Source organism: Ignavibacteriota bacterium, assembly GCA_016716225.1.
GTDB lineage: Bacteria > Bacteroidota > Ignavibacteria > Ignavibacteriales > Melioribacteraceae.
Map to the genome: position 1 here is coordinate 1,211,100 of JADJWT010000001.1, position 461,373 is coordinate 1,672,472.

General features: G+C 29.0%; 389 protein-coding genes, 2 tRNA genes, 1 other RNA gene and 3 pseudogenes (2 of these 395 running past the window's edge). 217 read left to right on the forward strand and 178 right to left on the reverse strand.

What is annotated here, in order from left to right; genetic code table 11:
* Together IPM32_05165 and IPM32_05170 are read left to right on the forward strand one after the other, a co-directional pair.
* Positions 1-660, forward strand: partial view of a carbon-nitrogen hydrolase gene (locus tag IPM32_05165; protein ID MBK8944647.1) — the 3' portion only. 243 nt of this gene lie to the left of the window's left edge; the window shows 660 of its 903 coding nt (coding positions 244-903); the start codon falls outside the window, past its left edge; the stop codon is at positions 658-660.
* Positions 660-1,697: an agmatine deiminase family protein gene (locus tag IPM32_05170; GenBank protein ID MBK8944648.1), complete on the forward strand. Its 1,038-nt coding sequence runs from the start codon at positions 660-662 to the stop codon at positions 1,695-1,697. The genes IPM32_05165 and IPM32_05170 overlap by 1 nt, the downstream gene beginning before the upstream one ends.
* A gap of 4 nt (positions 1,698-1,701) precedes the next feature.
* Here the strand turns inward: IPM32_05170 and IPM32_05175 are convergent, their stop codons facing one another.
* The 7 genes from IPM32_05175 to IPM32_05205 form a co-directional block, all read right to left on the reverse strand.
* Positions 1,702-2,259: a TetR/AcrR family transcriptional regulator gene (locus IPM32_05175; GenBank protein MBK8944649.1), complete on the reverse strand. Its 558-nt coding sequence runs from the start codon at positions 2,257-2,259 to the stop codon at positions 1,702-1,704.
* Positions 2,260-2,411: 152 nt separating this feature from the next.
* Positions 2,412-3,053 (reverse strand): hypothetical protein, encoded by a 642-nt coding sequence (locus tag IPM32_05180; GenBank protein ID MBK8944650.1) that lies wholly within the window; start codon positions 3,051-3,053, stop codon positions 2,412-2,414.
* Between the two features lie 137 nt (positions 3,054-3,190).
* Positions 3,191-3,994, reverse strand: a complete 804-nt coding sequence (locus IPM32_05185) for a DUF4249 domain-containing protein (GenBank protein ID MBK8944651.1) — start codon at positions 3,992-3,994, stop codon at positions 3,191-3,193.
* A 103-nt stretch (positions 3,995-4,097) separates the two neighbouring features.
* Entirely contained in the window at positions 4,098-6,401 is a 2,304-nt protein-coding gene (locus tag IPM32_05190; protein MBK8944652.1) for a TonB-dependent receptor, read from the reverse strand.
* Between the two features lie 132 nt (positions 6,402-6,533).
* The gene (locus tag IPM32_05195) at positions 6,534-6,986 is read right to left on the reverse strand and encodes a hypothetical protein (protein MBK8944653.1); all 453 of its coding nucleotides are present in this window, start codon (positions 6,984-6,986) and stop codon (positions 6,534-6,536) included.
* A 32-nt stretch (positions 6,987-7,018) separates the two neighbouring features.
* Positions 7,019-8,005, reverse strand: a complete 987-nt coding sequence (locus tag IPM32_05200) for a Gfo/Idh/MocA family oxidoreductase (GenBank protein MBK8944654.1) — start codon at positions 8,003-8,005, stop codon at positions 7,019-7,021.
* The gene (locus IPM32_05205; protein MBK8944655.1) at positions 8,002-8,340 is read right to left on the reverse strand and encodes an SdpI family protein; all 339 of its coding nucleotides are present in this window, start codon (positions 8,338-8,340) and stop codon (positions 8,002-8,004) included. The genes IPM32_05200 and IPM32_05205 overlap by 4 nt, the downstream gene beginning before the upstream one ends.
* 251 nt (positions 8,341-8,591) lie before the next feature.
* On the opposite strand from IPM32_05205, the gene rsgA reads away from it, so the two are divergent.
* Positions 8,592-9,656 carry a ribosome small subunit-dependent GTPase A gene (rsgA, locus tag IPM32_05210; GenBank protein ID MBK8944656.1) on the forward strand — a complete coding sequence of 355 codons (1,065 nt, stop codon included), beginning with the start codon at positions 8,592-8,594 and terminating at the stop codon, positions 9,654-9,656.
* Complete coding sequence (locus tag IPM32_05215) at positions 9,653-10,921, forward strand: metallophosphoesterase (protein ID MBK8944657.1); 1,269 nt, start codon at positions 9,653-9,655, stop codon at positions 10,919-10,921. The genes rsgA and IPM32_05215 overlap by 4 nt, the downstream gene beginning before the upstream one ends.
* 2 nt (positions 10,922-10,923) lie before the next feature.
* Here the strand turns inward: IPM32_05215 and IPM32_05220 are convergent, their stop codons facing one another.
* From IPM32_05220 to IPM32_05235, 4 genes are read right to left on the reverse strand one after another with little or no spacing between them, the layout of a single operon-like run.
* Positions 10,924-12,171, reverse strand: coding sequence for an FAD-dependent oxidoreductase (locus IPM32_05220; protein ID MBK8944658.1), 1,248 nt, complete (start codon positions 12,169-12,171; stop codon positions 10,924-10,926).
* 11 nt (positions 12,172-12,182) lie between these two features.
* Entirely contained in the window at positions 12,183-13,184 is a 1,002-nt protein-coding gene (locus tag IPM32_05225; GenBank protein ID MBK8944659.1) for a 4-hydroxyproline epimerase, read from the reverse strand.
* Between the two features lie 2 nt (positions 13,185-13,186).
* Complete coding sequence (locus IPM32_05230; protein MBK8944660.1) at positions 13,187-14,764, reverse strand: aldehyde dehydrogenase (NADP(+)); 1,578 nt, start codon at positions 14,762-14,764, stop codon at positions 13,187-13,189.
* Complete coding sequence (locus tag IPM32_05235) at positions 14,764-15,693, reverse strand: dihydrodipicolinate synthase family protein (protein MBK8944661.1); 930 nt, start codon at positions 15,691-15,693, stop codon at positions 14,764-14,766. The genes IPM32_05230 and IPM32_05235 overlap by 1 nt, the downstream gene beginning before the upstream one ends.
* Positions 15,694-15,829: 136 nt before the next feature.
* Between IPM32_05235 and IPM32_05240 the strand changes: the two genes are divergently transcribed.
* Entirely contained in the window at positions 15,830-16,708 is an 879-nt protein-coding gene (locus IPM32_05240; protein ID MBK8944662.1) for a helix-turn-helix domain-containing protein, read from the forward strand.
* A 2-nt stretch (positions 16,709-16,710) separates the two neighbouring features.
* On the opposite strand, the gene IPM32_05245 is transcribed toward IPM32_05240, so the two are convergent.
* The 3 genes from IPM32_05245 to IPM32_05255 form a co-directional block, all read right to left on the reverse strand.
* Entirely contained in the window at positions 16,711-17,124 is a 414-nt protein-coding gene (locus IPM32_05245; protein ID MBK8944663.1) for a hypothetical protein, read from the reverse strand.
* Positions 17,125-17,403: 279 nt separating this feature from the next.
* On the reverse strand, positions 17,404-18,966 hold the full coding sequence (locus IPM32_05250) for a PAS domain-containing sensor histidine kinase (GenBank protein MBK8944664.1): 1,563 nt from the start codon (positions 18,964-18,966) through the stop codon (positions 17,404-17,406).
* Positions 18,967-19,130: 164 nt separating this feature from the next.
* Positions 19,131-19,628 carry a bacterioferritin gene (locus IPM32_05255; GenBank protein ID MBK8944665.1) on the reverse strand — a complete coding sequence of 166 codons (498 nt, stop codon included), beginning with the start codon at positions 19,626-19,628 and terminating at the stop codon, positions 19,131-19,133.
* A gap of 138 nt (positions 19,629-19,766) precedes the next feature.
* On the opposite strand from IPM32_05255, the gene IPM32_05260 reads away from it, so the two are divergent.
* The 3 genes from IPM32_05260 (at position 19,767) to IPM32_05270 (ending at position 23,049) form a co-directional block, all read left to right on the forward strand.
* A complete protein-coding gene (locus tag IPM32_05260) occupies positions 19,767-20,972 on the forward strand; it encodes a PAS domain-containing protein (protein ID MBK8944666.1) in 1,206 nt (401 codons plus the stop codon).
* Positions 20,969-22,411, forward strand: coding sequence for a sigma-54-dependent Fis family transcriptional regulator (locus tag IPM32_05265; GenBank protein ID MBK8944667.1), 1,443 nt, complete (start codon positions 20,969-20,971; stop codon positions 22,409-22,411). Before IPM32_05260 ends, IPM32_05265 begins: the two co-directional genes overlap by 4 nt.
* 233 nt (positions 22,412-22,644) lie before the next feature.
* On the forward strand, positions 22,645-23,049 hold the full coding sequence (locus IPM32_05270) for a hypothetical protein (GenBank protein MBK8944668.1): 405 nt from the start codon (positions 22,645-22,647) through the stop codon (positions 23,047-23,049).
* A gap of 24 nt (positions 23,050-23,073) precedes the next feature.
* Here the strand turns inward: IPM32_05270 and IPM32_05275 are convergent, their stop codons facing one another.
* The 5 genes from IPM32_05275 to acs form a co-directional block, all read right to left on the reverse strand.
* Complete coding sequence (locus IPM32_05275) at positions 23,074-23,766, reverse strand: hypothetical protein (protein MBK8944669.1); 693 nt, start codon at positions 23,764-23,766, stop codon at positions 23,074-23,076.
* Between the two features lie 3 nt (positions 23,767-23,769).
* On the reverse strand, positions 23,770-24,264 hold the full coding sequence (locus tag IPM32_05280; GenBank protein ID MBK8944670.1) for a VOC family protein: 495 nt from the start codon (positions 24,262-24,264) through the stop codon (positions 23,770-23,772).
* Positions 24,257-25,582 carry an alpha-glucosidase C-terminal domain-containing protein gene (locus IPM32_05285; protein MBK8944671.1) on the reverse strand — a complete coding sequence of 442 codons (1,326 nt, stop codon included), beginning with the start codon at positions 25,580-25,582 and terminating at the stop codon, positions 24,257-24,259. Before IPM32_05285 ends, IPM32_05280 begins: the two co-directional genes overlap by 8 nt.
* Before the next feature lie 17 nt (positions 25,583-25,599).
* Positions 25,600-26,169: a pentapeptide repeat-containing protein gene (locus IPM32_05290; protein MBK8944672.1), complete on the reverse strand. Its 570-nt coding sequence runs from the start codon at positions 26,167-26,169 to the stop codon at positions 25,600-25,602.
* A gap of 355 nt (positions 26,170-26,524) precedes the next feature.
* Positions 26,525-28,435 carry an acetate--CoA ligase gene (gene acs, locus IPM32_05295; protein ID MBK8944673.1) on the reverse strand — a complete coding sequence of 637 codons (1,911 nt, stop codon included), beginning with the start codon at positions 28,433-28,435 and terminating at the stop codon, positions 26,525-26,527.
* Between the two features lie 183 nt (positions 28,436-28,618).
* Between acs and IPM32_05300 the strand changes: the two genes are divergently transcribed.
* Both IPM32_05300 and IPM32_05305 read left to right on the forward strand, forming a co-directional pair.
* Entirely contained in the window at positions 28,619-30,556 is a 1,938-nt protein-coding gene (locus IPM32_05300) for a CBS domain-containing protein (GenBank protein MBK8944674.1), read from the forward strand.
* The gene (locus IPM32_05305) at positions 30,553-31,236 is read left to right on the forward strand and encodes a 3'-5' exonuclease (protein MBK8944675.1); all 684 of its coding nucleotides are present in this window, start codon (positions 30,553-30,555) and stop codon (positions 31,234-31,236) included. Before IPM32_05300 ends, IPM32_05305 begins: the two co-directional genes overlap by 4 nt.
* A gap of 53 nt (positions 31,237-31,289) precedes the next feature.
* Here the strand turns inward: IPM32_05305 and IPM32_05310 are convergent, their stop codons facing one another.
* From IPM32_05310 to IPM32_05320, 3 genes are all read right to left on the reverse strand, one after another.
* Positions 31,290-32,987 (reverse strand): cation acetate symporter, encoded by a 1,698-nt coding sequence (locus tag IPM32_05310; protein ID MBK8944676.1) that lies wholly within the window; start codon positions 32,985-32,987, stop codon positions 31,290-31,292.
* Positions 32,988-33,030: 43 nt separating this feature from the next.
* Positions 33,031-33,285, reverse strand: a complete 255-nt coding sequence (locus tag IPM32_05315; GenBank protein MBK8944677.1) for a DUF4212 domain-containing protein — start codon at positions 33,283-33,285, stop codon at positions 33,031-33,033.
* A 215-nt stretch (positions 33,286-33,500) separates the two neighbouring features.
* Complete coding sequence (locus tag IPM32_05320; GenBank protein MBK8944678.1) at positions 33,501-34,502, reverse strand: ornithine carbamoyltransferase; 1,002 nt, start codon at positions 34,500-34,502, stop codon at positions 33,501-33,503.
* A gap of 87 nt (positions 34,503-34,589) precedes the next feature.
* Here IPM32_05320 and ggt point away from each other — a divergent pair, with 87 nt between their 5' ends.
* The 4 genes from ggt to IPM32_05340 all read left to right on the forward strand — a co-directional run bounded on the left by ggt (position 34,590) and on the right by IPM32_05340 (position 38,489).
* Positions 34,590-36,302 (forward strand): gamma-glutamyltransferase, encoded by a 1,713-nt coding sequence (ggt, locus tag IPM32_05325; GenBank protein ID MBK8944679.1) that lies wholly within the window; start codon positions 34,590-34,592, stop codon positions 36,300-36,302.
* 21 nt (positions 36,303-36,323) lie between these two features.
* The gene (locus IPM32_05330) at positions 36,324-37,031 is read left to right on the forward strand and encodes a hypothetical protein (GenBank protein MBK8944680.1); all 708 of its coding nucleotides are present in this window, start codon (positions 36,324-36,326) and stop codon (positions 37,029-37,031) included.
* Between the two features lie 132 nt (positions 37,032-37,163).
* Positions 37,164-37,733: a YtxH domain-containing protein gene (locus IPM32_05335; protein ID MBK8944681.1), complete on the forward strand. Its 570-nt coding sequence runs from the start codon at positions 37,164-37,166 to the stop codon at positions 37,731-37,733.
* A 15-nt stretch (positions 37,734-37,748) separates the two neighbouring features.
* The gene (locus IPM32_05340; protein MBK8944682.1) at positions 37,749-38,489 is read left to right on the forward strand and encodes a PEGA domain-containing protein; all 741 of its coding nucleotides are present in this window, start codon (positions 37,749-37,751) and stop codon (positions 38,487-38,489) included.
* A 70-nt stretch (positions 38,490-38,559) separates the two neighbouring features.
* Here IPM32_05340 and corA read toward each other — a convergent pair whose 3' ends face one another.
* Entirely contained in the window at positions 38,560-39,609 is a 1,050-nt protein-coding gene (corA, locus tag IPM32_05345; protein ID MBK8944683.1) for a magnesium/cobalt transporter CorA, read from the reverse strand.
* A gap of 133 nt (positions 39,610-39,742) precedes the next feature.
* On the opposite strand from corA, the gene IPM32_05350 reads away from it, so the two are divergent.
* From IPM32_05350 to IPM32_05370, 5 genes are all read left to right on the forward strand, one after another.
* Positions 39,743-40,174 carry an Rrf2 family transcriptional regulator gene (locus IPM32_05350; protein ID MBK8944684.1) on the forward strand — a complete coding sequence of 144 codons (432 nt, stop codon included), beginning with the start codon at positions 39,743-39,745 and terminating at the stop codon, positions 40,172-40,174.
* Positions 40,175-40,280: 106 nt separating this feature from the next.
* Complete coding sequence (locus IPM32_05355; GenBank protein ID MBK8944685.1) at positions 40,281-42,083, forward strand: class I mannose-6-phosphate isomerase; 1,803 nt, start codon at positions 40,281-40,283, stop codon at positions 42,081-42,083.
* 8 nt (positions 42,084-42,091) lie between these two features.
* On the forward strand, positions 42,092-43,486 hold the full coding sequence (locus tag IPM32_05360) for a sugar porter family MFS transporter (GenBank protein MBK8944686.1): 1,395 nt from the start codon (positions 42,092-42,094) through the stop codon (positions 43,484-43,486).
* A 105-nt stretch (positions 43,487-43,591) separates the two neighbouring features.
* The gene (locus tag IPM32_05365; protein MBK8944687.1) at positions 43,592-43,843 is read left to right on the forward strand and encodes a hypothetical protein; all 252 of its coding nucleotides are present in this window, start codon (positions 43,592-43,594) and stop codon (positions 43,841-43,843) included.
* The gene (locus tag IPM32_05370; GenBank protein ID MBK8944688.1) at positions 43,840-44,250 is read left to right on the forward strand and encodes a PIN domain-containing protein; all 411 of its coding nucleotides are present in this window, start codon (positions 43,840-43,842) and stop codon (positions 44,248-44,250) included. The genes IPM32_05365 and IPM32_05370 overlap by 4 nt, the downstream gene beginning before the upstream one ends.
* Position 44,251: 1 nt before the next feature.
* Here IPM32_05370 and IPM32_05375 read toward each other — a convergent pair whose 3' ends face one another.
* The 6 genes from IPM32_05375 to IPM32_05400 all read right to left on the reverse strand — a co-directional run bounded on the left by IPM32_05375 (position 44,252) and on the right by IPM32_05400 (position 50,428).
* Positions 44,252-45,145: a DMT family transporter gene (locus tag IPM32_05375; protein MBK8944689.1), complete on the reverse strand. Its 894-nt coding sequence runs from the start codon at positions 45,143-45,145 to the stop codon at positions 44,252-44,254.
* A 176-nt stretch (positions 45,146-45,321) separates the two neighbouring features.
* Positions 45,322-46,098, reverse strand: coding sequence for a class I SAM-dependent methyltransferase (locus tag IPM32_05380; GenBank protein MBK8944690.1), 777 nt, complete (start codon positions 46,096-46,098; stop codon positions 45,322-45,324).
* Positions 46,099-46,224: 126 nt separating this feature from the next.
* Complete coding sequence (locus IPM32_05385; GenBank protein MBK8944691.1) at positions 46,225-46,740, reverse strand: DUF1858 domain-containing protein; 516 nt, start codon at positions 46,738-46,740, stop codon at positions 46,225-46,227.
* 123 nt (positions 46,741-46,863) lie between these two features.
* The gene (locus tag IPM32_05390) at positions 46,864-48,096 is read right to left on the reverse strand and encodes a DUF438 domain-containing protein (protein MBK8944692.1); all 1,233 of its coding nucleotides are present in this window, start codon (positions 48,094-48,096) and stop codon (positions 46,864-46,866) included.
* A 135-nt stretch (positions 48,097-48,231) separates the two neighbouring features.
* Positions 48,232-49,851, reverse strand: coding sequence for a cbb3-type cytochrome c oxidase subunit I (locus tag IPM32_05395; GenBank protein ID MBK8944693.1), 1,620 nt, complete (start codon positions 49,849-49,851; stop codon positions 48,232-48,234).
* A 28-nt stretch (positions 49,852-49,879) separates the two neighbouring features.
* Entirely contained in the window at positions 49,880-50,428 is a 549-nt protein-coding gene (locus IPM32_05400) for a cytochrome C oxidase subunit II (GenBank protein ID MBK8944694.1), read from the reverse strand.
* A gap of 245 nt (positions 50,429-50,673) precedes the next feature.
* Between IPM32_05400 and IPM32_05405 the strand changes: the two genes are divergently transcribed.
* The 10 genes from IPM32_05405 to IPM32_05450 all read left to right on the forward strand — a co-directional run bounded on the left by IPM32_05405 (position 50,674) and on the right by IPM32_05450 (position 60,286).
* Complete coding sequence (locus tag IPM32_05405) at positions 50,674-51,759, forward strand: 4Fe-4S binding protein (protein ID MBK8944695.1); 1,086 nt, start codon at positions 50,674-50,676, stop codon at positions 51,757-51,759.
* Between the two features lies 1 nt (position 51,760).
* Positions 51,761-52,366 carry a cytochrome c nitrite reductase small subunit gene (nrfH, locus tag IPM32_05410; GenBank protein ID MBK8944696.1) on the forward strand — a complete coding sequence of 202 codons (606 nt, stop codon included), beginning with the start codon at positions 51,761-51,763 and terminating at the stop codon, positions 52,364-52,366.
* 22 nt (positions 52,367-52,388) lie between these two features.
* Positions 52,389-53,876 carry an ammonia-forming cytochrome c nitrite reductase gene (nrfA, locus tag IPM32_05415; protein ID MBK8944697.1) on the forward strand — a complete coding sequence of 496 codons (1,488 nt, stop codon included), beginning with the start codon at positions 52,389-52,391 and terminating at the stop codon, positions 53,874-53,876.
* A gap of 309 nt (positions 53,877-54,185) precedes the next feature.
* Positions 54,186-54,604: RNase P RNA component class A (gene rnpB, locus IPM32_05420), an RNA gene on the forward strand.
* Positions 54,605-54,626: 22 nt separating this feature from the next.
* The gene (recJ, locus tag IPM32_05425; GenBank protein MBK8944698.1) at positions 54,627-56,339 is read left to right on the forward strand and encodes a single-stranded-DNA-specific exonuclease RecJ; all 1,713 of its coding nucleotides are present in this window, start codon (positions 54,627-54,629) and stop codon (positions 56,337-56,339) included.
* A 30-nt stretch (positions 56,340-56,369) separates the two neighbouring features.
* Positions 56,370-57,095 carry a YebC/PmpR family DNA-binding transcriptional regulator gene (locus IPM32_05430; protein MBK8944699.1) on the forward strand — a complete coding sequence of 242 codons (726 nt, stop codon included), beginning with the start codon at positions 56,370-56,372 and terminating at the stop codon, positions 57,093-57,095.
* 12 nt (positions 57,096-57,107) lie between these two features.
* The gene (gene ruvC, locus IPM32_05435) at positions 57,108-57,647 is read left to right on the forward strand and encodes a crossover junction endodeoxyribonuclease RuvC (protein ID MBK8944700.1); all 540 of its coding nucleotides are present in this window, start codon (positions 57,108-57,110) and stop codon (positions 57,645-57,647) included.
* 1 nt (position 57,648) lies between these two features.
* Positions 57,649-58,239: a Holliday junction branch migration protein RuvA gene (gene ruvA, locus IPM32_05440; protein MBK8944701.1), complete on the forward strand. Its 591-nt coding sequence runs from the start codon at positions 57,649-57,651 to the stop codon at positions 58,237-58,239.
* A gap of 188 nt (positions 58,240-58,427) precedes the next feature.
* On the forward strand, positions 58,428-59,552 hold the full coding sequence (locus tag IPM32_05445; protein ID MBK8944702.1) for a Nif3-like dinuclear metal center hexameric protein: 1,125 nt from the start codon (positions 58,428-58,430) through the stop codon (positions 59,550-59,552).
* Between the two features lie 5 nt (positions 59,553-59,557).
* On the forward strand, positions 59,558-60,286 hold the full coding sequence (locus tag IPM32_05450; protein ID MBK8944703.1) for a hypothetical protein: 729 nt from the start codon (positions 59,558-59,560) through the stop codon (positions 60,284-60,286).
* 68 nt (positions 60,287-60,354) lie between these two features.
* Here the strand turns inward: IPM32_05450 and ispG are convergent, their stop codons facing one another.
* A complete protein-coding gene (gene ispG / locus IPM32_05455; GenBank protein MBK8944704.1) occupies positions 60,355-62,292 on the reverse strand; it encodes a (E)-4-hydroxy-3-methylbut-2-enyl-diphosphate synthase in 1,938 nt (645 codons plus the stop codon).
* Between the two features lie 144 nt (positions 62,293-62,436).
* Between ispG and IPM32_05460 the strand changes: the two genes are divergently transcribed.
* The 5 genes from IPM32_05460 to rlmD all read left to right on the forward strand — a co-directional run bounded on the left by IPM32_05460 (position 62,437) and on the right by rlmD (position 69,417).
* Entirely contained in the window at positions 62,437-64,284 is a 1,848-nt protein-coding gene (locus tag IPM32_05460; GenBank protein ID MBK8944705.1) for a DNA primase, read from the forward strand.
* Between the two features lie 4 nt (positions 64,285-64,288).
* Positions 64,289-65,761: a glycosidase gene (locus tag IPM32_05465; protein MBK8944706.1), complete on the forward strand. Its 1,473-nt coding sequence runs from the start codon at positions 64,289-64,291 to the stop codon at positions 65,759-65,761.
* A gap of 204 nt (positions 65,762-65,965) precedes the next feature.
* Positions 65,966-67,180 carry an OmpA family protein gene (locus tag IPM32_05470; protein ID MBK8944707.1) on the forward strand — a complete coding sequence of 405 codons (1,215 nt, stop codon included), beginning with the start codon at positions 65,966-65,968 and terminating at the stop codon, positions 67,178-67,180.
* Positions 67,181-67,267: 87 nt separating this feature from the next.
* A complete protein-coding gene (locus tag IPM32_05475; GenBank protein ID MBK8944708.1) occupies positions 67,268-67,978 on the forward strand; it encodes a methyltransferase domain-containing protein in 711 nt (236 codons plus the stop codon).
* The gene (gene rlmD, locus IPM32_05480) at positions 67,975-69,417 is read left to right on the forward strand and encodes a 23S rRNA (uracil(1939)-C(5))-methyltransferase RlmD (GenBank protein ID MBK8944709.1); all 1,443 of its coding nucleotides are present in this window, start codon (positions 67,975-67,977) and stop codon (positions 69,415-69,417) included. Before IPM32_05475 ends, rlmD begins: the two co-directional genes overlap by 4 nt.
* Before the next feature lie 265 nt (positions 69,418-69,682).
* On the opposite strand, the gene IPM32_05485 is transcribed toward rlmD, so the two are convergent.
* The gene (locus IPM32_05485) at positions 69,683-70,066 is read right to left on the reverse strand and encodes a hypothetical protein (protein ID MBK8944710.1); all 384 of its coding nucleotides are present in this window, start codon (positions 70,064-70,066) and stop codon (positions 69,683-69,685) included.
* Positions 70,067-70,175: 109 nt separating this feature from the next.
* On the opposite strand from IPM32_05485, the gene IPM32_05490 reads away from it, so the two are divergent.
* Positions 70,176-72,767: an insulinase family protein gene (locus IPM32_05490; GenBank protein ID MBK8944711.1), complete on the forward strand. Its 2,592-nt coding sequence runs from the start codon at positions 70,176-70,178 to the stop codon at positions 72,765-72,767.
* Between the two features lie 87 nt (positions 72,768-72,854).
* Positions 72,855-76,229, forward strand: coding sequence for a M20/M25/M40 family metallo-hydrolase (locus tag IPM32_05495; GenBank protein MBK8944712.1), 3,375 nt, complete (start codon positions 72,855-72,857; stop codon positions 76,227-76,229).
* A gap of 1 nt (position 76,230) precedes the next feature.
* On the opposite strand, the gene IPM32_05500 is transcribed toward IPM32_05495, so the two are convergent.
* Together IPM32_05500 and dgt are read right to left on the reverse strand one after the other, a co-directional pair.
* Entirely contained in the window at positions 76,231-76,704 is a 474-nt protein-coding gene (locus IPM32_05500) for a YHS domain protein (GenBank protein ID MBK8944713.1), read from the reverse strand.
* Positions 76,705-76,772: 68 nt separating this feature from the next.
* Positions 76,773-78,056 (reverse strand): dNTP triphosphohydrolase, encoded by a 1,284-nt coding sequence (gene dgt / locus IPM32_05505; protein ID MBK8944714.1) that lies wholly within the window; start codon positions 78,054-78,056, stop codon positions 76,773-76,775.
* A 133-nt stretch (positions 78,057-78,189) separates the two neighbouring features.
* Here dgt and IPM32_05510 point away from each other — a divergent pair, with 133 nt between their 5' ends.
* A complete protein-coding gene (locus tag IPM32_05510; GenBank protein ID MBK8944715.1) occupies positions 78,190-78,747 on the forward strand; it encodes a peroxidase-related enzyme in 558 nt (185 codons plus the stop codon).
* A gap of 122 nt (positions 78,748-78,869) precedes the next feature.
* Here IPM32_05510 and IPM32_05515 read toward each other — a convergent pair whose 3' ends face one another.
* The 4 genes from IPM32_05515 to IPM32_05530 are packed head-to-tail and all read right to left on the reverse strand — an operon-like array spanning position 78,870 to position 80,678.
* Entirely contained in the window at positions 78,870-79,307 is a 438-nt protein-coding gene (locus IPM32_05515) for an OsmC family protein (GenBank protein MBK8944716.1), read from the reverse strand.
* On the reverse strand, positions 79,300-79,545 hold the full coding sequence (locus IPM32_05520) for a hypothetical protein (GenBank protein MBK8944717.1): 246 nt from the start codon (positions 79,543-79,545) through the stop codon (positions 79,300-79,302). Before IPM32_05520 ends, IPM32_05515 begins: the two co-directional genes overlap by 8 nt.
* Positions 79,542-80,123: a sigma-70 family RNA polymerase sigma factor gene (locus IPM32_05525; protein ID MBK8944718.1), complete on the reverse strand. Its 582-nt coding sequence runs from the start codon at positions 80,121-80,123 to the stop codon at positions 79,542-79,544. Before IPM32_05525 ends, IPM32_05520 begins: the two co-directional genes overlap by 4 nt.
* A 9-nt stretch (positions 80,124-80,132) precedes the next feature.
* The gene (locus IPM32_05530) at positions 80,133-80,678 is read right to left on the reverse strand and encodes a DNA-3-methyladenine glycosylase 2 family protein (protein ID MBK8944719.1); all 546 of its coding nucleotides are present in this window, start codon (positions 80,676-80,678) and stop codon (positions 80,133-80,135) included.
* A gap of 98 nt (positions 80,679-80,776) precedes the next feature.
* On the opposite strand from IPM32_05530, the gene IPM32_05535 reads away from it, so the two are divergent.
* The 4 genes from IPM32_05535 to prfA all read left to right on the forward strand — a co-directional run bounded on the left by IPM32_05535 (position 80,777) and on the right by prfA (position 86,025).
* Positions 80,777-82,642: a GAF domain-containing protein gene (locus IPM32_05535; protein ID MBK8944720.1), complete on the forward strand. Its 1,866-nt coding sequence runs from the start codon at positions 80,777-80,779 to the stop codon at positions 82,640-82,642.
* Positions 82,643-82,651: 9 nt separating this feature from the next.
* Entirely contained in the window at positions 82,652-83,560 is a 909-nt protein-coding gene (gene miaA, locus IPM32_05540) for a tRNA (adenosine(37)-N6)-dimethylallyltransferase MiaA (GenBank protein MBK8944721.1), read from the forward strand.
* 6 nt (positions 83,561-83,566) lie between these two features.
* Positions 83,567-84,892 carry a hypothetical protein gene (locus IPM32_05545; protein MBK8944722.1) on the forward strand — a complete coding sequence of 442 codons (1,326 nt, stop codon included), beginning with the start codon at positions 83,567-83,569 and terminating at the stop codon, positions 84,890-84,892.
* A gap of 65 nt (positions 84,893-84,957) precedes the next feature.
* Positions 84,958-86,025: a peptide chain release factor 1 gene (gene prfA / locus IPM32_05550; protein ID MBK8944723.1), complete on the forward strand. Its 1,068-nt coding sequence runs from the start codon at positions 84,958-84,960 to the stop codon at positions 86,023-86,025.
* Here prfA and IPM32_05555 read toward each other — a convergent pair.
* Positions 86,022-86,309, reverse strand: coding sequence for a hypothetical protein (locus IPM32_05555; GenBank protein MBK8944724.1), 288 nt, complete (start codon positions 86,307-86,309; stop codon positions 86,022-86,024). The two genes, prfA and IPM32_05555, sit on opposite strands and share 4 nt — an antisense overlap.
* A 187-nt stretch (positions 86,310-86,496) precedes the next feature.
* Between IPM32_05555 and IPM32_05560 the strand changes: the two genes are divergently transcribed.
* Positions 86,497-88,371 carry a T9SS type A sorting domain-containing protein gene (locus tag IPM32_05560; protein ID MBK8944725.1) on the forward strand — a complete coding sequence of 625 codons (1,875 nt, stop codon included), beginning with the start codon at positions 86,497-86,499 and terminating at the stop codon, positions 88,369-88,371.
* A 27-nt stretch (positions 88,372-88,398) separates the two neighbouring features.
* On the opposite strand, the gene IPM32_05565 is transcribed toward IPM32_05560, so the two are convergent.
* A complete protein-coding gene (locus IPM32_05565; GenBank protein ID MBK8944726.1) occupies positions 88,399-89,448 on the reverse strand; it encodes a LamG domain-containing protein in 1,050 nt (349 codons plus the stop codon).
* A gap of 273 nt (positions 89,449-89,721) precedes the next feature.
* Here IPM32_05565 and IPM32_05570 point away from each other — a divergent pair, with 273 nt between their 5' ends.
* The gene (locus IPM32_05570; GenBank protein ID MBK8944727.1) at positions 89,722-90,009 is read left to right on the forward strand and encodes a T9SS type A sorting domain-containing protein; all 288 of its coding nucleotides are present in this window, start codon (positions 89,722-89,724) and stop codon (positions 90,007-90,009) included.
* Here IPM32_05570 and IPM32_05575 read toward each other — a convergent pair.
* The 11 genes from IPM32_05575 to IPM32_05625 form a co-directional block, all read right to left on the reverse strand.
* Positions 90,001-90,897, reverse strand: a complete 897-nt coding sequence (locus tag IPM32_05575) for an FkbM family methyltransferase (protein MBK8944728.1) — start codon at positions 90,895-90,897, stop codon at positions 90,001-90,003. The two genes, IPM32_05570 and IPM32_05575, sit on opposite strands and share 9 nt — an antisense overlap.
* 1 nt (position 90,898) lies before the next feature.
* Complete coding sequence (locus IPM32_05580; protein ID MBK8944729.1) at positions 90,899-92,353, reverse strand: oligosaccharide flippase family protein; 1,455 nt, start codon at positions 92,351-92,353, stop codon at positions 90,899-90,901.
* A complete protein-coding gene (locus tag IPM32_05585; GenBank protein ID MBK8944730.1) occupies positions 92,353-93,132 on the reverse strand; it encodes a methyltransferase domain-containing protein in 780 nt (259 codons plus the stop codon). Before IPM32_05585 ends, IPM32_05580 begins: the two co-directional genes overlap by 1 nt.
* Entirely contained in the window at positions 93,125-94,330 is a 1,206-nt protein-coding gene (locus tag IPM32_05590; protein ID MBK8944731.1) for a glycosyltransferase family 4 protein, read from the reverse strand. Before IPM32_05590 ends, IPM32_05585 begins: the two co-directional genes overlap by 8 nt.
* Complete coding sequence (locus tag IPM32_05595) at positions 94,327-94,869, reverse strand: ArsR family transcriptional regulator (GenBank protein ID MBK8944732.1); 543 nt, start codon at positions 94,867-94,869, stop codon at positions 94,327-94,329. The genes IPM32_05590 and IPM32_05595 overlap by 4 nt, the downstream gene beginning before the upstream one ends.
* A 61-nt stretch (positions 94,870-94,930) precedes the next feature.
* A complete protein-coding gene (locus IPM32_05600; GenBank protein ID MBK8944733.1) occupies positions 94,931-97,405 on the reverse strand; it encodes a YfhO family protein in 2,475 nt (824 codons plus the stop codon).
* Positions 97,406-97,449: 44 nt separating this feature from the next.
* Entirely contained in the window at positions 97,450-98,496 is a 1,047-nt protein-coding gene (gene wecB / locus IPM32_05605) for a UDP-N-acetylglucosamine 2-epimerase (non-hydrolyzing) (GenBank protein MBK8944734.1), read from the reverse strand.
* Positions 98,493-99,785 (reverse strand): glycosyltransferase family 4 protein, encoded by a 1,293-nt coding sequence (locus IPM32_05610; GenBank protein MBK8944735.1) that lies wholly within the window; start codon positions 99,783-99,785, stop codon positions 98,493-98,495. The genes wecB and IPM32_05610 overlap by 4 nt, the downstream gene beginning before the upstream one ends.
* On the reverse strand, positions 99,782-101,050 hold the full coding sequence (locus IPM32_05615; protein ID MBK8944736.1) for a glycosyltransferase: 1,269 nt from the start codon (positions 101,048-101,050) through the stop codon (positions 99,782-99,784). The genes IPM32_05610 and IPM32_05615 overlap by 4 nt, the downstream gene beginning before the upstream one ends.
* Positions 101,051-101,074: 24 nt before the next feature.
* A complete protein-coding gene (locus IPM32_05620) occupies positions 101,075-102,121 on the reverse strand; it encodes an NAD-dependent epimerase/dehydratase family protein (protein ID MBK8944737.1) in 1,047 nt (348 codons plus the stop codon).
* Between the two features lie 28 nt (positions 102,122-102,149).
* Positions 102,150-103,205: a glycosyltransferase family 2 protein gene (locus IPM32_05625; GenBank protein ID MBK8944738.1), complete on the reverse strand. Its 1,056-nt coding sequence runs from the start codon at positions 103,203-103,205 to the stop codon at positions 102,150-102,152.
* A gap of 209 nt (positions 103,206-103,414) precedes the next feature.
* Between IPM32_05625 and IPM32_05630 the strand changes: the two genes are divergently transcribed.
* A complete protein-coding gene (locus tag IPM32_05630) occupies positions 103,415-103,723 on the forward strand; it encodes a hypothetical protein (GenBank protein MBK8944739.1) in 309 nt (102 codons plus the stop codon).
* Positions 103,724-103,832: 109 nt separating this feature from the next.
* On the opposite strand, the gene IPM32_05635 is transcribed toward IPM32_05630, so the two are convergent.
* Both IPM32_05635 and IPM32_05640 read right to left on the reverse strand, forming a co-directional pair.
* Entirely contained in the window at positions 103,833-104,720 is an 888-nt protein-coding gene (locus IPM32_05635) for a cobalamin-binding protein (protein ID MBK8944740.1), read from the reverse strand.
* A 9-nt stretch (positions 104,721-104,729) separates the two neighbouring features.
* Positions 104,730-105,227 (reverse strand): DUF456 domain-containing protein, encoded by a 498-nt coding sequence (locus IPM32_05640; protein ID MBK8944741.1) that lies wholly within the window; start codon positions 105,225-105,227, stop codon positions 104,730-104,732.
* Positions 105,228-105,454: 227 nt separating this feature from the next.
* Here IPM32_05640 and IPM32_05645 point away from each other — a divergent pair, with 227 nt between their 5' ends.
* The 3 genes from IPM32_05645 to IPM32_05655 all read left to right on the forward strand — a co-directional run bounded on the left by IPM32_05645 (position 105,455) and on the right by IPM32_05655 (position 107,155).
* On the forward strand, positions 105,455-106,312 hold the full coding sequence (locus tag IPM32_05645; protein MBK8944742.1) for an NmrA family NAD(P)-binding protein: 858 nt from the start codon (positions 105,455-105,457) through the stop codon (positions 106,310-106,312).
* Positions 106,313-106,361: 49 nt separating this feature from the next.
* Entirely contained in the window at positions 106,362-106,745 is a 384-nt protein-coding gene (locus tag IPM32_05650; protein MBK8944743.1) for a LysM peptidoglycan-binding domain-containing protein, read from the forward strand.
* A 77-nt stretch (positions 106,746-106,822) separates the two neighbouring features.
* The gene (locus IPM32_05655; protein ID MBK8944744.1) at positions 106,823-107,155 is read left to right on the forward strand and encodes a thioredoxin family protein; all 333 of its coding nucleotides are present in this window, start codon (positions 106,823-106,825) and stop codon (positions 107,153-107,155) included.
* A 51-nt stretch (positions 107,156-107,206) separates the two neighbouring features.
* Here the strand turns inward: IPM32_05655 and IPM32_05660 are convergent, their stop codons facing one another.
* Positions 107,207-108,556 (reverse strand): alpha-glucosidase C-terminal domain-containing protein, encoded by a 1,350-nt coding sequence (locus IPM32_05660; protein MBK8944745.1) that lies wholly within the window; start codon positions 108,554-108,556, stop codon positions 107,207-107,209.
* Positions 108,557-108,641: 85 nt separating this feature from the next.
* Here IPM32_05660 and IPM32_05665 point away from each other — a divergent pair, with 85 nt between their 5' ends.
* From IPM32_05665 to IPM32_05725, 13 genes are all read left to right on the forward strand, one after another.
* Positions 108,642-109,811, forward strand: coding sequence for an AI-2E family transporter (locus IPM32_05665; protein MBK8944746.1), 1,170 nt, complete (start codon positions 108,642-108,644; stop codon positions 109,809-109,811).
* Positions 109,812-109,881: 70 nt separating this feature from the next.
* Complete coding sequence (locus IPM32_05670) at positions 109,882-111,879, forward strand: tetratricopeptide repeat protein (protein ID MBK8944747.1); 1,998 nt, start codon at positions 109,882-109,884, stop codon at positions 111,877-111,879.
* Between the two features lie 183 nt (positions 111,880-112,062).
* Positions 112,063-112,374 carry a hypothetical protein gene (locus IPM32_05675; GenBank protein ID MBK8944748.1) on the forward strand — a complete coding sequence of 104 codons (312 nt, stop codon included), beginning with the start codon at positions 112,063-112,065 and terminating at the stop codon, positions 112,372-112,374.
* A 10-nt stretch (positions 112,375-112,384) separates the two neighbouring features.
* On the forward strand, positions 112,385-112,987 hold the full coding sequence (locus IPM32_05680; GenBank protein MBK8944749.1) for a hypothetical protein: 603 nt from the start codon (positions 112,385-112,387) through the stop codon (positions 112,985-112,987).
* Between the two features lie 14 nt (positions 112,988-113,001).
* Positions 113,002-114,126, forward strand: coding sequence for a hypothetical protein (locus tag IPM32_05685; protein ID MBK8944750.1), 1,125 nt, complete (start codon positions 113,002-113,004; stop codon positions 114,124-114,126).
* A 33-nt stretch (positions 114,127-114,159) separates the two neighbouring features.
* Complete coding sequence (locus tag IPM32_05690) at positions 114,160-114,789, forward strand: hypothetical protein (protein ID MBK8944751.1); 630 nt, start codon at positions 114,160-114,162, stop codon at positions 114,787-114,789.
* Positions 114,790-114,800: 11 nt separating this feature from the next.
* Positions 114,801-115,214 (forward strand): hypothetical protein, encoded by a 414-nt coding sequence (locus IPM32_05695; protein MBK8944752.1) that lies wholly within the window; start codon positions 114,801-114,803, stop codon positions 115,212-115,214.
* 158 nt (positions 115,215-115,372) lie between these two features.
* Entirely contained in the window at positions 115,373-115,933 is a 561-nt protein-coding gene (locus tag IPM32_05700) for a sigma-70 family RNA polymerase sigma factor (GenBank protein ID MBK8944753.1), read from the forward strand.
* 21 nt (positions 115,934-115,954) lie between these two features.
* Positions 115,955-118,480, forward strand: a complete 2,526-nt coding sequence (locus IPM32_05705) for a serine/threonine protein kinase (GenBank protein ID MBK8944754.1) — start codon at positions 115,955-115,957, stop codon at positions 118,478-118,480.
* Positions 118,481-118,768: 288 nt separating this feature from the next.
* Positions 118,769-119,395: a hypothetical protein gene (locus IPM32_05710; protein MBK8944755.1), complete on the forward strand. Its 627-nt coding sequence runs from the start codon at positions 118,769-118,771 to the stop codon at positions 119,393-119,395.
* 21 nt (positions 119,396-119,416) lie between these two features.
* Positions 119,417-119,842, forward strand: coding sequence for a hypothetical protein (locus tag IPM32_05715; protein MBK8944756.1), 426 nt, complete (start codon positions 119,417-119,419; stop codon positions 119,840-119,842).
* A 236-nt stretch (positions 119,843-120,078) separates the two neighbouring features.
* A complete protein-coding gene (locus IPM32_05720) occupies positions 120,079-120,498 on the forward strand; it encodes a hypothetical protein (protein ID MBK8944757.1) in 420 nt (139 codons plus the stop codon).
* Positions 120,499-120,528: 30 nt separating this feature from the next.
* On the forward strand, positions 120,529-124,320 hold the full coding sequence (locus tag IPM32_05725; protein MBK8944758.1) for a T9SS type A sorting domain-containing protein: 3,792 nt from the start codon (positions 120,529-120,531) through the stop codon (positions 124,318-124,320).
* A gap of 114 nt (positions 124,321-124,434) precedes the next feature.
* Here the strand turns inward: IPM32_05725 and IPM32_05730 are convergent, their stop codons facing one another.
* From IPM32_05730 to IPM32_05740, 3 genes are all read right to left on the reverse strand, one after another.
* Entirely contained in the window at positions 124,435-125,016 is a 582-nt protein-coding gene (locus tag IPM32_05730) for an outer membrane beta-barrel protein (GenBank protein ID MBK8944759.1), read from the reverse strand.
* A 181-nt stretch (positions 125,017-125,197) separates the two neighbouring features.
* Positions 125,198-125,746 carry a hypothetical protein gene (locus IPM32_05735; GenBank protein ID MBK8944760.1) on the reverse strand — a complete coding sequence of 183 codons (549 nt, stop codon included), beginning with the start codon at positions 125,744-125,746 and terminating at the stop codon, positions 125,198-125,200.
* 38 nt (positions 125,747-125,784) lie between these two features.
* A complete protein-coding gene (locus IPM32_05740) occupies positions 125,785-126,312 on the reverse strand; it encodes a hypothetical protein (GenBank protein ID MBK8944761.1) in 528 nt (175 codons plus the stop codon).
* A gap of 327 nt (positions 126,313-126,639) precedes the next feature.
* On the opposite strand from IPM32_05740, the gene IPM32_05745 reads away from it, so the two are divergent.
* Positions 126,640-128,109, forward strand: coding sequence for a glycosyltransferase family 2 protein (locus tag IPM32_05745; GenBank protein MBK8944762.1), 1,470 nt, complete (start codon positions 126,640-126,642; stop codon positions 128,107-128,109).
* A 41-nt stretch (positions 128,110-128,150) separates the two neighbouring features.
* The gene (locus IPM32_05750) at positions 128,151-129,146 is read left to right on the forward strand and encodes a DUF4922 domain-containing protein (GenBank protein MBK8944763.1); all 996 of its coding nucleotides are present in this window, start codon (positions 128,151-128,153) and stop codon (positions 129,144-129,146) included.
* A 17-nt stretch (positions 129,147-129,163) separates the two neighbouring features.
* Here IPM32_05750 and IPM32_05755 read toward each other — a convergent pair whose 3' ends face one another.
* The 4 genes from IPM32_05755 to IPM32_05770 all read right to left on the reverse strand — a co-directional run bounded on the left by IPM32_05755 (position 129,164) and on the right by IPM32_05770 (position 140,709).
* Positions 129,164-130,309 carry a SpoIIE family protein phosphatase gene (locus tag IPM32_05755; GenBank protein ID MBK8944764.1) on the reverse strand — a complete coding sequence of 382 codons (1,146 nt, stop codon included), beginning with the start codon at positions 130,307-130,309 and terminating at the stop codon, positions 129,164-129,166.
* A 28-nt stretch (positions 130,310-130,337) separates the two neighbouring features.
* Positions 130,338-131,720, reverse strand: coding sequence for a sigma-54-dependent Fis family transcriptional regulator (locus IPM32_05760; GenBank protein MBK8944765.1), 1,383 nt, complete (start codon positions 131,718-131,720; stop codon positions 130,338-130,340).
* A gap of 17 nt (positions 131,721-131,737) precedes the next feature.
* Entirely contained in the window at positions 131,738-132,943 is a 1,206-nt protein-coding gene (locus IPM32_05765) for a PAS domain-containing sensor histidine kinase (GenBank protein ID MBK8944766.1), read from the reverse strand.
* A 464-nt stretch (positions 132,944-133,407) separates the two neighbouring features.
* Positions 133,408-140,709 carry a cyclic nucleotide-binding domain-containing protein gene (locus IPM32_05770; protein MBK8944767.1) on the reverse strand — a complete coding sequence of 2,434 codons (7,302 nt, stop codon included), beginning with the start codon at positions 140,707-140,709 and terminating at the stop codon, positions 133,408-133,410.
* Positions 140,710-141,186: 477 nt separating this feature from the next.
* Here IPM32_05770 and IPM32_05775 point away from each other — a divergent pair, with 477 nt between their 5' ends.
* The 5 genes from IPM32_05775 to IPM32_05795 all read left to right on the forward strand — a co-directional run bounded on the left by IPM32_05775 (position 141,187) and on the right by IPM32_05795 (position 150,167).
* Positions 141,187-142,023, forward strand: a complete 837-nt coding sequence (locus IPM32_05775) for a hypothetical protein (protein MBK8944768.1) — start codon at positions 141,187-141,189, stop codon at positions 142,021-142,023.
* Between the two features lie 181 nt (positions 142,024-142,204).
* Positions 142,205-143,524, forward strand: coding sequence for an NAD(P)-binding domain-containing protein (locus IPM32_05780; protein ID MBK8944769.1), 1,320 nt, complete (start codon positions 142,205-142,207; stop codon positions 143,522-143,524).
* Between the two features lie 26 nt (positions 143,525-143,550).
* Positions 143,551-145,101 carry a cytochrome C gene (locus tag IPM32_05785; GenBank protein ID MBK8944770.1) on the forward strand — a complete coding sequence of 517 codons (1,551 nt, stop codon included), beginning with the start codon at positions 143,551-143,553 and terminating at the stop codon, positions 145,099-145,101.
* Positions 145,080-148,550, forward strand: coding sequence for a hypothetical protein (locus IPM32_05790; GenBank protein MBK8944771.1), 3,471 nt, complete (start codon positions 145,080-145,082; stop codon positions 148,548-148,550). Before IPM32_05785 ends, IPM32_05790 begins: the two co-directional genes overlap by 22 nt.
* A gap of 6 nt (positions 148,551-148,556) precedes the next feature.
* Complete coding sequence (locus IPM32_05795) at positions 148,557-150,167, forward strand: hypothetical protein (GenBank protein MBK8944772.1); 1,611 nt, start codon at positions 148,557-148,559, stop codon at positions 150,165-150,167.
* Here the strand turns inward: IPM32_05795 and IPM32_05800 are convergent.
* Complete coding sequence (locus IPM32_05800; protein MBK8944773.1) at positions 150,164-150,943, reverse strand: PhzF family phenazine biosynthesis protein; 780 nt, start codon at positions 150,941-150,943, stop codon at positions 150,164-150,166. The two genes, IPM32_05795 and IPM32_05800, sit on opposite strands and share 4 nt — an antisense overlap.
* A gap of 66 nt (positions 150,944-151,009) precedes the next feature.
* Between IPM32_05800 and IPM32_05805 the strand changes: the two genes are divergently transcribed.
* On the forward strand, positions 151,010-152,443 hold the full coding sequence (locus tag IPM32_05805) for an amino acid decarboxylase (GenBank protein ID MBK8944774.1): 1,434 nt from the start codon (positions 151,010-151,012) through the stop codon (positions 152,441-152,443).
* A 91-nt stretch (positions 152,444-152,534) separates the two neighbouring features.
* Here the strand turns inward: IPM32_05805 and IPM32_05810 are convergent, their stop codons facing one another.
* Positions 152,535-159,170, reverse strand: a complete 6,636-nt coding sequence (locus IPM32_05810; GenBank protein ID MBK8944775.1) for an aminotransferase class I/II-fold pyridoxal phosphate-dependent enzyme — start codon at positions 159,168-159,170, stop codon at positions 152,535-152,537.
* Positions 159,171-159,584: 414 nt separating this feature from the next.
* On the opposite strand from IPM32_05810, the gene IPM32_05815 reads away from it, so the two are divergent.
* The 8 genes from IPM32_05815 to IPM32_05850 all read left to right on the forward strand — a co-directional run bounded on the left by IPM32_05815 (position 159,585) and on the right by IPM32_05850 (position 167,441).
* Positions 159,585-160,445, forward strand: coding sequence for an RNA polymerase sigma factor RpoD/SigA (locus IPM32_05815; GenBank protein MBK8944776.1), 861 nt, complete (start codon positions 159,585-159,587; stop codon positions 160,443-160,445).
* Between the two features lie 558 nt (positions 160,446-161,003).
* On the forward strand, positions 161,004-162,485 hold the full coding sequence (trpE, locus tag IPM32_05820; protein ID MBK8944777.1) for an anthranilate synthase component I: 1,482 nt from the start codon (positions 161,004-161,006) through the stop codon (positions 162,483-162,485).
* Entirely contained in the window at positions 162,463-163,029 is a 567-nt protein-coding gene (locus tag IPM32_05825; GenBank protein MBK8944778.1) for an aminodeoxychorismate/anthranilate synthase component II, read from the forward strand. Before trpE ends, IPM32_05825 begins: the two co-directional genes overlap by 23 nt.
* The gene (gene trpD / locus IPM32_05830; GenBank protein ID MBK8944779.1) at positions 163,026-164,045 is read left to right on the forward strand and encodes an anthranilate phosphoribosyltransferase; all 1,020 of its coding nucleotides are present in this window, start codon (positions 163,026-163,028) and stop codon (positions 164,043-164,045) included. The genes IPM32_05825 and trpD overlap by 4 nt, the downstream gene beginning before the upstream one ends.
* The gene (trpC, locus tag IPM32_05835; GenBank protein MBK8944780.1) at positions 164,042-164,836 is read left to right on the forward strand and encodes an indole-3-glycerol phosphate synthase TrpC; all 795 of its coding nucleotides are present in this window, start codon (positions 164,042-164,044) and stop codon (positions 164,834-164,836) included. The genes trpD and trpC overlap by 4 nt, the downstream gene beginning before the upstream one ends.
* Positions 164,826-165,449, forward strand: a complete 624-nt coding sequence (locus tag IPM32_05840) for a phosphoribosylanthranilate isomerase (GenBank protein ID MBK8944781.1) — start codon at positions 164,826-164,828, stop codon at positions 165,447-165,449. The genes trpC and IPM32_05840 overlap by 11 nt, the downstream gene beginning before the upstream one ends.
* Before the next feature lie 4 nt (positions 165,450-165,453).
* Complete coding sequence (trpB, locus tag IPM32_05845) at positions 165,454-166,653, forward strand: tryptophan synthase subunit beta (protein MBK8944782.1); 1,200 nt, start codon at positions 165,454-165,456, stop codon at positions 166,651-166,653.
* Complete coding sequence (locus IPM32_05850; protein MBK8944783.1) at positions 166,650-167,441, forward strand: tryptophan synthase subunit alpha; 792 nt, start codon at positions 166,650-166,652, stop codon at positions 167,439-167,441. Before trpB ends, IPM32_05850 begins: the two co-directional genes overlap by 4 nt.
* A 34-nt stretch (positions 167,442-167,475) precedes the next feature.
* Here the strand turns inward: IPM32_05850 and IPM32_05855 are convergent, their stop codons facing one another.
* A complete protein-coding gene (locus IPM32_05855; GenBank protein MBK8944784.1) occupies positions 167,476-168,516 on the reverse strand; it encodes a VOC family protein in 1,041 nt (346 codons plus the stop codon).
* A gap of 76 nt (positions 168,517-168,592) precedes the next feature.
* Here IPM32_05855 and IPM32_05860 point away from each other — a divergent pair, with 76 nt between their 5' ends.
* The 5 genes from IPM32_05860 (at position 168,593) to IPM32_05880 (ending at position 177,509) form a co-directional block, all read left to right on the forward strand.
* Positions 168,593-172,738, forward strand: coding sequence for a CotH kinase family protein (locus tag IPM32_05860; GenBank protein ID MBK8944785.1), 4,146 nt, complete (start codon positions 168,593-168,595; stop codon positions 172,736-172,738).
* An 11-nt stretch (positions 172,739-172,749) separates the two neighbouring features.
* On the forward strand, positions 172,750-173,796 hold the full coding sequence (locus tag IPM32_05865; protein ID MBK8944786.1) for a hypothetical protein: 1,047 nt from the start codon (positions 172,750-172,752) through the stop codon (positions 173,794-173,796).
* 2 nt (positions 173,797-173,798) lie between these two features.
* The gene (locus IPM32_05870) at positions 173,799-174,587 is read left to right on the forward strand and encodes a polyphosphate polymerase domain-containing protein (GenBank protein MBK8944787.1); all 789 of its coding nucleotides are present in this window, start codon (positions 173,799-173,801) and stop codon (positions 174,585-174,587) included.
* 2 nt (positions 174,588-174,589) lie between these two features.
* Positions 174,590-175,264: a DUF4956 domain-containing protein gene (locus IPM32_05875; GenBank protein ID MBK8944788.1), complete on the forward strand. Its 675-nt coding sequence runs from the start codon at positions 174,590-174,592 to the stop codon at positions 175,262-175,264.
* 139 nt (positions 175,265-175,403) lie between these two features.
* Positions 175,404-177,509, forward strand: a complete 2,106-nt coding sequence (locus tag IPM32_05880; GenBank protein ID MBK8944789.1) for a S9 family peptidase — start codon at positions 175,404-175,406, stop codon at positions 177,507-177,509.
* Between the two features lie 157 nt (positions 177,510-177,666).
* On the opposite strand, the gene IPM32_05885 is transcribed toward IPM32_05880, so the two are convergent.
* Positions 177,667-179,010: a PhoH family protein gene (locus IPM32_05885; GenBank protein MBK8944790.1), complete on the reverse strand. Its 1,344-nt coding sequence runs from the start codon at positions 179,008-179,010 to the stop codon at positions 177,667-177,669.
* A 161-nt stretch (positions 179,011-179,171) separates the two neighbouring features.
* Between IPM32_05885 and IPM32_05890 the strand changes: the two are divergent.
* Positions 179,172-180,535, forward strand: a pseudogene (locus IPM32_05890) (NAD-dependent succinate-semialdehyde dehydrogenase).
* 93 nt (positions 180,536-180,628) lie between these two features.
* Here IPM32_05890 and nhaA read toward each other — a convergent pair.
* Positions 180,629-181,759: a Na+/H+ antiporter NhaA gene (nhaA, locus tag IPM32_05895; protein ID MBK8944791.1), complete on the reverse strand. Its 1,131-nt coding sequence runs from the start codon at positions 181,757-181,759 to the stop codon at positions 180,629-180,631.
* 105 nt (positions 181,760-181,864) lie between these two features.
* Here nhaA and IPM32_05900 point away from each other — a divergent pair, with 105 nt between their 5' ends.
* Together IPM32_05900 and IPM32_05905 are read left to right on the forward strand one after the other, a co-directional pair.
* Positions 181,865-182,317 carry a CoA-binding protein gene (locus IPM32_05900; protein MBK8944792.1) on the forward strand — a complete coding sequence of 151 codons (453 nt, stop codon included), beginning with the start codon at positions 181,865-181,867 and terminating at the stop codon, positions 182,315-182,317.
* A 101-nt stretch (positions 182,318-182,418) separates the two neighbouring features.
* The gene (locus tag IPM32_05905) at positions 182,419-182,979 is read left to right on the forward strand and encodes a DNA-3-methyladenine glycosylase I (protein MBK8944793.1); all 561 of its coding nucleotides are present in this window, start codon (positions 182,419-182,421) and stop codon (positions 182,977-182,979) included.
* A gap of 3 nt (positions 182,980-182,982) precedes the next feature.
* Here the strand turns inward: IPM32_05905 and IPM32_05910 are convergent, their stop codons facing one another.
* The 11 genes from IPM32_05910 to IPM32_05960 all read right to left on the reverse strand — a co-directional run bounded on the left by IPM32_05910 (position 182,983) and on the right by IPM32_05960 (position 193,754).
* Positions 182,983-183,564, reverse strand: coding sequence for a methyltransferase domain-containing protein (locus tag IPM32_05910; protein ID MBK8944794.1), 582 nt, complete (start codon positions 183,562-183,564; stop codon positions 182,983-182,985).
* Positions 183,539-184,450, reverse strand: coding sequence for a carbohydrate kinase (locus tag IPM32_05915; GenBank protein ID MBK8944795.1), 912 nt, complete (start codon positions 184,448-184,450; stop codon positions 183,539-183,541). The genes IPM32_05910 and IPM32_05915 overlap by 26 nt, the downstream gene beginning before the upstream one ends.
* On the reverse strand, positions 184,443-185,792 hold the full coding sequence (locus IPM32_05920; protein ID MBK8944796.1) for a sugar porter family MFS transporter: 1,350 nt from the start codon (positions 185,790-185,792) through the stop codon (positions 184,443-184,445). The genes IPM32_05915 and IPM32_05920 overlap by 8 nt, the downstream gene beginning before the upstream one ends.
* A gap of 12 nt (positions 185,793-185,804) precedes the next feature.
* Complete coding sequence (locus IPM32_05925) at positions 185,805-187,292, reverse strand: glycoside hydrolase family 32 protein (protein ID MBK8944797.1); 1,488 nt, start codon at positions 187,290-187,292, stop codon at positions 185,805-185,807.
* A gap of 26 nt (positions 187,293-187,318) precedes the next feature.
* Positions 187,319-188,392 carry an OmpA family protein gene (locus IPM32_05930; GenBank protein ID MBK8944798.1) on the reverse strand — a complete coding sequence of 358 codons (1,074 nt, stop codon included), beginning with the start codon at positions 188,390-188,392 and terminating at the stop codon, positions 187,319-187,321.
* A 68-nt stretch (positions 188,393-188,460) separates the two neighbouring features.
* On the reverse strand, positions 188,461-189,249 hold the full coding sequence (locus IPM32_05935; GenBank protein ID MBK8944799.1) for a copper resistance protein NlpE N-terminal domain-containing protein: 789 nt from the start codon (positions 189,247-189,249) through the stop codon (positions 188,461-188,463).
* Positions 189,250-189,279: 30 nt separating this feature from the next.
* Entirely contained in the window at positions 189,280-190,212 is a 933-nt protein-coding gene (locus tag IPM32_05940; protein MBK8944800.1) for a polysaccharide deacetylase family protein, read from the reverse strand.
* Between the two features lie 26 nt (positions 190,213-190,238).
* Positions 190,239-191,348 carry an exo-alpha-sialidase gene (locus IPM32_05945; protein ID MBK8944801.1) on the reverse strand — a complete coding sequence of 370 codons (1,110 nt, stop codon included), beginning with the start codon at positions 191,346-191,348 and terminating at the stop codon, positions 190,239-190,241.
* Position 191,349: 1 nt separating this feature from the next.
* Positions 191,350-192,462 (reverse strand): hypothetical protein, encoded by a 1,113-nt coding sequence (locus IPM32_05950; protein MBK8944802.1) that lies wholly within the window; start codon positions 192,460-192,462, stop codon positions 191,350-191,352.
* Between the two features lie 219 nt (positions 192,463-192,681).
* The gene (locus IPM32_05955; protein MBK8944803.1) at positions 192,682-193,248 is read right to left on the reverse strand and encodes a hypothetical protein; all 567 of its coding nucleotides are present in this window, start codon (positions 193,246-193,248) and stop codon (positions 192,682-192,684) included.
* Positions 193,249-193,382: 134 nt separating this feature from the next.
* Positions 193,383-193,754, reverse strand: coding sequence for a DUF2200 domain-containing protein (locus IPM32_05960; protein ID MBK8944804.1), 372 nt, complete (start codon positions 193,752-193,754; stop codon positions 193,383-193,385).
* 135 nt (positions 193,755-193,889) lie between these two features.
* Between IPM32_05960 and IPM32_05965 the strand changes: the two genes are divergently transcribed.
* Positions 193,890-194,423: a histidine phosphatase family protein gene (locus tag IPM32_05965; GenBank protein ID MBK8944805.1), complete on the forward strand. Its 534-nt coding sequence runs from the start codon at positions 193,890-193,892 to the stop codon at positions 194,421-194,423.
* Positions 194,424-194,466: 43 nt separating this feature from the next.
* On the opposite strand, the gene IPM32_05970 is transcribed toward IPM32_05965, so the two are convergent.
* Positions 194,467-195,525 (reverse strand): DUF21 domain-containing protein, encoded by a 1,059-nt coding sequence (locus IPM32_05970; GenBank protein MBK8944806.1) that lies wholly within the window; start codon positions 195,523-195,525, stop codon positions 194,467-194,469.
* Positions 195,526-195,784: 259 nt separating this feature from the next.
* Between IPM32_05970 and IPM32_05975 the strand changes: the two genes are divergently transcribed.
* Together IPM32_05975 and IPM32_05980 are read left to right on the forward strand one after the other, a co-directional pair.
* Positions 195,785-198,100: a TonB-dependent receptor gene (locus IPM32_05975; protein MBK8944807.1), complete on the forward strand. Its 2,316-nt coding sequence runs from the start codon at positions 195,785-195,787 to the stop codon at positions 198,098-198,100.
* Positions 198,101-198,111: 11 nt separating this feature from the next.
* Positions 198,112-199,011, forward strand: coding sequence for a DUF4249 domain-containing protein (locus tag IPM32_05980; GenBank protein ID MBK8944808.1), 900 nt, complete (start codon positions 198,112-198,114; stop codon positions 199,009-199,011).
* Positions 199,012-199,071: 60 nt separating this feature from the next.
* Here IPM32_05980 and IPM32_05985 read toward each other — a convergent pair whose 3' ends face one another.
* Positions 199,072-200,826 carry a family 43 glycosylhydrolase gene (locus tag IPM32_05985; GenBank protein MBK8944809.1) on the reverse strand — a complete coding sequence of 585 codons (1,755 nt, stop codon included), beginning with the start codon at positions 200,824-200,826 and terminating at the stop codon, positions 199,072-199,074.
* A 69-nt stretch (positions 200,827-200,895) separates the two neighbouring features.
* Entirely contained in the window at positions 200,896-203,466 is a 2,571-nt protein-coding gene (gene alaS / locus IPM32_05990; protein MBK8944810.1) for an alanine--tRNA ligase, read from the reverse strand.
* A gap of 236 nt (positions 203,467-203,702) precedes the next feature.
* Here alaS and IPM32_05995 point away from each other — a divergent pair, with 236 nt between their 5' ends.
* Positions 203,703-204,131, forward strand: coding sequence for an OsmC family protein (locus IPM32_05995; protein ID MBK8944811.1), 429 nt, complete (start codon positions 203,703-203,705; stop codon positions 204,129-204,131).
* A gap of 38 nt (positions 204,132-204,169) precedes the next feature.
* Here the strand turns inward: IPM32_05995 and IPM32_06000 are convergent, their stop codons facing one another.
* Positions 204,170-204,547 carry a DUF2203 domain-containing protein gene (locus tag IPM32_06000; GenBank protein MBK8944812.1) on the reverse strand — a complete coding sequence of 126 codons (378 nt, stop codon included), beginning with the start codon at positions 204,545-204,547 and terminating at the stop codon, positions 204,170-204,172.
* Positions 204,548-204,660: 113 nt separating this feature from the next.
* Between IPM32_06000 and IPM32_06005 the strand changes: the two genes are divergently transcribed.
* The 8 genes from IPM32_06005 to IPM32_06040 all read left to right on the forward strand — a co-directional run bounded on the left by IPM32_06005 (position 204,661) and on the right by IPM32_06040 (position 211,699).
* Positions 204,661-206,019 (forward strand): hypothetical protein, encoded by a 1,359-nt coding sequence (locus IPM32_06005; protein MBK8944813.1) that lies wholly within the window; start codon positions 204,661-204,663, stop codon positions 206,017-206,019.
* Positions 206,020-206,189: 170 nt separating this feature from the next.
* A complete protein-coding gene (locus IPM32_06010; protein MBK8944814.1) occupies positions 206,190-206,363 on the forward strand; it encodes a redoxin domain-containing protein in 174 nt (57 codons plus the stop codon).
* A 115-nt stretch (positions 206,364-206,478) separates the two neighbouring features.
* Entirely contained in the window at positions 206,479-207,714 is a 1,236-nt protein-coding gene (locus IPM32_06015) for a DUF1015 domain-containing protein (protein MBK8944815.1), read from the forward strand.
* A gap of 111 nt (positions 207,715-207,825) precedes the next feature.
* Entirely contained in the window at positions 207,826-208,230 is a 405-nt protein-coding gene (locus IPM32_06020; protein ID MBK8944816.1) for a four helix bundle protein, read from the forward strand.
* Positions 208,231-208,372: 142 nt separating this feature from the next.
* The gene (gene serC, locus IPM32_06025) at positions 208,373-209,458 is read left to right on the forward strand and encodes a 3-phosphoserine/phosphohydroxythreonine transaminase (protein ID MBK8944817.1); all 1,086 of its coding nucleotides are present in this window, start codon (positions 208,373-208,375) and stop codon (positions 209,456-209,458) included.
* 6 nt (positions 209,459-209,464) lie between these two features.
* Positions 209,465-209,893 carry a hypothetical protein gene (locus tag IPM32_06030; protein MBK8944818.1) on the forward strand — a complete coding sequence of 143 codons (429 nt, stop codon included), beginning with the start codon at positions 209,465-209,467 and terminating at the stop codon, positions 209,891-209,893.
* Between the two features lie 83 nt (positions 209,894-209,976).
* Positions 209,977-210,504, forward strand: coding sequence for a hypothetical protein (locus IPM32_06035; protein ID MBK8944819.1), 528 nt, complete (start codon positions 209,977-209,979; stop codon positions 210,502-210,504).
* Positions 210,505-210,574: 70 nt separating this feature from the next.
* Positions 210,575-211,699 (forward strand): glycerate kinase, encoded by a 1,125-nt coding sequence (locus IPM32_06040; protein MBK8944820.1) that lies wholly within the window; start codon positions 210,575-210,577, stop codon positions 211,697-211,699.
* A 3-nt stretch (positions 211,700-211,702) separates the two neighbouring features.
* On the opposite strand, the gene hutH is transcribed toward IPM32_06040, so the two are convergent.
* From hutH to IPM32_06060, 4 genes are read right to left on the reverse strand one after another with little or no spacing between them, the layout of a single operon-like run.
* Complete coding sequence (hutH, locus tag IPM32_06045) at positions 211,703-213,271, reverse strand: histidine ammonia-lyase (GenBank protein MBK8944821.1); 1,569 nt, start codon at positions 213,269-213,271, stop codon at positions 211,703-211,705.
* Positions 213,258-214,526: a GTPase HflX gene (hflX, locus tag IPM32_06050; GenBank protein ID MBK8944822.1), complete on the reverse strand. Its 1,269-nt coding sequence runs from the start codon at positions 214,524-214,526 to the stop codon at positions 213,258-213,260. The genes hutH and hflX overlap by 14 nt, the downstream gene beginning before the upstream one ends.
* A gap of 3 nt (positions 214,527-214,529) precedes the next feature.
* Positions 214,530-216,599, reverse strand: coding sequence for a BatA and WFA domain-containing protein (locus IPM32_06055; GenBank protein ID MBK8944823.1), 2,070 nt, complete (start codon positions 216,597-216,599; stop codon positions 214,530-214,532).
* A gap of 27 nt (positions 216,600-216,626) precedes the next feature.
* On the reverse strand, positions 216,627-217,970 hold the full coding sequence (locus IPM32_06060; GenBank protein ID MBK8944824.1) for a SpoIID/LytB domain-containing protein: 1,344 nt from the start codon (positions 217,968-217,970) through the stop codon (positions 216,627-216,629).
* A 279-nt stretch (positions 217,971-218,249) separates the two neighbouring features.
* Between IPM32_06060 and IPM32_06065 the strand changes: the two genes are divergently transcribed.
* The 3 genes from IPM32_06065 to IPM32_06075 all read left to right on the forward strand — a co-directional run bounded on the left by IPM32_06065 (position 218,250) and on the right by IPM32_06075 (position 225,318).
* Positions 218,250-222,833 carry a lamin tail domain-containing protein gene (locus IPM32_06065; GenBank protein MBK8944825.1) on the forward strand — a complete coding sequence of 1,528 codons (4,584 nt, stop codon included), beginning with the start codon at positions 218,250-218,252 and terminating at the stop codon, positions 222,831-222,833.
* 85 nt (positions 222,834-222,918) lie between these two features.
* A complete protein-coding gene (locus IPM32_06070) occupies positions 222,919-223,740 on the forward strand; it encodes a ParA family protein (protein MBK8944826.1) in 822 nt (273 codons plus the stop codon).
* 9 nt (positions 223,741-223,749) lie between these two features.
* The gene (locus IPM32_06075) at positions 223,750-225,318 is read left to right on the forward strand and encodes a GMC family oxidoreductase (protein MBK8944827.1); all 1,569 of its coding nucleotides are present in this window, start codon (positions 223,750-223,752) and stop codon (positions 225,316-225,318) included.
* Positions 225,319-225,379: 61 nt separating this feature from the next.
* On the opposite strand, the pseudogene IPM32_06080 reads toward IPM32_06075, so the two are convergent.
* A pseudogene (locus IPM32_06080) lies at positions 225,380-225,540 on the reverse strand (ORF6N domain-containing protein).
* A gap of 181 nt (positions 225,541-225,721) precedes the next feature.
* Between IPM32_06080 and IPM32_06085 the strand changes: the two are divergent.
* Positions 225,722-228,106: a hypothetical protein gene (locus IPM32_06085; GenBank protein MBK8944828.1), complete on the forward strand. Its 2,385-nt coding sequence runs from the start codon at positions 225,722-225,724 to the stop codon at positions 228,104-228,106.
* Positions 228,107-228,221: 115 nt separating this feature from the next.
* On the opposite strand, the gene IPM32_06090 is transcribed toward IPM32_06085, so the two are convergent.
* Positions 228,222-229,580, reverse strand: a complete 1,359-nt coding sequence (locus IPM32_06090; protein ID MBK8944829.1) for a DUF4139 domain-containing protein — start codon at positions 229,578-229,580, stop codon at positions 228,222-228,224.
* A 280-nt stretch (positions 229,581-229,860) separates the two neighbouring features.
* Here IPM32_06090 and IPM32_06095 point away from each other — a divergent pair, with 280 nt between their 5' ends.
* A complete protein-coding gene (locus IPM32_06095) occupies positions 229,861-230,796 on the forward strand; it encodes a YitT family protein (GenBank protein MBK8944830.1) in 936 nt (311 codons plus the stop codon).
* A gap of 52 nt (positions 230,797-230,848) precedes the next feature.
* Here IPM32_06095 and IPM32_06100 read toward each other — a convergent pair whose 3' ends face one another.
* The 3 genes from IPM32_06100 to IPM32_06110 form a co-directional block, all read right to left on the reverse strand.
* Positions 230,849-232,117, reverse strand: coding sequence for an ABC transporter permease (locus IPM32_06100; protein ID MBK8944831.1), 1,269 nt, complete (start codon positions 232,115-232,117; stop codon positions 230,849-230,851).
* The gene (locus tag IPM32_06105; GenBank protein ID MBK8944832.1) at positions 232,110-233,039 is read right to left on the reverse strand and encodes an ATP-binding cassette domain-containing protein; all 930 of its coding nucleotides are present in this window, start codon (positions 233,037-233,039) and stop codon (positions 232,110-232,112) included. The genes IPM32_06100 and IPM32_06105 overlap by 8 nt, the downstream gene beginning before the upstream one ends.
* A gap of 67 nt (positions 233,040-233,106) precedes the next feature.
* Positions 233,107-233,286, reverse strand: a complete 180-nt coding sequence (locus IPM32_06110) for a hypothetical protein (protein MBK8944833.1) — start codon at positions 233,284-233,286, stop codon at positions 233,107-233,109.
* Between the two features lie 113 nt (positions 233,287-233,399).
* Between IPM32_06110 and IPM32_06115 the strand changes: the two genes are divergently transcribed.
* Entirely contained in the window at positions 233,400-233,657 is a 258-nt protein-coding gene (locus IPM32_06115; GenBank protein ID MBK8944834.1) for a hypothetical protein, read from the forward strand.
* On the opposite strand, the gene IPM32_06120 is transcribed toward IPM32_06115, so the two are convergent.
* The 5 genes from IPM32_06120 to IPM32_06140 are packed head-to-tail and all read right to left on the reverse strand — an operon-like array spanning position 233,654 to position 237,092.
* Positions 233,654-234,340, reverse strand: coding sequence for a DNA alkylation repair protein (locus IPM32_06120; protein MBK8944835.1), 687 nt, complete (start codon positions 234,338-234,340; stop codon positions 233,654-233,656). The two genes, IPM32_06115 and IPM32_06120, sit on opposite strands and share 4 nt — an antisense overlap.
* Entirely contained in the window at positions 234,333-235,172 is an 840-nt protein-coding gene (locus tag IPM32_06125) for a hypothetical protein (protein MBK8944836.1), read from the reverse strand. The genes IPM32_06120 and IPM32_06125 overlap by 8 nt, the downstream gene beginning before the upstream one ends.
* Complete coding sequence (locus IPM32_06130) at positions 235,169-235,915, reverse strand: SdiA-regulated domain-containing protein (protein ID MBK8944837.1); 747 nt, start codon at positions 235,913-235,915, stop codon at positions 235,169-235,171. Before IPM32_06130 ends, IPM32_06125 begins: the two co-directional genes overlap by 4 nt.
* A 3-nt stretch (positions 235,916-235,918) precedes the next feature.
* Complete coding sequence (locus IPM32_06135) at positions 235,919-236,587, reverse strand: phosphoribosylanthranilate isomerase (protein ID MBK8944838.1); 669 nt, start codon at positions 236,585-236,587, stop codon at positions 235,919-235,921.
* On the reverse strand, positions 236,580-237,092 hold the full coding sequence (locus IPM32_06140) for a GNAT family N-acetyltransferase (GenBank protein ID MBK8944839.1): 513 nt from the start codon (positions 237,090-237,092) through the stop codon (positions 236,580-236,582). The genes IPM32_06135 and IPM32_06140 overlap by 8 nt, the downstream gene beginning before the upstream one ends.
* A 121-nt stretch (positions 237,093-237,213) precedes the next feature.
* On the opposite strand from IPM32_06140, the gene IPM32_06145 reads away from it, so the two are divergent.
* From IPM32_06145 to IPM32_06210, 14 genes are all read left to right on the forward strand, one after another.
* Positions 237,214-237,426 carry a hypothetical protein gene (locus tag IPM32_06145; protein MBK8944840.1) on the forward strand — a complete coding sequence of 71 codons (213 nt, stop codon included), beginning with the start codon at positions 237,214-237,216 and terminating at the stop codon, positions 237,424-237,426.
* A gap of 1 nt (position 237,427) precedes the next feature.
* Entirely contained in the window at positions 237,428-238,900 is a 1,473-nt protein-coding gene (locus IPM32_06150; protein MBK8944841.1) for an FAD-binding oxidoreductase, read from the forward strand.
* On the forward strand, positions 238,875-240,749 hold the full coding sequence (locus IPM32_06155; GenBank protein MBK8944842.1) for a tetratricopeptide repeat protein: 1,875 nt from the start codon (positions 238,875-238,877) through the stop codon (positions 240,747-240,749). The genes IPM32_06150 and IPM32_06155 overlap by 26 nt, the downstream gene beginning before the upstream one ends.
* Positions 240,746-241,999, forward strand: coding sequence for an ATP-dependent Clp protease ATP-binding subunit ClpX (gene clpX / locus IPM32_06160; GenBank protein MBK8944843.1), 1,254 nt, complete (start codon positions 240,746-240,748; stop codon positions 241,997-241,999). Before IPM32_06155 ends, clpX begins: the two co-directional genes overlap by 4 nt.
* Positions 242,000-242,238: 239 nt before the next feature.
* Positions 242,239-242,808, forward strand: coding sequence for a hypothetical protein (locus IPM32_06165; GenBank protein ID MBK8944844.1), 570 nt, complete (start codon positions 242,239-242,241; stop codon positions 242,806-242,808).
* Positions 242,809-242,816: 8 nt separating this feature from the next.
* Complete coding sequence (locus IPM32_06170; protein ID MBK8944845.1) at positions 242,817-243,491, forward strand: hypothetical protein; 675 nt, start codon at positions 242,817-242,819, stop codon at positions 243,489-243,491.
* 22 nt (positions 243,492-243,513) lie between these two features.
* Complete coding sequence (locus IPM32_06175; protein ID MBK8944846.1) at positions 243,514-244,809, forward strand: hypothetical protein; 1,296 nt, start codon at positions 243,514-243,516, stop codon at positions 244,807-244,809.
* Between the two features lie 11 nt (positions 244,810-244,820).
* Entirely contained in the window at positions 244,821-245,327 is a 507-nt protein-coding gene (locus IPM32_06180) for a hypothetical protein (protein ID MBK8944847.1), read from the forward strand.
* A 3-nt stretch (positions 245,328-245,330) separates the two neighbouring features.
* On the forward strand, positions 245,331-245,966 hold the full coding sequence (locus IPM32_06185) for a hypothetical protein (protein MBK8944848.1): 636 nt from the start codon (positions 245,331-245,333) through the stop codon (positions 245,964-245,966).
* Between the two features lies 1 nt (position 245,967).
* On the forward strand, positions 245,968-247,197 hold the full coding sequence (locus IPM32_06190) for a hypothetical protein (GenBank protein ID MBK8944849.1): 1,230 nt from the start codon (positions 245,968-245,970) through the stop codon (positions 247,195-247,197).
* A 103-nt stretch (positions 247,198-247,300) separates the two neighbouring features.
* On the forward strand, positions 247,301-247,807 hold the full coding sequence (locus IPM32_06195) for a hypothetical protein (GenBank protein ID MBK8944850.1): 507 nt from the start codon (positions 247,301-247,303) through the stop codon (positions 247,805-247,807).
* Positions 247,808-248,443, forward strand: coding sequence for a hypothetical protein (locus tag IPM32_06200; GenBank protein ID MBK8944851.1), 636 nt, complete (start codon positions 247,808-247,810; stop codon positions 248,441-248,443).
* A gap of 1 nt (position 248,444) precedes the next feature.
* The gene (locus IPM32_06205; GenBank protein MBK8944852.1) at positions 248,445-249,665 is read left to right on the forward strand and encodes a hypothetical protein; all 1,221 of its coding nucleotides are present in this window, start codon (positions 248,445-248,447) and stop codon (positions 249,663-249,665) included.
* A gap of 97 nt (positions 249,666-249,762) precedes the next feature.
* Positions 249,763-252,168: a carboxypeptidase-like regulatory domain-containing protein gene (locus IPM32_06210; protein MBK8944853.1), complete on the forward strand. Its 2,406-nt coding sequence runs from the start codon at positions 249,763-249,765 to the stop codon at positions 252,166-252,168.
* Here IPM32_06210 and IPM32_06215 read toward each other — a convergent pair whose 3' ends face one another.
* From IPM32_06215 to IPM32_06240, 6 genes are all read right to left on the reverse strand, one after another.
* On the reverse strand, positions 252,169-252,846 hold the full coding sequence (locus IPM32_06215; GenBank protein MBK8944854.1) for a HAMP domain-containing histidine kinase: 678 nt from the start codon (positions 252,844-252,846) through the stop codon (positions 252,169-252,171). It abuts the gene before it with no gap.
* A complete protein-coding gene (locus tag IPM32_06220) occupies positions 252,843-254,516 on the reverse strand; it encodes a cation:proton antiporter (protein ID MBK8944855.1) in 1,674 nt (557 codons plus the stop codon). Before IPM32_06220 ends, IPM32_06215 begins: the two co-directional genes overlap by 4 nt.
* Before the next feature lies 1 nt (position 254,517).
* On the reverse strand, positions 254,518-255,348 hold the full coding sequence (locus IPM32_06225; protein MBK8944856.1) for a universal stress protein: 831 nt from the start codon (positions 255,346-255,348) through the stop codon (positions 254,518-254,520).
* A 61-nt stretch (positions 255,349-255,409) separates the two neighbouring features.
* The gene (locus IPM32_06230; protein MBK8944857.1) at positions 255,410-256,225 is read right to left on the reverse strand and encodes a sulfite exporter TauE/SafE family protein; all 816 of its coding nucleotides are present in this window, start codon (positions 256,223-256,225) and stop codon (positions 255,410-255,412) included.
* Between the two features lie 138 nt (positions 256,226-256,363).
* Positions 256,364-259,219 (reverse strand): PAS domain S-box protein, encoded by a 2,856-nt coding sequence (locus IPM32_06235; protein MBK8944858.1) that lies wholly within the window; start codon positions 259,217-259,219, stop codon positions 256,364-256,366.
* A gap of 121 nt (positions 259,220-259,340) precedes the next feature.
* The gene (locus IPM32_06240) at positions 259,341-260,057 is read right to left on the reverse strand and encodes a hypothetical protein (GenBank protein MBK8944859.1); all 717 of its coding nucleotides are present in this window, start codon (positions 260,055-260,057) and stop codon (positions 259,341-259,343) included.
* 327 nt (positions 260,058-260,384) lie between these two features.
* Between IPM32_06240 and IPM32_06245 the strand changes: the two genes are divergently transcribed.
* Both IPM32_06245 and IPM32_06250 read left to right on the forward strand, forming a co-directional pair.
* Positions 260,385-261,242 (forward strand): polyphosphate kinase 2 family protein, encoded by an 858-nt coding sequence (locus IPM32_06245; GenBank protein MBK8944860.1) that lies wholly within the window; start codon positions 260,385-260,387, stop codon positions 261,240-261,242.
* Positions 261,243-261,346: 104 nt separating this feature from the next.
* Positions 261,347-264,985 carry a T9SS type A sorting domain-containing protein gene (locus tag IPM32_06250; GenBank protein ID MBK8944861.1) on the forward strand — a complete coding sequence of 1,213 codons (3,639 nt, stop codon included), beginning with the start codon at positions 261,347-261,349 and terminating at the stop codon, positions 264,983-264,985.
* 54 nt (positions 264,986-265,039) lie between these two features.
* Here the strand turns inward: IPM32_06250 and IPM32_06255 are convergent, their stop codons facing one another.
* The 3 genes from IPM32_06255 to IPM32_06265 all read right to left on the reverse strand — a co-directional run bounded on the left by IPM32_06255 (position 265,040) and on the right by IPM32_06265 (position 267,506).
* Positions 265,040-265,423, reverse strand: a complete 384-nt coding sequence (locus IPM32_06255; protein MBK8944862.1) for a rhodanese-like domain-containing protein — start codon at positions 265,421-265,423, stop codon at positions 265,040-265,042.
* A gap of 18 nt (positions 265,424-265,441) precedes the next feature.
* Positions 265,442-266,098, reverse strand: a complete 657-nt coding sequence (locus tag IPM32_06260) for a fumarylacetoacetate hydrolase family protein (GenBank protein ID MBK8944863.1) — start codon at positions 266,096-266,098, stop codon at positions 265,442-265,444.
* A gap of 133 nt (positions 266,099-266,231) precedes the next feature.
* A complete protein-coding gene (locus IPM32_06265) occupies positions 266,232-267,506 on the reverse strand; it encodes a peptide MFS transporter (protein MBK8944864.1) in 1,275 nt (424 codons plus the stop codon).
* Positions 267,507-267,676: 170 nt separating this feature from the next.
* Between IPM32_06265 and IPM32_06270 the strand changes: the two genes are divergently transcribed.
* Positions 267,677-269,896, forward strand: a complete 2,220-nt coding sequence (locus IPM32_06270; GenBank protein ID MBK8944865.1) for a S9 family peptidase — start codon at positions 267,677-267,679, stop codon at positions 269,894-269,896.
* Positions 269,897-269,976: 80 nt separating this feature from the next.
* Here IPM32_06270 and IPM32_06275 read toward each other — a convergent pair whose 3' ends face one another.
* The 5 genes from IPM32_06275 to IPM32_06295 form a co-directional block, all read right to left on the reverse strand.
* The gene (locus IPM32_06275; GenBank protein ID MBK8944866.1) at positions 269,977-271,230 is read right to left on the reverse strand and encodes an asparagine synthetase B; all 1,254 of its coding nucleotides are present in this window, start codon (positions 271,228-271,230) and stop codon (positions 269,977-269,979) included.
* A gap of 119 nt (positions 271,231-271,349) precedes the next feature.
* Complete coding sequence (locus IPM32_06280; protein MBK8944867.1) at positions 271,350-272,663, reverse strand: hypothetical protein; 1,314 nt, start codon at positions 272,661-272,663, stop codon at positions 271,350-271,352.
* Between the two features lie 10 nt (positions 272,664-272,673).
* Positions 272,674-273,327, reverse strand: a complete 654-nt coding sequence (locus IPM32_06285) for a hypothetical protein (GenBank protein MBK8944868.1) — start codon at positions 273,325-273,327, stop codon at positions 272,674-272,676.
* An 8-nt stretch (positions 273,328-273,335) separates the two neighbouring features.
* Positions 273,336-273,848, reverse strand: a complete 513-nt coding sequence (locus IPM32_06290; GenBank protein ID MBK8944869.1) for a hypothetical protein — start codon at positions 273,846-273,848, stop codon at positions 273,336-273,338.
* Between the two features lie 198 nt (positions 273,849-274,046).
* The gene (locus IPM32_06295) at positions 274,047-274,559 is read right to left on the reverse strand and encodes a hypothetical protein (protein MBK8944870.1); all 513 of its coding nucleotides are present in this window, start codon (positions 274,557-274,559) and stop codon (positions 274,047-274,049) included.
* A gap of 154 nt (positions 274,560-274,713) precedes the next feature.
* Between IPM32_06295 and IPM32_06300 the strand changes: the two genes are divergently transcribed.
* The 3 genes from IPM32_06300 (at position 274,714) to IPM32_06310 (ending at position 278,544) form a co-directional block, all read left to right on the forward strand.
* A complete protein-coding gene (locus IPM32_06300) occupies positions 274,714-275,301 on the forward strand; it encodes an isoprenylcysteine carboxylmethyltransferase family protein (protein ID MBK8944871.1) in 588 nt (195 codons plus the stop codon).
* Between the two features lies 1 nt (position 275,302).
* Positions 275,303-276,883: an N-acetylmuramoyl-L-alanine amidase gene (locus IPM32_06305; GenBank protein ID MBK8944872.1), complete on the forward strand. Its 1,581-nt coding sequence runs from the start codon at positions 275,303-275,305 to the stop codon at positions 276,881-276,883.
* A gap of 362 nt (positions 276,884-277,245) precedes the next feature.
* A complete protein-coding gene (locus IPM32_06310; protein ID MBK8944873.1) occupies positions 277,246-278,544 on the forward strand; it encodes a T9SS type A sorting domain-containing protein in 1,299 nt (432 codons plus the stop codon).
* 56 nt (positions 278,545-278,600) lie between these two features.
* On the opposite strand, the gene rfbA is transcribed toward IPM32_06310, so the two are convergent.
* Together rfbA and IPM32_06320 are read right to left on the reverse strand one after the other, a co-directional pair.
* Positions 278,601-279,470 (reverse strand): glucose-1-phosphate thymidylyltransferase RfbA, encoded by an 870-nt coding sequence (gene rfbA, locus IPM32_06315; protein MBK8944874.1) that lies wholly within the window; start codon positions 279,468-279,470, stop codon positions 278,601-278,603.
* Positions 279,471-279,477: 7 nt separating this feature from the next.
* Positions 279,478-280,230: a hypothetical protein gene (locus IPM32_06320; GenBank protein MBK8944875.1), complete on the reverse strand. Its 753-nt coding sequence runs from the start codon at positions 280,228-280,230 to the stop codon at positions 279,478-279,480.
* Between the two features lie 175 nt (positions 280,231-280,405).
* On the opposite strand from IPM32_06320, the gene IPM32_06325 reads away from it, so the two are divergent.
* On the forward strand, positions 280,406-281,149 hold the full coding sequence (locus tag IPM32_06325; GenBank protein ID MBK8944876.1) for a TerC family protein: 744 nt from the start codon (positions 280,406-280,408) through the stop codon (positions 281,147-281,149).
* Positions 281,150-281,224: 75 nt separating this feature from the next.
* Here the strand turns inward: IPM32_06325 and IPM32_06330 are convergent, their stop codons facing one another.
* Both IPM32_06330 and IPM32_06335 read right to left on the reverse strand, forming a co-directional pair.
* A complete protein-coding gene (locus tag IPM32_06330; GenBank protein MBK8944877.1) occupies positions 281,225-282,244 on the reverse strand; it encodes a glutamine synthetase beta-grasp domain-containing protein in 1,020 nt (339 codons plus the stop codon).
* 11 nt (positions 282,245-282,255) lie between these two features.
* Positions 282,256-282,702 carry an Lrp/AsnC family transcriptional regulator gene (locus IPM32_06335; protein ID MBK8944878.1) on the reverse strand — a complete coding sequence of 149 codons (447 nt, stop codon included), beginning with the start codon at positions 282,700-282,702 and terminating at the stop codon, positions 282,256-282,258.
* 220 nt (positions 282,703-282,922) lie between these two features.
* Here IPM32_06335 and IPM32_06340 point away from each other — a divergent pair, with 220 nt between their 5' ends.
* Both IPM32_06340 and IPM32_06345 read left to right on the forward strand, forming a co-directional pair.
* Positions 282,923-283,924, forward strand: coding sequence for a GHKL domain-containing protein (locus tag IPM32_06340; protein ID MBK8944879.1), 1,002 nt, complete (start codon positions 282,923-282,925; stop codon positions 283,922-283,924).
* A gap of 1,672 nt (positions 283,925-285,596) precedes the next feature.
* Entirely contained in the window at positions 285,597-287,270 is a 1,674-nt protein-coding gene (locus IPM32_06345) for a T9SS type A sorting domain-containing protein (protein ID MBK8944880.1), read from the forward strand.
* 45 nt (positions 287,271-287,315) lie between these two features.
* On the opposite strand, the gene IPM32_06350 is transcribed toward IPM32_06345, so the two are convergent.
* Positions 287,316-287,459: a hypothetical protein gene (locus IPM32_06350; protein MBK8944881.1), complete on the reverse strand. Its 144-nt coding sequence runs from the start codon at positions 287,457-287,459 to the stop codon at positions 287,316-287,318.
* Between the two features lie 288 nt (positions 287,460-287,747).
* Here IPM32_06350 and IPM32_06355 point away from each other — a divergent pair, with 288 nt between their 5' ends.
* Complete coding sequence (locus IPM32_06355) at positions 287,748-289,892, forward strand: T9SS type A sorting domain-containing protein (protein ID MBK8944882.1); 2,145 nt, start codon at positions 287,748-287,750, stop codon at positions 289,890-289,892.
* A gap of 89 nt (positions 289,893-289,981) precedes the next feature.
* Here IPM32_06355 and sucC read toward each other — a convergent pair whose 3' ends face one another.
* From sucC to IPM32_06395, 8 genes are all read right to left on the reverse strand, one after another.
* Positions 289,982-291,145, reverse strand: a complete 1,164-nt coding sequence (gene sucC / locus IPM32_06360; GenBank protein ID MBK8944883.1) for an ADP-forming succinate--CoA ligase subunit beta — start codon at positions 291,143-291,145, stop codon at positions 289,982-289,984.
* Positions 291,146-291,227: 82 nt separating this feature from the next.
* The gene (locus IPM32_06365; GenBank protein ID MBK8944884.1) at positions 291,228-291,905 is read right to left on the reverse strand and encodes a hypothetical protein; all 678 of its coding nucleotides are present in this window, start codon (positions 291,903-291,905) and stop codon (positions 291,228-291,230) included.
* Entirely contained in the window at positions 291,902-292,738 is an 837-nt protein-coding gene (locus IPM32_06370) for an ABC transporter permease subunit (GenBank protein ID MBK8944885.1), read from the reverse strand. The genes IPM32_06365 and IPM32_06370 overlap by 4 nt, the downstream gene beginning before the upstream one ends.
* 2 nt (positions 292,739-292,740) lie before the next feature.
* Positions 292,741-293,658: an ABC transporter ATP-binding protein gene (locus IPM32_06375; protein ID MBK8944886.1), complete on the reverse strand. Its 918-nt coding sequence runs from the start codon at positions 293,656-293,658 to the stop codon at positions 292,741-292,743.
* Positions 293,659-293,664: 6 nt separating this feature from the next.
* On the reverse strand, positions 293,665-294,444 hold the full coding sequence (locus tag IPM32_06380; GenBank protein MBK8944887.1) for an aminoglycoside 6-adenylyltransferase: 780 nt from the start codon (positions 294,442-294,444) through the stop codon (positions 293,665-293,667).
* 1 nt (position 294,445) lies between these two features.
* Positions 294,446-295,597 (reverse strand): serine hydrolase, encoded by a 1,152-nt coding sequence (locus IPM32_06385; GenBank protein ID MBK8944888.1) that lies wholly within the window; start codon positions 295,595-295,597, stop codon positions 294,446-294,448.
* Positions 295,598-295,607: 10 nt separating this feature from the next.
* The gene (locus tag IPM32_06390; protein ID MBK8944889.1) at positions 295,608-297,461 is read right to left on the reverse strand and encodes an MFS transporter; all 1,854 of its coding nucleotides are present in this window, start codon (positions 297,459-297,461) and stop codon (positions 295,608-295,610) included.
* Entirely contained in the window at positions 297,458-298,381 is a 924-nt protein-coding gene (locus IPM32_06395; GenBank protein ID MBK8944890.1) for a hypothetical protein, read from the reverse strand. Before IPM32_06395 ends, IPM32_06390 begins: the two co-directional genes overlap by 4 nt.
* A 200-nt stretch (positions 298,382-298,581) precedes the next feature.
* On the opposite strand from IPM32_06395, the gene IPM32_06400 reads away from it, so the two are divergent.
* Both IPM32_06400 and IPM32_06405 read left to right on the forward strand, forming a co-directional pair.
* Entirely contained in the window at positions 298,582-299,055 is a 474-nt protein-coding gene (locus tag IPM32_06400) for a YbaK/EbsC family protein (protein ID MBK8944891.1), read from the forward strand.
* An 83-nt stretch (positions 299,056-299,138) separates the two neighbouring features.
* The gene (locus IPM32_06405; GenBank protein MBK8944892.1) at positions 299,139-300,320 is read left to right on the forward strand and encodes a pyridoxal phosphate-dependent aminotransferase; all 1,182 of its coding nucleotides are present in this window, start codon (positions 299,139-299,141) and stop codon (positions 300,318-300,320) included.
* Here IPM32_06405 and aroE read toward each other — a convergent pair.
* The 13 genes from aroE to IPM32_06470 form a co-directional block, all read right to left on the reverse strand.
* Positions 300,301-301,188 (reverse strand): shikimate dehydrogenase, encoded by an 888-nt coding sequence (gene aroE, locus IPM32_06410; GenBank protein ID MBK8944893.1) that lies wholly within the window; start codon positions 301,186-301,188, stop codon positions 300,301-300,303. The two genes, IPM32_06405 and aroE, sit on opposite strands and share 20 nt — an antisense overlap.
* Before the next feature lie 2 nt (positions 301,189-301,190).
* On the reverse strand, positions 301,191-302,606 hold the full coding sequence (locus IPM32_06415) for a tetratricopeptide repeat protein (GenBank protein MBK8944894.1): 1,416 nt from the start codon (positions 302,604-302,606) through the stop codon (positions 301,191-301,193).
* Positions 302,607-302,787: 181 nt separating this feature from the next.
* The gene (locus IPM32_06420) at positions 302,788-304,218 is read right to left on the reverse strand and encodes an NOL1/NOP2/sun family putative RNA methylase (GenBank protein MBK8944895.1); all 1,431 of its coding nucleotides are present in this window, start codon (positions 304,216-304,218) and stop codon (positions 302,788-302,790) included.
* Between the two features lie 6 nt (positions 304,219-304,224).
* The gene (locus IPM32_06425) at positions 304,225-304,653 is read right to left on the reverse strand and encodes a hypothetical protein (protein MBK8944896.1); all 429 of its coding nucleotides are present in this window, start codon (positions 304,651-304,653) and stop codon (positions 304,225-304,227) included.
* Between the two features lie 27 nt (positions 304,654-304,680).
* Positions 304,681-305,823, reverse strand: coding sequence for a PD40 domain-containing protein (locus IPM32_06430; protein MBK8944897.1), 1,143 nt, complete (start codon positions 305,821-305,823; stop codon positions 304,681-304,683).
* Complete coding sequence (lgt, locus tag IPM32_06435; GenBank protein MBK8944898.1) at positions 305,820-306,629, reverse strand: prolipoprotein diacylglyceryl transferase; 810 nt, start codon at positions 306,627-306,629, stop codon at positions 305,820-305,822. The genes IPM32_06430 and lgt overlap by 4 nt, the downstream gene beginning before the upstream one ends.
* Positions 306,630-306,643: 14 nt before the next feature.
* Positions 306,644-307,450, reverse strand: a complete 807-nt coding sequence (locus IPM32_06440; protein MBK8944899.1) for a metal ABC transporter permease — start codon at positions 307,448-307,450, stop codon at positions 306,644-306,646.
* 8 nt (positions 307,451-307,458) lie between these two features.
* The gene (locus IPM32_06445; protein ID MBK8944900.1) at positions 307,459-308,184 is read right to left on the reverse strand and encodes an ABC transporter ATP-binding protein; all 726 of its coding nucleotides are present in this window, start codon (positions 308,182-308,184) and stop codon (positions 307,459-307,461) included.
* Positions 308,181-309,020: a zinc ABC transporter substrate-binding protein gene (locus IPM32_06450; protein MBK8944901.1), complete on the reverse strand. Its 840-nt coding sequence runs from the start codon at positions 309,018-309,020 to the stop codon at positions 308,181-308,183. The genes IPM32_06445 and IPM32_06450 overlap by 4 nt, the downstream gene beginning before the upstream one ends.
* A complete protein-coding gene (locus tag IPM32_06455; protein MBK8944902.1) occupies positions 309,008-309,397 on the reverse strand; it encodes a transcriptional repressor in 390 nt (129 codons plus the stop codon). The genes IPM32_06450 and IPM32_06455 overlap by 13 nt, the downstream gene beginning before the upstream one ends.
* Positions 309,398-309,530: 133 nt before the next feature.
* Positions 309,531-311,021, reverse strand: a complete 1,491-nt coding sequence (locus tag IPM32_06460; GenBank protein ID MBK8944903.1) for an OmpA family protein — start codon at positions 311,019-311,021, stop codon at positions 309,531-309,533.
* Positions 311,022-311,148: 127 nt separating this feature from the next.
* Entirely contained in the window at positions 311,149-312,573 is a 1,425-nt protein-coding gene (locus tag IPM32_06465; protein ID MBK8944904.1) for a sigma-54-dependent Fis family transcriptional regulator, read from the reverse strand.
* Positions 312,574-312,575: 2 nt separating this feature from the next.
* Positions 312,576-314,243: a PAS domain S-box protein gene (locus IPM32_06470; protein ID MBK8944905.1), complete on the reverse strand. Its 1,668-nt coding sequence runs from the start codon at positions 314,241-314,243 to the stop codon at positions 312,576-312,578.
* 170 nt (positions 314,244-314,413) lie between these two features.
* On the opposite strand from IPM32_06470, the gene IPM32_06475 reads away from it, so the two are divergent.
* Both IPM32_06475 and IPM32_06480 read left to right on the forward strand, forming a co-directional pair.
* The gene (locus IPM32_06475; protein MBK8944906.1) at positions 314,414-316,453 is read left to right on the forward strand and encodes a polysaccharide biosynthesis tyrosine autokinase; all 2,040 of its coding nucleotides are present in this window, start codon (positions 314,414-314,416) and stop codon (positions 316,451-316,453) included.
* Between the two features lie 83 nt (positions 316,454-316,536).
* The gene (locus IPM32_06480) at positions 316,537-318,204 is read left to right on the forward strand and encodes an undecaprenyl/decaprenyl-phosphate alpha-N-acetylglucosaminyl 1-phosphate transferase (GenBank protein ID MBK8944907.1); all 1,668 of its coding nucleotides are present in this window, start codon (positions 316,537-316,539) and stop codon (positions 318,202-318,204) included.
* Here the strand turns inward: IPM32_06480 and IPM32_06485 are convergent.
* Positions 318,201-318,374, reverse strand: coding sequence for a hypothetical protein (locus IPM32_06485; GenBank protein ID MBK8944908.1), 174 nt, complete (start codon positions 318,372-318,374; stop codon positions 318,201-318,203). The genes IPM32_06480 and IPM32_06485 overlap by 4 nt on opposite strands.
* Before the next feature lie 263 nt (positions 318,375-318,637).
* Between IPM32_06485 and IPM32_06490 the strand changes: the two genes are divergently transcribed.
* Positions 318,638-321,244, forward strand: coding sequence for a valine--tRNA ligase (locus IPM32_06490; protein ID MBK8944909.1), 2,607 nt, complete (start codon positions 318,638-318,640; stop codon positions 321,242-321,244).
* A 154-nt stretch (positions 321,245-321,398) separates the two neighbouring features.
* A complete protein-coding gene (locus IPM32_06495) occupies positions 321,399-321,995 on the forward strand; it encodes a TetR/AcrR family transcriptional regulator (protein MBK8944910.1) in 597 nt (198 codons plus the stop codon).
* A 100-nt stretch (positions 321,996-322,095) separates the two neighbouring features.
* On the opposite strand, the gene IPM32_06500 is transcribed toward IPM32_06495, so the two are convergent.
* The 10 genes from IPM32_06500 to bglX all read right to left on the reverse strand — a co-directional run bounded on the left by IPM32_06500 (position 322,096) and on the right by bglX (position 335,751).
* Positions 322,096-322,650: a hypothetical protein gene (locus IPM32_06500; GenBank protein ID MBK8944911.1), complete on the reverse strand. Its 555-nt coding sequence runs from the start codon at positions 322,648-322,650 to the stop codon at positions 322,096-322,098.
* Positions 322,651-322,698: 48 nt separating this feature from the next.
* Positions 322,699-323,760 carry a PorV/PorQ family protein gene (locus IPM32_06505; GenBank protein MBK8944912.1) on the reverse strand — a complete coding sequence of 354 codons (1,062 nt, stop codon included), beginning with the start codon at positions 323,758-323,760 and terminating at the stop codon, positions 322,699-322,701.
* A gap of 195 nt (positions 323,761-323,955) precedes the next feature.
* Entirely contained in the window at positions 323,956-324,141 is a 186-nt protein-coding gene (locus IPM32_06510) for a hypothetical protein (protein ID MBK8944913.1), read from the reverse strand.
* A gap of 652 nt (positions 324,142-324,793) precedes the next feature.
* Entirely contained in the window at positions 324,794-327,637 is a 2,844-nt protein-coding gene (locus IPM32_06515; GenBank protein ID MBK8944914.1) for a hypothetical protein, read from the reverse strand.
* Between the two features lie 152 nt (positions 327,638-327,789).
* The gene (locus IPM32_06520; protein MBK8944915.1) at positions 327,790-327,960 is read right to left on the reverse strand and encodes a hypothetical protein; all 171 of its coding nucleotides are present in this window, start codon (positions 327,958-327,960) and stop codon (positions 327,790-327,792) included.
* 17 nt (positions 327,961-327,977) lie between these two features.
* Positions 327,978-329,111: a T9SS type A sorting domain-containing protein gene (locus IPM32_06525; protein MBK8944916.1), complete on the reverse strand. Its 1,134-nt coding sequence runs from the start codon at positions 329,109-329,111 to the stop codon at positions 327,978-327,980.
* Between the two features lie 28 nt (positions 329,112-329,139).
* Entirely contained in the window at positions 329,140-329,601 is a 462-nt protein-coding gene (locus tag IPM32_06530) for a hypothetical protein (protein ID MBK8944917.1), read from the reverse strand.
* A gap of 370 nt (positions 329,602-329,971) precedes the next feature.
* Positions 329,972-330,862 (reverse strand): hypothetical protein, encoded by an 891-nt coding sequence (locus tag IPM32_06535; GenBank protein MBK8944918.1) that lies wholly within the window; start codon positions 330,860-330,862, stop codon positions 329,972-329,974.
* Between the two features lie 449 nt (positions 330,863-331,311).
* On the reverse strand, positions 331,312-333,123 hold the full coding sequence (locus IPM32_06540; protein MBK8944919.1) for a tail fiber domain-containing protein: 1,812 nt from the start codon (positions 333,121-333,123) through the stop codon (positions 331,312-331,314).
* Between the two features lie 372 nt (positions 333,124-333,495).
* The gene (gene bglX, locus IPM32_06545; protein MBK8944920.1) at positions 333,496-335,751 is read right to left on the reverse strand and encodes a beta-glucosidase BglX; all 2,256 of its coding nucleotides are present in this window, start codon (positions 335,749-335,751) and stop codon (positions 333,496-333,498) included.
* 168 nt (positions 335,752-335,919) lie between these two features.
* Between bglX and IPM32_06550 the strand changes: the two genes are divergently transcribed.
* Positions 335,920-336,693, forward strand: coding sequence for an SDR family NAD(P)-dependent oxidoreductase (locus IPM32_06550; protein ID MBK8944921.1), 774 nt, complete (start codon positions 335,920-335,922; stop codon positions 336,691-336,693).
* Between the two features lie 159 nt (positions 336,694-336,852).
* Here IPM32_06550 and pckA read toward each other — a convergent pair whose 3' ends face one another.
* Positions 336,853-338,457 (reverse strand): phosphoenolpyruvate carboxykinase (ATP), encoded by a 1,605-nt coding sequence (pckA, locus tag IPM32_06555; protein MBK8944922.1) that lies wholly within the window; start codon positions 338,455-338,457, stop codon positions 336,853-336,855.
* Between the two features lie 300 nt (positions 338,458-338,757).
* Between pckA and IPM32_06560 the strand changes: the two genes are divergently transcribed.
* Positions 338,758-342,102 carry a PAS domain S-box protein gene (locus IPM32_06560; GenBank protein MBK8944923.1) on the forward strand — a complete coding sequence of 1,115 codons (3,345 nt, stop codon included), beginning with the start codon at positions 338,758-338,760 and terminating at the stop codon, positions 342,100-342,102.
* A 26-nt stretch (positions 342,103-342,128) separates the two neighbouring features.
* Here the strand turns inward: IPM32_06560 and IPM32_06565 are convergent, their stop codons facing one another.
* The 4 genes from IPM32_06565 to IPM32_06580 form a co-directional block, all read right to left on the reverse strand.
* Complete coding sequence (locus IPM32_06565; protein ID MBK8944924.1) at positions 342,129-344,246, reverse strand: pullulanase; 2,118 nt, start codon at positions 344,244-344,246, stop codon at positions 342,129-342,131.
* Positions 344,247-344,348: 102 nt separating this feature from the next.
* A complete protein-coding gene (locus IPM32_06570) occupies positions 344,349-344,777 on the reverse strand; it encodes a hypothetical protein (GenBank protein ID MBK8944925.1) in 429 nt (142 codons plus the stop codon).
* Positions 344,778-344,844: 67 nt separating this feature from the next.
* The gene (locus tag IPM32_06575; protein ID MBK8944926.1) at positions 344,845-347,421 is read right to left on the reverse strand and encodes a T9SS type A sorting domain-containing protein; all 2,577 of its coding nucleotides are present in this window, start codon (positions 347,419-347,421) and stop codon (positions 344,845-344,847) included.
* 101 nt (positions 347,422-347,522) lie between these two features.
* A complete protein-coding gene (locus IPM32_06580) occupies positions 347,523-349,493 on the reverse strand; it encodes a T9SS type A sorting domain-containing protein (protein MBK8944927.1) in 1,971 nt (656 codons plus the stop codon).
* Positions 349,494-349,617: 124 nt separating this feature from the next.
* On the opposite strand from IPM32_06580, the gene IPM32_06585 reads away from it, so the two are divergent.
* Complete coding sequence (locus IPM32_06585) at positions 349,618-350,889, forward strand: dicarboxylate/amino acid:cation symporter (GenBank protein MBK8944928.1); 1,272 nt, start codon at positions 349,618-349,620, stop codon at positions 350,887-350,889.
* A 139-nt stretch (positions 350,890-351,028) separates the two neighbouring features.
* Here IPM32_06585 and IPM32_06590 read toward each other — a convergent pair whose 3' ends face one another.
* The 6 genes from IPM32_06590 to mce all read right to left on the reverse strand — a co-directional run bounded on the left by IPM32_06590 (position 351,029) and on the right by mce (position 356,394).
* Complete coding sequence (locus tag IPM32_06590) at positions 351,029-351,958, reverse strand: TerC/Alx family metal homeostasis membrane protein (GenBank protein MBK8944929.1); 930 nt, start codon at positions 351,956-351,958, stop codon at positions 351,029-351,031.
* A gap of 384 nt (positions 351,959-352,342) precedes the next feature.
* Positions 352,343-353,506 (reverse strand): sodium ion-translocating decarboxylase subunit beta, encoded by a 1,164-nt coding sequence (locus tag IPM32_06595; GenBank protein MBK8944930.1) that lies wholly within the window; start codon positions 353,504-353,506, stop codon positions 352,343-352,345.
* 2 nt (positions 353,507-353,508) lie between these two features.
* Positions 353,509-353,952, reverse strand: coding sequence for a biotin/lipoyl-binding protein (locus IPM32_06600; GenBank protein ID MBK8944931.1), 444 nt, complete (start codon positions 353,950-353,952; stop codon positions 353,509-353,511).
* A gap of 10 nt (positions 353,953-353,962) precedes the next feature.
* The gene (locus IPM32_06605) at positions 353,963-354,385 is read right to left on the reverse strand and encodes an OadG family protein (GenBank protein ID MBK8944932.1); all 423 of its coding nucleotides are present in this window, start codon (positions 354,383-354,385) and stop codon (positions 353,963-353,965) included.
* A gap of 8 nt (positions 354,386-354,393) precedes the next feature.
* Positions 354,394-355,953 (reverse strand): acyl-CoA carboxylase subunit beta, encoded by a 1,560-nt coding sequence (locus IPM32_06610; GenBank protein MBK8944933.1) that lies wholly within the window; start codon positions 355,951-355,953, stop codon positions 354,394-354,396.
* Between the two features lie 27 nt (positions 355,954-355,980).
* Positions 355,981-356,394, reverse strand: a complete 414-nt coding sequence (gene mce, locus IPM32_06615) for a methylmalonyl-CoA epimerase (protein MBK8944934.1) — start codon at positions 356,392-356,394, stop codon at positions 355,981-355,983.
* Between the two features lie 257 nt (positions 356,395-356,651).
* Between mce and IPM32_06620 the strand changes: the two genes are divergently transcribed.
* The 3 genes from IPM32_06620 (at position 356,652) to IPM32_06630 (ending at position 359,168) form a co-directional block, all read left to right on the forward strand.
* A tRNA-Asn gene (locus IPM32_06620) sits at positions 356,652-356,723 on the forward strand.
* A gap of 37 nt (positions 356,724-356,760) precedes the next feature.
* The gene (locus tag IPM32_06625) at positions 356,761-357,015 is read left to right on the forward strand and encodes a GIY-YIG nuclease family protein (protein ID MBK8944935.1); all 255 of its coding nucleotides are present in this window, start codon (positions 356,761-356,763) and stop codon (positions 357,013-357,015) included.
* Between the two features lie 344 nt (positions 357,016-357,359).
* Positions 357,360-359,168, forward strand: a complete 1,809-nt coding sequence (locus IPM32_06630) for a hypothetical protein (GenBank protein ID MBK8944936.1) — start codon at positions 357,360-357,362, stop codon at positions 359,166-359,168.
* Here the strand turns inward: IPM32_06630 and meaB are convergent.
* A complete protein-coding gene (meaB, locus tag IPM32_06635; GenBank protein ID MBK8944937.1) occupies positions 359,155-360,267 on the reverse strand; it encodes a methylmalonyl Co-A mutase-associated GTPase MeaB in 1,113 nt (370 codons plus the stop codon). The two genes, IPM32_06630 and meaB, sit on opposite strands and share 14 nt — an antisense overlap.
* 138 nt (positions 360,268-360,405) lie before the next feature.
* Between meaB and IPM32_06640 the strand changes: the two genes are divergently transcribed.
* Positions 360,406-361,542, forward strand: coding sequence for a hypothetical protein (locus IPM32_06640; GenBank protein ID MBK8944938.1), 1,137 nt, complete (start codon positions 360,406-360,408; stop codon positions 361,540-361,542).
* 70 nt (positions 361,543-361,612) lie between these two features.
* On the opposite strand, the gene scpA is transcribed toward IPM32_06640, so the two are convergent.
* The 3 genes from scpA to IPM32_06655 form a co-directional block, all read right to left on the reverse strand.
* A complete protein-coding gene (gene scpA / locus IPM32_06645; protein ID MBK8944939.1) occupies positions 361,613-363,796 on the reverse strand; it encodes a methylmalonyl-CoA mutase in 2,184 nt (727 codons plus the stop codon).
* The gene (locus IPM32_06650; protein ID MBK8944940.1) at positions 363,796-365,952 is read right to left on the reverse strand and encodes an acyl-CoA mutase large subunit family protein; all 2,157 of its coding nucleotides are present in this window, start codon (positions 365,950-365,952) and stop codon (positions 363,796-363,798) included. Before IPM32_06650 ends, scpA begins: the two co-directional genes overlap by 1 nt.
* 130 nt (positions 365,953-366,082) lie before the next feature.
* The gene (locus IPM32_06655; protein MBK8944941.1) at positions 366,083-367,108 is read right to left on the reverse strand and encodes a chemotaxis protein CheB; all 1,026 of its coding nucleotides are present in this window, start codon (positions 367,106-367,108) and stop codon (positions 366,083-366,085) included.
* 68 nt (positions 367,109-367,176) lie between these two features.
* Between IPM32_06655 and IPM32_06660 the strand changes: the two genes are divergently transcribed.
* Positions 367,177-368,643, forward strand: coding sequence for a transporter substrate-binding domain-containing protein (locus IPM32_06660; protein MBK8944942.1), 1,467 nt, complete (start codon positions 367,177-367,179; stop codon positions 368,641-368,643).
* A 123-nt stretch (positions 368,644-368,766) separates the two neighbouring features.
* Here IPM32_06660 and IPM32_06665 read toward each other — a convergent pair whose 3' ends face one another.
* Positions 368,767-369,171: a hypothetical protein gene (locus IPM32_06665; GenBank protein ID MBK8944943.1), complete on the reverse strand. Its 405-nt coding sequence runs from the start codon at positions 369,169-369,171 to the stop codon at positions 368,767-368,769.
* 207 nt (positions 369,172-369,378) lie between these two features.
* Between IPM32_06665 and IPM32_06670 the strand changes: the two genes are divergently transcribed.
* A complete protein-coding gene (locus IPM32_06670; protein ID MBK8944944.1) occupies positions 369,379-370,098 on the forward strand; it encodes a DNA-binding protein in 720 nt (239 codons plus the stop codon).
* Positions 370,099-370,160: 62 nt separating this feature from the next.
* Here the strand turns inward: IPM32_06670 and IPM32_06675 are convergent, their stop codons facing one another.
* A complete protein-coding gene (locus IPM32_06675) occupies positions 370,161-371,786 on the reverse strand; it encodes a 2,3-bisphosphoglycerate-independent phosphoglycerate mutase (protein ID MBK8944945.1) in 1,626 nt (541 codons plus the stop codon).
* 231 nt (positions 371,787-372,017) lie between these two features.
* Here IPM32_06675 and IPM32_06680 point away from each other — a divergent pair, with 231 nt between their 5' ends.
* Together IPM32_06680 and IPM32_06685 are read left to right on the forward strand one after the other, a co-directional pair.
* On the forward strand, positions 372,018-372,476 hold the full coding sequence (locus IPM32_06680; protein MBK8944946.1) for a TPM domain-containing protein: 459 nt from the start codon (positions 372,018-372,020) through the stop codon (positions 372,474-372,476).
* A gap of 12 nt (positions 372,477-372,488) precedes the next feature.
* Positions 372,489-373,421, forward strand: a complete 933-nt coding sequence (locus IPM32_06685; GenBank protein MBK8944947.1) for an MBL fold metallo-hydrolase — start codon at positions 372,489-372,491, stop codon at positions 373,419-373,421.
* On the opposite strand, the pseudogene IPM32_06690 reads toward IPM32_06685, so the two are convergent.
* Positions 373,411-374,280: pseudogene (locus tag IPM32_06690) on the reverse strand (DMT family transporter). The gene IPM32_06685 and the pseudogene IPM32_06690 overlap by 11 nt on opposite strands.
* Before the next feature lie 246 nt (positions 374,281-374,526).
* Between IPM32_06690 and IPM32_06695 the strand changes: the two are divergent.
* From IPM32_06695 to IPM32_06720, 6 genes are all read left to right on the forward strand, one after another.
* Positions 374,527-375,129, forward strand: a complete 603-nt coding sequence (locus IPM32_06695) for a leucyl/phenylalanyl-tRNA--protein transferase (GenBank protein MBK8944948.1) — start codon at positions 374,527-374,529, stop codon at positions 375,127-375,129.
* 111 nt (positions 375,130-375,240) lie between these two features.
* Positions 375,241-375,753, forward strand: a complete 513-nt coding sequence (locus IPM32_06700; protein ID MBK8944949.1) for an RNA polymerase sigma factor — start codon at positions 375,241-375,243, stop codon at positions 375,751-375,753.
* A gap of 195 nt (positions 375,754-375,948) precedes the next feature.
* Entirely contained in the window at positions 375,949-376,416 is a 468-nt protein-coding gene (locus IPM32_06705) for a hypothetical protein (GenBank protein ID MBK8944950.1), read from the forward strand.
* Positions 376,417-376,423: 7 nt separating this feature from the next.
* A complete protein-coding gene (locus tag IPM32_06710; GenBank protein MBK8944951.1) occupies positions 376,424-377,233 on the forward strand; it encodes a TonB family protein in 810 nt (269 codons plus the stop codon).
* An 11-nt stretch (positions 377,234-377,244) separates the two neighbouring features.
* Entirely contained in the window at positions 377,245-377,607 is a 363-nt protein-coding gene (locus tag IPM32_06715) for an energy transducer TonB (protein MBK8944952.1), read from the forward strand.
* Between the two features lie 247 nt (positions 377,608-377,854).
* Complete coding sequence (locus IPM32_06720) at positions 377,855-378,094, forward strand: hypothetical protein (protein MBK8944953.1); 240 nt, start codon at positions 377,855-377,857, stop codon at positions 378,092-378,094.
* Positions 378,095-378,197: 103 nt separating this feature from the next.
* On the opposite strand, the gene IPM32_06725 is transcribed toward IPM32_06720, so the two are convergent.
* From IPM32_06725 to IPM32_06745, 5 genes are all read right to left on the reverse strand, one after another.
* Positions 378,198-380,009 (reverse strand): TonB-dependent receptor, encoded by a 1,812-nt coding sequence (locus tag IPM32_06725; GenBank protein ID MBK8944954.1) that lies wholly within the window; start codon positions 380,007-380,009, stop codon positions 378,198-378,200.
* A 213-nt stretch (positions 380,010-380,222) separates the two neighbouring features.
* Positions 380,223-381,581, reverse strand: coding sequence for an RIP metalloprotease RseP (gene rseP / locus IPM32_06730; protein ID MBK8944955.1), 1,359 nt, complete (start codon positions 381,579-381,581; stop codon positions 380,223-380,225).
* A 99-nt stretch (positions 381,582-381,680) separates the two neighbouring features.
* A complete protein-coding gene (locus IPM32_06735; protein MBK8944956.1) occupies positions 381,681-382,814 on the reverse strand; it encodes a 1-deoxy-D-xylulose-5-phosphate reductoisomerase in 1,134 nt (377 codons plus the stop codon).
* 64 nt (positions 382,815-382,878) lie between these two features.
* Positions 382,879-383,352 (reverse strand): hypothetical protein, encoded by a 474-nt coding sequence (locus IPM32_06740; GenBank protein ID MBK8944957.1) that lies wholly within the window; start codon positions 383,350-383,352, stop codon positions 382,879-382,881.
* Positions 383,353-383,364: 12 nt separating this feature from the next.
* Entirely contained in the window at positions 383,365-384,303 is a 939-nt protein-coding gene (locus IPM32_06745) for a nitronate monooxygenase (GenBank protein ID MBK8944958.1), read from the reverse strand.
* Positions 384,304-384,429: 126 nt separating this feature from the next.
* Here IPM32_06745 and IPM32_06750 point away from each other — a divergent pair, with 126 nt between their 5' ends.
* The 9 genes from IPM32_06750 (at position 384,430) to secG (ending at position 392,736) form a co-directional block, all read left to right on the forward strand.
* Complete coding sequence (locus IPM32_06750) at positions 384,430-385,572, forward strand: methionine adenosyltransferase (GenBank protein MBK8944959.1); 1,143 nt, start codon at positions 384,430-384,432, stop codon at positions 385,570-385,572.
* A gap of 2 nt (positions 385,573-385,574) precedes the next feature.
* Entirely contained in the window at positions 385,575-386,897 is a 1,323-nt protein-coding gene (locus IPM32_06755; GenBank protein MBK8944960.1) for an adenosylhomocysteinase, read from the forward strand.
* A gap of 165 nt (positions 386,898-387,062) precedes the next feature.
* Positions 387,063-387,491, forward strand: coding sequence for a hypothetical protein (locus tag IPM32_06760; GenBank protein MBK8944961.1), 429 nt, complete (start codon positions 387,063-387,065; stop codon positions 387,489-387,491).
* Between the two features lie 24 nt (positions 387,492-387,515).
* On the forward strand, positions 387,516-387,941 hold the full coding sequence (locus IPM32_06765) for an STAS domain-containing protein (protein MBK8944962.1): 426 nt from the start codon (positions 387,516-387,518) through the stop codon (positions 387,939-387,941).
* Between the two features lie 189 nt (positions 387,942-388,130).
* The gene (locus IPM32_06770) at positions 388,131-390,242 is read left to right on the forward strand and encodes a hypothetical protein (GenBank protein ID MBK8944963.1); all 2,112 of its coding nucleotides are present in this window, start codon (positions 388,131-388,133) and stop codon (positions 390,240-390,242) included.
* A 3-nt stretch (positions 390,243-390,245) separates the two neighbouring features.
* A complete protein-coding gene (gene obgE, locus IPM32_06775; GenBank protein ID MBK8944964.1) occupies positions 390,246-391,232 on the forward strand; it encodes a GTPase ObgE in 987 nt (328 codons plus the stop codon).
* Positions 391,211-392,218, forward strand: a complete 1,008-nt coding sequence (locus IPM32_06780) for an iron ABC transporter permease (protein MBK8944965.1) — start codon at positions 391,211-391,213, stop codon at positions 392,216-392,218. The genes obgE and IPM32_06780 overlap by 22 nt, the downstream gene beginning before the upstream one ends.
* Positions 392,219-392,280: 62 nt before the next feature.
* Positions 392,281-392,354: transfer RNA gene (locus tag IPM32_06785), tRNA-Met, on the forward strand.
* Between the two features lie 19 nt (positions 392,355-392,373).
* The gene (gene secG / locus IPM32_06790) at positions 392,374-392,736 is read left to right on the forward strand and encodes a preprotein translocase subunit SecG (GenBank protein ID MBK8944966.1); all 363 of its coding nucleotides are present in this window, start codon (positions 392,374-392,376) and stop codon (positions 392,734-392,736) included.
* A gap of 33 nt (positions 392,737-392,769) precedes the next feature.
* Here the strand turns inward: secG and dacB are convergent, their stop codons facing one another.
* Positions 392,770-394,170: a D-alanyl-D-alanine carboxypeptidase/D-alanyl-D-alanine-endopeptidase gene (dacB, locus tag IPM32_06795; GenBank protein MBK8944967.1), complete on the reverse strand. Its 1,401-nt coding sequence runs from the start codon at positions 394,168-394,170 to the stop codon at positions 392,770-392,772.
* A 128-nt stretch (positions 394,171-394,298) separates the two neighbouring features.
* On the opposite strand from dacB, the gene IPM32_06800 reads away from it, so the two are divergent.
* On the forward strand, positions 394,299-395,120 hold the full coding sequence (locus IPM32_06800) for a TIGR00730 family Rossman fold protein (protein MBK8944968.1): 822 nt from the start codon (positions 394,299-394,301) through the stop codon (positions 395,118-395,120).
* Positions 395,121-395,147: 27 nt separating this feature from the next.
* Here IPM32_06800 and rpsU read toward each other — a convergent pair whose 3' ends face one another.
* Together rpsU and IPM32_06810 are read right to left on the reverse strand one after the other, a co-directional pair.
* Positions 395,148-395,345: a 30S ribosomal protein S21 gene (rpsU, locus tag IPM32_06805; GenBank protein ID MBK8944969.1), complete on the reverse strand. Its 198-nt coding sequence runs from the start codon at positions 395,343-395,345 to the stop codon at positions 395,148-395,150.
* A gap of 93 nt (positions 395,346-395,438) precedes the next feature.
* Positions 395,439-396,890: a peptidase M14 gene (locus IPM32_06810; GenBank protein MBK8944970.1), complete on the reverse strand. Its 1,452-nt coding sequence runs from the start codon at positions 396,888-396,890 to the stop codon at positions 395,439-395,441.
* A 124-nt stretch (positions 396,891-397,014) separates the two neighbouring features.
* Here IPM32_06810 and IPM32_06815 point away from each other — a divergent pair, with 124 nt between their 5' ends.
* Positions 397,015-397,791, forward strand: coding sequence for a ParA family protein (locus tag IPM32_06815; protein MBK8944971.1), 777 nt, complete (start codon positions 397,015-397,017; stop codon positions 397,789-397,791).
* Here the strand turns inward: IPM32_06815 and IPM32_06820 are convergent.
* Together IPM32_06820 and IPM32_06825 are read right to left on the reverse strand one after the other, a co-directional pair.
* Positions 397,788-398,177: an STAS domain-containing protein gene (locus tag IPM32_06820; protein MBK8944972.1), complete on the reverse strand. Its 390-nt coding sequence runs from the start codon at positions 398,175-398,177 to the stop codon at positions 397,788-397,790. The genes IPM32_06815 and IPM32_06820 overlap by 4 nt on opposite strands.
* A gap of 152 nt (positions 398,178-398,329) precedes the next feature.
* Positions 398,330-398,974, reverse strand: coding sequence for a hypothetical protein (locus tag IPM32_06825; GenBank protein ID MBK8944973.1), 645 nt, complete (start codon positions 398,972-398,974; stop codon positions 398,330-398,332).
* Positions 398,975-399,081: 107 nt separating this feature from the next.
* Here IPM32_06825 and IPM32_06830 point away from each other — a divergent pair, with 107 nt between their 5' ends.
* On the forward strand, positions 399,082-399,585 hold the full coding sequence (locus IPM32_06830; protein ID MBK8944974.1) for a class IV adenylate cyclase: 504 nt from the start codon (positions 399,082-399,084) through the stop codon (positions 399,583-399,585).
* Positions 399,586-399,686: 101 nt separating this feature from the next.
* Here the strand turns inward: IPM32_06830 and IPM32_06835 are convergent, their stop codons facing one another.
* Both IPM32_06835 and IPM32_06840 read right to left on the reverse strand, forming a co-directional pair.
* Positions 399,687-401,948 (reverse strand): aconitate hydratase, encoded by a 2,262-nt coding sequence (locus IPM32_06835; protein ID MBK8944975.1) that lies wholly within the window; start codon positions 401,946-401,948, stop codon positions 399,687-399,689.
* A 189-nt stretch (positions 401,949-402,137) separates the two neighbouring features.
* On the reverse strand, positions 402,138-403,085 hold the full coding sequence (locus tag IPM32_06840) for an SLAC1 anion channel family protein (GenBank protein ID MBK8944976.1): 948 nt from the start codon (positions 403,083-403,085) through the stop codon (positions 402,138-402,140).
* Positions 403,086-403,411: 326 nt separating this feature from the next.
* On the opposite strand from IPM32_06840, the gene IPM32_06845 reads away from it, so the two are divergent.
* The 3 genes from IPM32_06845 to IPM32_06855 all read left to right on the forward strand — a co-directional run bounded on the left by IPM32_06845 (position 403,412) and on the right by IPM32_06855 (position 406,337).
* Positions 403,412-404,524, forward strand: coding sequence for a helix-turn-helix domain-containing protein (locus IPM32_06845; protein ID MBK8944977.1), 1,113 nt, complete (start codon positions 403,412-403,414; stop codon positions 404,522-404,524).
* Between the two features lie 88 nt (positions 404,525-404,612).
* Positions 404,613-405,248 (forward strand): hypothetical protein, encoded by a 636-nt coding sequence (locus IPM32_06850; protein ID MBK8944978.1) that lies wholly within the window; start codon positions 404,613-404,615, stop codon positions 405,246-405,248.
* A gap of 585 nt (positions 405,249-405,833) precedes the next feature.
* Positions 405,834-406,337 (forward strand): DinB family protein, encoded by a 504-nt coding sequence (locus IPM32_06855; protein MBK8944979.1) that lies wholly within the window; start codon positions 405,834-405,836, stop codon positions 406,335-406,337.
* Between the two features lie 201 nt (positions 406,338-406,538).
* On the opposite strand, the gene IPM32_06860 is transcribed toward IPM32_06855, so the two are convergent.
* The 3 genes from IPM32_06860 to IPM32_06870 all read right to left on the reverse strand — a co-directional run bounded on the left by IPM32_06860 (position 406,539) and on the right by IPM32_06870 (position 411,677).
* Positions 406,539-407,297 carry a geranylgeranylglyceryl/heptaprenylglyceryl phosphate synthase gene (locus IPM32_06860; protein MBK8944980.1) on the reverse strand — a complete coding sequence of 253 codons (759 nt, stop codon included), beginning with the start codon at positions 407,295-407,297 and terminating at the stop codon, positions 406,539-406,541.
* Positions 407,298-407,360: 63 nt separating this feature from the next.
* On the reverse strand, positions 407,361-409,526 hold the full coding sequence (locus tag IPM32_06865) for an RNA-binding transcriptional accessory protein (GenBank protein ID MBK8944981.1): 2,166 nt from the start codon (positions 409,524-409,526) through the stop codon (positions 407,361-407,363).
* Between the two features lie 249 nt (positions 409,527-409,775).
* Complete coding sequence (locus IPM32_06870; protein MBK8944982.1) at positions 409,776-411,677, reverse strand: hypothetical protein; 1,902 nt, start codon at positions 411,675-411,677, stop codon at positions 409,776-409,778.
* A gap of 241 nt (positions 411,678-411,918) precedes the next feature.
* Here IPM32_06870 and IPM32_06875 point away from each other — a divergent pair, with 241 nt between their 5' ends.
* From IPM32_06875 to IPM32_07135, 53 genes are all read left to right on the forward strand, one after another.
* Complete coding sequence (locus tag IPM32_06875; GenBank protein ID MBK8944983.1) at positions 411,919-413,772, forward strand: hypothetical protein; 1,854 nt, start codon at positions 411,919-411,921, stop codon at positions 413,770-413,772.
* Positions 413,773-413,882: 110 nt separating this feature from the next.
* The gene (locus IPM32_06880; GenBank protein MBK8944984.1) at positions 413,883-414,350 is read left to right on the forward strand and encodes a MaoC family dehydratase; all 468 of its coding nucleotides are present in this window, start codon (positions 413,883-413,885) and stop codon (positions 414,348-414,350) included.
* Entirely contained in the window at positions 414,343-415,314 is a 972-nt protein-coding gene (locus IPM32_06885; protein MBK8944985.1) for a CoA ester lyase, read from the forward strand. The genes IPM32_06880 and IPM32_06885 overlap by 8 nt, the downstream gene beginning before the upstream one ends.
* A gap of 5 nt (positions 415,315-415,319) precedes the next feature.
* Complete coding sequence (locus IPM32_06890) at positions 415,320-416,489, forward strand: DegT/DnrJ/EryC1/StrS family aminotransferase (GenBank protein ID MBK8944986.1); 1,170 nt, start codon at positions 415,320-415,322, stop codon at positions 416,487-416,489.
* Positions 416,486-417,145: an acetyltransferase gene (locus tag IPM32_06895; protein ID MBK8944987.1), complete on the forward strand. Its 660-nt coding sequence runs from the start codon at positions 416,486-416,488 to the stop codon at positions 417,143-417,145. Before IPM32_06890 ends, IPM32_06895 begins: the two co-directional genes overlap by 4 nt.
* 13 nt (positions 417,146-417,158) lie before the next feature.
* Positions 417,159-418,286 carry a hypothetical protein gene (locus tag IPM32_06900; GenBank protein MBK8944988.1) on the forward strand — a complete coding sequence of 376 codons (1,128 nt, stop codon included), beginning with the start codon at positions 417,159-417,161 and terminating at the stop codon, positions 418,284-418,286.
* A 14-nt stretch (positions 418,287-418,300) separates the two neighbouring features.
* Complete coding sequence (locus IPM32_06905; GenBank protein ID MBK8944989.1) at positions 418,301-419,323, forward strand: methyltransferase domain-containing protein; 1,023 nt, start codon at positions 418,301-418,303, stop codon at positions 419,321-419,323.
* A gap of 29 nt (positions 419,324-419,352) precedes the next feature.
* Entirely contained in the window at positions 419,353-421,710 is a 2,358-nt protein-coding gene (locus tag IPM32_06910; protein MBK8944990.1) for a glycosyltransferase, read from the forward strand.
* A complete protein-coding gene (locus IPM32_06915) occupies positions 421,710-423,209 on the forward strand; it encodes a glycosyltransferase family 2 protein (GenBank protein MBK8944991.1) in 1,500 nt (499 codons plus the stop codon). The genes IPM32_06910 and IPM32_06915 overlap by 1 nt, the downstream gene beginning before the upstream one ends.
* Before the next feature lie 193 nt (positions 423,210-423,402).
* A complete protein-coding gene (locus tag IPM32_06920; GenBank protein ID MBK8944992.1) occupies positions 423,403-424,290 on the forward strand; it encodes a flagellin in 888 nt (295 codons plus the stop codon).
* A gap of 68 nt (positions 424,291-424,358) precedes the next feature.
* Positions 424,359-424,712 (forward strand): flagellar protein FliS, encoded by a 354-nt coding sequence (locus IPM32_06925; protein ID MBK8944993.1) that lies wholly within the window; start codon positions 424,359-424,361, stop codon positions 424,710-424,712.
* Between the two features lie 12 nt (positions 424,713-424,724).
* Positions 424,725-426,131, forward strand: a complete 1,407-nt coding sequence (gene fliD, locus IPM32_06930; protein MBK8944994.1) for a flagellar filament capping protein FliD — start codon at positions 424,725-424,727, stop codon at positions 426,129-426,131.
* 3 nt (positions 426,132-426,134) lie between these two features.
* Entirely contained in the window at positions 426,135-426,467 is a 333-nt protein-coding gene (locus IPM32_06935) for a hypothetical protein (protein ID MBK8944995.1), read from the forward strand.
* A 3-nt stretch (positions 426,468-426,470) separates the two neighbouring features.
* Positions 426,471-426,734 (forward strand): flagellar biosynthesis anti-sigma factor FlgM, encoded by a 264-nt coding sequence (locus tag IPM32_06940; GenBank protein MBK8944996.1) that lies wholly within the window; start codon positions 426,471-426,473, stop codon positions 426,732-426,734.
* 196 nt (positions 426,735-426,930) lie between these two features.
* Positions 426,931-427,608, forward strand: a complete 678-nt coding sequence (locus IPM32_06945; protein MBK8944997.1) for a HAMP domain-containing histidine kinase — start codon at positions 426,931-426,933, stop codon at positions 427,606-427,608.
* 12 nt (positions 427,609-427,620) lie between these two features.
* Positions 427,621-429,012, forward strand: a complete 1,392-nt coding sequence (locus IPM32_06950) for a sigma-54-dependent Fis family transcriptional regulator (protein ID MBK8944998.1) — start codon at positions 427,621-427,623, stop codon at positions 429,010-429,012.
* 370 nt (positions 429,013-429,382) lie between these two features.
* Positions 429,383-430,774 carry a HEAT repeat domain-containing protein gene (locus IPM32_06955; protein MBK8944999.1) on the forward strand — a complete coding sequence of 464 codons (1,392 nt, stop codon included), beginning with the start codon at positions 429,383-429,385 and terminating at the stop codon, positions 430,772-430,774.
* 3 nt (positions 430,775-430,777) lie between these two features.
* Entirely contained in the window at positions 430,778-431,683 is a 906-nt protein-coding gene (locus IPM32_06960) for a protein-glutamate O-methyltransferase CheR (GenBank protein MBK8945000.1), read from the forward strand.
* 4 nt (positions 431,684-431,687) lie between these two features.
* Positions 431,688-432,053, forward strand: a complete 366-nt coding sequence (locus IPM32_06965) for a response regulator (protein ID MBK8945001.1) — start codon at positions 431,688-431,690, stop codon at positions 432,051-432,053.
* A 14-nt stretch (positions 432,054-432,067) separates the two neighbouring features.
* Entirely contained in the window at positions 432,068-432,442 is a 375-nt protein-coding gene (locus tag IPM32_06970) for a response regulator (protein ID MBK8945002.1), read from the forward strand.
* A gap of 13 nt (positions 432,443-432,455) precedes the next feature.
* Positions 432,456-433,211: a protein phosphatase CheZ gene (locus IPM32_06975; protein MBK8945003.1), complete on the forward strand. Its 756-nt coding sequence runs from the start codon at positions 432,456-432,458 to the stop codon at positions 433,209-433,211.
* Between the two features lie 17 nt (positions 433,212-433,228).
* Positions 433,229-435,226: a chemotaxis protein CheA gene (locus IPM32_06980; GenBank protein MBK8945004.1), complete on the forward strand. Its 1,998-nt coding sequence runs from the start codon at positions 433,229-433,231 to the stop codon at positions 435,224-435,226.
* 1 nt (position 435,227) lies between these two features.
* Positions 435,228-436,298, forward strand: coding sequence for a chemotaxis response regulator protein-glutamate methylesterase (locus tag IPM32_06985; GenBank protein MBK8945005.1), 1,071 nt, complete (start codon positions 435,228-435,230; stop codon positions 436,296-436,298).
* Between the two features lie 2 nt (positions 436,299-436,300).
* Complete coding sequence (locus tag IPM32_06990; GenBank protein MBK8945006.1) at positions 436,301-436,546, forward strand: hypothetical protein; 246 nt, start codon at positions 436,301-436,303, stop codon at positions 436,544-436,546.
* Positions 436,547-436,662: 116 nt separating this feature from the next.
* Positions 436,663-437,019 (forward strand): flagellar basal body rod protein FlgB, encoded by a 357-nt coding sequence (gene flgB / locus IPM32_06995; GenBank protein MBK8945007.1) that lies wholly within the window; start codon positions 436,663-436,665, stop codon positions 437,017-437,019.
* Positions 437,019-437,516, forward strand: coding sequence for a flagellar basal body rod protein FlgC (gene flgC / locus IPM32_07000; protein MBK8945008.1), 498 nt, complete (start codon positions 437,019-437,021; stop codon positions 437,514-437,516). The genes flgB and flgC overlap by 1 nt, the downstream gene beginning before the upstream one ends.
* A complete protein-coding gene (locus IPM32_07005) occupies positions 437,517-437,759 on the forward strand; it encodes a hypothetical protein (protein ID MBK8945009.1) in 243 nt (80 codons plus the stop codon).
* Between the two features lies 1 nt (position 437,760).
* The gene (fliE, locus tag IPM32_07010) at positions 437,761-438,051 is read left to right on the forward strand and encodes a flagellar hook-basal body complex protein FliE (GenBank protein MBK8945010.1); all 291 of its coding nucleotides are present in this window, start codon (positions 437,761-437,763) and stop codon (positions 438,049-438,051) included.
* Between the two features lie 2 nt (positions 438,052-438,053).
* Positions 438,054-439,673, forward strand: a complete 1,620-nt coding sequence (gene fliF / locus IPM32_07015; protein MBK8945011.1) for a flagellar M-ring protein FliF — start codon at positions 438,054-438,056, stop codon at positions 439,671-439,673.
* Positions 439,663-440,709, forward strand: coding sequence for a flagellar motor switch protein FliG (gene fliG, locus IPM32_07020; protein ID MBK8945012.1), 1,047 nt, complete (start codon positions 439,663-439,665; stop codon positions 440,707-440,709). The genes fliF and fliG overlap by 11 nt, the downstream gene beginning before the upstream one ends.
* Positions 440,702-441,358 (forward strand): hypothetical protein, encoded by a 657-nt coding sequence (locus IPM32_07025; protein ID MBK8945013.1) that lies wholly within the window; start codon positions 440,702-440,704, stop codon positions 441,356-441,358. The genes fliG and IPM32_07025 overlap by 8 nt, the downstream gene beginning before the upstream one ends.
* Positions 441,355-442,689, forward strand: coding sequence for a flagellar protein export ATPase FliI (gene fliI / locus IPM32_07030; protein ID MBK8945014.1), 1,335 nt, complete (start codon positions 441,355-441,357; stop codon positions 442,687-442,689). The genes IPM32_07025 and fliI overlap by 4 nt, the downstream gene beginning before the upstream one ends.
* Before the next feature lie 3 nt (positions 442,690-442,692).
* Positions 442,693-443,124: a flagellar FliJ family protein gene (locus tag IPM32_07035; protein ID MBK8945015.1), complete on the forward strand. Its 432-nt coding sequence runs from the start codon at positions 442,693-442,695 to the stop codon at positions 443,122-443,124.
* A gap of 4 nt (positions 443,125-443,128) precedes the next feature.
* A complete protein-coding gene (locus tag IPM32_07040) occupies positions 443,129-443,677 on the forward strand; it encodes a hypothetical protein (GenBank protein MBK8945016.1) in 549 nt (182 codons plus the stop codon).
* Positions 443,677-446,661 carry a flagellar hook-length control protein FliK gene (locus tag IPM32_07045; GenBank protein ID MBK8945017.1) on the forward strand — a complete coding sequence of 995 codons (2,985 nt, stop codon included), beginning with the start codon at positions 443,677-443,679 and terminating at the stop codon, positions 446,659-446,661. Before IPM32_07040 ends, IPM32_07045 begins: the two co-directional genes overlap by 1 nt.
* Positions 446,662-446,673: 12 nt before the next feature.
* Positions 446,674-447,360, forward strand: coding sequence for a flagellar hook capping protein (locus IPM32_07050; GenBank protein MBK8945018.1), 687 nt, complete (start codon positions 446,674-446,676; stop codon positions 447,358-447,360).
* A 9-nt stretch (positions 447,361-447,369) separates the two neighbouring features.
* Positions 447,370-447,744 carry a flagellar protein gene (locus IPM32_07055; GenBank protein MBK8945019.1) on the forward strand — a complete coding sequence of 125 codons (375 nt, stop codon included), beginning with the start codon at positions 447,370-447,372 and terminating at the stop codon, positions 447,742-447,744.
* 101 nt (positions 447,745-447,845) lie between these two features.
* Positions 447,846-449,486 (forward strand): flagellar hook-basal body complex protein, encoded by a 1,641-nt coding sequence (locus tag IPM32_07060; protein ID MBK8945020.1) that lies wholly within the window; start codon positions 447,846-447,848, stop codon positions 449,484-449,486.
* Between the two features lie 209 nt (positions 449,487-449,695).
* The gene (locus tag IPM32_07065; protein ID MBK8945021.1) at positions 449,696-450,271 is read left to right on the forward strand and encodes a flagellar basal body-associated FliL family protein; all 576 of its coding nucleotides are present in this window, start codon (positions 449,696-449,698) and stop codon (positions 450,269-450,271) included.
* 1 nt (position 450,272) lies between these two features.
* Positions 450,273-451,259: a flagellar motor switch protein FliM gene (fliM, locus tag IPM32_07070; protein MBK8945022.1), complete on the forward strand. Its 987-nt coding sequence runs from the start codon at positions 450,273-450,275 to the stop codon at positions 451,257-451,259.
* 97 nt (positions 451,260-451,356) lie between these two features.
* Positions 451,357-451,719, forward strand: a complete 363-nt coding sequence (gene fliN, locus IPM32_07075; GenBank protein ID MBK8945023.1) for a flagellar motor switch protein FliN — start codon at positions 451,357-451,359, stop codon at positions 451,717-451,719.
* Entirely contained in the window at positions 451,719-452,063 is a 345-nt protein-coding gene (locus IPM32_07080) for a flagellar biosynthetic protein FliO (GenBank protein ID MBK8945024.1), read from the forward strand. The genes fliN and IPM32_07080 overlap by 1 nt, the downstream gene beginning before the upstream one ends.
* Positions 452,060-452,821, forward strand: a complete 762-nt coding sequence (gene fliP, locus IPM32_07085) for a flagellar type III secretion system pore protein FliP (protein MBK8945025.1) — start codon at positions 452,060-452,062, stop codon at positions 452,819-452,821. Before IPM32_07080 ends, fliP begins: the two co-directional genes overlap by 4 nt.
* Complete coding sequence (gene fliQ, locus IPM32_07090; GenBank protein MBK8945026.1) at positions 452,821-453,090, forward strand: flagellar biosynthesis protein FliQ; 270 nt, start codon at positions 452,821-452,823, stop codon at positions 453,088-453,090. The genes fliP and fliQ overlap by 1 nt, the downstream gene beginning before the upstream one ends.
* Positions 453,087-453,863 (forward strand): flagellar biosynthetic protein FliR, encoded by a 777-nt coding sequence (gene fliR / locus IPM32_07095; GenBank protein ID MBK8945027.1) that lies wholly within the window; start codon positions 453,087-453,089, stop codon positions 453,861-453,863. Before fliQ ends, fliR begins: the two co-directional genes overlap by 4 nt.
* Position 453,864: 1 nt before the next feature.
* On the forward strand, positions 453,865-454,950 hold the full coding sequence (flhB, locus tag IPM32_07100) for a flagellar biosynthesis protein FlhB (GenBank protein MBK8945028.1): 1,086 nt from the start codon (positions 453,865-453,867) through the stop codon (positions 454,948-454,950).
* Position 454,951: 1 nt separating this feature from the next.
* Positions 454,952-456,991: a flagellar biosynthesis protein FlhA gene (flhA, locus tag IPM32_07105; protein MBK8945029.1), complete on the forward strand. Its 2,040-nt coding sequence runs from the start codon at positions 454,952-454,954 to the stop codon at positions 456,989-456,991.
* A gap of 1 nt (position 456,992) precedes the next feature.
* Positions 456,993-458,096, forward strand: coding sequence for an AAA family ATPase (locus IPM32_07110; GenBank protein MBK8945030.1), 1,104 nt, complete (start codon positions 456,993-456,995; stop codon positions 458,094-458,096).
* On the forward strand, positions 458,096-458,911 hold the full coding sequence (locus IPM32_07115; GenBank protein ID MBK8945031.1) for an AAA family ATPase: 816 nt from the start codon (positions 458,096-458,098) through the stop codon (positions 458,909-458,911). Before IPM32_07110 ends, IPM32_07115 begins: the two co-directional genes overlap by 1 nt.
* 110 nt (positions 458,912-459,021) lie before the next feature.
* On the forward strand, positions 459,022-459,231 hold the full coding sequence (locus tag IPM32_07120) for a hypothetical protein (GenBank protein ID MBK8945032.1): 210 nt from the start codon (positions 459,022-459,024) through the stop codon (positions 459,229-459,231).
* Between the two features lie 19 nt (positions 459,232-459,250).
* Positions 459,251-459,883 (forward strand): sigma-70 family RNA polymerase sigma factor, encoded by a 633-nt coding sequence (locus IPM32_07125; GenBank protein MBK8945033.1) that lies wholly within the window; start codon positions 459,251-459,253, stop codon positions 459,881-459,883.
* A 46-nt stretch (positions 459,884-459,929) separates the two neighbouring features.
* The gene (locus tag IPM32_07130) at positions 459,930-460,757 is read left to right on the forward strand and encodes an HDOD domain-containing protein (GenBank protein ID MBK8945034.1); all 828 of its coding nucleotides are present in this window, start codon (positions 459,930-459,932) and stop codon (positions 460,755-460,757) included.
* Between the two features lie 22 nt (positions 460,758-460,779).
* Positions 460,780-461,373: the 5' portion of an HDOD domain-containing protein gene (locus tag IPM32_07135; GenBank protein MBK8945035.1), read on the forward strand. The gene runs 285 nt beyond the window's last position; 594 of the gene's 879 nt are visible here — the first part of the coding sequence; the start codon lies at positions 460,780-460,782; its stop codon lies beyond the right edge, outside the window.

The window sequence follows — 461,373 nt, forward strand, 5'->3', positions numbered from 1 at the left end:
GCAAAGAAAAATAAAGTTTCGATAATTGTACCAATTTTTGAAAAACGCGCACCCGGAATTTATCATAACAGTAATGTAATTATTGATGCTGATGGTTCAGTTTTAGGAGTTTACAGAAAAATGCACATTCCCGATGATCCGGCATTTTATGAAAAATATTATTTCACTCCGGGCGATTTAGGATTTAAAACTTTCCAAACCAAATTCGGAAAAATTGGAACATTAATTTGCTGGGATCAATGGTTTCCGGAAGGTGCAAGATTAACAGCTTTAAAAGGTGCTGATGTTTTATTTTATCCCACCGCTATTGGCTGGCATCCATCCGAAAAAGAAAGATACGGAAAAGCTCAGCAAGATTCTTGGGTTACAATTCAAAGATCACACGCAATTGCAAACGGAGTTTATGTTGCTTCTGTAAACAGAATAGGATTTGAGAAAACTGTTAAAGAGCAAGACGGAATTATATTTTGGGGCTCATCATTTATTTGTGATCCTCAAGGAGTTTTTATAGCTAAAGCTTCTGAGGATAAAGAAGAAATTTTATTAGCAGAAATAGATTTAAATCATATTGAAACAATTAGAAGAAATTGGCCATTCTTGCGCGATAGAAGAATTGATGCATATGATGGAATTACAAAAAGATTTTTGGATGAAAAGTAATGAACAAAAATTTAAGATATCCGGCTGAGTGGGAAGAACATAAATCGACAATAATTTGCTGGCCTCACCAAAAAGAAGATTGGCCCGGAAAGTTCATGCCCATTCATTGGGTTTACACGGAAATTGTAAAATATTTATCACGCGGAGAATTTGTTAGAATAATTGTTCAATCAAAAAATCATCAAGAAAAAGTTAAAAATTATTTGCTTCGTGCAGAAATATTTTCAGAAAATATAGATTTTATAATTGCCAAATCTGATCGAGGCTGGATGCGTGATTCTTCGCCAGTATTTGTTAAAGTAGGAAATAAAACAAAAGCAATTGAGTTTACTTTTAATGGTTGGGCGAAATATTCAAATCATAAATTGGATAAAAAAATTCCGCAGATTTTAGCAAAACATTTAAATGTTGAAACTGAATCTGCAATTCACAAAAATAAAAATGTTGTTTTGGAAGGCGGTTCAATTGATATTAACGGAAACGGAACTTTATTAACAACAGAAGAATGTCTGCTTGATGAAAAAGTTCAAACTAGAAATCCCGGTTTTACGAAAAAAGATTATGAAGAAATTTTCAAAAAATATTTTGGAATTAAAAATGTAATTTGGTTGAAAAATGGAATTGCCGGAGATGATACACACGGACACGTTGATGATTTGGGCAGATTTGTAAATTCCAACACTTTATTAATTTGTAATGAAGAAAATTCATCCGATCAAAATTACACAAATTTAAAAAAAAATTTAGAAATTCTTGAAAATGTAAAATTAGAAAACGGTTCTAAACCCAATGTGGTTAAACTTCCGATGCCATCGCCAATTATTTTTGAAGGAATGCGACTTCCCGCAAGTTATGCAAATTTCTACATTTCGAATTACGCTGTTTTAGTCCCGACATTTAACGATCCTAATGACAGAATTGCTTTAAATATTATTAAAGAATTTTTTCCGGATAGAGAAGTAATAGGAATTCATTCCGTAGATTTGGTTTGGGGATTGGGAACAATCCACTGTTTAAGTCACGAAGAACCAGTTTAATTTTCTAACTCAAAATACTATCAATTTGTCTTTCAGTTATTTTGACGAAATCCGCATAACTTTCAGGATTAAATCTGTTCAAATAAAAAAGTAAAATTCCGATAGATAAATTTTTCAAAGATTCCATTTTTAAATCTGCAATTTCTTTTGTACAAATATTGTTTTCAATACAATAATTCCAATCTTCGTCGCAAAGTTTATCATAAAAATTATAGATAAAATTTATTGTTTGCTTTTTTTGACCAAGATCATTTGCTTTTTCAAGAAAGAACAATTCAAATATTCCCGGATATTGAACAAAATATTTCATATAAGATATTGTAACCTTTTTGATTCTATCTAAACCTTTTGGACTGGTTTGTGTTTCAATTTTTACAATGTCTACGCATTCCGATTGAAAATCTTTTACACATTCAAAAACAAGATCTTTTATATCTTTAAAATAATTATAGAGTGTTGCATAAGAATAACCAGCTTCTTTTGCAATATTTCTAACATTTACGGTTTTTAAACCCTCGCTCTTTAGTATTTTTTTTGTTGCTTGAATGAAATAACTTTTCATTCTTTCTTCTTGAATTATTTTGTTGTCCATGATCATTGTTAATATGTTTATCAAAGTTTATTTAATTAACAATGTTAATATAATGAACAACAATCATTTATGCAATTTATTTTTTTAAGAATGTTATAATATTTAAGAATTTCTAAAATGGACTATTTACTTAAAATAAAACCATTAATTTTAGAAAGCTTATTCATTTTCAAACCTTTTTCAATTATGGTTTTATATTTTTCTTGAGCTTCAGAAATTGTTATATTACCTTTCAAAGTTTCATCAAGATTTCCATCAGCATTGTTATCCACAAAAACCGAAATTTTATATTCAATAATTTTAAACTTTTCCTTTATTGAAAATTGATTAAAATGAGCACTTTTAATAGATGAAAAACTTTTTATTTCATAAATGGTATTATTTTCAATAAAAGAAAATGTAGTATTTCCCAAATCAATTTGATTAACTTTTCCTTGCTTTTCTAATGCATCAAGACAATAATCGTAAATATTTTGTGCTGTAGAAATTGAGATTTCACCATTAATTACTTCATCAATAATTCTGTCTTGATTCAAATCTGCAGCAATGAAATTAGAGCCGATAATCTGATTGCATGACTTAGGATTATTTGGACAATAAGCTGATCTTAAAACGTAATTTTGACCGGAATAATTAAATTTAAATTCTGAAACGCGCATTTCTGATGAACTTGCACATCCAATTATTAAATAAGAAATTAGGCAGATTAAAAAAAATGGAACAACTTTAGAAAGAAATTCTTTTTTGTTTTTTGAAGTTTTCATTTTATCATCTCCTATTTTAACTTCCATTCAAGGAGAGAAGTATTTAGTTTTGTTTCTATGATATAATTTAACAGATTGGCAAACAAATGCAAGAGTTTTATGTCTTTTTTTGCAAATTATTTTTAAATAAAAATCAATTATTTCAAAACAATTGATTTTTCAGAAATTGTAAAAGCGCTGAAATATCCTAATGCATTATTATTCCAATTTGTTTCCGGGTTTGCCGGCGCAGAAGATCCAAATGGACCGCCTCTTGAATTTGCACTCCGAAGAGTCTTTAAATATATGTGAGTTGCTTCATCTATTGAGTGAAGTTCCAAATTAATTTTATCACCGGACTTAAATTCTTCTTCATCATCAAAATTAAAAAAGAAAAAATCAATATAATTTCCGTTTGTTAGTCTATCATCATAAAGAAAAATTCCATCAAGTCTTTTATCGTTTTTGTAAACAACAAATCTTGCATAATCTTTTTTATTTGGATCATCTTTAAAATGCACATGAAGTTCAAGGAAATTTTTATCTTTATTGAACGGACGTGATTCAAGTAAATAAGAAAGACTATCAATAATAATTGTTTTTGGAACCGAAGAAACAGCTGAATAATTTTTATCAATATAATTAACACTTATTAAATATTCATTTTCCGGAATTGCGATTAAATTTTGATGAAAATATTTTCCGGGTGAAATTTCCGAAAGTAAAAATTCTTCAGTATTATTTACTGAAATTTTAACTTCTGCGTTTGAAATATTTTCATAGTTTCCTGGATTATAAAAATCGGTTGATTTAATAATTTGAACAAAATTTTTTTCAAGAGAATTTGTTAAATTTGCTTCAATTACAATTGCTGGATCGGCAGAATTTAAATCAAGTTCTATAACTTCTTCACAACTGTGAAAAATCAATGCAAAAAATATTAATAAAAATTTATTTTTCATTTATATTATTCCAATACAAAACATGATAAAGTTTTTTTCTATTTAAAATATTTTGATTTTTTTCTAACCTTTCACTTTTCACATTTTTCGTTTCACATTTTTATCAAAATCTAAAATTAAAAGTTATTGATGGAACAATTGAAAACAATGCCAATTTTATAGCTTGTGTTTTTGTGGGATCATTTTCATCTTCTTCAAAAGTAATTCTGAAAGCGTTTTCTCTTGCATAAACATTATACGCTGAAATTGATAAACTCATTTCTTTTTCGTTTGAGCGATTAAAATAATAAGTTGCCCCTATATCAAGTCTATGATAATCCGGCATTCTGTAACCATTTCTTTCCGTGTATAAATTTATTGTTTGTCCATCAATCTCATATTTTCCACTTGGAAAAGTTGCCGCAAGTCCGGTATAATAAATCCAATTTGCAGATAACGACCAATTATCATTTAAATTATAAATTCCAACCAAAGCAACATCGTGAGTTCTATCTTGTCTTGCGGGAAAACTTTTTCCATTATTAATTTTTGCAAATTTTCTTTCTGTTGTTGATAATGTGTAACTAATCCATCCGGTAAACTTTCCAACTTTTTTTTCAAAATAAAATTCAGCTCCGTAAGACCATCCATCACCAAATACTAATTGAGATTCAATAAATTCATTTAAGAAAATATCAGCGCCGTTTTTATATTCAATTAAATTTTGCATATCTTTATAATAAATTTCGATAGAAGACTCATAAGCGTTGTTGCTAAAGTTTTTGAAAAATCCAAAAGAAATTAAATCGGAAACTTCAGGTTTAACAGTTGATGTGCTTGGCTGCCAAATATCTAAAGGTGTAGATGTAGATGCTGTTGAAAGAAGATGAATATTTTGAGTATTTCTTGCATAGCCTAATTTTATTGAACTTGTTTCATTTAATAAATAATTTGCAGAAAATCTTGGTTCAAGAAAATTAAAAGATTTGATTAATTCACCGCTGGTATAATTTTTTGTATTGATTAAATTTCCATCTTCATCAAAAGAATAAACTTTTCCGCTTCCAATCAAATTGAAAGATGAATATCTAATTCCGTAATTAAGTTTAAATATTTCATTTAAATTCCACTCGTGACCAAAATAAAAATTGCTCTCAATTGCGTAATTATTTTCAATTTTTTTTGAATTGAAATTTGTATTTCCGGTAACAGAAATTTCACCAGGAAGAAATGTGTGATATATTCCGTTTAGTCCAAATTTAAAAGTATTCTTTGTATTAAAGTAATATTGAAAATCTTGTTCAAAATTTATATCACGTATTCCCGAGCTTACTGTTGTTGATTGTTCGGCATCTTCAATATTTATATCATAATTATAATCACTGTAAATTAATGTTGAATTGGAAAAAAGTTTTTCGTTAAAAATATGATTCCATCTTAAAGTTGCAGTGGTGTTTCCCCAATCAAATCCAAACTCATCATTAAAATTAAAAATGTCTCTTCCATTATAACCAGAAAGATAAATTCTATCAGACTCACCAAGTATATAATTTATTTTTCCGTTAAAATCATAAAAATATAATGCAGAGTTTTTCAGTTCGTCATCTCCGAAAAGCGGGAAGAATAAATCTGCATAAGTTCTTCTACCAGCAAAAATAAATGAACCGTTATTTTCAGAAATTGGTCCTTCAACAGTTAATCGCGATGATATTAATCCAATTCCTCCATAGGCTGAATAATTTTTTGTGCTTCCGTCTTTCATTGAAATATCCAGCACAGAGCTTAATCTTCCGCCGTATTCTGGTCCACTTATACCCTTTATAATTTTTGCACTTTTTATTGCATCGGAATTAAAGACGGAGAAAAAACCCATTAAATGTGAAGCATTATAAACCGGAGCTTCATCAAGAATTATTAAGTTCTGATCTGCAGATCCGCCGCGTACAATAAATCCGCTGTTACCTTCGCCCGCAGAAGAAACTCCCGGCAGAAGTTGTATTGTTTTTAAAATATCTTTTTCGCCAAAAATAACCGGAACTTTTTCAATTTCTTTCGGAACAATTTCAGTTGTTCCCATTTGGGTTGATTTAACATTTTCATCAGCTTTTTTATCAGAAACAACAACTTCATCTAAATTGAAAGATGAACTTTTAAGTTGAATATTCTGTTTGATATTCTCGGATAAATTTAATTCAAGAGTTTGTTTTTCAAATCCAACAAAACTTATTTCTACATTATATTTTCCGGAGGGAATAGTGAGTGAAAAAAATCCATATTCGTTTGAAGCCGCTCCAACACTTAATTCTTTAACAAAAATATTTGCACCAATTAAAGTTTCACCGGAGTTGGAATCAAAAATAAATCCGCTTAACGTAAATGATTTTGTTTGAGCATATTGATTTATTTGAAGAAGAATTAAAAATGTAATAACAAAAATGTTTCGCAAATAAATTATTCTCTAATTTTTTTTATGTGAAGTTAGAGAATTTAATTTTAAGAAATTGTTAAATATGCAGAGAAAAAGAATTGCCCTTTTTACAATTTCAAGATGCAGAAATTTTTAATTACGAATGGAAGTTTGAGCATTTTCCACTTTTTTATTTAACAAAACTATTGAGATTACAAATATTAAAACCAGCATTACTAAAACACCTATTTCAATCATAAAGTTTTGAAAAAATTCATGTTCATAGGATGTTTCAACACTTATAATCAATATTCTTCGTATAGAAGCGATTAATCCAACAATCAAAAATGGTTCGGCGCAAAGAGTATGGTTTTTAATTGAAATTCTGACCGTGTACATAATTTCAATTATCATTATTAACAATAGGGTTTTTGCAATAATTTCTATTATTACTTCAACGGAATTTGGAGAGTTAAAGTAGTGTGAAATTGTATTTATTTCATCGTAAATCAACAGAACAGAACCGGTAATTAAAAACAAAATTATTATTCCATAAATTATTGTTTCAACAAATTCAATTACTCTTTCTGGTTTAAGCTGTATCATTTTTATCTCACAAATTGTTGATAAAAAAAATTTTATTCAAAGGAATATTTTAAACCAATTGATTTCCGTATATCATCCATAAGCTTCATATTTGATAAAGTTCTTTCATGAGACATTTCATCACTTTGTAATTTACCAGTTTTTATGCAATCCATAGCTTCTTCAATCTGATATTCAAAACCGGTTGCGCGAAAAGGTCTTTCCTCGGTAATTTCACTTTCGTTAATATATAATGTGGCTTTTGTTGCAGCCCAAAACATGCAATGAATTATTATATGTCCTTTTGATCCATAAATTATAAATGAATTTTCGTTTTGTGAAATTAAATTGCAACTAAATTGTGAAATTATTCCATTTCCATAATTCAAATTCACTGCAGTCATTTCATCAACATTCGTTTCACCCAAATAACCACTTGCGGAAAACGAGATTGGATCTTTTCTTAAAACCCATTGTGATACAGCAATTGAGTAAATTCCCAAATCTATTAAAGCGCCTCCGGCTAATTGGTGATTGAAAAATCTATCATCCAAATTTCTTTCAAAGGCATAACCAAATGTTGAAGTTAATAATTTTATTTCTCCAATTAAATTTTCATCAAGCCAATTTCTCACAACCTTGTAAATGGGAAGAAAACGAGTCCACATTGCTTCCATAATAAAAACATTATTTTCTTTTGCTAAATCAAATAATTTTTTAGCTTCGTTAAAATTTATAGTTAAAGGTTTTTCGCACAAAACTGGTTTACCAGCTTTTAATGTAAGCCAAGCTTGTTCAAAATGAAATGGGTGAGGAGTTGCAATATAAACAGCATCTATTTTCGGATCATTAACTAATTCTTCGTAAGAATTGTAAATATTAATAATTCCATAATTATCTGCAAAAACTTTAGCTCTATCTTTGTTTCTGCTTGCAACCGCATAAACATTAGTGTTTTCAAGTACTTCAACTGCTTTTGCAAAATTATTTGCAATTCTGCCGGGACCAATAATTCCCCAATTAAAATTTTTATTAATCATAAACTCTCAAATTTATTTGCATATTTTATTGATAAAACAATTATTAAAATTGATCCGCCGATTAAAAATGCGAGTAAAATAAAAATTGTATAAACTTCATCAATGAATGGAAAATAATATAAAATTACGGATAACAATGAAAGTAATATTCCGAAGAAAAATAGATATCTCCCGGCTCTTTCGTTTACTTCATACCAAACCGCTTCGCTTTCCATTGTTTGCGGAAGCCGAATTCCATACCAATTATTTATTTTAATTTTTCTTTTAATCAATGGAATTGAAATAACAGAAAAAATTATTCCGGTAATAAAAAATGTAATTAAACTCGTAATCATTTTTTTAATTAGAAAATTATAAATTAAAATTACAACAATTACCAAATCTTTATATACAAATTTCTTGAATTAAAAATTATAATAACATATTTTTTATTTCAATAAATAGCCAAGTAAACAAACCGAATTATGATTGCCTAAAAATAATTTTATTAAGCAAATTGCTTTCTAAAATTACATCAAAAAAAAAAATTAGATAGTTCGAAATAACTATCCTAAAAGTAAACTATAATTTTTTGGAGAAATTTAAAATGAATATTTACTCACTTGGCTTAAACGAGGATGAAAATAAATTAACTATAAATAAAGAATTTAAAATTGCACGCGTTGTTTCTGTGCATAGAGAAAGTTACAAAATAAGTGATGGCGTTAATGAATATTTTGCAAAAGTTACCGGCAATCTTATGTTTTCAGCAAATACAAGCTTGGATTTTCCCACAGTTGGCGATTTTGTAAACTTCCAAATTTTCGATGAAGATTCAACAGCTTTGATCCATAATGTTTTGGAAAGAAAAAATTTACTTTCTCGAAAAACTCCGGGAAAGAAAATTGATTTTCAATTAATTGCTGCAAATGTGGATTTTGCAATAATCATTCAAGCACTTGATAATGATTTTAATTCCAACCGACTTGAGCGATATTTAACAATGGTGAACGAATTTAAAGTTATTCCAATAATTTTATTAAGTAAATCTGATTTGTTAAATTTTGATGAAACAGAGAAAATAGTTGATAGATTAAAAAAAGAAAATTCGGAAATTCCTACTTTTGCGTTCAGTAATTTTGAAGATAATTTGGAAAATTTGAAAAAAATATTTCAACCTAAAAAAACTTATTGTTTTATTGGTTCATCCGGAGTTGGGAAAACAACTTTGCTTAATAATATTTTAGGCAAAGATATGTTTGAAACAAAAGAAGTTAGAAAAGGTGATAACAGAGGAAAACACACAACTACGGCACGGCAATTAGTTATTTTAGAAAACGGAGCAATGATTATTGATACTCCCGGAATGAGAGAATTAGGAAATATTTCTGCTAGTGAAGGAATTGAAAAAACTTTTGATGAAATTACAAGTCTAATGGAACAATGCCAGTTTGCAGATTGTACACATACGGTTGAAAAAGGTTGTGCAATTTTAGAAGCTTTAGAAAATAATGTAATCTCAGAAAAACGATATAACAATTTTATTAAGCTGAAAAAAGAATCCGAATATTATGAACGTTCTTATGTTGAAAGAAGAAAGCGTGATAAAGAATTTGGTAAAATGGTTAAATCAATTTTAAATGATAAAAATAATTTGAAAAATAGATTATGAGAAATAATCAAATAATTGCATTTGCAATTTTCAGTGTTGTGCTTTTGATAATTGATTTTTATGCTTATCGCGGAGTAAAAAAATTAATTATTGATTTAAATAAATCGTTAAAAAATATTATTAAAATTTTATTTTGGATTATTCCGGTAATACTAATTGCCGGAATGTTTTTAATTCCGCTAATTCGAGAGCAAATTAATCCCGCAGAGTTTTTAATTTATTTTCATTTTATATCGGGAACATTCATTTTGTTCTACATTCCCAAACTAATATTTATTGTATTTAATTTTATTGATGATTTAATTCATGGAGCAATTCATATTTTTTCAAAAAAGAAAAAATTAAATCACGAAGAAGTTCAATCGAAAAAAATATCAAGAAGTAAATTCTTAACACAAATTGGAATAATATCGGCGGGCATTCCGTTTGTTTCTTTAATTTATGGAATTGGCTGGGGAAGATTTAACATAACAGTTAGAAACGAAAAAATATTTTCCGAGAAATTACCTAAAAAATTTAACGGATTAAAAATTGTTCAGCTTTCTGATTTTCATATTGGGAGTTTACTAAATCAGAAAGATTTTGTTGAAGAAATTGTTGAAAAAGTAAATTCGTTAAATCCCGATTTATTTTTATTTACCGGAGATATGGTTAATAATGTTTCGGAAGAAATGGATAGTTTTTTAGAGATTTTGAGCAAAATAAATTCGAAATATGGAAAATATTCTGTTTTGGGAAATCATGATTATGGCGAATATTTTGAATGGAAGTCTGAACTTGATAAATCATATAATCTGGAAAGATTAAAGCAATTACAAAAAAATATTGGTTTAGATTTGTTGCTCAATGAAAGTAGAAAAATTAAAATTGAAGATGAAGAAATAGAAATAATTGGTATAGAAAATTGGGGACTTCCGCCATTTCCTCAATATGGTGATTTGCAAAAAGCGATGGAAAATGTTGATGAAGATAAATTTAAAATATTACTCTCGCATGATCCAACACATTGGGATGAACAAGTTTTGGGATTTACTAATATTGATTTAACTCTTTCTGGTCATACACACGGAGCGCAATTTGGGATTGAAATTCCGGGCTGGAGATGGAGTCCGGTAAATATTCGTTATAAAAGATGGGGTGGACTTTATACAGAAAAAAATCAGAATCTTTATGTAAATACCGGAATTGGATATATTGGTTTTCCCGGTAGAGTTGGAATGCCTCCGGAAATTACGGTAATTGAGTTGGAAACAAAAATTTCCTAAAATTAATTATATCTTTCCGGATTATAAGCTTCTACATTAACAGAAGTTTTTTGATCTGAAATTATTTCGGAAATTAATTTTCCCGTTGCGGGTCCTAAACTCATTCCCAACATTGCATGTCCGGTTGCAATAAATAAATTACTATATTTATTACTATTCCCGATATATGGAAGCCCATCGGGTGAACAAGGACGTAATCCGTGCCAAATATTTTCTTCAATTGGCGTTTCAATATTTAATTCCGGATAATATTTTTTAAACGACTCAATCATACTTTCTACTCTACTTGTTCTAACTTTATGATTGATAGTATCAATCTCCATATTTCCGCCAATTCTTAAAAATCCGTTCATTGGAGTTACGGCAACTCTTTCATCAACCAATATTGATGGGTAGGTTGGGAAATTATTTTTCTGATCAATATTAAAACTGTAACCCTTTCCCGGCATTAACGGCATATTAATTTTCATTTTCTTTAATAATTCGGAAGTCCAAACACCGGAAGAAAATAGGAATAAATCGGCTTCATAAGTATTTTTACTGCTGGAAACGCTCCTAATATGCTTACTCGAGAATTTAATTTTTCGAATAACTTCATTAGGAACAAGATTCACATTTTTTGACTTTAAATTTTCTACCAATGAGGAGATTAAATTATTTGGAGTAAAATGAGAATCACTTAAATATAGAACTCCGCCAATTACATCATATTTACAATTTGGATCTAAATTTTGAATTTCACTTTTTGATAGAATTTTTGTTTCAATTTCAAACTTATTGGAAAGCTTAGCAAGCTCAATTTCTTCTTTGGCAGTTTTTTCATTTTTATAAAGCATCAACAAACCTTTGTCTGTTAATCCAAATGAATTACCTAGTTCTTCAGCAACTTCTTTGTATAAACAACTGCTTAAAAAAGAAATATCTCTTAACGGAATTATTGAATCGTTTACATGTTTATTATTTGCATGTTTTAAAAATTTAAAACACCAAGAAATAAAATCTTTATTTAATCTTGGATAAAATGAAAGAGGAGATTTTGAATTGAACATCCATTTAATTGCCTTAGGAATTATACTTGGCGAAGCTAATGGAATAATATGGCTTGGAACAACAAGCCCAGCATTGCCATGCGAACATCCGTAATCAAAATTATGCTCATCAATTATTGTGACATCATAATTTAATTTATTTAGATAGTATGCAGAGAAAAGTCCCGAAACACCGCCACCGATAATTACAACTTTTTTCATAAATAAAATTCCTAAATTACTTGAAATCCATGAGCATAAGGATCATCGTCATCAATAATAATTGTATTGTATCCGGTAATTTTTGCCCAGCCTTCAATACTTGGAATAATTGCTTTGTAATTTCCAACTTTTGTTTCGGCTTCAACTTTTCCAATAAATTGAGAACCGATAATACTTTCATGAATAAATTGATCACCAAACTTTAACTTTCCTTTAGAAAACCATTGTGCCATTCTCGCAGAGGTGCCCGTCCCGCAAGGAGAACGGTCGATTGCCTTATCGCCATAAAATACGGCATTGCGCGCAGTTGCTTCTGGCGATATAGTTTTTCCGGTCCATTGTATATGGCTGACTCCGGATATAAGTTCATTTTCCGGATGTTTAAATAAATATTTTTTATTTATTTCATTTCTAATTTCTCTGCTAAAACTAATTAATTGATCTGCCGAATAATTTTCTATTCCGCCAAAGTTTTTTTGGGGATCAATAATTGCATAAAAATTTCCACCGTAAGAAACATCAATTGTTAATTCACCCAAAGCCAAGCTTGTTATTGAAAGATTTTCTCCCGCTAGAAACGAGGCTACATTTGTAAGTCTTACGGATTTTACTTTTTCTCCAACTTGATTATAATCAACAAGAACCAAACCGGCTGGAGTTTCCAATCTAACTTTACCTTTTACCATTGGATTTATCAAACCATTTTCAATTGCTATTGTTATCATTCCAATTGTTCCGTGACCGCACATTGGCAAACATCCACTTGTTTCGATGAACAAAACGCTGATATCATTTTCTGGATTACTAGGAGGATACAAAATACTTCCAGACATCATATCATGTCCACGCGGCTCAAACATTAAACCTTTTCTAATCCAATCAAATTCTTTCATAAAGTGAAGTCGTTTTTCAAAAATAGTTTCACCATTTAATAGTGGACCTCCGCCAGCAACAATGCGTACGGGATTTCCGCAAGTATGTCCATCAATACAAAAAAATGTTTTCTTCGCCATATTTAAATTTTATTTTGTGTAAAATTATTATTTACTAAGCGCCAAATATTTAACGGATTTTCATTTTTCAATTCATCTGGTAATAGTTCATTCGGAAAATCTTGATAACAAATTGGTCGTGTAAATCTTTTAACTGCATCCGTTCCCACAGACGTAAATCTTGAATCTGTACTTGCCGGAAAAGGACCGCCGTGCTGCATTGAAGCGCAAACTTCAACTCCGGTAGGAACACCGTTAAAAATTATTCTTCCTACTTTATCTCTAAGAATTTCAATCAAATGATTATTTTCTAAAAGTTCATTTTTTTCTGCAATAAAAGTTGAAGTTAATTGTCCTTTTAACTTTTTAGCAACTACTTTCATTTCATCAATATTTTTGCAAATTACAATTAATGAAAATGGACCAAAAACTTCTTCATGCAAATTTGGATTATTTATAAAATTATCTGCGCTTGTAGAAACCAATGTGGAATTACCGAAATTACTATCATGTGAAGAATTTGCTTCAATCTTTATTCCTTTTTCTTCCAACATTTTATTTCTTCGCAAATTATAATTTTGCACAATTCCTTTGTTCAACATTTTACTTGATGAACTTTCGTATATTTTTTTTGCTAAAGATTCAATAAATAAATTTAGCTTAGGATTTTCAACAGTAATAATTAAACCGGGATTTGTACAAAATTGTCCCGCGCCCAAGGTAATTGAGGATGCGAGATTTGTTGCAACATTTTCATAATTAACATTTAATTTATTTGGTAAAACAAAAACTGGATTTATGCTTCCCATTTCTGCAAAAACCGGAATAGGTTCTTCTCTTTTATTTGCAATATCAAATAAAGATTTTCCTCCGTTAAAAGAACCAGTGAATGCAACAGCTTTAATTTCTTTATGATTAACTAATTTTGTTGCAATTTCGAAACCAGAATCATTTAGTAATGAAAATATACCGTTGGGCATTTTTGTTTTTTCTGCAGCTTTGATAATTGCAGAAGCAACAAGCTCGCTCGTTCCTGGATGAGACGGATGAGATTTTACTATTACCGGACAACCGGCAGCCAAAGCTGATGCAGTATCTCCTCCGGCTGTTGAAAATGCAAGCGGAAAATTACTGGCACCAAAAACTACAACCGGACCAATGGCTTCTCGCATTTTTCTTATATCAGATTTAGGAATTGGCTGACGTTGCGGAATTGCTGTATCAATCGAAGCTTCAACCCAAGAACCTTCTTTGAGTAATTGTGCAAACATTTTTAGTTGATTAACTGTTCTTCCGCGTTCACCAATAATTCTTGCTTCCGGCAAAGCTGTTTCTAAGACTGATCGTTGAATTAATTCATCACCAAGATTTAAAATTTCTTCGGCAATACTTTCTAAAAATTCTGCTTTTTTTATCCCAGAAAAATTTTTGTATTTATGAAATGCAGATTTTGCTAATTTAACTGCAGAATTTAATTCATCTTCAGTTGCACAGTAAAAAACTTCTTCCATCATTTCAAAATTATTTGGATTATATGCTTGAAATGTTTTTTCGCCGTTATTTGATAAAGTATTTCCGATATAATTTTTTCCGGTTATCATTAATTATTCTCAATTTTTATACTTAAATATTCCGGTAAAACCGGTCGATTTTCTAAAGCTGTTTCAATAATATTTTTTACTTTTTCTCGCTCTGTTCCATAAAGCGGTAAACGAGGAGCTCTAACATATTCTGAGCCAATGCCGGTATAGGTTTCTGCTAATTTAATATTTTGTACAAGTTTGGGATTTATATCCAATTCAAGTAAAGGTAAAAACCACCTTGCAATTTTCACAGCATCATCAACTCTTCCGGATTTGGTTAATCTATAAATTGCAACTGTTTCTTTTGGAAATGCACAAACTAAACCCCCAACCCACCCATCTGCTCCAAGAGCTAAACATTCTAAAGCAATTGTATCAACACCGCATAAGATTTTAAATCTTTTTCCAAATTTATTTATCATTCTTGTTACGTTGGTTACATCTCGAGTTGATTCTTTTACGGCATTTATATTATCTAATTCTGCAAGTTGTTCAAACATTTCTAGAGTTACTGGAATTTTATAATCAATCGGATTGTTATAAATCATTATTGACAAAGTTGTTGATTTTGCAATAGCTTTAAAATATTCAACAGTTTCCAAACTATCTGCGGCATAACGCATTGGCGGCAAAAGCATAAATCCATCTACACCTTTTTGTTCTGCTTCTTTTGCAATACGAATAGCTTCTTTTGTTGATTGTTCTGCAATGTTTAGAATTACGGGAATTTTATCTCCGGCAACTTTTTTTGTTACATCAACTAAAATAAATTTTTCTTCATCTGATAAAGTTGAGGCTTCACCCAAACTTCCGGCTAATATTATTCCATCAATTCCAGCTTCAATTTGAAACTCAATATTTTTAGAAAACAATTCTAAATCTAAGTTATCATCTGCAGTAAACTTTGTAGTTATTGCCGGATAAACGCCTTTCCAGTTGACTTGCATTTTTCACCTTTATTTTTTTCTCTATAAAAATTAGCATTTAATAAACAAAATATGTTAATCATTTTTTGCAAAGAATGATACTATTTTATCAGTTTATAAATATATTTGTGTAAATGATGATAGAATAATATAAATATTGAAAGCTTTATCTTTTAAAATTCCTAAAACAAACGATCAGTCAATTCGCGTACAAGTTGATAAACAGAAATATTATTACGACAATTTTCACTATCATCCGGAAATTCAAATATCATATATTCTTGAAGGAAGCGGAACAAGAATTATTGGAAACAGTATTGGGAAATTTAATAAAGATGAAATATATATTATTGGATCAAACATTCCGCATATTTTCAAATCGGATAAAATTTATTATGAGAAAAAAAGTTCTCTGATTTCTCATTCCATTTCAATTTACTTTTCCGAAATTTCTTTTGGTGAAAAGTTTTTCAATTTGCCGGAAACCCAAGCTGTATATGAGTTATTGATCAATTCAAGAAAAATTATTTTTATCAAACCAAAAATAATTGATCAAATTAAAGAAAAATTTTTAAATATTTCAGATGTAGAAGGATTTGAAAAATTTCTGTTATTTCTAAAAATATTAGATCAATTAGCAAAAACTAAAAATTCTAAATTGCTAAGTAAAACAACTTATGAATTGCGAAATACGGAAAAAAATGGAAAAAGAATTAATGATGTTTATGATTTTGTAATTAACAATTATAATAGAAATTTAACTTTAGAAGAAACTTCAAAAATTGCAAATCTTTCTGTTACAGCATTTTGCAGATTTTTTAAAGAGCGAACACGAAAATCATTTATTGAATTTGTTAATGAAGTTAGAATTGGCGAAGCGTGCAAACTTTTAAATAATCAAGATTTTTCTATTTCACAAATTTGTTATGAGGTTGGATTTAATAACATTTCCAACTTTAACAGAAAGTTTAAAGAAATTACAAATCTTACTCCTAAAAACTATAGAAGAACTTTTGCGGAAAATAAAATTGGGTGAAATTATTTTTTGAGAAAATATTTATACACAATGGTTGGAGCCAATAAAATACATATCAAGAAGAAAGCCCAAGTTTTACCTTCAAATAAATTATAGTCTGCAAGAAGTTTTGAAATTGAATGTCCCATTACAAAATGACCAAAACTAAACTCAAATAAAATTGTTGCAGTAAACCAAAATATTCCGATTTTAATCACATCTGATTTTTTATACGGAGCTTTTGTTTTCTTTAGAAATAAGTATGTTATTCCTATTAGATAAAAAAACGCAAGCGGTAAAAGTAAAGCTCTTGCTAAATTTCCGTTTAGTCCGGTAAAAGGAATAAAGAAAAGTTCTCTGAAGGCACCGAAAAAAATAGTAATGATTGCAAATATTAACCAAATTAAAAATGCTTGAATGAAAATGTTTCTCATCATTTTTATTTTGAATATTTATTTTGAGAACTACGTGGTTTAAAATTACTTTCTAATTTCTTTTGTTTAATTCTTTCTTCTGCTGGAACCGCAAATTGAAATTTACGTGTTAACACACAACCTTTTCTTCCAGGTACGCAATCAACTTTTAACAATATGCAAAAGGAAGCTTCGGTATTTAAATGTGGACATGAAAATGAGCTCATTAAAATTACTTAATTCTGAAAAAATATATTGTGATTATGTGATGAAAAGATAATACAAAAATTTAAGAAAGGTAATTTAAATTTGTTTTGGTACTGTAAATGAAAATTTACTGCCTTTACCCAATTTGCTTTTAACACTTATACGACCGCCATTTCTTTCAATAAATTCCTTACAGATAATTAAACCAAGTCCGGTTCCTTCTTCATTACATGTTCCAATTGATTTGTGGTTCATGTCAATACGAAATAGATTATTTAGGTGTTCTTTATCTAAACCACATCCAGAATCAGAAACAGTTATTTTGAAAAAATTATTTGTATCAAGTGAATCAATAGAAACTTTTCCGTCTTGTGGAGTAAATTTAATTGCGTTAGTTATTAAATTTCTCAAAACAGTTCTAATCATATCAGAATCAACATATGCTTTAATAGAATCGGTAATATTATTCAATATCACTATATTTTTCTTTTGAGCAATTGGTGTAAAAAACTCAACAATATATTCTACATAGTTTTTCAAATCAATTTCCTTTGGTCTGTATTCAATTCTTCCACTTTGCGTACTTGCCCATTGTAATAGATTTTCTAAAAGCTGATATGAATTTTTAGAAATACTAGAAATATTATTTAGAAGTTCAACTTTTTCTGTATCAGAAAGTTCATTGTAATTTTTTTGAATTAATTCAACATAACCTAATAATGAGAAAAATGGATTTTTAAGATCGTGAGCAAGTATAGAAAAGAATTTATCTTTTGCAGCGTTAATGTACTGTAATTCTTTTGCATATTTTAAAACCTTATTTTCTGCATTTTTAATTGCAGTAACATTTCTTGAAATTCCAACTATTCCGGTAACTTTACCATTTTTATTTATAATTGGAACTTTTGTAGTGTTCACCCATTGATAATCTTTATTTGAGTTCTGTACCTTTTCTTTTTCAAACTTTGAAATTATTGCGCGTTTTGTTCTAATTACTTTTTTTTCGTCTGATAGAGCTTGATCAGCATGTTTTTTATCAAAAAAATCATGATCACATTTACCAATTGCGTCATCAGCGTTTTTTAACTGAAGATTAGAAATCATTTCTTTATTAATTAAAATAAATTTTGAATTAACATCTTTGAAATATATTCTATCAGTAATGTTATTCATTAAAGCCATAAATAAGTCTTTTTGATTTTCCAATACATTATTATAATTATCATTTTCAGAAACATCATGCACAATAATCATAACACAATTTTGGTCTTTAAATTTTATTTTCTTTGCATATACTTTAACTTTCAAAACATTTTTATTGTTTGTTTTGTGTTCAGATTCCCATGAATTAAGTGTTTCACTTAGTGGTTGATTTGATATTTCTGTTATTTTATTACTTTCTACTTCAGAACAAATTTCAAAAATGGATTTACTTAAAATTTCTTTAGAAGTATAATTATAAAGATTTTGGGCGGTTTGATTTGTTTTTAGAATTTTTCCAAATTCGTTAATTATAAGAATTGAACCATTATAATTATGAAAAAGGTCTGCAAACTCTTTTAATGATTTTCTTATTTTTTTATTTTGCTTTTCAAGAGTATAATATTTTTCAGTTAGTACAGCAAAATCCTTTGTAATTTCTGTTGCGACCTTTTTCATTTCTAATAAAATTTAAATGATGTGATTTATTATCGTCATCATTCTATATTTTATTTAAATAAAATTGGAAAAATAAAGTAGTAAGAAAAGATAATTTTTTGATAGGATTTTATAAAAGCTGTTTTAACTTTAAAATTAAAACAGCTATGAATATTTAATAAATTTTATTCTGCTTGAGGTCTGGTTTGTCTTCCCTTGCTTCGTTCAATTGACTGCAACGCTAAATAATTTTGACCAAATTTTTCTAAATTTTCTGTTTCAGTATCATATTGATCATAATGTCTTTCTTCATCGAGAACCAAACTTTCAAAAACTTGTTTTGTTGCTGAATCAGCATTTTGTGAACATTCATTTGCCCAAATATTATAATCTCTTGCGCTTTCAAATTCCATTTTCGCTGCAAGTTTTAACATTTCTTTTACATCATGAATTTTTTTAACTTCGCTCGCTGCTTTCATTTCCACATCACCTTTTAGGAATAAAATTCTTTCAGCACATTTTTCAACATGTCCCATTTCTTCAATTGCAGTTTTAATAAATAATCCAGCTAAAAGATCGTATCCTTGATCATCGCAATGAAAATGAAAATACATATATTGATGAACTGCATACAATTCATCGGCAACGGCTTTGTTTAATAATTCGATACTTTTTTCGTGCATGATATTTCCTTTTAAAATTTTCGTTGATTAAAATTAATATTATTATTTCAAATCTGAAAAATTAAATTTTCATTTTTGAGTCAATTTCATTTAGGATTTAACTTTCTTTAAATTTGCAAAAATAATTTGAAAGAATTTATGAGCAATATTAAGCAAGATTTTAAAGAAGAAAGAAACAAAAGACTTATAAAGTTTTTAACAGACTACATCTACAATGTGAGAATTGAAAATGGTGAAGCTGTTGAAACATTTCATGGCCCGGGTTGTTATGCTGTAACGGGTTATAAATCATCAGATTATTTAAAGGAGCCGGAACTTTGGTACAACATGGTTCACGATGATGATAAAGAAAATGTTCTTAAACAATCGCAAAATGCATTAAAAGGTGAAAATGTTTTGCCCCTTGAACATAGAATTATTCACCGCGATGGAACAATCCGTTGGGTAAAAAATAGTATAGTTTTACAAAAAGATGAAAACGATAATGTTATTTCTTACGATGGAATTGTAAATGATATAACAAAATTAAAGGAAGCCGAAGAACAAAATAAAATTAAAAGCGAGCAATTAATTCATGCGGATAAAATGGCTTCTTTGGGAATTTTAGTTTCCGGAATTGCTCACGAAATTAATAATCCGAATAATTTTATTATGCTGAATATCAATTTGTTAAAAAAGATTTGGGAAGATGTAAAACCCATTCTTAATCAATACTACATTGAAAATGGCGATTTCGCTTTAGGCGGAATGTCATATAAAAATTTTGTTGAAAAAATTGATAAATCTTATGAATCAATCTTAAGCGGCTCGGATAGAATAAAAAAAATTATTGATAACCTTACAAATTATTCTAAATATCCTTCAAAAGAATATAAAAAAATTAGTATAAATGAAGTTGTTGAAGTTGCAATTTCCATCACAAATAATTTTATAACCAAATCAACAAATAGATTTAACGTAAATTATTCAAAAGGATTTCCTTTAGTTTGGGGAAGTGCAAACAGATTGGAGCAAGTTGTAATAAATTTAATAAATAATGCGTGTCAATCTTTAACCAATGTTAATCAAAAAATATCAATAAAAGTTTATGAAGAATCAAACAAAGTAATTATTGAAGTTGAAGATGAAGGCGAAGGAATAGATGAAAAAGATTTGAAACACATTTTTGATCCTTTTTATACTACAAAACGCGAAAAAGGCGGAACTGGCTTGGGTTTATCGATATCGTATAATATTGTAAAAAATCATAATGGTGATTTCAAAATAGAAAGTGCAAAAGGAAAGGGAACAAAAGCAAAAATTTATCTTCCGATTTATATAAGTTCTGAAGGAGAAAATTTATGACAATTCAATTAAATCCGTTTAAGCCAATTTTACTTGTCGATGACGAAATTCATTTTCTTTCATCTGCGGAATTAGTTTTAAATTCAAATAGATTTAACAATGTTGAAACTTGCAGCGACAGCACAAAAGTTTTGGAATTGTTAAAATCAAGGGAATATTCTTTAATTGCACTTGATATAAATATGCCGAATATTTCAGGCAAAGAATTGCTTCCAAAAATTTTGGAAAATTTTCCCGAAATGCCTGTAATTATTATTACTGCAATTAATGATGTTGAAAACGCAGTTGAGTGCATGAAATTAGGCGCATTTGATTATTTAGTAAAACCGATTGATGACGAAAGATTAATTACTTCAATAAAAAGAGGTTTATATTTTTCAAACGTTAGAAATGAAAACTTGCGGTTAAAAGAATCTCTATTCAAAGATAAATTGGAATTTCCCGAAGCATTTTCTCATATAATTACAAACAGCTCAAAAATGATTTCAATATTTAAATATATTGAAGCAATTTCTAAAACGAATTTACCAGTTCTGGTTACCGGTGAAACCGGAGTTGGGAAAGAATTAATTGCAAAAGCAATTCACCAAATAAGCGGAAGAGAAGGAGAATTAGTTTCATTAAACGTTGCCGGAGTTGATGATAATTTATTTTCCGATACTTTATTCGGACACAGAAAAGGTGCTTTCACCGGCGCAGAAAAAGATAGACGCGGATTGATTGAACAAGCAGAAAGCGGAAGTTTATTTTTAGATGAAATCGGTGATTTAAGTATTGAATCGCAAGTAAAACTTTTACGCTTGCTTCAAGACGGCAAATATTATCCGCTTGGTTCTGATGTTGCTAAACTTTCCGATGCACGAATAATTGTAGCAACTCATAAAGATTTGGATAAAATGAAAGATGAAGATTCGTTTAGAAAGGATTTGTACTACAGATTAAAAGCACATCATGTTCATATTCCGCCTTTAAGAGATAGAAAAGAAGATATTGCAATTTTAATTAGTCACTTTTTAACAATTGCTTCAGAAACATTAAATAAAAAAAGACCAGCTTCGCCGAAGGAACTTTACACAAGTTTAACAAATTATGCTTTTCCGGGAAACGTAAGAGAATTGGAAGGAATTATTTTTGATGCTGTAAGCAGACACACTTCCGGAATTTTATCTTTAGAAAGTATTAGAAAAAAAACAATCGGGACCGAAGAAAATATTGCCGATAAAAATGTTTATGATAAGAATGAAAATTTTTCCAATTCAATAATTTTCACATCGCAATTTCCAACTTTTAAATCTGCTGAATTATTAATGATAAAAGAAGCTCTTAAAAGATCAGATAATAATCAAACAATAGCAGCACAACTTTTGGGAATTACAAGACGCGCATTGAATAATAGAATTCAAAGATTAAAAGGAAAAGATGAAGATATTTTTGATTAAAACTCAGTGCCACAAATCTGCAAAAGCAACAAATCTGCACATAGTTTAATTTCAATAAACAAAATAAGTTACGGTAAATAATGCGGATTGAATACATAATTGTGGCATCCATTTAAAAAATGTATTTTCAATAAATATTCCATAACTCGTTTTAATTTGGGGATTTAAAGTATCTTACAATTTTTGGTATACCGTTTGAACTACTTATGCTAAAAATCGAAAGGAGATACAAAATGAAAACAATAAAAAATGTAGTAATATTCAGTTTGGTTGTGCTTTTTACATTAAATCTGAATGCTCAAACTAAAGAAAAATCAATTGATGATTTAACAGAAATTGTTTACACTAATCTAAAAAGTAAAAGTGAAGGAATTGTTGAATCTTCAATATTTGTAAGCATGCAATTCAAAAGCAAATATCCAAATATTAAAAATAGAATAATAGTTAATGCATTAAATGATTTAGCAACAAATTCAAACAATGCAATTATTAGCTATAAAGCTCAGTTAGCAAAAATTTATTTTGAAAATACAGAATTGTTCAAAGACATTCAGATTAAATCAATTTACGATGATCAAAAAGTGTATGAGCAAATTTCAGACAAATTAAATAGTGTTGTTCTTGCTTCAGATTTTTAATTGCGGAAAGTAATTAAGTAAATTTTAATTAATACTGTTATTTGAAATCTTTATAACAATTGGCGTTTGAAAATCATCATTGTTAAACGCAATGTCTGAAACTCCAATTGGATTATACATAGAGAGGTACATTTCATGCCCCGGAATGTACCTCAATTTATATAACTTGTTAACATTTTCAATTCCACCAAATAATTCTTGATCTCTTTCAATTGCTCTCTGATGTGTTTTCTCAAAAGAAGCATCAATGTAAATTTTGTAATCCCAGTAAGAAAGTAATTCATTTTTAAAGAGAAAAATCCCATCAAATAATAAAATTGAATTTTGTTGAGCTTTTTTAAATTCAGCATTTGTTGGCTGATTGATTTTAAAGTTATAAATGGATTCTTTAAATTCTAAATTACCGTTTGGACCAAGCGGAGTAAGCAAATATTTTTTAATTGATTCATAATTGTGAGAATCTTCTAAATATCCTTTGGGAGAAAATTGTCCTTGTTTTCTTCGAAATTCTGGTGGATGATGAAATCCATCGATTGAAGAACGAATTACATTTCTTTCTAATTTATTTAATTCGATTTCCAATTCATTTGCGAAAGTTGTTTTTCCGGCATTTCCCGGACCATCAATTGCAACACGTGTTGGATGATATAGCTTAATTTCATTTATGATTTTTGCGATTTTACTAAGCAGATTTTTTCTGGAAAAAATTTTATGCATAAACTATTGTTCCAATTCTGCAAGCAGTTTATCCAAATCCAATTGATTTGTGTGCATTTCTATTGATCCATCAGATTTGTGCTGCCAAATTTCTTTTGGTTTATCCCAATACAATTCAATTCCATTTCCATCAGGATCATCTAAATAAATTGCTTCTGAAACTCCATGATCTGCGGCTCCGGAAATTGGATATTTTGCTTCAATTAATCTTTTAAATATTTCTGCCAAATCTTTTCTGGTTGGATAAAGAATTGCAACATGATAAAGTCCAACTCCAGATTTTTGCGCCGGAGGTGAATTTTTACTTTCCCAAGTATTTAATCCAATATGATGATGATAACCTCCGGCTGAAATAAAAGCGGCGTCGGTTCCGTACATTGTTACTAAATCAAAACCTAAAAGTTCTTTATAAAATTTCAACGATTTATCAATATTAGAAACTTTTAGATGAACATGACCAATTCTGGTTTGAGGAGGAATTTTATAACTATTATTCATAAAAATTTTTTTTGTTGTTAGTAAAAACCAAATAACCCCAAGGTTTTAATTTGAGTGAATTTATTTTTTCAAATTTATATGTTTTATCTAAAAATATTTCTTTTAAACTTCCTTCTTCATTTTCTAAATTTATATTGACTTCAATTTTCACAGCACTAAAATTTATTATGAGCAAAACTTTATCACCGTTTTTTTCTCTGTAAAATGAAATTACTTTTTCCGGTTGATCATTTATAATTCTGATCATTTCACCACCGGAATTTCCATTCCACAACGCTTGATTTTTGTGTTTCAAATCGAATAATTTTTTATACAATTTTCCAATTTCATGCTCTTTCCATTCGATAAAATCTTTATCAAAAAATTTAAGAGATTTTTTAAGACCGGCTTCTTGTCCGCTGTAAATTAAAGGCATTCCATTAACAATACACGTAAGCACAATTGCAGCATTAAGACTTTTTCCAAAATTTGTAAACTGATTTCCGAACCAAGAATTTTTATCATGATTTTCAACAAACGTCATTCTATAACCATCTTTTGGAAATGTGTTTACATCATGAGCTAAATATTCTATAATACCTTCTGAACCAGATTTACTTTTGTAGGCATCTTTCATTTTATCATACAAACTCCAAGCGTAAGTCATATCAAAAGTATTTTTGTGCAAATCGCGAGATTCCCATTCCGCAAGCATAAAAACCGGTTTTATTTTTTCAAGTTCAAATCTCACATTTTCCCAAAATTCATTTGGAAGAAATCCGGCAACATCGCATCTGTAACCGTCAATATTTGTCTCTTTCACCCAATAAATTAGAGCTTCTGTCATGTATTTTCTTAACTCGGGTTTATCATAATTGAAATCAATAATATCATCCCAATCATACCAAGGAGTTGGCTGGAAATTTCCCGATTTATTTTTTGTGTACCAATCGGGATGTTCAACTGCTAATTTATTATCCCATGCTGAATGATTCGCGACCCAATCAATTATAACATACATTCCCATTTTGTGAATTTTATTTACAAGTTTTTTAAAATCTTTTAATCTTCCAAATTCCGGATTAACTGCAAAATAATCTTTAACGGAATAATAACTTCCCAAAGTTCCTTTTCGATTTACTTCACCAATTGGATGAATTGGCATTAACCAAAGAATATCAACACCGAGTTTTTTTAACCTGGGCAAGTGTTTTTCGAAAGCGGCAAAAGTTCCTTCTTTTGTATATTGCCGAATATTTACTTCATAAATTGTTGAATTTTTGCTCCATTCCGGATGTTTTAATTCAACATAAGGTTTTGGCTTATAAGGATTTTTCATTTTATTTATTAAAAATTTTAATCAATTATAATTTCATACTTTTTTAGTAAACCTAATATATTATTCATAGAAAATTTCGCTTTTTTAATTCTATTGTTTTCTGCATCAATGATAAAATTAAATGAAGTCGAAAAATCGCATTTATCTAAAGTGGTGCGACTAAATACAGCATTGTTAAAATCACAATTACAAAATTTAGAATTTGTAAAATCTGCTTCTGTAAAATCCACTTCTTGTAAATTACAATTTGTAAAATTTGTTGATTTCATTTTTAATTTGAAAAAGGATGATAAATTTAATTGACAATTTTTGAAATTCACAGAAAGTAAAAGTTGATTAGTGTTTTCAAAATTTATTCCCAACATTTTGCATTCGTAAAAAGTTACTTCTCTAAAAGCAGTATTACCGATTTTAACGCCGCTTAAATCACAATTTTTAAATTCGCAATTAATAAATGTTATTTCTGAAATATCGGAATTTGAAAACTTGCAATTTATAAACGAACAATTTTCATACTCACCTTTGATGGGTGGCTTTTTAGTATAATCTTTTTTATCAAAAATTTTATCTTCAAAATTCATAACCATAAACCAATTGTTAATTAAAAAAGAAATATAAACTAAACATTAAAAAATAGGAAGGGAACATAAGGAGGAAGTTCTTCTGATTCCACTGTCATAAAATCAGAAGTAATAAAGTTAGATTGTTGAAAAGAAATTAATTTATATTAGTAATAATATTAGAAATTGTAAAACTTTTATACAGAGTTCCATATAAATATGTCCCTTTGTCAATTAAACTATTTTTTTTAGTTTATGAAGAGCTTCCAGAAGACCCGAATGAGTAAAATAATTTTTAAAATCCTTATAAATATTTTGTGATATGAAAATTAAATCTTCTCCCGAAAATTTAATCGGGAGAATTATAATATTAGGAAGCTATTTACTCTTCAATTGTTGTTAAATCACCTTCCGGTAAGCCTTGAGCACGTGCTTTTAAAACTCTCCGCATTATTTTTCCACTTCGTGTTTTAGGAAGCGAATCAACAAACGTAACCGAATCCGGTTTTGCAATTGGACCCATCTCATGCCCAACGTGATCCTTCAAACTTTTTTCAAGTTCAGCATCACCTTTTAGATTTGCTTTCAAAATTACATAAGCATGGATAGCATTTCCTTTTAGCTCATGAGGTAAAGCAATAGCAGCAGCTTCAGCAACTTTGGGATGACTTACAAGAGCACTTTCGATTTCTGCAGTTCCCAAACGATACCCGCTTACTTTTATTACATCGTCAATTCTTCCGATTATCCAAACATATCCGTCTTCATCAATTCTTGCGGAATCTCCGGCTTTATACCAGCCTTGTTTTTCGTAATCTTTCCAATAAGTATTTATAAATCTTTCAGGATCACCCATAACGGTTCTTGCCATTCCGGGCCAAGGATTTTTAATTACAAGTTTTCCTTCTTCACCGTTTTTAACAGTCTTTCCATTTTCATCAACAACTGCAATTTCATTTCCGAAAAATGGTTTTGTTGCAGAACCGGGTTTTAAAGGTGTAATCGGAAGTGGAGTTATCATAAATCCGCCTGTTTCCGTTTGCCACCAAGTATCCATAATGGGGCATTTATCATTTCCAATATTGTTGTGATACCATTTCCAAGCTTCAGGATTTATTGGCTCACCAACGGAACCTAGTAATCTTAACGAACTAAGATCGTGACGTTTTGACCATTGATTTCCGAATCTCATTAAACCTCTAATTGCTGTTGGTGAAGTATAGAGAATTGTAATTCCATATTTTTCAATCATCTGCCACCATCTATTTGGATACGGATGATTTGGCGCACCCTCATACATCATAATTGTTGTTCCGTTAATTAACGGACCGTAAACAATATAACTATGACCAGTAATCCATCCCGGATCAGCAGCACACCACCATCTGTCTTCATCTTTAATATCAAAAACCATTTTATGAGTTGTTGCCGTATAAACAGAATAACCACCGTGTGTGTGAACCAATCCTTTTGGTTTGCCGGTTGTTCCGGATGTATAAAGAATAAACAACATATCTTCCGCATCCATAACTTCTGTTTCACATTTATTATTTGAGATTGGCAGAGATGCTAAATCGTGAAACCAAAAATCACGATCACTTTCCATATAAACTTCGTGTCCCGTTCGTTTAACTGTTATACATGCTTCAATGGTTGGAGATCTGCCGATTGCTTCATTTACAATTCCCTTTAAATCATTAACTTTTCCTCTTCTCCAGCCGCCATCTGCAGTAACTAAAATTCTGCTTTGTGCATCGGCAATTCTCTCCGCCAAAGCTTCAACGCTAAATCCGCCATATACAACACTGTGAGCTGCTCCAATTTTTGCACAAGCTAGCATTGCAAAAACTAGCTCGGGAATTTGTGGCATATAAATAGTTATAATATCACCTTTTTTTGCACCCATACTTTTTAAGATGTTAGCAAATTTTGTAACTTCTCTATTTAATGCATGATATGAAAAAACTCTTAAATCGCCAGGTTCGCCTTCCCAAACAATTGCAATTTTATTTTTACGCCAAGTTTTTAAATGTCTATCAATTGCATTTTGAACAATATTGGTTTTGCCGCCGACAAACCATTTGTAAAACGGTTTTTCACTTTCATCAAGAACTTTATCCCATTTTTTGTACCATTCTAAATTCTCGGCTTGTTCAGCCCAAAATCCTTCTCTGTCTTTTATAGATCTCTTATAAAGTTTATCATATTCTTTTACGTTTGCGTTTGAAACTATTGAATCACTTGGGTAAAACACATTAGGATCTTTAATGGTTTTTTTAGTCTTTTTCCCCATAAGTAATCTCCTATTTTTTCAAAATGAATTGATGGTTTAATTAAACAGAAAGTGATAGATATGAAAATTTAATTTACTCTATAAAATTTAATTTTGCAATTTAGATTATTAATTTCTTGTAAAAATTATATATTGTTTTCGATCAAATTAATTTCACTTGTTCAAACTATAATTAAATGAAAAATGAGCAATACAATTCCTCATAGAATTTATGATTTTCTCAAAGAACATCCGCCATTTAGTTTTATTTCTAAAGAAGAATTATTAAGAATTTCTAAGCAAATAATTATCATATATTCCGAAAACAATGATGTAATTTTTCATCAAGGCGAAAAACCTCCAAGTTTTTTTTATGTTGTTCGCGAAGGAGCGGTAAAACTCTTTAATGAATTTAAAGATGAAAAAATTTTAATTGATGTTTGCGATGAAGGAGATATTTTTGGAATCAGACCGTTAATTTCCGCCGATCAGCCTTATACTTTAACCGCAATAGTTTCCGAAGAAGCCTTAATTTATAAAATTCCCGCCGAATTATTTTTAGAAATTATGAAAGTGAATAAGAATGTTGAAAATTATTTCACTTCATCATTTATGGGTGGAATTAGAAATCCATATTCAAAATACAGCAAACAAAAAGTATTTTTGGATTCACAAATTTCGATAAATGATAATTTCAATTTTTCTGAAATTCAAACAATTCCAATTAGCAGTAAACCAATTACTTGCGGAATTGAAACTTCAATTAAAAATGCCGCATTAATAATGAAGGAAAATAAAGTCGGCTCAATTGTAATTGTTGATGAAAACCAAAAGCCAATTGGAATTATAACAGATCGTGATTTAAGAAATAAAGTTGTTGCCGGAGATTTTTGTTCAGATTGTAAAATTGAAAATATAATGAGCAGTCCCGTTATAAGTTCTGATTCAAATGCAACAGTTGCTGATTTACAAATTTTGATGATCAAAAATAATATTCATCACATATGTATTACAGAAGATGGAACAATAAATTCAAGAATGATTGGAATGATTTCCGAACACGATATTTTGGTTTTACATGGAAATAATCCATCGGTATTTATTAGAGAAATTAAGCGAGCGCAAAATTCTAATCAATTAAATCAAATTAGAATTAAAACGGAACAGTTGTTAAAAAAATATCTTCAGCAAGAAATATCCATAACATATATAACAAGAATTATTACCGAAATTAATAACGCAATAAATATTAAAGCTATTGAATTGATAATTTCTGAATTATCAAAAACTGGAAATGATTTACCAAACGTAAAATGGTGTTGGCTCGCATTGGGAAGTCAAGGAAGAGAAGAACAGCTTTTGCGTTCCGATCAAGATAATGCTTTGGTGTTTGAAGATGTTGAAAAAAGTGAGTATGAAAAATCAAAAAATTATTTTCTTCAATTGGCAAAAGATGTAAATGATATTTTAAAAGATTGCGGATTTGATTATTGTCCCGCAAATGTAATGGCAAGCAATCCCAAATGGTGTTTATCACTAAATGAGTGGAACAAACAATTTGAAAATTGGATCTACATTCCCGGAAATAAGGAAGTAATGTACTCCACAATTTTTTTTGATTTTCAACCGATTTACGGAAACTTTGAACTTGCCGAAATAATGGCAGATAATATTTATCAAACATTAAATAACCAAGAAAGTTTTTTATCATTCTTAGCAAAAAATGCTCTGGAAAACCCTCCTCCATTAAGTTTCTTTAGAGATTTTATGGTAGAAAATAACGGAGAACATAAGAATGAGTTTGATATAAAAGCCCGTGCAATGATGCCGCTGGTTGACGGTGCAAGAGTTTTAACTTTATCTGCACGATTAAAAGGAATTAACAGCACAATAAAAAGATTTAATAAATTAGCAGAAATTGAACCTGAGAATAAAGAATTATTTGAACAGCTTGCTGATGCTTATGAAATAATTATCCGTTTCAGAACAATGCAAGGATTGAAACACAATAATTCTGGTAGATATTTTAAGCCGGATGAATTAAACAAAATGCAGCGATTAATACTTCGCAATTGTTTTAGACCAATTAAAGAACTTCAGCAAATTTTAACTGTTAGATTTAATTTAAAAATGTTTAGATGATTTTTAATTTCTTAAAAAATAAAACTTCAAAAAAATATCCGGAATTCTGGAAAAATTATATTTCTCTTTTTGAAGAAAAGCAAAATTATAAAATTCCAATTTCCCAAACTGACTTTGTAATTATTGATGTTGAATCAACCGGATTGGCTTTTAAGAAAGATAAAATTTTGTCAGTCGGCGGATTAAGAATAAAAAATAATCAAATTGATGTTTCAAACACTTTTGAAATTTATTTAGAGCAAGATGAGTTTAATCCCCATGCAGCTTTGGTTCACGGAATATTAAAGAAAAGTAATTCAGAAAAAATATCTGAGCAAGATGGAATTATAAAATTTTTAAAATTTATTAAAAACGATATAATTGTTGGACACAGCATTTCTTTTGATATTTCAATTATTAACGAAACAATAAATCGCAACGGTGGAAGTAAACTATTGAATAAATCAATTGACACAATTAATCTTTATAAAAGAATAAAAGGTGAAGATTACAAAATTGATAGCTCGGTTTCTTTAGATACAATTTCTGAAGAATTTAAAATTACAAAAAGTGATAGACACAATGCCGCCGGTGACGCACTAATAACCGCAATTTTATTTATGAAATTAATTTCTAAATTGAAGAAAAGAGGTGTTACTGAGTTAGAAAGTTTATTAAAAAATAAGAGAACTTTATTTTGATATAATTATAGAGACGTATCCGCTAGAAACGAATACATCTCTTTATACAAAAATTAATGACTCTGTGCAGAACCAGCACCGCGCGGAATTCTAATATCTTCAACAATTTGCTGAACTTCAATTGGCGGAGGAGATGTTAATCTGGAAACCACAAGGGAAATAATTAAATTTACAAACATTGCAACGGTTCCAAAACCTTCGGGAGAAATATCAAACCACCATTCGCCTGCCGGAGGAATTGCATCAACAAACCATCCTAATTTGTAAACCGACATGTAAAAGAACATTAAAATTAATCCGACAACCATTCCCGATATGGCACCTTCTTTATTCATTCTTTTATCAAATATTCCCAAAATTATTGCTGGAAAAAACGATGCGGCAGCAAAACCAAATGCCAATGCAACTGTTGCAGCAACAAATCCAGGAGGATTAATGCCAAAATATCCGGCAACAACAACTGCAAAAATTGCTCCAATTCTTGCCCACATCAATTCTTGTTTTTCTGTTATGTTTGGTTTTAATTGTTTTTTAATTAGATCATGTGAAATTGATGTTGAAATTACCAATAGCAATCCAGCGGCTGTGGATAAAGCTGCGGCCAAACCTCCGGCTGCAACAAGTGCAATTACCCATGGCGGAAGATTTGCAATTTCGGGATTTGCAAGTACCATAATATCCGCATCGATATTTAATTCATTTGCATCTTTATTTGCAACGTATTGAATTTTACCGTCACTGTTTTTATCTTCAAATTTTATTAATCCGGTTCCTTCCCAGCTTTTAAACCATTGCGGCATTTCGGTATAATTTTTTTCACTTACCGTATTTATTAAATTTGTTCTGGCAAATGCAGCAATTGCCGGAGCAGTTGTATATAAAATTGCAATAAATAAAAGCGCCCAGCCGGCGGATTTTCTTGCATCTGAAACTTTTGGAACTGTAAAAAATCTAACAATTACATGCGGTAATCCGGCAGTACCAACCATAAGTGCAAATGTTATTGCAAAAACATCTATCATTGGTTTTGTTCCGGTTGTATACTCATGAAAACCCAAATCCCGTTGAAGCATATCTAATTTTTGTAATAGATAAGTTCCGGATGCACTTTCAGTTCCCAATAAACCAAATTGTGGAATTACATTTCCAGTTAAGGTTAAAGAAATAAAAATTGCTGGAACCATATAAGCAAAAATCAAAACACAATATTGAGCAACTTGCGTATATGTAATTCCCTTCATTCCTCCAATTACAGCATAAATAAAAACTATTGCCATTCCAATGTAAACACCAGTATTTATTGGAACTTCCAAAAACCTTGCAAACACAACACCAACACCTCGCATTTGTCCGGCTACGTAAGTGAATGAAACAACTATCGCAGCAATAATTGCGACAGTTCTTGCAATATTCGAATAATATCTATCGCCAATAAAATCCGGAACAGTAAACTTTCCAAATTTTCTTAAATATGGTGCAAGCAATAATGCGAGAAGAACATATCCACCAGTCCAGCCCATAAGATAAACCGAACCATCATAACCCATAAAGGAAATTAAACCAGCCATTGAAATAAATGAAGCAGCTGACATCCAATCCGCTGCCGTTGCCATTCCGTTTACAATTGGATGAACACCTCTTCCGGCAACGTAAAAATCTTTAGTAGAGCCAGCTCTTGACCAAAATGCAATTCCAATATAAATTGCAAATGACAATCCAACAATAATAAAAGTCCATATTTGAACACTCATAAATTTTCTCCAGTTGAAAATTTTGATAAGTAAAAATTGTTAATTATTCATGCACATCATATTTTTTATCAAGCTTATTCATATACTGCACGTAATAAAAAATTAGAATAATAAATACATAAATAGATCCTTGTTGTGCAAACCAGAAGCCAAGTTTAGCTCCGCCAATAATGAAATTGTTTAAGACATCAACAATGAAAATGCTGAATACATAAGAAACTAAAAACCACACACTTAATAGAATCAATACAATTCTAATATTTTTCTGCCAATACTCTTTTAAGTTTTTTTGAGACATGCAGTTCTCCTAAAATGGTTTTAAATTCATTAATTATAAATTGGAGGAAAGGTGTTTTACTAGAGAAGAAGAATAAATTATAAAATACAAAATTATTTTTTTAGTGCAATAAAAATTTTATCGTGTAAAATATTTTCTTGGAATATTTATACAAAAAAAACCCTTACGAATATTTTTATTTGTAAGGGTAATTCAAATTAGATGATTGTATGTATTTATGAACCTAAGGTTGCTACCATAATTGCTTTAATTGTGTGAAGTCTGTTTTCTGCCTCATCAAAAACAATTGAGTGTTCCGATTCAAAAACATCTTCCGTTACTTCCATTCCGTCTAATGCGAATTTTTGAAAAATTTCTTCGCCCATTTTTGTTTCTCTATTATGAAATGCCGGAAGACAATGCATAAATTTTACATTTGGATTTCCGGTTGCTTTTATTGTTTTCATATTTATTTGATATGGTTTGAGCAGTTTAATTCTTTCTTCCCAAACTTCTTTCGGTTCACCCATTGAAACCCAAACGTCCGTATAAAGAAAATCAACTCCCTTAACTCCAACTTTAACATCACTGGTTAAAGTAATTTTTGATCCTGATTTTTTTGCAATTTCTTTACATTGATCGACAAGTTTTTTATCGGGTAAATTTTCTTTTGGCGCACAAAGTCTAACATCCATTCCCATAATTGCTCCGCCAACTAAAAGTGAATTTCCCATATTATTTCTTGCATCGCCCAAATAACAATAAGAAATTTCTGAAAGCGGTTTATTGGAATGTTCCAACATTGTCAAGAAATCCGCAAGAACTTGAGTCGGGTGAAATTCATCAGTTAATCCATTCCAAACTGGAACACCAGCATATTTTCCCAATTCTTCAACAATGCTTTGTCCAAATCCGCGATATTCAATTCCATCATACATTCTTCCCAAAACTCTTGCGGTATCTTTCATAGATTCTTTGTGACCAATCTGCGAGCCGCTTGGACCCAAATAAGTTACATTTGCACCTTGATCAAATGCGGCAACTTCAAATGCGCATCTAGTTCTTGTGGATGATTTCTCAAAAATTAAAGCTATATTTTTTCCTTTTAATTTTTGTTCTTCATATCCGCCATACTTTGCGGCTTTTAAATTTTTTGAAAGTTCTAATAAAAAGTTTAACTCTTCCTTTGTAAAATCCAAAAGTTTTAAAAAGTTTCTGTTTCTTAAATTAAATGCCATGTTTTCTCCTTTAACAATTCTGCAAAATAAAAATTATTTTCTTATGTTAATATATCTAACATATTCAAAAACATTAAATAAAAAACAGTGAAAAATAAATTGATTACCAAATCGATAAGTTATATTGTAATAATAATTACATTTTTTCAAATTGAATTACATTCCCAAATTGCCCGTCCGGTAAAAGCTAAAAACGGAATGGTTGTTTCTGCAAGTTCTTATGCTTCCGAAGTTGGCTTAAAAATTTTGAAAAAAGGCGGAAACGCAATTGATGCTTCTGTAGCTGTTGGATTTGCGCTTGCAGTAACTTATCCCTATGCCGGAAATATTGGCGGCGGCGGTTTTATGGTTTTACATCTAAAAGATGGAAAAAACACCTCGATAGATTTTAGAGAAAAAGCTCCAAAATCCGCACATAAAAATATGTATTTGGATGTAGCAGGAAATTTCAAGCCGGAATTAAGTCAAGAAGGAATAACTTCCGTCGGCGTTCCCGGAAGTGTTGCCGGGTTAATTTATGCTTTAGAAAATTATGGAACTTTAAGTTTGGAAGAAGTAATTCAACCCGCAATTGATTTAGCAAAAAACGGATTTACTTTAGATGAATCCGATGCAAATTCCTTTAAATATCATTTGGATGAATTTAAAAAATATCCATCATCGTATAAAATATTTTCTAAAAACGGTGAACCATATTTGGAAGGTGAACTTTTTACCCAAATAGATTTAGCAAATACTTTAGAAAAAATTAAGCAAAATGGTGTGGATGGATTTTATTCCGGAGAAGTTGCGGATTTATTTATTGATCAAGTTAGAAAAATGAATGGATATATTACTTATGAAGATCTTAAAAATTATAAACCGATTGAAAGAATTCCAATTGAAGGAAGTTACAGAGATCATAAAATAATTTCAATGGGACCGCCAAGTTCAGGCGGAATTGCAATTGTTGAACTTCTAAATATTTTGGAAAATTTTTCGTTTCAAAAAGATGAATGGAACAGCAGTTCTTACATAAATAAACTTGTTGAAACTATGAAGTATGTTTATGCAGATAGAACTTACCAACTTGGCGATGAAGATTTTTATCCGGTGCCGAAAGAGAAATTAACTTCCAAAGAATATGCAAAAAGTATTTTTGAAAAATTAAAAACTTTTGCAGTTCCATCGGAAAATATTACTACGCAAATTCCTACTGAAATTAATGAAAGTACAGAAACAACACATTATTCTGTTTATGATAAAGATGGAAATGCGGTGAGTGTAACTACAACAATCAATTCCGGATTTGGCTCAAAAATTATTGTTGATGGTGCGGGATTTTTACTAAATAATGAAATGGATGATTTTAGTTCTAAACCCGGAGAACCAAATCAGTTCGGACTTTTAGGCGGAAAGGCAAATTCTATTGAGCCGGAAAAAAGAATGCTGAGTGCGATGAGTCCTACAATTGTTTTAAAAAATAACAAACCTTTTTTAATTACCGGTTCACCTGGTGGATCAACAATAATTACCACAGTTTTACAAGTAATTTTAAATGTTATTGATTTTGGAATGAATATTCAAGAAGCGGTAAATGCGCCAAGAATTCATCATCAATGGATGCCGGATATAATTTATCTAGAAGAATTTGCGATTAGCCAAGATGTAAAATTGAATTTAGAAAATATGGGTTACAAATTTAGCGATAGAAATAATACTTTTAGAGTTCTTGGTTCAGCTCAATCTATTTTAATAGATGGAGAAAAAATTTACGGAGCCGCTGATCCTCGACGAGGTGGTTTAGCAATCGGATATTAAATTTTTTTTATAGAGTATAAATTGAAAAAGTATAAAAATAAAACTCCCGAAGAAGTAATAAAATTAGTTACTCTTGAAATTATTGAACGGTCGATAAAATTGGGAAATAAAAAGGGAAGAGAAATTTTTATTTCTAAAACTTCCAGTGGAAAAGGTGTAAATGTAAATTCGTTAAATCCCCAAACCGAAGAAGGAAAAGTAAACTTAGAAAAATTTTTAACTCCAATAAGAAGACATTATACTTTTTCCGGACTTGGATCACTGGAAGAAAAAAATTCAATTAATTGGAGAGTTTTAAATCTGCCTTTTGTAAGAAGAACTTTATTGGTTTTTCAAGTTGCAATTTCTTTTTTAATGAAAGGTACTTCACTAAAAAATAAATTATACAGATGGATGGGAATTCACGTAGGCAAAGGCTCAGAAATTATGCAATTGGTTTGGTTAGATCATTTTAGACCGGAATTAATTTTTATTGGGGAAAATACATTAATGGGAGCGTTTACAAGATTAACCGTTCACGCTTATGAAGGTTCCGGAAAATTCAGATACGGAATTATCGAAATTGGAAATAATTGTAAACTTGGAGCCGGCACCGGAATGGGACCAATTAAAATTGAAGACAATGTTAGAACTTTACCAGGCACAACTCTTTCTCCATATTTTTCAACAATTAAAGAAGGTTCCATAGTTGGATGGAATCCCCCAAATTTGAAAGAAAGTACTGAATAATTATTCAAAAAATTCATATTAAAAGACTTCAGCATCAAATTAAGTTTTACTTAAAATATTTATGATTTCTCTAATTTATAAACTATTTTTGTGCGTTGGAAATAACTATATAAATCAAAAGGAGGAAACCAAATGTTAAAAGGAAGTTTAACAAATAAGGGTAAGATTTTGTTAATCTTTTCTTTAGTTGTTATCTCTGCTTTATTTTTAATTAGCTGTGATAAAGCAAAAGATACAGTTGAAGATGCTAAAAAAACTGTTGAGGAAACAACGGAGAAAGCTGTTGAAGCTACAAAAGATGCAGCAGAAAAAGTTGGTGAAACAACTGAAAATATAGTGGATACTGTAAAAACTACTGTTGAAAAAGCTGCCGAAAAAGTTGAAAAAGTAGTCGAGGAAAATCAACTTATTGGAGTTTGGCAAGGAAAACTTGATAGCAGATTAACTATTTTATCAATTACATCTCAAGATGGAAATAATTTTTCCGGAGAGATCACAATAAACTACAGAAATCCAATTAACCAAGAAGTAAAAGGAACATATAATCCAGAAACCAAAGCTTTGTCAATGTCAGATCAATTACACAGCAGGTATAAAGGAAAATATTCTGGAAAACTTTCAGCAGATGGAAAAACATATTCGGGAACTTTTACAACTTTAGTTGATAAAAATTCAGCAAGTTTTAATTTAGTTAAAAAATAATCAGAAGGAGAATAAATGAAAAAGATTTTATTATTAGCACTAATTTCAATTTTTACAATTTCGTTCATTTCATGCGATGACAGCACAACAGATCCAATTGAAGAAGAAAAAGGTAATTTAGTTGTAAATTCAACACCATCCGGAGCCAAAATATTTTTAGATGGAACAGATTCCGGATTTTTAACTCCTTATACTTTTGCAGATAAAGCTGTTGGAACGTATTCTGTAACACTAAAGCTTGATACTTATGCAGATTCAACAATAAATGCACAAGTTGTAAATAACCAAAACGTAACTTTAAATTTTACGTTAAAACCAACTTATTCAAAGTTTGAATCTGTAAAAATTTGGGAAACCACAGGTACAACTGCAGAACAACCAAGCGGGTTAATTCTTTCTACAGGAACAGCGATTAGTTCTAGTAACGCAGCAATTGATATTTATTATTATTCAAGCAGTGATGGCACAACATACTTGGTGCAAAGTGCCAATGCAAATAATAGCGCAAAAAGAGCAACTTACTTTAAAGTTACATCTGGCACAAATTTGAATGATGGTGTTGATTCACCTTCTAAAGATGCTACTTGGACAAACAGTATGGGTGACCGAGAAGATAATTATGTTTTCTTGTATGATGCAGATGGAAATTATTCCAAATTGCATATTTCTGATTATGGCGGTGGCTCTATTGGTGATCCAGCATGGGTTGAATTAACTTGGACTTACAACAAAGCAAAAGAAAATAAAGTTTTCTAAATTCAAATTAGATAATAAATTAAAGGCATGTTTTTACATGCCTTTTTTATTTTAAATTTATTTACACTTTTTACAGCCAATTTTTCTTTTTGATAAAAATATAAATTCCAAATCCAACCAAAAACATAATTGCCAACGAATAATAATATCCATACTTCCATTCAAGTTCCGGCATATTCTTAAAATTCATTCCGTAAACTCCCGCAATAAATGTAAGAGGAATAAATATTGTTGCAATTATTGTGAGAATTTTAATCACTTTGTTTGTGCTGTTTACAATATTGTTTTCATTAAGATTTATCAAACTCTGAATATTTTCTGAAAACGAATTGTAGTATTCAATAAGTTCATTAACATGATCTTTACAATCATTAAAAAAATGATAATTATTTTTTTCCAGTAAAATATTTTCACTCTCAATTAAATCAAGAATTGCGGTTTTTAATGGAAAAAGATTTCTTCGTATAGTTTTAAATTTTGAATTCAATTCATAAATTTTATCAATATGATTTTCAGAACGTTTGTGAATAATCAAATTTTCCAAATCAAAAAGTTCTTCTCTAATATTTTCAAAATATCTGTAATAAGAATCTATGCAAGAATCAAGTAAAGTATAGAAAAGGTAATCTGCTTTTTTGTTTCGTGCACGAGCAGTTCCATTTTTAATTCTTTCAATTTTTGTTTGAAGAATATTATTCGAATTTTCCATCAACGAAATTAAAAGACCGTCTTTTAGAATTATACAATTATGACTTGCATCGTTATTTTTCTCATCAAAACTTTTAATGATAAATGCCAAATAATCATTTCCTTCTTCAAACTTTGGAATGTGATCTGTATGAAGTGCGTCTTCAAGAAGCATTTCATTTACATTTATAATTTTACTTAAATCTCTAATGTGCTCAATTTTTTCAAATCCAATAATATCAAGCCAATTTATTTTTGTTGGATCTTTTATTGAATCGATATTTTCAAGTTTAGTTAAATCTTTTTCAGAATAATTTTCTCTATCATATTTATATAATTTTATTTTTGTCTTTTGTGGATCAACATTTCCGATGTAAATTATTTCACCGGGCGGAAGTCCAATTTTTCTTGTTAATTTCTTAGGTTTATTCATAATCAAATTTTTAAATTTTGTTACGTAAAAGTTATTTAATTATATCTTAAGTTTTAACATTGAATAAAAAAATAAAATGTTATTTTTAATTTTGATAAACATAATTATATAAAATAAATTTTATAAAAATATTATGACCGTAATCTTCTCAAAAAAATGTGAACTTGCCCTTCAAGCAGTTTTATTTCTCTCTATAAAAAAAGATCAATTAATTTTTAATGCAAAAGATATTTCTGATGAATTGAAAGTGCCAAAGGAATTTGTTTCTAAAATGCTGCAAACATTAACTGAAAGCGGAATTATCGGATCAAAAAAAGGAAAAAACGGCGGATTTTATTTAGCCCGAAGACCAAGTCAAATAAAACTTATAGAAATTGTTAACGCAATTGACGGAGATTCGGTTTTTAAAAGCTGCGTTTTGGGATTTCCAAATTGCAGCAGCGAGCATCCATGTCCCGTGCATGATAAATGGGGGAAAATAAGAGATGACGCTTACAAAATGTTAAGTGAAGAAACTTTAGAACAGTTGAAAGAAAAGACAATAAGAAAAATTCAAGCATTATAGTTTTTTAATTGTTTAATTTATTTTACCCGAATAATTTTCATAACTTTCCCAAACTCATTTTACAAACCTAAATTTTATGCAAAACAATAAAACATTACAAATTGAAATTCCAGATAATGAAAACCATTCTAACGGAAAATTACAAAATACAAACCGGAGAAAAACTCAACAGTATTTAATTCCCGTTGAAAAAATAGAAACACAAAAAGGAAAGTATGATATTTATCCTTCTTTTAAAATCGATGATGGAAAAATATTAAACGGAATTTCTGAATTGGTTGATGAAATTTCTAAACATAAATTAATTACAATAGATGGCTATGTTGGAGTTTTCTGGGAAATATTAACCGAACAACTTTTATCTGAATTTACAAAAAGAAATATTTCTGTTGGATTTTTTGATGTAAAAAGTACTATGAAAGATGAAAATGAAATTGATGTAATGATTAAAAATGATTTGGGAAAATCAGATTCAATTTTTGGAAAACGAACAAATTTAAAATTGATAGATTTTTTTGACAAAGAAAAAATCAGCAAAATTGTTCCATCAAATAATTTTGATGTAAATATAATTTTTGGCTGTGGATCAAAGTTGGCAAATTGGGAAGGAATTTTATTATATCTCGATCTTCCTAAAAATGAACTCCAATTTAGAATGCGTGCTCAAAGCATTACAAATTTGGGCGCAAATGTTCCCTTCGATTCTCAGCAAATGTATAAGAGATTTTATTTTGTTGATTGGATAGTTCTGAATGAACATAAAAAAAATATTCTTCCCCAAATTGATTTTATTGTTGATGCGCAAAGACCAAATAATTTTTTAAGCATTAATGGAAATGATTTCAGAAACGCACTAAAGGAAATGAGTAAAAATTATTTTAGAGTTAGACCTTGGTTTGAACCCGGAGTTTGGGGCGGAAGTTGGATAAAAGACAATATTCATGGGCTTGCAAAAGATGTTCCGAATTATGCTTGGTCGTTTGAGTTAATTGTTCCGGAAAATGGAATTATAATTGAAAGCAATAAAAAATTGTTAGAATTTTCTTTTGATTTTCTCATGTTTCAAGAAAGTGAGAATATTTTAGGAAAACATGCCGAAATTTATGAATATGAATTTCCAATTCGATTTGATTTCCTTGATACTTTTGATGGAGGAAATTTATCGGTTCAATGTCATCCTCGGGTAGAATATATGAAGAATATTTTTGGCGAAAACATTACGCAAGACGAATCATATTATATTCTTGATATGAAAAATGATGCGAAAGTTTATTTGGGTTTTCAAGAGGAAATAAATTCAACCGAATTTAGAAATGAGCTTGAGGAAAGTTATAAAAATTCTTCTCCAATTAATATTGAAAAATATGTTCACACTCATGAAGTTAAAAAACATGATTTGCTTTTAATTCCAAACGGAACAATTCATGGATCGGGAAAAGACAATCTGGTATTGGAGATTTCCAACACGCCTTATATTTTCACTTTTAAAATGTATGATTGGGTTCGCTTGGATTTAAACGGAAAGCCACGACCAATAAATATTGATCATGCCTTCAACAATTTATATTTTGAAAGAAAAGGTGTAGTTGTAAGAGATGAATTAATTGCAAAACCAAAAATAATTTCGGAAGGAATTGATTGGAAAATTGTTCATCTTCAAACTCACAAAGAACATATTTACGATGTTGAAAGAATGGAATTTTTAACAACTATAAATGTTGAAACAAATTATCACTGCAATGTTTGTATGCTTGTTGAAGGTGAATCAATAATTTTAGAAACAGAAAACGGTTTGAGAACAAGATTTAATTATGCGGAAACTTTTGTAATTCCGGCAGCTGCAAATTCTTATAAACTAATTAACGAGAGTAAAAAAGAAGCTAAAGTTGTGAAAGCATTTTTGAAATAAGGAAAATTATGAGCAAAGAAATTTATCACGTAAATGATAATAAATTCTATTTGTCAATTTTAGCATTCATTGCAGCATTGGGCGGATTTTTATTTGGATTTGATACAGCAGTAATTTCGGGAACAATTGGTTTTGTTAAAAATCAATTTATGCTTGATTCGCTTTCGGAAGGCTGGTTTGTAAGTATAGCTCTACTTGGATGTATTTTTGGTGTTATAATTGCCGGATATTTAAGCGATAAATTCGGTAGAAAATTAGTTTTAATTCTATCTGCAATTTTATTTTCGATTTCTGCAATCGGCTGTGCTATTAGCGAAAATTATACTGAATTAATTATTTATAGATTAGTCGGCGGAATTGGAATCGGCGTTGCTTCAATAATTTCGCCAATGTATATTTCAGAAATATCAATTCCAACTATGCGCGGAAAACTTATTACTCTATATCAACTTGCAATTACAATTGGAATTCTTACCGCATATGTTTCCAATTATTTTATTTTAGAAAATTCATCAACTTCATTTTTAGAGGAAGGAACTTTTTTAAACTGGATTTTAAATAAAGAAATTTGGCGCGGAATGTTTGGAGTTGAAGCTCTTCCTGCATTAATATTTTTAGCACTTTTATTCATTGTTCCGGAATCACCCCGATATTTATTGATGAAAAACGATGTAAAAAAAGCTCACAATATTCTTTCTAAAATAATTGGCGAAAAAAATGTTGAAACGGAAATTTCAGAAATTGTGAAAAGTTTTAAAATTACTTCTGTTTCATTTAATGATTTATTTCACAAAAAAATGATAAAACCGCTTTTAATTGGAATTTCATTGGCAATGTTTTCACAATTCAGCGGAATAAACGCCATAATGTATTATGGAATTAAAATTCTTGGAGAAGCTGGCTTAGGCGCAAACGATGCTTTTTGGTCACAAGTTACAATTGGAATTGTAAATGTAATTTTCACAATTGTGGCAATTTATACAATAGATAAATTTGGCAGAAAACCCTTATTAATTTGGGGAGTTTCCGGAGCAGTTATTTCTTTAATTGTTGTAGGAATTTTATTTGCTATGAATATTTCTTCAAGTTTATTACTTCTGATTTTTATTTTACTTTTTATAGCATGTTTTGCATTTTCGTTTGGTCCGGTTGTTTGGGTAATTTTAGCTGAAATTTATCCTACGAAAATTAGAGGAAGAGCAATGGCAATAGCTACATTATCTTTGTGGGTTGCTAATTGGATTGTTGGTCAGTTCACACCATTTTTATTAGAAACAGTAAAAGCTCACGGAACATTTTGGATTTTTGCATTAACAAGCTTTCCGGCAATTTGGGTTACATGGAAATATGTACCTGAAACCAAAAATAAACCGCTTGAAGAAATTGAAAAAGTTTGGAATTGAAAAATCAATTTAATTAAACTTAACAAGAATTAAATTTTTGACTGGATTCAAAATTTAGTTATACGTATATTTAAATTATTATTATACGTTTTTTGTGAGTTAAAAATGAACACTAAATTGACTTTAAAGCTCAAAAAAAGTTCAATCGATAGAGCTAAAAAATATGCTAAAAAAAGCAAACAAAGCCTTTCTGGTATGGTAGAAAATTATTTTAACATGATTTCAAATAATAATTTTGAAAGTGATTTTGAGATTTCGCCAAACGTTTTTGAACTTTCCGGAATTATTAATATTTCCGAAAAATTAAATATTAAAGAATTTTATGGCAAACATCTTGAGGAAAAATATTCAAAGTGAGAAAAATATTTATTGATTCCGATATTATTTTAGATTTACTTGCTCAGAGAGAACCGCATTATATTTTTGCTGCAAAATTATTTACTTTGATTGATCAAAAAAAATTGAATGGTTTTACGTCACCCATTGTTTTTACTAATCTTCATTATCTTCTAAAGAAAAATTCTTCAAATCTAATTGCCCTTAAAAGTTTAAGAAAGCTTAAAACACTAATAGATATTTTGCCAGTTGATGAAAAAGTTATTGATCAAGCGCTTAACTCTGAGTTTAACGATTTTGAAGATGCAATTCAGTATTTCACAGCTGTAAATAATGGAATCAATCTTTTGATAACAAGAAATAAAGTTGATTACAAGAAAAGTAAAATTTCTGTTGCTACAGCTGAGGAATTTTTAAAAAGCTGGTAAATTAATTTCGTTTTTTCAACTGCACAAATAAAGCTCCAACTGCCGCAATCAGCATTCCGATTCCTTCTTGAAAAGTTATTTTCTCGCCAAGAAAAATCCACGCTAAAATTCCAATTTGAATTAACATTGTTCCGTTTATTATACTTGATTCCATTGCTGATAAATGTTGTAAAGTTAAATTCCACAATGTAAAAGCAAATGCAGTATTTACAACAGCCAGCCAAATTAAATAAACAAAATTTGTTGAATTTATTTTCGGTATTCCGTTTAGAATCAATCCAATTGTTAACAAAATAATTGCGCCAATTCCCATACTAATAAAAGTAATAACAACCGGGCTAATATCTTTATTTCTATTAATATTTCTTCCAAGAATTGCCGAACCGGAATTTGCTAAAACTCCTATAAACATTACTCCAATTCCAAGTAATTCGTTTTGCAAAAAGTTAATTGGTAAAAAGTAAGTTAAAATTCCAACAATAAATAATACTGCACCAATCCATTGTAATTTTGTGGGATTTTCATTAAGAAGAAAAATTCCTAAAACTGCTACAATAATTGGGGTAAAGTTTAACATCAAACTTACTGTTACAGATGGAAGCAAAGACAATCCTAAAAACTGAGTTCCTTGTGTAAAAGTGTAGAAAATCAATCCGAGTAAAATTAATTTTTTCAATTGTGAATAATTTAGATTTTTAATTTCATCAGAATATTTTTTCTTAAATAAAATGAATGGTAGAAAACACATGAAAGCCAAAGAATAACGTAAACCCGCATAAGTAATTGGCGGAATTTCTGCTAAGCCCCATTTAATTAAAATGAAAGAAGTTGACCAAAGAAATGTTACAAGTAACGCTTGAAGAATTGTAACGATGTGAGATGAAGTAGATTTCATAATTCCTAAAATTATTTCTGAAATAATAATAAAATTTGTACCGTTAATTTATTGAATAAAAACGAATGTTGATTTCCGAATTTTTTAAAAGTTATCATAAAACTTAAGGAATATTGATTTCGAAAAATTGATATGAAATTAATTTATGATATTCACCTTTACGTTGAACTTTATAATCAGATAGTTGATTTGTTTGATAACACAATTACCAAGTCTTTTGAAATTTCCGGATTGAATTTTTCCATTTTCAGATTTCCAAACAATACAATTTGTAAATTATTTTGGTTTGCCAAATATGAAAATTTTTCAGCATTATGTGGAAAAAGCTTGGTTACAGTTTCTTTTTTCTGATTTTTTATTTTATCGAAAATATCTATGACAAAATTAATTTCGTTGTTAAGAAAATGATATTTACGAATTATTAAAATTTCGTCATTTTCAAATTTATTTAAAATATAATCTTCATTTTTAGGATTTACAGAAAAGTTAATAATTTGTATTAATATTTTTCCTTTTTCATTTAGCAATAATTTTAAATTGAAAAACAAATTCTTTAAATCATTATAAGATAAATTTGCCAAAGTATTTCCGAGAGAAATTATTAAATCAAATTTTTTATCAAAATTAATTTTCGTTAAATCTGATTTAATAAAATCAATTTCACAATTATAATTTTCAGAATTATCCTTAGCAATTTTAATCATTTCTTTGGAATGATCAATTGCCGTAACTTTTAATCCAAGTTGAGAAAGTGTAATAGAATCAACTCCGGTTCCACAACCTAAATCTAAAGCTGATTTATAATTCGGTTCGATAAAATTTTTAAGATTCTCAATTTTATTTTTTAGAGAATTTTCAAAGTTTATCATCAAATCATAATTTGATGAAAGTGTGTTATAGAATTCTGAATTGTTCATAATATTTAAAACTACTATATTTTTAATTTTTGTCATGTCGAATCGTTTTTGGGGAGACATCTCAAATTAAAATACCAAAAAAAATATTTTGCTTATGAGGTTTCTCTCCCGATTAAATAACATCGTGATCGAAATGACTTTATGAATAAAACTGATTAACAATTAATTTTTTTGAATATAAGTATAAACTTCTTGCGCCGATTTATTTTCTGAGAAAACTTCAAATCCTTTTTCTTTAACAATATCTATTAATGGTCCGGGCAAAAATGGAGTAATAAGTAAATAAATTTCATTCTCATTTAATGTTAGAATTTCTTTCGTCACTTTCGAAATAGGATGAACTCCGTTTTCTAAATCCAAAGTTGCATCATAAGTAATTTTAATGTTTTCTTCCAAAACCCAAGCTGGCTTTGGCGCATTGACATTTTTACTTTCTTCAACTTTTATTTCTTTTTGTCCTGCTTCAATTCTTAATTTGTTAATTAATTCAGCAAGCGAAACTCCGCCAACTTTACTTGCTTGTCGCAATGTTGTAACTTTTGCAATTGTTTTTCTCAATATTGGATTTTTTAACTTTTTAAAAGGCGGAGCAATTTCAATTAATTTATCTTCAAGTTCCGGATAATTATTTAGCAAATCCGAAACTTTTGTTTCCGGTGTAATTTGTAATTTATTCATAATGCATATCCTTTTGTTTTTTTAGATTCCGGTATTTGACTTTGTCAAAACCGGAATGACAGTTTTTCTTCTTTTTGTTTTTATATTATGCTTTTTCGTTTCACGTTTTACGTCTCAACAATTTTACTTTTCGTACTTCAAAAGCCTTCTCTCACCCTCAATTTTATTGATCTTTGTAATATCTTGTGTAACTTCTGCAGTTCCCAAATATTCATTTTCTTTATTTCTTACTGCATAGTAAGCAATGTGAATTAATTTACCGCCCATGTTAATCCAGAAAATTGCTTCATCTTGTTTTCCAGTTTTAAAATCATTTACAATTTGATTTACAATGTGCACACTGCTAGGTGGATGACAATATTGAACTTCTCTTCCAAGAATTGCTTTTGCTCGGCTAAAAATTCTCTCTTTCCCTTCCGAGAAATATCTAACTTTATCATCTTTATCAACAAAAGTAATATCTTGCGGAATGCTGTTCAGCATTGCTTCAAGTTCTTCCACAGTAAAAGAACCGGTAGAAAGTTTAATTTTTTTGTCAGAAGATTTATCAAGATTTTCATCAACTGTAACATTTGGTTTCCACTCAATTTCCGGAGAGTAAAGACAAAAACCAATTTCATCACTCTGTTTGTAAATTTCAAACCAATCAATTTCCGTTAAAGTATCCATACACATCGGAAATAAAATTTGCTCTTCTTTATAGAACATTTCTTGAATTCCGTTTATTGCCTGATAAAACATTAATTCCCAAAATCCTTTAACTTCTTCCTTTGTAACTTGCGGAGTTTCACGCAAAAGTTCAATACTTGATTTAAGGAATCCCCTTATTTCATCGTGCTTTCCCCACATTACCATTGGCGGACCGGTAATATTATTTTTTTCCAAATATGGAAATACTAAATTTTCCTTTCGCACGTAATGTTTTTCAATATCCATTAAATTGTTAAAATGCTGATGAATTTGCGAAAGTAAATCATTGCAATTTTCTTCGGAATTCCTCGAATTTATTTTGTGATAAATATGCTGAATTTCATCAATCTCTTTTTGCAATGCAGAATTTTCTTTTATGAAAGTATCAACCGGATGTCCCGCCGGAATTCCCTTTGCCATTGATGTATCAATATTTCCTTTTAAAGCTGCCGTGTGAATATCACAAAATTGCAGAACTTCTTCACGTTCCAAACCTTCGCTAATTAATTCTTCTTCAGCTTGAACAACTTCACCGTAAGGAATATTTCCCATAAGTTCGGTTAATTCCTTTTGCACTTCGCTTGCCGATTTATCTTTGTGAAGAGTTAAAATTAATTCCTTTAGTTTATCAACTCTTATTCTGCTGTTATTTATTAATTCGCTCATTAATATTCCTTTCTAAAACAATTTTGAAATTATTTAGACTAAATTTACATAACAAGAATAATAATTCCGATTTAAAAACAACATCTGTGAAAAATAATTGGGAAGATTTTTTCCATCTTCCCGTTACTGAAGAAATTATTTTGAAGGCAGCAAATCTTTTGTTTTTAATTTTGAAGGCATAAAAATTCCAATAACACCATTTAATCCAACTGTCATTACAATATTATAGAAGAATGCTAAAAATCCGAATAATAATAAACTTCCGGCTAAAGCTGCTAAAATCATATACAAATTAAATTCGCCGTTGAAATAAACGGCGCGGCGTAACATTCCTTTTAATCCAGCCATTCCCATAAAAGCTCCCATTCCAATTCCGCCAATTAGATGTGCCCAAAAGTGAAAGTTTGCTAATTTCTGACTGTACAATTCAGCGCCATTTGTAAGAACCGGAAGCAAAATATAAATTGCGGAATATAGTGTCATTGTTAATCCAACTAAAATTGCTACGTGAACATGCGGACCAATAATCCATTGAGTATTGTGCAGAATTCTGTTTAATCCTAAATCGGCTTGCATAATTCCAGCCGGAACAGCGAGAGCAAAACCAAGTAATCCGCCTAATAAAAATTTCAGTGGATTTGTCATTTTCAAAGGTCGCGCACTCCACAAAGTTACAAGCGTAATAAAGAAAGCCAAACCTTGTGTGATAAGTTCAAAAGCAGTTACCATTTCACCGGAAAGAATTTTTAAAATTCCGGGTTGAGCTTGATCCGACATTAAATGATGTGACCAAACCGTCCATGAAACAACCATTTCAACAAATAAAGCCGCGCGCGCAATGTTTTCCATGAATAATTTTTTTCCGGAAATCATTGTCGCAAGTAAATACCAAGTTCCGGCAACGAAAATTAATACTAATCCATCTGCAATTAAATCCAATCCCCACCAAAACCAATTTTTGTAAAGTAATGCATCTACTGCGGAATGTTTTAAGCTTGAGCCGGCAATTTCCGCAATCATGTAAACAAGAATTAAAACTCCGGTAAATAAAATTATTCCGGCATTTAAAGCCGTATCAACAGTTCCTCTTGCAATAGCCGCAACTGGTAGAGAAACCAAATGTTCTTTTTTCTTTTTCGAAAATAAATTTTTAAATCCGCTTAAACCCAATGCAGATTTGATCAACTCACCACCCGGTTGTTTTTCCCAACCTTGCGGAGTGTAAGCAATAGTTTTGAAAATATTTATCACAAAGAAAACAGTTCCAACCATAACTAATGCAATTCCCAAAATAAAAAATGTTCCGCCCCAAACACTAAATTGCGTAAAGTCTGCAGGTAAAGGCCAATACAGTGTGTACAATGGCGAATAGTGAGATATAAATCCCGCAAACCAAAATATAAAAGTTCCGATAGCAATTAACCATAAAGTCCAATTTCCAAGTTTGATACTCCATAAAGGTTTTTTCATCAAGAAGGGAACGAGAAAAAGAAAAGCTCCAAACACAATTGAATATGTTGATCCAAAAATTCCAACAAGCGGATGTGCGGTCATAATTGCAAAAAATTGTTCGTTGCCGATCGCTTCAATTGGTTTTATTTCGTACAATCTCATTATCATTCCCTCAATTACAGCAAAGGCATAATAGACTAATCCAACAACAACAAATCTCAAAGTTAATTTTTGCATTGGTGTTAAAGTGTTAGGTTTGAACAAACCTTTTTCACCTTTCATAAAAGTTTCTAAAAAGTTCATATTAGTTCTCACATTTAATTATTAAAATTTATTCAGTTACATCAACAACATCTTCAACAACCATGTTTATTCCTTTCCAGCCGGAATATTCAGTTGATCGGATTGAATAAACTCCGGGTCTATCAAACTGCCAAAGTATATCATTTACATGACCAGGAATTACTTGCATTTGAAACATCATTGAATTGTCTTTTCTAAAAACACCGAAGCCATATGTGAGATCTTCGGAAGTAACATTGAACAAAACTTTTTCATTTACTTTGATTTGAAGCTTTTCCGAGGGAAGAATAAACTTGTGATCTGCAACAGAAATTTCGAAAACTTTATCGGGAGTAATTTCCGCACGATCCAGATCCATCGGCTTCCAAGGAATTGTGTAATGTGTAGCAATGTGAAGCGAGACGCCAATTAAAACTAAAAATCCAACAAATGAATAAAAAACCGCTGGCTTAACTTCTTTACTTTTTCCATCGCGGGTAACTTTGTAAGCAAACCAAGCCATAAGAGACATAATTGCTAAAACATAAAACGTATAAGCAAAAGTTTGTCCGGTTAATACAACGTTTGAATCAACCATATTTCCTTCCTTTTTTTGTTTGAAGAAAAATTAATTATCAGATTTAAAAGCAGAATATTTTTTCTGGTTTAAACATATCACAAAAAGATGTTTGTGTCAATTTATTATTTTTTATATGCTGTGTTTAGTGATTGATCACTTCCTGAATAAGTAATAGATGCTCTTTATTATATCATTGACAAATTTATCTTTTTATAATATATTAAATAACAGAATTTAAAATCTGATTATAGAAAGTCAATAAAATGTCAAAAATAGATAAGAATCTCGAAAAACCAATTCAAAAATATAGATTATATATTCAACTCTTATTTGTTGCAATTGTTTTATGGATTGGAGTTGAATTTTATTTATTCACAACTTTTTTAGAAAGTAATGGTACTTCAACTTTTTACGAAAGACCGCCCGGAGTTGAAGCTTTTCTTCCCATAAGCTCATTGATGAGTTTATACTATTTTATACTTTCCGGAGAAATTCATCAAGCGCATCCGGCTGGATTAGTAATTTTTGTGGGAATTATTTTTGTTTCATTTGTTTATGGAAAATCTTTTTGCAGTTGGATTTGTCCAATTGGATTTATCTCGGAATCACTCGGAGATTTTGGTGAAAAAATTCAGAAAAAATTATTTAAGAAAAGATTGCAAATGCCAAAATTTTTGGATTATCCACTCCGAAGTTTGAAATATTTAATTTTGGGATTTTTTGCGTATTCTATATTTTTTTCAATGACAACCGAAGCGTTGAGATATTTTCTTGATTCACCATACAACATAATCTCCGATGTAAAAATGTACTATTTCTTTGCACAAATTTCTCAATTTTCATTAATAGTAATTACAGTACTTTTTGGTTTATCAATTTTATTTAGAAATTTTTGGTGCAGATATTTATGTCCTTACGGTGCATTCTTGGGATTCATTTCACTTTTCAGTCCAAATAAAATTGTTAGAAATAAACAGAGTTGTATCGATTGTAATTTGTGCGCAAAGGCTTGTCCATCATTTATAAAAGTTGATAAAGTAAAAACAGTAATTTCCGATGAATGCACAACATGTATGAGCTGTGTGGATGTTTGTCCGGTTAAAGACACGCTTGAGCTAAAATCAATTTACACAAAAAACAAAGTCTCAAAAAAAGTAATTGCAATTGGAGTTGTTGTAATTTATTTTACAATAATCACAATTGGAATGCTTTCCGGAAATTGGCAAAACTCAATTCCTAAAGAAAAATATTTAGAATTGTATCAGCAAAAAAATTCGATTGATCACATAAGAAGTTCAGAGGATATTAAAGAGTTAAATCAAATTTCAAATTCAAACAAGAAAGAATAATATGAATAAAAAGAAATTAAACTTTTTATCAAAATTATTATTTCACATATCACCGCCCGCAAATTGGAAATTTTCTGTAATAATTCTGCTTGGAATAATTGTGGGATTAGGTATAAATATTCTTCACATTTCAAACGCAGTTTCGTATTTATCTGATGACCCAAAAGCATGTATAAATTGCCATATTATGTTTCCGGAATTTGCAACTTGGGAAAGAGGAAGTCACGGAAGAGTTACGAATTGCAATGATTGTCACGTTCCTCACGATAATGTTTTTAGAAAATATATGTTTAAAGCAAGCGATGGTTTACGCCACGCAACAATGTTTACGTTCAGACTTGAGCCTCAAGTTATAAGAATTAAAAATGCCGGAAGAAATGTTATTCAAGAAAATTGTATAAGATGCCATGCAAATTATTTACATCCGGTTTCTTTAAGATCAACAAATGCAAAAAGTATTTTTGATGAATTAGATGGTGTTTGCTGGGATTGCCATAGAGAAACTCCTCATGGAAAAGTTCATAGTTTAAGTTCTGCGCCAAATATTATTAGACCGGATAACAAACAAGTAATTCCGGAATGGATTACAAAAAATATTGAAAAATAAATTTTTAATAGAAGGGATTAAAATGAAATCAATAAAACAAAAAGTTCAAGAAAAACCTTTATATGGTTGGATGTTATTCTTAATAACCGTAATTGTAGTTTTCTTAATAGGACTATTTGCATCTTCTATCTTAGAAAGAAAAAATGAAGCTTATTACACATTGCAAATGGTAAAACCAATTCCGGATGGAGAAACCAGAAACGAAGTTTGGGGAGAAAATTTTCCGCGTGAATATGAATCATACAGAAAAACATTAGAAACCGGATTTGCAAGTAAACACGGAGGTTCTGTAAAACGAGATTATTTACAGCAATATCCGGAATTAGTTGTAATGTGGGCTGGTTATGGTTTTGCTAAAGATTATAATCAAGGAAGAGGACATGCTTACGCAATTACGGATATCAGAAATACATTAAGAACCGGTGGAAATTTTGATAGCCCCATGCCCGCAACCTGTTGGACGTGTAAAAGTCCCGATGTTCCAAGAGTGATGGAAAAAGTTGGTGTTGCAGAATTTTACAAAGGGACATGGAAAGAAAAAGGTGATGAAATTGTAAATCCAATTGGATGTATGGATTGCCACGATAATAAAACTATGGCTTTAACAATTTCAAGGCCAGCTCTTGTTGAAGCTTTTGAACGACAAGGCAAAAAAATGGAAGACTTTAGTCGGCAAGAAATGCGATCCTTAGTTTGTGCTCAATGCCATGTTGAATATTATTTCCAAAAAGAAACCAACTATCTTACATTCCCTTGGGATAAAGGATTTTCGGTAGATGACATGGAAAAATATTATGACGAATATGAATTTTCAGATTGGACACACAAACTTAGTAAAGCTCCGATGCTAAAAGCTCAACATCCGGATTATGAATTATTTATGACCGGCGTTCACGGAAAACGCGGTGTTGCTTGTGCTGATTGCCATATGCCTTATAAAAGCGAAGGCGGAGTAAAATTTACAGATCATCATGCACAAAGCCCTTTAGCTAATGTTGCAAATTCATGTCAAGTTTGTCATAGAGAAGAAACAGAAACTCTTTTGCGTGATGTTTACGAAAGACAAGATAAAATTGAAGAACTTAGAAGAATTGCTGAAAAGAATTTAGCAGCGGTTCACTTAGAAGCAAAAGTTGCTTGGGATAAAGGAGCAAAAGAAGAAGATATGAAACCTGCGTTACAATTAATTCGTCATGCACAATGGAGATGGGATTGGGTTGCCGCAGCAAATGGATTAGGATTTCATTCACCCGTTGAAGCAATGAGAGTTTTAGGCACATCAATTGAAAAAGCAAAAGATGCAAGGAAGGAAATTGCATTAATTCTAGTAAAGTTGGGCGTAAAATATCCTTTAGAATTGCCTGATATATCAACAAAAGAAAAAGCTCAAGCAGTTATTGGTTTAGATATGGATGTGTTAAGAAGAGACAAAGATGATTTCTTAAAAACAACTGCAGTAGAATGGGATAAAAAAGCCAAAGAAAGACAAGGAACACTTTTAAAATATTAAGATTTGTAAATACAAATTTACAGAGGTTGTTTCATAATTTATATTATCGATAATTTTTTTGATTTCATCAGAATAATATACCAATCACCGACATTCTCGAAAACCAAATAGAACAAATGGTTATTGAGTAAAGAACTGTATCGAGATAACCCAATGGGACAACCTCTTTTTTATTTTCTAATTTCTCTAAATATTTATAATAAAATATCTTACAAATAAATTTTTATAATGAAAGACAATATCTTTTTTATTATATTCGCTTAGTTTTAGTAAAATTAATTATAAAATAAAAAAAGAAGAGATTCTGATGATTCAAGTTGGGCAATTGCTGTTTGAGCTTTATAAGCTTGAATAGAGGAAAGTCCGAACACCAAGAACAGAGTGCCGGGTAACGCCCGGGGACTATCTATGAAAATATTTAGTTACGGAAAGTGCCACAGAAAATATACTTTCCCGCAAATGCGGGATAAAGGTGAAAAGGCAGGGTAAGAGCCTACCGCTTCAATAGTAATATTGAAGGTCCCTGAGGGGAGTTCCATAATTTGGAATCAAGGTAAACCCCACTTGGTGCAAGGTTAAGTAGAAAGCTTTACAAATTTTTGTAAGAGAGTTGTTCGCTCTTTGCTTTCGGGTAAACCGCTTGAATTTTAGAGTAATCTAAAGTCTAGATAAATAATTGCCGTCCATTAATTTGGAAACAGAATTCGGCTTATTGACTTGGATCATCAAATTATCTTCTATATTGCGAAGATAATGAAAAAAAAATGGACACTTAAAGATCCACCAGAAAAAAGCAAAATACTTGCTTTGGCTGATAGCCTAAACATTTCAACAGTTTTAGCAAATTTATTAATTCAAAGAGGTATAACAAACTTTTTTGAAGCAAAAGCATATTTTAGACCCGACCTAGATTCAATTCATGATCCGTATCTAATGAATGATATGGAAAAAGCTGCTAATAGAGTAATAAATGCTTTAACTAATAATGAAAAAATTTGCGTTTACGGGGACTATGATGTAGACGGCACTTGCTCAGCTTCATTAATGTATTTATTTTTAAAAGAATTAGGCGCAAATGTTTATGTCTACATTCCAAATAGATTAACAGAAGGTTATGGATTATCTTTTGATGGAATCAGAAATGTTAAAAAAGATAATGTTCAATTAATAATCTCTGTTGATTGCGGAATAACTGCAGTTGAAGAAGTGAACTTTGCTAATACCTTAGATATAGATACAATTATTTGCGATCATCATCAGCCGAAGGAACAACTACCAAACGCATATGCAATTCTTGATCCGCTAAAGCCAGGTTGCAATTATCCATTTAAATATTTATCTGGTGCGGGAGTTGCTTTCAAACTTGCAAGAGCTGTTGCAGATAGGTTTGGAAAAAAAGAAATGGTATTCAAATATTTGGATTTAGTTGCATTAGCAGGTGCTGCAGATATTGTTCCACTAATTGATGAAAATAGAATTTTAGTAAGAGCGGGAATTGAACAAATAAATGAAAATCCCAGACCAGGAATAAAAGCATTAATTAAAATTGCAAGAATGGAACTCGGAAATTTATCAGCCGGGCAAATAGTTTTTACAATTGCACCTCGTATTAATGCTGTTGGCAGATTAGGAGACGCAAATAGAGCTGTTGAATTATTCAACACGGATAGTTTCGAAGAAGCTGAAAGATTGGCCAAAGTTCTTGAATCAGAAAATTTAGAAAGACGAAAAATTGACGAAGTTACATTTTCTCACGCACTTGAATTAATCAACGATATTGAAAACTTCGAAAATAATTTAGGAATAGTTTTACATCATGATAATTGGCATCCAGGAGTTGTTGGAATTGTTGCATCCAGATTGGTTGAAAAATTCTACCGTCCCGCAATTATGCTTACGACAATTGATGGAGTTGCAAAAGGCTCGGCAAGAAGCATTTCTGGGTTTGATATTTATGAAGCATTGGAAGAATGTAAAGATTTATTAATTCAATTCGGCGGACACAAAGCTGCTGCCGGACTTGAATTGGAAATTGCTAAAATTGATGAATTCAAAATTCGTTTTAATCAATTTCTCAGCAAAAATTTAAATGAAGAAGATATAATTCCCGAAATAAAAATTGATGCAAAAATTTCATTAAGTGAAATTACACCAAAATTTGTTAGAGTACTTGAGCAATTTGCTCCATTTGGACCGGGAAATATGCGACCAGTTTTCTTGGCAGAAAATGTTAAAATTGTTGCATCACCAAAAATTGTAGGAACAAATCATTTTGTTACTACATTTTGCCAAAACGGAACCGATAAAGTTTTTGATGCAATAGGTTTTAATTTAGGTAAATTTGTAACTGAGTTTGAAAATAATAATGATCTAGTTGATATTGTATTTACTATAGAAAAAATTATGCGAGAAGGCAGAACTTATCCCCAAATAAGAGTTAAAGATATTAGAATAAAGAACTAAACGAAAACATATTTTACAAGGAGATTAACGATGTCAGGTCACTCAAAGTGGGCTACTACAAAAAGAAAAAAAGCTGTAATTGATGCTAAACGTGGAAAGATATTTACAAAACTTATAAAAGAAATTACAGTTGCCGCAAGACAAGGCGGAGGTGACCCCGATGGAAATCCAAGATTAAGATTGGTTATTGATAATGCTAAAGCTGCCAATATGCCAATGGATAATATTGAACGAGCAATTAAAAAAGCAACCGGAGCTATTGAAGGTGCAAGTTATTTGGAATTAATTTATGAAGGATACGGACCCGGAGGAGTTGCAGTTTTAGTTGAAAGCGTAACTGATAATAAAAATAGAACAGTTGCAGAGATAAGACATTTGTTCAGTAAATACGGCGGTGCACTAGGTGAATCAAATTCCGTTGCATGGATGTTTGAAAGAAAAGGAATTATTTCATTACCCCAACAAGGTAAAAGTGAAGATGATTTGATGGAATTAATTTTAGAAGCCGGCGCAGAAAATCTACTTTTAGAAGAAGAATTTTTTGAAATAACTACAGCAGTAGAAGATTTTGAAACCGTTAGAAAAACAATAGCTGATTATAATTTAAATATTGAAAATGCATCAATACAATGGCGTGCAAAAAATTTAGTTGCTGTTAGCGGAGAAACTTCAGAAAAATTAATGAAATTGTTAGAAATGATTGAAGATAACGATGATGTTCAAAATGTTTATTCAAATGCTGATTTTATTGACTAAGAGTAAATCAGAATGATAATTTTTGGTGTTGATCCCGGAACTGTTCTAACCGGTTTCGGGATTATTAAGTCCAACAAAAACCAAATTGAATATTTACATTCCGGAATAATTAAACCAAATTCCAAAGAAGAACTTCCGCAAAAACTAAATTTTATTTATCATGAATTAAATAAACTTATAAAAAAATTTTCACCGGAAGTTTTTTGTATAGAAACAGCATTCTACGATAAAAATGTACAATCAGTTTTAAAAATTGGTTATGTGCGCGGAATTGCAATGCTTGCCGCATCAAAAAATAATTTAACTTTTGTTGAATATTCCCCCAGAGAAATTAAAAAAGCCGTAGTTGGAAATGGTTCTGCATCAAAAGAACAAGTTCAGTACATGATTAAAAATTTAACTAATTTTACAAAAGATAAATTCAAATTTGATGAAACTGATGCAATTGCAGCTGCAATCTGTCATTCGATAAAAATTAATTCATTTGTTGCATCAAGTAAAAGTTGGAAAAATTTTATTTTACAAAATCCAGATAAAGTAATTAATAGTTGATATGATAGGATATTTAACCGGTAAATTAATTTCAAAAAAACCAAATCAAATCTTGCTAAGCGTAAATGATGTTGGTTTTATTATAAATATTTCACTGAATACGTTTGAGAAAATTTCCGAAACAGAAGAAAAAATATCATTATTCACTTATCTTGCTGTTAAGGAAGATTCTTTAACATTATACGGATTTTATTCAATTTCCGAAAAAGAATTATTTGAAGCTTTAATTAGTATAAATGGAATTGGTCCAAAACTTGCTCAAAATATTTTATCCGGAATTTCCGTAGATGAATTTAAAGATGCAATAATTTCAAAAAATTTATCACGATTGGTTTCAATTCCCGGAATAGGAAGAAAAACAGCAGAAAGAATGTTAATTGAACTTCGCGAGAAAATAGAAAAAGTTTCCGATCAAAATATTGAAAAAGACAATTTTCCATTTACTGTAAAAGATGATGCAACAGCCGCACTTGTTGGTTTAGGTTACAATCAAAAAATTGCTGAAAAAATAATTAGAGAAATTATTTCTCAAAATCCGCAAATAACTTTAGAAAATCTTATTAAAGAATCCCTTAAAAATTTAAGTAAATAATTTTGGTTAATATTGTAATAAGTTATGGGTTTGATAATGAAATTTAAAAATGCTATATTTACACACTTAGATTATGAGAGTACTTCAATATTATATTACATATAGGAAAAAGAAATTTTTAAGTATAAAAACTTCTTAAACTATTAAAATTAAAATGCACTTCCAATTTAGGAGTGCATTTTTTTTATATGGTAACACAAAATATTATAGAACATATTGAAAATTGGGCACCGCCCGCAATATCTTGGGAAAAAGATAACGTTGGTTTACAGATTGGATCAACAAAAGAAAAAGTGACAAATATTTTTCTTTGTTTGGAGCTGACTGAAAAAGCGTTAAACGAAGCCTTAAAGAAAAATTGCAATTTCATTTTTACACATCATCCGTTTTTATTTAAACCTCTAAAAAAAATTGATATAACATCCAATCCGAAATCACAAATTATTGAAAAACTTATTAAAAATAACGTCACACTTTTTTCTGCTCATACAAATTTAGATTTTACTAAGGACGGTGTAAGTTTTGAATTGGCAAAGGTTTTAGAATTACAAAACATAAAATTTTTAGTAAATCAAAATTCAAATCAACATAAAATTGTTGCATTTATTCCTCAAGAAAATATTGAAAAAGTTTCTGAAGAAATGTTTAAAGTCGGTGCCGGAATTATAGGCGATTATGAAAAATGCAGTTTCCAATTAAATGGAAAAGGAACTTTTTGGGGAAGTGAAAATACGAATCCCAATGTTGGTGAAAAGCAAAAGTTTGAAAAAGTTGATGAAGTAAGATTTGAAGTAATTGTTGATTCTTGGAATTTGAAAAAAGCAATTAGTACTTTAAAACAAAATCATCCTTATGAAGAACCGGCATTTGATATTTATGAATTGAAGAATGAAAATTTAAATTATGGATTTGGCGCGGTTGGAAACTTGAAGAAAAGTATGAATAAAGATGAATTTTTAAAATTTGTTTGTGAAAAATTAAAAACAGAAAATTTACGTTACTCAAATTTTGGAAATAAGAAAATAAATAAGATTGCAGTTTGCGGCGGAAGCGGATCCGATTTATTAGACTCAGCTATAAAAATTAAGGCTGATGCTTTTGTAACGGCAGATATTAAATATCATTCATTTCAAGATGCGGAAAACAAAATACTTTTTATTGATGCGGGTCATTATGAAACAGAAATTCATTCATTAAATGCTGTAAAAAGAAAATTAGAAAAATTAATTTCGGAAAAATCAGAAAACATAAAAATTTATAAATATTCCGGTTCAACTAATCCGGTAAAATATTTTAATAACAGAAGGAGTTAAATAAATTGATTAATCGATTATCAACACTTTTTGAGCTACAGTTAATTGACGATGAACTTGATACACTCCAAGAATTAAGGGGGGATTTACCAATTGAAGTCAACAGCTTAAACTCTCAAATTCAAACTATTAAAGAAACTATAAGTGTTAAAGAGGATGAAAAAAATTCTGCATTAGAAACAATAAAATCTAATGAAAATGAACTTGAGCGATTAAATTCAAGTTTGAAAAAATTTAAGACGCAATTGTATCAAGTCCGCAACAATAAAGAATACGACGCACTTACAAAAGAAATTGAACATTCTGAAGAAAAAATAAAAACGTTGGAAACCGAAAATACTGAACTTGAAAATAAAGTTCAGAAATTGAAAAATGAAATTCAAGAAGTTGAACCACAATTAAAAGATTTAACGGATGAAGTAAAAATTAAAGAAGAAGAACTAAAAACAATTATTAAAGCGAACGAAAGAGAAGAAACAAAATTAAATTCTAAAAGAGAAGAAGTTGCAGAAAAAGTAAGGAAATCTGATTACAATACTTACACAAGAATTAGAAAAGCTTTAGGCGGAAAAGCAGTTGCAACAATAAATAGAGGTGCTTGCACTGGATGCCACAATGTTGTTCCTCCACAAAGACAAATAGAAATTAGAACAAGCAGTAGATTATTTACTTGCGAATCTTGCGGTCGGCTTTTAGTCTCGCCAAACGTTGCCGTGGAAGTTAAAAAAGGATAATTGATTTAAGTAGAGACGCAAAGCAACGCGTCTCTATGATAAAATTCACTTTCTTAATATTTTTTAATTTAAACTTCTTGTGGCTCAATCCAAATACCATCTTCTTTAATTAAATCAATCAAACCATCAACAGCTTTTTCTGAGGAAATACTTCTTTTAATAACTTCTTTACCTCTGTAAAGAGTAATTTTTCCCGGACCCGAGCCGACATAACCATAATCCGCGTCAGCCATTTCTCCCGGACCGTTAACAATGCAACCCATTATTCCAATTTTTACACCTTTTAAATGTCCGGTTCTTTCACGAATTTTATTTGTAACTTCAACCAAATCAAAAAGCGTTCTTCCGCAAGAAGGACATGCAATATATTCTGTTTTAGAAATTCTAACCCTCGCGGCTTGAAGAATTCCGAACAAAGTTCTGTTAATTTCTTCAGTTGAAAATTTAACAGATTTATTTGTAAGCCAAACGCCGTCGCCAAATCCTTCAATAAATAAGCTACCTAAATCAGTTGCGGCAAATAATCTTAAATTTTCAAAAATATTTACACCATATTCGCGCTTTATAATTGTCGGTTGAGTAAAACCTAAATTTGCTAATTCAATAAAAATTCTTCTTTGCTCGGCTAATCCGTGATTATTATTTGTCGTAATTACAAAAACCACATTTTTAAGATTCTTTAATTGAATAAATTTTTCATCAAAAACATTTTCAATATCGATTTCAACAAAATTTAAAATGTTAGATATTTTTTGAGCCGATAAAAATTCCTCAAATTTAAACAATGGATGAAATTTATAATTAACAGAATTTTTCAACCAAGTTTTATAATTTTGAATAATGTCCAAACTTTCCGGCAAATTTGTATTAACATTTTGATCACCCGCAAAAATATAATCCGGTGCTTGATCGCCAATATTCCATTTATCTAAATCCGGTAAATAAGTTAAACCGAGTTTCTTCAAATAATCATTAACTATTTCTTTATCGGAAATTTCGGCGATTACGCGAGGTGAATTTTTATCTCCAAAATTATTTGTTGGATATGATGGAATTTTCAAATAACTAAATGGATCATAAGGAAGATTAATGATTTCGGGAATATCATTATGCGGAATTCGATTTGAGTATCTGTTAACCAAAGCAAGCGCAACGGGAATTTCATGTTCCGGTTCTTCAGTTAACGAAACTCTGATTGTATCACCTAATCCTTCTTCAAGCAAAGCTCCTATTCCAAGTGCAGATTTTATTCTTCCGTCTTCGCCGTCTCCAGCTTCCGTAACTCCAAGATGCAAAGGATAATTCATATTTTCAGAAATCATTTTGTTAACAAGTAATCTGTAAGCTTGTACCATTACTTGTGGATTGCTTGCTTTCATAGAAAGAACAATTTGGTGATAATCTAAATCTTCGCAAATTCTTAAAAACTCAAGTGCGGATTCAACCATTCCAAGTGGAGTATCGCCGTATCTGCTCATAATTCTATCAGAAAGCGAACCGTGATTTGTGCCTATGCGCATTGCGGTTCCGTATTCTTTGCAGACTTTTACAAGAGGAGAAAATTTAATTCTTATTCTTTCAATTTCTTCTTCGTATTCAAAATCCGTGTAATCAATTTGTTGAAATTTCTTTTTATCAATATAATTTCCGGGGTTTACTCTAACTTTTTCAACAATTCTTGCAGCTTCTTCTGCTGCATTTGGAGTATAATGAATATCTGCAATCAGCGGAACATTAAATCCGCGTTTGCATAATTCATCTTTTATATTTTTCAAATTTTTTGCTTCATTAATACTTGGAGCTGTAATTCTAACTAATTCACATCCCGCATTTATCATTCTTATCGATTGTTCAACAGTTGCAATTGTATCCATCGTGTTTGTTGTTGTCATCGACTGAACTCGAATTGGATTTCCGTTTCCAATTAAAATATCTCCAACTTTTACTTCGCGGGTTATAAATCGGCTGTATTTAGTAAGTGAATTGCAATATTTAATTTCGTTCATTTTATATCTTTCAAAAAGTAATTTTTAAATATAACAAATTGAAAAATCCAATTGCACATTAACAATTTTAGATTTGAGATAATTTTATGTTATTTTATTAGTGCAAAACTTCCAAAATTGATTTTTAAACTTCGAAATTAAAATATGCGAATTCCCGAAAATACTATAGAAGAAATAAGAAGCTCGGCAAATATAGTTGATGTAATTTCATCATTTGTTGCGTTGAGAAAAAGAGGAAAAAATTTTATTGGATTGTGTCCATTTCACCAGGAAAAAACTCCTTCGTTTACTGTTAGCGAAGACAAGCAAATTTTCCATTGCTTTGGCTGCCACGCCGGCGGAAATGTTTACAAATTTTTAATGGATTACAAAAGTATTTCCTTTATTGAAGCAGTTCAAGAAATTGCGGAATCTGTTGGAATAAAATTAAATTTTGAAGAAGAGCAAGTTACATCTCAACAAAATGAATTAGAAGAACTTTATGAAATAAATGTTTTTGCGGCAAAGTATTTCAGCAACAATTTGCTTAATTCGGAAATGGGTGAAATTGCCCGAGATTATTTTAAATTGAGAAAAATAAAATTACAGACGCAAAAAACTTTTGGATTGGGATTTGCACCAAACGGCTGGGACCATTTTGTAAATTATGCAATTGAAAGTAAAATAAATTTGGAAAATGCAAAACTTTTGGGATTGATTGATTCAAAAGATGCCGGAAAATATTACGATAAATTTAGGGGAAGAATTATTTTCCCGATTTTTTCTCCCAACGGAAGAGTAATTGCATTCGGCGGAAGAGTTTTTCAAGGTGAAGAAAACATTGCTAAATATTTAAATTCTCCCGAATCAACAATTTATCTAAAAAGAAAAAGTTTGTACGGATTGTTTCATTCAAAAGATGAAATAAGAAAATTAGATAAAGCAATTCTTGTTGAAGGATATATGGATTTGATTGCTTTATTTCAAAACGGAATTAAAAATGTTGTTGCGTCTTCGGGAACTTCTCTAACTGATGATCAAGTAAAACTACTTTCCCGATATACGAAAAATGTAACCGTAATTTTTGATGCAGATACAGCCGGATTGAAAGCTGCAATGCGCAGTATAGAAATTTTACTAAAGCAAGATTTTGATGTTTCAATGTTAAGTTTGCCGCAAGGTGAAGATCCTGATTCATTTATTACAGAATATGGAAAAGAAAGTTTTGAAGATTTGTTAAAAACTTCACAGAACTTTTTGGAATTCCAAACATCTCAATACGAAGCTGAGGGAATGTTCGAAAATCCCACAACCGAAGCGGAAGCCATACGGGAATTGGTTAAATCCGCTGCGTTTGTAAATGATGAATTAAAGCGAAGTTTATTAATTCGTTCGATTTCAAGAAAATTCAATTTGCGCGAAAAATTAATTGAAACAGAGTTGAACAAATTTCTTAAGCAAAATAGAAGTAATGAACAAAATTCCGAACAAAAAATTGTTAAAACCGGAAAGCCAAATTCTCAAATAAAATCTGAAATTAATTCACAATTATTGAATTTGGAAAAAGAATTAATTCATCTTTTATTTGATGGGGAAGAAGAAATAATTGGAAAAATATTTGATGCAATTCTGCCCGAAGATTTCACAAATAATTCTTTAAGAAAACTTGCTGAAATTGTATATGATTCATATATAAAAGGAAATTTTAATTTAGCAGATGTAATTGAAAAAATTGATGAAGAAAAACTTAAAAATTATGTTCTTACAATTACACTTGGAGAATATCAAATTAGCAGTAATTGGGATGAAAAATCGAGCAGCGGAAAAGTTGAAAAAGATCCTTTAAAATTTGCAAATGATACAATTAAAAAATATCAATTGATTAAAATTGATGAGCAAATTAAGTTAAATGATATGAAAATTGAAAATCTTGGAAATGATCCAGAAGTATTAAATATTATGAAAGAAAATGATGAATTGAGAAAAGAAAAATTAACACTTTTTAAGAGTTGAGAGAATGAATAAGAAATCAAATATTTTTGAAATTAATACAAGAGTTTGGTTAAGAAGATTTTACGATGGAACAAAGAGAGCAACTTTAAAAGATATTCCGCAAGAATATTGGTATGATCTTTATCAAAAAGGATTTAATTACATTTGGCTTATGGGAGTTTGGAAAACAAATGAAAGTGTAATTAAGGAATATTGTTTTGAACCCGGTTTAATTGGAGATTACGGAAAAGCTTTGAAAGATTGGAATGAAAAAGATGTAATCGGCTCGCCATATGCTATTGATAGTTATGAAATAAATCCGTTGATTGGAACAAAGGAAGAAATTATAGAAATAAAAAATTATTTAAATTCGTTAGGAATAAAATTAATTCTAGATTTTGTATCAAATCATTTCAGCGCACACAGCTCTTTAATCGAAACAAATCCCGAATTATTTTTATCTGCCAACGAAGATTTTCTGCAAAGAAATTCATATACATTTTTCAAATCAAAAAATTCACAAATATTTGCACATGGAAGAGATCCGTTTTTTCCGGCTTGGCAAGATACAATTCAAGTAAATTATTTTTGCGAAAGTACAAGAAATTGGATGATTGAAACTTTAAAAAACTTAACAAATTTATGTGATGGCGTTAGATGCGATATGGCAATGCTTTCTTTGAATAATGTTTTTGAAAATACTTGGGGCGGCGTAATTTCTCATAACAATTTTCCCAAACCCAAAAATGAATTTTGGGAAATCTGCATAAAAGAAATTAAGCAATTAAATCCAAATTTTATTTTAATTGGTGAAGCTTATTGGGATTTGGAATGGGAACTTCAAAAACTTGGTTTTGATTTTACTTACGATAAAAGATTATTAGATAGAATTAGAATAGAAAACGTTGGTGAAATTAAAGCACATTTAATGGCAGATAAATCATTTCAAGAAAAATCAGTTAGATTTATTGAAAACCACGATGAAGAAAGAGCAATATCATCTTTGGGTATTGAAAAATCAAAAGCAGCTGCAATAATAATAAATACAATTCCGGGAATGACATTTATACACGATGGACAAATTGAGGGAAAAAAAATAAAACTTCCCGTTCAACTTGGAAGAGAACCGATTGAAAAAGAAAATCCCAGTTTAATGGAATTCTATGAAAAACTTTTGAGAATTACATCATCAGAAGTATTTAAATATGGAAATTGGGAATTGCTAAATCCAATACCATCTTGGGTTACAAACAATACATATCATAATATTCTTGCTTGGAAAATTACTTTCGAAGAAAGAAAAAGACTTATTGTTATAAATTTTTCTAAAACAGTTTCACAATGTAGAATAGAATTAAGTTTGAATAATTACCCCACAAAATTTAAACTTAAAGATATTTTGAATTACAAAACATATTTTAGAAAAACAGAAGAAGTTTTGAACGAAGGATTGTTTATTGAATTAGGTCCATTTAAAAGTCATATTTTTTCTTATTAAAGTAATACTTTTTTATCCGAATTTTTGTAACTTCGCATCGAAAATTTCTTTATTAATTCTTGCTATAATTTAATTTTTCTATAAATTATTATTTTTAAGATTAATAAAGTAAAATTAGGGGGATTTTCTTAAAAGCGTAATTTAAAAACAATATCGTAACGCTTTTATTTTAATTATTTTTAAAATTAATAAGGATCCCCCATAATGGAAGATAACAATGAAATTCCACAAAATCCTTTTCGTTCTTTAGATCAATATTTAGAATGCCAAGATTATAGTGGTGAAGATGGTTTTTTCAAATTCGAACAAAACAACAAATATTATTTCGCATTAAACTTCAACGGAAAAACATTTCTCAGATCACAAAGTTATTCAACAGAAATTGCACGAAATAACGGAATTAATTCAATTCACCGAAATGCACTTCTTGATGAAAGATGGATTAATTCTAAAACATCAGATAGTAAATTTTATTACAGTTTAATTGCTGGGAACAAGCAAGAAATAGCAAGAAGCTGTTATTATAATTCTGAAGAAGAAATGCAGAATGATTTAAATTGGGTAAGAGGTGAAAACTCAATTATTGGAATTGGTGCAACCGAAATTGATGGAGTATGGTACTCTGCGGTAAGTCTATTAGAAATGAATAAAGTTGAAAATAATATCGAAAACAAAATTGAAAATTTGGAAATTTCGAAAAATTTAAAAACTGAAAAAGAAGAAATACAAAATGAAATTATATTAGATAAAATTGAAAATCCGAATGCAAAAATTGCTGGAGAAATTACTCCGGCGGTTATTGAGAAAAAAGGCGGATGCGGAAAATTATGGATCTGGATTTTATTGGCTGCTTTGCTGATAACACTTTGTATAATTTTTTGCAGAGAATGCGGCGGGTCAACAAAAATATCGGATTCTAGAATTTTGAAAAAACAAAATGTTGAAAAAATAAATTCTGAAAGAAAAATTGATAATTCTGTTGAAGAAATAAGCACTTCCAAAGAAATTGAAAAAGAAAATTTTGCTGAATATAATAATTCTGAAACAAATTTAATTATGCAAAATGCGCTTATAACTCAAACATCTTTTTCTATTAACGAAATTAATAATGATTTTGAAAAAAATAATTTTTCTGAAATCTCAAAAAGTAAGTTGGATGAAATTTCCGAATTTCTAAAAAATCATAATGAAATAAATATAGAAATACATGGGCACACTGACGATTCAAAATCGGACCAGCTAAGTAAAAATATTTCATTACAAAAAGCAGAGATGATAAAAAAATATTTAGTTGAAAAAGGAATTAGCGAAATAAAATTACGAGCAATTGGATTTGGTGAAAGATTTCCAATTGCAAGCAATTTAACAGAAGAAGGAAAAGTTAAGAACAGAAGAATTGAATTTAAGTTTGTTGAGTAATAAATTACTAATAATTATTTAACTCCAAATATAATTCAAACCGATTTATAAATCAGATTCCACATTTTTTATTCATATCTTTACAAAATGAAAAATCAGACTGAAATTTTACTTCCGGGATTGGGAGAACAATTAAATTTTTTATTTTCTCGAATTAATATTGATGATAAAAATATTCTTGTAATAGGTTCAAATTCCGGTGAAATTGCAAAAATATTTTCTGGTAAAAATTCCAAACAAATAGAATTAATTGTTGAAGATTACGAATCGTTAATAACAACAAAATTAGTTTTAGATAAAGTAAAAAATATAAATACCAAAATAATGTCTTTTGAACATACTGATTTTATTGATCATCAGTTTGATTTGATTTATGCGCAAGCATCAATTTCAAATTCAAACAGAAAAAATATTGTTAAAGAAATTAAAAGAATTTTAAAACCGGATGGAGTTTTTTGTGTTGGAGAAATTGTAAAACTTCAAAACATAATTCCAACTTTTGTTAATGATATTTTTGAAACTTCAGATATTGATCCAATTGAAAAAAAGGATTTAGAAAAATTTTATACTGAACGAAATTTTGTGATATCGGATTCAAAAGATTTATCGAAAAGTTTAAGTGAATTTTATTTAACAGTTGCGGAATTATCAAAATCAAAAATGAAAGATTTGTCTGAAAATGAAAAATCTTATTACAAAAAATATTTAAATCAAATTAAACACGAAAGTCATTCGTTCTTAAAATTAGGTGCCGATAAGTTTATTGGTTTTAAAACTTTAATAATTAAAAAGAAATGAAAAAAAACGATATAGTTGAACTTAAAATAGAAAATTATGCATTTGAAGGAAAGGGCATTGCGCGTATTAACCAATCGCAGCTTGATCATGTTAGCAATGATGTTGATAAAAAGTATGTAATATTTGTGCATAATTCTTTTCCCGGCGATATTGTAAATGCAAGGATATTAAAATTAAAAAAATCATACGGCGAAGCTAAAACTGTTGAAGTAATAAAATCTTCTAAAGACAGAATAAAACCGAAATGTAAACATTACGGAATTTGCGGCGGATGCAAACAGCAAGATTTAAATTATGAAATTCAGTTAAAGTATAAACATGAGCAAGTAAAAGATATTTTTGAGCGGCTGGGCGGATTTAGTGAATTTGAAATGCTTCCAATTTTAGGCTGTGAAAATATTTTTCATTACAGAAACAAAATGGAATTTTCGTTTACTCCGCAAAGATGGCTAACCGATGAAGATTTAAAAAATGAAATAATAAATGATAAAGAATTTGCACTTGGTTTTCACGTTCCAAAAGTATTTAGCAAAGTTATAAATATTGAAGAATGTTTTTTACAATCTGATAACGCAACAGAAATTTTAAATTTCACAAGATATTTTTTTAAACAAAAAAACATACCAATATTTTCAACAATTAATTACGAAGGTTTTTTGCGAAATTTAGTTTTGCGTGAATCATTTAATCTGAATCAATTTATGGTAAATTTGGTAACATCTTCTGAAAATGATGAATTGATTAATAATTATTCCGATGAACTTAAAAGTAATTTTCCATTCATAACAACTATAGTAAATAATATAAATCTGAAAAAATCTCAAACAGCATTTGGTGATTATGAAAAAGTTTATTTTGGCAACGGACTAATTCATGATAAAATTGGAAAATTTAAATTCAGAATAAGTGCAAATTCTTTTTTCCAAACGAACACTTTGCAAGCAGAAAAACTTTATGAAACTGCTTTAGATTTTGCAGAATTTAAAGGTGATGAAATAGTTTACGATTTATATTCCGGCGCCGGAACAATTGCAATATTTATTTCGGAAAGAGTTCAAAAAGTTTATGGATTTGAATCTGTTAGATCAGCAGTAAAAGATGCCAAAATAAATTGTGAAATTAATAATGTTAAAAATGTAGAATCATTTGAAGTTGATTTAAACAAATCATTTCTCCCAATTTTAGAAAATTATAAAATTCCAAAACCGGAAATTATTATTACAGATCCACCAAGAGCGGGAATGAATGCGAAAACTGTAAATGATATTTTGGAGTTGGAACCGAAAAAAATTATTTATATAAGTTGTAATCCTTCAACGCAAGCGAGAGATATAAAATTACTTTGTGAAGAAAAATATAAACTTGTAAAAATTCAACCAGTTGATATGTTTCCGCAGACTTTCCATATAGAAAATGTGGCATTATTGATAAAGTGCTAATTTAATATTGAATATAAATATTTTGTATTTTTTGATTAACTAAATCTTATTACTATCATGATATTTCAAATTGTAATTCAAGTTTTTTTATTAATAATTTTTTCTTCATTTATAATTTTTTTATGTAAGCAGTTAAAAATAAAGCAACCAGAAAAACCAGTTAAAAAAACTTGTATTTTAATTAGCTTTTTATCTGCAATTGCGTGGTTTATTATTGCGCAAATTGTTTGGGTTATTACTTCAATTCAAATGTCGGGAAGTTAAGCTAATTCAATTCCTCATTCAAATCCATAGAAGTTAATTTTATTGCGTTTGCTTTTTGCGGATAAGTTTCAATTGTGCAGTTTGTTTCAATTTCATAAACTAAATCAAGATATTGAATTGTTACACTTAAATTTCTATCAATTTTAAAAGCTGGCGGAATTATTCCTTCATTTTCCGGTTTATAAAGAATGCTGTCAATTTCAATAAAAAATCCGCAGCCGCCAGTATCATAATCACCAGTCCAAATTAATTTTGCATCTGTTTCGTATATCACCTCATTTTCATCTTCACAAGAAATTGAAAAAATTCCTATAATCGCAATAATGTATAAAAATAATTTATGTTTCATTTTATAATCAAAAATAGTTGGAAAATTAAATTTCATTAATTACACTTTCAAATTATACAAAGTTTATGAAATATTCTTGAATAGAATTCCACTTTATCTTTTGTTAAGTTTTACAATAAAATAAATATAATTTAAGGAAAATATAATGAGGAAATTTTTTTCGTATAAAATATTGTTTTTATCAATTTTATTATTAATTCTGAGCAATTCAATTTTTCATTCTAAAGAGAAAATTTCTACAATTCCGGATGGTGTTACAATTTACCAACTTGATAACGGAATTCAAGTTTTGCTGATTGAAAAACCTTCTTTACCAATGATTGGAATAAATACATTAGTAAAAGTCGGCTCTGCTTATGAAGGTTTTGCAACAAGCGGAATGAGTCACATGCTTGAACATTTATTGTTCAACGGAACTTCTAAAATGACGCAAAAGGAATTGTATGATGCAACTGATAAAATTGGCGGATACAATAATGCAAATACTGCTGAATTTTATACCAATTTTATGATGGTAACACCTTCGGAAAATATTATTGAAGGAATGAAACTTCAAGCTGGAATGTTATTTGATTCAACACTTCCAGAAGATAAATTTGAAAAAGAAAAAGGAATTGTTCTTGAAGAAATTGCGAAAAGTTTGGGAAATTCAAGCGAGCAAATTGAACGAAATATTTTATCAATAATTTACAAAGGTCATTCACTTTCGCTGCCTACTTTAGGAACTTACGAAACTATTAAAAATATGAACAGAAACGATGTTTATAATTTTTACAAGAATTATTATGTGCCGAATAATATAATTATAAGTGTTGTGGGAAATTTCAAATCAAGTGAAATGTTAAAAAATATCAATGAAATTTATGGAAAACAAAAACCCGGAATTATTTCCGAAGCAAATAATATAGGATTGAAAACCGGTTTTGATGTGATTCCGAATTTGCAAAATGGAGAAAAAGTTTTTCACAGATTTTATGCTGGGGAGAAAACTCAATTACAAATTATCTTCAATTTGCCGAATCCAAATAATTTAGAATTTTTCGAAAGTTTGAATTTAATTCTTGATAACGAAAGTGAAAATATTAAATCAAATTTAAACAAGTTTTTTGCAGATGAGGTTGATGGTTTGGAATTTAAAATAAGAGAATTTAAAATTAAAAATTATTTACAGACAACTTTAATCCTCAATTCCGAAAAAAATCTTAACGGAATAAAAGATTCTTTAATTTCGTTATTAAATTCCTTAAATCTTACACTTTCAAAAGAAATTATAGAAACAGAAAAAATAAAAGCTCAGACTGAGTTTCAGCAGAATATTGAAAAACCACATATGTTTGGAATTTACAACGCTGCTAATCTTTCGCAATATGGAATTGAATCAATTCTAAATTCATACACTGGAGAAGGATTTATTTTTGCTGCAGAAGAAGTAAACAAAATTAAATTTTGCGAAAATCCACTTGTGATAATTCATCATGCAAATTCTACTTCAAAAGAAACCGCCAACATTTCAAATCAATTGCCAATTTTATTTGAAAATAAGAGTGGAGCAGAAATAATAGCAAAACAAAATCCCGGAAGTGGTTTGTTGGCAATTCATTATTTATTCAAGAATAAAGCTGCGTATGAAGAAAAATATGGAAAAGATGCTGCAAAAATTTTGCATGATATTTTTGGCGAGCGAATGAAAAATTCAGAAATCCAAAAACAAAGTTTAAAGTTTGGATTTCAATTTACTGTAAATGACAATCCTTTTATTCCAATGGATAATATTTATCTAAGTCAGGAATTTGGTTACATAAGAGTTGAAGGTTTGGGTGATAACATTGAAGAAGCTATAAAATTTTTAAATGAACAAATGTTAAATTTTATTCCAACTCAAGAAGAATATGCAAAAGTTTCCGGAAAATCAAAAATGCCAGCTATGATGGGACATGGAAACCCATCGCAAAAAATGTTTGAAAAAAAATTAGAAACAATTTTATACACAGAAGAAAAATTCAATCCGAGCAAGACAGAACTTACTTTTGAGCAATTGTTGGAATTTGCGAATTATTATTTTCATCCAAGTAACATTATAATATCTGTGGTTTCAAAAGAAACACCGGAAAACATTAACAAATATTTTTCCAGTTTTAACAAACCTAATTTTGATAACGCAATAAATAATTCGGCTTATGAAAAACAATTTAAAGAAATACTGGAACCAATAAATTTTGAAGAAACTTTAGGCGGTGAACAATCATTTATTTATTATGGATTTCAGAAAAAAATCGAGCCAAATGAAAAAGCTGATTTGGAAGTTTTATCAATGTTAATTTCTGATAAAATAATTTTTGATGTTCGCGAAAAACAAGGAATGGCTTACCGAATGAATGCTGGAATTGAAATTAGAAACGACAAAGCAATGTTCAATATTAATTTAGGCACACGACCTGAAAATATTGAAAAGCTAATTCCGCAATTAGCAAATTTCTTTACTGAAAAATATTTGGGAAAAATTACTCAAGATGAAATTGATAAATCAGTAAATATGTATTTGGGAAAAATGATGTTCCGAAGACTTTCAAGCATTAACCAAGCTTACTATTTAGGTCATTCAAAATATTTTTATAGTGATATATTTTATGATTCAAAATCAATTGAGAATATAAAAAATGTTAAAGCAGATAATGTAATTGCTGTTGCAAAAAAATATCTAAAAGTTGAAAATCCAGTTAAAATAATAGTGAAATAAAACTTTAAGAATTTTTATTTATTACGGTTTACAACAAATCATAGTTAGCATAAAAAACTTTGTTAAATTTTATAACTTGGAAATAAAATGAAATTAGAAAAACTTTTATTATTCATAATATTTTTTACTATTTCTCTCTTTGCGCAAGAAACAAAAATTCATCATAAACTTTATGTAAAAATAAATCCTACAAATTCACATATAGAAGTTATAGACGAAATTTTGATAAAGAAAGATTTGCTGAATAGAGAAATAATATTTTCACTAAATAATAATCTTAACTTAAAATACGAAGGAAATGAAATAAATATTTCGTTGCTGGAAAAATCTGTCTCAACAGAAGATATTGGAATGGATCGCGACGATATTGAAGAAAAATTCGATTTAAAAATAAATAAATATATTATTTCAGATTTTGACAAAAGCAAAGATTTAAATTTTGCAATTAAATATTCCGGCAAAATTGAATCTCCGATAAAACAAAGTGAAGAAAATTATCAGCGAGGATTTAGCGAATCACCAGGAATTATAAGCGATTTAGGAATTTATTTAGCTGGATCAACTTACTGGATTCCAACAATAAAAGATGAATTATTGAGTTTTGAATTAACTACGGAATTACCAAAAGATTGGAAAACTGTAAGTCAAGGTAATAGAATTGAAGATAAAGTTGAAAATAATTTTCATTTTGATATTTGGGATTCACCAACTCCGCAAGAAGAAATATTTTTAGTTGCTGCAAAATTTAATGAGTACAAATATTCCACCGGATCTGTTGATGCATTTGCATTTTTGAGAACTCCCGATGAAAGCATTGCAAATAAATATTTAGAAACCACAGCTCAGTATTTGGAAATGTATCGACAATTAATTGGACCATTTCCATACACAAAATTTGCACTCGTAGAAAACTTTTGGGAAACCGGTTACGGAATGCCTTCATTTACTTTACTTGGAGAAAAAATAATTCGCTTTCCGTTCATTTTACATTCATCATATCCGCACGAACTTTTGCATAATTATTGGGGAAATAGCGTTTATGTCGATTTTGAAAAAGGAAATTGGTGCGAAGGTTTAACTGCATACATGGCAGATTATTTGATAAAAGAACAGCGCGGACAAGCCGAAGAATACAGAAGATCAACTTTGCAAAAATATTCTGACTATGTAAAATCAAACAATGATTTTCCGCTTAATAAATTTTTGTCCCGACACGATGCCGCAAGCGAAGCAATTGGTTATGGAAAATCTCTTATGGTTTTTCATATGTTAAGAAATTTAGTTGGTGATGAAAATTTTACAAAGTCATTCCAAGTTTTTAATAGAAATAACAAATTCAAAAAAGCTTCTTTTGATGATATCAGAATATCATTTGAGGAAACAACAGGAAAAGATTTAAAATGGTTTTTTACGCAATGGATTGAAAAAACCGGAGCTCCAAAATTAAATTTAGAAAATGTTAAAGTTGAACAATTTGGAAATGTATTTAATTTGAATTTCAATTTAAAACAAATTCAAGATGGCGAAAATTTTAGAATTAATGTTCCTGTTGCAATAATTACCTCAAATGGAATTGAAATTGAAAATTGCGAATTGAATGACAAAGAAGGAAAAATATCTTTTACACTTAAGTCCGAACCATTGAAAATATTGGTCGATCCTCAATTTGATGTTTTTAGAATTTTGGATCCGAATGAAATTCCAGCGGCATTATCAACAGCTTTTGGTGCAGAAAAAACTTTAGTGATTTTACCAAATGATAATGATAAGAAATTTAAAACTTATCAAAATTTTGCAAGTCAATGGATTAAAGGAAATGAAGAAAAGTTTGAAATAAAAAATGATAATGAAATTGAAAAAGTACCATCCGATAAAGCTGTTTGGATTTTAGGGGAAAATAAATTTCAGTCAATTGTTAATAATTCATTATTACAATTTAATTCGGAAATCGCTAAAGACTCAATAAAATTTGAATCGAAATCACATTCGAAAAATAATAATAGTTTTATTTCATCAATAAAAAATCCGGAAAATATTAATAACGCAATTGTTTATTTATCAATAGGAAACGAAAAAGCAGATTCCGGTTTAGTTAGAAAACTCCCCCATTATGGAAAGTATAGTTATTTAACTTTTGAAGGAAACGAACCGACCAATATTGATAAAGGTCAATGGCAAGTTTTAAATTCACCACTTTTAAAAGTTTTTAATCAAAAAGTGAAAAGTCCAGAATTTAAAACAAAACTAAGAAAAGCATTAGCAGAATTAGCTCCAGTTTTTTCATCAAAAAGAATGATGGAACATATTTCGTTTCTCGCTTCTGATGAAATGAAAGGAAGAGAATTAGGAAGCAAAGAATTAGATAATGCGGGAAATTATATTTCAGAGAAATTTAAAGAATTCGGACTTTTTCCCGGAAGCGATGACGGAAGTTATTTTCAAACATTTGAAAAAGCATTTCATGGAAAAGGAAATTTGCAAATTAAAAATGTAATCGGAATTATTCCCGGAACAAATCAAAATTTAAAAGAAGCAGTTGTAATTTCTGCACATTATGATCATTTAGGTTTGGGATGGCCCGATGTTAGAAAAGGAAATGAAGGACAAATTCATAATGGTGCGGATGATAACGCAAGCGGAGTTTCAGTATTGTTGGAATTAGCAGAAGTTTTGGGAAAATCGTTAAAACCAGCACGAACAATTATTTTTATCGCTTTCAGCGGAGAAGAAGCAGGTTTAGTTGGATCAAAATATTTTGTAGAGAATTATAAGAAATTTACATCTGATAAAATATTTGCAAATTTAAATTTTGATACAGTTGGAAGATTACACGGTAAGAAAATTATGATTTTAAATTCAAATACTGCTCGCGAATGGAAATTTATTTTTATGGGAACGGAATATACAACCGGTATTGGTTCCGAATTGATTACGCAAGAATTAGATGCAAGCGATCAAGTTGCATTTATTGAAAAAGGAATTCCTGCAGTTCAATTTTTCAGCGGACCAAATGAAGATTACCACAAACCTTCGGATAAAATTGAAAAAATTGATGCTGATGGTTTGGTAAAAGTAATTACAGTAGCAAGAGAAACTTTGGTTTATTTGGCAGATAGAGAAGATGCGATGAATTTTATTGGTGAAAAGTCAAATGTGAAAAGTGAATTGGCAGAAGAAAATAAAACAAAAAAAGAAGGAAGAAAAGTTTCAACGGGAACAATGCCGGATTTTGCTTATTCCGGTGAAGGCGTAAAGGTTGCGGCAATTTCTGAAAATTCACCCGGAGCTAAAGCTGGATTATTGATTGGAGATATTATTAAAAAGGTAAATGGCAAGGATTGTAAAAATTTGAAAGAATATTCTGATATGCTAAAAGAACATCAACCCGGAGATGAAGTAACATTAACAATTGATAGAAATGGAAATATTGAAGAAGTAAAATTAATTTTGGCAGAAAGATAAATTATTTATTCCAATTTAAAGAAGCTTTTGCAATTTGATTATCAATATCAGAAATGAAAGCTTCTTTTTTTGATTCGCTAGAAAACAAATATAATTTTCCTTTATATACATGAAAAATTTTCGGATCGCAAGGATAAGCAATATTTTTTGTAACTAAGTAACCGCAATATCCACCGAATTGAGGAATATATTTTTGTGGATTTGATTTAAATAATTTTTTATTTCCAGATGTGCTGAACAGCCAATTAAATTCATCCCATTTAAGCGAATAAAAGCTTAACCCTTTTTGTATTTTTTTTTCATTTATATATTTAATTACATCATATCCGTTTAATACAATATTTGCCTGCTTAAAATACTTTGTATGAATTTTTAAAGGAATATATGAAACGGAAAATCCAAATCGTGCAATAACAATAATTATTGCCGCAAAAAATGCTAAATAGAATAAATATTTGAAAAGTTTTCCGAACATTAAATTTTCTTATTTGTTAAAATATTATCGACTATTAAGTTGAAAGATTTATGGAATGTCAATAAAAATTATACGATATCGTTTATTGAGCTGTAATCCGAATCAAAAAGTCGCTTAAAATTTCTTATTGCAAAGGAATCCGTCATTCCCGATAAATAATCGCAAACCAATCTGGCTCTAATATTTTGATCTTTTTCATTTCTAATTAATTTATCAGTAAACTCCGGTAAAAGTTTCATTGGCTGAATTGAGATTATATAATTTTCTTCAAGAGCTTTAAAAATGTTTGTTAACATTTTATCACCCTTAAATTCCATTTGATGTATTTGAGCAGATTTAAAAACTAATTCAACTGCAATTCTTTTATATAAATTAACTTTTTCTTGAAATTCATGTTCGATTAATAAATTATATTTATAACGATTTGTCAATTTTGATAAATCGGAATTTGAATTTTCTAATTTGCACGCATGAATAAAATCACCAATTTGCGAACCAAATTTTTGCTTGAATTTATCATCCTTAATCCATTGAATAATTTCATCAATAAAATTAATCTGCAAGTTTGATAAAGAATTTAAATTATTTTCTTTCCAATGATGAAGTTTATAAATATTTATAAATCCGCCGGAAATACTATCAACCAAATCATTTATTGCGTAAGCAGTATCATCAGCCCAATCCATAATTTGACATTCAATACTTTTTAAAGAATTTAATTCTTTACCGGGATTAAGATTAAGAGTATGGTTAATATTATTAGAATTAATATCAAACGTAAAATCTAAAAACTCTTTTTGATAGTCATAAATAAAATGATTTTCCGGATTTTCTAAATCTCCGTATAAACTTTTATATTTTAAAATGCTGTCGATAAAAGCTCGTGTTGGATTCATTCCCCTTCTATCATTTTCATTCTTGTAAAAAATTTCAGTAATCAATCTTAAAGTTTGAGCATTGCCTTCAAAACCGCCGTAATCTTTCATCAATTTATGCAAAGTTCTTTCTCCAGCATGACCAAAAGGAGGATGTCCCAAATCGTGTGTTAAACAAGCAGATTCAACCAAATCCGAATCAATATAAAAATTTTCATTCAAAATATTTTGCTGGGAATGCAAAAGATAATTACAAATTGATCTTCCAATTTGTGCAACTTCAATTGAGTGAGTTAAACGCGTTCTATAATAATCATATTCACCGGGAAGAAAAACTTGGGTTTTCCCTTGTAAACGTCTAAACTCAGAAGAATGAATTATTCTGTCTCTATCAATTTGAAATGGCGAACGATAATCTTGGCGATCGCTTTTTTTTATTCTTTCAATATCAAAATCTGAGTAAAAGTTGTTTTTCATCAGCAAAAATTATTTAGTGTTTTTAAATTTATAAAATAAACTTGTTGAATAAAATTACAGTAAAACTTAATTTGTATTCGATTCAAAGTAAAAATAATCAAAAACCAGTTTCAGAATTTTAAGGAATTTTAAAATGGCTTGGATAAAACAAGTAAATGAAAAAGATGCAGATGGTAAATTAATGGAAGTTTACGATGAATTGTTAAATGCTCGCGGCAAAGTTTCCAACATTATGAAAGTTCATAGTTTGGATGCAAATACGATGAAACATCATTTGGATTTGTATTTATCAATTATGTTTAATGAATCGAACATTTCCCGTGAAGAAAAAGAGTTAATTGCTGTCGTTGTTTCATCGTTAAATAATTGCAGTTATTGTATTCATCACCATGCAGAAGCATTAAAAAGTTTTTGGGATGATGAAGTAAAAATAAATATGTTGATTAGCGATTATAAATCAATTGAATTTCCGATACGCGTTCATGCAATTTTAAATTATGCAGAAAAATTAACAGTAACTCCCGGATTAGTAAACGAATATGACGTCCAGAATTTGAGAATTCACGATTTAAGCGATGAAGATATTTTGAATGTAAATTTAATTGTGAGCTATTTTAATTTTGTTTCACGAATTGCAAATGGTTTGGGAGTTGAAACTTCTGAAGATGAAGCGAAAGGATATAAATATTAATTTTTAACGATTTTTTACGTAAATTAAAAAGATGCCGTCTTTTAAAAAGATGGCATCTTTAGTTTTAAACTCAAATTTTAAAAAACTACTTTTTTCCTCAAGCTGAAGCTTGAGGCTACATTTTAAACACTTAAATTAATTTTCGGGAAAAGTTTAATTTTGGTTTTTATTGAATTTGAGATTAAACAATGCTGTTCAGCTTTATGAACTATTCTTTCAGCTCTCTCTAAATCTTTTTCAGCGGTTACAGAAACTTCCGGATATAATTCAATTTCGGTAATCATAAATCCATTTTCAACTTTTTCCAATTTTCCTTTAGCTTTACTCGTAAAACTAGAAAATTCTAATTTTGAGTTTTCAGCAATTGCTAGAAAAGTTGTCATTAAACAAACATTTACTGAAGCAACAAATAAATGTTCGGGCGACCAAACATTTGGAACTCCTTTTGTAAATTGCGGCGGAGTTGCAACTTCAATATCATGTAAAGTTGGTTCGCTTAAAATTCCTTTTCTGCCTTCGGTCCAAGTTACTGTAGTTTCATAGAAATGTGCGTTATCCATTTTTTTCCTTTAATCCTAAAACTGATAATAATCTATTGTGCCCTTCGTTATCAAGTTCAACATTATATTTTTTGTAAAAGCTGATTGTTGATTCAACCGAATCAAAATATTTTTGACAACTCGGACAATTTTCTAAATGATCTTTAATATTTACACATTTAGGTGAATTTAAATCTTCGCCTAAACTATCACAAATGTGACTCATAACTTCTTTGCAAGAAACATTTTGATTTTTCATATATGTAAAGTCTTGTTTAATTCATTTCTTAAAAATGCTCTCGCTCTGTGCAAACGAGATTTAATTGCCGGAACCGATAAATTTACAATTTCGCTTGTTTCGCTTGTAGATAATCCCTCAACATCTCTAAGCATAAATACTACTCGATATTCTGGAGGAAGTTTTTCAACTGCATCATCAAGCAATTTTTTAAGTTCAGAATTTTCAGTTAATTTTTCCGGAGAAAATTTCCAGTCGGCAACATTTTTATCTTCAATTAATCCGTCTTCATTTTCCAAATTAACATAATCATATTTTTTTTGTGATCTTGCAAGCATTAAACAATGATTACTTACAATTGTATATAACCAAGTTGATAATTTAGAATTTCCGGAAAATTGATTTAAAGATTTAATCATGCTTAGGAACGTTTCCTGCATTGTATTTTCTGCACGTTCTTTGTTTCTGCAAATTTTAAATGCAAAATTGTAAACAGTCTGCTCATGATTTTTAACTAATTGAGCGAGAGAATTTCTATCACCTTTTATTGCATTTTCTATTAATTGCTCTTCTGTAACGTTGTTTGATGTATCGATCATAAAAAAGATTCATTCCCCGTCTATTGATTTCCACAAATACATGCACGCATAAGTATTATAAGGATTCCAATTTTTCTTTTTAGCTAATTTAATAATTTCTTCACCAGTTGGTAAATTTTTAAGGTTGTAATTTAACATAATTGCTTTTTTTATTCCAAGATCACCAATCGGTAAAACATTTTTTCTTCCCAGCACAAACATTAAAAACATATGAACTGTCCAAGTTCCAATTCCCTTAACTTTTGTTAAAGTTTCTATAATTTCTTCATCTGATTTTGATCCGATATTTTTAAGAGAAATTTTTTGCTCAATAATTTGATTTGCCAAATCTTTAACATATTTTGCTTTTGCATTTGATAATCCAAGCGAACGTAGAATTTCAAAATCAGTTTCATTTACCAATTCTGGAGTTGGAAAATTATTAAAATATTTCAGAAATCTTCCTCTAATTGCACTTGCAGATTTTACGGAAAGCTGTTGACCAACAATTGAATTGCAAAGTTGAATAAAATAATTTCGTCTTTTTTTAAGATAAATAGGTTTATACTTTTTCATTAAGTTATAAATTGATACATCTTTTGCCAAAAAGTGCTTGACAGCACAATTATATTCATTAATTTCATTCATATCAAAAAGTTAAAATTGGGTTTAAAATGGACCAAGAATCAATATCAGCTTTGCAAAGCAATAATTTACTTAAAAATGCAGATATTTCCAGATTGAACTTAGAAAAAATTAATGGAAAACTTCATACTATTAATGGTGGTGAAGTTTTATACAGAGAAGGAGATTTGGCAAATTCTATTTTTTTGGTTGTAAATGGTGAAATAAATCTTCTAAAAAAAAATAACAAGTCCAAATCAAAATCAATAATTTATGCTGATAATGAATTTTTCGGCGGAAAAGAATTACTTAAAAATATTAACAGATGTTCAACTTCAATTTCTTTAACAGATTCTTATTTAATTGAATTGACAAAAGAAGAAATTGATTATTTAATTAAACAAGATGAAAAAATTATTACCAACATTGAGGAACATGAGTTTGAGATAGAATACAAGCCAGAGTTTACGCAATTTTCGCAAAATAATTATGAAGAAGAATTAGATGAAGAATCGGAAATTCTTGAAGATTTTATAAATGAATATAACATTGATGATATTTTAAATTCTATTGATGAACAAGAAAAAGTTATCATGGATAATTATTCTCAATTTGATGAAAAAAAAGAAGAAAGTGTTGTAAATCACAAAGAAACTTCCGATAATAATAATAAAAGTTTTAAGTTAAATCAGATTCATAAAAGAAAAGAGAAGCCAATGGAAACAATTGACATCAAAACTGAAAAAGAATATATGACTTCAGAGCAATTTGAAATGATTGTAAAATCACTTCAATTGGTAAATGCAAATGTTAAACAAGATGATGTATTAAAAAATATTGTTGATGTAGCAATAAATTTAACAAATGCAGATAGAGGAACTTTATATCTTGTTGATGATGAAAAAAGTGAAATTTGGTCTAAAGTTTTAGTTGCAAATGAAATTGAAGAAATTAGATTAAAAATTGGAGAAGGTCTTGCCGGATATTGCGCAAAAACCGGCGAAATTTTAAATATTCCGGATGTTAAAATTGATGAAAGATTTGAACGTTCATTTGATGAAATTACCGGATATAACACAAAAAATATGCTTGTCTTCCCAATAAAAAATAAACAAGAAAAAATAGTTGGTGTGTTACAATTACTAAATAGCATAAAAGGTCAATTTTCAGATTTGGAAAAAATGTTTTTAAATGCAATATCTTTAAATGTTGCTTTTGCGCTTGAAAATGCAACTTTGGTTGATCAACTTGTAAAAACAGAACGTAGCAAATCACTAGGAAAAATGGGAAATTTCATTTCATATGATTTGAAAAAACCAATTCTTGTAAGTAAACGTTATGCAGAACATTTGCAGAAAAAAGATTTACCAATGGATGTTAAGCAAGTTGTAAATTTAATGTTGGAACAATTAAACCAAGTAGCAAGTCAAGTTGTAGCGGCTTCTGATTTTACAGAAGGCACAACAATTTTAAGACGTCAGCCAATAAGTTTAAATGATACATTGCATGAATTTGCAATAGAAATACACAATTTTGCAAGATTAAAAAATTGTAAAATTGAATATGGTTTAGGAGAAGATGTTGTAATTTATGCCGATAAAAAAGAATTTTACCAATGCTATTTCAATATAATTAAAAATTCTTGCGAAGCTTTGCCGGAAGGCGGAAATGTTTTTGTTACAACTGAAAGAAAAGGCGATAGAATTGAAATTAATTTTGAAGATCGCGGAATTGGAATCAGCAATGCTGATTTAAAACATGTTTTTGAACCACTTTGGTCAAAAAATAAAATTAATAATTCCGGTTTGGGATTATCAATTAGTCAAAAAATTATTGAAGATCACAATGGAAGCATAACAATAAAAAGTGAAAAAAATGTTGGAACTAATGTTATAATTAGTCTGCCGATTCACTAATTTTGTTATGTGAACAAATCAAAAAAAGTAATTGTTATACTTGGACCAACAGCTGTTGGTAAAACTAAGTTTGCTGTTAATTTAGCAAATAAATTTAACGGAGAAATTATTTCCGCAGATTCCAGACAAGTTTATATTGGAATGGATATTGGAACCGGAAAAGATTTAAGCGATTACACATTTCAAAATAGAACCATAAAAACTCACCTTATTGATGTTGTAAAACCAAATTGCGAATTTAATTTATATATTTTTCAAAAACTTTTTTACAATTCGCTCAATGAAGTTTATTTAAATCAGAAATTACCATTTTTAGTTGGCGGAACCGGTCTTTATTTAAGCTCAATAATTCAGAAATACAAACTTCCCCAAATTGATATTAATTCTGACAGACACAAGGTCTTAAATAATTTTTCAAATGAAAAACTAATTGAAATTTTATTAGACTTAAATCCCAAATTGCATAACACAACAGATTTAAAAGATAAAACTAGAATTATTAACGCAATTTTGATTGCAGAAACAAATGAAGATAATGATCTTTCGGATGAAAATTTGGAATTTTTAGTATTGGGAATTTATGAAAATAGAGAAATTCATAAGCAAAAAATTAGAGAAAGATTAAAAATTCGATTGAAATCTGGAATGATTGAAGAAGTGGAGAATTTAGTACAAAGTAGAATTTCACACGAAAAACTTAGATTTTTTGGACTGGAATATAAATTTGTTAGTCAATATTTAACTGGAGAATTGAATTATAATGATATGCAACAAAAACTTGCAAGTTCAATTATCCAATTTTCTAAACGACAAATGACTTGGTTTAGGAAAATGGAAAAAGAAGGAATTATAATTAATTGGTTGAAAAATAATGAAATTGAAAAAGCAGAAAATTTAATAATAAATTTCATAAAATAAGTTACAATGTCTATTATAAATAATATTGAGAATTATCACACCAAACAAAATCTTTCAAAGTGGAAAATTATTCAAAAAAATGAAAATGAAAAATTTTCCAATATCATTGTAATTCCGGCAATTTCTGAATATGAAAATATATTAAAACTTTCTGATTCACTTCTATTAAATGATTTAAAAAATTCTAATAAGACCTTAGCTCTATTTGTAGTAAATAACAAATTTGATGATTCTCTCGAAATAAAAAGTAATAATTTGCATTCAATTGAATTTCTTAAAAAAATAATTTACGAATTTAATGAAAAATTAAAATTTGGCTATATAGATTGTTCAACAGCAGGAAATGAATTACCGGAAAAAGATGCTGGTGCCGGACTTGCAAGAAAAATTGGAATGGATTTAGCTTTAAAATGTTTTGATAATTCAAATAATGCTAAGAAAATTTTAATTTCGTTAGATGCAGATTGTCTTATTTCAGAAAATTATATTGAAGAAATTGAAAGAACATTTGCACAAAATAATTGTAAAGCTGCTGTTATTAATTTTCAGCATCAACTTTCTGAAAATATTGAACAAAATTTAGCAATTGTAAATTATGAAATCTTTTTAAGATATTATATTCTTGGATTAAAATATGCAAAATCCCTATTTGCATTTCATACAATTGGTTCTACGTTTGCAGTTGATCCGGAAATTTATTTAAAAGTTGGGGGGATGAATAAAAAAAAAGCCGGTGAAGATTTTTATTTTCTTCAAAAAGTTGCAAAATTGACCGAAATAAATAAAGTTGCCAATGCAACAGTTTATCCATCTTCAAGAATTTCTTGGCGCGTTCCATTTGGAACCGGACCAAGAATTAAGCGATTTTTAGAAAATAAACATGATGAATATTTAGTTTATTCACCAAATTCATTTAAAATTTTAAAAAATTGGTTGATAATTCTTAGTGAAATAGATGAAATGGATTTTTCAAACGATAAATATTTAAAGAATATCATATCTTTTATACTTGAAAAGTCTAAATTCATACATCAAGAATTGCATAATTTTTTAATTTCCCAAAATTTTGATAGTGACTGGAAGAATATTCTACAAAATTCGAAATCTAAAAAGCAATTAAATCAAAATATTAAAAATTGGATGGACGGATTTAGAACTTTAAAACTTATTCATCATTTACGTGATTTTGTATTTCCCAATGAAAATATGTTTGAATCAGTAAATAAATTTCTACAAATTCTTGATGTTAAGATAATTGAAATTTCCTCAAACATTAACTCAGATTTCCAAACGCAAATAAAATTCTTAAATAAATTACGCAAACTAACTTAGCAAAGTTTCTTAGTTTTTAACATCTTTCTTTGGTATATTTACCGCTCAATTTTAAGGCATTTTAGATGGATTATTTAGAAAAATTAAAGCAAATTAAAGAAAAATTCGATGAAATTGAAAAAGATTTAATGAATCCGGAAGTTCTATCAAATCAGCAAAAGGTTATAGAATTAAGTAAAAAAAGAAGTGAACTTATGGAAATTGTTGAAGCATACAATAAATATTCAAAATTGTTGAATGATATTGACGGAAATAAGGAATTAATTGAATCATCTGATGAAAGTGAAATTATTGAAATAGCAGAAAGTGAACTTGAAGAATTGTTAATAAAAAAAGAAGAATTAGAAGAAGAAATTAAATTTTTACTAATTCCAAAAGATCCAAATGATACTAAAAACGTAATTGTTGAAATTAGAGCTGGAACCGGCGGAGATGAAGCCGGAATTTTTGCAAATGATTTATTTAGAATGTATGCGCGTTTTGCGGAATTAAAAGGTTGGAAAATCGAAATTATTGATTTGAATGAATCAACTATGAACGGAATTAAAGAAGTAGTTTTTAGTTTGGCGGGAAATGAAATTTATGGCGATTTAAAATTTGAAAGCGGTGTTCACAGAGTTCAAAGAGTTCCATTAACTGAAGGTAGTGGAAGAGTTCATACTTCTGCAGCATCTGTAGTTGTTATGCCTGAAGCAGAAGATGTTGAAGTAGAAATTGATATGAATGATGTTAAAATTGATGTTTACAGATCTGGCGGCGCTGGGGGACAAAATGTTAATAAAGTTGAAACTGCAATTAGAATGACTCATTTGCCAACCGGAATTGTTGTGCAATGTCAAGATGAAAGGTCTCAATTAAAAAACCGACAAAAAGCTTTAAAAGTTTTGAAAACCAGATTATATGATTTGAAACTTCAAGAACAGACAGATGAAATTTCTGCACAGAGAAAATCTGTTGTAAAACGAGGTGATAGAAGTGATAAAATCAGAACTTATAATTATCCTCAAAATAGAGTAACAGATCACAGAATTGGTTTAACACTCTATGATCTTTCTTCAATTATGGAAGGTGAACTTTTTGAATTAATAGAAAAGATGAAAATTGCAGATAGAACTGAAAAACTAAAAGCTTAATTTTCTTCTTTCGAAAAGAATTCTAAAAATTTTGCTCCGGCTGCAAATACAAATCCGGTTAAAGATAAAATTACGTCATTAATTTCTAAGGAAAAAGTTTCGTTCATTCCAAATAAATAACTGAAAAAGTTTGTAAAAATTATTAAACCAAAAAATGCTGCAAATCCCGCTAAACCAATAGAAAGTGGATTTATCAAATATATTTTTAAATTTCTCACCAAATTATTTTCTCCAATTGATTCTGTGTAAATTTCGTTTGCTTGATTTTCTGTTAATCTATCCATTATTTCCCCCAAAGTTTTAATGCAAATAAGTGAAAAATCGAAAGTGGAAAATGTGATGTGACTCAAACATTTACATCATGATTACGAATATTTATTTCAAATTGAGAAAATTCATATAAAAAAATATAATTGTAATTATGAATTACTTAAATTACATCACAATTTTTAATAATCATTGGATCAAATTTTGGCAAAACTAATTTTTGCAATTCTTCTACTTTTTTCTATAAAAACTTTTTCTCAAATAACTTATGATGCAGATTTTGAAAGTGGAAATTTGGCATCAATTCAAACTTCAGATAATCTGAATTTTTACATTACAACAAGAGCAGATGAAGGAATTGACGGCGGAAGCACACGCTGGTTTTATTTCAGAATGAAAAATGTAAAGGATAAAAAAATTAGTCTGCGTTTTACAAATACAGATGTAACAAAAGCAATGTATTCTTATGATAATATTACTTTTGAAAGATTTAATGATCAAGAAACTTTTAGCGATGGAATTTTTATTAAAACTTTTGAAGAAGATACAGTTTACCTTGCTTACTACACACCATACAATTTTTCATATTTGCAGAAAAGAATAAGTGAGTGGAAAAAAAATCAGTTTGTTAAATTAGACACATTGGGCTTTTCTCCACAAGGGTTACCGATTCAAGAAATGATAATTACGGATAATTCAATTCCTCGCGAAGAAAAACAAATAATTTGGATTCACTCAAGAACGCATCCGAGCGAAACGCCAAGCTCTTGGCACTTTGACGGAATTGTTCAAGAACTTTTAAATGATGATGAAGTTATAAATTTTTATTTGCAGAAATTAGAATTTCATTTAATTCCGTTTACAAATCCGGACGGAGTTTTTTATGGAAGATCTCGTGTAAATTTTGAAGGAATTAATTTGGAAGAAAATTGGGATGATTCTGAAATTGCAACTTGTGATGAAGTAAAAATTCTCCGTGAAAGAATGAAAGAATTAAATGATGAAAAACCATTTTCTGTATTTTTAAATTTACATTCTCAAGCTGCATCTTATTGCACATTTTGGATTCACACGGCTAGTTCAACTTCACCATTTTTTTACAGAAGAGAATATCAATTCTGCAATTTAAATATTTCTGATAATCAATATTTTGTAAAATCTGATTATAGCGAATCAAATTTGAGATCTGTTTTCCCCGAAGGCTGGTTGTGGAATAATTACGGCGAAGAAGTTATGGCACTCACTTATGAAACACCGTATGATAATTATTTTAAAACTTTTTCTGATACTTTAATTGAAGTTACAAATGATAATTTATTCGAATTAGGAAGAAGAACAGTTTATGCAATTGCAGAATATTTAGAAATGTCTCATCCCAAACATTTGATAATGGATAATAAAATTGCAGAAGTAAACGGAACTTTTCAGACTTATGATATTACAAATGAATTTTACGGAAATGATTTTTTTGCTCTAGATGAAAATTCAAATTCATATGCAAATTATGAATCAGAAAATTTACCAAGCGGAAAATATGATGTTTCTGCATGGTGGGCAACCAGCGAAGCTAATTCCTACGAAACAAAATTTGAAATTACTGCCGGCTCAAATAATTATGAAATTACTAAAACTCAGAAATTAAATGGCGGACAGTGGAATTATTTAACAACAGTTGATTTAAATAATGAAGGAAAAATTTCAATTAAAGTACATGGAAATTCAACCGGATTAGTAATTGCTGATGCTTTTAGATTAATTTATACAGAAACAATTACAAGTATTAAAGAAACTAAAATTCCAACAAATTTTACTTTGTATCAAAATTATCCAAATCCTTTTAATCCAACTACTACTATTAAATATTCAATACCGTCAAAAGTGAAAAGTGAAACGTCAAACGTGAAAATAATTATTTATGATATTCTTGGAAAAGAAGTTGCAACCTTGGTGAATGAAAATCAATCTGCCGGAGAATATGAAGTTAATTTTAGTGCATCTAATCTATCAAGCGGAACGTACATTTATCGTTTGCAAGTTGGTGAATTTTCACAAACTAAAAAGATGATTTTGATAAAGTAATGCAAATTATCTTTCTAATCCAACATCTTAATTTTTTGTAATATTATATAATTTTTCTATTTCAGATGAAGTTAATGTTCTATTAAGCAATAATAAATCATCAATAATACCATTAAATGCGTATTTACTAATATCTCCACCATAAGATCCAATGAATAAATCAGAAGTATAATTACCAATCACATGATTTGTAATGATGGTATTCTCTAAAACTCCGTTTATATACATATTAAGTTCTTTCCCATTCCAGGTACCAACAATAAAATACCATCTATCATCTAATAGACTAGTAGAGCTAGGAACTCCTATTTGACCTTCATTCCAAGATCCTTGATTGTTAATATGTAATGATGCTCGAGAATCTGTTCTTATACCAAATGCATATTCACGATTATATAATGTACTGCCCTTGTATAAAATATATTTATCTTTTGATCCAAATACTTTTACCCATGCAGCAATTGTAAGTTGTTGGTTTAAGGGTGTTAATTTATCATTATCATAAATTTGTATAAAATCATTATTTCCATCAAAATATAATGCATTGTTCGGGTTTCCAAATCTATCATTAACAAATTCTGCACCATATAAAGTGCCATTTAATCCTTTGCCACTATAATCATTAACATTTCCAGTAAATGGATAAAAAGCAATAATTTCATCCTCTAAATTTTTTCCCCAAGAAACAGATAATAAAATACTTCCAGTTGTTGAATTTAATTGTAAATTAACAGGTATTATTGAATTTGGCTCTACATTAATATTCATTTCACCAGTATATATTATCATTTCGTGCTCATCATAAGCATTAACAACTAAATTCCAATTACCAGAATAAAGATTACTAATAATTAAGTTAGTGCTATTTACAGATTCTATGATCATTGATTTTTCAATTGTACTAAAACCTTCGCGCGTCAACCGTAATACTAATTTTACAACTTCTTGCGGGGTTGATTGTTTATTTAGAGAAAATTGAACACTTCCTAAATTTGAATTGTCAATTTCAGTAATATTTTGATCAGAACAACTAATTAATATAGTTAATGAAACTAAATATAAAAATCGTTTTAGCATTATATCCTCCATTTAAAAGATAATTCAGTGTCAAATATATAGCTTTAAAATAGATAATAAATTGATTTATATCAATTTGAACAATTTTAATTTCATGTTATATAATTTTAAAATATTTTTTCAAACTTTTAAGGTGGTTCCCTTTGAACCAAATTTGTTTTATTCTTTCAATTTCAATTGTCTCTTAAAATCTAAATTAAATTTGGAACATTATCAGTAATCAAAATTAGAATTTGAAAAAGATAAACAATAGTAGCTACAAATCATTGAAAAATGCGAAACTGTATTCAAAACTACTGCGACATTTTTAAACAGAGTACTATAATCGAGTATCAGATCCCGTCACTAGTCCGAAATTACAATTCTTCTGTTTTAACGTCTGTACGTCTCAACGTTTTTGACGTTCTTGGAAAAGAAGTTGCAACATTGGTGAACGAAAATCAAATTGCTGGAGAATATGAAGTTAATTTTAATGCATCAAAATTAGCAAGTGGAACATACTTTTACCGTTTGCAAGTTGGTGAATTTTCAGAAACAAAGAAAATGATATTATTAAAGTAAATATTCTTCTATAAGAGAATATTTTATTGGATGAACAAAAAAACAGTTTCTAACTTTGTTATCAAATTCTCTTTTTATTGTTGCGACTTTTTTTAATCCTTTTTCTTCATGATTATAAAATTCATAGCCAAATTTTTTCATTAAATTTTCAAGTTCTTCTTCAATTACATTAAAAAGAGTTTCACAAATTATAATTGGTTTAAATTTATCAAGAACCAAATCGGCATTTTCTAAAATTAAATTTTCAGTTCCTTCGGTATCAATTTTAATCAAATCAATTTTATCAACTTTATTTTTTACAATATACTTATTAAACGTAATTGTAGGAACTTTAGTTTTGATAAAATTCTTTTCGTCAGTTTTACTTCCGGCATTTCCTTCGCCGCCTAAATTATATTCAAGATATTTGTATTTAGAATTTTTCGATTCGTAAAAAATTATTTCACCTTCGTGATCCGATAAAGCAATTGGTTGTATTTGAATATTTTTTAGATTATTCAAGTCAACATTTTTTTGCAAATAGAATAAAGGCCCGCGAGCCGGTTCAAAACTTACAACTTTTAAATTAGGATTTTTAATTGCTGCCAATAGTGAATAATAACCTATATTTGCACCAACATCATAGAATGAATCAATTTTATTAATTAGTGAAAGAAAAATATTCGTGTATTCAAAATTTAGATAACCTTTCCAATAAAGCAGATGAGTTACAAAATTTGTTTGGTTGGTTTTTATTTTTAATTTCTTAGAATCAACTTCAAGGAAAATGGTTCCTGATGGTGGAATTTTAATTTTGACGTCAATTATACTTAATAAGAATTTGTTTATGCTTCTTAAAATAAAATTAATATTACTATTGTAGATAATTTTGTAAAACAACTGATTCATCTTAAAATATTTTCCCCCAATATTTTTTTACGGTGGTAATTTCAATCGGTTCGTAAAATTTTAATAAAAATAAAATAAATGGGAAAAGACAAAGTAGAATTATTTTAACCGGAAATCTTACAAATAAATTTGCATCATCTACAAAAAGTGAAACTGAATAAAGTAAAATTCCGACCAAAATCATTTTAATAATTTTTGAAATTTCAAACGGAATGTAATAATATTTTTTTGCTGAAATAAAGTAAAAGAAAGTCATTAAAAAATAAGAACCAAGCATAACAATTCCAGCAGCGACATATCCAAATTTTGAAACAAAATAAATATTAAGCAAAATATTTAGTGCTGCCGAAACGCCCACAATATATGCAATGTAGCTTGTTTTTTTTACAAAGTGGAACGGCAAGGAAAATACATATTGCATTCCTTTGAAAACAAACGCCAGACTTATAAACGGAATCACAAAATATGCATCCCAATATTCTGTTTTTAAGCTGAAAGTTTTTACAATTTCTTTTCCAAAGATTGATAACGAAAGTGCGGAAATCATTAAAATAAAAATTAAATACGTTGCAACTTTTGAAAAATATCTCTTTGAATTTTCATCATGAATTTTTTTATAAGCGATTGGTAAAAAACCAACTTGAAATGACTGCAGAATAAATACATTAATTACGCTAGCTATTTTATTCCCAAGTGAATAAATTCCAACACTTGCTTCATCCATAAAATATTTTATAATGTATCTATCGCCTAAAGATAAAGCTAATAATGCCGATGTTGAAAACACAAGCGGGAAACCGAATCTGAACATTTCGCCGATAATTTTTGTGCTGAATGAAAAGTTCATATTTTTTAACATAAACGGAAATGAAGCCAAAATTATGTATGCAAATCCAATTAACTGACTTAAAATAATTCCTACAACACCCATCTTTGCATAGACGATGAAATAAACGTTAAGCAGAACTATTAAAACAAATTTAGAAATATTTAGAAAAACATAAAAAGATGGTTTTTCTCTAAACCTAATTACTTCAAGCGGAACATTGCTTAAAATTCCAAATGAAACCGATAAAAGTAAAATTGTTATATAATTGCTGAATTTTGAAGTTGAGAGAATAATTTCAGAAATATCTTTATTGAACGGAATTGTAATTAAGCTGAAAATCATTGCAATAATTATTGTTGAAAAAAATGTAGAAGAAATTATTTTTTTTTGTTCGCTTGATGATTTTTCCGAAGCACACCAACGCATCATTGAAGTTGTAAAATTGAATCCGAAAATTCCAATTAAAATCTGTGAAGTAGCTTCTAGTATTGCAAAAATTCCATATTCCGAAACCGTTAAATAATCAGTATAAAGCGGAAGAAGAATAAAACCAATTACTTTAGAAGTTAAATTTCCTAAACTATAAATTGTCGATTGTCGAAGTGTTTTTTTTAATTCGGCAAACATTATTTTTTCTCAAGTAAAATACAAAGTTGATATGGATTTTTTTTTGAAACAAAAATATTTAACATATCACAAGCTGATGCAATTGGATGAAATTTATATTCAATGCGAAACGAATGACTGCAATTTGCACACAAGGTTGTTCTTAATGCATTATCATTTTTTGTCCAGTAATAAGGAATCCAAGAAATTGACGGAGAATATTTATGTTTTATTTTACTTAGTAATTTATTGTATTGTCTTATCATAGTTCCAATTTCAAACTCAGAAATAATTTTATATTCCGGAAAATGATTTTTAATAATTTCAGAATTTAAACTTCGTAAATGATAAGATTTATTAAAAATGAAATTACATTTTGGACATTGAGTTAACTGTTTCTCAATATTTTCATTATTCGGAAAAGTTAAAAAAATATATTTTTTACTTATTCGTTTGAATTCACTAATTGATTTGATAAAAATATCATCCGGTAAATGTTCAATTGTTTCACTACTGAAAACCATATCGAATGAATTATCTCTGAATGATAATAAATCAGCTGAAGCTTGAACAGCATTTGAATTAACGAATTTAAGGGGTTGAAAACCTCTATCAACAGCAACAACATTAAATTTTGAATGTAATTTATTTGAAATTGCTCCATCGCCGCAGCCAATATCAATTATTGATTTTACATCAGAAGGAATTTCGTTAATTAGCCTTTCAATTTTTCCTTGTAATTTATGTGCAAGATTAGCTTTTACCCAATCAAATTTTTCATAAAAATCTTTATTATCCATTTTTCGTTTCAATATTTTTAAATAACTTAATTAAATTTTTACTTGTTGCATTCCAGTTATACTTTTCCAAGACAGCATTTTTGCCGTTTTCACCAAACGCATTTATTTTATTTTGATCATTAAAAATTTCAATCACTTTTTCTGCTAAGTATTTTTCATTGTTTGCTTCGTAAATAAGTCCGGCATTTACTTCATTCAAAATTCTTTTAATTGGATTACAATTTGATGCAATAACCGGTTTACCCATTAACATATACTGAAATAATTTATGCGGAATTGTATTATCCGTATGTTGAGTTTTTAAATGCGGAATTAAACAAATATCAGCAGCTTTAATATATGAAGGAAGTTTTGAATGATGCTGCCAACCTTCAAATGAAATATAATTTTCAATTTCTAATTTTTTGGAAAGCGATTTAAGTGCAATTAAATTTGCTCCTTCACCAACAAACACCAATTTAAAATTGGAAATATGTTTAATTATAATCGGTACAGCTTTTATCGCACTCTCCAAACCTCTGTGTATATCAAATCCGCCGACGTAAGTTAGTGTTCTAAAATTTTTAAACTTTTCCAAAATTGTATTTTCAAATTCATTAACTTGAAATGAATCAAGATTTACATAATTGGAAACAACGAAAATTTTTTCTTTTAGAATTCCAAGAGATGTATATCTATCTACGGCTTCTTCTATTACTGTAATTAAACAATCAAAATTTTTGCACCATTCTATTTCTTTATTTTCCCATTTCTTAATAGATATTAACCAATTTCCCGGAAATGTATTTGCAAATTTATAATGCTTTAATCCCTCAACATAATTTTCGTGCAAATCACCAACCAAAATAAGTTTAGGATTTTTCTTTTTGAGTATTAATCCAATTTGAAATAAATATAAATCGTGAATATGAAGAACATCAATTTTGTACTGAACCAAATATTTCTTAATTAAATTCACAACATAGTATGGATAAAAATTAAATAGAGTATTTATCAATCCGCGCAATTTATAAACTAACTTTTTAGAAACCGGAATGTGAATAATTTTGGCTCCAAAATATTCATCTGCTTTAGAAATTCCACCAAAGGAAAAACAAAAGACAAACACATTAAAACCAGCTTGAGATAAGGCTTGCACTTCATTTTCAACTCGTAAATCGCCGTAAAATTCCTTATCTAAAAGCATTCCAATATTCATTTTGATTTTCCTTCAAGCAGAATAAAGCAAGCTTCTTTTTCAAAATTGGATTTCAAATTTTTGTATTCATCTGAATTTAAAATCAATATGGAAATTTTTCTATCAATTAATTTTTCGGTTTTTTTTCTCACTCTTTCGATTTCGGTTTTGTTTAATTCATTGCCGACAATTACCAAATCGATTAAGCCGCTGTCTTTTCCGATTGCATAATCTCCACGAATAAAAGCTGATTTTATATCTCCCACTTTTTGAATTATATCGGAAATTACTTTATCAATTCCGGTAGATTTTAAAACAATATTTCTTAATTCATCAAATAAAGGATGCGAAGAATTTGCCTTATAAATTTTATTCCTTCCTTCAAATTGTGCAGAAAGAATTTTTGCTTCTTCCAATTTATTAAGCTCAACCCTAATACCGTTTGTCGATTCATTAAACTCAGAACTTAACTGCCTTAAGTATCCCTTAGTTTTTGGATTAAGAAAAAACTTTAGTAATAACTTAATTTTGGTTTCAGATGTTATAATTGAATTTAACATATTTCGAGTAAGATTATTACTCGAAATATATTGAAAAAAGTTTAAAAGAAAAGTGAATATTTTAGATATTTTTTTTCTTGAAGTTGAAAATTCCCGGAATTAATATCAATCCCAAAATAATAATATTTCCGATCCACAAAAATGTGAGACTTGTATAATATGTTTGAGGTTTAAACTCAAAAGTAATTTTATGTTTTCCAGCCGGAACTTGAATTCCTCTTAAAATATGATTTGTTTGATAAATTGTTGTTTCGGTATTATCAATATTGGCTTTCCAGCCTTCCGGATAAAATATTTCCGATAATACCATAAATTGTTCTGAGTTAGTATTTGTTTCAAGTTCCACATAATTTGGATTGTGTTCAACTAATTTTATATCACCATTTCCATCAAAACTAACTTTACTGACATAAGATGAATTTAAAACTAATGCAGATGAATCCGGTTTAAAGTTTGGAGAATTCATAAATAAAACAATTTCTTCCGGGGTTTGCATTTTTCTAACTTCCTTAACAAACCAAGCCTTTGGTAAAGCATTTCGGTTCAAGTACATAACTTCTTTACTTTCATTATCTTGAGCAGCCAAAGTTAAAAACGGATAATTTAATTGCGCCGGAACAATTATATATTTTCCGCTCATCATATTTATAATGTTCCAGTTTATTCTATCTTGCGATTGTGCAGCATATAGATTGTGTGCAATTATATCTTGAATAATCTGCAATTTTATTGCGCTGTATCCGCTGATTAAATTATAAAAATATGCGTAATGATTACTCGTAAAACCTTGTCCCAAAACAATTGCGCGCATTGATTTATCTGTATTATTCAATTCTTGAGTAATTGAAGTTTGCTTAAACTCAGATTTTTCTAATTGTTCTAAATTATTAAGCGGAATTATTGAATGAGCTTTTTTAGAAATTATAAATAGTTCGAATGCTGAAATTATTAAAACTAAAACGACAAAAATTGTTGTGTTAATTTTTCTATAAATGAATGCAGAAATAATTACGATTGTTAATCCCAAAATGATTATTAAATTCCAGATATCATTTGTTAAAAGTTCTTTGCGTATTTCTTTCAACAAGTTAATTGTGTTTGCATCATATTGCGCAGCTTCATTTGCAGTTGTAAATCCGTAAGAAGAATATGTAAAAAGAATTACAAGTATTGAAGCTAATCCAATTAAAAATGTTGAAAAAAATATTTGTTTATCTTTTGCGGAATTATTTTCAATGATTGCTTTTAAACCATAACCGGAAAGAATTAAAATTACCGGAAAAGTAACATTTAAAATCATTGCCGGGGCGCGGAATTTTGAAAAGTAAGGAACGTAGTAAAAAAACAAACTGTATAAAGTTTCAAAATGTTTTCCGAAAGAAAGCAGAATTGAAAATATTGCAAAGACAGCCAAACCAATTACGAATTTATCTTTTCGATAGTAAATAACACCGAGAACGGCAAACAAGAAAAGTATCATTCCCATTGTTGCATAATTTCCGGAAAAAGGTTTCTGTCCCCAATAAGCAGGAATTTGTCTCCCTTTTAACTGAGGATATTTATCACCGTTATATAATTCTGCAGAAATTCCACCGGAAAAATGAGGAAGGAAAAAATCGAAAACTTCATTTGGGGAAAATGACCAGCCGGTTGCGTAATCTAAATCAACACCTTTTGCTTCTTTTGCAGATTTTGCATCTTCTCCAATCTGTACTGGATTTCCACCACGTATAGTATATTTTGCATATTCATTTGTTGTAAATAAAGGCTGTGCTGTTGTTAGAAAAGTTAATGTTAATGCAATACTAAATTTTAAAATTAAATTTCCAGCTTGCTTAAATTCTTTTTTAATGAATAATAAAATTGTTGGATAAACATACAAGAAGAACAAAACCAAAATTGCATAAAATATAATTTGAAAATGATGAGTTCGTACAAGCCATGAAAATACTAAAGCAAATAATCCCGTGCTGAGCCATGTTTTATTTTCAAAAAAGTAAGAAAAAGAAAGAATAAACCAAGGAAGAATCATCAAAGCTCTTAATTTAGAATTGTGACCTTCGCCAATCTGGGCTTGCCAATCGGGCAATAGTACAAAAGCAACCGCAGCAATTACTGCCAAATACCAAGGAATATTTTTATACTTAAGTAAATAATATATTCCTAAACCACCTGCCAACAAATACCAAAAAGCCCAAAAGAGCAATTTTCCTAAAAAAGCCAAAAAAGAATCAACATGAATTAAAGTTGGGGTTAGCCTATTGTAGATTGGTTCACCGCCAAATATTGCCGGATTCCATAAAGCAGTTTCACCAGTTTTTTTATTCCACTCAACCCAATTGTGTGTTTGACCAAGATTTGCCAAAACATCAGTTCCGGTTGGAGCAACACTATTTAATGCAAATGGTAAAAAGAAATATAAAAGTGGAATAAGGATTAAAACTATTGCAATTAAATCTCTAAATTTTTTTGGAACATTTTCTAAATAATTAACGGCCGGTTTTTCGGTATCAAGTTTTTTTATTTTTTTTGTCATAATTATCTAAAATTTTTGTTGATAAAATTTAAATTTCTGTTCAATTAATTTTTTTGTAAATAATTTGCAATTAGTTCCCCAGCATTTCCATCACCAAAATAATTTTTTTGTTTAGAAGTCGGCGAAAGTTTTGCAGAATTAAGAATTTTCGTAACATCTGTTCCTACTATAAAATTCCAGTTGTTTTCTAAAGTTTCAATCCATTCTGTTTCTTCACGTAAAGTTATACATTGCTTCTGAAGGAAATAAGCTTCTTTTTGCAAACCGCCGCTATCGGTTAAAACTTTTTTGCAATTCTTTAAAAGTATTATCATTTCCAAATAACTAACGGGATTTATAATTTTTACATTTTCGGAAAATTTAATTTGTTGTAAATATTTTTGTGTTCGTGGATGAAGCGGAAGTAAAACTGGGAAATCCAAATTAGAAAAAGCTGTAAAAATATTTTGTAAACGATTTATATCATCTGTGTTTTCCTGTCGATGAATTGTTGCCAAATAAAATTCGTTTAAATGAGTAATTTGATATAAGGATAATTTCTCTTCAGCTAAATTTCGATAGAACAAAACCGAATCAAACATCACATCGCCGGAAAAATATGATCTATTTTTTAATCCTTCTTTCCCCAAAAGATTCATTGCGTTTTGCGTCGGTGCAAATAAAATATCGGAAATGTGATCTGTTGTAATTCTATTAATTTCTTCCGGCATTAGTCTGTTAAAACTTCTTAATCCGGCTTCAACATGTGCAACTTTTATATGAAGTTTGCTTGCGGCTAAAGATCCGGCAATTGTTGAATTTGTATCACCATAAACTAAAACCCAATCGGGATTTTCATCAATTAAAATTCTCTCAATTCCTTCAAGCATAAGCGCAGTTTGCTTTCCGTGATGTCCCGAGCCTACATTTAAATTAAAATCCGGCTTTGGAATTTGCAATTCATCAAAAAATACTTTTGACATATTTTCATCATAATGCTGCCCGGTATGAAGTATTAAATCTTTTACTTCCGGAAATTTTCTCAATTGTTTGCTAACAACTGCTGCTTTAACAAATTGTGGTCTTGCGCCAATTATTTCAATAATTTTCATTTAATCTCTTCATCAAAAATTTGAGATAATTTTTTTGTAAGATTTTTTCGTGAATATTCTTCAACATTATATTTGTAGTTAAAAGAATTATTTTGCCAATTATCATACATTTCTTTCAATAAATTATAAGTATTTTTTTCATCTTTGTAATCAACCATTTTCCCGCAATCGGATTTAACTATTATTTCATTTGCGTTTCCATCAATTGGACCAACAGCATAAATTGGTTTTTTCGAACCCAAATATTCAAAAATTTTTCCGGTTAAAAATCCTTTATTATTTGGAACATCATCAATTATTAAAAGCAGAACATCAGCATTTTGTAAAATATTTGTCGATTCATGATGCGGCAGAAATCCTTTTTCTTTAACATAATTTTCAAGATTTAATTTTCTCACTTCGTTAGAAAATTCGCTGCAAGTTTTTCCAGCAATGATAAATTTAATGTTTGTAATATCATCTTCATTTATAAATTTTTTCAATGCTGATAAAAACACAAACGGAACTCTTGTTTTTGTAATTACTCCGGTATAAGCAATTGTGAAAATATTATTTTTTACTTTTTCTGTTTTGTGAAAATCAGTTTCATCAAAACCGTTGGGAATTACAAAATATTTTTTTTCTCCGATTTTAGATTTGAACAAATCAACAATATCATCACTTATTGTAATTATTGAATCTGCATTTTTCAGAACTTTTTTTTCTAAATTTTGATCTATTAACTTGGTAAAGAAATTTCTCTGTAAATTTTGATAATGAACAATTTCCATCCAAGGATCTCTAAAATCAGCTACCCATTTGAGTTTTGTGAACTTTGCCAATTTATTTGCAATAAGCTGAACTGTATGCGGCGGAGATGTGGAAAAAATTAAATCAACTTTTTCTTTCCGAATAATTTTTAATCCTTCCTTAACTGCAAAATATTTCCAACCAATTTTTGCATCGGGAATGAAAAGATTAATTCTTAACCATTTAGAAATTTTTTCAGTTAAACTAAGATTTGTACTTTTAGTAATTACATCACTTGGAATTTTATAATTTTTACTTTTTCCGGTAAGAGTTTTATAAAGTTCAAATGGTTCAATCGATTTGGTTTTATAAACTTTACATTCGGTTGGAATATCGTTTAATAAAGTTTCATCAATAACTGGACAATCGGGATTTTCAACAGTTAAAATTATCGGTGTCCATCCAAATTGAGGTAAGTATTTTGCAAATTTTAAAACTCTTTGAACTCCGGCTCCACCAGCCGGCGGCCAATAATATGTTATGATTAAGACTTTTTTCATCTGTTCAAAATTGCTTTTGCGTAATTTTGCCAGCTAAAATCTTTTGCTGAAATTGCAACATTTTCTCTCGGAATAGGATTGCTTATAAATTTTTTCATCACTTCAAACATTGATTCAATATTTTCTGGTTCAGCTAAATATCCGTTAAATCCATCTTTAATTGTTTCGGGAAAATGTCCGACTTTTGTTGCCAATGATGGTAATTTAAAATTATATGAAATTGATTCGACTCCGGATGGCGTTGCATTTAAGTAAAACAATAAATTGCAATCACTCACCTGAAAATATTTGTGCACTTCATCATTCGGCACATATTCATTAACAACCGTAACATTTCTTTCAATTCCTAATTCTTTAATTAAATTTAACGGCTGATAATCTCTTTCATTCTTTGATTTGCGCAAAACAATTTTTTTTGCCGAATCGAAAATTGCATTTTTTATTTTTGTTGAAATTTTATTTGAAGCCAATGTATTCCAAAACGATTCGCCGACTATCAAAAGTGAAACATCATTTCTTTCATTCTGCAATTTTGCAAAAGCTTTAATTACATTGTGCAAACCTTTATATTCTCTGATAAATCCAAAAAATAAAAACACATATTTTTTCAATTTCAATTCAGTTTTTGTTTTCTCAATATCAAAATTCGAATTTGGCTGAAACATATCATAAATAGGATGATAAAGTTTAATCACACTTTTTCTTTCATCACCGGAACGTTTTCCGGTTTCATCAATGTGAAATTTTGTTTGAAAGAATACAGATTTTAATTCATCAAAAGTTTTGTATGAATGAACAATATATGCATCGGAATTTTTCAATCCGTATTTGATTAAAAATTTATCAATTGCACTTGGTTCTTTTTGTGCTACAACATGAAGATCAAAAATAATTTCGCCGGAAAATTTTTTCTTTAACTTTTTTACAATATAACCAAGCGGCAAACCTTGAATTGCAATTGCCCATTGAATAATAATTATATCGGGATTTATTTTAAGTAATTCTTCAACGGTTTTATTCCACGAAAAAGGATCATTATAATTTGTAAGATAAATTTCAGAAATGTTTGTATCGGCAAGCGGATTTTTTTTCGAACTTTTATCAATAAAATCGCGTGGAATAAAAAAAGGATATTGCTGCGTCCAAGAAAAAATTGTTACTTCTATATTTTCAAATTCTGCAAATGCTTTGGCAAGTGATAATGTATAATTTGCAATTCCGCCTTTAAATTTTGGACCCGGACCAAACACAACAATTTTTCTCATTGGGAAAATTTCCAAATTAACTTTTTATACAATTTGCTCAAGAGCCTTATTGTAAACTCTTTTCATTCCTTCTTCCAAAGAAATTTTTGGTTCCCAACCAAGTTTTTCTTTAACATAATCCATATTGCAAAAACGCGAATGAACTCCAACCGGTTTTTCAATCAATGGTTTTATTGTTGGATTGTAATCTGCAAATTTTGCAAATAAATTTATCAAATCGATGAATGTTGTAAGTTTTCCGGAACCAATATTAATTGCAGAGCCATCATGAATTTTATCCATTGCTAAAAGCGTGCATTCAACAACATCATCAATATGAACAAAATCCCTACCTTGTTTTCCTGTTCCCCAAACTTCAAATGGATTTTCTTTTTTTGCTGCGCGTGCTGCAATTGCCGGAACGGGATAAGACAAATCTTGATCTTCTCCGTAACCGGAAAAAGGACGAATACAAACAACAGAAATTCCGTAATGTTTTGCTGCCAAATGAGCTAAATATTCTCCGGTCATTTTCGTCCAGCCGTAAGTCATATCTGGTTTTCCTAAAATATCACCATTTATATTTACGTCTGTTTCTTTTAGAGCAACCGCGGTTTCTTCTTTTTGTAATGAGTTTGGATAAGCTGCACTTGAACTTGGATAAAGAACTCTTTCCGGTTTTGCTTTAGTTACCCAATGAAAAAATTCAGCATCAATTGCTAAATCCAATGCAACGGCAAGCGGATCACCGTCAATTTTTGCTCTCCCGCCAACAATTGCGGCAAAGTGGAAAACATCATTAAATTTTGTGAAATTCAAATTATAATTTTCAATAAAATAATTTGGATTCTCTAATAAATTTTTTATAAAATTTCTAAAATCCATTTTGAAAAAAATTAATCTTTCATCTTTTCCAAAAACTTCTGCATCATTTATTTTTTTTGATGAATTGTATTCAAGCCAAGTTGATGGATGAGTGCCGATCGATAAATCATCAACGGCAATAATTGTATCGTTTGTATTTTTCAAAAAATGTTTCACAAAGTTTTTTCCTACAAATCCGCATGCACCGGAAATTAAATGATATTTCATCGTTACCTAATTTTAAAAGATTTGAAAATTATTTTTTTTCTTTAATACCGTAATCATTTTCTTTGTTGTTATTGTGAACAAGCATTTCACCAATTAAACCAAGTGAGAAAAATTGAACACCCACAATAATTAAAAGTGTGCCTAAATATAAAATTGGTCGGTTGCTTAAATTTGCTTTGTTAGTAAACCATAAAATGGATAAATAGCCATCGATTATAAATCCGATTAAAAACGAAATTAATCCTAAAACACCAAAAAAGTGAAGCGGGCGGCGGATATATCTTGTTGTAAAAATTACTGTAACTAAATCAATAAAGCCTTTAAAAAATCTTGAAACGCCGAATTTTGTTTTTCCATATTTTCTAGGATGATGCTTAACCGGAATTTCTGTTACTTTATAACCTTTCCAATCTGCTAAAACCGGAATATATCTATGCAATTCACCGTGAACATCAACATCTTTAACAACATCCTTTCTGTAAGCTTTCAATCCGCAATTAAAATCATGAATTTTGATTCCGGTCATCACTTTGGTAACATAATTAAAAAATCTTGACGAATATTTTTTTATGAATGGATCATGGCGTTTTTTCTTCCAACCGGAAACAAGATCATTTCCTTTTTCCAATTCCGCAATAAGATTTGGAATTTCTGCCGGATCATCTTGTAAATCAGCGTCCATTGTAATTATTGCATCACCGGTTACATTTTGAAATCCAACATTTAATGCTGCAGATTTTCCGTAATTTTTTCTGAAACTAATATATTTTATTCTGTTATTTGTCTTTGTTAAATTTTTAATTACGTTTAGTGAATTATCAGTACTTCCGTCATCAATGAAAAAGATTTCATAATTTGCAGAAATTTTATCACATTGATCAACAATTTCTTTAGTTAATTTGCCTAAAGATTCTTCTTCGTTAAATAAGGGAATTAGAATTGAAATTTTTTGAAATTTTGTTATAACAGCGGAAGTTGAAGTTTTTTCAGCTTGTTTATTTTTGTTGTAATAATGTCTTCTTGGCTGAAAATTTCTTCGAGGTTTTCTGTCTTTGAAATTTTGTTTTTTATCGTTTTCAGAAATTTTTTCGGAATTAACTGCTGAAGTTTGAGGCAAATTTGCCTGTTTTTCTGCATAACTTTCTGAATTTGTATTATTTGTTTCGTTGCTCAAAAAGACCTCAAAATTATAAATCTCTAACTATTTGTAGTTTCAATTGCTAAAATAGAATAATAAAATTAACTTAATATAATTCTAAAATCAATTTATCTAAATTATTATAAAAGAGTAAAATGGGCGCAATTATTTATTGGGGAATTATAAGAACAGCAATTTTACTTCCATTTCTTTGGCTAGTTTTGGATTTTATTGAATACAAATTTTGGTGGGCGATTGTATCAATTTCAATTTATGGAGTTATAATTCATCCGGCTGTAATTCAATACAACATTTTTAAAGAAAAAAATGAAAAAATAATTACAAACACACTTTGCTCAAGCTGTAAACATTTTGATGAAACCGCAATTTTATGTTTAAAGTTAGATGAACATCCTACCGAAGAAAAAATTCCTTGTGAAGGTTCTGCTTGGGAACCGAAGTAAATTATTATTCCAATAAGCATTATTATATTTTATTAAACTCTTGCATTCTTAATAATTTCACAAGCTGAAGATTGTGGCTACTTTTTAAATGAAAGCATATTTAATTAACTTAATTTTCTAAAACCAATTTATTTAAATTTTCTACTGCATCTACAAAACGCGGGCCCGGGCGGGAATATAAATCGGCATTCACATAAAAAACTCTATTATTAATAACAGCTTTCAATGTGTTCCATTCCGGATAAACCGTTAAAAGTTCTTCAATTTTATTTGTATTTGTTTCGTAAAGTAAAATGTAATCCGGATCTCTTTTAATAATTTCTTCACGATTTAATAATGGATAATTAATTTCTTTATCGGCGGCAATATTTTGCAATCCGGAAAAAGTTAATATTTCATTAATAAATGAATTTTTGCCTACTGTGAAAATTGGATTTGTTGAAACCAAAAAAAGTACAGTTTGCGCAACAATTACATCGTGAGTTTTTTTCACTTTTTCAATTCTTAAATCCCAATTATTTATTAGTGAATCTGCAATTTTTTCTTTTCCAAGAATTTTGCTTATTGCCAAAAGTGTTTTTTTTATTCCATTGTAACTTTTTGGATTTGAAACAAAAACTTTTACTCCAAGTCGTTTTAGTTTATCATAATCGAATTTGGAATTTCCTTCAACAGTAATAAAAACAATATCCGGCTTGAGTGAAATAATTTTTTCCGCATCGACAGTTAATAAATCTCCAACCTTTTCAATGATTTTTGACGAATCCGGATAGTTGCAATATTTTGTATTTCCAACAATTTTATTCCCAACTTTTAAAGAAAAAAGAAGTTCTGTTAAATTTGGTGCAAGTGACACAATTTTTTGAATTTTTAAATTTGGTTCAAAAGATCTTCCCAAATCATCTAAAATCAGATTTTTATTCTCTTCAGATTCGCGGGAATTGTTACAACTTACCAAAGCAAGAAAAACTAAGAAAATTATTATTTTTTTTATCATAAAATATTCTCAAGCAAGATTTTCAATTACGGCTTTTGTAAAATAAAATGCCATAACTGCGGTTAAAATTATTTTTATAAAAATAGCAAATAAACTAAACGCAAATGAAACCAAACCTATTTTTATTGCTTCGGATTTAGCTTTTCCGGCAAGCAGTTCACCAATAATTGCCCCAAATAAAAGTCCAAGCATCATTCCAAACGGAGGAAAGAAAAACATTCCAATTAACATTCCAATTACAGAAAAAATTATTCCTTTTCGTGAAGCTTTAAAACTCTTTGCGCCCACAAAAGGAAGTAAATAATCTAAAAAATAAACAGCAATATTTAACAACGCCATTATCACAAGAAACGAAACGCTAAAAATAGAAGCATCTGCTAATTTTAAAACTATTAAAGCTGCAAAAGCTAAAGGCGGCCCCGGTAAACCGGGAATTATACATCCAGCAAAACCCAATAGAATTAGTCCAAAACCAATTATTGCAGCAAGGAAAAAAAAAGATTCCATTAAAAAATTTCTTTCAAAAATTTTGTATTGTAAGATATGAAAATTGAAACCTTAAATTTTGGAAAAAGTAAAATTATTAATTTGTTAACAGACTTGATTTTAAATTAAACTTAGTTATATTTAAAATTATAAAAGACTTTTCTGCATTTTTACAATTCGCATCCTCTGTTTGAGTCTTAGTAAAAATAATTTTCAAATTTTTGTAAAGTCAAATTTCGGAGGAAAAAATGAAAGACAAAATTTTAATAATCGGTGCAAGCGGATCAATTGGATTAGAAATTGCTCAAAAGATAATTGAAAAAAATTTATCAGTTAAAATTGCAGTTCGTGATCCGGAAAAAGCATCAAAAATGAATTTGAAAAATTCTGAATTTGTAAAGTTTGATTACTTCAACAGTGATACTTTTGAGACAATTTTTGAAAATGTGCAAAAATTACTTTTGGTTTCTCCACCTTCATATTTTGGAATTCAAGAAAAAGTAATAAATGTAGTTGATTCGGCAATAAATAATGGAGTTGAATTAATTGTAAATATTTCTGCAATTAGTATTGAAAGCGAATTAGACAAACCGATGAAATTAATTGAAGATCACATAAAGAAAAGTAAAATTCCTTTTGTGTTCATTCACCCAAATGTTTACATGCAAAACTTTACGGAATTATTTAAAGATTTTATCATATCGGAAGAAGAAATTACAATTCCCGCAGAAAATTCAAAAGTAAGTTTTGTTGATGTAAGAGATGTTGCAGATGTTGCCGTTCAAGCCTTATTAAACGAAAATTTAAAAAATAGTACTTTTAATTTAACCGGAAAACAAGCAATAAATTTGCATGTAATTGCACATCTTTTTTCAGAAGCATTAAATAAAGAAATTAATTACAAAAATATTTCGGAAGAAGTTTTTGAAAAATTACTTCAAAATGCAAATTGGGCTAAAGGAACAATTATTGGAACTTTACAATTATGTAAACACATAAAAGACGGTAAAATTGATTTTACAACAAATGATGTACAAAAAGTTTTAGAACGAGAACCAATTACATTTCAACAATTTATTAAAGATTATTTAAATATTTGGAAGTAAAATTTTATTAAATTTGAATATCAATAAACTTAAATGAAAAGGAGAAGTTATGGCACTAACCATGAAATATGGTCCGGTTCTTGAAATCTGCAATAAATTTAATATGAAAGAAGCAAAAGTTGAAGAAGCTGCAGGTAGTTTAAAAATATCCGGAACTGTTCACACACAATATGAAAAAAATTCAATTTGGGATAAGATAAAAGAAATCGGCGGACAAACTCCAACTGATTTGAAAGCTGATATAAAAGTTGAAGCTAAAGATTATTACCATATTCATAAAGTTGCAAGCGGTGATTCTTTAAGTAAAATTGCAAAAGTTTATTTTGATGAAGCTAATAAATACATGAAAATTTTTGAGGCAAATAAAGATCAATTAACAAATCCGGATTTAATTAAAGTGGGACAAGAATTAAAAATTCCTTTTGTGGATTAATTTTTTGTTTCAAAAATATTTAATTTTGTAACCGCAACCCTTAAGTTGCGGTTTTTTTATTTAATTAAATGAAAATTATGATTGATATAAAATCACAAGTAGAGTTTGAAGAATTTATTAAAGTTAATGAAGCGGTACTAATTTATTTCAGCACACCGCAATGTAATGTTTGCAAAGTTTTGAAACCGAAAGTTCAAGAATTACTAAATGATAAATTTCCCAAAATTAAAATGGCTTATGTTGATTGTGAATTGTTGAAAGAAGTTTCTGCGCAAAACAGAATTTTTGCAGTTCCAACAATTTTAGTTTTTTTAGATGGAAAAGAATTTATTCGTAAATCAAGAAATATTAGCATTGCAGAATTTAGTGAAGAATTACAAAGACCATACGAATTATATTTTAATCAGTAAGGAATGAAAATTTTCATTCCTTACTGAATTTTCTTCGTTCCACATTTAACTTTAATTCACCAAAACAAAATATTCATAAGGTTTAAGATTAATTTTATCGCTCAATTCAATATTCATAGAATTCTCCGAAACCACATTTTTAAAACTTCCCACACAATTTTTATCATTTGCCAAAATTTCTTGATCAGAGTTTGATAAATTTAATATCACTAAAATTTTATCATCATCTTTTTCTCTAAAGTATGAAAGAACATTTTCATTATTAAGGTTTACGAAATTTATATTTCCGCCTTTTTCACCATTCCACATTGATTTATTATTTTTTTTCTCAGCTAAAATATTTGTATAAATATTTCTCATTTTAAATTCTTGCCAAGGAATTAAATCCTTTTCAAAAAATTCTAATCTTTTATTCATACCGGCTTCTTGACCATTATAAATTAAAGGCATTCCTTTTAATGTTAATGTAAGAATAGCAAAAGGTTCATACAGATTTCCAAGTCTTTCAAATTCAGTTCCCGCCCAAGTATTTTCATCATGGTTTGATGTAAAATTCATTCTAAAATCATTTTCATTAATTGTTTTTGAATCTTTAATAAGTAAATTTTTAATACTATCAGTAGAAATTTTACCTTTTGCAAAATTGTTCATCACATCTTTTAATTTCCAATTGTATGTCATATCAAAACCGTTTTTATGAAGTTCAGGATTTTCGCCTTCTGCAAGCATAAAAACTGGTTTAATTTTATCTAATTCTTGTCGCGCATTTTTCCAAAAATCTAGCGGAACCATTTCTGCAACATCACATCTGTAACCATCAATATTAAATTCAGTTATCCAATATTTTAAAGAATTAAGCATTTCAGTTCTAAGATTTTTGTTATCAAAATTTAGATCAATAACATCGCTCCAATCTGCAACCGGCGGAATGAAATTTCCGAGTGAATCTTTATTGTAAAATTCGGGATTTGTCTTTGTCCAATTGTGATCCCACGCAGTATGGTTTGCAACCCAATCAATTATTACATACATTCCTAAAGCGTGAATGCTATCAACCAAAACTTTAAAATCTTTTTCGTTTCCAAAGTTTGGATTTATGCTTTTATAATCTTTTACGGAATAATAACTTCCCAAAGTTCCTTTTCTGTTTTTTTCACCAATTGGATGAATTGGCATAAGCCACAAAATATCAACACCAAGTTTTTTTAATTCGGGAAGATGATTCATAAAAGATTTAAAAGTTCCTTCATTTGTAAATTGACGAATATTAACTTCGTAAATTGAAGCATTGTAACTCCACTCTGGATGAACTGAATTTTCAGAAATTATTAAATTCTCTTTTTCTTTACAACCTAAAATCAGCACCAAATAAATTATAATTACGTACAAATATTTTTTCATTTTACTCACCAATTTCCTATCTAAGTTTAAAAAAATGAATTATTTTATAGTTAATTTTAATCTAAATTATAAATAAATTATATAAATGAAAAAGCAATTAGTAGATCCCTCAGCAAAATTTTTTATTGTATTTATTGGGTTAGTTGTTTTATTAGGCGTTCTTAAAGAACTTCAAGATATATTTATACCGCTAACAATTGCATACCTTTTAGTTTTTGTTTTTGAACCGATGAATGATTTTTTAATAAAACGCAAAATTCCTAAATCTTTAACAACTTTTTTAGACTTACTAATTATAATTGGATTTTTCTGGGCGCTTTCTACTTTTATTATTGATTCATTCAGCCGTTTGGGCGAAGAACTTCCGCAGTATGAAGAAAGATTAAATAATATTGTAAAAACTTCTGCCGCAAATTTTGGAATTGTCGATAAGTTTTTTTTAGAATTTGATATTTCCAAAATTCTTAGTGATTTGGATTATAGCGATATGGCAAGCGGATTTTTTTCATCCACAATTTCAATTTTTTCCGCAGTGTTTTTTGTGTTATTCTTTTTCATTTTTGTAAATAGCAGTCATTTGCATTTAATCAACGCAATTAAAAATAGATATTTAAAAGTTCAGGCAAATGTTTCGGAAGAGAATTTTGAAAATAACATTGTTATTAATAATAAGGAATTAGAGAAATTTGAAAATCAAAAGAAAATAGATGAAGTTAAATTGCATCGTGAAAAAACAATTGAAAAAGCGTTTAAAGATATTACAGAACAAATTCAAAGATATATTGCGGCAAAGTTCTTATTAAGTTTATTAAAAAGTGTTGTAATTGGAATTATACTTTGGATTTTTGATATCGATTTTTTAATTGTATGGGCTGTGCTTTCATTCTTTCTAAATTTTATTCCAAATATTGGTGCAATTATTTCTGCTGTTTTACCAGCTGTTATGACTTTAATTCAATATGAATCTATTGGTTATACTCTTTTTGTTGGGGGAATAATTTCCTTTGCTGAAAATTTGATCGGCAATATTATGGAACCAAAATTTTTAGGAAATAAGCTCGGTTTAAATCCGCTTGTAATTTTATTATCTTTATTAATTTGGGGATACATTTGGGGAATTGCCGGAATGTTTTTATCCGTTCCGCTTACTGCAGTTGTTAAAATAATTTTATCAAATTCACAATCGGATAATCTCCAATTCCTTAATGAAGTTATGAGCAATACATATGATTTGGAACATAAAAAATCTGCATAAATAATTTTAAAATATTCTAATTGTAATTTTTTTATTGCAATTTAAAAGGATATTAAGGGGTTATTATTTCATGAAGATTAGTAAGATTATAATTGTTTTAATTTTCCTTCAATTTTTCACGGCAATATTAAATTCGCAAAATCCCAATAATCAAAATTTAATTCAAACAATAAATTCATATTTTAAAAAAGGAGATGCCCAGAAAAAAATATTTCCGGATTCTGCAATTTATTATTATCAAAAAGCACTAAATATTTTGGATGAAAATTTCAAATCAAATTCTAGTGAGAAAAATCAAATATTAAAGACGGATTTATTTACAAAAATCGGACACATTTTTTTTCAGCAGAGTAAATATTCTTTTGCAACAAATTATTACAATTCAGCTCTCGAAACTGCAAAAACTTTAAACAATGATTCACTTTTAGCTGAATGTTTTTTCAACATTGGCGAATTAGGATTGGAAAATGGAAAGTATGCAAACGCTGTTAGTTCATATTACGAAGCAATGAAACTTTATGAAAAAACTTCAAACTCGGAAGGATTATTTTGGACGAATGTAGGTTTGGGAATTGTTTTTAGAGAACTTGGCAACAAAGATTTATCAATTCGGCATCACGAAAAATCAAGAGAAATAGGCGAGAAAGAAAATAACAAATATTATATTGCAGTAAGCAACAATAATATCGGGAATTTATTTAATCAAATTGGCGATTACCAAACGGCACTTTCATATTTGATGAAATCGCTGAAAAGTTTTACAGAATATGGTGATGAAAAATTTGTTTCCGATTGTTACGAAAGCATTGGAAATGTTTACAAAGAATTAAAAGAATATCCGCGTGCTATTGAATATTTTAAACTTTCCACAGTTATTGCACAGAACTTAAATGATAATTACAGACTTCTTACACGGTTTGCAAATTTGGCATCTTCATTTGCTGCAATTCATGATAACGAAAGTGCATTAATGTATTTTAGCAAAACTATTGAACTTGCTCAAGCTGTTGGTGATAAAGCTCGACTAAGCGAAATTCAAATTATGTTAGCAGATTTTTATTCTAAAAATAATGATTTAATAAATGCTGAAAATTTTTTGAATAAATCAATTTTAACTTCTAAAGAAATTGGAGATACGGTTAGCATAATTTCTGCTTATAATGATTTAGCTGAGTTAAATTTCATAAAGAATAATTTTATTTCAGCAAAACATTTTGCACAAGACGCATATAATCTTGCGAAAAAAAAAGAACTTCCTAAACACATTTCTGATGCTGCAAAAAATTTATCTCAGATTTCACAAAAACTAAACGATTTTAATACGGCTTATAATTTTTTAAAAATTCATAAATCAATTGAAGATTCTCTCCTTACAATTGAAAAAATAAAAGCATTAGAAGATATTCAAGCAAAATACAAACTGGAACAACTTGAAACGGAAAAACTAAGAATTCAAAACCAAGCGCTAATTTCTGAAAACGAAGTTAAAAACAGAAATTTATTAATTCTTATCCTAATAATATTAATCATAATTTCTTTATTTGTTTTCGGTACATTTTTCTACAAAAAAAGAAAAGAAAGAATTGCAGAAAAAGAAAACGCAAATAGATTAACAAAAAAAATTGATTTATTAAGTTCTCAGCTTAACACAAAAAACAGAGAGCTCACTTCCAAAGCTTTAATGATTTCGAGCAATAATAAAATTTTACATGAAATTGTTGCAGAAATAGATGATTTTTTAGTTGATGAGACCGGTGATAAAAAGAAAATACGACAATTAAAAAATAAATTAACTAATATTTCCGAAGAAGAAAGCTGGAATGATTTTTTGCAGCATTTTGAAGAAGTTCATCCAGAATTTTATAAAAAACTTACCGAGAAATTTTCTTCACTTTCATCAAACGAACAGAAAATTTGTGCTTTTCTTAAAATGAATTTGAACACAAAAGAAATTGCGCAAATTACAAATCAAACCACAAAAAGCGTAGAAGTTGCAAGAACCCGCATAAGAAAAAAACTTGGAATTGATCACTCAGAAGGTTTAACTCAAGCAATTCATAATTTGTAAATTTTTGGTCAATTAATTATTTAAAAAATAATTGAGTGTTTTTGAAACCGCAATTGAGTGGTATTGTAGGCTTGTGAGTGTTGACCTACCCCAATTTCACACCTTACTTTTATAAAAGTCAATTTGAAAAAATTTCCATTGAAAATTTAATGCAAGAAATCTTCGATGAAATCTGGAAACCAAATGATTTTTTTGAAGAAAGAAAATAAAATAGAAATAGATCTCATTCATTGTGAAAGCAGCGAATTTAAAGAGGTAACGGAGTTTTGGTTTAAAGCAAATAGAAGAATTAGTGATTTAAAAGTAATGATTAATGTAGCTGAGTTTGTAGATATAATTTCCGGAATAGGTGCAATTTCAATAAAAAAAAACGAGTGGACTTTTTTAGTTGGATATGAAAATGTTAAAGTTAACCAAAATTGGAAATTTACATTTACCGGAAAATTAAACGGAAGCAACAAGAAATTTAACTCGGTTATTGATTACAAAATATAAAATAATAGAAATGAAAAACTTAATTAAACAACTATTTGTTGAATTTGCCTTAGCGTTTTATTTGCTAATTCCTCAATATTTAGTTGCAAGTGAAAAGGATAAAGAAAACAAAATTGTTCCCGCAAGTATTTGTGAACTGAAAACATTTATCCAATTTTCAAATCTTCATACTCAAAATTTATTTAACAATGAAAAAATTGTTAATGAAAATTACAAATCACCATGGCTGGCGTTTAGTCTTGCATTAATGTTTCCCGGAATGGGACAAATCTACAATGGTGAATATGGCAAATTAGGAATTATGTATGGTGTTGCTGGAATTGGTGCCGGAATGGCAATTGCTGCAATGGTAAATTCAAATTATGGAACTTCAAATCCGGAACCATCATATGTTGCTCCGCTTGGTATTGCGGGAGTAAGCATAATTTCTCTAGCATGGATTTATTCAATAATCGATGCACCAATTTCTGCAAATTCAATTAATGAAAATAACAATGCAATTTCACATAAAAATTTATCTGTGATTAATATTAAAAATTGTGGAATTGATTTTTCAGTCGATATGAGAAAATGTAAATACACGTTTGGTTTATCAATGAATTTTGGTTTGTAAAATAAGGTTTCTTTATGAAAAAAATTCTAATACTAATAATCACTCTTTTTATAATTGCTTGTTCAGAAAATACAGATGCAATTAAAACATCACAATCTTATTATAATAATAAAGAAAACCCCTCAAGTATTAATTCTGCAGCAGCAATTATATTTGAGAGAAAATCTGAGCCAAACGAAAATGCTTTCAATATTCTCGTTCCAAAAGATTGGATTATAGAAGGTGGAATTTATAGAGTAAATGCAATTCAAAACGGTCCCTCAAATACAATTGCAGCAAAATTAGATTTTTCAATTAAAAAAGATAGAGAAGGTAGCGTGATGATTCGTTGGCTTCCGGATGTACTTTTTTTTGATGCAAGATTTAGTCCGGCGGGACAAATGGGTTTGTTTCCAGAAGGAAGTAATTATCAAGGAATGACAGTTTACAACATTATGAATGCTGAAGATTTTATTAATAGAGTTGCGTTTCCATATGCACATTCTAATGTTCAAAACATTCAAATTCTTGAAAAAAAAAATCTACAAAAATTTGCTTCAAATTATGAAGCAAGAGTAAAGCAAACAATGCCCTACTTAACAATGAGTTACAATGCCGCTTATCTAAAAATAAGATATTCTGAAAGCGGAAAATATTATGATGAATTTATGTTTACTTTAATTGAAAATTGGGGACAACTCGGTGCCGGCATGTGGGGAAATAAAGAAACTTTTCTTGTTAGAACTCCGCAGAATGAATTAAAAAATTGGGAAGCTGTTTTCAACATTATTCACAATTCAACAAAAATAAACATTAATTGGTTAGTTGGAGAATTAAAAGGTCAAGCTGCTCGCGGACAAATTTTAATAGATACTCAAAATGAAATTCAACGGATAGGAAAAGAAATCACAGAACACAGACAAAGAACTAATGCCGAAATAAATAATGATATGTATTTAACACTTACCGAACAAGAAGAATATGTAAATCCCTATACAAATGAAATTGAAATTGCCACAAACCAATGGAAACACAGATGGGTTAATCAAAGTGGAGATGTAATTTATTCAAATCATGAAGATTATGATCCCAATATTGATATAAATATTAACAGATCAGATTTCAAGAGAAGCAAGATTAGACAGCGATTTCCAAATTAATAAATTCACATAACCCATTTTAAGGAGAACAAAATGAAAAAAGTAACAAAAATTTTATCATTTCTATTCGTGATTATATTAACCAATATTTCTTTTGCTCAAGGAATAAAAATTGGACCAAGACTTACCGGAAATATGAATATTTATAATCAAGATGGATTAACTGGAACATGGAGTGGAATAGGTATTGGAATTGGCGGTGCTATTGATATTTCATTTTCTAGAACAATAGGAATTTTATTAAACTTAACAGTATTTGATATGAAAAATTTTTCAAATTCACAAACTGTTGGAACAACAACACAAGAAACATCCTTGTCTCTTTCATATTTATCGATCGATCCATTATTCAAAGCAGAATTCAGCGGCTTTTATTTAGTCGGAGGTCCATCTTTAGCAATTAAACTAAGCTCAAGCGGTGAATCAAATACCATAGTTACAGGTCAAGCACCAAATGTGCAACCCATAAATATTGAAACAAAATCAGTGAAATTTGATATTGCCGTTGGAACCGGTTATAACTTTAAAGCATCAGAGGATGTAACACTTGGTTCAGATTTTATGGCATATATTCCATTGTCAAACACATATAATACTCCTGGAAGAAGCAACAGCACGCTATCATTAAAGTTAGGTTTTTCGGTTAAATTTAATATTAACTAAAGGTGAAAAAAATGAAAAAGATTATTACAATATTTTTAATTCTTTCATCAATTTTTATAATTTCTTGCGATGATGATACAACCGGTGGAGTTACAGATCCATTTGGTACTGGAGGAATTGGAGGTGGAACTGGAAATGTAACATTTACAATCGGCGCTCAACAAGGAGAAAATGGAGGAATTTTATTTTTTGCAACTCCAAGTGTTGCCGTTAAAATTACAAAAGTAACTTGCAGTCTACCAGCTCAGAATTTTAATGATGTTGTTGAAGGAGACGGTACAACAATTTTTAATGCAAATGAATCTGTTGGTATTGAAGAATATACCGGCGTTACTTCTGGTCAGCAATGGACATTCAAGTTTGAAGGAACGCTTGCAAGCAATAATCAAGCATTTAATGTAACTTCAAATTATACTGTGCCATAAAATACAGATCAACATAAACGGCTATAATTTTTTATAGCCGTTAAAATTAAACATTCCACAAATTTATTTTCCAAATAAAAAGTTTATTTGTGATGTGAACACTTGTAAAAGTGATAGATAATTATTTATCTTTTAATAAGATAACAAGACTTATTAAAATGAATGGTAAATATCAAAATATTACGCAGTTATTAAATTCCGCATCGACTGGAGATAGTTTTGCGCTCAATAATATTTTACCAATTGTTTATAATGAACTCAGAAAAATCTCATCTAAATATTTGCGGGATGAATTTAAAAAACATACTCTTCAAACTACTGAATTAGTGCACGAAGCATATTTGAGATTAATTGGCGATCAAAATTTATCTTGGGAAAGCAGAGCGCATTTTTATGGAATTGCAGCAAAATCAATGCGACAAATTTTAGTGGATTATGCCCGAAAGAAAAAATCAGAAAAAAGAAATTTTGGGAAAACACAGCTTTCTTTAGATAACGCAGATTTTGTTTTGAGTGAAAATGAAGAACAAATATTAAATCTAAATGAAGCTCTAAATAAATTAGAAAAGTTTGAAGAACGATCTTGCAAAATTGTTGAACTCAGATTTTTCTCCGGATTATCTTTAGAAGAAACAGCCGAAATGTTAAACATTTCCATTGCAACTGCTAAACGCGATTGGCAATTTGCAAAAGCTTGGCTTTATCGTGAAATAAATTAATTAAATTCTAATTGGATTTATTTGAATAATACTTTTAACGAAATATTAAAAACAATTTTTCAAAAAGCTCTTGAGCTTGATAAATCCGAAAGAGAAAATTATTTCAATAATCTTTCCGATGATCAAAAAGAATATATAGATGAAGTAAAATCACTTCTTTCCTCGTATGAAAAAACTGACGATTTTTTAGAAATTGCAACAAACTATAATCAAATTTTTACTTCAAATGAAAATGAAATACATCCTTTAATTGGAAAACATATTGGTCCATATTTAATTGAAAGTGAAATTGGTTATGGCGGAATGGGAATTGTTTTTATTGGTCGGAGAGATGATAAAGAATTTGATCAAAAAGTTGCTATCAAAATTTTAAAGCAAGGATTATCAACAAAATATTTAGTAAAACGATTTGAAAACGAAAGACAAATTCTTGCAAATCTTCAGCATCCAAACATTGCAAAGCTTTTTGATGGAGGAAAAACTTCTGACGGACTTCCGTATTTAATTATGGAATTTATTGAAGGAATTCCCATTACAGATTTTTGTAAAAAAAATAATTTTTCAATCAAACAAATTTTAGAAATATTCAAAACAGTTTGTGCGGCAGTTCATTATGCACATCAAAATTTAGTTGTTCACAGAGATTTAAAACCTGGAAACATTTTAGTTGCTGAACAAGGAATTCCAAAGCTTTTAGATTTTGGAATTGCAAAACTTCTTGATGAATCTTTAGAGATAGAAAACCTAAAACTAACTCAAACAAAAATGTGGCATTTAACTCCGGAGTATGCTAGCCCCGAACAAATAAAGGGAGAAAACATTACAACTGCAAGTGATGTTTATTCTTTGGGTGTTTTGTTGTATGAATTGATTTCGGGGAGTCAGCCATATAAATTTGAAAATTTTTCACCGGTTTCAATAAATAAATCAATTGATGAAACAAGTATTTTAAAACCGAGCGAAATTGTAAAAAAAACTTTTATTACAAAAAATCAGAAAACAATTGCAAATCAAGATGTGTTAAAAAAATCAAGATTAATTAAAGGAGATTTAGACAACATAATTTTAAAGGCAATGCACAAAGATTCTTCTCAAAGATATTTAACAGTTCAAGGATTAATAAATGATATAGAAAGATATTTAAAAGGACTTCCGGTAAATGCCAGAAAAGATACTCCAGTATATAGATTTTCAAAATTTGTGAAGCGACATAAAATTGGATTTGCGTTATTTGTTTTTTTTAACATAATAATTTTATTAAGTATTGCAGCAATAATTTACCAAGCTAATATTGCCACAAAAGAAAGAGATAATGCGAAGCTTGAAGCTCAAAAGTTGGAAAGTGTAAATAATTTTTTGCAAGAAATGTTGTCTTCAGCAGATCCAACTGAAATTAGTAAAGATGTAAAAGTTTATGATGTTTTACAAAAAGCATCAAAAGAAGTTGAAACAGGATTTAAAAATCATCCGGGAGTTGAAGCGGCAGTTCGTAAAACTTTGGGAAAAACTTTAACAAATCTTGGAGAGTTTGAAAAAGCAAAACCACATTTAGAAAAATCATTGGAATTAAATAGAAAATTTTACGGAAATGAAAGTTATCAAACCGGAGAAAGTTTGCACGAGTTAGCTTTGCTTTATGATTGGCTTGGTGATTTAAATAGTGCAGATTCTCTATATAAATTTTCAATTAATATTTTAAGAAAAGATTCTGAAACACCGCCACGTGCTTTATCAAGTGCAATTAATGATTTTGCAATTGTTAAACAGGAACAAGATAAATATCAAGAATCATTAGGTTTGCTTAAAGAGGCATATAATATTGCATACATAAGTTTTGGAAAAAAAGATAGAGATGTTGCAAATATTGCAAATAATTTAGGTGTAACTTTTGAAGGAATTAAAGAACTCGATTCGGCTACAATATATTACCAAAAATCACTCGATTTATATATGGAACTTTACGGAAATAATCGACCGGAAATTTCTACAATTCATAATAATCTTGCGTTTATTTTTATTGCAAAAGAAGATTTTCAATCTGCGCATGAACATTTTTCAAAATCGCTTGAGTTAAAGAAAATTACATGGGGAGAAAAACATTCAATGGTTGGATTTGCATATATGAATTTGGGTGCATTAGAATACACAATGAAAATGTATGAATCAGCTAATAAAAATTTGCTCAATTCACTTAAAAATTACAAAACTTCGATTAATGAAAATCACATTTGGATGGGATTAGCATACTTTTGGTACGGAAAAAATTTAATAGAATTTAATAAACTGAATGAAGCTGAAAATTATATTCAAAAAGCATTAAAAATTTATTTAAAAAATTATCATTCTGATCATGTTAATATAATTTCTGCAAATGCTGAACTAGGAGTTATTTATTTACTTCAAAAAAGATATAAGGAATCCGAAAAACTTCTTTTAAATGGATACGAAAAAATAAAAGAGATAAAGGGTTCGGAAAATTTCAACACAAAAAGAATGCTAGAATATGTTATTAAATTCAATCAAGAAACAAAAAATGTGAAAAATTAAATTATTATAAAAACCTCTCTAAATCATTTACAAAATAGTGATATAAATTTTTTTATTTTGAGATTTCTCTTCCGATAAAAATCATCGAAATTGAAATGACTAAATTTATTTTTTGTCACGTTTTAACATTTTTACTTCTTAACATTTCCACGCCTTTCGTCACTCGTATTTAATTTTTACTTTTGAAAATTTAGTGAGCCTTTTTATCCACTTTTTACGCATGTAGATATGAGAGAAAAAATTCATTGTTAAAAACTCTCATAAACAAAACTACAAACGGAGGAAAAAATGCAAAAATTATTAACCAAACAAATTCTTTTAATCTTTTTTATTGCTTCAACAATTTCATTTGCACAAAATGTAAAAATTGGACCAAGAATTACAGGAAATCTAAATATTTATAACCAAAACGGGTTAACCGGTTCTTACAATGGAATTGGAATTGGTGTTGGCGCAGCAATAGATATTTCATTTACAAGCAATATCGGAATTTTAACAAATTTAACATTGTTTGACATGAAGAATTTTTCAAATTCACAAACAGTTCAAACAACAACTACAGAGCGCTCACTTTCACTTTCATATTTAACAATTGATCCATTATTTAAGGCAGAATTTAGCGGATTTTATCTTGTTGGGGGTCCATCATTTGGCGTAAAATTAAATTCAAGTGGTGAAGTAAATCAAGTTGTAACTGGTCAAACACCGGTGGTTCAACCATTAAATATTGAGACAAAATCTGTAAAATTTGATATTGCATTAGGAACCGGATATAACTTTAAAGCCTCATCAACTGTTACTTTGGGAACAGATTTTATGGTTTACGTACCTTTAACGGATACATATAATTTTCCGGGAATTAGCAACAGCACTCTTAGTTTGAAATTAGGAATATCAGTTAAATTTAGTTTATAATATTTAAGAAAGGAAAATAAAATGAAAAAGTTAATATTATTACTGTTACCAATATTATTTTTATCTATCACTTCTTGTGATGACAGCGCCGGAGTTACAAATCCAACCGGAGGTGGAATTGGAGGAATTGGCGGCGGAGGTGGAACCGGAACCGGAAGTGTAACCTTTACAATTGGCACTTCTCAAGGTGAACAAGGTGGAATTTATTTTACCGCAGCTCCAAGCGTTGCAGTAAAAATTACAAAAGTAACTGTTAGTCTACCGGCGCAACAATTTTCTGATGTTCTACAAGGGGATGGAACAACAGTTTATAATGCAAACGAAGCTGTTTTATTGCAAGAATATGTCGGAGTTGAAAATGGTCAGCAATGGACTTTCCAGTTTGAAGGAAGCTTAGCTGGTAATAATCAAACTTTTAATGTAACATCAAATTATACTGTTAGATAAATAGGGTAAACTAAAAATTTAAGTTTCCCTCCACCGTAGTTAATGAGTCCTCAATTTAAGAGGGCTCATTGATTTTAAAGTAAAAAATATGATTTTGCAAACATTTATAAGAGTTTTATCACAATATTAAAGATTTTATTTTTATAAATTAAAATCGATAATTATATTTAGACATTCAATCCTTTATTAATCAAGTCAAATATAATTCTTTTAATTACTGATAAATTGGAGAAAAAATGTTTCCACAAAAAATCTTTAAAAGTCTCGCTATTCTTAGCATTCTTTTCACTTTTACAAATTGCTGTACAACAAAAAATGAACTAAAAGAAGAAGAAATTTCAATGGTAAAAAAAAATAATATTATGGCAATTGCACCGGGAACTGCAGAAGTTTTATGTACTGTAACAAACATTTATGAAAAGGAAAATAAGTCATTTTGTTCCGTAAAAGTAAATTCTGTTAAAAAATACGGTCCGGCAACAAAACCAATTTCTGCAAATTCAGAAATCCACATTGAGCTTAAAGATTCTTTCAAGGAAAAAATTGATTCCGCACGATTAAATAATGAAGAGATTTTAATAACCATTGCATCAACTCCAGAAGCGATGGGGCAAGAAAATAATGTAAGTTGGAGGATAATTAAGTTTGACGAATAAATAGAAATGAAAAATTATTAAGGGGAAAATATGTTAAAAATTTTACAATACATTTTCTTAGCAATTTTATTTTTCGTAGCATTTTCAATATTTACCGGCGAGAAAATAAATACAGAAAAAAATTCCGTTCAAAGATTAAGATCAACATCTTCTCCTAAATCTGGAATTAAAGCTAAAAAAGGTAGAGAAGAATATTTTAGTTTGATTTTAAGAGATCCGGCATCAAATAAAATTCCGTATAATATCAGACAGCGCGAATTGAAATTTGCTAAAGAATTAGAAATTAAAAACAGAAGTTTGAGCAAAAATAATAATTTTAATGAACTTAGCTGGAAAGAAGCCGGACCAAATGATGTTGGCGGAAGAACCCGCGCATTAGCAATTGATGTTGCAAATTCAAATACAATAATTGCTGGTGGAGTTTCCGGTGGAATTTGGAAATCTACGAATAATGGTTCTTCTTGGTCTCTAAAAAGTTCTAGTTCAGATATTCTTAGTGTCACTTCTATTGCACAAGATACAAGATCCGGAAAAACAAATACTTGGTATTATTCAAGTGGAGAATTTAACGGCTCCGGACAAGATTTAGGTTACAAATCATTTTTCACCGGCGGCGGAATTTATAAATCTACCGATAATGGAGAAACTTGGAATTTACTTCCAAATGCGAAAGATACAAATCCTTTACAATGGAATACTCCGTATGATTACGTTTCGAAAATAATTGTAAGCCCTATAACCGGTTCTGTATTTATTGCATCTCATGCATTTGGATTATTAAGATCTAAAGATGGTGGAAGTTCTTTTGCAATTTCACTCGGTGGTACAAACAATCATATTTATACAGATGTTGATGTAGCGGCTAATGGAACTCTTGTAGCAGTAATTTCTTCACCATTTCAAGGAATTACACCAGATAATGCTCCCGGAGTTTATAAATCAACTGACGATGGCGATACATGGACAAACATTACTCCAACAACATTTCCCGAAACGCATTTAAGAAGTGTACTTGCTTTAGCTCCTTCAAATGCAAATACTTGTTATGTGATGACATTTACGGGAAATTTAATTAACGAAAAAGTAGACGATGTAAGATTTCACAAAATAAATGTTTCAACCGGAGTTTCTGAAGATAGATCTGCAAATATGCCAAATTTCGAAAATGATTTTGAAGATTTTATTCACACCCAAAATAATTACAATATGGTTGTTGCTGTAAAACCCGATAACGAAAATTTTGTGTTAATTGGCGGAACAAGTTTGTTTAGATCAACAGATGGATTTGCAACAAAGCCGGATGATGTAAAATTAGATTGGATCGGGGGATACCATTTATTTCATTTTCAATATCCAAATTTTCATTCCGATATTCACGCTTTTGCTTTTAATCCAACCAACCCAAAAGTAATGTGGTGGGGACACGATGGCGGTCTTTCTTATACCTCAGATATTACGCAAACAAATTATGCAGATGTATTTCCGTGGGAAAATAAAAATAACGGTTATAACGTAACTCAATTTTATATGATTACCCAGCCAAATGAAGCTGGCGATAATAGAATTATGGGCGGAACTCAAGATAATGGAAGTCCATTTTTTACTTTTAACGGAACTTCAACTTCCGAATCTAATGATGTAAGTAGCGGTGATGGAAGTTATGGATATTTTGCTAATGATTTTTGCTATACTTCGGCACAAAACGGTGCTGTGTTAAGAGTAAATTATGATGGGAATGAAAAACCTTCACGCAGTAATGGATGGAGCAATATTACACCGCAAAATGCACAAAATCAATCATTTATAAATCCTTATTCAGTTGACCCAAATGACGAAAACACAATGTTTTATCCCGCCGGAAGTTCATTGTGGAGAAATAATCAATTAAGTACGCTTCCGGTAAATCAAACTTTTAGTGAAGGAATAACGGAAGGATGGAATGAATTAACAAATTTATCTGTTGATGAAGGATATATTATTTCTGCAATGGCGGTTTCAGAAAGCAATCCACTTCACAGATTATATTATGCCGCATCAAATATTTCACAAACTCCCCAAGCACCAAAAATTTATAGATTAGATAATGCCAACAATTCAACATCAGGTGCAGTTGAATTATCAATTAGCGGAGCTTCAGAAAATTCTTACATTCATAATATTGCGATAAATCCAGATAATGCTAACGAAATTTTAATTACAATGTCCAATTATAATATTGTGGGAATTTTTCACTCAACCGATGGCGGACAAAATTTTACTGCTGTTGAAGGAAATTTAACCGGAGATCCAAATAATCCGGGTCCATCAATAAGATCGGGAAGTATCCTTCCTACATCAAATGGGAATTTGTTTTTGGTTGCAACAAGTACCGGAATTTATTCTACAAATTCACTAAATGGAAACAGCACTAATTGGATTATTGAGGGAGCAAATACAATCGGAAATGTAATTGTAAATTATCTCTCAGCAAGAAGATCTGATGGAAGAATTGTTGCCGGTACGCACGGAAGAGGAGCATTTATTGCAAATGCAGAAGTTGGCGGAGCTGCTGTTGCATCAGTTAATGTTGGAAACTTAACACTGCAATCAAGACCCGGAGAAACTGGAAGTTCAAGTTTTATTTTAAGCAATACCGGCGAAGCAGTTTTAAATTATAGTATTTCGGTTTCCGGAAGTTTTAATGGAAATTTTGGCAAGCATAATAAAAATGTTTTTCATTTGGAAAAAGGAAATCTGAAAAATAAATTAACTGATAGATTTGATAGGAATTTTAAGAATAGCAAACCAACTAACAGCAATGTTAAATCAATAAAAAATCCGAATTCAAGTCTTGAAAAATCAAACACAATTTTAGGAAATGATTATTTATATCTTGATGACGGAAACGAAAATTCAGATTCATTTATTGGCTTTGGCGATGATGGATTTGGCGGAAGTGCAAAATTTACATGGCTCAATTTATTTACACTTTCCGGTTATAATTTTGAAATGGATTCGTTTGAATTTTATATGAGAACCGAAGGTGTAAGTTCAAATAATGTATATCTTGAAATTAGAGACGATGATTTTAATATTTTAGATTTTGGAGAACTTGATTTAACTCTTTCTTCAAGCGGTGGTTGGTACACAGTAAGTTTAGATCCGGCAATTTCATTTAGTGATGGAGAATCATTTTACATATTAATTTCAAGCGATAATGATATATTTTATCCCGCTGGTGCTGATTATGATGGCGTTGAACCCGGAAGCGGTTTTTATTATAATGAAGGTAACAGCACATGGGTAAATATTAATACAATTTCGGGATTTGAAAATGGTGCATTTCTTATTAGACCTTTTGGGACACTTGGCGAAAATTCCAATACGGATTTGGTTACTGTAAATCCGGAAAGTGGTTCCATTCAACCAAATTCTTCAGAAACGATTACACTAACTCTTAATGCTCAAAATTTAAATGAAGGAAGTTATACGGGACAAGTTAACATTTCTACAAATGGTGGAAATTTTACAATTCCTATAGATTATTTGGTTGATGTAAAACAAGTAGCTCAAATTCCAACTGAATTTAATTTGGGACAGAATTATCCTAATCCATTTAATCCTTCAACACAAATTGAATTTTCTTTGCCACAAAAATCAAATGTTTCATTAAAAATATTTGATGCATTGGGAAAAGAAATTGCAAATTTAATTAATGAAACAAAATCTGCCGGAAAATATCAAGTTAGTTTTAATGCAATAAATTTATCTAGCGGTATTTATTTTTATAGATTGGAAACGGATCAGTTTTCAGAAACAAAAAAAATGTTATTAATTAAATAAATTGTTTGGTAGAGACGCATAGCAATGCGTCTCTACATTTTTAATTTGATGTCACTGACCAATAAGTGAAAGCGTAAATTTTGTCATCGAATGGTCGATGACAACTAATATAATTTATATTCCAACAATAAATCCAACTTCTAATGTAAAATGTCCGATTGATTCTTCTGCATTTATAATATTGTATTGTAAATTTCCATCCACTTTAATATCATTGCTTAATTCATAAACAAAACCTCCGCCAAGCCCAAAACCAAAATACGGATTAGAATCACCTTTTATTTTCGGGAGTTCAACCCCGTTTTGAGTTGTTTGCGTTGATGAAGATGTAAATACATGTAAACCCAATTCTCCACTTATATATGGATTTAATTCTTTATCATCTAAATAATACCTTGCACCAACTAAAATTGGAATTGATGTTGCCGGTTCTGTAGCTTCAATTGATGTATTTCCAATTTCAATTTTATCTCCACCCCAAGCAAGATATCCAATTGTTCCGGTAAATTGAAAATAATCTGATAGATCATAAAAGAATGATCCTGCAACGCCGTAACCCATTTTGGCTACATCGTTAAAATCTCCAATTGGAATTGACAAAGTTCCATTTAAGCCAATTGCCATATTGCTCATTTGTGCAAAAGATAAATTTGAAATTATAATTAATACTGTAAAAATTGTGAATATTTTTTTCATAAAATTTCCTCCAAAATTTAAAGAACAAAGGGTTTATTGATTATAAAGAATTGTATTTAGATTTATGTAAGTTTTTATAATTAGATGGTAAGAATTTAATAAATTGTTGTTTAAAAGAGGCAAAAAAAAGCGGTTAATTTTAAAAACTAACCGCATTATATAAAAATTTTATTTAATGATTTTAGAATTTGAAATCAACACCTAAAACCAAGGAACTAACTAAATTTCCAAACCCAAAAGATGCTCTTGCAGCCATATTTGGAGAAAACCAATATCTAACACCAGCATTACCATTAAAGAATAATCCACCACCAGAAGATGTGCCATAATCATAATCATCGTATCCAAGTTTGCTGTCATAACTCCAAGAATCAATATCAAATCCTAAAACAACGCCTAACCAAGGATCTATTTTGCTGTTTTCAAGTTTGAAATGATAATTAGCCTGAGCACCAATAATGATATCTGTATAACTCCATTCTCCATAAAAATAATCTTCGCTCCAATTATAATATCTGAAAATACCGCCAACACCCAATGCCCCAGGTGCATCAACACCGATATCTTTTAAACTCATTCCGTATTCATAATCTGCACCAAAACCTAATCCCCATCCGCCAAATCCAACACTTAAAGTTGGACCTGCATGGTGTTTACCAACTTCAAATTGTGCAAAACTTACAGTTGATATTAATGTTAAACTTAACAAAAGAACCAATATTTTTTTCATTTTTTCTCCTTAAAAACTATCAAAATAATTTTATGTAATTAGTTAATTGGAAATCTTAAACCGGCAAATACTGTCAAATTATTTGAATCACTAATAATATTTATTTTTGCATTAACATCAAGATCCATATTTCCCAAAGCATATAAAAATCCACCGCCTAAGCCTAAACCAAATTCTGTACTTGATGAAGAGAATTCACCAAAAAATTCACTATCATAAGTGAAACTCAAATTATTTATTCCTAATTCTGCAGTTGCATAAGGAGTAAAGCTTGATCTTTGAAAATAATATCTTCCGCCAAAAACGATTGGAACATTACTAAAAGATGCGTCGTCAGCTTCGGTTCCCCAAGATGTATAACCAACGGAACCGGTTAAATCAATATTTTGGTTAATTCCATAGTAAAAATTACCTAAAAATCCAAATCCCATATTTGCTGCATCACCAAAGTCACCCATCGGAAGAGAAATCCCAACTTGACCACCAACATGCATTTTGCCTTCTTGGGCATTAATTGATACTACAAAAAAAGTTAAAAGAGTTAAAATAAGAACAGTTTTTTTCATAAGTAATTCCCCTTAATTGAATTATAAATTTATGATTTAATTGGTAATTTAGCAGACAAAATAATAAGAAATTTAATAACTGCAAAATAATTACACGTAATTCTTAAGTAATTAACTGATACAAACATATCATTTAATAAAATATTATTTGTGATTTTTATCATTACATTTTTAGAAAATATTTTTTCTGGGATTAATTGATTTTTAAATTCGTTAAAAATCATATCATATTGCATTATTAAAAATTAAAATTTCCAAAACAATTTTGCTAATTTGCATTTTCTAAAATCAAATTTTACAAAACATTAAACAAAAATTGAAAAAATTATGAAAAACAAAATTGATGTTTTTTTACCGGCTTTTGGAAATGAAATATTAGAAAGGACAACAAATTCTCTTAAAAATTTTGAGATTATTAATTACATAAATGTTTTTACAAATGATGAGAATTTCTATCCCGAAAATTGTAAAATCTTGCAATCTAAAAATATTTTTTCATCAGAAACAATTAAATTGATTGCGGAAAATTCCCATACCGATTTTATCCTTTTTATCACAAAAAGTATAAGAATTGATTTCGGAAAATTCAGTTTGGAAAGATTTTTAAATGTTGCAAAAAATACCGGAGCAGGAATTGTTTATTCAAATTTTTATGAAACAAAGGAAAATCAAATAATTAAACATCCAACAATTGATTATCAGTTAGGAAGTCTGCGCGATGATTTTGATTTTGGTCCGGTTTTATTAATCAACACAAATGCTTTAAAAGTAGCAGTAAAAAATTTTTCTGAAAATTATAATTCTGCAGGATTGTATAATCTGCGTTTAGCAATTTCGGAAAAATATTCCATCATTAGAATTCCGGAATTTCTTTACACAACAAACGAAGATGACAATATAAAAAGCGGCGAAAAAATGTTTGATTATGTTGATCCGAAAAATCGGCAAAATCAAATTGAAATGGAAAAAGTTGTAACAAATCATCTTAAAAATATTGGCGCTTTTTTAACTCCGGAATTTCAAAAATTAAATTTTGAAGAAGTAAATTTTACAAATGAAGTATCGGTTATTATTCCGGTTAAAAATCGCAATAAAACAATTAGCGATGCAATAAAATCAGTGCTAAATCAGAAAACCAAATTAACTTTCAATTTAATAATTGTTGATAATCATTCTGATGACGGAACTTCGGAAATAATTAAAAGTTTTGCGGAAAATGACAAAAGAGTAATTCATATAATTCCCCAAAGAAAAGATTTGCAAATCGGCGGATGCTGGAATGAAGGAATTTTGAATGAAAATTGTGGAAGATTTTCAATTCAATTGGATAGCGATGATTTATATTTCAATGAAAATACAGTTCAAAAAATAGTTGATAAATTTTATGATGAAAAATGTGCGATGGTAATTGGTTCATACAAATTAACAAATTTTAAATTGGAAGAAATTCCCCCGGGAATTATTGATCATAAAGAATGGACGCCGGATAATGGAAAAAATAATGCTTTGCGAATAAATGGATTAGGTGCTCCCCGCGCTTTTTATACACCGGTTTTGCGCGAAATTAAAATTCCAAATGTAAGTTACGGAGAAGATTATGCAGTTGGTTTAGCAATTTCAAGAGATTACCAAATTGGAAGAATTTATGAGCCGGTTTATTTGTGCAGAAGATGGGAAGGAAATTCCGATGCGGATTTGGATATTGAAAAAACTAATGCAAATAATTTGTATAAAGATAGAATTAGAACTTTTGAAGTTTTAGCAAGACAAATTAAAAACAAAAATATCAGCCACTAATTCACGAATAAAATATAAGTGCTTTAGTCGCGAACACAAATATGGAAAATTTATTTCTTGCAGAAAATGAATTAAACAAATTTGGTAAAGTTGAAAATCTTTCTCAGAAAGTTGAAGCTTTATTAAATCAGCAGAAAGCCAATTGGGAATTGGTTAAAACTAATTTTGAATCTTTATCTCAAACAAAAATTAAAAAATTTCAATTCAAAAATTCTGAAATTAATATTCAATTTAATCCGGCACGAATTACATCAACATCTGCAAAGGTTGATAAAAAATCAATTGAAGAAAGAAAATGTTTTTTGTGCTTGGAAAATTTACCTTCCTCTCAAAAAGGAATTTTATTTAATAATGATTATTTAATACTTTGTAATCCATTTCCAATTTTTAAACAGCATTTAACAATTCCAAAACTAAAACACATTCCTCAAAATATTGAAAATAATTTTCGCGATCTTTTAGAATTGAGTGAAGAATTACACGAAAAATTTTTTGTTTTTTATAACGGACCCAAATGTGGAGCTTCCGCGCCGGATCATTTTCATTTTCAAGCGGGATTAAAAAATGAAATTCCTATTTATAGTTTTATAAACTCAAATGAAACTGATGAAAAATTATTTGTTGAAAAAAATAATGTAAAAATATTTTTAGTAAATAATGAAATTCAAAATTTCTTAATTATTAAATCAAATAATAGAATTAAATTGGAAGAAAATTTTTACGAGATTCTAAATTCTGCAAAAAGAATTCTAAATAGTAACGAAGAACCGTTAATTAATATTTTATCTTTTTATGAAAATGATATTTATAAAGTAATTATTTTCTTTAGAGAAAAACACAGACCAACTCAATATTTTGAAGAAGGTGAAAAAAAGTTGTTAGTAAGTCCCGCTTCTGTGGATTTGGGCGGATTGATAATTGTTCCGCGAGAAGAAGATTTTAATAAAATTACAAGATCAGATATTGAAAATATTTTTAAACAAGTTCATTTAAGTAAAGAAATACTGGAAAAAATTTTGAGTGAAATCTGTAAATAAAAAATATTAAAATAATTTTAATAAACTTTTATAGCAATAATACTAATATCATCTTCAAAATTTTCTGCTGTTGCGTTTGAAAAAACACTTTTTATTTTGTCAATCGGATCTTCGTCCTGAGTAATTTGCGCAATTGTTTGTTTAAGATTTCCTTCACCAAAAAAATCTCCGTTTGTCATTCGCGTTTCAGGAATTCCATCTGTTATTAAATAAATAGCTTCACCGGGATTTAACGGAAGTTCAATATTTTGATAATTCCCAATTTCTTTAAATCCTAAAAGAATTCCATTTGATTTAACACTTTTTACTGAATCCGAAGTTTTATAAATAATCGGCAAATCACCAGCTCCGGAATATTTTAAGATTTTGGTTTTGCTATTTATACAAACAACTGATAAAGTTATAAACACATCGGAAATTCGTTCATCCTTAAAAATTGCTTTATTTATTTTATCCAAAATTGTTGCTGGAGATAAATTGTGATCTGAATCTAAAATCATTCTAATTGCACTTCTAACATAACCGGCGTAAGCTACGGCAAAATACCAAGCTCCCCATTTTTTCCCCATAATATCGCCAAGAACAACAACTAAATTTTCTTCATCAACTTTGAAGTAATCAATAAAATCGCCACCGGGAACATTTTGAAAAGGTTTGTGCCAATGTTTAACTAACAATCCATCTAATTGCGGAAATTCATCGGGAACAACCTTAGCACTCATTGCGGTTGCGGCTTTTTGAACTTCGCCGACCGCCTTTTCTTTTTCCTTTTCTGATGTTTTTAAGATTGCATTAATTTTTGCGAGAACTATTTTTGGTCCGGATGTTTTTACGATATAATCTTCTACATGTAGATCAAAACCTTCGAGAATATCTGATTCATCTCCTTTTGCGGTAAGAAATATGAAAGGAATCAATTTTGTTGAAGGATCTTCCAAAACTCTTTTTCTAAACTGATGTCCGTCAACTTCGGGCATCATAATATCACTTACAATTATATCTGGTTTGAATTCTTTTGTTTTAAGATATCCATCCAAACCATTTTCAGCCCAATCACATTCGTAACCGGATTTTCTAAAGTTATAAAGGAAGAGTTTTGCAACAGATTCTTCGTCTTCAACAAGAAGAATTTTGTGACCTTTATTTTCCGGAGTATTATTCAAATTAAATCCCTTTTTGAAGATTATCGAATTAATTTCGACGAGATTTAATATCGTATTTTTCCATCAATCTATATAATGTTGCTCTTCCCACATTTAATTTTTTTGAAGCATCAACAATATTTCCATTTGTAATTCGTAGCGCATGTTTAATTGCTTCGGCTTTAAGTCTTTCAAAAGGAATAATAGGTGCATCTTCTGTAAATAATGGTCCCGTTGAATCTGAGTAACCATCGCTATCTGCAGCCAAAATTTGTGGAGGAAGAACTTCTAAATCAATATTATTTGTCTCTGAAAGAATCATACATCGTTCAATTGTATTTTCTAATTCTCTAACATTCCCGGGCCAATCATAATCATATAATAATTTTAATGCGGGTTTTGTAACTAAATTTATTTGTCGACTCATTTTTTTATTGAATTCGGCTAGAAAATGATTTATAAGAATTACAATATCGCCGCGCCTTTCTCTAAGTGACGGAATATGAATTGGGAAGGAACTTAAACGATAATAAAGATCTTCTCTAAAATCACGATTTGCAACTGCTTCTTTTAAGTTAACATTGGTTGCTGAAATAATTCTAACATCTGTTTTAATTGTTTCATTTCCTCCTACTCTCTCAAATTCTTTCTGCTGAATTACTCTAAGAATTTTTGCTTGAAGAGACATTTCCATATCGCCGATTTCATCCAAGAAAATTGTTCCGCCGTTTGCCAATTCAAACTTTCCAATTTTTCTTTGATGCGCTCCAGTAAATGCACCGCGTTCATGACCAAATAATTCACTTTCCAATAATTCACGTGGAATTGAAGCAGAGTTTACAACAACAAACGGTTCATTTTTTCTAATTCCGTTATAATGAATTGCACGCGCAATTAATTCTTTACCGGTTCCGCTTTCGCCATTTATTAAAACAGTAATATCATTATTTAAAACTTTTGTAACCATTTTAAAAACTTCTTGCATTTTTTTATCTGCTGAAACAATATTATCAAAACTATATTCATGCTGAAGATTTGTATTAAGTTCATCCACTCTTCTTTGCAGATCAAAATTCTTAATTGCATTTTGAATTGCTGGTTTTAATCTATTTTTATCTACCGGTTTTGGGAAATAATCAAATGCGCCTTCTCGAATGCATTCAAGCGCAACATCAATATTTCCTTGTGCGGAAAGCATAATTACCGGCAAATGTTTATTCATACGTTTTATTCGTTTAAGAAGTTCGGTTCCGCTTAAATCTGGAAGCATGATATCGAGAAGAATTAATTCCGGATTTTCATAAATATTTTCTAAAAGTTCAGAGCCATTTGTAAAAGTGCGAACATTATATTCCCACTCATTTTTAACCCAGTGAGTAATTAATTTTAGAATTGCTGGTTCGTCATCAACGATAAATATTGTTTTTTCCAATTTTTACCCCGTTAGTTTTAATTAAAACTATATTTAGGAAGTCTTATAATAAAGCTTGTTCCTTTGTTAACTTCGCTTTTAACTCTAATAAGACCTTTATGTAAATCAATTATTTGTTTAACTGTAACTAATCCAAATCCGGCTCCGGTTAAGTTTAATCCGGTTCTTTTTATTTTGCTGAATTTATCAAATAAGAAGGGAATATTATTTTCGGGAATTCCAACACCGGTATCACTTATAACAATTTCCACTTCTTTTAAAAATTCTTGAACAATTACTGTAATCCTTCCATTTTCTTTTGTGAATTTTACAGCGTTTGAAAGTATATAAGTTATTACTTTTTTTATACGTTCTTCATCGGCGTAAATCATTATCTCCGATTGAGGAATATTTTCTGTTAATGTAATATTCTTAATCTCACTTTCAATCTTAATATTATTATTACATTCGTTAATTATATCAATAATGTTAAGCGAAGTTTTCTGTAATTTTTGTTTTTCACTTTCGAGTTCGGAAAAATCTAAAACATCATTTATTAATTTTGCAAGACGTTTACTTTCCGTTAAAATTACTTGATTAAATTCTTCAGCTTTTTCCAAAGTTAAATTTTTATCCTCTGCAATTGTTTCTGCAAAACCAATTATTGATGCAAGCGGTGTTCTTAATTCATGTGAAACATTCGAAATAAATTCATTCTTCAAATTATTTAATTCATTTAAAACACTAATTTGCTGCTGTGCACGGTCTCTTTCAATTGCATTTAATCTATTTGCTTCCGTTAATTTTGATAAAAGATCTTCAACTTTTCCTCTTTCTGCTTTAGCTTTACTTAAATTTGTTCCAACGCCAAAAAGGGAAGTTAATTTTTCATTTTGAAATATTGGCGTTAGAGTGATTTCATATAATTGTTCAATTCCAACTTTGGGAATAATTTCTGTTTCAAACTTTACTGATGTTTTATTTGCAATAAGATTTTGAAAAGCCTCAGCAACTTTCGATTTATTTTTCTCGTTAAGTAATTCAAAAAAGTGTTTTCCAATTATATCATCCAGCTTAAAATGAGATTGCTTTAACAATGCATTATTTGCAAATTCAACAATTCCGGAATCGTTTAATATGAAAACTATATCATTTGTCGAGTTAGTAAAAAGATGAAAATATTTACCGTAAGCAAGTGAAATTGTATCATTTTCAGAAATTATATTAGAAATTAATTCATTCATTACTTTCAATAGTTTTCAAAATGAAACTTTTGTGATTCATAATAATTGTGAATTTAGTAAATTTTCGAAAATTGAGTTTTTAATTTATCAAAATAATACATCATTTTGTATTATAATTATACAATCGGAAAAAGTTTTGAAAAATTTAATGCAATTATTAGGATTTGTTGCACTCTGTCAATATAAAAATGAGAAATGTAAAATTTTAGTACAGTTGGCTATTTTGTGAAGTTATCTCATTTAATTGTCCACAGTAATAATATGTTAATTTTAATTTAGAATGTAAATTTTTATAATAAGATTGTATATCATTTTTTACAAGACCCAGAATCCAATTATAATTATTCGTAATATTTTTAGATTTTTACATAATCTTAAATAAGAGAAAACAACTTTTATGACTTTAAAATATAAATGCCGGAATTTCTTCCGGCACTTAGACTATTATATGTGTGAGTGAGAGACTAATCTAAATAACTTTGTATTGCATCTTCTAGATTATCGTAAAGTTTGAAAACTTTATCCATTCTTGTAATATAAAACATTGAAGATTCTGTATGATCCCCCCAAACAATTCTTAAATCACCGCCTAAACTCATTGCTTTTTTAAGCGAACTTACCATTACGCCAAGTACCGTTGAATCTACAAATTCGCAATGAGATAAATCAATTACAATTTTTGAATTGTGACTATTAAATAATGATGTTAAATATTCTTTGAATTTTGCTGCAATTTCCATTGTTGCTCTTGGAATATTTAATGTAACAACACTTACATCTCCATAAAGCAAATGTGAAAACTGTGAATAATTTGGCAAATCATTTTCTGATTTTGTTAAATCTGCCGAAAACTTATGTGCTTTAGAAATCACCGGTTCTTCTACTTCCAGAGATGAAAAATCATCATTTTCGGTTAAACTATTTTCAATATTTTCTTCCAAATCAAAATCAATAATTTCATCTTTTTCATCATTTACATTTCCGAAAGAAAATGCCGGCTTAATATCTTCATTCACAGCAAATTTCTCAAACTTTTCTTCCGATGCTTTCTTTTGTTCAATAATTTGTTTTTCAAATGCATTTGGTGGAATTACTTTTTCAATTACGGGTTTATTCTGCTGTTGAGCAATTAATTGGTTTCTTCCGGATTCAAGCTCATTTATTCTTTCGTGAAGTTCGGCAATTTTTTCAATTTGATTTTCAATAATTGAATTCAATCTTTCTTCGGAAGATTCTTTTTCTAATGAACTATTATTGAACATTTCCATTCTTTTTGAAAGCAATTCGAGTTCATCAGATTTCTTACTTGCTTCACTCTTGAAGTGATTTTTAGCATCATTCAGTCTTTCAACTTCATTTTTGAAATCTTCCAATTGCTCTTTTAGTTTAATAAATTCAATTTCTCTATCAGTTCGTTCCAGTTTAACTTGTGTTAATCGTTTTCCTTGCTCTTCGATAATTGAATTTTTTTCTTCCATCAAAGAATCAAAATTATTTTTGATTTGTGAATATTGTTGAAGCTCGTTGGTTAATTCTTCAATCTTTTTATTGTATTCTTCAACTGATTCATTCTGAATTTCATTTTCACCAAAACTATTTTTTAATTGAAGTTCAGCAATAATTTCAGTTTTATTTTCAAGTTCAATTTCGTAAGATGATTTAATTTCGGTTAACTCAGAAATTTTATTTTCCAATTCATGAATTTTTTCTTCAAACGATTTGCTAATTTCAGTACTAAAATCTTTTGCCGAGATTAAATTGGTTATTTCGCAATTCAGTCTTTCAAGCTCCGAATCTTTTTCGCTAATAATATTTTGAGTGAATTCCAATTGAGATTTTAAATTCTCAATTTCAGTGGAAATTTTTGATAATTCCGAACTATCTTGATTTTTCTCATTCAAGATATTTTCGAAATTATACTTTAATTCATTTAATTGATTTTTAAGTTGTTCATTTTCAAAAGAAATTGTTTTATTTTCTTCAGTTTTTACGGAAAGTTCTAAAGTCAAATTTTCCAGTTTCTCATTTAACGATTCATATTTTTCGCTCAATGAATCTTTATTTAACAATTCACTTTCGATAAATGAAATTTGCTGATTTTGTTCTTCAATAAATTTCTGATTTGAAGAAATAATTTCATCGCGTTCTTTTATTGAATTTTTTAAAGTTTCAATAGTTGAATTTAATGTAATTAAATTTTCTTGATCTGTTTTTACTGTTAATTCTAATTCAGAAAGTTTTGTACTTAAATCGTGAATTTGATTTCTGTATTGATTTTCAGAAAAACCTACTTCTTTGAGCTGATTTTTATATTTTTCAATTTCTTCAATTAAATTCTTCGATTCATAATATTTTGATGAAATTTGATTTTGATAAGCTTTTAGATCAATATTTAAAGTTTCTATTTCAGAATTAAGATATTGTATTTCTTTTACTTTTTCATTCAAATTTAACTTATATTCATTTTCTTTTTCACTAAGGTGAATTTCTTTAAGATTTAATTCATTTTTCGTATTTTCAATATTTTGTTGAAGTTCACCAATTTTTAATTTCAATTCATTTTCATAAATATCTTTGTTAGAAATATTCTGCTCAAATTCTTGAATAATATTTTCTTTTTCAGAAATTAAGTTTTCAAGAGAATTCTTACTTGAAGTAATTTCGGAAATTTGATTATCTTTTTCAGCAATTTCAGTTTTAGCAGATTCTATATCTTTATTTAAATTTTCTATTTGTAATTTTAATTCATTTTCCAAATTATCTTTGGCAGAAATATTTTGCTCAAACTCACGAATAATATTTTCTTTTTCAGAAATTAAGTCTTCAAGAGAATTTTTGCTTAAAGTAATTTCAGAAATTTGATTATCTTTTACAGCAATTTCAGTTTTAGCAGATTCTATATCTTTATTTAAATTTTCTATTTGTAATTTTAATTCATTTTCTAAATTATTACTTTCGAAAAGATTTTGTTCAAACTCCTTAATTAAAATATCTTTTTCAGAAATCGCTGATAGTGTATTTTCATTGGATTTTTTAAGATTTTCTATTTCAACATCTAACTTTTCAATTTTGCCTAATAATTCATTTTCTAAAGAAATTTTAGATTTAAGTTTATTTTCACTTTCAAAAAGTTCACTTGCAATTATGTTTAGTTCACTAGATTTTTCTTCAAAACTTATTTTGTAATTGCTCAAGTCAATTTTCAAAACATCAATTTCTTTGTGCAGTTTGTTAAATTCATTTTCCTTCTCAAATAAACTTTCTTTTAGTTCTATTTCAATTTGTGTTAATTTTGCTATTTCTTTAAGATTATTTTGAATTTCATTTTCTTGAATTTGTGTAACTTCATTATGACCTTTTTGTAGAATTTCAAGCTGCTCTTCAAGGAAAATTACAGATTTGTGTAATTCTTCAGCCAATCTGGATTTATCAACCAATCTTCGTTCAATTTCAGTTCGTTCAATTTTTAAGTTAGAATTTAATTCTTCAATTGTTCGGTTTCTTTCTTCAATATTTTCATTTAATGCAGAAATATGTTTTTTCAAATGTGCAATTTCAGACTCTGAATCTTTTAATAAAGCTAAAATATTATTTTTTTCTTCATTAAGTGCATTTAATTTATTTGTCAAATCAGAAACTTTATCTTTCTCAATTTCCTCACTAATTTGAAGTGAATGATAAGAATTTGAAAGTAGTTCAAAAGCTTCTTTTTGCTGCGAATTTATTAGATCTAAATCCTTTTTCTGTAATTTCAAATCGGAGATTTCGTAAGATTTAGATGCAATTTCACTTTCTAGTGAATTTATTTTTGTAATTGAATTTTCGATTTCAATATTTTTCTCAATTACGGAATTGGTTAGACTTTGATTTGATGAATTTAACTCAAAAATTTCATTTTCCAATGAATTTAGTTTTTCTAGGTTAAGCTCTAAATGTGACGATTTTTCATTCAATGAATTTGCTAATGAGGAATTTCTATCATTTAGATCTAAAAGAGAGGTTTTAAGTTCAGAAATTTCTGAATTTGCATTTTCAACATTATTTTTTAAATCAGATATTGTATTGTTTAATGTTGAAATTTCATTTTTATTTGTTTCTAAAATTTCATTTTTTGACTCAATTTCAATACTTAAATTTTTGTTTTGCTGATTAATATTACTAATTAATTCATTTGATTGTTTAATTTCGTTTGTCTGCTCAACAATTACTTTATTTAAATTATCAATCGTAATAAAATTACTATTATTATCAATTTCCAATTTTTCAATTTTCGCAGTTTTATCATCAATTTGCAAATTTAACTTTTCAACGTTTTTTTGCAAAATATTTATATTTACATCTTTTTCTGAAATTGTTTTATTAAGAATTTCAATTGTATCCAGTTTATTTTCCAAATCTTGACTGATTTCAGAAATTGTATTATCTCGCAATTTAACTGAAGAATTTAAGTTTGCAATTTCACTTTCCATTCGTAAGTTATTTTGAGATAGAGAATTTACTTTTTCATTCAATTCATTTATTAAATTATCTCGTTCAGTAATTTTATTGCGGAACGAATCTAAAGTATTATCAAAATTTGCAATCTCAAAACTTAAATTTTCTATTTGTTTCGCATTTTCAGAAATTGTTGAATTTAAATTGTTTATTTCAGAATCTTTATTTTCAATTTTCGATAATAAAATCTGCTCAGATTTTGATCTTTCAATAATTTCATTTTCTAACTTTGTTACATTTAAATTAGATTTTTGAAGATTTTCAGAAATTTCAGAAATATTAATTTTTGCATTCTCTAAATCGTTTTCAAGTTTTGTAATTTCTTCATTTTTAGAATTAATTATTGAATTTAATTCGGTTTCTGACGCACGTAAATTAGCAATTTTCAATTCACTTGATTCAAGTTCAGATTTTAAATTTCTATTTCGATTAATAAGTTCTGATATCTCAATATTTTTATCATTTATTAAAATTTGAAGATTTTCAGCATTTTGTTTACTTTCTGTTAATTCATTTTCTGCTGATGTTAATAAATTTTTAATATCAGAGACAACTTCTTGATTATTTATTAATTGTTTATTTAAAAACGAAATTGTTGTTTCTTTTTCTTTTCTTTCATCACTTAATTTTGCTATTTCAATATTTTGCTGTGTAATTGTATCAAGATTTTGACTAACAGCATTTCGAAATTCATTTTCCTTTGTTTTTAATTCAACAATTTCACTTTCAAATATTTGAAGCTTGCCTTCCAATTGAGATATTTCATTGACTTTTTGTGAAATTTTTATATTTTCTTCATTTAATTTTGCTTTTTGATCTTCAATAATTTGTACTTTTTCGGCAATAAACTCATCTTTTTCAGAAATTTGAATTGAAAGGGCATTTATTGAGTTTTCGAAGTTCTTAATTTTATCGTTTACGGAAATAAGATTTTTTTCAAGCTCATTCTTAATAGATTTTTCAGAAGTTAATTCAAAATTTAATTTTTCTACCAAATGTTCATTTTCTGTCAATTTGTGACTTTGCTTAATTATAATTTCATCTTTTTCTTTTGCAATAATTTCCAAACTATTTTTAGCTGTCTCAATTTCACTAATTAGATTTGACTGATCGTCAATGATTCCATTTTTCTTTACAATTGAATTGCTTAGTTGAGAGACTTGAATATTTAAATCATTATTTTGATCTTGTATCTTTTTAAGATTAGTTGAATTGTTTACAAGTTCACCTTCTAAATTGAAGATTTTAGAATTTTTCGCTGCAATTTCATTGGTTAATTCTTGAATTTGATATGATAAGTCAGAAATTTTTGTTTTATTTTCTTCATTATCTTTTGAGAGCTTATCAACAAGTATTTTTGCATCAGCTAAGAAATTTTCTGTTTCCTTTAATTGATTTAATTGACGTTCTATTGTTGCTTGTTTTTTGAAATCAGCTTCCTTAAAGTAACTTTCCTTTGCTTTTAATTCTTCAATTTGATTTGATTGTTTGTTAATTATTTCATTTTTGTTAACTTCGGAAATTTTGAGGGATTCATTTTCAGTATATAATTTTGAGATTTCATCATTTTTTAATTCCAATTTTGCGCGAATTTCATAATTTGAACTTTCCAGCTTTTTCTGAGAAATCAATGCATTTTCAAAATCATCTTTGATTTTTTTAATTTCACCAGAATAATTAGATATAGTATCCTTGTATTTTTGTAATTCGATTGAGGAAATTCGATTTGACTCTTCAAGTTTAGCAATTTTATATGATTGTTCACCAATTAATTCACTTTTAAATTTATCGGCTGAATTTATATTCTCAAATTCGGATTTAATTTTTAATAATTCAGAAGATTGCTCTTCAATTTTACTTTGCTTAATTTTTAGTAATCGATCGAAATCTGAATATTTTTCTTCATTTTCAGATATTTTCTTATTTAAAAGATTTATGGTCTTATTCTTTTCCTCTTCTAAACTTGTATAATTCTTTTTTAAATATTTAAGTTCTTCCAAACTGTTTTCTGTGTTTGAAAGTTTATTTTGAAGATTTTGAAGTTCGTTCTCAAGTTTTTTATTGTTTGATAATAAGTCGCTTTCTAATTGTCTACTTTGATTTATTTTGTTTTCATATAATTCAATTTCATTTTTAGTTTTAGATAACGTATCCTTTAATGTAATTATTTCAATTCTATTGTTTTCATAGTCTGCTTTTAATTTATTGAATTCAATTTCTTTTTCGCGTAAAGAATTTACTTCGTTTGTAAGTTTTTGGATTTCAAGTTTAAGCAAATCATCATTGTCTTTTGTAGATTTTGAAGCATTTTCTAAACTATTCAATTGCCTTTTTAAATCTTCAACTTCACGCGTTGATTGATTTAATTGATTTACCAAGTTTGCTTCTTTTTTATTTAAGAGCTCCAATTCTTGCTTGAGAAATTCCAATTCCTTTTCTTTTTGTAAGTCAAACTCTGCATCTATTTTAGAATAATTTAAGGAATTAATTTCATCTTCCAGTTTCCTAAGTTTATTTGTGTGTATTTCAAGCTGATTTTTATAAGATTTTTCAGATTCTAATAATCTTGTTAGTTGTTCATTTTGGTTATCAATAACAGTCTTTAATTGTTTATTGGAAGTTTGATATTCTTCAACTCGATCGAAAAGATCTGTAATCTGCTCTTCCTTTTTTCTAATTAACTCATTATAACGCAAAATTCTATTATTTAGTTCATCAATTATTTTCTCTTTTTGCTTAATTTCGTTAAACGAAACAAGTTCCTCACTATTTTTTGTAGAAAGATCAAAAATTGATACTTTTTTCTGTCCGGATAAATATTTTTCATTTGCTTCTTTAAGCAGTTTTTCAAGATTTTCCATCATGGTTTCATCAATTTCTTCCATTGAAGCTTTAAGATTGGTTAAAATTGAATTATACTGAATTAGTAAAATATCAAGATTATCCTTAGAAATTTCAGCAATTTTTGTATCTTTTATTGCTAAAGCAGTTGATTTTCTTTTAGTATTTGAGAAAAATTCATCTTGACCAAAAAATTCATTGGCAGATAAAACTAAAGTTGTGGTTTTAGAAAAGCTATGTTTCTTAAGAAGATTTATTTCGCCTTCAAGAATTAAAAATATAGAATTTGAAACATCACCATTTTTAAAAAGAATTTCTCCTTCTTCAAGGGAAATGATTTTTAGCTGCAAATCCTCTAGAGTAATGTTGGAAATGTTTGTGTCTTTAAACAGCTCATTACTTTTTAATGCAGATGTAATATTGTTTTGCATTTCTCATCCTCACACTTTAGAGATTACACAATTATCGGTAATCAGTAATAATAATTAAATATAATAGTCTTGTAGTGAGAGGAATAAAATCAAATACTATGCCGTAAAAATAGAAAAGTGGTAAAATTTACTTGTTTACTTTTCATTTAAAATATCTAAACTTTTATTTTGAAAAAAATTGAAAATTTCTCAAAATTTGAACAATTTAAAATTTGTAAAATTATTTAGATGTAATTGCATCTATAATAAAATCGAACATAATTTAAAAATTGTGTTTTAATATGATACAACACTTGATTTGTGTCACACTTTAAAAATATAATTTTACTACCTTGGCTAATTTTAGCCAAAATTAATTTACGTATGATTATAGGAAATAAAAGAGTTTTTTTATAATTTAAAAAAAGATTTATAGTCTAAATTAGTTTAGGAAAGGATTTGACAAAATTACAGCATAATTTGTATATCGGTTTTTTTATCTTAGTCACAATTTCAGTTTTAGCCATTCTTGTAATAAATGGATATTCCTATTACATAACTCCACTTGAAGAAAAATTTTTTTCATCAAAACATGATTTATTAAAACCAAGTGGAATTTTAGGTCACGGTTTTGGAATTATTGGTTCAATTTTAATGGTTTTTGGCGTATTAATTTATATGATTAGAAAAAGAGTAAAATTATTTGTTCATTTAGGAATTTTAAAACATTGGCTGGAATTACACATTTTTCTTTGCACAGTTGGACCAATTTTAATTTTGTTTCATACGGCATTCAAATTTGGCGGAATTGTTTCAGTAAGTTTTTGGAGTATGGTTGCAGTTTTTGTGAGCGGAATTATTGGAAGATTTATTTATGTTAGAATTCCAAGAACGATCGAAGGCAATGAAATGAATATTCAGCAAATAAGCAATTTAAATGAAAATTTAACTCTCAAATTAGCAACTGAGTACAATTTACTTAATACAACTTTAGAAAATATTGCAAATTTATCTCAAATTCAGCAGCAAGGTAAAGCTTCTTTCGGAAATCTTCTCTTATCAGTAGTTCCTAATTATTTAGAAAATAGAAAAAAAATAGTAAATATTTCAAATGAACTGAAACAAAACAATATTTCAAAGTATCAAAGAAAAGAGATAATTAAAACAATTAAAGAAAAAATCTCAATTTCAAGTAAAATTCATTATTTACGTTTAATGCAAAGTTTATTTAAATATTGGCATGTTGCACATCTTCCGTTTGCATTAATTATGCTAATAATTATGTTCATTCATATAATTGTAACAGTAGCTTTTGGTTATAGATGGATTTTTTAACTAAAATAAAAATATTTTTGTTCGATTTTTAATACATAATGTATTATTTACATGTAATATTTTGAAACTAATTCAATAATATTTCTGTTTTAATTGATTTTTAAAGGAGTTAAACTGGCATATTTGTTGACTAATTGTCTTATTTAATAATATAATTTCGGAAAGGGATTTGGAAGTATTAATAGAATATTTTTTATCAGCCGTTGTTGTAATTGTATTAATTTCAGCAGTTTTATTTGCCTACTATAAAACTCATAAAACACAAACCAAAATAAATAAACTTAAAATTGATAAAGCAAAAGAATTTGGATTTCACGAACCAATTTCGCTTCACCCTAAAATTAACGAAGATATTTGTATTGGAAGCGGTGCTTGCGTTGCCGCTTGTCCGGAAAAAGATATTTTGGGAATTGTAAGCGGAAAAGGAAAATTAATAAATGCATCTCAATGCGTTGGACACGGAGCTTGTTTTCATGCATGTCCCGTTGAAGCAATTTCATTGGTAATGGGAACTGAAAAACGCGGAGTAGAACTTCCTCATGTAAGTCAAAATTATGAAACGAATATTAAAGGAATTTACATTGCCGGCGAATTAGGCGGAATGGGTTTAATAAAAAATGCAGTTGATCAAGGTTCTAAAGCAATGGAAAATATTATTAGAACTTTGCCCAAAGAAAAAAATGTAAAATTTGATGTAATAATTGTCGGAGCCGGTCCCGCTGGAATTGCAGCTTCTTTAACAGCTGCAAAAAATAATATTAGATTTTTAACTCTTGAACAAGATAGTTTGGGCGGAACAGTTTTTTCATTTCCTCGAGCAAAAATTGTAATGACAAAACCGATGGATTTACCACTTCATGGAAAAGTTAAATTAAGTGAAACTTCAAAATCTGAATTAATTGGTCTCTGGAAAGAAGTTTTAGAAAAAAATAATATTTCAATAAATGAAAATGAAAAAGTTTTAGAAATTATTGCTTACCAAAATTCTTTTGAAGTAATTACAAATCACGATAAATATACTTGCTCAAAAGTTTTGCTTTCAATCGGAAGAAGAGGTTCGCCAAGAAAATTAAATGTTCCGGGAGAAAATCTTGAAAAAGTTGCATATCGTTTGCTTGAACCGGAATTAATACAGAATCAAAAAGTAATTGTAATTGGAGGAGGAGATTCCGCAATAGAATCAGCACTTTTACTTGCCGAAGATGGAACAAATCAAGTTACAATTTCTTATCGATCAGAATCTTTTAATCGACTTAAACCAAAAAATTTGGAAAAAATTGATAGCGCAATTAAGACAAACAAAATCAGCGCTATTTACAGTTCTAACTTGACGGAAATTTTAGAAAAAGAAGTAAAAATAAAATTGAATAATGGAAGCATAATTCCAATTCAAAATGATTTAGTTTACATATTTGCGGGCGGAGAATTACCAAATAAATTTCTTGAAAAAATTGGAATTAAAATAACCAAAAAATTTGGTGAGGTAATATTAAAACATTAGTTCTAAAAATATTTTTATTTTTTTTCATTTTTGCTAAAATAAATTTAGCGCAAATTTCTCCCGGAGATTTAACCAAAGCTCATGCGGAATTAGAAGGAATGAGCAACTGCACAAAATGTCACGATTTGGGAAAGCAAGTTTCCAAAGCCAAATGTCTTGATTGCCACACAGAAATTTCGGATTTAATAAATCAAAATAGAGGATTTCATTCAAATAAAAATGTAGCTGTTAAAGATTGCTGGAGCTGCCACGGAGAACATTTTGGAAGAAATTTTAAAATCATAAAGTTTGATGAAAATAAATTTGAACACAATGAAACCGGATTTGAGCTAAAGGGAAGTCATAAAAAATTAGATTGCGATAAATGTCACAAATCGGAATTTATACATGATAAAAAACTTAAATCAAGAAAAAATACTTTTTTAGGATTAGGTACAAAATGTAAAAATTGCCATGAAGATGTTCATCAAAAAACATTAGATGATGATTGTGCAAAATGTCATACCGAAGAAAAATTTAAACCGGCGCAAAAGTTTTTGCATGATAATACAAATTTTAAATTAACCGGAAAACATCAAAATGTAGATTGTGAAAAATGTCATGCAAAAGAAAAAAGAAATAATAAATCATTTCAGAAATTTGCAGAAGTAAAATTCAACAGTTGCGAATCTTGCCATAATGATTTTCATAAAGGAAAATTTGGTAATGATTGCAAAACTTGCCACAATACAAATTCATTTAATGAAGTAAATATTTCCGATAAATTTAATCATTCAAAAACGAATTTCCCTTTAATTGGTAAACATCAAAAAGTAAAATGTGAAAATTGCCATAAGGAAAGTTTAACAAGTAAACCAAAATTTTCTAAATGTTATGATTGTCATAATGATTTTCATAAAGGTGAATTTATTAAAAATAATATTCAAACGGATTGCAAAGTTTGCCATACTGAGTATGGATTTTCACCTTCCAATTTCACTTTGGAAATGCATGAAAAAACAGAATTTAAATTAACAAATTCACATTCGGCAACTCCGTGTTTTGCATGTCATTATAAAAATGAAAGTTGGACATTTAAAATTTCCGGAGAAAAATGTATTTCATGTCATTCAAATATTCACGGAAATGAAATTGGAGAAAAATATTTTAATGAAAATAAATGCGAAACTTGTCACTCAACAATTTCTTGGAAAACAATTGAGTTTGATCATAGCAAAACAGAATTTGAATTGATTGGGAAACACAAAACCGCAACTTGCAGAGATTGTCATTTCACAATTGAAGATTCTAAAATTATTGCACAAAAATTTATACAATTAAAAACAAATTGCACTCAGTGTCATAATGATATTCATCAAGGTCAGTTTGTTAAAGATGAAAAAGAACTTTGCGAAAATTGTCACACATTTAATAATTGGCAGCCAACTTTATTTGATCATAATAAAACAAGATTTGCAATTGATGGTGCACATAGAAATGTAAGCTGCGATAAATGTCATAAGCAAATTGTAAGAAACGAAATTTCATTTAAAAATTTTAAAATAGAGGATATTAGATGCATAAGCTGTCATTCTTAATATTTTTGATATTAATATCCTCAAATATTTATTCTCAATCTCCGCATGGAGAAAATTTTAATTTTGATTGTGAAGTTTGTCATTCAACAAATAATTGGAAAGTTGATTTAAAGAAACTAGATTTTAATCATTCTCAAACAAATTTTGAACTTGTTGGTCAACATAAAGTTTTAGATTGTCAATCGTGTCACGCAACTTTAAAATTTTCTGAAACAAAAGCTAATTGTTTTGATTGCCATATAAATATTCATCAAAATACGGTTGAACCAAATTGTGAACAATGTCATAATTCAAACTCATGGGTTGTAACAAACATAACGGAAATGCATGATGTGAGCAGATTTCCTTTACTTGGTGCGCACAAAATTGCGGATTGTAAAGATTGCCACACCGCTGTAGATAAATTATTATTTCAAGTTATTGGATCGCAGTGTATTGATTGCCATTTAAGTGATTATCAATCAGCACAAGTTCCAAATCATATTGAAGCTGGATTTTCTAAAGATTGTGAAGATTGTCATAGAGTTAGTGATATTGAATGGAGTAAGGCAAACGTATCTCATGATTTTTTTCCATTAGTCGGCGGACATAAAATCAGTAATTGTTTTGATTGCCATTCGCAAACTACTTTTGAAGGATTATCTCAAGAATGTTTAATTTGTCATCAGAATGATTATAATTCAACTTCAAATCCAAAACATACTGCATCTGGATTTTCAACTAATTGTTTGGAATGCCATACAACTAATCCGGGCTGGCAGCCAGCGTTGTTTAAAGATCATGATCAATTTTTTGTATTAGACGGTGCACATAAAGCAATTGAAAACGATTGTGCAAAATGTCATACTACCGGTTTCACAAATACTCCAAATCAATGTTATGATTGTCATCAAACTGATTATAATTCCGCAACTGATCCGGTTCATCAATCAGCTGGCTTTGGAACTGATTGCGAATCTTGTCATACAACAAAGGCGTGGGAACCGGCAACGTTCGATCATGATAATCAATTTTTCCCAATTTATTCTGGTGAACATAAAGGTGAGTGGAATGAGTGTTCAGATTGTCACACGAATTCTTCTAACTTCCAAGTTTTCGAATGTATTACTTGTCATGAACACAATCAAAATTCAATGAATGAAGAACACAGCGGAATAAATGGATATGTTTATGAAAGCAATGCATGTTTTGCTTGTCATCCAACCGGAAGTGAAGAAGGCGGATTTAATCATTCGGCAACAAATTTTCCATTAACCGGTGCGCACATTTCAACCCAATGCATAGATTGCCACTCTTCCGGTTATCAAGGAACATCGATGGAATGCAACTCTTGCCATTTAACAGATTTTCAAAATTCTGTAAATCCTAATCATCAGCAAATTGGGTTAGATCAAAATTGCGAGCAATGCCATACATCAAATCCGGATTGGCAGCCAGCAACATTTTCAGTTCACAATGAATTCTATCTATTGGAAGGTGCGCATGCAAGTATTGCAAATGATTGTAATTCTTGTCATTCCGGCAATTACACTACCACAAAAAATCTGTGTTATGATTGTCATACTGATAATTACAATAATACCAGTAACCCAAATCATCAAACAGCTGGATTTGGTACAGATTGTGAAACATGTCATTCACAAAATGCTTGGCAGCCTGCGACATTTGATCACGATAATCAATTCTTTCCAATATATTCGGGCAAACACAATAATGAATGGAATGAATGTTCCGACTGCCACACTAATTCTTCTAACTTCCAAATTTTTGAATGTATAAATTGCCATGAACATGAAAAAACAAAAATGGTTGATGAACATAGTGGCATTCAAGGATATCAATATATAAGCTCTGAATGCTTTGCATGTCATCCAACAGGAAGTGAAGATGGAGCTTTTAATCATTCACTTTCAGAATTTCCTCTGACCGGTGCACACATAACTCAAGAGTGTTCGGATTGCCATCAAAGTGGATATTTAAATACTTCTACGGAATGTATTAGTTGTCATCAAAATAATTTTAATAATTCATCAGATCCAAATCATGTCCAAGTTGGAATATCAAATAAATGTGAAGATTGCCATAATACATCAGTTTGGAATCCTTCTACCTTTAATCATTCATCAACCGGCTTTGAATTAGTTGGCGGACACAATATTGCAAACTGCTCAAGTTGTCATTCAGTAAGTACGGCAAATGCAATATCTGAATGTTATTCTTGTCATGCTGATAACTACGCTTCAGCACAAGAACATGTTTCGCAGAATTATCCCAAAGTTTGTCAAGACTGCCACAATACAACAAATTGGAATGAAACAACTTTTGATCACAACAATACTAATTTTGCATTAACCGCGGCACACACAAGTACAGATTGTTCATCTTGTCACTCAAACGGATATGCTGGAACTTCAACAGAATGTTTTGCATGTCATGAATCAAATTTTAATAATTCCGTAAATCCAAATCATATTCAAGTTGGAATTTCAAATAAATGCGAAGATTGTCACAACACTTCAGTTTGGAACCCTTCTACTTTTAATCATTCATCAACCGGATTTGAATTAGTAGGCGGACACAATTTGCCAAATTGTTCAAGTTGTCATTACGTTAATACGGCAAATGCTTCATCGGAATGTTATTCTTGTCATGCTGATCAATACGCTTCAGCACAAGAACATGTTTCGCAAAATTATCCCAAAACTTGTCAAGACTGCCACAATACAACAAATTGGAACGAAACAACTTTTGATCACAACAATACTAATTTTGCTTTAACAGGGGCACACGTAAGTACAAATTGTAGTGATTGTCACTCATCGGGATATTCGGGTACATCAACAATTTGTTCAGATTGTCACATTGATAATTTTAATAATTCTACAAATCCAAGTCATACAAATTTAGGTCTTTCAACAAATTGTAATGAATGCCATACTACTAATCCGGGTTGGCAGCCGGCATCATTTTCGGTTCACAATAATTTTTATGTTTTACAAGGTGCGCATTCTTCAATTACAAATGATTGTGCAACATGTCATAATGGAAATTATAATACAACTCCAGATGATTGTTATGGTTGTCATTCTTCTGATTATAATTCAACTACAAATCCGGTTCACTCAAGTTCTGGATTTGGTTTTGCATGTGAAGATTGTCATTCACAAAATGCTTGGAAGCCGGCTACTTTTGATCATGATGATCAGTACTTCCCAATTTATTCTGGTGAACATAGAAACGAATGGAATTCATGTTCCGATTGTCACACTAATCAGAACGATTATTCGGTTTTTTCTTGCATTGATTGTCATGAGCATAATCAGACAGATATGAATAATGAACACAGAGGTGAAAGCGGATATTCATATAATAGCAATGCTTGTTATGATTGTCATCCGAACGGAAGTGAAGGCAATTTAAATAAAAAAGAACTTTTTAGATTTGAATAAAATTATATGATTAGAAATATAAAAATATTAATACTGTTGTCGTTTACTTTTTTATCTGCACAGCAAAAAGATAAATTAATAATTTCCGGAAAAGTTGAATATGTATCTTCTCAATTTACTTATGTAAGTTTTATAAATACCGACGGAATAAATATTGGTGATACATTATTTACAAAAATCAATACCGGATTTATTCCAAAACTAATCGTGCATTCAAAATCATCAAGATCATGTGCGGCAAAAGAAATAAAGGGAAAACTTCAAAAAGGGATTGAAATTTTTGCATATAATAAAATTGAAAATGAAAAACTTTTGATAACTAAAAATGATGAAAAAAATAATTTAGTTAACGTTGATTCAGAAGAAGTAAAGCCAATCGAAGTTAAAAACTCAAGTAAGTATAAATCTGAAAAAGATAATTTTTACGGCAGATTTAATTTATCGAGTTATTCCAATTTATCTAATAACTCAAATGGTGAAGATTATCAAAAGTGGAGATATTCATTTAATCTAAATGCAAATGATATTAATAATTCCGGATTTTCATTTTCGAATTATATTACATTCAGATATAGAGCCGATGAATGGAGCTATACAACAAATCATTTGAATGATGCGGTGAAAATTTATGATCTTGCAGTTTCTTACGAATTGAAAAAAACTAAGTTTACATTAGGAAGAAAAATAAATACAAATATTGCAAATGTTGGTGCAATTGATGGATTGCAAATCGAGACTAATTATAAGTCTTTTTCAATAGGCGGAGTAATTGGTTCAAGACCAAATTTTAGTGATTATGGATATAACGTAAATCTTTTACAATTAGGCGGATTTATTAGCAGAAAAGATTCTTTGGGAAATGGTGAAATGCAAAACACAATTTCTGCTTTTCAGCTAATGAATAATAATAGTACTGATAGAAGATTATTCTATTTGCAGCATTCAAATAATATAATTAATAATCTCGGTTTATTTTTTTCTACTGAAGTTGATTTATTTAAATATGAAAACAATAAAGCAAGCAATGATTTTAGATTAACAAGTTTTTATGTGTCTGCAAGATTTTCTCCAGTTAGATGGCTTTCCGCAACTGCAAGTTACGATGCACGAAAAAATGTAATTTATTATGAGACATTTAAAAATTATGCCGATCAGCTAATAGAATCAGCACTTAGACAAGGTTTTAGATTGAGATTAAACATTAGACCACTCAATAATATTTTTGTCAGTTTAAATTCGGGTTACAGATTTAGCGAAGACGATGCGAAGCCATCAAACAATTATGGTATTTCTGTTACTCATTCTAGAATTCCATATTTAAATCTTTCCACTAATATTAATTATCTCGGACTAAACACAATGTATTTAAATGGAGATATAATTGGATTGAGATTATCAAAAGATTTAGTTGATGGAGCATTGTACGGAACTTTGAGTTATAGAAATATAAACTATAAATTTATTAATACTGAGAGTAAATTAATTCAAGATATTTTTTCTGCAGATTTATCCTTACGATTAAATAAAAGTTTAACTCTTTCGCTTAGTTTTGAAGGAACATACGAAGGCAAAACTAGTTATTCTAATATTTATACAAACTTTTCTTGGCGGTTTTAAATTGTAATTTCACCTTCTAAATAAAGTACAGCTCTACCGGAAATTTTTACTCTTTCATTCATATATTCACAAAATAATTCTCCACCTCTTTTTGAAACTTGTAGTGCATTAATTTTATTTTTACCTAACTTTCTTGCCCACAAAGGAATTAATAAAGTATGCGCATAACCGGTAACCGGATCTTCATCTATTCCAACATCGGGTGCAAAAAATCTTGAAACAAAATCTACAATATTTCCTTTTGCTGTAATGATTACTCCATGAGTTTTAATATTTAAAAAATCTTTGATTTTGGGAGTTAAATTTCTAACAGTTTCTTCGTCATTAAAAATGCAAACTGTTGATTTATCAAAATAAACTTCATTGGGAGTTTTTCCCAACGCATCAACGAGTATTTTATCTATTTCAATTAATTGTGGATCTCTGGAAGGAAAATTTAAACTTATTAAATCATCTTCCTTTGTAACAATTAATTTTCCACTTCTGGAATTAAATTCAATTTTATTTTTATCGTAACCTAAAATGTTGAATAGAACAAAAGACGAAGCAAGTGTGGCATGCCCACATAAATCAACTTCACTTGTTGGAGTAAACCATCTAATTCTAAAACCACTTTCCTCATTTACAAAAAATGCAGTTTCCGCTAAATTATTTTCTGCAGCAATATTTTGCATAACAGAATCATCCAACCAATTTTCTAATGGAACAACCGCAGCCGGATTTCCTTTGAAAACTTCGCTTGTAAAAGCATCAACTTGATATAATTTTAATTTCATAACTTTCTCGTTTATTCATAATTTGTAAATCAAATATTTTATTTAAGAAAAATATACGAGTTTTTTATGATTTCAAAAACTAAAGATATGCCGATTGAAGATTTTAGAAAATATGGACACGAACTTATTGATTTTATTGCGGACTATTTTGAAAATGTTGAAGAAAAACCAGTTTTGGCTCAAGTTAAACCCGGCGATATTAAAGAAAAATTATCCCAAACTCCTCCACAAAAAGGGGAGAATATGAAAAGTATTTTAAATGACGTAAACGAAATTATTATGCCCGGGATGACTCATTGGAATCATCCGAATTTTATGGCGTATTTTAACTCAACAGCTTCTGCCCCGGCAATATTAGGCGATTTTTTAAGTTCAGCATTTAATATCAATGGAATGATTTGGAAAACTTCGCCAGCTTCTACTGAATTGGAAGAAATAGTTTTAGATTGGTTTCGACAAATGCTTCAACTTCCTAAAAAGTTTTTTGGAATTATTTATGATTTAGCTTCTGTAAGTTCAATGCATGCAATTGCCGCCGCACGCGAACAAGCAAAATCAATTTATAAAAATTATGATATAAATAAACTTAGACTTTATTGTTCCGAGCATGCACATTCATCAATTGAAAAAGGGGTAATCACTTTAGGATTACCACTTTCTGCAGTTGTAAAAATAAAAACAGATGATCAATTTAGAATGTTAACTTCAGAACTTGATGATGAAATTAATAAAGATTTAGAAAATGGTTTATTCCCGTTTTGCGTTGTTGCTACAGTTGGAACAACTTCAACAACAAGTATTGATCCGGTTGATTTAATTTCTCGAATTGTAAAAAAATATAATTTGTGGCTGCATGTTGATGCAGCACACGCGGGATCCGCCGCTATAATTCCCGAAGTTAGATCAATATTAAGCGGAGTTGAAGATGCAGATTCGATGGTTGTAAATCCACATAAATGGCTTTTTGTTCCAATTGATTTAAGCGTTTTGTTTACTTCAAAACCGGAAATAATTAAAAAAGCTTTTTCAATTGTTCCGGAATATTTGAAGACTGACGAAGAATCAAAAGTTATAAATTATATGGATTATGGAATTCAGCTTGGAAGAAAATTTCGTTCACTTAAGTTGTGGTTTTTAATTCGTTACTTTGGTGTTGAAGGATTACAAAATATTTTGCGTGAACATTTAAGATTAGGTGAATTATTTGCTGATTTTATTGACCGACATCCAAATTTTGAAAGAATGGCGCCAACTCCATTAAGCACAATATGTTTTAGAGCTATTCCAAATAAAAAATTAAGTGAAGATGAACTAAATGAATTTAATAAAATTTTCATGGATGAAATTAATAATTCGGGAAAATTATTTTTAAGTCACACAAAATTAAACGGAAAATTTACAATAAGAATAACAATCGGCGGAATTAAAACTGAAGAGAAACATATCTTAAATGCTTGGGAATTGATACAAGAGAAATTTAATTTTTTGAAGGAAAAATAATTTGTTAAGATTAAACAGAAATTCAGAGGTTTTAAACATATTCAAAGAAATAAAGATCTAATCTTTCATAAGATTAGACCTTTATAAAATTCTATTTCTTTATTTCATTCAACTTTCTAACAACTGCAAATTTTGCTGCGGCTAAAGTTTCGCGATTAACTTTTTCTGTAATTCTACCGCGCGTAATATCTTCTAAATTTATATAACCATTTATGAACAATAATTGAAGAATCATATTATTTTCAATTGTTGATTTATTATATCCTTCGGCAATATAAAGTTTATCGCAATCTTTATAAAATTCATTAGCAAAATTTTGATTGTTAGGTAAATCCATAAGCTGTTCATAGGTTTCGGTATAACCGTTAAGTTCAACATTAATATTTGGTGTTACCAAAAGTGGAGAAAACTCTTTATGTTTTTCAACCGGACAAAATCCCTTTAGCGAAGTTAAATCAACGGGTACTTTTTCATTATCAATTCTAACAAATTGAGCTTTACGCATTTGCTCAAGTTGGTAAAGGAAAAAGTTATATCTATTAACCTCAGCATTTTGTTTTTCATCAGAGAATATATGAGAGTATTTTTCTTTAACAATATTTCTAACGTAATTTTTATTTTTATTAATTTCCGGTTTAGAAATTCTAACTTCTTGAATCATTTTAACCATATCTTGTGCAGCTGCTTGCGGTCCGGTAATTTCTTTTCCTTTTCTTCCAAGATCGGTTGATAATATTCCGAAACGAATATGTCTTCCAGCACCTTTTTCTTTTTCGCCGCCTTTCAAAATATTAACTAAATGTTTCTTCATTTCGTATTGACCTTCTTCGGCAATGAAAGGTTGACCAGCTGGTGTGCTTGCAAGAGAATTGAAGAAGCTACTAAATATTGCTCGATCTATAAGAATTTCTTTTGAATTAGATTCTTCAGATTTTATATCAATACAATTTGCAATAAATCTGTTTTTGATTATATCAAATTTTACAGAATCAATTTTATATTTAAAACTATCAGAATGTTTGAATATTTTTTTATTGAAAATTTTATTTACAGCTTCTTCAATATCAATTTTTTCAATCAATTTGTATGATGAACATAAATAATATTTTCCTGTAAATTCATCAAATTCCCAATCAAGAACATCATCAAGATAATTTCCATGTTTATCCATTACTTCAACCACATTTTTATCATTTGTGTATCGTAGCAAAGTACGTTGGAAATTAGGATTATCCGAACTTGTTGCTTTCTCTTTTCTTTCGCCGTGTGAATGTCTGTACAATAAAAAGTTTTCGGGATTTTTATAAACCGTAATACCAGCTTCTTGTCGACCGAAATTACTTGCGGTTAACATGATATCAATTTTGTACGGCATTTTAATATCACATAGTCCGCTAATTGTACTTCTCGAATTTAAATCTTCAACGTTACTATCTGCAGCACTTTCAAAAAGAGAATTGTAATATTTAATAAAATCGGGATCAAAATCTGTTACACGTGAAAAATCTCCTTCTTCAGTTCCAATTCCATAAAGATTTCCGTCAACATCCGGAAATACGTAAAACATATCACCGGCAATTAATTTAATTGAGCGAATTCCGGGCAAATCTTTTTTCAGCCATTTTAACATCATTGCCGCAAGCATTTCTGATTTTCCAACTCCGCTATCGCCATCAACTTGAATTACAAACAAACTTCCGTCTTCTTCTTCAACAGCAAATAATGAACCATGAACCGGCATTCCGCCCATTTCCTTAACTTTTTCATTCATCATTGTAAGCCAAGGTTTTTTAATATTTCCGAAATAATCGGTTTTCATTTTTAGCGGCGTTACTAAAGTTTTAATATTTCCATTTGGTCCCTTAATATTGAAATAACCAATCTGCGGATATGAAATTACCTTTTCGGGAGCGCCATAAAATAAAATTACATCGGGAATAAAATCTTTTAAATCACTTAAACTAACTTCATCAGCAGTTATTAAACGATGATTATCAGTCAAATATTTTATATATGATTTTTGAATTACATATAGAACTTTTACAAAACCATGTTTAATAATTTTGCATCTGTAATCATCTGCATCCATATTTTCAACAAATTTAGATATACGATTTTTAAAGAAAACAGCAGAAGGTTTTGTGTCTAATTTTTTTATGTATTCATTTAAATCTTCATATTTTCTTTCTTCGGTATTTTCATTATCGCGATCGACTTTGTGCATTGCATATTCGCGTTTTTTGGCATCGGTTACAATGCGTGTATGAGTTTGAACCGGCTGCTCTGATGCAATTACTCCGCATTTCTTCATAACTTCTTCAATCCATTTTAACGAACCATCATCAAATGAATTTAAAGTCTTATTACCGAAATCATAATTTTTATGAAGTGTAATTCCATGCTGAATCATTTCGTTAATGCTGGAATTTTGTTGTCTGTATTGGGTTTCTACAAACTTAATTAATGTATGAGTATATTTATCATAATACTCGGTTGAGCGAGTTTTGTTTATAATTTTTACAAAAAATAAAATAATGTCTCTTGCGACTTGGTGAAGTTTATCTTGTGTAACTTTTTCATTTTTGTATCTGTAAATTTCATCAATTATAGAAATTATCTCAGAAGTAATAATTTCAAATATAAATTCTTCTGTAAATAATTTTACTTCGCCTTTTCCTTTTTCGGAAAGTTTTGAAGTTAATAATTTTACCTTGGAATTTAATTTAATAAAAAAGTTTTCATCCTTTTTAAGTAAATAAAAATATAAAAGTTTTTCGGTGATTGAATTATTTTCGGAAAGTACTTTATCCAAAAGTGTTTTGTGAATTATCCCTTCCAATTTTCCATTAAATAAATTTACATCTAGATTTTTTAAAACTTTATCTAAAAATATATTTGCGTATTGTTTTAAATTAAATTCATTAACAGAAAATCCAACAACTTCCTCAAACTTTTCGATGGAAGTTTTCATTAATTGTTCAAAATTGGGTTCTATTGCTTCTTGTTCAAAAGGTAAATTAAAATGTAAAAGAAGTTCACGAATAAATTTTCGTAAAACAATATTTGTTCCTTCAAGCTTTGCTACATCGGCAGAAAAATCATCCGAAGCATTTAAAGCCATAATTTTTACTTTTGAATCGGAGAATAAAATTCTTTCCAATTCAATAAGAATTTCTTTCATAATGATAATTTCTTCGGGATCATCAAGTACATGATAATTTGGTTTGTAATCCATTTTGTTATCAATATACTTTTGAATTGCTGGCTTTCCGAATTTATTTATCACAGTGTTGAAATCTAAATTTTTTATTTGGGGAATTGACTTATAAATCTGAGGTAAAAGATTTTCATAAATTTTTGAGAATGCTTTACTCTTTATAAAACTACTTAAATCTCTGCACTCACCAATGTTATCATAAAATTCAATTACGGAATTTTGTGATTTGTTCAATGAATTAATTGTAACGCCGCAATCTTTTGGAAATGCATGATATAGAGTCATTATATTGCTGATCGTTAAACTGTTCTTCTTTTGCTTTTTGATATTTTTAATTATTTCAAAATCATTGAGAACATTTTTAATGAAATCTTTATCGGTTGATGTTGAGAAAATTTCATCTAAAATATCATCGGTTCTTTTTTCTGAATTTTCTGATTTGGCTTTTTCACTTTTAAATATTCCTAAATATTTTAATACAATTCTTAAAGCATTTTCAAATTCTTTTTTAAATACATCATAACTTTTATCAGAGCCGTGAACATAATCACCAATTGAAAATCTTAAGAATCCGGTTTGATATGGAATTACTGCAATTCCTCTTTCTTGTGCCAAACGTTTTGTAAACTTTTCCAAATCTTGATAGAAAAAGTTTTCTTTCAATTTTAAATTAAATAAATAAGAACCATCGGAAGGAAGAATTTCTGCAAATTGATTTTCAGTTTCGTTAAGTATTGAATTAGCTACTTCCTTAGAAAGTTTTAATCTTTTTAGAGATTCCGCGCCAAAATTTTTATTAACTCTGAATTTATTTATTTCCGAAACAAGATGTTTTTGATAATAACTGAAAAACGGTTCGCCTTTGTATTTAAAGTCATCCGGCAAATCTAAAACATCTAATTTATCAAGCGATGTGAGTTCATCCAATAAAAATAGGTGTAGCGGACTTCCTTCAAACGGCGAAAATCTTTTCGCAGTTTTACTTTGATTTGCCGTTTCTTTTTTATCGTTAAAACTTTCAATTTCATCAATAATATATTTTTCAATTCTTGCTTTAATTTTATATCTAGATGCTTCTTTCGGAAGTTCTCGTTCCATTCTATCTTTTATCTTTTTCGCAAGCTGAGCAGTTTCCAAAGTATTTACAAGAATATAAAGTGAATTTGTATTTCCTTTTTCAATTCCATTTTGCTCTTTTGCAAAATCAATAACATCTTTTCTTACGGGCGTTGCAATTAATGAACCTAATCTACTTCCGGTTGCGCCTAAATTTTTTGTGGTTGATAAAGACGAAACTGCACTAATATTTCCCATTGCGGAAATATTATTCATAATATATCTGGAAATTGTTCTCCACTTCGGTTCTTTCGGATCTTCAATTTTCACCGAATCACTGTAAGCTTCATCTAACAATAATGTAATTTTGCTGTTGTTTAAGAATTTCAAAAACTTAATTAATGAAACATTATTAAAATCCGTATATCCGCTTGGGTTTGAAGGATCATTAATTATAATAGTTAAATTTTCGCAAAATCTATCCCATAAACTTCCGGTATCATCAAAAAGTTGGAAGTTATTTTTCATCCTATTTAATCTTTGGTGAAGTCTATCAAAATCAATTCTGCCAGATTCATCCAAACCAATTTCCAAATCAAAGGGATTTATATCAAATCTATCTTCGGGAAATAAATCTTTATATTCCCACGAAGCTTCTTGATTGAATAAAATATAGGGCATTAATACTCGATCTGATAAAATATCTCTAATTATCATTTGAACATCATCTGCAACGGAAGTAATTTCCAAATTGCTTAAGTTGCTAATAAATTCTTTGATAATTTCTTTTTCCGATTCCGATTTGCTATCGTAAGCTTCCTTAATTCCTAAATCAATTAATAAATTGTAAAATCTTCCGGTGTTGTCAGATTCATTTTGAACTTTTGTAATATATTCTTTATACTTTTCTAAAAATAAATTCAATCCAAAATTTTTGTGAAAATGATTTTTTAAAGTTCGCTGATAGTTATCCGGAGTAATATCTATAATTGTTTTGCACTTTTGAATAATTTTCGGATCAATTGATTTTAACTTTCTTTGAAGTAAATAACTTCCGTAAGTTCTAATTTGTCCGCGACCGCCGCCTTCAATTATTGTTGCAATATTTACTTGTTCAATATTTGAATAGAAATAGGCTTTGGTTCTTGATTCAAACTCAGCAATTAAAGATTTATTAATTTTCTGGAGCGATTTCGGATTTTTACAATTTTGAACAAGAATGATAAAATCTTTTAATTTTGTTAATGAATATTTATCCTTAATAATTTGTTTAACAAAATTATTGAATTTATATAAGTTTAAATTTTTTAGAAGATTTTCAGTTTCACCCAATTGCTCTAATTTAAATAAAAGCAATTCTTTATCATAATCTGCAATTTTCTGTTCAGCGCAAATTCTGAATTTTTCTAAATTTTCATCATTTACTTTATCTAAAATTAAGCGGAGATTTAACTGGCTATTCGCCAAAGCTCCCAATTTTTTTGTATGAACTTTGTTTAACGTATTTATAATTTTATTGTGAAATGCAAAAACCAAAGATGTGTTTGTACTTTTAGATTCCGGCGAATCATCCACCAAAACAATTCTTGTTAAATAAGGAAACCATTTAATATTATTGAAAATATTTTTTCTCATATTTTCAATTTTTACAATAAAAATGCTTGTTCTATCTGATTCAATTTGTTTATATAAATCATCAGCATTTTTAAATTCTATAACTTTTACATCATTTTTATTGAAAATTTCTTCGGAAAGCAATTCAACAACTGTGTCAGAACTTCCGCCGACAACAGTTTTGATGAATCCGTCCAAGCCTTTAAAATTTACAGTTAGAAAAGTTCTGCTTAGGAAATCTTGTTTTTCGGCATTTGTTGTATAGTGTGAACTTTGAATTATCATTTGTTCAAGCACATCCATAAAATAATTCCATTGTGCTTCTTCAATATCGCCAACAATTCCAATTACATCTCTAAATTTTCTAAGTTCGGTAACGTCATCACCTAAAACCATTTTATACATTAAGTCCAAATGAGCTTCTGTAACTGGTGGAGTTCCAATTGAAAAATCGTGCGAATTTAAAATATTTGTTGTTTGTTCTTTTGTTTTAGAATCAACAGCTTCAGTATCAATAAAATATTTTAATTTATTCTCAAAATTTTGCTTCTTCTCTCTATATTGAAATGCTTTTGAATCTTCATGAGGAAAAATCATTAACGAGACATCTGAATAACCGGGAATTGATTCTTTTAATTCAAGAAAATATTTATCTATTTCCGCAATCTGTTTTGCTGGATCGATTGGTTCTTCGAAACAAATTCTTACAAAAGTTTTGAGAAGATTTAATGTTTCGTTAGGCATAAAGTTTTCGGCTCTCTCGCCTAAGGATGTAAAAAGATTTATATAATCATGTGCTTCAGATCGCAATTTGATCTTTGGTTTTCCTATTATTTGCATAATAATTCTAATATTATTGTTAAAAAGTTAAAAATAGATTGTAAAAGGTAGATAAAAGTATTTTTTTAGTCATTGACTTTATTAAAAAAATCAACTTATTATGTACCCAAAAAAGAGAAGGAAAATTTGTAAAAATAACTTCTTGCTATAAATATACTTAACTTTTTTATTTTTTTTTCGATAATAGGGGGATAAATTAAGAAAATGAAGTTGTTGATAAAATCGAAAAAAGAATAAATAATAAAATTTCCCCCCAAATTTTAATTTCTTTTTCATCAAAATGCATAAAAAATTATAGGTAATAAAAAAGTATTGACTTTAAAGTCTAAAAACCTTATATACCTTAGATTTTTTTCGCAAATAAGTGACAGTGTCTTAATTTGAGAATATCTATAAATTAACGGAGTACCTTAATTGAAAATCACTAAACAAATAACCAACAGAGAAAGTCAATCGTTGGACAAATATTTCCAAGAAATTGGCAAAGTTGATCTTATTACTCCAGAAGAGGAAATAGAACTTGCCATTAAAATTAGAGATGGAAATAAAGCTGCTTTAGATAAGCTTACAAAAGCTAATTTAAGGTTTGTGGTAAGTGTTGCTAAACAATATCAACATCAAGGATTACCACTAAGCGATTTAATTAACGAAGGCAATCTTGGTTTGATTAAAGCTGCAAAGAAATTTGATGAAACGAGAGGATTTAAATTTATATCCTACGCCGTGTGGTGGATTCGTCAATCAATTATGCAAGCAATTGCAGATCAATCAAGAATGGTTCGTTTACCTCTAAACAGAGTTGGGGAATTGTCCAAAATTTCTAAAGCTGCAAGCATGCTTGAACAAGAGCTTGAAAGAAAACCAAGCGTTGAAGAAATTGCTCAAGAATTAGAAATGAATGTTGATGACGTTGCATATACACTTCGTCATTCGGGCAGACAAGTTTCTGTTGATGCGCCTTTTTCACAAAGTGAAGATAGTAAAAGTAGTCTTCTGGATATTATGCCAAACGAAGATCAGCCGCAACCGGATCATCGTTTAATGAGCGAATCTTTAAGAAACGAAATTGAAAGAGTACTTTCTACTTTATCTGAAAAAGAAGCAACAGTTATTAAATTGTATTTTGGATTTAATACAGAATACACCGCAACTTTGGAAGAAATTGGTGAAATATTAAATCTAACTCGTGAAAGAGTTAGACAAATCAAAGAACAAGCTTTAAGAAAATTGCGTCATGCATCAAGAAGCAAAAAACTTAAAGTCTATCTTGGATAAAATATAATTCGAATTCTTATAAGCGGTTAAGGAAACTTAACCGCTTTTTTTGTGCCTATTAATTCTTGTCTTAATCATAATCTTCATAAAACATTCTCAATTGTTACTCTAAAATTTTCTTTTTAAGCTTTTAAAATACTAACACAGAGAAGCAGAGTAAGATTATGATTATGAATAAGAGTAAGATAAAATTTAAGAATGAAGTAATAATTAAAATATTGTATAATTATAATTCGGATTAGAAAAGAAATTCATTAAAAACATTTTCCTATTGACATTTTCCATAAAAATAATTTATCTTACAATCCATAATGAATAAAATGAATTTAACATACAATAAATCAAATAACTGGGCTTGGTGGTGGAGTATATCTAATACTATGTAACCAGTGAAATATATTAGGAAATTTAAAACCCTTCTTGGTAAATCACTGAGAAGGGTTTTTTTGTTATATCATGATTTTATCTTTTTCTTAATCTTTATCTTACTCTTAAACATACTCTAAAAATAGATTAAGAATAAAAAATTGAAAATAGTGAAAATGAAATGGACATTAAATGAAATTTGCAGAATTTGAAGAACTTTCAAAAAAATATAATGTTATTCCGGTTTATGAAATTATAACAGCAGATTTGCTTACGCCGGTTTTAGCTTATTTAAAAATTAGAGAAAAAAATAATTTCTCATTTTTACTGGAATCGGTTGAAGGAATTGGAAGATTAGCTCGTTATTCATTTATCGGAAGTTCTCCCAAAGAAATTATTCAATCGGAAAATAATCATATAACCATTACAAAAAATGGTAAGGCGGAAAAATTAGAAATTGAACTTTTAGATTATTTACACAATTTAGTTGAAAAATATAATCATCCGCAAATTGAAAACTTGCCAGATTTTACCGGCGGAATTATTGGATATTTGGGATTTGAAATTATTTCAAAAATTGAATCGACAATTCACTTTAATCAAAATTTATCTCAAGAATTTCCAAATTCAATTTTAGGATTATTTGATACAATAATTGCTTTCGATCATTACAAACACAGAATAATTTTAATTGCAAATGTTTTTGTTGAAGAAATACAAAATTCATATTTTGCATACGAAGAAGCAATTTCACGAATTTCAGAAATAAAGAAAAAAATTGTAGAGCCAATTTCTTATCAAAATAAATTTAACACAATTTCTGAGTTTGAAGGAAAAATTAATCTGGAAGAATTTTCATCAAAAATTGAAAAAATCAAAAACAATATTTATGATGGCGATGTATTCCAACTTGTAATTTCAGAAAGATTTAATCAAAAGTATGAAGGCGATTTAATCAATGTTTATAGGGCTTTACGAATTATCAATCCTTCACCGTATATGTATTTTATGGAAATAAATGAAGACTTAACTATTATTGGAACTTCACCTGAAGATTTATTAAAAGTAAAAGATGGAAACGCAACAATATTGCCGATTGCCGGAACCAGAAGAAGGGGAAAAACAAAAGAAGAAGATTTACTGCTTGAAGAAAATTTGTTGAATGACGAGAAAGAAATTGCCGAACATACAATGCTTGTTGATTTAGCCAGAAATGATCTTGGAAGAGTTTGCGAACATAATTCAGTTTTTGTTAGTGAAATGAAAAAGGTTCACAGATTTTCTCATGTAATGCATATTGTTTCTCGCGTTGAAGGAAAATTGCAAAATGATAAAAATTGTATTGATGCATTAAAAGCAAGTTTTCCGGCGGGAACAGTTTCCGGAGCGCCAAAAATTAGAGCAATTCAATTAATAAATGAATATGAAAATGTAAGACGCGGACCATATGCCGGTTCTGTTGGTTATATAGATTTTAATGGAAATTTAGATATGTGTATTGCAATCAGGACTTTTTTTGCAAATAAAAATACAATTTATTGGCAAGCCGGAGCGGGAATTGTTGCGGACAGTAAACCCGAATTGGAATTAAAAGAAATTCAGAACAAATCGGCAGTTTTAGTAAGTGCGTTAAAATTCGCAGAGGAAATTGATGAAAATATTAGTAATAGATAATTACGATTCATTTACATATAATCTTGTACAGCTTGTCGGAAAATTTACAAGCGATATTGTTGTAAAAAGAAATGATGAAATAAATATTGATGAAATTAAAAATCTAAATCCGGATAAAATTATTATCTCTCCAGGACCGGGCAGACCAGAAGATTCAAATGTTTCATTAGATATAATTCGTGAGTTGGGAAAAACCATACCAGTATTGGGTGTTTGCTTGGGTCATCAAGGAATTGGTTATTGTTTCGGATCTAAAATTACAAATGCGCCAAAGTTAATGCACGGAAAAACATCAAAAGTTATTCACGATGGAAAAACAATTTATAAGAATATTCCGCAAAATTTTGATGCGGGAAGATATCACTCGCTTGTAATTGATAAATTTACTTTATCTAAAGATTTGGAAATTACTTCAGAAACTGATGATGAAATAATTATGGGTGTGCGTCATAAGCAATACCCAATCGAAGGAATTCAATTTCATCCTGAATCAATATTAACTCCCGAAGGAGAAAATTTAATTAAAAATTGGTTGGAATTATGAAAGAACAATTGGAAAAAGTAATTGCCGGAGAAAGTTTATCATTTGATGAAGCTTATAATGTAATGTATTCAATAATGAGTGGAAGTGAAAACAACTCTAAAATTGCTTCATTGCTTACAGCATTAAAAATAAAGGGCGAAACCGCTGAAGAAGTTGCTGGGTTTGTAAAAGCAATGCGCGAAAAAGTAATTCCAATAAAATGTGAAAATAAAAAAGTTATTGATGTTTGCGGAACTGGCGGAGATGGATCTGGAACTTTTAATATTTCTACAGCAGTTTCTTTTGTTGTTGCGGGAGCCGGAGTTAGTGTTGCGAAACATGGAAATCGATCGATCTCGAGCAAAAGCGGAAGCTCAGATGTTTTGCATGAACTTGGCGTTGATGTTCAACTTAGTCCGGAATTATCTGAGAAAGCATTAAATGAAATAGGAATTGCATTTTTGTTTGCGCCGCTCTATCATCCGGCAATGAAGCATGTTGCCCCTATTAGAAAAGAATTAGAATTCAGATCAATATTTAACATTCTTGGACCATTGACAAATCCAGCAAAAGTTAAGCGACAAATGATTGGAACATTTAGTGATAAAACTGCACAACTTATGTGCGAAGCTATTAAGCTATTAGAAATGGAAAAAGTTGCTTTTCTCTGCACAAAAAATTCTTTTGATGAAATTACTTTAACAGATACAACAAAAGTATTTGAAGTAAATCAAGATCATTCTATGTATTTCTATTCTTTAACTAATAAGAATTTTAATTTCCCCAAAATTGAATTAGAACACATTCAAGGTGGAAATGCAAAGGAAAATGCAGAAATAATATTTAATATATTTTCTAATAAAAATATTGGTCCGGCATATGAAGTTGTAATTGCCAATGCTGCATTGGCTTTAAAGACCTCCGGAATTTCTGATAATTTAATGGAATGTAAATCAATTGCGGAAGAATCAATAAAATCCGGAGCAACATTAAAAAAATTAATTGAACTAAAAGAATTTGGTGATAAATATAAATGACAATTTTAGATGAAATAATTTCTGTAAAAAAGGACGAAGTAAAATTATTAAAACAAAACTTTACTTTAAGCAGATTTAAAGATTATGAATTTTTCGAAAATAAAAATTTGAGTTTATTTGCATCATTAAATAAAAATGAAAGAATTTCAATAATTGCAGAAGTTAAAAAAGCAAGTCCATCTAAAGGAATTATTAGAAAAGATTTTGATCATCTTAAAATTGCTGAAGCATATATGAATTGTGAAGTAGATGGAATTTCAATTTTAACAGATATAAATTTTTTCAAAGGAAATATTTCTTTTCTAAATGATATTGCAAAATATAAAAATGTTCCACTTTTACGAAAAGATTTTATTATTGATGAATATCAAATTTATGAAGCCAAAGCAAATGGAGCGGATGCGATTTTACTCATTTCAGAAGCTTTGACAAAGAATCAGATCAACGAATTGACAAGCGCAGCTTATGAAATCAATTTAGAAGTTTTATTGGAATTACATTCCGAAGAAGAAATAGAAAAAATAGATTTTTCTCATAATAAAATTATTGGAATAAATAACAGAGATTTGAAAACATTTAAAGTTGATTTAGAAACAACAAAATATATTTCTGAATTAATTCCACAAAAAAATTTAATAGTTTCCGAAAGTGGAATATCAACAAAAGAAAGTATTGATTTTGTGAAATCGACAAAAGCCAAAGCAGTATTAGTCGGTGAGCACTTTATGAAATCCCAGAATATTGAAAATGAATTAAAGAAATTTAAAGATAATTGTTATTATGAAAATTAAAATTTGTGGTATTACAAATTTTGAAGATGCAGAACTTGCTTGTGATTTGGGTGCAGATGCAATTGGATTTATTTTCTACAACAAAAGTAAAAGATTTGTAAATACCGAAATTGTTAAAAATATTATTTCAAACTTGCCGCCATTTATTTTAAAAGTTGGTGTTTTTGTAAATGAAGAAATCAGTATGGTCAATCAAATTATGCGGGAATGTAAATTAAATATTGCTCAGCTGCACGGTGATGAAAATTTTGAATATATTCAGAAAATTCATTATCCAATAATAAAAGCAATTGGAGTTTCACACAATTTTGAGTATAACATTTTGAATGAATTTTCTAATTATAATATTTTACTTGATACATATAACGAAAAGGGATTTGGCGGAACCGGAGAAAAATTTAATTGGTGTTTTATCCCAAGTAAAATAAAAAGTAAAATAATTTTAGCTGGTGGAATTAAAGAAGAAAATCTTGAAGAAATATTTACAACAATTTCTCCTTATGCAATTGATGTTTCTTCATACTTAGAAAAATATCCCGGGAAAAAAGATAAAAATAAGATGATAAGTTTTTTTGATAAATATAATAAACTAAAAAATTCACAAAATATATAAAATTATGAATTACATTTACCCCAATAAAGACGGCAAATATGGCGAGTTTGGTGGAAAATATGTTCCGGAAACTTTGATATTTGCGTTAGATGAACTTGAGCAAACTTATAATAAATTGAAATCTGAAGAATCATTTATTGATGAATTAAATGATTTACAAAAAAATTATAATGGCAGACCAACACCTTTAACTTTTGCAGAAAGATTAACAAATCATTTCGGTAAAGGTAAAATTTATTTAAAACGTGAAGATTTGTGTCATACTGGCGCACACAAATTAAATAATGCCTTAGGACAAATACTTATTGCAAAACATTTAGGAAAAAAAAGAATAATTGCAGAAACCGGTGCGGGTCAACATGGAGTAGCAACCGCAACAGTCTGTGCAAAATTTGGATTGGAATGTTTTGTTTACATGGGTGAAGAAGATATTGAGCGACAAAAATTAAATGTATTTAGAATGAAAATGTTGGGAGCAAAAGTTATTCCAGTAACATCTGGAAGCAAGACTTTAAAAGATGCAACAAACGAAGCTATTCGTGATTGGATTGCAAATGTTGAAAATACACATTATATAATTGGCTCTGTTGTTGGTCCTCATCCTTATCCAATGCTGGTAAGGGATTTTCAATCAATTATTGGAAAAGAAACAAAACAACAAATTTTAGAGAGGGAAAACAAATTACCAGATTTTGTTTTAGCCTGTGTAGGTGGCGGTTCAAATGCGATGGGCATATTTTATGAATTTATTGAAAATTTAGATACAAAATTAATTGGAATTGAAGCTGCCGGTTTTGGAATAAACTCGAATTTACATTGTGCCACTTTAACATTAGGAACAGAAGGAATATTTCATGGAATGAAAACCTATTTGTTGCAGAATGAGTTTGGACAAATATCCCCGGTACACTCAATATCTGCGGGATTGGATTATCCCGGTGTTGGTCCGGAACATAGTTTTTTAAAAGATGAAAATCGTGTACAATATTTTTCAATCACTGATGAAGAAGCATTAAACGCAACATTAAAAATATCAGAAATGGAAGGGATTCTTCCAGCACTAGAAACTTCTCACGCATTTGCACATTTGGAATATTTGATGCCAACCACAAACAAGAATGAAATAATTATAGTTAATGTGAGTGGAAGAGGTGATAAAGATTTAAACACAATTATTGAAAAATTAGGTGATAAAATTTTATGAGTAGAATTAGAGAAAAAATTATTTCCGTGAATGAAAAAAATGAAAAGGCATTAACAATATTTTTAACTGCCGGATTTCCAACTATTGAAAAGTTTGTTGAGTTAGTTTTAAATATTGAAAAAGCTGGAGCAGATATTCTGGAAATAGGTTTACCTTTTGGTGATTCGCTTGCTGATGGTCCGGTTATTCAATCATCTTATACAGTTGCCTTAAAAAATAATGTAAACTTGTTAACTACATTTGAGTTGATTACCGAATTAAGAAAAAAGTCGGATATTCCAATTGTGATAATGAGTTCCAGCAATCCGGTATTAGCTTTTGGAAAGAAAGAATTTGTGAAAAATTGTTTAAATGCAAAAGTTGATGGAATTATTATTCCCGATATTCCGCTTGAAGAATATGATGATTTTTACAAAAATGATTTTAATGCAATTGATAAAATTTTGTTAACCACTCCAACTTCTAGTGAAAAAAGAATTTCTGCAATTGATGAAAAAAGCAGTGGATTTGTATATTGTGTGAGCGTTGTTGGAACAACCGGAGTTCGTGAAAAATTTGATAATTATGTTTTGAAAAATTTAGAAAGAACTTACGCAATTGTTAAAAAGAATAAAATGCAAATTGGTTTCGGAATTTCTTCTGCAGAAGATATTAAGAAATTTTCACCATTTTGTGATGGAGTAATTGTTGGTAGCGCAATTGTAAAATCTTTAGCAAATGATGATAACAATTTTTCAAATACTATTGAATTGGTGAAAGAATTAAAAAATGCAACAAAAAATTATTAAAATTCATTAGCTACGAATGCACATATAAAATATTTTAAAGTCTTTGTTTTCCTTCACTAAATTCTACCCAAATTGAATTTGTTATTTCTTTTGGAAGAAATATACTTTTTCCTTTTTCAATAATCTTATTTGAAAATGTTTTGTCAAAACTGTTATTAAGAATTTTTTTAATTGGAGATTTATTTTCTACCGAAATTGTAATTCCAGTAATCTCATTTTTAACTGATTCAATCAAAATTATTTTGAAATTTGCATTTTTAAATTCTACAATTTTTCCGTTGAAAGTTGGAATTGAATAATTTCCAATTGGTTCAAAACCAATATCTACAAGATCGTGAGCAGTTTTCTTAATATTTTTTGTTGCAAACCAAATTGCAGAAATTCCTTTTGTTTTATTTTCATGTTTCATTTTTGAATTATTCAATTCATTAAATTCAATGAAAAATATTGGCAAATCAGTATTTATATTTTTTGAAGAAAGTGTTGAAAAGTCTTTTCCCTTTTGTAATTCAGTAAAATTTGAATTTACTGAAGTAAAATTATTTTTAAGATTTTCAATATCATCTACTCTTAATGCGAATTGCAAACCATAAGAATTTTTTGAAATTAACTTTTCATATTCTTTGGTGAAATTATCAGTCGGATTTTTTATTTCAATTAATTCAATCTCAGAATTATCCTCAAACTCAATAAAATTATTTTGCAAACCAGATTTATGTAACCTTCCTTTTTTTATGGAAAATCCCAACTTTTCAAAAAAATTGGAAATTTCATGTAAATTATTTGTTCCAATTATAATATGATCTAAAAAAGAATTTTTAATTGACGAATATATAATTGTTCTATTAGTTAAAGAATCATTAGAAAGATTATTTTTCTGATTTCTTAATGTTGTAATTTTTTGCGTTAAGCTATCTGCAGTTTTACTGAGTTCGACTTTTTCTGATTTTATTATATCGGTTTCAGTTAAGTTTTCATTTTTCGATGCTTGAACTTTTTCTGTATTATCACAACCGATAATTAAAATTAGAGAAAAAATATAAATGAGTAATTTTTTTAAAAATATTTTTAACATTTTAAACTCATGAATTTTTACATAATCTAATATTTTAAAATATTGTATTTTGAGCATTTATTTTACGAAAATGTGTATGTCGAAAAAAATATTTATAACATTTATTTTTTTGCAATTCTTTTTTGCAAACTTATACTCACAAAACAACATTCTAATCAATGAGGTTTTATCGTCAAATATAAATAATCTTATTGATCTTGAAACCGGGGAATATGTTGATTGGATTGAGCTTTACAATGTTTCTGATTCTCTTGTAAATATTTCCGGTTACTTTTTAACCGATGATATTTCGGATTCAACAAAATGGCAAATTCCATCAAATACAATTCTTGATTCAAATTCTTACTTAGTAATTATTGCAGATGATAAAAATTATAATTTGCATACCAACTTTAAAATTGATGCCGATGGCGAAACCATATTTCTTATTTCTCCTTTTTATGAAATAATTGATTCGGTGAAATTAAGCAAACAACGTGATGATATTTCTTTCGGAAGAAAAAAAGATAGCATCAATATTTGGAATTATTATGCAGAACCAACTCCTGGTACAGAAAATTTTGGTTATGCAGTAAACGAAAATAAAATTTCTGATTCTCCGAATTTTTCATTGCAAAGTGGATTTTATAATTCCAAAATAAATTTAGAATTAACGACACTATATAATTCAAAAATATATTTTACATCTGATGGTTCTATTCCAAAAATTAATGATAGTCTTTTGTATTTATCACCAATTACAATCGATACTACAACAATAATAAGAGCAATTGCGGTTGATACACATAATTTGCCGAGTGAAATAATATCTCAAACATATTTTATAAATGAAAATACTGAATTACCGGTTGTTTCTATAATTACAGATCCAAAGAATTTTTATGACGATAATATTGGAATTTATACAATTGGTACAAACGGAATTGATTTGTGGGGAGTTAAAGCAAATTATTGGCAAGAATGGGAGCGCCCCGTAAATATTGAATTCTATGAAAATGATAAGAGTTTGGCTTTCAAAGTCAATGCGGGAATTGCAATAAATGGTGCACGAAGAAATATGCTTCAGAAATCATTTAGAATTCAATTAAGAAAAAATTATGGTGATGAATTTATTGATTATAAAATTTTCTCCGAAAAGGAAATTCGAAAATTCTCATCTATTGTTTTGCGAAATGGTGGTTATCCTGAATATAGTTCAACTCATTTTAGAGATGGATTTATTCAAACATTACTTTCAGAAAATATGAATTTGGATTATCAAGCTTATAGACCTTGTGTTTTATATGTTAATGGAAAATATTGGGGAATTTATAATATTAGAGAAAAAAAAAATGAAGATTATTTGAAAGATAATAACGGTGTTGATCCAAATAATTTAGATATTTTAGAAAATAATATGATTGTTGTAGAAGGTGATGATTTACATTATAAAAATATGATCGATTTTCTTGAAATAAATAATTTAAGTATTCAATCAAATTTTGATACAGTAAAAAACTGGATTGATGTTGATAATTTTATTGATTATCAAATAGCACAATTATACATAAATAATTTAGATTGGCCTGCAAACAATATTAAATATTGGCGACCCAAAACTGAAAATGGAAAATGGAGATGGTTGATTTTTGATTGCGACGGTGGTTTTGGATTGTGGTCTACAAGTGATTTTAACTCAATAGAATATGCAACTGATTCAAATAGTACACAATGGAATAATAAACCTTGGTCAACTTTTTTATTTAGAAAACTTTTAGAAAATAGCACTTTTAAAAACGAATTTATACAAAGATTTGCCGCATATCTTAGTTTCTCTTTTATTCCAAGTAAAACAAAATTACTAGTTGATAAATTTCAAAAAAAACTTGAAAATGAAATTCCCAAACACATTGAAAGATGGCTTCCCCATTGTCATCCATCAAATCCGGAATCTATTGATGGATGTGTATTTTCCACAATTGATGAATGGAAATCTAATATTCAAATTCTAAAAAACTTTGCAGATCAGAGAAATTATTATTTGTATAAATATTTAATGGAATATTTTTCCATTTCAGATACTGCTAAATTTGTTATTGAAACAAATGATAAAAATGGTGGAATTGTTAAAATTAATAATGTTGAAGCAATTTATGAAATCGAATCAAAATTATTTGCAAATAGAAAAATTAGACTTGAAGCAAAACCTAAACCGGGTTATAAATTTGTGGAATGGAAAGGTTTGGTAAACTCAACAAATTCTAATATAGAAGCAATATTAAAATCAGATAATAATATTGAAGCAATTTTTTCTCCCAATGAAGATTTGACATATATTCCAACAAATATTACAGCAAATTATGAATTAGAAAAAGAGAAAAGTCCATATACGGCAACCGGCGATATTTATATTGATGAAAACTCTGTGTTAAAAATTCAAGAAGGTGTTGAAATAAAAATGTCAGAAAATTCTAACATATATGTTTATGGGGGATTATACATTTCTGGCACAACTGATGAAAAAGTAAAAATTACATCACTTGCTGATAAAAATTGGGGTTCAATAATTTTTGATAATGCAAAACAAAAATCATATCTCAATCACACAATTATTTCCGGAACTTCACACGGTAAAGATGTAATTGATGAAATAGGTGGAATTTCAAGTTTCAATTCTGATATAGAATTAAATCAAGTTGAACTTGTAAATGTCCAATTTCCGATTTTTGTCCAACATGGAAATTTCATCATGAGAAATAGTAAAATTCAGACTGATGTTACCTCGGATTTAGTAAATGTTAAATACGGAAGTGCGATTATTGAAAATTGTGAATTTATTGGTAATCACTCTGTGGATACTGATGCGATTGATTATGATGATACAAAAAGTGGAATAATTAGAAGAAATATAATTCGTGATTTTTTCGCAGAAAATAGTGATGCAATTGATATTGGAGAAGGCGCTCAAAATGTTTTGGTTGAAGAAAATTTAATTTACAATTGTTTTGATAAAGCTGTTTCAATAGGACAAGCTTCATCAGCTATTGTAAAAGGAAATATTATTGTTAATTGTAATATGGGCGTTGGTGTTAAAGACGAAGGTTCCTTTGGGATAATTGATCATAATACATTTTATAATAATAATATATCAGTTGCATGCTATGAAAAAAGCATTGGAAGAGGTGGAGGTAAAGCAAATATAACAAATTCAATATTTTCTAAATCACAAATTTCCGATATTTCTGCGGATGAATTTTCTGAGATTAAAGTTTCATATTCGCTTTCTGATAAAATCCTTTTAGATGGTGAAGGAAATTTATTTAATGATCCTTATTTTATAAATCCGGATTCACTAGATTTTAGAGTAAATGAAAATTCACCGGTGATTAATAATGGTGATCCAAACCATGATAAAAATCCAGATGGAAGCAGAACTAATATTGGTGCTACTTTTTATGATTTCTCCAATGAAAATAATTTAGTTTTTACAGAAATAAATTATCACTCAAGTGATAATTTTGATGCAAAGGATTGGGTGGAAATTTACAATCCAAACGATAAACAACGCGATTTATCAAATTGGATTTTTAAGGATAGTGAAGATGAACATATTTTTATTTTTCCAACCGGAACAATTATTGAACCAAGAGGATATTTAATAATTTGCGAAGATACGGTAAAGTTTTTTTCACTGTATCCGAAAATAAATAACTATATTGGTAACTTAAATTTTGGACTAAATAACTCTGGTGAAAAAATAAGACTTTTTGATCCATTAGGAAATTTAATTGATTCATTAACATATGATGATGAATTTCCATGGTCAGAAAAAGCAGATGGCGAAGGATTTACTTTACAAATTGTAAACTATGAACTTGATAACTCAATTGCTTCAAACTGGGTATCAACTCGTTTATATGGTACTCCGGGTGAGCAAAACGATTTAACAAATGTTAAAAATATTGAAAATAGAATTCCAACAGTCTTTAAACTTTATCAGAATTACCCAAATCCATTTAATGCTCAGACAACTATAAAATTTGATATTCCTATAACTGCAAAAGTTCAAATAAGAATTTTTGATATTTTGGGAAGAGAGGTAAAATTATTATTAAATGAAAAACTTATCGCCGGAAGTTATTCAATTAGTTTTGATTCACGTTATCTTTCAAGCGGAGTTTACTTTTATCAAATTTTGGCCGAAGATTACAGCAATGTAGTTAAAATGATTTTACTCAAATAATTAATTTAATAATGAAATTAAAACTTCTTTACATTCCTATTTTTCTATTACTTATCGCATTAGTTTTTGCAGTACCAATAAAAGTAACAACAACAATTATAGCAAATGGTAAATTACTGCCTTCAAAAGTCTGGTTAATTTCTAAAGGATTGGAAGGTTTAATTTATACAACACTTATTGATAATGCAAATGGATTTAATGAAGAATATTCAGTAACACAATTTGCTCGCGGCGATTTAATAAAATTTGAATTGAATAGAAAAATTAAACCGGGGAATAATGTTTTTGTAAACGATACAATTGGAATTATTTATTCAAATTTAAATGAGCAACAAATTGCAACCTTAAAAGGTGAATTAGAAACTGCAAAAGCCTCGTTGCAAGTTGGAATTACCGGAGAGAAAGAATCATTTATAGAACTTGAAAATAGAAATTTAGAATACGCAAAAAAACAAGTTGAAGAACAAACTAAATTTTTTGAACGTCAGAAAAAATTATTTGAGAAGCAATTAATTACTCAAGATGAATATGAAACCGAACATGCGCGCTTGGAATTATACAAAATAAATATCAGCATTGCGGAAGAAAGACTTAGATCAGTTTTAACCGGTACGAAAAAAGAAGAACTGCAATTATTAAATTCACAAATTAAATCTTTGGAAAATCAAATTTCGGTGCTTCAAGAAAAATCAAACAATTTTCTTTTAAAATCACCAATTAATGGAAAAGTTGCCGCTTCATATAATCATGATACGTTGCTAATCATAAATAACGAAAAGAACTTTACCGTTTTAATTCCAATAAAATTACAATTTGCAAATTCAATTATTATTGGAAACGAAGTTGAAATTATTACTCAAAACGGAAATCCGATTTTTGCGAAAATTGAATCAATTGATAAATCGGTAAAATCATTCGGCGAAAATCAATTTATAATAGTTAAAACTGTTTTTGAAAATAAAAGTGATAATTTCTTTGTAAATGAAATTGTAAAATGTAAAATTTCTGGAAACGAAGTCAATCTATTTGAATATATAAAATTTTATTTAAATCAATAAACATGAGATTAGAGTATAAATTTCTGGTAAGTAACGATGTTTTAGAAAAACTGAGAAAGAAAATTATGCCGTTTGTTGAACTCGATCCTTTTACTATTGGTTCTGACGATAATGAATATACGGTGAGGAGTATTTATTTCGATTCATCTAATTTTGATTATTATCATGAAAAAATTGAAGGATTTAAAATTAGAAGAAAACTCAGAATTAGAAGTTATGATTCTGAAGCCGATAATAATTTGGTTTTTTTAGAAATTAAAAATAAATGCGAAAATTTTATCGGTAAAAATAGAGCAGCATTTTTATATCATGATTTGCAAAATGTAATACAATCAAAATCAATTGAGTCTTATGCATTAACAAATAATGGTTTTGCTAATTCATTAAAAGACGGTGAAAAATTTTTTCATCATGTTTACAAAAGCGGTTTAAAACCAATAATTCTAATTGTTTATGATAGAGAAGCATTTTTTTCAAAATTCGATAAGAGTTTAAGAATTACTGTTGATAAAAATTTAAGATTTTTTGAGTATCCGAAATTAGATAATCTTTATAGAGATGAAGACTTGGAAAAAGCAATTCCAAATTATTTTGTGTTAGAAATTAAATTTAGTAATGGTTATCCCAAATGGCTGCAAGATATCATTCAAGAATTTAATTTAATCAGACGTTCAGTTTCTAAATATACAATTTGTATAGATACATCAAGAATAATAAATCCGAGACGCAAAAATTTATTTACATCAAATTATTCTTTATTTGATACTACTGCTGAAGAAGGAATTTTTTAATTATGATTGAAGATTTTAGAAATATTTTAAATGTTACATTCACTGCTCAAGAAGCAATAATAAATTTAATAGTTGCATTAATTGCTGGAATTATAATTTCAATTTTTTATAGAAAATCTTATAATGGTCCGGGTTACCAAGCATCATATGTAAATTCATTAATTCTGCTTGTAATTATTACATCAATTGTAATTATGGTAATTGGAAATAATTTAGCACGTGCGTTTGGTTTGGTTGGTGCAATGTCAATAATAAGATTTAGAACTGCTGTTAAAGAAACTTTAGATATTATGTTTATTTTCTTTGCTCTTGCTGTTGGAATGGCAGTTGGAGTTGGTTTGCATATACTTGCAATATTTAGTGCAATTTTTATTGGCTTAATTGCGCTTGTTCTTTCAAAATCAAAATTTTCAACGCCAATAAAAAGTGATTTACTTCTTCAGTTCACATTTAATTCAAATGGAAATGATTCATCAATTTATAATTCCTTAATCAATGATTATTGTAAGAAAAGTAAATTGATAAACGCAAAAGCATTAGGTCCGGAAGATACTCTTGAACTTTCTTATTACGTTGGATTAAAAAATAAAGACAACGCCACCGAATTTGTTCAAAAACTTAGAAAAGTTGATGGAATTATGAATGTTAACCTTTTCTACGATGAAGAATATTTTTGAAATTTGATTCAATAAATTCATTCTGTTAAATAAAAAACTTTCGAAACATTTCAATTTACTTTCCTTAAAGAAATCTAAATTTGTAAACTAAAATTCGTAAATTGCCGCAATAAAAATTCATAATAAATTTGAGGTAATAATGAAAAGTATTTTATCAATTTTATTGATTATTTTTTTTATTGGATGTGAAATGCAAAAACAAAAATTAAATTATCCCGAAACTAAAAAAGTAGAAGTTAGTGATAATTATTTTGGAGTAAATGTTGATGATCCATATCGCTGGCTTGAAGATGATAAATCGGAAGAAACTGCAAAGTGGGTTGAAGCTCAAAATAAAGTTACTGAAAAATATCTTTCTAAAATTCCATTTAGAGAAAAAATGAAAAATAGATTAACAGAATTGTGGAATTTTGAAAAATATTCTGCTCCTCAAAAAGTAAATGATTATTATATTTTCTTTAAAAATGATGGATTGCAAGAACAATATGTTGTTTATATTCAAAAAGGGTTAAATGTAGAGCCGGAAGTTTTAATTGACCCCAACAAACTTTCTGATGACGGATCAGTAAGTTTAGATGATGTTACATTTTCAAATGATGGAAAGTATTGCAGCTATTCTATTTCAAGAGGTGGATCTGACTGGCGTGAAATTTATGTGATGGAAACCGAATCCAAAAAACTTCTTCCCGATCATTTGATGTGGGCAAAATTTACAAACATGGCATGGTATAAAGACGGATTTTTCTACAGTCGTTATGAAAAACCAAAAGACAGCGAAATGCTAAAGGCTAAAAATGAATTTCAAAAATTGTATTTTCATAAATTGGGCGATACACAGGAAAGTGATAAATTAATTTTGGAAGATAAAACCAATCCCCAATTGGGTTTTTCTGCTTCGGTTACTGATGATGAACATTATTTAATTATTTACGGATGGCAAGGTTCGGCAAGTGAAAATAGCGTATATATAAAAAATCTTAAAACTGATTCTCAGATAAAATTAATTCTGGGAAAATTTGATGCTGAATATACTGCTGTTGATAATTTGGCGGATAAACTACTAATTGTAACAAATAAAAATGCGCCTCATTCCAAACTTGTTTTACTTGATCCATTAAAACCAGAAGAAGAAAATTGGAAATCAATAATTCCGGAATCTAAAGATGTATTAAAATCTGTTTCACTAGTTGGTGGAAAACTTTTTGCAGAATATTTAAAAGATGCAAATACAAAAGTTACAATTAACAATCTTGATGGAAAAGAATTAAGTGAATTGAAACTGCCGGGTATCGGTACTGCATATGGTTTTGGAGGAAAAAAAGAATATAAAGAATTGTTCTACACTTTTACATCATTTAATTATCCTCCAACAATTTTCAAATATGATATAGAAAATAATAAATCTGAAGTTTTCAGAAAATTAAATGTTAAGTTCAATCCGGATGAATATGAAACTAAACAAGTTTTTTATAATAGTAAGGATGGAACAAAAATTCCGTTATTCATTACTCATAAAAAAGGTTTGGAATTAAAAGGAGAAAACCCAACTTTACTTTATGCATATGGCGGATTTAACATTTCATTAACTCCCGAGTTTGCAGTTTCAATTATTCCCATTTTGGAAAATGGTGGAGTTTATGCAATGGCTTGTTTGCGCGGCGGTGGTGAATATGGAGAAGAATGGCATAAAGCCGGAATGCTGCTAAATAAGCAAAATGTTTTTGATGATTTTATTTCAGCAGCAGAATATTTGATCGAAAATAAATATACAAATCCAAATAAACTTGCTTTACGAGGCGGTTCTAATGGCGGAACTTTAATTGGTGCTGTTATTAATCAAAGACCGGATTTGTGTAAAGTTTCATTTCCTCAAGTTGGTGTAATGGATATGTTGAGATTTCATAAATTTACAATTGGCTGGGCTTGGGTTCCGGAATATGGCTCAAGTGAAGACTCGGTTCAATTTCATAATTTGTATAAATATTCTCCGCTTCATAATATTAAAAGTGATTTGAATTATCCAGCAACAATGGTAACTACTGCAGATCATGATGATAGAGTTTTTCCCGCGCATTCATTTAAATATGCTGCAACACTTCAAGAAAAATATAAAGGTGATAATCCAGCAATTATAAGAATTGAAACAAAAGTCGGACATGGAGCTGGAACAAGTACGTCAAAAGCAATTGAATTATACAGTGATTTATGGAGTTTTATGTTTTTCAATTTTGGAATTGAATTTTAATTTCAAATTATTTTTTGGAGACGGAAATTATTCTTAAAAAAATTTCGTCTCCAAATTCATTTTAAAGTTTTTGTATTTTATTCATAATCCTAATCTTACTATTTATTTTAAGAAAAGTATAATTAAGATTAAGTTTAATTGTAAGAAAAAGTGAAAGCTATAAAATATTACTTGCTAATTCGGCAAGTTCTGATCTTTCTCCTTTTTCTAAATTTATATGCGAATATAATTTTTGTCCCATAAAGTGATCAATCAAATAAGAAAGTCCGTTAGATTGCGTATCCAAATATGGATGATCAATTTGGTAAATATCGCCGGTTAAGACAATTTTAACACCAGCTCCAGCGCGAGTTATTATTGTTTTAATTTCATGAGGAGTTAAATTTTGTGCTTCATCTACAATGAAAAATATTCTCTGTAAACTTCTTCCACGAATATAACTTAAAGGTTCAATTACAAGTTTATTATCCTTTACTAAATTTTCAATTGTTGCAAATTTTGTATCTGTTTCTTTAAACTGATCTTGAATAACTTTTAAATTATCCCAAAGCGGCTGCATATATGGACCAATTTTACTTTCAACATCACCTGGTAAAAATCCAATATCTTTATTGCTTAAAGGAACAATTGGTCTTGCAATATAAATTTGTCTATAATTTTTTCTTACTTGTAATGAACTTGCAAGCGCCAGCAATGTTTTTCCCGTTCCGGCTTTACCGGTTAACGAAACTAATGGAATGTTAGAATTGCAAAGTGCGTGAGTTGCGAAAGTCTGTTCTGCATTTCTTGGCATTATACCATAAATATTTTCTTTGTCAATTCTCTCAAACAAATTCATTTCTTGATTTAGATAAGTTAGCACTGAGCGATGTTCATTTTTAAGTATAAAATATTTGTTTGGTACTAACTCACCTTTAATATGCTTTGCAATAACATCAGCTTCAATACTGAATGGAGATTTAAAGAACTTTTGAATAATTTCATCATCAAAATCTTCAATAACTTCCTTTCCGCTGTATAATTCTTCAATGCTTCCAACTCTATCAGTTGTGTAATCTTCAGAAAGTACTCCAAGAGCTTTAGCTTTCATTCTTAAATTAACATCTTTAGAAACTAAAATTACTTTTTCATTTCCTTTAGATTCTTGATGAAGCAATAATGCTGTATTCAAAATTCTGTGATCGGGAGTATCTTCTCTAAAAGATTCTCTAATTTCTTTTGCAGAAGTTTTACTAATTACTATTCTAACTTTTCCTTTTCCTTTGCCAAGTGGAACACCGCCGTTGAAAAGATTTTTTCCGGTTAATGAATCTAACGTTCTAACAAACTCTCTGGCATTTAAATTTATAACTTGGCTTCCGCGTTTGAAATGATCAATTTCTTCAATCACAGTAATTGGAATTACAATATTATTTTCTTCAAATTGATGAATACAACTTGGATCATGCAGAATAACATTTGTATCAAGAACAAAAGTTTTAACAGACTTTAGTTTCGCCATATTTCTTTAATAAATTTTTGAGTTCAAAAATAAACATTGTAACAGTGATATTAAAATTAAAAAACTGTAAACTTTTTAATTATATCTGCTAAAAAGTTAACTAAGTATTATTTTTATTTTGATAAAAAATTTTATTTCTAAAATATATTTTGAGTAATAAAATGGCAATTGAAACAATAAATCCAGCAACGGAAGAATTGGTAAAACAATTTACACCTTATAATGATGATGAAGTAAAATTAATAATTGAAAATGTTCACGAAGATTTTTTAATGTGGAAGAATAAAAGTTTTTCAGAAAGAAAAATTTTCATGTTAAGGGCAGCGGAAATATTGAAAAATGAAAAAAGGCATTATGCTGAAATTTTAACTCTGGAAATGGGCAAACCAATAAAACAAGCAATTGCTGAAGTTGAAAAATGTGCTTGGGTTTGTGAGTATTATGCAGAAAATACAGAATCAATTTTGCAAAAAGAAATTATTAAAACTGATGCGAGTAAAAGTTATGTTCAGTTTGATCCGATTGGAATTGTACTTTCTGTTATGCCGTGGAATTTTCCTTTCTGGCAAGTCTTCAGATTTGCAGCTCCGGCATTGATGGCTGGTAATGCAGGAATTTTAAAACATGCTTCCAACGTTCCATTGAGTGCTTTAGCAATTGAAGAAATTTTTCAGAAAGCCGGATTTCCTAGAAATATTTTTCGCACACTTTTAATTGAATCGAAACAAGTTGAGGCAGTAATTGAAAATCCGTTAGTTAGAGCAACAACATTAACCGGAAGTGAATTTGCCGGAGGTATGGTTGCCTCAAAAAGTGGAAAAATGTTAAAGAAAAGTGTAATGGAATTAGGCGGAAGCGACCCCTTTATAATTTTGGCTGATGCAAATTTAGAAGAAGCAGTAAATACAGCAGTAACTGCACGTTTATTAAATAACGGACAAAGCTGCATTGCTGCGAAAAGATTTATTGTTGTTGAAGAAATTTCAGAAAAGTTTGAGCAAATGTTTGTTGAAAAATGGAAAAAACAATTGTCGGCAATCCAATGAAAGAAGAAACGGAATTAGGTCCTATTGCAAGAGAAGATTTACTTTTTGAACTTCATGAGCAAATTACAAAATCTGTTGAAGCAGGAGCAAAAATTTTACTCGGCGGAAAAAGATTAGATAGAAAAGGTTATTACTATTCTCCAACAATATTAAGTAATGTAAAAAAAGGAATGATTGCATACGAACAAGAGTTATTTGGTCCGGCAGCAATAGTTATAAAAGTTAAAAATGAAAATGAAGCAATTTTAGTTGCTAATGATACTGAGTTTGGGCTTGGAGCTTCTTTGTGGACAAACGATATTGAGAAAGCAAAAACTTTAGCAAAACAAATTGATTCAGGTTCTGTTTTTATTAATGGAATGGTAAAATCAGATCCGCGTTTGCCATTTGGCGGAGTAAAACTTTCCGGTTATGGAAGAGAACTTTCTCATTATGGAATTAAAGAATTTGTAAATATAAAAACGGTTTGGATAAAATAATTTGATATTGAGTATAAATATTTATTAGAAAATAATCTAAATCAAATTCTACTTTTGCTTAGTTTAACAAATAATTTTTTAAAAAATCTACTTCTACTTAAGTGTTAATTTAAGCACAATAAATCCAACCATCCCAGATATAAAGGAAGATATTAGTATTATCAATTTAGCATTATTAATTATTTCTGCATTATCAAATGCAAGAAGCGTAATAAAAATTGACATCGTAAAACCTATTCCGCCTAATAATCCTACACCAAATATTATTTTCCAATTTAGATCTTCTGATAATTTACTTAATCCCAAGGTAACGGTTAAAAAAGTAAGAAGGAAAATTCCAATTGGTTTTCCCAGAATAAGACCTAATAAAATTCCAATGCTATAATTTTCAGAAAAAATATTTGCAAAATTTCCACTCAAATTTATAGCTGTATTTGCTAAAGCAAAAATTGGCAAAATAATAAATCCAACTGGCTTGTGTAAAAAATGCTGCAATACATATGATATTGATTTTTCATCACCTTTTCCAAACGGAATTGCAAATGCCAATAATACTCCCGTAATCGTTGCGTGAACACCAGAATGTAGCATAAAGTACCACATTATTATTCCGCCAATAAGATAAGGGATTAAATTATTGATTTTCATTCGGTTTAATAAAAGTAGAACAAAGAAAATAGAAAGAGCAAGTATAAGATTTGTAATCATCAAACCTTTTGTATAAAAAATTGCAATAACCAAAATTGCAATTAAATCATCAATTACAGCCAAAGCTGTTAAAAAGATTTTTAAAGAAACCGGTACACGATTCCCTAACAAAGATAAAATTCCTAATGCAAAAGCTATATCCGTTGCCATTGGAATTCCGGCTCCAGCTTGGGTTACTGTGCCCATATTAAAATATGAATAAATTCCCGCTGGTAAAATAACTCCACCAATTGCACCAAAAATTGGAAAAAGTGCATTTTTAAAATTCGAAAGTTCGCCAGTATAAATTTCGCGTTCAAGTTCAAGACCAATTAACAAAAAGAAAATTGCCATTAAACCATCATTTATCCAATGCTCAATTGAAAGTCCAGCAAATTTTATATGCCAAAAATTTTGATAGTTATCCCCAAACGTTGAGTTTGCAATTATCAAAGAAATAATAGTGCAGATAATTAAAATCATTCCGCCAGCTTTTTCACTTTCAAAAAATTCTTTGAATAATTTTGTTGCAGTCATTTTCAAATCCAAATTTTATTATGTTTAATTTGGTTCCTTATATTTCAATATAGAAAAATTTCATGTAAGTTAATAAATTCATTTTAATAAAAATGGAAATTCGAAATGACATCACAAAAAAACATTAGTGATTTTTTAAGTTGCAATAATTTTGCAGTTGTTGGTGTTTCAAGAAAAAAAACAAAATTTGGAAATGCTATTTATAAAGAATTAAGGAAAAAAAATCTAAATGTTTTTCCAGTAAATCCAAATTTGGAAATTTTTGAAGGAGATAAATGTTTTAAGAATTTGAATGAATTAAAAGGGAAAATAGATGCTGTAATTAATTGTGTTTCACCAAATAAAACATTAAGTATAGTTAACGAAGCAAACTCAATTGGTGTAAAAAATATTTGGATGCAGCAGGGAAGCGAAACTGATGAAGCGATAAATTATTGCAAAGAAAATGGAATTAATGAAATTCATAAAGAATGTATTTTAATGTTTGTAGAACCGGTAAATTCAATTCACAGTTTTCACAAATGGATTTGGAAAATTTTGGGTAAATTACCAAATTAAAAAAATAGGACACGGATTTTTATGATAATTCTGATTAATTAAGATCTTGATAATCATATACAATCATAAAAATCTGCGTTCTATTTTATGGAGATATTAAAATGTTAAATAGATGTTCTTGGTGTGGAAGTGACCCTCTTTATGTTAAATATCATGATGAGGTATGGGGAGTTCCGGTTCATGATGATAGAAAATTATTTGAAATGCTTAATTTAGAAGGTGCACAAGCTGGTTTGAGCTGGATTACTATTTTAAGGAAGCGTGAAAAATATTTACAATTGTTTGATAATTTTGATGCGGAAAAAATTGTAAAGTACTCAGATAAAAAGATTGAAAAAATTTTACAAGATGCTGGAATTGTAAGAAATAAATTAAAAGTAAATGCAGTTGTAACCAATGCAAAAGTTTTTTTAAAAGTTCAAAAAGAATTTGGAAGTTTTGATAAGTACATTTGGCAATTTGTTAACGGAAAACCAATCCTAAATAATTTCAAAAGTTTAAAAGAAGTTCCGCCAAAAACTGAAATTTCCGATATAATGAGTAAAGATTTAAAAAAGCAAGGATTTAAATTTATTGGTTCAACAATTTGCTATGCGTTTATGCAAGCAGTTGGAATGGTAAACGATCACACAATTGATTGTTTTAGGTATGGTGAGTTATAATAATTATTTAGTAAAATTTATTGTATAATTTTTTTCTGAACCGAATAATTCTAAAAAATTTAAATTAAATCTTTCCGCAATAATTTTTATTTCATTTATTGACATTTTATCCGGATCACCAGCTAACTCTGAAATTGACAAAATACCTTTCGGCTTTAACATTCTGTAAAATTCCGAAAAATAAACTTCTTTATTTTCAACTTCACCAATTACGGTAACTAATAAAATTCTATCAAAATAATTACTTGGCAAATCAAATTCACTACCATTACATAAGTAATAATCAACATTAATAATTTTTGATTTCTTTATTCTTTTTCTTGCTAAATCTAACATCTCTTGTTGAATATCAGCCAAAACTAATTTCCCATAAGGAATTTCTTTGGCAATTATTGGACTGAAATACCCGGGACCGGAACCAACTTCCAACACAAAATTATTATTGCTCAAATGAAGTCTATCAATTAATCTTTTGGGTGAAAGAAAAATATTTCTGATTGGTAGAAGTAATGTGAATGCGAATTGATAAGGAAATACTCCTTTCCCAGAAAAACTTTTTTTAATTCTTTGTGTTGAGTTTAACATTATTTGATTTTATAAATTTATTAATTTCATCAATTTCTAAAATTGGATTTGCACCTTTATGAGATGCAATAATTGCTCCTACTGCACATGCAAATTCTAACGCTTCTTCATAATTTTGAGAAATTAAAATTTTAGAAATTAACGCTGCAAGAAAACTATCACCGGAACCAATTGTATCTTCAACTTTTACTTTAAATCCATTGTGGAAGTAAAATTTATTATCAATAAATAATATTGCTCCGTCTTTTCCTCTTGTAATGCAGATTGAATTTGTTTTCGTTTTGTGCGAAATGAATTTTATGTTTTCCTCAATTTTGATTTCTGTTGAGCCTAATTCTTTTGCAATAATTAATAATTCTTCATCATTCATTTTTATTAAATCTGATTTATTCATCAACTCACATATTAGCGGAATTGAATAAAACGGTTTTCTTAAATTAACATCAAAAACTTTATACTTAGCATTTTCCAATAATTTTAATAACGAATATTTTGAAACTTCATCTCTGCAAATTAATGAACCGAAAATAAACGCATCTGAATTTTTCACACAATTAATATTTTCTTCTGTTAGTTCAATTTTATCCCAAGCAGAAGGATAAACAATATTGTAAGTTGCAATACCGTTTGAATCTAATTTAACTAAAACTTCTCCGGTTTTCATTTTCTTATCAAGTTGAATTTGAGAAATATCAACTTTTTTGTTTTTTAGAATTGATAATAATTCCGAACCTAAACTATCATTCCCAATTTTAGAAATTATTTTCGTTGGAATTCCTAAAGATTGTAAACGAATTGCAACATTCATTGGTGCGCCGCCGGCAACTTTTCCGCTTGGTAGAATATCCCATAAAACTTCACCAAAGCAAACAATATTTTTATTCATTATTATTTTTCGCAAAAATTGACTTTGATAATTTTTCAGCTAAACTTTCTAAAGTTTGACCTTTTGTTTCTGGCATTTTGAATCTTACCCATAAAAGTTGACCAACCATCATAATTGTGAAAAACATAAAAACTGTTGCCGGACCAATTGCATTAAATAAAAACGGAATAAGCGATGGAATAAAAGCTGCTAAAATCCAATGTACGGAAGAACCAAATGCTTGTCCGGCTGCCCGCAATTTGTTAGGAAATATTTCTGAAATGAAAACCCAAATAACTGCGCCTTGACCAACAGCGTGAGCGGCAATAAATAAAAAGAAGAAAATCGGAACAAGTATTCCTTGCCATTTTAGTAAAAATGCTAAAGCAACCAAACTTAGAGAAATTATATATCCGAAAGAACAAATATACATAAGTGTTTTTCTTCCGAATTTATCAATCATAGAAATTCCAATTAATGTAAAAATTAAATTTATTGCGCCAATCCCAATACTGCTAAGGAACGAAGCCGATTTTTCCAATCCGGCTAATTCAAAAATTCTTGGTGCATAGTATAGAAAGGCATTTATGCCTGAAGTTTGATTGAAGAACGCAATAAAGAAAGCCAGCATTAACGGAATTCTATATTTCTGCATAAAAATATTTTCGTGAGTTGTCTCTTCGCTTTTTTCTTTTTCGATTGCTAAAATTTCTTCATCTAAATTTGAAGTAGGATTAATTCCTTTCAGAATTTCAATCGCTTTATTTTTATCATTTTTGTATTCAAGTAACCAGCGTGGACTTTCCGGAACTCCCAAAACTAATGCCGTGTAAATGAATGCCGGGATTGCCTCCATACCAAGCATCCATCTCCAAGCGGTTTCACCAATATCTTGCAAAAAATAATTTGAAACGAAAGCCATTAAAATTCCAAATACAATATTAAATTGATAAAGCGCAACAAGGCTTCCGCGTTTTTTTGCCGGAGAAATTTCTGCAATATAAGATGGCGATACTATTGTTGAAATTCCAATTCCAATACCTCCAATAAATCTAAAAATTGCAAATAGATAAGGATCAGAAACCAACGCAGAACCAATTGCGGAAATGAAAAATAAAATTCCTATAAATATTAGAGTTTTTTTTCTTCCTAATTTATTTGTAGGAATTGAACCTGTAAATGCTCCAAGTACAGTTCCCCAAAGTGCAGTTGACATTACAACCAAGCCGTGAAATAAATCTGAACTTTGCCACAATGTTTGCAATTGTTTATCTGCGCCGGAAATTACAACCGTATCAAACCCAAATAGAAAGCCGCCCAAAGCAACAACAATAGATGTAAAAAAAACTTTTGAACTTTTCATTTTCTGTCCGCTTTAATTCCAAACTCTATTGATTTTATTGATTCTAAAATTATTAATTTGTTCTGAATTTTCACTGTAAATTTTCAATTTCGAAAATTCTTCATTCGGAAAGAATAAATTTGTCATAGAATATTTTCCATTGTTCAATAAAATTTCAACAGAACTTTTATCTAAAATTATTTGGAACAAATTTATCTCATCATTCAATGGCATTGTTTGAATTTTATTTGCAAAGTTTTCATTGAAATCAATTTTGCCGGATTTGCTTCTATCAATTATTAATTGATTTTTGCTTAACTCTATTTTTACAAATTCATTTAAATTATTTGATAATTCAATCACTAAATTCTGTGAATTATTTTTAAATGAAATTTCAATTTGTGAAAGATCAATATTTTCTTGAATGAAAGGGAGTTTAATATTTTCCTCAAACGAAATATTATTTGTGATTGATGAAAATTGTTCAACAATTTTTTGTGAAAGATAATATAAATTATTTTGTCTATTCAATTTCAATTCACGCGGAAGCGTCATTGCACTTCGCCATACTTCTGTTGGAGTTTTAGTTGCATATTGCCAATTGCTCATCCACGCAATTAAAATATTTTTATTCTCGGGAACATTTGAAAATGTTACACCAGCGTAAAAATCTGTTCCATAATCCAACCAAATTGATTTTTGTGAATTCTGAAAAGTTTTTCCATCAAAATTTCCAACAAAATATCTTGTGCCGGAACCACCGTTTGGCGCACCATTTCCATGATTCACAATCAAAATCCATTTTTCTTCGTCATCAACTTTCATTTTAAACAAATCGGGACATTCCCAAACACCTAAATTTTGTTCATCATTTCCCGGTATAAAATCACTTTCAAATTTCCAGTTAATTAAATTTGCCGAAGAAAATATTTTTATTCTATCACCAACTGCTAAAACCATATTCCACATATTTATTTCATCATTCCAAAATACTTTTGGATCACGAAAATCTTGTTCACCGGAATTATTCAAAACCGGATTACCAGTATATTTTTCCCAAGTATTTCCTTCATCTAAACTATATGCAATTCCTTGACTTTCTGTATTCTTAAATCCTTTTACCCAAAGCGAATCATTGTGATAAGTGAAAATTGCAATCATTGCATTTTTACCAAATCCGGCAGAATTATTTTTATCAATTATAGCACTTCCGGAAAAAATATTTCCTAAGCTATCTGGATAAAGCGCAATTGGTAAATGTTTCCAATGAAGTAAATCTTTACTTTCTGCATGACCCCAATGCATTGGTCCCCAAACAATATCATAAGGATAATATTGATAAAACAAATGATATTTTCCGTTGAAGTAAACTAAACCATTTGGGTCATTCATCCATTTAGATTCGGGTGTGAAATGAAATTGCGGTCGATATTTTTCTTTATAGTAATTTTCTAATTTTTCTGTTTGTGCAAATAGAATAGTTATCTGAAAAAACAAAACTAGAATAATTTTAATTTTCATTTAAATAACCCAAAATAATTTGAGAATTATAGTTTAATAAATTCAACTCTTCGATTTTTAGCTTTGTTAATGTTTGTATCATTTTGTGCAATCGGCAAACTCTCACCTTTGCCTTCAGTTTCAATTCTCGGTGCATCAATACCAAATAAATTAACCAATTCATTTTTTACCGATTCGCTTCTGCGTTTTGACAATTCCAAATTTGAATTCTCGTCGCCATCAGAATCAGTATGTCCAACAATTTTTACTTTTATTGTTGAATTATCTTTAAGAATATTTGCTATTTCTTTTATTGTTGGGATTGATTCTGACTTAATTTTATCCGAATTAACATCAAATAAAATTCCATAAGTTATAAGTTTTCCTTCAGTAATTAATTTACTTCGCATATCCGGCAAACCAGCGGCAATTCTAAAGTTGGAAATTATTGGAGTAGTTTCATCAGAATAAGTTTCAATTCTAAAAATATTATAAATATATTTATCTTGTAAGCCGAGGGGAAGATCTAAAACTTTTTGTTCATTAACATACATTCTAACTCTTTGTTTTTGAACCCAAAATGAAATATGATATTTTTCTGAAGAATTAAACAAAAAAGACACTGAGCCATTATCGCCTTGCCATTCACGGGCTTCAGACCAATTATTCCAATTGATTAAATCATAATCCGGACCAATTCTTAAACCAGCATTTCCCGGTTGAGAACCATATCCGGGATTACTTAAATCACCGGAAAGAAAAAAGAAATGAATTCCCGTAGCAGTTTCTTGAACAGAATTTAACGGAACAATATCGAACTCGATTGTAAAATTATCTGTAAAAGCTTCTTTGGCTTCTGGAACATAATAACCGGTTTTCGTAATTTCAAACCATTTTCCTTCAAATTTTTCGGAAGTTACAATTTCACCACTTCCGTTTGTATTCCATTGAAGTGGAAAATCACCAATATTTTCCGAAGTGAAATCATCGTAAAAAATAATTTTTTCTCCGGGTATAAAATCAAATTTACTTGTTAATTTGTTCTGATCTTGAGCGAATAAATTATTTAAATAAATCATAAAGTTTAATAGAATTAATGATGCGAAGAATTTTGTTTTCATTTTAATTTCAATTTTATTTATAAAATAGTGGATTTGAATTTGTCTATTCAAGTATAACTTTACCAAATTCACTTCAGATACACGACGGCAAATTTTGCCAACGGCGCCATTCGTGCTTTGTTTAATGAAAGAGTATCATTTGCGATTGTGTAATTATCAACTTTGTCTAATACTTGTAAAAATAGTGTTTCGGTTTTAAGATTTTCACATGCCATCATTGTAGAAATTACTTTCGAAACTTTAATTCTGTTACCTTCTAACAGTTCATAACTTCCCGAAATTGAATTGCAGCCGCTATTACCAATTACACGATTATCATCATTTTTTAAAATTATGTGGGCTTCTCTTTTTTGATTTTCTCCAAAGGAAATTTTCTTTCCATAGAGTTCAATAAGTTTCCAATATTTTTCGGTTATGCTTTCATCAACTTTGTGAAGAATATAATTATTTTCCAAATCACCTTTAATTATATTTCCCCCAATATCCAACTTTACAATTTTATTTTCTCCTACTAAAAATTTATTGCTTTCCAAATTCGGATCTTGATTTTCAAGAATAATTATACTGCCGCCATCACTCCAATTAAATGAACCTTTGCTGGTAAATACTTTTTCATCTTTACTCAAATAAACTTGATTCATTTCGTAAGTTAAATTTTCTGATAAAATAATTTCCGTTTTAATTCCTTCGCAATCTGCACAAGGAAGCACTCCGACATATTTACCAATCAAATCAATAGAAGTTTTGCTGTTATCTGATTGAGAAAGTATTTTATTAAAATTATTTGAAACATTTTTATTACAACATGAACATCCATAAGCAAAAACAGCAATTAAAATTATAATTAATGTTTTCATTTTATCCTCATTTTAATAAAAGAAAAAAAATTATTCAGCTAACTTTTTAATGTATTCTGGAGACTGTGGATCATCTTGGAGAAAATCACCTTTTTTGTTTTGTGATAAAGCCCAAATATCCAACCAAGAAATTCCCCAATTCCCAAATTTTGTGATTGGAGTTTTGTATAAATCATCTTTCAAAGTTTCATCTAAACTAATAAAGTTGTAATTATTTTTTTTAAACATAATTGCGAGAGAGTCAATAAAATCCGAGTTAAGCCAACTTGCGTGCATAAGTAAAATATGATTTATATTTTTCCCAAATAATTTTTGCGATTGGTTTTCAAAATAATGAAGTTTTCTTTCCATATAATCTATATAATCTTTCCCGATTTGTTTTGCGAGAATTGTATCATTTTTAACCTTTGCTCTTTTGTAAGCAAGAGCAAATAAATAATCTTCGTTATCAATTGTAACGGGAGCGGTTATATAATTTTTACTTTCTAAAAAATTGTTTAGTGAATCAAACTTTTCTTTTGTGTTGCCAATATGAAGAAAAGGATGTCGAAAATACTTTATTGATTTATTTCTTTTACCAAGAATTTGTTTTGTTAGAATTTCACCTTTTATAATATTCTCTGAAAATTCTTTAAGATTAGTTTTGTTGTAATCTGGATGAGAAAAAGTATGATTGCCAAGTTCTAAATTATTATCAATCCAATTTTCCAAAAGTGAAATTTGAAATTTATAAAGAGAATCATTTCTATATAATTTCATTTCGTTAACAAAACCAATTGCCGGAATATTATGCTTCTTTAAAGATTGAATAATTCCATTCATTAAATTTTGTTGAAATGTTGTATCATTAATTCCGTAAGATACAACGGGCAAATCATCGATTGTGAAACAAATATTCTTGGATTGAGCAGTTAAAATTTGTGTTACAATAAAAAAGAACAAATTTATAATAAGAGTTTTCATTTGATCAAAAACTAAATCGAAAGTAATTATTTAACAATTTCACACTTTTTAAAATCAAGTATAGAATTTATATCAAGTTTTACAAAAACATTTTCTGTATAATCATCTTTTTCAAAAAATAATCCAACATTACCATTTTCTAAAATTGTCATAGAAGAATAAGCCGAACTTCCGGAATAAATTAATTTTTCTAAAGTCCAAGTTTTTCCTTCATCATAACTTATTGAAATTGACATATTATTTCTTTCATTTTTGGATTTGGCATTTGAGAATAACAAAATATTATTTTCACCAAATTTATAATTTATCAAACTTGCATTACATCCGGGATCGATTAAAGTACTATCAATATTGGACTTCCAAGTTTTGCCTTCATCATTTGAAACGTGAATATATCTATAACCCAATTTATTAACACGACTGTTAACCACCCAACTTTTGTCATCCAATTCAATAATTTTTGATTCATCTGCTGGATTAATTGGATTATCAATAAAGTACCAATTTTTTCCATGATCATTACTTCCGAAAATAAAAAGTCCTTTATTTAGATTAACCAAAGTGTGAAGAATTTTTCCAGCCGAAGTTTGAATTCCATTACCCGAAGTAATAAATTGAAAATCTTTCCTATTTTCCGGTTTAATAATTAGTTGAGAAATATCAATGGGTGAACTCCAAGTTTTCCCGTTATCAATACTTGAAATATATTTCAAATAATAAATATCTCTCTCCCTTTTTAAGTTCATATAATTGAAAAATAAAAATATTTCGCCGGTAATTTTATCAACAATAAATGATGGATCCGATGCAGATTGTCCGAAAGGATAATCTACAATTCTTTCAATATCCGTCCAAGTTGTTCCGTTATCTTCACTTTTTCTAATAACAATATTTATATCGTTGTTAGATTTTAAATCATCACAAGATTCAACACGTTCATCAATAGCTACAATTAAATCTCCGTTTATTGCAGTTGTAATGGCGGGAATTCTGTAACAAGAAATATTTTGATTCTCTTTGCTGCTGAATAAAGAAATAAATTCACTATTTTCTAAATTGTTATCAGTCAATTGGGAATAAATTGAAATTTTGTTTATGATAAAAAACACAGTTATGAAACAAAAAATTAGTTTCATTTTATTTATCACCTTGAATATATGCCGATAGCGGAAAGTTTCCTTGTGCATCAACAAATTTTGCCTCCGGCACTTCAATTTTAAAAGTATGGATTCCAGCTTCCAACGAACCCAATTCAAAGGTTCTAATTGGAATTACATCACCTGGGCACCAATTATTCCATGAAGTCCACTCCGTTTCTGTTCTTGTCTTGGAACCGTAAATTCCGTTCCCTTGTGTATTATATTGTCTAAAAGGTTCACAAGATTTTCCACCCGGTTTATATGTTGCAATTAAATTTTCATCAAAATAAACATAATGGTTTCTTCTAATATACTCTTCTCCACCAGCATTGGAACCATGATTTGAAGTAATTAAATAAATTGCAGCATTTGTTAATTTTGAAAGAACATCAATATTAAAAGTACGAATTGTTTTTCCAATTACATCAGTGTTTTTGAAATTATTAAGACTATCAAAACATGTAACAGATTCTAAAAATTGCAAACTGTTTTCTTTTTGATCCGAAGTGTTTAATTTTAATGTTCCATAGAATGTATAATTTTTTCCAGCGCAACCGGCAATCTGTGTATTTGCAGCATATGGAACTCCGAAAATATCGAACTCCATCCAGAAATCATATTTAGTTTTTAGTTCAGAATCGGTTAAAATTTTAGCAACATTATTTATTTCAAAACTATACGGAACTTCATTTGGAGTTTTATTTTTATCCATAAACGGAGTTATAAATCTTGCAACTTCAATTTTCTTAACAACATTTTCTTCATTATAAATAGTACCTTTATTTATAAAGCTTAGAAAAACATTTCCAATTCTATCATAATTATCACAAGCGGCTTTTATTATAATTTCCAAATTTAATTTATTACCGATTTTTTGAAGGTCACTTTCAGAAAATTTTGTTGCATATTTTGAATTGGAAATTCTTAAAATCCCATCCGGAACGGGTTCATTTACGGTAGCTGCATAACCATCATAATATAGAACTTCATTAAAAATTGTTAAAGTAAACGGACCATTATCAACATCATTTTTATTTTCGGTTGAATTATCTTTGCTGCAATTGATTAAAATAAATAAAAGTACAAAAATTGCAAGTGTTTTACTTTTCATAGAATTTAAGCTCAATGTAAATGGTAGAATAATTAATTATTTAAATGTTATGACTAAAATACAACTTTTAATAAAATTAATTTCAGTGAAAGTTATTATGTGAAGGAAAGAAAATCGGAAAAAATCAATAATTAAAAAGTATGTTTGTTATACTTTTAGAAACTTCTGAAATATCACAATTCTAATTTTTCAGAAGTTTCTTTTACTAAGCAAAAATCGTTAATTATTTATTTGTAAACTATCGAAAGGAATATCAGGCTGTGTATCCCAAAATGCCGAAATATTTACAATCTTCCATCCGGAATTTTCCTTTTCCATAATTCTTGTTTCAAAACTTGTTCTAAAATATTTATTTTCTTTATCGGAATTGTATTGTTTCCAAGTAAGATAGGCTGTTGAATCGCTGTAAAACTTTATCATTGGCTTTTCTCTTTTCACAATGGGATGAATAATATTCTCACCATTCTTATAATATTTTTCAATCCATTCTTTTCCTCTTGAATTTATTTTATCCCAGCCAACGGCAATATCTGAAGTTCCATCGCTATTATTCCAAGCTTGAACAACATAATTTTTATGACCCCAGTAACTTTTCCAACATTCGTAATTTCCTTCAAAAAAACATTTTGTCTCACCTTCAATAACTTTCATTATTGAATCTGTTTCTGCTTTTTCATCGAATGATGATACTAAACTGTTTGAGATATTTTTATCGGAAGTTTGTTGACATCCAGAAGTTATTATTAGAAAACTTACAAAAAGTATAAATGATTTTAGTTTCTTCATTTTAAAATTCCTTTATTGTTAATATAAAATAATACATTCAATCTTATTTTAATAGAAAATATTTGAAATTTTTGAAAAATATCTTTCAAATGAATAAAACCATTTTGGATTGAAAAAAGGCTTTCCTATTTCGGTTAAAGTAAAGGAGCCCGTAAAATTTTTTCCATTTTTTTACCTTTTGCTAATTCATCCACAAGTTTATCTAAATATCTTACTTTTTGAGTCAAAGGATTTTCAATTTCCTCCAAGCGATATCCGCAAATTACTCCGGTTATAAGATTAGCGTTTGGATTTAATTTTGCATTTTGAAAAAATTTTTCGAAAGTAACTTTTTCTTTTATAATAGATTGTAGTTTCTTTTCATCATAACCGGTAAGCCATTCAATTACTTTGTGAAGTTCGGCTTTAGTTCTTCCTTTTTTTTCTATTTTTGTTACATAATGCGGATAAACCGAAGCGAATGACATTTTTGCAATTCGCTCATTATGATTATTTAATTTATTCATTTTTGTAATCAATCTGTTTTGTTAGGAAAAATTGTTTTAAATGATTGTAATTATTTGTTGTCAACAATTTATTTTCCACAATAATATAAAATATAAACTATTTTTTGTTTGTATATTTTTAACTTATACTGAAATATGAAACTTGGTCTTGTTCGTCACTTCAAAGTAATAACAAATGAGAAAACATTTCTTACTTCTCAAGAATTTGCAGAAGCTATGAGAAAATATGATTTGGCTCCGGTTAATAAAAATGGACTGAAAATAAATTCTGATGATTGGCAAATTTGTTATTGTAGTACTTTGCCAAGAGCAATTACAACAGCCGAGGAAATTTTTTCCGGAAAAATAGTAAAAACTGATTTAATAAAAGAAGTTCCAATTACTCCATTTACAAAAATGAATACTAAATTACCAAGTTTTATTTGGCATATTGGAGCAAGAATTTCTTGGTATAAATCGCACAAATCTCAAATTGAAGATATAAATCAAACAAAAAAAAGAATTAACGAATTTTATAATTTGATAAAAAAATCCGGTTACGAAAATATTTTAATAGTTTCACATGGATATTTTCTTCATATGTTTGCACAAGAAATGATGAAAAATGGATTTAAAGGAAATGTAGATTTGAATATCAAAAATGCTCATCTTTATTTGTTGGAAGATTAGTTTTTAATTCGTGAATAGGTAATAAAATTGTTAAACCAAATATTTATTCATCAAAATTATTTTTCAAATATTGATATTTTTTTTGTCGGCTTTTCCATCTTTCCATTGCAAATTTCTGCATATCTTCAACTTTATCTTTTTCATCAACAATTTCAAAACCCAGAAGAGTTTCGATAATATCTTCTAATGATACTACTCCATTCATTCCGCCATATTCATCAATAACAAGCGAAATGTGTTCTTTATTTTCAAGTAATTTTTCCCAAGCCTCAAATAATGATGTAAATGAGGTAAAAGTAAGAATTTCACGTTTTATATCTTTTAATTTTAAATCAAATTGATCTTCAGCTAATTTTTCAAAAACAGTTTCTCTAAAAACATAACCTGAAATATTATCATGAGTTTTTGAATAAATAGGAATTCTCGAAAAGTGAAGAAAATCCTTATCCTTAAGAAATTCTTGTAAAGTCATTTCTTCGTTTGCAACTACAACTACAATACGAGGCGTCATAATTTCAGAAATTCTTATATGTTTTAATTTTATAAGATTTTGCAAAATAATATTTTCTTTTTCAACAAAAATTCCTTCTTTTGTACCAATTTTTGCTAATGCAGAAATTTCCTCTCTGCTTATTGTTAATTCATTCTTATTACGCGAAAGCAATTTTGTTAAAGTTGAAGAAATTACAACAAGTGGATATGTAATAAAAATCATTATGGATATAATAATTGGGGTAATATTGAGAAGCTGCTTATTGTAATTAGCTCCAAGTGTTTTGGGAATTATCTCGGTAATGACTAAAATAAGAATAGTCAAGATTGCAGAAACAATTCCGAAATACTCGTTGCCAAAAACAATTGTTGCTTGTGCACCAACACCTGCAGCGCCAACAGTATGTGCAGCAGTGTTTAATGAAAGAATTGCAGAAAGAGGTTTATCAATATCCTCTTTAAATTTTATCATTTTTTTTGAATTTACTTCATCATTATCAACTTTTGATCTTAAATATGATATTGGTGTAGAAAGTAAAACTGCTTCCATAATCGAACACAAAAATGATGTAAAAAGTGCAATAAATAGATATATTAAAAGTAATGTCATTATTGTTTATAGTTTGTGAAGGAAGTTTCTTAAATTTTTTTTAAGTAATTAGAATATTCAAAATTATTTTTGAACTTTCAATTAAATTCGAAGAGAAATATTTTATTATTCGTGAATTTGAGGCTAAAAGATTTGCCGCTAATGCACTAATAAAAGTAAATTCTAGTCACTTATTTTAATATTGAATTAGAAAATTTTAATTTAATATTTTTACCACTAAACAAACTTTTATTGAGCAAATTTGATTTCTAAATCAAAAATATTTTTGGCAATTATATTTATACTAAATTCCTTTGCATTTGCTCAAAGCATTACAATTAGTGGATTTATTGAAGATTCAAAATCCGGCGAAAGATTAATTGGCGCAAATGTTTATGAGAAAAATCTACAAATTGGAGCCGCAACAAATAATTACGGATTCTTCAGTTTGGTTCTACCGCAAAATCAAAACTATAATATTATCATTTCATACATTGGTTATGAAAATTCTCAGCTAAATTTATCAACCAAAAAAGACACACTTTTACAAATTGTGCTTTCACCAAAATCTATTGAAACAGAAGAAATATTGGTTGAATCTGAAGCGATTGATGAAATTACAAAAAATACTCAAATGAGTAATTTTAATATTCCAATAAAACAAATAACTTCAATTCCCGCTTTACTTGGGGAAACAGATGTTTTAAAGGCATTACAATTATTACCCGGCGTACAATCCGGTAACGAAGGAAGCAGCGGTTTGTATGTGAGAGGCGGAAGTCCAGAACAAAATTTAATTTTGCTAGACGGAACGACAGTTTACAACGCAAGTCATTTATTCGGATTTTTTTCTGTATTTAATTCCGATGCGGTAAAAAATGTAAATTTATTAAAAGGAGGATTTCCGGCAAGATTTGGCGGGCGACTTTCATCAATTTTAGAAATTAATATGAAAGAAGGTAACAATAAAGAATTTGAAGGAAGCGCTACAGTCGGATTGATTTCATCAAAAGTAACTTACGAAGGACCGATTTACAAAGATAAAACTTCTTTTATTTTTTCTGCACGCAGAACTTATATAGACGTTTTAGCCCAGCCGTTTATGGATGATAACGAATACGGCGGATATTATTTTTATGATTTGAATGCAAAATTAAATCATATTTTTTCTTTGAACGATAGACTCTTTTTTAGTCTCTATTTAGGCGATGATGAATTTTATGCAGTTTCTAAAAGTGATTTTGATTACTCAAATTCTTCAAACGATTTTAGTTTGGGTTGGGGAAATATTACATCCGTAATTAGGTGGAATCATATTTTCTCAAATAATTTATTCAGCAATGTTACGGCAAATTTCAGCAGATTTAGATTTTACACGGATGTTGAAAGTTCTTCAGAATATAATAATGAAAAAGAAATTTATCGTGCGGAATATTTATCGGGAATTACAGATTTTGGTTTTGCAATTGATTTTGATTGGGTTCCCAACCAAAACAACAATATAAAATTTGGTGCAAATTTATTTCATCATAAATTTAATCCGGGAGTTTTTCAATACAGTATTTCGCAAAATATTGATACTTCAATTTCCGCCTCATTGCTTCATAATGCAATAGAATTAAGAGGATATTTTGAAGATGATTTGGAAATTAATTCTAATCTAAAAATTAATGCGGGAATTCACACTTCATTATTTGCAGTAAATAATAAAAATTATTTTTCTTTCGAGTCGCGAATTTCACTAAGATATTTAATTAAAGATTGGTCGGTTAAATCTTCCTACACATTTATGAATCAGTATGTTCATCTTCTAACAAATAGCGGAATTGGTTTGCCGACTGATTTGTGGGTTCCGACAACTGATATTGTTAAACCGGAAAAAGCACATCAAGCAGCATTGGGAATTTCCAGAAATATTATTGATAATGAATTTGAATTTACCGTTGAAACATATTATAAGAAAATGAACAATTTGCTTGAGTACAAAGAAGGCGCAGAATTTTTTGGACTAAATTCAGATTGGCAAAGCAAAATTACTTTTGGTGAAGGTACAACTTACGGCATTGAATTATTTCTTCAAAAGAAAAAGGGAAATACAACCGGCTGGATTGGTTACACGATGGCTTGGTCAAAAAGAGAATTTGATGAATTAAATAACGGAAAAGAGTTTCCTTATAAATACGATAGGCGACATGATATTTCTTTGGTTCTTAATCATAAAATATCCGAAAGTTTTGATGCATCTTTAACTTGGGTTTACGGAACGGGCAATGCAATTTCTCTTCCGCTTGTTCAATATTATGGCAACTCAAGTTTGTTTGATCAATATTACAATTATAATTATCAGCAATTGGAATATTTTGGAGAAAAAAATAGTTTCAGAATGCCAGCTTATCATCGTTTGGATTTAGCTTGCAGATTTATGTGGGGTGAAGAAAACAGCAGCGTGCTTACAGTTGCAGTCTACAATGCTTACTCGCAAAAAAATCCTTTCTTCTACTATTTTGAAAATGATTACATGAATAATAAAAATATTCTAAAACAAGTTACTTTGTTTCCAATTATTCCTTCAATCAGTTATAGTTTTAAATTTTAAGACAATATAAAATGAAAAATTTTCTAAAAATATTTTCCATAATTTTTATATCAATCAGTTGCGAATCTGTTGTGGATGTTGAATTACCAAAACAAAATCCATTAATTGTTGTAAATAGCTTTTTTACTCCAGATAGTGTTTTTAAAGTTCACGTTTCAAAAAGTTTGGGAATTTTAGAAAGTTTTTCTGTGCTAAATGAATATGGATATAATGAAGATAAAATTCCAATTTTAGAAAATGCTAAAGTTGAAATTTGGAACGGAGATAATATTGTTACAAATCTAAATTACTCCGGGAACGGCTTCTACATTGCTCAAAACACATTTCCTCAAATAAATAATAATTATAAAATTGTTGTAAGTGCTGATGGATTTAAATCAGTTTTTGCAGAAGATAAAATCCCAAATAGTATTTTAATAAAAAATGTTTTATTGGAATCAAATCCTTTGGATGAATATCTTTCTCAGAATGAAATTACAATTATTTTTGAAGATGATGGAAATACAAAAAATTATTATCAATTATCATTATTCGCAATTGAAAATTTTTCCGGAGAAATTTATAGAACAAATTTATTCTTTGAAAGCAACGATATTCTAATTGGTGAAAGTGATATTTTTGATGAAAACGAAAAAACATTTTATGGTTACGCAGCATATTTTGATGATGCAATAATTTCCGGGAAAGAATATAAATTAAAAATATCAACTTACGAAATTAGTTATTACTCAGAAGTTTATGTTATACTTTCGTCACTAAGTGAAAATTTATATAAATATATTATTTCGGTAAAAGAACAAGATGAAGCGGATGATAATCCTTTTGCAGAACCGGTTTCAATTCATAATAATGTTCAAAATGGATTAGGAATTTTTGGCGGTTATAGTTCTTCGGTTTATCGAATAAAATAAAATACTTAAACCACAACAAAACAACTCACAACTTTTTAAATTTATTTGTGTCTAAAATTTTTATTCACAAGATATTGCTAAACTCTTTTCTGATACTCCATTTTCGTTAAATGCTTCTATTGCAAAAAAGTAATCAACACCTTTATTCAAAGCACGCAATTCTAATTTTGGTCCTTGATCATGAAAAATTTGGTAAGTCTGATAAAGTTTATCTTTTGCAATTCCCCATAAAATATTGTAACCAACAATTCCATCAACCTTATCCCAAGTAATAAAAGCATTTCGTTCATCTTTACCGCGAATAACTTTTAAACTATTTGGAGTTTTCGGTTTTGCATCATAACTGTTTCCAAAAACACGAATTGCATTTATTGCCAAATTTAGGGTTGGAACATAAATATTTTCAAATTTTATATAACGAGCGTCAATAGGATTTTCTAATTCGAAATATCCGTTTGGTCTATCTTGTTTTTCGTTCGATAAATCAACAACACATTCCCAAATAACATTATCTTTTGATGTATAAAATTTAAATTGCGTATAAACAATCGAATCGTTAAAGTAAATATTTGATTTATAATCAGTCAAATTTATTTGAATAGCTTTAACATTACTGATTTTTTGCAAATCAATAATTGCCCACTCTCCGGATTTATTTGTATTTGCAACCCAATAACTTCTCGGATTTTCATCCGTAATTTGGGTACAAGAAAAAGTATCACGAACAGACGAAGCGGTAACCGGTTTTTTATAACTCAACAACATCCATCCGGTAAAAAGTTCATCTTTATTTATGATTTTTTTAGTGGGTAAGTAATGTGGGAAATCTCCAAATCGTGTATTAGAAAAAAACTGATCATCTTTATCAAAAAATGCCGGAAACATTGCAATTCGCCTTTCAAAATTCCAATTTACTGCAATCCACGGAGTATCGGTATTCCAAAAATTTCCATTCAAATCTTGAAAAGTATTTCCATGACCAGCACCTTGCACATAACCGCCGGGTTTGTATGAAATTGGATTGTAAGGCGCATAAGTAAAAGGTCCAAGCGGATCGTTTCCTATATAAGTTCCATTTGCGTAAACATTATATTCCGTTCCGGGAGCAGCATATTGCAAATAATATTTGCCATTATATTTTGTCATCCAAGCGCCTTCAATAAAAGGATCGATTTCATCACTATGGTTTAATCCAAACCTTTCCCAGCCGTGTTCTTCGGGGTGAAGATAAATAAATTGATATGCAATTGTATCTTTGTAAGCTAATTGTCGGCTATAATCCAATTCGCAACCGTAAATTGGGTATATATTTGATGAACCCCAATACATAAAATATCTATTCAAATCTTCATCATAAAAAAGTGCCGGATCCCAAGAACCTATTTCTTTTCTTCGCCATGGCATATAACGATTATAAAATTTTAATTTTCCGGTTTCCGGTTGGGTTGTGTACAAAATTGGTCGTCTTTCAAAAGTCGATTGATAAATTAACATTGTGTCTTTTACAACAAGTACAGCCGGAGCGCAATTATCTTCCATGGGCCACATGCTTGGTGTAACAAATTCCCAAACGCTCATATCTTTAGATTTCCACCAGCCGTTAGAAATTGTTGCAAATAAATAATATGAATCTTTGAATGTAACAATTACTGGATCGGCAGCAGATCGATATGAAATTTTCTGATCAATTTGTTCAAAGTTGTAACGATAACCGATATCCATTGGGTTACAATAAGTTTTTTGAGATTTTTGTTGTCCAGAAATTATTGAGAAGAAAAGAAGAAAAACTATAAGAATTCTTTTTGTAGTTTTCATATAATTTTTTATTAGTGCATTCGTGGCTAAATAAATTGCCACTAATTCACGAATTGATAAATTGATTATTTAAATAAACTCTTCAACTTTACTCAATGCTTCATCAATTTTTGAAATATCTTTTCCACCGGCAGTTGCAAGATGTAGTCTTCCACCTCCTCCGCCTCCGACAATTTTTGCAATTTCTCCAACAATTTTTCCAGCGGATAATTTTTTTGTACTAATTAAATCATCCGTAACAACACAGACAATTCCAACCTTTCCTTCAATTTCGGAAATTAAAACTCCAACTCCATTTCTGATTTTTTCACGAAGTTCATCTCCCATGGATTTCAATTCATCCATATTGTTTACATCAACTTTTCCTTTAAAAATATTTATTCCATTTTTCTCAAATGGATTATTTACAATAGTATCAATGCCGCCAAGTTTTTCTTTAAGTTTAATTTCAGAAAGTTCTTTCTCAATTTTTTTCTTTTCTTCATTTAGTTGAGCAATTTTTTCATCAGCGTTTCTTAATTCTAAAATTTGATTATGAATATATTTTTCAACCCCCAAACCGGTTACGGCTTCTATTCTTCTTACTCCGCTTGCAATTGATGATTCGCTGATAATTTTAAACAATCCAATTTGCGAACTATTTTTTACATGAGTCCCGCCGCAGAATTCCAATGAAAAATCTCCAAACTGCACAACATTTACTTTATCTCCGTATTTATCACCGAAGAACATTAAAGCGCCCATTTTTTTAGCTTCATCAAACGTAATATTTCTGTGATGCTGAAGTTCAATATTTTCATGTAATTTAAAATTTACCAAAGATTCAATTTCTTGTAATTCTTGATGGGTAACTTTTTGAAAATGTGCAAAATCAAAACGTAATCTATCCGGACCAACATACGATCCAGCTTGCTTTACATGAGTCCCGAGAATTTGTCGAAGTGCAGCATGAAGAAAATGTGTCGCACTGTGATTTCGCATAATTTCCCATCTGCGTTTGATATTTACTTGAACAATAAATGGAGCAAAGATTGAAATAGGTAAATCAGTATAATCAGGATCGTTTGGAAAATCAACTTTATGTAAATAAGTATTATCAAACTTTTGAGTATCAACAATATTCAAAATTTGATCTCTGTAATAAATTGTACCAGTGTCACCAATTTGACCACCAGATTCAGCATAAAATGGTGTTTTATTAAAAATAAGCAAATCATCAATTCTATTTATTTCCGTAATTTCAATTCCTTCTTCAAAATTATCATATCCAACAAATTCAGTTAAAACTTTATGTTCATCTGGAATATAATCTTTATAAATAAATCTTGCACCATCAACTTTATTCGCTTTTCTTGCGCGGACTTTTTGTTCATTCATCAAAATATTAAATTTATCTTCATCAATTCGTAAACCTTTTTCTTGAGCCATAACATTGGTTAAATCAACAGGAAATCCGAAAGTATCATAAAGTTTAAAAACATCTTCGCCGGGTATTACTTTTGCATTTTTTAAAATTACATTTTGGGAAATTTCTTCGAACAAAGAAATTCCTCTATCTAAAGTTGCATTAAAACTTTCTTCTTCCGCTTTTATAATTTTTTCAATATTTGCTTGATTTGATTTTATTTCCGGGAAAACATCGCTCATTGTTTTTACCAAAACATCAACCAACTTATACATGAATGGTTCATTTAAATTTAATTTTCTTCCGTAACGAGCAGCTCTACGTAAAATTCTGCGTAGTACGTAACTTCTTCCATCATTACCGGGAACTGCGCCATCTCCAATTGCAAAAGTAAGTGTACGAATATGATCAGCAATTACACGCATTGGAATTTGATGTTCTTGAGTATCATAAGGAATTTTAGAAATTTTTGAAATTTCTTGAATTAACGGCTGAAAAACATCGGTATCATAATTTGAATTTTTACTTTGCAAAACTGCACAAACTCGCTCAAAGCCCATTCCGGTATCAACATGTTTTGCGGGAAGATCATGCAAGATTCCATTTTCATCACGATTATTTTGTATAAAAACTAAATTCCAAATCTCCAAACATTCCGGTACTCCGGTATTTACATATTTTGGGTTTTCATAATCATCTGTTAGATTTATATGAATTTCCGAACACGGACCGCACGGACCAGTTTCTCCCATTTCCCAAAAATTATCTTTTGCGCCAAACTTTAAAACATGATTTGGGTTAATATCAGTCTTGGTTTTCCACAAATTCAAAGCTTCATCATCAGTTTCAAAAACAGTTGCCCATAATCTCTCTTTCGGTAATTTCCAAACTTCGGTTAATAATTCCCAAGCCCAAGTAATTGCTTCTTCTTTATAATAATCGCCAAAACTCCAATTTCCCAACATTTCAAAAAATGTGTGATGATAAGTATCGTGTCCGACTTCTTCCAAATCATTATGCTTTCCGCTAACTCGAATACATTTTTGTGTATCGGCAGCGCGTTTATAATCGCGATTTCCTTTTCCCAAAAAAACATCTTTAAACTGATTCATTCCCGCGTTTGTAAAAAGTAAAGTTGGATCATCATAAGGAACAACCGGCGCACTTGGGACAATTGTATGTTGTTTGGATTTGAAAAATTCTAAAAATTGATTTCTAATTTGTTGCGATGTCATAAATTTTCTAATTATTGTTATAAATTGAGCGCTAAATATAATAAATAATGTTGAAACGTTGAGATGTGGAAACTAAAAACGTGAGTTGTAAAACGTAAAAAGTCAAAAGTGAAAGGTGAAAAGTCAATAAAAAAGAAAAATGTATCAAAACAAAATTTTGAGATTTAATTAAACTTTCGGAAACTTGTTTATTATTTTTTCATCATACAGACAGAAAATTTTAATTGGGAGAAAAAATGGCTCTACATAAAGCAGTGGTTAAACAATTACAAGGAATTACGTTAGTTGGAAAAACCGATTCAAATCATTGGATTACGATGGATGGACCGGAAAATTTTGGCGGAAGTAACGGAGCAATTAGACCAAAAGAACTTTTATTACTTGGTTTAGCCGGCTGTACCGCCTCTGATGTGATAACAATTTTGGAGAAAAAAAGAGTAAAATTAGATGATTTTGAAATTCAAATTTCTGCTGAATCTGCAGAAACACATCCAAAAGTTTTTACAAAAATTCACCTTGAATTTATATTAGTAGGAAAAAATATAAAAGAAGCTGATGTTGAGCGGGCAATAGAACTTTCTCAAAAAACTTATTGTAGTGTAACGGCAATGTTGGAAAAATCAGTTGAAATTACACACTCATTTACAATTAAAGAAGAAAAATAAATTTGATGAAATTCTCTTCTTAATTGAAGAGAGTTTTTTTAATCAAATTTTGGAATTAACTTTCTTCCTTTAAAACCTTCATTGATTCCGTGATAATAAATAATTTTTTCTTCGTCGCTTTTCCAGCATAAATATACTTCTTCGTTATTTATAACAGCCGGAAAATCAACCAATCCCACATTGAAATTCCAATCTTTATAAAAGCATCCAATTTCTTCTAACTCATTCATAAATCCATGAATTTCTATAATTAAATTTTGTGCTTCCGTATTATTTCCAATTTCTCCGTCAACAGAATCAGAAATAGTTTTAAGTTCAAAACTATAATCCAAAATATCTTTAACAATTTTTTTTACAAGTGGTAAAGTTTTATTTGCTTCTTCAGGTGTAAAATATTTTACTTCTTGATCAAACATAGCTTCATTTATTTTTACAAAAAATAATTATAATTCTTTAACATTAGCAAGGTAATAAAATTAAGAGGAAAATGGTATTTTTGTAACAATATAAAATTTTAAATGAGGATGTAATGCAGAAATTTTTGTTGATTGTATTGTTAATAATATTTGCTATTTCTTGTTCCGAAGATAAAAAACAAAAATTTTCCTTTTCACCGGAATCACCCAAAATTGGCGAAGAAATTGAAATTCAATTTATACCCGAGCAAGATAGTTTTAAAAATGTTACAGAAATTAATATGATTGTTTATTCTTTTGGGGATGATTTATTAAACACAAGTAAAATTCCGATGGAAAAAAATGGTGAAGTATGGAATGGAAAATTTAGATCGGAAAATGAAACTTATGGATTGGTTTTAAAATTTATCAGCGGTGAAAATACTGATGATAATAATCAACTTGGATTTGTAATTCCACTTTTCGATGACGACGAAAACGAACTTGCGGGATATAAAGCCGGATTAGGAAATTTTTATATTAGATGGTCGGCTACAATTGGACTTAAAAGAGATGTAGAACTTGCAAACAAATTATTTAAAGAAGATTTTGTAAAACATCCTAAAATTAAAAATCAATTTCTTAATAGTTACGTAATTTCATTTCCCAAGAATAGAGTTGATAGCGCAACAACTGCAGAAATCGAAATTTTAGAAGAGAAAAATGATTTCACTCAAAAAGAATTTGAATTTTTAGCTAATGCAACAAGAAATATTGGTGATCATGTAAAATCAATAAAATATGTTGAATTGATTGAAAATAAATTTCCACGATCAAATTTAATTAAATCAAGATTTTTGGGCAGATTTAGAAACATGCTAACTGTTGAAAAAAAGTTAGAAGTTTTTAATGAATATATAAAACTGGATAAAGAAAGCGAAGTTTCAGCATACATGCTTTCAAGCATAATTAATCAGCAAGTAAAAGAAAATGATTTTAAATCGGCTGAAAAATTGTTGAATGAATATTTGTATTTGGCAAATTCAAATTTGTATAATGGAATTGCTTGGCGAATATTTGAAATAAAAAAAAATCTACCAAGTGCAATGCAGTATTGTGAAAAAGGAATTGAAATTGCTAGAAATGAAGTTAAAAATCCAACCGGAATTAAACCGGTTTATATTGACTCTGAAAAATGGAAAAACTCTAAGAAAATTGCGCTTGGCTTAATTCTCGATACGTATGGAAATATTCAAAACGAATTAGGTAAAACCGAAGCTGCATTAAGATCATTTGAAGAAGCTACAACATTAACAAACGGCGATTATCCCGAAATGAATGAAAGTTATATCACATTACTTTTCAAATTAAAGCAGTATGAAAAAGCGAAAAGTAAATCGGAAGAATTTATTTCAAAAGGAAAAGCAACAGATAAAATAAATGAAATTTTGAGCGAAGCATTTATAAAATTAGGCGCGAATAAAAATCTTTAGATGAATATCTAAATAAAATGGATGAAAATTCTTACAAGAAAATGGTAGAAAAAATTTTAAAAGATATTCTTAAATAAAACAGCACCAAATTTTACATTAATTTGAAAACGAGAAAAATGTAAAATTTTTATTCGCAAATTCTTGGGAAAGAGTTGAAGATAAATTGAAAAATGCAAAGAATTTATGCAAAAAATAAATATCCATTTCACGTTTTGCTTAATGACCAAAATGAAGTAATTGAAAGTTATGGAGTTGAAGGAATTCCAACAAAATTTATTATTGATAAAAATGGAAACGTTAAATTGAAAAGTGTTGGATTGGAAGGAACTGAAAAGAAATTTTAACAGAACTTGATCAAATAATAAAGATGATTGAATAATTTTTACGATAACAATATCCTTTATCATCGTAATTTATTAATTTACAAATAGAAAATAATTTTTTCGGAGATTTGAAAATATGGCAGTAATTAAACCTTTTAAAGCATTTCGTCCGGCAGAAAATCTTGCACATCTTGTTGCCAGTGTTCCTTATGATGTTGTAAACAGAGAAGAATCTGCAAATCTAGCTGCCGGAAACTCATATAATTTTTTACGTGTTACACGATCAGAAATTGAACTTCCGGAAAATACAAATCCTTACGATAAATCTGTCTATGATAAAGCGAGAGAAAATTTCCAAAAATTTATAAATGAAAAAACACTAATTCAAGATGAAGAAGAAAGATTTTATATTTATGATTTAACAATGGGCGAGCAAAAACAAGTTGGAATTGCCGCAACTTTTTCTGTTAATGATTATGAAAATGATATTATTAAGAAACATGAAAAAACCAGAAAAGTGAAAGAAGATGATAGAACAAATCATATAATAACAACAGAAGCACAAACAGGTGCAGTTTTTTTAACATACAAAGGAATTGATAAAGTAAATCAAATTGTTGAAAAAACAATGAAAGAAATTACACCGACGTATAATTTTACTTCGAACGATGGAATAATTCATAAAATTTGGATTTTACCAAAAGAATATAATTCAACAATAATTAATGAAATTGCAAAAACGAAATATTTATATATTGCCGATGGACATCACAGAGCCGCAAGCGCAGCAAGGGCAAGAACAGTTAAAAAGAATATTAATCCAAATCATAACGGAAAGGAAGAATATAATTTTTTTATGGCAGTATTATTTCCTGCAGAACAATTAAAAATTCTTCCTTACAACAGAGTTATTTTCGAATTGAAGGGAATGTCGGAAAATCAATTTATTGAAAAAATTAAAACTAATTTTTCTATCGAAAGTTCGGATTTAGCTGCACCCAAAAATGTAAAAAATATTTGTATGTATATTTCAAATAAATGGTATTTGTTAAAGCCAAATGATAATGTAAAAAAAGCTGAAAATGTTGGCGGAAATTTGGATGTAAGCATTTTAGAAAATTATTTACTTAAACCGATTTTGGGAATTGAAGATATTAGAACCGATACAACTATTGATTTTATTGGTGGAATTAGAGGTACTGCGGAATTAGAAAAATTAGTAAACAGCGGAAAAGCAAAAGCAGCATTTTCAATGTATCCGGTTTCAATTGAAGATTTGATAAATATTTCCGATGCCGGAGAGATTATGCCACCAAAATCAACTTGGTTTGAACCAAAGTTGAGAGATGGATTGGTTGTTCATACAATTTAAATAATCTTAATCATAATCTTACTCTTAATCTTCTTTTTAAAAAATAAGGGAAAAAGGATGAGTAAGATTAAGAATAAGATTAAGAAAAAAAGTTAAAGTAAGACAAATAAAATGAAAGAAAAGATTTACTATTTCGATCATGAAAAATTAATTGTTTATCAGAAATCTTTAGAATTTCTTAAGTGGTTAAATGTAGTTTTAACCAAAGTTGAGAAAAGATATTCAGTATATGAACAATTAGAAAGAGCTTCAACATCAATAATTTTGAATATTTCAGAAGGCAATGGTAAGTTTACAAGTAAAGATAGATGTAGATATTTTGATATTTCGCGCGGTTCGGCATTAGAATGTTCTGCTGGATTAGATATTTTAGTTACAAAAGATATTTTAACCTCTGAAGAAATTAAATTTGGAAAAGATTTACTGAAAGAAATTGTTTCAATGTTAATAGGATTAATTAAAAGTAATTCTACAAGAATTCACGAACCAGAAGTGGAATATAATTCTGATAGATAATCTTTTATTTCTTAATCCTAATCTTACTCTTGCTCTTAATCTTTTTTAAAAGAATTAAGAAAAAAGAATGAGTTAGATTAAGAAAGAAAAATTATTAAGACTGAGAGATTTACAATTCAAAAATTTAATAAGGAAAATTAAAATGAGTGAAAGAATTTATAACTTTAGTGCTGGACCAGCTATTTTACCGGAAGAAGTTTTAAAAGAAGCACAAGCAGATTTTTACAATTACAAAAATACTGGAATGTCTGTGATGGAAATGAGTCACCGTTCCAAAGCTTATGAAGCAATTATTAAAACTGCGGAAGCCGATTTAAGAAAACTATTAAACATTGGAGATAATTATGCGGTGTTATTTTTGCAAGGTGGAGCAACACTTCAGTTTTCAATGGTTCCGCAAAATTTAATGCCTCCGGCAAAAAAAGCTGATTACATTCTTACTGGAGCTTGGGCTAAAAAAGCCGCTAAAGAAGCTAAGCGTGAAGGTACAGTTAATATTGCCGCTTCAACTGAAACAGAAAATTTTATTAGAATTCCTAAACAAAATGAATTGAAATTATCTTCCGATGCATCTTATGTTCATTACACATCTAACAATACAATTTTCGGAACTCAATTTAAATATATTCCCGAAACTGGAAATATTCCCTTGGTTTGCGATACATCTTCGGATATGCTGCACAACTATTTTGATGTAAATAAATTTGGATTAATTTATGCCGGCGCTCAAAAAAATATGGGACCTTCCGGAGTTGTTCTTGTAATTATTAGAAAAGATTTGCTTGAAAGAAGCAGCGATAATTTGCACACTTATATGAATTATAAAATTCATGTTGAAAATGAATCAATGTATAATACTCCAGCTACATTTGGAGTTTATATTATGGGATTGGTTTTTAAGTGGTTACTTAATCTTGGCGGACTTGAAGTTATGTATAATATGAATTTAGAGAAAGCCAACATTCTTTATGATTATATGGATGAAAGTGATGGTTATTATAAAGGTACTGCAGTTAAAGAAGATAGATCTTTAATGAATGTTACATTTAGATTGCCAAGTGAAGAATTAGAGAAAAAAATTATTGCGGAAGCAACTGCAAAAGGTTTTTCCGGATTAAAAGGACATAGATCTGTTGGCGGATTAAGAGCATCAATTTATAATGCCTTTCCCAAAAAAGGTGTGGAAGAATTAGTTGAATTTATGAAGGATTTTAAAAAGAACAATTAAAATAATATGAAAAATTGTAAAAATATTTTTTCTATCATAATATTACTTAGCGTTTGGGCTTGTTCTAGCAAGCCCGAACCTAAACTTGAACTATTTAGTCCGGAAGCGTTTGCATTCGAAGTTGATAATTCTTGGGAAGTTAATGCTACAGTTAATGCAAAAGGATTCGCCCAAAATATTGAAGAAAATAAATCTAATATAAACCTATTTTATAAAGTTGATTTGGTTACGACGGAGAATGATACAATCAAATCAATTTTCGATAAAAATATTTTACTAAATGAAAAAAAAGAAATATCCGATTTACAATTAGAAGCACAAATTGAATTGGATTCAACATTCGCGGTTGGAAATTATAATTTGGTTTTTATTGTCAGCGATGAAATTTCCAAACAAACAAAAACAATAAATATTCCTTTTAATTTAGAAAAATAATTTTTCCAAAGAAAACCAATCTAAAATTACTGATGGTTTTCGTATTGATGTTGTACTTCTCAAAAATAAAATGGAGGTGCAAAATGTTATACGAAAAATTTATCAGACTCGTAGAAGATCATGCAGATTCGATAACCAAAGAATGGATTAAAGAAGTAAAATCAAATCCATCAACATTTGGTTATAGAAAAGTTGATAATGAAATTCTTAAAACAAGAATTCATAATGTTTACCGCAGACTAGGTGTATGGATTATGAATGCAGATCCAACTGATGCAAATACAGCAGAATTTTTTATTGATCTTGGTAGACAGAGAGCTGCAGAAAATCTAAAAAATAGTGAAGTAATATTTGCTTTAATTTTAGCTCGCGTTGTTTTGTGGCGTTATATATTAAATCATGGAATAATACATTCAAGTTTGGAACTTCATCAATGTTTAGGATTTTATCAGCAGTTAAATAATTTTTTTGATAAAGCTGCATATTATGTTGCTGTTGGATATGAAAGTCTGCATTCAGTAGAACAAGAGAAAATGAAACAAGAAAAATTTGTTGATAAAACCGTAAAAGGAATTACGAATTGGTTTATTAAAACAAAAGAAATTAAATAGAATTTATTTTAAGAAAGAGTTTTCATTATATTTTTACAACAAAATCGTATCTATAAAAAAGTTAAATGTAATGAAAATTTTAATTGCTCCGGATAAATTTAAAGACTCACTTACTTCTCAGCAAGTTTGCGATGGAATAGAAAATGGAATTAAAAATATTTCATCCAAAATAAAAATTGCTAAAATCCCTTTAGCTGATGGCGGCGAAGGTTCTCTAACAGTTTTAGAAAAAATTATTCCATTTAAAAAAACTTATCTAACGGTTGCAAACCCAAAATTTAAAACAATAAAAACTTATTACGGAATTTATAAAAAATCTGCTTATATAGAACTTGCATTAACTTCCGGTCTGCAATTACTTAAAAAGAAAGATAGAAATCCAATGTTTACAACTTCCTATGGAACCGGAGAAATTATTTTAGATGCAATTTCAAAAGGAGTAAAAAGAATTTTTCTTTTTGTTGGAGGAAGTGCAACAAATGATGCGGGAATTGGAATTGCATCAGCTTTGGGTTATTTATTTAAAGATGAGCATGGAAAAATTCTAAAACCGATTGGTAAAAATTTAACTCACATAAAATCAATAGAGAACACAAATAAAGTAACTTTTGATAAGATCGAATTTATAATTCTGACCGATGTAGAAAATAATTTATTTGGTAAAAATGGTGCGTCATATATTTACGCAAAACAAAAAGGAGCTAATGATTCTGAAATTATTGAATTGGACAAAGGTTTAAGAAATTTTTCAAAAGTAGTTAAAAATAATTTAGGAATTAACATTTCTAAAATTAAAGGCGGAGGAGCTGCCGGAGGAATTGCTGCGGGACTAAATGCATTTTGTGATGCAAAAATTTTTAGCGGGATAGAAACCGTTATGAATTTATTGAAAATTGAGAAACAAATACTAAATGCAGATTTAATAATAACTGGCGAAGGTTTTTTTGACAAGCAAACTCTAAAAGGAAAAGTAGTAAATGGAATTATTGATATTTGTAACAAGCATAACAAACCAATCGGAGTTATTTGCGGTGATACAAATCTAAAGCAAAAAGATTTTAATAAGTTGAAATTGAAATTTGTCAAAACAATTAAAACAAAAGAAATCTCAAAAAAAAATGCAATGGAAAATGCATCAAAATATTTAGTAGGAATAAGTGAAGAATTAATGATTGATAAATTAAATTTAGACTAATAATTAAAATAGTTTCACTTTATTTTCAACAGATTTTAATAGCGAATTATCTTTAACAATTTTCAAAACTTTTTGAATATCAATATGCAATTCTCTATCATGATTTAAAGGTTTTACAACTTCTCTAATTTTTTTATAAGCCGCGGAAGTTCCAACTCCACATTTTAAAGGTTTAAGAAATTCAATTCCTTGGGATGCAACAAGCATTTCAATGGCAATTACAGTTTGTACATTTTGCAAAATTTGATAACATTTTCTAGATGCAATTGATCCCATTGAATTGTGATCTTCTTGATTTGCTGAAGTTGGAATCGAATCAACACTTGCTGGATGTGATAAAGTTTTATTTTCGGAAACTAATGAGGCAGCGGTATATTGAGCAATCATAAAGCCAGAATTGAGTCCGCCGTTTTTTGTTAAAAATCTTGGCAAGTTACTAAGCTGACCATTGACTAATCTTTCTATTCTTCTTTCGGAAACATTTGCAATTTCTGAAAGTGCAATTGCCATAAAATCCATTGCCAAAGCCATTGGTTGTCCGTGAAAATTTCCACCTTCAATATGATCACCTTCTGCCGGAAAAATTAAAGGATTATCATTTGCTGAATTCAACTCAATTTCAACTTTTGAACAAACATAATTAATTGCATCTTTTGAAGCGCCATGAATTTGCGGAATACATCTGAGCGAATATGAATCTTGAACGCGTGTATCATTTTCTAAATGTGATTTTCTGATTTCACTATTCTTAATTAGCGCAAGCATATTTTTTGCAGTATTTATTTGTCCATCAAACGGGCGCAAATTGTGTAAACGTAAATCGTAAGCTTTATCTGTTGCGCGTAAAGCTTCGTGACTTAACGCCGCACTTATATCAGCTTGCATCGCTAATTTTTTCGCTTGAATTGAAATGAATGCCGCAAATGCAGTCATCATTTGTGTTCCGTTAACTAAAGCTAAACCTTCTTTTGCTCCTAATTTTATTGGAGTTAAATTAAACTTTTTTAATAAATTTTTTGTTGAAACCGGTTTTGTAAAATTTGTTGTTTCACAATTTACAAAATTAAATTTTTGCGATTTTCCTTTTCCAATTAATGAAAGCACCAAATGTGAAAGCGGAGCCAAATCGCCGCTTGAGCCTACGGATCCTTGCGATGGAATAACCGGAATAATATTGTTATTTATAAATTCTAACAAAAGTTCTAAAGTTGTAAGCTTAATACCAGAATAACCTTTTGCTAAAGCGTTTGCACGAAGAAGCATCATAATTTTAATTATAAATGGAGGAAGATTTTCTCCAACGCCGGCAGCATGACTTACAATTAAATTTTCTTGCAGTTTTTCTAAATCATTCTTGGAAATTTTTACATTTGAAAACTCACCAAATCCAGTAGTTACACCGTAAATTACTTGGTCTTCTTCAATCCATTTATCAATTAATTTTCTAGTTTTTATAACATTTCGTTTTGATTCTTCACTTAATATAACTTGCGGATTTTCATTTAAGAAGAATTCAATTTTCTCTAAAGTTAATGTGTTTCCATCAATTACTAACTTTTTATTTCTTACCATTAAACAATCTCATAATTTGTTCATGAATTTGTTTCGAAGTTTTATATTCCAATGTAATTCCAAAATCATCATAAGTTGTTTTCAAATCATCAACAAGCGAATGAACTTTTGCAACTAAATTTCCTTTTGCGTGATCAGTGCGAATTTTGTTTGTAACAAAATTATGCTCATAAAATTCTAAGAAAATATTCTTAAGGCTTCCAATGTTTATTCCGCGCTCGGCAGAAATTATAATGCAATTTGGAAAATGATTTTTCACGTAATCAATTTTACTTTTATCTTCTAAAGCATCTATTTTATTAAAGATTTTGATTGTGGGTTTATTTTTGCATTCAAGACTTTCTAAAGTTTCTTCAACAACTTTTATGTGATCTTCAAAGAATGGATTTGTAATATCAATTACATGAAGAATTAAATCCGCTTCTTTTACAACATTTAATGTACTTTTAAAAGATGCAACTAAATGATGTGGAAGTTTACGAATAAATCCAACAGTATCTGTAATTAGAATTTTTTTCTTCGGCGATAATTCAAAAGAACGGGTTGTAGAATCTAAAGTTGCGAAAAGTTTATTCTCAGCAAGAACAGCGGCTTCAGTTAATAAATTTAGTAAAGTAGATTTTCCTGCATTTGTATAACCGACTAAAGTTGTTTTAATTAATTCTTCTCTGCCCAAACTTTTTGTTTTTTGCTGAGATTCAATTTTCTTTAATTTATCTTTTAGTGCACTAATTCTGGTTCTGACAATTCGTCTATCAGTTTCAATTTGAGTTTCGCCGGGACCTTTAGTTCTAATCCCGCCGTATTGTTTGGATAAATGCGTCCATGCTCTTGTTAATCTTGGCAATAAATATTGAAGCTGGGCAAGCTCCACTTGAGTTTTAGCTTCATTAGTTTTGGCGTGTTGAGCAAAAATATCTAATATTAATCCCGATCGATCTACAACTTTTCTGTTTATTAATTTTTCCAAATTCCTTAATTGTGTCGGCGTTAAATCATCATCAAAAATAATTATAGTTATTTCATTCATTTCCGCAAGTTCTGCAATTTCTTCAGCTTTGCCTTTGCCAATGTAAAATGCAGAATCCATTTTACTTTTATCTTGCACAATTTTCAGTATTGTTTCGGCTCCGGCAGTTTTCGTTAACATTTCCAGTTCAAGCAAATGTTCATCAATTCTATCATCGGATATTTCTCTTGTCTTAAGTGCAACAAGTATTGCTCTATCAATAACTATTTGGGTGGTTTCTATCATAAATTAATTTTGATTAAAATTCATTAAATCTTTTTTTGAACTTCGCGCAACAAACATTTCCAATAAAGCAATTAAAAATGCTAATAATAAAAATAATTTCCACAACTCGGTTCCGAATCTGGCATTTTTAATTTTGTTTAAATAATCTTCATTACTTTTAACAAAAGTAAAATTTTGATTAAATAACTTCTCATAAAAATATCTCAGTGAATCAATTTCAATTTTTCTTAAATCAGATTCATCCGGATTTAAATTTACATTAGCAAAATCCAATAATTTTTTATTATTGTAAAATTTATAACTTCCGGAAATTTGTGTATTCCGAAATAGAAATTTATCGTTTTTTAAATTTTGCAAATTAATTTTTTCATCAAAGTTTGGCGCAATAATTTCAAGAACTGGAAAATTATATTTTCTTACATCCAATGGAATTATATCTCCTACAATAAAATTCTGGTTTTCTTGATTTGTTGTTGAATATAAAATAATTCGTGTGATAAGCGGTGCAAAAATACTTTTGATTGGAAAATTGCCCGATTGCAATTTGGGTGAAGTTGCAAACAAAATAATTTTACCTTTTTGAAATTCGGTTTCACCCAAGAAAATATTTTCATTATTTAACTTTATAATTGAATTAAGTTTTTGATTATCAGTAAACTGTAAATACCTATAAATATTGGGTGATTCAATTTGTTGTTTATTTTTATCCGGAAATAAACTTTTGAACAATGGATGAGAAAAGTCAACAAAACCAAATTCTGCATAATTCAAATTTGTATTTTCTGTTGAAATATATTTTTGTACGGATTTTAAATTTATTTTTGCTAATAAAATATTGAATTTATTTATATCGGGATTATCATTTGGAAAAATCACAACTTTTCCATTTGAAAGTAAATAATTGTGAATTTTATCAGTATTTATATTGCCAGATGTTACTATAAAAATTATATCAAAATTGTTAAGGGTTAAAAATGCAATATTATTAATTGGCTTTTGTGTAATTTCAAATCGTTCTGAAGTACTTACCGATTTTATTGCAGAATTTAGAAATTGTATATCATCAACATTTTCATATAAAAGTAGAATATTAATTTTATCAAGCACTTCAAAATTTAAATAACATGAATTATCTTCCACAAGATTATCATCTTCAAGCACAACTTTTGCTTCAATTAAACCGGTTGATTTTAATGTAGTTTCAAAATCAACTTTATTCGTTTGGAAAGATGGAATAGAAATGTTTTTCTGTGAAACTCTTTCATTATTAACAAAAAGTGATAGGGATAAATTATCACCATTATTTTCAGAATAATTTGAAACATCAGCTGAAAAATTAAGGGATTTGTCAACTTCTATAATAGCATTATTCAGTACCAAATTTGAAACAGAAAAATTATCTTCATGTTGTTCGGAAATATCAAACGAATATATTTTAATATTTTCATCCGAAGAAACAGAATCAATATTAAAATAAAATGTATTTTTTTGAAAATCAGAAAAAACAAAAATTTCTTTATTAATATTTTGCGCTTTTGTTAAAATACTTTTTGCTTCCTCAATAGTTTTGCTTAATGGTTTTGTTAATTGAGTAATTTTAATTTCTTCTAAAAATTTTAATGCAGTATTTTTATTCGTAGTATTTTTTACCGAATCTGAAGTGGTGATAAAATAAAAATCATTTCCTTCATCAATATTGGTAATTATTTCTTTAATTATTTTTTTACTCTGATTAAATTTTGTGCCCTTATCTGTAAGATACGTCATACTTAAAGAATTATCTAAAACAAAAATTGTGCTTGATTTTGCTGAAGCAGAACTGATAATGTTTGTACCTTCAAAAGTTGGTCTTGCAAAAGCTAAAACAAGTAAAATGATTAGAAGAGTTCTTAGGAATAACAGCAGCCATTGTTTGATTTTTATTTTTTTAATTTTAGATTTTTGCAATTCTTTTAGAAAACTAACAGAACTGAATTCAACTTTTTTAAGTTTTCTAAAATTCAACAAGTGAATTAAAATTGGAATTGAAGCAGCAAGTAAACCCAATAAAATTGCGGGATTTAGAAAAACCATTAAATATCCAATTCTTTAAAAAAGAATTTAGTAAATCTTTTTAATTTGCGCACCACGAAAATAGTGCAGTAAAATTTCATCAAAACGAAAACCTTTTTCACCCATAACGGCAGCTCCGATTTGGCATAAGCCAACTCCGTGTCCCCAGCCGGCTCCAACCAATTTAAAACTTTTTGGAATATTATTTTCAATTCCACCTTTTTCAATATAAAACGCAGAACTGTATAAATGTGAATGTGAAAGTAGTTTTCTAATTTCCAATTCTTTGCCGACAATTAATGTTTTTAGTGTGCCGATAATTTTTAACTTAATAATTCTTCCGGAATATCCTCGTGAAATGGGAATTAAATCAATTATATCTCCAAAATTAATTCCACTTTTTGTTTTTATGATTTCAGAAATTTCTTCTTGAGAATAATTTACATTCCATCTATAAAAATCAGTTGTTGTTTGATCATAATTGTTTAAAACTTGTTCCAGAATTTTTGAATCTTTTGTATTACAAAATGCAACCGGTGAATTTTTTATCCATTTTACAGCAGAATCTTCGTTAGTTAAATTTGTGTTGTATCCATCCGGTTCAAACTTATAATCAACTATTGATTTCAAATATGGATGTGGTGAATTTTCCCAAACATTTTCAAAAGTTTCTGTAACTCCTCCACATGATTTCGAAAATCTTGTATCGCAGATATTATTATCAAAATATAAAACTAATCCAATTGTTGCATTAACCGCCAACTCTGCATTATGTGCATAATTTTTTGTTATTCCTTGATAACGTTGGCAATGGTCATCTGCACAAACATCAAATAAATTATGGTCTTCTCTATCATACCATTTTATTATTTCACTTTCGGAAATTATTTGCGAAGTATAACTTTTATCATTATTTATTAATTTTGTACGCTTTTCAATTTGAGCTAAAAGCCAGCTTCGAGAAATAATTGCGTGTGATTTAAGTAATTCCAACGAACTTGTAGGGCTCATTTCGGATGAAATTACACTTTGCAAATATTGTTCAACCGGAATAATATTTATAATTGTGAGTTTATCATTAGAAACAATGATTTTTAATTTTCCGGCAAAACGCTGAGTTTGCTTTTGTTCCCAATGAAAATTTAAACCAATTGTAACATTTTTCAATAAGAATGTATCAGAAATGTCATCCGTCGGAGTAAATAAAATTTCTTCCAAATTATTAAATTCAAATGAATCTGAAGTCAGTTTAATTAATTCATTTTCTATTTTCGCAGTAATTTTTCCATTAAAAATTTCTGAAGAAAAATTTGTGACAAATTCTCCGTATAAAATAAATTCTATCGATGTATCTGAAAGTATTGCTACACTTACGTTTGGTTCTTTTTTCATTAAATTAAATCGAAAAATTAGTTATGCAAAATACTATTTATAACTAGACATATCAAATTTATTAAACTTCCTAAAATCGAATAAAAACTAAATATAATTATTCTTAGCGTTTCCACTTTGAATTGAAATAATAGTAGAAAAATTTTTGGTAATATGAATTATTGATATGTAAATAAATATATTTGAATATCAAATAAAAAATTATTAAAATATGTAAGAATTAATATGATTTTATAGTAAATATTCTCAAACAAAAAAATGTTTTGAAGTAAGAAAGGTTTGATTAGAAAATCTAAAATATTCTTTTTTAAGCTAACTTTAATTTATCAGTTAACCTTAAATATATTATTCGGACAAAACATTAAACTTTCCGAAATAATGTTTGCGCCTTCATCAGAAAATTCAGAATTTATTGAAATTATTAATGTTTCTGATTCGGTTACTATTGATCTAAGCGAATTTAAAATAAAATATCATACATCATCACCAGATGAAATTATTTCATTATCAAATGAATATTTGCTAAAACCAAAACAATTTGCAATTATTTTTGAAGCTGATTATGATTTTAAATATGGAATTTACGAAGAAATTGCCTCTGGAAATTCTCTAAAATTTACTCTTGATGATAATGCATTCGGAAGTACCGGAATGGCGAATACGAGTGATAGAAATGTTTATCTTCTTAATGCCCACAATGACACAATTGATTCTTATTTATATTCAGCTGATAATGTTTTAGGACATTCAGATGAAAGAATTCAGCAAGAAAGAAATGATTGGAAAAACTCAAATATATTAAATGGAACTCCGGGTTTTATAAATTCTGTTTCTCCCAAAGAATTTGATTTAGCAATAACGGAATTTAATTTTTCGGAATATAATGTAAATATTAACGATGAAATTTCATTCGAAATAAAAATTGAGAATATCGGATTAAATAAAATTCCCGAATTTGCGTTGAATATTTATAAAGATATAAATCTAGATTCAATCCAACAGCAAAACGAAAAAATATTAACTCAAGAAATTTTCAATTTAGATTCTGCCCAAACCATTACTTATGAAGAGAATTTATCAAACATTACAAAAGGAATAAACCAATTTATTGCTGGAGTAATTTTTGTCAACGATGGAGATTCAACAAATAATAAAATAATTTCAGTTATAAACGGAATTGAAGTTAATGAAATTAAAGGCGATGTAATTATAAATGAAATAATGTACGCACCAATAAATGATGAAATTGAATGGATAGAAATTTATAACAAAAGCGAAAATAATATTTCTATTGAAAATTTTTATTTGGCTGATAAAAGCGATACGATTTTAATTAGTACAAATTATTCAATAAAATCCAAAGAATATTTAGTTATTGCCGAAGATGAAATTATCAAAAATATTTATCCGAATTTGGAGGAGTTAATAATAACTAATATTCCAACTCTAAACAATTCAGATGATAAAATAATTTTACTTGATTCATATAAAAGAAATATTGATTCTGTTCATTATTTTTCAGTGTGGGGCGGAATTAATGGAAAATCTCTCGAACGCATAAATGAAAATCAAAATTCGAATGATCCAACAAATTGGAAAAGTTGTTTCTATCCAACACCCGGAAAATTAAATAGTGTTTCGCCAAAAGAATTTGATGTAAAAATTGATAACGCAAATTTTACTTTCAATAATACAAGTTTGGGTGAAAAAATTAATTTTTATGTTAAGGTTAAAAATGTTGGAAAACAGAAAAGTGAATTTACAATTCAATTATTTGAAGATTCTAATAATGATAATTTAGAAGATAATTTATTAGAAGAAAGTCAGAATTTTAACTTGGAAACGAATGATTCAATTAAGTATAATTTTAGTTACTCAACAATATTTACAGTAACCAAACAACAGTATTTAATTAAACTTGTAATTACAGATGATGATTCAACAAATAATAAAAATTGGATTAAAATTTATCCCGGATTTGAAAAATATAATATAATTATAAATGAGATAATGCATTCGCCAGTTAATGAAGAACCGGAATGGATAGAAATTTATAACCGAAGTGATAAAAGTATAAATCTATTTGATTATAATTTTACTGATGAAAGTACTTCCTTTAAAATTGGTAAAAATGTTATAATAAATTCAAATGAATATTATGTTTTTGCAGATGACAGTTTATTTTTCAATAAATATCCAAAAATAAATAATGCAGAAATTATAAATCTGCCATCATTAAATAACACAAGGGATAAAATTATTATCACCGATTCACTAAATAGAATTTTGGATTCGCTGGAATATTTTGGAAATTGGGGCGGAATAAATGGAAATTCATTGGAAAGAATTGATATAGAGAAAGAGTCATTCGTCCAATCAAATTGGGGAGAAAGTAAATATTCAACGCCAGGTTTTTTTAATAGTATTTCGAAGAAAAATAAAGATTTGCAAATTGAATCAATTTCTATTTTTCCGGAAAATTATCTTGTTAAAGATAGTATAAATATTTCATGTAAAATTAAAAACACTGGGAAGGAAGAAATTGAATTTACTACGCAATTATTTTTTATAGATGATAATTCTCAAACTAAATATTTAGTTGATGAATCAAATCCAATATTTTTGCAATCATCAGATTCAATTCTATTTAATTTTAAAAGAAAAATTAAAGTGTTGGATTTTGTTCAAAATATTTTGGTTTATTTAAATGTTGAAGATGATGATACGACAAATAACAATTTGTATTTTTCTATAAATCCAGCTTTCCCAAAATCAACAATTATAATTAGTGAAATAATGTTTCTTCCTCAAAATGATGAACCAGAATGGATTGAAATTTATAATAATTCAGATTTTAAAGTTGATTTACAAAATTGGCAAATTGGAGATATTTTAACAAAACCAGTTTTCAAGGAAATAAGAAAGGATGCTTTTTTTATTGAGCCAAAATCGTATTTAGTTATTTCAAAAGATTCAACAATTACAAATTATTATAAACAAATTTCTTCAAAATTAATTTTATGTAATTTCGCCAATCTAAATAATGATGCCGATGGCATTGTGTTAAAAGATTTTAGAGGAATTACAATTGATTCAGTTTTTTATACAAATGAAATTAGTCAAAGTGGAAAATCAATTGAGCGAATCAATAAAAATATTAGTTCCCTAAATTCAAATAATTGGAATTATTCAATTGATTTAGAAGGAGGCACACCGGGAAGAGTGAATAGTATTTCACAAAAAAATATTGATGTTGCAATTATAAATTTAAATTCAATTCCTAAAAATCCTATCAAAAATCAGCAAATAAAATTTAGACTATTATTAAAAAATTACGGTGAACAAATTGCGAAAAATATTAATCTTAAAATTTATATGGAACAAAGTACTTTTGAAGAATTTACGATTGATCAAATTAGTGGATTTGACTCAATTTTAGTAGAAACACAAAATCAATTTTTAATAAAAGATACTTTAACAATATCAGTAATTGTAGAATTACAATATGATGAAGATATTATTAATAATTCGTTAGATAAAAAAATTATTGCTGGCTTTAATCAATCAACCTTATTGTTTAATGAAATTTTTGTACGAACGAATTCTTATAATCAACAATGGATTGAACTATATAGTAACTCTGATTCAACAATAAATTTGAAAAATTGGTTAATTGGTAATGGAACTCAAAATACAATAGTTTCACAAAATGATCTTAAAATTGCACCAAAAGAAATTTTGGTAATTAGCGATCAAGAATCAAATGAGATAACTGATGAAAATATAAATATCGTTTTTTCAAACCTTCCAAACTTCAATATTGATAAAGGTGAAATAGTAATTTACGATTACAGAGAAGTTATGATTGACAGCATCAAATATGAATATAAAAAAAATGCAATAAAAAATATTTCTTTAGAAAGAATAAGTATACAAAATGAGTCATGTGATAAATCAAATTGGCAGAATTGTTTAAATGGAAATGGAAATACTATCGGTGAAATAAATTCTATTGAAAATATCCCGCATAATGATTTTAGTGATTTAATAATTACGGAAATTATGTTTAATCCAAATGAAAATAATTCAGAATTTATAGAAATATTTAATAAGGGTGAAACCCCAATAGAATTAGGAGGTTGGAAGATAAAAATAGATGAATCAATATTTTCAATTTCAGATTATAGTTTAATATTAAATGGAAATGATTATTTTGTTATTTCCTCAGATTCATCAATTTTAAATAATTATTCTTGGCTGCAAGATTATCAAAATATAAAAATTAGTAATATAAGTTCATTTGGCTTAACAAACTCCGGCAAAATAATCTATCTTATTGATAACAGAAATAAAATCATTGATTCAGTTTCTTACTCAGAATCTTGGCACAATTCAGCATTTGTTGACATTAAAAATATTTCATTAGAATTAATAAATATTGATTTAGAAAGAATTAAATCATCAAATTGGAGCAGTTGTGTTAACAAATTTGGTGGAACTCCGGGGAGAGAAAATTCTATATTTATAAATCGAGAATTTACAGAATCGAAATTAAATATTTCACCCAATCCGTTTTCTCCGGATAATGACGGATATGAAGATTTTACAATTATTAGTTATAATTTAAGTGAACCAATTTCACAAATACGAGTAAGAATATTTGATAGCAAAGGAAGAATTGTTAGAAATTTAGTAGATAATGATTCAGTTGGTTCTTCCGGTGAAATAATATTTAATGGTTTAGATGAAAATAAAAATCCTTTGAGAATTGGAATTTATATAATATTATTTGAAGCATTAAATATTCAAAAATCCGTAATTGAATCAATAAAAGATGTAGTAGTTGTAGCCAGAAAATTGTAAAAATTATTTAACGCACACGATTTTTCATTTATTTTTTGTATGTTTGCCAATTCATAAACTTCACAAATCAAACTGGAAAAAAAATATGGGAAAAATTATTGCACTTGCAATGCCCAAAGGTGGTGTTGCAAAAACCACATCTGCTGTTAACTTATCAATCGCATTAGCAAATAAACAAAAAAGAACTTTACTAATTGATGCTGATCCATCAAACCAATGTGCAATTGCATTTGGACTACCCGATGATCCAGAAATTGGAAATTTATTTAATGTTTTAAGTTATACTCAAAGTTGTGAAGAGGCGATAAATACAACAGAAAATCCATATTTTGATATTTTGCCATTTAAAAATGTTTCATACGAAGAAGAACTTTTTCTTAGTCAATTTAATAATGACACAAAATTATTTGAGCATCAAGTTAAACCATATATTGGCGGTTATGATTTTGTAATAATTGATTGTCCTCCAACTTTAGTTGGAATGACAACAAATGTTTTAAATATTGCAGATTCAGTTTTAGTTCCAGTTAAATCAAGTATGTTTTCAATCGCTCCAATTCCAAGATTGTTAAACAGAATCAATGCAATTAGTAAAAATGGAAATCCCAATATTCATGTTGAAGGAATTTTTCTTACAATGCATGAAATAAATACAAAAGCTTCGTTCGAAGCTAAAAAAGAATTATATAATCTTTATCCAAATTATATGTTAACTACAGCAATTCCCAAAAACATTGCAGCAGAAGTTGCTTCATTCAGAAAAGACCCGGTAATAATTGTTGAGCCAAACGCACGTTCTTCAAAAGCGTATATTCAATTAGCAGAAGAAATTATTGAGAAAAATCATTCATTAAATAATGATACATTTCAGAGTTTTTCCGACACTGAAAATTTAGATGATCTTTAATTTTAAATAATGAAAACATTTCAGCAACATTATGATTATGTAATAATTGGAAGTGGTTTTGGCGGATCAGTTTCTGCTTTAAGATTGAGTGAAAAAGGTTACAAAGTACTTGTAATTGAAAAAGGGAAAAAATACAACTCCGAAGATTTTCCCAAATCAAATTGGAATTTAAGAAAATGGCTTTGGATTCCTACATTTAGATTTTTCGGATTTTTTAAAATTACATTTTATAAACACATTGGAATATTATCCGGAGTTGGATTTGGCGGCGGATCATTAGTTTATGCCAACACTCTTCCAATCCCAAAGAAAGAATTTTTTGAATCTGAATCATGGTCACATTTAAATAATTGGGAAGAAGAATTAAAATCTTATTATGCAATTGCAAAAAAAATGCTTGGGGTTGAAAAAAATCCCAAATTAGAATTTGGCGAATTATCACTTCAAAAATTAGCAATACAAAATAAACAATCAGATAAATTTGAACCAACCGAAGTAGCAGTTTATTTTGGTGAACCAAATAAAATAATTCCTGATCCATTTTTTAACGGCGAAGGTCCCGAAAGATCTGGATGTACTTTTTGCGGAGGCTGTATGGTTGGCTGCAGATTTAATGCAAAAAATACTTTGGATAAAAATTATCTTTACTTAGCAGAAAAACACGGAGCGGAATTTTTAACAGAGTCGGAAGTTTATGATGTAATTCCTATTAATAAAGATAAAACGATTGAATATAAAGTTAAGTGGAAATCTTCCACAAAAATATTTAAGAAAAGGAACGAAGTTTTTTGTGATGGAGTAATATTTTCAGGCGGAGTTTTAGGTACGGTTCCACTTTTATTAAAACTAAAAAAATCTTCTTTACCAAATTTATCAACAAAAGTTGGACAAAATATTAGAACAAATTCTGAAAGTCTTCTGGGTGTTACTTCAACAAATACAGAAAAAGATTTTTCAAAAGGTATAGCAATTGGTTCAATTTATCATACCGATAAATACAGTCATATTGAAACAGTAAGATATCCATCCGGATCCGGATTTTGGAGAACACAACTTATGCCAATGTTGGATGGTAAAAATCTATTTATCAGATTAACAAAAATTTTAGTTGAAATTATTTTACATCCGATAAATTGGTTCAAAGTTTACTTTGTTAAAGATTGGGCAAAGCAAACACAAATATTACTTTTTATGCAGACTATAAATAGTACTTTGACTTTTAAAAATGGTTTATTTCGAATGAAATCAAAATTGGAAAAAGGAAATGCACCTACAGCTTTCATTCCCGAAGCAAGAAAATTAGTAACTGATTACTCAAAAATTGTTGATGGCTTTCCGGTTGCACTTGCTTCAGAAACTATTTTAGGAATTCCAACAACTGCACATATTTTAGGCGGAGCAGTTATGGGAAAAGATAAAACTGAAGGAGTAATAGATAAGAATAATAAAGTTTTTGGTTATGAAAATATGTTTGTTTGCGATGGTTCTGCAATTTCGGCAAATCCCGGTGTAAATCCTTCCTTAACCATAACAGCATTAGCTGAAAGAGCAATGAGCAAAATATCCTCAAAAAAATAATTTGAACAATTTGTTCATCATGATTTTTAATCTTACTTTCTAACTCATTTATTTTTATTTCAACTTCATTATTACTTAAAGCAAACATAAAATCATTTAGAAATTTTTTAATATTCTGTTTACAGCTTGTTTCAAGAAATGAGTTTCAACATTATAGAGTTCTGCTAAATCTCTATCTAAAATTGCACATGGATTTCTAATTATTAGAATTTTATTAAATATTTTTAGATCGGTAAATAAATTTTAGATTTCATATTAATAATCTACAATATGTATATAGTTTAATAATACAATTCTTATCCAATTCTAGATATTTCAAGTAAAAATATAAATCTTCTGTACTTTTATTTTCTTATATAGCTTGTTAATTTTAACTAATTACAAAAGAATTTAAGGTGTTTATATGAAAAAGTATTTGATCACTTATTTGGTACTTTTTTTTACTTTGTTAATTTCAAGTTGTCAATCCAATCAATCAAAAATTAAAGATATTATTCAGCCAATAAATCTTGTTTCCGGCAAAATTGATTCTGTAATTATTAGTGATTTATTTTATCATCAAAATTATAATCTGAAATTTTCACAAAATGAAAATGTTCAGTTGAAAAAAGAAAATAATAGATTATTCTTAAAAACTGATTCAACTTTTGAAGGAATGACTTTTGTTGAGTTTGAAGTTGATAAAAATTTATATCAAATACCGATTATTTCTAAGAAGGAAAAATTTTACGAATTTACTTTTAAGCCCGATAAAATCTATGAAAAACTTACTTTGTTTGGAAGTTTCAATGGTTGGAATAGAACAAATTTACCAATGACCGATATTGATGGAGACGGAATATTTACCGCGAAAGTAGCTTTGGAACCGGGAGTTTATCAATATAAATTTTATGGAGATGGAATTGAAATTGAAGATCCTTTAAATCCCGAAAAAGTTTCGAATGGAATGGGAAGTTTTAATTCACTTCGCACAATTGAAGATTTAAATTCTGAAAAATTTTATTTACACATTGATGAATATTATTCTAAAAATCCGCAATCGACTTTTTCCTTTTATTTAGAAGATGAATCAGACAACGAATTAAATATTCAAAATATTTTTGCTTTGTTAGATAATTCTAAAATCCCAGAAAATAAAATTATTGTTGATGGAAAGCATATCAGTATTAACTACAATTATGATGAACTTGAAAATCAAATTTTAAAAGTAGCAGTTTCTGCAAATGGAAAAGTTTCAAATTTCCAAACTGTTCAACTATTTAATGGAAAGCCGATTGACAATTCAACATTTTCTTGGAATGATGGAATTATTTATTCACTTATGATCGATCGATTTTATGATGGAAATTCTGAAAATAATAATCCAATAAAACATGATTCTCTTTCTCCCAAAGCAAATTATATGGGTGGAGATTTAAAAGGAATAATCTCAAAGTTGAAGGAGGGTTATTTTACTTCACTTGGTATAAATACAATTTGGATTTCTCCGGTTTATGATAATCCAAATGAAGCTTACAAAGAATTTCCAGTGCCACACAGATATTACTCCGGATACCATGGATATTGGCCGATCAACTCCTATAAAGTCGATGAACATTTAGGAACTTTGGAAGATGTAAAAGAAATTGTAAAAATTGCACATCAAAAAGGAATAAAAATTCTCTTAGATTTTGTATCGCATCATGTTCACATTCAACATCCATATTACGAAAATAATAAAAAATGGTTTGGCCAACTTGAATTACCGGACGGCAGATTAAATATAAGATTTTGGGATGAGTTTAGATTAACAACATGGTTTGAGCCATATTTACCTTCGTTCGATTTTTTATCATCTCCCGAAGCTCTTGAAGAAATGGCGAATGTTGCAATCTGGTGGTTGAATGAAACCGATGCGGATGGCTACCGTCATGATGCTGTAAAACATGTTCCTAATGAATTTTGGAGAAAACTAAATGAGAAAATTAGAAAAGAGATTTCACCAAAAAGAAATTTATCTGTTTATCAAATTGGTGAAACTTTCGGAAGTTACGAATTAATAAGTTCATATGTTAACAATGGTCAATTAAATTCTCAGTTTAATTTTAATTTGTATGATGTAGCACTTCCAACATTTATTAGAGAAAATGCTTCATTTGCAGCTTTAGATAAGGAAATGCAAAAAACATTTTCTGTATATGGAATAAATCATTTAATGGGAAATATTATGGATAGCCATGATAAAAATCGCTTTATGGCTTTTGCGGATGGAGATTTAGATGCAAGTCAATGGACTGCAATTGAAGAAGGATGGAATTATCCGCCTGTTGTTGATAATCCGGAAAGTTATAAAAAATTAATTTTGTATATAGCATATATGAATTCTATTCCAGGGCTTCCGGTTATTTATTATGGAAGTGAATTTGGAATGACCGGCGCTTCGGATCCGGATAATAGAAGAATGATGAGATTTGGAAATCAATTAAATGTTGCTGAAAAAAGTACTTTATCTGAAGTTTCTAAAATTATAAATTTGCGAAAAACACATCCGGCATTGCGTTATGGAGATTTTTATACTTTGCTAGCAAATGAAAATATTTATGCATTTATTCGATCTGATTTTAATGAACGAATTTTGACTGTAATTAATAAAAGTAATTTTATTCAAAATTTGAGTTTAAAAATTCCAGAAATGTATAATTGCACATTAACTTTCAATTTAAGTTCAAAAGAAAATATTAAACTTTTTAAGAATAATTTGAATTTTAAAATAGATAAGCAAAGTTGGGCATTTTATAAGTTAAACTGATATGAATTTGAATCCCAAATCATTGATATAGAAATATAGCACTCAGATCAAACTGATTAAACAGATTTTCACTGATCTTCTTTTAATCTAAGTGCTATTTTCCTAAAGAACAAATTTAATTTGTATATCTAACTTTGTAAGTTAAAGTATTTTCCGCATCTGTTTTAACCGGAACTTTAAATGTTATTGTTTGAGCATTTTTCTTTTTGTATTCAATTGAACTATTTAGAATTTCCCAATTTAATCCCAAATATCTTTCTACTTCAATTTCAACATTTTCTTTTTTTCTGTTTTTTAATTTAACTTCAAAAATTTGCTCATAAACTCTATCTGTAATTTGTTTATGATCTGTTTGTGTTTCTTCTGCAACAATATCAAACGCATCACCAATTTTTAATTTAATTGTTTCATTTTTTGGTGTATGATCAATTTGATCTTCGCCAATAAATTCAATAGATTCACCATCTGACTTATTAACTCTAACTTTTCCTTTAGGCATCGGAACACCAAGTTTTTGGTCTTCTTTATTTTGAAATTCAATTATAACATTTACTTTTCCGTTAGAATTATATCCATATGAATTATAAAAATATTTTTTTTTCGCAGCTACATTTTTTGCTTCAAAAAGTGAAATTTGTTTTGTTTCGTTTTGTGCTAAAGTTGTTGGTCGCTGTAAATTATAGATGTGATATTCAAAAAATTCCTTTTCAACAAATTGAGCCTCGTCAGCCATCATTACTGAACTTGTTAATTCTCTTCCTTTGTACATTGGTCTTTGATCTTGCACTCTGTTAACATCTCCAGCAACTAATTTGAGTTTTGCATTTTTATAAGTTGAACCCGAATTATTATCAATACTTACCCAAGCGTTCAAATCGAGTTTTGTATCGTCTTCATTTAAAACCGCAACGTATTCTGCATGCCAATTCATCCCACGTGTTTGATAGGAAATTTCAACATCTTGATTTCCAGATTTGTTGGAATTTAATTGCCAAACTAAAGTTGGTTTTGTGATTAAACCTTCGGGCAATGATCCAACATTAAATCTGTACTTTTCAGTACTTGGCAACATTATTAATCCACCTTCTTTGTTTTGCAATACAATTTGATTTCCAAGCGCAGATAATAATTTTCCTTCAACAAATTCATTATTTTCATTTATCAATTGAATATTCTTATCAATATATTTTAGAAGAATTTTATTCACATTTACCAAATCATATTGATAATTTTGTTCTAAAACCTCACCATCAAATTTTATGTGAACAGTTGTCGGATCAATAAATTGCGCAACATCAGTAATTGATATTTCTGATTTTCCTGAATTTAAATTAATATTTCTTGTGTCTTTAATTACCCCTAAATTACTATTGTACACAGTAACAGCAATTTCTTTTTGATTATTTTCTTGCCCATTTTCATTCACTGGTAATGCTAACGTTAAAGCTGAAATAAATAACGCTAATAGTTTCATTTTAGCTCCTAAAAATTCATTATTATTTGTTTAAGTAATTAAACTAAGTAAAATTACAAATGTTCCGCATAATTCACTTAAGTTAAGTTGCAAGATGTGCTTAATTATTCTTAAGATTTTTCTTAAAAAATTTGTGATGAAAACATTTGGTTAGATAAATCCAAATGGCTTAATTTAATATTCTAAAATTAATTGTTGCGCAAAATATATGATTAAAATATTTGTATATGTTAAAGCACAATAATATCTTTTTAAAAATTATATAAATTTAGGTGAAATTATGTTTAGAATTTTAAATGGTAAATATCCAATTGTTGATTATATAGCAATTGCAATTGGTGCAGCATTTATGGCTATTGGAATTGGTGTTTTCCTTGTTGATGCACAAGTTGTTCCCGGCGGTGTAAGTGGTTTATCAATGGCATTTTATTATTTAAGTGGAAACACTTTACCAATTGGATTAATGATTTGGGTATTTAACGTTCCATTATATATTTGGGGATTAAAGGAACTTGGAAAAAGTTTTGGGTTAAGAACTTTTTATGGTTTTACTCTAAGCTCTATTTTTATTGATTTATTCAGAGGCGATGTTCCCGGTTTTGAATGGATTAAATTACAAGAAACTCAAACAATTAAAGATCTTCTTGCAAATGATTTCTTATTTTTAATTCTTATTGGCGCTGCACTTTTAGGTATCGGACTTGGAATAATTTTCAAATTTAAAGGTACAACTGCCGGTTCAGATATTTTTGCAGCAATCATGCAAAAAAAATATGGTGTAAAACCAGGTCAAGCAATAATGTTTATTGATCTTTTTGTAATTGCATTTGCCGGCTTTATAATTGAAATGAAAGATTTAGCAACAAACCGCCCGGCATTTTCTTTAACACTGTATGCAGTATTTCTACTTTTTGTATCTGCTAGAATAATTGATGTGATAATTGATGGATTTGATTACGCCAGAGCTGCATATATAATTTCAGATAAATTTGTTCAAATTGAAGATGCAATTCAAAATTCATTAAGTAGAGGTGCAACTGCAATAAAATCAAGAGGACTTTACCAAAATGTTGAAAGAGAAGTAATTTTAACCGTAGTTACAATTAAAGAGTTGGGAAAACTTCAAGAATTAATTTATAACATTGATCCAGATGCATTTGTAATTATTAATAATGTACATGAAGTATTAGGAAACGGTTTTAGAAGGCGAATATAATTTTAATTGTGCTTCAGAAAAATTATAATATTCTGAAGCACAAAACTTTCATTTAGTATTTATATTTTATCCACTTTATAATTTCACCCCAAGATGGTTTTTTGCCGGTTCGTAAAATTCCAACTCTAAATATTTTTCCTGCAAACGGAAATATTGCAAAAATTGTTGCAATACTTAAAATTATCGAAACTGCAAATTGCCAAATTGGAACATCAACAATTGTCATTCTTGCTGGCATTACAATTATTGATGCAAATGGAAACATTGATGCAACCAATGCAATTGGGCTTCCGGGATTACGTACAAGCGACATTGCGATAAAAAATGGAATCATAATTAACATAAGTACCGGCCACATTCCGGATTGTGCATCTTGAGCATTTTCAAAAATTGCTCCAATCATTACAAATAAACCTATGAATGTTATCAATCCTAAAAAGTAGTTAAAAAGTAAATACAAAATTTGTCCAATTGAAATACTGAAGCTAAACTCTTGCGGTAAAGCAAAAATTTGTGTGAATGTTACAAGAATTAACGGAATCAGCCAAACAGCCATTTGGAAAACTCCCGTAATTGAAGCGCCGAATATTTTACCCGCCATAAATTCTTTACTGCTGACTGATGAAAGTAAAACTTCTGCAACTCTGCTGTTTTTTTCTTCCATAACAGATTGCATTGTCATTTGTCCCATCATAATTAAACTAAGATAAAGTAAAAATGTAAATAAATAAGAAACCACTAAGTTTCCGTAACCTTCTTCTTCAATTTGCTGATCTTTAGAAACTTTGAATCCGGTAAAACCAACTCTGGAACGCGCAAAATCCAAATCAGCTTCCGATAAATTTTTGTTCTGAAAATAATTATTTACCAAAACTTTATTTACATAACTGTTTAATTTTTCTGTAATTGTTGCATTATTAGGAGTTTTAGAATAATATTCAACATTTTTATTCGTTTTTGCTGAATCAGAAACGAAAATTATTGCGGCAAGTTTTTCATCAAGTAAATCAGATTTTTTTTCTTCTAAATATTTTTTTAATTCGCTTTTAGACTTTGTGGAATATTCAAAACTGTAGTATTTACTTTTAATAAAAGGTAATTCTTCAAATTCCGATTTGAAACTTTGCGTAAGTTCTTGAGATTCCGTAACCAATTCTAATTTTGTATTTTCATCTCCATCGAAGGAAAATAAAAACATCTGAATACCTAAAATCAAAATCATCAATGCCGGTATGGCTAAAGTCATTGCAATAAATGCTTTGGAAAGTAATTTTTCTCTAAGTTCTCTTTTTAGCAATCCGATAATTCTATAATTAAACATTTTTTACCTCCAAAATTTCTTCATCAACTTTTCCGGCTAATTCAACAAAAATTTCTTGAAGTGAAATTTCGTTAGCACTGAAATTTTTTACAACAATTTTATTCTCAACAAGCATTTTTAACAATTGTTGAATTTGAGATGAATCATTAACTTTAATTCCCGTTGTGTTTCCGTAATCAAAAATTTTATCAATTATTGGATGATGTTGAAGAAATGAAATATCGCCATCATAAGTTAAGCTAACATTTTTTTGAGAATATTTTTTCTTAATTTCATTAAGTGAGCCATTAAGAATTATCTTTCCATGATTTATCATTGCAATATGATCACACATTTTTTCAGCAAAATCCATTAAGTGAGTTGAGAGAATTATAACTTTATTTTTTTTCTTTTCTTCAAGAATAATTTCTTTTAGCAGATTTGTGTTTATCGGGTCCAAACCGGAAAATGGCTCATCTAAAATTATAAATTCCGGATCATGCAAAATTGTAGAAATGAATTGAACTTTCTGCTGATTACCTTTTGATAAATCTTCTACTTTTGCATCTTTTCGATCAATCAAATCAAATCTTTCTAAATAATTTAAAGCCTTTTTAGTGACATCTTTTCCAAGTTTTCCTTTAATTTCCGCAAAGAATAAAAGTGTGTCTAAAACTTTCATTTTTTTGTAAAGTCCGCGTTCTTCGGGAAGATAGCCGACTTTGTTTTTAAATTCTTGTCCAACTTTTGTTCCGCGCAAAATTATTTCACCGGAATCCGGCATGTAAATATTCATCATCATTCGGATTGTTGTAGTTTTGCCGGCGCCGTTTCTACCAATCAATCCAAATATTGATCCTTCTGGAACTTCAAAGGATGCATTATTAACGGCTGTAATTCCGTTAAATGTTTTCGTTAAATTTTTAACTTCGAGTGCATTCATATTTTCTTCATTTAGTTAATAATTTTTTGATTGAGACGTTTTTATTTGCTTAAGGTTTAATAAAATGTTACCCCATCCAAAATCCTTTACGATGTGAAACGCCTAAAACTTTTTTACAAAATTGGCAAAAGTAAATAAATCTTACTCCTAAAATTGATTCAACCCTTCTAGCAAAAACACTTTTTAATTCATTATTGCAATGGGGACAAATTGGATTTTCATTTTCGGTTTCAATTACGTTAATCATAAGTCTATTCCTTATTTAAGTAATTAATTACCCTTAAAATATAAAATAAAAATTTTTTAAATATTAATATTGTGTTAATTATTTTTACAATTGTAAAATAATTTGGAGTAATAATGGCTAAATCAATTTTAGTAATTTTGGTTGGTAACAGAAAAGAATCAGCTGTAAAAGTTCAGCAAATTTTAACTGCTTGGGGATGCATAATTAAAACTAGATTGGGAATTCATGACGGAGTTTTGGATAATTGCAGCGATGAAGGTTTGTTGATTTTGGAATTACACGGAACTGAAGACCAGAAAAATGAACTTTCCAGAAAAGTTGCAGTTTTACCCGGAGTAAGTTCCAAATTGGTTGAGCTGAGTTTAGATTAAAGAATTCTTGATTTAATTTTTTCTGTAGTTAATTCTTTCAACTCATCTTTCCCAATCCATTTGGCAGATTTGGATTCGGAATTTATTAATTTTTCGGAAATTTCAATTGCTTTCTTGTTAAGATACATATTTCTTTTTCCAATTTGACGCAAAGCCCAATTAACAGCTTTCTTTACAAAATTTCTTTCGTCATCAGATTTTTCAATAATCTTTTGAAAATAAATTTCGAAATCCGTATCACTTAAATTTTTTGAATGAACTGCTAAAGTTGCAGCTAAAGCAAAACCGGCGCGTTTTACAAATTCTTCTTTTCGTTCCATCCACTCTAAAGATTTCTCAAATGCAAATTCGCTTTTGCGGAATAAATTCATGCAGCATTGATCGCACAAATCCCACGAATTAAAATCTTTTACCCAAGAATTCATTTGAGATTTTGTTACAAGCTTTGGATCATCAATAATTGTTGAAAGAATTCTTGCTTCGTGAATTTTTGTTTTCCACAATTCAATTGCGAGACTGTGATTTTTCCCAATTTGCTTTCCTAAATTTCTAAGAAACGGCATTGAAATTCCAAAAGCAAATTCTGGATTGATTCCAAACTTTGCCATTCCTTCAACATTTTTTGAATTTTTATTTTGCTTCAGAATTTTAATTATTTCATCAACTGAAAATTCTTTACTCATATTTTATATCATTAATTTTAAATTTTCCAAATTTGAATTTACCTTTTTCCAATTCCCATTCAATTTCGCAATAAGTAGGAATTAAAAACGAATTATATTTTTTATAATCTGAAAAATAAATTGTAAAAAGTGATTCTTTATAATTTTCATTCATAGGTCGGAATTTATCTAAAGTTTCGATTTTATTAATTGTACCATTTGCATTGAAAAATAATTTTGCAACAACCGAAGTTTTGGAATTAGTAAATTTTATTTCAGCAATATTTGAATCGAGAATATTCCAAATTAGATTTTCACTTGGTAAAAGTGAAGTAGGAAAATAAACTGCTTCCGATAAATATTTAAACAAATTTGATTTATCAATTTCAATTCCCCAAGAATCACCAATTGTAACGCTTGAGTTTATTTTAATTAAAGTATTTCCTTTATTTTTTAAATAACTTTCAACAATTTCAATCCAGAATAATTTTGAATTTCCAATCTCTGCATCCCACAATAAACTTGGTTTTTGAGTTGTAAAATATTCTGCTGATTTTATTTTCAACCAATTTGAATTTTCTTCCGTTTTAATTTCACCGGATTGATTTAGTGTAATAAAATTCGGTATTTGAGAGCTATCATCAATTACAGTTTTGAAATATTTCTGAATTAATTTTGGCTGATTATCAATTTGATAGAAGTAAAATATTTTTTTGTTTTTGAAATTTATGGAACTTCTTAATTCATCAATTTCAGAGTTGATAGTATATTTTGTGTAAACTTTTCCGCCCCAAAATAAAAATAGAAATAATAGAAACAGAATTGTTAAAATTGAAATTACAATATTTTTCATGGCAAATTAAAAATGTAAAGCGTTTCTTCCGGATCAGAAATTATGTACAATTTATTTTGAGAAAAATTAATTGCGATTCCTTCAATTTGTTTTATATCAACATTATATTTCTGAATTAATTTTCCTTCAGTTGAACATTTGAAAATGGCTTTACTTTCATCGCTGATTATCCAAAGTTCATTTTTAGTTTTATCAAAGCACAATCCGGATAGATCTTTTGCAAATTCAATTTTATTTTGTGAAATAATATTTCCGTTCAAGTCGGTTTCAATCAATAAACACGGGCTTTTTTCGTTAACAATATATAAATGATTATTTATAGAATTGTACTCAATTCCTTCAAATCCCGAATTTGGTTTTCCATAAATACTTAGCGAAAATCTTTTAATTTCTTTTCCGTTGATATTCAAAAATACAACTTCGCGAGTTCTTTCTAAAATTGTTACAATAGTTGTATCGTTAAGTAAAGTAATTCCTTCAAGATCAAATCCATTTAATGAAAATGAATTTAAAACTTCTCCATCAAAATTAATTTGATAAATTTTACTCGATTCATCGCTGACAGTCCAAAGTGTATTTGTAATTTCATCGAGGTATAATCCGGATGGTTCGGGAACATTTATTTTTATCTGCAAAACCGGTTTTATATTTCCGCTGATTCCGTTTGCATTATTATTTGAATTGCAAAAATTAGAAATTGTAATTAGTAAAATAGCTGAAATGATTTTTAAAAGTTTTCTCATGTTTTATATCGAATTAATTTTAGTAAAAAATTCCAGCAATTTTTGTTTATCTAATTTTCCGTATGTTCTAACACTTGAACAAAGATCAACCCCATATGGCTTAACGGTTTGAACTGCTTCAATAATATTTTGTGAATTTAATCCGCCAGCTAAATAAACGGGAACTTTAACTTTTTCTACAATTGTCTTACTAATTTTCCAATTATGAGTTTTTCCAGTTCCACCTAAAATTTTAACAGATAAATTTTGATTTCCGGAATCGAGTAAAATTGCATCAATATCATTTTCAATTGCCAGAGCATCATCAATACTTTTTTCATTTTGAACATGCAAAACTTGAACAATTTTTATATTTGGAATTTCATTCCTAATATCTGAATAAATTCCATCAATTAAATTATCAACAATTTGCACAGTATTGGTTTTGCATCTTTTTAATTGATCAATAATTTCTTTTGCATTTTGTTTACTAGTAAGTAAAAAAGTATTGATATTTTGCGGAACCGATTTTGCAATTTCTGAAATTAAAGATTCCCCAATAATTCCGGGACCGCTTGGCATTTCAGAAACTAATCCTATTGCCGAAGCGCCTAATTCTATTGCTGTTTGAGCTTCTTCCAAACTTGAAATACAGCAAATTTTTACTTTTACATTTTTCATAAAATTAAACATGCACCGAATTATAAATTTCAAAAAGTTTCATATCGCAAAGTTCACCTTTTATAAAAAGATTATCCTTTAAAATTCCTATAAAATTAAAACCGGATTTTAATAAAACTTTTTCTGAAGCAATATTTTCGAGTTTACATCTTGCAATAATTTTTTTCAAATTCAGTTTGGTAAAACCAAATTTTACAACTTCCGAAATTGATTCGCTTACATAACCTTTATTCCAAAATTCTTGAGCCAAAACAAATCCAATTTCAGCAAAATTATTTTCTTTATTAAAATTTACAAATCCAATTGTTCCAATAATTTTTGAATTATCTTTTAACTCAATTCCCCAAGGTGCTGGCTCGTTTTTATTATAACCTTCGTAAATTAAATTTAAAAATGCAATTGTATCAATTTCACTTTTGTGTGCTTCCCACAAAACATATTTTGCAACTTCGGGATTTTTCGCATATTCGTAAATATCAAATCGATCCGAATATTCAATTTTACGCAAAATTAACATTTCGGTTTCCAGTCTCGGTAATTTTATGAAAAGGTTTTCTAACAATTATTTTCCAAATTTTGTATTATAAATATTTAATGGCATTTTTAAAAATATAATTTACAAAACTTTTGGAGATTTTATGGTGAGCAAAGATTTATTAGATATTTTGTGCTGTCCGGAAACTAAAACTGATTTGGTTCTTGAAGGAAATTTTTTAATTTCTGTTGATAAAGCAACACGAAGAAAATATAGAATTGAAGACGATATTCCCATTATGCTTATTGATGAAGCTGAACAATTGAGTTTGGAAGAATGGACAGAAATTATGAAAAAACATAACAAACCTTTTTAATATGATTGTTAAGACTGATAAATCCGAATTTGAAAATTATTTATGCGATGCCTCAAACATAAAAGGGATTTGTGAAAAGGTTTATTTCCCAGAAAATAAAAATGAAATTGTTGAAATTTTAAAATTTGCGAATAAAGAAAAAATTAAAGTTACGGTTTCTGCGGCAAGAACCGGATTAACCGGCGGAAGTGTTCCGGAAAACGGAATTTTAATTTCTCTGGAAAAGTTAAATAAAATTATTTTGTTTGATGAAAAAAATAAATTCATAATTGTTGAACCCGGAATTTTACTTTCGGAACTTCAAAAAATAGTTGAATCGAAAAATTTATTTTATCCGCCAGACCCGACAGAAACAAATAGTTCAATCGGTGGTAATGTTGCCACAAACGCAAGCGGTGCAAGAACTTTTAAATACGGATCGACAAGAAATTTTGTGGAAGAATTAGGAATAATTTTACCAAATGGAGAAGAAATTACTTTAAAACGTGGTGAAAATATTTCGGAAAATTATTTAGGAAAAATTATCACCAACGAAAATCATAAAATAGAAATTGCAATTCCGGAATATGAAATGCCAAAGGTAAAACATGCAGCCGGATATTATACAAAAAAAAATATGGATTTAATTGATTTGTTTATTGGCTCAGAAGGAACTTTGGGAATTATTACAAGTATAAAACTTAAATTGATTGATTTACCAAAACAAATTCTTTCGATGATTATTTTCTTCGATTCGGAAGTTAATAGTTTTTCATTTTTAGGAGAAATTAAAGAAAAGTGTAAAAATGCAAATTCACTAATCGATGTAAGAGAAATTGAATTTTTTGATGAAAATTCATTAAAATTATTGATTGATGAATTTCCAAATATTCCGGAAAATTCTAAAAGTGCTATTTGGATTGAACAAGAACTTGAGAATAATGAAGATGAAGTGTTAGATGAAATTACAGAAATTATTACAAAATATGATGGAAATTTGGAAAATATTTGGTTTGCAATTGATGGAAACGAAAGAAATAAAATGAAGTTATTCAGACACAGTATTGCATTAAAAGTGAATGATATTATTTCACAAAGAGGATTAAAAAAAGTTGGAACAGATAATGCCGTTCCGGATGACAAATTTTATGAATTTTATAAATATACATGCGGTCTTATAAAAGAAAATAATTTAGATTATGTTGTTTACGGACATATTGGAAATTCGCATTTACATTTTAATATGCTGCCAAAAAGTAAAAATGAACTTGATTTGAGCAGAAAACTTTATGGGGAAATCTGCAAATTTTCAACAATATTGGGCGGAACAATTTCTGCCGAACACGGAATTGGAAAATATAAAAGAGATTTTCTGTTAAATATGTTTGGCGAAGAGAATATTTTGAAAATGGCAAATTTAAAAAAGTCCTTGGATCCAAATTTAATTTTAAACACCAATAATATATTTGATGAAAAATATTTTACAAAAATATAAAATCCTTATTTTAATAGCTTTTTCATTTTTCACAACTTATTCTGAAATATTTCCTCAAATTAATAATGATGAAAACCAAATTCGTTTGGCAAAATCTTATGAAGAAATAAATAATTATGAAGAAGCTGAAAAAATTTACAAAACATTAATTTCCCAACAGCCGCAAAATTATAATTATTACAGAAATCTTTACGATTTATTTCTAAAACTTAAAAAATATGATGAATGTAAAATTCTAATTGAAAATCAAATTCTTCTAAATTCTCAAAATATTGATTTATACGGAGACCTCGGGTCTTTATATTATTTGATCGGAAATGAAAAGGAAGCATTTGAAACATGGGAAAAGGGGATATCACTAAATTCTGAAAATGCGTTTAGTTACAGAATTATTGCAAATTATTTAATTGAAAATCGTTTGATTGAAAAATCTATTAGCTATTTGGAAATCGGAAATTCCAAATCTGAAGATCAAACTATTTTTTCATATGATATTGCAAATCTTTATTCCATAACAATGAAATTTGATAAAGCTGCCGACGAATATTGCAAAATTATTTTATCAAAACCAAATCAAATTGCAATTATCAAAAATCGGATATTCGGTTATATTAATTCAAATGGAGCTGAAAAACCAACTTTTGAAATAATCGAAAGTTATTATAACAAGTTTAAAAATCTAAAATTTCTTGAATTACTGATTGATCTTTATATTCAGACGAATAACTTTGAAAATGCATTCAAAAATGCGGTTATCTATGAAGAAGAAAATACGAATAACGGGTCGTATTTATTTAATATTGGACTAAGATTTTCTCGACTTGGGGCACATGAAGTTGCGGCAAATACGTTTAATTATGTTTTAGAAAATTTTCCACAAAGTCAGTTAATTCCTCAAACTGAAATAAATTATACTCGAGAAATTGAGTTAAACTTAAAGAAAATTTTAACAAAAAGTGATAATTGGAAAAAGTTCAATAATCAAAAATTTGAAATAAGTGGATTTCAAAATTTAATTTCATCTTATGAAAAACTTGCTAAAAAATACCCGAATGATAATGTTGGAATTGAGGCAAAATTTAGAAGCGGAATAATTTATCATGAATTTCTAGAAAATTACACAAAAGCAGATAGTATTTATCAAAAAATAATTTCGGAAAATAATGGAAATGTGATAATTCCGGATGTAAAATTAAGATTGGCAAAATTAAAATTGCAAAATGATAGTTTAATTTCTGCAGAAAAAATTCTTGATGAAATTTTAATGTTCAAAATAAATGATGAGAATCTTCAAAAAGAAATAAAATTTTTATTAGCTAAAACGAAAATGTGGAAAGGAAAATTCAGCGAAGCGATTTTGAAATTTAATGATGTTAAATCAAACTCCGAAGATGAAAATACAAATGATGCTCTTCAATATTTATTAATATTAAATACGTTTAAAAATGATTCTCTTAATTTACTTTCTTATGTAAATGCCGATTATCTAATTGAGAAAAGAAAATATATAGATGCTTCTATCGAATTTAAAAAGTTAGCTGAAAATAAAAATTTAATTTTGCTAAAGGATTTTGCTTCAATAAATTATGCAGAATTATTATTATCATTGAATAATTATAAAGAAGCTGTTATTTTTTTGGAGGAAATTTCAAATAGTGACGAAGATAACATCTATAAAGATAAAATTTTCTATTTATTAGGATCAACATATTATTATGGTATTAATGAAAAGGAAAAAGCGTTAAAAATATTTTCAAGAATTTTTAATGAGTTTCCAAATTCAATTTTTGCTGGAAAATCCAGAAAAATAATTTCAGAAATTAATGATGGGGGAAAAGGTAATATATGAGCGATTTGCACGATCATAAAATTGTGAAATGTTCTTTTTGCGGAAGAGATGGAAATGAAGTGACAAGCATGGTTGCCGGTCCAGATGTTTACATTTGTGATATTTGTGTAAAAACAAGTGTGGATATTTTAAAAAATAATCTAGCCGCATATAACAATAAGGAAACTTCTACAAATTCCTTAACTCCGGATATGATAAAGAAAAGTCTCGATGAATATATTATTGGTCAAGAAAGAGCAAAAAAAGTAATTTCCGTAGCGGTTTATAATCATTACAAAAGAATTAACGCAACTTCATCAATGTTTGATTTTGATGATGTTGAAATTGATAAAAGTAATATTTTGCTTATTGGCGCAACCGGAGTTGGAAAAACATTAATTGGTAAAACACTTGCCGGAATTTTGGATGTTCCATTTGCAATTGCCGATGCTACAACATTAACCGAAGCCGGATATGTTGGAGATGACGTTGAAACAATTTTGGTTCGTTTGCTTCAAGCGGCAGATTACAATTTAGAAAAAGCACAAAAAGGAATTATTTATATCGATGAAATAGATAAAATTGCTCGTAAAAGTGAAAGTGTTTCAATAACAAGAGATGTTTCAGGTGAAGGAGTGCAACAAGCATTATTAAAAATTTTAGAAGGAACTGTTGCTGGAGTTCCACCTCGCGGTGGAAGAAAACATCCCGAACAAAGTTTAATAAATATTAATACAAAAAATATTTTGTTTATACTCGGCGGTGCATTTGATGGAATTGAACAAATTGTTGGTTCGCGATTAAATAAAAATTCAATGGGATTTTCAGTTGCTCAAGATGATGAAAAAGAAATTATAAAAGATGAACTTTACACAAAAGTTGAACCGGAAGATTTGTTAAAATATGGAATAATTCCGGAATTAATTGGAAGAATTCCGATTATTGCACCACTACATTCACTAAATGCCGATGCATTAAAAAGTATTTTAACTGAGCCAAAAAATGCGATATTAAAACAATATAAAAAATTATTTTTAATGGAAGGTGTTGAATTAGAATTTGATAAATTGGCAATCGATTCAATAGTTAAAAAAGCAATGGAGAGAAAAACCGGTGCAAGAGCTTTAAGATCAATTGTAGAAACAACTTTATTAGATATTATGTATGAACTACCAAATTTAGATAATGTTGAAAGATGTTTAATTACAAAAGATACGGTTGAAAAAGGTGATTCACCAATTTATTACGAAGTAGATAGAAAATCGGCATAATTTGAATAAAATTACTTTTTAAAAGACCCAGTAGAAATGCTGGGTTTTTTGTTTTTAAACAAAATATTCTGATTCACAGAGATGTATTTTTTTGAATCAATATGATACAAAAAGATCATTTTTGTGATTTGAAACAATTCAAGCTCAAAGCAAATCTTGAAAATTCAGTTAAAAATCAAATCTTTTAAATGGCATCAGAATTGATTTAGTCACTTGTTGATTAACAAATTTCGAATTATATGAACACTGGACAAATGATTATAACAATGGCTGCAATGATTTTATTATCAACAGTCATTTTAAGTGTAAACAAAAATGCACTTAACACAACAAGTTCCATGACGGAAAACAAATATCAAATTTTAGGTATTTCTTTAGGAACAGCATTAATTGAAGAAGCTTTTAGTAAATCTTTTGATGCTTATACAGCTTTAAACCCAATTACCGGTGAAGCTGAACAAGCTGATAATTTATCGGATTTAACAAATTACTATAGTCTTGGTCCGAGCAATCTTGAGAAAAAGCGAAGAAATTTTAATGATTTTGACGATTATAACGGATTTGTTGATAGTGCTTCAAATGCATCTGTTGATTCTTTATCATCAGAAATGCGTAATAATGATATTGCAGCAATATTCAAAGTTGAAAGCAAGGTTTATTATGTAGATCCATCAACAGATAACAAATTAAAAAAAGTAAACTATAGAACATGGCATAAAAGAATGGATGTATTAGTAACAAGCAGGTATTTAGGTGATGGTTTAGACACAATTAAACTTTCAAAAATTTATAGTTACTTTTTTTATTAGGAGTAAAAATGGGATTTTCAAGTTTATTGGATATTATTGGTTCAACAATGGTAGGGGGAATAATTCTAATAATTTTATTTAGAATGAACGATTCAGCGGTTGAAAATCATTACCTAAACAGCGGAGAATTAATTGTTCAAACCAATCTAATTTCTGTTGTTGAATTACTAGAATATGACTTAAGGAAAATTGGATATTGTTCAAATTGGGAAGGTGCACCAGTACCCGGAGAAGCATTGCTTAGTGCAACAGATACAAGTATAAGTTTTTTAACTGATGTTCCAACCGATACAAAACCATTTGGTGATGGAATTATAGACACCTTAAAATATTGGACTGGTTCTCCCCTAGAAGAAGATGTATTAAAAACTCCAAATCCCAATGACAGAATGTTATTTAGACAAGTAAATGGAGAACCTCCACTATATTCAAACATGGGGATTACACAATTTAAAATTGTATACTTTGATGCCTTGGGAAACGAAATTCCACTTTATACTTTGATTGCAAATGCTTCTGCTAAACAACCTTTAGGAATCATTACAATGCAAATAGATATCACAGTAGAAAATACGGCTTCTTATGGTGATTTAGCAGATGAAGAAAATGAAGTTTATTCGAAAGATAAAAGTGCATTTTGGAGACAAATAAGACTTGCAGCACCAAGCTTAAATAATAGATAAAAATATTAAGGAGTAATTTAAAATGGGTGGAAAAGCCATTTTAATAGTTGTGATATCATTTAGTTTGATGTTTACAGTTGTTAAATATAATTCATCAAATACTTCATCAAATGCTGCTGAAAGGCTAGCATCATATTATATTAAAACTAACGCCCATAATATTGCAGCAAGTGCAGCAAATATCGCAGCAAATGAACTTTTTAGAGACCCGAATTGGAGTGGATTTAGCCAAGATACACTTTATATGAATGGCGGCTATGCTGTTATTAGTGTTAGTAAACCAGCAAATGCAAAAGCAAAATTTGATGCAAAAGCCGTTTATAAATTCTTTTATGCTGGGGAAGAGTTTTCAGAAGAATCACGTGTAAATTTTGTTCTTAATGCAACAAATTATTCGCGATTTGGATATTATACAAATGTTTGGGGTTCAGGATATTTGGTTACTGGTGATACAATTGATGGTCCATTTCATACTCAAACAAAATTAAATACCCTTGGTTCACCAGTTTTTCTTGGAAAAGTAACCACAAAACAAGGAATTAATATGGTTGGAAATAAATATGGATTTGGTCCAGCGAATCCAGAATTTAAAGGAGGGTATGAAACTCCAGTTGATGTGCCGTTTACATTAAATACTTCAGCTTTATTAGGTGTAGCTTCAACTGGTGGGAGAGTTTTTCAACATCCATCTGGTTCTAATTTAGATGTAAGATTACATTTTAATGCTGATGAAACTGTTGAATGGAGCACAAGAAAAACAGGTACATCAAGTTGGTCAACTCCTATTGTTGCAGATTTGGATACTTTTACAACAAATGGTGTAATATGGAATAAAAAAGGAAATTTATATTTATCTGGAACAGTAAATGGAAAATACACTGTTGGTACAGCAAAAGGCGGGGGCTCAACGGGATATGTATATTTAGAGGACGATATTGTTTATCGTAAAGATCCTCTGAAATTTGTGAACGGAGGAACCACAATTACAAATCCAGATTGCGAAGATATGCTTGGCATAATCGCAGAAAAACAAGTTGTAGTTAAAGATAATGCTGCCAATAGAGATGATATAAATATACATGCAGCACTATTTAATTATGATGGTGGTATTACAGTGGAAGGTATTAGTTCATCAAAACCTAATATGGGAACAATGAGAATACATGGAAGTTTAATTGAAAATAGTGCCCAAACTACTGGCTATACAAATGGGGCTGGGTATCATCAAGTTATCAAATATGATAAACGATATAGAAATTCAACTCCACCATCTTTTCCTGCTACAACATCTTATGAAATTGTTTCTTGGTTTGAATAATATATTAGATTATGAATACCGGACAAACACTTATAACAATAGCAGCTTTAGCACTAATTGTATTAACAGTTCTGAACTTTAATAAAAGTTCTTTGAACACTCAAGATAATTTAATTTACAATAAAGAGTATATTGTTACTACAACTGCAGCGCAATCTTTGCTTGAGGAAATAAGCAGCAAGGCATTTGATGAGAAAATTGTGAATGGTGCAACAATTACAAATGCATCAAATTTTACATCATCACTAGTTGCGGAAACCGGTGAAACTTATCCCAATTTTGATGATATTGATGACTATAATAATTTTAACAGAAAAGACTCAATATCAAATCTCGGTGTTTTTAATTTTATGGCAAAAGTAAATTATGTAAATGATGATCTACAATTTTCTGGAGCAAATACATATCACAAAGCAGTAAAAATAAAAGTAGTTAACCCAAATCTAAAGAATCCTTTTACCGGAATAGTAGATACAATTACGATTACGACAGTTTTTAGTCAATGGAAAATGTTATAAGTTATGGGATTTAGTACTTTAATAGACATATTAGGCGCAATGATTATTGGAGCACTAATGCTTTTAACAATAAAAGCATTCAACGGAAATGTGAATGAAAATACAAGCAAATATCATAGTGATTTAATTGTACAACAAAATTTAGTTTCAATTATTGATTTGATTGAATATGATTTTTCACGATTGGGATATTGCGAAGATCCGTCAAAAATTCCTAACCCACAAGATATGATTCTTTATGCTGATTCAACTTCAATAGAATTCTGTACAGATCTTGCGGTAAGCAGTTCTGATTTTAGAGGTGATGGAATTTTAGACACACTTCGTTATGAACTTGGTGTCGATATAAACCAAACTCCGAATCCAAATGATAAATTATTATATCGGTTTATTCCCGGGTACTCAAAAGATGCTTCGAATTTAGGAATTACACATTTCACAATAAAATATTTTGATAATTTCGGTAATGTTTTACCTCATCCAATAAATACTCAAATTATTGCTTCTATGCAAATAGATATCAAAGTTGAAGATTGTTACGGTTACGATACGGATAATTCAGAAAAAACACATAATGATAAATTTGCAACGGCAATGTGGCGGCAAATTCGTTTAGCAACAAAAAATATAAGCAGGTAAAATGGGCGGAAAAGCAGCATTATTGTTGGTTTTAGGATTTAGCAGCATTCTTCTAATTATTGGATTAAATTTCAATTCCGTTTCAGGTTCTGCTGCGGATAATTCCGGCAAATATTTTGAACAAGTTTTGGCAAAAGAAATTGCAAGAACAGGAATAAATTTAGCTGCAAGTAATATTGCAAAAAATCCTGGTTGGACACCTGACGGAAATCCTTATAGTTTTAATGGGGAAGATAATTTGGTAATAAGTGTAAATGATACAGGTGATATAAAAACCATTAGCGCATTCGGTGAATATAAAGGTGTTACTAAATTTATTGAAGTTAAAGTAAGAGCAGCTAGTTTTTCGGAATTTGCATACTTTTCTGATGAAGAAGCACCACCGGGAAAAGAGATTTGGTGGACGAAAAAAGACTCTGTTTGGGGTCCATTCCATACAAATGATGTTCTGAGAGTTGCTAAACATCCGTATTTTAACGGACCCTCAACTTCTCACGGAGGTTCATTAATTTACCAAAGTGATGCAGCTGCAGATGAACCCGTAATTGTTGGTGATTATAATCCCGGTTTAACTATTTCATTACCAACAGATGGGGTTTCCGGATTATCATCTAAAGCTGCTGAAACCGGAGGTTATACATTTTCCGGGCAAGCAGAAGTTTTTCTTGAATTTGCCGGAGATAGTATAAAATATAAATTCAACGCCGCAGATGCATATACAACAGTTCTTGGAAGTAATTTAGCACCTTCTGGAATTATCTATGTAAATAATGGAAATTTAAGGTTAAAAGGAACAGTTAAAGGAAAATGGTCGGTTGGTACAAATCAATCTGTTTATCTTGATGACGATATAGTTTATAGCGATATTCCAGATTATACTGATAAAAATGATCCTTCTAATGATATTTTGGGAATTTTATCAAAAGATAATGTTTACATTACAAATAACGCTGATAATGCAACTGATATTAATATTCATGCATCAATTTATGTTGAAAACGGCGGATTTATGGCTGAAGATTACGAATCTAGACCGGTAAGTGGTTATATAAATTTGATCGGCGGAGTTACGCAAAAAACCCGTCAAGGAGTTGGAACTTTTAATACGAATTCCGGAAATCCGGAAAGTGGTTTTGCCAAAAATTATCGTTATGATAACAGACTACAAAGAATGGTTCCTCCTTATTTTCCCAGCACAAATACATTCAGAATCCTTTCGTGGTTAGAATAGTACCTTTTTCATTTTCACTCCATCAACTTATTTAATTACTTCATATTGGGTTAATTTAAATAGAATTTTCTCCGATAATTAATAAAAATCTATAAAAAAAATTATGAATACCGGGCAAATGATGATTGGTATTGTTGCTTTAGGTTTAGTAACATTTACATTACTAAATTTTAACAGAGGTTCAATATCAACTCAAGATTCAATTACATATAATAAATCTTTTATACTTGCTACAACTGTTGCTCAATCAGTTTTAGATGAAATAAACAGTAAAGCTTATGATGAAGAAATTGTTAACGGAACTAAAATATTTTCAGCTAATGATTTTTCAGATGTTCTTAAAAAAGAAACCGGTGAAACATATCCCAATTTTGATGACATTGATGATTACAATAATTTTTCAAGAAGTGATTCAATTCCTCAAATGGGAGTTTTTAACATTAATGTAAAAGTGGAATATTTAACAGATGATTTACAACCAACGGTTTCTAAAACTTACAATAAAAATATTACGGTAAGAATTTCAAGTCCGTCTTTATTCAATTTCTTTAAAGATGTGCAAGATACTGTTGAAGTTAAAAGTTTATTTAGTCAATGGACATTATTATAAATGGGCTACAGTACTTTATTAGATATAATTGGAGCAATGATTATTGGCGGATTGATGATCCTTTCTATAAATACAATTAATCAAACCGCTTCAGAAAACTCAGGCAGATATAATAGTGATTTAATTTCTCAGCAAAATTTGGTTTCAATTGTGGAACTTCTTGAACATGATTTTTCAAGAATTGGGTATTGTGAAAATCCGGATAGCATTTTATCTCCGGAAGAAATGATTACATATGCCGATTCAACAAAAATTAAATTTTGGACAGATATTGCAGTATCAAAAATAAATTTTAGAGGTGATGGAACAAAGGAAGAATTGATTTACGAATTAGGTCCGGATGTTAACGCCACTCCAAATCCAAATGATAAATTACTTTACAGATATGTTTCCGGAACAGTAAAAGATGCAAGCAATTTAGGAATTACAGAATTTAGGATTACTTACTTTGATAATATGAATAATAAACTTTCTCATCCAATTGATACAAAATTAATTTCTTATATGCAGATTGATTTACGAGTTGAAGATTGTTACGGATATGATACAGATAATTCTGATAAAGAACATGTGGAAAAATTTCCTACAGTCTTCTGGAGACAAATTAGAATGGCAACAAAAAATATGAGCAGATAATATGGGCGGAAAAGCGGCACTTCTTTTAATTCTTGGATTTAGCACAATAATGTTGATGTTTGGATTAAACATGAACAGAGTTTCAACAAATGCTGTTGATAACTCTTCCAATTATTTTGAGAATGAAATGGCTAAAGAAATTTCTCGAAGCGGAATTAATCTTGCAGCAAGTAATTTATCACGTAATCATAGTTGGCAACCAAGTGATAATTACGATTACTTAGGAGAAGATAATCTCAAAATTACTGTTAATGAATCTGGAGGAATAAAAACTGTTACTGCTGTTGGATCATATAAAGGAATTTCAAAATTAATAGAGGTAAAAATTAGTTTAGCAAGCTTTTCTGAGTATGCATATTTCTCAAACATTGAGGGAGATATTTGGTGGACAGCTACAGATTCCGTTTGGGGACCATTTCATACAAATGATAAAATTCAAGTTCAAGGTCACCCGTATTTTAATGGACCAATAACATCACATGGCGGGGCAATAAAATATTATACGGATAAAGCTACAGATGAACCAACTATTCAAGGAACATATTTGCCGGGAACAACAATTAATATTCCTACAGATGGAATTACAAATTTATCACAATCAGCGGCAAGCTCCGGATATGTTTTTTCCGGGCATTCGCAAGTTTTTCTACAATTTGATGGCGATAGCATTAAATACAAATATAATAGCGGTGATCCATATGTAACTGTTTTGGGAACCGATCTCGCCCCAAACGGAGTAATTTATGTTGAAAACGGAAATTTGAGAATTGAAGGAACTGTTAAAGGAAATTGGTCGGTTGGAAGTAATCAAAATGTTTATCTGGATAATGATGTTGTTTACAATGATGTGCCGGATTACAAAGATAAAAATGATGCTTCAAATGATTTACTCGGCATTGTTTCAAAAAATGATGTTATTATTACAGATAATGCTGCAAATAGTTCAAATATAAATGTGCATGCTGCAATTTACTGCGAAACGGGAGGATTTACCGCAGAAAATTATAAAACAAGATCTTTAAGCGGAACAATTCATTTAATTGGTGGAATTACGCAATATGAAAGAAAAGGCGTTGGAACCTTTATTGCAGATAAAACTAAGAAAATACCTAAATCCGGTTTTCCGGTTAAAGATTATAAATACGATAACAGACTTTTAAAGAAAGTTCCTCCATATTTCCCAAGTACAAATACGTTTAAAATACTTTCTTGGTTAGAATAGATAAAACTACTACACTAACTTTTTTCTAATATAATTGATAATTTAATATTTTATAAAATTACTTATCTTAAAGAAACAAAAATAAATTATCAATTTTATGAAGATAAAAATCATCCCTTATATTTTATTATTTTCTATAATCTTTTCACTTAAGATTTTTTCACAAAAATATTCCTTAACCGGATTTGTATATGATAATCAAACCAAACTTGGTTTGGGTTATACAAATATTAGAGTTGATAACTCCGGATTTGGAACTTCAACAAATATTTCGGGTAAATTTAAAATTAATCTTCCCAAAGGAAATTATAATTTAATTGCTTCATATCTTGGTTATAAATCTGATACTTTAAAAATTAATCTAAATTCAAATAAAGAAATTGATTTTCACTTAAATCCTATTCAAATAAATTTGGATGAAGTTACGGTTAAACCCGGAAGAAATCCCGCTTATGATATAATTGAAAAAGCAATTGCCGCAAAGGAAAAAATTAAAAATAAAATTTATGATTATAAATATTCTGCGTATACAAAAGGATTAATAAAAACTACTCAAGATTTTAATACCGGAAGTTATTCACTTTCTTCCAAAGATACCGGCGATGTTAAAATTACCGGAATTTTAGAAAATGAAAGCCGCGGATTTTATAAAGCTCCGGATAATAAAAAATATTTTATTGTTGCAAGAAAGCAAACCGCAAATACTCCTCCATTTATAAATACATTAACCGGCGGAAATGTTTTGCAAAGTTTTTATGAAGACAAACTTGCGTTTCTAGGGAAAATGATTCCAAGTCCAATTTCTAAACAAGCGCTTACTTATTATTATTTTTATATCGAAAAAGAAACGGCAATTGATAATAGAAAAGTATTCCAAATTTATTTTAATACTGATAATACTGCGGATCCCGGATTTTTTGGAAATTTATTTATTGAAGACAGTACATTTTTTTTACTAAAGGTTGATGTTAACTTAAACAGAATGGCAAACCCCGGCGGACTTTTTGATCAAGTAAAAATATTTCAACAATTTTCTGAAATTTCAAAAGAAATAATTCTTCCCGTTGATTATAGAATTTTTGCAAATGGAAATTATTTGGGTTTGGCAAAATTTGGTTTTGAACTAAACACAATTATGAATGATTATGAAATCAACACAAATATTGAAGATGATTTTTTTGATAATACTTTAATTTCAGTTTTGCCGGAAGCTGATAAAAAAAATGAAGATTATTGGAATTCAATTCAATCAATTCCAAATACTGTTGAAGAAAATATTGCTTATTCAAGAATTGATAGTTTAAAAAAAGCTAATGCAGAATTGGGCGAAGAAATAAATTTACTTTCGCAAACTATAAAACTTAACGATTATTTTTCTATCAACGGACCAATTGATATATACAGTTTTAATAAAGTTGAAGGTAATGCATTAAACCTTGATTTATATTTTTCCGATGCAGAAGAACAAAGATTAAACGGAATTGCAGAAATTAGTTACGGATTTTCCGATAAAAAATTTAAGAAAAAGTTTTTTGCAAATTATAGATTTGGGGAATTGCGCACAACAACGCTTAATCTAAATGCTTACGATAAAATAACTGATTTATTTGGCGCATCTGATAATTACAACAAATTTACTTCAACATTTTTAAGCTTAATTACAAAATATGATTTTAGAGATTATTATTATTCAAAAGGATTTGAAGCAGAAATAAATTCGGAAGTATTTTCAATTTTAAATTTAGGAATTGGATTTTTAAATAGAACTGATAAATCGGCAAAAAATAATTCCAATTTTTCATTTTTCTATCCGAGTAAAAAATATTCATTAAACAAATCAATTTACGATACAAAGACCAATGCAGTTACAGCAAATTTCACATTGGATTTTAGAAAATTTATTGAAGACGGATTTTTTAGAAGAAGAATTCCCAGAAGAAATCACATAATATTTGAAGGTGCCGCATTAATTAGCGATGAGAAAATATTAAAAAGTGAAAATGATTTTTTGATTTTTGAATTAAATACATATGGAGCATTTTCTACCGCAGATAATTGGATGATGGAATTTTATGCAAATAAAATTTTTTCAAATGGCGCAGTTCCTTTTCAAATGCTGCATGCGCTTCCGGGAAATATTAGTTCAGCGGGAAAAAATAATTCTTTTAGAACTTTGCGGATTGGAGAAGTTTTTGGTGATGATGTTACGGAAATATTTTTAAAACATAATTTTGGCGATGAGTTATTTACAATTGCGCAAATTCCTTTTATCAAAGATTTGCAATTACAATTTGCGGTTCACATAAATGCGGCAATTTCAAATATTTCTTCAGAAAGTAAAAATATTTTATTGCACAATTCTGCAATATTCAAAAAACCTTTTTACGAATTAGGATTTAGTTTGGGGCATTTACTAATTCCCATGAATTTTGAATTTACATGGAAATTAAATTATCGCGGAAAAAATAATTTTGTATTTGGAATAAATACAATTGTACTTTAACTATTGATTCGGCAAGCTTAAAACAATTTTTAACGTATTATCTAAATCTTGAAAGAATTCAAAATTACCGCCTGATAATTCCGTAAACTTTATTGCAAACACAATTGGATAAGAAACATTTCCGGTTAATTTTTCTAATTTTATATTTGTTAAATATGATAAATCTTCTTCTGCACAATTTGTAACAAATTCAACGATTGAAAAATTTGAAATTTCCGATTTAACACTTTTTATAAAAACCGTACTGTTTTTTTTTGTTATTCTTTTTAGAAATAAAAAAATATTATTGAAAATTGAATTTGCAATTTCATAATCAATAAATAGACTTTGATCTTCGCTAACTTCTATTTTTACTTCAATTTTATTTTCGGAAAATAATTTTTTGTAGAAATTTTTTGTCTGAATAACTAAATCAAGCAGACTTAAATTTTCTTTAGTCAATCCGTAATTATATGTATCAAGCTTTAACCAATTGATGAAATTTAAAAGTAATTCGTAAGATTCGCGTGTTTGATTTCCAATTCTGGCAACAAATTCATTTATTTCTTCGTAAGTTAATTTTTCATTCGGATCATTTAAAATATCGCTGAATCCCAAAGTGCTTGTAAAAGATCCTCGCAAATCATGACTTAATTTAGAAAAAAATTGATCTCGTTCTGTAAGATTTTCTTGGTTCATTTTTTTAATTCGGCAATTAACGTTTTTGCATTTTCAATTGTTAATAATTTTTCAACTTCGGTTTTATTATCGAATTTATTTACAATTTCTGAAAGTAATTTTAACTGTAATTCATTATTATTTTTTGGTGTAAGAAGTAAAATTATAACTCTGCTTAAAGTTCCATCACTTGCTTCAAAATCAATTCCCTTTTTATTAATTGCAATTGACAGCATTGGTTCTTTGATATTAATTTTTGCATGCGGTAAAGCTAAATAATTTGCAATTCCAGTTGGTAAAATTTTCTCGCGAAAAATTACTTCGTTAAAAATTTCTTCACTAGTTAATTTTGATTTTTCTGAAATTGCATCAACTAACTTTTTAATAATATTTAGTTTATCATTTTCATCGGTAAATAAAATATTTTTTTCCGAAATAAGATTTGCAAATTTTGATTTGTCTTTTTTATTTAAGAAATAACTCATAATCGGTGCGCTTGTTATTGATGTTACAAGAGCCATAATTACTAAAGCAACAAAAACTTGTTCATTTATTAAGCCGGCTTGCAATGCAATTATTCCAAGAATAATTTCCATTGTTCCGCGGGAATTCATTCCAAATCCGATTATTAATGAATCGTTTTTATTGAGTCCGCTCCAGAAAGCTCCAAGTCCGCAGCCTATTACTTTTCCAAAAAAAGAAAGTATAAGAATTACAGACACAATTGCAAAATCGAAATTTTCGATAAAATTTACTTTTAAACCAATTGATACAAAAAACAACGGCGCAAAAATGTGAGTTACAAATTGATGAATAATTTCTCTTGTATGCTCAGTTAAATGTGTTGAATCACCAATAGCAATGCCAATAATAAATGCACCGAATATTGCATGAATCCCAATATGTTCAGTAAATGCAGCTCCTAAAAATCCTAAAATTAAAATAAAACTTAAAATTCCTCCGGGAAATGTAAATCTTGAACTTATATAAGGAATTGCTTTATCTATAATTTTTTTTCCAATTGTTAAAACAAAAACCACGAATACAATAATTGCAATAATTGTTTCAATAAAAGTGAAACCATGTTTTCCAGTTCCGATTAAACCTAATATTATTGAGAAAATCAGCCAACCGATTAAATCATTTAACATTGCAGCGGAAATTATAATAACACCAATTTCGAGTTTAAAGATTTTTAAATCCATTAAAGTTTTTGCTATAACTGGGAGTGCGGAAATAGATAATGCAGTTCCCATAAAAAGTGCAAAAATAAATTTAGAGCTTCCTTCCCCAATCCCCATAAGGTTAGGAAAAAGATACGAAACTCCAAACCCAAGAAGAAATGGTAAAAATAAACCCATATTACTTGTGTAGATTGCTTTTTTACCTTGACTTAAAACAATCGCGAGATCAACTTCCAAACCGGAAATAAGTAAAAGCAAAACAACCGCAATTGTTGTAAAACTTTGTAATGCAATACTAATTTCATCATTTTTGGGAAATAAATAATCAAATGTGGATGGTGACAACATTCCCAAAACTGTTGGACCTAAAATTAATCCCGCAAGAATTTCGCCAATAATTGCGGGTTGTTTAATTTTTATAAAAAACTCACCAAGTAACTTTGCAGAAAAAAGCATAACACTTATGCTTATAAGAAATGTTGTTATTTGGGTTTCATTTAAATGCATATTATCTAATTATTAGTAAATTTGATGGAAGTTTATCAAACGAGTATTCTGCATTATGCATAAAAAGTCTATCAAGTAATTTCATTTTTTTTGCGGGACTCGAAATAACAAAAATATCTGCATTATTTTGGCTTGCATAATTTCCAGCTTCCCAGCCTTCCTTTCCATATAAACAAACTATTTTTGGCTCAATTTCTTTTAGATTAAGTTCTTTAATAAAAAAATTCATTTTAGTTTGTTCTTCATCAATCCATTGCTGCTTAAGTGAATTTATTTCATTTGTTGAACCACCATCAATAATAGAGGCAGTTAAACCCGGTGCGTGAAAATCGCGAATTATCACAAATTCTTTTGCATTTTCTTTTATTGCAAATTGATAGGCGGTTAAAATTGTTTTTTCACCTTGAGGTGAATAATCTGCCGAAACGTAAAATTTTTTAAATCCTTGAGGATTTTCCGAAGGAGATTTTAAAATTAAAGTTGATGAAGTAAACTCGCGCATAATTGTTCTGGCAACGGAACCGAAATAAAATTTAAATAAACTTTCTTTTTCCAATGCGCCAGAAATTAATAAATCAACTTTTGATTTTTTGCTGTTTCTTAAAATTGCTGAAGCCGGATCACCTTTATCCCAAATTACTTCGTAACTATTTTTCTCAATTCCGGAATTTTCTATTGCAGAGAATAATCTTTCTTCCGCTTCTTTATTTTTTTCACCAATGTGAATAAGAACCAATTGCGAATTAAATAAATTTTGTAATCTTAAAGTTTCCTTTAATAATGCTTTTCCCGTTGGGGAAAAAGTAATTGCTAAACCAATTTTTAAAATCATATTTAATAATATTTTTTTGTTAGAATATTGCTATAATTTATATAAAGAGCAAATGTAAAATCTAAAAGAAATTTTTAATAATAATTGAGATTGATGCAATAAGAAGCCCAACTCCAATCATCAATTTTAAAACTTTTTCTGAAATGTTTGTATTAATTACATTTCCTAAAAATGCTCCGATCGAAAATCCTACAATTACCGGAATTGCTTTTGAAAATACAATGTGGCCTAAAAAATAATGACTAAAACTTCCGCTGATACTTGTAAATAAAATCATAAATAAAGCAGTTGCGGAAGCAGTAAATGCTGGCATACGAAAGATTTCCGTCATAATTGGAACTTTTAAAAATCCTCCGCCAATTCCTAAAAATCCGGCAATCATTCCGGATAAAGAACCGAAAATTCCGCTAATAAGAAAATTAATTTTGTAAACAGAAGTTTTGGTTTTTCTTATTACACTTGGTCCAAAACTATTCATTTTATAAATGAATGAATTTTTATCATATTTTTTGCGCAAAGTTTTTGATTGTTTAATCATTCTGTAACCAATCAAAAGTACAACAACTGAAAATAAAATTTCAACAAATTCAACGGATAAAATTTTTGTTAAATATGCTCCAAGAATAGTTCCTAAAATTGTTGGAATTTCCAAAACGATTGCAGCTTTGTAATCAATATTATTTTTGTTTAAGTTAAACAAAGTTGAAATTATTGCCGATGGAATTAACGCAACTACAACTGAACCAATTGCAATTTTAATTGGGAAACCAAAAACAATTACAAGAATTGGAATCATAAAAACGCCACCGCCAAATCCAACAACTGATCCAAATCCGCTTACAATAATTGCAGAAAGTAAAATTAGAATGAATATCACTATAAACTTTATTTAATTATTTAAAAATATAGAAATCTTTTTACTGAAAATTTTTGAATATGAATTTAAATAATTAATTGGAATTTATAAGTTGCATTAACTTTCTAAAAAGATTTAAAGAAGTTTTATTCTGTAATTTTAATTAAAACAAACTTTAAAAGTTGTTCCAATATTTTTTTTACTAGTTACAGAAATTTCGGCATTATTTAAATCGCAGTAATTTTTAACGAGAGCTAAACCTAAACCGTTTCCTTCAAATTTTCTGGTGTAGCCTTGTTCTTCTTGAGAAAATGGTTTAAATAATTTTGGAAGATATTTTGCAGAAATCCCAATTCCGGTATCAGATACTTCAACAATAATATTGCCTTTTCTGTTTTTGTTTATTTTGATTTTCACATTTCCTTTATTTGTGTATTTAAATGCATTATCCAAAAGATTTGCAAAAATCTGCATAACAGTATAAGGATCAAGAACTATTATATTGTTTTCCGATTTTTTTATTAATTGAAATTTAATTCCTTTCGAAATTGCAACTCCTTTAAATTCAGTTACTAGTGGAATTAAAATTTCCTCATAAATATCAATTTTGCGCGGAATGTATTCATAAGTATTTGTTTGTATTTCCGACATATTTAAAATTAAATCAATTGTGCGTGTAATTCTGTTCCCGGCAGATTCTATAATTTCAAAACTTGATTGTAATTCGGAATTTATATTTCCGTCAATCTCTTCTTTCAGTAAATTAGAAAAACTCAAGATTGAATTAATCGGAGATCTAATTTCATGAGAAATTTGTGCTAAGAATTGTGATTTTAATTTTTCACTTTCTTCAGCATTAATTTTTGCTTTCAACAAATCTTCTTCAAAAATTTTTCTTTTTATTGCAACACCAAATAAATTTCCGGCAGTTTTAATTGCATCAATTTCTTGATTGCTCCAAATTCTAAAACAATTGAAATCTTCAAATCCCATAAATCCCCATAAAGATTCAGATTCGTAAATGGGAACAGTAATAATTGATTTGTCTTCTTTAATGTTTAAATAATTTTTTTCATTCTGTGAAATGTTATTAGTGTTAATAACAAAAATTTCGTTTTTAGAAAGTGCTTCATAAAGGTTTTTTAAATTAAATTTTTTGTATGAAAAATTTTTATATGCGGGATTATTAATTTCTGCTTTTACATTTCTATCAACCCATTCATATTTTAAACTGAATGTAATTTCACCATTTTTTGTTACTGAATTTTGATAAACATAACTGCGCTTAACTTTTAAACTTTCGCTAAGTCTTTTTAGAACTTCATTGATATTTGCTTGCCAATCTAAAGTTTTAAGAAAAGTTTCTGTAGAAAAACTTAGTGCAGATAAAATTTCATCTTTTGCTTTTAACTCATTTATAAAATTTATTCTTTCTGTAATATCTTCGGCAATTCCCAATAAATTTGTTTTTCCGTTTGAGTTATCATGCATCAAGTTAATTGTAATTGAGCCCCAAATTTCCTTTCCGTCTTTTCTAATATATTTTTTTTCAATTCTAACTTGTTTGTGAATTCCTAAAAATAATTCCTTAACAATTTGTGAGCTGGATTTTATAAAATCGGGATGTGTAATATCAATAAATGTTTTGCTAAGAAGCTCATCTTTTGTGTAGCCAAATATTTCGCAGAATTTTGGATTCACATCAGTAAATTTTTTATCGGCATTTACAATACAAATTCCGAATCCGCTTGATTGAAATATTGATCTAAATTTTTCTTCACTTTCAATCAGCGCATTTTCAATTTTTCTTTGTATAGAAATATCTTCAATTGTGCCTTCGTAGTATAGGATTTTTCCGGTTTGCTCATTTTTTACAACTCTTGAACTTTCTCTAATATTTACAATTGAACCATTTTTTCTTTTTAAATTTTCCAAATATCCGTGAATTGTGTCTTCGCTTTCTAAAATTTTTCTAAATTCATTTCGGTTTTTAGGATTTAAATAAAGTTCTTTATTGATATCTATTTTTTGTAAATCTTTAAGAGAATCGTAACCTAAAAGACTTATAAATTTAGGATTTGCAAAAACAATTTTCCCAGCCGGTGTTGATCTGTAAATACCGATTGTTGAATTATCAAATAAACTTTTAAATCTAAGTTCATTTTCAATTGAAGTATTTTGAGCAATAATTTTTGTTTCTTCAACTGCAAATGTTGTGCTTAAAATATCTAAAATTTGCAAATCAATTTTATCCGGAATAAAATCATTTTTGAAAAATGCACATAAAATTCCCAAAACTTTTTTATCGCTCCTAACAATTTTACCAAGATATGATTTAATATTATTTGATTTAATAAACTTATTAGAATTGTTAATATCCAATTTTGATAAATCTGAAATGTAAATTAGATTATTTTTTTGATTTCTTATTTTTGGAGAACACGCAATTGTAATAATTTCTTCAAAATATTTTTGTGAGTTTTTATCGTGCAGTTTTGTGAAATTATAAATTACTTCGCCACTGCTTTTTGCAAATAATATAAATTCCGTATTGAAAATTCTACTTAAAGTTGAAAGGGTATTTTTAACATTTTGCTTAGAATCTGATGTGAAATTTTGCGAACATTTATGAAGTTCTAAAATTAAAGAATCATATTTTTTTTCTTTCGTAATATCATTTACAGTAAATGAAATTTGTGTTTCCGTATTATATTTTAACTTTGTTCCGCAAATTTTAACCCAAATTTTTGAATTATCTTTTTTAATAAAAATTGTTTCAAAATTAATTTGATTTTTTTTATTTGATAAAAATTTGGCAAGAATTGTTTTTAATTTTATCTGTTCGGATTTTTCTAAAATTGTGTGGAAACTTTTTCCAGCTATTTCTGATTTTTCAAATCCAATTAAAGAATTAGTTTTTTTATCAATATTTAAGATTTCAAATTTTGAATTTAGAAGAATATCGGAAGTTTTATAATGATCAGATTTTCCTTGAAAGAATTTCTTTCTTTGCATTTACTTTTAAAATTAATTGCTACAATATTACTTAAAACAAATCCAAATAATAAAATATTAATTAAATAATAGTAAAAATTAGTAAAAGGAAATTGAATTTCAATAAATTAGTTGAAAAGAACTATAAAGCCAAAGTTCTTACAAGTTTTCTTTTTGCAACGGGAAGAATTGTTTCAACAAACGGAAAATCAACTGTAGACTCAAAATAATATGTTGCGGGATTTTGCAATTCCGGAAATTTTTCAATTAAATTATGTTTAATATCAAGCGGAGATTTTGCTTCTGAAGCTGATAAACTTATAATATCGACTAATTTACTTTTTAATGTTCTAAGAGGATTTTCTGTGGTGGAAAATAAAGACATTTCAAATTTGTAGATTTTCAGCAAATCATGCTTTAAATCTTGAATCATAAAATAACCTTCGTCCCTATTTTTAGGCATAACGCCAATTTCAGTAAGCGTAATATTTTCGTCAACAAAATCGAAAATTGCCTTTCCTTCCGAAATAGAAGTTTTAATTTCCGGAAGCGCCCATCTTATAAAATCTGCAACAACATCTAAATCTTCATCATTAAATTTACTTGGTTGATCGGAATCAAAATTATCTGAAAATTCAGAAAAATTGAGATTTAAAATAAATTCCGTATCAAAAAGAGACATTTGTTCAATTAAAAGTTCAAGTTCATTTTTAATGGAAATTAATTCTGCAAGCGCCGGATAAAGTTTATTTTTATGAAGAGATTCCGAATATTGACGTAAAATAGCTAAAACCCTATATTTGCTAAGTTCTAAATCATCTGCGGCTTTAATAAATGTACTCAAATTTAGGGCTTCCATTAAAACTCCAAGAGAAAATTTACGTTATATCTGCAAAAATTGAACCAATTATTTTTTTATTTATTATCGATTTTTTTATCTCTTTATTTAGGCTAATTTTATTTAAATGTGATTGAAATCAGACTTTTTTCAGTATTGGGTAAGTCATTTTTATTATTTTTTTAAAAAAGTGTTAAATATTTAAACAAATTGCTTTACTTAATTTTTGATTTACAAGATGAATATTATTGAACAATTGTCAATTTTTACAAAATAGAAAAAATGGGAATTTGATAATTTATTATTTAACTTTTAAGCAGTAATTATTACATGTAAAAAGAGGAATTTATGAAAATTAAAGACTTTAAAATAAGCGATACGAAAAAATTTAATTTAGCAAATTGCGATCCGAATTTTACTGGAGAAATTAAATCAAAGCAAATAGCTGAAGAGAAATTAGAGAAAAACATAGAAATTATGAGAGAATTACAAGATAAATTTTATGCTCATGATAAATACAGTTTATTGATAATTTTTCAAGCAATGGATGCAGCCGGAAAAGACAGTGCAATTAAACATGTAATGAGCGGATTAAATCCCCAAGGCACACAAGTTTTTAGTTTTAAACAACCTTCAACAGAAGAATTGGATCATGATTATTTATGGCGAACAACAAAATCTTTACCGGAAAGAGGTAGAATTGGAATTTTTAATCGTTCATATTATGAAGAAGTTTTAGTTGTAAAAGTTCATGATTTGGTAAAAAATCAAAAAATTCCACAAGAGTTTTTAACAAAAAATATTTGGAAAGACAGATATGAACAAATAAGAAATTTTGAAAAGCATCTTTCCCAAAATGGAACTGTAATTTTAAAATTTTTCTTAAATGTTTCTAAGGAAGAGCAGAAAAAAAGATTTTTGGAAAGATTAGAAAAACCTTCAAAAAATTGGAAATTTTCTTCAGCAGATTTGAAAGAAAGAGAACTTTGGGATAATTACCAAAAATGTTACGAAGAAGCAATTTCCGAAACTAGTACAAAATTTGCACCTTGGTTTGTAATTCCCGCCGATCACAAATGGTTTACCCGTTTGGCAATTTCCGAAATAATAATTGATAAATTGAAAAAACTTAAAATTGAATATCCCACATTGGATGAAGAACAACTTAAAAATTTAGAAATGTATAAGGCGGAACTTAGTAAATAAAATTATTTCATCTTAAATTTTTGATACTGAAAAAATCAATTGATTTTTAATGAGATAATTATAACTTATTCAAAGTAAATATTTTTAAATACTTTGAGGTTTAAATGAAAAAACTTCTTCTGTTTTTAATCCTTGTGATTATTTCTAATAACTTTTTAGCACAGAAAAAATTGCCGATCAACAAAACAGAAACTGTTAATAAAAAATCTGTAATTAGTCACTTTTCAAAATTCAATGTAAATAATGTTTCCTCATTTTTTTATAATGACGGAAATACGGATTTCGATGGGACGTTCGGAAATTCCGGATTTGAATATCCGAAAGGAACAAATAAAACTGCGATATTTGAATCAGGATTAGTTTGGGGAGCAAAAATTGACGAAGAAGTTCGTGTCGGAGGTTCAACTTATTCGCAAGGTTTAGTTGGCGGAAAAGTTTTTGATAACGGAACAGTTCAAAATCCAAATGATGAAAGCGTTAGAGTTTACCGAGTGAGAAAATATTATAAAACTATTTCCTTATCTTCTGAATTTGAGGATGAACAAAAACCTATTGATGAAATTCGTGCCCAATATGAAAAAGACTGGAACGAATGGCCGGCAGAATTTGGAGCTCCGTTTGACGATAAAAATAATAACGGAATTTACGAATCTGAAATTGATATTCCCGGGGTTCCCGGAGCTGACCAAACTCTTTGGTACGTTGCAAATGATTTTGATACAGCTACTTGTAGAAGTCTTTATGGATCAGATCCAATGAAAATTGAAATGCAAGTAACAATTTGGGGATTTAATGCTCCCGGAGTTTTTAAGGATGTATTTTTTAAGAAATATAAATTGATAAATAAAAGTGATAAAGAATTTAAAGAAATGTATATATCTCAATGGGCCGATATAGATTTAGGATATGCTGGAGATGATTTAGTTGGATTTGATACATTGCTTAATTTAATGTATTCTTATAACGGGGATGATTATGATGAAGTTTATGGGGCAAATTCTCCAGCTATTGGATTCCAATTTTTACAGGGACCAATTATTGAAGAAGCCGGAAGTGTTGCATATTTTGATGGACAATTAAAACCGGGTTTTAAGAATTTAAATATTAGCAGTTCCTTCTTTTTTATAGGTGGAAGTCCAACTTATCACGATCCATGGTTGGGAGATTATACAGGTAGTCTCACAATGTATAATGTTATGAAAGCATTAATACCCACTTCAGGAATTCCTTTTGTTGATCCAACAACAAATAATTTTACAAAATTTACATTAGCTGGTAATCCGGTTACCGGTAAAGGCTGGATTGACGGAATGCTTCATCCTCCAGATGATAGAAGATCAATATTTACATGCGGACCATTTAATTTAGCTGCCGGAGAAACACAAGAAGTTGTAATGGCAGAATTTGCAAATACCGGTACTGATCGACTTAACTCAATTACTGCATTAAAAGAATATGCACAACATTTAAAAGATAATTACCCAAATTATAACATAAATAAAATGCAGGCAGAATTTGATGAATATGTTCCGGATATTGTATTTGTGAATTCTGATAACGAAGAACAGTTTAAGTTGGATATTATCTCGAACGAAACAATTGAAAATTATTCAAACAACGGATATAAATTCCAAGGATTTAGAATATTTGAACTAAATTATGAACAAGGCGCAGAATTTTTTGATAAACTGATTTACACGTTTGATATAAATGATAACATAACATTAATAAATAATGAAGCAAATGATTCAATAATAATTAGAGGTACAAATTCGGGAATTCCAGATAATTTTTATATTGATAAAGATTATTATTACGATATGAATTTGCTTATTGGGAAAAATTATTATTACGGAATTTCATCATATTTTTACAATGAAACTGACAATAAAGTAATTGAGACTTCTTATAAAGTTGCGAGCAAAATATTTAAACCGGATGAATATGGTTTTAAATATTTAGATGTTCTTCATGGAAAACAAACAAATGGCAACTCAAATGTAAGTGCGGAAATTGAAATTATTGATCCGACCCAAATTACCGGAAATATTTATGAAATTAAATTTGGAACTCAAGATTATTACATGGATGAAAGTGGAGAATGGAAAAAAGTTGATTCATTAAATAAAACACTTGGCAAACCAAATGATTTAACCGGTTCTACAATAATTCCACAGCCTTCTGTTTATGCGGAAAGCGGAACACTAAACTTATATTTTATTTTAAATTTAGTTGCTGTTGATTATGATTATTCAGATGGGGTAAGCATTACATTCCCTTCTAATGTAAAAATTAATTCTGCTTATAACGTAATTGGGAATAATCGTAATAGAGAAATAATACCAATTGTTGATGGTCAGAAAATAATTTGGGGTAATAAGGATATATCTGGAGATGGTGAGTTTAGAGGTGGTGAAATGTTTACCGTTAATATAGATTTTATTGATCCCACATTTTCTATAGATTATGAAATTTATGACGATGGCTGGTCAAAAAATTATGCTGAGTCTGGAGACTCAACATATTTTAATCTGGGAAATGGAATAGTTCACGCTTCCGGAACCGCAACATTAACCGGAGAGATTTTAAATCAGACAAAGACTGAAAAATATTGGTATTTATCAAATCAAACCCAAAATAAAATTGTTTTAGACTATGAAACTATTCTAAATGGTAAAGATATTAATACCGGAAAAGAGGCATCCTATGGGTATGAGCCAATTGTGGATGGCCTTAGAATAAAGGTTAACGGATCATTTGATAATCCAATAAATTTTGAAAATATTAAATTATATTCTCCAAGTGGTTTAAGTAGCTTAACAACTACATTTGGTGCAAATAATTATAGAATTGCGATATCAAATTATACAGTTTTTGGTGGTGTTATTTCAAGTTGGGCAATTGATAATTTTGGTGTAGGCACAAATGATATTAATATATTGAATCAAAATTATGAACTTAGGTTTACGGGAGTTTGGGATAGTACAGAAGTAAACGGACAAAAAATAATTTTCGTAAAAGAAGGAGGACAAATTGCAACTTGCTTTACAATGGTTTCAACAGCAGCTTTAGCAGATCATCCATTAAATCCAAATCCGGGAGTTGCCGAACCATTTTTAATTAGAATTCCTTTCGAAGTTTGGAATGTTGAAGATCCAAATAATCCCTATCAAGTAAACTTAACATATAGAGATAGAATGAGAGATGGTACTCAGAATCCTTTTTATTCATGGAATTTATCAAATAGAATGTATGGAATAATTGTTAATTCTCCGTATAATCCAAATCAAGTTATTAAAGTAGATAATGGACCGGATCAGTACAATGAATTAGCAACCTGGGTTTTAGTATTTACCGGAACAAATTATCATTTAGGTGATGTTGTAACAATTGAATATGATAATCCAATTCAATTAACAGATGTTTATACTTTTAACACAGATTTTCTTTCAGATATTTCAGATGATGAAAAAATTCCAAATAAATTTGAATTAAGTCAGAATTATCCTAATCCATTTAATCCAACTACAAATATAAATTTTTCAATACCTAAAGAAGGAAAGGTAAAAATTTCAATTTATAATATTCTTGGACAAAAAATTAGTGATTTGGTAAATCAAAGTATGAAAGCGGGAAAATACGAAACAACATTTAACGGTTCAAATTTAGCAAGCGGTATTTACATATATAGAATTGAAGCGGCTAATTTTGTGCAATCTAAAAAGATGATGTTATTGAAATAGATTTCTATTAATCTGTAGAGACGTAATATGTTACGTCTCTACATTCAGATAAAATTATTTTCTGTAGGCTATCATTCCACCCAAAACATTTTTAGCTTTGTAACCTTTTGCTTGTAACATTTTTGTTGCAAATACAGATCTGTTTCCTGAGCGACAAATTACGGCAATATTATTGTTTTTATATTTTTCTAATTTATTAATTTCTTGATCTAAAACTTGAACGGGAATATTTATAACACCATCAATTTGCCCAAGTTCACTTGTTAATTCTTGCGGAGTTCTGCAATCTAAAATTACTAATGATTTATCAGTTTTCATTTTTTCTTTTAGTTCAGAAACCGTTAAATTAAAATCATCTTTATTTTCATTGCTTTGGCAGCTAACTGTTGCGGAGGAAATCATAAGTAATAATAAACCCATAGTTAGTAATTCTTTCATTAATTATTCCTTTATTTTTTATTCTATTTTATTTTCAAGTTCTGCAATGTTTGAAATTGAAGATTTTAAAATATCACCTCTTTCTACTTTACTTACGCCTTCCGGCGTTCCGGTGTAAATCAAATCTCCCGGTTCCAAAGTCATTCTTTCGGAAATATATTTTACAATTTCACTTGGCGAAAAAATCATTTTATTTACTTTTGAATTTTGCTGAAGTTTTCCGTTTATAAATAATTGAATATTTTCATCACCGATTAAAGTATAATCTTCAGAAGAAATAAAATCTGAAATTACTGCGCATGTATCAAAACTTTTTGCTAATGTCCACGGAGTACCTTCTTTTCTAAATTCATTTTGAAGATCGCGCAAAGTCATATCTAATCCAACTCCGTAACCAATAATAGAATTTTCTGCTTCTTCTAAATTTGCATTCTTAACTTCTTTTCCAATAAGCAAAACTAATTCGACTTCATGATGTAATTCATTAGAATATTCGGGATGAACTATTGAATCTCCATCATAAATTAATGTTGATGGCGGCTTTAAAAATATTATTGGAAATTTTGGAATTTCATTCCCTAATTCTTTTGCGTGATCTGCGTAATTTCTTCCGACGCAAACAATTTTTCCAACAATAAATTCATTTCCGCTATTTCTTAGTTTTACTTTTTTCATAATTTTTCCGTTAAAGTAAGATTCATTTTTTGTTTGATGGATTCATTAAATTATAGATTCCCAATAAAGACATTCGGGAATGACAAGTTTATTTCTATTCCGAAAATAAATGCAATAATTGTTTTTCAAAAACTTAGTTTGCAAATCGTTTTAAATATTTCATCGCTAACAAAGCAAGAACGGCTGAAAAAATTAATATTCCGGTTAAAATTAAAAAATATTCGTGATGTGCAAAATCGCTGTAATATTTTCCTAATTGTCCGGAAAGATAACTGCCGATTGATGTTGCCAAATACCATCCGCCCATCATCAATCCTTGAATTTTAGGCGGAGCAACTTTTGAAACATAAGATAATCCCATCGGGGAAATTAAAATTTCCGACATAGTAACAACAAGATAAGTTGATATTAACCAAGCCGGGGACATAATATTTGAATCACTGTTTCCGCCTTCCAAAGATGCCCAAACCATTACCAGCATTGAAATTCCCATTATCATCATTCCAATAAAAATTTTTACCGGTGTGCTTGGTTCTTTTCCAACTTTATTAAGTTTTGCAAAATATGTGAGCAATAATGGAGTTAAAACTAAAATGAAAAACGGATTAAAAAATTGATAAGTTTCGGGTCTAAGTAAATCATAAATTTTTGTTGATCTTTCTGCAAATAAAGTTAATGCAAATCCGTTTTGATAAAATGCCATCCAAAAGAAAATTACAATTGAGAATAACATTCCCAATGCAATTACACGTGATTTTGTTTCATCTGAAGAGATTTCTTGATGTACAATTTTACTTTCTGTCTTTTGAGATTGTTTAACATCGGCGGTGAGTAATTTGTCTTTTCCCAAATAAAATGTAATAATTGAAATTAACATTCCAATTGCTGCAGCCCAAAACGACATTCTATAATCGTTAAATAAATATCCCAATAAAGTTGCGGCTAATGGTGCAACAGTTGCACCAACGTTAACTCCCATATAGAAAATATTAAATCCCGCATCTTTTAAATGAACTTTTTCTTTATATAAATTTCCAACCAAAACTGCCATATTAACTTTAAAAATTCCGGTTCCAAATGCGACAAGAAATAAACCAATATAAAATGAAACTAACTGTTCAGCGGAAGAAAGCGCTAACGAAACATATCCGGAAAACATAAATATTGATCCGGTAAAAACTGTGTTAATTTGTCCTAAAATTTTATCACCCAAATAACCGCCTAGAAGTGGAATAAAATAAACCAATCCCAAAAACGCACCGTAATGATCTCCCTTTACAGTATCGCTCCAGCCAAATTCATTATCCATATACAAAACTAAAATTGCCATTAATATATAAAAGCCAAAACGTTCCCACATTTCAGTTGTGAACATTACCATAATTCCTTTTGGGTGATCTTTAAGCATATCGTTCCTTTTGTTTTAAATATGGAATTGAATTTCTTTTGTTAATTTCTAAAAGTAATTTAGTTTTGCATTTATTCTCAATTTATACATTTATAATATTAAAAATATTTTTAAACCCAAAAGTTTAAAATTGTAAATCAAAATTTACTTAGAAAATTTTAGGAGTAATTGTGAAGCACAAATTATTTGCGATTTTTCTGTTTATCACTTTTTCAATCAGTATTTCTCAAACTATTAATGAAAGTAAATTAACCCTTGAAAGAATTTTTCAATCCAGAGATTTTGCTTCTGGCAGATTGGGGGAAATTGAATGGTTTGAAAATGGTGATAGCTATACAATGCTTGAATTGATTGGTCGAAATCAACGAATTGTTAAGTATGATGTTGAAACCGGAGATACAAATGTAATTGTTACAAGTGAAAAATTAATTCCACAAAATTCAACCAAACCATTAAGAATTGAAAGTTATTCATTTTCTGATGATTTAAAATCTCTTTTAATATTTACAAATTCGCAAAGAGTTTGGAGAACTAATACTCGTGGAGATTATTGGGTATTGAATTTAAAAAACTGGAATTTGAAAAAATTAGGAGGAAATGCAAAACCATCATCATTAATGTTTGCAACTTTTTCTCCGGATAAAAAATCAATTGCCTATGTAAGTGAAAACAATCTTTTTGTTGAAAATTTAAATGATGGAAAAATAGTTCAACTAACAAATGATGGCTCTGCTACTATTATAAATGGAACTTTTGATTGGGTTTATGAAGAAGAACTTAGCTTACAAAATGGATTTAGATGGAGTCCGGATAGCAAACAAATTGCTTATTGGCAGTTGGATGCTTCAGGCATTGGTAATTTTAATATGATAAATAATACGGATTCAATTTACTCTCAGATTATTCCGGTGCAATATCCAAAAGCTGGTACGCAAAATTCAGCATGCAAAGTTGGAGTTGTTGATATTTCAAATCAGAAAACGAAATGGATTAATATTCCCGGCGATCCGAGAAATAATTACATTGCTAGAATGGATTGGGCAGAATCTTCTTCGGAATTATTAATTCAACAATTAAATAGACTGCAAAATCATAATTATATTTATTTAGCAAATTCTAAAACCGGTGAAGCAAAGCATATATATACGGAGATTGATGAAAATGCTTGGGTGGAAGTTGTTGATGATATCAAATGGTTTGATAATGGAAAATATTTTACTTGGCTCAGCGATAAAAACGGATGGAATCAAATTTATTTAATCTCAAGAGATGGAAAAGATGTAAAAAATATCACAAATGAAAATTTTGACGTAATTGAAATTTCCGGAATTGATCAAAAAAATAATTTTGTTTACTACACTGCATCTCCGGATAATCCGACTCAAAAATATCTTTACAAAAAATCAATTTTCGGAAATGAAAAATCTGAATTAATTACACCAATTGAAAATAGCGGAACAAACACATACAATATTTCCCCGAATTATAAATGGGCAATTCATAATTACTCAACTATCAATGATCCGGGAAAAACGGAAATAATTAATTTACCTCTCCATAAAATTATAAGAATTTTACAAAACAATGATGCAGTAAGAACTAATTTAGAAAAGTTAGAAATTAGTCCGGTAGAATTTTTTACTGTTGAAATTGATAACACATATTCATTAGATGCATTTAAAATACTTCCTCCAAATTTTGATGAAAATAAAAAATATCCAGTTTTGTTTTATGTATATGGCGAGCCAGGTTCTCAAACTGTTTTGGATAGATGGAGCAGAAGTTTTCTTTGGCATCAAATGTTAGCACAAAACGGATTTATAATTATCAGTATTGATAATAGAGGAACACCTTCACCAAAAGGAAAAGATTTCAGAAAATGTATTTATAAAAATATTGGAGTTATTTCTTCTTTCGATCAAGCTGAAGCTGCTAAACAAATATTAAATTGGAAATTTGTTGATAAAGAAAAAATTGGTATTTGGGGATGGAGCGGCGGCGGATCAATGACATTAAATATGCTCTTTAGATATCCCGAAATTTATAAATTTGGAGTTTCTGTTGCACCAGTTACTGATCTTAAACTTTATGATACAATTTATGAAGAAAGGTATATGGGTTTGCCATCTACCAATGCTGAAGCATACAAAAACGGTTCACCAATAACATTTGCAAATCAGTTGAAAGGAAAATTATTATTAATTCACGGAACCGGAGATGATAATGTTCATTATCAAAATAGTGAAATGTTGATAAACGAATTAATAAAACATAGTAAGCAATTTACATTTTTACCTTATCCAAATAGATCGCATGGAATTTATGAAGGCGAGAATACAACAATGCATCTATACAATGCAATGACGAATTTTATTTTGGATATTAAATAATTTGTAAATGAAATTGAATTTTATTCAAAGATGCGATTTTTAAAAGATCGCATTTTTGTAAATATTTCTAAAAACATATATTACGTTTTTTGAATTTTCTTTTTTGCAGCCGGAAATAAAATATTATTTAAAATTAATCTATATCCCGGTGAATTTTTATAAAGACTTAATTCTGTTTGTGGATCATTAACGGCATGGCGATAATCTTCGGGATCGTGACCGCCGTAAAAAGTAAAAGTTCCTCTTCCAAATTTTCCATGAATGTATCTTACTTGATCTGTGTTTGCTCTTTCACCTAAAATTGTTACGGAATTTTTTATAAATCTTTTATGAAACATTGTTGTTTGTCCCATAAAACCATTTATTACATTTACATGATTTTGTGTTAACATTGTTGGAATTGGATCAAACTTTGCACTGAATTCAAATAAAGTAAAATAATCATTTCGTTCATTTCCTATTTCTATAATATCAACATCAATATCACTGTATTCATAAATCATGGGATTCATTTCTAATTTAAAATTTTCAAAAGCTAAAGTATTGTTAAAATCCAATTTACTTTGTGCATTTTGATCCGGTGCATCACCATCATACATCTTATCAACTATATCAACATTTTCTGCGGCAAGTGCAATATCATAACTATCGGTTGCGGAACACATTGCAAATAAAAATCCGCCTTGGCCAATATAATTTTTTATTGTTTTTACTACGTCTTTTTCCATTTCCGAAACTTTTTTATAACCTAATTTTTTTGCTTCATTTTCATAAATTTGCTGATTTTCTTGATACCATCTTGCACCGGAATAACTAGAATAAAACTTTCCAAATTGACCGGTAAAATCTTCATGATGAAGATGAAGCCAATCATAGTTTTCCAATTTTCCGGATAGAATTTCTTCTATCCAAATTTTATCATATTTAACTTCTGCATATTCCAGAGCTAAAGTTACAGCGTCATCCCAAGGTTGAAATCCTGGTGGAACATAAACAGCAATTTCCGGAGCTTTCTCCAAACGTACAACATCCATATTTTGATCATCACTTTGTACAAAGGAATAAATTTCAACAACAGAAGAATTATCTAAAATTTGATGAGTAACATTTCTAATTTGACACTCAAGAACTACATTTTCTGAATAATCAATTACAAAAGATCCACCTTTGTAATTCAGCAGCCAATCTGCTTTTAGATTTTTCTTCAAAGCATTAAAAGTAATTCCATAAGCTTTAAGATGATCTGTTTGGGTTAAATCCATTGGAATAAATAATTTGGACTGTGCATAAATTAAACAAGATATAAATTGAAATATTAATAAGAATATTTTCATTGAATTCGAATAAAATTGTTTGAACAATTATACATTTATTTTTAACAAAAGTTTGTTTAAAATAAAAAATCCAGTCTCATTTAAGAAACTGGATTAATTTAAAGTTTTAATTTAATTAATTATTCGAACCACGAAACTATTTCATAGGTTTCTGTTGCGGGAAAATATGGCGGAGTTGTTGTTTCAAATCTTTTATCAAATTTAATTACTTGACGATATCCAGCACCGTTTGTGTAACCGGTTGTTTGAGCTTCGTTTTCTATTAACCCGCCAAGAATTTTCATTGTTCCCATATTTGGTTTACTTGGACTAATACCCTCAACTGTAATTCCTCCATCATAATTAAATAAAGAAGCATGAATATTAATATTATTTCTATTAGCGGTATTATCCTTTACTACAACTTGTTTTTCTGCAACTACTCCTAACATATCTGCACAATCCGGATTTGTAATAGTGTAACCTGGATTTGCAGGATCACTAATAAGTGGAGAATCTCTATAAACTATATCGTCTTCTAAATATACATATCCATAACTTGAACTACTTTTTCCGGTACCAACCGTATATTTACCATTAACTGTACCAGATAAATATAAATTTCCTTTTGTATTCCAAATAACACCGTTTGGTGCAAGAGTGTCTAATTTTGCGGTAACTGGTGTACTCCATGTTGAAGTTCCGGTAACTCTTGTACTGTATTCCACAGTTCCAATTGAACTTCCGTCATCGGAAAAAACTAATCTAACATCTAAAGCGTTACCTCCTGCATCTTGAAAAACTTTACCGTCATAATTTCCTGCATCTTTTATTTTTGTGGTGTTTAATGTAAATGGCACATCAACCGGAGATTCATATCCACCTAAAAATTCGGGATCAGCGGGTCCATAACCATAAACATTACCTATAGATGAAATTCCGCCTTTTGTTGTAACTTTTCCCATAAAAACTGGTGAACCCAATGTTAATAATTTTCCTTGAGTATGAAATGGTCCGTCAACTGTATCGCCGGTTACCAAATATCCCCCACTTGGCCATTTGTTTGTATAATATCCAAATTTTGAAAAACTACTTGGCTCCAAAATAATTTTTACTAAGGATGTATCTTCCTTAATTTCACTGTCATAAATTCCGGTTAAATATCCGGTAGATGTAATTTTAATTTTATCAACTGCAAATTTTGTAACATTTATATCAATATATCCACCTTGAAAAGGTAATTTAGTAAAACTGCCCGTCCAAGTTGGATCTTTAAAGATAATATTTGCAGCCATATTTGCACCGCTAGCAGCAATATTTTGAAGATTTGTTCTTGAATAATATTCGGATAAATTTTCAACTGCACGAGTTGTTGTATTAGATGAATTAAAATTTACAACAGAAAACATCAAACTAAATGCTATTACAACTAATAATATTGCTTTTCCGCCCATTTTATCTCCTTTATCTAATACTTAATCCTGGTGCCGATAATCTAATTTGTCGCCAAAATGCACTCTTATCTTTTGAATAAACATCTTCATCTGCGGCATCTCCGTATGATGCGGTATTTTCAACTGTAACATCAATTTGTAAAGTTATTATCCCAAGAGGTGGCGCACTTGGCATTGTGTGAATTTCTTCGCCGTCATCATCAAAATATTTTAAATTAAATTGAGTTAAACCTAAGTTTGCCGCTAACGGAGTTTCACTATTTACTTGTCTATACAAAATTCTGTCTTTAGGATTTGGTGTTCCGGCAACTTCTGAATCTGTTGGTGAACCAACCCAATATTTTAAAATATCTACATTTCCATCGCCAGTTTGAACATCTTCATCTATTGCTACATCAGTTTTAAATGATATGCTTGTATCAGTTGCTTCAATAATTGCAGTTGCAGGATTTGGAATTTTATCGTAATCTTCGCAATATCCTATTTTTCTAAAATCATGTTCCAGCAATTCTATAATAGAAAGAAGATTGCTTTGAACTATCATTTCTCCGCTATTTAAATAGCTATTTTCAACTGTTGAATCATTCATTCTAAATAAGATTAGTAGAATTAAACCTCCAACCAACGATGATCCAAGTATGTCAATTAATGTACTAAATCCCATTTTAACCTCTATCTGAAGTAAAAGTGACTATTAATTTTTGATAATTTTACCGTATCTTGTCCTTCATTTAAAAACGGACTTGTAACAGAAACTTCAATTCTTTTATGATAAGTTCTATTATTTACATAATCTAAAGAAACATTTGGATCTACATAAAATACTCGACAATTAATGTTGAAATCCGCAGAAATAATTGTCGAATCACTTTTTGTATTTTCCGAATAATAGTTATAATCGTCAAAATCGTCAAAATCTTTACGATTTAATTCTCCACTTTCATGACCTAAAGAAAGAGTTAACTCATCTTCATCATTAACAATATTATTGTTAGCAGTTTCTTCATCAAAAGCTTTGCTAAAAGCTTCGTGAATTACTGCATTTCCCAAAGAAACTGCAAGAATTTCATATTTGGTTTGATCCATATTTTGTGTATTTGTTAATGAATTTCTATTAACATTTATAATTACAATTGATAATAAAATCATTGCAGCAATAGAAATTAACATCTGACCGGTATTCATAAAATTCTCAAGTTTTGAACATCTTGAAGTTCAATTACTATGCCAGTTCAACAAAATTTAAAATCTGGTTATTTGAGTTGTAAATAAATGATTTTAGAAATTGCATTAATTTGATCCCCCAAAAATGATAATGGACGTATTATCTTTTTACATAATTTTGCTGATTTTGATCTATATCACAAATGAAATTTTTTGAGATTATCGGAAATAATAATGACTTATTATTTTTGAAAGTGTAATATTTTCTGTTCCTTCTTCAAAATATGGACTGCTAACCGTTACAGTAATTCTTTTATGCCAAGTATTGTAGTTTACAGAATCTAAAGAAACAAACGGATCGACGTATTTTACAGTGCAAGAAATATTCATTGTTGCATAATCGTAAGTTGAATCTGCATCGGTTGTTTCTTCAAATTTATGGAAATCATCAAAATCATCAAACTGTTTCCTTAAAGTTTCACCAGCATCTGCTTTTAATGTTGTAGATAATTCAGATACATTTGTTACAAGATTATTATCAGTAGTTTTTTCATCAAAAGATTTACTAGATGCTTCTTCAATAATTGTATTAGCTAATGAAACGGCAAGTATCTTATATTTTGTTTCAGTTATAGATAATGTTGTTGTCAACGAATTTCTGTTAACATTCAAAATTGTGGTAGAAAGTAAAGCCATTGCGGCAATTGATATTAAAGTTTGTCCGGTATTCACATCAAAGAAAAATTAATTTCAAAATTTTACTTTATTATCGGAATTTGTTTGAAAAATTAAAGATTTGTATTTAAATAAAATGAAATGAATAATGCTAAAAAATTTATATGAAGTTATTATATTTGTTTAATAAATAATGGGAATTTTCTAAATAATGGATCCAATAAATATAATAGTTGCAATAAACCTTTTTGTTTCAATGAGCGCAAATATGGCAGCTGCAAAAAAAGGAATGAAATCAAAACTTTCAAATGTTGTTGAGCGACCCAAAACTTATCTTCAAAAATTTCCGCCAAATATTTCGGCATTAATTTTGGTTTTATCAATTGCAGCGGTTTTTAATTTAGGAACTTTTAGTGAAGAAATTAAATCAGAAAATTATATTTACAGAATTATTGGTTTAGTATTTTTCATAGCTTTCTCATGGATACAAGTAGGAAGTTTCAAATCTTTAGGCGAATTTTACGCGCAAGATATATTAATTTTTAAAAATCATAATTTAATTACAAAAGGATTTTACAAATACATAAGACATCCGCAATATTTAAGTCAAATTTTAAGCGATTTAGGAGTTGCAATTGCATTAATGGGATACATCATAATTCCGTTGGTAATTTTAGTTGAGCTTCCATTATTTGTTTTGCGGGCAATGTTTGAAGAAAAATTACTTGCGAAACATTTTAAAGAAAAATTTGTAAACTATAAGAAAAATTCCGGATTTATAATTCCTTTTATAGGTTAAAGTGATATTAAGAAAAGTAAATATTTTAATAATCTTTTTACTATTTCAGTTTTGTGGATTTGCTGCAGCATCGGATCTTTCCATAAAAATAGGAAAATTTGAAAGAAAAATTACTTCTTACGAAATTAGAGGAATTGAATATGTTTCCTCTAAAGCAATAGCAGAAGCATTTTCGGCAAATTTCTTTTATAATGAATCACATCAAAAATTTGAAATAAAATTTAAAGACTACAAATTAAAATTTACCATAAATAATCAATTTGTAATTTTAACTTCAAAAAAGAGCAACCAGCATCAAGTATTTCAAATGCCAGTTTCCGCAAGAAAAGAAAATTCCGAAATTGTAATTCCAATAAAATATGCCTTAAAATATTTGGGATTAGGCTCGGGAATGGATTTGGTTTATAATGAAAACCAAAATTTAATTACAGTAAAAAGTGAAAATATTGATACAAAAAATTTAGTTAATTGGAATGAAAATCTAATTGATGTAACAAATGTAAAGTATGATATTTATTCTGCAAAAGTTGAAAACAAAGCCAATGGAACATTATTAAGATTGGGGACAAAACGGCCAATAAGAGAGCCGGCAAGTTCTGTAAAAGATAATAAACTATATTTGTTTTTCTCAAACATTACTGTTGATAATAGCCTTGCAAGTACTTTTAAATCCACCGGATTAATTAACGATTTGCAGATAAAATATGTAAATGGAAATCCTCAAATTGAATTAGAATTAAAAGATGGTTTTGATAATTATGAAGTTTTTTATGATGAAGAAATAAACGAAGTTTTGGTTTCGCTTCACAATAAATATTTGAAAACAGAAAACATAAATTTAAATTCCGATGAAATTAAAAAATGGCAGTTTGATGTAGTTGTTATTGATCCGGGTCATGGCGGCAAAGATCCCGGCGCAATTGGTATCAATGGACTTAAAGAAAAAGATGTAAATTTAGCAATTGCAAAAGAGCTTGGTAATTTAATCAAAAAAAATATGCCGGAAGTTAAAGTTGTTTACACAAGAAGTAATGATCAATTTGTTGAACTTTACAAACGCGGAAAAATTGCAAATGAAAACAAAGGAAATTTATTCATCTCAATTCATTGCAATTCAACTCCTAAAAAACCAACAAATGCAAGTGGAATAGAAGTTTATTTGTTAAGACCAGGAAGAACTAAAGAAGCTATAGATATTGCTGAATTTGAAAATAGTGTAATAAGTTTAGAAGAAGATCAAAATAGATATCAAAAACTTACGGATGAAAATTTTATTTTAGTAAGTATGGCACATGCTTCAAATATGAGATACTCAGAATCATTTGCGGATATGCTTGATACCGAATGGAAAAATCAAATCAAAATTCCAGCAAGAGGAATTAAACAAGCGGGATTTTATGTGCTTGTTGGTGCTTCAATGCCAAGTGTACTAATTGAAACCGGATTTATATCAAATAAAAATGATGCGAAATATTTAGGAAGTAAATCGGGACAAAAAGAAATTGCGTCATCAATTTTTGATGCAGTATTTAAGTATAAAAAATATTATGAAAATTCAATTATCAATGAAATAAAAAAATAGGTAAATAAATGACGAATGCTCAAAAATGGGTTGTAATATTTTTAGTAATTTTTGTTGTCTTACTATTTCTTTCCAAAATAACTTCCGGAAGTTAAAAATTAAGAATTAATTACTGCTACATTTTTTGCAGTGTCAAAAAATATTGCAGTTGTTTATAAGCCAAATTTCAACTTTTAATATAATTATTTTTTTTACGTCAATATTTCTTTCACCAATTTAATTTTAAATTACAAATTGTACCAAACTCAAATAATTTGAAAATATTTAAAAATCATATCTTTTATGTGATTTAAGTCAAACCTTTTATTGCTGGCATTATTGCTGAATAATTAACCTCGTGTTTTTAGATAATGAGGATCAAAATGTCAGCAATACTTAAAAATAGATTTTCAAAATTAGTACTTCTTATTTCATTTTTCATTTTTTCAAATTTAACAGCTCAATCAATTTACAAAATGAGTTTGGAGAATTATAGAATAGATGGAGATAGTAGTGTAAGTGCGGATGTATATATAGAGAATGTAGGCGAATCATTCGAGTTAACAAGCTATCAATGTGCATTAAGTATAAATCAGAGTTTGGATTTATCAAGCCTAAGATTGAAATATGTTGAAGGAAGTTCAGAGTTGGTAAACGTACCTAATCTGTATGTAGGAATAGAAAATATAGACGGAGTGTCTGAACTCACCTTTGTGTCATTTATCGGTAATGATATAATCTCAAAGAAAACCATGGTAGGAAGATTTATACTAGAGGGAAAAATAGATCTAAGCAAAGTAAACTTACTAGGAATAAAGTGGGATTTTGAAGGTACAGTAAGTACAATAATAACTGGAAAGAACTTCGAGAATATCACAAACCCGGAAAGCCATGTAAGTATATTTTCTTTGTTAGGCGGAAATGAAGAAGAGGAAGAAGAAACAAAAGAAATAGAAAAGATAAACATCATAGGATCGGAAGCATCGGCAATAAGCGGAGAAAAGTTTACGGATAAAATGCTGTATGATGGAATAAGCCCGGAGAGTAATGGAGGAGAATATAGTTCGTCATCAGATGGAAGATGGGCAGTGGAAGGATTTCCGCAATGGGTTACATTGGATTTGGGCGAAGAGAAAGAAGTAGAAACAATAAAGATAAGTGGATATGGATCAGATGAAGGGATAACCTATGATTGTGAATTTTACAGAGGAGAATACAGTAATAAGGAACTAATAAAGAAAGAAACAACAGAAAGCGGAAGTTACTGGTCGGAACATGAATTAGGAAGTGTAAAGACAAGATACATAACAATAGTAGTAACGGGAAGTGAGGGAAACAGCTGGTGTGATATATGGGAGATGGAAGTATATGGAGTAGATGGAACATCAGAAGTTGGAGAAGAAGAAGTAATACCGGAAGAATATGGAATAAGTCAGAATTACCCGAATCCGTTTAACCCGAGTACAAAAGTGCAAGTGAAGATGAAAGAAACGGGAAATGCAAGACTTGATGTATACAATATATTGGGAGAAAGAGTATTATCTGTATTGGATGCAGAACTAAGTGCCGGAATACATGAAATCAATATTGATGGATCTAATCTTGCCAGTGGTACTTACATATATCAACTAAATATTGATGGTAACTTTTCCCAAATTAAAAAAATGAATCTGATTAAGTAATTGTTAAAAATATGGCAGCCGATGACTCCTTAAATAAAATCGACTGCCAAAATTATTTAATCAACTGACTTTAAAAATTTTACAAGATATTCTTTATAACTTGAATTAGGATAAGAATTAATTAAATTTGTTAATTCATCAATTGAAATAAAATTTTTCTTAAATGCAATTTCTTCAATACATGCAACTTTTAAACCTTGTCTATCTTCAATAACACCAAAAAAATTAGATGCTTGTAAAAGTGCTTCGGGCGTTCCTGTATCAAGCCAAGCAACACCTCTGCCAATTTTAACTACATCTAATTCCGAGTTTTCCAAATAAACTTTATTTACATCGGTAATTTCTAATTCACCCCTTTGCGAAGGTTTAAGATTTTTTGAAATATTTACAACTTTATTATCATAAACGTACAAACCTGGAATTGCATAATCTGATTTAGGTAGTTTGGGTTTTTCTTCAATGGAAATTGCTTTACCGTTTTTATCAAATTCAATTATTCCGTATCTTTCCGGATCATTAACTTGATATGCAAATATTGTGCTACCGGATTTGTGATTTTCAATCGCTTTATAGAAAAAATCTAGTTTTCCGTAAAATATATTATCACCTAAAATTAATGTTACACTGTCATTGCCTATAAATTCATCACCGATTATAAAAGACTCAGCAATTCCGTTTGGCGCATTTTGCACTGCATAACTAATATTCATTCCAATAAAATTTCCATTATCAAACAATTTTTGATAATGTGGAATTGTATTTGCATCGGAAATGATTAAAATATCTTTAATTCCGCCAAGCATTAAAATTGAAAGCGGATAATAAATTAACGGCTTATCATATAATAAAGCTAATTGTTTGCTATAAACTTTTGTTATTGGAAACAAACGAGTTCCGGCACCGCCGGCAAGAATTATTCCTTTCATAATTTCCCTAATTTATTACTGTTAAAACTTTAGAAATTAATAATTTATTATTTTTATCGTTAATGTCTATTTTATAATCTCCAGTATCAGTAAAATTTAATTTGAAAAATGTTACTGACCAGTGCGATGTAACCCTAAATTTTTTTGTAGAGATTAATTCTTGATATTCTGATGAACCTTCTTTTCTTTTCCAAATTTTTACAATAATTCTATCAGAATTAAAAGGAGAATAATTATTTATAAATGCATAAACTTCACCGCCGCGTTCTGATATTGATAATTGGGAAATTGGATTCATCGGTCTATCATTCACAATCATATCGCAAAAAACAAATTGCGAACTCCCTAAATCTTTGGCTAAAATACTTTCAATTTCACTTATAACTTCTAATTTAAGCGATGCAATTTTTTTCTCTGAAGAATTTAAAAAATAAATTTCATAAGTTCCGGCTTCAACAAAAACATAATTTGCTACAGCCCAAAATTTATCTTTATCAAGATTTATAATTTTGCTATCAAATGGAACGTATTTCCCATCATTTAATTTGTCAATAAATAAATACAAAACATGTGAGTTGAAATTTTTTTCATTATCGATAAGAATATTTACGGGTTTTCCGTAAGATTTGGTTTCCAATCTATTAATAATACCAATCGGACTTCCATTTTCTGTATATTTTTCGCAAACATACATATTCTGCGAAAATAATTTAAATGATAAAAAAAGCATTACAATTATTACTTCAAGAAAAATTCTCATTTTTTCTACTTTTAAAACTTATGTGTAATTAAAATACTTATTTTAATTAAAAATTTAAACTTGTTGAATTGACAAATAAATTTAATAATAACAATATTTTTATCATGTTATATTTTTTTTAAATTGTAAATATCGTTTAATAACATTTCTAAAAATTCTAAAATAAGGAAAAAATATGTTGGAATGGATGATGAATCCCGAAGCTTGGATTGCATTGTTAACTTTAACAGCTTTAGAGATTGTTTTGGGAATTGATAATATTATTTTCATCTCAATTTTGGTTGGAAAATTACCAAATGCCGAAAGAAACAAAGCCAGAACAATAGGTTTAGCTTTAGCAATGATAACCCGAATTTTATTGCTTCTTTCAATAACTTGGGTTATGAGTTTAACAAAAACACTTTTTACAATTACTGAATATGATATTTCCGGGAGAGATTTAATTTTAGTTATCGGAGGATTATTTCTGCTTGCAAAAAGTACTCACGAAATTCATAACAGTTTAGAAGGAACAGAAGAACATCATAAAAATAATGCAGTTTCAAGTTTTGTAAGTGTAATTATACAAATTGCAATTTTGGATATTGTTTTTTCTTTAGATTCTGTAATAACTGCGGTAGGATTGGCAAAAGATATTGAAGTTATGATTTTAGCAATAATAATTGCGGTAATAATAATGATGGTTTCTGCAAAATCAATTGGTGATTTTGTGGATTCTCATCCAACAATTAAAATGTTGGCTTTAAGTTTTCTAATACTTGTTGGAGTTTCTCTTGTTGGAGAAGGATTGGATTTTCATATTCCCAAAGGATATATTTATTTCTCAATGGCATTTTCTGTAGGCGTAGAAATGTTGAATTTGAAGATGAAGAAAAATTCCGAAAAGAAATTAAAATTATTGAAAAATATTAATGTTTAATTACTGTTAAATAAATTTAAAATTAAAAACCCTCAGAAATTTGAGGGTTTTTGTTTTAAGTCAATTTCTTACTGATTATAATTTTACACCTTTAACTGTGTTGATAATTTCTGCAGCAACTTTATATGGATCTGCATTAGAGGCTGGTCTTCTATCTTCCAACCAACCTTTATAACCGGATTCAACTGTTCCAATTGGAATTCTAATTGAAGCACCTCGATCGGAAACACCATAACTAAATTTATCAATTGATTGAGTTTCATGTTTTCCGGTTAATCGTAAATGATTATCTGCACCATAAACAGCAATATGTCTTTCAATTGCTTCTTGAGTTCCAAAAGCTTCACAAATTTTAGCATATGTTTCTTTACTTCCGCAAGTTCTTAAAGTGGAGTTAGAAAAATTTGTATGCATTCCGGAACCATTCCAATCACCCTGTACTGGTTTTGGATCTAAGTTAATTCTAATATTATGAGCTTCACCAATTCTTTCCATTAAATATCTTGCGGCCCAAAGTTGATCTCCGGCTTCTTTAGCTCCTTTTGCAAATATTTGGTATTCCCATTGACCTTTCATAACTTCTGCATTAATACCTTCGATGTTAATTCCAGCAGAAATACAAAGATCAACATGTTCTTCAACAATATCACGACCCACATTATATTCGGCGCCAACTGAACAATAGAAAGGACCTTGAGGCGGAGGATAATATCCAGGAGCCGGGAAACCATATGGTGTATGGTGATCTAAATCCCAAAGTACATATTCTTGTTCAAAACCGAACCAGAAATCATGATCATCATCATTGATTGTAGCTCTTCCATTTGTGGGATGAGGAGTTTTATCTGGATTTAAAACTTCTGCAATTACCAAATAAGCATTTGCTCTTGCTGGATCAACAAAAACACGAACCGGTTTTAATAATAAATCGGATGAACCTCCCGGAGCTTGCATTGTTGATGAACCATCGAAAGCCCAAATTGGTGCGCCTTCTGCAGTTCCATCAAAATTATCTACAATTTTGGTTTTGCTTCTCATTTTTTGTGTTGGTTGATATCCATCAAGCCAAATGTACTCTAACCTCGATTTAGCCATTTTTTCTCCAATTATATGTTAATTATTGTGGTTTCTTTTACTGTTGATAATACAAAACTTGTTACTGTTCTTACAACTCCGGGCCATGATTGAATTTGCGCAAGTAGTCTTTCTAAATCGTCAGTACCCTTTAAAATTACTTTCAATAAGTGTGAACCTTCGCCTAAAATTGCATGGCATTCTAAAATTTCTGGAGTTTGTGAAACGTGCTCTTCCAAATCATGAAATTTTTTAGAAGATTTCATATAAACTGTAATAAACGCCATCAAATCAAAACCAAATTGTTTTTTGTTTAATTTTGCATAATATCCTTCTATAATTCCTTTTTCTTCTAATTTTTTCAGTCTTTCACTTAATGATGGCAAAGATAAATTTACTTGCTCGGCAATTACGTTTCTTTTCGTTCTTCCTTCTCTTTGTAAAATATTTAAAATCTTAATGTCTATTGCATCCAACATAATTATACTAAATTTATTAGGTAAATTTGTTAATTTACTTGTAAAATTAAGTGAATGTTTTTAATAATGCAAATTATTTTTTGTATTTATTATTTTTTTAGGTGTTTTGTGATTATCAACAAATGATTTGTGCTCTCAATAATAATCCAAATTTGAACTGAAATCAAAAATTCTTTGATTTATCCGATAATTACATAACTATTAAATCAATTAATTATTTATGAATTCATTATTTGGAATTATTGGAATATTTGCAGTATTTATTATTGTTGCGGGAATTATCTATTTTTTGTTAAAAAAGAACATTTTCTCACAAAAATTATCAGAAGAAATTAACTCCGAAGAAAAAATTTCTGCAAATCAAAATGAAAAACTTAAAAGATTGAAATTAGATAATGAGAATTTAAATAAAGAAATAAAGTTTCTTGAAGAGAAAAATAGAAGATTACGATTAAAAATTGATCAACTCAAAAAAGTTATTTCACATCTTGAAGAACAAAAAAATCAATTGGAAAAAAATGAATCAAATTTGCAAGAATTAAGAATTAGAAAAGATGAAACTCTTGCAATGGTTGCGCATGATATTAAAAATCCCGCATCAGCAATTAAAAATTTTGTGGAATTGTTAGAATCTTATGATTTATCAGCTCAAGAGCAAAATGATATTCTATCTGGACTTGTAGAAATTTCTTCTCGAATTGTAAAACTTGCAGATGAATTTTCTCAAGTTGTTGCGGAAGAATTTGTTCCGATGCAAATAAATAAAGCAAAAACAAATTTTTATCAAACAATTGAAAGTGTGGTAAAAGTTAATAGAGTTAAAGCAAGCAAGAAAAATATTGAAATTCGCTTATATCAGCCCAAAGAAGAATTATTTGTAATTGCCGATGAAAATAAAATTAAAGAAGTTATTGATAATTATGTGGGAAATGCCGTAAAATATTGCCCGGAAAACAGCAAAGTTGAAATTGTGGTAAATAAAGAAAAGAATTTTGTTTCTTTTGAAGTTACCGATAACGGATTTGGATTAACCGAAGAAGAAATTTTACATGCTTTTGAAAAGGGAGCAAAATTAAGTAATAAACCAACCGGAAATGAAACCAGTTCCGGTTTAGGTTTGTGGATTGTTAAAAAAATTGTTGAAGAGCATAATGGAAAAGTTTGGGTAAAAAGTAAAAAAGGTTTTGGATCTACCTTCGCATTTTCAATTCCAGTCGAATAAAATTACAGTAAATTTTCTTAAAAAATTTATTATATTCTGAATTATAATCCGACAAGATATCTTTGAAATCAGATAAATATCACTTTTAACCTAATTTTTTGCGTTAAGATTAGATAAAAAAATTATTAAGTAAAGGGGAAAAATGAGAATTGTATTAAGCTTATTATTATCTGCATCAATGTTATTTTCACAAGGTGATAAAAAAGATCCATTTCAAGGAAGTTATACTTTGGGAAATTCATCAGAAATTGCAATTAGCTGGAATGTAAATCGATATAATGATTCAACAGTAACGCATAAAATTTTTAATTATTTGTCAAATTCGGGGCAGTATATTTTAGATTCAACAAACAGCGGAAATTTTGATGAAAATCTTTCTATCGGTGATAAAAAGAAACTCCAAAAAATAAGCGGAGATTTTGATGGAGATGGTTTGGATGAAATTATTACAGCATGGGAAAGTTCGGATTATTCAATAAATATTATAAGTTCAAAAATTAATAAAAATAATTTAGTATGGAATGATGTTAGTGAAATTAAACTTGATAAAATTCAATATCCGGTTTCGCCATTTAATAATTCAAGCAGATTTGAAATTGCAAAAGGAAATTTTGATCTAGATGCAGAACCCGAATTGGCTATTTGTTTTTGGAATGTTGATGCAAATCTTGAATTAAGAATTTACGATATTGATGAAAATTTAAACTTCTCACAAACTTCAGTTTTAGCCGATGAATATATGAATCCCAATATGTATAATTACACAATTCGGTTTGATTTTGCTTGCGGTGATTTTGACGGAGATTTAATTGATGAATTTGTTTTAGCCGGACATTTTGCCGAAGATAACGATAGTTGGTCAATTTTTACAAAAATTTATGATGTAGAAAATAATACAATAATTCCCAAAGTGAAAAAAAACGATTTCTATTCAAGTGATAATTTTTACAATTCAAATTATAAAATAAATAATTTTATTATTGAAACCGGCGATTTAACAAATAATACAATTGATGAATTTACACTCAATTTTGTTATAGCAAATAACGGAAGTTCACAAGCTGAAAATTATATTCTTCCCGCAAAAGTAACACTAAACTTAGATACAATTAATGTTGATTTAAATAATTTGTATAAAGTTTTTCAGACAAACGGAAACACAAATTTGGCAATCAGCATGCAGTTAGAAGATTTGAATAATGACGGCGCAGATGAAATTATTGTTGATGGAGATGGTAGAATAAATATTCTTCAAGCAGATACAACTCTTAATCTAACTTGGAAAACCGGAGAAAATTTTGGTTCCGAAACTCCGGTTAATAATAGAATGATAATTGCAGATTTGGATGCAAGCACAAACGATTCACTGTGGCATCCGGAAATAATTGTAGCTTTTACTAGAAGTGTGCAAACGGATAATTTTCCTAATTATACAACATTAAATATCACAATATTTGAACCAATTATAGATTCATCTGGTGATATTATAAATGTACAAAAAAGAGTAAGTTTTATTGCGGATTCTACTGTTGGATCAAATAGTCATATTTACTCAATTGCAGCCGGTGATTTTGACGGCGGAAGTATTCGTTTGGGAAAACCAAATTTTTATTCTGCGACAGACATCGTTCAGCCTCTTGTAATTCTTAATGCGCCGCCTGTTCATTTTGATATGCTTGATGGAAATAGCTTTGATATAAATAAAAATTTTAACGGACAAAATTCAAATTTCTATGCAAAATATTATACCTCAAGCGAAACCGATATTGAATTTGAAACAAAGATAAATAAAGCTTGGTCAGTAAGCGGTGAGGTTTCCGGAGGATTTAAAATTCCGGTTATTGGAATTGGAACGGAAATAAAAATTAAAAGCCAATATGGCAAAGGATTTTCTAAAAAGAAATTTACATCAAATACATATAAAGTAAGTCAGAATATAACAGCCAGCAGCGATGATTATATTTACGCAACAATAATTGATTATGATATTTGGGAATATCCGGTTTTAACAAATGATGAAATTCTAGGTTATGTTTTAGTTGTAGAACCCGGGCAACCGCAAAGATCGTGGTTCCCGAGCAAAAGTCCGCAAGCTGCAGATTATATTCCAAATCATGAAGTCGGAAATATTTTATCCTATAATAATATTGCGGCGCCAACCGAAAACGGAAGTTTGCAGCAAGTTCTAAAATGGAATACATCAGATCAAATTACATTGGATGGCTCGCCGGGATTTCAATATAATTGGGCATTAGAAAATGAAACCCAGACAATAGTTACAGCTTCAAATGAAGTAAACTTTAAAATTAGTGGAGAAGCAAGCTTTGATAATCCATTTAAATTTACACCTGATGTAAAAGTTAAAGGAAACTATTCCACCAAATCAATTTCAACTCGAACAAATAAAGTTAAATATAAAAAAGGTTTAGATGTTCATTTAGGACCAATAGATTTAGGGATAGGAGAAACATATTATTCCGTAACTCCTTATGCATATTGGGCAAAAAGCGGTGCGCTTGTTTTGGATTATGCAGTTGATCCAAGACCATCTGGAATAAGTGTTCCCGAAACATGGTGGCAGCAAAAATATAATGAAAAACCGGATATAGCATTAATCTTACCATGGAGATTGGATCCCGAAAAAGGATTTAGTATTACCGAAGATAAACGTCAACAAACGAAAGATATTATATTTAATCCCGAAAAACCTAAACCAGGAGAAGTAATAAATATTAAAACAAGAATTAGAAATTTTAGTTTGCTAAATACAAATTCAATTGTTGATGCAAAATTTTATGTTGGTGATCCCAATAACGGCGGAACATTAATAGAAAGTACGGATGGAAAAAATATTTTTTCTACAGATGATTATATTCCGGCAAGAAGTGAAAAAATAATAAGTTTTAATTGGCAAATTCCAAACGGAATTTCAACATTCCCAAGAATTTATGTTGAGTTAGATCCGGAAAATAAAATTGATGAAATTCACGAAAGTAATAATATTGGTTGGAAAGTATTGCAATTATTTGATGCAACCACGGATATAGAATTTGAAGAAAATTTGCCAATAGAATTTGAGTTAAGTCAGAATTATCCAAATCCGTTTAATCCAAGTACAACAATTAAATATTCATTACCAAATGTAGCCTCGAGCTTTAGCTCGAGCATAAAATTAATTGTTTACGATTTATTAGGAAGAGAAGTAAAAATATTGGTTAATGAAAAACAAAAACCCGGAAATTACGAAATTGAATTTGATGGAAGTAATTTATCAAGTGGAGTATATTTTTATAGATTGCAGACTGGAGATTATGTTAAAACAATGAAAATGATTATAATGAAATGATTAAGTAAAGTAGAGACACATTTCCATGCGTCTCTACGAAAATATTTATTTTTTGAGAACAGCAGTAACTTTTTTTGCGGCATCTTCCAAAGTTGTGGCAACTTCAAAAATTAATTTGGAATTTGCCAATAAAACTCCGGCTTCTTTTGCATTTGTACCTTCCAATCTAATTACAATCGGAACTTCCACTTTAATTTCTTTGGCTTCATTGATAACTAATTAAGTAATTATTCTTGACTCAGAATTATTAAAAAGAGAACATTAATTATAGAAATAATAACTAAATGTATATTAACTTAAATTCTAATTAGTAATACATACTGTAATTGCAATAACAACTTGGCATTTTATTTGTGCTTTAAAAATTCGTAAAATTTAAATTTCAATATTATAAAACGGTATTTATTTTTATACTTTGAAAGTAAATGATTTTGTGTCTGTTAAAAAATGATTCTATTAAAATAAGCTGAGGAAATTATGAAAACAAAAATAATTATTTGGTTTATTTTCATTTTACTTATAAATAGCTTTATTTATTCTCAAAATAGTAAATGGATAAATTATACATATGGAAATAGAATAAATGAAATAACAACTGATAATGATACTGTTTGGGTTGCAACTCGAGGTGGACTTGTAAAAATAAATCAAATAAACGGAGAAACCATTTTTTTTAATAGAGGGAATTCTGGTATACAAAGCAATTTAATTTTAACTATTGCAATTGACAGCAAAGGAAATAAATGGGTAGGATCGTATGATGCAGGTATTTCTATGTTTGATGGTAAAAATTGGACATTGTTCAATCAAGATAATTCCGGATTACCAAGTAATTATATTTCAGAAATTAAAATCGATAGCAAAGACACTAAATGGTTTGTAATACCAGGTTTTGGAATAATCAAATATGACAGTTCCGGTTGGACTAATTATACTACTTCTAATTCAAAATTACCAAGTGATTGGTTAACAACGCTTACAATAGATGGAAAAGAAAATATTTGGGTATGGAGTAATAATAGTCTATATAAATTTGATGGAATTAATTGGTTAATATATGATAAAAACAATTCGGGATTGCCTTTTAATAGTATTGACTATTTAGCAATTGACAAGTATGACATAAAATGGATTGGTAATTCATATGGAGGTTTAGCGAAATTTGATGATACAAGTTGGACTATTATTAGTTCTCCAGATTCTACATATAAATATCCTTTAAATTCTCTTGTACCAGATGATTCTGGAAATATTTGGATAGCAGATGAATTTTTAACAAAATTCAATGGCGTTAACTTTACAAAATATGATACAGCGAATGTAAAGGAAGTTGTTGGATTAACAATTGATAAATATAATAATAAATGGTGGGGTTATATTGATAATGTTTATAAATTAGATGAATTAAATTTGTCGAAATACAAAACAAGTAATTCTCCATTATTAAGTAATACAATAAACTCAATAGCAATTGATAATAAAAAGAACAAGTGGATAGGAACTGGAAATGGTATTATAAAAATTGAAGGCACAGATTGGGTTCTATTCAATGAAAATAATTCTGAGCTACCTTTAAAAGGAATAAGTTCAATTGCAATTGATAAATTTGATAAAAAATGGATTGGACTTTATAGGAATGGATTGGCATGTTTTGATGAAGTAAGCTGGAACATATTTGATGATACTAATTCCGATTTGCCTCAGGGTGTTATAGAAATAGTTATTGATAAAAATGGTGATAAATGGGCTTTAACCTGGAATGAACTCGTGAAATTTGACGGTTATAATTGGACAATTTTTGATACATCTAATACAGGGTTACTTCAGTTAGAAATTGCTCTAACATTTAATATTGATAAAAATAATGTAAAATGGATTGGAACCGAATTCGGAGGATTGGTAAAATTTGACGATTTAGACTGGACAATATATTATAAAAGTTTTACAGATTCACCTTCGGATCTTATATTTGCAATTGCTATAGATAGTTTAAATAACAAATGGATTGGTACAAATAAAGGATTAGCAATGTTTGATGGTTTAAATTGGATTGTTTACGACATGGAAAATTCATCTTTGCCGTGCAATAATATTTATTCAATAACAATTGATAAAGATGACAATAAATGGATAGGTGCAGAAAATAATTTAGTAAAATTTGATGGAAGTAATTGGGAAGTTTTTAATTCAAGTAATTCTGGTTTGCCGACTCATGAAATCCAAACAATAGTAATAGATGAATATAATAATAAATGGATTGGTACAAATGGTGGCGGTTTAGTTGTTTTTAATGAAAATGGAATAACAGATATACATGATGAATATATTATCAAAAAACTTCCTAAAGATTTTGAACTATCCCAAAATTATCCAAATCCGTTTAACCCAACAACAACAATTAAATATTCAATTCCGCAAAAAGTGAAAAGTGAAAAGTCCAACGTGAAATTAGTGGTTTTTGACATACTAGGAAGGGAAGTTAAAACATTGGTTAATAAAAACCAAAAACCCGGTAATTATGAAATCACCTTTGACGGAAGCAATTTATCAAGCGGAGTATATTTTTACAGATTGCAATCCGGAGAATTTGCAAATACCAAAAAACTTATATTAATGAAGTGATATAAAAAATGTAGAGACGTAAAATTTTACGTCTCTACAAAAATATGGTTGTCATTCCCATGTTCCGTTAGCCAACGGATGGAAATCATTTATTTTTTAAGAACCGTGGTAACTTTTTTTGCGGCATCTTCCAAAGTTGTGGCAACTTCAAAATTTAATTTGGAATTTGCCAATAAAACTCCGGCTTCTTTTGCATTTGTACCTTCCAATCTAATTACAATCGGAACTTCTACTTTAATTTCTTTTACGGCATTAATTACACCTTGAGCAACTCTATCGCAGCGTACAATTCCGCCGAAAATATTTATTAAAATTGCTTTAACATTCGGATCACTTAAAATAATTTTAAATCCATTTGCCACAGTCTCTTGATTTGCACCGCCGCCGACATCCAAAAAGTTTGCCGGTTCACCGCCAGCTAATTTTATTATATCCATTGTTCCCATTGCAAGGCCGGCACCATTTACCATGCATCCAACATTTCCATCTAACTTAATATAATTCAAATCAAATTTTGAAGCTTCAATTTCAAGCGGTTCTTCTTCATCAAAATCTCTAAATTCCATAATATCTTTATGACGGAAAAGTGCGTTATCATCAAAATTCATTTTTGCATCAAGCGCAATTACATCGCCTTCTTTTGTAACTACTAAAGGATTTATTTCCGCAATAGAGGCATCTGTTGAATCATAAGCTTTGTAAAGTGCCAATAAAAATTTTACTGCGTTTTTATGTTGAACTCCTTCCAAACCCAAACCGAAAGCCAATTTACGAGCTTGAAATTGCTGCATTCCTATTGCGGGATCAATAGTTTCTTTAAGTATTTTTTCCGGAGATTCGGCTGCAACTTTTTCAATTTCAACTCCGCCTTCCGTGGAAACCATTACAACATTTTTAGATTGAGCTCGATCTAAAGTAATTCCCACATACATTTCTTTATCAATATTTACGCCTTGCTCAATTAAAAGACGTTTTACGGTTTTTCCTTGCGGTCCGGTTTGATGTGTAATTAAATTCATTCCGAAAATTTCTTTTGCATATTTTTTTACTTCATCAAGATTTTTGGCAACTTTTACACCGCCGCCTTTTCCTCTTCCGCCGGCGTGTATTTGAGCCTTTACAACTTTAATATTTCCGACTAATTCTTTTGCGGCTACAACTGCATCTTCGGGAGAAAAAACAACTTTTCCTTCTGGAACTGGAACGTTAAATTTTCTTAAAATTTCTTTTGCTTGATATTCATGAATTTTCATAATTTCCTACAACTTTATTAAAGCAATTTTTTAATTTCTTAATAATAACTAAAAAAAATATTTTGCCCAATTTTGCTATAAATTATTTTTCTGCTTCTTTCTCATCAACAAAAACAGAATCATCAATTCCTTTATTAACTTTATAATTATTGTAATTTATTGTTATGTCACCTTTAAAATTTTCGGGAATATTTCTTCTTCTTTTATTCTCACTTTCTTCAACTTGTGAAAAATCCAAATTTATTTTTATTTGTGATGGAAGAGCAAATTCCTTCTGATCATTGTAATTAAAATATGTTATAATTTTTGCATTTCCATCTAATGATAAAATAATCTGCTTTATTAAAAATTCATTTTTATCGACTAACAATTTGGCAGCATTAAATTTTATGCTATCAGCATTTGGAATAATTTTAATTACGGAAAGATTTTTATTATCAATTAAAGTATCGCCAATTAATTCCGAAGTGAAATCTTTATCAATAATTTTTTGCGGATTAAAATCAATTACGCCTTTGGGTAATATTGTAAGTTTTTCAGAGTGAAGTTTAAATTTATCCGGTTTCTTAAAAAATATTTCTGCTTTCGATTTCGGCATTTTAAGAAAATCAAACTTTACGGAAATTTCAACATTAGCAGAATAATTATCAACTTTATCAATTTTACTTTTTATTGCTGAAATAATTTTCTCGGCATTTTTGTCTTGAGCAAAATTAGTAATTGTAAAAAGTATTAAAATTGTTACAAATATTTTTTTCATGATAAAATATCTTTTCTTATAAAAATTATTGAAGTTAGAATTAAAAATATTACAGAATGTAAAGCAAGATATCCCAAAGATTTAATTTGTACAAACCAATCAAAATCATAATTGAAAAATTTTTGCCAATCCATAAAGTAATTTGTGAATAAATATGGCTTAATATATTTAGTGAAATCAACCGGAATTTGAGAAAGAATAACGAAGAAAATTAAAATTGCCATCGTTGCAATTATTGGTCCAATTGCGTTTTCCACCAATGATGAAAATAAAAACGATAATGTAAAAACAAGAAGCATACTGAAAAATACGTGCAAATAACTTAAAGCAAATCTCCATAAAATATCATCTTGTGCAAAAATATTTATACCATCAGAAAGAACAATTAATTCACCGTTGCCAAATACAATATGGCTTACAACTAAACTAACAAAAATCATCCAAACTATAATTGATAAAATATAAATACATCCTGCAAAAAATTTTGAAACTATAATTTGTAATCTCGAAACCGGACGAGTAATAATTAATCTGTAAGTTCCGCCGGTTCCTTCTCCGGCAAGAATTTCACCGGCAACCAAAACAATTGTAAGTGGAAATAAAATAAAAAATGCATTTAGAATTAAATGACCGATTAAATTTCCATTTAAAATATTTCCGGAGATGATAAACAAATCACTTAAATTTCTGGTGATATGTCTTACTTCATTTTCGCCATAAATGTAAAGATTGATTTGAACCATCGAAACCATAAATAAAATTCCAAAGTGACCAATGTAAGAACGCCACTTCTTAAAAATTTTAATAAGTTCTATATGCACTAATTTTATCAGCATTATTTTTCTTCTGTAATTTTTAAAAAATAATCTTCTAATGAATTTTTTCTTTCCACGGAAAATATTTCAACATTTTTTTCAACTAAAAATTTTATTAAATGAGGAATTTTATCTTCGGCAAGATTTATTTTCAGTTGTGAATTTAAAATGTTGGAAGTGTTATTTGAAAATACTGATTTGGATAAAATTTCTTCAACATTAACTTCACTTTTAAAATTTATTTCAACTTCATGTTTATCATTAATTAAAAGTCCTTTTACATCACCTTCAATAATATTTTTTCCTTTATTTATAATAACCATTCTATTGGCAATTAATTCAATCTCGCGTAAAATGTGCGAAGATAGAAAAATTGTTTTGCCTTTTTCTTTGCTAAGGAAAATAATTAAATCACGGATTTCTTTCATGCCTTGCGGATCAAGTCCGGTTGTAGGTTCATCCAAAATAATTAATTCCGGATTATGCAAAAGTGTTTGAGCAATTCCCAATCGTTGTTTCATTCCGTGAGAAAAAGTTTTTACTTTGCTATTGTATCTTTTATCTAAACCGACTAACTCAAGAATTTCCATAATATTTTTTTTGGAAATACTTATGCCGGACATTTTTCCTAAAATTTCCAAATTTTTATATGCGCTTAAGTATAAATAAAAATCCGGTTTTTCTACAATTGCACCGACTTTTGCTAAAATTTCTTTTCTGTGCTGAGCTAAATCTTTTCCAAAAATTTTAATATTACCGGAAGTTGGTTTAATTAATGTGAGAAGCATTCTGATTGTTGTACTTTTTCCGGCGCCGTTTGGACCAAGAAAACCAAACACATCACCCTTATAAACATTGAGGTTTAGGTTATTTACCGCTGTAAGATTTTTAAACTTTTTCGTTAAGTTGGAAATTTCTATAACTTTTTCAGAATTCATTTTAAATTAATTTCGATTTATAATTTCGTTAAAATATTCCATTGCTCGTATTTCAGTTTGAGTTTGCAAGTTTATTTCTTGTGGAAAAATTTGAATTCGTAAATCTTGATATAAAAAAATTATTTGTTCCAAACTTTTGATTAACGAGTTTTCATCATAATCAGAAATTGTTAATTTCAAATTTTCCAAATCTTTAGTTGTGAAAAACTTTTCAGCTTTTCGTAAACCTTTTGGCAATTTATTGTTTTTAATCTGCAGTAATTGAGCAATAACATTTGTCCGTAGAAAATTAATTGCATCTAAAGTTTCAAAAAATTCACCTCTTCCAATTTTTGAAGAAACGTAATGAATCCAAATCCAGAAGCGGTCTTCAATCCATTGAAAATTTGGATAAGGAAATATCGGTTCGGAATTTGCGATAATATTAGATAATATATTTTCTCTTTCCCAAACCACAATTGGATTTTCAACTCTTTGATAAAATTCATCGGGAGTAATAAATTTTATATCAACATGCAGAAGTGGTTCATCATATAGGCAAATTAAAAGTCGATTTTCTCCAACATGTTCACCGATAAAAGCATTTAACAAATTTCCAAATTTTTGTGCATAATTTGTTATCAATTCTTTATTTGGAGCTATTTTATTTTTTGTAACTAAAACAAAATCGAGATCGGAAAATTCATCAATTTCATTTGTGATCCAAGAACCGCCGAGTGCTAATCCCAAAACATTTTCATCGTTTTTAATTTTATCAATTACATTATTTACAAAACTTTTGTGCATGTCAGTTTTCTAAATTTCTGAATATTGAATTAAAAATTGCATCATGAATTATTGGTCGGAAATCGGAAATTTTAGTATTTGTTCTTTTGGGATGAACTCTGTTGCTTAAAAGAATTACAAATAATTTTGTTTCTTTATCAACCCAAATTGAAGTTCCGGTATATCCAGTATGACCAAATGATTTCATCGAAAAATAATTTCCGGATGAAGATTTTTCCGGAGATTTTGTATCCCAACCCAAACCTCTATCGCTTTGCTCGGATTGTTTTGTCGTCCAATCTTTAATTAATCTTGAATCAAGAATTTCTTCGTTATTATAAATTCCGTGATTTAAATACATCATTGTAAATTTTGATAAATCTTCCGTTGTAGAAAATAATCCGGCATGACCCGCAACTCCGTTTAGCATAAAAGCTCTTTCATCGTGAACTTCGCCTTGTAATAATCTCATTCTATAAAAATCATCCAGTTCTGTTGGAACGCAATTATTTTTTATTTCATTTGACGGATTATACATTGTTTGGTTCATTTCCAGTTTAGTAAATAAATTTTCGTTTAAGAAAACATCAAGAGTTTTTTTGGAAATTTTCTCAATAACTTTTTGCATAATAATCATTCCTAAATCACTGTAAACATATTTTTCACCGGGAGGATTTTCTAAACTTAAATTCATAATATCATTTATAACTTCATCTGAAGTAGAATAAATATCATAATATTTTTTGAATGCGGATAAACCGGAATTATGAAGCAATAAATTCCTAATTGTAATTTGATCCTTTCCATTATTGTTAAACTGAGGAATATATTTCACAACCTTTTCATCTAAATTTAATTTACCTTCCTGGACTAAAATCATTGCGGCTGAAGTTGTTCCTACAACTTTTGAAACCGAAGCTAAATCAAAAATTGAATTTGGTTGAACTTTAGATGAATTTTTATCATATGTAAAATGTCCGAAAGCTTTGCTGTAAAGTATATCTTGATCAATTCCAAATAACAGTGCAGCGCCGGGAAAAACAGAATCAATAACCGCAGATTCCATAATCATATCAATAATTTCGAAATTGAATTCTTTTTCAATTTTTGATGAACAAGAAAAAAATAGGAATATTGAAATTATAAACAGTGAAAGTTTGATATAATTTTTCATAGAAAATCTTTTATATTTTTTTTCCAAAATTAGGATCAATATTAATGAATTTTGTTACAATGAAAGCGGGAATAGTTGCTAACATAACCCAAATAAAAAAGTGTTGATAACCAATTAATTCTTGAAGCCATCCGCTTATCATTCCGGGAATCATCATTCCAAAAGCCATAAATCCCGTCGTAATGGCAAAGTGCGCAGTTTTATGTTCGCCATCGGAAACATAAATCATATAAAGCATATAAGCCGTAAAACCAAAACCGTAACCGAATTGTTCAATGGCAACACAAGTCAAAATAATAAATATTGAATCCGGCAAAGCATACGATAAATAAACATAAACTGCATTAGGTAAATTTATTGCGAGTAGCATCCACCACAACCAATATTTCAATCCATTTTTTGCGGCTAAAAATCCGCCCAATAAACCTCCGATAACCAAAGCTATAATTCCGATTGTTCCATATATAAAACCAACTTCACCGGTCGTTAACGAAAGTCCGCCGACATCTTTTGAATCTAACAAAAATGGTGATGCTAATTTTAAAAGTTGTGATTCACCTAATCTGTAGACTAAAAGAAATGTTAAAATTACACCAATGTTTTTCTTCTTGAAGAAAAGTGCAAAAGTTTTAAAGAATTCCTTAAATACATTTTTATCATTGGAATTATTTATAAAATCAGATTTGGGATAAGGAAGAATAAATTTATGATAAATGAAAAACACTAAAAACAAAATTGCTAAAATTATAAAAGTGATTGTCCATGCAAGTGGAATATTTCCGGAAATTGCGCTAAATGTTGCTGAGGTTTCAGATTTCAATTTTGGGTCAATTTGAAAAAGAATCAATGCCGGCTTATTCCAATTGCGTTTTGTAAAAATAAATCTTGCACCTTTAACGAGCATAATACTTTTATCGCCGGAACTTTCACTAATATTTACAACAATTTGCTCGTTTTCGCTTGGAGATTTTGATAGTGACAATTTTGAAATTCCGTAATTACCGGTTTGACTGTTTAGCGATTTAACAATTTCTTTTTTGCCAAAATTTTCAACAATAATTTTTTCAATTTTGGATAAAACATATTTATTCCACCAAGATTCAGTTTCATTATTTTTTTCTTCAGAAATTATTTGTTTAATATTTTCCTCATAACCATTTTTAACATTTTCGTTTGATACAAATTGAATTGCAGAATCTAATTTTTCTGGAGGAATATTTACAGTTTCAATTTCTAAAATTTGCGGCGAAATAATTAATTTAATTTTTTCTTCATTAGAAAAATTTTCATTAACGATAAAATTTTCGTAGTTAATATTTTCGGTAACGGATTTTACTTCAATAATTATTTTTCCCAAACCGGTTGAGCTTTCTAAATATCCAGCAATAATGATTAACAAACCTTGTCCGGTAATCATTGCAATTCGATAAAATGTACTTCTTATTCCGACAAAAAAAGCTTGTTGATTTTCTGTTAATCCAAGCATATAAAATCCATCCGCAGCAATATCATGTGTTGCGGAACTGAAAGCAAGTAACCAAAGAAAAGCTAAAGTATATTGAAAAAAATTTGGAACGGGAATTGTGAATGCAACTCCGGCTAAACCGGCACCAATTATAATCTGCATTGTGATTATCCAAAATCTTTTTGTATTTAAAAGATCAACAATTGGAGACCATAAAGGTTTGATAACCCAAGGTAAGTATAACCAGCTCGTGTAAAGGGCAATGTCTGTATTAGAAATTCCCAACCTTTTGTACATGATTACAGAAACAACCATTACAATAACATAAGGCATTCCTTCGGCAAAGTATAAACTTGGTATCCAACTCCATGGATTTTTACTTAATTTATCTTTAATCATATTTGTTCAGAAAATTTCTTTGCCAAAATTACTGCCCCAATTTCTGGAGAAAATTCCGCATTTTGAATTTTTATTGTTGGAAGGAAACTTTGAATTTTTTCTTTCAGCATTTTTGAATATAAATTTTCATTTGATATAATTCCGCCAATAAGAACCAATTTCATTACATCATTATCAAAGTGTTTTTGCATTGCTAAAATATGAAGCAATAATTCATTGGTTTCTTCATCCAAAATATTTTTACACTGTTCATCATTATTTGCAGCTTCAATAACTAAAGGTGCAACATCTTGAACATTCAATTCATTATTGTAAACTTTTGTAATTAATTTGCTTTGATCTGAAACGTAAAAATTTTCTTCTACCAATTTTTGAAGAAGAGTTTCTTTTCCTCTACCATCAAAATATTTTGAAATAATATTTAATCCTTTTTTTCCAATTGAGTAACCGCTTCCTTCATCTCCAATTAATCTTCCAAATCCGCCAACCCTATGAATATTTCCATTTTCATCTTTCCCAAACATAATTGAGCCGGTTCCAGAAATTAAAATACTTCCCGGATTTCCGGAAAATGCACCTTCAAGTGCAATTCTTGCATCGCTCATAACTTTAAATTTTGGGAAAATTATTTTTTCGTTTTGCGAAAGTTCTAGGACAGTAGATTCTAGGTTATTTGCATCACTTTCTCTTCCGGCTCCAGTTGTCCCGAGTACAATTCCACTTAAATCAGTAGAAGAAATTTTAATTTCATCGCAACAATTTTTTATTAAATCTAAAATAGTGTGCGAAACAATTCTTGTTCCAATGGTTAAAAAATTTGATGGTCCGGATTGTGAGGAATACATTACATTTAAATTTTCATCACATAAAACACAATTGGTTTTTGTTCCGCCGCCGTCAATTCCAATATAATATTTCATTATACTTAAAATGATTTAGATAATTTTTAAACTTATCGAAAATATGATGAAGTTCAAAAAATGTTGTAGAATTTGAAATGTGAAAATTATTGATACTCGAAAGTAAATTATCTATTTTGTATTTATAAAACCCACGATCTTAAAATACTGTTCGAAATTATTCTGGTGCTCCATTTTATAAAATTAAAAAGGAGGTAAAAATGCCAGCACAAATTATTAGAAATTATCTTGATGAAAATGAAATCAAGTATATTTCAATCAAACACTCGAAAGCCTATACTGCTCAAGAAATTGCCGCGGTTGCTCATATTGAAGGACGCAGATTAGCCAAAACGGTTGTAATAAAAATTAATGGAAAATTAGCTTTTGCCGTTCTTCCGGCTTCATACAAAATTGATTTTGAAATGTTGAAGCATTCTATTGGAAATGAAAATGTGAGATTGGCAAATGAGCAAGAGTTTAAAGATAAGTGTCCCGGGTGTGAAGTTGGTGCAATGCCGCCTTTCGGAAATTTATTTAATTGTGAAACTTATGTTGCCGCAAGTTTAGTTGAAGATGAAGATATTTTATTTAATGCCGGAAATCATACTGAATTGATAAAAATGAAATATTCTGATTTTGAAGAACTTGTTAAGCCGGAGATTCTTAGATTTTCTACAAAGTATAAAACGTAGGAAAATTTAATAAGTAATTTTTCTTTGGCGTTTGGGAGGCATATACTATATTAAGCAACTAAATTTAAAAATTTAAGAAGTATATGATTTCATCCCGAATAGATAATATAACTTTTTCCGGAACAATGGAAATTGCCGCAAGGACAATTGAACTCAAATCAAAAGGAATTGATGTAATTGATCTTTGTGTCGGTGAACCGGATTTACCAACTCCGGAACATATAAAAAAAGCTGCCTTCGAAGCAATTTCTGCCAATAAAACTAAGTACACACTAAACACCGGAATCAAGGAATTACGAACAGCAATTGCTGGAAAATATTTAAAAGAATATAATGCAGAATATTTTCCGGAAGAAATAATTGTATCAAATGGTGCAAAACAATCTGTGTTTAATGTTCTGCAGACAATTATCAATAATAATGATGAGGTATTAATTCCAAAACCGTTTTATGTTTCTTATCCTCATATGGTAAGACTTTCCGGCGGTGTTCCAATTTTTATCGAAACAAAAAGAAGTAATAATTTTAATCCCACAAAAGAAGAAATTGAAAAAAATATTTCGTCCAAAACTAAAGCAATAATTATTTGCAACCCCAATAATCCAACAGGTTCAATTTTTACTAAAAATGAATTATTGGATATTTTAAATCTCGCAATGGAAAAAAATATTTTTGTAATTGCAGATGAGATTTATGAAAAATTAATATACAATGATGCTGAATTTATTAGCGTTGCATCACTTGGAGCAAAATATAAAAACCATATTATTATAATTAACGGAGTTTCTAAAACTTACGCAATGACCGGCTGGAGAATTGGTTACGCTCTTGCTCCAAAACAAATTGTAAACGGAATGAATAAATTCCAAAGCCATAGTACATCAAATGCTTGCACTATTTCACAATATGCTGCATTAACTGCCTTAACTTATTCTCAAGTTACAGTTGAGGAACAAAGAAAAATTTTTGAGAAACGAAGAAATTTTATTTGTTCAACTTTATCTGAAATGGAAATTATTTCATTTGTAGAACCTTCCGGCGCATTTTATTGTTTTATTGATATTTCAAACTTGATAGAAAAATATACTTCAATAGATAATTCTAAAGATTTCTGTCTGAAACTTTTACATGAAGCAAATGTTGCAACTGTTCCGGGAATCGAATTTGGTTTGGAAAATTATATCAGAATATCTTATGCAAAATCTATGGATGAATTAAAAGAAGCGTTTGTAAGAATTAAAAAATTTATTCAGAATCTGAATTAAGTTTATTTTTAAGTTCATCATAAACCGAATCAATTTCCATTTGCGAGCCAGTCCACAATTCAAAAGATTTTGCACCTTGAATCACAAACATTTTTAATCCATCTAAAATAGTTGCGTTTTGAGATTCAGCAATTTGAAGAAATTTAGTTTTAATAGGATTATAAATTAAATCGAAAATAATTTGTGATGAATTGAATGATTCTGCAATATCAGTAGGAGTATCATCATTATTTGGGAATAATCCGATTGATGTTGTATTTATTATTAAATTTGATGCTTGATAAATTTCAACGTTTTCTTTTGCAATTAGTTCATGAGAATAAATTGAATTAAAATGCATTTTATCCTTGAAATAATCTTTAATTGATTCGGATCTTTCTTCTGTACGATTTATAACATTAATTTTTTCTACTTTAAAATGTCTTATTAAAGCAAAAATTACACTTCTTGCGGCACCACCAGCACCAATTACGGTTGCTGTACTTTTTACTAAATTATCTTTATAAGGAAGTAAAGTTTCAACAATTCCATTAATATCTGTGTTGTATCCAAAAAGCTGATTGCCCTCGCTAACAATTGTATTTACTGCACCAACAATTGAAGCTTCTTCGGAAACATGATCCATAAATTGAATAATTTTCTCTTTATGGGGAAGAGTTACGTTTAATCCTTTTATTCCAAGCATATTTAAAGCTTTTAAAGCGCCTTTTAAATTGCTTGTAGGAACGTCAAAAGGAAGATAAACATAATTTAAATTTTGTTTTTGAAAACAAAAATTATGCATCATAGGTGAAAGAGAATGTTTTATCGGGTGGCCGAGAATTCCTACAATTTTTGTGTTGAAATCTATGTTATTTATAAAACTCATTTTTAAAAATAAATTGAATTGAAAATATTTATATACAATTGTGTTGAATCCAAAAGAGGAAAATCTTCAAGAAATATATTTTCCATTCCGGGATTTGATTCAAACGCACTAATTAAATTTGTTAAAGCAAATTCATTTTTTTTCAGCATAAAATTACACAAAGCTAATCCGTAAAAAATTTCTGATTTATTATAATTGCTATCAAGCAATTCTGAAAAAATATTTTTTGAATCATTCCATCTTCCAAGTTCAAAATATACTTCAGCTAGTTCAAATAATTTTTCTGGAGATTTTGTTTCTTCAGATTCCAATTCTTCTTTTTCCAGAAATAATTCCGTTAACATAATTTCTGTTTCATGATGATTATTATACTCTTCTTTATTTGCCAAAGTGTATCTTATAAATAATGAAAAATATTCCATCATTAAAGGTATATTATTTTTTCTTGCATAATAATTTCCCAAACCAATGTAAGCTTCGGTGCAAGAAATACTTAATTTCAGAGCTCCATTAAAATATTTGAATGCTTCTTCATAATCTCCGGTTGCTTCGCAATTTTGTGCAATATTTAAAGGAATTGAATAATCGAATGGATCAAGTTCCCCAGCTTTTACAAAACATTTTTTTGCATCATTAAATTGATTTTTTTTAGCATATGCAACACCTAAATTGTACCATGCATTTACAAAATCGTCATTCAAAGTAATTGCTAATTCAAAATTATTTATTGCATCAGTATAATTTTCTGTTTTTAAATTTACAATTCCAAAATTATACCACCCACTTGGACTGTAAGGATCAATATCTAAAAATTTCTGATATGCTTCAGTTGCTTTATCAAATTGATTTGAACATTCGTAACAAAATCCTAATTCGTACCAAGCCTCGCTATATTCTTCATCTAATTTTAATGTTTCAACAAAATAGTAAATTGCTTTATCATAATGATCATTTCGTTCGTAAAAAATCCCTAAATTAAAAAGAATTTCTTCGTTGTTTGGTTCTAACGAAAGAGCTGTATCCAAGGTTTTAATAGCTTCATCCCAAAATCCAAGATTGTCTTCCGAAATTGCTTTATTTATCATTGTTTCTACATCGCTGGGATTTAGCGAAAGCGACTTGTTAAAACAAACGTAAGCTTTTTCAAACTCAAATAAATTGTTGAAAAATATTCCGCGCGAATGCCAAAGTTCAGAACTGTAAGGAGAAATTTCCAATGCTGCTTCGGTTAAAAATATTCCGTCTTCTGTAAAATCGTATTCAATGCAAAGTTGAATTGTTTCTTCTATATTATCTAAAAACGCAATTGTTTGTCCTTTTGTTACATATTCTTTACACTTTTGAACTTTCGATTTGAGTTTTTCGTTATCTAAAAAAGAAAGTGAATTTTCATTAAACAAATCATCAGTAAAATTCATTAAATCTCCAATTTTTCCAAGAAATGATTATATAAATTAAATCAATAAAATTAAAATTAGTTTCTTAAGTGTGAATAATAAATATTTTGCTTAACAAAATAACAAAAAAATTTTTTGAAAAAGATTTAAATTTTTAGTTATATGAAAAATAATTTTGTTGATTTTTTTGATTTTTAAATTGCTAAAATATGCTGATATTTGAAGTTCGTTTTGAGCGCGGAAATTGACTTTTTAAACTATTTTCATTTGCTGTTCCGGTGCCTAATATCATATTTTTATACTTTATTATTTTTTGTCCGTTTTCTGTAAAATCTGATTTGATATTCCCACCCGACATATAAATTTTCAAATCATTTTCATTTGTGATTTCAAATAAATTTTTTTTTGCAAATTTTCCTAAAATTTGAGCTGCATGAGAATGTAATTTTAACGAATTATTTTTATCAATGATTGCGAATTTAGTTCCGATGCGAAGGAAAAAATCCGGATCAAATTCTTGAGATTCAACATTTATAAAATTTATATCATTTCCATTAATTAAATATTTATAATTTGAAAATTGCTGTATTGGAATTTCAAAGTGATCGGAAATTTCTTTTAAGTAATTTTTGATTTTTGGATTGTTTGAATTTGCAATTACTTTTTTACTTAATTTATTTTGATGAAATTTTGAAGATTCCGTTGGTGAAATTTTTCTCAACTTGGCAAGAAAAAAACCTTCTGATTTAATTTCCCAAGGAATTATTCTTTTTGTTAAAGTCAAACTTTCATCGAATTTATAATTTCTAATTTCCGTAAAACCGTTTATGTGTTTTAAATTCAAATCAAATTCAATTAATTCAACCGGATATTTTTTCAGAACTTTATCAATAATAAATTCATTTTCTTCAACAGTTAATGTGCAAGTTGAGTAAACAATTTCTCCGCCGACTTTTGCCATTTTTATTGCGCTAATTAAAAGTCTAAGCTGAAGATCAGAAATTGTGTTTGCAGATTTTTCACTCCACCAATTGCTAACTTCTTGCTTCTTTTGTACAACACCCAAAGCGCTGCACGGCGCATCGACTAAAATTTTATCAAAATAATTATTGAAATATTTGCTAAGCAATTCGCCTTTATCTTTAATAACGCTCATGTTTATAATATTCATTTTATCCAAGTTATGAATTAAAGCTTTAACACGATTTAAGTTTGGTTCGTTGGAAAAAAGAGTTCCTTTGTAATTCATAATTTCTGCAAGCTGAGTTGATTTAGAACCCGGCGCAGCGCAAAGATCCAAAACTACATCTGTTTCATTCGGATTTAAAATCATCGGCGGAATCATTGAAGATAAACTTTGAATGTAATATTTTCCCAAAGTGTATTCAATTGTTTTACCGATAATGTCATCACCTTTTTTTACGAAATAAGAATTTTGGATTTCCGGAATTTGCTCAAGTTCAATTCCTTGTTCTTCCAAACTTTTTAAAGTGATGGAAATATTTTCATCATAAATAGGGAAGCGGATTGCCGGTAAATATTTGCTTTCGACAAACAATTTATAATTTTCTAAAAATTCATTTCCAAAAGTTTGCTGGATATAATCTGAAATGTTGCTGCTTAATTCAATCAAAATATTTTAATACCTTGTAAGATTTGCGAATTTAAAAATTTTATTAGAAATGTTAATAAAATCTTTTGAATTTGGGAAAGATTTCTTGTAATCCGATTCTATCAATTTCAAAATTTCATCAATATGTTTCTCATATTCGTGAACAATTTTGTCAAACAAACTTTTATCGGAAATTAATTTAATTTTTTGAGAATTATTTCTACATGAATAAAGAATGTATTTTATTTCATTTAAATTTTCTGATTGATAAAAAGTTTTTCCGTCGGTATCAATAATTTCATAAACTCCAAAAATTTCTGTGCCTTTTGTAATTGATTTCTTTGGTAATTCCAAAAATGTAAAATTTAAATTTTGAATGAATTCATCCGGAAAAATTTTTACTAATTCCGAATTGATTTTACTCAGCCATTTATTTTCAAATTCTGAAATTGACATAATTTCTTAAAAACTATTTGAAAATATTTATTTAACCAAAGTTTTAAAATCTAAATCAATTTGTTCCGGATCGTCAATCCAGTCTGCAACAAAAATATTTGTTGCACGCGTTGGTTTTCCGTCTGCTTGTCGGTTTGATGCAAAAACAAATTTTTTCCCATCCGGAGAAAACATTGGAAAAGCATCAAAAGTTCCGCTGTGTGTAATTTGCTTAATTTCTTTTGTATCAATATCAATCATAAAAATATCAAATAATCTTCCGCCTTCTTTTTGCGAATGATGATTTGATGAAAACAAAACTTTTTTATCGGATGGATGAAAAAAAGGTGCCCAATTTGCACCGGGAAGTTCAGTAATTTGTTCAACATTTTTTCCGTCAATATCCGAAATGAAAATATTTAGTGCCGTTGGTTCAACTAAATTTTGCGCTAACAATTCTTTATATTGTGCTTCAGCTTCACCAACCGGTCGACTTGCGCGCCAGACAATTTTCTTAGAATCATTTGAAAAAAAAGCACCGCCATCATATCCAACTAAATTTGTTAATTGTAATAAATTTCCAGTTGATATTTCATATCGCCATAACTCCAAATCACCGCTTCTTGTTGATGTAAACACAATATATTTTCCATCGGGAGAAACTGTGGCTTCGGCATCGTAGCCATTTCCGCCAATCAATTTTGTTGTTTCTGTGCCGTTAACATTTGCGGAATAAATATCATATGAATTATAAATTGCCCAAACATATTTTCCATTTACAAACATTGGTGTTTGCGGACAAGCAGAATCGGCTTCGTGAGTTGAAGCATAAATAATTTTTTTATCACCTTTTAAAAAATATGCACAAGTTGTTCTTCCTTTTCCTGTTGAAACCAATTTATATTTTTCACCGGAATTTAATTTTGAACCGTCCACATTCATTATAAATATTTGATCACATCCTTGTGAATTTATTGAATCCCAATCACTTTGAAATATCAATTGATTATTATCAAAACTCCAATAAGCTTCGGCATTGTTTCCGCCAAAAGTTAATTGTTTAATATTTCTTAAATGAAATTCTCCTTCAAATCTTAAAATATCATTTGCGGAATTATAAATAATTTCATTTTGTCCGCAAGCAATAAAAAGTATAATTAAAAATTTTGTAACCAAGATTTTTTGTATCATTTTTTTTCTTTCAGATTATTGAGTTGAGTTTTATTATTGAAATACAGTAAATACAATCCCCAAAGAATTAAAGGAATGCTTAAGAGTTGTCCCATATTTAAAATCATTGTTTCTTCAAAAGGTGATTGAGCTTCTTTGTAAAATTCTATTATAAATCTTGCACCAAAAACTAAAATTAAAAACCATCCGTATAAAATTCCGTCTTTCAATTTCTCAGTGGATTTCCAGTATTTGTAAGATAAAAATAAAAATATCAGCAAATAAGCAATTGCTTCATAAAGTTGTGAAGGATGACGCGGTGTCATTGGATCGGTAACATAAGCATTAACAAATTTAAAAGCCCAAGGAACATCGGTTGGTTTTCCAATTATTTCGGAGTTCATCAAATTTCCCATTCGTATAAAAAATCCGGCAAGAGCAACGGTGATAACAACTCTATCCATTACCCAAAGAAAAGATTGATCTTTTTTTCTTTTTGAATACAAATAAATAGCTGAAACAATTCCAATTGCTGCACCATGACTTGCTAATCCGCCTTTCCAAGTCATAAAAATTTCTAAAGGATGTGTTAAATAATATTCTGGATTGTAAAAAAGGCAATGACCCAAACGTGCACCGGCAACAGTACCAATTAATACATACCAAAGTAAATCATTCAAATCTTTCGAACTTTTTTTATCTTTTTCAAAAATTTTAGTCATTATTTGAAACCCAATAAGAAAAGATGAAGCAAATAAAACTCCGTACCATCTTATTTGAATTGGTCCCAAAGAAATTATTTCCGGACTAACATCCCAAGTAATCATTAATTTTTCTTCTTCTAATTATTCAAAAATTTATTAGCTATAAAAACAATAAAATATCCGGTTACCGACAAAATTATTATTGCCGAGCCCGAAGGTAAATTTAAATAATAGGATATCAATAAACCAAAAATTGTAAAAACTAAGCCGAATATTATTGATAAAATCATCATGGATTTTAGAGATTTTGCAATCATTTTACTTATTGCGGCGGGAATTGTTAAAAGTGCAACTACTAAAATTATTCCTACTAATTTAATAAGCAAAACTAAAGTTAATGCAATTAAAACGAATAAAAGCAAATAATAGAAATCAACATTTAGCCCAATTGTTTTTGAATATTCTTCATCAAAAGTTATGGACTGAAATTGCTTAAAGAAAATTGAAACAAAAATCATAATTATTAAATCAGCAATTCCCATAAGAATTAATTCACTTGTAGAAACTGTTAAAATATTGCCAAATAAATAACTCATCAAATCCGGAGCATAACCGGGCGCAAGTCCAATAAATAAAACACCAAGCGCCATTCCGAAAGCCCAAATAATTCCGATTAATGTATCTTCATTTTCCAATTTATTTTTTCTCATAACAGAAACAAAAATAGCTCCAAGCAATGATGAAAAAACTGCACCATAAATTGGATTGAACGATAATAAATAACCTAAACCAATTCCTCCGTAAGCAGAATGAGAGATTCCTCCGCTTAAAAAAACTAATCTTTTTATTACAATATATGTTCCTATAATTCCGCATGCGATACTTGCTAAAACGCTTGCCAGTATTGCATTTTGCATAAATTCATATTGAAAAATTTCAAACATAAAATCCTTTAATGGTGATGATCAAAAACTCTATGCGGAACTCCGTGCGCAATTAAATCAACAGGACATTGATAAGTTTCTTCCAGCATTTCTTTTGTAACTTCTTTAGAATTATGATAAACCAATTTTTTATTCATACATGCAATTTTTTTTACTGCGCGGGAAATTGCTCCAATATCATGAGAAACTAAAATTATAGTTTTTTCCTTATTAAGTTCTGTCAGTAATTCGTAAATATTATTTCCGGTTTGTGTATCAATGCTTGCGGTTGGTTCATCAAGTAAAAGTATTTTTGGATTTGTTGCAAGTGCACGTGCAATTAAAACACGCTGCTGTTCGCCGCCGGAAAGATGTCCGATTTGAACATTTATTTTATTCAGCAAATTTACTTTTGTTAACGCAGATTCAACAAGTTGAAAATTATCATTTTTCTTAACACCCATTGAAACAACATCTTTTACTGAAATTGGATAAGTTTTATCAAAATTTGAATATTGCGGAACGTAACCAATTTGGTAATCCGAATTATTTAATTTTCCATCAACCAACACTTTGCCCTTTGCGGGATTGATCAATCCAAGTATAACTTTTAAAAGAGTTGTTTTCCCACCGCCGTTTGGACCAATAATTCCGAGGAATTCTTTTACTTCTACTTGTAAATTTACATCAACAATTATTGATAAATTTTGCTTGTAACCGGCTGTTACGTTTTGTAATTCAATTGCTAAACTCATTTTAAACTCATTTCAAATTTTTTACCGATTTGAGATAAATTTTCTAAATAATTTACCGGAAGCGGATCAAGAGATTCAATTTTAATATTTAAGGAATTTGCAATTGTAGTTACAGAAGCATTATCAAAATGCGGATCGAAGAAAATTGTATTTGCATTTTTTTCAACTGCAAGATCAATAAATTCCTTTAGTTCATCAGCTTTTGGTGATTTACCATCATGCTCAACTGCAAATTGCTGAAGATTATAATGTTGTGCTAAATACGTCCACGCCGGATGATAAACCAAAAATGATCTTTCTTTTTTATTCGTAAGCATTGCAGAAATATTTGTATCAATTGAATCTAATTTATGTAAAAATCTATTTGTATTATTTGTAAAGAAATTTTTATGCTGTGGATATTTTTCAACCAAAACTTTTAACATTGTCCCAGTAATTGATTTGACTAATTTTGGGGAAAGCCAATAATGCGGATCGTTATTTATAATTTCAATTCCATCACTACAATCAAATGTTTGAGTAATTGAAGTATCAATTTTAACTTTGCTGAAAATTATTTCTTCTAACTTGAAAGACTTTCCCACTCTGAAATAAATATTTGAATTCAGAAGATTTTTTATATCTCCTGGAGTTGGTTCATACGAATGTGCATTTGTTCCCGGCGGAACAAGAGTAATTATTTCAGCACGATCTGCAACAATATTTTTTACGAAATCTGCAAACGGCGGAAGTGTAACGGCAACTTTAATTTCTTCCGGCAATTGTGATTTCTTTTCAGAACAATTTATTGTAAATATTAATAGAATTAAAAAAATAGCTATTCTTAATTTTTGCATTTTGGACAAATTCCTAAAAATTCAAAACTGTGTTTTGTGATTTTATAATCTGTGATTTTTTCAATTTCCGTAAGTAAACAAAGCGGCAATTCTTTAATTTCACCGCACTCAGAACAAATTACGTGATGATGATGTTTTCTATTTTTTAATTCAAATCGAGTTTTATTATCAGCAAAATTTATTTCTTCTACAATTCCAATTTCACTAAATAATTTTAGAGTTCTAAAAACACTTGCAAAATCTATAGTACTGCATTCTTCATAAATTTCCCTTAAAGTTAACGGGCGATTTGTTTTGCTTAATTTTTCAAGAATTATTTTTCTGGGAGATGTAAGTTTTGCACCGCTTTCTTTTAAAATTGAAATTAAATTTTCCATAAGCCAAAGTTAATCAAAATATTTCTAATTGCAAATTATTTGCAGTTAGGGATTTTGTAGTTTTATAGAAGATTGAATTATTACTTCATTCCGTTTTGCAAGAAATAAAATTTCGTTCAATTAGAATTAAAAATTATTTAACTCTTTTAATTACAACTCGGCGGTTTTTTTCTCTTCCGAAAGCGGTTGAATTTGATGAAATAGGGAATTGATCTCCCAAGCCAACTGCTTCAATTGAGTTGGGTGAAATTCCTTTTGATACTAAATAATCAAGAATTGCATTTGCACGGGCTGTGGATAAAGCTTTAACTTCAAACGGAGTTCCGGAATTATCCATATGACCTTCCACTCTCCACCTTAAACTTGGGTTACTTTTTATTTGATCCGCAATTTGATTTAAATAATTATATGCATTGTTTTTAATTTTAGGGGAACCGTTGACAAATGTTGTTTTTCCATCAAGAATAAATTCACTTGGAATTAGAGATTTATTTCCAATTTGCGGAACTTCAACTTTTTGTTCATTTTCTGGTTTTGGTTTTTCTTCTTTGGGCTCTTCAATTATTTCAACTTTTGGAAGAGAATCGGGACAACCGTCATTATCTTCAAAATTGTTAAATGTTTCGGGAGTTTGCGGACATTTATCTAAAACATCTAAAATTCCATCGTTATCATTATCTAAATCCGGGCATCCATCTTCATCTTCAAAACCATCAAAATCTTCTTTGCTATCCGCACATTTATCATTTATATCTAAAATTCCGTCGTTATCATTATCCAAATCCGGACATCCATCTTTATCCTCGAATCCGTCAAAATCTTCCGGTTCATTTGCACAACTGTCTTTTGAATCAATTAATCCATCGCTATCATTATCAAATTCCGGACAACCGTCATTATCAGCATAACCATCAAAATCTTCTGCTTGATAAGGACAATTATCATCATTGTCAATTATTCCATCATTGTCTTTATCGTTTGTTTCAGATAAATCAATTGCGTATGAAATTCCAAAATTAAATGTTGAAAAATAATCGTTATTAGTTTTGTTTATGTGTAAACCATCAACATGATCTGCATTAACAAAATTTAAACCAACGCTTGCATTTAGAGAAATTATTTCCGAAACAACATATCTGAAACCAATTTCAGAAAGGAAATTAAGTGTTGAACGATTTGTAATTAACTTAATATCCGGATTTTGCGGATTAGAATATTGATCAGTATTAATCCATAATGATTGAATTCCAACAGATAAGAACGGAACAAAATTACGAGTTAATGCATAATTTAAAGAAGCGCCCAAACCCAATGAAATCAATGCACTTTCAAAATTTTCTGGAGCGTAACTTTTAATTCCATTTCCGTTAACTACAGAAATACCACCGGAAAAATTTAAACCTAGGGAAAATGGATTTCGCGATTCCAAAAAATATGTAAATTCTGCTTTTCCCAAATATCCAAAATCGGAATTTGGATAATCAGTTTCGCCTTTTGTAATTCCGGTACCAGCTGTTAAAAGTATTTTATTTGAAAAAGGATTATATGTGCCAAAATTATTTTGTGCAAAAATTATTTTGCTGAACAAAATGGTAAATAAAAATTGACAAAATATTTTAGTCATCAAAAATCCTAAAATTTATAAATGTATATTTATGAGAAAAATAATCTACAATTAGTATAATTAAATTTAAATTTGCAATATAATTTAACAATATTTCTTATTTTGATACACAGATTTTTTGTAAAAGTTAATTTATTTCGGAAGAATCTTTATCTTGAATTACACGCCGATTTAATGCTTGTCTTGTTACTCCAAGTAGTTTTGCAGCAATACTTTGATTATTTTTGGTTCGATTAAGCGCCTCTTGAATTAATAAATTCTGCACTTCTTTTAATGTAGGAAGAATTTCTCCAAATGTAACTTTTGAGTTATGATTATTTACAATTTCGGAAAGTATTAAATCGCTATTTGGCGAAATATGTTCTTTGAAAGAATTTAGTGACATAATTTTTGATTTGTGACGACTTACCGCATCAAAAACAATAGATTTTAATTCTCTAATATTTCCAGGAAAATTATATGTGGAAAGTAAAGTATATAATTCTTGCGGAACAGTCGGCTTGCGTTTATTAAAACTTTTTGATGCAGATTCCAAAAAATGATCGACTAAAATTGGTAAATCTTCCAATCTTTCTCTTAGCGGAATTGGAGTAATATGATGAACATTTAAACGGTAGTATAAATCTTTTCTAAAAGTTCCGTCATTTACCATTGATGCTAAATTTTTATTTGTAGCTAAAATTATTAAAGCATCAGTAAATTTTGGATTATCGGAACCAAGCGGATAAAATTCTTTTTCTTGTAAAAGTCGTAATAATTTTACTTGAGATTGGAAACTTAAATCGCCGATTTCATCAAGAAAAATTGTACCACCGGAAGCTTTTTCAATTTGACCTTTTCTATCTTCGTTTGCATTAGTAAATGCACCGCGCTTGTGTCCGAACAAAGTATCGGAAAACATTTGATCATCCAATCCGGCAATATTTGTTGTTACAAAATTTCCGGTTCTTCCACTTAATTTATGCAAAGCTTTGGCAATTAATTCTTTACCAACTCCGGTTTCGCCGGTAATTAAAATTGGTTCCGAAGTTATTGCAATAGCTTCCATGTAATTAAACATGGATTTCATTTTTAAATTGTTGGTTTTAATTTCTTCAAATGCTTCGGGATTTTCTAATGTGTTTGTAATTAGCTTACTTTTAAGAGAATTATTTTCTTCTCTGAGTTTTTTTAAATTTAAGGCGTTTGTAACTACGTTTATAAGTTTTGTATTCTCCACCGGTTTTACAATGTAATCAAATGCGCCAAGTTTCATACATTTTATTGCAGTTTCAATTTCAGTATCTCCGGTTACAACAATAATTGGAATTTCTGGAAAATCCGGAGCAATTTTTTCCAACAATTCTTCGCCGCGGATGTAAGGCATTGTTAAATCCAATAAAATTAAGGAAATTTGATTATTCCTTACAAATTCCTCAACAACTCTGCTATCACTGAATAAAACAGAATTATTCATTCCGGCTTCGCTTAAAGTTAAATCAAATGAATGGAGTAAATGAACTTCATCATCAACAATTAACAAAGGTTTATTTGGATTTTTAAAATCGCTCATAATTAAATTTTATTTTCTATTAAAGGAATTTTCACAATTGCATTTGTTCCTTTATTTGGTTCGGAAATAAATTCCAACGAACCATTATGTTGCACAATAATTTTTGATGTAATTGATAAACCCAAACCGGTTCCGCCGCTGTTTCTTTTGGTTGTATAAAACGGATCTGTAATTTTTGTTACAAGCGCCGGTTCAATTCCTTTCCCTTCATCTTCGATATTTATTATCGCATATTTTAAATCCTTTTTAACGAAAATTGTTACGGATTGTTTTCTATTTGTTAAGGATTGACAACTGTTTTCAATTAGATTTATTATAACTTGTTCTAATTTTTGTTTGCTTCCTTTTACATAAATTGGCTCATCCGCAAAATTAATTTTAAATGAATCCGTTGATTTGGAAATTAAATTTGCAGTAAGTGATGAAGCTATTTTTATTACATCATTTATTTCAACATCTTGATCATATTTGGAAATATCCTTACGCACAAAACTTTTTAAATCTTCAACAATACTTTTAATTCTATGTGAACCATCATGAATTCCGGAAAGCAATAGCGGCATACTGTTTTTAACTTTTGAGAAAGTTAAATTATCACCCAAATTAAAATCGCCATTGTCTTCATAAAATTTTTCTAAAATGGGAAGTGTGTTGCTCCAAATTTTATCAATTAGCGGAATATTTAACAAAACAAAATTATTCGGATTATTAATTTCGTGAGCAACGCCGGAAACTAAAGTTCCTAATGCAATCATTTTATCTGCTTGCATTAATTGCTCAAGCTGAAGTTTGGATTCTTCTTCGGCGAGTTTTTTTTCTGTTACATCTAAAATTACACCTTGCAAATGTGTTACGGAATTTTGGTCTTCCAATCTAACATAACTAAATGAATCAACCCATCTTATTTCACCCGATTTTGTTAAAATTCGGAAATGCTGTTTAATTCGTTCATTACCAATTTTTATTTTCTCTTTAATTTCATTATTTACTTTTTCTTTATCGTCCGGAAAAATTATATCAGAAAATGTGAGATTGTGAGCGTAAAACTCCGATGGCGTATATCCAAATTGTTTAATATTTTCAGTAACAAATTCAACGGAACGTACTTCGTTTGCTGACCATAAAAATCCTATTGCTGGACTTTGATTAAAAATATACGCTAATTCTTCATATTTTATGTAGGATTCGTGAAGCGCAAAATCAATTTTTTTATGATTTGTAATATCATACTTTGTTGCAACATAGTTTGTAATTTTATTGTTATCGTTTAAGATTGGAGTAATTACAGATTTTTCATGATAAATACTTCCGTCTTTTTTCTTGTTTATAATTTCACCTTTCCAAACATTTCCCGCTGAAATAGTTGACCACATTTTTTTATAATATTTGGAATTATGTTCGCCGGATTTCAAAATTCTTGGATTTTTATTTATTACTTCATTGTAGGAATATCCGGTGGTTTCCAAAAATGCATTGTTTACCCAAATTATTTTTCCGGATTCATCCGTAATTAATGTAGAAATTGATGAAGAATTTAAAATATCGCCGTAAAGTTTAATGATTTTATTTTGCTCTTTAATTTGATGCTGAAGATCATCTATTTGAGTTTTTAAATCACTAACTTCTATTTTTGAAGAATTTATATATTTTGCTAAATTTTCTGTATTCACTTAAAAATATGCACTTTTTTTTAATAATCGAATTTTATTACTTTTTTTTAAGAATTTGGAAATGTGATAAATATTACATAAACTGATATTAAATTGTTAATTTTAACAATCGATTATTTTTTCCTATTTATTTGATAAGAAATTTAGAATTCACAATTTAAAAGAAAACCATGAACATAAATCAGCTTCAAAAAACATTTTCATCAAACATTCATCTAAAAAAACGACTTGCTTTACTTCAAGAAAAGAAATGGAATATTTTAGCTTTAATTTTTGGCGGAGGTTTGCTAGCGGCAATTTTTTCTTTTTTTATGCCAAAAGAATATCAATCAAGCGCAACAATAAGTTTTAAGTACAATACTTTTAACAGCGGTTTATTAAGTAATTCTGGTTCGCTTACCAATGAAATTTCTTTGCTAAACTCTGATATTATTTTTGAAAATGCACAAAATTCAATTTCGGTTCAAGGTATAAATATTAATCTAAATGATTTAAGAAATTCCGTAGAAATTGATGATGAAAATTTAGCAACCGGATTTATTATAAATGCCTTTGGTGATGATGCAGAAAACTCAGCAAAAATTGCAAATGCTGTAGCAGAAAGTTTTGGTTTGGAATGTGTTTTAAATGATAAAGGATCTTACCTTTTTTACATCAAATCACTTGTTGAGAGGGAAAAATCTTTGCAAAGTGATTTAGCTACAATGGATCAGCAGATTCCAAATCCATTATCTGCATCGGAAGATTTAACCGTTACACAAATTGCAGAATTTGAATCGGAGTTGGAAAATGTTGTATTAGAAAATCAATATTATCAAACTCAGCAGAATAAATTAAGACAACTTCTTGAAAACAAATTTCCGCAAATAATTTCTGATGTTACAAATATTAGCAATAATGAATTTTTGGAATTAAAAGGAAAAATTGAAATTATAGAAATTCAAAATTATCTGGATCCAATTTTAAAAAAATTACGAGGATTTGATTTTTCATATCCTTGGGATCCGGCAGATTATGATAGAAATCAATTAGATAATTTCAAATCAAGTTTGAATAAATCAATAAATTCATATTTAGATGATATTGCAGAAAGAAATGAAATTAAAAATTCAGAATTTTTGAAAAAAATTGCAGTAAAATTTTATCAAGAGGAAATTAAATTAAGTTCAATTGGACAAGTTCAATCAATAATTTTTGAAATTATGACTTCACTCGAAGAAAAGTTTAATTCAATTCCTTTTGAAATGATTGAAAACGCAAGAAAATTACGATTAAAAAGATTTACAAATAATTTAAGCTTAAAACTTAAAGACAAAATAGAAAATCTTAAGAAAGATGAAAATAATTTTTACGCTGAGATTGAATCAATAAAAAATGCAGAAATTCCGGATGATTATGTAAGTCCGAATATGGCAAAAAATATTTTCTTAGGATTATTATTTGGGTTAATTGCATCATTAGTTTTAGCGTTTAGAGGAAAAACCGAAGATATTGATATTGTTCGTTCAGCGGAAGAAATTGAAGAATCCGGATATAAAATTATTGCACAATTTAATCATATTGAAACTGCCGAACCAATAATTGTTGAGCTTTCTGAAGAAAGTGGAGAAGAATTACAGCGAGGAAAATTGAGTCATTCGTTGGCTAATATTCAAGCATATTTCAAATACGGAAATTTAGAAAAGCCTTTGAAAACAATTTTAATTACAAGCAGTAATTCTGAAGAGGGAAAAAGTATTGTTGCTGCAAACATTGCAGTTTATTTGGCAAATAACAACAATAAAGTTTTACTTGTAGATTCTGATTTAATCAAACCCGATCAAGATAAAATTTTCAAAATAAAATCTACACCTTCATTAGCACATTACTTGTTTAGAAAAAAAGAATTGGAAGAAATTATAAGAAACACACACATAAAAAATTTAGATATAATAACTTGTATAGAATTTCCTCAAAATCCGTCAGTAATAATTACATCAGAAAGGATGAAAAATTTTATGGATCTTGTAAAAGATTTGTATGATTTTGTAATTTATGATTCAGCTTCATTACTTTCGCTAAAAGAAACAACATTTGTAGGGCAAAATGTTGATGAAACAATTTTGGTTGTAAGAGCCAAAAAAACAAAATTTTCCGAAATCTCTGAAACAAAAATGTTATTGGAAGAAAACGGAATTTCTAATTTTGATATTATACTAAATGATGTTTAAATAATCTAAATCATAGTTTAATAATCAACATTTCATAATTTTATAATTAATTTTCAATTAGAAATTTAAGAATTTAAACTTATATGACTTATTTACTTGTATTTTTTACAAGTCTTATTACAACAATTTTTTTAACGCCATTCTTAATTGATTTTTTAAGAAAAACAAAAATTGTTGATGTTCCCGGCGGACGAAAAATCCATACTGAAGTTATTCCCAGAATGGGAGGTTTAATAATTTTCTTTATGGTTTTGATAATGCTAAATGCATTTGTTGATGATTTTGAATCAATAAAATTAATTTTAATTTCTGCAACAATTTTGGTTTTCTCGGGAATTGTTGATGATGTAATGGGATTGGAAAACTTTATAAAGTTTATAATTCAAAATATTTCCGGAGTAATTTTAATTTTTTATTTGGAAAAACATTACACGCAAGTTTCGTTATTCGGAATTTTTATTCCTCAGCCGTTTGATTATTTAGTTCTGCTTGTTTTTATAATAGGTACAATAAATTCAATTAATTTTTTAGATGGATTGGATGGTTTGGCAAGCGGATTTTCACTTTTAATTTTTGCGGTACTTTTAATTTTAGCTATTCGAAAAGAAGATGTTTTGCTAATGTTAATGTTGGTAAGTTTGCTTGGAAGCACTTTAGGATTTTTACGATTTAATGCTTTTCCGGCAAGCATTTTTCTTGGTGATACCGGCTCACTTGTTTTAGGATTTTTTCTAATTTTATTGTCATCATTAACTTCAATAATTTATCACAATTCAGTTTTAGATTTAACCTTTGTTTCAATTTTACTTGCTGTTCCGTTGATTGATACCGTAAAAGTCTTTTTAATAAGAATTAAGAATCGTAAAGATCCTTTTTCCGGAGACACAAGTCATCAACATCATATTATTAAAAGTACAATTGTAAGCCATGAAGCAACTGTTTTTCTAATAGAAATTTTTTCACTTGGGTTTATTTTTATATCACTGATCTATCTTAAAGATTACAGACTTGAAGCTACATTTCTATTTTTCCTTGCAAGTGTTCTGCTTTTATTTTTCCCAACAATTTTAAGAAAATTTGATATAGCGGAAAAAATTAATTCGTTTTTAGTAAACGCACGTGAATTTCCAATTAAAAACCTTCGTAAGTTAATTAAGGTATTATTGCTTCTTTCGGGAATTTTAATGCTACTGATTTCTATATTTTCTTTTTCAATAAGTACAACACTTACTCAAAGAGAATTAATTTTCCTTTTACTGATGACAATTATTCTTTTGGTAATTGCATTATTTCAATCTAAAAAATCTTCGTCAATTGGCGAAATTAATGTTTTTATAAATTTTGCAATATTTTTTATTATCTCAAAATTAAGTCTTCCAATTGTATTTGGTGATCAAGTAACAACTCAAGTTATTCGATCCGTAAATAATGCTACTTTTTACTCACTAACAGTCTTATTGGCTTTTATTATTTTATTTAGATGGAAAGTTTTAATGACAAGGAAATTATTTTTTACCGGAATTGATTTAACGATGATTGTTTTTATGCTTTTAACTTTTTTGGTAAATAATATTTTAAGATTTGATTTGAATTATTTTTTAAGTGTGAGCCTTCTTGAATCTTTTATATTTTATATTTGGTACAAGCTTGTTGTTGACTTAAATAAAAATTATACTTTAGCATTAACACTCATTTCATTTTTGTTACCAATTGGATTTTTGGTAACGCTCTTATTAAATTCTTTGAATTAAATAAACAACGAAGTTAATAAAATTGTAACTGCTGCAAAATAAACTAAACCCAAATTATATTTAATTCTATTTATTTTTAATAAGCCATCTTCAAAGGTTTCTGATTTCAATTCTGAAATTTCTGTTACTTTATAAAATTCTGAAATATTTGATATTGCTCGAGCTTTCATGTTATTTCTCCAAATTTTAATTTACTATCGGCAGTTTAAATTTGGAGTTAAGTAATTTATGGGGTAAATAATCTTTAATATGACTCATAAGTGAGAAATAACAAAAAAAATCTCAAAATAAATCTCATTTTGATGCAAAACCAAATTTTAAAAAACTAGTTTGAATAAAATATCAAACGAATTAAAATTGAATAAAATTACTTTTGTGAATTATAACTATATTTCCACCTCAATTTTATTTATTCATAAAAAATCAGAAATACATGAAAGAATTTCCCAAAACATATAATCCAAATGAAGTTGAAGACAAATGGTATAAATTCTGGGAAGAAAATTCACTTTTTTCTTCTCAAATTGATGAAAACAAAATTCCTTACACAATTGTAATTCCTCCGCCAAATATTACCGGAATGCTAACAATGGGTCACATTTTGAATAACACAATTCAAGATGTTTACATTCGTTATAAAAGGATGAAAGGATTTAATGCACTTTGGGTTCCGGGAACTGATCACGCATCAATTGCTACTGAAACAAAAGTCGTAAAATATCTTAAAGATCAAGGAATTGAGAAAGAAAAAATTGGTCGCGATGAATTTCTTAAACATTGTTACGCTTGGAAAGAAAAATACGGTGGAATTATTACTAAGCAATTACGTAAGCTTGGTGTAAGCTGCGATTGGAGTCGTGAACGTTTTACAATGGATGATCATTATTACAAAAAGGTGATTGAAGCATTTGTTAAACTTTACAGAGAAGGATTGATTTATCGCGGATACAGAATGGTAAACTGGTGTCCGGCTTCAAAATCTGCAATTTCTGATGAGGAAGTAATTTACAAAAGTAGTAACGGTAATTTATGGTTTTTCAAATATCCAATTGTTGATTCAGATGAATTTTTAATTGTTGCAACAACCAGACCCGAAACAATGCTCGGCGATACCGGAATTGCGGTAAATCCAAATGACGAAAGATTTAAAAATCTAATTGGAAAAAAAGTTTTGCTTCCAATTGTAAATAGGGAAATTCCAATTTTCGGTGATGAATATGTCGATATGGAATTTGGAACCGGTGCAGTAAAAGTAACTCCGGCGCATGATGTAAATGACTATGAAATGGCTAAAAGAAACAATCTGCAAATGATAAATATTTTTAATGAAGATGCTTCAACAAATGAAAATGTTCCTGAAGGATTTAGAAATAAAGATAGATTTGTTGTAAGAAAATTAGTAGTTGCAGAAATTGAAAAACTCGGACTTTTAGAAAAAGTTGAAGATTATACAAATAATATTGGATACTCGGAAAGAGGCGGAGTTCCGATTGAGCCATATTTGAGCGAACAATGGTTTTTAAAAATGGACGTATTTGCAGAATCAGCATTACAAGTTGTGAAAGACGAAAAAGTTAAATTTCATCCCAATCATTGGGTAAAAACTTATGAACATTGGATGGAAAATATTCGCGATTGGTGTATTTCTCGTCAGCTTTGGTGGGGACATAGAATTCCGGTTTGGTATCACAAAACCACAAAAGAAATTTACTGTGATGTAAATCCACCCAAAGATTTAGAAAATTGGAAACAAGATGAAGATGTTTTAGATACTTGGGCATCAAGCTGGCTTTGGGCTCAAGACGTTTTTACTTCCGAAGATGAACAAAAATATTATTATCCAACTGATTTATTGGTAACCGGTCCGGATATAATTTTCTTTTGGGTTGCGCGAATGATTATGGCGGGAATGAAATTTATGAATGATATTCCGTTTAAAGATGTTTATTTCACAAGTATTATTCGTGATTCTCAAGGAAGAAAAATGAGCAAATCACTCGGCAATTCTCCCGATCCTCTTGATGTAATTGCAGAATATGGTGCTGATGCTTTGCGTTTTACAATAAATTATATTGCCCCACTCGGACAAGATGTTTTATTCAGCACAGATAAAGTTGAACTTGGAAGAAATTTTGCAAATAAAATTTGGAATGCGGGAAGGTTTCTTTTGATGAACAGTGAAAATATTAAACTTGATGAAACTTTGATGAATAAACATATTGATTTTGTTGATGAATGGATTGATTCTAAATTTCAAAATGCGTTAAATAATTTTGAAACTTCACTGGATAAGTTTGAAATTAACACAGCTTCTAAAATTCTTTATAGTTATGTCTGGAATGATTTCTGCGATTGGTATGTTGAATTAATTAAAAACAAACTTTACTCAAATAATGAAGAAATAAAATCTGCAGCACTTTCGCGGGCAATTAAATTATTTGAAGAAATGTTGAAAATGATTCATCCGTTTATGCCTTATATTTCTGAGGAAATTTGGAATTTAATTTCAGAAAGAAAAAATGGCGAAAGTATTTCGATTTCTGATTTCCCAAAATTTGATTCTATGAAAATTTCAGAAAAAGCAGAAAGTAAAATGGATTTTACGCAAAATATAATTACAAGTATTAGAAACATTCGCGGCGAAATGAATATTGCTCCATCAAAGAAAATTTCTGCAATTATTAAAACTGAAAATTTAGAAGAAGATCAAATTATTTACATTAAATCATTAGCTAAAGTTGATGAATTGAAATTTGGAAAAGATATAACAAAACCAACTGCAAGTGCTTCATCGGTTATAAATAATTGTGAAATTTACATTCCTTTAGAAGGAATAATTGATTTAAATGTTGAACGTGAAAGATTGCAAAAGGAAATTCAGAGATTGGAAAGTGCATTGGTGGGAGTTTTAAAAAAGTTGGGAAATGAAAAATTTGTAAATAATGCACCAAAAGATGTTGTGGAAAAAGAGCTGGCGAAAAAGAATGATTGGGAAAATTCATTAGGTAAATTAAAAACTTTATATTCCGATTTATCGTAATTTTCAAATTTTATTAAGATGGCATTTTTTAATTAACTTCGTTTTACTCTGTGTTCTTTGTGGTGAATATTTTTCGTAAAATTTCTTAGAGAAAAACATTTTTCATTTTGTTTAAATTTTATATATTAACAAACGTTCATAATCTGAGGTTATGATGGAAACAGCTGTTAATACAAAATCACAAATTCTTGAAGTATCTTTAAAACTCTTTTCGGAAAAAAGTTACCACGGCGCATCAATTAGAGAAATTGCAAAAGCAGTAAATATTAGAGAAAGTGCAATTTATAATCATTTCAAATCAAAAGAAGAAATACTTTCCGAAATTGTTAAAAATTTCAGCAATAGGAATTTTGGCTCAATAATTCTTACCGACTCACTAATTAATCAAATATCAAAACCACAGAAATTTTTCCTATTACTTTCTCAAAATATTATAAATTTTTGGGATTCTGCGAATGAACGAATGTTCATAAAAATTTTACTTAATTTAAACAGTATAAATTCCGAGGTGAATTTTTATACTATTGATAATTATTTAAGTGATTTCAGAAAATTGTGTTCTTTTATTTTTAAGGAAATGATAAATCATAAATTTCTTAAAAATATTGATTTAGAACTTTTGAGTATCCAATTTTTAAGTCCGCTTTTTTTAATTGAGTTAAAGAAAATTAATTCCGCAAATCAATTTTACAATTTTAAAACAGAATTGGAATTACATTCAGAATTTATTTGGGAAGCGGTGAAAAAGTGAAAATGTAAAAACGTTGAAAATTTAAAAGTGAAAAATCAAAAGGAAAAAATCAAATTGAATTTAAAAACCAAAATCTTAGAATGATTTGTAATAGATTTTTCTATTTAAACTTTGCAGATGAAATTACCAATTCATGCAATTCTATTAGTTCTTCAATTTCATCTTCTGTCGGGTTAAAATTATTCCCAAAATAAGCTAAAGATTTATAATAAATTTTATCTTTTCCGAAAATAATCGAATTATAACTTTTTCCATCAATTTTATAAAAAAGGGGATTAGCAAGAAAATCATCAATTTCAATTAAAGTAAAAGTTTCGTTAGAATTAATCTCAGCGTTTTTTGTTTTCAAACTTTCTAAATTAAATTTTGAGAGAAGTTTTATTTTATCCTCTTCATCAATATCTTCATTTATTGTTTGCGGAATAAATCCGATAGCTGCATTGTTCTCCGGACTAACAAGCCAAATATCAAAAACGGTTTCTGAATTATCAGAAATATTTTTCCATTGTACTGGAATATTTACCGAAATATTTTTTGATTGTGAAACGGCAATATTTTCATCAAGTTCATCGGGAATTTCAACTTTTGTAATTTCATCTGAACTTGAACATGAAGAAATTATAATTATCAGAATAGTAAAAAGATATTTTTTCATATCCAAAGTTAAGAATTTCTTAAAAATGATTTTATCAAAATTTCTAAACTATTCAGATTTTCTTAAAAATTTCGGTTCTTCAATTGTGAGAATTAAAGAAATTCGGTGTGTTTCCGGAAGACTATTAATTTTTGATTCGTTAAAAGTTGCAAATGTGTAATCAATATTTAATTTGGGAAGTTTTACTCCGGCTCCAATTGTAAATTGTTTTACATCGTTATAACCACCGCGTAACGCAACAATATTTTTGAAATTATATTCCATTCCAATTCTCGGATCAAAACTTACCGGACCTAAACTAAATATGGAAGCAGTTTGGCGGTTTTCAAATCTAAGATCAAAATCTAAAGCGGGAGTTATTGCTCCTCCTAGAAAATCAAACTTATATGCGGTTCCAATTTTTAAAGTAGGAGAAATTAGTTCGTTTCTACCGGTATCCCAAGCAAGTAAGGTTGTTGTTGCATCCATAAAATTTGCGCCGAGAGAAAAATTTTCATAAGGCATATAAACTGCGCCAACATCAAAGCCAATTCCCGTTGCGGCAAATTCTGCAATATCTCTTCTAATAAATTTTACATTTGCGCCCCAATAAAATTTATTAGAATGTCTTTTTGCAAAAGTTAAGAAGAAAGCCCAATCTGTATTGCTGAACTCAGTAATTTTTGTTCTATCCAAACCCCAATTTGGATGTAGCAATTGCCAATTGGGATCATTAAAATTTATCACTTCGCCAGTAACTTTATCAACACCGGCATTTCTAGTATCGTAAATTCCATCAATGCTTAAACGGATTGCACTGATTCCAAAACTCATATCTTTTCCGTAAGGAATTGCAACAGCGGCGTAATTATAATTTACGAGACTTCCAAAGTGCTCTTCATGCATTAAAGAAATTTGCGGATAATTCATGTGAGCTAAACCGGCGGGATTCCAGTATCCGGCTGTAATATCGCTTGCAACGGCAACACTTGCGCCGCCCATTCCCAAAGCTCTTCCGCCAACACCAAGTGATAAAAACTCACCTGAATATTTACCAATTTCAGTTTGTGCAAATAAACTTGTTAAAGCGGTTAAAATTACAAAGGTTACTGTATATAATTGTTTAAGCATAAAATTCTTTATAAAATGTTAAATATTATCGGAATAATTAAGTGAAAAAACAGAAATATTATGTTAAAATCAAGGTCAAATATTTGCGTATGAAATTAAACAATTCATCAAATAAATGAAAATTATTTAATTCACTTTACGAAAATTGTAAAATTTGAGGAAAATCTTTGTGTGGAAATATCAAGTTAAGAATTTTCAAACAAGCAATATTGCCATTAATCCGATAATTACATACAGAATAATTAGTCCAAAACTTATATAAGTTTTAGTTTTATCTGTTTCGGAAATTTTAACAATTTTAACTTTTTCCTTATCGGACTCATTTTCCATAACATCATGTTTTTCTTTAAAAAGATCTTCGGTAAAAATTCTTTCAGCCATAAAATTCTCATTTGACTTTAAGTTTTTAAAATCACCAATGTTAATTACTTTTGCCACAATTATTAAATAATAAAAAGAGATAAAACAATTAAAACAACATAAATTGCAATTAGCATCAGATTTTGATTTCTAAATCTCTTTTTATTGAACATAAGTTCTTTCAGTTCTTTTTCTGATAATTGACTTTCTTCAATTTTATTATCAAGGTTCATAGTTTTAAGGGGGAAAGTTTAACATATTTATTAACTTATTGCTATATAGTCCATCTTCTATGTTTTTTGTAAATTAATTTTAATTTGTGATATAAATCACATTAAATATGAAATGTCTTTTTTACGAAGTAATCAATTGATGTAGTTTTCTTGTTTAAAATCCAAAAAAAAATATTTTAGTAAATATGTAACCTTAAATATTTAATAGAAATATTTTCATTAAAAAAAACAATATTTTAAATGCTCTTTCCCACCATAAAATTTATTTTTTTCTGAAATTCTAAAATATTTAAATAGTTATATGTAATAAGATTTATATTCTTTAATAATATAATTTTCAAAAATTAATTTGAAATTTCAACCTATGATAAAGAAGTTATTTATAATGTTACTTTAACGAATTGAATATTTATCATAGTAACATTATAATTTAGTAAAAACTATTCAAAAGTAATAGCTGTGGGTGACATTATAGGTAAGTGATTCCTATGGTATATAACAATAAAGTAATCACCTGCGGCAACATCAAAATTTAAATTCGTAAATCCGTCAGCATCTACTATAGTCCCATTGTTTTTGAGTAAACCAGCTTTTTGTTTAATTATTGTTGTTGCAGTTGAAGGAGAAGCCCCAGTGCGTAATTCAACTAATACCCAATCTACTATATCATTTTCAATATTTGCTGTAATATTTTCTGTATAATTCCAAGGGTCTGTATTAAACGGTTGTGATGATGGGATAGTAAAATTAGAATTCATATTTGTACCACTATAAGCTCCTTCAATAAAAACTCTTAAGTCCACATAAATTTTTTCAAGCGGAGAATCAATTTGCATTTCAAACACACCTCTTCCATGAGATGCTGCTCTTAACAAGCGTGTTGCTCCGTTTACATAAAAATCAAAATCTAAAACCGGGACAAATGGCAAACCATTACTTAATTTATGCCAATCAGTTCCGCCGTCGTTTGACCAGTAAACTCCAAAATCATTGGCAACATATAAATGGTTTGTATCTGCTGGATCAACAAATAAATCATTGTGTGCAATTTTAGGCAGATTTCCGCTAATATCTGTCCAAGTAGTTCCAAAATCTGTTGTTTTTAAAACTTGTCCAACACCATAAGAAACTCTGCATAAATAAAAAGTGTTTTCATCTAATGGATCAGCAATTGCTCTCTGAATACTTGTAGGAGAAAAACCAGAAGCAGCTAAATTGCCTGTGATTGTTGTCCAATTTATTGCTTCATTAGATGAAATATAAACATCCGGTGTTGCATCCAAATAGCTTGCAACAGCCATTAACTTATTAGTATTTACAGAAGAATGAGCTATTGAAGTTAGAGCATTTGATGTTATAGTTCCAGACAAATAATACCAAGTTGCTCCACTATCGACTGATCGAATTATTCTATCTTGCCAACCCGCATAAATAACAGCCGAATTTGATGGATGTTGCCAAAATGGTGCAACCCATGCATTTGTATTATCACTTCCAACCATTCCAAGCCAAGTTGTGCCACCATCAATGCTTCTCATTAAATATCCTCGTTGTGTACTCATAAATATATTATTTGAATTGTTATAGTCAACGAAGCAATGCATTCCATCACCGCTTGTTTCAAATTCCCAATCAGTTGCACCTCTATCACTTGTGCTAAAATTTCCATTATCTTGTGCTCCGCCAAAAATGATATTTGCATTATTTGGATCAGATGCAATATTATAAAATTGAATGGTATTAATATTATTATTTATATGGTTAAATGTAGCTCCGCCATCTGTTGATTTGTAAATCCCACCATCGCAGCCGACATAAATAATATCTGAATTTGATTGAGCGTAAACAATTTTGTGTATATCTACATGCATTGGAGCATCCCAAGCTCCTGCAGTTGTAAAAATGGGGGGAGAATTACGTAAAAAAGAAATATTAGTACCATCAATAGTTTTACTAATTTCAACGTTACCAAAAAATACATTATCAGAATTTGACGGATTTACATCTAAACATAAATCATACCAACCTTGATCATCAACTTTAGTCCCATCATAAGATCCTGCAATATTAACACCCGCAGAAATTTGTGTCCAATTAACTCCCCCATCTATTGACTTATAAGCAACTGTTCTATGTCCGCTTGCGAAATTAACACCATTATTCAATAAAGCATAAATTGTTGCCGGTGTTGATGGTGATTGTGAAAACTGAATTCTACGGATTAAATTTGCTGCCGGTAAACCAGTATTACTTTGAGTCCATGTTGCTCCAGCATCATTTGAAATTAAAAATCCCCCACTGGAATTGTTTCCCCCAATTCCAGCATAGGCAATATTTAAGTTTAATGGATGGAATTGTACATCAAATGCATCTCTAAGATTTATTACTCTAGTCCATGTAGCGCCTGCATCGCTGCTTCTCCATACACCTTCATTGGTTGGAAGTTGATTATGCCAATTACCTGAACCTAAGGCTGCTAAAATGATGTTAGAATTATGTGGACTTACCGCAATATCTCCAAATTGAGTTTGAGTGCCAATTCCGTTTGTTAATTTCGTCCAACTAACGCCTCCGTCTGTTGATTTATAAAGTCCATCTCCTTCAAAAGTAACATCATTATTTCCAGCCATTGATTCACCACTTCCTGCATAAACTATGTTCGGATTGTTGGGATCAATTGCAATTGCACCAAAAGTGAGAAGATTTAAATCACCGCTCATGTCTGTCCAATTATTTCCACCATTAACAGTTTTCCAAATTCCACCTGCAGCAGCGCCAATATATACAGTATTTGGATCAGTTGGGTGAACTGCAACACCTCTTACTCTGCCGCTTACTTTTCCCCACTGTTGAATAAAGGGATGAATATTACCAAGATTATCAACATATGTTGATGATGTCATATCTATTGCTTTTGGACCAATATTCGTCCACATATCTGAGGTTGTTTGAATTTTATTGCCTTTTTGAACAAATGTTTTAATTTTGCTTAATTCTTCTATCTTCTGTTGTTGAATAAAATTTTTAGGGAAAACACCTTCATTATTTTCTCTTGTTCTGTAAAACCATTCTAAACGTTTAAAAGAATTTTTATTACGAATATCTTCTGGTACCGAATCCCATTTTTCATTTGGTTCTATACCTAATGGTCTGGAATTTGATGATTGCGGCAGTGTTGCTGGTATATTTAATAAATTCGGTTGAACTGGTTGTGCAATAATTGAGACAGAATGTATTATTATTAAATATAAAAAATGAAATCTTAAATTGTAAAATGTTTTCATGAAACCTCAAAATAGTTTTTTTGTGTGAATTAAAAAGTTATATGTAGAAAAGTTGGAATACTAAATGACCAATTTAATTAATAATCCATCTAGTCTTATTTGTGTATAAAAAAACCTGCAGAAAAGCAGGTTTTTTAATAAATAACCATTCTTTAGACTACAATAACAGAAATGAAAAGTAAAAGAACATAAACAGTTCCCATACCAATTTTTAAATAAAGTTCTTTCTTTTTTTGAATTTCAAGAACATTTAAATATTCATCTGTTTGTGCAACAAAATCTTCTTTAAGGTAATTTTCCGGGTATATATTTGTAAATTCCATTTTTGTATCCTCAATTTTTATTTCATTAACATCATTTTTTTAACTTGTTTGAAATTTTTTGATTCAATTGAATACAAATAAATTCCGCTTGCTAATTGATATCCTGATGAGAAAGCATTAAAATCAACTTGATGGAAACCTGCTTTCAAATCTTCATTTAATATTGATGCAACTTTTTCACCTAAAACATTATAAATATTGATGCTCACTTTTGCATCTTCCGGCAAAGAAAATTTAATATTTGTATTTGGGTTAAAAGGATTCGGATAATTTTGCATAAGTTCATATTTAGTAGGTAAAACTTCAATTTCTACAGCTTCAGAGTAATCGAAAGTTCCATCAATATCAATTTGTTTTAAGCGGTACATAAATTTACTTCCGCCGGTTAAATTTTTATCTGTAAATGAATAAATTTTTGGTGAATTGCTATTACCGTGTCCTTCAACAAAACCAACTTTTTCCCAAGTTTCTGTTTCTTCTGATGCTAAAACATTTTCACTTTTAACGTTTACGTTTTCACTTTTTACTATGCTTCTTTCAATTTCAAAGCCGTAATTATTTACTTCTGTAGCAGTTTCCCAATTTAATTGAGCTTTTACACCTTCAACAGCATTAACAGAAAATGATGAAAGTTCTACGGGGAGAGGTGAGGAATCCAAATTTCCGTTTAAAGTTGCAATAATATTTTCATCATCTCCTTGAAAAAAAGCAGTGCTAGCAGGAACCCAACTAATTCCAGCATTAGCTGCAAAATTATTTATTGGTATACGAACTGTAAATAGTAAATACTTCTGACCTTCAACAAGTGCTAGGCTGTTACCATTATAAGTCCAATTAGTTTCAACGTTAATTTGATTTGAAACAATAGATGCAGTAATACTATAATCAGCGTTATTGAAAAAAGGCCCTTTTGCATCAATTACTGGTATCGGTGTTGAGGAGAACCCAGTCCAGCTAAAAGTAAATCTCGCACTACCACCTTTTAGAAAATTAGAAAAAAAGTTTGCGCCCCAATTTGAAGTTCTGGTTATGGAAACATCAAATTTATAAAGTCCAGCCTGAACTCTTCCATTCTCTAAATCAAAAGTTGCGGTATTTTGACCAAGGTTTATTTGTATTGCGATAATAACGAGTATAAATATTTTTTTCATTTTATTTCTCCAGTGAATAATTCAATTTTTAATTTGGAACATGTGTTTGTGGTGTTGTAGGTTTATTATTGTTGACAACGGCTTTATCTGCATTTGTTACACTTCCATCCCAATTTAAATCTCCTACATGATATCCTTCAAACACTTTGGCACTATTTATAGGTGCTTTATCTGCATTTGTAATACTTCCATCATTATTTGCATCTCCATTCCACATTGCAAAAACATTCGGTGCAACTTCTTTCATTGGTGGAGTCGTAATATTGGGATTTACATAAGCAGCACCTGAAACTGTAAAATCATAAGTCGCAACATTTGTAGCTTGCGGTGAGTTTATTCCGCCAACTTTACTAGAAATTTCTGCATTTTGTTTGTTAACAATTTCTGTTTTTTCAGCGGGGGAACTTTCTGTAATTTTCTTGCTTGTTTGAGCATTTAGTACACAAACCGAAACAAGAAAAAAGACAACAAGTATAATTTGATTTTTCATATCCTCCTCTTTGGATGTTCTCAAATATATATTATTAAAATTTTAACATTGTGACTTTAATCATTGTTTAATTAGAAAGTAGATAAAAATTTGTAAAGTTTTGAAACAATTTTAAATCTTTTTTTACATTAAAATTACGAATGTGAACTTTATCACACTCTAATAAGACAACTTGTATTAAAATAAGTTATTTTATTACCAATAAATGTGTTTTATATCAAATCTTAAAAAGATGGAATCTTTTATAAAGATCACATCTTTATTAAATTCCGTGTTTACAAAGAACGGTTATTAAAAAATTATAAAAACAAACTTTTTTTAACTTCTAAAAACATACTCCTAACTACTTTAATTCATACTCCCAAAATTTTTAATTACTTTCCCAATCCAAAATTTCAGGTGAACTTGTCATAATTTGCAAATGATTTCTGTGTTTAATAGAAATGTTATAACTTCCATCTACTGCTGCCGGAACTCCGGTATGTAAATTTCCTAAATCATCAATTATATAACCATCGCTATTAACAAAAGCAGAACGCGAAGCTAAAACTCCAAATGGGGAAGTTGAACTTCTTAAACTTACTAAAACCCAATCTACTGCATTTGCCGGAATATTTTGGGCAGTTCTCGGATCTTCGGAATAAGGTGAAACATCCAGAATTATTGAATTTATTGAAGGTGACATTGCGTTACTAGTATATGGTCCTTGCAAAAATACTCTTGCGGCAACCCCAATACCTTCCGCAATTGTAATATCAGAAATTCCGGTTGGAATATTTACATTTGCAGCACTAATAATTGTATTCGGTGTTGAAGAAGTATTATTGTATCCTGACAAATTTGTACCGACTTTTTTATAAATAAAAGGGGTTGTAATTCCATTTTTTTCATCGTTAGAACCAGTAGAAACAAATTCCGATTGAACAGTTGTATTTAAAGCAGAACCGGTATTATTAAAATTAAAACTTCTCAAAAAGGATTTTGGAGCGGTGGAAAGCGCAGTTCCTGTAGTTCTTTTAATTGTTCCGGTAAAACCGTTTCCTAAAGTTAAACCCGCAAATTCAGTTTCGTTTGTTCTGCTTCCTGAAGAAACCACACCTTTTAAATAACCTGTTCCATTTTCAACAACATCCCCTGAAACTTCTATAAACAATCCCCCGGAAGTTTCCACGAGCATGTTGTTGTTTATTTCTATATCTATTTGAGCATTTACCAAAACAGTTATCCACAAAAATAAAATTATTGTATAGATAATTTTCATATTCACCTCAAGAGTTTAAATAAGTCACATTGTCGTTTATTTAAATAAACCAAATAAATTCTGGTTAATCAACTACCTATATGGGTAGTAATTATGAAAAAAGTGTAAACGTAAGACATAAAACGAAAAAGAGAAACTAAAAAAAGTAAAAAAATTAAATTCATCATTCTTGGGATTGTTTTTACAAAGCAATCTGTTTTTAGATTCCGAAATCCTAAAACCTCCGAGGTTTTCAAACCAATTCTGTTACTAAACCTCGGAGGTTTCTAAAATTCAATAAAACAATATCGCAAACCAAAAAGACACATATTATTTTACATTTTGTCATTCCGGAAATTTCTAACACGATTGTTGTAACTGGAAAATTATCCGGAATCTATTTTTTACTTTTGCATTCTTTATTCCCGCCACGGCGGGCAAGCTTAATTCTTAATTCTGTATTCTGTTTTTTATTTTCTGCTTTCCAAATCTTCAATTCTTTTTGTTAAATTTTCTATAAGGGATTGTTGTTCTTTTATAGCCTCAATTGCAAGAACTCCAAATACTGCATAATTAATTCCTTTATATCCATCTTTTTCACTAACAGCTTCAGGGAAAAGTTCTTCAACATCTTGAGCAATAAATCCTATTTGTTCTTTATTACTTTGGTCATTTTTATAAGAATAGCGTTTAGGTTTTAGACTTAAAACATTGTTCAAAACACCATTTATTTCACTAATACTATTCTTTAATCTTTCGTCTGAAGATATTATAAACGAGCCAGTTCCATCTTGAATATAAGCTCTAAGTACGCCATTAAAATCGAAATTATAATCATTAGCACTGTCTATATAAGTATCCCAAAAATCTGTATCTGAATCATATTCCATTCTTATAGCTTTTACTCCACTTTGTTGTTTTATATGTAATGAGCTCTGAGGAGTTTGAGGTATAGTTCCAATAAATACTTTATTAGAAATGAAACCATTACCGTTAAAATAACCGGCCCAACCGGTAGATGGCGCACTTGCATGTATACCAATTCCCAAGTCTCCACTAGCTTCAAATTTTCCTCCAATATTATTTATATCCGCACCAGTTTTTGTAGCTGAACCATAAACACCAATTCCCCCATAACCAGCAGAAGTAAAATAGCCTCCAATGTTAACCCCAAGAATATAATCTGTAGCTAAAGCTTCACCATATACAGCCCTTCCAAAATCGCTTGCAGAAGTAAAATAACCGCCATAGTTTGTTGGATTTCCGGTAGCAGTTGCAATTCCTTTCACTCCAACTCCATTTGTGCTACTAGATAAAAAATTTCCACCAAAGGCTCTTCCTACAGAATATAAATCACCATTTATTTTAACCATTTCACTGCCATCGGTAAAATCTCCGTAAATCAAAGGGTCTGGAGAAGCAGAATTTTCAATATAAAGTTTATTGCTTCCCGTTTCATTATAACCGGCACTATAACCTATTGCAATATTGCCATTGAATGTAGTTGCCGAACTTAACTGACCTAAAGCACCTCTGCCAATAGCGACATTTTTATCACCATTATTGTAAAATAGAGCATCAACACCAATTGAAACATTGTTACTTCCATTTGTATTTTCACTAAGAGCTGCTTTACCAATTGCCGTGTTAGCTGAGCCAATTGTATTTTTCCAAAGAGCTATCCTTCCAATTGCTGTATTGGGATTTCCTGTAGTATTGTCTTTAAGAGCTTCGCTGCCAATTGCTGTATTATCATCAGATTTGTTATTTTTTAATGTTTGATCACCAACGGCTGTATTCCAGCTCCCACCTTCATTTAAATTTAATGCTTCAATACCAATTGCAATATTTCGAAAGCCGTTTGTAAGACTTGCACCGGAACCACTTCCCAAATAAATACTTGTAGAATTTGTTATAGCATCAGATAAATCGTCAATTGCAGAAACACCACCGTCGGCTAAACCAAGTTGATTTGTTCCCCAATATAAATTACCGTTATTATTATATAATTTATTTGCTGTACTTGAAGGAGTAATAGCTCCGGCATTAGGGAACATAATTGAACTTGTATTTCCTTCATTTTCAATTTCTAAAATTGAGGTAGCTCCGTCTTTAAAAATAATTTTATCTCCGGTTAGGGTAGTTTCATTAACTTTTTCAATCGTTCTGGATTTATCATCTGAAGTTTTTTGCTCGCTGTTTTTTAATTCTTGTGCTTTTGAAGTTGATAAGAAAAAAAGGAATAATAGTAAAAGAATAGAAGATAATTTTAAGTTATTCATTCCTCCCCCAAAATAGGATAAATTGTCATTTTTATAAAGCTAAAATATATTTTCTTAATTTGCAACATTTTATAAGTTAAATAATTATTATTTGTGATATGAAACACTAAAAGAAAATTACAAGTTATAAATGAAAATTAGCGAAGTGAGAAACGTGAAAACGAAAAAAAATAAAAACATTAAATCACAGAAATAAACTCAGAACAATTTGTATTTGATATTAGGCATGTAAATATTTGTAAATTTTTTGAAATTAAATGATCTAAAAATACATCTTTATACTTTTTTTTTATCATTAGTAAATAAAAACCTCCAAAGTCTTTTAAAAATTCGCTAAAACTTTGGAGGCATAGAAGGCAGTAAAGGAAATTTTTATTCCAGAGTAAATTTGGATTTTAATAAATCATTATCATTCGCGGAACTTCCGACGAACAAATCAAAAGCTCCTGGTTCGGCAACGTAATTCATATTTATATCATGAAATTTCAAATCTTCTGCAGAAATTGTGAATTTTACATTTTTTACTTCACCCGGTTTTAAGGAAAGTTTTTCAAATCCTTTTAATTCTTTTACCGGTCGTGTTACACTACCAAACAAATCTCTAACATAAAGCTGCACTGTTTCTTTTGCATCAATATTTCCGATGTTTTTAACAATTACAGAAATTTCCAATTTATCGTTCATTCCAATTTTATCCGAGGAAAGTTTTAAATCTGAATATTCAAATTTTGCATAACTCAATCCATAACCAAAATAATAAGCTGGAGTAAAATCAACATCCAAATAATAACTTGCAAAACCTTCGGGATTTTCCGGAGTTCCCAAAGTTCTACCTAATTGATTTGGTGCCGGAGGTCTTCCGGTATTTTTGTGATTATAGTAAAGTGGAATTTGTCCGATTGTTCTGGGCATGGAAATAGGCAATTTTCCGGATGGTGAAACTTTTCCAAAAATAATATCTGCCAAAGCAGGTCCGCCCATTGTTCCGGGATGCCAAGCATAAATAATAGATTTTACATCACCGGTTAATTCTCCAAAAGTTAAAGATCTTCCCGCCATAATTACTAAAACCAAAGGTTTTCCGGTTTTGGCTAATTCTTTAACAAGTTCAACTTGAGCACCAGGTAAATTTATAAACGCTCGAGAGTGTGTTTCTCCGGATAGATTCTGATCTTCTCCCAAAAACAAAAGTACTGCATCTGATTTATTTACCATTTCTACAGATTTTGCAAAATGTTCTGTTGAATTACTTCGAGCAGTTTCCAAACCTTTGCAATAATTTATTTCTATAGAATTTCCAGTTTCGTTTTTAATTGCTGTAAGCGGAGTAATTGTATTTTCTGGTTTTCCGTCTACTGTCCAACATCCTAATTGATCCCAAGGCGCATCTGCTAATGGTCCGATTATAGCAAGTTTTGTAATTTTATTTTTATCCAATGGTAAAAAATTATTTTCATTTTGAAGTAGTACAATACTTTCAGTGCTGATTTGTTTTGCAATTTCTTTATTTGCGTCACTTAATGTTGTAAGATTTTCTGAAACTTTAATAAACGGTTGTTCAAAAAGTCCCATTCTAAATTTGATACGTAAAATCCCTTTAACCATTTCATCAATCCATTTTACATCAACATCACCGTTTTCAACATGTTTCTTAAGATTTGATATATAATTTTTGGAAACCATTTCCATATTTACACCGGCGTTTGCGGCTTTCATTGCTGCTTCGGAACCGTCTTTTGCAAATCCGTGCGGAATTAATTCATCGATTGAACCCCAATCGCTAACAACAAATCCGTCAAATTTCCATTCATCTCTCAAAACGGTTTTTAACGTAAAACTATTTCCGGATGTTGGAACGCCATTTAAATCATTAAATGCGCTCATTAAAGTTGCAACACCTTCGTTAACTACAGATTGAAATGGTCTAAGATAAATATCGCGAAGTTCTCTTTCTGGAATTAAAGTTGTGTTATAATCTTTTCCTCCTTCTGCGGCACCGTAACCCACATAATGTTTTGCGCAAGCTGCAATTGAGTTTGGGTTACTAATATCATTTCCTTGAAATCCTTTAACCATTGCAACGCCCATTTTGCTTGCTAATAATGGATCTTCTCCGCAAGATTCGGCAATTCTTCCCCAGCGAGGATCGCGGGAAATATCAAGCATTGGTGCAAATGTCCAGTGAATAAAATCTTCGGCAGCTTCTCGCGCAGCCATTTTTGCGCCTTTTTCAACAAGTTCCGGATTCCATGATGCAGCTTGTCCTAAAGGAATTGGCAGCATTGTTTTAAATCCATGAATTACATCTCTACCGAAAATTAAAGGAATTCCCAAACGTGATTCCATTGCGGCTTTTTGAAGTTTTGTTCTTTCGGCAATTCCTCCGGCATTTAAAAATGAACCGGAATTTCCTTTTTTTGTATCTTCCAAAATTTCATTATTAAAAGCCCACAAAGTATTTTGCTGCATTTGTCCAATTTTTTCTTCCAAAGTCATTTTACTTAATAAATCATTTATTCTATCCTCAATATTTGCTTTTGGGTCTTTGTAAATTTGACCAAAAACAATGGTTGTGGCAAAAAGAATATAAAACAATGCGAATAATTTTTTCAATTTTAAGTTCTCCATAATTTAATTTATTATTTAAAATCAACATTTATACCATAAGAATATCTTTTAATTTGAAATAAAAAACGAAAAATTTAGCGAGATGTAAAAATTTTCTTATCATTTTTGTAATAAATAGTTATTATAATAATAAGAAATTATTGTTAATATTTTTATAAAGGAATTGAAATGAAAATGTTGAAAAATAAAATTGTATTTATAACCGGAGCTTCTTCCGGAATTGGTAAAGCCTGTGCATTTGCATTTGCAGAACAAGGAGCAAAACTTATAATTTCTGCAAGAAGGGCAAACATTATAGAAAAAGTTGCCGATGAAATTAGAACAAATTATAAAGTTGAGGTTTTTGCTCACAAACTTGATGTGAAAAATAAAAAGGAAGTTGAATGGACAATAAATTCACTTCCAAATGAATGGAAAAAAATTGATATTCTTGTAAATAATGCGGGCTTAGCACAAGGAATGGCAAAAATTTATGAGGATGATATTAATAATTGGGAAGCTATGATTGACACAAATATTAAAGGATTGCTTTATGTAACTCGTTCTATTGTACCGGGAATGGTTGAAAGAAAAAGCGGACATGTAATAAATATTGGCTCAACTGCGGGACATGAAGCATATCCAAAAGGTCACGTTTATTGTGCAACAAAACATGCCGTAAATGGAATAACAAAATCATTAAGAATGGATGTTGTTGATAAAAATATTAGAGTCAGCACAGTTGATCCGGGAGCGGTTGAAACAAATTTTAGCAATATTCGTTTTTTTGGCGATAAAGAAAAAGCTAAAAATATGTATAAAGGAATTATTCCGTTAGTTGCGGAAGATGTTGCAGAAGCTGTATTATTTTGCGCAACTCGTCCAGCTCATGCAAACATTGCAGAAATTATTATGATGCCCACACAACAAGCTAGTGCAATTGTTTTCCATCGAACTGAGTGAGTAAAAAAGTTAAAAGGTAAAAGTCAAAAACGAAAAGTAAAATAAGAAAAGAAAGACAAAAAACTTGAGAAGCCGAAACGAAAATAAATAAAAAACTTAAAGATTTATTAAAACAAAAGATGCGATTTGAAATCGCATCTTTTTGTAAGATTAGCAAAATTATAATTGCGGACCGGCAGCTACTAAGTTCTTTCCTTCTTCGTTATCAGTATACTGTTCAAAATTCTTTATAAATAATCCGGCTAATTCTTTTGCTTTATTTTCCCAATCTTGCGGATTTGCATAAGTATCTCTTGGATCAAGAATTTTTGGATCAACATCATGTAAAAATGTTGGAACGGTAAAATTAAAAATTGGAATTTGTTTAGTTTCGGATTTCTCAATTGAACCATCAAGAATTGCATCAATAATTGCTCTTGTATCTTTTATAGAAATTCTTTTTCCGCTTCCATTCCAACCAGTATTAACCAAATAAGCCTCAGATCCGTGTTTTTCCATTTTTTTAACTAATTCTTCCCCATATTTTGTTGGATGTAAACTTAAAAATGCTTTTCCAAAACATGCAGAAAATGTTGGCTGAGGTGAAGTAACTCCTCTTTCAGTTCCGGCTAATTTTGCCGTAAATCCAGATAAAAAGTGATATTTGGTCTGATCTGGGCTTAATTTAGAAACTGGAGGCATAACTCCATAAGCATCAGCAGTTAAGAATATTACTTTTGTTGCATGTCCCGCTTTGGAAATCGGTTTTACAATATTGTTAATATGATAAATTGGGTAAGAAACTCGCGTATTATTTGTAACAGAGCCATCATTAAAATCTATTTTTCCATTTTCATCTACTGTAACATTTTCCAACAAAGCATCTCTTTTAATTGCTGCGTAAATATCGGGCTCGGATTCGATATCCAAATTAATTGTTTTTGCGTAACAGCCTCCTTCAAAATTGAAAACTCCATCATCATCCCAACCATGTTCATCATCGCCAATTAATTCTCTTTTTGGATCCGTAGAAAGTGTTGTTTTTCCGGTTCCGGAAAGACCAAAGAAAATTGCAACATCGCCTTCTTTTCCTTTATTTGCGGAACAATGCATTGATGAAATTCCACGCAATGGTAAATAATAATTCATCATTGCGAACATTCCTTTTTTCATTTCACCGCCGTACCAAGTTCCACCAATTACTTGCATTTTCTCAGTTAAATTAAATACTGTGAAGACTTCGGAATTTAGTTTGTGTTCTTGCCATTTTGCATTTGATGTTTTAGATCCGTTCATAATAACAAAATCCGGTTCTCCGAAATTTTTTAACTCTTCTTCGGTTGGTCTTATAAACATATTTGTTACAAAATGTGCTTGCCAAGCAACTTCCATAATAAAGCGAACTTTTAATCTGGAATCTTCATTTGCGCCGCAGAAAGCATCTACTACATATAAATCTTTATTGGAAAGTTGATCAGTTACGGTTTTTTTCAAATCATACCAAACCTCAGTGGTTATTGGTTTGTTATCATTTTTTGCTTTATCGGATGTCCACCAAATTGTGTCTTTTGTTGTTTCATCCTTTACAATATATTTATCTTTTGGCGAGCGTCCGGTAAAAACTCCGGTCATTACATTTACTGCACCAAGTTCAGTTAAATATGCTTTTTCATAACCTTGAAGATTCGGATTTGTTTCGTGATCGAAAAGTTCATCGAACGAAAGATTATAAAATATTTGTTTTGTGCTCGTTATGCCGTACTTATTTAAATCTATACCACTCATATAGTTTTCTCCATGTGAATTTTAGGAAATGGTTGGTTTTTAATAATGAGGAATTAAAAAAAAACCTTTGACGATTATAAATTATTTTCGGATGTAAAATTATTAAAATTTGTATAATAGAGCAATGAAAAAAAGACACTTCTGACTTATATCATAATTAATTCGATTATTTTTGCATAATATTACATATCCATAAAATTTGAAAAATAGCCATGTGTTTTTTATCACATCTATTTAAACTATCATCCCTTTATTATTGTTTAATATATTTATTTATAAGTTAAATTAGCATTAAAGTGTATGCAAAGTAATTCCGAAATAGAAAAATTTATTGAGCGGGCAAATATTAATCTTCATAATTTATTTGAAGTTTTACCGGTTGGTGCTATTTTCATAAGTGAAAAGTGGAATGTTATTTCAATAAATTCTATTGCGCAGAAAATAATTTGTCAGAATAAAGATATTCAAATTGATAAAGATGCAAATATTTTCTCTCATTATTTTCTTTCATCAATTCTTCCGTTAAATAAAATTTTGGGATTGAAAAGCGGAAATAATTTTGAAGAAGAAATTAATGAATTAACCAATATTCAAAATTCATCAGAAAAAATTTTTATAAAAGGAATTTCTTTTATAGAAGAAAATAATTTTAAAGGCGGATTACTTTTATTTCAAAAAGTAAATATTAATTCTGAAAATAATTTTGATGTTTCAAATCAATATTCAATTTCGCAATTATTAAGGAATATTTGTTCGTGTTATTTAATTGCGGATTTATCAGGAAAAATTATTTTAAGAACGGATAGCAATGATACTTGCAGTGAAAATATTAATTCCTCTGGAAATACAATTGAAAGTATTTTTAATAATGAGCAAAACATAATAATTAAGAAATTTATTGAAAGAGCAATTGCAGAAAATTCCAACCAAAATTTTGAATTGATTTTTTATTCGGATATTGAAACATTTACTTATAAAACGGTCATTGTTCCGCTTAATAACAACAAGGGCGATGTGATTTCGCTATTATTTTTATTCAAAGAAAAAAATTATTTAAATAATGATACGGCAGAATATTTGAGTAACGCTAAAGAACTACAAATTTATAAAACATTTACTTCAGCTGGCTCAGAAGCATTTTTCAAAACTAATTTAAATGGAATAATTACATATTGGTCAAACAACGCAGAACTACTTTTCATCAAGAAAAATGATGATGTTGTTGATCAATTTTTGGAAGAAATTTTTCCCGAGTTGAATAAAAATAATTTTGACAAATTAAGAAGTGAACTTATAACTTTAGGCAGCTGGGAAGGCGAGTTGAAGCATTTAATTAACGGAACAGAATTCGCAGCAAAAACAAAAGTTAAACTTCACAAAACGAATAGATTTAGTGAATTATTATTTTATTGCGATAAAGTAAATGTTCAGCTTCAAAAATTAAATTATGCAAAAGAGGAAGAAAATAATTTCTTTAGAGAAACAGTTTTAAAATCCTATGAAATGATTCTTCAAGCAAATCCTTACGGCACAATACTTTTTGCAAATGAAAAATTTTGTAATATTTTTGGTTACGAACTTGATGAAATTAGAGGAATTGCTTTTCTTGATTTAGTAGATAGAAGTTACAGATTAGAAAATGATTTAAGTGATTTTTCAACTGCGGTTTATAAAAAATCTTTTGAACATTTACCAATGATTACTAAACTTGGTAAAATGTTAGATATAAAATCAAATACAAACATTTCGCTTTCCGGAACGAATTTAAAATATTTTACAATTTACCTTTCCGTTATTGATTATGGCAAACAGCTTGATTCTGAAATTTCCGAAACATTATTAGAAAATTTTCCGGGAGCAATTGCTGTACTAAAACATAATTTCATTATTGAGTTAAACAAAACATTTGAAGAATTAATTGGTTCCAAATTGTATTTGCTTAACAATGGAATTTCGAAAATTATAAATCCTAACTTTAAAGAAGAATTTGAGAAATTTATAATTGATGAAAAACAAAAACATCATGAAAATCTTATTCCAATTATTACGGAAGATGGAAAAGAAATTGAAGTAAGATTCGAAAAAATTTATATCAACAAAGAAAAAAATATTGTTGTATTAAGCATTGATTCGGAATCTTTGAAACTTAAAGAGAAGTTTGAAGAATCAAAAAAATATTCAAACGAATTTGCAAATTTTGATCAAGTTTTTTGGAAAGGGCATTTAGAGAATAGCGAAATTATTATTGATTCATTCACGGAATCAATTGAAAAAATTACCGGTTACAAAAAATATGATTTTGCAATTAACAAAGATTTGTGGAAAGATATTGTTCATCCGGACGATTTTGAAAACTTTGATTTAGCATTTACAAATTTCATTAATGATGACAAAGAAAATCTTCGATTAGAATACAGAATAATTTCAAAATCCGGAATAATTGTTTGGATCAGCAACAGAATAAAAAAAATTAAATCAAAAGAAAATTTATTTGAAAATTTTATTGGAATAATTGATAACATAACTGAATCGGTTTTAAGTAAAGAAGAACTTAACAAGAAAATTTCTGAACTTGAAAAACTTAATAATACGAAAGATAAATTCATATCAATAATTTCTCATGATCTAAAAGCTCCCTTTACATCAATAGTTGGATTTGCTGAATTAGGATTTACCCAAACAGATCTAACAGTTGAAGAAATGAAAGAATATTTTGGATATATCACAAACGCATCAATTCATACTTTGGATTTAATAAATAGTTTGCTTGATTGGACAAGATTACAAACCGGAAGATTAGTTATAAAACCAACAACGGTTAATGCAAATTATTTGGTTAGAAAAACCACAGAAATTTTAACTGGATTTGCTGCACAAAAAAATATTTCCGTAAATGTAAAAGTTGATGAGAATATTTTTGTTCAAGCAGATGAAGGAATTTTAACACAAGTTTTTAATAATCTTGTTTCAAACTCAATAAAGTTTACTGAAAAAGGCGGAAGTATAAATATTTCTGCAAGAAAATTAGATGATCAGCAGAAAGTTGAATTCATTGTTAAAGATTCCGGTGTTGGAATTGAGCAAGAAGATATTAAAAAACTTTTTCTAGTTGAAGAAAAACACTCAACTTTAGGTACGGAAGGCGAGCGGGGAACCGGACTTGGATTAAGTTTGGTAAAAGAAATTGTTGAAAAACATAACGGAAAAATTTATGTAAAAAGTGAAGTAAATGTGGGAACAGAATTTATTTTTACAATTCCTATTTCAACACCATCAATTTTATTAATTGATGATAAACAAACTGAAAGAGTTATTTACTCAAAATTAATTGAAAGTTTAACAGACGGAATTTTAGTTTATACTGCATCAAATTTTGAAGAAGCAAAAAAAATTATAAATGATAAAATGCCGATGTTGGTTATTTCTGAAAGCAATATTAACGGAATTAACTCAAGTGATTTTTATAAATTGTTAAATAACAATTCCCCAAGATACATTCCAACATACTTTGTGTTAACAAGAAAAATAAGTAAAGAAGAATTTGATAAGTGCAGAAATATTGGTGTTGACGGTATACAAACAAAACCTATCGAAATAAAACTGCTAAAATCAATTTTAGATACTTTTATTCTTGGAGTAAAATAATCTTAAACTGTAAAAAACTTTCAAAACTATTTTTGTTTTAAAACTATTCCCGTAGAGGGATTTAAAACTATTGATCCGGAAATTGATTTAATAATATCCGGCAGAACAAAATTTTCATCTGCTAAAACTTCCCACCAACCAGAAGGAAGATCAAATTTTAATTCTTGATTTCTATCAGCATTAAAAATTACTATGTAATGCTTATTGTTAAATTTTACTTGGTAAGCTAAAGCAAATTCATTTTTCTTAAAATTTTGGAAGGAATAATCATCGTAATCAGCTTTGCTAAAAACCTTGTGAAATTTTCTGAGTTTTATCAAACCTTTATAATAATTGAGAAGTTCTTTATTCAATTCTGCATGAACAAAATTTATGTAATTTGTGTTGTTATCTTTGTTATAAGTATTGTGATCAATTGTTCCGGCTTCAACATCTTCAATATTTTCATCTAACTCAATAACTTTTGATCTGCCAAATTCTTGGCCTTCGTGAATCATTGTTATACCTTGCGAAGTAAACAAAAATAACGCAGCCAATTTATGTAGTTGTAATTCTTCATGAGAGAGATGAACATTTTTATTAATATTTGTAATTACTTCATCTTTTCTAATTTTTCCCAAACCCAATCTGATAAAATCGCCAAGTGTATATCCATCATGAGATTCCAAATAATTTACGGAGTGTTCCGGTTCTTGAAACAAACCATGTTCTTCATTAATTAAAGTTCCACGCACATAACTTTTAATTCTATCAATATTATTATTTCCGTACCATTTACCAAAAATCCATCCTAAACCATTAAATGGGTTTTCACCTTTTACACCATTTCTAATTTGATCATTCCAGCTTCCCCATTCGCGTAAAGAAAATCCCATTGGATCATAACCACCGCCCCAAGGTTCACAGACAAATACGACGTCCGGATTTATTTTTCTAGCTTCTCTAATTATCGATTCTATAGTTTCCCAGTCAATTAATTTCCCTAAATCAAATCTAAATCCATCAATATGATATTCTTTCATCCAATAAATTATGCTTTCAACAATTAGTCTTCTGAGCATTGGTCTTTCGGTTTTTAGATCATTACCGCAATAACTTTCTGCAATATAATTTCCTTTTTCATCAAGTCTGAAATAATATTGTTTATCAATTTCCTTCAAATTTCCAATTTCATATTCAGATAAATGATTATAAACCACATCCATAATTACTGCAATTTTATTTTTATGGAAAGCTTTAACCATATCTTTGAATTGTTTGACTTGTTCTCCATTTACACCAAGCCATTTACCCCTTGTTAAAACTCCAATATTTTCTGCATAATATGATGCGGGTGCAAAAAAGTTGGATGTCATGTAACCCCAATGATTTCTTTCATACGGATTCCAAGTATTATACTTTCCCGCTAAAGAATCCTTAAAAGGAATTTCACAATAACCATATTCTTGAGATGGCAAAAGTTCAACAGTATTTACACCAAGAGATTTTATATAATTAATTCCGCCTGTAATTTTTTCTTCAACTAAACCTTTATATGTTCCGGGGAAATTAGATCCGGAAGATTTGTGAGAAGTTAAATCTCTAACATGCATTTCGTAAATAATTAATTCTCTCCAATCTCTCTGAATCCAAGTATCATCTTCCCAATCATAATTTTCATTGTAAACAATTGATTTTCTTGGATTTAAATAATCGCTAAAAGTTGCAACAGCTTTTGCATATGGATCAACACACAAAGGTGGAATATTTTTATTTTCAATTTCACTCTCAGAAAAAACTTGGTAAGCATAAAATTTATTTTTCAAATTTTGTTCAACATTAAATTCCCAAACACCGTTTTCGTCTTTTGTCATTTTATAATCTAAAGAATTTGTGTCATCAACTTTTTCAAATATTTTTAAAATAACTTGTTCTGCATTTGGAGCAAAAATTCTAAATGTTGTTTGATTTTCCGAAACAATAGAACCCAATTCTTTATTTGAATACAATGAATTAATTTGATGATGCGAATATTTATGCTTTGATGTATCTGAATTTATAAATTCTCTATTTTCTGAAATATACAACTTACAACCCTCTGTATTTATTTTTGGAATAAGAAGAATAATTGCTGTAAAGGCAAATATTTTTAATTGCGCTTTCATAGACATTATCGTATTAAATTATTTGCAAATTAAATAAAAGTAACAAACCTTACAAGATTTTGTAAAGTTTGTTAAGGGAAAAAAAGTTACAATTTTATTTTTTTAGTAGCGAGTATCAATATTTTCTGATGAAGTAGAAAGCGGGGTAATTTCAAATTCTGCACTATTTCTATAATATGCATTATTGTTTACATGTAAAATTTGAATTCTGTAGTGATGTGAACCTGATAAATTTGATGGAATTTTCCATTCAAAAATGCCGTCATTTTCTGTTGATTCTGCAATTGTCATAACTTTATTAAACTTTCTAATTAAATCGATTTTAACATAGTCAAGATTATCAGTTATAGCCCATTTAATTTTGTAAGTATTATTTTGCTCCCATTTATCTGTGTCCAAAGGACTATGTACTTGTAGTGAGTTTGGATAAAAACTTTCCTCTTTTATTTCTTCATTTGTTGGATTTGTTACCGTATCTCTGCATGAAGCAAGAATTACAAATATTATTAAGAGCAATAATAACGTTTTCATAATTACCTCTAACAAAATTTTTATTTAAAATAAGAATATTTGAACGAATAATAAAGAAAAATTCGAATTAAAAATAGTGAGGAACTATAGTCTCCAGAATTAAAGCGAGTTTTAGGATTTTACTTTCCATTAAATCCGGCATCTCGATATAAACTAAATATATTCCGCTTGCAACCCAAAAATTATGTTCATTTGTTAAATCCCAAGTTATGTATTGAGATTCATTATCTTTATAAATTGTTCTTACTAAATGACCCGCTATATTATAAATTCTTATTTTTGCTCTCTGAGGCAAATTTGAGAATGTAATGAATTTTTCGTATTGACTATTTTCATTTGTATGAGTTGCATAATATGGGTTTGGGAAAACATTAATTTTTTCAATTTCTCTCTTTTGAATTTCATCTTTATTGAATTTGGAACCAGTGGTATTAAATACAAATAAACTATCAATAGATATTGGAGAATTTGAAGAATCAATTATTTCTATATTAATTTGAATTCCGTTTACATAAACTGGTGCATAATCTCCAAATGAATTTTGAATGTGAATTTTATTATTATCAGATAATATGTTACCATTTTTATCAATTAAGTCCCAAGTAGTTTTGCTCCAAAAATCATTAATATTAAATGATATTTTATATTCATTTTCAATTAAACTTTCGGGATTTGCTATTGTGGAAATTATATTTATTGTTTTTTCCGGATCTGTGTAATTATAAATTGTATCACCATAATTTACGCCATAATATTCTACCGAGTTAATTACCTGCGGAATTGCGCTTAATGTGTAAATCTCTGATTCGATAATTTTGGGAACATTCAAAATATTTTTATTTGTTAAATAAAACGAAATACCGAAATAATATTCAGTTCCGTTATTTAAATATTTTCCAGAAAATTTATCGTATTCAATTAAAATATGTCTTTTTATTCCAGAATCATTTGCAATTTTTAAAACTTTGTTTGAATAAAAATTGTTCTCCTCATCATAAATTTCTGATGTAATATTTTTCACTTCGTCAATAATATCAAAATTACCCACAACTTTTGCTTCTTCTTTTACAAAATTTCTGTTAGGAAACTGATAAATTGTATAACCTTGAAATTTGAACAATTGACTATCATAATTTTCGATTTTTGAAACATTGTCAGAATCATACCAAGTAAGAATAATTTGTTTGTCTAATTCAATTTTTTTTAATTCAATAGGAAAACTTACAAGCTGAGATAAGTCCCTAAAATCATTTTCATACAAATATTCTGCAAATTCACAATTATTTTTTAATGATGTAATTGCTTGAAGTCTATCTATGTTTTCATTCCCCCCGGCAACAATTTCCGCAATAATTACTTCTTGTGTATCTCCCGGAGCTATTGTAAACGGACCGCTGTTTATTGCTAATCTACGATCTGCAGGTCCATATTTATCAATACTTTCGTACCATCCAATTTTATTTACTGGGTCACCTGGCACAGAATATTTTGTGGGTTTGTTAGTTAGTGGGTCCAAAATTAAATTTCCAAATACATCAAGTGCCTGCATAATTTTATAAAATTGAAGAGTTCCAAAATCGTAATCACCTATATCTGGATCATCAAAACCAGAATTGAAATTTTTTAATAATCTAACAAATGAAGTCATTTTTAAATTTTTATAACCATTTAATATTTTTCCATTGAATTTTGCTATATCTGTTGAATTACCTTTAACAATAGGTCCTTGTAAAATATTAAAACCAACAGCTGGAACTTCATATCCATAATAATCATCTTGTAATTCGCCATTATAAGCAAAACCTAAGTTTAGATTTGTATCACATCCAACATAATCATCTCCGGCATAACCAACGTCTGGATCGCACCATTGAGAAACATACATTTCTTCAAAGATATTCTTACTTTTATTAATTAAGATAAATTTCTTAAAAAATAACTTTTCTAGAACATCAATGTTTTTATATCCCCAAATTGTAACTTGCATTTCCATTCCCATAGTTGGAGAGCCGTATAATTCTTTTGCTCTATTAGAATCTAAATCATTTGCTACATACCAAAGTGTTTGAGAAGCTCCGGGAATTCCTGGAATATCAATTTCGGGATTATAATTCCCATTATTATCTACATCTTTAAATGGTGCTCCATCTTCCGCTGGCCAGTCATACCAATCTTTTGCATATTGATTTCTTATTTCTCGCTCAGATTTTTTTTCGTCTAAAATTTCATTGCTAATATTTCCAAATTTGTAATCAGGTCTAACTCTGTAAACTCTTACTTTTTCATCATTTGGATCTTGTGCATTTCCAGATTCTAAAACTTTTCCGCCGTATAATCCTTGAGAATATGTGGAACCGCCGACCAATATTTTTCCGTTTACTTTTCCACCCCAAACTAATCCCGATTCAAAAACTACAGCTTTGTTGCTTCCGATTGGATACTCTAAACCGGAATTACCATTAGGATGAATATCAGAATTTCCATCATTATAAATAAATGTTGAAATATTATTGATATTAAATTTGGAATAATGCGCTTTAATATTTGTCTTTTTGATTTTTTTCAGTGAATCATTGTATGGGTAAATAAGTAAATTGGAAGTAAACATGATCATTGAAGCAAGCAAGAAAATTTTCGATTTCATAAATTCCAAAAAATACTAGCTGAGGGTTATGAATTAAAATAATTTCGTGCAGAAATATATTCAATGCAAATATATAGTTGCAAATTAAAGTATTAGAAATTTTACTTTAATAAAACCATCTTTTTAGAATTGAACAAATGTCCAACTTGCAGCTGATAAACATAAATTCCACTTGGTAAACTGCTTCCATCAAATTCAACTTTGTAATTTCCCGGATTTTGTTTTTCGTTTACTAATGTTTTTATTTCTTTTCCCAGAACATCGTATATCAAAATTTTTACGTTTGACGATTCACGTTTTTCGTTTGACGGAATAGAATATTTTATTGTCGTTACCGGATTAAACGGATTTGGATAATTTTGTTCTAAACTAAAATCAAAAATTTGATAAGAATCTTCTATCGAAGTAATATTAGTTACAGTTTTAAATATTAAATTATTTGGATCAAACTCAATATTTTCGGGCATTCCGGCAACTTCAAAAGTAAAGGATTGATTTTGTAAATTGTTTAATTCTGTGATTAATGTATCCTTTAAATTTGTTCTGATTAAAAACTGAATCGGCATTGTGAAAAAAGTTGGATTTGAATTTGCTTCTTGAGAAAGTAATAATTGAACATTGTATTTATTATTTCCAACCGAATTGAAATTCCATTCTAAAGAATATTTTGGATAATTTTCACCGTAAATCCATTCATCAAAAAAATAATCCAAATCAATTCCGGAAATTTCTTCGCAAACATTTTTAAAATCTTCGGTTTCCGCAACATTATAAGAATAATTTAGATGAACTAAATATGACTGCAGCGATTTGAAAAAAAGTGAATCGCCTAAAATTCCTCTTAACATGTGAAGCACAACACCACCTTTTGAATAACTTCTTGCTCCATCAAAAATTTCAGAAATTGAACTTATATCTTGCACATAAATTGAACCTATTGCGTAGGTTGACCAAAACATTAAAGAATTAATTTCAGCACTATAACTTTCTTTACCATATTTCTCTTCAAGCCAAAGTGCTTCCGCATAAGTCGCAAATCCTTCATTAAGCCAAATATTCTGCCAATCTTTGCAAGTTATTTTATTGCCAAACCATTGATGTGCAAGCTCGTGAGAAACAATTCCTTCACCAAAACTTCCCATTGAAGAAACAGTTTGGTGTTCCATTCCGCCGCCCCAGCCAAATTCAGCGTGTCCGTATTTTTCTTTTGCAAAAGGATATTCTCCAAATAGATTTGAAAAAACTTCCAACATTTCTGTGGTTTTATCCAAATCCAATTTTCGTGCATCTGTTAAATTTTCGGGATAGTTATAATGTATAACCGGCATAAATTTGTCTTCAGCGTATTCAAATTGTTGTTCATAAATTTCATAATTAGTCATTGCCAAAGAAATTAAATAATGCGCAATCGGGTAACTATTTTTCCATTTAAAAGTTTTTGTACCGTTTCCGTTATTTATTTCTTCAATTAATTTTCCGTTAGAAACGCTGTAAAAAAAATCATCCGCTGTGATCCAAACATCAGAAGAATCTGCCTTATCTGCCGGTGTATCTTTGCATGGAAACCAATCGCTTGCGCCGTATGGTTCGCTTAAAGTCCAAATTGCGGGACTTCCATTATGTTCTCTAAACACAAAACTTCCAAATCCGGAACTTCCGGGAATTCCATTATAAATAATTTGTACGGAAAATTCTTGATTCAAGCTCAAATTTTTTCCCAAATCAATTTTAATTGTATTTGAATTATCATGAATAAAATTAACCGGATTTCCATCGATCGAAACATTCTGCACATTCATAGTTTTTTGTAAATCGAGAAAAATATTTGTCACATTATCAAAATTACTTTTTGCATTTATTGTAACATTTCCGGAAAGAAAATTTGGAGAGTAAGTTATATCGAAAATTAATTTATAATATGTTACATCAAACTTTGAATCGCCACTATAAGTAATATTCATAAAATCATTATGTTTGCTTAATTGCGATTTAATACAATAATCAATTCCTCTTTCTTGTGAAAAAATATTTACAATTACTGTCATAAAAAAAATCAATATTATTTTTTTCATTTTATATTCTCATTTTTGAAATAAAGCTTCATTTTTTTTGTTAACCAAAATTTAATGTGTAATTTTGAAATAAATAGTAAATAATTAAAAAAAGTTTTTCAAGTTAATTATAGGGTTTCTTTTAATGAGTAGACATACAAAAATTTTTATTGGATTATTGGCTGGAGCAGTTTTTGGAATTTTAAGCAATATTTATTTAAGCGAAACAAGTTTTTTAAATTTTGTGCAAACTTATTTTTCTGATCCTCTTGGAAAAATATTTCTTAATATGTTGATAATGATGGTGATTCCATTAGTGTTTGCGAGTTTGTCTTTGGGAGTTGCTCAAATTGGCGATTTGAAAAATCTTGGAAGAATTGGATTAAAAACAATTTTATATTTTTTTCTAGTAACTACTTTAGCTGTAACAATTGGATTGACTTTAGTTAATACAATAAAACCGGGAAATTATTTATCACATGAAATTAAAACAAAATTATTAACTTCTTACCAAAGTGAAGCAAGCGAAATAAAGGAAAAATCGGAAAACATAGAATTCGGAATTCAAACTTTGGTAAACATAGTTCCTCGAAATCCAATAGCAGCAATTGCAAAACCTAATCCCGAAATGTTGGCTTTAATATTTTTCTCAATAATTGTTGGCGTTGCATTAACAATGATTGGAAAAGATAAAGCTCAGCCGGTAATTAGTTTATTAGAAGGAATAAATGAAATTACAATTATTGTAATAAACATCGCAATGAAATTGGCACCGTACGGTGTTTTTGCATTAATATTTTCAACAACTTCGCGTTTCGGTTTTGAGCTTTTGGTTGCATTAAGTATTTACGTTATTACAGTTTTACTTGGATTAACAATTCACTTATTATTATCGTTTCCCATCTTAATCAAAACTTTCGCAAAATATAATCCGGTTTTATTTTTTAAGAAAATTGAAACTGTAATGTTAACCGCATTTTCAACAAGTTCAAGCAGTGCAACTTTACCGACATCAATTTCTGTTTCGCAAAAGAATTTGGGAATTCCATCACAAATTACTGGCTTTGTTCTTCCACTTGGTGCAACAATGAATATGAACGGAACAGCTTTGTTTGAAGGAGTTACAGTTTTATTTCTTGCACAAGTTTTTGGAGTTGAACTAAGTTTTGGAGTTCAATTAATAGTTGTGTTAATGAGTGTTTTAACTGCAATCGGAACCGCCGGAGTTCCATCCGGATCCATTCCGCTTTTAGTTATGGTTTTAATGATGGTAAATGTTCCCGCAGAAGGAATTGCAATTATTCTTGGTGTTGATAGATTTCTTGATATGTGCAGAACAGTTTTAAATGTAACCGGTGATATTACTTGTGCAGCTTATGTCGCAAAATCTGAAGGATATCAATTAGCTAAAGAATAATATCTAAAAATTACAAAATTTCAAGATTGCAAAATTATCTATAGTAATAATATGACACGAATGCACGAATACCGATTTTAAAATTATTTTTTTTTCACTTTTGCGTTTTCACTTTTTCACGTTTATACGTTTTGCGTCCTCACTTACCAACCTTACTACCTTTCAATACTATTGATGCAAAAACTGAAATTCCTAATGCAGCAATAATTACAATCAATGAAATTTGAACCGGCACGTGTAAAAATGCACTTAGCAACATTTTTACTCCAATGAAAAGAAGTATAAACGAAATTCCGTATTTCAAATATTTGAATAAATTTAAAATTCCGGCAAGTGCAAAAAAAAGTGATCGCAAACCAAGAATTGCAAAAAGGTTTGAAGTTATAGCAATAAATGAATCATTTGTAATTGCTAAAACTGCGGGAATTGAATCAATTGCAAATATTAAATCTGTTGATTCAATCAGTATCAAGGTTATAAAAGCAACGGTTGCATAAGTTTTATTCCCGACTTTAACAAAAAAATGATCCGTTTCTACATCTGTTTTTACCGGGAAAAATTTCTTAGTTAATTTTACAAATACATTATCATTCGGATGAATTTTTTCATCTTTTGCGGTAAACATTTTAATTGCAGTATAAACCAAAACTGCGCCAAAAATGTAAATCATAAAACTGAAAGTTTTTAAAAGTTGAACACCGGCAAGAATAAAAATTATTCGCAATACTACAGCTCCAATAATTCCCCATTTAAGAATTCTCGGTTGATGTTTTTCCGGAATTCCCATTGTTCCAAAAATCATTAAGAATACAAATAAATTATCTACCGAAAGAGATTTTTCAATTAAGTAGCTTGCGATATATTCAAAACTTTTTGTGTGTCCATCCGGAAAATAAAAATAAATTAAAATTGCAAAAGAAAATCCGGCTGCAATCCAAATTACGCTCCACATCAAAGCGGCTTTTATATTTATTTTTCCGCGGTGGTGACTTGTATAAACCAAATCGAAAATAAAAACAGCAATAAACAATGCAGCAAATATTAACCAGAAAAGAATATGAATTTCCATTTTATCCTAAAATTATAAGGTCAAAGATAGAGAAATTTGAAGTAACGAGAAATGAAAAATGGAGATTGTAGAAATGTGTAAATGTAAAACGAAAAATGAAAGACGAAGAAACGCAAAAAAGTTGAAACTTTGAAATGTTAAGACTTAAAAAACGATTAAAAAATAAATACGAATCATTTCGATTCCGATGTTTTTATCGAAAAAGAAATTTCGTAGAAAAAGTAATGAAAAAAATCTATTATGCAGAGAAAAAATTTTAAAAATTGTAATAGATTAATTTTAAGGTATTATAAAGATGCGATCTTTTAATAAGATCGCATCTTTTGTATTTTTTTGTTTTACGTTTCTCGTTTTTCGTCTCAACGTTTATACGTCTGTACGCTTTTATCCCAAAAAGAACGAAAGTAAAATACCTGCTGCAACTGCTGATCCAATTACTCCCGCAACATTTGGAGCCATTGCGTGCATAAGCAAATGATTTTTTGAATCGTATTGTAAGCCAACAACTTGAGAAACCCTTGCACTATCCGGAACAGCTGAAACTCCGGCATTTCCAATTAATGGATTTATTTTATTTTCTTCCTTTAGAAATAAATTCATGATCTTTACAAACATTACTCCACCGGTTGTTGCAATTACAAAAGAAAGCGCTCCTAATCCAAAAATACCAATTGATTTTGCAGTTAAAAAAGTTGTTGCTTGAGTTGAAGCGCCAACCGTCAATCCAATAAGAATAGTAACAATATCTATTAATGAACCTTTTGCAGTATCTGCCAATCTTTTTGTAACTCCGCTTTCTTTCAAAATATTACCAAAAAATAACATTCCCAAAAGGGGCAATGCAGAAGGAGTGATAAAACATGTTAAGAGTAATCCGACAATTGGGAATAGTATTTTCTCCAATTTAGAAACTTGGCGCGGAGGTTTCATTCTTATTTGTCGTTCTTTATCGGTTGTAAGCAATTTCATAATCGGCGGCTGAATTACCGGAACAAGTGCCATATAAGAATATGCGGAAACTGCAATTGCGCCAACTAATTCCGGAGCTAATTTAGATGATAAGAAAATTGCAGTTGGACCATCTGCTCCGCCAATAATTGCAATTGCTGCAGCATGTTGAGGGAGATATCCCAGAGCTAAAGATAATGTGTAAGCTCCAAAAATCCCTAATTGGGCAGCAGCGCCAATTAATATTAATTTTGGATTTGAAAGCAAAGTAGAAAAATCCGTCATCGCACCAATTCCCAAAAATATTAAAGGGGGATAAACTCCTTGAGTTACACCAAAATATAAATAATTAAGAACGCTTCCTTTTTCATAAATTCCTAATTGCAAATTAGCGCCTTCTAAAAAAGGAATATTTCCAATTAAAATTCCAAATCCGATCGGTACTAATAGAAGCGGTTCATAATCTTTTACAATTGCTAAATAAAGAAAAATTAAAGCAATAATTAACATTATAACATGACCAAGTGTAAAATTTGCAAATGCAGTGTACCGCATAAATTGATCAAAACCGTGAGCTACAAATTCAATAAATTGCTGCATTTTTAACCTCCAATCTCAACAAGAACATCGCCTTCCATAACAGAATCACCTTGTCTCACATTAATTTTAACAACTTTTCCTTCTTTATCTGCATTAACACTATTTTCCATTTTCATAGCTTCAAGTGTTATTAACTTATCGCCGATTTTTACAGAATCTCCTTCTCTTACATGAACATTTAAAATAACTCCAGGAAGAGGAGATTTTATATGTCCCGCACCTTTTGCTGCAGTTGGTTTTGCGGTTCTTTGTTCAGATATTGCAATATCCGTAGATGGTGCAACAACTGATCTAACTAATTTTGGAGTTTTTGTTGTTTGAATTTGTTTGTTAACTTGCACTTGGTATGATGTTCCGTTCACTTCAACTTCGGCAATATTATCTTCAATATTAACAATTTCAACGTCGTAATCACTTCCATTTATTGTAAATTTAAACTTTTTCATTTCATTTTCCTCATCTTGGATTTTGTCTTAAACCATAAATTTTTGAACTCCACGGCGAATATGTTCTTGCAACTTTATTAATTGTAAGAACCGTATTTTCTTTATCGTGCAATTCACTCATGTATAAATGCAAAGCCATTGCAATTGCCGCACTTACGTTTCCGCTTAAATCTTCTTCACTTTCTTTAACCTTTATGTCTTTACCTTCAACTTTTCTTGATTTCTTTATTTTGAATGCAAGAACTTTTGAAATATTGAAAAAAAGTATGTAGAGAAGTAAAAGCGAAACAAAAACTACAGCCATTCCAACGAAAGTCATTCCCACGCCCCAAGGATCAATTTGATTGAACTTATCAGCGTTTTCATGAATTTTAGCATTCGAAACGGAATCAAGTTTTGCAGCGGTTGCTTGTAAAATTAAACCTAAATTCATTTCATACCTCACAATGGAATATTGGAATGTTTTTTAGGCGGATTTACATCTTTCTTTGTTGATAAAGATTGAAGTGCGCGAATAACTCTGAATCGAGTATTTCGTGGTTCTATAATATCATCAATATAACCATATTTTGCAGCTGCATAAGGAGTTGCGAATTTTTGTTTGTATTCATTTTCTTTTTGAGTGATGAAAGCATTTCTTTCTTCTGGATTTTCGATTGCGGCAATTTCTTTATTATTCAAAACTTCAATTGCACCGCGCGGACCCATCACTGCAATTTCTGCTGAAGGCCAGGCGTAATTTATATCGCCGCGTAAATGTTTTGATCCCATAACATCATAAGCGCCGCCGTATGCTTTTCTTAAAATAATTGTAATTTTCGGAACAGTAGCTTCGCCATAAGCAAATAATAATTTTGCACCGTGAAGAATAATTCCACCATATTCTTGTGCTGTTCCGGGTAAAAATCCAGGAACATCAACCAATGTTAAAATTGGAATATTGAAAGCATCGCAGAAACGTACAAATCTTGCAGCTTTTCTTGATGAATTTATATCTAAAACTCCGGCTAAATAATTCGGTTGATTAGCAACAATTCCCACAGAAATTCCGTTAAATCTTGCGAAACCGGTAATTATATTTGGGGCATAATGTCTTTGGATTTCTAAAAATTCATGATTATCAGCAATTGCATGAATTACATTTTTTACATCGTAAGGTTTGTTTGGGCTATCCGGAATAATTTCATTTAAAGTATCTTCCAATCTGTCAATCGGATCATCACATGCAACTAACGGCGGATCTTCCAAATTATTTTGTGGAAGATAGCTTAATAATTTTCTAATTAGTAAAATTCCTTCTTCTTCGGAATCTGCAACAAAATGAGTTACACCAGATTTTGTTCCGTGAACCATTGCACCTCCGAGTTCTTCATCGGTAACAACTTCGCCGGTTACAGTTTTTACAACTTTTGGACCGGTAACAAACATGTAGCTTGTATTTTTACTCATAATTGTAAAATCTGTTAAAGCCGGCGAATAAACTGCGCCGCCAGCACATGGACCAAATATTGCGGAAATTTGCGGAACAACACCGGAAGCTAAAATATTTTTTTGGAAAATATCTGCATATCCACCTAAACTTTTTACACCTTCTTGAATTCTCGCACCACCGCTATCGTTAATACCAATTACGGGTGCGCCAACTTTCATTGCTTTATCCATAACTTTGCAGATTTTTTGTGCATACATTTCTGAAAGTGATCCGCCGAAAATTGTAAAATCTTGTGAAAAAACGTAAACCAATCTTCCGTCAATTGTTCCGTAACCGGTAACAACTCCATCGGATAAATATGTTTGTTTATCTAAACCAAAATCTACAGTTCTATGTGAAACGAACATATCAAATTCTTCAAAAGAACCGTCATCCAATAACATTTCAATTCTTTCACGTGCGGTAAATTTTCCTTTTTGATGCTGGGCTTCAATTCTTTTTTCACCGCCGCCCAAACGCGCTTTTTGTCGCATATCCATCAATTCTTTAATCTTATCTTGTAACGACATTATTTCTCCTAAAAAAAACTAATTTATTTAAATTGTTAATTTATCTGAACAAAGTTCTGTTAAAACTCCACCGGTTGATTTCGGATGAAGAAAAGCAATATTTAAATTTTCTGCACCTTTACGCGGATTTGCATCTATTAATTTTACATCTTTTTGCTGAAGTTCATTTAGAGATTCATGCAAATTTTCAACATGAAACGCAATGTGATGAATTCCTTCCCCTTTTTTCTCAATAAATTTTCCAATTGGTCCATCTGGTGAAGTAGATTCCAAAAGTTCAATTTTTGTTTCACCAACTTTGAAAAATGCAGTTTTTACTTTTTGATCAGCAACTTCTTCAATTGCATAACATTTTAATCCAAGTTTTTCCTCATAAAATTTTATAGATTCTTCCAAATTATTAACTGCAATTCCCAAATGTTCTATTCGATTTATATTCATTTTTTTCCTTTATTTAAAATTCAAGAAAGTTTAGTTACAATTAACGTGCCTATAAGCAAAAAAGTATAAATATCAATTTATTATTCATAATTTGTAATTTATTTTAGTTTTGTAAACTATTTAAACAAATTAAATAGAATTTATTCTCAAATATTGGAAGTTCATTTTCTCTCATTTGAAACAATAAAAATAAGTAACCTAAAAAACATCTTGACAAAAATTAGAATTAAGCATATTTTTGGCACTCTAAAATTTATTCCGCGATAGCTCAATGGTAGAGCATTCGGCTGTTAACCGAAGGGTTGTAGGTTCGAGCCCTACTCGCGGAGCAAAACCCAAGAATAAAATTCTTGGGTTTTTTATTTTATGAATAAAGTATACGTTATATATTCATTAAAATTCAATAAAATTTATATTGGTCAAACAGAAGATTTAGAAAGAAGATTGTTTGAGCACAATAATAAATTACTTTCCGCATATACAAAAAAGTACACTCCTTGGGAAATTATTTATGTTGAAGAATTTCCCACAAGAAATGAAGCAATAATAAGAGAGAAACAATTAAAGTCTCAAAAAGGAAGAGAATTTATTTGGAAATTAATAAATGCTGACGGGTTGTAGGTTCGATCCGTCAGCTGACGGACTACTCGCGGAGCAAAGCCCAAGAATAAAATTCTTGGGCTTTTTATTTTAGGAATAAAGTCAACGTTTTAAATTCAACAAAATTCAATAAAATTTATATTGGTCAAATAGAAGATTTAGAATTGAATTTTTGAATGCAACAATTCTTTTTTATTCAATAAACAGCCAAAATTCTTAAATAACTTTTAATTTTATTTGAAATTTGTGCAAAAATGTGCATAAAAACTTAAAAATATAAGTAAGAAAAATTTTGACTCTTTGTATTAAATTAATAAATAATTATCTTCAGTTAACCTTTTTGATTTATATCTGAGAAAAATATTATGAAAGAAAATAAGATAAAACATACATTTCATATTCCAGTAATGGGAACCGGATTTACAATTGATACTCCATTTAAAGTTGCTAAATATGGTATTTCTTCGGTGGTTTCTTTAGTGGATGATATTCTTGTTGAAAATATGCGCGAGTATTATTCAAAAAAGTTTAATCTGCCATTTGAATCAATCACAAATAAAATTGAAGATTTTAGAGCAAAACGATTTACTGAATATTTAAATCTTTTGGATAATCTTGTAAAGGAAAAATTTGAGGAATTAAAATCTTCCTATCATAAAAATATTGATGAAATTCATAAATATTTTGAAATGCTTCCTGATGCAGCACATCTTAAAGAAGATTTTAACAAAATTCTAAATGAGAATTTTAAGAAAGTTCAAAGCTGGCTTGATGAACATTTACATCTTGGATCAATTGATGTAAACATTATGACAAAGCTTGATAAAGAAAATTATTTTAATGAAGAAAAACTTCCTTCCGAATTTAATGATGCACATGCTGCCTTAAGAGGTTTTGCAAATAGTAAATTAGAATCATCTTTAGTATTGTCTGCCGGATTGAATCCGCGTCTTTATTCGTATATTGAAAAATTTGAAGATTTCTTCCCAGATGAAAATGGAAAAATAAAAAAGAAAATTGTAATCAAAGTTAGTGATTATCGCTCGGCTTTAATACAAGGAAAATTTCTTGCAAAAAAAGGAATTTGGGTTTCTGAATATAGAATTGAATCTGGATTAAATTGTGGCGGACACGCATTCGCTACAGATGGATATTTGCTAGGACCAATTCTCGAAGAATTCAAACTAAAACGAAAGGAACTTCTTTCAATAGTATATGAAATATTTTCGGATGCGTTAAAACAAAAAGGAAAACAAATTCCCAATCAACCATTGAATATTTTAGTTACTGCGCAAGGCGGAGTTGGAACTAACGAAGAACAAAAATTTTTATTAGAACATTATAATATTGATTCTGTTGGCTGGGGAACTCCATTTTTACTTGTTCCGGAAGCAACCAATGTAGATCCTAAAACTTTAGCATTATTAAGTAATGCAAAAGAAGATGATTTATATTTAAGCGGAATTTCGCCGCTTGGTGTTCCGTTTAATGCCGTTAAAGGAAATACACAAGAAATTGATAAAATTGAAAAAGATAAAAAAGGAACTCCGGGAAGTGCATGTCCCAAAAAGTTTTTAACATTTAATACGGAATTTACAGATCAAGTTATTTGTACGGCTTCACGTCAATATCAAAATTTAAAATTAAAAGAGCTTGAAACAAAAAATCTTAGTGGATTTGAATATTCAGAAGCTAGAAAAAAAATTGTTGAAAAGGAATGTTTGTGTATTGGTTTAGCAAATTCTACAAGGTATTTACACGGAATTGACAACAATATTAAAAGTGAAGGAGTTTCTGTTTGTCCGGGACCAAATCTTGCATATTTTTCCGAGATAGTTTCTTTAAAAGAAATGGTTGATCATATTTACGGAAAAATAAATATTATAAAAAGAAATGATAGACCAAATTTCTTTTTAAAAGAATTACATCTTTATTATGATTATTTGAAAAATAAAATTGAAGAAATTGAAACTCCATTTACGGATAAGCAAATTGCTTATTTCAATAATTTTATTGAAAATATGAATGAAGGAATTTCTTATTACAAAAATTTATTTGAGGAATACAAACACAAGTTTGAAGATATAAAAGATGATTTTATTGTTGAAATAGAAAATATTGAATTTGAACTTGCTAATTTAATGAAACCAGTACAGCTTATTAAAGTTGTGTAAATATATTTAAAATGTCTTCAGCAGCAGAAGCAGCATTTATTTTTCCGGAAATAAGCTTTTCTTCAAGAATTTTTATTTCCTTTTTAATAAAATGATTATTATAAAATTCATTAATTAAACTTTCCTTTATCAATGAATGCAGCCAATCAAGTGATTGCTTTTTTCTCATTTCAAAAAATGAATTATTGTTTTTCGTATGAGAAATATATTTAGTAATCATTTCCCAAATTTCTGAAATACCAACATTATTTATTGCCGAAGCTGTTAAAACTTTTACTTCCCAATCTTTTGTAAAAGGTTGTAAATAATGAACCGCTGTTGCGAATTCAACTTTTGCAATTTCCGATTTTTGTTTATTCTCTCCATCTGCTTTGTTAAAAACCAATGCATCGGAAATTTCAATAATTCCTTTTTTAATTCCTTGAAGTTCATCACCGGTTCCAGCAATCATTAACAATAGAAAAAAATCCACCATGGATCTTACGGAAATTTCACTTTGACCAACACCAACAGTTTCAATAATTATTACATCAAATCCGGCAGCTTCGCAAACAGTAATTGTTTCGCGAGTTTTTCTTGTAACGCCGCCTAAGTTTCCTGCAGAAGGAGAAGGACGAATAAAGCAATTTTTCTCCCGCGAAAGTTTTTCCATTCGAGTTTTATCACCAAGAATACTTCCTTTGGAAACCGAACTACTTGGGTCAACGGTCAATACTGCAACTTTATGTCCTTGTTGAATTAAATACAATCCAAGGGCTTCTATTAAAGTGCTTTTCCCAGCTCCGGGAACTCCCGAAATACCGACTCTAATTGAATTTCCAGAATAAGGAAGAAGTTTATTTAGAATTTGCTCAGATTTTTCGTGATGTTTTTGTGAGTTGCTTTCAATTAAAGTTATACATCTTGCCAGCAAATTTCTATCATCATTAATTACTCCATTGAATAATTCATCAACCGAATTAATTTTTGATTTTACAGATTTTAATTTTGTTGATGATAAATTTAAAATTCCATCAACTCCCTTAATAACATTTACAGCAAATTCATCGCCAGCATTTTTCGGCGTCCAATCGGGTCTGTATGATTTATTTTTTGTCAATTTTCAATTCGCAAAAAAACTTAAAAAATATTTTCTTTATTACAAGTTAAGGAAAGTTAAAAAAAAAAAAATTTGCGTGTAACAATTATTGATGTAGAAAGTCTAAATAATTGATAAATAAATTTGGGATTATATAAAATGATAAAGAGATTTTTTCTATTTAGCTATTTCTTTGTCGTATTTTTTTCGAGTTTAAATTTTGCTCAAGAAAATTTTGATACGACATTTTGCTCAAATTCAAGTTTGGATTTGGGAATCTCCAATACCGGCTTGAGTTTCGGTAATTCCAAAAATTGGAATGGAATTAGACTGAATATTTCAGATTGCGGAATTGAAAATATAAATGGAATAAATTTTACAATTTGGAAACCTAAGGAAGTTTATAATTCAAATGTGAATGGCTTGGCAATAGGATTGGCTCCAGCGGCCGGTGAAATAAATGGATTCGCAATAGGCGGAGCTATTGTAGCTGAAGAAAATATTCATGGAATTAATTTAGGAATTTTAGCATCTGTTTCTGGTGGTGATATGATTGGATTAAATTTAGGAGGATTAGCATTGGTTTCCGAGGGTGAAATTAGTGGTATTAATTTTGGTGGATTAGCACAAGTTTCTGAAAATGGAATCACCGGAATAAACTTTGGAGGTTTAGCATTAGTTTCACAAAAAGATATTATCGGAATAAATTTTGGTGGACTTGCTTTAGTTTCAGAAGGTTCTCTAATAGGATTAAATATTGGTGGATTGGCCCAAGTTTCACAATCTAGTATTTCCGGAATTAACATTGGTGGGTTAGCATTAGTTTCTGAAGGAGAAATTAGTGGATTTAGTTTTGGAACTTTGGCATTGGTTGCTGAAAATGAAATTTGTGGAATAAATTTAGCTGGGTTGGCTGTTGTTTCCACTAATGAAATAAAGGGAATTAATATTGGCGGTTTAACGGTTACAAGTTCATATGGCATTTTGGGTATTAATTTTACGCTTGGATTGTTGAAAAGTAAAGGTGAAGTAAGTGGAATTAATTTCTCCGGATATAAAACAGAAACTGATATTTTAAACGGTATAAATATTTCTCCAGTTTGGACAGAAATAAGTGAACTTAACGGATTTTCACTTGCCGGATTTAACAGAATTACAAATGTTCAAAATGGGTTAACAATTGGGTTAGTAAATTTTGCAGAATTTTTAAATGGAATACAAATTGGGATAATTAATATTGCAGAAAATAATCCAGTTCCGTTTAAAATTTTACCAATAATAAATGCAAATTTGTAAACGTCATTATTAAATAATTTAAAGATCATAAAAGATACGATCTAAAAAGATCGTATCTTTTTATTATAAACTAATTTAAAAATCTTTCTTTAATTATTCCCATAACTTTAATTCCGGTTTCTGGAATTTTTGTGCCGGGACCAAAAATTGCTGAAGCTCCATTTTCGTATAAAAATTCATAATCTTGCTGGGGAATTACACCTCCAATAATTACAATTATATCTTCTCTTCCTAATTTTTTTAATTCATCAATTAATTGAGGAAGAAGTGTTTTATGTCCCGCAGCTAAAGAACTCATTCCAACTACATGAACATCATTTTCAACAGCTTGTTTTGCGGTTTCTTCGGGTGTTTGAAAAAGTGGACCAACATCAACATCAAATCCCATATCGGCATATGCTGTTGCAACAACTTTTGCACCTCGGTCATGTCCATCTTGTCCAATTTTTGCAATTAATATTCGAGGTCGGCGACCTTCTGTTTCTGCAAATTCATCGGTCAACTTTCTTGCTTTTTCAAACATTTCATTTTCATCATTTTTATATTCACTGCTATAAACTCCGGAAATTGTTCTTGTCACAGCTTTATATCTCCCGCTAACTTTTTCAATTGCATCAGAAATTTCTCCAAGCGTTGCTCTAACTCTGGCAGCTTTAATTGCCAAATCTAATAAATTTCCTTCTTTGGTTTCCGCACATTTTGTTATCGCAACTAAAGAATTTTTTATATCAACATCATTTCTAGATTTTTTAATTTGATTTAATCTTTTTATTTGAGAAAGTCTTACAGCAGTATTGTCAACTTCAAGAATTTCAATTGGATCTTCTTTGTCTAGTTTGAATTTATTTACTCCAACAATTGTTTCTTGACCGGAATCAATTCTTGCTTGACGACGTGCAGCAGCTTCTTCAATCCGCATTTTAGGAATTCCGGCTTCAATTGCTTTTGTCATTCCGCCAAGAGATTCTATTTCCAAAATATGATTCCAGCCTTTTTTAATTAGTGCATCGGTTAAATATTCGACCAAATATGATCCGCCCCATGGATCAATCACATTTGTAATTCCGGTTTCATGCTGTAAATATAGCTGTGTATTACGTGCAATTCTTGCAGAAAAATCAGTGGGAAGTGCAATCGCTTCATCAAGTGAATTTGTGTGTAAAGATTGAGTATGACCCAATGCCGCTGCCATTGCTTCAACACAAGTTCTCACTACATTATTATACGGATCTTGTTCAGTTAAACTCCAACCGGATGTTTGTGAATGAGTTCTTAGCGACATTGATTTTGGATTTTTTGGATTAAATTGTTTTATTATAGTTGCCCACAAAACTCTTGCCGCACGCATTTTTGCAATTTCCATAAAATAATTCATTCCTAATGCCCAAAAGAATGATAGACGCGGTGCAAAAGTATCAACGGTTAATCCGGCTTTAATTCCGGTTTTAACATATTCTAAACCATCAGCTAGAGTGTAAGCCATTTCCAAATCAGCAGTTGCTCCGGCTTCTTGCATATGATAGCCTGAAATACTTATTGAATTAAACTTAGGCATATACTTAGAAGTAAATTCAAAAATATCTGCAATAATTTTTATTGATTGCTCCGGCGGATAAATGTAAGTATTTCTTACCATGTATTCTTTTAGAATATCATTTTGAATTGTTCCGGTTAATAATTCCGGTTTTACTCCTTGTTCCTCAGCGGCAACAATAAAGAAAGCCATAATCGGTAAAACGGCTCCGTTCATCGTCATCGAAACTGACATTTTATCCAATGGAATTGAGTTGAATAAAATTTTCATATCTTCAACGGAATCAATTGCCACACCGGCTTTTCCAACATCGCCAACAACACGAGGATGATCCGAATCATAACCACGGTGTGTTGCTAGATCGAAAGCTACGGAAAGACCTTTTTGACCTTGAGCTAAATTTCTTCTATAAAATGCATTACTTTCTTCGGCTGTTGAAAATCCGGCATATTGTCTAATTGTCCATGGACGAACTACGTACATTGTGCTGTATGGTCCGCGAAGAAAAGGAGGAATGCCCGACAAAAAATTTAAATGTTCAAAATCCTTTAAATCTTCTTTTGTGAAAAGTGGATTTAGCGGAATTTGCTCCATCGTTTGAAAAATTAATTCTTCAGTTGATTTTCCTAAAGAATTTTCAAATTCCATTTTCCAATTGGAATATGATTTTTTATCAAAACTTAAATTAAGATTTACATCTTTAAAGTTTGGTTTGTTCATTATATTTGCCCTCCAATTTTGTTATAGAGGGAAGTGAGAATTTTCATTGCATCTGCTCCGAGAAATATAAAATCATCAACACCGGATTTTTTATGCTGCTCAATTTGCTCTTTTGGATAGCCAGCTAAAATTATTTGAATATTTCCATTTTTAGATTTGATTGCTTTTATAATTTTCGGAACCAATTCAGGATATTTATCATCGGTCGAGCAAATTGTAACAATCAATGTTCCGGAATCCAAAACATCGTTTATTAAATTTTCTATATCAGTATAACCAGGCGGATCAAAAACTTCAAAACCGCCAATTTCAAAAAATCCCTTTGAAAAATCAGCACGGGCTTTATAATCTTTAATTGAACCCATATTTGCTAAAAATACATTCGGTAAAAATCCGTTTTTAATTTTATAATTTCTACTTAATTCTCTAAGATTTTCAAAATCTTCGGAAGCTCTTTTTTGCATCAATGGATTTATTCTTATTTCATTTTTATAAGATGAAGTAAAAGCGCTAGTAATTTCTCCAATTGTTGCGCCATGCAAATATGCATCCGACATAATATTTATAAGCTCTATCTCGGGATTGTTAGAAATTGAATTTAGTTTTTTCATTACAATTTCATGCTTTTCATTTGTTCCGTTTAGTCTAAATCTCTTTAAATATTCAGATCTCTTTTTATAAAATTCAGAATTATCAATTGCAATTTTCTCCAAAGGTTTTTCATTAATATTTGCATACATATTCGTTCCAACAATTACAGCTTTGCGTTTGTTGATATCTTTACTTCTTTCTCCATAAACTTTTTCAATTTCATTTTGAATGAAATTATTTTTTAACGATTCAAAAATTCCACCTTCATTTTCAATTTTCTTAAAATATTCCCAAGCATTTTTTGCAATTTCTTCGGTCAGACTTTCAATAAAATAAGAGCCGCCAGCTGGATCAATTACTTGATCCAAATGTGATTCTTCTCGTAAAACTGTTTGAGTATTTCTTGCAATTCTTCGTGAAAAATTATCCGGAGTTCTGCTTGTTTCATCAAACGGTGCAGAAGTTATTCCATCAACACCGCCTAAAATTGCGCTAAAAGTTTGTGTAGTTGTTCGTAATAAATTTACGTAAGGATCCAATCCCGTATGGTAAAAAGTTGTATTCTTTGCGTTAACATCAAATTCAAATTTGGAAGAATCAATTCCATAAGCACTTACAAAGTTACTTAACAAAATTCTGATTGCACGAAATTTGCTAATTTCCATAAAATAATTTGTACTTATGCCAAATGTGAATTGTACTTTGTTAAAAATTACTTCCGGAGTTAAACCCAATTCAATTAATTTATTTGTGTAATAAGTTAGAACTGATAAAGCGATTGCAATTTCTTGTACAGAATTTGCCCCGCTATTTGCAAACGGTAAAGTATTAATTCCTATAACTTTAAGATTTGGAGAATTTTTTTCTGCCCAATCAATTGATAATTTCATTGAGCTGAAAATAAAATTTTCGTCATAATTCAATTTTCCGGTTTGAACTAATTCAAAAATCGGATCGGCGGAAATTACACCAGTTAAAAATTTTGTATCAATATTTTTCAAATCAAAATATGATTTTATTAATGAAAGAAACGGTAAAGAAATTGTTCCGGTGTTAATTATTAAGGGAATTTTTTCAACATCAATATTTTTGAATAACCTCTCAATACTTTTAATTGCAGAAATTGATAAACCAGAATCGCCAACATTTATTTCATCAGAATAATCTGCATCAATTCCTAATTTTGTTGCAGAATCCAATTTTATGTTAATACAATTTTGACCATTTTTTAATGCATCGATTAAAGCTAAATTATATTCTTCGGTATCTGCAATATTAATTTCTTGATTTACTTTCCTACTTTTTTCAAAGTAACCGGATTTATTTTTTCCGCGAACAAAATTTTCAAATCCCGGAAGTGAATCAACAAAATTAAGTTTTTGTAAATCTTCTTTTGTATAAATTGGTTTTAATTCAATTCCTTCATACGTTTTTGTATACATTTTTTTTTCGTATAAAGCACCTTTTAACTCAAGTTCAACGTTTGCTTTCCATTCATCAAAAGTTGGTGAAAGAAATTCTTTTGATAATTCTAAATTTGAACTTAGTTTTATTTCATCAGACATTGTTTTCTCCAGAAAAGTAAAATTTTAGTATCGTAAAATAATTATTTCTAAATTCTTTTATTTATGGAAAAAATACTTTGTTTTTATTATGAGAAATTTGATGAAAATTAAAAAAATGAAATGATAATTTTTATGATAAAAGTTCAGAAATATGATTTGCTATTTTATCTAAAGGAAGTACTTGTGTAATACAACCGGTTTGAATCGCACTTTGCGGCATTCCCCAAACTTCGCAACTTTTTTCATCTTGAGCAATTGTGTATGCATTATTTTGAGTTAACTTCATAATTCCATCTGTTCCGTCTTTTCCCATTCCCGTTAAAATTACGGCAATTGATTTTTCCTTACATACTTCTGCAGCAGATCTAAATAAATAATTTATTGAAGGCTTACAACTTTGTTCCGGCGGAGAATCGTTATATAAAATTATCAATTCATTATTTTTATTTAAACCGACTTCAATATGAATTCCTCCGGGTGCTATGTAAACAGTATTGTTTTCAATAATCATATTATTTTGAGCGAGTAAAATTTTTTTATTAGTTAAGCTGCTTAATGTATCAACAAAAATGTTTGAAAACTTTTGCATAATATGTTGAACAATAATAATCGGTAATTCAATATTTTCTAAAAGTTCCGGAAGTAAAGTTCTTAGTGCTTTTGGTCCGCCCATTGAAACACCAATAAAAACAGCACAATAATTATCAACCTTTTTAACAGTTTTTGTATTTTGAATTTTATTTTTTTCCAGTTCAGTTTTATGTGAACTAATAATTTTATCTATTACCGGAAATAATTTTAATTTTAATTCGCGTAATAAAATTTCACCGTTTTTGTTTAAACTGGGAACATAACAAGCAGTTAGATTTTTAACAGATTTTAAAAAATCTAAAGTAGATTGATTTTCATGATTGTACAGAAATATGATATTTGCTAAATGATTTCTATCTGTGGTAAATTTTGTAAAAAATGCTATATTACTTTTTACAGATTCCGCAGTTATAATGATTATATCGACATTTGAAAAAAATGGCAGTTTTGCCAAACTTTCAATACTGCCGAACAAATATAAATTTGAAATACGTTTATGGGAACTTAACGATGATTTTATAACTTCTCGTTTTGTTGCCGAAATATCGAAAATTGCAATATTCAATTTTAATTTTTTGTTTTATTATCGATTAAAAATTGATCTTTTGAATAAGTGCAATAATTTGAGATTATTTGTTCAAACAAATTGAAGCAAACAAAATAATAATATATATGAAACTGCGGCAAATTAAACTTAATCTTTTCTATGTGTCATTTCTATTTTTATTTTCATTAATTCTAAATTCATGCATAACTGAAGAAAAAATAAAATTCCACACAATTGAAGAAATAAAAAACCGCGGAAAATTAGTTGCAATTACCGGCTACAATAATTACAGTTATTTTATTTTCAAAGGCAAAACAATGGGTTTTGAATATGAATTATTGAAAAAGTTTGCAGATAAATTAGGTGTTGATGTTGAATTCAAACTTGAAAAAAATATTGATGAAATGTTTTCAAACCTTGAAGAAAATAATGCAGATTTAATTGCATACAATTTAACAGTAACAAATGAAAGAAAACACAATTTCGATTTTACAAATCATTTTAATACAACATCACAAGTTTTAGTACAACGAAAACCCAAGAATTGGAGAAGATTAAGTTTTGATAAAATTAATGATTCGCTTGTAAAATCACCATATCAGCTTAATAATAAAATTGTTTATGTTAGAAAAGGAAGTTCATACTCAAAACGATTAGAAAATTTAGCAGAAGAAAACGGAATTAATATAATTATTTTGCAAGCAAATGATACACTTTCTACAGAAGATTTGATTGAACAAGTTGCAAACGGCGTAATAGATTTTACAATTGCTGATGAAAATGTTGCAAATCTGAATAAGGAATATTTTACAATTCTTGATATTGATACAAAAATTTCACTTCCGCAGAGAATTGCTTGGGCTGTAAATAAAAATTCATCAGAATTGCTAAATCAATTAAATAAATGGATTGATGGTTTTAAGAAAACGATGGAATTCCAAGTTATTTATGAAAGATATTACAAACATAAGATGTATTATAAAAATAGAAGGCAAAGTAAATTTTTGCTTAAAGAAGGCGGAGTAATTTCACAATATGATAATATTATAAAAAAATATTCAAAATTAATAGATTGGGATTGGAGATTACTGGCTTCAATTGTTTATCAAGAATCAAAATTTGTAAACGAAGATACATCTTGGGCTGGCGCAGTTGGTTTAATGCAGATTTTGCCTGAAACCGGTGCAGCTTATGGTGCGAATGATTTATTGGATCCGGAACAAAACATTCAAGTTGGTGCAAAATATTTAAAATGGCTGGATGATTTTTGGAAGAAAAAAGTTAAAGATAAAGATGAACGAGTTAAGTTTGTACTCGCTTCTTATAATTTGGGATACGGACATATTGAAGATGCAAGAAAATTGGCAATAAAATACGATGCAGATTCCTCAAAATGGCAAAATAATGTTGAAACTTTTTTGATGAAAAAATCTTCAAAAAAATATTATAATGATGAAGTTGTTCGCAACGGGTTTTGTAAATGCATTGAAACTATAAAATTTGTAAAAGATATAATGCAGAGATATGATAGATACAAGCAATTTATAAAATAACACTCTTCAAATTAGTACTTTACATTAAACTATTTCAAAAATTCTTTATCGTAACTTTACAAATATATGATTCAAAACTCCGGAAAATTTTAATAAATCTTCCGGAATTATATTTGAAAATTCTTATGATTTTACACAGCCTTCACATTTACAATCTGCATTATGTGATTTTTGATTTTCAACTGAAGCTGTTTTTGTTACAGAAGAATTGCAACTTCCTTTTTTTGAATCAGACATTTTTGCACCTTCAACTTTGCTATCTGAACCGCAGCATCCAGCTTCACTTTTTACAGAAGATTTATTATCCATTGTATTTACTACTTTTACTTGAACATCATTTGAGATTGTAGAAACGCCAGACATTTTTGCTTCTTTAGCTTTTGAATCACACGCTGCAGAAGATGTTGAACAAGCCGCTTTTTCAACTGTTGATTTTGTTTCTGCAACACTGTTATCTGATTGTGCAAATATTGATGAAGCTAAAAAGAGGAATATGCAAACAGCAAAAAGACCTTTTATTTTTTTCATTATTTTTCTCCTTTGGTAAGTGAATTTCAAAACAAGATTGTTTATCCTTTTTGACAAATATAAAGTAATTTTGTTTCATTAATCAACAAATATTTTTGTGGAAAAATATTTACCTAAAGTCGATTTTAATTATTAGACAACTTATCTAATAAAATTATTTCATAAATTTACTATCAAAAATATTTACTAATATCGAAAGGAATTAAAATGAAGAAATTGTTGGCTTTTTTAATTGTTTTACAAGTTTTTTTTCTTGCATGTAATGAGAAAACCGAAAACTCAGAAAATATTCCGGCCGGAATGCAAAAAATTACAGTTACTGAGCATATGAACGGCGGCGGTTATACATTTTTAAAAGGTGACGAAAACGGGCAAGAATTTTGGGTTGCTATAAGACAAATGCCGGTTGAAAATGGTGAAACTTATTATTTCAAAGATGCTATGGAAATGAAAAATTTTGAAAGCAAATCGCTTAACAAAACTTTTGCAAGTATTTTATTTGTTAATGAAATTTCAAAATCAGCTACTTCTGAACAAAAGCAAATTCCGCAAATGGCTGCATCTTCAGATCATACAAAACCAAAAGTTGAAGCTTCTTCAAATATTTCAGTTGAACATTTATCGGATGGAAAAACTGTTGAAACAATTGCAAAGGATAAAAAAAATCTATCTGGTAAAAAAATTAAAATTAAAGGTGTTGTTACAAAATACAACGGCGGAATTATGGGAAGAAATTGGATTCATATTCAGGACGGAACAAAATTTGGCGAAACAGTTGATATTACAGTAACTTCAAATCAAGATGCAAAAGTTGGAAATACAATAATAGTTGAAGGATTTCTTGCATTAGATAAAGATTTTGGCGCTGGATATTTTTATGATATGATTATTGAAGATGCATCAATTGTTGTGGAAAAGGAAATTTAACTTTAGAAAAAAAATCGTAGAGATTTGATTATTCAAATCTCTACAAAAATTTGAATTCTATATTAAATCATTTCAATCAAAGATTTATCATAATCTTCTACATTTTCATAACCTAGTAAATTTAAAATTGTTCCAGCAATATTTGTTAATCCAGGAGTATCAATTTCTGCCATTTTATATTCGCCGTTAAAATTCGGATCATAAATTACAAACGGAACCGGATTTAATGTGTGGGCAGTTTTTGGAGTTTTCACACCCTTGCTAACCGTAAACATTTCATCTGCATTTCCATGATCTGCAGTAATTAAAGCAATACCGCCAAGTTCATCAATTACCGGAAGAAGTTTTGCCAAGCCGTCATCAACAGCTTCAACAGATTTTATTACAGCCTCCATAACTCCGGTATGACCAACCATATCACCATTCGGATAATTTATTCTTCCAAATTGATATTTGCCGGATTTTAAAAGTTCGATTGTTTTATCAGTAATTTCATCTGCTTTCATTCTTGGAGCTTTATCAAATTCAATTTTATCAGAAGGAATTTCAACGTATGTTTCTTTATCTTCACAAACGTAACCGGATTTATTTCCGTTCCAAAAATAAGTTACGTGACCGTATTTTTGTGTTTCAGAAATTGCAAAAGTGTTTAATCCTTCCGCACACATATACTCACTGATACTTCTATCAATCTTTGGCGGATTAACCAAATAATTTTTCGGAATATGCAAATCACCATCGTATTCCATCATACCCGCATAAAATATTTTAGGTACGCGAACTCTATCAAATTTATCAAAATTTTCTTCTTCAAAAGCGCGTGAAATTTCAATTGCACGGTCGCCTCTAAAGTTGAACATTACAACCGCATCGCCGTCTTCAATTATTCCAATTGGTTTTTCATTTTCATCAACAATTACAAACGGATCTAAATATTGATCAATTTTTTCAGATTCTGCATAAAATTTATTAATTGCTTCAGTTGCACTTTTAAACTTTCTTCCAATCCCTAAAACATGAGCTTCCCATCCACGTTTAACAATATCCCAATCAGCGTTGTATCTATCCATTGTTGTAATCATTCTTCCGCCGCCGGAACCAAAATTATAATCAAAACCTTGTTCAGCGGAAATTTTCTTCAATAATTCTTCGGTTGGATTTATATAATTCGGTGCTGATCTTCCGGGAACGTCTCTTCCATCAAGCAAAGCGTGAATTCTTAATTTTTTCACTCCGGCTTCTGCACATTTGCTTATTAAAATAAAAAGTTGTTTTATATGAGAATGAACATTTCCATCCGAAAGTAAACCTAAAAAGTGAACAGTCTTTCCAGATTTCCCAATTTCCAAAACTCTATTCCAATTTTCTGATTTGAAAAATTCTCCAGTTTCAATTGAAATATTTACAAGTTTTGCACCTTGAGCAAATACGCGACCAGCACCAAGTGCATTGTGTCCGACTTCACTATTTCCCATATCGTCATCACTCGGTAAACCAACCGCTGTACCATGAGCTTTTAATCTTGTTTGATTTGGAAGTGTTAAAATTTTATCTAAGTTTGGAGTTTTAGCTAAATAAACGCCATCACTTTCATCTTGTTTACCAAAACCAACTCCATCCATAATTACTAATAAAACCGGACCTTTTCTTGGTTTGAAATTTTTTAATTTTTCTAATTTTAAATTCATTTTTAAATCCCGCATTTTATATTTATAAATTCAAATGTAAATATACCATTGGAGAAAGGATTAAACAATTTTATACTTTTTGAATAGAGATTTGTGAAATATTCAATTTGTCATTCATGCAATCTATTAGACGGAATCTAAAAAATTATATTTTTCGGAACGATAATCTGTTTTGTTTACCTTTTATAAATTCATAAATGATTATATATTTAAAAAAACCTTTAAAATAATATGAACGAATTAATTTACCACTTTTTTGATGACGATGATTTTTTGAGAATTTCTAACAAAATTTCTGAAATTGAACTTACAACTTCCGGAGAAATTAGAGTTAACATAAAAGAAGAAAAAAAGTTCAGTGAACGAAATTCAACTTTGCGTGCTTTAGCTGAAAAAGAATTTTATAAATTAAATATGCACCAAACAAAAGACAAAACCGGAATTCTTCTTTTTTTCATGTTAGGTGAAAGAAAATTTTATATTCTTGCCGATAAAGGAATTAATGAAAAAGTTGAAACAAATGTTTGGAAAGATGTTAGTAAGGAAATTGAACAAAAATTTAAAATTGGACATTTTTCCGAAGGAATAATTTCCGGAATTGAAAAAGTTGGAAAAATTTTGAGTGAACATTTTCCTCTAAAACCCGATGATGTAAATGAATTGACGAACAAAATTGTCCTACCTAATTAGAAAGTTTTCCTAATGCTTAACAGAAGAAATTTTATTGGAAAAAGTTTTATCGCCGCAATCGGAACATTTTTATTTCCCAAATTAATTTTAGCTAAAGAAAACGAAAATATTTTGGAATACAAACCAACTCCGGAAAATTGGAAAAATGATCAAATAAATATTGCGTGGATTGGTCATTCTACAATTTTAATAAATTTTTACGGAACAATAATATTAACGGACCCAATTTTGCTTAATAGAATTGGGATGAATATTTTGGGCATTAGTTTCGGTCCAGCAAGATTAACTCCGCCGGCATTAAGTTTTGAAGAAATTCCTAAGCCAGATATAATTCTTTTATCACACGCACATTTTGATCACACAGATTATAATTCATTGAAGAAAATCACGAATAAATTTCCTAACCAAATTGATGTGATAATTGCATTTTTAACAAAAGATGTAATTGAAGATTTAAAGTGGAAATCCATTTCTGTAATTGATTGGAACGAAAAAATTGAAATAAGTAATCTTAAAATAACTGCGTTGGAAGTTGAACATTTTGGCTGGAGAGTTCCTTGGGAAAAGGACAGATCTCGAGGATATTTAAAAGATGGAAGAAGTTATAATGCATATTTGATTGAGAAAAATGGGAAATCAATTTTATTTGGCGGCGATACAAGAAATTCAAAAAAATTAGAAATTTTGAAAGATAAAAATCTCGATATTGCGATTATACCGATTGGGGCTTATAATCCTTGGACGTATGCTCATTGCAATCCGGAAGAAGCTTTAATTATGGCAGAAAATATTGGTGCAAAATATTTTATTCCAATTCATACAAAAACTTTTAAACTTGGTGCAGAACCATTTGAAGAACCAATCGATTGGTTAAAAAAATCTGTACAAAATTATAAAATTGAATTAGGACTTGATTCTATTGGTCAAACTTTTACTATAACTTAATTTTAATTTTTCCGTTTTCAAAAACAACATGCTGAATTGAAATTCCAGCAATAATTAAAAGCAAACCAATAACTGAAGATTCTAATATTTTTTCATTCAAAAATAATGCAATAAAAATTATTGAAAGAAACGGAGAAAGATAAACCAATGTTGCGGTTTTCGCTTTGTTCAAACTTAATTGTAAACCTTTTAACCAAAGGAAAAAAGTAATTCCCATCTCAAACAAGCCGACGTATATTGCTCCGAATAAGTAATTGTAATTATTAAGTTTAAATTCATCAAATAAAAGCACATAAAAGAAAATTAAAATTGTACCAAAAATAAATCCCGAAAATAATTTAACTAATTCTGGGCGTGAATCTTTCAAATTTAAAATCCAATAAATTGACCAAATAAAAGGACTAAATACAGCAAGCGCAAGTCCTAAAGTATTTTCAAATTTAAACGTGAAAATCTCTCCTTTAGTTCCAATTACAATTACGCCGGCAAATGCAAGTATAATTCCCAAAATAATTCTTGTCGTAAATTTTGAGTTCAAAAATAAAACTGAAAATAAAGTAATTATAATAGGCCAGATATAGTTTAAAATCATTGCTTCTTGTGCCGGTAAAAGCGCATAAGCTTTCAACACAACTAAATAATAGAAGAACGGATTTAAAAATCCGAGCGAAATATTTTTAAGTATATATTTTTTCGAAAATATTTTTTTTAATTCATTTGAATAACTTTTGAACGAAAGTAAAAATAAAATTATGCAACTAACAACAGATGAATAGAATAATAGCTGAACGGTATTCATTCCATTTAAAGTTAACTTAAATGCAGTTGCTGCAGTTGACCACAAAAGAACTGCGCTAATTGTTAGCAAGAAAGATTTTTTTCGTTGTTCCAATTTGTTATTCTGTTTAAATAAATTGATAACTTAAAATAAAATATTTTTCGATCGGATTTTCGGTTTTATTTTTTGTGGACATTCAGATTTATAAAAAGATTATGATTTAAAAATATCATCCAAATCAATATTTTAAAAAATGTCAAGTTTGAAGAATAATTTTTATATCTTACTCTTAAACTTAATCTTTCTCATATTCACAAATTTTTAACAATGAGCAAATTTTCAAAAATAAATCCAAAAGATTTACTGAAACCGGTTAATATGCTTAATCTATATGCTCAAGGCGCATTTCCGATGGCTGATGAAAATAATGAAATTAGTTGGTATCAGCCAAAAGAAAGATGTATAATTTTAATGGAAAAATTTAACATTCCCAAATCGCTGAAAAAATTTATGTCAACTTCTGAGTTTGAATTTCGGTTTGATGAAAATACAATTGAAGTAATTAGAAATTGTGCAAATAGAGAAACAACATGGATATCAGAAGAATTAATTTCTGCATATTTAAATTTGGCAAAACTTGGTTACTTACATTCCGTTGAAGTTTATCAGAAAAATATTTTAGTTGGCGGTTTGTATGGAATTGCAATCGGCGGAGTATTTTTTGGCGAATCAATGTTTTCAAAAGTTTCACAAGCAAGCAAATCAGCACTTTCAGTTTTACTCACGCATCTTAATAAAAAGAAATTTATTTTTTTGGATGTACAATTTCCCACACCACACTTAAAAATGTTTGGAACAAAAGAAATAGATTTTGAAGAATACAATAAAATTTTGGAAGAAGCATATTCAAAAGATGTAAGTTTTCTTTGAGAACTGAGCGAACCATCAACTAAAATCTTTGTGTTTTTTGTAATTAAGATTTTCTTTAAAGCAACATTTACCAAACTAAATTGTCTTTTATATAAACAAATAATAAAAAGTTTGAAAACTGATTCTGATAAAATTATACAATTCACTTTGCTCTATAATCGGTATAAAAAAAATTTATACAATTTTCTTTTGAGATTATCGGGTGATGAAATGATTGCTGAAGATATTGTGCAATCTGTTTTCTTAAAACTTTATGAAAACTTTGAATCAGTAAAAAATTTAGAAAGTGCAAATTATTGGATATTCAAATCAGCGCGGAATGAATATTTCAATGTGTACAAAAGAGAAAAAAGGCAATCTCATTTTGATGAAAATATTATTGAGAATAAAAAAGATGAATTTGAACTCGAGAGTTTTATTGAGCTAAAAGAAATGAAAAAATTAATTCTTTCTGAATTGGATAAAATGGAATTTGAACAAAAAGAAGTTTATCTACTAAAGGAATACGGCGGACTTTCTTACAAAGAAATTGCAGAAACTATGGGAATTGATATTGATCTTGTAAAAAGCAGACTTTACAAAGTGCGACAAAAATTAATAAATAAAATTTCAAAATTAGTATAATCAAAAATTGTCATTCCCGAATGTTTTTATCGGGAATCCAGAAGAAGAGATAGATTCCGTTTGAAGAATGACGGAATGAGAGTAGAAAAAAATGTCATGTCGAACTTGTTTTTTGTGAGACATCTCATTTCAGAGTTTTCTCCCTTCGATAAATCGAAGGTTCGAAATGACAAATTAAATTTTGAGAGAAAAATTATGAGTACAGAAAAAGTGAAAGAAATTATAAATCAATATTTTGATAATGAACTAAACAAAAGCGAAGAAATATTTTTGTTCACGCAATTATCACAAAACGAAGAAGCAAGAAATTATTTTAAGGAAATGAATTTGCTGAATTCAGTTATAAAAGAAAGCGTAGAAGAATTTCCACAAAATTTAGATGAAAAAATATTTTCAAAATTGAAACATGAAAAACAAATTCCAATACACTTTAAAAATTATAACAAACTTTTTAGTTATATGACTTACGGATTTGCACTTTTACTTCTTGCACTTTCATTTTTCTTTTACAATGAATCAATGCAGTATAGAAATAAATTGGAATTATCGTTTCAGCAGATAAATCAGCAAAACCAAATGATACAAGTTTTATTTAACACGTTGCCACAAGCGGAAGTTAGAGGAACAATAGAAAACGCAATTGTGGTAACTCCAAAAATGTGAGGAGAAAATGAAAAAGATAATTTTTTTATTAACAATTTTTTTTATGATTAGCTGCAATAACCAAAAAGATGAAATTGAAATTATTCTTAATTATGATCAGATATTTTTAAAAAGCGATAAGGTTGATAAAAAAATTGATGCCGAAAATGTTGGAATAAATGTCGATGAAATGCAAAAATTGTTTGATTTTAAAAGTTTATTTGAATTGTTAAAACAAGGTCGACACAAATTTATTTATAATTTAATGATAAATGAAAACGGTAAAGTTCAGTTTCTTAGACTTATAAAAAGTATAAATCAAAACTTTGATAAGAGTTTAATTCAGTTAGCAAAAAAATGGAAATTTATTCCAGCTGAGAAAAATTCACAAAAAGTTAAAAGTCAAGTAAATTTGATTATAGTTTTGAATTATGACTCCAAAGGTGAATATAAGTTAGAATTATTTTTTGATTATGAACATTCTGCGACATTAAATTTGCTTAGTGAAAATTATTTTGAGGAGTATTTTCAAGCTGTAGAAGAAATGCCTTCTCCAATTGGTGGAATTCAAGCAATTCAGCAAAAAATATTTTATCCGGAATTAGCAAGAAAAGCTGGAATTGAAGGTCGTGTTTATTTAAAAGCATTTATTGATGAAAACGGAAATGTAGCTTCAGCAGAAATTATCAAAGGTTTAGATGGCGGATTAAGTGAAGCTGCGATGGAAGCAGTAAAAGCAACAAAATTTGAACCCGGAAGGCAAAGAGGTGTTCCAGTAAAAGTACAAGTTTCAATACCAATTTTATTCAAATTAAGTAACGATGAAGTAAAGAAATAAAGGAGTGTAAAATGAAAAAATTAAATAAAATTTTTACCATCATATTGTTATCGTCTTTTGTAATATTTGCGCAAGAAGAACTTGATAAACTGCCGGAAATTAAAGGTGGAATTCCAGAACTTGCAAAAAATATTAAATACCCCGAATCATCAAAGAAAGAGGGAATTGAAGGAAAAGTTTTTGTTAAAGCAATAATTGATGAAAATGGAAAAGTGGAATCTACAGAAGTTGTAAAAAGTGTAAACAAAGAATTGGATGAAGCAGCAATATCTGCAATTAAATTAACAGAATTTATTCCCGGTGAAAAAGATCGAAAATTTGTAAAAGCGGAAGTTGCAATTCCAATTAGTTTTAAGTTGAACGATAAAAAATAGATTTATGCAAAAGATGGGATCTCTAAAACTATAATTGGAATTTGGGGATCACATCTTCATTTTCGTGGAAATCCCATCTCACAAATCATAAAAAAACATACAAGAGATGTAATCTTAAGGGATAGATTTTTAAAAATTTCACATAGCATAAAAATAACACATCAAATCTTATTTTTGAATCTCATCTTATAATTTATTAATATTGGCTCCAAAATAATTAAGAAATTGTCATATCACAGGGGGTGTTATGCCGAGATCATATTCTCAAAAAGTAAAACAATCGATTGAAAACATGTACCGTCACCAAGCGCAATCAAAAAAAGACGGTAGTTACTTGCAGGATTTATTAATAGCTAGATCCAAATTGGAAGATTATCACGAAGTTTTGAAATGGCTAAACCAAAACGGATATAAAGTTTTTAAAGGTGGAATAGTTGTAAAAAAAGGTGATAGAATTGTTGAAAACTTTATAAGTAATGCATATTAAAAAAATTACCTCAGATATTAAAAGATGGGATATCTAAATCAATATATGAAGCTGGGATCGCGCCTTTTGCATTTGTAAGGAAAAATTTTTTCAATAATCTTTTCTAAAGTAAATCAAATTTAACTCCGCCAATAATCCATCTTCCCGGTAAAGGAACTCCGAGAATTTCTTGAAAAGTTTTATTCAATAAATTAGAAACTTTGAAAAAAACATCAAAATGTAAAATCGTTTTTTGCAATTTGGTATCAATTGTAAAATGATCTTCAAAATTTATTCTGTCTTCATAATTTATCGACCAGCTTTGCTTAATATCCAAAAGAAGATTATTAAAAATTTGCACATTTAAATCATTTCGTAAATATTCTAAATTATAACGCGATTGATTTCCCAAATTAATTTTATCAGAGTTTAAATAAGTATAATCGATTTTTATTTTATCAAAAATATTATTGGTGATATTTTTTAGATTTATTGAAAATCCCAATTCAAAACCGTTTGTATTTATTTTGGTTAAATTTTTCGCTTTCCAAATATTAGTTTCTTCATTCAGAACATAATCAATTAAATTTTTTCCTTCTTTTCTAAAAACAGAAAAATTACTTTCCCCGAAATCTGATAAATAATTCAAACCAATTTCATAATTCATTGATTCTTCAGGATTCAAATTTGAATTTCCCAATGTAACCGGATCTTTGTAAAATAATTCTGTGTAAGTCGGTATGCGAAACGCTTTTCCAAAATTTGCAAATATTTTTAAATTACTTTTGTGAGAATATGACAAATCAATTCCAGGCCAGAATTTAAAATTTAGCGATGAATATTTATAAGCAAACCCGGCAATGCTGATATGGATTTTATCAATTGGCTTAAAAATTTGCTCGATAAAAATTCCTTTTTTTTCTCTTTCATGATTTCCAAGATTATTACTTTCAATTATATCTTTTGAAAATTCAATTCCGAAACTTGTAACTTCTCCAAATAGATTTAGAGAAGTTTGAATTTCTCCGCCAAAAGAATTTGTTGTATGAATATTTTTATAAAATGATTCATCAAATTTATTTAGTACAAACTCATCATTGTAATTTCGCCAATACAAATTTGGTTTTATTTTGATTTTGAGTAAATCAACATCTGCAGAAATTGAAGCAAAATTTGTTTTAACTTTTTCTGCTTGATTTGGAAAACGAATTGTATAAAAACTATTTGCACCAAAATTTTTATCTGAATATCCATAAATTGTATTTAGAATTGCATTGGAAAATTTGAATGAATTGTTAACGGAAAAAATATAATTTTCAAATTCAGTATTAGTTCTGTAACCATCAGATTTGGACTTTGTAAATGTTAAATTGTGAAATGTACTTCCTAAATTTTGTGAAGCATTAAATCCAAAATTGTAAAAATTATTTTCACCGCCACTAAGATCAATTCCTAAATTATTTACTCCACTTTTTTTTGTAATAAAATTTATAACTCCGCTGAAAGCATTTGCGCCATATATTTGCGAACCTTGTCCCTTTAAGAATTCCACCCTTTCAATTTGAGAAAAATTTATCGGTAAATTAAAATTATGATGTCCGGTTTGCGGATCAATTAATTTTATTCCATCAATTAAAATTAAAGTTTGCTCAAAACTTCCTCCGCGAATTGAAACATCAGCTTGAACATTTTCCGGTCCACGCTGTTTTAAATCAATTCCGCTTATTTGATCACACAATTCTTGAATATTTGTAACGGGAAGATTTTTAATTTCTTTGGTTGAAATTATTTCAATACTTCTTCCTATTTCTGAAAATGAAAGCGGAATTCTGTTTGATGAAACAACAACAGAATCAATTTTATAATCAATTATTTTTTGAGAAAAATTATTTTTTACGAAAATGAATATTAAAAATATTAGTAAAATTTGTTTCATTGATTCCTTGTTAAATTAATTTGAAAATGTAAATCAGAAAAAATGATAGAGTTTTTTTTGAGATATTTTGGGATAATTAAAAATGAAGTAAGAAAAAGATTAGGATTAAGAATAAGATTAAATGAAAAAATAAAGAGGCTGAAAATTAATTCAACCTCGTGAAATTCTAGAGTAAAAATCTAGGGAAAAAAACAAAGAACAAAATTTTAATTTTTACAAACTTGCAATATCTGTATAAATAACATAAGCCATAAACATTAGCAAAATTACAAATCCAAAATTTTGTATTGCCAATTTTATTTTTATTGGAAGTTCTCTTCTAATAATTCCTTCGATTAAAATAATTACAAAATGTCCGCCATCTAAAACTGGGAAGGGCATAATATTAATTATTGCCAAACTTAAACTTAGTAATGCTAAAAACATTAAAAATGGAATTATTCCAGCATCAGCAGATTGTGAAGCAAACTTAGCAATTTTAACTGGACCGCCGAATGAATTTTCAAAAGCAATATCTCCGCGAATTACATTTCCTAACATTTTAAATGTTAGTGCAGTATATCCGCCAATATTAGAAACACTTTTTACAAAGGATTCACCTAAAGAATAATCTTTTCTCTCAACATCACCTAAATATGCATCACCTATATTAATTCCAATTAATCCGTTTGAGCCCGGAGTAACATTTGCTAAAATTGTATCTTTTTCTCGCAAAACTTTTATAGGTAATTCAACTTCTTTATTTGATGAAATTATAGAAATTACTTGTTGAGTCGATTTTATTTTAGCATTGTTTATATCTAAAAATATATCTCCACTTTTTAATCCGGCTTTTTCTGCTGGGGAATCTTTCATAACATTGCTGATTAATGGTTTTGTATCTCCAATTGGAAAGAAATCTGATTCTTGTGAAGCTTTTGATAAAATATCTCTTGGCGCAGTAAAATCAAATTCGCTGCCGTTTCTTTCTACAACAACGGTTACATTTTTTCCAAGATTTTCAATCAATAAAGAATTTAATAAATTTTCCCAATCATTTACTTTTGTACCGTTCACAGAAATTATTTTATCAAAAGATCTAAATCCGGCTTCATAAGCAAGCGTTGTGTCAGCAACTTCACCAAGTGAAGTAGTCTTCATTATTTGTTTTCCTTGAAAATAATTTACTCCCCAAAAAATTGCAATCGCGAGAAGTAAATTCATCAAAACTCCGGCGGTAATTACAAATAATTTTTGATAAGTAGGCTTAGCTCTGAATTCATAAGGTTGAGGTTCTTCATTTGCAAATTTTGTATCAAAACTTTCATCAACCATTCCGGCAATTTTTACATATCCACCCAAAGGTAATAGACAAAGTTTATAATCCGTATGACCTTGTATATCCAAATCTTTTGCAAGATTGCCAAATGTAAAACCATTTATTTTATTCCAGCCGAATAAACGTTGTCCAAATCCAATAGCAAATGCATCTGTTCGCATTTTGCAAATTCGTGCTGCTAAAAAATGTCCTAATTCATGAACAAAAACCAAAATAGCAATTGTTATTATGAAATAAATTATTGAGTTAACCAAATTATCTCCACTTATTAAAAAAAATTTAAGAAAGTTAGATTAACGATTTAAGATTTTTAGAAAAAAAACCATCATCATTTATTAATCAAATCTAGAATCTTAAAATTCAGCTACTAATTTTCTTGTTTGACGATCACAATCCAAAATTGTTTCGAAACTAATATTATGACTTACATCAATATTATTCAAGGCATAATCGATTAATTCTGGAATTTGTGTAAATCTAATATTTTTATTTAAAAACTTTTCAACCGCAATTTCATTTGCCGCATTTAGTATACAAGGAGCAGTTCCGCCTTGTTCCATCGAATCAAAAGCTAATTTTAAACATTTAAATTTATTTAAATCCGGCTCAAAAAAAGTTAATTCTTTCAAAGTTGGAAAATGTGTATATACAAAATTACTTCCAAATCTCTCCGGATAAGTCAATGCATATTGAATCGGTAATTTCATATCCGGCAAACTTAATTGAGCTTTTATGCTTCCGTCAATAAATTCTACCATTGAATGAACAATTGATTGAGGATGAACAACAACATCAATTTTACTTTTCGGCAATCCAAAGAGCCAATGAGCTTCAATTACTTCCAAACCTTTATTCATCATTGTTGAAGAATCAATTGTAACTTTATTTCCCATATTCCAATTTGGGTGATTTAAAGCTTCTTCAACAGTTACTTTTTCTAAATCCGAAAAAGATTTTTTAAGAAAAGGCCCGCCTGAAGCAGTTACTAATAATTTTTCAATATTATTTTTTTCTTCACCAACTAAACACTGAAAAATTGCACTATGCTCAGAATCAACGGGAATTATTTCAGCATTATTTTTTTCTGCTGATGAAGTTACAATTTCACCTGCTGCTACTAACGTTTCTTTATTTGCGAGAGCAATTCTTTTTCCTCTTTTTATACTTTCAAGAGTTGGAGTCAATCCAGCAAAACCAACTAATGATGAAACTAAAATATCATAATCGCCGTTTTTTGTAATTTCAATCAATCCCTCTTCGCCACTTAATACTTTGCAATTTTTTACTTCATTTTGTAATTCTTGATATTTCCCATTTTTTACAACAACAAATTTCGGATTAAACTCGTCAATTTGTTTTTTTAGTAGTTCAATATTCGAATTTACCGTTAATCCAAAAACTTCAAACTTATCTCTAAAATTTCTGATAACATCTAAAGTGCTTATGCCTATCGATCCCGTTGAACCAAGAATTAGAATTTTTTTCATCTAAAAATAATTTTGATAAATCTTTGCGTAAAAATACTATTAAAAGTTGCTATTATAAACATATTTATGAATACAATCTGTGAGTAATAGCAAATAGAAAATTTATCAGAACAAGAATATTCACAATATTATTAGAGTTAAAAACCTTTTTAAGATTTTTATTTATTTCTTCGGAATTTTCACTTCCAAGAGAAATTCTTAATTTTTTGGAATCCGGAATAATTTTTACAAAAGTTAAAATTAAGATTATCACAAAAATAATTTGCTTTGTTGCAAGCCAATGTGCATGACTCATATCAAAAAATCCATAACCGGGATTTTGCAATACAACAATAGTTCCGGTAATTGCAATGCCGAGCGAACCAACAATTCCAAATAAATTTGATAATTGCAAATAAAGAGAAATTAATTCTCTTTTAATTTCTGTGTTATTGGAGTTTTCAATTTTATTTTTGATAATTAAATCAGCTGCAAAAAATATCAGCCATATTCCGGCAAAAATTATATGTAAAGCAACAATTGTTTGATAATGCTGCATGGGTTTTCCTTTCTATAATGTTATTAAATTTTGTAATGCTAAATTGTATTCGTTAATCAATCTTTCCATTAATTTTTCAACAGATGGAATATCATTTATCAATCCTGAACTTTGACTTGCTTCAAGCATTCCCTCGTCCAAATTTCCTTCGAATATTCCTTTCATTTCCCGCTTTTTACCAAGTAATTCTTTTTGAGTTTCCAAATCGGCGCAAATATTTTCAAGTTTTGAAATTTCTTCACTGAATTTATTTTTAATTACGCGAGCCATTCCAATTTTCTTTAGAATGAGTTGAGTATCAACATCTTTTGAATTAATTACTGATTGTTTATAATTTTCATGTGCCGAAGATTCTTGAGTTATTGCAAATCGAGTTCCAATTTGAACCCCTTCTGCGCCCAATGCCAGTGCTGCTAGAATTCCATTCCCGTTTGAAATTCCTCCGGCTGCAATTATGGGAATTTTTACAGATTCAACAAGTTGGGGAATTAGTGAAAAAGTTGTAAGCTCATCAATTCCATTATGACCACCGGCTTCTACACCTTCTCCAACAATTGCATCGCATCCTACACTTTCTGCTTTTAATGCAAATTTTAAATTCGGAACAACATGAATAACAACGATATTATTTTTCTTAAATGAATCAATAAACTTTCCCGGATGACCGGCAGATGTAAATACAATTTTTACATTTTCTTCTAAAATTACTTTTACCAAATCTTCAGCATCGCCGCGAAATAGAGGTAAATTTACTCCAAAAGATTTTGAAGTTGCAGATTTACATTTTTGAATATGTTCTCTTAACAATTCCGGTTTCATTGAGCCGGAGCCTATCAAACCCAATCCGCCATTGTTTGAAACGGCTGAAGCTAATTTCCATCCCGAAACCCAAACCATTCCGGCTTGAATTATAGGATATTTAATTTGTAATATTTTAGTAATTCTATTTATTTGAAACTCAAAAAATTAAATGAAAAATTTCGCACAATTTTGATTATGGACTTCTTTTTATCTACTTTTAAAATCTAAATTTAGTATAAAATGAAATTCTTAAGAAAAATAACAAAAGAGGTTTAAATGTCCTACTTTTTTACATCCGAGTCAGTTTCAGAAGGTCATCCGGATAAAGTTTCAGATGCAATATCAGACGGAGTTTTAGATGCAATTCTTGCGCAAGATCCAAATGCACGTGTTGCATGCGAAACTTTTGTAACAACCGGTTTGGTGTTGGTAGGTGGAGAAATTACAACAACTGCATATGTTGATATTCAAGAAATAGTTAGAAATACTGTTAAAAAAATTGGTTATACACAAGCAGAATATAAATTTGATTCAGAATCTTGTTCAGTACTAAATGCAATTCATTCACAATCTCCGGATATTGCTATGGGTGTTGATACTGGCGGTGCTGGTGATCAAGGAATTATGTTTGGTTATGCTTGCGATCAAACTCCGGAATTAATGCCGATGCCTATTGTTTATGCTCACAAGCTAGTAAAAAAACTTGCCGATATTAGAAAGAAAAATAAAAAATTAATGCCATATCTAAGACCGGATGCAAAATCACAAGTTACTGTAGAATATGATGAAAATCATAAACCATTAAGAATTGATGCGGTTGTAATCTCTACACAACATGATGGAAATGTAAGTCAGAAAAAAATAAAAACCGATGTAATTAAAAATGTAATACAAACAGTTATTCCCGCAAAACTATTGGATAAAAAAACAAAATATTTTGTTAATCCAACCGGAAGATTTGAAATTGGCGGACCTCACGGAGACAGCGGTTTAACTGGTAGAAAAATTATTGTTGATACTTATGGCGGCTGGGCACCTCACGGCGGCGGAGCATTTTCCGGAAAAGATCCTTCCAAAGTTGATAGAAGCGCAACTTATGCAGCACGTCATATTGCAAAAAATGTTGTTGGTGCAAAATTAGCACAAGAATGTTTGGTTCAATTAGCATATGCAATTGGAGTTGCCGAACCGGTTTCTATTTTTGTTGATACTAAAGGAACCGGAGTAATTTCCGATAATGAAATTTCTGAAATGATAAAAAAAGAAGTTGATCTTACACCGAAAGGAATAATCAGCAGATTAAACTTGCGAACACCTATTTATCAAAATACAACTGCTTATGGTCATTTTGGAAGAGATGGATTTTCTTGGGAAAAATTAGACTTAGTAGAAAAATTTAAAAAGTATAAGAAAGGTTAAAAATGAGCGAAGTAAAAAATGAAGTAGAATATATTCCTTATAAAGTAAAAGATATTTCTCTTGCAGAATGGGGAAGAAAAGAAATTAGATTAGCAGAAGCTGAAATGCCCGGCTTAATGACTTTGAGAGAAAGATATAAAAACTCAAAACCATTAAAAGGTGCAAGAATTGCCGGTTGTTTGCATATGACAATTCAAACCGCAGTATTAATTGAAACTCTTATTGAGCTTGGTGCAGATGTAACTTGGTCATCATGCAATATTTTTTCAACACAAGATCATGCCGCTGCTGCAATTGCTGCTGCCGGAATTCCGGTTTACGCTTGGAAAGGTATGAATGCCGAAGAATTTGATTGGTGTATTGAACAAACTTTATTTTTTGGTGAAGAAAGAAAACCATTAAATATGATTTTAGATGACGGCGGCGATTTAACAAATATGGTTTTAGATAAATTCCCGGAATTAGTAAATAGTGTTAAGGGAATTTCCGAAGAAACTACAACCGGTGTTCATAGGCTTTATGATAGAGTAGAAAATGGTACTTTACCAATTCCCGCAATAAATGTAAATGATTCGGTAACAAAATCTAAATTTGATAATAAATATGGATGTAGAGAATCCTTAGTTGATGCTTTGCGAAGAGCAACTGATTTAATGATGGCTGGTAAAGTTGCTGTCGTAGCTGGTTACGGAGATGTTGGAAAAGGTTCGGCAGAATCTTTAAGAAATGCTGGAGTTCGAGTTATTGTTGCTGAAATTGATCCGATTTGCGCACTTCAAGCAGCAATGGAAGGATATGAAGTTAAGAAATTTTTAAAAGCTGTTCCAGAAGCAGATATTATTGTAACCGCAACCGGAAATAGAGATATAGTAAAAGCCGAAGCTTTTTCCTTAATGAAAGATAAATCTGTAGTTTGTAATATTGGACATTTTGATAATGAAATTGATATGGCTTGGTTAAACAAAAATTATGGACATACAAAAGATACAGTAAAACCCCAAGTTGATATTTACAATTTAGATGGTAAAGAAATTATTATTCTTGCAGAAGGAAGACTCGTAAACTTAGGTTGCGCAACCGGTCATCCATCTTTTGTAATGAGCAATTCTTTTACAAATCAAACTTTAGCACAAATAGAACTGTGGAATAATTCTGATAAATATGAAAACAAAGTTTATATGCTGCCAAAACATTTAGATGAAGAAGTAGCAAGACTTCATTTAGAAAAAGTTGGAGCTGAATTAGATACTTTAACAGAAGATCAAGCTAAATATATTGGAGTTACGGTTCAAGGTCCATTTAAACCAGATTATTATAGATATTAATATCCTAAATCAAACATTCCATATTTCTAAAACATGGAATGATTTTTCAGCACTACAAATTTCTTCTCACTTTCTAAATTGATGTAGAACACAACAATCCAGATTTTATCCACCTAATTAGTATCAAAAATAAACATTTTATATCCAATTTCGGGCGGGGGACTTGTGGAATCAAAAAATACTTCTTATTTCATATTATTCTTAATTGTTGTTGCGGTATCATTCCTAGCCTTTGCAAGCTATGAAACTGGATACAAAAAATCTAAAAATAATTGGGGTTCGCTATTAATGACTATGAGAATGGACAGCAATTTTGTTACAACCGGTTTATATGAAGAATTACCTGGAAACGTTAGAAAAACAGTTCAATTTTATATTGAAGATGCACCAACTGTTGTTAAAGACGTTAAACTTTTTGCCGAAGTAAAATATATAACTGTTGGGAATGAAGTTATTAATGTTGAAAACGGAATGATTTGGAATATTTTAAAAAATAATAGAGTATTTAAAAGAAAATTTGAAGATAAAAACGAAAATAATAAATCAAAATCAAACGATGAAAAAATTCCAAACTCTCAATTAGTATTAAAATAAATATATCTTTAGGGGAAATTAACTATGAACAATACAGTATTAAGTCAAATAAATAAAAATAATGTTATACTCGGTGCAGATTTTTTTACTTCACCGCAACGTAATTTATTTAAAAGTATTTATGATGTAAAAACTCAGAATGCAATAGTTTTAGTTAACTTAACAAGAGCAACGGTTAGTGAATCTAAAGACTTTGCCGAGTATGTTGAAAAAACAATTGATGAAGGTAAAACAAAAATTATTATAGATTTTGAAAATGTGTATTTCATGGATTCAATCTTTTTTGGAACATTAGTAAAATATCTTAAAAAAGTAAGCAGAATGAACGGTTATATAAAATTAATTGTTGATCACAAAAGCAAACCGGAATTATTATCTATATCCGTATTCGATGGAGTATTTGAAATTTATCCAAATCTTTTTGAAGCTCTGAACGGTAAACTAAATTAAAGTCTCTTTTTCGGATCGGGCAAAGCCAAAATGCTCTCTCCTAAAGATCATTTTGTCCGATCCTCGATTTTTTCAATTCATTTCATTCCATCAAATCATTTGTTCTATTTTCTTTTTAATGATATATTGCACTTCAAATTCTTCAATTTTGTACTTTTGTAAACAAAATTTTAACTTTGGATAAAAGTTATGTTAGAAAAAGAAATTCAAAATATTATTGAAATTAACTCCGGGAAGATTAAATATCTTGGTGAAAAATTTCCGTTGTTTGAACTTCAAAATGTAAAATTACATCCGGCAATAATTAAATATATTTTGAGTAGTGTTGATTTTCAATTCCAAATTGAAAAACAATTTATCCAAAAAAATTCCAAGTTTGATTACTCCGGCGAAAAAATTGAAAAACTTTTTAGTTTAATTTCTCGTGAGTTAAAAAAAGAAAAAGAATTTTCATTCATTTACATAAATGAATTATTAAAAGAAGCAGTAAAGTTTAACGCAAATTTTTTAGCAAAACCAAATACAACATTATTAAATTTTATTTTTGATGATAAACGAGAAATTTCAACAACAGAAATAAATTCGAAATTAAAGTTTGCATATTATTATAAATACATTTCAAAACTTGTTCAGTCATTTTTAAGTAAAAAGAAAACACAAACAATTAGCAGAAAAGAATTTGCATTTCTGTTAAATAAAATTGATCAAATCACAAAAAAGAATCATCTTCAAAATTTGATTAATACTGCATTGAATTCGATGGTTAATTTTTTTGATCAAACAAATTTTCCGCAAAATGAATTTCCATTTGATGTAATACAAATGTTTTTTGAAGAAAAGGAATTGAGCAATTTTTCACAAAGATTAAATTTGCAATTTGAATATAACAAACCGCATAAACTGAATTTAAGCGATGTGCAAAAATTATTTATTTCTGATTTTGACGGAATCGAAATTACCGAAGAAAACAATTTAGAATTGATCGAAAATAATATCAATTTGGAAGAAAATAAAATTGCTGATATTGAGGAAATTAAAGAGGAAGTTTTAATTCCTTTAAATGTTAATACGGAAATTATCGAAGAAAAAAATATAGATACAAATGAAAATAGGTTTTTTGGACTTGAAAATTCTGATGAGCAAAAAATTGAATTAATTAAAACAAATACTGAAAATAATTTATCACAAAAAACTGAAATTACAACTGAAGAAAATAGTGAAAATAAATTAAATGAAATTAGTTTCGCTTCTGAAAAAACAGAAATAGAAAATATTGAAATTGGAAAACCGGATTGTGAAAAAGATATATCAAAAAAAATTATTGAACAAAATCTTCCAGTAAATCTTGAATTGTCAAACGGTAAACCCGATATAAAAAAAATAGTTAGAAATTTAATTGATGTAAATTCAATATTTAATTCACTTCTTTCAAATCCTTTACCATTTGAAAAGGGGAATCAGTTTAAAGAAATAAATCTTTCTGAAATTGTAAATTCATCTTTATATCAATTTGATATTACAAACATTAGTGAGAATCTCCTTGTTGATGTTCCGACGGATGAACAATATTTGGGAATTGTAGAAGATAAATCAAACTATGATTTTGTAGATTCAAATGAACAAATTGAATCAATAATTCTTGGTTCAGAAATTCCAATTGAAGAAGAAAAAATAATTTCGGAAAGTAAATTAACAGAAGTTGAAAGTAGAATTTTAGAACAAAATGAAGAAATTGATTTCAACTCTAAAATTGATGAAATAATTAAAAATGAAAATTTTGAAAATGAATTTTTGCAAAATAATTTGCACACAAATATTGATGATTTAGATAATGATGAAATTCAAGATATGGATAATTTAATTGATGATGAAAAATTAAAACTAAATGATGACGATGAAGTGACCGAAGTTTTTACCGATCTAACATATTTAGAAAAAGATGAAGTTGAAGAAAAAAATGTAAATGAAAAAATTGAAAATGTAATTCAAAACCAAATAGAAAATTTATCACAAGATTTCCAAGAAAATTTTACTGATTCTCAAACCGGCGTTAAAGTTATTTTCTCATCTTTTCAAGAACTTGTATCAACAAAGGAAATGACCAATATTATCGGAACTATGTTCGATTATGATATGGAAGATTATTATGGAATTGTTAGAAAAATTTCAAACGCATTTGATGAAAGAGAAGCGCTTGAAATTACTAATAATTATTGCAGAAATAATCATATTGATTTAATGCATGATGATGTTATAGAATTTAAAACTTATATTACCGACTATTTTACTCAATCCCAATAAATCATGTTTATAGATTACGCAGAAATATTTGTAAAAGCCGGAAACGGTGGAAATGGTTCCGTGTCTTTCCGAAGGGAAAAATACGTTCCCAAAGGCGGACCATCCGGCGGAAATGGCGGAAAAGGCGGAGATGTTATTATCAAAGTTGATACAAATCTTCATACCTTGTTAGATTTTAAATATCAAAGAAAATATTTAGCTGAAAATGGAAATAACGGTGAAAAATCTTTAAAGGATGGAAAAGGCGGTTCCGATTTAATAATAAAAGTACCAAAAGGAACTTTAATTATTGATAAAAATGAAGAAAAAATTCTAGCTGATTTAAATGAAGATAATTCTGAAATAGTAATTGCTAAAGGCGGAAGAGGCGGAAAAGGAAATAGTAATTTTGCAACTTCAACAAATCAAGCTCCGCGTTTTGCGGAAAGCGGAAAACCCGGCAGTGAATTAAATATTGCTCTCGAATTAAAATTAGTTGCGGATATTGGTTTGGTAGGATTTCCTAATGCGGGAAAATCTACATTAATTTCAACAATTTCTGCCGCAAGACCCAAAATTGCGGATTATCCATTTACAACATTAAAACCAAATTTGGGAATAGTTCAGTACAAAGATTTTCAAAGTTTTACCGTGGCAGATATTCCGGGAATTATTGAAGGCGCACATTTAGGAAAAGGATTAGGACATGAATTTCTAAAGCATATTGAACGAACTGAAATTTTATTAATTCTTATCGATTCAACTTCAGAAAATATTTCCAAAGATTATAAAATTTTATTAAACGAATTAAACAAATACAGCAAAATATTATTCGGGAAAAAGAAAATTATCGGCATTTCTAAAATTGATTTAATTGAACCGAAAATATTAGAAAAATTAAAAAAGAAATTACAGAAAACATTTTCAGAAGAAATAATATTTTTTTCATCAGCCTCAAAAATTAATATTTCTGAATTGATTGACAGATTATGGGCAAATTTAAACCCTTAAATAAATTTTCATTAATTCTTAATCTATCCCTTTTTGCATTTCTCACCATTTTAATTGGAATTATAAGTTTAACAATCGGGACTGTAGAAATTTCATTTTGGGAAACAATTAATACGCTTTTGGGAAATTCAGCACATGAAAAATTTAATCAGATAATTTTTCAAATCAGATTGCCAAGAATTTTATTTGCAATTTTGGTTGGGGGTGGTTTATCAATTACCGGAACAGTTTTTCAAGCGATTTTGATGAATCCTTTGGCCGAACCATACATTTTAGGAATTTCTAGCGGTGGAACATTTGGTGCAATTTTAGCAATTCTAATTGGTTTAACGTTTCTCGGAACTCAAATATTTGCTTTTCTAGGTGCGTTAACTGTTATGTTTTTGGTTTTTTTTCTGGGGAAAAGATTTGGTGAAATTAATGGAAATATTCTTCTTTTATCCGGCGTAATGATTGGTGCATTCTTTTCTGCGGCAATTTTACTTTTGGTAATATTTTTAGATAGTTCTTTAAGAACAGCCGTTTTTTGGATGATTGGAAGTTTATCATTTGCAAATTCAGAAAATTTAATTTTTGTTGCAATAATCGTATTAATAATTTCAGTTTTTCTTTCAATAAATTCAAATAAATACAATATTCTTGCTTTGGGTGATGAAAGCGCAAAAAGTTTGGGAATAAATTCGAGTAGAGAAAAAAAAATAGCATATTTTGCTTCAAGTATTTTAATCGGAATTGTAGTTTCTGTAAGCGGAATAATTGGATTTGTTGGATTAACCATTCCTCATTTATGCAGATTAATTTGGGGAAATGATAACAGAAAAATTGTTCCAATTTCTTTTTTTGTTGGGGCAATATATTTAACAATTGCAGATACAATAGCAAGAATTGCAGTTTCTCCGGCAGAATTACCGGTTGGATCTGTTACAGCAATTATTGGTGCTCCGATTTTTATATTTTTACTTAGAAGAACAACACGTATTTTATAGATCAACTTACTTGAAAATAGAAGTTAAATTCCATATTTTTAACGTTCTGTAAAAAACAAAGTGGCGAGGTAGCTCAGTAGGTTAGAGCAGTGGAATCATAATCCACGTGTCGGGGGTTCGAATCCCTCCCTCGCTACAAATAAATTGAGGAAAATATGTATACGTTATTAATTACTATTTCAATTATTATTTCTGTTTTATTGGTTATTGTAGTTCTTTTACAAGCCAGCAAAGGTGATGGATTATCCGGAACAATTGGTGGAGCTGCCGGCGGATTTGGAACCGTTTTTGGTGCAAGAAGAACAGCAGATTTTTTAAGCAAAGCTACATGGTGGTTAGGCGGATCATTATTGGTTTTAGCTGTTGTTATAAATTTATTTTTCTTACCAGGTCAATCAACTTCCAGCGAAAGAGAAAGTATAATTCAAAGTTCTGGTGCAAGAAATGTTCCTTCAACAACTACATTACCACCGGCAAATACAAATAATCAAAATTCAGAATCTAAACCGGCAAATTAAATTTTAATAAAAGGGGAAATTTATTTTCCTCTTTTATTTTGATAATTCCATCAAAATTTTATCTTCAATATCTTTGTAATAGTAAGAACTTTTCGTTTTGTATTCCATAATTATACTAACAATATAATCAGTATTATCTGAATTTTTAAGATAACCGGAAAGTGCAGTTACACCATTTAAAGTTCCGGTTTTTCCTCTAAAATTATCTTTCAAAAATTTAAAATTACTTCTATCTCTTAAAGTTCCGTCAATTCCGTAAATTGCCAAAGAATTGTAAAAATCATTAAAGTAAATTTTGTCTTTATAAATTTTGTATAATAATCGTGATATTGATCCCGTTGTAATTGTGTTAAATCGTGAAATTCCGGAACCATCAACAACTGCAGTTTGATCATCAATAACATTATCTTCTTCAAATGTTGTAAGGATTGCTTGGGTAGCGTAAAATGAATTTCCTTCTTCTCCACTAAAAAATGCTCCAACGGATTTAAATAAACATTCTGCCAAATAATTATTGCTGTTTTTATTTATGAGAGAAATAAGTTTGTTAATGTGTAATTCTTTGGATGTAATTTCCGTAAGGTTATTTGGAGATTTTCCGAATGTACTTTTGCCCAAAATCTTTATTCCATTTTTAAACAATTTTTCTCTTAGTAAAAGTGAAATAAATAATGGCGGATTATCAACATTTACAACATAACTGCTTTGAGTGGATTTTTTTCTTAATCCACCGGAAATTTTTAAACTAATTTTTTCATTTCCGCATATTAAATTAAATGACGGTTGAGATCTTAATTTTGTTACTTTTGCGAACATTTCAACATCAATAAACGGTGCATCCGGAGAAATAGAATATTTTAATTTAGTACCAATTTTACCTTTTGATGATAAAGTTACAACAATTTGATTTCGATTTAACACAAGCGCAGAAATTGGCGGAAGTTTTACATTTGCATGTTCATCAACAATCCATTCGTCTCTCATATATAAATTATCAAAATAAGTATCATCTGCAATTATATTTCCGGTAATTTCAGAAATTCCAATTTCTTTCAAATTCAGAATTAAAGAATCAAGATCATTTTCCGTAAAAGTAGAATTTCCATAACCTTTTATATACAAATTTCCATTTATTATTGAATCTGTAAAATCGGAATCTTCAGAAAGAAGTTGAGTTTCAAATAAATGTTGATTTCCCATTAAATAAAGAGCACCGGCAGTTGTAAATAATTTTGTGTTTGATGCGGGAATCAAAGGAACTGAGTTGTTTTTCTCAAAAAATAGTTTGCCGGTATTTGCATTAATTATACTTACTGCAATTTTTGTTGATGATGGAATTGCGGAAATAATTTGCTGAATTTTTTTAATTGATTGCGCACTTAATGATAAATTAAAAATTATTAGAAAGTGAAAGTAAAAAAAAAGTTTTTTCATGATTCTTAAAATTGTGTTCGGAAAATTAGTAAAATTCATAAAGAATATTTCGATTTAACATAATTTTTGCTATAAAGTTCATTAATTTGAATATATATTTAATTTTCTTTATCAACTATGGAAATAAAATGAAAAATAATAATCTTCCAATAAAAGCTTACAGAAATATTGATTTTTTAACTTCGCAAGATGCAAGAATTATTAGAATATTATCGGAATTTTTAGAACCAAAATCGAGGTTTAACAAATTTAATATTGTTGATACAATTGTGTTTTTTGGTTCTGCAAGATTAAAATCTGGAAAAGATGCAAAAAAGAGTTTGAGAACTTTTCTAAATGAAACTTCAGAAAAAAGTAAAAATTATTCAAAAAATTTGAAAAAGTTAGAAAATTTAGTTCGTATGTCAAAATATTATGAAGATGCAGTTGAACTTTCTAAAAGATTAACAACTTGGTCAATGAATTTATCAACCAGCAAAAAAAGATTCATAATTTGCAGCGGCGGCGGACCCGGAATTATGGAAGCCGCAAATAAAGGCGCAAAACTTGCCGGCGGTGAATCAATTGGATTAAATATTAGCATTCCATATGAGCAATTCGTAAATAAATATGTTAATAAAGATTTAGCTTTTGAATTTCATTACTTTTTTATGAGGAAATTTTGGTTTGCTTATTTAGCAAAAGCATTAATTGTTTTTCCTGGCGGATTTGGAACTGTTGACGAGTTTATGGAAATATTAACTTTAGTACAAACCGGAAAAATTAAAAAAGATATGAAAGTTATTGTTTATGACGAAAATTACTGGAAAAGTATAATAAATTTTCAAGCATTTATTGAAAACGGAATGATTGACGAAAGTGATTTGAATTTGTTCGATTTTTGTAATTCTGTTGATGAAGTATTTAATAAGATTGTAAGTTATTTTGAAAAACATTATTTGAATAAATAAAAAATCCAGCTTTTGCTGGATTTTAACTTAATTCTGATTTTTCAAATTCTCTTTATATGCGCGTCTTTTAGCTTTAATTCTTTCCATTCGTTTTTCAATTGAAGGCTTTGTAAAGAAAGTTCTTTTCTTGAATTCCTTTAGAACACCGGATCTTTCATATTTTTTCTTAAATCTCTTTAATGCTCTATCAATGTTTTCGTTTTCCGAAATATTAATTCCAACCAATTAAATTCACCTGCCTTCGTTTTTGGTTTGCTTTTTAAGTTATAAAAAATTTGAACAGTAAAATAAGCAGAAAATTAGTTTTTTCAAATAATATTAATCGAAAATAATGCCGTTTCCGTAAGTTTTAATTCCGCTTTCAAGATTATAAATAAATCCGTTTATTACATTAAATATCAATTTTCCGTTTTTCCAAATTGTAAAATTTGCACTTTTTTGATATCCTGGTTCTAAATCAATATTATTTTCATTTATTAAAATGTTTAAAGGAATTTCACTGAAATCAAAATTTTTCGGAATATATTTAACTTTTATAAAACCAATTCCTTTTTTTATTAGTTCATCAAAATTGAGTTTTGTAAAATCGGAATCAATTTCGGTAAAAATTTGTGATTCCTTAATTTCACATCCAGAAAGATCAAATTCCTCATAACCGTAAAAAATTGATAAATCTCCCCAATCTTCAATTTTGCTCACAAAATACGAATTTGTGTTATTAGAAATTTGTTCTTCATTATTAATTCCAACATCAACCAAATAATTTTTTCCGTTTTTAATAATTGTGAGATTTTTTAGTAAAACATCAAAAAGCAATTTATCGTTAAATGGAATAGAATGATATTTTTCAATTTCAGCATTTTTGTAAGTTTTTTTTGCAATAGAATTTAATCCACTTAAAATTGCAGTAAAATTTAATTTACGCACAAATTGTTTTTCGGTATCATTTTTCCACCCGCCGGATTCTATAAGAACTGAACCGGTTCCCCATTTTATAAAATTATCTCCAAACGCACGCGGTTCAAAATCATCATTGTATTTTGCAATGTGTCCGGGAATATATTTATTTAAACTCTCAAACATTCTCACAATTAATTTCATTGTGTTTGATCTTACTTCATTTATTTCTTTTTCATAATTGAAAGCAGGAGCTAAAAAAGAAATTGTTGCCGATTTATAACTTTTTCCAGAAGTATATCTTGTGCTTTGATCATGAAGATTAAAAGCAAATTTCGGATTTAAACTATCACGCACAGATTTTAAAATTTGTGATTCGGGAAATTGCAAACGAAGTGCATCTCTGTTTAAGTCAATATCCAAAGCATTTCTTCGCTGATATTTTTCTGCACCATCCGGATTTAACATTGGAATAAAATAAATTTTTAAACTGTCCAAAATTTCTTTGCGGAAATTTTTTAATTCATCATTTGAGCTGAAAAAATTAAAAATATCAAACAAAGCCATTGTTGCAGTTGATTCATCGCCGTGCATTTGCGACCAAATTAAAACTGTTGTTTTTCCTTTACCAATAGATAAAAGATAAATTTCTTTTTCTTCAATTGATTTTCCGGCAATATCAACTTTGAAATTTTTATTTAATTTTATTTTTTCAATTTGTGATTTGAGTTGGGAATGAGTGAAATTTTTTTTGTTAAATTCCGCTGATTTATATTTTGAATAATTTTCGTAAATGATTTGAGAAAAATCAGTTTGAGCCATAATTGAATTAAAAAAAAGAAAAGTTAAAAGTAATATTAAGAATATTTTCATCTCTAATTCCTTCAAATTTTGTAGTTGTTTAAAAATCTTAATAATTAACGAATAATATATTGAACAATTTTTATTTAATTCATAGGAATTTTTCTATAAATTAGAAGCTAATTTATATTGAAGTATGGGAAAAATAATTTCAGTAACAACTCCCAAAGGCGGAGAAGGAAAAACTACAACGGCTGTAAATTTAGCCGTAGCATTTGCGCAAAGCGGAAAACGGACTTTATTAATTGATTTAGATCCTTCCGGGCAATGTGCGCCAACTCTTGGTTTAAAATCTTCCCAAATTTCCGGTGATTTGTTAGATGTTCTTACTTTTGAAAAAGCATTTAAAAGTGTAATTCATAAAACTTTTGATAATAATTTAGATTTTATTCCAATGCGCCAGCTTGATTATCAAGCAGAAGTGAAACTTTCTAATATTACTTCGGATGAATTAATTCTTAAAAGTGTGTTAGATTCGGAAATATATTCATATCATTATATAATATTTGATTGTCCGCCCTCGCTAATTGGAACAACTACAAATATTTTAATGATTGCAGATTCTGTAATAATTCCGGTTAGAGCTGCAAGATCTTCATTAAATGAAGTTGCAAGAGTGATGAAACATATTGATTTGGTTAGAATGAAATATAATTCAAACTTAAAAGTTGAAGGAATTCTTCTTACAATGTATGAGCAGAATACAAAAGCCGCATATTATGCAAAAAAAGTTTTATTAAGAGAATTTCCGAATTTCTTATTTCAATATGTAATTCCAAAAAATGTGGAAGTTTCGGAATCAACATTTCATAGTGTACCAATTCTTGTTTATAATCCGGAAGCAAAAGCTTCTGTTGCGTATAGAAAATTAGCTGATGAACTTATTGGAAGAAATTCTGTTCATCTAATTTAAGCAGCAGTTGCAGTTTCTAAATTCGAATAAATATCAAAAATCTTATCAAGTTTTGTAATTCTAAAAATTGTTAATTGTCTAATATCTTTAACAACAATATCAACTTTTGATTTATAATTTTTATTAAACGAAATTATTGTGCTCAAAAATGTTGAATCAATAAAATTGCACGAACTTAAATCAAAGATTATATTGTTTTTAGAACTATCCAAAAACATTTTGAGAAAATTTTTAAATAATTCAGATTCGTTTGCAGTTGCTCTAATTAAATTTATATGAACAATTATTTTTTGGTTTATTTCTGATTTTGTAAACATATTTGTTGAATTTGGTGTAATCCAAGATTGATTTAAAAATTCTTTTCTTTCAAATAAATTGGTTTCCATTTCTCTCTCCTTTATATCTTTTCCTAAAGATTAACAGCCAATTTATTGAATAGAAAAATTTAAATTGTGATTCAAATCAATTTAAAATTTACTTTCTGTTTCGTAATGGTTTAAAATTTTCCAAAATCCAATTTTTCAGAAGTTTTTTGAAATTAATACATTAATCCAATATTAATTGTTAAAGTAACTTGCTGAATATTTTTTTCAAAAGTTCCGTAATATTGCTCAATTCCTTCACCAAAAAGCTGATGGTAATAATAACGAATATTAATTCCGGTCAAATTATTAACATTTGTGCCAAAATTTGCACCAAATCCAACATAACCGCCAATTCCATATTTAGCTTGAGCATAACCGAGCGAATTGAAAAATTCTCTTGGAGCTGGAGTTGTAATAAACATTGTAGGACCAATTGCAGCAGAAATATATGGTCTTAAATTATCGGTGAGAGATTCATAAAATAATCTATATTGAATTCCAACATTTAGAGGAAGTAAGTATAGTCTGTTTTTCTTTCCATAAATTGGAAGCGGATAACCAAAAATATCATATCGTTCAATTTCTCGCTCATGTTTGGATTCTGAAATTGAGAAATCAGAAAATACAGTCAAAGTATTAGTTAAACTATGTCTGTAAAAAGCCCCAAGTCCAAAACCACCCTCTCCAATCATTAAATCTAAACCAAGCGCATTATCCGGAAAATCTATATTTGGTTTTTCTTCGCCAAGCTGTCCAATTTTTTGGGAATAATTTATTACAAAAGGAATGATCAAAAAAAATAAAAGAAATTTTTTCATGGTTTTCTCAAAATTGCTTACATTTTAAAATATACAATTATTTGGAAAAATCAACACAATAATTATACAATAGAAGTTCAAAAATCCATGCAAAATTTGGGGACAATATGGCAGTAAATTTGGAGATAAAAGTTAAGTTAGAAACATTTGATGAAATTTTAAAAATTCTTTCTGAAAAAAATGTTTTCCAAAATCAAACAATTTTACAAAAAGATATTTATTATAAAATTCCGGCTGGACTTTTAAAATTGCGAAAGCATAATGATGGGTATGAATTAATTAAATATCAGCGGAATGAAAAAGATGGTGAAAGATGGAGCAATTATTTTGTTTTAAATATTTCCGGAGAAACTGTTGAAAATTATTTTGATGATATTTTTGAAACCGAAACAGTTGTAGAAAAAATACGTGAATTATACATTTACAAAAGCACAAGAATTCATTTGGATGAAGTTAAAAATTTAGGAAAATTTATAGAATTAGAAACTGTTGTTAAAAATATTTCTCAAGTTGAAGCAAAAACAGAGTTTGATGAAATTGTGAAATTTTTAGAATTGGATTTTGAAAATCAAATTAAAAAATCTTATAGAGATTTGATTTTAGAAAAATAAAATAGAACACAGAAAACGCAGAAGAAATTGATAATCACTCAAAAAACAATGAGAATCTTTTTTTCAGTGTCATCTGCGTTCTATTTTTCAATATTATAAAATTATTTATTTTGTGCTGCAATTAAATTTAATGCGCTACCGGCTTTAAACCATTCAATTTGATTTGCATTAAATGTATGATTTAACATTACTTCATCGGTTGTTCCATCAGAATGTTTCATAATCATTTTTACTTGTGAACCGGGAGCTAAATTTTTTACACCAAGCAAGCTGATTTTATCATCTTCTTTTACTTTATCATAATCTGCGGGATTATCAAAAGTTAACGGAAGCATTCCTTGTTTCTTCAAATTAGTTTCGTGAATTCGTGCAAAACTTCTAACAATAATAGCTTTACCGTTTAAGAATCTTGGTTCCATTGCTGCATGTTCACGAGATGAACCTTCGCCATAATTTTCATCACCAACAACAACCCAGCCCAAACCTTCTGCTTTATATTCACGGGCAACTTTACTTACATTTTTATATTCTTCAGTGAAAACATTTTTCACTTCCCCAGCTTTATCAGTAAATGCATTTATTGCACCCAAAAATAAATTATCTGAAATGTTATCTAAATGTCCGCGGAATTTTAGCCAAGAACCAGCCATAGAAATATGATCGGTTGTACATTTACCTTTTGCTTTTAACAATAATGGTAATTCGATAAAATCATTTCCATCCCATTCATTAAATCTTTCTAAAAATTGAAGTCTTTTACTTTCAGGTTTTATAATTACTTCTGTGTTATAAAATTTTTCGGATGGAGCTATAAAGCCTTCCAAATCTGGCTTAAATCCATCTTTCGGCAATTCATCTCCATAAGGAGAATCTAATTTTATTTCTTCACCTTTATCATTTACCAAAACATCAGTTTCAGGATTAAATGTAATTTTTCCGGCAATTGTTAAAGCTGTTGTTATTTCGGGAGATGCAACAAAAGCTAATGTATTAGGATTTCCGTCTTGGCGTTTTGCAAAATTTCTGTTGAATGAAGTTACAATGCTGTTTCTTTTTTGTTCGGGATTATCCATTCTTTGCCACATTCCAATGCAAGGTCCGCAAGCATTTGAAAGAACAACTCCGCCAAAATCCGTAAGAGTTTTTAATTGTCCATCGCGTTCAATTGTTGCTCTAACTTGCTCAGAGCCCGGAGTGATTGTGAATTGTGATTTTGCCTTTAATCCTTGTGACATTGCTTGTTTTGCAATATTTGCAGCGCGGTCAATATCTTCATAACTTGAATTTGTGCAGCTTCCAATTAATCCAACACTTAGTTCTTCCGGAAAATCATTTTCTTTTGCTGTTTCTTTCATTTTTGAAATTGGAATTGCACGATCCGGAGTGTATGGTCCATTCAAGTGAGGTTCAAGTTCGCTTAAATTAATTTCTATAATTTGATCAAAATATTTTTCGGGATTTTCATAAACTCCATCATCGGCAGTTAAAAGTTTTGCGTGTTGTGTTGCTAATTCCGCAACATCTACGCGATCGGTAGCTTTTAAATATGCTGCCATTTTTTCATCGAAAGCAAAAGTAGAAGTAGTTGCTCCAATTTCTGCGCCCATATTGCAGATTGTTCCTTTTCCGGTACAAGAAATTGATTTTGCACCTTCACCAAAATATTCCACAATTGCACCGGTTCCACCTTTTACGGTTAAAATTCCGGCAACTTTTAAAATCACATCTTTTGGTGATGTCCAACCCGAAAGTTTTCCGGTTAATTTTATTCCAATTAATTTTGGCCATTTCAATTCCCAAGCCATTCCAGCCATAACATCAACAGCATCTGCACCACCAACTCCAATTGCAATCATTCCCAATCCGCCGGCATTTGGTGTGTGAGAATCTGTTCCAATCATCATTCCGCCAGGAAATGCATAATTTTCTAAAACTACTTGGTGAATAATTCCGGCTCCTGGTTTCCAAAATCCAACACCAAATCTTTTTGAAATGCTTTCTATAAAATTATAAACTTCCTCATTTTCATCCTTTGCTCTTGCTAAATCTGCTACGGCTCCAACTTGCGCTTGAATTAAATGATCGCAGTGAGATGTAGAAGGAACTGCAACACTTTTTCTTCCAGAATGCATAAATTGCAAAAGAGCCATTTGCGCTGTTGCATCTTGCATTGCAACTCTATCCGGAGCTAAATCCACATAATCTTTTCCACGAATAAATTCTTTTTTTGTTGGTTCCCATAGATGAGCATATAAAACTTTTTCGGAGTAAGTCATTGGTCTGCCTAAAACTTCTCGGGCAGAATCTTGTTTACTTTTCATATTTGCATAAACTTTTTGAATCATATCAAAGTTTGCAGTCATTTATATTCTCCTAACTTTTTAAATAATTTTTTTAAAGTTAACTAATTTCCAAATATTTTTCTTTAGAATATAAAATAAACTGAATGTAAATATGTTTTAAGAAAATAAAATTTCGCAGAATTTTTACTCACAATTTTAAAATAAGTGAAGTTTTATGTGACATCGAATATATTTTAATTCAATTGAAAACTATTCTTCCACACAAACTTCTTTATTCTTAATTGCGATAACTGTTTTATAAAAAATTATTCCAATTGCCAAAGTTAGAATTATCAATAAACTAATTGATAAATATGAAAAAAATACGAAATGAGTTTGATGATACATTAAAATAGTTGCAATTGTAATTGCAGATAACGGGAATGAATAAGCCCACCATGAAAAATAAAATTTAATTTTACCAAACATTTTTATCTGAAAAAAAAGCAGCAATGTTAAGAAAAGTGCAAAGTAATAAAGTATTTTTGAGAATTCATTTACTTCTCCACTTAGTTTAAAATAGGAAATAAAACCAACTGCCGGCGGTGCAATTAAAATAAATAATGTAGGAAGCAATCTTTCAGGCAAAGGATGATGAAATATAATTCGATTGAAAAATATCACCATTAAAATTATCCAGAAGAAAAATCCAATTGAAAAGAAGAACCAAGAAATTTCACTTGAAAAAAAATCTGTACCGGAAATTGGTACCAAAATATTCCCAACAGCAGGTATAAACCAAGCTGGATTCATATGTAAAATTTCAAAATGTGTGTGCTGAATCCAAATTGAAATTATTTTGAGTGTTAGTAAAAGCTGTCCAATTGTACCAATAATCCAAAGAGTTTTTGAAACTGTAAAATCAATTTTAACCAATGCCACACTAAGCATTATAAAGCTGATTGAAATTGTTGGGAAAAAACTTAGTTTAATTGGATGATTAAATTCATTTAAAACTTCTGATCTAAACTTTACAGTTTTAAGAAAATAAATTATTAGAATTACCAGAAATATTAAAATTGTAAGTGCTAAAATAATTGAGCTTACTTTAATTGGATTATGTAAAAAAGTTTCGCTTCTTTGAAGTGCTAAAGTAAATCCGGTTAAGCCTAAGATTATAGAGAAAAAATTGATTGGGAAATTTTTGAGTCGTTCCATTTAAAAAACTTTATAAGTTAAAATAGATACGATGATTAAAAACTTAAAATGTTTCTGGAAATTCTGAAAAATTAAAAATTTATTTTTTGGGTTTACTTTTATTTAACATATATTCATACACTAATATAAATGGAACTGAGATAAAGACTTAAAACCACTATAAAAAAGAAAATAATATTTTTTTACAATAGAATAGTAATTTTACATTAATCAAAATAATGGTTTTAGTTATTAGATAAAGCTAAAAGCTCGTCTTTTTTTTATAGATAGATTGATAAATCATATTGCCAAATGTTAGCTGTATACATGATAAAAAATATATCTAAATGAATATTATCTTAATTATTGGAATATTTGAATCGTTAGTTTTGGCACTCTTATTATTCTTAAAGAAGAATAGAACCATTTCGAACAATTTATTAGCCTCATTTTTTGTTATTTATGGCATAAATATCTTAACTGCATATATTGAAATTATCAATCAAAAACAAGGATATCCTTATCCCGCATTAATTATGCTTACCCCGGCTTTTTTATTGCTGCATGGTCCTTTGCTATGGTTGTATATAAAATCACTTCAAGGTTCAAGAAATATTATTAGGAAATATTTATTTCATTTCCTTCCATTTGTATTATTCATATTTAACCTTTCAATAAGATTTTGGTTTATCCCAGATGAGGAGAAAATTGGGTTGATGACAAGTGAATCTTTTCAATTACGCTGGACTTATTTTTTATTTGTATTAGTTATTGCCGTTTCAATTCCAACTTATCTATTCTTTGGATTAGTCGAACTAAACAGAATTCAGAAAAGGGTAAAAGAATTTTATTCAACTATGGATAACAATAATCTAAATTGGTTAAGAAATTTGGTTTTTGTTGGATTAATCTTATATTCCATTTTTGGATTTCTGCATATATCAAATTTATTCTTCTCATTTATATCATATAAAGACTATCAAGAAGTTGCATTTGTAATTGCATCAGTATTTATATTAATTCTTGGTTTTCTCGGTCATAAGCAAACGACGTTCTTTAATTCTGAAAATGATTTTAAGATTATTAATTCAACAAATCTTGAAATAAACTCTAAAGTGCTGTATGATAAGTTGGAATTTTTAATGAAACGATCAAAGCCATATTTAAATCCGGATCTAACTATTTTAGATTTGGCAAATCTTATGGAAATTGACACAAGTGAATTGTCAAAATATTTGAATAAAACTATGGAGCTGAATTTTTACACTTACATAAACAAATATAGGATTCAAACATTCAAAGAATATGTTGAATCGAATAAATTCCCAGATTATAATATACTTGGAATAGCATTTGAATGTGGATTTAACTCAAAAGCTACATTTAATAGAGTATTTAAGTATTTTGAAAACACAACGCCAAAAGCTTATATACAAAGTCTCAAAAAAAATAAGACGTAATTTCCTACTTCTAAGACTTCTTTCCATTTTTCTTACCCTTTTATCTTAAACTGTACTCTTATATTTGCAAGTAAAAAGGATAGTAAAAATGTTATATGTACGAGGGATATTAATCGTTATAGTTCTATCCGGATTTGGAATAAAAAGCTTACTTACTCAAGAATTTTTAATTGATAAAAGCAAAAATGCTCCATTTAGCACAATTTTAAATGATTTATCCAACACAGATACAGTTACTAATAGTGGATTAAAAAAAGATTTAAGAAAGGGATTTGTCACCAGTTCAGTTGCTCCTTTTATTGGAATTTATGGGATTGCTTATTTTCTTGAAATTACAAGTTTCCATAACACAAGGGGTGATGTGTTATTGGGATTAGCGCACCAAAATCAAAAAACTGATGATGGTAAATTCAATGGAATATCTTTAGTAATAGGTTATCGGCAATTTCTTTATAATAAATTATGTATTACGGAAATGTTTTATCCTAATTATAACCACTTCCTATCCTCAATCGATGGAAAAACTTATAAAGGTTTTGACGGATTTAATGAGATTTCTCTCGGCTGGGAATTTGAATTTAAGTTATCTAAAAAAGTTACTTTAGCACTTACTCCACAATTTACATATGGCCAGGCACTATTTAGAACAAATCCATGGCCAAAACATAAAGATGAACTTCAAAAGATATTCTTTCCAGATGTTTATATTGGGATATCATTTTAATATTTTCTGTTTTAGTCAGATTATTGTGATTATAAATGAAAAGAAAAACAACAAACATTTGAAAAGTAATTGAGATATTTAAAATGTTGAAGTTTTTTGATTTTAAAGAGAATTGTATTAATTAAATAGATAGTATTTCGAAATTTAATATAAATGTTAAGTTCGAAATCATTGACAAGTTCATTAAAATAACAACTTTATTATTAACAAATTGATTTAAATGAAAAAAATTGCCAATTAATAGAATATTAAAGGAATTAATGCTTTTTCTTTTTCATATAGGGATTTGTTGTGATATATACTAAAGCTATTAAAAGTAAGAAAATATTCCAATGCATGAAATTATAAACAAAATGCTATTTATTGAAATTTCACAAAGTTATTTGATGCATTTGAGTTAGATATTGGAGAAAATATAAATTCGATTTATTTTAAAAATTATTATAAAAAGAAATTATTAGGTATATTTTTATTGAAAATCATAAAAGATTTCAGATAAAAAAAACGTAATAACAGTATGTTCCTTTAAAGCATAAAAAATATCTAATAAAACATACAATTAAAAATCAAACAAAATAATCTTATATGAGCTTACAATTAAGTATTACAAACAGCGTTGATTACAACGTTTGGGTAACAGAACAATTAATCATTTGGCTTAAAAAGCATTCGGAAGAATTATTGCAAAGGGAATGCCCATCAAGTTTTAACAGTATTGCAAGAACACTTAAACACATTAGCGATACTCAATTTTATTGGTCAGCAATGATACGTGGAACTGAATCACATAATTTTGAATACAATGCAACCGAAGTTAATGTTCAACAAGAAATGCAAAATTTAGCAAGTGAAGCAAAACTATTAGCGACCTATGTAAAAGGAAATCTTGAAGCAATGAGCCAAACTCACTTGATTGAATCTGAGTGGTTTACTTCAAATTTTGCAAAGTATGAATACTTGCAACATTTGATTATTCATACCACATATCATCGTGGACAAATTGTAACAATGGGACACAATTTAGGAATTACTGACGCTCCTATGCTTGATTATAATTATTGGAATGTAATGAGACAGCAAAGCAATTAACAACAAACCTCTAATATGGATTTTGCTTTATAGAAATAGTTTCAAAGTAAAAGATTTTTGATTCTTTTAATCAAAGTAGTATGTAAGTATTTCGTGCTTCAAAATTCACTTCGATGTGAAGTTCGAAATTTTTAGAAGTTTTGTAAAACAAAAACACTATAATATATTTAGTTTAAATGCATAAATTAAAGTTAGATGAAATTATATGTTTATTGAATTTCTAATATGAACAGCTTGTGCAAACTTCAGAATTAAATTCCAATTTTCTTCATTTTCAAAATAATTACCGGTGATTATAATTTTTGCACCGGCATCTACTTTTTCTCTTGCTTCTTGCGGAGTTCTAATTCCACCGCCAACAATAACCGGAATTGAAACTTGCGATGAAACCAATGTGATCATTTCTTCGGGGACAGATTTTTCAGCACCGGAACCGCCTTCCAAATAAATTAATTTCATGCCCAAATATTCTCCGGCGAGCGCAGTTGCTGCGGCAATTTCAGGTTTGTTTCTAGGAACGGGTTTACTTCCACTTATATATTCAGCTGTTGTAGTTTGTCCCGATTCTATTAAAATATATCCGGTAGAAATAGCTTCAATATTATATTTTTTTATCAGCGGTGCAGCTTGAACATGCTTCCCGATTAAGTGTTCGGGATTTCTTCCACTAATTAAGGATAAAAACAAAACCGCATCTGCAAATTTTGAAACTTGATTTACACTTCCCGGGAAAATTATAGTTGGCAGATTTGTATATTTTTTTACTTCAACTATTGATTCATCTAAATTTCCATTAATCATTAAACTTCCGCCAATAAGAAATCCATCAACACCGCTTTTTTCACAATACTGAATAAATGATTTAGTTTTTTCTATCGGCAGTTTATCCGGATCAATCAGAATAAAATAAGCTGCGCCTTTTGTCTCAATTATATTTTCTATTTGCTTATAAATTTTCATTTTATCTAATAAATAGGAAAAATCTTAAAATCAAAATAGTAAACTTTGTATAAAATATCTTTATTATTTCATACTTAAAGCAATTCTATTTTTCGCAACATCAACAGATTTTATTTTTATATCAATAATATCACCCACACTAACAATTTCCATCGGATGTTTTACAAACTTATTTGCCATTTCAGAAATGTGAAGAAGTCCGTCTTGTTTAACTCCAATATCCACAAAAGCACCAAAATCTACAACATTTCTTACGGTTCCTTTTAACGTCATTCCAACTTCCAAATCTTCAATTTTTAGAACATCGCTGCGCAAAATTGGTTTTGGCATATCTTCACGCGGATCTCTGCCGGGTTTTACAATGTTTTCAATTATATCTTCGAGAGTCGGAGTTCCAATATTTAATTGATCGGCAATTTTTTCAATACCTTTTTTCTCAACAAATTGTTTTACAAGCAAACCTTTTTCATTAATTACAATTGAAGAAATTTCGCACATTTGCAAAAGTTTTTCGGTTGCTTCATAAGATTCGGGATGAATAAAAGTTGAATCAAGTGGATTTTCGCCATTGCTGATTTTTAAAAATCCAGCAGCTTGTTCAAATAATTTTTCACCAACACCGGTAACTTCTTTTAGTTGATTACGATTTTCAAATCTTCCGTTTTCTTCACGATATTTAACAATGTTATTTGCAATTCTTTTGCTCAATCCGGAAACGTATGTTAAAAGTGAAGATGAAGCAGTATTTAAATCAACGCCAACATAATTCACACAGCTTATTACAACATCATCTAAATTTTTATTTAATAATTTTTGATCAACATCGTGTTGATACAAACCAACACCAATCGACTTTGGATCAATTTTTACAAGTTCGGCAAGCGGATCTAAAACTCTACGAGCGATTGAAATATTTCCGCGCTGACTTGCTTCTAAATCCGGAAATTCTTGTTTTGCAATTGGCGATGCCGAATATACAGATGCGCCCGCTTCATTTACAATTAAATAATGACAATTCAATTTATAATCTTTAATAATTGATGAAACCAATAATTCCGTTTCACGGCTTGCGGTTCCGTTGCCTATTGCAACTAATTCAACATTATATTTTTTGATAAATTTTAAAATTGTTTGAATTGCAAAATCTTTTTTATTTTGCGGCGGATGTGGATAAATTGTTTCGCCTTCCAAATATTTTCCGGTTTTATCAATTACCGCTACTTTTGATCCCGAAACAAATCCCGGATCAATTCCCATAATAATTTTATTCATAATTGGCGGCTGAAGCAAAAGCTGTTTTAAATTTGATGCAAAAACTTTTACTGCGTGTTCATCGGCAATTTCTGTTAAATAATTTCTAACTTCTCTTTCAATTGATGGCTGAATTAAACGATTGAACGAATCAATAATTGTTTCGTTAAGTAAATTATCAAAGAATGATTTCTTGAATGTAAAATAATTTTTATAAATATTTTGAAGAATATCATCTTTAACAAAATCGAAAGAAACTTTGATAAATCCTTCATTCTCGCCGCGGTTCAAAGCTAAAACTTGATATGGTTTAATTCTTGTGATTTCAATTTTAAAATTGTGATAAATTTCATAAACATCTGTTTTCTTAGAATTTTCATCAGCTGATTTTTTACTTACTTTAGATGAACAAATGTTGGAGGAATTTAACAAACTTTCTCTTACTAATTTTCTCACTTCGGCATTATCACTTATCATTTCTGCAATAATATCTTTTGCTCCGTTGATTGCATCTTCAATTGTGAAAACTTCTTTTTCTTCGCTTAAATATTGTTCGGCTATTTTATTAATATCACCGGAGAAATTTGGATTATCAATTATAAAATGTGCAAAAGGCTCCAATCCTTTTGCTTTTGCGATAGTTCCACGGGTTTTGCGTTTTGGTTTGTATGGAAGATACAAATCTTCAACATCTTGAAGTTTATCTGCAGCAAGAATTTTTTCTTTTAATTCTTCGGTTAATTTTCCTTGTTCTTCTATACTTTTTAGAACTGCAGCTTTTCTATCTTCAAGTAGCGTTAAATAATTATTTAAATTTTCAATTTCGCGTAATTGATCTTCATCCAATCCGCCCGTTTTTTCTTTACGATATCTTGCGATAAACGGAATTGTAGCTTCTTCTGAAAATAAACTTAAAACAGTTTCAATTTGTGATTTACTAATATTTAAAACTTTGGCAATATTTTGTGGAATGTTCATTAAAAATCCTTGAATTTATTAAACCTACATTTAGAAAAATGGGATGGTAAATTTAGCAGTATAAATTTTTATTTCAACCTTGATATAATAAAAAAAATTTGTAAATCACTTTTGATATTAATTACATTACTTAAAGTCATTTCCGAATGTTTTTATAGTAAATCCAAATTTAATTAACTGGATTCCCAGTCAAGCTGGGAATGACAGAAAAGTGAAATTTTAAAAATTCTCTTTAACTCAATTCAAAAGTTAAATTACATTAAACGGATTATCATTTCTATCTGCTAAGCGATAAGTATGTTTAAATTCTTCTTTCTCCAATACACGCAATAGTTTTAACGGATCGTTAACAATAATTCCATCCAATTTTGTAACTAAAATTCTTGCCATTGAATCGGGATCGTCTAAAGTCCAATAATAAATTTTTTTTACAATTCCGCGAATTGCCCTTTTCTTCGCTGCAATTAAAAACTGCGGAATAAAATGTTTTAATGGCTTTGGAACTTGAGATGCAATTCCATGTCCCCACCAAAAATTTCCTTCGCGCCTTTGCTCAAAGGCTTTTTCAGTTGTATTAAAACTTTCTTCGCTTAAATCTGCACCAAAATATTTTTTAAATTCTGCGGGAACTGTTTCGAAAAATCCATCAAAAAAAGGAGTGTAATTTTTTTTACCGACTGACATTATACTATAAATTCTGTTATTAATATTTTTATGCAAAAAATTATCTTGAATAATTTTTGCCATTTCAATTCCACATTGATTTAACAATTTCTTGGGAACTTCACCAAGTTTGCAATCATAAATTACTAAAGAAAGTTTGGGAAAATTTTGTTCAAACTCTTTTAATTTTTCTAAAAATATTTTCAATTCAGTTTTAGCCAAACTTCTTTCCATTAAATTTATTTTATCGGGATCAAAATCCGGTCGGAATCCGTGGAAAACATCGAATGAAAAAGTTTTGTTTTTGTAATCAAATTTTGGTGTTATATCAAACTCAACTGCATTGCTTCCCATATCCAAAGCTTCTTCAACATAAGCCGGAGTATTTACCATATGCGCAATTGCATAAAATGGTCTTTGATGAAGTTTTTGCGTTGTGAGTTCAACTTCAACACTATGAGGGTTTTCAGCTTCATCTAACCAAGAATAAAATGGGAATATGGATTTTGTTTTTGTACTTTCATTTATTACTGTAATTTTATTTAGAAACCATCCGTCGCCAATCCATTTTTCATCATGCCAAATTTTTATTTTTTCAATTTCACCCAAATCTTTTGATGAGATTTTTAAATAATCAACAATTCCGGCTTCAAATGCATTTCGTGCAATCAAATCATTTAATTTAATTGCTTCGGAAATTCCTTTTGTGCCGTATAAAATCATGGAAACATTTGCATCAGTTCCGCCGCCTAAGACATCTCCGTTTGTAATTATTATTGTGTATTCAATGTTTTTTGGATTGAAAGAAAATTCTTGATCTGTTTTTATCCAAGTGAATATTGGAAAAGTTAAAAAATTATTTTCAACTTCTTTTTTTATTTTAATTCTGTTTATGTAAATGTTGGAATTAAAACCGGAGCTATCTGTTTTGAGTTTAATTTCATTAATGTTTCCGATATCTTCATTTTGTAAAGTAAAAATTTCCGTATATCCCGAAATAAATTCTTTGTTAGAAATCAGCGGTTTTATGTTAATAAAATTTGTAGAATTTTTTGAACCGATAAGCGAAATAAATAAATTTGAATTACTTCCGGAACCGGGAAGTGTTCCCATAATTAATTCAATTTGATAATTTATTAATTGCCTTGGTGCAAACTCATATTTTTTATTTCCTTTTATCCACTGATTAATGTTAAAAAAATATGATTTTTTATTTGTGAGATTTTCAATTGTGCACGATTCTAAAAACCAATCGGCGCCAAACCATTTATTATTGTGCCAAATTTCAATTTTTTCAACTTCACCAAAATCATCGGAATTTATTAAAAATTCATCAATGCTCTCTTTTTCAAATACATTTTTATTTTTATGTTCATTCAGAATTAAATCTTGTGTATTAAATAGACTTCCGTAAATTTTAATTGTAACGTCCGCATCGGTTCCGGCATTATCAACACTTCCGGTTTTAATTGAAATTCTAAAATCCATAATATTCCTATTTTTTTAACAAAAATTTATTAAAAATTAAATGAAATCAATAAGATTTTTTCCTTGCAGAATTTTAATTAAATAAAACGAATTATTTTAATTTCTTCAATAAATGCAATTTTCCCCAAAAGATTTATTCCTTTCCCTATTAAACTAATTACTTACAAAATACGATTATACCACGAAAAAGGATTTTCACAATAAATTAGTAGAAGAAGTTCTACAACTTCATGGAAGAAGAATGTTCGCAAACCGAATGGATATACTCGAAAATATCGACGAAGTAAATCTTTCAAGAGAACTTGAAATTGCCAAATTCCGCAATTACGGAAGAGAACATTTTTCAGATCTTCTGCATTATGAAATTAGTTTTGATCATTTCATTAATAACACTTCCAAATTTTATTCAATAAAACTTCCGCAAGAAATTTCTGATTATTTGCTGCGTTTAGATACTGCGCCATTCTTTTGGATTTCCGAAGCAAATGTTGTTAGAAATATAGAAGAGCTTATAACTACAAAAAACAGCAAATTCAATTATGTTGCAAATTTTAGAGAAATTAAAAAATATTATACTCAGTGGATAACTTTAAAAACTAGTAAAGAAAAACAATATTATGCGTTCAGTATAAGCAATCAAATTGAAAGAAATTTTTCATATCAAAGTTTTTACAATCTTATCATTTACGGAGTTATACTAACCTTTGATAAAAATATTTATAATCCTAAAAGAGCAATTGAGCTTTTTGATAAAGCTATAGAAATGGTAAGCGGGTGTGAAATTGAAACACAACTAAAAAAAGATTTACTCTATTATCTCAAAATTTATAAAGGCTTTGTATATTTTCTAGAGTACAATTATAACAAAGCCAGAAATACATTTAATGAAGCTTTGCAATATAATCCACATGGAGTAAACGCATTTTATTTTATTGCTTTAAGCAGTAAATATTTAGATGATTTTGATAATGCATTCGATGGTTTAAAAAGTGTTTTAGAATATGATAGAATGAGATTTCAATATGCAATTAATTATAATTTTTTAAAACTTTTTACATTTTTTTATAACAATGCATGTTTCTATAATGTTTTTACAGAAATTGGTTTTGCGCAAATGCTTCCGGATATTGATTTTCTATTACGATCGCTTTTTTCTAGTGATGCTAACAGTATGGAATTGACTTACAGTAAATTAATTAATTTGGATAATCTTAGAATAAAAGAATTTTTCAATCAAGAAGTTTATGCAGAAATTGATTTTCTTAGAAAAGCTTTGGATAATTATAAATTCAAGAAGAATGGATTGATAAGAATTGTTGAACAAATTTTTAGAGATAAATTAATTACTCTGATTGAATTTATTAGAAATTTAATTGAATCGCATTACTTTGATCAAATTAAAGACGAAATAACAGTTTTTGATAAACAAATTGAACAAAATAAAAGGCAATTGGAACTAATAAAACATGAGCGAGAAGATGCGTTCAAAAAAATTAAAATGACGGAAAAAGAAGCTTTTAACTATTTGGAAGGCTCATTATCAGAACATATAAAAGAAATTGAAGATAAAATTAATAATTTGGAAGATAGTAATAAATATGATCCTTCAAAAGTATTTTACAGTTCAATGATATTCACCGCAGCAATTTCGTTTGTTGTTTTTTTGGTTATTGGAATTATGTCGGTAATGTTTGGCTGGGATGAAGGAAAAAGCAGCATAAATATTATTGCCGTAAACGGATTTAAATGGGGCGGAATTACTTTTTTACTTGGAATTGGAATTTCAGTATTTACAGCATTTTCATCATTTTGGGAAAAAAGTGCATATAAGAAAAAATTAATTGCACAGTTAGAATATGTAAAATCAACACAATCCGGCGAAAGAAAAAATTTAGAAGTTGATTCAAATTTAAAGACAAAAATTTATGAGCAAAAATTTAATGAAAGAATTCAAACACAAGAAAAAATAATTGATAGCTTTGTTGAAGAAAGAGAAGAAAACTACAAACACAAATATAAAATTGCAAAAAAAGAAATTGATGAATACATTACACCACTGAATACCATACTAAAATCCCTCGAAAATGTTGGCTAATAGTAGCCAGCAATCTGAATAGCTACACAGAAAATCTACAAAACGCTTAAAAATCGAAATAATTTATTTGGAATGATTTTGGAACATTTTTCACAAAAATATTTAGAAAAATGCAGCCAAATAGATTAGGAAATTATTTTGAGGATTTTGAAGAAGGTGAAATTATTTCACATTCTCTATCTAAGACTATATACGAAAGTGATAATAATTTATTCAGTCTTTTAACTATGAATTATCATCCGCTTCATACAAATTCTCATTATTCCAAAAATGAAATTTATGGGAAACCAATCGTTGTTGGAACATTAGTTTTTAGTTTGGTTGTGGGAATTACGGTTTTAGATATTAGTGGAAAAGCAATTGCAAATTTAGAATATAAAAATGTTAAACACTTAAATCCTGTTTTTACTAATGATACAATTTATGCAAAAACAAAAATCTTAAGTAAAGAAGAATCAAAAAGTAAAAATGATAGAGGAATAATTACGGTAGAGACGATTGCATATAATCAAAATAATCTCGAAGTATTAAGTTTTACAAGACTAATACTTATAAAAAAAAGGAATTATGATGAATAATAACTTTTTACTTCGAAGCTTAATGTTTGTCCCGGGAAATAATATAAAATTATTAGAAAGTGCCGCAAAATCAAAAGCTGACGTTCTTTTATTGGATATTGAAGATTCAGTGCCTAATTCATATAATAAGCAATATGCAAGAGATACAATTCAACAATTTATTGCAGAAGGAAAATTTGCTAATTATTCGGTTTTTCCAAGAGTAAATGATCGAGAAAGCGGACACTTACTCAAGGATATTTATCAATTAACTATTCCGGGAATTGATGGATTTATGTATCCTAAATCAACCAAAGGTGAGGATATTTATTTTTTTGATAAATTACTTGAAACAATAGAATATGAAAAAAATCTTCCCATAGGAAGTTTTAAAATTATTCCATTAATTGAAACTACCGGCGCAGTTTTAAATGTTCAGGATATTTGTAAAGCTTCAAAAAGAGTTTTAGCAATTGCATATGGATGTGAAGATTTTATTACGGATTTGGGTGGAATTCATGATGCAGAAGCATTAAGCTTATTTACACCAAGAGCAATGATTGCAATGGCTGCAAAAGCTAATAAAGTGGTTCCAATTGATACCGTTCATATTAATGTTCATGATTTAGTCGATTTAGAAAAGAATTTAAAGATTGCTAAAAATTTAGGTTTTGAAGGAATGCTGATTCTAAATCCCAAAGAAATTGACTTAGTACATAAATATTTTACCCCGAATTCTCTTGAAATTGAAAATGCGAAAGAGATATTAGATAGTTATCAAAAAGCACAAAAAGAAGGAACTGGCGTTACAATCATAAATGGAAAATTTATCGGTCCTCCAATAGTTTCGGCAGCAAAAAAAATTTTATCAAAATATGAAAAACTTAATAAAAATAAGAAAAATGTGGTTGTAATAAATACTCTATCAAATGTTAGTAAAAAGAATTCTGACACAGATCAAAATAAATTTAAATTAAAAGTATAATAAGTATGGAATCCGTTGATAACCAAATATTAACAAAAGATACTTTTAGTAATATAGAAAAAATCTTTGTTAATCAACCTACACTTCCGGAATTGGATGAGTTTATTATTCTTTTAAAGGAAATTTGGCAATCAAAATTTTTAACAAATAATGGAAAATTTCATCAGCAATTAGAAAGTGAATTGGCAAATTATCTTGGGGTTGAATATATATCATTATTTGCAAATGGTACATTAGCATTAATTGCTGCACTTCAAGTTTTAGATATTAAAGGAGAAGTAATCACAACTCCTTATAGTTTTGTTGCAACAACTCATGCAATTAAATGGAATGGTATAACACCAGTTTTTTGTGATATTGATCCAAATACTTGTAATATTGATCCAAAAAAAATTGAGAAACTTTTAACCGGCAATACTTCCGCAATTCTTCCGGTTCATGTTTATGGCAATCCATGTGATGTGGAAGAACTTCAAGAAATTGCAGATGCATATGGATTAAAAATTATTTATGATGCGGCACATGCATTCGGTGTTAAAATTAAAAATGAATCAATATTAAATTTTGGTGATTTATCTGTTTTAAGTTTTCACGCAACTAAAATTTATAATACTTTTGAAGGTGGAGCAATTATTTCCCATGATCCAAAAATTAAAAAACGAATTGATTATTTGAAAAATTTTGGATTTGATGGTGAAACAACAGTTGTTTTTACCGGCATTAATGCAAAAATGAATGAAATGCAAGCTGCATTGGGATTACTTCAATTAAAAGATTTCGAATTCCATAAATCTAAAAGAAAATTTATTACAAAAAATTATGAGGAAGAATTAAAGAACATTAATGGTTTAAGATTTTTATCCCCTCAAAATTTTGTTTCAGAAAATTTTGCTTACTTTCCAATTTTCATTGAAGAAAAGGAATTTGGGAAAAGTAGGGATGAAGTATATCAAACATTAAAAAACAATAATATTTTTGCACGAAGATATTTTTATCCGCTAATTAGTCATTTCCCAATGTACAGAAATTTAGAAACTTCAGACCCAAATAATCTTAGATATGCAGAAAAAATTTCTGAAGAAGTTATTTGTTTACCAATATTTTCCGATTTAAGTAAAACTTCTCAAGAAAAGATAATTAAAACGATTATTGACCTTAGCAAGAATCAAATATGAAAAAAATTATAATACTTGGCGGAAGTGGAATAGGAATGATCGCAGCATCAATTATAGAAAAAAATCGAATAGGTGAAGTTATTGGTTTTTTAAATGATTTTGAAAAAGTTGGAAATAAGATAGGAAAATTTAAAAAATTTCCGATCATCGGTAAAACAGAAGATTTAGACAATTATTTATTAGACGAAAATACATATTTTTTCATTGCTTATGTTGGGTTAAAAAACGAAAAAGAAACATTTAATAAAATAAATTCATTACAAATTCCTCAAAAAAAATTAATTAGTATTATTGATAAAACATCGGTAATTCCAAATGAATTTTGTAAAATCGGCAATGGAGTTTTGATTGCTCCGCTTGCACAATTAAGTACGGATACAATAGTATCAGATAATTGTATTCTACTTCCAAACTCTTATTTGGGTCATGATTCAACCCTTGAACAATTTGCACATTTAGCAACAAATGCTGTTGTAGGTGCAAATGTTTTAGTTGGTAAAGGAGTACATATTGGAAGTAATGCAACAATAAGGGAGAAAGTGTGCATAGGTGACTTTAGTTTAATTGGAGCTGGTGCGGTAGTTTTAAATGATGTGCCGGAAAATAGTATTGTTGCCGGTAATCCAGCAAAGATTATAAAATATAGAAATAATTAGTAAGAGTTTGATAATGTTTAAATATGTAATATTTGCACCATCGCTTAAAATCAATAGCGGTGGTGTAACAGTTTTGCATTTGTTATGTGATTATATAAATCGACTTGGTTATGAAGCGTATTTATGGCCAAGCGATAATAATTTTGATACGTTTTTAACTAATGCAAAATATAAAATTTCATTAGCGAATTATGAAATATTAAGTTCAAAATTTATCGCAATTTATCCGGAAATTATCATTGGTAATCCCCTTAATGCAAAATATGTTGTTAGATGGATATTGAATAAACCAGGAGTGCTTGGCGGTGATGGTAATTTTGGAAACGATGATTTACTTTTTTATTATTCCAAATCTTTTACAAATGGTCAAAAAAATGTTAACTATCTTCAAATTATTGAGCTTTACGGTGATATGTTTAATAATAAAAATTTAAAACGTAGCGGTAGTTGTTATGTTATGAGAAAAGGAAAAAATAGAAAAATAATTCATGATTTGAATGAAAGTATCGAAATAATTGACTCAACGCCGTCTCAAGAATTGGTTGAAATTTTTAATAAAACTAAATATTTCTATTCTTATGATTATGCAACATTTCTAAGTATTCAAGCTGCATTATGTGGTTGCATTAGCATAGTAGTTCCATTTGAAGGTACTTCAGCAGATCAATGGATGAGTCTAAGTGAAACAAGAAAATTTGGAATTGCGTATGGTGAAGAAAATATTGAACATGCCGTTGAAACAATGCATTTAGTCAGACCACAATTAAAAAATCTTGAGCAGCAGTTTTTGAATAATGTAAAAAATTTTATTGAACATACTCAAAATTATGCAAATGGAAAATTTCTTTCTCTGTTTAAGAATAATAATCCTAATTATTGGATTAGTAATTATGAATTAACAATTAATGAGGCAGAAAATTTTCTCGAAATGGATGAATATTCTAATGCGGAAAAAAAATTGATTGGACTACTTGAAGATTTTCCACATGATATTAAAATTCTAAATCATTTAACATTAATTGCAATAAAAAAAAATAATTTTAATCGTGCTAATGAATTAATTAATTTGATTCTAGAACTTGATAAAACAAATAATACCGCCAATGATAATCTTGAGTACATACAAAATCTTAAGATGTAAGTTAAGGAGTTAATATGACAAATTACGTTTATGTTCCTAATAAACAAATCATGCAAAATTCAGTTGAATTAAGGGATGATTATAATAAATTTGTAAGGGAAGTAAAAAGATCACAGCATGCAATTCAAGATATGAGAATTGTACTTTCAGAAAAATATTTAAATGGAAGAGGAATAGAGATCGGTGCTTTTCATGCACCCGTGCCATTAAAAGAAGGATGCAGCGCAGATTATGTAGATAAAGTTGATATCGATACTCTTAAAAGATGGATGCCAGAAACTAAAGAGCAATATTGTATATATCCTACAGTTATTGAAGACGGTGAAAAACTTTCGAGTCTGCCTTCCAACTCGTATGATTTTTTGATTGCAAATCATATGCTTGAGCACACGGAAAATGTTTTTAGAACAATAGAAAATCATATTAGAGTAGTAAAAGAAAATGGATTTATTTTTTACGCATTGCCAGATAAAAGATATACTTTTGATAAAGATAGAGAACTTACACCATATGAACATTTAAAATTCGAATATTACAATGGACCAGAAAAACATAGAATTGAACACTATAAAGAATTTGGGCGTATAGTAAGTAAAGTTACTGATGAAGCTTTACTAGAACTATATGTAAAAAATCATCTTGATGAAAATCGTGATATTCATTTCCATGTTTGGCAATATAATACTTTTCTTGATCAAATTTTAAAATGGATTGATGAAACTAATTTAAATATTGAATTAGTTGAACATTCGCAAAATGGTATTGAATTTATTATGATATTTAGAAAACTTTCTCAAATTGATATAGCTGAAGTTTTGATTGAAAAAGGAAAATTGGACGAAGCAAAAAAAATTCTTCAAAATGAATTAGAAAAAAATAATGAAAATTTAGAAATACAAAATGATCTTGCAGTAATTTCAATAATGGAACAGAAATTTATTGAGGCAGAAGAAATTATAAAATCTGTACTTAATAAAGATAGTACCAATGAAATTGCATTAAATAATTTGAAGTTTTTGAACGAGGTCTTACACTAAAAGTTAATATAATTTGTATTGGAATTAAAATGTCACAAAAAATAAAAATTTTAGCTTTAGTAAATAACTCCGGCGCTGTAGCAGATATACGACTTAACAGCCCATTAACATTTTTGAGAAAGAATGGATTTGTGGATTTTGAAATAGTTGATATTACAAAAGAAAAAGAATATAAAATTAAGTTTGTTCCAGATATAGTAATCATACAACGAATAAATAATCTAATATACTTAGACTTTATCAGATTATTAAAATCCAAAGGTGCAAAAATTATATATGAAATAGATGATAATTTATTAGAAGTTCCCGAAAGAAACCCAGCATATAGTTTATATTCAGATCCCGTAAATAGAAGAGGATTATTAGAATTTATTTGGTTATCAGATCATGTAACAGTTTCAACCCAAAATCTCAAGAATTATTTCTCAGCTTATAATGAAAATATTTCTGTTATTCCAAATCAAATTGATGAAAATATATTTATCCCCCAAAAAATTGCAAAAGCAAATTATGATGAAATTAGAATTGGTTTTGCCGGAACTATAACTCATCAAGAAGATTTTGAACAAGTTATTCCAGCTTTGTTACAATTAAAAAAATATTATAAAAAAAAAATCAAATTAGTTTTTATAAATATGTTACCAGTTGAATTTATTTCATATAAAGAAGTAGAATTTATTCCGGGTGCAGCATCATTAAAAGATTTTTATGAACTCTTAAAACATGCAAATCTTGATATTGGTTTAGCTCCATTATCATTCAACAAATTCAATATGGCCAAAAGCGATATTAAATTTTTAGAATATGGTTTTTCAGGAATTGCTGGTGTTTATTCTAATTTTGGTCCATATAAAAGATCAGTAAAAAATTTAGAAAACGGCATTTTAGTAAATCTCGAGAACAGTAATGGCTGGTTTAATAAACTTTCGTACTTGGTTGAAAATCCTTCTGAAATTGATAGAATTAAGAATAACGTATTTAATTACGTGAATGAAAACAGAACAATAAGTAAGAATTATAAAAATTGGTTAAATGTATTTAACAAAGTTTTAAAGATTGAAAATATTGATAACTCAGATTCTTCCGTTTTTATTAAGAAACAAAGTAATAAAAATGAAAAACTATGTAACTTAAATAATATTAATAAAATAACTTCAATTATTGCACTAACGTATAATCAGTTAAAATATACAAAGGAATTCATAGAATCAGTTCAATCAAACACTTCAAATTATCAATTAATTATTATTGATAATAATTCTACAGATGGGACAAAAGAATATCTTACAAAGCTTAAAAAACAACATCAAAATGTAAATGTAATTTTTAACGAAGAAAATCTTGGGTTTCCCAAAGCAATAAATCAAGGAATTCTTGAAGCAAACGGAAATTATGTTGTTTTACTTAATAATGATGTTGTTGTAACAAAAAATTGGTTAGAAAGAATGATTGAAATTGCTGATTCAGATAATAAAATCGGTATTGTCGGACCAATCAGCAATTTTGTAAGCGGAGTTCAAATTGATAAAAATGCAAAATATAGTTCAATAGATGAAATGCATAAATATGCAAATAGAATTTCTATTGAAAATAAAAACCAAATTCAAGAATTTCCGCGCGTTGCATTTTTATGTACATTAATTAAAAAAGAAGTAATTGAAAAAATCGGTGGTTTGGATGAAAGATTTTCGCCGGGAAATTTTGAGGATGATGATTTTTGTCTGCGCGCACAATTAGCCGGATATAAAACAGTAATTGCAAAAGATGTTTTTATACATCATTATGGTTCGGTAAGTTTTAAAGCAAACGGTGAAAACAATTATTCGGAAAGATTGAAAATAAATAAGCAGAAATTTATTGATAAATGGGGAGCTGATCCCGAAGAAATATGGCTGAAAGGTAAATTGTGGAAAAATAGAAATATAAAAATTCCTATTTATAAAGATTTATTTAAACAAAGCATCGAAAGAACATTTCAAAATATTGATGAGAATGAAATAGATTTTGCGATTGAAAATATTAAACTATCAATTGAATATTTTGATCAATCTGATAGAATTGGTTATGAAAATATTTCTAAAGAAGTGCTAATAAATATTGCGGGAAATTTAGCTTTATCAAATATTGAATTAGAAGAAGCGAAAAATTGGTTTGAAAAAGAGTTGGAAATAAATCCTAATTCTTCTACTGCGTGTTTTGGTTTAGGTGAAATTTTTAATAAAGCAGAAATGCTTGAAGAATCTAAAGCAATGCTGGAATGGGCTGTGGTAAATGATATTAAAAATCAAAATGCAAAAATTAAACTTGAAGAAGTAAATCAAAAATTAAATTTATCGGTTGATCATAATTCTCTTTTGATTGAAAATATTTTTGATAAGGAAATTTAATGTCAACAATTTCGTTAAGTATGATTGTTAAAAACGAAGAAAAATATCTTCAAGAATGTTTGGAATCTGTAAAAGATATTGTTGATGAAATTGTTATAGTAGATACGGGTTCTACAGATAAAACATTAGAAATTGCCAAACAATTTAGTTCAAAAATATTGCATTTTAATTGGATAAATAATTTTTCGGCAGCAAGAAATTTTGCGCTTTCAAAATCAACTTGCGATTGGATTCTATACTTAGATGCAGATGAACGTTTATCAAATAATTCAATCAATGAACTAAAAAAAATAATTTCATCAAATGAAAATTTAGGAGTAAAATGTTCGGTTATAAGTCTTGATGATAGAAAAGGAATTTCTCAATCAATGAAATACGCAAGACTTTTCAGAAATAATAAATCAATAAAATTTTCCGGAAAAGTTCATGAGCAGATTGAAAATTCGTTATTAAAAAATAATTATAAAATAGTTGACTCAGAAATTAAAATATTTCATATGGGTTATAATGTATCAAATGATGAAATTAAAATAAAAGCAAAAAGAAATTTAGAATTGCTTCTCGAAGAATTTAATACAAATAAATCTTCTTACATTTCTTATCAAATTGCAAACTCATATTTGATTTTGGAAGATTCTACAAATTCAATAAAATATTATAAGAAAGCTCTTGAAGATTTAAAACTTAAAAATGAATTTAAGGAAGTCTGCTATCTCCAATTAGCTGATTTTGAAATGAGAAATAATAATTTGTTTGCCGCAAAAAATTATATTGATAAAGGAGTAGAATTGAATCCAAATCAATCATTATTAAATATTATTGCCGCACAAGTTTATGCAAAAATGAATGATAAAAAAGCTTTAAATTTTTGTAAAAATGCTTTTGATAGTAATTCAGAAAGAAAATTGAATTTTAATAAAATAAGTGAACAAGAAATTTATACTGATGATAAAAAATTAATTTATGAAGGAATTATAATTTCACTTCAATTTAATGATCAGGATTCACTGAATTATTTTTCTAATAAACTAAGTGAAATTAATAGTGAAGAAATTAAATATTTAAATAATATAATTAGTAATGAATTTTATAAAGATGAAATTCTAGGTTTGTCTAATTTTATTGATCAGAATAATATTAATAATTATTTAAAAATTTTTGATTTTGTAAAGAATAATGATTTGAAGTTAGAACTTTATTCAAATCTATATGATCGATTTTTTGATAATTCAAAATATTTAAATGATTTTGGAGCATTTTTAATTACTATAAATCAAATTAATGAAGCAAAAATTATTTTTGAATCTGCCTTATCCAATCCGGAAATTGAAGATTCCATAATATTTTATTTAGCATCAATTTATATTTCCTCAAATGAAATTAATAAACTTGAAAAGTTGCAAATTATTATAAATAATAAATTATTCAGTTCAAGCAATTCCTATTCGAAAGAAAAGTTTAAAATTTTAGCTGAAAAAATTACTCCACTGCTTAAGTAACACTAATATTGTTGTTTGTCACAAATCAAAACTTCCTAAAAAAAATATTTTTTAACTGTAAACTTTCAAAACTGCATCACGATAATATGCCAGAAGTAAATTATTAACTAACAAAAATTTCAACAAGTGTTGAAAAACAACAAAAAAGTGGGCAAGGATGCCTGCAAAATTATCAATAAACAAGGAGGTTTAAATGTCACAATCATTTAGAATTAACACAAACGTTGGTGCATTAAGAGCATATAATTCTCTTGCAAAGTTAAATGCACAATCACAAACAGCACAATTGCGTTTAGCTTCACAAAGAAGAATTAACAGTGTTTCTGATGATACTTCTGGTTTTAACGTAGGTAAATCATTGGATTCAAAAGTAACAATTATGCAATCTGCACAACGTAACGTTGGTTCTGCTCAAGACATGTTAGCTACAGCAGAAAGTCAGTTAATCAGTGTTAAAGATATGATTACTCAAATCAGAGGAAAAATTGCTGATGCAAGTAATCCTACTTCTGATAAAGCTGCTATTGCAAAAGATATTCAAGCAATTGCTGACGAATTGGCATCTGCATTTGGAACAACCAAATTTAATGAAACAAGTTTGTTACAATCAGTAACAAATGGTGCTGGAGCTGGATTTACATTCCAAACTGGTGTTGCATCAACTGATACTATAGCAATTGACTATGGTAATGTAAGTGGTGATGCATTAGTTGGCTCTACAGCTACAACTGCATTTACATCAAACGTTAGTGGACTTTCAGCTGACGTTGCAGGAGCATTGGATGCTCTAAAAGGAGTTTCCTCAACAACAATCTCAAGTTTATCTCTTGATAACTTTGAAGATTCTGTTGATGCATCACTCGGTGCAATTGGTAACTATACACAAAGATTGAATGCAAAACAAGAATTCTTATCAGCTGCAATTTTGAATTCTCAATCAGCTTATTCAAGATTATTTGATGCTGACGTTGCTCTTGAATCATTAAATGCAACAAAATCGCAAATTGGATCGCAAGCTGCTTCAGCAATGTTTTCACAATTAAACGTTGCTCCACAGCAAGTACTTCAATTATTTGGTTAATAGTTTTCTTTAATCAAAAGCTCTCCGGCAATTTTGGAGAGCTTTTATAATTTAATACGGAAAAAATAATGTATAATTACTCAGCAGCATTAAAATTAAATAACTCGTCAAATAGAGCTAACGCCTATTTAGTAAATGAAATTTTAAATGCTTCTCCCCAAAAACTATTATTAAAAGTTTATGACTTTGCAATTGCTCAGTGTAGAAATGAAAACATTGAAAAAACTAATAAAGCTATAGCAGAGTTGATAAATGCCTTAAGATTTGATAATGAAGAAGTGAATGAAATATCAATGGGATTAAAACGATTGTATGAATTTTGTCAAGATCAAATGAGAAAAAGAAATTATGATATTGTATTAAAAATTATGACAGAATTACGCGAAACTTGGATTAAGGCGTTTGTTAGTATGGAAGGCTAGGAGTAAAAAAAGATGGATATTTTAAGTTCTTCATCGATAACGAATTTAATAAATACTTCAAAACAATCGGAGTATGTTAAAAAGATTTCTCCGTTACTTGAGAGAAAAACTAAGTTTACCAATCTCTCAGCAACTTGGGGAAGTTTAAAAACAAAATTAACTTCACTTAAATCATTTCTTACTGATTTGAAAGATGTTAATGCTGGCGGTAGTTTTACCGGAAAAACAACAGAACTTACCAGCGATGAATATTTTTCCGTGACTGCTAATTCTTCTGCAGCTTTAAGCTCTTATGATATTAGAGTTATTCAGCTTGCAAAAAATGATAGAGTAATGTCAAATACAGTAAACTCAAGTAACTTGGCTGGTTTATCAGCAGGCACTTATTCATTTCAAGCTGCAAGCGGTGATTATGACCAAGTTATTGATGTAGAATTAGAAGGTGCAGAAACAAAAGAAGAACTAATGCAAATTATTGCTGAAGCAATCAATGAAGCATTGGGTGATGCAGTTTCAGCTGCAGTATTCTCTCCTAAAAATGGCGAATCCAAATTATCAGTTATTTCTAAAGAAAGCGGTTCTGATAATGAAATAATCATAAAAGATGTTACTGGTTCTGCTCTTAATTCAATTGGATTAAATTTTGAAACAAGAAGTTTGCTTTCAGATAATGGAACCGGAGGCTATGCAACTTCTTCAAGTGAATTAGATGCAGTCTTAAATTTAAACGGCGTTTCTGTAATAAGAGGCTCAAACACAATAGATGATTTAATATCTGATGTAACTCTAACTCTTAAAAATGAAATGGAAGTTGGAATTCCCACTGTTAATGTTATTGTAAAAAATAATATGGAAGCTGCTAGATCTGATATTGAAGATTTAATAAGTTCTTTTAATGAAGCATATTCATTTGTAAAAAATAATTATTATGCAGATGAGGACGGACAAAGAGGTATATTTGTAGGTAATGCAACTGCAATAAGTTTAATGCAGTCTTTTGGTTCAGTTTCTTATGAAAAAGTTGAAGGAATTGCTGAAGGAAATTATAGTTTCTTATCTGAAATAGGAATTGATTTTGATCCAGCTTCCGGACTTAGTATTGATGACGATGATTTATTAACTGAAGCATTAGAAGCAAATCCTGAGCAAGTTGCAGATTTATTTAATTCTGAACAAGGAATAGCAAATAAACTTTTTAATATGGTTGAAACCTATATAAGTAATGACGGCGTAATTTCAAATTTAATTGATAATTACGATAATTCTATTTCATATTTGAATGATAAAATTAGTTACAAAGAAACTCAAATAGATAAAAATGCTGCTGTATTAAGAAAAAAATATGAACAAATGCAGCTTCAATTATCGCAGATTTATTCAACACAAAATTCTCTCTCAATATTGGGATTGCTCGGATAATTAATGGAAAATGTTGATAATAATTTTTATGAAATTGGAAATTACCTAAAATTGGTTGATAAAGAAGTTAGTTCAATTAACGATGATAATCTTGATATAAAATTGAGGAATATAAATTCGTTTATCAAACAAATTGAAAAAAAGAAAAGTGAAATAAAAAAGAACTCTACAAATGAGCTTTACGTTCTAATATGTGATAGAATTCACAACGAGGTTAAACAAATTTCAACTAAATTCGATAGTATTGCAGATGCAAAAAAAGAAAATATTAAAAGTATCGGTGAAGAATTATCAAAAACCGTTAACAAAAAGAAATTAATAAATTATCAGAGGTAAAAAGTGGATATTAAAGGAGTGGGAAATAATTACAGTCGATACACCGAACTGTATAAAAAACAAGAACAAGCTTCGAGTCGGCAAACTCAGCAAAAAACAGATAAACTTGAACTTTCTGATGCCGCAAAAAAACTTAAATCAGAAGGAATTGATGCTCAATTGCTGAATGAAGTGAAGACTAAAATTGAGAGCGGTTATTATAACAGAGACGAAGTAATTAATAAAGTTGCAGATGAAATAATTAAAAAATTCTCTGAAGAAAAATAACTAAGCGTAGCTGCCTTAAAATTAATTTTTGGATTATTGAAAAAAATTAACAAAATAATCCACACAAAAAATTAAGTTTGAGGCAGTTTCTTTTTAAACCTTTCTAAAATCTAAAATCAATTCTATACATTTATTTATAAAAAAAAGTTAAATTTATTCAGTCAATTCTTTTCTTAAGAAAACAATAGGTTTAACCTTGTCAAACAATGTACATGAAAATAAACTTAAAATACTAGGTAAGTTAGCTGCAAGTTTAACACACGAAATAAAAAATCCACTTTCTGTAATTAAATTAAATTTAGAATTTCTTAAGATGAATACCGAAAAATTTGATCAAGAAACTATTGAGTGTATTGATTCATCTCTGGAAGCTGCAGATATGATTGATAAATTAATTTATACAACACTTGAGTTTTCTCGAAAATCAAAAGATGACTATAATTATTACTGCATAAATGAAATAATTCAAAAATCAATTCATATAACAAAAGGAAATGCAAATAAAAAAAATATTGCATTCAAATTAAACTTGATTGATAATCTTGCAAAAGTAAAAGTAAACGAAACAAAAATATTGCAAGTTTTTGTTAATATAATTTCAAACTCAATTGAAGCAAGTAATATAAATTCAAACATATTTATAAATACATTTGAAAATAATGGAAACGTAAATGTTGAAATTATTGATGAGGGATTTGGAATTCTTGATGAAAAAAAGAATGAAATATTTGAAGAATTTTATACAAGCAAAGATAACGGTACCGGACTTGGATTAAGTGTTTGTAAAACAATTTTAGAAGAGCACGAAGCAGCATTTGAATTCAAAAATAATAAAACAAAAGGAACCATTTTCACAATTCAATTTCATAGGTAAAAGCGAGGAATAATGAAGCCCAAAGTATTATTAGTTGATGATGATAATCTTGTTGTAATTTCATTAAAGAAGGTACTTATAAAACTTGGTTATGATGTTGACGTTTGCATGGATGGAGGAAAAGTTGAAGAATCCGTAAAATTATATTTACCGGATATTGTTCTGCTTGATATTTATTTAACAACACACAATGGTTTGGAAATCTTAAAAATACTTCAACAAAAATTTTATCATATTCCTGTTATAATGATTACGGCATATGCCGATGTAAAAATTGCAGTTGAGGCAATGAAATTAGGCGCATTCGATTTTTTACTTAAACCAATTGAAATAGATCAACTTGCAATTGTTTTAGAAAAATGTGTAAAACATTTACGATTACAACTTGAAGTTAATGAACTTCAAGCAATGCTAAATACCGATAGTTTAACCAGAGAATTCTTTGGAAAAAGTAAACCTATTCAGCGCGTTTTAAATATGGTAGAAAAATTAGCAAAAAGTGATGACACAACAATATTGCTGGAAGGTGCAAGCGGAACCGGAAAAGAAGTTTTTGCAAAATATCTGCATCAAATTAGTCCAAGAAAAAATAATGTTTTTATATCAATTAACTGCGGTTCAATTCCAAAAGATTTAGCAGAAAGTGAACTATTCGGACATGAAAAAGGTGCTTTTACCGGTGCGGCACAAAAAACAAAATTGGGAAAATTTGAACTTGCAAACGGTGGAACAATTCTACTTGATGAAATAGGTGAATTAAGTTTGGATATTCAAGTTAAACTTTTAAGAGTTTTACAAGAAAAGAAATTCTATAGAGTTGGCGGAGAAAAAGAAATTAGTGTAAATGTTAGAGTTTTAGCAGCAACAAATAGAAGTTTGGAAGAGGAAGTTAAAAAAGCATCGTTTAGAGAAGATTTATTTTACAGATTAAATGTTGCAAATATTACAATTCCATCACTTAAAGAACGAAAGGACGATATACCAATTTTGGCACTTTCATTCGTTAAAGAATTTGCGCAAAAGTTTGATCAAAGTATTAAAGGTATTTCTGAAGAAGCTATTAAATTATTGCAAGATTATTCTTGGAAAGGAAATATTAGAGAATTAAGAAATGCAATGGAGCGTGCTGTTTTAATGATGGATGGCGATGAAATTAAGGAACAGCATTTAAATTTTCTTAAAAAAAATGATTCTTCGGATAATAATCAAAATGTAAATTTCGAATTAAAAGTTCCACCAGAAGGTGTAAAAATAGATACGGTTGTAAAAGATTTAATTTTGAAAACACTCATAATAACAAAAGGCAATCAAGTAAAAGCCGCAAAAGTATTAGGTCTTTCAAGATCTAAACTCAGATACAGAATGGAGCAATTAGGAATTGAAGTTACAAAATCGATTCAGTAAAAATGTGAAACGTAAAACGAAAGAAATAAATTCGTGTATTCGTGGCAAACAAAAATTTTATCCCATCAATCCGGTGGGATTTTTTATTTTCAATCTTTGTTTCAAAGAATAAATAATTTATATCATTTGAAATTTAAAACAAACCTAATCTTGAAATCATGCAATTTTGAAATCATGCAATCTTCTTGTTTTCATTCATTTGGCTAATATCAGCCCGGGTTTTAAAACATCCCTTATTTTTTCTTAGAACAATCGAATTATTTAAAGGCATATTTATTGTAATTGAAGTAAAAAAATAACAAATAAATCCGATAGTGGAATATAGATTTTGAGAAATGATAAAACAACGGCTTTATTATCAGAGGTAAAAATGAGCAATCATTATGATGTAATTAAAAAAATACTTGATACAAACGATTCTGATAAAATTAGAACCACGGCAGAAAATTTTCAGCTTGTTGAAATGCCGGATAAAGTTGTTGAATATTTAACACAAAAATTAATTTTAGATGATAATGGTGTAAAAGATACACTTACAAGAATTTTATCTCACAATATTAATCCAAATATTCCAAAATATTTGGTTCCATACATTTCTTCAGAAAATATTTCTGCAAGAAACTTAGCCGGCGAAATTTTACTAAATAGAAAAAATGAATCAATAAAAGCTATGGTTGATTATTTACCAAGCGCAAATGATGATGATAAAAAATTTATAATTGATATTTTAGGATTAATTGGAAACCCAGCTCCGGCTTATGAAATAATAAGCATTCTAAAATATTCCAGAGATGAAAACGTAATACTAGCTTGCATTGAAGCACTTGGAAATATTAAAAGTGAAGAAGCTATTGATGAAATTATTGCTGCGTATGATAGAAATGAACTTTTCCGACCGACAATAATTGAAGCGATTGGAAAAATAGGAACAGATGAATGTATTGATTTTATTAACGAAAATTATTACGGGGTTGATGAACTTACAAAATATTCGTTGATTGAAAGTTTAGGTGAAATTGGAAACGAAAAATCTTTTAACATGCTTATCAATGATATTCAATATTTGGAAGGACCATTCAAATGGGTAGCAATAGAAACAATTGGTAAACTTGAAGAAAAAAGAAAGCTGCAGCTTCCTTCGGATATAGCTTTAAAAAACTCTTTGTTAGAAACTTTACAAACCGCAGATATACAATATAAAAAATCAGCAGTGCGATTAATAAGTTTGTTTGAAGGTGATAATATTGTTGAACATTTATTTTCAATTTATGCGAACGATGAGGAAATTGATAATAAATTAAGTGAATATTTTTCTAATAATCTTATAATATTTTTTAGAAAAGCCAGCAGCTACTTAAAACAAAATCCTCATAATTTAAAACAATTTGTATCTCTAATAAAAGATATGATACAGTTTGACGGTGGATTGAGTTTACAAACATTAACAGATCTTGAAGTTAGAAATTATGTTGAAACTTTCACAAATTTATTAACACATCCGGATGAAGAAGTTAGAGCATCGTCAATGGAATTATTGTTTTTCCTAGATACAGAAACTGCTTTTGTATTTGCAGATACAATGCTTGAAGATTCTGTAACATGGAATAGAATTAGACTTCTTGAAATAATTCAATATGGAGATGATCCAAGAATTATAGAAATTGTGAAATCATTAGCTAATGATCAAGACGAAATGGTAAGAGAAAACGCTCAAAATATTTTGGCGGAAAGAGGAATCAGTTTTTTACAATTAAAGGATTAATAAATGCTTAATTCATCAGCTACTTTAAATCCTAACCCTTTGAGCAAACTAAGTTTTAGTTTTAGCTCTCAGCAGGAACAAAAATTATCTCCGCAATCCTTTATCGAATGGCGAAAGTACATTTATGATCTTTGCGGAATATATTTTCAGGATAATAAAAAGTATTTATTAGAAAGCAGATTACAGAAAAGAATAAAACATCTCAAAATTGATAATTTTGAACTTTATTTACAATATCTTAAAACAAATCCAAGAAGAGAAGAAGAAAAGAAATTATTATTTGAAGCTATTACAATTAATGAAACATACTTTTTCCGAAATCAGCCGCAGCTAGATGCATTAGTAGGGAATATTATACCGGAAATAATGGCAAGGAAAAGTTCCGGATATCAAAAATTGAGAATATGGAGTGCGGCAGCATCATCCGGTGAAGAAGCATATTCTATTGCAATGATGTTGAATGAAATGATATTACCTAAATATCCAAATCTCTCTGTAGAAATTTTTGGAACCGATATAAATTATGCTGTAATTGAAACTGCACAAAAAGGAATATTTAAAGAATATTCAATTCGCAACACACCACCAATTTATTTGAAAAAATATTTCCAAAAAGTAGATAACAATTTTATTATCGATCCGAAAATTAAAAGTATGGTAAGCTTCAAAGTCCTTAATCTATATGATGAATCGGCAATTAAAACGTTAAATAAATCTGACGTTACATTTTGTGCAAACGTATTAATTTATTTTGATCAAGAATCAAAAATTAAAGTTGTAAATAGTCTTTATAATAATTTAAATCCAGAAGGATATTTATTTATCGGATATTCAGAAACACTGCATGGTATTTCAAAAGCCTTCAGATTAGTAAGTTTTAGTAAAACAATTGGATATAAAAAAGGATAATCAAATGAAAAAGATTATACTAATAGCTGATGATTCTCCAACAATTAGAAAGTTTGTTTCGTTCTCGTTAAAAGCACAAGGCTTTGAAGTTCTTGCCGCTTGCGATGGAATGGAAGCAATAGAATTGCTCCCAACAGCAAGCATTGATTTAATTATAACAGACTTAAACATGCCTAATATGGACGGATTTGAATTAATAAAAGCAATAAGAGAAAATGATGCAAATAAAAATATTCCTATAATAATTCTCTCATCTTTAAAAGGAAGTGAAGAAATTAAGAGAGGATTGGAAACCGGAGCAAACTCATACATGGTGAAACCGTTTGATCCAAAAAGAATTCAATACGAAGTGGCAAAATATATTAACTAAATAAAGAGTACAAAATGGATACAAAATTTTTGGTTGTTGATGATTCCGTTACAATGCGCAGAATTGTTGTTAACACCCTAAAATCTATTGGATATAATTATTATGCAGAAGCTGAACACGGCAGAGATGCTTTGGATAAGCTTGAAACAGATGCTGAAATAAATTTTGTAATAACCGATTGGAACATGCCCGTAATGTCTGGACTTGAACTAACAAAAGCAATTCGCGCAAATTCCAAAACACAAACATTGCCAATCTTGATGGTAACTACTCGAGGTGTTAAGGAAGATATAGTTCAAGCATTACAAGCAAAAGTTTCAAATTATGTTGTAAAGCCATTTACACCACAGATTCTAAAAGATAAGATCGATTTAATATTATCTAACTAAAAGGAAATTAATAATGAGCAAATCGGTAAGAAACTTAAATGATATAATTGGCCGGCTTCACGAGGTAGATAACGTATTTAAATTCGGCGAAAAAATGATTCCGGTAATTGAAGGATTTGTTGCTTTTATTAGTGACTTTATACCTTTCATAGAACAAGTAAGCGGCTCAATTCAAGATTCTAGATCAAAAATACCAGAAGCGTCAAATCAATTAGATAAAGTTACAAATGCTACAGAATTAGCAATGACCGAAGTTTTAGATAAAATTGATGAAATTACACTTCAGTTAAATGACCTTACTGAATGTATTGATGAAATGGTTTTGCGCAGAACAAAAGTTGAAAATTATATAGCCGAACTTTGCGAAGAAATTAAAGGGAACGAAAAAGCTAAAGCGATTTTCAAAAAACTTATGGAAGCAATTGATGTTGGATTAACTTTAGAACTTATGAAAAATAAAGTAACAAATATAATGGCAAATACTGATCAGATAACTATGTCGCTTCAAGTTCAAGACATAACTGCTCAACAACTTGCAGCAGTAAATCATTTGATAATTTCTGTACAACAAAAATTAGGAAATCTGCTTTCAACTGTTGATTCTTCCGGAATTAGTGTAGAAGATAATTTGGAACACAAAAAATTACCAAATGTTCATTTTGATGCTAAGGCAACTTATAATCCTAATGAAAATCAACAAGACTTGGTTGATTCAATAATCAATAATGAAAAAGCGTCACAAGCAGAAATAGACAAATTATTTTCATAAAAAATAAAAGAAAAAAAATGGCTGATTATTCTTTGCTAATAGATCCGGATATGTCGGAAATATTTGAGAGTTTCATTGTTGAAACTAAAGAAACCCTTGAAAAATTAGATTTGGATTTGGTGAAATTAGAAAGTTCACCGGAAGATACAGATCTGCTAAATGAAATTTTTAGATCATTTCATACAGTAAAGGGAACTTCGGGATTTCTTGGACTTGTTAAAATGCAAGAATTAACACACAGACTTGAAGATATTCTCAACAAACTGAGAAAAGGTGAAGTAAAACTTAATTCAACAATTATGGATGGAATACTAAGCGGATATGATGCTTTAAGCGAACTTCTTGTTATAATTGAAGAAAATAAAAATGAAGATTTTGATACAGCGAAAGAAATCAAAAAACTTGAAAACATTATTGAAAAAATAAATAGTAAGAATTTTGATGAACAAATTGTTGCAAAAAATGTAGTTGAAAAAAAATCAAAAAAGAAAAATGATGCGAAAGTAACATCTGTAATAAATTTGGAAATGAATGACGAAGAAATTGAAAAAGCATTTTTAGAAAATGCAAAAAATATTAAAAGTAATAACAAGAATAAAAGTAAAATTAAGAGTAAGAAAAAAGTTATTGAACTAGTTACTAGTGATAACGTTGAAGATTTTGAAGTTAATAAAAATCATGAAGAAAATAATTTGGAAGAATTTGTTGAGCTGGATGTTGCTACTTCAAATGAAGAAATTCAAGAAATAAATAAAGAAAGTGAATCAATAGTTTCTTCAGATAATAGTAAAAAACAAAGTGAAGATAAAAAAACAACAAATAATGGCGTTGAGCAAACAATTAGAGTTGATGTTGAACGATTAGATGAACTTTTAAATTTAGTATCTGAATTAGTATTAGGAAGAAATAGACTTTCCCAATTAAATTCCGATGTTTCAATGAAATATGAAGGAACGGAAATTTCTCGCAATCTTGCTGATACAACTCGACAAATCGATTTGCTCACAACAGAACTTCAGCTTGCCGTAATGAAAACAAGAATGATTAAAATTGAAAAAGTTTTTAATCGTTTTCCAAGATTGGTTAGAGATTTAAGTAAAGAAACCGGGAAAGAAATTAATCTAATTATTAGTGGAGAGAAAACAGAATTAGATAAAACTCTTATTGAAGAAATTAATGATCCCTTGGTTCATATAATTCGTAATTCAATAGATCACGGAGTTGAAACTCCGGAAGTAAGAAAAAAAATTGGAAAACCAGAAAAAGGTACAATTACACTTTCTGCCGAGCATGAAGGAAATCACATAATTATTCTTATAGAAGATGATGGAAAAGGAATTGATCCAAAAGTAATTGTTGAGAAAGCTATTCAAAAAGGATTGATTACAAAAGAAAAAGCAAATGATATTTCAAAACAAGAAATTTATAATTTAATTTTTGCCCCGGGATTTTCAACTGCAGAAAAAGTAACGAATGTATCTGGAAGAGGTGTTGGAATGGATGTTGTAAAAACAAACGTTGCCCGCCTAAGAGGAATTATTGATATTGAATCTGAAGTTGGTAAAGGAACTAGAATATTAATTAAACTTCCGCTCACTCTCGCAATTATTCAAGGTTTACTGGTAAAAGTAATTGGAGAAACAATTGTACTTCCGTTAAACTCTGTTGTTGAAGTTGTAAAAGTAAATAAGAAAGAAATCTATAGCATAAATCATACTGAATGTATAAAACTACGCGAAAGAGTTTTACCACTTATCAATATTGATAAAATTCTTTATCACTCGGATACCTTGCAGCATGTTAGTGATTATCAATTTGTTGTTGTAATTGGTTTAGCAGAAAAAAGATACGGAATAAAAGTTGACAGTTTGATTGGTCAAAAGGAAATTGTTATAAAATCACTTGGAAAATATTTAGGTAATATTGAAGGAATTGCCGGTTCTACAATTATGGGGGATGGAAAAGTTGTAATGATTGCAGATATAGCCGAAATAATTAATAAGCTTAAAGACTAAAATGAAAAACAAAATTAGAATTCTTATTGTTGATGATTCAGCTTTTATGAGAAAATCACTTAGCTTATTATTAGAATCAGATCCATCAATAAGTGTTATCGATACTGCTACTGATGGTTTAGAAGGAATAGAGAAAATAAAAAGATTAAGACCCGATATTGTTACTTTAGATATCGAAATGCCAAGAATGGATGGATTGACTGCACTAAAAAGAATAATGAAAGAATGTCCAACCCCAGTTTTGATGGTAAGTTCATTAACTACAGAAGGCGCTGAAGAAACTTTAAAAGCACTTGAACTTGGCGCAGTTGATTTTATTCCCAAAGCAATGTCTTTTGTAAGTGTTGCAATTACCGGGATCAAAGAAGATTTAATTAGAAAAGTAAAAGCAATATACAGCAGTAAAAATGTTATAAATAGATTAAACAACATAAGTTCTTCTGTTATAACAAAAAATTTAGCTAATAAATCAAATGGTAATTTAACTACTTTACCTAAAATGAACTATAAAGCATTTGCAATCGGTATATCAACCGGCGGACCAATATCATTACAAAAAGTAATTCCTTACTTATCTGATAAAATAAAAATTCCAATATTTATTGTTCAGCATATGCCTCCAAAATTTACAGCATCATTAGCAGAAAGATTAAATGCATTAAGTCATTTGGAAGTAAAAGAAGCAGAAAATAATGAAGTTGTGAGAAATGGAGTTGTTTACATTGCTCCCGGAGGATTTCATTTAATGTTGGAAAAAGAATCACAAGGAACAATAAAAATTAAAACTTCTCAAATGCCTGATAATGTATTGCACAAACCTTCTGTAGATGTTATGCTTGAGTCAGTTCAAAAAATTTACGGTAAAAATATGCTTGGCGTAATAATGACCGGAATGGGAAAGGATGGATTGGAAGGAATTAAAAAATTAAAAAGCGCCGGTGGTTTTTGTGTCGCACAAAATGAACAGACTTGCGTTGTTTACGGAATGCCAAGAGCAATTGTTGATAACGGTTTAGCTGATGTTATTGCTCCGTTAGAAGAAATTCCTAAAATTTTAAATCAAGCGGTATAATTATGAATAATTTTAATGAATCTATTTTTAGAGAAATATCATATAGGAATGAAATTGTTTCCGGAAATTTAATTTCTGCAGAAGAAGTTGAAGTTATTGGAACAAGTAAAATATCTGTTGAAGAAGAAAGCCATGAAGGAATTAAAATTATCCTTAATAAAGATGAATTTGACAATATCAAAGAAATAAAATTTGTTTGTTCATGTGGAGAAACCAAATCTGTATTATTAGATTATAGTGAAGAATAATTCTCAACTGACTAATTTTAGCCAATCTTTTAAGTTCACCACAATAAATTTATTAAATAAACCAACTTTTTACTGGCATTAGTTTTGCGTTATCCACTTAAAAAAGGTGGATTAAAATGCCAATCCCAGAAAATAAAATATTAGAAAATCTACTTAATTATAGTGCTATCAAGCAGAAAGTAATTAGTCAAAATTTAGCTAATTCAGAAACTGTTGGCTACAAAAGAAGGGATGTAGCTTTTAAAGAAATGCTTCAACAAGGAATGAAAACACTTTCCAACGTGCATTTAAAAGATGAAGATTTTGAAATTACACTTGATGAAAATACAGAAAATCTTTCCGGAATTAACAATGTTGATGTTAATAAAGAAATGGCAGAATTAGCACAAAACTCAATAATGTTCAAATTTGGCTCTAAAAAGATTAATAGCTATTACCAAACTTTGCAAAAAGTTATTAGAGGAGGTAGTTAATGGAAATAAGACCAAACTTCTCATCGTTTAAAATTAGTTCCAAAGGAATGAGTATACAAAAACAAAGAATGGAATTAATAACAGAGAATATTGCAAATACAAGCACTACAAAAACTGAAAAAGGAACTCCATATCAGCGCAAATTTATTAGGGTTGAGCAAGATAAAGAAAACCTAACTCGTAAAAATTCTCTGCCATTAAAAAATTCCGGGTTTACACTTGAAAGTATGTACAAAAATAATTTGCAAGCAAAAGGAGTTGAAAGCTTTGAACCGGAATTAAATTTAAAAATTAATGTTGAAACAGATAATTCCGAAGGTGAATTAGTTTATATGCCAGATCATCCTGATGCAAATGAAGAAGGTTATGTAAATATGCCAAATGTTAGCGTTGTTACAGAAATGGTTGATATGATTTCTGCATCAAGAAGTTTTGAAGCAAATTTAACAGCTTTTAATTCGGCCAAACAAATTGCAAAAGATTCATTGGAGATATAGATGAATATTTCTACAAATTCAGTAGGTAACTACAAACCTATTAATAATATTTCAACAAAAAATCTTACAAATGCTCAAAACAAAAAAAATGAAATTACTAATGATATAACAAAAGAAGAAAAAAACTATTTCACGAAATTATATCCAAATGAAAAAAACACAATTAATGATTACCAGTTTTATAATAAAGACGGCGATAAGAAAACAGTATTAGTCGGTTCACTTTTTGATAAAAGAGGTTAATATGAAAACAATTGGGTTAGGAAATTTCATACCGAAATTTCCCCAACAAAATTCAACAAAAAATATAGATCCAAATTCAAAGTTCGATGGATTACTAAGCAATTTCATTAAGGGAGTAAATGTTGATCAACTTGACAGTAAGCAAATTACTACTGATTTTATTGAGGGAAAAGACGTTGAAATTCACGAAGTAATGATTGCTGGCGAAAAAGCGAAAACAAGTTTAGATCTATTAATGCAGATTAGAAATAAAACAGTTGATATGTATAAAGAATTAACAAGGATGCAATAAAAGTGGATAAAGCAAAAGACTCATTCTCGGCTTTAGTTAATATATTTAATAAGTTAACAATTCAACAGCGTTTAATGCTTGGCGGAATTGCAGTTGTTGCAATTGTTCTGCTAATTTTTATTCTCGTAGCTTTTAATGAACCAAGCTACACAACATTATATTCAAATCTTGCACCGGAAGAAGCATCCGAAGTTGTAAGCTATCTATCATCTCAAAAAATTCAGTACAAACTTGAAGATAATGGAAATACAATAAGTGTTTCAAAAACTGATATTTACGAAGTAAGATTGGCACTTGCTGGAAAAGGAATTCCTTCAACCGGGATGATTGGTTATGAAATCTTTGATAAGAATACAATTGGTATGTCAGAGTTTATGCAGAAGCTAAACTTTAAAAGAGCACTCGAAGGTGAAATTGCGCGCACCATTATTCAACAAGAAGGAATTGAAAATGCGCGTGTTCATATTGTAACACCGGAGAAAGCAGTTTTTAAGGATGAACAAAAGGAAGCAACTGCATCTGTTGTTTTAAAGTTAAGATCAAATTATTCATTACCAGAAAACAGCATTTTGGCTATAACAAATTTAGTTGCTTCAAGTGTTGAAGGATTAGATGCTGGAAACGTAACAATTATTGATGGCAAAGGAAGATTACTTTCTAAAAAACCGGAAGATAGCGAACTTGCAATAAACAGCGGTAAACAATATGAAATTAAAAGTAGTATTGAAAAATATCTTGCGAAAAAAGCTCAAACAATTTTAGATAAAATTTTAGGTTATGATAATTCTGATGTTAAGGTAAATGTTGAATTGGATTTTAATCAATTAGAAAAAACTTTAGAAACATACGATCCGGAATCTCAAGTTGCAATAAGTGAACAAACTTCAAGAAATACAAGCAGCGGAAAAAGTTTAAGTGATTCTAACGCAGTATTTACAGAAACATCAACAACAAATTACGAGTTAAGCAAAACAATTGAACATATGATTGCAGGAACTGGAAGCATTAAAAGAATAACTCTTGCGGCAGTTATAAACGGAGTGAAATCAGAAGTTCAAAATGGTGAGGAAACAACAATTGTTAATGAACCAAGATCAGAAGAGCAGTTACAGCAATTAGAATTATTGTTGAGACAAGCCGTGGGTATTGATCCGACTCGTAATGATGAGGTTTCGATTGTAAGTATTCCGTTTGAAACAAATAATTTAGAATCCGAAGATGGTTTTGGAGGATCGCCATTAGATAATGTTGGCGATTATATGAATTACTTAATTCTTTTAATCGGAATACTTGGGGCAATGTTCATTCTAAAAACACTGCTTACAAAACTAAAAGAAGAAAAAATTATGATTGGTACAGTTGGCGCAGGAGGTGGAAATTTTACCGAGCGTACATTTGAAACAGGTGCAATTGAACCACCGATGTGGGATCCTGGTTTATCATTAAAGAAAAATAAAAAAGCTAAAAAGCCGTTATTTGAAATGGGTGATATTGAAGATGAAATTACAGATGAAGCAGTTATGAAGAAAATGAAACAAGATAAAATAATTAATTACGTTAGTAAAAATCCGGCAGAAGCAGCAAAATTAATAAACTCATGGTTGAAAGAAGATGAATACTAGTGAACAAATAAAAACAACCGGAATTACAAAAAAAGATTTAAACGGAATTCAAAAATCAGCTTTGCTCCTAATTGCATTAAATGTTGAAACTGCCGCACAAGTTTTTAAGTATTTAGAGCCGACTGATGTTGAATCAATATCAGCAGAAATATCAAAAGTTAAAAATATTCCATCACATATTGTTGAGCAAGTAATTGATGATTATCATGATTTAGTAACCGCTCGCGAATATGTATTAGAAGGTGGAATTGATTATGCACAGCAAGTTTTGGAAAAATCTTTCGGGTTATCCAAAGCTATGGAAGTTATTGAAAAAGTAAAAAACCTAACAACTCTTCATGGATTTGATGTACTAAAAAAAGCTGATTCAACTCAGCTTGTTAATTTTTTAAATAAAGAACATCCGCAAACAATTGCATTAATTTTATCACATTTAAGTCCGGACCAAACTGCAGAAGCATTAATAGAATTGCCGGAAGATATTAGAACAGATGTAATTTATAGAATAGCAACTTTAGGAAAAATTTCTCCGCAAACTTTAACACAAATTGAAAAAGTTGTGGATGAACTTGCCGGATTTTCTATCAATCAAACTATGGGGCAATTGGGCGGAACCAAAAGTGTCGCAAATATTCTAAATAGAATAAACATCACAATGAATAAAGAAATTATTGCTGCTATTGAAAACAAGGATGAAGATGTTGCGTTCGAAATTAAAAGATTGATGTTCTTGTTTGATGATATAATTCATTTGCAAGATAGAGATATTCAAAGAATTCTTAAAGAAGTTGATAGAAAAGATCTGGCTTTAGCATTAAAGGTTGCCGATGAAAGAGTTCAAGAAAAAGTTTTTGGAAATATGTCTGAAAGAGCTGCTGATCTATTAAAAGAAGAATTGCAATTTATGGGACCAGTTAAACTTAAAGAAGTTGAAGCTGCACAAGGAAGAATTGTTGATCAAATTAAGAAATTAGAAGAACAAGAAGAGGTTACAATTAGTTTTAGAGGCGGCGGATCCGAAGAAGTATATGTCTGACAAAATTAGACTTAACATTAAATCAAGAAATCTTAAAGCAATTATTCAGAAGAAGGATGAAGAGAATAAAGCATTTTATGATTATGCTGAATTATTGGAAAAAGAGAAAGTTGAGAATGCGCATAAAATTGAACTAGAGAATGTTTATAAAAATGGTTTTGAAGTTGGGAAACAAAATGCTGAAGAAAAATTAAGTGAAAAACATAATCAAGAATTAATTGAGCAAGCAGAAGAATTTTATAAAATTATAAAAACATTTGAAGATACAATAAAGCAGTATGAAAATAATTTTCATAAAATAGTTATAAATGTTGCTCAAAAAATATCAGAAAGAATTATTAAAAGAGAGATTGAACAAAAAAATATAATAACAGAAATTCTTGAGCAAAATTTAAGCAAAGTATATGGTGCAAATGAAATTACAATAAAACTTAATCCGTCAGATTTTAAAATAGTTGAGAAAACCAATAGAGAAAAAATGAGCAGTTTTGGAATTTCAAAAATAAAATTTGAACCAAGCGAAAGTATTACAAAAGGTGGATGCCTAATTGAAACAGAAATTGGAAATTTAGATGCAAGAATTGAAAGTCAGATAAATGAAATTATTAAATCATTGGAAAATAAACTCACAAAAACTAATAGCGAATGAATGAACTGATTGAAGATATTGTTGAAACTTATAATCATTTAATTGAGGTTACTGATCCAATTAAAATTAATGGAAAAGTAACAGATGTAATTGGATTTATAATAGTTTCTGTTGGACCAAATGTTTCACTTGGTGAAATTTGTTCAGTAATTGATAGAACCGGTTATGAAATTTGTAAATCGGAAGTTGTTGGTTTTAAAGATGGTAAAGTTTTATCAATTGCTCTTGGTAATATTCAAAATATTGCACCATCTTGCCAAATTGTTTCTTCCGGAAAAAGTTTTTCAATTGGTGTTGGAGCGCAGTTATTAGGAAGAGTAATTGACGGTTTTGGAAATCCAATTGATGATAAAGGTGATATAAATTATACAATTATTAAAAATACTCACAGAGAACCGCCAAATCCTTTAACAAGAAAAAGAATTGATTCACCGCTTCAAACCGGTGTTAGAGCAATTGATGGATTATTAACTGTAGGGAAAGGACAAAGAGTTGGAATCTTTGCTGGTAGCGGTGTTGGCAAAAGTGTTTTGCTTGGAATGATTGCACGAAATACCACAGCGGATGTAAGCGTAATTGTGTTAGTTGGTGAAAGAGGAAGAGAAGTTCGAGAATTCATTGAAAAAGATTTAGGCGAAGAAGGATTAAAAAAATCAGTTATTGTTGTTGCTACAAGTGATAAACCATCGCTTGCGAGAATTAAAGCTGCATATATTGGAACTACAATTGCTGAATATTTTAGAGACCTTGGTAAAGATGTTGTTTTAATGATGGATTCCGTAACTCGTTTTGCACATGCTCAAAGAGAAGTTGGAATTACAATTGGTGAACCACCAACAACTAAAGGATATACACCTTCTGTATTTGCAGTTTTACCTAAATTACTTGAAAGAGCCGGAACATCTACAAAGGGAAGTATCACTGGATTTTATACTGTTCTTGTGGATGGCGATGATATGACAGATCCAATTGCAGATAGCGTTAGATCAATTCTGGATGGACATTTTGTTCTAACAAGGAAATTAGCAAATAAGGGACAGTTCCCGGCAATCGATCCACTGCAAAGTATAAGTAGAGTTATGCCAGATATTGTTCCGGAAGATCATAGAAAACGATCACAAGAATTTAATGAAATTCTCTCTGCATATAATGAAGCAGAAGATTTAATAAATATTGGAGCTTATGTTAAGGGAAGTAATCCGCAGATTGACCATGCACTTAACAAAATAAGCGGGTTAAGAAATTATCTTAAACAAGGTATAAATGAAGAAGCAATATATTCGGATTCAATAAATCGATTAAACAATTTAATTGAAAAACCTTTGGGATGATAATTGGCGAAATTCAAATATAAGTTTGATACAATAAAATCAATTAAAGAAAGATTTGAAAAAATAGTAATGAAGGAACTTTCTATTATCAATTTAGAAATAGAAAGAATAAAAAATGAAATAGAAAATTTAAAATTGGAATTGAAAGAGACACGAATTAAAAAACTTTCAAATCTAACAATCAGAATAAAAGATATTCAGTTTTATACAAAACACGAAAATTATTTAGATCGGCAGATAAATTTATTACGGAAAGAACTTACGAAGAAAAATATTGAGAAAGAAAAAAAGTTAAAAGAATTAATAAAAAAATCTAAAGAAACAAAAACTTTTGAATTGCTTGAAGAAAAACACAGAATAGAATTTTTTAAGGCTCAAGAAAAAATTGAGCAAATTGAATTAGACGAAATTGCAGTTAAGGAATTTAATAGGTAATAAAGTGAAAAATATAATTATTTACTCGGTCTTATTTATATCAGCATTTATTGGAACAACAATTGGAATTTATACTTTTAATAACAAATATGTTGATTTGTTCAAATTTGATTTTAGAGACAAAGCCGCTTTTGAAAAAGCACTTCAAGATAGTTTAGCAACTTTACATGCCGATAGTCTTGCGGTTAGTGATAGTGTGCATTTAAGTAATTCAGATTCACTAAAGCATTTGTCAAATAGTAATAACAATTCAGATTCTGAGATTGATTCAACAAAAATTTTATATGAACAAAAATTAGCAGAGAAAGATAAAGAAATAGAAAATTTGAAAAACAAAATGAATGAAAAAAGTGGCGGTAAATATCAAGACTGGTTGAAGAAGACAATAAAACTTTATGAAGCAATGGAAGCAAATAAAGCTGCGGAATATATTAAATCGATGCCTGAAGATGAAGCACGCGATATTATTTATTCCATGAAGCAAAAAAAAGCAGCAGAAATACTTTCTAATTTAGAAAATGAAACTGTACAAAGACTAACAAGGGCACAATAATGATATTTAATCCTTTATATTTCAGCGAAACCGGAAACAGCCAAATGCTGGTTGCTAAACCGGGAAAACTTTCCAACAATAAATATCTCTTTTCCGATATTGTGAAAGTTGTAATGAATTCTGATTTAGAACAAAAAAAATTGCTTGAAACAGATTTGGAAGGAATTGTAAAAAATCAATTACCAATTGTTGCCGGAATTGAAAACGCAAGCACTCAAATAAAGTTTACCGAATTGAGTGAAAATGACAGTGAGAAAGTAAAGCTTGATCTTGCTGATATTTTACCACCGGAAATTGCTGAACTTCTTGTAAGTGATCAGATTGTGTTAAATAAAGATCATATAATTTCTTATATAAGCAAAGAACCGCTTGAAGGAGATTTAGAGAAGTTTATAAACCAATTAGTTGGGGAAGAAACTCTAAATGAAAATTTAACAAAAGAAACCGGACTCTTTCTTCATCTTGAGGATTTAAAATCTGCAGTAAATATTGAATTGTTAAAAGAAACAGATACAAAACAATCTGCAGAAAAAGTAATTGTGCAAACTTTGGTTGTTCCGGAAAAATCCAAATTAATTTCACTTTTTAAAGCTTCGGAAAATTTAGAAAATGCAGATACGACAAATAAAAATTTATCTTCAATAAAAATTCCACTTGATTATAATTCAATCAACTTGAATGAAGAAGAACAATCTAATTTTAAACCTACGCTTTCCGTTTATACATTTAAGAATACTGAGCAAAATATTCAACCGCTAATTGGCAATCAAAAAGATAATATTAAACTTGAACTAATTAATACAAACTTGGTCGCTTCAAACAAAAATAATTTTTCTGTAAACGTACCTCTTGAAAAAATAAGTTTTATTCCAAGTGAAATTAAAACAAAAAATTTGGAATCTGAAAAATCAAATATTCTGAATGAAATTAAACCTAATTCAGAAATTATTAAAAATGCTGAATCATCGAAAAATATTAGTGATAAAGAATTTAGTGTTACGAAAATTACAATTGTTAAAAAACAAGACGGACTTTTTGAAGAACTAAATTTGAAAGAAAAAATAAAAGATAATAGGATTGATCCCGATTTAAGGAAAATAAATTTTAGTGAGATTTATAAATCAGAAAAATCTGAATTTAGATTGCTAAAAAATATTTTGAATAATTCCGAAGCAAATATTAAAGCAAATAATTCAAAAAATATTTTAATAAATCCAATTAATCAAAACGTTAGTGAGCAAATAAAAACTGATTTAAAAAATGGTAATAAGAATATTTCAGGCGATAAAATAATTACAACAGATAAACCAAATTCAATTTTGAAATTAGAAAAAGTTGCAAATGAAAATAATCTCCAGAAAGTAAGTTTCAAATCAGAAAACATAAATTCTGAATTAAAAACTTCAGAAAATAAATCAGAAATTTCTAAAAATGCTAATAAAATAAATTCGGAAACAAATTTAGTAAAGGAAGCAAAACCAGAAGTAAAATTAGATTTATCTCAAAAAGTGAAAGAAAATATATTTGTTAAAACCAATGAAAGAATTATTTCAAAAGAAAATATTAGCGATACAAATCAATTAAAAAACAATATTGATTCTGTTAAAATTGCTGAGAATCAAAGTAAAGACTTCACAGAAATTGATGTAAAAAAATCTAACATAAATGAAAATATTGAGTTTAGTAAAACATCAAAAATTGTAAATATTCTTAAAATTGAAACTGAGCAAAAATCTGAAATCCATAAAGCAGAGTTAAAGGAAATTAATCTAAATAGTAAATCATTACCGCAAGAAAATAAAAATCAAAATGCAGAAATCAAATTTTCTGAAACTCCCAAAAGTGATTTTACTAAACAAGAAAGTATTTTTAATAAGGAACTGAAAACATCGGATGAATCAATAAAATCAGATATAAAAGTAAATAATGAAAAAGAAATTAGTAATTCAAAAACCGATAAAAATTTTGAAGTAAATGAAAAAAATGTAAAAGTTGAGAATACACAAAAAGATATTACTGAAAAGAATATTAATAAAAATGTTCAAACATTTGAAAGTGAACGAAAAGAAAAACATGAAGAAGTTAAAATTGGGAATACTGAAAAAATAATTACAAATGAAGAAATAAAAAAAACTAAAATAGAAAAAAATGATTTCAATAAAGTCAATAATTCTGATATAAAAGAAAATTTAAAGACTTTAACAAAAAATGAAAATACGACTGACGAAAATTTGAAAGTAAATATTCAAAATAAAAATGTAGAAATTTTACAAAATGAAGAAAGCAGAAAATTATCTGTAAAAGTTAAAAGTAATGTTAAGGCTATTTCAAATAAGCTTGAAGATAACAATTTGCAGAAATCTGTTAAAGTTGAAAAAGAACAAACAGATTTAAACAAAGAAGATGCAAAACAAAATTTATTTGATAGCAACAAGCAAAATTCGTTGAGTGCCGAAAAGGTAACTGCAAAACTGCATCACGAAATTAATTTTGATTCATTAGTTAAAGATGAGTTGAAAAAAGATTTTGAAATAACAAATAAATCAAACATTGAAAACGAAATATCTAAAGCTCACAAGGTTGTTAAATCAACTGAAATAATAAAAGAACTCAGTAAATTTATTTCAACGCAAGAAAAGGGAAGTTTAACATTTGATATTAAACCGGAAAGCCTTGGTAAAATGAAAATAACTCTTTCTACTGTTGAAAATGTTTTGAAAGCATCAATTGAAGTTGATAACGAGCAAGCAAAACATTTAGTTGAAAGAAATGTTGAAAAATTGCAAGAAGAATTATCCAAAAACGGAATACAATTAAACTCATTAAATATTTCACTCGGTCAGCCGAAAAATCATAAAGGTGAAAAGCGATCGAATACGAAAAACAATTCTAACGAAAATCAGTTTGAAAATGAAATTGTTGATTTTAGTGAAGATAGAAAAACAAAAACTTTAGGCTACAATACTTATGAATATATAGCATAGGAGAATTAAAAAATGATTGATGGAATTTCAACAACAATTGCAACAACACCAGAGTATGCAACTGAAAGTAAAAGCTCGTTAGATAAAGATGCATTTCTGCAATTAATGATCGCTCAGTTAAAAAATCAAGATCCGCTTGAACCGATGGATGGAACAGATTACTCGGCACAGCTTGCTCAATTCAGTTCTTTGGAACAATTAAAAAATATCAATGATAGTTTAAATAATAGTATTGATGCAAATTATTTATTAACGCAATCTGTTAATAATACAATGACCGCAACACTAATTGGTAAAAATGCAAAAATTGCCGCAGATACAATTGCTTATGAAGGCCAAGAAAGTACATCTTTTGGATACGAACTTCCGGCAAATGCAAGTGATTTGACAGTTGTTGTTAAAAATTCATCCGGAGTTGTTGTAAAAGAATTTAGTGATTTGGAAAAAACTGAAGGCATCTATAAACTTGATTGGGATTTTACCGATAATGAAGGTGATATAGTTCAAGAAGATGAATATACTTTTGAACTAAAAGCAAAAACTCTAAATGGTGAAGATATGACAGTTGCCCAATATTTAATTGGAACAATTGAGGGAGTTAGATTCGGAAGTTCGGGTACATCAATATTGGTAAACGGCTTAGAGTATTTAGTATCAGATGTTTTTGAAATTTTACAAAACGAACATAAGTCAAAATAAAGGTGAAAAATGGCAAACATGATTAATGGAATAAATGTTCCTTTTGTTCCAATAGTTAAGCCAGAGCATCCAGCAAATAATATTAAAGAAGGAAGTTCAAATTTTGACTCAATCTTTAAAACTGAACTTGAGAAATTAAAATTCTCAAATCATGCAACAAAAAGAATTGAATCAAGAGAACTGGAATTATCCAACGAAGATATTAACAAGCTGCAGAATGCCGTAATTAAAGCCGAAGCTAAAGGAGCAAAAGATTCACTAGTTATGATGAACAATAAAGCGTTCATTGTAAATATTCCAAACAAAACAGTAATTACAGCTTTAAATGTTGAAAAAAGTACTGAAAATATTTTTACAAATATTGACAGTGTAGTTTTTGCTTAAAATTAATTAACTAAATAAACGGGCGGGACCTTCAAAGGACGCCCAGATTCAACTGACCGACTGATGTTGAATCTTACTTAAAAAAACCTTAGGAGGTTAAAATGTCTCTTATTAATTCCCTATTTGCCGGAGTTTCCGGTATCAGAAATCATCAAGCAATGTTAGATGTTATTGGAAACAACATTGCAAACGTAAACTCAATTGGTTATAAAGGCAGTAGAGTTACTTTTAGTGATACTTTCAATCAATTTATTCGTTACGGAACTAACCCAACAGATACTGCCGGTGGTACAAATACTTTCCAAGTTGGATTAGGAATGAAACTAAATTCAGTAGATAGAAACTGGAACCAAGGTACATTTGAAAGAACCGGAATTACAACTGATTTAGCTTTACAAGGCGATGGATTATTTGTTCTTAAGAAAAATGGTGAAACTTTTTACTCAAGAGCCGGTGCATTTATATTTGATGCGGACGGACAATTAGTAAATCCACAAAACGGTGCAATTGTACAAGGTAAAGTTGCAACGGAAGACGGAACAGTTCCTCCCGGAAATAATTTAGAAAATATTGTAATAGATTCAAACTTAAGATTGCCTGCTGTTCCTACAACTGATATAGTTTGGGATGGAAATCTTGACAGTACTTCATCACTAACAAGATCAGAAGAATTCGTACAAACCGGAAATTTACAGAATAATGTTGCTGTTGGAACCGAACAAGCAAGCGAAGCTGTAGTTTATGATGATTTTGGTAATGAATATTCTTTTACAACAAGTTATGTTAAAACAGCAGATAATACTTATGATTTAACTTATGAATTATTGGATAGCGAAGGAAATCCGACTTCTCCGGCAGTTGGACCAGTAACAGTTGAAGTTGAATTTGATCCTGCTACTGGAACAATGACAACTTTTGATGGGGCGGCTCCAGTGGCATTTGATATTACTGAAACAAATTTGGGAATAAATTTTTCTTTTAATCCAACCGGTGTTGAAGAGGGTGCAACTAAAACTTTAAGTTCCGTTGTTGATAGCAACAGAAAACCTACAATTGTTGCCGGTACGGTTTCTATTTTTGATTCTTTAGGAAATGCTCATACGATGGAATTAAAATTTACAAAGATTGATGCAAACAACTGGAAATGGGTAACTGAAATGCCAGCAGCAAGCGGTACATTAGCTGGTGGCGAAGGAACTATTTCATTTAATTCAGATGGATCGATTGCTTCAATTGCACCAAATCCTCCGGTGTTAACTTTTTCACCAATTGGCGGTGCATCGCAGGAAAATATTGAATTGAATCTTGGTGAAGGTTTTGAAGGTATTACACAAATTTCCGGAAGTTCTGTGGTTTCAGCTGCTTCACAAAATGGTTCTGCAGCAGCTTCTTTAGCAAATATCAGTATTGATCAATACGGTTATATAGAAGGTGTATTTACAAACGGACAATCAAGAAAATTAGCTCAAATTTTGGTTTCAACATTTCCGAATAGAAATGCTTTAACATCTGTTGGCGAAAATATGTATACAATATCTGCAAATGCCGGCGAGCCATATATCAGTGAACCCGGAGAAACAAGTAATACAACAATTCAATCCGGCGCTTTGGAGCAATCAAACGTAGATCTTTCGGAAGAATTTACAAGAATGATTGTTTCACAAAGAGGTTTCCAAGCGAACTCAAGGGTAATAACTGTATCGGATACTTTACTTCAAGAAATTACAAATTTAGTTAGATAATATATTCAAAAAATGGGGACCAGTAAAATGATCCCCAAATTTCTTCCCTTAATATTATAATTTAGTAAAGTTGATCAAATGGTCAATATTCTACAATTACAATAAATCATAATATTAAAAAACCCACTTTTTTCTATTTAACTTAATTTTTTCTTCATTTTTGCTAATGGCATACCAATTGAAATTATAAATAAAAATTGGAGATAAGAATGGCCGAAGAAGAAAAAAAAGAAGCTAAAAGCGAAAAACCAGCTAAAAAAGGTTTCAACTTTAAAGTTATTCTAATTGGACTCCCACTTTTTATTGTACAACTTGTTTTGGTTTACTTTATTACAGCAAATTTTTTAGTGAAAAGTGCTCCAGCTGCAAATGAAAAACATGAAGGCGAAAATGTTGAACATGCGGAATCAGATGAAGCTGAGGAAGGTGAAGAATCAGAAGATTCCGAACATTCTGAAGAAGGTGATGAACATGGTAAAAGTGGAAATCAAATATTCAGTATTGAAGATTTAATAATTAATCCGGCTGGAACAAGCGGACAAAGATTATTATTACTTTCTGTAGGATTTGGAGTTTCGAACGAAGAAAAAGCAACAATGCTTAAAGAAAATGAAGTTGTGATAAAAGATATGATTCTAAATTCAATGTCGCAGAAATCATTATCAGATTTAAGCAGAGTTGAATTAAAAGATTCCTTAAAAATCGAAATTGCAAATCAAGTAAATAAATTGCTGCCAAAGGCAAAAATTAAAAATGTTTATTTCAGTAAATACGTATTAAATTAAAATGGCAGAAGTATTATCCCAACAAGAAATTGATGCGCTGTTAAATAGCGCAGATTCCGGTTCAACAAAAACCGAACTTGAAAATCTCAAAATAGAAAGAGAAGTTATTCCTTTTGATTTTAGATTGCCGAATCGTATTTCTAAAAATCAACTTAGAACAATTCATAATATAAATGAAAACTTTGCAGAAATGTTTAGTTCATTTTTAATGTCAAAACTTCAAACAATTGTAAATTGTAATGTAACTTCCGTAGATCAAATCTATTATTCTGAATATGTTTTGTCAGTTTCAAATCCCGCTTGCTTATTTACTTTTGATATTAACCAGACAGATATAAAAGGAATTCTGGAATTTAGTTCAGAATTTGCTCTTACTTTAGTAGATAGATTATTAGGCGGAAATGGAAAGGGTTCAAAAAACTCTCAAGTAATTACTCCAATTGAACAAAAAGTTTTGGAAGTTGTTATAAACAAAATTCTTCATGATTTAGGAAAAGCTTGGCAGATAATTGGTGATTACACTTTTAAGATTGATAAGTTTGAGCCGGATATAGATTTTGTTCAAATTACATCACAAAGTGAAAGTGTGCTTTTAATAACTTTTGAAGTTCATATCGGCGAACAAAGTTATATGATGAATTTATGTTTTGCAACATATGCGTTTGACACAATTTTATCAAAACTTACAAATCAAAATTTATCTTCTATTAGACCAATAAAATATGCCGGAACAACAGCACAGAATATTTTAACTGAACATCTGAAAAAAACCGAATTAAATCTTGAAGTAGAATTTGGAAAATCATCTATTAAATTCAGTCAGTTATTAAAACTAAAAATTGGGGATGTTATTTTATTGAATAATCAAGTTGGCGATGAAATAAAAATTAGTGTTGAAAAAAAGCATATGTTTTATGGTATTTCCGGAGTTGTAAACAATCACAAAGCAGTTAAGATTACAAAAAAGGTAGATAAAAGGAAAAACTAAAATGGCAAAGAATTTAGAAAATAATTCAGACAAATCTTCAATGAATGTTGAATCCAAAGGTCATGTTGATATGAGTGAAGAAGAAGCCGAAGCTCAAATGCTTGCTGCATTGGAAGCTGCAAATTCAGAATCATCTGTAAATGCAAGCGTTGCTGATTTCCCGAAATTTAATGAGTCGAAAAAACGTGGATTCTTTGAAGATGATAAATTAGAATTTCTTAAAGACCTTCAGCTAAATGTTTACATTGAACTCGGAAGAACCAAAATGGAAATTAAAGATATTTTGGAATTAGAAAGAGGATATGTAATTGAATTAGAAAAACTTGCAAGCGAACCGGTTGATGTTTACGTGAATAACAAAAAAATTGCAGAAGGTGAAGTTGTTGTAATTGATAAACATTTTGGAATAAGAATTACAAATCTATTAGAAGCAAACGAAAGACTGCAAGGTGTTAAATAGTGAAAGCATGGGATATTATTCAAATTTTTTTAATTCTTGCTGTTATGGTAGGAATTATGTACGGACTCTTATTTTTAGTAAAAAAATATTTATATACATTTGATAAAAAAGGAAATAATTCAGCAAAAGTTAAAATCATATCAACACAAGCACTACTTCCTAAAAAATTTGTTTCAGTAATTGAATTTAACAGCAACATTTATTTGCTCGGAATTTCAGAACAATCTGTAAATCTTTTAGATAAATTTGATGAAAGTAATTTTATTCAAGAACCAATTGATAATTCTGCAAAACCCAAACAAAATTTTCTAAATCTGCTAAAAGCTAATATGGGTATAAAATGAAAAAATATTTACTCATATTAATTTTCGTAATTTCAATTATCCCTTTTGAAAAGTACTTAATTGCGCAAAGTTCACAAACAATTCCAATTCCTAATATTGGAATTAATGTTGGTTCATCAGATAAGCCGGAAGATTTAGCAGTTACGTTACAATTATTATTATTGCTTACAATTTTATCTTTAGCTCCATCAATATTGATAATGACAACATCATTTTTAAGAATAATAATAGTTTTTAATTTCCTTAAAACAGCGTTGGGAACTCAGCAAATGCCGCCAAATCAGCTTTTAGCCGGTGTTGCATTGTTTATAACATTTTTTGTAATGACACCAACTTGGAATGAGTTTAATGAAAAAGCACTTCAACCTTATCTTGATAAAAAGATTACAATTCAAGAAGCTTATGATAAAGGGATTGAACCAATTAGTACTTTTATGTTAAGAAATACAAGACCGGAAGAATTAAAATTTTTTATTCAACTTGCAGATATGCCGCAACCAAAAAATCATAAAGATTTGCCGATACATGTTTTAATTCCAGCTTTTGTATTAAGTGAATTGCGCGCTGGATTTATTATTGGATTTTTTCTCTTCATTCCTTTTGTAATGGTTGATATGATTGTATCAAGCATTTTAATGTCAATGGGTATGATGATGCTTCCGCCGATGATGATTTCAATGCCATTTAAAATATTACTTTTTGTTTTAGTAGATGGTTGGAGTTTAATAATTGGATCAATAGTAAGAGGGATAAATTAATGTCAATAGATTTAGTAATAGAAATTCTAAGCGAAGCTTTTTTTGCGGTTTTATTAATTCTAATTCCAATTTTGGGTTCTGGATTAATAGTCGGAGTTATAATTTCTATTTTTCAAGCTGCAACTTCTATTCAAGAATCAACACTAACTTTTGTTCCGAAATTAATCATAACTGCAGTAACTATAATAATTGCTTTGCCATTTATTACAGATAAAATGGTTTCATTCACTCACAAAATTTTTAGTCTAATTGAAACGGTTGTAAAATGACGGGAATATTGATTGCAGATTTTCTAACCGGATTAATGATATTTATTAGAATTGGGGTTATGTTTTCTTTTGCACCGTTATATAGCAATACTTCAATACCAACATTGCTGAGATTAGCATTAGCATTGGTTGTAACGTATATTGTTTTCTTTAGTGTTGAAACTTATCCTTTTACCGAAAATGATCATTTCATATTTGTTATAATTTTTGCAATTAAAGAAGCGTTGGTTGGAATAACAATGGCATTTGTAATTAGCATTATATTCCAAGGTATTTCTTTCGCTGGTTTATTAGTGGGAAGAGATATGGGTTTGGCAATGTCTTCAATGTTTGATCCCGTAACCGGAGATGATGGAAATATTATAGCAACTTTGCTTTCAATGGCAGCAGTTATTGTTTTTATTTTAATTAATGGCCACCAATTTATAATTGAATCTTTGGCTTATTCATTCAAAGTTATTCCACTTGGTGGGTTTAAAATTACTCAAAATGCTTTGGATTTAATTATTAAATACAGTGGGAGTATTTTTATTTTATCAATAAAAATCTCTTCACCAATTCTTGTTGCATTTTTCTTAATTCATTTAGCAAGTGCAATAATTGCAAGAGTTAGTCCGTCTTTCCAAGTGTTTTTTGTTTTACTTCCTCTTAAAATTGGCTTAGGATTATTTTTAGTTGCTTTGGTAATGCCGCTCTATGTTTACCTTTTCAGAACTTTAATTTATGAATATGAAGAAAAACTATTTGAAATTGTTAAAGCAATAGGTAACTGAGATGGCAGAATTAGACGGACAAGAAAAGACCGAGCAAGCGACTAGTAAACGTCAGCTTGATACCAGAGAAAAAGGTCAAGCTCCTAAAAGTCAAGAATTAAATTCACTAGCGGTTTTTACTACTGGATTATTTGTTCTGTTTTTAACTAAAGATTATTTAGGCGGAAAATTATGGGATATAAGCGTTTATATTTTTTCATCGCTAGATACTCTTGAAATTAGTGCAGATATTCTTAGTATGTACATGATAAAAGGTGCATTGTTTTTTATTCTTTCTATGTTCCCGGTTTTTATTGGAATTATATTAGTTTCTTTAGCAGTCGGCTATGGTCAAGTGGGATTTAAAATTACACCTAAAGCACTTGAACCAAAATTCTCCAAACTTGATCCCATTAAAGGATTTAAGAATAGTTTTTTAACAACAAGACCTTTAGTTGAAACAATAAAATCAATTGTAAAACTAAGTGCAATAGGAATTTTCTCATATATCTTTTTGGAAGATATGATTCTAAATTCTATTGGATTAGTAAATTTCACAATACAAGAAATAGTTAATTACACAATAGAAAATTCAATTGATTTTTTATGGAGAGTATCGCTTGTTTATATAGTTATAGCTTTTTCAGATTTTGCTTATCAAAAATTTAAACACAAAAAAGATTTGATGATGACAAAGCAAGAAGTAAAAGAAGAGCGCAAACAAACAGAAGGCGATCCACAAATTAAATCTCAAATAAGAAGTAAACAAATTGAAATGGCACGAAAAAGAATGTTGGATGACGTTCCGAAAGCAGATGTTGTAATTACTAACCCAACTCACTTTGCTGTTGCTCTAAAATATGATATTGGAAAAAGTACAGCTCCAAAAGTAATTGCAAAAGGTCAAGATTTATTAGCACAAAAAATTAAAGAAATAGCTAAACAGCACAATATTCCTTTACATGAAGATGTTCAATTGGCAAGAGCACTTTACAAGGCATGTGAAATTGGTCAAGAAATTCCGGAAACATTATTTAAAGCTGTCGCTCAAATTTTAGCTTATATATTTAAACTTAAAAATGAGAAAAAAAGAAAAAGCATAATATAGTATGAGTAAAATTTTAAAAAATACCGATATTATTTTTGCATTTGGAATAATCTTTATTCTTGGATTAATGGTAATTCCATTACCGGCATTTCTACTGGACTTTTTCTTAGCATTAAACATTTCATTTGCAATTTTAATTTTAATTGCATCTTTATATATAAACACACCACTGGAAATTTCTTCATTTCCCGGATTACTTTTAGTCTTAACAATATTTAGACTTTCATTAAATATTAGCTCAACAAGATTAATTCTAATTGATGGATATGCTGGTGAGGTAATTGAAACATTTGGAAATTTCGTTGTTGGTGGAAGTTACATTGTTGGATTTATAGTATTCTTAATTTTAATAATTATTCAATTTATGGTAATTGTAAAGGGTTCCGGAAGAATTTCGGAAGTTGCAGCAAGATTTACTTTGGATGCAATGCCCGGAAAACAAATGGCTATTGATGCGGATTTGAATAGCGGAATTATTACCGAAGTAGAAGCAAGATCAAGAAGAAATGACATTGCTCGCGAAGCTGAGTTTTTCGGATCGATGGATGGTGCCTCAAAATTTGTAAAAGGCGATGCTATTGCAGGATTGATAATTAATGCTATAAATATTGTGGGAGGAATTCTAATTGGTGTATTACAAAAAGGATTAAACGTAGTTGACGCTTTACAAACTTACACAATTTTAACAATTGGTGATGGATTAGTTTCTCAAGTTCCGGCATTGTTAATTGCTACCGCTGCGGGAATGGTTGTAACAAAAAATTCTGGAGGCAAATCTTTAGATAGTCAAATGAAAGCACAATTACTTTCAAACCCAAGAGTTTTAGGAACAGTTGCTGGTTCAATTATTCTATTTGCATTAATACCCGGAATGCCCACAATTCCGTTTTTGATGTTAGGTGGTGGATTAGCAACCACAACATTTTTTGTTAATAAAAATAAGAAAACGGCACAATTATCAGAAAGTAAAGAAGTTGAAACAGCAAAAGAAGAAAAAGAAGAAAAAGTTGAAGGCTATCTACAAGTTGATCCGGTTGAAGTTGAAATAGGTTATGGACTTATCGCACTTGTAGATGATAGTCAAGGCGGAAATTTGTTTCAAAAAATTTCTTCTACAAGAAAATTTGTTGCACTTGAATACGGCGTATTGGTGCCGCCGGTTAGAGTTAGAGATAATTTACAACTTAAGCCAAATGAATATATAATAAAAATTAAAGGAAATATTGTTGCACATTATGAAATTTACTCTGATAGATTTTTAGCAATGAATTCCGGAAATATAACAGAAAAATTAAGCGGTATTCCAACTAAAGATCCTGCTTTTGGTCTTGATGGATTTTGGGTTTCAGATCAAGAAAAGGATAAAGCTGAATTAGTTGGCTACACAGTTGTTGATGCAGTTTCTGTTTTATCAACACATTTACAAGAAACAATTAAGAAAAATTTTGATAAAATTTTAACACGTCAATCTGTTAAACAATTATTGGAAAATCTAAAGCAAGAATATCCGGCAGTTATTGAAGATATAAATCCGGAATCTTTACCAATCGGCACAATTCAAAAAGTATTGCAAAGTTTATTGAAAGAATTAATACCTATAAAAGACTTAGTTCAGATTTTAGAATCATTAATTGATTATTCAAAAGTTACAAAAAATATTGAAGTACTTACAGAATACGTAAGACATTCGCTTGGTGATACGATTGCAACTTTATATAAAGATCAACACAATATTATTCATTCAGCGGCAATTGGAGAAGGTTTGGAAGAATATATTACAAATTCTTTATCTAAACAAGGCGATGCAACTCATACTTTAGGATTAACACCGGATATGTTAAATGCATTAAATAATTCAATAAATAATTTAGTAGGTAAATTTAGAAAACTTGGTTATCTGCCGATATTTATTACATCGGCAACAATTAGACCGTATTTATTTAGATTAATAAATTCATCTTTCCCGGATGTTGTAATTTTATCTTTTACAGAATTGCCGGCAAATATTGAAATTGAATTTATTGGAAAACTTGAGGTTTAAAATGCAGATAAAAAAATTTATTGGAACAACTTTAAAAGATGCAATTGCCCAAATGAAAGGTGACTTTGGCGATGAAGCTATTGTACTTGGCACAAAAGTGATTGAAGATTATTCTAAAGGTGTTGAACAAAAACTTTTTGAAATTACCGCAAGTTTAGATGAAGATGATAATCACAAAGAAATAAAAGTTGAAATTCCGAAAGTAAAAAGTTTTGATTCTGAAATGAAAAAACTTACTGAAAAGATTTATGGAGTTTCAAATAGTCAATCTTATTCAAATTCAAAAATTTCTCAACCACAAAGAAAAACAGTTGATTTAGATAAAATTCAATTTCAGTCTATTAAAAAAATACTAAGCGAAAAAGATGTTTCCGAAAAAAATATAAATAAAATTCTAAAATTAATTACTCAGTACGAAGCTTTATTTAATGATGAAAACAAAGATGAATATATTATTTCAACTTTGGCTTCTTTAATTCCAACAAGTGATTTTGAGTTAAATAAAGACGGCGGTCAAAAAGTAATTTCTATTGTTGGTCCAACCGGCGTTGGAAAAACCACATGCATCGCAAAACTTGCTGTAATTTCCAAAATACTTCACAATTTAAATATTGGATTAATATCAATTGATACTTACAGATTAGGGGCTTTAGATCAATTAAAAATATTTTCTGAAATTTCTAATATTGATTTTTTGGTTGCGTATGAACCAAAAGATATTCCAAAGTTTATGAAAAAGTTTAAAGATAAAGATATTGTATTTATCGATACTGTTGGACGAAGTCAGAATAATGCAAAATTACTTAATTCAATAAATCAATTTTTAAAAACGGTTAAAATAGATGAAACTTATTTGGTTCTAAACAGCACAAGCGATTATAAAATTATGTTGGATGTTGCAAAAAAATTCAAAGTGTTGAATTATAATGGATTAATATTTTCAAAATTGGATGAAGCCGTAACTTTCGGAAATCTGCTGAATCTTGTTGAGGAAATAAAAGTTCCAATAAAATATTTAACAAACGGACAAGTAATCCCAGATGATATAATTGCGGCAGATAATGAATTTATTGCAAATATGATTTATACGGGAAAAATAAATTAATGCTTGGACAAGCCAAAAGATTGTATGAGTTGAGCAATTTATTTCATGCGAAAAATGAAGTAAAAGAATCGACAAAGATAATATCGTTTACCTCCGGCAAAGGCGGAACGGGGAAATCCTTTATTTGCAGCAATTTGTCATTTCAACTTTCTGAAGAAGGAAAAAAAGTATTGCTTGTTGATCTTGATATTAATTTATCAAATATTGGAGCAATTTTTAATGTACATTCAAAAAAGAATTTATATCATTATCTAAATTATGATTACGATTTAGATGAAATAATTTTTAATTATTCTGAAAATTTGGATATCATTTTGGGTGAATCCGGAAGAATTGATCATCCGGAATTTACAGAGGAAAAAATCAATTTATTTTTAAGCGAGTTGAAAATTATTTCTGCAAAATATGATTATGTACTTTTTGATACTTCTGCTGGAATTAATAAATCAACACTTCAAATTCTTCAAAATTCTAATGAAATTATTATTGTAACTTCATCGGAACCAACTTCGGTAATGGATGGTTACGTAATTGTAAAAATGATGAAAAGTTTAGGATTTGAATCCGAGATAAATATTGTTGTAAATAAAACTTTTGAAAAACATGAAGGAATAATTGCATTCGAAAATCTTCAAAAAGCAGTTGACCATTTCCTAAAAAGTAAAATAAAATACTTAGGCGAAGTTTCATTTTCCAAAGAAGTAATTCAATCTATTAAAGATCAAATTCCATTGTGCAAATCGAAAAAAACTTCCGAAATTTCAAATCAACTTCAAGAAATTTCCTCAAAAATTAAAATACAAACAATTGGTTAATAATAACCAATTCGACATTCCAAAAAATTAGAAAACAATCCAAAATCAAATTAAAACAGCAAAATAATGTTGGTATATTCTTTGAAATTATAAGAACCGGAGGACATAAAATGAACAAAATAATATTAAATATCGGACTGCTATTATTTTTCATCTCGATAATAATATTTAGCCAGCAAGGCATGTTAGTTGAGGATATTTTAGTAAGATCATTCATCATATTTTTTGTTGCAACTTTACTATTAACCATTCTTGCCCTCACATTTATAAAAGCCATAAACAAAGCATCAATTGATAAACAAAAAAATTTCTTAAGCTAAACTTTAGGGATACAGTAATATGGATAATAGTACACTTTGGGCAGAATATAAAACAGAACCATCAAGTGTAGTTAAAAAACAGATAATGGTTAATTATACCAATCTAGTTCATTATGTAATCCATAATTCAAAATTTATGAATCTTAATGTTGTTGAAGAAAAGGATTACTTCCAGTTTGGAATTGAAGGATTAAGCGAAGCAATTGACAGATTCGATCCGGATTTTGGAACCAAATTTGAAACTTATGCAATTCAAAGAATCAGAGGAAAAATTATTGATGAATTGAGAAAACTTCAAATTAAGCCACGTGCAAATTATCAAAATCAAGATTCCAACAAAGTGATTTATAAAAATGTTTCAATTGACCAGCCTTATGATAACGATGACGGATTTACACTTTCGGAAATTATTCCTTCTGAATATGAAACTCCGGATGATGAATTTAATTCCAATGAACAAAAAGAATTGTTAGTTACAGCAATAAAAAATTTATCAGAAAGAGACCGTTTGATTATTACACTTTATTATTATGAACACATGAATTACAAAGAAATATCGCAAGCATTAGATATTACAGTTTCAAGAGTTTCGCAGCTACACAGTAAAATTATGAAAGATTTGAAAAAGCAAATTGAACATCAATATGACTAATTCAGCAACTGAAAATATTGAAGGAAAACAAGAAAGAGTTTATAGAATTCTTTCAACTGTTTACAATGTACCGAGCATTCCGCAAGTAATAATGGAAGTTTCTTCAATTATTGATGATCCCAAAACCAGTGCAAATATTCTTGGAAGAATGATAAGTCATGATCAAGGTTTAGTTACAAAAATTTTAACTGTTGCAAATTCACCATTGCACGGAATACCGAGAAGAGTTTCAACCATTGATTTTGCAATTGTTGTATTAGGATTTAACCAAGTTAAAAATATAGTATTAGCTTTATCAATGATGGATTCATTAAAAATTACCGGCGATTCTAAGTTTGATCAAAAGCAATACTGGCTTCACTCAATTTTAACAGCGGCAGCATCTAAAAAAATTGCTGATGATTTGGGATATCAAGCAAGCGGTGAAGTTTTTACAGCTGGACTTTTACATGATTTAGGAATTGCTATAATAAACAAATTTTTTACAAAAGAATTCAAAGAAATTTTAGAATCAGTAAAAAAACAAAATTTAACATACTTAGAAGCTGAAGAACTGCATTTAGGAATCACTCATCAAGAAATAGGAAGATATTTAGTTGATAGATGGAATTTACCGGTAGCAATTGCAGATGTAATTAATTTTCATCATAAACCATCTTTAGCTGAAAATAACAAGGAGCTTACCGCACTTGTGCATCTTGCTGATTATATGACTAAACAATTAATGATCGGGGATTTTAGTTGGGATAACACAGCAACATTAGATCCGGCAATAATAGAAATTTTAAGATTAGGAGATTCTGAATATTTAGAGAATTTCATTTTCAGCTATAAAGAATTATTTCAAGATCAAATCGACTCAATAAATTTATAACAAACAAAACAGGTGACTAAAAATGGAAGAACAAGTAAAACAAGACAGAAGGAGAAAATCAGAATTAGCATTATCTAATGTCTATAATCTGCCCGCAATGTCTGCAACAATGTTAGAAGTTTCAAAACTTCTTGATGATCCGACAACCAATACTGCAGCGCTTAGCAGAATGATTGGAAAAGATCAAGGATTATCTACAAAAATTTTATCAATTGCTAATTCACCACTTTACGGATTAACAAGAAAAGTTTCAACAATTGATTTTGCGATATTAATAATTGGCTATCAAGATATTAAAAATATTGTTGTTGCATTAACAATGGTTGATTCATTCAAAAACAAATCAGATAAATATCTTGATCAAAAAGAATTTTGGGTTCACTCAATGCTTGCAGGAACTGCATGCAAAAGAGTTGCTGAAGATTTGGGATTCAGAATTGGAAGCGAAGCTTTCGTTGCTGGTTTGCTTCATGATTTAGGTGTTCCGGTTATGCATAAATTTTTTAGAAATGAATTTGAAGCAATTTCTGAAGATATAAAAAATTTAAGTACACCATTGTTAGAAACTGAAAGAAAATATTTGGGATTGGATCATCAAGAAATTGGAAATTTCCTT

What these genes read in the sequence shown, in the direction of transcription:
- IPM32_05595 (MBK8944732.1), bottom strand. Translation starts at nt 94,869, where the DNA reads ATGTTAAATTCAATTATAACATCTGAAACCAAAATTAAGTTATTACTA.
- IPM32_05365 (MBK8944687.1), top strand. Translation starts at nt 43,592, where the DNA reads ATGAACACTAAATTGACTTTAAAGCTCAAAAAAAGTTCAATCGATAGA.
- IPM32_06780 (MBK8944965.1), top strand. Translation starts at nt 391,211, where the DNA reads ATGGGCAAATTTAAACCCTTAAATAAATTTTCATTAATTCTTAATCTA.
- IPM32_06965 (MBK8945001.1), top strand. Translation starts at nt 431,688, where the DNA reads ATGAAAAAGATTATACTAATAGCTGATGATTCTCCAACAATTAGAAAG.
- IPM32_06310 (MBK8944873.1), top strand. Translation starts at nt 277,246, where the DNA reads ATGTCAGCAATACTTAAAAATAGATTTTCAAAATTAGTACTTCTTATT.
- IPM32_06705 (MBK8944950.1), top strand. Translation starts at nt 375,949, where the DNA reads ATGAGTACAGAAAAAGTGAAAGAAATTATAAATCAATATTTTGATAAT.
- IPM32_06630 (MBK8944936.1), top strand. Translation starts at nt 357,360, where the DNA reads ATGAAAGAAAATAAGATAAAACATACATTTCATATTCCAGTAATGGGA.
- IPM32_06850 (MBK8944978.1), top strand. Translation starts at nt 404,613, where the DNA reads ATGTTATATGTACGAGGGATATTAATCGTTATAGTTCTATCCGGATTT.
- IPM32_05610 (MBK8944735.1), bottom strand. Translation starts at nt 99,785, where the DNA reads ATGAAAAAAGTCTTAATCATAACATATTATTGGCCGCCGGCTGGTGGA.
- IPM32_07045 (MBK8945017.1), top strand. Translation starts at nt 443,677, where the DNA reads ATGATATTTAATCCTTTATATTTCAGCGAAACCGGAAACAGCCAAATG.
- IPM32_06755 (MBK8944960.1), top strand. Translation starts at nt 385,575, where the DNA reads ATGAGCGAAGTAAAAAATGAAGTAGAATATATTCCTTATAAAGTAAAA.
- IPM32_06910 (MBK8944990.1), top strand. Translation starts at nt 419,353, where the DNA reads ATGTCACAAAAAATAAAAATTTTAGCTTTAGTAAATAACTCCGGCGCT.
- IPM32_06105 (MBK8944832.1), bottom strand. Translation starts at nt 233,039, where the DNA reads ATGAATGCACTCGAAGTTAAAAATTTAACGAAAACATTTAACGGAATT.
- IPM32_05300 (MBK8944674.1), top strand. Translation starts at nt 28,619, where the DNA reads ATGAGCAATACAATTCCTCATAGAATTTATGATTTTCTCAAAGAACAT.
- trpD (MBK8944779.1), top strand. Translation starts at nt 163,026, where the DNA reads ATGAAAGAACAATTGGAAAAAGTAATTGCCGGAGAAAGTTTATCATTT.
- IPM32_06905 (MBK8944989.1), top strand. Translation starts at nt 418,301, where the DNA reads ATGACAAATTACGTTTATGTTCCTAATAAACAAATCATGCAAAATTCA.
- IPM32_06900 (MBK8944988.1), top strand. Translation starts at nt 417,159, where the DNA reads ATGTTTAAATATGTAATATTTGCACCATCGCTTAAAATCAATAGCGGT.
- IPM32_06300 (MBK8944871.1), top strand. Translation starts at nt 274,714, where the DNA reads ATGGATCCAATAAATATAATAGTTGCAATAAACCTTTTTGTTTCAATG.
- IPM32_06385 (MBK8944888.1), bottom strand. Translation starts at nt 295,597, where the DNA reads ATGAAAAATTATATCAAACTTTCACTGTTTATAATTTCAATATTCCTA.
- IPM32_05360 (MBK8944686.1), top strand. Translation starts at nt 42,092, where the DNA reads ATGAGCAAAGAAATTTATCACGTAAATGATAATAAATTCTATTTGTCA.
- fliM (MBK8945022.1), top strand. Translation starts at nt 450,273, where the DNA reads ATGGCAGAAGTATTATCCCAACAAGAAATTGATGCGCTGTTAAATAGC.
- IPM32_06540 (MBK8944919.1), bottom strand. Translation starts at nt 333,123, where the DNA reads ATGAATAACTTAAAATTATCTTCTATTCTTTTACTATTATTCCTTTTT.
- IPM32_07050 (MBK8945018.1), top strand. Translation starts at nt 446,674, where the DNA reads ATGATTGATGGAATTTCAACAACAATTGCAACAACACCAGAGTATGCA.
- IPM32_06220 (MBK8944855.1), bottom strand. Translation starts at nt 254,516, where the DNA reads ATGCATTTAAATGAAACCCAAATAACAACATTTCTTATAAGCATAAGT.
- IPM32_05795 (MBK8944772.1), top strand. Translation starts at nt 148,557, where the DNA reads ATGATTAGAAATATAAAAATATTAATACTGTTGTCGTTTACTTTTTTA.
- IPM32_06895 (MBK8944987.1), top strand. Translation starts at nt 416,486, where the DNA reads ATGAAAAAAATTATAATACTTGGCGGAAGTGGAATAGGAATGATCGCA.
- IPM32_05745 (MBK8944762.1), top strand. Translation starts at nt 126,640, where the DNA reads ATGAAAAACAAAATTGATGTTTTTTTACCGGCTTTTGGAAATGAAATA.
- IPM32_05290 (MBK8944672.1), bottom strand. Translation starts at nt 26,169, where the DNA reads ATGGTTATGAATTTTGAAGATAAAATTTTTGATAAAAAAGATTATACT.
- IPM32_06610 (MBK8944933.1), bottom strand. Translation starts at nt 355,953, where the DNA reads ATGTCGTTACAAGATAAGATTAAAGAATTGATGGATATGCGACAAAAA.
- IPM32_07125 (MBK8945033.1), top strand. Translation starts at nt 459,251, where the DNA reads ATGGATAATAGTACACTTTGGGCAGAATATAAAACAGAACCATCAAGT.
- IPM32_05900 (MBK8944792.1), top strand. Translation starts at nt 181,865, where the DNA reads ATGACATCACAAAAAAACATTAGTGATTTTTTAAGTTGCAATAATTTT.
- bglX (MBK8944920.1), bottom strand. Translation starts at nt 335,751, where the DNA reads ATGGAGAACTTAAAATTGAAAAAATTATTCGCATTGTTTTATATTCTT.
- IPM32_05885 (MBK8944790.1), bottom strand. Translation starts at nt 179,010, where the DNA reads ATGGCGAAACTAAAGTCTGTTAAAACTTTTGTTCTTGATACAAATGTT.
- IPM32_05305 (MBK8944675.1), top strand. Translation starts at nt 30,553, where the DNA reads ATGATTTTTAATTTCTTAAAAAATAAAACTTCAAAAAAATATCCGGAA.
- IPM32_05445 (MBK8944702.1), top strand. Translation starts at nt 58,428, where the DNA reads ATGGTAACACAAAATATTATAGAACATATTGAAAATTGGGCACCGCCC.
- ruvC (MBK8944700.1), top strand. Translation starts at nt 57,108, where the DNA reads ATGATAATTTTTGGTGTTGATCCCGGAACTGTTCTAACCGGTTTCGGG.
- IPM32_05470 (MBK8944707.1), top strand. Translation starts at nt 65,966, where the DNA reads ATGGAAGATAACAATGAAATTCCACAAAATCCTTTTCGTTCTTTAGAT.
- IPM32_05430 (MBK8944699.1), top strand. Translation starts at nt 56,370, where the DNA reads ATGTCAGGTCACTCAAAGTGGGCTACTACAAAAAGAAAAAAAGCTGTA.
- hflX (MBK8944822.1), bottom strand. Translation starts at nt 214,526, where the DNA reads ATGATAGAAACCACCCAAATAGTTATTGATAGAGCAATACTTGTTGCA.
- IPM32_06040 (MBK8944820.1), top strand. Translation starts at nt 210,575, where the DNA reads ATGAAAATTTTAATTGCTCCGGATAAATTTAAAGACTCACTTACTTCT.
- IPM32_06345 (MBK8944880.1), top strand. Translation starts at nt 285,597, where the DNA reads ATGCTTGATGGAAATAGCTTTGATATAAATAAAAATTTTAACGGACAA.
- IPM32_06675 (MBK8944945.1), bottom strand. Translation starts at nt 371,786, where the DNA reads ATGAATTTAAAATTAGAAAAATTAAAAAATTTCAAACCAAGAAAAGGT.
- flhA (MBK8945029.1), top strand. Translation starts at nt 454,952, where the DNA reads ATGAGTAAAATTTTAAAAAATACCGATATTATTTTTGCATTTGGAATA.
- IPM32_06430 (MBK8944897.1), bottom strand. Translation starts at nt 305,823, where the DNA reads ATGATACAAAAAATCTTGGTTACAAAATTTTTAATTATACTTTTTATT.
- IPM32_06865 (MBK8944981.1), bottom strand. Translation starts at nt 409,526, where the DNA reads ATGAACATTCCACAAAATATTGCCAAAGTTTTAAATATTAGTAAATCA.
- IPM32_05865 (MBK8944786.1), top strand. Translation starts at nt 172,750, where the DNA reads ATGAAATTAAAACTTCTTTACATTCCTATTTTTCTATTACTTATCGCA.
- IPM32_06970 (MBK8945002.1), top strand. Translation starts at nt 432,068, where the DNA reads ATGGATACAAAATTTTTGGTTGTTGATGATTCCGTTACAATGCGCAGA.
- IPM32_06740 (MBK8944957.1), bottom strand. Translation starts at nt 383,352, where the DNA reads ATGCAGCATTATCAAACAATTGTTGCTTTACATATAATTTTTGCCGGA.
- IPM32_06070 (MBK8944826.1), top strand. Translation starts at nt 222,919, where the DNA reads ATGGGAAAAATTATTGCACTTGCAATGCCCAAAGGTGGTGTTGCAAAA.
- IPM32_05615 (MBK8944736.1), bottom strand. Translation starts at nt 101,050, where the DNA reads ATGAGAAAAATTGTTGTGTTTGGTCCGGGTCCAAAATTTAAAGGCGGA.
- IPM32_05930 (MBK8944798.1), bottom strand. Translation starts at nt 188,392, where the DNA reads ATGAAAACAAAATTCTTCGCATCATTAATTCTATTAAACTTTATGATT.
- IPM32_05375 (MBK8944689.1), bottom strand. Translation starts at nt 45,145, where the DNA reads ATGAAATCTACTTCATCTCACATCGTTACAATTCTTCAAGCGTTACTT.
- pckA (MBK8944922.1), bottom strand. Translation starts at nt 338,457, where the DNA reads ATGAGTGGTATAGATTTAAATAAGTACGGCATAACGAGCACAAAACAA.
- IPM32_06505 (MBK8944912.1), bottom strand. Translation starts at nt 323,760, where the DNA reads ATGCTTAAACAATTATATACAGTAACCTTTGTAATTTTAACCGCTTTA.
- IPM32_05910 (MBK8944794.1), bottom strand. Translation starts at nt 183,564, where the DNA reads ATGTTAAACTCAACACAAAGAATTAAAAAAAGTTTTTCTGGGAAAGGA.
- IPM32_05915 (MBK8944795.1), bottom strand. Translation starts at nt 184,450, where the DNA reads ATGAATAAAAATATTGTTTGCTTTGGTGAAGTTTTATGGGATATTCTA.
- rfbA (MBK8944874.1), bottom strand. Translation starts at nt 279,470, where the DNA reads ATGAAAGGAATAATTCTTGCCGGCGGTGCCGGAACTCGTTTGTTTCCA.
- IPM32_05640 (MBK8944741.1), bottom strand. Translation starts at nt 105,227, where the DNA reads ATGGAATCTTTTTTTTTCCTTGCTGCAATAATTGGTTTTGGACTAATT.
- IPM32_05495 (MBK8944712.1), top strand. Translation starts at nt 72,855, where the DNA reads ATGAAATTAGAAAAACTTTTATTATTCATAATATTTTTTACTATTTCT.
- IPM32_06100 (MBK8944831.1), bottom strand. Translation starts at nt 232,117, where the DNA reads ATGTTTAATTATAGAATTATCGGATTGCTAAAAAGAGAACTTAGAGAA.
- IPM32_05485 (MBK8944710.1), bottom strand. Translation starts at nt 70,066, where the DNA reads ATGAAATTTAATTTTCCAACTATTTTTGATTATAAAATGAAACATAAA.
- IPM32_06685 (MBK8944947.1), top strand. Translation starts at nt 372,489, where the DNA reads ATGCTTAACAGAAGAAATTTTATTGGAAAAAGTTTTATCGCCGCAATC.
- IPM32_05855 (MBK8944784.1), bottom strand. Translation starts at nt 168,516, where the DNA reads ATGTTAAAAATATTTTTAAAAAAATTACTCATTTATATTTTTTCTCTA.
- IPM32_05545 (MBK8944722.1), top strand. Translation starts at nt 83,567, where the DNA reads ATGTCTATTATAAATAATATTGAGAATTATCACACCAAACAAAATCTT.
- IPM32_06390 (MBK8944889.1), bottom strand. Translation starts at nt 297,461, where the DNA reads ATGATTAAAGATAAATTAAGTAAAAATCCATGGAGTTGGATACCAAGT.
- ruvA (MBK8944701.1), top strand. Translation starts at nt 57,649, where the DNA reads ATGATAGGATATTTAACCGGTAAATTAATTTCAAAAAAACCAAATCAA.
- IPM32_06530 (MBK8944917.1), bottom strand. Translation starts at nt 329,601, where the DNA reads ATGAAAAATCAAATTATACTTGTTGTCTTTTTTCTTGTTTCGGTTTGT.
- IPM32_06570 (MBK8944925.1), bottom strand. Translation starts at nt 344,777, where the DNA reads ATGAAAACGTTATTATTGCTCTTAATAATATTTGTAATTCTTGCTTCA.
- IPM32_05630 (MBK8944739.1), top strand. Translation starts at nt 103,415, where the DNA reads ATGGGCGCAATTATTTATTGGGGAATTATAAGAACAGCAATTTTACTT.
- IPM32_06885 (MBK8944985.1), top strand. Translation starts at nt 414,343, where the DNA reads ATGAATAATAACTTTTTACTTCGAAGCTTAATGTTTGTCCCGGGAAAT.
- IPM32_06580 (MBK8944927.1), bottom strand. Translation starts at nt 349,493, where the DNA reads ATGAAAAAAATAATATTGATTTTTTTTATGACAGTAATTGTAAATATT.
- IPM32_06130 (MBK8944837.1), bottom strand. Translation starts at nt 235,915, where the DNA reads ATGAGAAAACTTTTAAAAATCATTTCAGCTATTTTACTAATTACAATT.
- IPM32_06495 (MBK8944910.1), top strand. Translation starts at nt 321,399, where the DNA reads ATGGAAACAGCTGTTAATACAAAATCACAAATTCTTGAAGTATCTTTA.
- IPM32_06400 (MBK8944891.1), top strand. Translation starts at nt 298,582, where the DNA reads ATGCCAGCACAAATTATTAGAAATTATCTTGATGAAAATGAAATCAAG.
- IPM32_05675 (MBK8944748.1), top strand. Translation starts at nt 112,063, where the DNA reads ATGATTTTTTTGAAGAAAGAAAATAAAATAGAAATAGATCTCATTCAT.
- IPM32_06990 (MBK8945006.1), top strand. Translation starts at nt 436,301, where the DNA reads ATGAATAATTTTAATGAATCTATTTTTAGAGAAATATCATATAGGAAT.
- IPM32_06640 (MBK8944938.1), top strand. Translation starts at nt 360,406, where the DNA reads ATGATAAAGAGATTTTTTCTATTTAGCTATTTCTTTGTCGTATTTTTT.
- IPM32_06085 (MBK8944828.1), top strand. Translation starts at nt 225,722, where the DNA reads ATGAAAAAGTATTTGATCACTTATTTGGTACTTTTTTTTACTTTGTTA.
- IPM32_05710 (MBK8944755.1), top strand. Translation starts at nt 118,769, where the DNA reads ATGCAAAAATTATTAACCAAACAAATTCTTTTAATCTTTTTTATTGCT.
- IPM32_06890 (MBK8944986.1), top strand. Translation starts at nt 415,320, where the DNA reads ATGGAATCCGTTGATAACCAAATATTAACAAAAGATACTTTTAGTAAT.
- IPM32_06875 (MBK8944983.1), top strand. Translation starts at nt 411,919, where the DNA reads ATGTTCGCAAACCGAATGGATATACTCGAAAATATCGACGAAGTAAAT.
- IPM32_06405 (MBK8944892.1), top strand. Translation starts at nt 299,139, where the DNA reads ATGATTTCATCCCGAATAGATAATATAACTTTTTCCGGAACAATGGAA.
- IPM32_06820 (MBK8944972.1), bottom strand. Translation starts at nt 398,177, where the DNA reads ATGGAAACCAATTTATTTGAAAGAAAAGAATTTTTAAATCAATCTTGG.
- ispG (MBK8944704.1), bottom strand. Translation starts at nt 62,292, where the DNA reads ATGAACGAAATTAAATATTGCAATTCACTTACTAAATACAGCCGATTT.
- IPM32_05235 (MBK8944661.1), bottom strand. Translation starts at nt 15,693, where the DNA reads ATGCAAGTCAACTGGAAAGGCGTTTATCCGGCAATAACTACAAAGTTT.
- IPM32_06600 (MBK8944931.1), bottom strand. Translation starts at nt 353,952, where the DNA reads ATGAAAAAGTTTAAATTTACAATAAATGGAAGTGATTACGACGTTGAA.
- IPM32_05695 (MBK8944752.1), top strand. Translation starts at nt 114,801, where the DNA reads ATGAAAAAGATTATTACAATATTTTTAATTCTTTCATCAATTTTTATA.
- IPM32_06605 (MBK8944932.1), bottom strand. Translation starts at nt 354,385, where the DNA reads ATGAATTTAGGTTTAATTTTACAAGCAACCGCTGCAAAACTTGATTCC.
- IPM32_06480 (MBK8944907.1), top strand. Translation starts at nt 316,537, where the DNA reads ATGACTTATTTACTTGTATTTTTTACAAGTCTTATTACAACAATTTTT.
- IPM32_06330 (MBK8944877.1), bottom strand. Translation starts at nt 282,244, where the DNA reads ATGGCTAAATCGAGGTTAGAGTACATTTGGCTTGATGGATATCAACCA.
- rsgA (MBK8944656.1), top strand. Translation starts at nt 8,592, where the DNA reads ATGAATATTTACTCACTTGGCTTAAACGAGGATGAAAATAAATTAACT.
- IPM32_06325 (MBK8944876.1), top strand. Translation starts at nt 280,406, where the DNA reads ATGTTGGAATGGATGATGAATCCCGAAGCTTGGATTGCATTGTTAACT.
- flgB (MBK8945007.1), top strand. Translation starts at nt 436,663, where the DNA reads ATGCCAATCCCAGAAAATAAAATATTAGAAAATCTACTTAATTATAGT.
- IPM32_05685 (MBK8944750.1), top strand. Translation starts at nt 113,002, where the DNA reads ATGAAAAAAATTCTAATACTAATAATCACTCTTTTTATAATTGCTTGT.
- IPM32_05985 (MBK8944809.1), bottom strand. Translation starts at nt 200,826, where the DNA reads ATGAAAACTACAAAAAGAATTCTTATAGTTTTTCTTCTTTTCTTCTCA.
- IPM32_05740 (MBK8944761.1), bottom strand. Translation starts at nt 126,312, where the DNA reads ATGAAAAAAACTGTTCTTATTTTAACTCTTTTAACTTTTTTTGTAGTA.
- IPM32_05995 (MBK8944811.1), top strand. Translation starts at nt 203,703, where the DNA reads ATGGCTCTACATAAAGCAGTGGTTAAACAATTACAAGGAATTACGTTA.
- lgt (MBK8944898.1), bottom strand. Translation starts at nt 306,629, where the DNA reads ATGATTACTTGGGATGTTAGTCCGGAAATAATTTCTTTGGGACCAATT.
- IPM32_05965 (MBK8944805.1), top strand. Translation starts at nt 193,890, where the DNA reads ATGAAACTTGGTCTTGTTCGTCACTTCAAAGTAATAACAAATGAGAAA.
- IPM32_06985 (MBK8945005.1), top strand. Translation starts at nt 435,228, where the DNA reads ATGAAAAACAAAATTAGAATTCTTATTGTTGATGATTCAGCTTTTATG.
- IPM32_05585 (MBK8944730.1), bottom strand. Translation starts at nt 93,132, where the DNA reads ATGGATAATAAAGATTTTTATGAAAAATTTGATTGGGTAAAAGCTAAT.
- IPM32_05220 (MBK8944658.1), bottom strand. Translation starts at nt 12,171, where the DNA reads ATGAAAAAAGTTGTAATTATCGGTGGCGGTGTTTCGGGACTTTTCTCT.
- IPM32_07005 (MBK8945009.1), top strand. Translation starts at nt 437,517, where the DNA reads ATGAATATTTCTACAAATTCAGTAGGTAACTACAAACCTATTAATAAT.
- IPM32_06455 (MBK8944902.1), bottom strand. Translation starts at nt 309,397, where the DNA reads ATGGAAAATTTAATTTCAATTTTAAAAGAAAGCGGTGCAAAACTTACA.
- IPM32_05860 (MBK8944785.1), top strand. Translation starts at nt 168,593, where the DNA reads ATGTCGAAAAAAATATTTATAACATTTATTTTTTTGCAATTCTTTTTT.
- IPM32_05490 (MBK8944711.1), top strand. Translation starts at nt 70,176, where the DNA reads ATGAGGAAATTTTTTTCGTATAAAATATTGTTTTTATCAATTTTATTA.
- IPM32_05340 (MBK8944682.1), top strand. Translation starts at nt 37,749, where the DNA reads ATGAAAAAGATTTTATTATTAGCACTAATTTCAATTTTTACAATTTCG.
- IPM32_06980 (MBK8945004.1), top strand. Translation starts at nt 433,229, where the DNA reads ATGGCTGATTATTCTTTGCTAATAGATCCGGATATGTCGGAAATATTT.
- prfA (MBK8944723.1), top strand. Translation starts at nt 84,958, where the DNA reads ATGGATTATTTAGAAAAATTAAAGCAAATTAAAGAAAAATTCGATGAA.
- IPM32_06800 (MBK8944968.1), top strand. Translation starts at nt 394,299, where the DNA reads ATGAAAAATAATAATCTTCCAATAAAAGCTTACAGAAATATTGATTTT.
- IPM32_05655 (MBK8944744.1), top strand. Translation starts at nt 106,823, where the DNA reads ATGATTGATATAAAATCACAAGTAGAGTTTGAAGAATTTATTAAAGTT.
- IPM32_06935 (MBK8944995.1), top strand. Translation starts at nt 426,135, where the DNA reads ATGGAAAATGTTGATAATAATTTTTATGAAATTGGAAATTACCTAAAA.
- fliG (MBK8945012.1), top strand. Translation starts at nt 439,663, where the DNA reads ATGAATACTAGTGAACAAATAAAAACAACCGGAATTACAAAAAAAGAT.
- IPM32_07055 (MBK8945019.1), top strand. Translation starts at nt 447,370, where the DNA reads ATGGCAAACATGATTAATGGAATAAATGTTCCTTTTGTTCCAATAGTT.
- IPM32_06090 (MBK8944829.1), bottom strand. Translation starts at nt 229,580, where the DNA reads ATGAAACTATTAGCGTTATTTATTTCAGCTTTAACGTTAGCATTACCA.
- IPM32_05970 (MBK8944806.1), bottom strand. Translation starts at nt 195,525, where the DNA reads ATGACATTACTTTTAATATATCTATTTATTGCACTTTTTACATCATTT.
- IPM32_05825 (MBK8944778.1), top strand. Translation starts at nt 162,463, where the DNA reads ATGAAAATATTAGTAATAGATAATTACGATTCATTTACATATAATCTT.
- IPM32_06395 (MBK8944890.1), bottom strand. Translation starts at nt 298,381, where the DNA reads ATGAAATATTATATTGGAATTGACGGCGGCGGAACAAAAACCAATTGT.
- IPM32_06925 (MBK8944993.1), top strand. Translation starts at nt 424,359, where the DNA reads ATGTATAATTACTCAGCAGCATTAAAATTAAATAACTCGTCAAATAGA.
- IPM32_05690 (MBK8944751.1), top strand. Translation starts at nt 114,160, where the DNA reads ATGAAAAAAGTAACAAAAATTTTATCATTTCTATTCGTGATTATATTA.
- IPM32_05200 (MBK8944654.1), bottom strand. Translation starts at nt 8,005, where the DNA reads ATGATTAATAAAAATTTTAATTGGGGAATTATTGGTCCCGGCAGAATT.
- IPM32_06145 (MBK8944840.1), top strand. Translation starts at nt 237,214, where the DNA reads ATGGTGAGCAAAGATTTATTAGATATTTTGTGCTGTCCGGAAACTAAA.
- IPM32_05725 (MBK8944758.1), top strand. Translation starts at nt 120,529, where the DNA reads ATGTTAAAAATTTTACAATACATTTTCTTAGCAATTTTATTTTTCGTA.
- serC (MBK8944817.1), top strand. Translation starts at nt 208,373, where the DNA reads ATGAGTGAAAGAATTTATAACTTTAGTGCTGGACCAGCTATTTTACCG.
- IPM32_05335 (MBK8944681.1), top strand. Translation starts at nt 37,164, where the DNA reads ATGTTAAAAGGAAGTTTAACAAATAAGGGTAAGATTTTGTTAATCTTT.
- IPM32_05250 (MBK8944664.1), bottom strand. Translation starts at nt 18,966, where the DNA reads ATGAAAAAGGTCGCAACAGAAATTACAAAGGATTTTGCTGTACTAACT.
- IPM32_05735 (MBK8944760.1), bottom strand. Translation starts at nt 125,746, where the DNA reads ATGAAAAAAATATTGGTTCTTTTGTTAAGTTTAACATTAATATCAACT.
- IPM32_06665 (MBK8944943.1), bottom strand. Translation starts at nt 369,171, where the DNA reads ATGAAAAAAATAAAAGGTCTTTTTGCTGTTTGCATATTCCTCTTTTTA.
- IPM32_05590 (MBK8944731.1), bottom strand. Translation starts at nt 94,330, where the DNA reads ATGAATATTGGAATGCTTTTAGATAAGGAATTTTACGGCGATTTACGA.
- IPM32_05940 (MBK8944800.1), bottom strand. Translation starts at nt 190,212, where the DNA reads ATGAAAACTCTTATTATAAATTTGTTCTTTTTTATTGTAACACAAATT.
- fliQ (MBK8945026.1), top strand. Translation starts at nt 452,821, where the DNA reads ATGTCAATAGATTTAGTAATAGAAATTCTAAGCGAAGCTTTTTTTGCG.
- acs (MBK8944673.1), bottom strand. Translation starts at nt 28,435, where the DNA reads ATGGGGAAAAAGACTAAAAAAACCATTAAAGATCCTAATGTGTTTTAC.
- IPM32_05460 (MBK8944705.1), top strand. Translation starts at nt 62,437, where the DNA reads ATGCGAATTCCCGAAAATACTATAGAAGAAATAAGAAGCTCGGCAAAT.
- obgE (MBK8944964.1), top strand. Translation starts at nt 390,246, where the DNA reads ATGTTTATAGATTACGCAGAAATATTTGTAAAAGCCGGAAACGGTGGA.
- IPM32_05805 (MBK8944774.1), top strand. Translation starts at nt 151,010, where the DNA reads ATGATTTCAAAAACTAAAGATATGCCGATTGAAGATTTTAGAAAATAT.
- IPM32_05175 (MBK8944649.1), bottom strand. Translation starts at nt 2,259, where the DNA reads ATGAAAAGTTATTTCATTCAAGCAACAAAAAAAATACTAAAGAGCGAG.
- IPM32_05715 (MBK8944756.1), top strand. Translation starts at nt 119,417, where the DNA reads ATGAAAAAGTTAATATTATTACTGTTACCAATATTATTTTTATCTATC.
- IPM32_06490 (MBK8944909.1), top strand. Translation starts at nt 318,638, where the DNA reads ATGAAAGAATTTCCCAAAACATATAATCCAAATGAAGTTGAAGACAAA.
- IPM32_05620 (MBK8944737.1), bottom strand. Translation starts at nt 102,121, where the DNA reads ATGAAATATCATTTAATTTCCGGTGCATGCGGATTTGTAGGAAAAAAC.
- IPM32_05665 (MBK8944746.1), top strand. Translation starts at nt 108,642, where the DNA reads ATGAAAAAGCAATTAGTAGATCCCTCAGCAAAATTTTTTATTGTATTT.
- scpA (MBK8944939.1), bottom strand. Translation starts at nt 363,796, where the DNA reads ATGAACAAACCAAACTTTAAAGATGTAAATCTTAATTTAAGTTTTGAT.
- IPM32_06260 (MBK8944863.1), bottom strand. Translation starts at nt 266,098, where the DNA reads ATGAAAAAAGTAAAACTAAGAAATAGCGGAAATGAATTTATTGTTGGA.
- trpC (MBK8944780.1), top strand. Translation starts at nt 164,042, where the DNA reads ATGACAATTTTAGATGAAATAATTTCTGTAAAAAAGGACGAAGTAAAA.
- IPM32_05880 (MBK8944789.1), top strand. Translation starts at nt 175,404, where the DNA reads ATGAAAAGTATTTTATCAATTTTATTGATTATTTTTTTTATTGGATGT.
- IPM32_06975 (MBK8945003.1), top strand. Translation starts at nt 432,456, where the DNA reads ATGAGCAAATCGGTAAGAAACTTAAATGATATAATTGGCCGGCTTCAC.
- IPM32_05680 (MBK8944749.1), top strand. Translation starts at nt 112,385, where the DNA reads ATGAAAAACTTAATTAAACAACTATTTGTTGAATTTGCCTTAGCGTTT.
- IPM32_05520 (MBK8944717.1), bottom strand. Translation starts at nt 79,545, where the DNA reads ATGAAAAATCAAAATGTTTCTTGCAAAGAAGTTATGAGTCACATTTGT.
- IPM32_06140 (MBK8944839.1), bottom strand. Translation starts at nt 237,092, where the DNA reads ATGTTAATTTTGCGTAAAATTGAATATTCGGATCGATTTGATATTTAC.
- IPM32_06035 (MBK8944819.1), top strand. Translation starts at nt 209,977, where the DNA reads ATGTTATACGAAAAATTTATCAGACTCGTAGAAGATCATGCAGATTCG.
- IPM32_05260 (MBK8944666.1), top strand. Translation starts at nt 19,767, where the DNA reads ATGAGCAATATTAAGCAAGATTTTAAAGAAGAAAGAAACAAAAGACTT.
- wecB (MBK8944734.1), bottom strand. Translation starts at nt 98,496, where the DNA reads ATGAAAATTATTGAAATAATTGGCGCAAGACCACAATTTGTTAAAGCA.
- IPM32_05245 (MBK8944663.1), bottom strand. Translation starts at nt 17,124, where the DNA reads ATGATGAGAAACATTTTCATTCAAGCATTTTTAATTTGGTTAATATTT.
- IPM32_06535 (MBK8944918.1), bottom strand. Translation starts at nt 330,862, where the DNA reads ATGAAAATTATCTATACAATAATTTTATTTTTGTGGATAACTGTTTTG.
- IPM32_05570 (MBK8944727.1), top strand. Translation starts at nt 89,722, where the DNA reads ATGCGAAACTGTATTCAAAACTACTGCGACATTTTTAAACAGAGTACT.
- IPM32_06320 (MBK8944875.1), bottom strand. Translation starts at nt 280,230, where the DNA reads ATGAGAATTTTTCTTGAAGTAATAATTGTAATGCTTTTTTTATCATTT.
- IPM32_06020 (MBK8944816.1), top strand. Translation starts at nt 207,826, where the DNA reads ATGAAAGAAAAGATTTACTATTTCGATCATGAAAAATTAATTGTTTAT.
- IPM32_05555 (MBK8944724.1), bottom strand. Translation starts at nt 86,309, where the DNA reads ATGGATAGATTAACAGAAAATCAAGCAAACGAAATTTACACAGAATCA.
- IPM32_05535 (MBK8944720.1), top strand. Translation starts at nt 80,777, where the DNA reads ATGGACCAAGAATCAATATCAGCTTTGCAAAGCAATAATTTACTTAAA.
- IPM32_06450 (MBK8944901.1), bottom strand. Translation starts at nt 309,020, where the DNA reads ATGCAAAAATTAAGAATAGCTATTTTTTTAATTCTATTAATATTTACA.
- IPM32_06770 (MBK8944963.1), top strand. Translation starts at nt 388,131, where the DNA reads ATGTTAGAAAAAGAAATTCAAAATATTATTGAAATTAACTCCGGGAAG.
- sucC (MBK8944883.1), bottom strand. Translation starts at nt 291,145, where the DNA reads ATGAAAATTCATGAATATCAAGCAAAAGAAATTTTAAGAAAATTTAAC.
- IPM32_05465 (MBK8944706.1), top strand. Translation starts at nt 64,289, where the DNA reads ATGAATAAGAAATCAAATATTTTTGAAATTAATACAAGAGTTTGGTTA.
- IPM32_06725 (MBK8944954.1), bottom strand. Translation starts at nt 380,009, where the DNA reads ATGAAACAAATTTTACTAATATTTTTAATATTCATTTTCGTAAAAAAT.
- IPM32_07060 (MBK8945020.1), top strand. Translation starts at nt 447,846, where the DNA reads ATGTCTCTTATTAATTCCCTATTTGCCGGAGTTTCCGGTATCAGAAAT.
- IPM32_06695 (MBK8944948.1), top strand. Translation starts at nt 374,527, where the DNA reads ATGAGCAAATTTTCAAAAATAAATCCAAAAGATTTACTGAAACCGGTT.
- IPM32_06550 (MBK8944921.1), top strand. Translation starts at nt 335,920, where the DNA reads ATGAAAATGTTGAAAAATAAAATTGTATTTATAACCGGAGCTTCTTCC.
- IPM32_06010 (MBK8944814.1), top strand. Translation starts at nt 206,190, where the DNA reads ATGCAAAGAATTTATGCAAAAAATAAATATCCATTTCACGTTTTGCTT.
- IPM32_05955 (MBK8944803.1), bottom strand. Translation starts at nt 193,248, where the DNA reads ATGAAGAAACTAAAATCATTTATACTTTTTGTAAGTTTTCTAATAATA.
- fliI (MBK8945014.1), top strand. Translation starts at nt 441,355, where the DNA reads ATGAATGAACTGATTGAAGATATTGTTGAAACTTATAATCATTTAATT.
- IPM32_06625 (MBK8944935.1), top strand. Translation starts at nt 356,761, where the DNA reads ATGAATAAAGTATACGTTATATATTCATTAAAATTCAATAAAATTTAT.
- IPM32_05765 (MBK8944766.1), bottom strand. Translation starts at nt 132,943, where the DNA reads ATGAATGAATTAATTTCTAATATAATTTCTGAAAATGATACAATTTCA.
- flgC (MBK8945008.1), top strand. Translation starts at nt 437,019, where the DNA reads ATGGAAATAAGACCAAACTTCTCATCGTTTAAAATTAGTTCCAAAGGA.
- IPM32_05945 (MBK8944801.1), bottom strand. Translation starts at nt 191,348, where the DNA reads ATGAAACTAATTTTTTGTTTCATAACTGTGTTTTTTATCATAAACAAA.
- IPM32_05600 (MBK8944733.1), bottom strand. Translation starts at nt 97,405, where the DNA reads ATGACAAAAAAAATAAAAAAACTTGATACCGAAAAACCGGCCGTTAAT.
- IPM32_05475 (MBK8944708.1), top strand. Translation starts at nt 67,268, where the DNA reads ATGAAAAATCAGACTGAAATTTTACTTCCGGGATTGGGAGAACAATTA.
- IPM32_06240 (MBK8944859.1), bottom strand. Translation starts at nt 260,057, where the DNA reads ATGGAAGCCCTAAATTTGAGTACATTTATTAAAGCCGCAGATGATTTA.
- IPM32_06245 (MBK8944860.1), top strand. Translation starts at nt 260,385, where the DNA reads ATGAAAATTAAAGACTTTAAAATAAGCGATACGAAAAAATTTAATTTA.
- trpB (MBK8944782.1), top strand. Translation starts at nt 165,454, where the DNA reads ATGAATTACATTTACCCCAATAAAGACGGCAAATATGGCGAGTTTGGT.
- IPM32_06120 (MBK8944835.1), bottom strand. Translation starts at nt 234,340, where the DNA reads ATGAGTAAAGAATTTTCAGTTGATGAAATAATTAAAATTCTGAAGCAA.
- IPM32_05575 (MBK8944728.1), bottom strand. Translation starts at nt 90,897, where the DNA reads ATGAATCAGTTGTTTTACAAAATTATCTACAATAGTAATATTAATTTT.
- IPM32_06170 (MBK8944845.1), top strand. Translation starts at nt 242,817, where the DNA reads ATGGGATTTTCAAGTTTATTGGATATTATTGGTTCAACAATGGTAGGG.
- IPM32_06720 (MBK8944953.1), top strand. Translation starts at nt 377,855, where the DNA reads ATGCCGAGATCATATTCTCAAAAAGTAAAACAATCGATTGAAAACATG.
- IPM32_06960 (MBK8945000.1), top strand. Translation starts at nt 430,778, where the DNA reads ATGCTTAATTCATCAGCTACTTTAAATCCTAACCCTTTGAGCAAACTA.
- IPM32_06200 (MBK8944851.1), top strand. Translation starts at nt 247,808, where the DNA reads ATGGGCTACAGTACTTTATTAGATATAATTGGAGCAATGATTATTGGC.
- IPM32_06750 (MBK8944959.1), top strand. Translation starts at nt 384,430, where the DNA reads ATGTCCTACTTTTTTACATCCGAGTCAGTTTCAGAAGGTCATCCGGAT.
- IPM32_06445 (MBK8944900.1), bottom strand. Translation starts at nt 308,184, where the DNA reads ATGAGTTTAGCAATTGAATTACAAAACGTAACAGCCGGTTACAAGCAA.
- IPM32_05565 (MBK8944726.1), bottom strand. Translation starts at nt 89,448, where the DNA reads ATGCTAAAACGATTTTTATATTTAGTTTCATTAACTATATTAATTAGT.
- IPM32_05215 (MBK8944657.1), top strand. Translation starts at nt 9,653, where the DNA reads ATGAGAAATAATCAAATAATTGCATTTGCAATTTTCAGTGTTGTGCTT.
- IPM32_06735 (MBK8944956.1), bottom strand. Translation starts at nt 382,814, where the DNA reads ATGAAAAAAATTCTAATTCTTGGTTCAACGGGATCGATAGGCATAAGC.
- IPM32_06815 (MBK8944971.1), top strand. Translation starts at nt 397,015, where the DNA reads ATGGGAAAAATAATTTCAGTAACAACTCCCAAAGGCGGAGAAGGAAAA.
- IPM32_06210 (MBK8944853.1), top strand. Translation starts at nt 249,763, where the DNA reads ATGAAGATAAAAATCATCCCTTATATTTTATTATTTTCTATAATCTTT.
- IPM32_06290 (MBK8944869.1), bottom strand. Translation starts at nt 273,848, where the DNA reads ATGAATACCGGTCAGATGTTAATTTCTATTGCTGCAATGATTTTATTA.
- IPM32_06195 (MBK8944850.1), top strand. Translation starts at nt 247,301, where the DNA reads ATGAATACCGGGCAAATGATGATTGGTATTGTTGCTTTAGGTTTAGTA.
- IPM32_05980 (MBK8944808.1), top strand. Translation starts at nt 198,112, where the DNA reads ATGAAAAATTTTCTAAAAATATTTTCCATAATTTTTATATCAATCAGT.
- IPM32_05720 (MBK8944757.1), top strand. Translation starts at nt 120,079, where the DNA reads ATGTTTCCACAAAAAATCTTTAAAAGTCTCGCTATTCTTAGCATTCTT.
- IPM32_05285 (MBK8944671.1), bottom strand. Translation starts at nt 25,582, where the DNA reads ATGAAAAATCCTTATAAGCCAAAACCTTATGTTGAATTAAAACATCCG.
- mce (MBK8944934.1), bottom strand. Translation starts at nt 356,394, where the DNA reads ATGAATATAAATCGAATAGAACATTTGGGAATTGCAGTTAATAATTTG.
- IPM32_05320 (MBK8944678.1), bottom strand. Translation starts at nt 34,502, where the DNA reads ATGGCATTTAATTTAAGAAACAGAAACTTTTTAAAACTTTTGGATTTT.
- IPM32_06475 (MBK8944906.1), top strand. Translation starts at nt 314,414, where the DNA reads ATGAACATAAATCAGCTTCAAAAAACATTTTCATCAAACATTCATCTA.
- IPM32_06595 (MBK8944930.1), bottom strand. Translation starts at nt 353,506, where the DNA reads ATGCAGCAATTTATTGAATTTGTAGCTCACGGTTTTGATCAATTTATG.
- IPM32_07065 (MBK8945021.1), top strand. Translation starts at nt 449,696, where the DNA reads ATGGCCGAAGAAGAAAAAAAAGAAGCTAAAAGCGAAAAACCAGCTAAA.
- IPM32_05500 (MBK8944713.1), bottom strand. Translation starts at nt 76,704, where the DNA reads ATGTTCGGAAAACTTTTCAAATATTTATTCTATTTAGCATTTTTTGCG.
- IPM32_05730 (MBK8944759.1), bottom strand. Translation starts at nt 125,016, where the DNA reads ATGAAAAAAATATTCACAATTTTTACAGTATTAATTATAATTTCAAAT.
- IPM32_05635 (MBK8944740.1), bottom strand. Translation starts at nt 104,720, where the DNA reads ATGATAAAAAAAATAATAATTTTCTTAGTTTTTCTTGCTTTGGTAAGT.
- IPM32_05810 (MBK8944775.1), bottom strand. Translation starts at nt 159,170, where the DNA reads ATGCAAATAATAGGAAAACCAAAGATCAAATTGCGATCTGAAGCACAT.
- IPM32_06255 (MBK8944862.1), bottom strand. Translation starts at nt 265,423, where the DNA reads ATGAAAGAATTACTAACTATGGGTTTATTATTACTTATGATTTCCTCC.
- IPM32_06415 (MBK8944894.1), bottom strand. Translation starts at nt 302,606, where the DNA reads ATGAATTTTACTGATGATTTGTTTAATGAAAATTCACTTTCTTTTTTA.
- IPM32_05750 (MBK8944763.1), top strand. Translation starts at nt 128,151, where the DNA reads ATGGAAAATTTATTTCTTGCAGAAAATGAATTAAACAAATTTGGTAAA.
- IPM32_05180 (MBK8944650.1), bottom strand. Translation starts at nt 3,053, where the DNA reads ATGAAAACTTCAAAAAACAAAAAAGAATTTCTTTCTAAAGTTGTTCCA.
- fliD (MBK8944994.1), top strand. Translation starts at nt 424,725, where the DNA reads ATGGATATTTTAAGTTCTTCATCGATAACGAATTTAATAAATACTTCA.
- IPM32_06845 (MBK8944977.1), top strand. Translation starts at nt 403,412, where the DNA reads ATGAATATTATCTTAATTATTGGAATATTTGAATCGTTAGTTTTGGCA.
- IPM32_06175 (MBK8944846.1), top strand. Translation starts at nt 243,514, where the DNA reads ATGGGTGGAAAAGCCATTTTAATAGTTGTGATATCATTTAGTTTGATG.
- IPM32_05800 (MBK8944773.1), bottom strand. Translation starts at nt 150,943, where the DNA reads ATGAAATTAAAATTATATCAAGTTGATGCTTTTACAAGCGAAGTTTTC.
- IPM32_06250 (MBK8944861.1), top strand. Translation starts at nt 261,347, where the DNA reads ATGAAAAAACTTCTTCTGTTTTTAATCCTTGTGATTATTTCTAATAAC.
- IPM32_05660 (MBK8944745.1), bottom strand. Translation starts at nt 108,556, where the DNA reads ATGAAAAAATATTTGTACGTAATTATAATTTATTTGGTGCTGATTTTA.
- IPM32_06005 (MBK8944813.1), top strand. Translation starts at nt 204,661, where the DNA reads ATGCAGAAATTTTTGTTGATTGTATTGTTAATAATATTTGCTATTTCT.
- IPM32_05850 (MBK8944783.1), top strand. Translation starts at nt 166,650, where the DNA reads ATGAGTAGAATTAGAGAAAAAATTATTTCCGTGAATGAAAAAAATGAA.
- IPM32_06365 (MBK8944884.1), bottom strand. Translation starts at nt 291,905, where the DNA reads ATGAAAAAAATATTTGTAACAATTTTAATACTTTTTACAATTACTAAT.
- IPM32_05790 (MBK8944771.1), top strand. Translation starts at nt 145,080, where the DNA reads ATGCATAAGCTGTCATTCTTAATATTTTTGATATTAATATCCTCAAAT.
- IPM32_06235 (MBK8944858.1), bottom strand. Translation starts at nt 259,219, where the DNA reads ATGCAAAGAAAGAAATTCTTTCAAGGAAAATCTGATCATTATAAAACT.
- IPM32_05905 (MBK8944793.1), top strand. Translation starts at nt 182,419, where the DNA reads ATGTTAAATAGATGTTCTTGGTGTGGAAGTGACCCTCTTTATGTTAAA.
- IPM32_06950 (MBK8944998.1), top strand. Translation starts at nt 427,621, where the DNA reads ATGAAGCCCAAAGTATTATTAGTTGATGATGATAATCTTGTTGTAATT.
- IPM32_05515 (MBK8944716.1), bottom strand. Translation starts at nt 79,307, where the DNA reads ATGGATAACGCACATTTCTATGAAACTACAGTAACTTGGACCGAAGGC.
- IPM32_06280 (MBK8944867.1), bottom strand. Translation starts at nt 272,663, where the DNA reads ATGGGCGGAAAAGCAATATTATTAGTTGTAATAGCATTTAGTTTGATG.
- IPM32_06180 (MBK8944847.1), top strand. Translation starts at nt 244,821, where the DNA reads ATGAATACCGGACAAACACTTATAACAATAGCAGCTTTAGCACTAATT.
- IPM32_06520 (MBK8944915.1), bottom strand. Translation starts at nt 327,960, where the DNA reads ATGGAATTTACAAATATATACCCGGAAAATTACCTTAAAGAAGATTTT.
- IPM32_05315 (MBK8944677.1), bottom strand. Translation starts at nt 33,285, where the DNA reads ATGTCTCAAAAAAACTTAAAAGAGTATTGGCAGAAAAATATTAGAATT.
- IPM32_06335 (MBK8944878.1), bottom strand. Translation starts at nt 282,702, where the DNA reads ATGTTGGATGCAATAGACATTAAGATTTTAAATATTTTACAAAGAGAA.
- IPM32_05310 (MBK8944676.1), bottom strand. Translation starts at nt 32,987, where the DNA reads ATGAGTGTTCAAATATGGACTTTTATTATTGTTGGATTGTCATTTGCA.
- IPM32_06585 (MBK8944928.1), top strand. Translation starts at nt 349,618, where the DNA reads ATGAGTAGACATACAAAAATTTTTATTGGATTATTGGCTGGAGCAGTT.
- trpE (MBK8944777.1), top strand. Translation starts at nt 161,004, where the DNA reads ATGAAATTTGCAGAATTTGAAGAACTTTCAAAAAAATATAATGTTATT.
- IPM32_06155 (MBK8944842.1), top strand. Translation starts at nt 238,875, where the DNA reads ATGAAAAATATTTTACAAAAATATAAAATCCTTATTTTAATAGCTTTT.
- IPM32_05935 (MBK8944799.1), bottom strand. Translation starts at nt 189,249, where the DNA reads ATGAAAACATTAATTATAATTTTAATTGCTGTTTTTGCTTATGGATGT.
- IPM32_05510 (MBK8944715.1), top strand. Translation starts at nt 78,190, where the DNA reads ATGGCTTGGATAAAACAAGTAAATGAAAAAGATGCAGATGGTAAATTA.
- flhB (MBK8945028.1), top strand. Translation starts at nt 453,865, where the DNA reads ATGGCAGAATTAGACGGACAAGAAAAGACCGAGCAAGCGACTAGTAAA.
- fliN (MBK8945023.1), top strand. Translation starts at nt 451,357, where the DNA reads ATGCTTGCTGCATTGGAAGCTGCAAATTCAGAATCATCTGTAAATGCA.
- IPM32_07025 (MBK8945013.1), top strand. Translation starts at nt 440,702, where the DNA reads ATGTCTGACAAAATTAGACTTAACATTAAATCAAGAAATCTTAAAGCA.
- IPM32_05385 (MBK8944691.1), bottom strand. Translation starts at nt 46,740, where the DNA reads ATGAATAAATTACAAATTACACCGGAAACAAAAGTTTCGGATTTGCTA.
- IPM32_06835 (MBK8944975.1), bottom strand. Translation starts at nt 401,948, where the DNA reads ATGACTGCAAACTTTGATATGATTCAAAAAGTTTATGCAAATATGAAA.
- IPM32_06765 (MBK8944962.1), top strand. Translation starts at nt 387,516, where the DNA reads ATGAACAATACAGTATTAAGTCAAATAAATAAAAATAATGTTATACTC.
- dacB (MBK8944967.1), bottom strand. Translation starts at nt 394,170, where the DNA reads ATGAAAAAACTTTTTTTTTACTTTCACTTTCTAATAATTTTTAATTTA.
- IPM32_06150 (MBK8944841.1), top strand. Translation starts at nt 237,428, where the DNA reads ATGATTGTTAAGACTGATAAATCCGAATTTGAAAATTATTTATGCGAT.
- corA (MBK8944683.1), bottom strand. Translation starts at nt 39,609, where the DNA reads ATGAATAAACCTAAGAAATTAACAAGAAAAATTGGACTTCCGCCCGGT.
- IPM32_06190 (MBK8944849.1), top strand. Translation starts at nt 245,968, where the DNA reads ATGGGCGGAAAAGCAGCATTATTGTTGGTTTTAGGATTTAGCAGCATT.
- IPM32_05380 (MBK8944690.1), bottom strand. Translation starts at nt 46,098, where the DNA reads ATGACAAAAATTAAAAATATAGTAGTTTTAAATATTATGAACAATTCA.
- IPM32_06185 (MBK8944848.1), top strand. Translation starts at nt 245,331, where the DNA reads ATGGGATTTAGTACTTTAATAGACATATTAGGCGCAATGATTATTGGA.
- IPM32_06060 (MBK8944824.1), bottom strand. Translation starts at nt 217,970, where the DNA reads ATGAAAAAAGAACCAAACGTAAGTGTAGCAATACTTTCAGATACATCG.
- nrfH (MBK8944696.1), top strand. Translation starts at nt 51,761, where the DNA reads ATGAATAAAAAGAAATTAAACTTTTTATCAAAATTATTATTTCACATA.
- IPM32_06030 (MBK8944818.1), top strand. Translation starts at nt 209,465, where the DNA reads ATGAAAAATTGTAAAAATATTTTTTCTATCATAATATTACTTAGCGTT.
- IPM32_06115 (MBK8944834.1), top strand. Translation starts at nt 233,400, where the DNA reads ATGGCTAAATCAATTTTAGTAATTTTGGTTGGTAACAGAAAAGAATCA.
- IPM32_05530 (MBK8944719.1), bottom strand. Translation starts at nt 80,678, where the DNA reads ATGAAAAAGTATAAACCTATTTATCTTAAAAAAAGACGAAATTATTTT.
- IPM32_05170 (MBK8944648.1), top strand. Translation starts at nt 660, where the DNA reads ATGAACAAAAATTTAAGATATCCGGCTGAGTGGGAAGAACATAAATCG.
- IPM32_06215 (MBK8944854.1), bottom strand. Translation starts at nt 252,846, where the DNA reads ATGAACCAAGAAAATCTTACAGAACGAGATCAATTTTTTTCTAAATTA.
- IPM32_05230 (MBK8944660.1), bottom strand. Translation starts at nt 14,764, where the DNA reads ATGATAACCGGAAAAAATTATATCGGAAATACTTTATCAAATAACGGC.
- IPM32_05580 (MBK8944729.1), bottom strand. Translation starts at nt 92,353, where the DNA reads ATGTTTGCCGAATTAAAAAAAACACTTCGACAATCGACAATTTATAGT.
- IPM32_05255 (MBK8944665.1), bottom strand. Translation starts at nt 19,628, where the DNA reads ATGCACGAAAAAAGTATCGAATTATTAAACAAAGCCGTTGCCGATGAA.
- IPM32_06460 (MBK8944903.1), bottom strand. Translation starts at nt 311,021, where the DNA reads ATGACTAAAATATTTTGTCAATTTTTATTTACCATTTTGTTCAGCAAA.
- fliE (MBK8945010.1), top strand. Translation starts at nt 437,761, where the DNA reads ATGAAAACAATTGGGTTAGGAAATTTCATACCGAAATTTCCCCAACAA.
- IPM32_06000 (MBK8944812.1), bottom strand. Translation starts at nt 204,547, where the DNA reads ATGTTTGATCAAGAAGTAAAATATTTTACACCTGAAGAAGCAAATAAA.
- hutH (MBK8944821.1), bottom strand. Translation starts at nt 213,271, where the DNA reads ATGGTAAGAAATAAAAAGTTAGTAATTGATGGAAACACATTAACTTTA.
- IPM32_05875 (MBK8944788.1), top strand. Translation starts at nt 174,590, where the DNA reads ATGATTGAAGATTTTAGAAATATTTTAAATGTTACATTCACTGCTCAA.
- IPM32_06560 (MBK8944923.1), top strand. Translation starts at nt 338,758, where the DNA reads ATGCAAAGTAATTCCGAAATAGAAAAATTTATTGAGCGGGCAAATATT.
- IPM32_06810 (MBK8944970.1), bottom strand. Translation starts at nt 396,890, where the DNA reads ATGAAAATATTCTTAATATTACTTTTAACTTTTCTTTTTTTTAATTCA.
- IPM32_05840 (MBK8944781.1), top strand. Translation starts at nt 164,826, where the DNA reads ATGAAAATTAAAATTTGTGGTATTACAAATTTTGAAGATGCAGAACTT.
- IPM32_06225 (MBK8944856.1), bottom strand. Translation starts at nt 255,348, where the DNA reads ATGATTTTAAAAATTGGTTTAGCAATTACTTTTTCCCCAACGGGAAAA.
- IPM32_05405 (MBK8944695.1), top strand. Translation starts at nt 50,674, where the DNA reads ATGTCAAAAATAGATAAGAATCTCGAAAAACCAATTCAAAAATATAGA.
- IPM32_05280 (MBK8944670.1), bottom strand. Translation starts at nt 24,264, where the DNA reads ATGAATAATAGTTATAAAATTCCTCCTCAAACCAGAATTGGTCATGTT.
- IPM32_06380 (MBK8944887.1), bottom strand. Translation starts at nt 294,444, where the DNA reads ATGCACAAAAGTTTTGTAAATAATGTAATTGATAAAATTAAAAACGAT.
- IPM32_06670 (MBK8944944.1), top strand. Translation starts at nt 369,379, where the DNA reads ATGAAGAAATTGTTGGCTTTTTTAATTGTTTTACAAGTTTTTTTTCTT.
- alaS (MBK8944810.1), bottom strand. Translation starts at nt 203,466, where the DNA reads ATGACATCGCAACAAATTAGAAATCAATTTTTAGAATTTTTCAAATCC.
- IPM32_05925 (MBK8944797.1), bottom strand. Translation starts at nt 187,292, where the DNA reads ATGAAAATTAAAATTATTCTAGTTTTGTTTTTTCAGATAACTATTCTA.
- IPM32_07115 (MBK8945031.1), top strand. Translation starts at nt 458,096, where the DNA reads ATGCTTGGACAAGCCAAAAGATTGTATGAGTTGAGCAATTTATTTCAT.
- IPM32_05770 (MBK8944767.1), bottom strand. Translation starts at nt 140,709, where the DNA reads ATGCAAAACAATATTACATCTGCATTAAAAAGTAATGAGCTGTTTAAA.
- IPM32_06840 (MBK8944976.1), bottom strand. Translation starts at nt 403,085, where the DNA reads ATGGAACGACTCAAAAATTTCCCAATCAATTTTTTCTCTATAATCTTA.
- IPM32_05700 (MBK8944753.1), top strand. Translation starts at nt 115,373, where the DNA reads ATGAATGGTAAATATCAAAATATTACGCAGTTATTAAATTCCGCATCG.
- IPM32_06510 (MBK8944913.1), bottom strand. Translation starts at nt 324,141, where the DNA reads ATGGCTGAAAGAATTTTTACCGAAGATCTTTTTAAAGAAAAACATGAT.
- fliP (MBK8945025.1), top strand. Translation starts at nt 452,060, where the DNA reads ATGAAAAAATATTTACTCATATTAATTTTCGTAATTTCAATTATCCCT.
- IPM32_05275 (MBK8944669.1), bottom strand. Translation starts at nt 23,766, where the DNA reads ATGCATAAAATTTTTTCCAGAAAAAATCTGCTTAGTAAAATCGCAAAA.
- IPM32_05920 (MBK8944796.1), bottom strand. Translation starts at nt 185,792, where the DNA reads ATGAAAAGTTCAAAAGTTTTTTTTACATCTATTGTTGTTGCTTTGGGC.
- IPM32_06860 (MBK8944980.1), bottom strand. Translation starts at nt 407,297, where the DNA reads ATGAAAATTTATAAGCAAATAGAAAATATAATTGAGACAAAAGGCGCA.
- IPM32_05395 (MBK8944693.1), bottom strand. Translation starts at nt 49,851, where the DNA reads ATGAACTTTTTAGAAACTTTTATGAAAGGTGAAAAAGGTTTGTTCAAA.
- IPM32_06095 (MBK8944830.1), top strand. Translation starts at nt 229,861, where the DNA reads ATGTTTAGAATTTTAAATGGTAAATATCCAATTGTTGATTATATAGCA.
- IPM32_06485 (MBK8944908.1), bottom strand. Translation starts at nt 318,374, where the DNA reads ATGAAAGCTCGAGCAATATCAAATATTTCAGAATTTTATAAAGTAACA.
- IPM32_05225 (MBK8944659.1), bottom strand. Translation starts at nt 13,184, where the DNA reads ATGGCGAAGAAAACATTTTTTTGTATTGATGGACATACTTGCGGAAAT.
- IPM32_05400 (MBK8944694.1), bottom strand. Translation starts at nt 50,428, where the DNA reads ATGGTTGATTCAAACGTTGTATTAACCGGACAAACTTTTGCTTATACG.
- IPM32_05645 (MBK8944742.1), top strand. Translation starts at nt 105,455, where the DNA reads ATGAAAGACAAAATTTTAATAATCGGTGCAAGCGGATCAATTGGATTA.
- IPM32_05195 (MBK8944653.1), bottom strand. Translation starts at nt 6,986, where the DNA reads ATGATACAGCTTAAACCAGAAAGAGTAATTGAATTTGTTGAAACAATA.
- IPM32_06375 (MBK8944886.1), bottom strand. Translation starts at nt 293,658, where the DNA reads ATGAATTCTGAAAAAGTTATAGAAATTTCCAACTTAACGAAAAAGTTT.
- IPM32_06565 (MBK8944924.1), bottom strand. Translation starts at nt 344,246, where the DNA reads ATGAAAGCGCAATTAAAAATATTTGCCTTTACAGCAATTATTCTTCTT.
- aroE (MBK8944893.1), bottom strand. Translation starts at nt 301,188, where the DNA reads ATGAGTTTTATAAATAACATAGATTTCAACACAAAAATTGTAGGAATT.
- IPM32_05390 (MBK8944692.1), bottom strand. Translation starts at nt 48,096, where the DNA reads ATGAGCGAATTAATAAATAACAGCAGAATAAGAGTTGATAAACTAAAG.
- IPM32_05950 (MBK8944802.1), bottom strand. Translation starts at nt 192,462, where the DNA reads ATGAAAAGTAAAACACTTGCAATTTTTGTACTTTTATTTATTTTAATC.
- IPM32_06425 (MBK8944896.1), bottom strand. Translation starts at nt 304,653, where the DNA reads ATGTCAATTTCAGAATTTGAAAATAAATGGCTGAGTAAAATCAATTCG.
- IPM32_06135 (MBK8944838.1), bottom strand. Translation starts at nt 236,587, where the DNA reads ATGTTTAATTTTATGAAAAATGTAAAAGTAAAAATTTGCTGTATTTCA.
- IPM32_05265 (MBK8944667.1), top strand. Translation starts at nt 20,969, where the DNA reads ATGACAATTCAATTAAATCCGTTTAAGCCAATTTTACTTGTCGATGAC.
- IPM32_06275 (MBK8944866.1), bottom strand. Translation starts at nt 271,230, where the DNA reads ATGAAAATATTCTTATTAATATTTCAATTTATATCTTGTTTAATTTAT.
- IPM32_05525 (MBK8944718.1), bottom strand. Translation starts at nt 80,123, where the DNA reads ATGATCGATACATCAAACAACGTTACAGAAGAGCAATTAATAGAAAAT.
- IPM32_06715 (MBK8944952.1), top strand. Translation starts at nt 377,245, where the DNA reads ATGAAAAAATTAAATAAAATTTTTACCATCATATTGTTATCGTCTTTT.
- IPM32_06855 (MBK8944979.1), top strand. Translation starts at nt 405,834, where the DNA reads ATGAGCTTACAATTAAGTATTACAAACAGCGTTGATTACAACGTTTGG.
- IPM32_06955 (MBK8944999.1), top strand. Translation starts at nt 429,383, where the DNA reads ATGAGCAATCATTATGATGTAATTAAAAAAATACTTGATACAAACGAT.
- IPM32_05670 (MBK8944747.1), top strand. Translation starts at nt 109,882, where the DNA reads ATGAAGATTAGTAAGATTATAATTGTTTTAATTTTCCTTCAATTTTTC.
- IPM32_06575 (MBK8944926.1), bottom strand. Translation starts at nt 347,421, where the DNA reads ATGAAATCGAAAATTTTCTTGCTTGCTTCAATGATCATGTTTACTTCC.
- IPM32_06680 (MBK8944946.1), top strand. Translation starts at nt 372,018, where the DNA reads ATGAACGAATTAATTTACCACTTTTTTGATGACGATGATTTTTTGAGA.
- dgt (MBK8944714.1), bottom strand. Translation starts at nt 78,056, where the DNA reads ATGAAAAACAACTTTTACTCAGATTTTGATATTGAAAGAATAAAAAAA.
- IPM32_06515 (MBK8944914.1), bottom strand. Translation starts at nt 327,637, where the DNA reads ATGAAAACATTTTACAATTTAAGATTTCATTTTTTATATTTAATAATA.
- IPM32_05270 (MBK8944668.1), top strand. Translation starts at nt 22,645, where the DNA reads ATGAAAACAATAAAAAATGTAGTAATATTCAGTTTGGTTGTGCTTTTT.
- IPM32_06015 (MBK8944815.1), top strand. Translation starts at nt 206,479, where the DNA reads ATGGCAGTAATTAAACCTTTTAAAGCATTTCGTCCGGCAGAAAATCTT.
- IPM32_05205 (MBK8944655.1), bottom strand. Translation starts at nt 8,340, where the DNA reads ATGATTACGAGTTTAATTACATTTTTTATTACCGGAATAATTTTTTCT.
- IPM32_06165 (MBK8944844.1), top strand. Translation starts at nt 242,239, where the DNA reads ATGAACACTGGACAAATGATTATAACAATGGCTGCAATGATTTTATTA.
- IPM32_07110 (MBK8945030.1), top strand. Translation starts at nt 456,993, where the DNA reads ATGCAGATAAAAAAATTTATTGGAACAACTTTAAAAGATGCAATTGCC.
- nhaA (MBK8944791.1), bottom strand. Translation starts at nt 181,759, where the DNA reads ATGACTGCAACAAAATTATTCAAAGAATTTTTTGAAAGTGAAAAAGCT.
- IPM32_05650 (MBK8944743.1), top strand. Translation starts at nt 106,362, where the DNA reads ATGGCACTAACCATGAAATATGGTCCGGTTCTTGAAATCTGCAATAAA.
- IPM32_06710 (MBK8944951.1), top strand. Translation starts at nt 376,424, where the DNA reads ATGAAAAAGATAATTTTTTTATTAACAATTTTTTTTATGATTAGCTGC.
- clpX (MBK8944843.1), top strand. Translation starts at nt 240,746, where the DNA reads ATGAGCGATTTGCACGATCATAAAATTGTGAAATGTTCTTTTTGCGGA.
- IPM32_06265 (MBK8944864.1), bottom strand. Translation starts at nt 267,506, where the DNA reads ATGCTTAAAGATCACCCAAAAGGAATTATGGTAATGTTCACAACTGAA.
- IPM32_06650 (MBK8944940.1), bottom strand. Translation starts at nt 365,952, where the DNA reads ATGTCTGATGAAATAAAACTAAGTTCAAATTTAGAATTATCAAAAGAA.
- IPM32_06340 (MBK8944879.1), top strand. Translation starts at nt 282,923, where the DNA reads ATGAATTCATTATTTGGAATTATTGGAATATTTGCAGTATTTATTATT.
- IPM32_06285 (MBK8944868.1), bottom strand. Translation starts at nt 273,327, where the DNA reads ATGGGATTTAGTACATTAATTGACATACTTGGATCATCGTTGGTTGGA.
- rlmD (MBK8944709.1), top strand. Translation starts at nt 67,975, where the DNA reads ATGAAAAAAAACGATATAGTTGAACTTAAAATAGAAAATTATGCATTT.
- IPM32_05185 (MBK8944651.1), bottom strand. Translation starts at nt 3,994, where the DNA reads ATGAAAAATAAATTTTTATTAATATTTTTTGCATTGATTTTTCACAGT.
- IPM32_06825 (MBK8944973.1), bottom strand. Translation starts at nt 398,974, where the DNA reads ATGAAAAAATTTCTTTTATTTTTTTTGATCATTCCTTTTGTAATAAAT.
- IPM32_06590 (MBK8944929.1), bottom strand. Translation starts at nt 351,958, where the DNA reads ATGGAAATTCATATTCTTTTCTGGTTAATATTTGCTGCATTGTTTATT.
- IPM32_06465 (MBK8944904.1), bottom strand. Translation starts at nt 312,573, where the DNA reads ATGAGCGATTTTAAAAATCCAAATAAACCTTTGTTAATTGTTGATGAT.
- IPM32_05870 (MBK8944787.1), top strand. Translation starts at nt 173,799, where the DNA reads ATGAGATTAGAGTATAAATTTCTGGTAAGTAACGATGTTTTAGAAAAA.
- IPM32_06440 (MBK8944899.1), bottom strand. Translation starts at nt 307,450, where the DNA reads ATGTTTGAAATTTTTCAATATGAATTTATGCAAAATGCAATACTGGCA.
- IPM32_06880 (MBK8944984.1), top strand. Translation starts at nt 413,883, where the DNA reads ATGCAGCCAAATAGATTAGGAAATTATTTTGAGGATTTTGAAGAAGGT.
- IPM32_06355 (MBK8944882.1), top strand. Translation starts at nt 287,748, where the DNA reads ATGAAAACAAAAATAATTATTTGGTTTATTTTCATTTTACTTATAAAT.
- nrfA (MBK8944697.1), top strand. Translation starts at nt 52,389, where the DNA reads ATGAAATCAATAAAACAAAAAGTTCAAGAAAAACCTTTATATGGTTGG.
- IPM32_06055 (MBK8944823.1), bottom strand. Translation starts at nt 216,599, where the DNA reads ATGGTTTTTCTAAATCCCGCAATTTTATTGGGTTTACTTGCTGCTTCA.
- IPM32_05350 (MBK8944684.1), top strand. Translation starts at nt 39,743, where the DNA reads ATGACCGTAATCTTCTCAAAAAAATGTGAACTTGCCCTTCAAGCAGTT.
- IPM32_06915 (MBK8944991.1), top strand. Translation starts at nt 421,710, where the DNA reads ATGTCAACAATTTCGTTAAGTATGATTGTTAAAAACGAAGAAAAATAT.
- IPM32_06205 (MBK8944852.1), top strand. Translation starts at nt 248,445, where the DNA reads ATGGGCGGAAAAGCGGCACTTCTTTTAATTCTTGGATTTAGCACAATA.
- secG (MBK8944966.1), top strand. Translation starts at nt 392,374, where the DNA reads ATGTATACGTTATTAATTACTATTTCAATTATTATTTCTGTTTTATTG.
- IPM32_06920 (MBK8944992.1), top strand. Translation starts at nt 423,403, where the DNA reads ATGTCACAATCATTTAGAATTAACACAAACGTTGGTGCATTAAGAGCA.
- IPM32_06830 (MBK8944974.1), top strand. Translation starts at nt 399,082, where the DNA reads ATGGCAGTAAATTTGGAGATAAAAGTTAAGTTAGAAACATTTGATGAA.
- IPM32_06125 (MBK8944836.1), bottom strand. Translation starts at nt 235,172, where the DNA reads ATGAAAAATATTGTAATTTCAATTTTAACAATTCTGTTTCTATTATTT.
- IPM32_06870 (MBK8944982.1), bottom strand. Translation starts at nt 411,677, where the DNA reads ATGGATTTTAGAATTTCAATTAAAACCGGAAGTGTTGATAATGCCGGA.
- IPM32_06525 (MBK8944916.1), bottom strand. Translation starts at nt 329,111, where the DNA reads ATGAAAAAAATATTTATACTCGTTATTATCGCAATACAAATAAACCTT.
- fliR (MBK8945027.1), top strand. Translation starts at nt 453,087, where the DNA reads ATGACGGGAATATTGATTGCAGATTTTCTAACCGGATTAATGATATTT.
- IPM32_07120 (MBK8945032.1), top strand. Translation starts at nt 459,022, where the DNA reads ATGAACAAAATAATATTAAATATCGGACTGCTATTATTTTTCATCTCG.
- IPM32_06110 (MBK8944833.1), bottom strand. Translation starts at nt 233,286, where the DNA reads ATGATTAACGTAATTGAAACCGAAAATGAAAATCCAATTTGTCCCCAT.
- IPM32_06075 (MBK8944827.1), top strand. Translation starts at nt 223,750, where the DNA reads ATGAAAACATTTCAGCAACATTATGATTATGTAATAATTGGAAGTGGT.
- IPM32_05960 (MBK8944804.1), bottom strand. Translation starts at nt 193,754, where the DNA reads ATGAATAAATTAAATAATCATAATGAGCGAATTGCAAAAATGTCATTC.
- IPM32_06500 (MBK8944911.1), bottom strand. Translation starts at nt 322,650, where the DNA reads ATGAAAAAATATCTTTTTACTATTCTGATAATTATAATTTCTTCATGT.